Source organism: Arthrobacter alpinus, assembly GCF_001445575.1.
Classification (GTDB): domain Bacteria; phylum Actinomycetota; class Actinomycetes; order Actinomycetales; family Micrococcaceae; genus Specibacter; species Specibacter alpinus_C.
This window is the reverse complement of the sequence record NZ_CP013200.1, coordinates 3,454,313-3,915,685: the sequence shown is the minus strand read 5'-3', so window position 1 is coordinate 3,915,685 and position 461,373 is coordinate 3,454,313. Positions and strand designations below refer to the sequence as shown.

Genomic DNA, 461,373 nt, shown 5'->3' with positions numbered 1-461,373 from the left:
TCCGGGGCATTTCCACATCGTAATAGTCCTGACCCTCGCCGTCGGGGACACCCAGGGACTTCACGAATTCATGGAACTCACCGGTAAATGCGGGCTGCGCCTGCCGCCAGCCGCCGACTTGGTCGGACAGGTACATGCCAAGTCCCTTGTTGTAGCAAAACAAACCCACGCGTTTTCTCGATTTGCACAGCTCCCTGGCCTTTTCCACCGCCAGCCAGGTTTTGCCACTCCCGGCGCCGCCGGTGAACCTGATGCGTGGCAATGAACGAGTCGCAGAAAGCAGGACCTTCTGCCGCTCCGTCAGGTGATCCTGCTTGTCTTCATCTTCTCCATAGCCGGCTGCGTCATTTTTGGCTTGGTCAAGATTTCCCTCGAGCTTGGGGATAATTCTCTCCAAGAATGGCTTAGCTAGCGGTCCCGTGCCGTTTCCTTCGACTTCGATAGCGTGGCGAATCAGTTCGGCAGGATTTTTGAGATCGTCCTGATCTAGAAACATGTCCCGAGGATTGCCGGACTTGACCCATTCTTGGCCGACCGATGAGTAGGGGAATGCGGCCATGTAGACGAACCTGCTTGTTAGCAGCATTCCCATGTGGTCCTGCAGCCACAGCTTGAAGGCATGTTGGGAGCCTTGGGACTGGGCCAGCGGGTCTTTCAGTTTGCGTTTGCCATCAGCTCCTCCGGATTGGAACCACTGGCCGTGCTCATTAGTGACTAGGCCGCCCTTGACCTCAATGGCTGCCAGACCTGCGCCGGGCCAGAGCACCAGAATGTCGATCTCGTGCTCCGCTCGTCCGTGCCGGACCTGGACCGAGTGGACCAAGACGACGTCGTCAGGCAGTGATGCTTTTAGGGCATCCCAGACGGCCTTTTCGGCAAGCTGACCATCGGCGAAATCTGGTTCGGGCGGAATGAGGCGCACGGCTGGGTTCCTCTCGGAGTTGCTGGCGGGGGCTTGCTGAGTCTTAGCCGGTTGGCTCTCAAAGTGCGGATTCGAACACGTTCTGCCAGTGCCATCTGAAGTAGCCAGCAGAACGGGACTCAAACTTAGGACATGGCCTATCGATCAGTTGACTGACGACATCATGTACAGCCCTTGGCACCTCACTTGTACCGCGGATTAAACCTCGGTCATCAACTGAAATGTAGCCTTTTTCGAACAAAGAGTCGCATCCCAAGACACACACCAGCATCGAGTTGTGGTTGAAGTCCAGGCGCTCGGATTCCGTCATCATCGATCTCTTCTTAATATGGCCTGCTACAAGAAGATCTGCTGGCAGGTGCCTTCCGCATAGGGCACAGGTAATGTCTCCCTTGCTCAGAAGCTGAGCCCGCAGGAAGTTCTGCTCAACGCGGGATTGGGCAGCAACCAGTCGGTCGGTAGGCCCATCTATTGTGAATATTTTTTCGATGTTTGCGTCGGTATTAAGTTTTTCGGCAGAATCAACGAAGGCCACACCTTGATCCTGCAAGGCCTGCAGCGTCGTCTCAACAGGGAGCGGGGCTATGTATTTTCTGGACAATTTGCCGTTCTTGTTTAGCGGTCCAGTACCCTTCTCCAGTTTCTCCAACAGGCTCCTAGCTGGAATGTTGACGTAGCCAACTGGATTTACAAGTACAAGGTAGCCTTCTGTATCTAGTGGGTCGACGTAGCCACTCGGCCTGAGCGTTTTGACAGGTGTCGTAATGACCGTACTCAGGCCACGGACTTGATCGTTGTGCCGGTGGATTACTAGATCACCCGGGCGCAATTCATGGATGACCGCCCAGTGGCTAGGGACTGTGCCGCGACTGTCAGCGACGGGAGCCCACAGCGTCCCCGCTGGATAGACCAAATGGAAATTCTCCGACTGATTTACCCACCAGGCCGCAGGTGGAACTGCCAGTGGCCCCGGGATACTCGGCGGCACAGTGGTAGCGGACACCGGCTCGTCATGCACGACCTCCCTAAGGATCTTGCAGTTAAAGCCTTCGAGAATCGAGCGAGTGGTCGCGGAACTGGAGAAGCTGGCAGGCGTAAGCCGGGCCGAGTCTGGGAACTGGTGATGATAAGCCGCAGCAAGCAGGGCCTTGGGGTCTACAGCCACGCCTTCATTCACTGCGACGTAAGTAGTCGACTTGCCAAAGTTGTAGTGCTTCCGGAATTCATCGCGCGTCATTGATTTGGCTTCGTCAATCGCCCTTCTGAAGGCTGCGTCCGTAATGCCCGTGAAATGTTCCATGGTCCAGATACTAGCGACTGACGGCCATGTCCGTACTCGAAAGCTGCTCTGGGCGGTGTCATATTCCAGAGGCAATCATTTTCGTCTTTGTCGCAACCACCACATAGCCTGGCCAGGTGAACACTTTTGATGGGGAAAACGCGCCGGCGCAGCTTGAAGAGGGACTTTACGAACTCCTCCACACCCAGGACCTGACGGCACGCCTCCGTGCCGTGCCGGAACTAGAGGCAACGAGCTCCCGGATCGACGAGGCCAGTTCGCCGCAGGCATTGTCACGCCATGTCGCGGAAACAGTGAAACGTTTGCTGGCCAACACCGTTGCAGAAGACCGGGTTGCCAAAGTCAACCAGTTGCTTGCCATCATTGATCCGGACAACGAGGTCACTGCAGGGCCAACGCAGCTTCGTTCCCTTCACCGTCCCGATGTCCTCAAACGCCGCCAGCTGCGAAGGCCCACCACAAGCTTGAGCGACAGCGCGTTGCTGACAAATGGCAAGGACGATCCGAACCTGGCCGCAGAGATCCGCGCAGAAATCGAATCGGCTGACACCGTTGATTTGCTCTGTGCATTCATCAGGTGGACAGGAATCCGCCTGCTTGAACCTGCACTGGATGCGCTCAAGGCCCGCGGTGGAAGGTTCCGCGTCATCACCACGACCTATATGGGAGCCACAGAGCGCAGGGCGATCGACGAATTAGTCAAGAGATACGGTGCTGAGGTCAAGATCAGCTACGAGACTCAGTCCACGCGGCTTCACGCTAAAGCGTGGCTCTTCCACCGCAATACCGGGTTCAGCACTGCCTACGTGGGCAGCTCCAATCTCAGCGGCGCCGCGATGCTGGACGGCCTGGAATGGAACGTGCGGCTTTCCAACATTGGAACGCCAGCTCTGCTTCAGAAGTTCGCCATCACGTTTGATAGCTACTGGGAACAACGCGCCTTTCAGCCCTATGACCCCGCAACAGATGCGGAAAAATTGGATGCCGCGCTGTTGCGGAATGGAGATACGAGGACGTCTGCTCCCAGCGGCTACACCGGGCTTGAGGTCGAACCCTACCTGCACCAGGTCGAGATGCTCGAGGACCTTGAAGCGGAACGCAATAAGGGATTCCATCGGAATCTGCTGGTTGCGGCAACAGGCACTGGCAAAACCGTCATCGCCGCCCTAGACTTCAGGCGGCTGTGTGAAGCGTCCGGTAGGAAACTTACCCTGCTCTTCGTCGCCCATCGCAAGGAAATTCTGCAGCAGTCACTGACGACGTACAGGAACGTCATGCAGAGTGGTTCCTTTGGCGAACTCTTCGTCGGTGATCACAAACCGCAGGAGTGGAAACACGTTTTTGCCAGCGTTCAGTCACTCACTGCCAAGAATCTCGACAATTTTGACCCGTCCAAATTCGATGTTGTTGTTATCGACGAATTCCACCACTCCGCAGCCAAGACCTACCGAAAACTCATTGATCACCTGACTCCTCAGGAATTCCTCGGATTGACGGCGACACCCGAGCGGGGCGACGGCATCCATGTTGCCGACGAATTCTTTGAGGGTCGGACCGCGAGCGAGCTGCGCCTTTGGGATGCCCTCGACGCGGACTTGCTCGTGCCGTTCCACTATTTCGGAGTCTCCGACGGTGTAGACCTGAGTAGTTTGGACTGGAAGCGCGGCTCGTACGACCTGCAGCAGCTGAGTGAGGTGTATACGGGCAATGATGTGCGCGCTGGGAAGATCATCAAAGAACTCCAAGACAAGGTCACAAGCAGCGAGCACATGCGAGCCATCGGCTTCTGTGTTTCCATACAGCACGCGGAATATATGGCGCGGGTATTCAACGCTGCGGGGATCAAATCAGTGGCCGTTTCGGGCCAGACTGACGACGGCGAACGCGCCCTTGCGCTGAGCCGCCTGCAAAAACGGGAAATCAACTGCATTTTCGCTGTCGACTTGTTCAACGAGGGCCTTGACCTGCCACAGGTGGATACGATCCTGCTGTTGCGGCCCACACAGAGTGCCACGATCTTCATGCAGCAGCTGGGCCGTGGACTCCGGCGGGCAAAGGGAAAGGCCGTCCTGACGGTCATGGATTTCATTGGCCAGCAGCACAGGGAGTTCCGCTTTGACGTTCGCTTCCGGGCAATGACCGGCTATGGACGCAAACAACTGGAAAAGGCTGTTGACCAGGACTTCCCATTCCTGCCTTCCGGTTCTCAGATCGTGCTCGACAGGGTCGCCAAAGACGTAGTCCTTGAGAATCTGAAGGCGCAGTTGAAGCTGAACAAGCCCAAGCTGACTGCCGATATCAAGTCTTACGGCGAGTTGTATCTGGCTGGCTACTTGGCAAAGTCCGGCCACGACATCAAGACAATCTATAAGTCAACCAAGAACTCATGGACGGAGTACCTCAGACTGGCGGGACTGATCGATTGGATGTCACCGGCGGAAGCAGCAGTAGCAGGCAAGCTCTACGAAGTAGCGTCTGCCGAGGAAAAGAAATTGCTGACCCGGATGGCATCGCTAATCCATGTTGACGATCGCGAGCGTGCTGACGCGTACTCGATGATTGTTGGAACCGACGCGCCCGCCTACGCCGATTTATCGCCGAGAGAACAGACCTTTGCAAGGATGCTTTTCTTTACTTTGTGGGATAACGGGGGAGGGTTCGAGAGTTACGAGGAGGGCTTCGATAATCTCCGTCGGTATCCGTTTGTCTGCAGTGAGATAGCCCAAGTAGTTGCACTGGGTGCTGCGACATCCAAACGTACCGGCAAGACGCTCGGAGGAGCACTGACTTGGTCGCCCTTGCAAAGCCACCTCACCTACGGCAGGTACGAGGTTCTCGCCGCACTGGGCGCGAAATCCCTCGACACCGATCAGCAGAGAAAAATCATCAGTATGGGTGGAGTTGCATGGTGCGAACCAAGTCGCACAGATGCCTTCTTCGTGACGCTCAGCAAGGATGCTGTAAACCATTCGGCGACGACCATGTACAAGGACTATGCGTTGAGCCCAGAGCTCTTCCACTGGGAGTCCCAGAACGCCACGTCTCCAGAAAGCCCGACTGGCAGGCGCTACTTGGATTCGAAGGGGCACGATTCCCAAGTTCTGATCTTTAGTCGCGACAAGGCTGACGACGAAACAGGCCTAACCGCGCCTTACACATGTCTGGGCCAGGTCGACTATGTTCGGCACAAGGGCGGGAAACCGATTGCAATCACATGGAAATTGCACCGCCCTATGCCTGCCGACGTGTACGCCGATGCGGCCGCTGTCGCTCAGTAGATGGGTTCCATGGACTGTGGCGCGCTGGACAGGCTTATGGGTGAAAATCGAAAATACGTCAATTGCTTGCACTTGCATGGGCAGTCCAACCCATCGGGAGTTCTCAAGTCAATAAGTATGCTTGCCGAATGGTTAACAGTTTCCTCAAAAATCAAGGCGTTGCAGCGTTAGTCATGATCCCTGTATTTGCCGTGAGTGCCTGTGGCGTGGCGACGCGCCCTGCTTTGACTCTGTTGCCAGCTGCTGAAGCCGGGCCAAAATATCAGCAGCTGTCTACCGAGATCAGTGAAGTATTGAGCACAGAATATCCTGGCCTTGAGTGGGCTCCTGTCGAAAATCAGCACACACGCATGGCGGAGAATAATGATGGAGAGTGCATCCTCAGCATCGGAACACTACGGTCACAGCAACACTTGAGTGGGCTAGCCGGCGAGTGGGAACCCGTCATGGATACCATCGCCCCCATCCTTAAGAATGCGGGTTTCTCCCCGGTCATCGATACAGACTCTCTCAAGGGCGGATGGACCGGTATAAGCTCCCAGGATCATCACGGCGGCGAAATTCGAATCAACGAAAAGAATACTTCTAACATCCACGTCAGCGCCAAGGTGTCAGACGAAGACTGTACAGGGGAATTGGGCGGGTAGGTTTTCTTAGTTCCAACAGTCCTAGTCACCGGGCCTCAGTGGTTGGATTACGTCATCTACTGTCGCGTAACTTCTCCCCGTGCCACAGTGGACATGTACCCCGCTTCCATAGGAGATCAGCCGTGAGCATTCGAGAAAACACCAACCGTCGACTCAAAGTAGTTTTGGACATCATGGCCGCCGGATCGGGGCTGGACGAGAAGCCCAACGGGGGAGAGGTCCTGGCCGAGGCGGCCACTCGCATCCCCTTCACCAAGGAAGAGTCCGAGCTTCTCAGCGGCGGCATTCCCCGCGGACATAAGAACCTCACCAAAGCCACGGCAGATCTGGTCAAGGCTGGCTGGATGACCAAAGGTCGGGGCGGTTGGGAGATCACCGACAACGGGCTGCGCGCCACGGTTGCTTTCGACACCGCCGACAAGCTGGCAGAGGCCTTGGGTAACGGTACTTTGATACCCGCAGGCACCCCGTTGCCCGAGCAGACCACGGAAAAGCCAGCGGCTAAGAAGCCAGCGGCAAAAAAGACTCCAGCCAAGAAGCCGGCCACCAAGGCAACCACCGCCAAGGCCAGCGCAGCGAGCGAAACGGATGCGTCCGGCGTCGTACAGGCCGAGCAGCCGGCAGCGGTGGCCCTGGCCGGGACCTTCGGCGAAGCGCTCGGTGCGGCGAACTGGGATCCCAGCCACTCCAACGTGCAGATGCAGCTCGACTCTACTGCTGGCGTTTGGCAGCTATCGGCCGAGCTCCCCGCCGGGCAGTACAGCTACAAGGCTGTGCTGAACGGCAACTGGGATGAGAACTACGGTGCTTTTGGTCTGCTGGATGGCGCCAACCACGAGTTCGCCCACGCCGGAGGACCGGTGACTTTCCACTACAACCACGCCACGAAGGACGTGCTGCGCGGGGAGTAGAAGGCGGCAGCTGGAACCCTACGAACTACTTTGTCAGACCCTCAACGTACGTTGTGAATAGGCCCAATCCACCACGGATTTGGTTGCAGTACCGTTCTTGGCGGTCCTGCTGGCCTTTCATCATCACTCGTAGGGGAAATCTTGAAAAAGTTGTTAGTTGCTTTGCCTCTGGCGGCACTTTTGTTGGCCGGCTGTTCCAGCCCGGCGCCCACCGTTGACAGCGTCGCTGGCGCTGAGTCGGCAGCCAGCCAGGCCGAGAAGCCTGCTGCAAAGACGGCCGAAAAGCCCGCGGACCGCTCCGCTGCCTTGGGCGGAACCGTCACCTACGAAAGCGGCGTGAAGGTCACTGTGACCTCGCTCGGCTTCCAGCCGGTCGGCCAGTACGCCCACGGCGCCGTAGAAGGCCAGGCTGCCGTCTTTGAATTGACCGTTGTGAACGGCAGCGACGAGGACCTCGAAGCGGGCCTCATGTCACTCCCAAAGGTCACCGTCGGTGACAAGAACAAGCAGACCGAATCCGTGTCCGACATGGATAGTGACCTTGGTCTGAATATGTTGAGCACCATCCTGCCCGGCGAGACCCAGACCGTGAAGTTCGGCGCTGGAATTGCCGCCGCAGATGCTGGTGCAGTCCGCGTGGAGATCAGTGGACCCAACATGTTCACCGACAAGGCCGCCATCTTCAAGGGCGCTCTCTAGCCTCTGTTGATAGCTCCTGCCTGCCGCCACCGCAGGCAGGAGCGAGTCACCGAGCGGCAGCTACGTTGCGGAGGGGCCGTTGCGACGCCGCAGGGCAGCGGCCAAGTAGGTGGCAGTGCGGCTCTGCGGGACACCCGCAACTTCCTCCGGTGTACCAGCAGCCATAATGCGGCCACCGTCGGCTCCACCGGACGGTCCAAGGTCAATGACCCAATCGGCCGAAGCCACCACATCCATATCGTGTTCAACCACCACCACTGTGTTTCCGGCCTCGACCAAACGGTTGAGCTGATGCAGCAGTAACTGCACATCGGCCGGATGCAGACCGGTGGTCGGTTCATCCAGAAGATAGAGGCAATGGCCGCGCCGGGGCCGCTGCAGCTCGGTCGCCAGCTTGATCCGCTGGGCCTCACCACCGGAAAGTTCGGTGGCAGGCTGCCCAAGCCGCAGATAGCCCAGGCCCACTTCGCGCAGGGTGGCCAGGCTTCGTACCGCGGCCGGAATGTCCGCCAACACCTCAGCTGCCGCATCCACCGTCAGCCGGAGAACATCGGCAATGGTTTTCCCGCGGTACTTCACTGTGAGCGTCTCTTCATTGAACCGGGAACCGTGGCACACCGGACACGGTCCGTAGCTGCCTGGCAGAAACAAAAGCTCCACGGCGACCGAGCCCTCGCCCAGGCAAGTTTCACAGCGCCCGCCCGCAACATTGAAGGAGAATCTAGCCGCCGTGAACCCCTTGGCCCGGGCTTCGGGGACCGCCGCAAATTCACGACGGACGGCGTCGAACATCCCGGTGTACGTGGCGAGATTTGACCGTGGAGTCCGGCCAATAGGCCGTTGGTCCACCTGAACCACTCGATCAACGCCATCAAAGCCTGCACGTGCCACAGTCGCGGTAAGTCCTTGATCGTCGGCATCGATTTGCCCGCCAGCAGCGCTGTTGAGAACCTGCAACAGCGTGGATTTCCCGGAGCCGGAAACCCCCGTGAGAGCCACCAACGCGTGCTGCGGCACCCGAGCCTCAAGCTCCTGCAAATTGTGTTTGGTGATGCCCCGCAACTCCAACCATCCGCCAGGGGCCCGCCTGCCACCAGTGGTCGCAGCGGACTGCGTTGACAGTGGCGCAGCGGGGGATAGCTCGCCCAGCAGAAATGGTCGCGTCAGCGACTCTGCAACATCGGCAAGCCCCTCCACGGGCCCGCTATAGACAACATGCCCACCCTGTTCCCCGGCCAGCGGACCTACATCCACCAGCCAGTCCGCCCTACGCACCATGTCCATATTGTGCTCGACAATGAACACCGTGTTCCCTGTTGTTTTGAGCTGTTCCAACACCTCCAGAAGCGGTTCGGCATCGGCCGGATGCAGGCCCGCGGAGGGTTCATCCAGCACATAGATGACACCGAACAGGCCAGAGCGCAATTGTGTTGCGATCCGCAGTCGTTGCATTTCCCCGGGGGAAAGCGTTGGCGTGCTGCGCCCTAGGCTCAGATATCCCAAACCCAAGTTCAGCAGCACGGCAATGCGGTGATTTAGATCCTGTGCGATTGCCGCTGCGACCGCTTCACGGCTGCCGTCATCTCCCACTGGGCCCGCGCTGAGGTTCTCCAGCGTCGCGGCGAGTTCCGTTAGTGGCAAGGCGTTCATGGCGGAGATGGTGTGGCCCGCCACCGTGACCGCCAGCGCTTCAGGCTTCAGCCCGCTCCCGCCGCAGACTGGGCAAGGACCCGAATGCATAAACGCTAATGCCTGCTCACGCATGGGTGCACTCTTGGAATTGGCCAGTGTATGCAGAACGTGACTGCGGGCACTCCAAAATTTGCCTTTGTAGGGTTTCGCCACCCGATCCCGTTGCGGTGTCACTTCCACAACAGGCTGTTCTTCAGTGAACAAGATCCAGTCACGTTCGCTCTTTGGCAGCTTCTTCCATGGACGGTCGACGTCGTAGCCTAAGTGCGTGAGGATGTCCCGCAGGTTTTTCCCTTGCCATGCGCGTGGCCACGCTGCAATGGCACCGTCCCTGATGGAGAGATTGGGATCGGGTACCAGCAACTCCTCGGTGACCGTATGGGCTATGCCCAAGCCGTGGCACACGGGGCAGGCTCCGGCCACAGTGTTGGGCGAGAATGAATCCGAGTACAGGATGCCGGCGCCTTCCGGATAGTCACCTGCCCTGGAGTACAGCATGCGCAGCGAGTTTGACAGTGTTGTCACCGTTCCCACAGAAGAGCGCGTGCTGGGACTGCCGCGTCGCTGCGCCATGGCGACTGCCGGGGGAAGCCCTGAGATTGATTCCACATGAGGCGTATTACCTTGTTGGATGAGCCGACGGGCATACGGTGCCACCGACTCAAAGAAGCGACGTTGGGCCTCAGCGAAGATGGTGCCGAAGGCCAAGGAGGATTTGCCGCTCCCGGAAATACCGGTAAACGCGACGATGGCATCTCGAGGAACATCCACATCTACGTTCTTGAGGTTGTTCTCGCGGGCGCCGCGCACCTGTAGAAAGCCTGCGCGTTCCTTGTTCGTTGTCATCAAGTGCATGTCTGATTCGTGGTGAAGAGCCATCCTTCGACCCTAGACCGAATCCCGTAGCTGCGCTGTGGCCTGTGGCATGTCGTGGCTGCCGCGCATTCAACAACGGGTCACCTTTTGGGGAGCGACTGAGCCTGAACCGTGGGCTAGAACATGCGGCAAAGGCCAGGGCGCGTCACCGAGGGAGGCAGCGTTTCGCCGCAGGCGCGCAGCACCGCTAGCCTTGAAGCATGACAACCGATGCGAGCGATTCCACCCTGAGCCCCGCCTCGGCGACAAAGCCTGTCAGCGCCTGGCATGCGGAGGGTGGAAACCTGGTGGCTGAGGGTGACAACCTCAGCTTCCTGCGGACGCTTCCGGATGAAAGCTTCCGGCTCATCTACATCGATCCGCCGTTCAATACCGGCAAGGTCCAGGCCCGCAACAACATGACAAACGTACGCAGCGAAACCGGCTCACGTGTTGGTTTTCAGGGCCGTAGCTACGAGACCATCAAGGGCCTGACGCTCAGCTACAACGATTCTTTCGGTGACTACTGGGAATTCCTGGAACCTCGGCTTGAAGAGGCCTGGCGTCTGCTCAAGGACGACGGGACCTTGTACCTGCACCTCGATTACCGCGAGGTCCATTATGCGAAGGTCCTGCTAGATGCACTCTTTGGTCGCGAATGCTTTCTGAACGAAATAATTTGGGCCTACGACTATGGCGCCCGTTCAAAAAAGCGCTGGCCTGCCAAGCATGACAACATCTTGGTCTACGTTAAGAACCCCAAGACTTACTACTTCAACAGTGCCGAAGTGGACCGCGAACCGTACATGGCACCCGGGCTTGTGACACCCGAAAAAGTAGCGCTGGGCAAGCTGCCCACCGATACTTGGTGGCATACGATCGTTTCACCCAACGGCCGCGAAAAGACGGGTTACCCCACGCAGAAGCCTGTCGGCATTCTGCGCCGCATCATCTCCGCCAGTACCGAACGTGGTGACTGGGTACTGGACTTCTTCGGGGGCAGCGGCACTACCGGCGCCGCAGCTCTGGAACTTGAACGCCACTTCGTCATGGTGGACCAAAATCCTGAGGCCATCGAGGTCATGCGCACTCGCTTAGACCCCGAGCAGGTCACCTTCGTCAAGCATGAGGCCGTTGCGGCGATCCCAGCCGTTCAGCAGGAAGCCGCTACAGAGATCCCAGCGGGATAAACCACTCCACGGCGAGGTAGATACATGCGCCGATAGTCACAACTCCGGTGAGGCACGCCGCGATCCAGAGTGACCGGCGTCGTGCCTTCACGGCAAGACCCAGCAGGAGCGGGAACGCGAGCATGGCCAGTGTGGCTAGGAAACCCAAAATGCCCAAGGCGATGGCGGGTGCCGTGGTTCCGGTATCGGAAGCTCCAGTCATGATGATGAACGAGACCAAGCCCAGAATAATGGCGGGATAAGCCAGCAAAGCCCAGCCCACGATGGCAATAACAATGCCCAACCACGGTGGACGATGCGGCTTCGGGGAGGCGGCCGACTGAGCCACAGATGCGGCCAAACGCTGGGACGGGATCTCACGATGAGGGCGGGGCATGAACTTATTCTGACACGCACTGCTGGATGCGGGCTGTGCTTCACGCAGGTGCTGGCGGGTGTTTAGTGCCTCAGCTGAGGGGGTATAAGTAAAGGGAGCCGGCAACGATCACGGCCGGAATGCCCATGAGGACAGCCCACACTCGCAATTCCAGACTTTTGCGGGCATGGCCCAGGCCGGCGAAGAGTGGCGCGCCTACCGTGCAGATCACCAAAACGATGGCAATGATCATGAAGAGGACGGCGCCGCCGGTCTCGTCGTCGACTTCGACGCTCAATGCCCCTAGTCCAGCGGCGATTTGGATAATCATGATGGAAGGGTAGATGGCCAGGAGCCAGCCGATGCTGATGATCAATTTGGCGACGACCTTGCGGTCCACTTTTTCTCGCCGCAGTTGGGTCGGTTCTAGCTTCTTCATAGCCTATTTCTAACACCCTCAAGCGGGTTAAGCAAATGAATGGACTAAATAGTGTTGCTGTTGTTAGAACATTCCGCTGTCGATGCTGAATAGGCCATACAGAGCCGGAAAGAGGGAAAATGCGCCGATCACCGCCAGCTTCGGGGCCCTGAGTGTCTCTGCTCTAATACGGCATTAGCTCAGATTGTTGAGCCAGCGGAACACAAAGTATAAAACCACGCAGACCGTGGGGATGCCGGTGATGAGAGCGGCCCGCAGCATGGCCTTTTCCCTGAAACGGCCGTCCTCGCCTAGCAGGGGCGGGAACGCCAGCATGCTCAGTGTGTCCACGAATCCCGGAATTCCCAGGGCCACGCTGGCAGCCGTTGTTGTGCTGTCCAGAGTGCCCGTCATGACCACAAGGGACAATAGGGCCAGCAGCGCCACGGGGGTAGGTCAATACCGCCCAGCCCACCAGTGTGATAGCCATAGCACACCACACGGAACGGTGTGGTGTGGCTTCCGGGGCGGGCGCCTGCGAACGCGATACTGCCAGGAGTTGGGACGGGATCTCATTGTGGGCGGGGCATGCTTAAGTTTCGAGCACGCGTGGCTGAAGCAAGCCTGTCAAATCGCTACGCCGGTAGTTTAATGTAGATCATGACGGCCACCACCAGTGCGGGTGCCGCTGTGCAGATGGCTGCTATCCACAAGCCCAGTTTGCGGAAGGTGAATGCACAGGCCATCAGGACAGGGCTGGCGACCATACACAAGATTCCTGCAACACAGAGGAATACAAAGAAACCAGCGCCTTCGTGACCGCCGCCCAAACCGGGGCCGCTGACGGAGTTGAACATGGCGAGAAAAACCAGCACGATGATTGGCACCGCAAAAAGACCATACCCAACGGCTGCCGTGAGCACGGCCCATACGGCATTTCGGGGCTTGACCCGAGCCACTGCGGATGCCCGTGCGCCAGAATTGAGCTGGTGCTGGCCAGGGACTTCATACATCGGTTGGGACATAGGAACTCCACCTTCGTTATTATTACTCCAACAAATGGATTATATCTGTTCCGGGCCCAAGCCTAAGGAATTTCACGCAGTGCGGTGCCTACGAAGCATTCTCAGCCCAGATTACTGAGCCAGCGGAACACAAAGTACAAAACCACGCAGACCGTGGGGATGCCGGTAATGAGGGCTGCCCGCCACATGGCCTTTTCCTTGAATCGCACGGCCTGACCCAGCAGGTGCGGCGCTGCGATCATGCAGAACAGCAGCACTGCGCCGGCAAAGATCAGTGCGACCCGGGCAGGAGCTGCCAAGCTCTGAGATGGCTCCATGACGGCAGCAAAAATGAGCACGGACATCAGAATGATCGGCACCACCACAACGGCCCAGCCGACGAGCGCAACCACGGTTCCGGCAAGCTGGGAGCGTTCCTGTTGCACGCGGTCGCCATGGGCTGGAGTAAGGCTGGGGTTCTCAGTCATGTTCTAGTTCTACCAGCATTGTTCAAAGGTTCTGCAGTTCGTGGCACCGCTACAGGAGTAGGCTCGATCGGGTGCGCCATTTCTGTGCCGCCGGCGGACGGTGACGTCTGCATTCGGTGACGTGCGCGGGCGAGGGCGGTAGGCGCCGTCGTACTTAAAGCTTTGCAAAAACTATGGACTACATACCTGGCTACGTGTATTCTCCGTCACCGTCTAGAGTGGTCTGGGTGACTTTGGACGGATGTTCCGAAGAAATATGTGAAAGAGGACCCTGTGCACGATCGTATCCGCCACGCCGGATTGTTGGAGAAGCGTATGTCGCCCGAGGCGGCAGCAGCGCTGATCAAGCCCGGAATGACAGTCGCCATGAGTGGCTTCACTGGCGCCGGTTACCCGAAAGCAGTGCCGCAAGCACTGGCCGCACAGATGGAAACGGCAACTGCTGCGGGCACTGATTTCAAGATCAAGATCCTCACCGGTGCTTCCACCGCCCCCGAGCTCGACGGCGTGCTCGCCAAGGCTGGCGGCATGGAACTGCGCCTGCCGTACATGTCCGATCCGGCGCTGCGTAAGCGGATCAACGACGGCGAGATTGAATACATGGATATTCACCTCAGCCACGTTGCCCAGCACACCTGGTTCGGTTTCTACGGCGACATTAACATCGCCATTATTGAAGTGGTGGGCATCCGCGAAGACGGCAGCCTGATTCCTTCCTCCTCCGTTGGCAACAACAAGACCTGGCTGGACATGGCCGACGCCGTGATCATCGAGGTCAACTCGCAGCAGTCCGCCGGCCTTGAAGGCATGCACGATATCTACTACGGGACCGCGCTGCCGCCGTTCCGCCAGCCCATCATGTTGACGGCGCCGGAAGACCGGATCGGTCAGCCGTACCTGGACGTGGATATCAACAAGATCATTGCCGTGGTTGAAACGGACGCGCCGGACCGGCTTTCTGCCTTTGCTGAGCCTGACGCCACCTCGAACCAGATTGCAGATCACCTGCTTGATTTCCTCGACGGGGAAATCAAGACTGGCCGCATGACGGATAAGCTGCTGCCGCTGCAATCTGGCGTGGGAAACATTGCCAACGCCGTGCTGGCCGGGCTTGCTCGCGGCGGATACCGCGGGCTCAAGGCCTACACCGAGGTGATTCAGGACGGCATGCTGGCCCTGATCAAGGACGGCACCATCGAGTTCGCCTCCGCCACCTCTTTCTCCCTGTCCGAAGCCGGCATCGCCGAGTTCAACCGGCACGTGGACTTCTACCGCTCACGCATTGTGCTGCGCACCCAGGAGATTTCCAACCACCCCGAACTCATCCGCCGTCTGGGTTGCGTGGCGTTGAACGGAATGATCGAAGCCGATATTTACGGCAACGTGAACTCCACCAACGTCGTGGGATCGCACGTTATGAACGGCATTGGCGGTTCCGGGGACTTTGCCCGCAACGGCTTCCTCTCCGTTTTCATGTCCCCATCGGTTGCCAAGGAAGGGCGCATCTCCGGAATCGTGCCCTTCGCCAGCCACGTTGACCACACCGAACACGACACCATGCTGCTGATCACCGAACAGGGCTACGCCGACCTTCGCGGACTGTCTCCGAAGCAGCGCGCCCGGGTGATCACCGAGAAGCTGGCGCACCCCGACTACAAGCCAATGCTGGAAGATTACTTCACCCGTGCGCTGCGCGATTCCTACGGCAAGCACACCCCACACTTGATGGGCGAGGCTCTGTCGTGGCACCAGCGCTACATCGAAACCGGCGACATGCGGTTGTAACTCCATTTTTGGGGCTCGGTTATTCATCGATCCGTGAGAAAAGGCTGCTTAGCGCGTTCTAAGCCGCCTTTTCTCCCGGATCGATGTCGTTTCCCAGCAACTCCGGAATACCTGAATGCGCGCGGTGGTGTGGCGTACCTCGACATCGTCGCCACCCCTGTGGAGAATGAAAGTTCAGCTAACTGGAGGGGGCGGTCATGGCATATCCCATGTCACGGGCAGCGCCGGGAGCGCAGACGGTGCCGTTGCCGACGTCTCCGGTGGTATGGCTTGGCTTCGTTCAAAAAACGCTGCGCGCCTGTGTTTAGTGGCCCTACTCAGTGCCTTGGCGGTGGCAATGCTGGGTTTCTTTCACCCATGGAGATTGGCCGCGTGTTTGTGGACGTTGCCCACTTTGTCCCAGCACTGCTGTTTGTCATTGGCGTGGTGGGGGCGTTGGGTCTGGGCAATGAGATTGGCAAAGACTTCAAACACGTACTGGGATACGGGGTAGTTAAACGAGTTTCTGAGCACTCTGGCCACACGGTAGTTCCACGGCGCGGCCAGCGGCTGACGTACGCTTCGGTGCTGATTGGGTTACTTCTTGGGTGTGTTGCCGCGGCAGTTATCCGCGCTGTGATGGATGAATGGGTGGGCTTCCTATTACTGGCAGGGCTGGCCGTTGCCCTGACGGTTCCCGTTATCAAGGTAACTCGGCTGGCGAGGATCATGTGGCTGAAGGCCAGGGAAGACCACCGCATTCACTGGGACATTGTCTCCGGCGGCGAGCATTCCGTGGGCACGGTAGTGGCCGTGACGAACGAACAATTTGTTGTGGACAACCGGGCAATGTTTCACGTTGATCTGGAATACCGGACGGGCGGTAGGTTGGAGACGACGCGGATCCGGTTCTTCGACTATCAGGTGTGGGCTCCCAGCATGGACAATGAATTCGATGTCTGGAGTGACCCGGAACGGCCCTTTGTGCAGGAACGCATTCTCATCGAGCGCCGCTACGTGGGACAGGAATTCGTCAATTTGGCTGACGAGCCGGTTGCGGGGGAGCACATCAGCGGTGACAAGGCGGCAGCGCAGGCTTTCTCAGGTGCAGATGCAGATGGGTTCTATGCGGACGGTCCCGGTTCTGGTTCTGAATCTGATTCGGGTGTCAGGGGTGAGATCTCAGTGCCCGGCATGTTTCAAAGCCCGCAGTGGATGGTGGACGAGGCGGATCCGAGTGGGCCGTCCACGCCCAGGGTAGCCCGCCGCACGCGCATACTGATCGGGATCCCACCCACCCTCATTGCCGTTTTTGCGCTGCTTGGAACGCTGCTGGTTCCGGTCATGGTGGACGATGTTCCATGGTGGACTCTGGCCGCACTCTGGCTCTACACGGGCCTGACGCTCATCAATGCAGCCGTCTATTGGCAGTTCATGCGGCGGAGCCGTTGGTTTATTCGTTCCGGAGTATCGTTCGGGGCAACGGAGGCGGCGGTCTTTGCGGGCTTCTTCGCTGCCGGATTCACCATGCTCACCACCCACAACTTGGTGATGGCGCCATTGAACCGTGAAATCCCTTGGACGGCGGCGCACGTGCTGACCTGGGCCGCCGTCATCGGGGCTTTACTCGTGTTTGAATGGGCGTTCACCAGCAACGCCTGGGCTCTGAAGCACCTCAATGCTGAGTTCCCTGCGCCTCCGGAAGCCATTCAAGAAGCTCTGACAGGCCACGACCCCGCAGGCATCGAGCAACTGGAAGCCAAGTACGGCTACCGCGCTGGCGTGTTCCTTTATACGTAGCTTGCTGGTTCCAATTCCGGGTTCGCCACTTAGTGAGCCGCCACGGCTTGATCCAGTTCTTCTGCCATCATGTCCATGTTGATAGTCATCCCGGCAAACGATCCGGCGAGGGCTGCCGCCGGAACTGTGATGCGCATATCCGTAACGTTGCCAGCCACCCACACGCCAGGCACCGCGGTAGCGCCGTTTTCGTCAGACTCAACCAGCTCGCTAAATTCGCTCACCACCGGTACCAAGCCCAACATGGGGAGGAACGGAGCCTGCGCAATCACGCGCGATTGCGCCGTCAGGGCCTGGACCGGATGGATGGTGCCGTCTGCCAGCTCCACTGACGTGACGGCGTCGTCCTCGCTGTGAATGCGGGCTACCGTGCCTTCAACGATGCGGATTCCGCGCGCGGCGAGCTGTTGGCGTTCGACGGCGGTGGGCTCGGGTGCGCTGTGCAGGAACAGTGTGATGTTGGGTGACCATTGGCGGAAGAGGAGCGCTTGGTGCACGGCTAGGGTTCCGCTGCCGATGACGCCGATGGTCTGATCGCGAATTTCCCAGCCGTGGCAGTACGGGCAGTGGGCCAGGTCCTTGCCCCAGCGTTCGGCCAGTCCGGGGATCTCTGGGAGTTTATCCACCACGCCGGTGGTGACAAGGATGCGTTTGGCGTTCAAGGTACTGCCGTCCTCGAGCGTGATGTGGAAGCCGTCATCCACTTTTGCGGCGTCAACCACGGTTCCCTCCACAACACGGACGTCGTAGGGCTCTAGATCAGCGCGGCCCAGCCGGATCAGCTCGAGGGGAGAAACGCCGTCCCGCGTGAGAAATCCGTGTACGCCCGCTGCGGTTTCGTTGCGGGGATGGCCGGCGTCGATCACGGTAACGGTGCGGCGTGAGCGGCCCAGTTGCAGAGCGGCGCTGAGTCCAGCTGCGCCGCCGCCAATGATGATTACGTCTTGCATGATGTCCGCCTTGTGCTGGGAATGATTGGTCCTTCAAGCGTGCGCTCCAGACTGCCTCTCTGGCAATCTATGTTGCTGGAATGGCAAACTGGGTCCATGAGTAACGAGACCGAAGATGTGCTGTCCGGTGTTGGTCCGCGTTTGAAGGCGTTGCGTCTGAGTAGGGGTCTGACCTTGGCGGATTTGGCGGAGACCACGGGTATTTCTGTCAGTACGCTCTCGCGTTTGGAATCCGGTCAGCGGCGGCCCAATCTTGAACTGCTGCTGCCGTTGGCTCGTGCGCATGCCGTTCCGCTGGATGAGCTGGTGGGTGCGCCGGCGACGGGAGACCCTCGGATTCACCTGCGCCCCTTCAAACGAAATGGGCAGACCTACCTGCCATTGAGTAGCGGCACTGGTGGCATGCAGGCATTCAAGTTGGTGCTGCCGGGCGGAATTTCGGTGCCCCAACCCAATCCGCAGACCCATGAAGGCTATGAGTGGATGTATGTTTTGCGGGGCCAGTTGCGGGTGGTCTTGGGAGAGCGGGATTTTGTGCTCAAGGATGGTGAGGCTGCCGAGTTTGATACCCGCACCCCGCATTGGTTTGGCCGCGCAACCACGGAGAGCGTTGAGTTCCTCGTCTTGTTCGGGCCGCAAGGCGAACGGATGCATGTCAGGGCAGCGCCGGCCAAGTAGGGAGGCCTCGGCCCCTGATACATTGGGGCCCTATTGGAGGGAGCATTCATGGCGACCATTGTTTTAGTACATGGTTTGTGGTCCGACGGTTCCAGCTGGGCACATGTCATCACCGAGCTGCGCGCCATGGGACATGAGCCCGTCGCCGCTCAGCTCGCCCTGGAATCTATGGACGACGACGTTGCCTCCGTTCGTCGCACCCTCGCCACAGTTTCGGGGCCGGTGCTGTTGGTGGGCTGGTCCTATGGGGGAGCGGTGATTGGTGAGGCTGCCCGAGGAGTCGCGGCCGTGAAAGCGCTCGCCTACGTGGCGGCCTTTGCGCCAGCCGAGGGGGAGTCCGTCAGCGGGCTCTCGCGCAAGTACTCGGGGAGCGAGATCCCCAAGTACGTGGTGGTGGCCGGCGACTATACCTACATCAACCGGTCAACGTTTGGCGAGCTACTTGCGGCCGACGCACCGGCGGAGGCGGTCGCCATTGCCGCCGCCACACAGAGGATGGTGCGGATCGGCCTAGACAGGGTGAAGGTGAATCCGCCGGCTTGGCTGGATCTGCCGTCCCACTACCTGCTCGCCACCGACGATCGCTGTGTGCCCCCGGAGTTGCAGCACGAGATGGCTGCGCGAATGGGGGCTGTGGTGACGGAGATCGACTCCAGCCATGCCCCGGTCCTGTCCCGTCCGCGCGAGGTGGCCGAATTTCTCGACGAGGCCTGCCGCGACATGTTGACAGCCAACACAGGAGGCAACTGAATGAGCCACCAGCTTGATCGTTTTATTGAAGCTCAAGATCCGATATATTGCGACGTCACTATGGAGTTGGTCGCAGGGCTCAAGATGAGCCACTGGATGTGGTTTGTATTTCCGCAAGTTAGCGAACTTGGATCCAGCCCTTGGGCAAAGCTGTATGCCATCGACTCGATGGACGAGGCCGTTGCCTATGTAGTACATCCCGTTCTTGGTGTCCGGCTCCGGGAATGTGCCTCTCTGATTCTGGGCACTCGCGATCGCAGCGCTGAAGATATTTTCGGTGTGGTGGATGCCAGGAAGCTTCAATCGTCCATGACACTCTTCCAAGCAGCCGCGCCTGAGGAGCCGCTGTTCACAGAAGTGTTGGACCGCTTCTATGCAGGAGCTCCCGACCCGAAAACGGAGAGCATTTTGGCCGGTTGGCGCTCGCAGGCCCAGCGTTCCTGAAGGGGGCCGGCCGGCGGATACTGTTGTGCCATGAAGATTTACGGTTCGAACATTCCGTTCGGCATTCCGGCGCGCACCTTTGTGATTGACGGTTCCGTGGCGCATCCGGTGCTGCCGTTTATCCAGGTGCTGGAGAAGGAGAAGTTCCGGGTCACATCGGAACCCGGACAGAACCCGATCAGGCTCCGGTACGGGTCCTTCTGGAAGGACCTTGTTGCTGACACCGAATTCTTTCCGACCTTCCTTTTGCCGGCGAAGCTGCAGCGCTGGGAATTGACCATTGACGTGCTGGTTGCCGTCGAGCTGGATGAACACGGCAACCACGCGGTGACCATCACCGGCAACGGCTTGCCGCGGCGTGGAAACGACTTCCTCTTTGATGTTGTGGCCAAGGGTGCCGATGCGTTCGCCCGATCCGGCCAGCTGCTCCACGGGACAGAGTTCTTCCAGGGCGACCCCAAAACATTGAAAAAGAAAGGCAAGGCGGCGAAGTAGTAGAACTGGGCTACAGCTTCCGCGGTCAGAGAACCCCAGCGAGACAGATCTCGGTGCGCGTTTGCTAAGCGCCGCACCACCAGCGGTATCGGACGCGTTTGTTGTCTCTCGGCTGGGACCGGAACGCTCCTCTAACTACGGCAACCTCCCGCCGTCGTCCGATTTAGCGGGGATCCTGGCCCGGGCCTAAACGGCCCGGGCATAGATCTGAGTCACCACTGCAGTGCCTAACTGATAGGTGTTTTCTGCGCCCGCCGTGAGCGCCACACGTACAACCCACCGGCCATGATCAGCACCGCCAAGGCAGCCACTCCGAACCACACATTGGATAGCCCTGCGGAGAATGCCACCACCCACGATTCCGCCTCATACTGGGCATCGATGCTCAGCATCCCGCCCATCGACGACGTCCCCTGGGTTCCCAAAAGCAGCGCACCAATCGCCACAGATAGCACCCCGGAAACCACCATCCACACGGAGTTCTCCCATGGCCCCACCCGGAAGCGGCGCGGTTTCAGCCAACCGCGCTGACCCAGACGCAGCTTGGTCCAGAACAGTGAGAGAACACCCAACGGCAGCGCCATCCCGAATGCGAAGATGGCCAGCATGATCCCGCCGTACAGCGGATTCCCGCCAGCGGCCGCCACCGCCAGCACCGAGCCAAGGATCGGCCCAGCGCACACGCCGGCCACGCCGTATACAGAACCCAGCACAAAAACAGACACCGCGGAGGTGCCGTCAGCACCGGCGCTGCGGCTCACGCCAGGAAATTGAACGCCGATGATCTGCAAGACACCAATGACAATGACAATCCCCGCAGCCACCGTAACCAACACCCCGCGGTTTTGCATCACGAGGGAACCGAGCAACCCGGCCAGCAGACCCAGCGGCACCAGCGTTGTCAGCAAACCGGCATAAAACAACGCCGTGCGCCCCAGCAACTTGGTAGGACTGGCAAAGGCGTAGGCAAAAAATGCTGGCAATAACATGACCGAACAAGGACTGAGCAGCGTCAGGATCCCGCCCAGAAAAGCACCCGTATATCCAATATCCACGGCTACTTGACCTGTGCCAGGGCTTCGTCGATGACCGAAGAGAAAATCTCCAGGGGTTGGGCGCCCGGAATCGACTGGTTATTAATGACAAATGTGGGCGTGCTGTTCAACCCCAGCGCGGTGCCCTCGTCCAAGTCCGCTTTCACCAAGGCCAACAAGTGTGGGCTCTTCAAATCCGCCGCGAACGTGGCCATGTCCGGCACCCCAACATTTTTCGCGAAGGCCATTAGCTCAGGCTCAGACAGATCGGCCTTGCCGCGCTCGGGGGCAGCCGCATAAACGGCGTCGTTGTATTCCCAAAACAACCCCTGCTCGCCAGCCGCGCGAGCCGCCACAGCCGCCGTCGCCGAGGCCTCACCCAGCACAGGAAAATCGCGCCACTCAATGCGCAACTTCCCACTATCAACGTACTTCTTGATGATCTCCGGCTGCGTCTTACGGGCATAAGCGCCACAGAACGGGCACCGGTAATCCGAATACTCGATCATCACCACGGGCGCATCCACGGCGCCCAAAGCCATCGGATCGCCATCAGTTCGGCGTTCTAGCGTGAACTCTTGTGCAGTTGGCCCCTCGGCGGCGGCTGCGGTTGAGGGATTCAGCGCGTGGCCAGCCGCATTCAGCCGGTCCTCTTGGGCGCCGGCGCCCACAAAAATAATGGTCAAGACGACGACGGCAGCATTCACCAATGCCAGGATCAAATTCCTGGTGTTTTTCATGGTCATGGGAAACTCTCTTGGAATGTGCGGGCGCAGCACCGTGGCGTACCGCATGAAAGTACGGACACCCGGGCGCGCTCTATGTATATATAAGGACACGTTCGACGCCGGACACTCACCGAGGCGCTCAATGGCCACGTTGGGTGCGGGCGCGACTTTTCCTACGTCCTTAAGATCCCAAGATCCAGATGCGTCAACGCCGCAGGGATTCTCCCCGCCCGTTGGGATGTAGTGCGCTCAGCCCCGAAACGGACTGCCGTTTGCACCCATGTACCCGCGGGGCCATGTACCCGCGGGGCAGTGGAGCAGCGCAGCCGACGATGGGGAAAGTGCGTTTGTCTCGGCCCGAGTCTTGTCCCTGCTCGGTATACATGCGAGCAGCCGCTGTGCAGCAGTTACGTCGTTAACGGCCGATGCGGCTGGGGTGGCTTGAACGGCAGCGGCTGGGCCCACTAAACCGGAAGAAGGGGAGGATTGGGCCACCGTGCAGCCTGCTACCACTAGAGCCAAGGCAATAAGAGCTACAACCACTACTCGAGCCAGGCGGGCTACAACGAAGCCTGGGGAGGGACGAAGGAGCGCGGCACTAGTGCGTTGCATGATCATCCCTTTCCTCTGGTTGTTTCTACCCCTACCTACCCGTACCTATATATACGTATATATAGGTACGGCGGTTCTACAGGCTTGCCAACCTCATGACAGCCAGCCTTTATATCAACCGGCAAGCTCGGCACATGAGGCCTCACTATACGTCAGCGGCTTCTCAACTGGAGCTCGGTGCCGGATTGGCCCTGTTGGGTAGGCGCTGAGCATGGTTCACCAGCCGCCAGCTAAGGCTGAGCGGCTGAAGGGCAAGAATTTTGCCGATTCGGGCCACTATTACGCGACATGCCCGGTAAACATTGGGGAAACAATGAGTGACACGTCGCAATTTCTGAGACGAGATCCCCGGAAACTCAACGATCTTGCTCCGGATTTGACGCCTCAAAAGTCTGAGCGTGACGTACCTCTCCCAATAAAGTGGCACGAGGCTTATTGGCATGTATACTTAGATGCAGTTGTAGTGTTGCGTTTTTTGTAGTTGAGGCGACGCCATCCTTTCGGGGAAGACGTCGCTTTTCTGGAGAAGCGGACTTACACCGTACACGGAGGCCCGAAGGTCGGGCGGAATCTCCAACTTCAGAAGGAAATAGAAATAATGGCAACAGGTACCGTCAAGTGGTTCAACGCTGAAAAGGGCTTCGGCTTCATCTCTCCCGATGACCAGTCACAGGACGTTTTCGCGCATTACTCCGCGATCAACTCCTCGGGCTACCGCTCCCTCGAAGAAAACCAGAAGGTTTCCTTCGATGTTGAGCAGGGTCCCAAGGGTCCTCAGGCAGTCAACATCCAGGCTATCTAATTCTAAAGAAAACGTGCGGGTAACCGCATATTCTTTAGGCTTAGCGGCTTGAACAAGTAAGGCTCGGGTTTATCCCGGGCCTTACTTGTGTTTAAGCCACAATCAGGTTCGCCGCTGTGCTGTTGTGGGTAGTAAGCAAGGGTTCTGGGGGAGCCGGGAACCTGTGTGTTTTAGATCAATCAGCGCCGGTCACCAGCTCATGGCCCGCCATGTGGCACCATTGAAGACGATGAATAGCACAGCGGACAAGCCCCAGCGCGACGGAATACCCATGCCGCTTTGGCTGCAGGGGGCTTTTGAAGCTGCCCAGATGTTCGTCATTTCGGCGCTCATTGTTTTTATCCCCTTGGCAGCGTCATGGTTCACGGGCGGATTCGCCGAAAAGGACGCATCAGTTGTTGCCCGGCTCGCCGGCCAGATCTGGCTTTTAGGTCACGGCGTTCCGCTGCATTTGACCATGACCAGCGGACCCAGCTCTGCATCTGTAGAGACAGGAACGTTTAGCCTGCTGCCGTTGGGCTTGGCGTTGGTCCCCTTCCTCCTCTCTTGGCGGGCCGGACGCCGCCTCGCCCGGGCTTCGTACACAGACCAACTGTGGCAGCCGCTGTTCGGCGCGGTTTGCATCTACGCCGCTGCCGGATTGGCCACTGCCTTTGTGTGCAGTTCACCCGGCGCCAGCGCGCCACTGATTGCCAGCATGCTGATACCCCTCATTCCTGCCGGAGCCGGGCTCATTATTGGCTCCCGGCTGGAAGCCGGTTCCTGGGGCCGGCTCATTGGCGTCAACGCTGCCGACTGGATTTCCCGAACCAGCCAAGACCAGCGCTGGGCAGGATCGTACGCCGTATCCGTGATCCGGTCCGGTTTCGTGGCGGCCATGGCGGCACTCTCGCTTTCAGCACTGTTGCTGACCTTCAACATCATGGGGCGTTGGGCTGACATCGTTGGGGTCTACCAGGCATTACGCCCCGGTGCCTTGGGAGGCGCCACCCTGACACTGGGCCAGCTGGCCTTCATGCCCAACCTCGCCATTTGGACGTTGGCCTGGGCTGGCGGGGATGGTTTCTCGATCGGCGTCGGTTCAACAGTTGCTCCCCTTGCCACCAGCGTGGCTCCCGTGCCGCCCATCCCGTTGCTGGCCGCACTGCCCACCGGTGATCTGTCCTGGGGGTTCGCCGCCCTGATCATTCCCATCATGGCTGGCATTCTTGCTGGCTGGTGGTTTGTTCGTGCCGGTGAAAACCACTTTGACGAATGGCTGTCGATGAAGGTTCGCCAGCGCTGGCTCTCGCTGCCCGCTTCCACGATCTTCCTTGGCGCAGTCATTGGTGCCGTGACGGCATTTCTGTGCGGGATCCTCTTCTGGATCTCACAAGGGTCAGTGGGCATTGGCCGTCTCACTGAAGTTGGTCCGGACCCACTGAGCGCGGCACTCTGGGTAGGCTTAGAAGTGGCAGTCGGAGTCATGATCGGCGCCCTAGTTGGTCCGTGGCTGGAAGGCGAAGGACCAGCATTGGCCCTGCCCCGCCGTCGTACTGATGGTCATGAAAAGAGCCGGACCGAGCACCCAGCAGGGAATGCCGAATAGGGCATGCACGCCCCTTGCCCCTAAAATTGAGGCATGCGCATAGTTGTCTTAGTTTCCGGAACCGGATCAAATCTCCAAGCCGTCATCGATGCGGTTGCCACCGGCAGTCTGCCCCTGGAGATTGCAGCGGTGGGTGCTGACAGGCCCAATACATTTGGTGTGGAGCGCTCAGCTGACGCCGGTCTTGACACCTTTGTGGTCAACTTCAAGGACTACGCGGACCGTAGCGATTGGGACGCGGCACTGCTGGAAAAGGTAGCTTCTTACAAGCCCGACTACGTGGTCTCCAGCGGATTTATGCGCATTGTGGCGCCCAGCTTCATCAACGCCTTCGAAGGGCGCTACGTCAACACCCACCCGGCTCTGCTGCCAGCATTCCCCGGCGCCCACGGTGTCCGCGACGCCATGGCCTACGGCGTGAAGGTCACCGGCTGTACCGTGCACTTTGCCGACGCAGGCGTAGACACCGGCCCCATCATCGCCCAGACACCGGTGGCCATTCTCCCCGACGACACCGAGGATTCACTCCACGAGCGCATCAAGGTGGCCGAGCGCGAACTGCTCATCAAGGTTTTGGGAGATCTGGCCCGCGCTTAGCCTGTTGTTTAAGCTCGGTTTGCTTTCTTAGGGCACGACGGCGGAGGCAAGACGAGCGTTCTTTCGGTCCAGGAACCAGGTGGAAACCTTGCCAACGAGCCACCCGAGCACCAGCGAAAACGCTATGGCGATGACCACGGCAAGCTTGTCTGAGACGCCAGGTGCGAACCGGGTCAAGATGCCAACGCCCACCGAGTACAGCGACCAAACAGTGGCAGACACCAGCGAGAAAACAGTGAAAGCCCGGAGCGGGTAGCCAGCCACGGTGGCGGCAATGTTCGAGGACAGTCGGCCCAGCGGAATGAACCGTGAGGTCAACATAAACATGAAGGGCCGCTGCCGCAGCCTGCGCGTGGCAGCATCAACCGCTCGCTGCCTCCGGGGCCCGCGGTTGGTGCCCCAGCGCGTGTGGCCAAACAGCTTGGTTCCCCAGTACGTCAGCAGGTCTCCTGCCACGGCACCAACCATCATCGCGATCACCAGCGGCACTGCAGCAGGTCCGCCGTCGAGCCCGGCAATGGCACCCAAGGCCACGAAGACCGTGGTGCTGGGGATGGGCGGAATGATGGCCGATGCCATCACAAAGCCCCCGCCCAGCACGTAGATCCAGAAGCTGTGCAGGAAGCCGGTGGTATCGGATGCGAGATCCATGAATTCTTTCGGTGGGGAAGTCGGCGCGAACGGCACCTAGTATCCCAGTCTACGGCTGGCAGGCACGCGGCCCAAGAGCAGCTGCGTCCACGTGCCCAACCCCACACACTAGTTTTTGGAACGGCCAAACGCCAGGGAGGCAACCGCGGTTGCGGCGGTAACGGTGTAGACGGCCGGCCAGGCACCCATCTTCTTGGCGAGCGGGTGGGAGGCGCCGAACGCAGCCACGTAGGTGAGGGTTAGGGCAACTGCTGTGCCGGTCCCTGCGCTCTTCTTCCAGCCCATGAACGCTGCGGCACCCGCGGCTGCCAAAACGGCGCCGCCCAGCTGACGGTTCTTCGTGGCACGGGCGGTCTGGTAACCGCCCAATAGGCCGGAGGTGGCAAGGGCTGTGGGAAGCAACGCGCTCATGATGATCCTTAAAGTTGGCAACACATTGTCACCATCAGCGTATCGCTTGAACGTGGACAAACCCTGAGCGCTATGTCGATCCGGCGTGCCCAGTGGTGCAAGCGAGGTGCCCCGCAATCGAGGTGACACTTAACGTTGATGTTTAGCGGTCAACATCAACGTCAAGTGTCACCGCGATTTCAGGAGCACGTCGTGTCGCGACTGAGGACAGCCTGCACGTCTGCGCCCGCCTAGTCCAGTGCCGCGCCCTTGGTCTCTGGTGCGGAGAACGCCATCCAGATAACCGCAAGTAGTACCAGCCCTCCTGTTAGCGCGAACGTCAAAGGTAGGCCCAGGACCGGCCAGAGCAGGGAGCCGAAGATGAGGGGCACCAGCCCGGCACCCACCCTGGAAATTGTTGAGGCCCAGCCAAAGCCGGTGGCCCGCAAATGGGTGGGGTACAGCTCCGACACGTAGGTGTACAGGACCGGAATGGCCACCTGGATGACAAAGCCAAACACCAGCAACCAAATTTGGGCGGTCACCGGGGCTTCCAGGACCAGCGCAAAGATCACCAAGGACAGCGCTGCCAGCGGCCCCGTGATGGCCAGAATCCACTTCCGGCCGATCCGCTCCACGAGCAGGGCAGCGGCGATCACCCCGAGCAGCCCAATACCTGTCATGGCCGCCGTCGCCATGAAGGCCTTGTTTTCGGCGTAGCCGGTGGAGACCAGAATGGACGGCATCCACGTCAAGGCGCCGTAGTACACCAGCAAAATGGTCAGGAACAGCGACCATGCAATGCCGGTGATGCGCCAGTTGAAGCGCCACAACCCGGCCAGTTGATCGGTGACCTTGCCCATCGAGAGCTTCGGCGCTGTGGCCGGATCGGGCAACACCCATTCACCCACGTTCGCACCGGTGCGTTTAATCAGGGAATCGATCACGGCCTTGGCCTCGGCAGGGCGCCCGGCTCGCACCAAGTAGAGCGGTGATTCCGGAACGCCAATGCGCACCCAAAACACGAGCAAGGCCGGCAGCACCATGACCAGCATCAGATAACGCCAGTTGCCGAACGACGCCATCAGCACAGCAGAGACCACACCGCATAGCGAGGCGCCAATGGGCCACCACGCGTCCATGGCGGTCAGTACGCGGCCACGGAGCTTGCGCGGGGTGAACTCACCCACCAGCGCATAATCCACCGGAATGCAGCCGCCCAAGCCAAACCCGGCCAGGAAGCGGAACACGCAAAACAGCACAATCTCATTCGAGACAGCACCCAGCACCGTGAACAAGGAGAAGATCAGCAGCGTCAGCGTAAACGCCTTTTTGCGCCCAATAATGTCAGCAATAGACCCCCACGCAAACGCGCCCACGGCCATGCCGATGAGGTTCGCCGTACCAATCCACGCTGCCTGTCCCGTGCTGAGCCCCCACTCCTTGGACAGCAGCGGAATCAGGAAGCCGTTGAGCGTTACATCCCAAGCGTCGAACATGAAACCGAGCCCGCCAATGAGGAAGATGCTGCCCTGCACACGCCACTTCCAGGGCAGTTCTTGAACAACGCGGTCGCCGGTCAGGGCGGTTGGTGGGGCACTCATGGCGCCTTCCTTGTTATTTGACACTTCTTTAGGCACTTCTTTAGGCAAAACAATAGACGACGTCGGACACAGACTTGCGCAGGGCCGTCGCGTCGTCCCCGTCCCGGCTGGGGTTCACCCGGTTAGTTAGTAACGCAATGACGATGCCCCTGTTTTTATCAACTAGGAGCGAGGTGCCTGTGAAGCCACCATGTCCGCGGGCCTGCGTACCCTCCACGCCCATCCACGGCTGCTGATTGATGCGCAGCCCCAGCCCCTGTCCAAAACCAGGCTCGGCCGGGTTGAAGTGAGCACCCAACATGAAAGGTAGATGGTCGCCCCACATGTCGCCCGCCAAGGCGGGGGAGAGGATGCCCGGCAATCCCTGCAGCAAGGCAGAGCCAAAAACACGCAGCCCATCGGCCGTGGCAAACATTCCTGCGTTTCCGCTGAGTCCACCCAACGACCACGCGGCCTCGTCATGAACAATCCCGCGCACCGTCCCACGGCCTAGTCCGGGCTGGAATTCGGTCGGTGCACAGTGCTCGATGCGAGGAGATCCTGTGATGTCATGCGTGGCTAACCGTTCCAACACCCAGTACTGCACCAGTTCCGCCCATGGTGTTCCCGTGACGTGTTCGGCCAGCGCCATCACAGTGTTGAATCCGGCGCAGGAGTAAGCGAATCGCGTGCCCGGCGCGGCTTCCAAGGGCGTTGTCAGCAGCTCCGCGAGCAGTGTTTTTCGGTCAAAGCCGCGGCCCTGTGACAAGGCGGCATGCCAGCCCCTCCACTCCGATGGCAGCCCGGAGGTGTGGGTGAGTAAGTGCCGCAGCGTGACTGCGGACTTGTCACCGCGAGCGCAAGGTCTCAGATGCCGCCCAATGGGCGCGTCCAACTCCAGGACCCCGCGGTCCACCAATGCCAGCGCCGTGACAGTGGTGAACAGCTTGGTGATCGAGGCCAAATCAAAGAAGGTATCCGGTGTACCAGCGCCAGCTGTCAAGACCGGCAGCTCACTGCCGCCCACGACGACGGCGCAGCTCACAGCAGGTGCAACCCCACTGGCCACGGCCTCATCCAGATGGCGTTGGAGTTCGCTGCGGATGTTCCTGCCCGAGGCGAGTGCGCTGACATCGCCTGAGAAGAGAGCAGCCGCGCGTGCGTCTGAGGAGGGAACGGGGGAGGGGTGAGGAACGCTCATGGGTGATATCCGTCGTCGTACTATTGCGTGCCAGCGTCAATGGCTGCCGGGAGGAAACCTGCGTTCTCAGCGAGCAGCGTAGCAGCCTGCGCTGCGGGAAGGCCTGTCATGATGGCGAGGATGGCAGCCTTGACGTGCCCGCCAGCTGCGGTGAGAGCTGCGGTGGCGGTGGAGGCGTCGCACCCGGTGACGCGCATGAGGGTACGTTCGCTGCGCGCATGGAGTTTAGCGTTGGTGGCGCGCAGGTCCACCATCACGTTTTTGTAGGTCTTGCCGAGGCGGACCATGGTGATGGTGCTGATCATGTTCAGGACCAGTTTTTGGCAGGTTCCGGACTTCAGACGGGTGGAGCCGGAGAGGAATTCAGGGCCCACCTCGATCTCCAGCGCCGTCTCCGCGGCGGCGCCAAGAAGTGAGCCGGTGTTGCAGGAGAAGCCCACGGTGTAGGCACCTTGAGCGCGGGCGGCCTTGATGGCGGCGATGACGTAAGGGGTGCGGCCGGATGCGGCCATGCCCACCACGGAATCGTTGGCGGTCAGGTCCAGGGCGGCCATATCGGCGGCTCCGGCTTCCTCGCTGTCCTCGGCGTTCTCCACGGCTTGCTTCACGGCGGCACGGCCACCAGCAATAACGCCTACTACCAGAGACGGGTCGGTGCCGAAGGTGGGTGGGCATTCGCTGGCATCCAGGATGCCCATGCGGCCGGGGGTGCCGGCGCCCACGTAGATGAGGCGACCACCGCGGGACATGCGGGCTGCAATTTCATCGATGATGGCGGCGATGGTTTCCTGCTGTTTTTCGATCGCGGCGGGGACCAGGGCGTCCTCGCTGTTCATTCCGGCGACAAGTTCCTGTGTGGACAGGGCCGCGAGATCCGGGTAGTTCGGGTTGGCAGCTTCGGTGACGAGGGTGCCGATCTCGGCGCGGACGGCGTCAATGGTGGTCTCAGTGTTCTGGGGGGTGCTCATAAGTATCTTTCTGGAAGAATGTGAGGCTGCCGGGCTCGGGTGCGTAGCTAGGCAGATTCCAGCACGCGGACTATAGCCTGAGCGGTGACGCGGCTGAAGCCGTGGGCATGGACGGTGGCAAACCCCGTGGGGGACGCCGGCGCCAGGCCCGCGTTGATACACACTGCCTGCGGGGCGGTAGTGAAGGCTAATTCCAAAGTTTCCAGCTGTTGTGCCGAAGCCAAGGAATCGATCAGCACTAAAACAGTGCTGCTGCCAGCCGGTGACGCCTGCGACTGCATGAGTGCCACCTCTACTTCGGCGCCGGAGAGCTCGGCAGCGTCGAGGATAGTGACGCCGTAGCTGCCAAGCGCCGTTGCCAAGAAGTTCTCGGTGGGGCCTGCTGCCATATTGTGCCCGGTACGGGCATCCACCAAGGTGACGGACCCGGCCCCGGTGAGCGCAGGCTTTGCCCCTGGCGAATCGAAGCGGCAGGCCCGGGCAGCCACGGAGACCCAATCGACGTCGTCGTCCACTCCTTCGGTAATGTCACCGGAGGACCACTGCGCCAAGGCCTGCACGCGGGCGGCGGCGCGGCGCAACACCTCAAGGGGCAGGCGGCCGGAGGTGGCTGCGGCGAAGAGGGCGTCGTATACCTCGGTGTAGCAGGACTCGTCATCGCGGCCCGTGGTGTAGGCGTTCAGGGGGTTGCCCACGCAGAGCAGATCGTTGCCGGCCAGCAGCGCCAGCACGCCGCCCTCGCCGGGGCCAACCGTTGCGCGCACGGCAGCCATGTCCAGCGCGTCGGTGATGAGCACGCCGTCATATCCCATGTCTCGCAGCAGCGCGCTCGCAGCCGGGTTCAGGGTGGCGGGGGCCTCACCCAGCTCGGGGATGATGATGTGCGCGCTCATCATGGAGGCCACCCCGGCGTCCACGGCGGCCTGGAACGGCGGGAGGTGGAACTCGCTCATCTGGGCCATGGTCAGCTCCACGCGGGCGGTGTCCATGTGTGAATCGGCCACCGTATCGCCGTGCCCGGGGAAGTGCTTGGCGCAGGCGGCCACCCGCAGGCTCTGGATGCCGGTGACGGCCGCCGCGGTGTGCGCGCTCACCAGTGCGGTGTCCGTGCCAAAGGCGCGCACGCCAATCACGGGGTTCAGCGGATTGGTGTTGACATCGGCCACCGGGGCGATGGTCAGATTGATGCCGGCATCGCGGCACAGCCGGCCAATGGCGCGGCCAGCGGCCTGGGTGGTGGCCAGCTCATTCAGGGCACCGAGGGCTGCGGCGCCGGGAATGCTGGAGCCGTCTCGGGACTGCAACCGGGTGACGTTGCCGCCCTCTTCGTCGACGCCGATCACGGCGTGGGGGTTGGCGGCGCGGATAGCTGCCGAGAGTGAGGACACCTGCTCCGGCGCGTCCGGGTCAATGTTGTGGCTGAAATACACGACGCCGGCCAGCCCGTTTTCGAGGGCCGTTTCCAGCCACTGTGGCACAGTAGTGCCAACAAATCCGGGGAGGATGACCGAGTTGATGAGGCGGGGGAGATCTGCTGATTGCTCTGCTGGGTTCGCTGTTAGATTCTCTGTTAGATTCGCGGCGGTTTCGGTGCGAAGTTCGTTCTCAAATGCGGGGGAGCTGCCATTAACTGGCAATGGCGCGTGGTGTAGATCACGGGATGTCATAAGGGAGATCATACCGGCGCCGACGTGGCATAAACTTTATAGCGTCGCCACCTTCGATCCCCCTCTGGAGTATTTCTGTGACCAGCGTTCCCGTTAACCGCGTTCCCCTTCGCCGAGCATTGATCTCGGTCTACGACAAGACCGGTCTGGAGGAGTTGGCTGCTGGCTTGCACGCCGCAGGAGTTGCCATCGTTTCCACCGGTTCCACGGCAGCCAAGATTGCTGCAGCCGGCATCCCTGTGACCGAAGTATCCGAGGTAACTGGCTTCCAGGAGTGCCTCGACGGCCGCGTGAAGACACTGCACCCGCTGATCCACGCAGGCATCCTGGCCGACCGCCGCTTGCCCGACCACGTGCACCAGCTCGAAGAGATGCACATTGAGCCCTTCGATCTGGTTGTTGTGAACCTGTACCCGTTCGTTGACACTGTTAACTCCGGTGCCGGTCAGGACGCTGTGGTTGAGCAGATCGACATTGGCGGTCCCTCCATGGTCCGGGCCGCAGCCAAGAACCACCCCTCCGTTGCCGTGGTTGTTGACCCGGCCAAGTACGGCTCCGTCATTGCCGCAGCGGCGGAAGGCGGCTTCACGCTCGGCGCCCGCCAGCGTCTGGCCGCAGCAGCCTTCGCTCACACGGCCGCCTACGACAACGCCGTGGCAGCCTGGACCTCAGCCCAGTTCCTCGACGAGGACGGCGACGGCATCATCGACTGGCCCGCCTACGCCGGCTACTCGCTGGAACGCTCCGAGGTGCTCCGTTACGGGGAAAACCCCCACCAGCAGGCAGCGCTGTACGTGGACAAGGGTGCGCCGTCGGGCATTGCTCAGGCAGACCAAATCCACGGAAAGGCCATGAGCTACAACAACTTTGTTGACGCCGATGCCGCTCTGCGCGCAGCGTTCGACTTCGATGAGCCGGCCGTGGCCGTCATCAAGCACGCCAACCCGTGCGGCGTGGCCGTGGCGTCCCCGGACGCCACCGACGCCATCGCAGATGCGCATGCCAAGGCCCACGCCTGCGACCCGCTCTCCGCATTTGGCGGCGTCATCGCCGCTAACCGCACCGTTACCGCTGGCATGGCCCGCACGGTTGCCGGCATCTTCACTGAAGTGGTCATCGCACCGGACTTCGAGCCCGAAGCCGTGGAGATCCTCTCCAAGAAGAAGAACATCCGCCTGCTCGCCCTGCCCGAGGGCTACGGCCGCTACCCGGCAGAAGTCCGCCAGGTCTCCGGTGGCATGCTGGTGCAGATGTCGGACAAGGTCGACGCTGATGGCGACGACACCGCCAACTGGACCCTTGCCGCAGGTGCCGCAGCCGATGAGGCAACCCTCGCGGACCTGAAGTTCGCTTGGACTGCCGTCCGTGCCGCCAAGTCCAACGCCATTCTGCTTGCCAACAACGGCGCCGCAGTGGGCATCGGCATGGGCCAGGTCAACCGCGTGGATTCCTGCAAGCTGGCCGTCGAGCGCGCCAACACGCTCGGTGTCACCGTTGAATCAGATGTCGACGCAGCCGGTGGCGCCTCAGGCACCTCAGGTGTTTCGGTGCAGCGCTCCATCGGCGCCGTTGCTTCCTCGGACGCGTTCTTCCCGTTCGCCGACGGCCTGCAGATCCTGCTAGACGCCGGTGTTCGCGCCGTGGTCCAGCCGGGCGGTTCCGTGCGCGATGAGGAAGTAATCGCCGCGGCCAACGAAGCCGGCATCACCATGTACTTCACCGGTGCGCGCCACTTCTTCCACTAGTCTCCACCCCCAACGCGGCATCACTTAACGGCCATTAAAACCGGACGCCGCATCACTTAACGGCCATTAAACGCAAACGCTCCCTCTTCATTTGAGTTCATGAGAGGGAGCGTTTGGCTTAAGGGGCCGCAATATGGTGCGGCGTTTGAATTAAACGGCCGTAAAGTGATGCGGCGTCACTGGTTTTACCGTCGTCCTTTTGGACCGTCTTTGAGGACGCGCGCCTCAGTCTGGGATTCTCCCGGGGTTGCAGTGCCATACTCGAGGAAGTTGCACTAGTTTCTATTCTTTTGGGGTGAGCAACATGACAGATTCTTTAGCGATGACTGCTGTGATCGGCACTTTCGTGCTGATTGTGGTGGCTCTTGTGGTCTTGCTGATCGTGGGCCGTTTCCGTTCCGCAAAGCCTGACGCGCTGCCACCGGAATATGTACCGTACCCAGGGGGCCAAGCAATTCCGCCCACAGGATCGCGCTAGGGCCTCCCATGGGCGGCTGGTTGGATAGCATGCTGTTTTCCGGCACATTTTTCGCCGTCTTCTTTGCAGTTGTGGCGATTCTCGTGGTTGCTGGCATCGTGACCACCATTGTGATGCTGATCCGGGGGAAGAACCGCCGCTACGTCATGATGAGAGTCGATGATGACGGCACCATGCATCCGGTCGCCACGAATGGAGCCGGTTGGGTTGGCGAGCCGGGAATGCATGCGAGCGACGCGGCCCATCAGCAGGCCCTGAACCAGCAAAACATCATTCAACAGGGTCTCAACAACCCCTGAGGTGCGGCTCACCCGCGCGGCCCTCCCATATACGCTCGATCACTTTTGGGAGGTTAAACCCGAGACGCTCGATCACTAGGTGATCGAGCGTTTCGTAAAAATGCCCCGTATCTGATGAAGCGTTTGGCAAAAATGCCCCGTATCTGATGAAGCGTTTGGCAAAAACGCCCGGTATCTGATGAAGGGTTGCTGGGGGAGGGTTACTGGCCGGCGGCGTTGCGGGCGCCCAGCTCGGCATCCAGGCGCAGAAGACCATTGCCGTCGGCGCCGATCAGCTTCACGCGGCCAATAATTTCACCTACGGACGCTTCTTCTTCCAGCTGTTCCTCGACGAACCAGTTCAACATCGGGATCGAATCAATGTCGCCCTCCGCCGTGGCCAGACGGTAGAGATTGCGAATGGACTCTGAGACCTTTTGCTCGTGCGCCAAGGAAGCCTCGAATGCTTCCAGCACAGAGTTAATGGTGACATCCGGGGCCGTGATGGTGCCAATCTTGGGAGCGGCGTTCCTGTCCGTCATGTGGCTGGTGAACTTCTGTGCGTGTACCAGTTCCTCGGCCGACTGGGCCAAGAACCAGCCGGAAATTCCGGGCAGATCCTGAACTTCCATTTCAATGGCCAGCTGGCGGTAGACCACCGAAGCCTGTATTTCTAGTGTGATTTGCTCGTTGATGGCGTCTGCGAGTTTTCCTTTGAGTTCCATGGCTTCTACGCTATTGCGAAACCCGTTTCCCTGCACCCTAAGAGAGGCTAAGTTCACTTAGGGCAGCGTCACCTAAATGCGTCGATAGCGGCCAAACCAGCTCTCTCGGGTAAGTTAGAAGGGAAAGAAAGATCACCAGATTCTTAAGTAATCCACTGAATTTTCGCAGGAGAGGCTTCACCCATGGCCAAAATTATTTATACCCTGACAGACGAAGCGCCCATGTTGGCCACGTACTCACTTCTGCCGATCGTTGAGGCCTTCGCCTCCACCGCCGGCGTGGACGTAGAACCCCGCGACATCTCCTTGTCCGGGCGCATCATTTCCGTCTTTGGCGAATACCTCACCGAAGACCAGCGCGTCAGTGACGCCCTGGCCGAATTGGGTGCCCTGGCCAAGAGCCCGGATGCCAACATCGTCAAGCTGCCGAACATCAGCGCCTCCATCCCGCAGCTGAAGGCCGCCATCGCCGAACTTCAGGGCCAGGGCTTCGCACTTCCGGATTACCCGGACGATCCCTCCACCGATGAAGAAAAAGACGTTCGCGCCCGCTACGACAAGATCAAGGGCAGTGCCGTCAACCCGGTTCTGCGCGAAGGTAACTCTGACCGCCGCGCACCGCTTTCGGTCAAGAACTACGCCAAGGCCAACCCGCACAGCATGGGTGCCTGGTCTGCAGATTCCAAGACGAACGTCGCTACGATGAGCGAGGGCGACTTCTTCCACAATGAGAAGTCCGTAGTCATCGACGCCGATGACAAGATCAAGATTCAGTTTGTTGCCGCCGACGGCACCACCACCGTGTTGAAGGACTCCTTCCCGGTTTTGGCCAACGAAATTGTTGACGGCACCGTCATGCGCGCCGCTGCGCTGGATGAGTTCCTGTCTGCACAGGTGGCCCGCGCGAAGGAAGAGGGCATCTTGCTCTCGGCACACCTGAAGGCCACCATGATGAAGGTTTCTGACCCCATCATCTTCGGCCACGTAGTCAAGGCCTACTTCCCGGAACTGTTCGCCAACTACGGCGAAGCGCTGGCAGCTGCCGGCCTGAGCCCGGCTAACGGCCTGGCTTCTATCATCAACGGCTTGGGTGCACTGCCCGAAGACGTGCGTGCCGGTGTTGAAGCCGCCATCAAGAGCGGTTACGAGAACGGCCCGGCCCTGGCCATGGTCGACTCCGACAAGGGCATCACCAACCTCCACGTCCCCTCCGACGTGATTGTTGACGCCTCCATGCCCGCCATGATCCGCACCTCCGGTCACATGTGGGGCGCGGACGGTCAGGAGCATGACACCCTGGCAGTGCTGCCCGACAGCAGCTACGCCGGTGTCTACCAGGCCACCATCGATGACTGCCGAGCACACGGAGCCTTGGATCCGACCACCATGGGCACCGTTCCCAACGTGGGCCTCATGGCTCAGGCAGCCGAAGAATACGGCAGCCACGACAAGACGTTCGAGCTCAGCGAAGCCGGAACCGTGCAGATCGTCAACGCTGGCGGCACCGTGTTGATCCAGCACGACGTCGAGGCTGGCGACGTATGGCGCGCCTGCCAAGTCAAGGACATCCCGGTCCAGGACTGGGTCAAGCTGGCCGTCACCCGCGCACGCGCATCCGCCACCCCGGCCGTGTTCTGGCTCGATGAGACCCGCGCACATGACGCCAACCTCATCGTTAAGGTCAACGAGTACCTCAAGGACCACGACACCGATGGCCTGGACATCCAGATCATGGCGCCGGAGCAGGCCACTACCTTCACCCTGGAGCGTATCCGTCGCGGCGAAGACACCATCTCCGTCACCGGTAACGTGCTCCGCGATTACCTGACTGACCTGTTCCCGATCTTGGAACTGGGTACCAGCGCCAAGATGCTCTCCATCGTTCCGCTGATTGCAGGCGGTGGCCTCTTCGAGACCGGCGCTGGTGGATCTGCTCCCAAGCACGTGCAGCAGCTCTTGAAGGAAAACCACCTGCGCTGGGATTCACTCGGTGAATTCTTGGCACTGGCCGTCAGCTTCGAGCACCTCGCAGTGACCGAAGGCAACGCCCGCGCACAGATCCTGGCCGATACCCTGGACCGCGCCACCGGCACGTTCTTGCTGCAGGACAAGTCCCCGAAGCGCAAGGTTGGCGAACTTGACAACCGCGGCAGCCACTTCCACCTGGCCAAGTTCTGGGCCCAGGAACTGGCCGCTCAGAGCGTTGATGCCGAGCTGGCAGCAGCGTTCACCACAGTGGCAGCAGCGTTGACCGACAACGAGGACGCGATCATCGCCGAACTCGCCGAGGTTCAGGGCTCTCCTGTTGATCTGGGTGGCTACTACCGCCCCGACGCCACCAAGGTCGCAGCCATCATGCGCCCGTCTGCCCTGCTGAACAAGACCATTGCCGCACTGACCGCATAGTCTTCACAGCACGCCACAAGAAGCCCGCCTCCCATCGTGGAGGCGGGCTTTTTGATGTCCGAAATCTCCGCTGCCCTGTCCCGAGTGTGAGCTCATATGAGGGAGTGCAGATTAAAGGTGAGGGAGAGAATCTTGCGCACGACACGCCGTCGTACTTTGAGCTGCGCAAAATTAACGTGATTGGTCGCTATCTGTTACCAGATCTTTACGCGGAACATGTGTCCTGAGTCACTTACTCAAGAGTAGGGTCGAGATCATGTGAAGCCAAGGGCGCCCGGGTCGAGAACGACCTGCGGGTCTTGGTGATTACTCTGGAAGGCTAATTCATGAACCGCAAGAAAGTTATGAACTCGCTGGCGATGGCTGCTGCCGTCACTTTGTTGGTGACCTCGTGTGCCAACCAAGCGGCAACCCCGGGGTCAACGAGTGCCGCAGCAGGCGGCGGACTCAATCTAAATGTTCCGGTGCTGACCTCCATTGAAACACCCAAAGATGCGGTTCTCCCGGCTGGCGATGGCAAGGCCACGTGCCCCGCGACCACAACGCTGGCGTACATCGGTGCAGAAACCGGCGCAAACGCTCAGCTGGGTATCAATATTTTCAACGGCATTCAGCTGGCCATCAACCAGCATAATGAGGCCAATGCAGGGTGCCAGGTAGCCTTTAAGAAGTTTGATACTGAAGGCGATCCCAACAAGGCCACCGGCCCCGTCACCCAGGCCACGAAGGAAGCGAACATCATTGGCGTTGTAGGTTTGCCGTTCTCTGGCGAATCCAAGGCCACCGGTAACATCTTCGAGCAGGTCAAGATGGTTCACATCACCCCGGCCGCTACCAACCCGGGCCTCACCACCAATGGCTGGAGCACGTTCTTCCGCGGCCTCGGCAATGACGCCGTTCAGGGCCCGGCAGCTGCCAAGTTCATGACCGGCACGCTCGGCGCCAAGAAGGTCTACCTGGTTCAGGATGATTCCGATTACGGCATCGGCTTGGGCGGCACCACGACCACGGGTCTGGGCGATGCCCTGATTGGCAGCGACAAGGTGACAACCGGCCAGAAGGACTTCTCGGCCACCATTTCCAAGATCATCAACTCCAAGGCTGATGCTGTTTTCTACTCGGGCTACTTCGCTGAAGGCGCACCGTTCAACCAGCAGTTGGTTGCCAAGGGCTTCAAGGGCGCATTTGTTGGCCCCGATGGTGTCAAGGATGATCAGTTCATCAAGCAGGCAGGTGACGCATCCAACAACGCGTTCTTCACCTGCCCTTGCATCCCCGGTGAATTGATCCCCACGTTCGCAACCGCGTACAAGAGCCTGACCAATGCAGAGCCCGGTACTTACTCCATTGAAGGTTATGACGCCGCAACGGTTCTGTTGGCTGGTATCGACAAGGGCAACCAAGACCGTGCAAAGCTGTTGGACTGGGTCAAGAACTATGACGCATCCGGATTGAGCAAGCACTACAAGTGGGATGCCACTGGTGAGCTGCAGGCTCCGGCCGTCTACGGTTACAAGGTCCAGGACGGCAAGATCGTACCGATCGGCGAGATCGGCAAGTAGAGGTAAGCGAAAAGCACGCAAGGAAACGAAAGGGATGCTGTGGAGCCACAGGCTCCTCAGCATCCTTTTAGTTGCAGAATCACCTAACCGCTCAATGAGCCGCTCTTGGCAAAGGATCTTTCCAAGACCGGCTGGAACTGGACCTACTTATGCTCCTGACAGTTCTTACGGCTGTTCCTGCGGACAGCGACTGGATTAATTTCGATGTTGCCGCCTTGGCTCAAAATTTCTGGAGCGCCACCTTCGACGGATTGACCTTCGGGGCAATCTACGCACTGGTGGCTCTCGGGTACACCCTGGTTTATGGCGTGCTGAACCTGATTAACTTTGCCCACTCTGAAGTGTTCATCATGGGCTGTTACGCGGTCTTCTTCACGCTGAGTTTTCTGGGGTTTGGCCCGTCCGCCCCTAATCTGAACTTCGGGCAGATTCTGGTCAACATTATTTTGGCGTTGATCGCGGCCATCGTCGCTTCGGCCCTCACCGCGTTCTTGGTTGAACGGCTGGCCTACCGGCCGCTACGGCGCCGCAACGCCCCGCGTCTGGTCTATTTGATCACCGCCATCGGTGCTTCCTTTGTCATTCAGTACTTGATTTTCCTATGGCGTGGTCCGCTGCCGGAGCCGGCACTGACCATGTTCATTCCAACACCGATCTTCGAAGTGTTTGGCACCATCATCGACTCACAGCAGATAGTCATTGTTGTTGCAGCCGTGATCATGATGGTCTTTGTGGACCAATTCATCCGCCGTTCTCGGACGGGGCGCGGCATTCGTGCCGTGGCCCAGGATCCGGACACGGCAACGTTGATGGGTGTGAACAAGGAAAAGATTATTGTCACCACCTTCATCATCGGCGGTATCCTCGCCGGCGCTGCAGCACTGTTCTACGTCATGAAGATCCCCTCGGGCGTTCAGTACAACGGCGGATTCATCCTCGGTATCAAAGCCTTCGCCGCAGCAGTTCTGGGCGGTATCGGCAACGTCCGTGGCGCCTTGCTCGGTGGGTTGCTGTTGGGCCTGATTGGAAACTACGGACAGATCCTGCTGGGTAGCTCGCAGTGGACGGACGTTGTGGCCTTCGTGATCCTCGTTCTGGTTCTACTGGTTCGCCCGCAAGGCATCTTGGGCACCTCGCTGGGAAGGAGCAAGGCATGAGCACAACAGACGGGCCAACACCCCTGCCCGGGGCTAAGGCAAGACAAACGGCTGTCAATCGTCAGGCCAAAGCGAAGATTCCCGGCGGCAGCGCCGATGCGACACAAAAGCACGGGGCCTTCGGTCGCTGGAGCGAAAAATGGCAGGCCATGCCCCGCCAGAAACAATGGCTGTACCTCATTGTCGTGGTATTGATTGCGTACGCATTACCCGTGATCAATCCGCCGATTCTGTCCACCGAGCCCGGCAACGATTTCCCGCTGGCCCTGTTCTCCATGGCCGTCTATGCCCTGGTCGCTGTGGGTCTGAACATTGTTATTGGTTACGCTGGTTTGCTTGACTTGGGTTACATTGCCTTCTTCGCCGTGGGCTCCTACACGGCGGCCATGCTGACCAGTCCGGATTCGCCTTTCGTGAAGATTCCGTACTTGTGGACTATCCCGCTGGCAGTTGTTGTGGCCATGTGTGTGGGTGTTATTTTGGGCATTCCAACTCTTCGCCTGCGGGGCGACTACTTGGCCATTGTGACGCTCGGCTTTGGTGAGATCATCCGTATTTTGGCCACGCTGATCCCGGCTATGAAAGGCCAGGTCGGCTTCCAAAACGTGGGCCGTCCCCCTGGTGAGGGCGCCGATGGCGTACCCATCTTCGCCAATTCAAACGGCACACCCTGGTATTGGTTGACATTGACCATCTTGATCATCGTCTTGCTCCTGGCCGGCAACTTGGAGCGCAGCCGCGTGGGCCGTTCCTGGATTGCCATCCGTGAAGATGAGGACGCCGCCGAGACCATGGGTGTTCCCACCTTCAAATACAAGGTCTGGGCCTTTGCGCTCGGAGCCGGTGTTGGGGGCATGTCCGGTGCCCTGTTCGCCGGTCAGGTTGGCTTTGTGAATAACCAGAAGTTCGACGTCGTCACCTCCATCCTGTTCGTCGCCGCCGTGGTTCTTGGCGGGGTAGGCAACAAGGTGGGTGCCGTCTTTGGTGGCGCGCTGGTGGCCTATATTCCGTTGCGCTTCACAGCCATTGCCGAGTACAAGTACTTGATCTTTGGCTTGGCACTTGTGCTCATCATGATCTACCGGTCAAAGGGCTTGATCCCGGCGCGACAGCGGTTGCTGGCGTATGGGCAACAGGCTTATCAACGAGTGCGCGATACTACTAACGTGAAGTCAGCCGCTGTCACTGAAAAGGAGGTCTAGCCTTGGGTGCACACAGTGAAGACGTACCCGTTCCTGCGGACGTATTAGTTCCTGCGGACGAATCGGGGAAGCCTGCCATTGAGATGGTGGAAGCCTTGGAGGTTGAAGAAGCCGTTGCAGAAGCGGCGGCACCGGAACGGGATATTCGCGTTGCCGTGGGTGACGACCTTGTGGAGGTGAAGAACCTGACCATCAAGTTTGGTGGTTTGGTGGCCTTGGACAATGTCAGCTTCACCATCAAACGCGGCGAGATCTTGGGGCTCATTGGTCCCAACGGCGCTGGGAAGACAACCTGCTTCAACGCCATGACGGGCGTGTACAAACCAACCAGCGGGCAAGTCCTGCTGGAAGGTAGCGTGCTCAACGGCATGAAGCAGCACAAGATCACCCGAGCTGGCCTAGCCAGGACGTTCCAGAACATCCGCCTATTTGGTGAGATGACGGCCCTGGAAAACGTGGTGGTTGGTCTTGATGCCCGGCATAAAACGTCTGTAGTGGGCGCCTTGTTGCGGCTGCCCCGGCACATCCGGGAGGAAAAGTCGGCCATTGAGCGGGGCATGGCCTTGCTGGAATTCGTGGGCATCGAGCAAGACGCTGGCTCGTTGGCTCGCAATCTTTCCTATGGCAGCCAGCGCAGGCTGGAAATTGCCCGGGCACTGGCTACCGATCCAAAGCTCTTGTGCCTGGATGAACCGGCGGCCGGCTTCAACCCGGCTGAAAAGGAAGAGCTCATGGCTCTCATTCGGACCATTCGGGATGACGGCTACACGGTGCTGTTGATTGAGCATGATATGAAACTTGTCATGGGTGTGACAGACCGAATAGTGGTCCTCGAGTTCGGCAAGAAAATTGCCGACGACGTGCCACACGTGATTAGGGAAGACCCCAAGGTCGTTTCCGCCTACCTAGGAGAGCCTGAAGATGACTTTGCTTGAGCTGGATGATGTTTCCGTCCACTATGGGCGGATTCAGGCCATTCACAACATGTCCTTCACCGTGAAGGAGGGCGAGATTGTTTCCCTGATCGGTGCCAACGGTGCAGGCAAAACCACCACCATGCGCACCATCTCCGGCTTGTTGAACCCCTCGCACGGTTCCATCAAGTTCATGGGGGAGGACATCACTAAGATGAAGGCCCACATCCGGGTGGTTCAGGGCATTTCCCAAGCTCCCGAGGGGCGCGGCATTTTCCCGGCCATGACGGTCCTGGAGAATCTGGACATGGGCACTTTTGGTCGCAAGGACAGGAACGGTGTGGGCGATGACCTAGAACGGGTCTTTACCTTGTTCCCGAGGCTGAAGGAACGTGAGAAGCAGTTTGGCGGCACCATGAGCGGCGGCGAGCAGCAGATGCTGGCCATCGGCCGCGCCTTGATGTCACGGCCCAAGCTATTGCTGCTGGATGAACCTTCCATGGGCCTAGCCCCGCAGTTTATCCGGCAGATTTTCAAGATCATCACCGAAATCAATAGCCAAGGAACCACTGTGCTGTTGGTGGAGCAGAACGCCAACCAGGCGCTGGCCCGGGCTCACCGGGCGTTTGTGCTGGAGACGGGCGAGATCACGCACAGCGGCACCGGCAAGGAGCTGCTGGCCAATCCGGCCATCAAGGAAGCGTACCTTGGCGTGGGCTAGGCGTTAGCTGCGCTAGATTCGTTTCTCTTGATGTACGACGACGGGGGCTCACCTTTTTCACAAAGGTGAGCCCCCGTTCGCTGCCTCCCACTGCTCGCCAGCTCACAGCGGGTCCCTCGGCAGCTCTCTTACCCCGGGTTGACTACTTACAGATCGGTGCGGGAATCGTTCCAGTAGCTAACACCGATCTGGCGCCGGGTCTCGTCGAAGAGTTCCATGATGGCCAGCGAATCAGCCAGCGGCATGGTGGTACTCTCCGTGAGCCCGGCCTGGATGCAGCGGGTCACTTCACGCAGCTGGTAGGTGTAGCCGCGGCCCGGGTAGTCAAAGGTCTCGGTGCGCTTTTCGCCGTTGGGGCCGGAAATGAAGATTTCGCCGGGGTTGTTCAGCGAATCAACGGTTTCGAGATAGCCCAAGGTTCCCGAGACGGTCACGCGGCTGGGGCCCTGCGAGGAAAGGTAACTGATCAGCTGCGCCTGAGCGCCATTGGCATAACTGAGTGTCATGGTGTTTTGTGCGTCCACGCCAAAGCTGGTGAGCTCTGCGGTGGCCACTACTTTATCGGGTTGGCCCAGCGTGCCCCAGGCCCACAGCAGCGGGTAGACGCTCAGATCCAGCAGTGCTCCGCCGCCGTTATCCGGTGCCCAGATACGCAAGGATTCATCCTGGGGGGCCACAAAGCCAAGATCGGCCCGGACCCACTTCACCTCGCCAATCTCGCCCGAGGCAATGATCTCCAAGGCGCGCTGGTAGCCCGGCACGAACCGTGCCCACACGGCCTCCATCAGGAACAGGCCCTTGGTCTGGGCCAGTTCAATCAAGGTACGGGTTTCGGCAGCCGTGATGGTCAGTGCCTTCTCGCATAGGACGTGCTTGCCGTGTTCCAGGGCAGCTCTGGCCACATCGAAATGCTGTCCGTGAGGGGTGGCAATGTAGACCACATCGACCTCCGGATCGGCCAGCAGCTGGAGGTAGCCTGCGGGGCCGGTTCCGTTGGGGCCACCGTCAAAATAATGTGCGGCAACACCAAACGAGTGCGCGAATTCCGCGGCGCTGCTCTCGCCGCGGGAGCTCACGGCCTGCAGGATGGAGTCCTCGAGCAGCGCCAAATCGGCCGTGACGGTCTTGGCAATGTTGCCGGTGGCGATGACGCCCCAACGCAGGGCGGTGCCCGTCGCGGCAAGGGTTTCTGGATTAAACGTGGTGTACCAGTCGGGTCGGCCGACGAAACGAGGAATAGTCATTCGGATAGTCTGCCAGTATCGAAGCGCTTGCGCTCGAACATGACGCAGTGCTCGCGACGCCTCCAGCCGTGGATGTCGGAGGTGACCGATAAGCTAGCTGCATCAAGAACAAACGGGAGGTTGCAGTGGCGCAAACGGAAGAGACGCTCGCGGCCCTGATGGCTGAGCTGGCAGCCCTGGAAGACCCAAGGGTTCGGGCCGTGAACGAGAATCACGGCGATGACCACGGGGTGAATCTGGGGAAACTACGCGCCATCGCCAAGAGGGTGAAAACGCAGCAGGAGCTCTCCAAAGAACTGTGGGCCACCGGCGACACGGCCGCACGGCTGCTGGCGCTGCTGATCTGCCGCCCCAAGGCCTTCACAGCCCAGGAGCTGGACACCATGCTGCGTCAGGCCTCCATCCCCAAGGTCAACGACTGGTTCGTGAACTATGTGGTGAAGAAGAGCGCGCACGCGGAAGAGTTGCGGCAAGCCTGGTTCGCCGACCCGGACCCGGCCGTGGCCGCTTCCGGCTGGGCATTGACCAGTGAACGGATCGTGAAGGAGCCTGAAGGACTGGAGCTGCCCGTACTCCTTGAGATTATCGAGGCACAGATGAAGGAAGCGCCGGCGCGCCTGCAATGGGCCATGAACAACGCCCTGGCCCAGATTGGCATTGAAAATCCGGAATTGCGGGCCCGCGCCTTGGCGATTGGTGAACGGCTCGAGGTCCTGAAGGATTACCCCACACCACCGAACTGCACCTCGCCGTTCGCGCCGATTTGGATCAACGAGATGGTCAGCCGGCAAGCCGGATAGGGGCGGTATTAGAAGCGTTTGGCACCTCGCCGGGGAACGTTCTGCGGAAACGCCGGAAGGTGATGCAGCGTCGGCCGAAACACGCCGGAAGGTGATGCAGCGTCGGCCGAAACACGCCGGAAGGTGATGCAGCGTCGGCCGAAACACGCCGGAAGGTGATGCAGCGTCCGTGGGGAGTGGGCTGGGAGGCGGTGGCATGCGAAAGGCCCCGTCCGGCGTCGTAATAATGAACGACGCCGAACGAGGCCTTAGCGCGATTGACTCGCCTTAGCTGGGGACTACTTGGTCAGCGGGCCAAGAACCTTGTCATTGGCGAACTGCTCGGCAGCGTTGGCCTTGGTGACGATCTGGGGTACCAGCAGGAATGCCGGAACAACCTTGACACCATTGTTGTAGGAGGTGGGGTCGTTGATCTCAGGCGTTTTGCCAGCCTGGAGGTCCTTGGCCATCTGGATGGCGTGCTGGACCAGGGCTGTGGTGTCCTTGTTGATGGTGGAGTACTGGACTCCGGCCATGATGGACTTGACCGACTCAACTTCTGCATCCTGGCCGGTCACCGTGGGGTTGGCCTTGCCAGCAGCCTTGACCGAGGTCAAGATGGCGCGTGCCAGGGTGTCGTTCGGGGAGAGAACACCGTCAAGTTCGGCGCTGCTGTAGTTTCCAACGAGGAGGGAGTCCATGCGCTTCTGCGCATTTTCAGCCTTCCAGCCCTGGGTAACAGCCTGCTCGAAGGACTTCTGGCCCGAGGCAACAACTACAGTGCCGTCGTCGATCTTGGGCTGGAGAACCTTCATGGCACCGTCAAAGAAGACCTTCGCGTTGGCATCATCGGGGGATCCGGCGAAGAGTTCAATGTTGTACGGTCCTGTGGGCTTCTTGGCCTTCATGCCGTCCAGCAGGGCCTGGCCCTGCAGTTCGCCAACCTTGAAGTTGTCGTAGGCCACGTAGTAGTCCACATCCTTGGTGTTAAGCAGGAGACGGTCATAAGCGATAACGGTTGCGCCAGCATCCTTGGCCTGCTTCAGCTGGGTTCCCAGCTGGGCGCCGTCGATGGCACCGACGATGATGACCTTAGCGCCCTTGGTGACCATGGCACTGATCTGGTTCTGCTGCTCGGAAACGCCACCGTTGGCGAACTGAACATCAGCCTTGAAGCCTGCAGTAGCCAGGCCGTCATTGAACAGTTTTTCAGCGAGGACCCAGTTTTCACTGGTCTTCTGAGGCAAAGCCACACCGATGAGAGAATCGGCGGCGAAGCCAGCGGCAGCACTACCACTTCCTGTAGCTGCAGGCGTCTCTGCACGGCCACAACCGGTAAGGGCCAGCGATGATACGGCCAAGATAACGGCCATCGACTTCAGTGTCTTGTTGAATTTCAACATGGTGGTTCGCTTTCTGTTGGTTTGAAAATTTGTAAGCAGGAGAGGAAGTTTTAGGCCTCGGTCTTGATGGTGTCCTTGAGCGGTTCGGCCACTTCAAGATCCGGGTTGTTGTTGCCGCCAAGTTTCTTCATCATGAAGCCAATGAAGGAGGGCTTGCCTTGGCTCTTGTTGTACACATCGAAGACGACTGCGGCCAACAGGACCAGGCCCTTGATGATCTGCGTCCAGTCAGACCCGACGCCCAGCAACTGCAGGCCGCTGCTGAGAACAGCCATGACCAGGCCACCAATCATGGAGCCCACCACTGTGCCCACACCGCCGGTGACTGCTGCTCCACCGATGAAGACGGCGGCGATGGCGTCGAGTTCCCAGCCAACGCCGTCGGACGGGCCCGAAGCATTGGAGCGGGCCACGAAGATCATGCCGGCCAGTGCGGCAAGGATGGCCATGTTCATGATGACCAAGAAGTCGGTGCGCTTGCTCTTGACGCCGGAGAGTGCTGCTGCGTGGCGGTTGCCACCCACTGCGTATACGTGGCGGCCAATGGTTGTCCGTGAGCTGATGAAGCCGTAGACCAAGACCAGAACACCGAGAATGATGCCCGGCATCGGGAAGGAGGTGCCGGGGCGGCCGGTGGCGAACAGGTACGTTACATAGAGGATGACGGCGCAGAGGACGACCAGTTTTACGATGGTGACCCACAGCGGCTTGACGCCGGCGCCCAATGACAGTGATTTGCTGCGGCCGCGCAGCTCGCCCCAAATGATCGCAGCAACGGCCAAGAAGCCGATGAGCAGAGTCAGGTTGTTATAGCCCGTGTTCGGGCCAATCTCGGGCAGGTATCCGGCACCGATGAACTGGAAATCTTCGGGCACCGGAACGGTCAGGGACTTGCCGAAGAATTGGTTGGCACCGCGGAAAATGAGCATGCCGGCCAGCGTAACAATGAAGGCAGGAATGCCTACATACGCCACGAAGAAACCTTGCCAGGCGCCAATGAGGGCTCCCAGAATCAGGCCGGCCACGATGCCTAGGTACCAGGGAAGTCCCCAGTCCCGCATTGAAAGCGCGACGACGATGCCCACGAAGGCGGCGACGGAACCGACCGAAAGGTCAATATGTCCGGCGATGATCACTAGAACCATGCCGACGGCCAGTATCAAGATGTACGAGTAGCCGTTCATCAAGTTAATGACGTTGTCAGGGGTCAGCAGCAGCCCGCCAGAGCGGATCTGGAAGAAGACGACCAGGGCTATCAGGGCAAAAATCATGCCGAACTGGCGGGTATTGCCGCCGAAGAGTTGTTTGATGGCGTTCATTGGAGGATGTCCTTTTTCTTCCCGGGATCTAGGCAGACTTAGCGGCAGCGGTCATGCGTTTCATCAACGATTCCTGGCTTGCCTCGTTTTTGTTCAGGACACCGGTGACGGCGCCCTCGAAGATTGTGTAGATTCGGTCGGAGATGCCGAGCAGCTCTGGCAGTTCCGAGGAAATGACGATGACGCCCTTGCCCTGGTTCGCGAGTGCTTGGATAATCCCGTAGATCTCATATTTGGCGCCGACGTCAATACCTCGGGTCGGCTCATCAAGGATGAGCAGATCCGGATCGGTAAACATCCATTTGGCCAAGACGACTTTTTGCTGGTTTCCGCCGGAGAGTTTCCCGACACCTTCGTCAACGCTTGGCGCCTTGGTGCGCAATTGCTTGCGATAGTCTTCGGCCACGGAGTATTCCTTGTCGCGATCCACCACTGTGTGTTTGGAGACGGCGGCAAGATTGGCGGAGACGGTGGTTGTCTTGATGTCGTCCAGAAGATTCAGGCCCAGCGTCTTGCGGTCCTCGGTGACGTAGCCAAGTCCGTGCTTGATAGCCTGCGGAACATTGCGCAAGATGATTTCCTTGCCGTCCTTGATGATCTGCCCGGAGATGTAGTTGCCGTAGGAACGACCGAAGATGGAGCGGGCCAACTCGGTGCGGCCAGCACCCATGAGGCCTGCAATACCAACGATTTCACCGCGCCGGACATTGAAGCTGGAATTCTTGCACACGAGCCGGTCCGCAATCTGCGGGTGGGCAACGGTCCAGTTCTTGACCTCAAAGAACACCTCGCCGATCTTGGGCGTGTGGTCAGGGAATCGGGATTCCAAGGTTCGTCCCACCATGCCGCGGATGATCCTGTCCTCGTCCACGCCGTCGGCCTTCACATCGAGGGTCTCGATGGACTTGCCGTCACGGATGATGGTGATGGAGTCCGAGACCTGCTCGATCTCGTTGAGCTTGTGCGAGATCATGATGCAGCTGATGCCCTTGCTTTTGAGCCCCCGGATCAAGTCCAGCAGGTGCTGGGAATCGGACTCGTTCAGGGCGGCAGTGGGCTCATCGAGGATGAGGAGCTTGACTGATTTGTTCAAGGCCTTGGCAATTTCAACGAGCTGCTGCTTGCCAACACCGATTTCCTTGACCGGGGTATCGGGATCCTCACTCAAACCCACACGTGCCATCAGTTCCATGGTCCGCAGCCGGGCCTCGGCCCAGTTGATGACACCAAATCTGGTGGGTTCATTGCCGAGGAAGATGTTCTCGGTGATGGAGAGTTCCGGGATGAGAGCGAGTTCCTGATGGATGATGACAATTCCGGCGTTTTCGCTGGCACGGATGTCTTTGAACTCGCAGACGGAGTTCTGGAAGACAATCTCGCCGTCGTAGCTACCGAAGGGGTAGACGCCGGAGAGTACCTTCATGAGGGTTGATTTGCCTGCTCCGTTTTCGCCACAGATGGAGTGGATTTCACTGGCATGAACGGTGATGGACACATCGGCAAGGGCTTTCACACCAGGAAATTCCTTGGTGATGGATCGCATCTCGAGTATGACGGGGTTCGCGGACACCATAATGCTTACGCCTTCCACAACTGACTTCTTTGTCGTTGCCCCACCAAGTTCGCACTGGCGGCGGGGCTTCATTGCCCGCGAAATTCATTCATTGCGCGGAGTGCCGATACTAACCGGTACTCGAAAAGTAAACTAGATCACACGCTTGCGGTCAAGTCTTTAACGCTACGAGATGGTAACGGTTTAAGAAATGATGGAATTGGGCTCATTCTGGAACACCAAAGCGGCCGCTCCAAGAGCCTCGGATCGCGACGTTAGCTGAGACATTCTCAGGCCGATACTTGCCCCAATGATGGGTACGGCATGGCGAAGGAGGCCGCGGCGGATAGGGGCTAAAAATAGCTCACCAAGTTCCGTCAGTGGGCCTCCGATGACAATGACATCGGGGCTGACAAGATTGGCAACATTGGCCAGGGCGCGGCCAATTGCCATCCCGGCATCATCGAGAACGCGCAGGGTCGCAGGGTCGCCCGAGGTCGCTTGGCGAAGAATATCCGCCGTGGAGATAGGGTGCTCGTGACCCCTGCTGAGGAGTTCCACCATGGTGGCCGTGGAAGCGACCGTTTCGAGACAACCGCGATTACCGCAGCGACAAATCACGCCTTGCTCATCGATGGTCACATGACCGATTTCGCCCGTGACACCAAAGCTGCCGTGGAAGAGCGCGCCGCCAAGGATCAGGCCTGATCCGATGCCCGTGCCAATTTTGATGAACATTAGATTCTGAACGTTGCCTTGATCGCCCCACGTGAGCTGAGCCAGGGCGCCGAGATTTGCGTCGTTGTCAACGAAAACAGGAATCTTTAGCGCCTGTTCGAGTTCGCGGTGCAAATTGATACCGACCCATTCGGGCAAGATGGCACCACGGATGACCTTGCCGCTGCGGCTGTCAATAGGACCAGGGATGCCGGCTCCGGCGCCGATGAGCTGCGAGCGAGAGATGCCCGCTTTTTTCAGGAGTTTGTCCAACAGCCGAGAGGCGGTCTGGATACCTTCCACCGCTTGGTGACCGCGCGGTAAGGGTGCCTCTTCTTCGGCTATGAGGTGATATCCGGTGTTGGCGAGAACGACACGAACATGGGTGCGACCAAAGTCGATGCCAGCGGCAATGGCACTGTCCCCGTTGTAGCGCACCGACATGGCCCGCCGACCGGAGCTTGTAACAGGAGTGAGTGTGACCAGATCTGCTGCGGCCATGCTCTTGACAATATTGGAGATCGTCGCTGTGGACAGGCCAGTGCTGCGGGCAAGCTCGGCCTGAGTAGACGCCCCACCCTTGAGGAGTTGCTGTGTGATCCGCTGTTGATTGCGGCTGCGCAGTGCTGATTGCGAGCCGGGATTGCGGGCTTTGCGGTAGGCCGGCGTGGTGGTGGGCTGTTCGTCATCGAGCATATAAATGACAATGCCTCATAGATCACATTGGCGTCAAGAAATGAACGCAAGATGAATTGCTCGATTTACTCTATGAACTACTAATTGCATCCCACCGGCCCGGAACTGCTACGCCTGAATCGCCTTGTGCTTGCGTGCAAGATCGACGTAGTGGGCGGCATTCTCTCGAACGTGCTCGAGTTCCTCGGCGCTCAGCGCCCGGCGAACCTTGGCAGGCACACCGGCCACGAGCGATCCGGGCGGAATGATGGCACCTTCCAGCACCACGGCACCACCGGCTACCAGCGATCCGGCGCCAATGACGGCCCCGTTCATGATGGTGGCACTCATGCCGATGAGGCAGTCGTCCTCAACGGTGCAGCCGTGGACGACTGCGCCGTGGCCCACGCTGACGCCATTGCCCACGCTGGTGGGGAATCCGGGATCTGCGTGGAGCACCACATTGTCCTGCAGATTGGATCCTTCCCCGACAGTGATGGAGTTAGTGTCACCGCGCATCACAACACCGTAAAACGCGCTGGAGTCTGCGCCCAAAGCGGCCTGTCCAATCAGCACAGCCGTGTGGGCCACAAACGCACTCTCATGAACATTGGGGGTGTTGCCATCAAGAGTGATCAATTGATTCATGGTGGATCCATTTCCAAACGGTAGTGGGCAATATGGGTGCAAGGGTGACCCATTGCACCGTGCTTCACCTCGATGCTACCCAAAATCATGGGTGCCGGCACGATAAGATTGGATGTTCACAAAAATCCGGAAATACCCACGCGGTCTGCTTTCCTGCGGTCCCCACAGAATGGAAATCATAGGATGTCAGCTACTGATCGGATGAGCCCCGGGAACGCCACAAACGCGCCCGGAAGCGGACCCTCTGGTTCTTCAGGATCCGGCCCTACCGTGACGCTGGGCCGTCAGCTGCTTCGCCGCAAACCCTTTGGACAGATGGTCAACGAAGCCGGAAACGGCACCGATGGCAGAAAACTGGTCCGCAGCTTCGGCGTCCTTCAGCTGACCATGATCAGTGTGGGTGCAACGTTGGGAACCGGCATCTTCGTCATCTTGGGTGACTCCGTGCCGTTGGCCGGACCCGCCATCTTCTTGGCGTTTGTGATCGCCGGAATCGCGGCCCTACTCTCGGCCATGTCCTACGCCGAAATGGCTGGCATGGTCCCGGTATCAGGATCAAGTTATTCCTACACCTACGCCACGCTGGGGGAGGGGATGGCCTGGATCTGTGGTTGGTGTTTGGTCCTCGAATACGCTGTTTCGGTGGCCGCTGTGGCAGTAGGTGCGGGTCAGTACGTCAACGAATCCGTTGCCGGTCTTGGCTGGGTTCTACCCGACTTCATATCCCAGCCGCCAGGAAGTGGAGGACTTTTGAACCTTCCCGCCATGGTGATCGTGCTGTTCTCCATGGTGTTGCTAGTCCGCGGAGCCAAGGAAAGCGCTTGGGTCAACACCGCCATGGTCATGGTCAAGATTGTGGTCTTACTGTTCTTCTGCGCCGTCGCTTTCACTGCGTTTAACTCGGGAAACTTCAGCCCGCTGATGCCCATGGGTGCCGCGGGTGTCTCCGCAGCTGCGTCCCGTGTGTTCTTCTCCTACATTGGCTTCGACGCCGCATCCACCGCGGGTGAAGAAGCCAAGAATCCGCAGCGCGATCTGCCACGGGCCATCATGCTCTCGATGATCATTGTTACCACCATCTATGTGCTCGTGGCCGTCGCCGCCATCGGAGCCCGCGAGTGGACCTGGTTTGAGGGCACGCAGGCATCCCTCGTGAAGATCCTGCTGGAAATTACCAACCAGCCGTGGATGGCCTTGGTATTTTCCTTGGGTGCAGTCCTTGCTATCACCAGCGTTGTCTTGACCGTCATGTACGGTCAAACCCGTATCCTCTTGTCCATGTCCCGTGACGGGCTGGTCCCCAAAATCTTTGGCCGTATCTCTGAAAAGCGCGGCACCCCCGTGGCTGGCACGCTCATTGTTGGCATCGCCGTGGCCCTGACGGCCGGAGTTGTGCCGCTAGGCGCCTTGGCAGACGCCACCAGCATTGGCACCCTGTTCGCATTTGCCCTGGTCAACGTGGCCGTCATTTACCTGCGCCGCAGCCGTCCGGCAGCCAAACGTAGCTACAAGGTCTTCCTCTACCCGGTGACGCCCATCTTGGGTGCCCTCATGTGTGTTTACCTGATGGTCAACCTCGGAGGCATGACGTGGCTGGTATTTTTGGCCTGGATGATTGTCGGGTTCATGGTCTACTTTGCCTACGGCCGCCGCTACTCACGCGTGGCAGCGTTGTCGCAGGCAGACTACGAGACTCTATCTGCCGCGGACCTCGAATCGGATTCTGTTTCCGCGTAGGTCTGGGCGCGGTCCGCAGCTGTACGTACTGCGGCTGCGCGCCGCCCGTCTGCAGCTACAGCCGCAGACGTACGACGACGACTCGTGCTACCAGCGAGGGTGAATGTCCGCACGCAGCAGGGAATCGTAGATCTCGCTCACGCCAGCGTTGAACGCAGCACCAAGCTCGGGCAGTGAACCGGCTGCCGCGTTAGCCCGGGCCTGTTCGGTAGAACGGGCACCGGGGATCACACTTGAGACACCGTCTAGCTGGGAAACCCACGCAAGTGCGGCTTGTGCCGTGGTTCCTTCCACTGTGGAGGCCAGCTCGGCGAACTTCCCAGCGGCCTCAAGTCCCACGGTGTAGTCCACGCCGGAGAACGTCTCGCCCACGTCAAAGGCGCTGCCATCGCGGTTGAAATTGCGGTGATCGTTGGCCGCAAAGGCAGTTGCGGGCGTGTATTTGCCGGCAAGAAGGCCACTGGCGAGCGGAACGCGGGCGATGATGCCCACGCCGGCGGCCTTCGCGGCGGGCAGCACGGCATCCAACGGCTTGAGCCGGAACGCGTTCAGGATGATTTGGATGGTGGCCACGTTCGGGCGGGCGATCGCTGCCAAGGCCTGATCGCACGTTTCCACGCTGAGCCCGTAGTTAGCGATGGCACCCTCGGCAACCAGTGTGTCCAGGGCGTCATACACCTCATCAGACGTGACCACGGCCGTGGGTGGGCAATGCAGCTGCACCAGATCGAGGGTGTCCACGCCAAGGTTCTTGCGGGAACGATCGGTCCAGGCCCGGAAATTTGAAAGCACGTAATTTTCCGGCACCTGCTCCATGCGCCGACCCATTTTGGTGGCGACGGTGACGGTGGTTCCCGCGGTGTGATCCCGCAGGAATTTACCGATCACTTGCTCGCTGCGTCCGTCACCATACACATCAGCCGTGTCGAAGAACGTAACACCGGCTTCCGCAGATGCGGCCAGCACGGCCAAGGCATCGGATTCGCTGACATTGCCCCAGTCGGCGCCAAGCTGCCATGTGCCAAGCCCGACGCCGGACACCGAACGGAACGTTTTTCCCAAGACATTTGTTTGCATGCCCACAGCCTAGCGAGCCGGCGGCTCAAATGGTGGGCACACGCTGGGCAGGGGATAGTTGCCGGAAAATTCTTAGCACTACAAGCCTGGCACCTCGCGAGGGGAAACCTCAGGCGAAGACGACCGTGCGGTGTCCGTCCAGGAGTACTCGGTGCTCGGCGTGCCACTGGACAGCCTGGGCCAGGGTGCGGGCCTCGACGGCGCGGCCCATGGAAACGAACTTCTCCACCGAATGGCCATGATCCACGCGGATGACTTCCTGTTCGATGATGGGACCTTCATCCAGCACGGCCGTGACGTAATGGGCTGTGGCGCCGATGATTTTCACACCGCGGGCATGTGCCTGGTGGTAGGGACGGGCCCCCTTGAAAGAGGGCAGGAACGAGTGGTGGATGTTGATGGCGCGTCCGGCCAAGTGGTTACAGAGGTCATCGGAGAGGACCTGCATGTAGCGGGCCAAGACCACCAGATCAACGTCGAGCTCAGCCACCAGCGCAAGGAGAGCTGCCTCGGCGTCGGCCTTGGTATCTGCTGTGACAGGAATGTAGTGGAAGGGGATGGAGTAAAAATCGGCCAGCGGCTTCAGATCCATGTGGTTGGAAACAATGGCCGGGATCTCCACCGGCAGGGTGCCCGAACGCTGTAGGAACAGCAGGTCGTTCAGGCAGTGTGCGGCCTTGGAGGCCATGATCAAGGTGCGGATCGGGGCACCGGCGCGGTGCAGCGTCCATTTGAGCTCAAACTGCGCGGCAACCGACTCGAGGTGCTCGCGAAGTCTGGAAAACGACGTCGTAGTTTCCACGGCAACCCGCATGAAAAATGTGCCGGTATCAGGGTTCCCATACTGCTGGGAATCGGTGATGTTGCAGCCTGCCTCCAACAACGAACCGGAGACGGAATGGACGATGCCCGGCTGATCGGCACAGGAGAGCGTCAGTACGTATCCGTGTGAGGGAGATCCGTGCGAGGCGGCAGCGGAAGAGTCGGGCACGGCCGAAATAGTCAAGTCAGTCACCCGTGGAAGTTTACCGTCGAATCGTGGCTCTGTATTACTATTAAAGGGTTGCGACTGGCGATGAGGTGGGACACCACCGGGGAGCAGCACGAACGAAGACTAAAGTGATCGTACGCCTGGGACGCTTTAGTCACGTAACGCCAACCACCAAGGTGTTTGGCGATAATCTTTTCTAGAAGAGTATTTTCGTGCTGTCCACTCAGGAGTCTGTAGTGTCTTTCTCACCCACCCAGTCCGTAACCAACGCACCCCTCTCCGAGCTTGATCCGGAAATTGCAGCCGTCCTGAAGGACGAGCTCGCCCGCCAGCGCGACACGCTGGAAATGATCGCCTCGGAAAACTTCGCACCCCGCGCCGTGCTCCAAGCACAGGGCTCAGTGCTCACCAACAAGTACGCCGAGGGCTACCCGGGCCGCCGTTACTACGGCGGCTGCGAAGCTGTTGACGTTGCCGAGAACCTGGCCATCGAGCGCGTCAAGTCCCTGTTCGGCGCCGAGTACGCCAACGTCCAGCCGCACTCCGGCGCACAGGCCAACGCTGCAGCACTGGCCGCAATGATCAAGCCTGGCGATAAGATCATGGGCCTGTCTTTGGCTCACGGTGGACACCTGACTCACGGCATGAAGCTGAACTTCTCCGGCAAGCTGTACGAGGTTGCCGCCTACGAAGTTGAGCCCGACACCTTCCGTATCGACATGGACAAGCTGCGGTTGCAGGCCATCGCCGAGAAGCCTCAGGTCATCATTGCCGGTTGGTCCGCGTACCCGCGCCAGCTCGACTTCGCTGCGTTCCGTGCCATTGCCGATGAGGTTGGCGCACTGCTCTGGACCGATATGGCTCACTTTGCCGGTTTGGTTGCCGCAGGCCTGCACCCGAACCCGGTGCCGTACTCCGACATTGTCACCTCCACTGTTCACAAGACCCTTTCCGGCCCGCGTTCAGGCGTGATCCTGGCCAAGAAGGAATGGGCCAAGAAGATCAACTCTTCCGTGTTCCCGGGACAGCAGGGCGGCCCGCTCATGCACGTTATCGCCGCCAAGGCTGTTGCGTTCAAGATTGCTGCAGGCGAAGAATTCGCCGAGCGTCAGGCACGCGTGCTCGAAGGCGCCAAGATCATTGCTGACCGCTTGAACGCACCCGACGTTGCCGAGGCCGGCGTGTCAGTGCTGACCGGTGGCACCGATGTGCACCTGGTTCTGGTGGACCTGCGCAACTCGGAAATGGACGGCCAGCAGGCCGAAGATCTCCTGCACAGCGTTGGCATCACCGTGAACCGCAATGCCGTTCCGTTTGACCCGCGTCCCCCGATGGTCACCTCCGGCCTGCGCATCGGTACCCCGGCACTGGCCACGCGCGGTTTTGGCGCCAAGGAATTCACCGAAGTTGGCGAGATCATTGCAGAAGCACTCAAGGGTGGTGCCGACGTTGACGCTCTGAGTGCCCGCGTCAAGGCCCTCGCTGCCGACTTCCCGCTCTACCCCGGTCAGGAAGAATGGTAAAAAGTATGACTGCTCAAATCCTTGACGGCAAGGCTACAGCCGCTGCCATCAAATCCGAGTTGACCGTGCGCGTGGCTGCCCTCGCAGCCCGCGGCGTCGTCCCGGGCCTGGGTACCATCTTGGTTGGCTCGGATCCGGGCTCTCAGTGGTACGTGGGCGGAAAGCATAAGGACTGTGCCGAAGTTGGCATCAAGTCCATCCGCATCGACCTGCCGGACACCGCAACCCAGGACGACGTCCTGGCTGCTGTCCGCCAGCTCAACGAGGATCCCAGCTGCACCGGCTACATTGTCCAGCTGCCCCTCCCGAAGCACATTGACCAGGACGTGGTGCTGGAAGCCATTGACCCGGCCAAGGACGCAGACGGCCTGCACCCCATGAACTTGGGTCGCCTGGTGGCCAATGTGAACCGTCCCATGAGTTCCCCGCTGCCGTGCACGCCCAAGGGCTGCATCGTGTTGTTGGAACGCCACGGGATTTCACTGAACGGCAAGCGTGTTGTGGTTGTTGGCCGCGGCGTCACGATCGGCCGGCCCATGGGCCTGCTGCTGACCCGCCGCGACATCAACGCCACAGTGGTCCTGGCCCATACCGGCACTGTTGATCTGGCCGCTGAATTGCGTCTGGCCGACGTGGTAGTTGCTGCCGCTGGTGTGCCGCACATGATCAAGGCTGCCGATTTGAAGCCCGGCGCTATTGTCTTGGACGTTGGCGTCAGCCGCGTGGACGACGGCAATGGCAAGGCAGTTGTTACCGGTGACGTGGAGCCCGCAGCCGCATCTGTGGCGAGCTGGATCTCCCCGAACCCGGGCGGCGTCGGGCCCATGACTCGCGCCATGCTGTTGGCCAACGTGGTTGAGGCCGCCGAGCGCGCCTAGCACTTAGCCCCGCGGTAGTGGGCCCACGCGCCTGAGGGACCCGCGGTGTGGGCCCACTGACGCGAGGGTCCCAACGTGAGCTTGCGAGCGTTGGGAGCGGCAGGGGATTGCGAGCTGCGCGAGGGTGTGGGGAGGACGACGGCGGAACTCAGGTTCCGGCGTCGTCCTCCTTTTCTTTTTGAGTTGGTCCCACGCCGGCTAGTTCTCCGAGTCAGACGGAGACCCGCCGAGGGAGACGGTGCGCCGCGTCAGTTTCGACGGCGCTCCGTCTGACTCGACGGCAGGGAGGTGGGCGCCGCGCTAGGGTCCTATCGACTCAACACGTTCGGGGCGCCCGTCTACCCACGCCATGAGCAGGCGAACATCCTCTGGGAGGCTTTCCTCGCTATAGCGGACGTTGAGAGTGGGGCCGGACTCTTCCAAGCAGAGTTCGTAGTGCTGAGCATCTGGCCATGATTTTTCCGGCACGGGCGGGGGTTCGTCGCGCAAATTAGCGCGAGCGATCTCGCTGGCGAATGTTTTTGCGTCGTCACGTGGCAGGGATTTGGCGTCGAGTTCGGTGCGGGCCACCATGCCCGCGAAACCGCCACCGCGAAAGATGATCAACTTCATGAAAGCACTCCCACCTGTTTCCACGCGTCGTGGACCATGTCCTGCTCGGTGGAACTGAACAAGGTTCCGGCGACATCGACTGTGGCTCGGGCGGCCTCGTCTAATTGGGAGTTGGCGCGCAGCCGGGTGGTGAGGGCCGTGTACCAGATCTTGCCTGCCTTTTCCCACGCGTAACCGCCCATGGCTCGGGCGGCCAATGCGAAGGCGTGGTTGGGGATGCCTGAGTTAATGTGCACGCCGCCATTGTCGTTGCGGGGATCGTTGTTGTCGGGCAGATCCTTGTATTGGTCCATGTGTCCGGGTTGCTGATCGCCGGAGTAGGCGGTGCCGGGGTTGATCATGGAGCGCAGCGCGGTCCCCAGCTCCGGGACCAGGATTCCTTCGCCAATGAGCCAGTCGGCGTCGGCTGCGGTCTGATTCAGGGTGAACTGTTTGACGAGGGAGCCGAAGACGTCCGAGAAGGATTCATTCAAGGCCCCGGGCTGTTTGCTATAGATGAGCGCAGCTGTGAGCTCGGTGATTCCATGAGTTAGCTCGTGGGCGATGACATCCACGGCCCGGGTCAGGCCACCAATCTGGAAGATCCGGCCGCTGCCGTCACCGTAAACCATTTGGGTGCCGTCCCAGAAGGCGTTGTCAAAGGCGACGCCGTAGTGGACCGATGAGATGAGTTCCAACCCAGCGTCGTCAAGAGAGTTGCGCTGGTAGACGTCGCGGAAGAACTCATAAGTGGCACTGCTGCCGTCGTAGGCCTGATTGACGGCAGCGTCCTTCACTGGTGGCTCGCCCCAGTCCCGGGCCCGCACGCCAGGCAAGAAGGTCCGGCCGTTCGTCTTGTTGTCGTAGATGGTCAGGCGGCGTTCGGGGATGACGCTGAAGCCCACCATTTTGCCGATGTTCACGTTCAGCTGGCGGTTGAGATAACCCATGACGGCGCGTTGGGAGCGGATGGCAGCGGACGTGGCAAGGGCACGCACGGCAGCTTCTCGTTGACGGGGATCGCCTTCGATGGCCAAACGGCCTAATAAGTCCGGCGGGGCAATACTGCACAGTGTCCGGGGGTGGATTCCTTCGCGGGTTGTTGACATTTTCCTGCCTCTTTCCCTGATTGGAGCAACTTCTGGGTGAAAAGCCGGGGTCAGGTTCGCAGCGCTGGTTGCCCAAGTGGTCTGCGCAGCCACATTCTGGTGCTCCTTAGCCCGTTCCACCATGATGCGCCTGTTCGTCACTAGGGACAAGGAGCCGCAGCGCAGGCCCATGGCGCCGAGTCAGACGGAGGCCCGTCGAGTCAGACGTTGCGCTCCGTCTGACTCGACGGCCCTCCGTCTGACTCGACGGGCTGGCGGGGCTGAGGGTACAGGTGGTGCCGGTGCTAGACCGTGGTGAGCTCCTTCTCGGGCTCCGAATCCATCCCCGGCTCACGCTCTGAGGCTGCAGCTGATTCCCCTGTTGAGTCAGAGTCGAAATTCGAACCTGTTGCCGGAGCTGAATCAGGCGCGCTCTCTTCGGGACAGCCGGGACAGTCGGGGCCGCCGGCAGCGGTTCGGGCGTCCCGAGCCCGCCCCTCGCCGCGGGAGTGCCGGGCTCTGGGCGTCCGGCGCCAGCCCCTGCCGCGGAGCTCAAGTGGCAGACTCGACTCTCCAAAGCCCTCCGCAGCCCGGGCGGCATGGTGGGTTTGGCCCTGGTTGCCGGCCTGTTGGAGTTGCCCACCATGGTGCCGTATCTGGTGGCCATCGGCTTCTTGTCCAATTCAACGCTGCCACTACCGGGTGCGATTGGCCTGCTCGTTGTGTATTGCCTTCTCATGCTGGTGCCCGCACTAATCCTGCTCGGTCTGCGGGCGGCCGCCGGCACCTGGCTCGATTCGCTCATACACCGGGTCAGCTCAAAAATGAGCAAATTTAGCGGTGAAACGGTGCTGTGGGTGCTGGGTATCGTGGGCTTCTTACTGCTCCGCGCCGGACTAACCGCCCTGGCCCCGGCGGCCGCCTGGAACCCCTTCAAGTGATGTAGGCACGAACACTTTTCGGGGCAGGGTCACCATGACCGCGCATGCCCCCGCGTTCCGCATACGTCCCTACATGCGCGAAAAGCGGGGGCGTATGCGACGGCCATCGAGGTGATGGTGGGGACATGCGCGAAAAGCGGGGGCGTATGCGACGGCCATCGAGGTGATGGTGGGGACATGCGCGAAAAGCGGGGACGTACGCGACGGCCATCGAGGTGATGGTGGGGACATGCGCGAAAAGCGGGGGCGTATGCGACGGCCATCGAGGTGATGGTGGGGACTTGCGCGAAAAGCGGGGGCGTATGCGACGGCCATCTGGCGACGGCGATGGGTGCGGCGGGAATGGCAGGTGAGGGCCGGCGTCGTGCTTCAGAAGGGGTGGAGGGCCCACGCGGGGCGCCCACGTTCGCCGCTGGTGGAAGACGGTGCCGGAGCGGGCGATGATTTGAGAGAATGGAGTCATGACTTCTCCTGTATCCAGCAAAATGTCCAAACCCAGCAAATTCACGGGCGTTGGCACCATTGTGCTGGCGATCGTATTCCTCGTGGCCGTGGTGATGGCTGCTAACAACATGACCGTGCTGGGCTGGGTCATCGCCGTCATCGCCTTCGGCTGGCTGGTGCTCTCCACCGCCGTCTACATGGGCGTGCACAAGGCCGCGGCATTTGGCGCCCGGCAAGTTGCGCTGGCGCAGGCCCAGATGGCGCAGCAGAACAGTGCCAATGCCCCGTCCGACGGCGGCACTCACCTGGTGTCCCAGGACTCCGGCTCCCGCTCGGCCCAAAAGGCGCGCGATCTGAAGCTGGACCACTCCTTCAAAATCATCAACGTCCAGGTGGGCGTCATCAACGAGTACCTGGGCAAGGACCCCGAGATGGTGGCCCGTGCGCTGGACACCATTGACATCACTGCCGCCAACGGCCGGGGCATGATCAACCCGGATTGGGAAGAGCAGGAAGCGAAGATGGATGCCGCCATGGCCAAGAAGAACGCTGCCCGTCAGGCTGAGGCTGCCGGTGGCGCGTCTGCCGCGCCGTCCGCTGCTGGTGACGGCGACGAGCCCGTCAGCGGCATCATCATCGACTAATAGCACTTGGGTAGCACTGGGGGCATTGGTCGGGGTGGCATAACAGGAATCCGAGGGTCCCTGCGGGTAAGGTGGAACAAGTGAGCAACGGTATTGAAAACGGTCATTTGAGGATCGCAAGCGTCAACGTCAACGGCATCAGAGCCGCGTACAAGAACGGTATGGGCCCCTGGCTCGCAGACCGCGATGTGCACATTTTGTGCCTTCAGGAGGTCCGTGCGCCGGACGCGATCGTGCAGGGATTCTTGGGCGAAGACTGGCATGTGCTGCACGCCGAAGCCGAAGCCAAGGGCCGTGCTGGCGTGTTGATCGCCACCCGCAAGGACGTGCTGGAACCTGTTGCCACCCGCATCGGCATTGGTGATGACTACTTCGCCACCACCGGCCGCTGGGTCGAAGCCGACTACGTGATTGCCGGGTCCGACGGCACACCGCAAACCCTTACCGTGGTCAGTGCCTACGTCCATTCCGGCGAGGTTGGCACCCCCAAGCAGGACGATAAGTTCCGTTTCCTGGACACCATGATTGGGCGCTTGCCGCAGCTTGCTGCCGCCAGCGATCACGTTCTACTGGTGGGTGACCTCAACGTGGGTCACAAAACCTTGGATATCAAGAACTGGAAGGGCAACGTCAAGCGCGCCGGATTCTTGCCCGAAGAACGCGCCTACTTTGACCGCTTCTTTGGTGAAGAAATTGGTTTCAAGGACGTGGCCCGCGAACTCGCTGGCGAAGTGGATGGGCCCTATACCTGGTGGTCCAACCGTGGACAGGCTTTCACTAACGACACCGGTTGGCGGATTGACTACCACGCAGCCACGCCCGCACTGGCCGCAAAAGCACAGAGTTGTGTAGTGGACAGGGCAGCGTCGTACGAGGAACGCTTCTCAGATCACGCCCCGCTTGTTGTCGACTACAAGTTCTAAAGGACTTTTCAACCATCATGAGTGAAACCACAGCACGTCCCCGCGTTCTCTCCGGCATGCAGCCCTCAGGAGACAGCCTGCACCTGGGCAACTACCTGGGCGCACTGGTCAACTGGGTAAAAACCCAGGACGACTACCAGACGCTGTTCTTCATCCCCGATATGCACGCCATCACGGTGGAGCAGAATCCGGCGGAACTGCGCGAACGCACCCGCAAGACGGCCGCCCAGTACATTGCCGGCGGCATTGACATTGAAAAGTCCACGCTTTTTGTTCAGTCCCACGTGCCAGAGCACGCTCAGCTCGCCTGGGTACTGAACTGCATCACCGGATTCGGTGAAGCCTCCCGCATGACTCAGTTCAAGGACAAGTCAGCCAAAGGTGGTGCCGATGCCGCGAGCGTTGGTCTGTTCACCTACCCGGTCCTGATGGCCGCTGATATTCTGCTCTACCGCCCCCAGGGTGTTCCGGTGGGCGATGATCAGCGCCAGCATGTGGAGCTGGCTCGTGACCTGGCAAAGCGCTTCAACTTCAGGTTTGGTGAGACCTTCGTAGTCCCTGAGGCGTTTATTCAGAAGGAGGGTGCACGTATTTATGACTTGCAAAATCCGACGTCGAAGATGTCCAAGTCTGCATCGGGCCCCAACGGTCTGATCAACATTCTCGATGACCCCAAGGTCACCGCCAAGCGCATCAAGTCAGCAGTCACCGACGCTGACACGGTGATTGCTCATGACCGTGCAAGCAAGCCCGGCGTCACCAACTTGTTGGAAATTCTCTCCACTCTGACGGATAAGTCCGTTGACACCTTGGTGACCGAGTATGACGGCAAGATGTATGGACACCTGAAGGTGGATGTTGCCGAGGCCGTGGTGGCACGGTTGGAGCCCATCCGCGCCCGCACCTTGGAACTGCTCGATGACCCCGCAGAGCTGGATTCGCTGCTGGCTCACGGCGCGGCCAAGGCCCGGGAAATTGCGTCGGTCACCCTCGCCGATGTTTACGCCAAGGTAGGGTTCCTCCCGCCGCTCGGGGTGGTCTGAGAACCGTGCCGAGTCTTGTCCAGAGCGGGGCACCAACGCTCCCGCACGCCGGCAGTCTAGGCGTCATCATCTCACTGCCGGCGTCCCTCGCAGCCGAGCTCGGGCAGAAGCGGGCGCAATTCGCGGGGCCAAGTGCCGCCGTCGTGCCTCCCCACATCACCCTTGTCTCTGGAAGGGCCACGGATTCTTGGGATGCCGCCGTAGAACATGTGCGCGAGGTTGCCGCAGAGTCCACGCCGTTTAAGCTGTCGCTGCGGGGAACGGGGACTTTTCAGCCTGTCTCGCCAGTGGTGTTTCTCAATGTAGACCACGGTGCGCAGGAGTGTGCCGCGCTGCATGCCAAGTTGGTCCAAGGACCGCTGGAGCACCAGCTCGCGTTTGACTTCCACCCGCACCTGACCATTGCTCACTACCTCGACGATGAGATCATGGATCAGGCGAAGGAAGAAATGGCCCACTTTGAGGCCAGCTTTGAGGTGGCCAGCATTGGTCTCTTCGATTACATTGAGGGAAACTGGGCGCTGCGTGAGGAGCTGAATCTTGGGGGAGCAACCAGAACATAGGCCCGTCCCCGACGTCGGCCATTTTCCGGGATTCGTAGCCCCTGGCATATCAGCCAAGCGCCCACTGGCAGCTCCCGAGAAGCCGCCACCCAGCCCACTGGACCGCACAGCCCTTGCGGAGTGGACCGAGTCCAAGCACTCCGATTTCGCCGCTGCGCGTGCTAGTGAGGGGCCGTGGCGCCAGCTCACTACACTGTTTCCGTGGCTCAACGCATGGGCCGCACAACGCTTCCCGCTGCGAGTGTGGAATCTGTACACACGCCGTCGTGGCCCTCTGCTGGCCGCCGGCAACGCCTACCTCATGTTCTTCTCCGTCGGCGCCATGCTGGTTGCCGGCTTCGCTATCTTTGGCATGTTCGCCGCCGGAAACCAGGTGTTGCGCGACGCCGTGATCGATCTCGTCGCCGAAAGTACGCCCGGCCTGCTCGACACCGGTGACGGCAGCGGCGGCCTGGCCAAACCCGAAGATCTGCTCGGCACCGGCGACTTCGGCCTGACCCTGTTCATCTCACTGGCAGCCCTGCTCGTCACCGCCATGGGCTGGATCAACGGCCTGCGCGAAGGCATCCGCTCCCTGCTGGGCCTCGCACGCGACCGGACCAACCCGGTCCTTTCCAAGATGCGCGACGGAGGCACCCTCCTGGTGCTGGCCGTGGCACTGGTGCTCACCAGCGTGCTCGGCCTGCTGAGCACCGCAGCCATGGGCAGCCTCGGCGAACTGCTGGGGTGGGGGAGTTTCCTCACGGGAGCCACGGCACAGATCGGCTCGATCGCGCTGATGCTGATCCTGGACATCGCCGTCGCCATGATCATGTTCAGCATCGCCTCGCGGGTGAGCATGCGGCGACGGGTCCTGGTGCTCGCGGCCATATTTTCCGGCGTCGGTGCCACCGTGCTGCGGCTCTTCAGCGCCATGCTGCTCAACGGCATCACGAGCAACGACCTGCTGGCACCCTTCGCTGTGATCCTGGGCTTGTTCGTCTGGTTCTTCCTGCTGAGCCAGGTGTACTTGATCTCTGCTGCCATCGCAGCGGTGCTGGCCGCGGATCTTCGCCCCCGCAGGAAACGGCGCTAGGCCCCTGCTGACTGGCCGCGCTGCCTCAGCCGCCTTCGCCGAGACCGACGGAGCCCCGTCGAGTCAGACGTTGCGCAACGTCTGACTCGACGGGGCTCCGTCTGACTCGGGTTCAGCGGTTGAGGGCCGCGAGAACTTTTGCCTTGAAGTATGCCTCGTCGAAGAGGTCCTTCCACTGGATGCGGATCACCACCCACCCTGCCTCGAGTAGTGCTGACTCACGTTTACGTTCAAGGAAGACGGCCTCGTCTGTAGGTCTGTAGTCGAAGTACTTGCCCTTGCCATCGAATTCGAGGACCACACGCTTTTGTACCCAGGCGAAGTCGGCACGGTAGTTTCCTGCTCTGGTGTGGATCCAGTGCTGCAGTGTCGGGGCTTCAACGTTGAGTTCACGCAGAAGATCGCGAGTCAGCGTCTCGCCGGGGGATTCGGAGAGTGCATCTGCGTTGGCCAGTACTCGCCGGAGGTTCCTTACTCCCCGGTGTTTGCCCAGCTGATCAGCAGCCTCCTGCAATATGTCCAGGGAAGCCCCCAACCGGAGGGCATGATCGGTGAGGATCAGGGCCCGCTTATATGGCATGGTGAGGCAGCAGTCCACCACGGTACGTTCAAGAGTTGTTACATGGGTTTGGCCAACCATGGTGATATCGCTGCTAGGCAAGGTGCCCGTGTGAATGCGTGTATGGGCATCGGAGCCTGCGCTTGATGGCTTCTTGGCCTGCGTCACGTGAATCAAGGTGTCAGCCTGCCACAGGTGCAATCCGTGAATCCTCGCCGCAGAGGTGTGACTGTAGACGTATCCGGCAGCCGACGTTGAGTTCGTCCCATAGGAATGCATGAAGATGACTGTCCTCTCGCGTCCCGCTGCTGAAAGCCCAGACCAGTATGAGGCCCGTAGATAGGCACCTTGGCGCATTCGCAGCAGCACTCCCGTGGCGACCAGAAATTTCACGTGCCGGTCTCCAAAGCCTGCTTCACGCAATTGGCTGGTACGCCACGCAATTTTCCGTGCAGGAAATGCTGCGAGGAACCGTTCCGTGAGTGGACTCGGCCCGGTGCCCGAGTCGGGGGCAGTGTCCGCACGGGAGCGGAGAGAGGAGGGTTCGGCGTCGTTCTTGAAGAAGCTGGATGGCTGGCTCATATACCCAGCATGATACGAAAACACGCCATTGAACGGGTGACTTTTGAAGCTGTGGATAACTCCGCTCTCGTCGAAACAGACGGAGAGCCGCCGAGTCTGACGAAGCGCGGCGTCTGATTCGACGGGCGTCCGTCTGACTCGGCGAAACAGGGAGCCGGGAAGTGGGAGCGGAGGTCCGGCCCCCAACGCAAAAGCGCCGCCCCCATCAAGGGAGCGGCGCTTTTGGCAAAGCAGGAAATGCTTAGATCTGGCGAGCCAAGATGGCTTGCTTGACCTCGGCGATTGCCTGGGTCACCTGGATGCCGCGGGGGCATGCTTCGGTGCAGTTGAAGGTGGTGCGGCAACGCCACACGCCTTCCTTGTCGTTGAGGATTTCCAGACGCATGTCGCCAGCGTCGTCACGGGAGTCAAAGATGAAGCGGTGTGCGTTCACAATGGCTGCCGGGCCGAAGTACTGGCCGTCGGTCCAGAAGACGGGGCATGATGAGGTGCACGCGGCACACAGGATGCACTTGGTGGTGTCATCGAAGCGTGCGCGGTCCTCGGCGGACTGCAGGCGCTCCTTGGTGGGCTCGTGGTCGCGGTTGACCAGGAACGGCATGACCTCGCGGAAGGACTGGAAGAACGGTTCCATGTCCACGATCAAATCCTTCTCCACCGGCAGGCCCTTGATGGGCTCAACGGTGATGGGCTTGGACGTGTCCAGGTCCTTCAGCAGGGTCTTGCAGGCGAGGCGGTTACGGCCGTTGATGCGCATGGCATCGGATCCGCAGACGCCGTGTGCGCAGGAGCGGCGGAACGTCAGTGAGCCGTCCTGCTCCCACTTGACCTTGTGCAAAGCATCCAACACGCGGTCGGTGCCATACATGGTCATGGTGAAGTCTTCCCACGTGGACTCTTCCGAGACCTCGGGGTCGTAACGACGCACACGCAAGGTGACATCGAACGTGGGGATCTCTCCGCCGCCACCGAGGTGTGCGGGAAGTTCAATCTTTGACAGCGGTTCGGGAGCTGTCTCGGCGGTTTCTATGGCGCTCATTAGTACTTCCTCACCATCGGCTGGTAACGCGTAACAACAACAGGCTTGGTATCCAGACGAATGCCGGCAATGGACTCTTCCGAGCTCTCAACCGTGACGTTCGCATCCAGGTAAGCCATGGAGTGCTTCATGAAATTCTCATCATCGCGGTCCGGGAAATCTTCGCGGTAGTGACCGCCGCGGGATTCCTGACGGTGCAGGGCCGCAACCGTCATGACCTTGGCCAGTTCGAGCAGGAAGCCAAGCTCCACTGCCTCAAGGAGGTCAAGGTTGAAACGCTTGCCCTTGTCCTGAACGGTGATGCGTGAGTAGCGCTCCTCGAAAGTAGCGATGTCGGCAAGTACCTTGTCGATCGACTCGGCCGTACGGAACACCTGCATGTTGGCATCCATGGTGTCCTGCAGGTCCTTGCGGATCAGCGCGACCTTTTCGCCGCCGTCGGAGGTGCGGACGTGATCCAACAACGCAATCGTGTCGGCTTCCGGGTTCTCCGGCAGCTCCACCCAATCAGCGGTCTTGGCGTACTCAGCAGCGGCCACACCGGCGCGCTTACCGAACACGTTGATGTCCAACAGCGAGTTGGTGCCCAAACGGTTTGACCCGTGGACGGATACGCAGGCAACCTCACCGGCGGCGTATAGGCCGGGGATGATGGTGTCGTTGTCCTGGAGGACCTCGGTGGTGATGTTCGTGGGAACACCGCCCATGGCGTAGTGCGCCGTGGGGAATACCGGGACGGGTTCCGTGTACGGCTCCACACCCAGGTAGGTGCGGGCGAACTCGGTGATATCCGGGAGCTTGGCGTCAATATGCGCCGGCTCCAGGTGGGTCAAGTCAAGGAGAACGTAGTCCTTGTTCGGGCCACAACCGCGGCCTTCACGAACCTCGTTAGCCATGGAACGGGCCACGATGTCACGAGGAGCCAGATCCTTGATGGTGGGGGCGTAACGCTCCATGAAGCGCTCACCTTCAGAGTTACGCAGGATGGCACCTTCGCCACGCGCGGCCTCGGAGAGCAGAATGCCCAAACCGGCAAGACCGGTCGGATGGAACTGGAAGAACTCCATGTCTTCCAGGGGGATGCCCTTGCGGAAGGCAATACCCATGCCGTCGCCGGTCAGGGTGTGAGCGTTGGAGGTGGTCTTGAAGACCTTACCTGCACCGCCGGTAGCCAAAATAACGCTCTTGGCCTGGAAGACGTGCAGTTCACCGGTAGCCAGATCGTAAGAAACGACGCCGGCAATCTTTTTCTGCAAGTAGATGGTGCCGTCCGCGCGGGTGGCTTCTTCTTCAACCGTGAGCAGGTCCAAAACGTAGTACTCGTTGTAGAACTCAACGTTGTGCTTGACGCAGTTTTGGTACAGGGTCTGCAGAATCATGTGGCCGGTGCGGTCCGCGGCGTAGCAGGCACGGCGAACCGGGGCCTTACCGTGATCGCGGGTGTGGCCACCGAATCGACGCTGGTCAATACGGCCCTCGGGTGTGCGGTTGAAGGGCAGACCCATCTTTTCCAGATCAATAACGGCGTCGATGGCTTCCTTAGCCATAACTTCCGCAGCGTCCTGGTCAACCAGGTAATCGCCACCCTTGACGGTGTCAAAGGTATGCCATTCCCAGTTGTCTTCTTCCACGTTGGCAAGTGCTGCGCACATGCCGCCCTGTGCTGCACCGGTGTGGGAGCGGGTGGGGTAGAGCTTGGTCAGAACAGCGGTACGGGCACGCTGTCCGGATTCAATGGCGGCACGCATTCCTGCGCCACCGGCCCCGACGATTACGACGTCGTATTTGTGGACCTGCATACTGGATGCTCTTTCTCTCATTTACTGCATTAAAAGCTGGTGTTCACTTCGTACCGTTCCCGAACCGTCATGGCCCGGGGTGCTCCCTATTTAAGGAACGGGGCAGAAGGACGGAAGGTCAATGACTGCACCGGGAGGGCAGGGGTCAAAGGTGAAGATGACCAGGGTGCCCAGAATGATGATGACAGCGGAAGCAACGTAGAGGACCACCTTGAGGGTCATGCGGGTGCCGTTACGCTCTGCGTAGTCGTTGATGATGGTGCGGACACCGTTGGTGCCGTGCAGGATAGCTAGCCACAGCATGGCCAGATCCCATACTTGCCAGAAAGGTGACGCCCACTTGCCGGCAACAAAGCCGAAGTCAACGGCGTGGATGCCATCGCCAACCATGAGGTTCACGAAGAGGTGGCCGAAGATCAGGACAACCAGAATCACACCGGACAGGCGCATGAACAACCAGGCGACCATCTCAAAGCTTGAGTTGGAGCCCTTGTTGCGCTTGTACTTCGGCGACTGTGCGCTGTTGCTGCGCGGTGCTGCGATGGAGTCGGTGCTCATTTAGTGCCCCCCGAAGAAATTAGAGAAGACAATGGTGAGGTGACGAATGAGGAATGGAATCATGGTCACAGCCCACAGTGCAAGAACGCCCCAGAGTAGCTGACGCTGGTACTTGGGGCCCTTCTTCCAGAAGTCGATGGCAATGATGCGCAGGCCGTTGAAGGCGTGGAACACAATTGCGGCGACTAGGCCTGCTTCGCCAAGGCCCATGATGGGGTTCTTATACGCCCCAATGACTGCTGTGTACGCCTCTGGAGACACTCGAACCAACGAGGTGTCCAGAACGTGCACCAGCAAGAAAATAAAAATCACTACACCGGTAATACGGTGTCCCACCCATGACCACATGCCTTCTCGGCCGCGATACAGAGTGCCAGCTGGTTTTGTCGGCACTGAATAAACCTTCCTGCGTCACCGTTGCGCTGGCGTGGTTCCACGCGGAGAAACGCACACGGCGTGAGCACTCATAACTTGTGCCTAATTTAGGCTTAGCTAACAGCATATTCAACTTAGGCACTCCTTGCTCTATGCATCACATCACAGCTGGGCCACAAAATGGCGGAATTTGGGGCCTTTAGTGCTGTGTCGATGCCGCGCTGCTCACCATTTCCTGTGCCCTTTGGCCTGGCCGTTCAAGTACGACGACGGTGTGCCCGGCTACCAGCCCGGCGTGCACCCCTGGGTGGATCTTTCTACATCACAGTGTGTCCGTGGACGCTGCAAGCCCTTCCGTACATGGTCATCGCCTATGGTGGTCTTGATGAATACGCAAAATTTGGTTGAGTCCCAGCAGCCCGCTCCAGACCCCATGGACAGGTTTTACGCAGTAATTCCCGCCGGTGGTGTTGGCACGCGGCTGTGGCCGCTATCCCGCGCGGCCGCCCCTAAGTTCCTCCATGATCTGACCGGCAGCGGCAGTACCTTGATCCGGGCCACCTACGATCGCTTGGAGCCGCTCAGTGGCGAAAAAGTTCTCTTGGTGACAGGGGAAGCTCACCGCGAAGCCGTCTGCCGCCAGCTGCCTGAAATTGCGGATAGGAATCTGGTCCTGGAAACGGAGCCCAAGGATTCCGGTGCAGCCATTGGCTTGGCTGCTGCCATCCTCTTCATGCGTGACCCCGCGACCATCATGGGCTCCTTCGCCGCCGATCAGGTCATTAGCCCGGTGGAAGAATTCCAGGACGCCGTGCGTGAGGCCGTTTATACGGCTGCCACAGGAAAGATTGTGACTATCGGCATTAAGCCGACCCACCCTTCCACCGGGTTCGGTTACATCCGCACGGGTGAACCGCTGGATGTTGCCGGCGCGCCCAGTGCCCATACGGTAGTTAAATTCGTCGAGAAGCCCAGCGAGGAAATCGCCGAGCAGTACCTTGCCAGCGGTGAATACAACTGGAACGCCGGAATGTTTGTAGCCCCGGTTGAATTGATGTTGCGTCACCTCAAGGCCAATGAGCCGGTCTTATATGAAGGCCTCATGGAAATTGCCGCAGCCTGGGACACCCCGGACCGGATCGCCGTGAAAAACCGCATCTGGCCCACGCTGCCCAAGATTGCTATTGACTACGCCGTGGCCGAGCCCGCAGCCGACGCCGGAGATGTGGCTGTCATTCCTGCGACGTTCAGCTGGGACGACGTGGGCGACTTCGCCGCGATCGCCCGCCTGAGCAGCGCCAAGGAAGACAAAAACGTCAAGGTCATTGGCGAGGGCGGCCGTGTCTTCACCGAGGACAGCACCGGGATTGTCGTCACCGATACCAAACGCGTCATCGCCCTGATCGGCATCCAGGACGTTGTAGTGGTAGATACTCCTGACGCGCTGCTGATCACCACCCGCGCGCACTCCCAGATGGTCAAGATGGCTGTTGACGGTCTCAAGGCACGCGGCGACACCGACGTTCTCTGACGGTGTCCGTACCGGCCCAGCGGCACTGCGCTGAGTTGGTTAGTGAGTCAGTCGCCCAGCGGCACTGCGCTGATTCGCTCAGCCGACCAGCGGCACGGCACTGCGCTGATTCGCTCAGCCGCCCAGCGGCGCGGTACTGAGTTGGCTGATCGCTGAGTCGCTTAGTCGCTGGGCGACGTCGGGGCAAATGGCTGTCATGGAGTTGGCGGCTTGTGTAATGCGACGCCGCTAATGTCAGCGCTGGTCGCTGACACGACTAGAGTTTGAGCCGTGCGCAATTACTCGCTGGAAACAGAAGCAACTGAGTTGGTAGGCCCCTGGCTGGAGCCTTTGCTGGCTGACGTGGTGGAATTCCGTCGGGACCTCCACGCCCATCCCGAGTTGTCGTTCCAGGAGTTCCGTACCTCTGAAAAGATCTACGAACGCCTCGTGGCAGCCGGCCTATCTCCCCGCCGCCTGCAAAGCACCGGGGTGATTGTGGATGTTGGCGAAGGCCCCATTGCAACGGCATTGCGCGGTGACATTGACGCACTCCCCATCATTGAAGAAACCGGGCTGCCTTTTGCCTCCCGCAATCATGGTGTGACGCATGGCTGCGGCCATGATTTCCACACCGCTACCATGCTCGGCATTGCCTTGGTCTTGGCGAAAATGCATGAGAGCAAGCCCTTGGGCGGCCGCGTGCGGATCATTTTCCAGCCCGCTGAGGAAACGCTGCCAGGGGGCGCACTGGCGTGCATCGATCAAGGGGCACTGGACGGTGTGCCGCGCATTATGGCCCTGCACTGTGACCCACGCATTGACGTTGGCAAGATTGGTACCCGCATCGGACCCATCACCAGCGCTTCAGACACCATCAAAATTGAGCTCACAGGACGGGGTGGGCACACCTCGCGCCCCCATCTGACCGAAGACTTGGTTTTTGCCTTGGCGCAGATCGCCATCAACGTTCCCGCCGTCCTCTCCCGCCGTGTCGATGTCCGCAGCGGTGTTTCAGTGGTCTGGGGCCAGATCAGTGCCGGAGCAGCACCCAACGCCATCCCAGGGCACGGTGTCATGAGCGGCACCATGCGCTGCTTGGATCGTGAGGCGTGGCATGCGGCCGGTGAACTGCTCGACGCCGTGGTGCAGCAAGTTGCCGCGCCGTTTGGCGTTGACGTCTTCCTCGAGCACACCCGCGGAGTTCCTCCCGTGGTCAACTCCGAACACGAGACCGCGGTGATCGAGGCGGCAGCCCGCGCCGAACTGGGGGACGATTCGGTGGTGCTGGCTCCGCAGTCCATGGGCGGGGAGGATTTTGCCTGGTTCCTGCAGGGTATCCCTGGATCCCTCATGCGGTTGGGTACACACGTCCCCGGAGGAGAAGAATACGATCTCCACCGCGGTGACTACATCGTTGATGAACGTGCCCTCTCCGTGGGCATTCGCGTGCTATGTGCCGCAGCTCTACGGACGCTTCGCGACCCCGCCGGAGAGTAGCGCCAGTCCGCTTGCGGACAGGGTGGCTGACAGGGGGACGGACAGGGTAGCGGATAGCCCCACCGCGCGGGCCCATAGCAGCCCCGAGGAACGAACACCATACTGGTGTGTCACGGTTTGTAACGGTTGACCAACGATGAACCTGGCTAGGCCGTCCTGGGGTGGCCGCTGGTGAGCTATGACACTAGGGTATTGTTAGCGCCGCAACACTGGGGTGTGGCAAGGTAATCGCATTCATTTCATCGGCTGGACCAGCGTTGTTCCGGAAAACAGGTGGGGTTGGATGACGCCTGCGTTGCCTAGTCAATGCTCCAGTGAGGCCACCAATCGATGGAGGAACCTTGAAAAATATGCTTCTTAGCACCGCTAAGACCTTTAAGCGCGGAGCCCTTGTGGGCACCATTACCCTGAGCGCTACCGCGCTCCTGCTCACAGGCTGCGGCCAGGCACCGCCCGCCGCAGGCGAATCTAGCTCGCAAAACCCGGCGGCAGCCAACTTCCTTGGCTGCATCGTTTCGGACTCCGGCGGATTCGACGATCAGTCATTCAACCAGTCCTCCTACGAGGGCATGCAGAGCGCCGTCAAGGATCTTGGCATCAAGATGAAGGAAGCACAGTCCACCACCACCGCAGACTTTGCTCCGAACCTGGCCACCATGGCAAGTGCCGGTTGCAACCTTACGGTGACTGTCGGCTTCTTGCTGGCTGAGGCCACAGGAACGGCCGCCAAGGCCAACCCCGAGCTGCACTACGCCATCATTGATGACAACAGCATCAAGGCCGACAACGTCAAGCCCATTGTCTATGACACGGCTCAGGCTGCCTTCATGGCCGGCTATGTTGCGGCATCGGTGTCCAAGACCGGCAAGGTGGGCACATTCGGCGGCATCAACATCCCCACCGTCACCATCTTCATGGATGGCTTCGCTCAGGGCGTTGACTACTACAACACCAAGCAGGGCAAGGACGTGAAGGTTCTTGGCTGGAACGTCAAGAGCCAGCAGGGTTCCTTCGCTAATACCTTTGAGATCATCCAGGAAGGTACCAAGACCACCAACAACCTGATTGCAGAAGGCGCCGACGTCATCATGCCGGTTGCCGGGCCGCTGGGCAAGGGTGCAGGAGATGCCATCCTGGCCGCCAACAAGACCGGCAAGGATGTCAAGCTCGTCTGGGTTGACTCCGATGGCTTCCTGACCGCCCCCACCTACAAGGATGTTCTGCTCACCTCGGTGATCAAGACCATGGGTGAGGCTGTGGAAACAGTGGTCAAGGAAGACCTGGACGGAAAGTTTGACGCCACTCCGTACATTGGAACCCTGGAAAATGGTGGCGTAGCCTTGGCTCCGTTCCATGACCAGGACAAGTCCGTCTCGGCTGACACCAAGACACAGCTTGAAGAGATTAAGAAGAGCATCATCGACGGGTCCATCAAGGTCGAATCCGCGGCCAGCCCGAAGTAGTAACTGCACGTGGGTATTGGGGGTCGCCAGTGGCGGCCCCCAATGTCCGTTGTACGAGCCGTGATCAATACCCTCGCAGATGGGCTAAAACGTTGAAATTAGAATTACGGGGCATTACCAAGAGCTTTGGTTCCCTGGTGGCGAACGACCACATCGACCTGGTGGTGGAATCAGGACAGATTCACAGTTTGCTGGGCGAAAATGGGGCGGGAAAATCCACGCTCATGAACGTGCTGTACGGGCTGTATTCACCCAGCTCGGGACAGATCTTAGTTGATGACGTTCCCGTGACCTTCTCCGGCCCGGCAGATGCCATGGCCGCTGGCATTGGTATGGTGCACCAGCACTTCATGCTGGTCCCGGTATTTACCGTGGCCGAAAACGTCGCTTTGGGGGCCGAGTCAACATCGTTTGGCGGCGTCCTGAATTTGTCTGAAACTCGGCGAAAGATCCGCGAGATTTCAACACAGTTCGGTTTTGACGTGGACCCGGATGCGCTCGTTGAGGACCTGCCCGTTGGTATCCAGCAGCGGGTGGAAATCATCAAGGCGCTGGTGCGTAACTCCAAGATTCTGATTCTTGACGAGCCCACCGCCGTCCTCACACCGCAGGAAACCGACGAGCTCATGGACATCATGGGACAGCTCAAAGCCGGCGGTACCTCCATCGTGTTCATCTCCCATAAACTGCGCGAGGTGAAGGCGATTTCCGACACCATCACCGTCATTCGCCGCGGCAAAGTGGTGGGTTCGGCAAGCCCTGACGCCTCCACCACGGAGCTGGCCGAGCTCATGGTGGGCCGCGCCGTCAACCTGACCTTGAACAAGGCCGACGCCACACCCGGTGCGGAAACGTTCAAGATCAACAATCTGACTGTCATGAACGACGCCGGGCAGAGACTTCTCGATGACGTCACCTTGAGCGTGTCCCAGGGTGAGATCCTCGCCATTGCCGGGGTACAGGGCAACGGCCAGACCGAACTCACCGAAGCGGTGCTGGGTCTGCACAAGCATGTGCTGGGTTCCATTACCTTGGACGGGAAGGAACTGGTGGGCAAGAGCGTCCGTCAGGTCTTGGACTCCGGGGTTGGTTTTGTTCCCGAGGACAGGCAGGACGACGGCCTGGTGGGCGAGCTTTCCATCGCCGAGAACCTCATCCTTGATCTGTATAAGAGCGCTCCGTACTCGCGGGCGGCCACATTGAACCGTGCCGCCATTGCTAAAAATGCTGTTAATAAGGTGGCGGAGTTTGACGTCCGCGCCCAGTCATCACAGGATGCTGCGGATACCCTTTCCGGCGGTAACCAGCAAAAGGTAGTTCTGGCCAGGGAACTGTCCCGGCCGTTGAAGCTGTTCATTGCCTCCCAACCCACCCGTGGCGTGGATGTAGGCTCCATCGAATTCCTCCATAAACGCATCGTGGCAGAACGTGACGCTGGCACACCGGTCGTCATCGTCTCCACCGAACTGGACGAAGTCCTTGAGCTGGCTGACCGGATTGCGGTGTTGTTTGCCGGCCGGCTCATGGGGATCGTGCCAGGAAAATCCAGCCGCGCACTGCTTGGCCTCATGATGGCCGGGCTGCCCATGGCAGAAGCACAGGAACAAATGAAACCCCAAAGTGAACCCGGCTCTACCGAGGAAGGAGCGCAGCCATGAGCGGAACAGATAAAAATGTCCCGGCAGAAGAAACTCCGGGAACACCCGGCGCTCCGGGCACTCCCGGTGCCCCCAACATCCCAGGCGCCACAGGCACCCCAGGAGCAACAAGTGCACCCGGAACGGTGACAGCAACATCCGCTCCCGGCAATGCAGCTAAGCCAGGTAAGCCGGAGCAGGAAAGCAGCGCCAGCCAAGTAGTCCGCGAGATCATGAGCGGCGGCGCCATGATCTCGGTTCTGGCAGTCGTTGTGGCCCTTGTTATTGGTGGCATTCTGATCGCCGTGACAGACACCCGCGTCACCACGGCCCTCGGTTACTTTTTTGGCGACCCCATGGCAACGCTCAAGGCCATTTGGGCCTCGATTTCCGAAGCGTACGGAGCACTGTGGCGTGGAGCCACCTATGACCCGGGTGCACGTACCTGGCAGGGGCGGCTGGGTATTTTTGAAACCCTGACGTTCGCCACCCCGTTGATCCTCTCCGGTTTGTCAGTGACGCTCGCTTTCCGGGTTGGACTGTTCAACATTGGTGCCAAGGGCCAAATCATCCTCGGTGCCATCTTTGCCGGCGTCGTAGGTTTCATGATTGAACTCCCGCCGGGCATCCACCTGCTGGCCGTCGTACTGGCCGGCGCCATTGGTGGTGCGCTGTGGGGCGGAATCGCTGGTTTCCTGAAGGCCAAGACCGGTGCTCACGAGGTGATCGTGACCATCATGCTCAACTACATCGCCGTGTCGTTGGCGCTGTACCTGCTGAAGAACCAACTGCGGGACCCCAGTAGCAGCAACCCCATCAGCCCGCGCATGCATGAAACGGCCATGTTCCCGCTGCTTCTTGGACCCAACTACCGCCTCCATGCAGGCCTGATCGTGGCCGTGCTGGCCGTAATCTTGGTGTCTTGGTTACTGAACAGGTCCACCCTGGGCTTTGAATACCGTGCCATTGGTGCCAACCCCCGGGCTGCACGAACCGCCGGAATGTTGGTATCCCGCGGCTACATCACCGTCATGCTGATTTCCGGTGCGTTGGCGGGATTGGCTGGTGTCACACAGTTGGCCGGTACCGAGAAGATTCTCGATGCCGACATTGCCGGCAGCATCGGCTTTGACGCCATCACCGTTGCCTTGCTGGGACGTTCCAAACCGTGGGGGACGTTCTTTGCGGCGATTCTCTTCGGCGCCTTCAAGGCAGGCGGCACATCCATGGCGATCAACGCCAACGTCTCCATTGACATCGTGGCCGTGGTGCAGTCATTGATTGTGCTCTTCATTGCCGCACCGCCACTGATCCGGTCCATTTTCCGGATCAAGGAAGCTCGCAGCGAAGGAGTCAGTGCATGAGCATCATCACCAAGAGTGAGACGCCCAAGGTTGCCGATGCGGTAGCCGTCCGAAGCTGGAAACTGCCCATCCTCCTGGGCGTACTGGCCCTGTTCGCCGTCGTCGTTTTCGTTGTCTTAGGCCCCAGTGGCACGGCAACGTTCCGTATTTCCCAAGACACAGATGCCTGGCAGGTGCCCAACCTGGTTGTTCCGGCGAAGGCAGTCGGCGTGCTGGTTTCAATCATTTGCGTGGCGCTGGCCTACCTGGCGTGGCGCCAGACACGTGACGCCGGGAAGATCGCCAAATGGGTTGTTATGACCTTCGCCGTGGTCTTTGTGGTGGGCATGATGGTCTGGATCATTGGCGGGACCACCACGCAGAACATCACACTGGTGGGCTTGTTCTCCGGCGCCATGCTGATCACCACCCCCATCTTGTTCGGATCCATGTCCGGCGTGCTTTCCGAGCGTGCCGGCGTGGTCAACATTGCCATCGAGGGCCAGCTGTTGGCTGGAGCTTTCACGGCGGCACTCGTAGCCTCCATCACAGGCAACGCTTATGCCGGACTCATTGCCGCGGCTGTTGCCGGTGTGCTCGTGTCAGTGCTGCTGGCCTTGTTCAGCATCAAGTATGTGGTGAACCAGATCATCGTGGGTGTGGTTCTGAACGTGCTGGTCTCGGGTCTGACCGGGTTCCTGTTCGAGAAGATCATGAAGACCAAGGTTGATGGCCTGACCATTTACAACCAGCCGGCCCACCTGCCCAACATCTCTATTCCGCTGCTCTCGGAAATCCCCATCATTGGCCCCACCCTGTTCCGGCAGTCAATCATTGGCTACTTCATGCTGATTCTGGTGGTTGCCCTCTGGTTCGGTTTGTTCCGAACCCGTTGGGGTTTGCGTGTGCGGGCCGTGGGTGAGCACCCCAAGGCCGCCGACACCGTAGGTATCAACGTCAACCGCACCCGCGTGTTGAACGTCCTGGCCGGTGGAGCCGTGGCCGGCATTGGCGGCGCGTACTTCACGCTAGTTGCCGTGAGCAGCTTTAGTAAGGACATGACCGGCGGGCTGGGCTTCATTGCCTTGGCCGCGCTGATCTTTGGCCGCTGGAATCCGATCGGCGCAGCCCTGGCGGCGCTCCTCTTCGGTGTGGCAGGAAACCTGCAAAGCATTCTCTCGCTCGCAGGCACCCCGATCGACGGCCAGTTCTTGGCCATGTTGCCGTACGCATTGACCATCTTGGCCGTGTCCGGATTCGTGGGACGGGCACTCGCCCCTGCCGCGGACGGCGAGCCCTACATCAAGGAGTAGCGCATGAGCACTGACATGCTCGACGGCGGCTGGGAGCCTCTGCGCCTAGCCGCCACCGCGGCCCTGGCTCACGCCTACGCCCCATATTCGAACTATCCCGTGGGGGCTGCGGCCCGGCTCGCGGACGGCAGCATCGTCTCGGGGTGCAACGTGGAAAATGCCAGCTTTGGACTGACCCTGTGCGCCGAATGCACCATGGTCGGTGCTGCCCGCATGAACGGCGGTGGACTCATCACCGAGTTCTACTGCGTGGATGGCAAAGGTGAAATCCTCATGCCCTGCGGACGCTGCCGGCAGCTACTGTTTGAATTCAGCACGGCGACTACGCGCATCATGACGTCCTCGGGAGCCAAAACCATGGACGCCATCCTGCCCGACGCCTTTGGCCCAGAGAACTTGAAGGACTAGTTATGACTTCGCTTGGAACATTCGCCGCCGTTGACATCATTGCCACCAAGCGCGACGGCGGCAAACTCACCCCGGAACAAATCGCCTGGACCATTGCGGCGTATACCCACGGCGAGATCGCCGAAGAGCAAATGGCCGCCCTGAACATGGCCATTTTCCTCAACGGCATGGACCGCGAGGAAATCTCGCAGTGGACGGCAGCCATGATCGCCTCGGGGGAGCGGTTGGACTTTTCAGCGCTCCGCTCGGCTACCGGAGCCGTGATGCCAACCACTGACAAGCATTCAACCGGCGGCGTGGGAGACAAGATCACCTTGCCGCTCTCCCCACTCGTAGCAGTATTTGGCGCGGCTGTGCCACAACTGTCTGGTCGGGGTCTGGGGCACACCGGCGGCACCTTGGACAAGCTGGAATCCATCCCGGGCTGGCGCGCCGATGTCACCGCCGAGGCCATGATGCGCCAGCTCTCCGATGTGGGTGCGGTGATCTGCGCTGCTGGCGGAAACCTGGCTCCGGCAGATAAGAAACTGTACGCACTGCGTGATGTCACCGGAACAGTTGAGTGCATCCCGCTGATTGCCTCTTCCATCATGAGCAAGAAGATTGCTGAGGGCACGGCGGCACTTGTCCTGGATGTGAAGGTGGGAAGCGGAGCGTTCATGAAGACTGTGGAGCGGGCCCGCGAACTGGCCCAAACCATGGTTGCACTGGGCACCGATGCCGGCGTTAAAACAGTGGCGCTGTTGACGGATATGTCCACGCCGTTGGGCTTGACCGCCGGTAACGCCATTGAAGTTGAAGAATCACTGGAGGTGCTGGCCGGCGGGGGCCCCGAAGATGTAGTGGAACTGACGGTGAAGCTGGCGGAAGAGATGCTGGACGCTGCCGGCATTCGCGGTGCCGATCCGGCGGCTGCGCTCAAGGACGGGCGAGCCATGGATGTTTGGCGCCGCATGATTCGCGCTCAGGGCGGGGACCCCGACGCCGCGCTGCCCACGGCACGCGAATCCGAGGTCATTCTGGCACCTGCCGACGGTGTATTGGTGGGCTTGGACGCCATGGCTGTGGGCGTTGCCGCGTGGCGGCTCGGTGCTGGGCGGGCGCGCAAGGAAGATGCCGTGCAAGCCGGGGCCGGAGTGCGCATGCACGCCAAGCCTGGTGCCGTGGTGCGTGCTGGAGAGCCGCTCATGACGCTGCTGACCGACACCCCCGGGAAGTTCCAGAGCGCCAAGGAAGCGCTCGAGGGCGCCGTCACCATTGCCCCCGACGGATCTCGTCCGGCAAACCAGCTCATCATCGACCGCATCGCCTAAGCAACGCTCTATCACCTTTTGGGGTGTTTTTGCTGACGCTCTATCACCTTTTGGGCTGTTTTTCCCGACGCTCCTGCACTAAGGCACTACGGCACTGACACACGAAGCGGGAGGCTTCCTTGCCCATTGCGCAAGGAGGCCTCCTGCCGTCGTGCCTGGGAATTGTTGGCTGCGGGCGGACCTGAGTCCAAAGGAGTACAGAACCCCTGAGAATATCCTCCGATGGGTGGATACCACGGCGGCTTAAGCGTGGGAAACTTTAGGAAGACAACCACCACAGAAGAGGAAAAATCCACGGTGGACTTCCTGCACCTCATTGATCAGATCAACGTCATGATTGAACACTCCGCTGCCCAGTGGTGGGTCATTCCGCTGGTGGCTCTGTTCTGTCTGATTGACGGTTTCTTCCTTTTCCTGCCCAGCGAAACAGCCATCGTGGCACTGGCATCGATTGCCTCCAGGAACGGCTATCCCAACATTTGGCTGCTGATCCTTGGCGCGTCCATGGGCGCCATCATTGGTGACAACATTGCCTACTGGATGGGTCGGAAACTTGGTGTTCAGCGCTTCGCCTGGATGCGCCGCCCCCGCGTTGCCAAAGCTTTTGCTTGGGCTGGCATGGAATTAGACAAGCGCGGAGCAGTCCTGATCTTCACTGCTCGGTACGTCCCCGTGGGCCGGATTGCTGTCAATTTCACGGCTGGCGCCACGTCGTTTCCGTGGCGGCGCTTTGTGGTCTTGGACGGTATTGCTGTGCTGACATGGGCCAGTTATTCGGTGGCTGTGGGCACGTTTGCCGGACGCTGGGTGCACGATAATCCGCTGCTGGGGGTCGGAATTGCCATTGCATTTGCCATTGCGATCGGCATCTTCGTGGACCACGCTCTGAAACGCGTGCACCGGCATTTGGATCGCCGAGGCCACAAGAGCGGTTCCGCTGGCACAACGCCAGGTGAGCCAACTGCGCCAGCTGAAGGAACTATGCCAGGTGAGCCAAGTCCGCCAGCTGTAGCACCTACGCAGGCTGACCCTAACGGTACGCCGGAGCCGGGTGCCCTGGAGCCGGGTGCTGTGGAGCTAAGCAGCCCTGAAGCGCCCGACGCCGGAGAAGGTGACGGACACACGGTGGTGGGTGCCGCCGTCGTCCATCATTGTGGTGGAAAGGGCAGCGGGAAGAGTAGCGGGAAGAGCGGCGCCACGGTTGGTGCTGTGTCCCCAAACGCCGCCGTGGGTGCCGGATTTCACCAGCTCTGAGCCGCGCCCAACTAGCGTCGGGCCCGGCTCATCCATAGAGTGGGGATTGTGACTAACTCAACTTCAGAACACGCAGGCATTTCCATTCCGGTTGTGGACCTTAAATCATTGCCCAAAGTGTCCCTGCATGATCACCTTGACGGTGGTCTGCGCCCCGAAACCATCATTGAGTTGGCAGCGCAGGCTGGGCACGCGCTGCCGGCCACCGATCCCACGGAACTAGCCAGTTGGTTCCTGGAATCGGCCAGCTCTGGCTCGCTTGAGCGCTACCTTGAGACCTTTGAGCACACCATCGCCGTCATGCAGACGCACGATGCGCTGGTGCGGGTTGCCAAGGAATTCGTTGAAGATCTCGCCGAAGACGGCGTGGTTTACGGTGAGGTGCGGTGGGCCCCCGAGCAGCACCTGAGCGCCGGACTCTCACTGGATGAGGCTGTTGAAGCTGTCCAGGAAGGTCTGGAAGAGGGCATGGATTCGGTGGATGAGGCGGGCGGCTACATTGAGGTCGGCCAGATCATCACGGCCATGCGTCACGCCGATCGCGGCTCCGAAATTGCTCAGCTGGCCGTGCGTCACCGCGACAACGGCGTGGTGGGTTTTGACATTGCCGGCGCGGAGGATGGCTTCCTGCCCTCGCGCTTCACCGAGGCATTCACTTACCTGGCTGAGAACAACTTCCCCGCCACTGTCCACGCCGGTGAAGGCGCCGGTTTGGAGAGTATTCAGGACGCACTGGTCCATGGCCGCGCGCTGCGATTGGGCCACGGCGTGCGCATCGCCGAGGACATCCACCTGGATGTGGAGGAAGTTGACGGGAACGACGTCGGAACGCTCACCTTGGGCGATCTGGCGCAGTGGGTGCGTGACCGCCAGATCCCGCTCGAGCTGTGCCCGTCCTCGAACCTGCAGACTGGTGCCATTGCGGCGTTTGGCACCACCATTGCCGAGCACCCCATCGATCTGCTGCACCAGCTGGGCTTCAACGTCACTGTCAATACGGATAACCGGTTGATGAGCGGTGTGACGTTGACGGGCGAATTCGGGCTCTTGGTGGAGACGTTCGGCTACGGTTTGGACACTGTGTTGGAGCTGACGCTGAACGCCGTTCATGCATCGTTCCTCCCCATCGAATCCCGCGAACAGCTGGCCGACTTCATCGTTGAGAGCTTCGAGGACGCCATGGAAGAAATCGACGGATTCGAGGACTCCGAGGACTTTGAAACCTTCGACGCCTCCGATCTGGACGATTCTGCTGTGGACGAAGACGGACTTGAGCGCTAAATCTGTGCCGGAAATTAACGGGCGGGCCCGCTCCACATCCGTGGAGTTGGCCCGCCTTGTTGATGTGGTGGGCGCCCTCCGGGACCATTGCCCGTGGACGGCGGCACTCACCCACGAATCCCTCATCAGTTACCTGGTGGAGGAATCGCATGAGTTTATTGAAGCGCTGGAAACCGGAAGCTCGGCCGAGATTTCCGGCGAGCTGGGCGACATCCTGCTGCAAGTGGTGATGCACGCCCGGCTGGCTCAGGAAGCCGGTGAGTTCGATCTGGCCGATGTGGCTCGCGGCCTGAGCGAGAAAATGATCCGACGAAGCCCGCACGTCTTCCAGTCAGATGGCACCTTGCAGGAGAGTTTCCCCGCCACGCTGGCCGAAATCGAGGAGACCTGGGAACGCGTCAAGGCGCAGGAACGGGCGGCCGGAGATTCGGCTGCGGATGGTTCTGGCCCTGCTTCTGTTCCGGATTCTGGCCCTGTTCCCGATTCTGGGGGAGCCTCAGGCAGGGCAGCCGGCAGTGCCTCTGGCTCAGCAACGGGCCCCTTTGCCGGAGTTCCGCGGTCCCTCCCAGCCCTGAGCATGGCCCAAAAGTCGGTAGAGCGGGCCCGCCGGGCAGGCCTCGACGTGCAGAAAGCCGAAGGGCACCTGCTGGAGAACAGCGCAACGGAAGAAAAACTCGGGAAGGTGCTGTTCGACGTCGTACTTGAGGCAGAGGCACACGGGCTCGATGCCGAACGGGCGCTGCGTCTGGCTGTGCGGCGCTTTCAAGAACAACACTAGGAATTTTCTAGGCGCCACTTAACCGCTGGCAGCGTAGCAATGAGTGCCCGATCACCTGTTCGGTTACCATTGAGACGACAGCGTGGTCGACAATTACTCTACAAAGCTGACTATTAGGAGCAATACGTGGCACTTATTGAAGCCATTCATGCACGCGAAATTTTGGATTCCCGCGGAAACCCGACCGTTGAGGTCGAAGTTCTGCTGACCGATGGTGCCATGGGCCGCGCAGGCGTTCCCTCTGGTGCATCCACCGGTGCCTTCGAGGCAGTGGAACTCCGTGACGGCGACAAGAACCGTTACCAGGGCAAGGGTGTCCTGCAGGCAGTCGAGGCTGTTCTGGAAGTTATTGCCCCGAGATTGAGGGCCTGGACGCAACCGATCAGCGTCTGATCGACTCCGTCATGCTGGAACTGGACGGCACCCCGAACAAGGCCAAGCTTGGCGCCAACGCCATCCTGGGTGTTTCCTTGGCTGTGGCTAGCGCTGCTGCTGAGTCCGCTGGCCTGCCGTTGTACCGCTACCTCGGTGGCCCCAACGCACACGTTCTGCCGGTGCCGCTGATGAACATCCTCAACGGTGGTTCACACGCTGACTCCGACGTTGACATCCAAGAATTCATGGTTGTGCCTCTCGGTGCTTCCACGTTCTCCGAAGGCCTGCGCTGGGGCGTTGAGGTTTACCACAACCTCAAGGCTGTTCTGCAGGAAAAGGGCCTCTCCACGGGCCTGGGCGATGAGGGTGGCTTCGCGCCGAACCTGCCGTCCAACCGTGCAGCTCTTGACTTGATCCTGGAAGCCATCACGCGCGCCGGCTACAAGCCCGGCACCGACATTGGTCTGGCTCTGGACGTTGCTTCCTCCGAGTTCTTCAAGGATGGCGCGTACCAGTTCGAGGGCAAGTCCCTCTCTGCCGCCGAGATGAGCGCTTACTACGCCGAGCTCGTTGCCGACTACCCGCTCGTTTCCATCGAGGATCCCCTGGATGAAGATGACTGGGAAGGTTGGAAGACCTTGACCGACACCATCGGTGACAAGGTTCAGATTGTTGGAGATGACCTCTTCGTCACCAACCCTGAGCGCCTGTCCCGCGGCATCGAAGCGGCTACCGCCAACTCGCTGCTCGTGAAGGTCAACCAGATCGGTTCCTTGACTGAGACCCTGGATGCCGTATCCATGGCTCAGCGTGCCGGTTACACCACCATCACCTCGCACCGTTCAGGCGAGACCGAAGACACCACCATTGCTGACATCTGCGTTGCTACCAACGCCGGTCAGATCAAGACTGGTGCTCCGGCCCGCTCCGAGCGCGTTGCCAAGTACAACCAGCTGCTGCGCATCGAAGAAGAGCTCGACGACGCCGCACGCTACGCAGGCCGCAGCGCGTTCCCGCGTTTCAAGGGCTAAATAGCAGCGATGGCCGCGGCGGCTGGCTAAGGTGGAGTTCACACCCGGCCAGCTTCCGCGGCTTTGCCGTTTAAGCTTGAAGTTGAGTTTGAGAATCACTGAAGTGAGCGAGCGTTCGCCAAAACAGCCCCATAAGTGATGGAGCGTTGGGTGAAAAGCTGCCATAGGTGATGGAGCGTTTGTTGACGGAGCCGGGGACCTGCCGGCCGAAGTACTTAGGAGAAGCATGGCCACACGACGGCCCTCAGTGCCTAAAGCACAGTTCACTTCCGGCCTCAGCGGTGCCCAAGAAGCAGCGCCCGTTGAAGCCGCCCCAACAAGCCCAAAAAACATGCCGGCATCCGGATCAGCAGCTCGGGCCGGCACTGAGAAGGGTGCTGAGAAGGGCGCTGAGAAGGGCGCCGCGAAGGGCGAGCGCAAGCTGGCCAGCGACGCCCAAAGCCGCAGTCGCCAAGACGGCGTGATTCACGCCAATGGCAACAGTCCTGTCCCTGCCCGGTCCTTCTCAGGCCGGCTCTTGGTGATGCTGCTAACCATGGGTGTTGCCACCGTCCTGTTGGCACCGAACGTGCACACTTTCCTGACCCAGCGGACCGAAATTGCCCAACTACAAGACGATATTGCCGCCCGGCAAGCCCAGCAGGAAGCTTATGCGGCAGAAATTAAACGCTGGGACGATCCTGCCTACATCAAGCAGCAGGCCCGCGACCGAGTGAGCATGCTCATGCCCGGCGAAACCGGCTATTGGGTCTATGGCGCCAACGGCACTGAGGCTGTTGAAGATTCCGTGGATGCCGCCAAGGCCGCCGCGGTGCAAGCCACAACAGCCAAGAAGGCTACCGAAATTACCACGGAACCCTGGGTTGATGGACTCTGGGATGCTGTGAAAAAGTCAGCAGAGGTTCAGGTGCCCGCGCCGGTGGTGCCCGCCAAGCCTGCCACCACACCTGCACCACCAGCACCGGGCCCGTCAACTGCTCCTTAATCCGCCATCCGGGTCTCGACTGAGGAACTGATATTTGGCCGCCGCAGGGCACGCTAAAATAGCAGCTTGGACCTTGGCCGCAGCAGACCAAGGCATGACAAAGCTCCAAAGAAGCTTGACAACAGTTCTACGAAAGGCCCGCCCGTGCCCGAAACCACCAGTTCCGCCTCGAACGGGCGCATCCCTTCGCAGCACGATCTTGACACCCTCAGCCGGCAGCTCCACCGCCCCGTGCGTGACGTGGTGGAAATACCTGCCCGTTGCATCTGTGGCAACCCGTTGGTGGCCGCCACGGCACCGCGTCTGAGCAATGGGATTCCGTTCCCCACCACCTTTTACCTAACTCATCCCATCCTGACCGCGGCAGCGTCGCGGCTGGAAGCGGCAGGTCTCATGAATGAGATGAGTGAGCGGCTGGAGACTGACACGGTGCTGGCTGCCGCCTACCAGAAGGCGCATGAAAGCTACATTGCAGCCCGTGAGGCCATCGGCGAACGGGCCGGAACAGGCCCCGTCCCGGAAATCTCCGGTATCTCCGCCGGAGGCATGCCCACCCGCGTGAAGTGCCTCCACGTGCTCATCGGTCACGCCTTGGCCGAAGGCCCTGGTGTGAATCCGCTGGGCGATGAAGCCCTGGCCGGAGTGGCCCAGTGGTGGACGGCAGAGACCTGCTACTGTGCCGGGGCCTGGGACGATGAAGCGCCTGTTCCCAACAAGGACCTGAGCCGCCACGTTAAGAATCTGAACCAGAACCCGAGCTAGCGCCAGAACCAGTATCGGTACTTGCCGCCACCACCTGCCTCGAAAGGCCTACAGAATGCGCGTTGCAGCCATTGACTGCGGAACCAACTCCATCCGCCTGCTCATTGCAGATGTGAGCGAGCAGCCTCACGGTGGGCAGTCCTTGATTGATGTGCATCGTGAAATGCGTGTGGTCCGGCTGGGCCAGGACGTGGATGTCACCGGCACGCTGGCTCCCGAAGCGCTGGAACGTACCTTTGCCGCCGTCGATGCCTATGCCGCCATTATTGCCGCCAACGATGTTCAGCGGGTGCGGTTCGTGGCGACCAGTGCCACCCGGGATGCCAGCAACAGGGATGATTTTGTTGCAGGTATCAAGGACCGGCTGGGACTGGAACCAGAAGTGGTCAGTGGCGCCCAAGAAGCTACGCTCTCCTTTTCAGGCGCCGTGAGCGTCCTGCCGGACTTGGGTCAGAAGCGGGTTTTGGTTGTTGACTTAGGTGGCGGCAGCACCGAGTTCGTGGTGGGGGATGGTGGCGGAGTCTTGAACGCGTTGAGTACCAATATGGGGTGTGTGCGTTTCACCGAAAGGTACCTGCAGTCAGATCCGCCCACCGCGGCCCAGATTGCCCTGGCCGAGGCTGCGGTAGCGGAAAAGCTGGATGAAGTCCTCGCGACAGTGCCTCTTGGTGACGTTGCCGAAGTGGTGGGCGTGGCCGGCTCCATCACCACCATCACGGCCCACGCCCTCGGCTTGTCGAGCTATCAGAGCGAGGCGATTCATGCCGCCGTCGTACCTCTGGAAAAAGTTGATGCCGCGGCTTCCTCATTACTCTCCATGACGCGGGCCGAACGCGGCGAACTTGGCTTCATGCATCCGGGCCGTGTGGACGTCATTGGCGCCGGTGCACTGATCTGGCGGACCGTGCTGCGCAAGGTGGCGCAGCTCAGTGACGGACGCGTGGAATCGGTAACCACCAGCGAACACGATATTCTTGACGGAATTGCCCTGGGCGCAGCCCGAAACTAGCACTACATCTTACGGAAACGAGCTTTCATGCAGTTAGCCCCACGGTTGCAACGCACGGCAGCCGCGTTGATGACGCTTGTCGTGGCCGGTTCGCTGGCTGTGGTGGGTGCCGCTCCGGCATCGGCTGACGATATTCGCAACCGAGAGTACTGGCTGGAACAGTCCGGGATTGTGAAGGCCTGGGACGTTTCGCAGGGTGAGGGCGTGAAAATCGCCATCATTGACAGCGGCATTGATGCAGATCACAAGGATCTCAAAGGTGCTGTGGTGGGCGGGATAGACATGTCTGGCTCCGGCAATGATGACGGCACCAAGGGCATTGGCGCCGAACCCGAGCACGGAACTTTGGTCGCCACCATGCTGGCGGGCCGGGGCCATGCCGCCAGCACTCCGACCCCCACAGCTACCAGTAAGGCGACGCCTAAAAGCACAGCCAAGCCCAAACCCACTGTGGGTGCGGGGCCGGACGGCGTCATTGGAGTTGCCCCTAAGGCTGAACTCCTCAGTATTTCCGTCTGGTTGGGTAGCGAAAACCCCTCCGGTAAGAGCATTGACGATCAGATTCCAGCCGCAGTTACGTGGGCCGTGGATCAGGGTGCCAAGGTCATCAACATGTCTCTGGGCAGTACGTCCACGGCCTGGCCGCAGAGCTGGGATGACGCTTTTGCCTATGCCGAAGCTAATGATGTGGTCATTGTTGCTGCGGCGGGCAACCGGAAAACCGGAAGTGAACAAGTGGGGGCCCCTGCAACCATTCCCGGCATCCTGGCCGTTGGAGGTCTGGGCAAGGACGGCACCGCGAGCGTTGATTCCTCTTCTCAAGGCATCAGCATTGGCGTCAGTGCACCGGCCGAAGACTTGGCCGGCGGACTGCCCAATGGTGGCTATGCCAGCTGGAGCGGGAGCAGCGGTGCAGCACCGATCGTCTCCGGCGTTGCAGCCTTGATTCGCTCCAAGTACCCGCAGATGAGCGCCGCTCAGGTCATCAACCGGATCATTTCAACTGCCAAGCCCAAAGGTGAAGGCGTTCCCAATGCCATTTACGGGTACGGAGTTCTTGATGCCCAGGCCGCTCTGACCAAGGATGTTCCCGAGGTCACCGTAAACCCGATGGGCAGCATCTCTGAGTGGATCAGGGTGCACCGCCGTGGTGCAGTTGTCCCGCCCACCAAAAATGGAGCTCTTGCGACCATCATTCCCCAACCGAAACCGACGCTCACCGATGTGAGTCCGCCAGTTGCGCTCAAGACGGCGCAGCTAGATGGCGCGCTGCCACAGGCCCTAGTGTTAGGCTCTGGCGGGCTTTTGGCCCTCATTATTGCGCTGGGCAGTGTTCACTTATTGGTGACACGTCGCCGAGTGCGTGCGGCTGATGCGGTTGGCGCCGTGGGACCGGGAACAGGAACTGGCGCTGGAACCGGCACGGAAACAGGTACCGGAACTGGCGCTGCGGAGCCTGATGCGGCGAAGAAAAACAGGCCCGGATCAACGCAGAGCGTGCCAGTGGCAGCTGTAGAAAGTGGATCGGTGGGGGAGTCGGCAGCGAAGCCGGGTGCCAAGGCCGAACCCAATACCGAACCCACGCCGGGATCCGCGGATCCGTCGCCGAGCGCGAGGCAAGGGAACAAGCACAAGCACTAGTGCCGCCGTCGTTCTTCTAGCACAAATTTAATGCGTTACGGCTCACAGTAACAAGCTAGTGAATGTTTTCACAAAGAAATGTAGTATGGGTGCTATGGCAATCACACCCACCTTTTCAGCACGTCCGCGCGTCCTTGTAGTTGGCGGCGGTTACGTCGGCCTGTACACGGCCTTCAACCTGCAGAAGAAGATCGCAAAAACAGGTGGCATCGTCACCTTGATCGATCCCCTGCCCTACATGACGTACCAGCCGTTCCTGCCCGAGGTAGCCGGCGGTAACATCGAAGCACGCCACGCGGTTGTCTCCTACCGCAAGCACCTGAAGCAGACCGAGGTCATTCAGGGCTCCGTCACGAGCATCGACCACGAGAACCGTACGGCAATTGTGGCCCCGGCCGACGGTGGCGAGAACTTTGAGCTGCCCTACCATGACGTTGTCGTGGCTGCCGGCGCCATCACCCGCACCTTCCCGATCAAGGGTCTGGCGGAAACCGGCATCGGTCTGAAGACCATTGAAGAAGCTGTTGCCTTGCGTAACCAGGTTCTCTCCCTCATCGAGCAGGCCTCCACCGAGACCGACCCGGAACTGCGCAAGCGTCACCTGACGTTTGTTGTTGTTGGTGGCGGTTTCGCCGGTATCGAGACCATCGCCGAGCTCGAGGACATGGCTCGCGCCGCCGTCAAGCTCAACCACCGTGTTGAGCAGTCGGAACTGCGTTTCGTCCTGGTTGAGGCCATGGGACGCATCATGCCCGAGGTTACCGAAGCTCAGGCACTCTGGGTCGTCGATCACCTGCGTAGCCGCGGCATCGAGGTTCTTCTGAACACCTCGCTGGACAACGCCGAAGACAACAACATCAAGCTCATCAACCTGCCGGACAAGACCACTGCCCAGCAGTTCGACGCTGACACGCTGATCTGGACCGCTGGCGTTATGGCCAACCCGATGGTTCGCTCCACCGATTTCCCGATCGAACCCCGCGGCCGTGTCTCCGTGAACGTCAACCTGCAGGTCACCGGCGAATTCGGCGTTATCGAGAACGCTTGGGCTGCCGGCGACGTTGCAGCTGTTCCGGATGTTACCGGTGGCCTGCCCGACGGTACCTGTGTCCCGAACGCCCAGCACGCTCTGCGTCAGGCCAAGCGCCTGGCCAAGAACCTGTGGGCCAGCCGCTTCAACAAGCCGCTGAAGGGTTACAAGCACAAGAACCTCGGCGCTGTTGCAGGCTTCGGCCAGTGGAAGGGTGTCGCCAAGATCATGGGCATCCAGCTCAAGGGCGCCCCGGCCTGGTTGGCTCACCGTGGCTACCACGGTCTGGCCATGCCGACGGTGGAGCGCAAGTTCCGCGTCCTCATGGACTGGTTCGTGACCATGCTTGGTGGCCGTGACCTCGCTCAGTTGGAAAACCTGACTCAGCCCCGCGCCACCTTCGTCGCGGCCGCAACGCCGAAGCCCAAGCCTGCTGCCGCTCCCGTTGCCGCTCCGGTAGCTGAAGCTGTTCCCGTTGCCGCTCCCGCTGCCGAGGTCAAGGAAGATGCTGCTGCAAAGTAGCACCTCCCAATAGGTAATGCCCGACGCCGGTCCTCCCCACCTTCTGGGGGTGGCCGGCGTCGCGCTTTAAGGTTTTCGCGGGACTTTGACGTTTCCGCCATGGTTTGAACGGTAGCGAAAACGTCAAACTGCAGCATTTTCCTCAGGCGCAGTTATTTCAGTACGGGACGCTATGCTGGGGCCATGATTATTCGACGCGAGAGGGCTGATGACCGCCCCGAGCTCCTTGCCGTCGTTCAGGCTGCCTTTGCGGATCCAGGAGAAGCAAAGCTGGTGCGCGGTCTTTTTGCGTCCAGGGAGTACCTGCCGGGTTTATCCCTAGTTGCTGAATCGGTGCGGGGCGAGATCTTAGGCTATGTCATCACCACCCGTGCATGGATTGGCGGGCAGGAGTCTTTGGGATTGGGCCCCCTTGCCGTGCAGCCGGAGTATCAGCGCCAAGGTGTTGGTTTGGCGCTGATGGAGGCCAGTATTGCCGAGGCGAACGCCATGGGGGAGTCTACGCTGGTCCTCCTTGGCAGCACCGATTACTTCCCGCGGTTCGGGTTTGTGCCGGCGGATTCGCTGGGGATCGTTCCGCCGGATCCCTCATGGGGCTCGCATTTCATGGCCTTGGCCCTGGCCAGCCATCAACCGGGCAGCCATGGGGTCTTCAAGTACGCAGCTCCGTTCACATCGCGCTGAACCGCGGTTTCTTTGGCAGGCCTCGTATCCAGTATTGTTGACAGGAGCCAGTGACGGTCCTGATGGATCAGCCCCAGTAGCCCAATGGCAGAGGCACCAGACTTAAAATCTGTTCAGTCTCGGTTCGAGTCCGAGTTGGGGCACGTGTAAAGCCGTTCCTGTGAAATCGACCCGGGACTTAAGGTCGCTTTGATTCACCAAAGCGACCTTAAGTCCCGGGTCGATTTTCATTTCGGGTGGGGGCTGGTCCTGACACCTGGGCGGCCGCCGGCGGAGCCGCGGTATCTGGGCTCAACGTGAACATTTGGTGAACGTTTGCTGGCAGCGTACTGACAATATGCGGTATTAGGAACATAATCGCCGATTGAAACGCTTGACTTGATAGAGTAAAAGGAATAATTACCCCCTAATTTGGAGGCAACGTCACGATGGCACTTGGTGGAAACCCGGTATTTGCCAATAACAAGAACTTCAAAGAGACGCCGGCCGGATATCGCGGCCCCGTCAACGGCGGTGCGGACACCATGTCCGCGCAGGCACAGTTCTCGGCCCAGCAGTTGCAGGATCTCTACAACAAGCCTGCCGCAGGACCGGCACAGACCGGCCGCATGACGTACGACGACGTCATCATGAAGACTGTTTTTACGCTCACGCTGGTGCTGGTAGGTGCCGCTATTGGCTGGATGGTTCCGGCGCTGATGTGGCCTGGCATGATCGTCGGCCTGGTGCTGGGTCTGGTGAACTCCTTCAAAAAGGAGCCGTCCCCGGTTCTGATTCTGGCCTACGCGCTCTTTGAAGGCATGTTCCTGGGTGGACTCTCCGGCATGCTCGAGGGCATGTACCCGGGCATTGTTGTCCAGGCCGTGCTGGGCACCTTGAGCGTGTTCCTCGTGACGTTGGTGCTGTTCCGCAACGCCAAGGTGCGGGCCACGCCGAAGATGACCCGTTTCTTCATCATCGCGCTGGCGGGCTACGCGCTGTTCTCAGTGATCAACTTCTTCCTCATGATTTTCAATGTGACCAATAGCCCGTGGGGCGTGCGCAGTATGGATATCCCGGGGACGAACATCCCGTTCGGCGTCGTGTTGGGTCTGCTGGCCATCGGCCTGGCTGCATTCTCCCTGATCGTGGACTTCACCTCGATTGAACAGGGTGTTCAGCGCGGCCTGCCCACCAAGTACTCCTGGACGGCCGCTTTTGGTCTGACAGTGACGCTGGTGTGGCTCTACGTAGAAATCCTGCGCCTGCTGGCCATCCTTCGGGGCAACGATTAACCCCGCCGCCAACTTCATTTGATTGCAGCAACGCCCGGCCCTCAGGGACCGGGCGTTGCTGCAATCAAAGCTCCTTTAGATCCGTTGAACAAAACTAGCGAAAGCAGCTCATGAACGTCGACCCTATTATTTGGGCCATTACCATTGTTGTTATTTTGGGCCTGTTGGCCTTTGACTACTTCTTCCACATCCGCAAAGCTCACATCCCCACCTTGCGCGAAGCAGCTATCTGGTCTTCCATTTACGTGGGTCTGGCTATAGTTTTCGGCATTGTTGTCTGGATCTTTGGCGGCGCCACCATGGGTGGAGAGTACTTCGCCGGTTACATCACTGAGAAGGCGCTAAGCGTTGATAACCTCTTTGTCTTCCTGGTCATCATGGCCAGCTTCAAGGTTCCCCGCGAGGACCAGCAGAAGGTTCTGCTCTTCGGTATTGTCTTCGCGCTGATCGCCCGCACCGGATTCATCTTTGCCGGTGCCGCACTGATCAACACCTGGTCCTGGATGTTCTACATCTTCGGCATCATCTTGCTCATCACTGCAGGTAACTTGCTCAAGGAAGAAGACAGTGGCGACGACGACGCGGACAACTTCATCATCAAGCTCGCCAAGCGTCTGTTCAACACCTCCGAGCACTACGACGGCGACAAGCTCGTCACCAAGATCGACGGCAAGAAAGTTCTTACGCCGATGCTGTTGGTCATGGTCGCCATTGGCGGCACCGACTTGCTCTTCGCTCTGGACTCGATCCCGGCCATCTTCGGCCTGACCCAGAACGTTTACATCGTCTTCACGGCCACAGCCTTCTCCCTTATGGGTCTGCGCCAGCTGTACTTCCTGCTCGATGGCCTGCTGGATCGCCTGATCTACCTGGCGTACGGCTTGGCCGCGATCTTGGCGTTCATTGGTGTCAAGCTCGTCCTGCACGCGCTACACGAGAACAACCTGCCGTTCATCAACGGCGGCGAGCACGTTCCCGTCTTCGAGATTTCCACCGGGCTCTCCCTGACGGTCATCATCGGTGTGCTGACGGTAACTATTGTGGCTTCGCTGGTGAGCAAGTCCGGCAAGGCGCAGACGGTTCTTAACAACGCCCGCCGCCACGCTGCAAGCTACCTGGAACTGGACTACACGGCAGATCAGGCCGAGCGTGAGCGCGTTTACCAGCTGCTCATGGTGGAGGAAAATGCCATCCAAACCATGGAGGTCAAGTTCCGCGACAAGCACAAGGACTCCGAAGAGATCCTGGAGCAGGTCGGCAAGGCACACGCTCTGCATGAAAAGATGACGGGCCGCTAATCCCCACGCCCTCCCAATGCTCGCAAGCTCGCAGCGGGTCCCTCGGGCGCGTGGGCCCATAATGCCCTCCCAATGCTCGCAAGCTCGCAGCGGGTCCCTCGGGCGCGTGGGCCCATAACGCCCTCCCACTGCTCGCAAGCTCGCAGCGGGTCCCTCGGGCGCGTGGGCCCATAACGCCCTCCCACTGCTCGCAAGCTCGCAGCGGGTCCCTCGGGCGCGTGGGCCCATAACGCCCTCCCACTGCTCGCAAGCTCGCAGCGGGTCCCTCGGGCGCGTGGGCCCACAGCAAAAAAATCTGACCCGCAGTTGTGGTTGTATAACCGGCGAAATAGAGCCGATAACAACCACAACTGCGGGTCAGTTATTTTTAAGGTCAAGAGATCTTGCGGGCTCCCGGAGCGGGGGAGACGGCGAAGATGTCCGGAGCAGTAAAACCAGCCTCGGCAAACACACGGACGACGGCGGCACGCACCGTGGCTTCCTCGGCCACCGGGATGAGGGCGATGGCAGAGCCGCCAAAGCCGCCGCCGGTCATTCGCGCACCCAAGGCGCCGTGGGCCAGTGCGGTGTCTACGGCGAGATCCAGCTCGGGGCAGGAGATCTCAAAGTCGTCGCGCATTGAGGCGTGGCTTGCGGTGAGCAGCTCGCCAATGGCGGCCGGTCCGGCGTCGGCCAGTACTGCGATGGTGTCCAAAACGCGCTGGTTCTCGGTGACAATGTGGCGCACGCGGCGGAACGTCTCATCATCGAGCAGGCCGGCAGTCTCGGGAAGGTCGGCGGCGGCTACATCACGCAGCGCGGCAACACCGAGCACCTCGGCGCCCAGCTCGCAGGAGGCGCGGCGGGCGGAGTAGCCGCCGGTTGCGTGGGCGTGGCTGACCTTGGTGTCGACCACCAGGATCAGCAGCCCGGCGGCGGCCAAGTCCAACGGCACCAACTTCGATTCCTGCGTGCGGCAATCAAGGAACACTGCGTGGCCGTCGGTGGAGAGCAGCGAGGCGGACTGGTCCAGGATGCCTGTTGGGGCGCCCACCACTTCATTCTCGGCACGATGGCCCACAAGAACCAGTTCATTGAGGCTGAGCCCGGCTTGTTCGAGCTCGTTGAAGGCTGTGGCCACGGCGCACTCGATGGCGGCTGAGGAGGACAGGCCCGCACCGGAAGGAACCGTGGAGTGCAGGAAGAGGTCAAAGCCGCCAATGGCGATGCCCATCTGGCGCATGACCCAGACAACGCCCAGCGGGTAAGCCGTCCAGCCCGACATGGTCTCGTGGGAGAGGGTGTCCAAGTTGACGGTAACGGTGGGCGCCTCGCCGAAGCTAGAGCTCAGTCGGGCAACATTGTCATCGCGGAGTTTGATGGCGACGGCGGCGGCGCGGTCAATCGCGAACGGCAGGACAAAGCCCTCGTTGTAGTCAGTGTGCTCGCCAATAAGGTTCACGCGTCCCGGTGCGGCCCAAACGCCGTCGGGAGTTGCGCCAAAGGCGTCGGTGAAGGCTGCAGCCACTTCGGCTGCATTAATGGACTGGCTCATACCAAATCTGCTTTCGGGGTGAGGGATCCGGAGGTGCGTCGCAGCAGGGCAGCCACCTGTTCCGGAGTGGTGTCATTGATGAAGGCGCCCATGGCGGCTTCTGAGCCTGCCAAGAATTTGAGCTTGTCGGCGGCCCGTCTTGGTGAGGTGAGCTCCAAATGGAAACGGCCGGCCGGACGCAGCACGGAATCCAGCGGTGCCTGGTGCCAGGCCGCAATGTATGGGGTGGGGGTTTCGTACAGGTTGTCCAGGCGGCGCAGGACGTCCAGGTACATGACGGCAAGTTCGTCGCGCTCGGCGTCGTTGAGGGCGGCAAAGTCCGGGACGTGGCGGTGCGGGGTCATGTGGATTTCCAGCGGCATGTGCGCCGCGAAGGGCACGTAGGCGCTGAAGTGCTCGCCTTGGGCGATCATGCGCTCACCGGATGCGGATTCCTTGGCGACAATGTCGCCGAGCAGGGTGGCCGTACCGTTGTGGGCGTCGTAGAACTTGCGGGCGGCAGCGGCCATGACTTCGCTGCGTGGCGGGACATAGGAGTAGGCGTAGATCTGCCCGTGCGGGTGGTGCAGGGTGACGCCAATGTCCTGGCCCCGGTTCTCAAACGGGAAGACCTGCTTCACGCCGGGCAGTGCGCTCAGCGCCTGCGTTCGGTGTGCCCAGGCGTCGATGACGGTGCGGGCACGTTCTTCAGAGAGCCCGGCAAAGGAACCCGTGTGTTCCGGGGTGAACGCTACTACCTCGCACCTGCCGAAGGCTCGGCCCATGGTGCCCCAGGCGGGGTTTGCCGGGATGGCGCCCACGGCCGGGCCCAGCGACGGGAAACGGTTTTCAAAAACAGCCACGTCGTAGGCGGAATCGGGAATCTCGGACAGGTTCGCCCCGGTGGTGGGACACAGCGGGCACTGGTCGGCCGGGGGCAGGTAGGTGCGTGTCTGGCGGTGCGCGGCAACAGCGACCCAGTCTCCTGTGAGTGCGTCGTAACGCAGCTCGCCGGTGTTCTCTTCGCTGCGGGCATCCAGCGGACGCGTGTCATGCGCAGAGTGGGACTTGGCGTGAGCGCCGTCGTCAAAGTAAATGAGTTCCCGGCCGTCGGCGAGGCGCGTACTGGTAGCGATGGTCATGAAGACTTCCTGGTTGAGGGGTGGAAGGCGGTCGCATGCGGTGCGGCCTGGCGAAAGTTCGGTACCCGGAGGGCGAATAAATCGGCGGTGGCGGCACTGATGCCGTCATCGGTGATGATGGTGTCAACGGCGGAAAGGGGACTAATGGCGGCGAGGGAACGGACCTGGAACTTGGAGCTGTCCGCCAGCAGAACCAGCTGAGAGGTGGCCTCGATGAAGGAGGCGTTGGTTTCCGCCTCGAGCCCGTTGGGGCTGGTCAGCCCGCGGTCCACATCCAAACCGTGGACACCCATGAAGCAAATGTCGGTGTTCAAGTTGCGCAGGGCGAGGCGGGCCACGGGACCTACAAGAGCTTCCGACGGCGTGCGTTCGCCACCTGTCACAATGACCTTCAGATCCGAGCTGCCCTGCTGGTGGTAGAGCAGTTCAGCAGCCTTGAGGGAGTTGGTGACCACCGTCAAGTTGGGGAGCCTGTCCAGCTCGGCAGCCAAAGCCACAGCCAGTTGGTAGGTGGTGGTGCCGCCAGTCAGGGCCAAGGTCATGCCGGGTTCCACCAGAGTCAATGCCTCGGCGGCAATGGCCAGCTTGGCTTCCAGCGCCTTGTCCACGTTGAGCAGGAAGCCAGGTTCCAGCGAGCTCAGCCGCGCCAAACGCATGGCCCCGCCATGTATTTTACGGGCCAGACCGTTCTGATCCAGAGTCTCAATGTCGCGGCGAATGGTCATTTCGCTGACATTCAACAGTGCCGCGATATCGGCCACGCGCACGGCCTCATGCAGTTGCAACTCCTTGAGGATGCGCGCCTGGCGCTCTGGTGCAAGCATGAATGGACTCCTAGTTCCGTCGCCGATGTCAGTAAGCCAAGATAAGTAAACAGTTTCAAACAAAATATTACATTATGGCAAGTGTTTACGCAGCTACATGTCGTGAAACAAGGAGAATTCGCCGCCGTGGAGGCAGTAATCTAAACACCATGAGTACTTCACTTACCGCTGCCGGCCAAGATTCCGCGGGAACCCGCTCGGCCACAGGCGCACAATTCCGCTTGCAGCGCGGGGACGCCACCGCCATTATTACGTCATTGGCCGCCGGTCTGCGCCACTATGACAAGTCCGGAGTTGCGCTCGTGGAGAGCTATCCGGAGGACGAGATCGCCCCCGGCGCCGCTGGCATCACGCTGGCGCCCTTCGCCAATCGCATTGACGGCGGACGGTGGGAGCTCGATGGCCGCACTCAGCAGCTGGACATTACGGAGGTTGCCCGCAACAACGCCATCCATGGATTGTTGCGCAACACCGGATACCACGCTCTAGAGTCCGGCGATGATTTTGTGCTGCTCGAGGCCATCATCCATCCGCAGCATGGCTATCCTTTCCTGGTCCGCCATCAGGTGCGGTACTCGCTGACCTCCGATGGCAGCCTCCGCGTGGCCCAGACCCTCATTAACGATTCCACCGCGCCGGCACCCTTTGTTCTTGGTGCGCACCCGTACTTCACGCTGGGCGATGTCCCGGCCGAGCAGTTGACGCTGACCGTGCAGGCGGCCACGTACTTGAGCGCCAATGAGCGCATGATCCCCACCGGGCGTGTTGCGGTGAGTGGCCGCTACGATCTGCGCCACGGCAGGCCCGTGCCCGAGTCCCTCATGGACACCGCCTTCACTGATCTCGTGACGGACGACGGCGTTGGGCGCCACACGCTGTCCGCCCCGGACGGGCGCAGCGTGAGTCTGTGGCACGACGGAAGCGTGAAATACGTTCACGTGTACGTCACAGATGTTTTCCCGGGCCGTTCCTTGGCCGTGGCCATGGAACCGATGACGGGACCGGCCAATGCCTTTAACTCCGGGGACGGCCTGCAGTGGCTGGCTCCGGCCGAGGAGTTCACCATGCAGTGGGGCATTGACTCGGCACTCTGAGACCAGAAGGAGCTGGTGTGGGCCCCCTCCGGCGAGGGTCCCGCCGTGAGCTTGTGAGCCTTTGGACCTGGTGTGGGCCCCCTTCGGCGAGGGTCCCGCCGTGAGCTTGTGAGCCTTTGGAGTCGGTGTGGGCCCCCTCCGGCGAGGGTCCCGCCGTGAGCTTGTGAGCCTTTGGAGCTGGTGTGGGCCCCTCCGGCGAGGGTCCCGCCGTGAGCTTGCGAGCAGTGGGAGCCGGTGGGGAAAATGGACGCCGTTTAACGATTTTTTACACAATGGGGAAGTATTGCTTTATGACGCCTGATAAGCAGCACGAAGAGCGCACTGTTCAGAACGAATCCGCCATGGTTCCCTTGGGCATGCGGGTAGCCGCAGCCTGGTCCTGGCGCATGGCCATGATACTCATCGTTGCGGCCATGCTGATCTGGTTATTGAGTCAAGTCACCATCTTGCTCATCCCGATCATGATCGCCACTATTTTGGCCACACTGTTGCGCCCTATCGTCAAGACCCTCAAAGACATTGGCGTCCCGCAGGGCCTTAGCGTGGCTATTGCTGAAGTGGGCTTGGTGGCCCTAGTGTTGGGCGCCCTGTTCCTGGTGGGCCGGCAGTTGGTGGTGGGTTTCACTGATCTGAGCCAACAGGCCATCAAGGGCTTGATGAAGATTCAGGAATGGCTCAATGCTGGTCCGCTGGCTATCAGCAACGATCAGATCACCAAGTACCTCGATGAAGCTCTGGCCGCGTTGCAGAACAACTCCAACGCCATCCTGTCCGGCGCGTTGGGGGTGGGTTCCAGTCTGACGCACTTCACCGTGGGACTGTTGCTGACCCTGTTCATCTTGCTGTTCTTCCTCCTGGAGGGACAAGATATCTGGGCCTTCCTCGTCAAGTTCTTCCCCAAGCGCGCCCGCCCGGGTGTTGATGGTGCAGCCCGCCGTGGCTGGACCTCCTTGGGCAATTACGCTCGTGTGCAGATCTTGGTGGCCGCCGTGGACGCCATTGGTATTGGCGCCGGTGCCGCAATCATCCAGGTTCCACTCGCCCTGCCGCTGGGTGTTCTGGTCTTTGTTGGCTCCTTCATTCCCGTGGTGGGTGCCCTCGTGACCGGTGCCGTGGCTGTGCTGCTGGCTTTGGTGGCCAACGGCTGGGTCAACGCCTTGATCATGCTCGGGATCGTCCTGCTCGTGCAGCAGCTGGAAAGTCACCTGCTCCAGCCCTTCATCATGGGCCGCGCCGTGTCGCTGCACCCCGTAGCCGTGATCTTGGCCGTTGCCGCCGGTTCAGGTATTGCCGGCATCATGGGCGCCCTGTTTGCCGTACCAATGCTGGCCGTGGCGAATTCGTTCATTCGCTACATCGCGGGGCGCGGCTGGGAAAGTGATCCCGAGATGGTCAAGAAATATGGTCTGCCCCTACCCGAGTCCGACGTCGGAGCTCTCGCCACCGAAAGTGCCGTTGCCTCCTCGGGTGCCACTGACGAGGGCGATGGCGCAGTGCCACGTCCCGCCGTCGAACTTTAGTTAGCCCCCATTACGGCGCGGCCTTGGCTGCGCCCACAATTTTGGCCGATCCCGGTCACTCACATGCAGCAGAACAGTACTGAAAAGAAAGAGGCACGAACCGTGAACGCAACCAGCGATCTCCCCGTCACCCTTGCAGATGTAGAAGAGGCACGGGACTTGTTGGCGGAGATTATTGCCCTCACACCGATTGAGAGCTCGCGGGCGTTGGGGCGAATGACGGGCTCGGAGGTCTTCTTTAAGTGCGAGAATTTGCAGCGCGCCGGGTCGTTCAAGGTTCGCGGTGCTTATGTGCGGATGGCGAAACTTTCGCCTGAAGAGCGTGCCCGGGGCGTGGTGGCGGCATCCGCCGGAAACCATGCGCAGGGTGTTGCCGTCGCAGCCAAGGCGCTCGGCATCAAGGCGAAGATTTTCATGCCGGTGGGCGTAGCGTTGCCCAAGCTGGCGGCCACGCGCGGCCATGGCGCCGAGGTGGTGTTGCACGGTTACAACGTTGACGAATCCTTGGCTGAGGCCGAACGCTATGCCAGCGAAACCGGAGCCGTGTTCGTGCATCCGTACAACAACCTTGATGTGGTGGCAGGTCAGGGCACCATTGGCCTGGAAATCCTGGATCAGGTCCCCAATGTTGACACCATCATCATGGGTGTTGGCGGTGGCGGGCTGCTAGCTGGCGTGTCGGTTGCCGTGAAGGCGCGCGCCAAGGAGCTGGGCCGGGAGATCCGCGTTATTGGTGTGCAGGCTGAGAACGCGGCTGCCTACCCGCCCTCGCTGGCGGCGGATGCATTGGTGCCGCTGAAGAAGGTCTCCACGATGGCCGATGGCATTGCCGTGGGACGTCCCGGGCAGCTGCCGTTCTCCATCATTCGCGAGTTGGTGGACGATGTTGTGACGGTCAGCGAAGACTCGTTGGCCAGGGCTTTGATCTTCTTGCTCGAACGCTCCAAAATGGTGGTGGAGCCAGCTGGTGCCGTGGGTGTTGCGGCCCTGATGGAAGGCAAAATTGAGAACCCCGGCACCACCGTGGTGGTGCTCTCGGGCGGCAACATCGACCCGATGCTGATGCTCAAGGTGATCCAGCGCGGACTGGCCGCGGCAGGACGATTCCTGACGGTGCGCATCATGCTCAACGACCGCCCCGGTTCGCTGGCCACCATCTCACGCATCATTGCCGAGAACGATGCCAACGTCACCGGAGTGGACCACACCCGCGTGGGTGGTTCCATCTCCATGGGCGATGTCTCCATCACCGTGAACTTGGAAACCAAGGGCCACGAACACTGCGAAATAGTGTTGACGGCGCTGCGTGCCGAGGGCTTCCAGCCGATCGTGGTGCACTAAGCAGGAACACTGACCGGGTGCTCTGACGTCACCCACGGCACCGTCCCAGGCATGGTCCACCACCTGTGATGGTGCCGTTTTGTGTCCACCCACAGATACAACCTTTTATTCTCGCTTTCGCGCGTGAATAATTCGTTCAGGCCAACTCAGGACCGATAGTCAATCTCCCTCTTCAGAGCACCACGGTTACCCCGATCCCCAGCCCTGTCCCGACGATCACCATGCCGACTGTGCCGAAACGATCGCGCCAGAAACGACTGTGGCTGCAGCGCAGACCAAGGCCGCGTCGACTAACCCAGCCACGGCCAACTCAGCCATGGCAAATACCCAACAGCTCGCTGCCACCGGTGCCAGCGGCACCATCTTGCTGGCGGTCGTTGGAGGAGCCTTGCTACTGCTCGGTGGCGCTTCGCTCCTGGCCAAGTTCCGCCGTCGTACGCGCGGCTAGAGATCAGACAAAGAACAGACAAAAGAAGGGCCGGGTTTCCACTGGGAAACCCGGCCCTTCTTACGCTCTAATGAGAAAGCTTAGCCAACGTAGGGCTTGGCGGAGATGATCTCCACGGCAATGTCGCGGCCGTTGGGTGCTACATAGCTGAGCTTGTCGCCCACCTTGGAGCCCATGATGGCTTCACCGAGGGCAGAACGCTCGCTGTAAACTTCCAGGTCTCCGGCGCCAACTTCACGGCTACCCAACAGGAACGTGGTTTCATCGCCGGCGATGGTGGCAACGACCACCATGCCCTGTTCCACAATGCCGTCGTCGGCAGGTGCTTCACCCACGCGGGCATTGCGGAGCATCTCGCTGAGCTGGCGAATGCGGGCTTCAATCTTGCCCTGCTCATCTTTTGCAGCGTGGTAGCCGCCGTTTTCCTTCAAATCGCCCTCTTGACGAGCCTGCTCAATCTTGCTCACAATTTCGGCGCGGCCGGGGCCGGACATCTGAGTAAGTTCAGCCTGCAGGCGGTCATAGGCTTCCTGCGTCAGCCATGCTGAAGGCGCACTATTAGTGGTAGACACGTGGTTCTCCTTGAATGTACAAAGCAAAGGCCCCGCCGGTGTCGATCCCAGTAGCTACGTTCATGCTTGCGCAACGAAAAAAGTTGCACAAACCATGCGCCGTAAAACTAGGCCAACCAAGCGGGGCAGATGGTAATAGGTTCCAGTTTAGTCAATAAGGCAGATAAACCCAAGAATTGGAGTGTCCGCTGTAACTTTTACTTCACGATCCAGCAGTTTTCGACGATTCCCGTCACGGCCAGGGTGTCGGTACGCAGATCCGCACGAATAGTTCTGGTGCGGCCATTTTCAGAGCCAACGTCTTTCCCGTTGGGCTCGATCGTGACCACCTTCCAACCCACTACCGCGAAGCTTTCATCCATCGCCTTGACGGCACAACGGGCCGTAGCCTCCGGCGCCTTGGTAACGGCGAAATCCACGGTAGTCATGGTCGAATCAATGACCTTGTAGCTGAGATCTTTTTGAGAAACTCCGTCGTTGGAGCCAAAAGTGGCCCAGAGAGCCCACACCACGGCCAGTGCGATCGCCACAACAATGAGGATGTTGCGTGTTTTTTTGGTCACCTTACGCTTGGGAGACCCGTAACGATTGGTTAGGCTGGTAGCTGCTGAAGAATCAGAATTTGTCACTGCATCCACTTGTGTCTGTTCCGCGAGTGCCGCGGCCGGGCGCACCCTGGAAAAGGGGCGTTGGACTAGAACAAGTTTAGCGTTCATTTCAGCCAAAGTTTTTTGTCCCCGAAGTCAGCGAAGAATCGAAGGTAGCATCCGTGAGCAGCAATGTGAGTCAAGAAGTGGAACCGCTGCGACTTTTGGCGGTTCACGCCCATCCCGACGATGAAGCCAGCAAGGGTTCAGCCATGATGGCCTCCTATGTCTCCTCCGGCGTCGAGGTCATGGTGGCTACGTGCACAGGTGGTGAACGCGGAGATATCCAGAATCCCGCCTTGGTGGGCGATCCCCACTCGGCCCGCGACATGGGCGGTGCTCGACGCCTCGAAATGGCAAACGCCGCCAAAATCTTGGGCATCCAACACCAATGGCTAGGCTTCACCGACTCCGGCCTGCCTGAAGGCGATCCCTTGCCGGAACTGCCGGCCAACTGCTTTGCCCTGAAGCCATTGGAGATTGCCGCAGCACCCTTGGTACGGCTCGTGCGCCGTTTCCGCCCGCATGTCATTGTTGCTTACGATGAAAATGGCGGTTACCCGCACCCTGACCACATCATGGCTCACAAGGTTGCCGTGGAAGCCTTCCACACTGCCGGGGATCCGCAAAAGTACCCGGGCACGGGCCCGGCGTGGGAGCCCGCCAAGCTGTATTACGATCTGGCATTCAATCCCCAGCGCTTCCGCGCCCTGCACTTCGCCCTGGAAGAAGCCGGTCTGGCCTCCCCGTACGCGGAGCGCCTTGCAGCCTGGCTCGAAACCGACACCGAAGGTCACACCCCGCCGGTCAGCAAGCACCCCACCACCACCCAGATTGACTGCGGCGACTACTTTGAAACCCGTGACAACGCCTTGCGCGCCCACGCCACCCAAGTGGATCCGGATGGTTTCTTCTTCGCCGTGAGCGCACCCATGCAGCGCAAAGTGTGGCCGTGGGAGGACTATTCGCTCATTGAATCACGCGTTCCCACCACACTCCCAGAGAACGACCTGTTTGCTGGCCTACGATAGATAGTGGACGAATCCCCCTGACACCTTGCCGCTCGGGGATGAAACGAAAGATGAATTGTGCTCACACTGATTTTGCTTGCTGCCACTGACCCTGCCACTCCCGGGGATCCTGGCCTGCGCCCTGGCCTGACCGAAGACCAAATCACTCCGGGTCTGCTGGGTTTTGTCATGACCTTCGGGATTGTGTTGATCATGTTTTTCTTGATCCGTGACATGGTCAAGCGCGTGCGCCGCGTTCGGTACCGTGCACAAGTTGAGGATGATCGTGCCGGCACCGCCACCGAGTACCTGGGCATCCCGATCATGTCCGAGGCTGACATGTTGAACGCCAGCTATGAGAACGGCTTCCGGGATACGCCCGCTCAGATTAACCCTGAGCCTGAGGCAGTGAAGCACGACGCCGGCACGCAGCTTCCAGTGCACACCCCCGCCTCGGGTGCCGCAACAGAAGGGCTGGACGCGGCTGGCGCTGCGTCCACGCAGGGCGAGAAGTAGCGCCGAAGCATGAACAGGCTGGCAGGGGAACCAAGCGCTTACCTTCGCCAGCACGCGCACAATCCGGTGGATTGGCAGCCTTTTGACGACGCTGCCTTCGCCGAAGCCGTGGCACGCGATGTCCCTATTTTTCTTTCCGTGGGGTACGCCGCGTGCCATTGGTGTCATGTCATGGCGGGGGAGTCCTTCCAAGACCCTGCCATTGGCGCCTATCTGTTGCAGCACTTTGTCTCGATCAAGGTAGACCGTGAGGAACGTCCCGATGTGGATGATGCCTACATGGCAGCCACTCAAGCCCTGAGCGGTCAGGGCGGCTGGCCCATGAGCGTCTTTTTGACCCCGGCAGGCAAGGCCTTCTATGCCGGCACGTATTTTGCTCCGGAGCCGCGCTCTGGGCAGCCATCTTTCCGCCAGGTCCTGACCGCCGTTCAGGAGGCCTGGACAGAGCGCCGGGACCTCGTCGAAGAAACTGCCAGCGACCTAGCCGCTAGCCTTTCCCAACCGCTGTGGCAGGTGCGGGCAACAGTGTTGAGTCCCGCCGTCGACCTTGGCAATGAACGCGGCACTGAACGCGGCACTGAACGCGAGTCCGAACGTGGAACTGCGCGGAGTTCCGAGTGGGCGGCGGCTGCCGAACTTGCCGTGAGCGCCATGGTGCAGGCCGAGGACAGAGTCCACGGTGGCTTCGGGCAGGCCCCGAAATTCCCGCCAACTCCCGCACTGGAATTCTTGATGCGCCACGCGGCGTCCGCTTCCCCGAGTGCGCACGTGGCCTGTGGAATGGCGGGGCGGACGCTGGGTGCCATGGTGCGATCGGCCGTTTTTGACCGCTTGGGCGGTGGATTTGCGCGCTACAGCGTCAGTGCGGATTGGTCCGAGCCGCACTACGAGAAAATGCTGTACGACAACGCAGGGCTCCTGCCGGCCCTGGTGCATTGGATTCGGCTTGCCGGCAGCGGGGCCCCGGATGCGGGCCGCGACGCTCCCTCTATCAGGGGAGGCGTGCCGCTCGGCTTGCCACCCGGTGTTGCACCCTTAGGTGTGGCGGAAGCCCGGGACGCCGTGCGGGCTACGGTTTCCTGGCTGATGGCGGAGATGCGCCTTCCCGGCGGTGCCTTTGCCTCCTCCTTGGACGCGGATACCGTCATTGATGGGCTCCATTACGAGGGTGCCAGCTACCGGTGGACTCGCGCTGAACTGGATGCTGCGGCGGCAACGGCGGCTCTGGGCCCGGAGTTGGCGGCGGAGGCAGCAGTCATGCTGGGTGTTGCTCCGGTGGGTTCCCATCCGCTGCATGCCGGGCGGGCGCTCACTGAGGCTGAACAGGCCGTCTTTGAACAGCTCAAGCCTGCTCTGCTGGCTGCCCGCGCGGACCGTGTGATGCCCGCCCGTGATGACAAAGTGGTGGCGTCGTGGAACGCCATGCTCATGGGTGCGTTGGCCGAGGCAGCCATGGTTTTGGAGGAGCCCTCGTGGCTAAGGGCCGCAGCCAAACTTGGCGAGTATCTGATGCAGGTCCACTGGGACGGGCAGTTGTCCAGAGTTTCCCACGATGGCCACGCACGCGGCATCAAGGGATTGTTGGAGGATTATGCCGCCTGCGCCAACGGGTATCTGACACTGTATGCGGCGACCGGGGACACGCGCTGGTTTGATTTTGCCGGTGAATTGGTGGGTGCTGCTGAACGTGACTTTATCGCGGACGGAATAGTGCTCAACCACGCCGAGTCCGGTGGGCCCGAGTCCGGTGGGCCCGCGTCCGGTGCTCCAGCATCCGGTGGGTCGGTGGCCGGGTCAGCGGGCGGGTTGCAGGGCTCGCGGTTCGCGGACCCGTTCGACAACGCGACAGCCAGCGGAGTGGCCCTGCTTGCACAAGCCTTCACGTCCTGGGCTGCCTACACGGGCTCGGCTCACCATCGGGAACTGGCCGAATCCATGGTGGCTGGCGTGCCCGAATTGGCCCGGCGGGCGCCTCGATCGGCCGGGGGATTGCTGTCTGTGGCGGCGGCATTGGCGGCAGGTCCTGTGGAACTGGCGGTTGTGGGGCCAGCTGGTGCAGACCGTGCTGCGTTGGTGCGCACGGCGTGGGAGTCGGCCGTGCCCGGCATGGTCATTGCGGTCTGGGATGGAGACGGTGAAGCGCCGGTGCCACTGCTGGTTGGGCGAGGTGGTGCGCATACGCCGCTGGCCTTCGTGTGCCGCAACTTCAGCTGTGCGCTGCCCGTGTCAACGCCTGGTGAATTGCTCGCGCTGCTGACGTGAGCTCTCAGGCGAAGACCACCAGCACCACAGCCACAAAGTGGGTGGCGAACGCGGCCACTGTCAGGGCATGGAACAGCTCGTGGAAGCCGAAATGGCGGTGGCTGAAGTTGGGTTTTTTGATCCCGTAAATGACGGCACCGGCAATGTACATGACCCCGCCTACGCCGATCAGGATGGTGGGCACTGTCCCGGCGGCCCAGAATTCCGGGAGGAAGAACAATGCCGTGATGCCCAGTAGGACGTATATGGGGACGTAGAGCCAGCGTGGGGCCCGGACCCACAAAACTCTGAACAAGACTCCGGCCACGGCGCCGATCCAAATCATCCACAGCAACAGTGTTGCGGTGGGCCGTGGCAGCATCAAGAAGGAAAGTGGAGTGTAGGAACCAGCAATAACCAGCATGATGTTGCTGTGGTCCAAGCGTTTGAGAGTGGCCTTGGCCGTTGGGGACCAGTTGCCTCGGTGATAAACGGCACTAGTGCCAAACATCAGGACGCCGGTAAAGATGTAGATGGCGCAGGTAACTTTTGCGGCTGCACTCGGGGCCAACATCACAAGAATGGCTCCTGCCAGCAACACCAGAGGTGCCATTCCAGCGTGCAGCCAGCCGCGCCACGACGGTTTGTGTTCCATTGCCGAAAGGGAGCTCATGAGCACATCCTATCCCCGAGAACCCCAGAAGTTACCAGCCAGTAGTAATCGTTTGGCCTCAGCTTGGCGGCTTTCACGCGAACGTGCGGGTAACCTAGAGCTAGCAAGATTCGTTCGGCCGCAGGGCCATAATTCGCAAAGGTCCGGTGCACTTTAAATGCGGTTGCCCACCGCGTCCATGCGGATGCCCAAGGTTCTCTACAACTTTTATGAACGCCGCCTCGCCCGATCCATGGACCTGAGCAGCGTGCCCGGACATATTGGCGTCATGGTGGACGGCAACCGCCGCTGGGCCAAACAGTTCAACGCCCCCACCAGCCAGGGCCACCAGGCTGGTGCTGATAAGATTCTGGAATTTCTGGGCTGGTGTCAGGACCTCGGCATTAAAGTGGTCACGCTGTACATGCTCTCCACGGACAATATGAGCCGCTCACCGGAAGAGCTCGACGAGCTCATGGGCATCATCGCCAACACCCTTGACCTGCTCGACGCCGATGCCGACATCAGCGTCCACGCCATGGGTGCCCCCGAACTTCTGCCCGATTACCTGGCTGCCCGGCTCTCCTCGCTGACCGCCCGAGTCCCGGCGAAGGAACGCATCCACGTCAACATGGCCATTGGCTATGGCGGCCGGCGCGAAATTGTGGACGCCGTCCGTGAACTTATGCACGACGCCGACTCGGCCGGGCGCACCATAGCCGAGATTGCCGACAGCCTCACGGTCGATGACATCTCCAAATTCCTGTACACCCGCGGACAGCCCGATCCGGACCTGGTCATCCGTACCTCGGGGGAGCAGCGGCTCTCCGGCTTCCTCATGTGGCAGAGCGCGTACAGCGAGTTCTACTTCTGCGAAGCACTGTGGCCAGCATTTAGGAAGATTGATTTCCTGCGTGCCCTACGCGACTACGCAGGTCGCAGCCGCCGCTTCGGCAGTTAGGCTGCCCTGACGTGCGAAGCCACCGTCGTTCCGAGATACTCCTTGCCGCCATCCTCTCCAGTGCTGCCGGATTTGTTGATGCCGTGGGGTTCATTCATCTGGGCGGATACTTTGTCTCCTTCATGAGCGGGAACTCCACCCGTGGTGGCACAGCGTTGGCGGAAGGGAACTGGACGGGGTTCATCCTTGCCTTTGGGCTAGTGGCCGTCTTTTTGGTGGGCGTGGTGAGCGCCTCGATCCTGCGCTGGCTGGTCCCGACCCGCAAGCGCATGGCGGTGATGCTTTACGTCACAGCGGCACTGGCATCCGCCGTCGTACTCTTTGATGTAGGACTGGGAGGATGGCTTGCACCGGCCTTCATGGCGTTGGCGATGGGTGCGGAAAACGTTATTTTCGAGCGCGACGGCGAGGTCAGCATCGGCCTGACGTATATGACCGGGACCCTGGTGAAGATGGGGCAGAACATTGCCAGCGCGCTCACGGGCGGGGGAAGGCGGCTGTGGCTGCGGTATCTGGTGCTGTGGCTTTCGCTGACCACAGGGTCCATTGTTGGCGGATTTTCCTACTTCGCGCTCAGTATGAATGCGCTGTGGATTGCGGTTGCCGTGCTGGTGCTGGCAGTGATTTTCAATGGCTGGCTACACACCAATCCGCCGCGCCCGCCCGCCACTCGGGTGGTTCTCTAGCGCTGTTCCGCCAGTACCGTTGGCCTGCGCTGACCGTTCGCCCAAGCGTTGCGCAACGTTCACCCGCCGTTGTGGCGTGGCTCCTGCGCACGTGGTGCAAGGAGCGTAGTTTTGTGCATAACGGAGGGCAACTCCGCCCGACGTACCGAGAGAATTCCGGACGTGTGCGAGTCCGGAGGGCTGGAGCGTAACGTGGTCGAAACCATGAACCTTGAGCAGCATGCAGAGCGTGAACACACCGCGACAGATTTGCGCACTTACGTCATTGACACCTCAGTTTTGTTGTCGGACCCGCGCGCCATCACCCGCTTCGCCGAACACGAAGTGGTGGTGCCGATCGTGGTGGTCTCCGAGCTGGAGGGCAAGCGTCACGACCCCGAGCTGGGCTACTTTGCCCGAATGGCGTTGCGGCTCCTGGATGATTTGCGCACCGATCATGGTGGCTTGGCTTCTCCCGTTCCCATAGGGAACGACGGCGGGACTCTCCGCGTGGAGCTCAATCACGTTTCCCTTGAGGTACTTCCCTCCGGCATGCGTGGGATGGACAACGATTCGCGAATCCTGGCCGTGGCCAAGAACCTGGCCAATGATGGTCACAGCGTCACAGTGGTCTCCAAGGATGTGCCCATGAGGGTCAAGGCCTCTGCACTGGGGCTTTCTGCGGAGGAATACCGCAACGAGCTGGTGCAGGATTCGGGCTGGACAGGCGTTGAAGAGGTGGATGTCACCGAGTCGGAGATGGCGGCCCTGTACAACCACGAGCCGGTGCCCATTCCCGAAGCGGCCGTGCTGCCCATCAACACGTCCCTGGTCATCACCAGCAACCGCGGATCTGCGCTGGGGCGCGTCGGCTCCGATCAGCAGGTGCGCTTGGTGCGTGGGGATCGAGACGTCTTTGGTCTCCATGGCCGCTCCGCCGAACAGCGTCTGGCCCTTGACCTGCTCCTGGACCCGGAAGTAGGGATTGTGTCCCTCGGCGGCCGGGCCGGAACAGGCAAGAGTGCCCTGGCATTGTGCGCCGGGCTTGAGGCTGTGCTGGAGCGCAACGAGCACCGCAAGGTCGTGGTGTTCCGCCCGCTCTATGCCGTGGGCGGCCAGGAACTCGGTTACTTGCCGGGCTCTGAGAGCGAGAAGATGAACCCGTGGGCGCAGGCGGTTTTTGACACGCTCGGCTCCGTGGTGTCAGACACGCTCATGGCGGAGATCATGGAACGCGGGCTCTTGGAGGTGTTGCCGCTAACCCATATCCGGGGACGCTCTCTCCACGATTCCTTCGTCATTGTCGATGAGGCGCAGTCCCTGGAAAAGAACGTGCTGCTGACAGTCATGAGCCGCATTGGCCAGCGCTCCAAGATTGTCCTCACCCACGATGTTGCCCAGCGCGACAACCTCCGGGTTGGCCGGCATGACGGCGTGGTGGCTGTCGTTGAAACACTCAAGGGCAACCCGCTCTTCGGTCACGTGACGCTGACCCGCTCCGAACGCTCACCCATTGCGGCCCTCGTGACGGAGCTGCTGGAACGCGCCGAGATCTAAGCGGCTAGCAGCAGCCGAACAATTCGAGGTGACACTTAACGCCTATGTTGAAGCATGGGCGGTGAGTGTCATCTCGAATTAGGACGTGGGGCCCAGATCCCACGGGATGTGGGCCCGGACGTCCGTCAGGCCCATGCTGACCTCCTCGAAGAGGTCATCGAGCATGTATTCGTCAATGCCCAGCAGGACCATCCAATGCCCAGCCCCGGCTGTTTCCCCATCCAAGGACTGGGAGGCCACGCAAACCCCGGTTTCTAGGTCGATGCGTATGGCGGTACGGCCTGGAAACAACAACGGTGCATCGGCAAATACGGGGCGGTAGCTGGAGTTGGGCGTCAGCACCGCCTCCACCACGGCCCGACCGTGATGGGTGAGCATGGCAATGTCAGCAATTTCAGCCACGTTGGCGAACGGTGCCTCCAACGGCACCGGCCGCTCACCCGCGAGCTCCACGGGGTCCAAAGCGGCGGCGGTCCGGCCGGAACCATAGGCAGGTTCGCCGTACAGGGCCTCGGGACGGCGGACTACGAATCCGTCAGAGTCCTTCACCGGATTAACCAGCGACGGCGGCAATAGCCACGGCTTCCGGTTGCCGCTGATGAACAAGGCGTCTCTGGACTCGTTGATTTTAGTGGTGCTGGCCAAGAGCTTCCCTTCCAGGGTTTCCACCCGCAGGGCACCTGGCCGGCGGACCCAGCAATTCATCGACAGTGTGGGATCCGCTGATTCACCCCCGGCTCGCGCCCTCTTGCCCGGCCCCACCACGTTGGCGGATCCAGCCACGGCGCCAGCTGCCGGAACCCACGAGTTCCCGGAGCCGCCGTCGGACGCGGTGGGAAACTTACGGTGCAGCTCAAAGCGAAGGCTCTGCCAACGCCACGGCGAGGAGCGGGCGAGGTGCCTGAAAGTATCTGCAGTGAAGGGGGAGGCGCTCATAACCTCAGCTTAGCCCCGGGCTGTGAAATTCCGGCCCTAACGGGGAGGCGATGGCGTAGCATCACGCTATGGTCACTCGGCTGCTGGATTTGGGGGAGAGTAATGCGCTGGCGCTCGTTTGTGCCCTCGCCGCTAGCGTGTACTTGCTGTGGCTGAGTGTGGTGCTGAGCATCATCGATATCCGCACCCACACCCTCCCGAATCGTTACGTGTTGCCGGCCTACCCCATTTCAGGGGCGCTGCTATTAGCGGCTGCGCTGGGGAGCGCGATGCCCGGGCATGCCCTCCGAGCCGGGGGTGGCGCACTCGCCATAGGTGCTTTGTATTGGCTGCTCTGGGCGGTGTATCCGGCCGGAATGGGGTTCGGCGACGTGAAATGGGCGGGCGTTTTGGGCCTGTTCCTAGGATTTCTGAGTTGGCAGCATGTGGTGCTCGGTGTGGCAGCCGGCTTTGTGGCAGGGGGATTGTGGGGAGTGGTCCTCATTGTCAGCCGCCGTGGGAGCGCCCAATCCGCTATACCCTTTGGCCCCGCGATGGCCGCTGGCGCGTGGCTCACCATGCTGCTGCTGCCTGCGTGAGGCACCCGAATACTGGGGCGGCGCCAGAATACTAGAGTGGCGACACGCTGTAGCGGTGCTCAGGCCGCCCGGTGGCACCGTAACGGAGTGAGATGGCGACAGCTCCGTCGTCGGCCAGGGCGGACAGATACCGCTGCGCGGTGGTGCGAGAAATGCCGACGGCGGCCGCAATGTCCGCCGTGGACTGATCGCTGCCGGTGGCCAGCGCAGCTAATACCGCCGTCTCCGTGGCGGTTGCCGCTTTGGGCCCGGCCGCCGGGGCGTGAGGATGGAGGGCCTGCCATGCCGTCTCAAACCTGTCCTGGCTCAGATTGCCGGGTTCGGACAGCAGCCTGCGGTACCGGGCATAGCCGCGAAGCCGGGACTCGAGCAACTGAGCGGAAAACGGCTTGATGAGGTAGGCCAGTGCGCCGCGGCGAAGTGCCGTACGCATCGTTTCAGGATCGGACGCGGCACTGAGCATCATGGCGTCCACGTCAATGGTGCGCAACAAATCCAGGCCCGACGCATCAGGCAGGTACACATCGAGTAACACCAGGTCCGGGCGCTCTGCATGAATGACGTTCAATCCCTGCGCGGCGGTGGGCGCAGGGGCCAAAGCACTGAATCCGGGGACCGAGTCCACCAACCCGGCGTGCAGTCGGCCCACATGAAAGTCGTCCTCGACAATGAGGACGCGAAGAGTGGCGGTCATGAATGCTCCTTGGAAACAGGCGTCAAAGCGACCACGCCAGGCAGTCGGGCACAGAATACTGCACCATGAGATTGAGGTGTTCCAGCATCCGCAACCCACACCTCGCCGCCGCGACGGCGGGCCAGATGGCGGACCAGCGCCAAGCCCACGCCGTGGCCGGTGATGGGATCAGGGGTGTTGGGATCAGGGATGCTGGGATGACGGGTAGACGGGTCGCTTGCTCCGCCGGAACCTGTGGAACCGCTGGAACCGGTTGATCCGGTTGAGTAGCCAGGGGTGAAGATGAGCTCGTCTGCTTCGTCTGCTTCGTCTGCTTCGTCTGCCTCGTCTGCCTCGTCTGCCTCGTCTGCCACGGAGGCCCCGGAGGCCCCGGCTGTTGGCGCTGGAACTTCCCTGGCGCCGTCGGGCTTTACGCCGTCCCGGTCCCGGCGGCTGGTCAGCGGCAATCCGTCCCCGGAATCGGCCACCACCAGATGCAGCGTACCCCCAGCCGGTGTGTGTTCGTCCAGCACCTCAACCTCCACCCATTGGTGAGGTGACGTTCCTGCAACGGCTGCACGGATGGCGTTGTCCAAAAGGTTTCCCAGGATTGCTGTGACATCTTGCGGATCCGTGATGTGGCCCCGGATGAGGGTGGCGGCTCCAATCCGCAGCTCCACCCCGCGTTCGTGGGCCTCAATGCTCTTGGCGCCAAGGAACGCCTCCAGATACGGGTCACTGAGCAGGCTCAGATCCTGTGCCGGGTAGTTCAGTGGCCCGCTCTGCATGATCTCGCCAATGTAGTCGCGAGCCTCGGCGGCACGGTCAATGTCCAGCAGGCCTGCCACCGTGTGTAGCCGGTTGGCGAACTCGTGACGTTGCGCTCGCAGCGCGGTACCCAGAGCGTTGACGGCATCCAGCTGACGGGTCAGGGCCTGCACCTCGGTTCTGTCCCGGACCATGATGACTCGCCCCAGCGCCAGTGCCCCGTCCTGGTGGTTGTTCTTGAGCCGCACAGCACGGGAGGAAACAATGACCACCCTGTCGCCCACCACGTGTTCGGAGGGGCCGTATTCCGCCGCGTCGGCCGTGAGGGTGGCGTCGGTGGCCGCTGCGAGACACTCCGGCAAGCCGCTGTCAGCGAGAGGGAGTCCGCTGTAATCCCGGGTGGAGTCGGGAGCCAGTAGCCGCCGGGCGCCTTCGTTAAAAACCGTGATGGTGCCATCGTTCGCGAGACCAATGACTCCCTCATCGACGCCGCGCAGAACGGCCTCTTGGTCCTGCGCCAGCCCGGAGATTTCCTCGGGTTCCAGTCCCAGCGTGAGCTTGCGCAGACGTGCACTCATCACCACTGTGGCGACAGCTCCCAACCCCAGAGAAATCCCCGCAATCAGCGCCACCGGCACAATACTGCGCAGCATGCCAGCAACAATGTCATCACTGGAAAAACCCACACTGACCTCGCCCACAACAGTCGATGACGATCCCGGCGCGTACACGGGAACCTTGGCCCGTGCCGACCGCCCCAGTGTCCCGTTTTGCTGCGAAGTCTCCTCGCCCCCAGACAAAGCCACAGAGGGGTCCGTGGAGACCTTTTGCCCCAACAAAGCCGGATTGGGATGCGCAAGGCGCAGGCCGTCGTCGTCCGTGATCACCACAAACAAGGCATCCGTGCGTTCCTGAGCCGCGCCCGCGTACTGCTCCAAAGGGCCGCCCGCCAGAAAACTCGGGGTCAGCTGATCCTTGGGCGTGGCGGCTAAGACGGCAGTTTCGCGGCGCACGTCTTCCGAAGAAGCCACGGTGCGCGCCACTGCCAGAGCCCGCTCCTCCGCCTGATCGCCGAGCCACTGATACATCAGCGCCGCGAAAGTCCCGGCCGTCATGATCACAATGGCCGAGACCACAGCCAGCTGCAGCACCAGCACGCGCGTGGAAAAGCGCATACGCGGTGTCCGGGCCTGCGTCATTGCAAAGGCTCCTTCAGGAGAAAAATTCCAACGTGTGGTCAGCGAGTAGGTGGCGGTGGGCTTAACGGGTTAAAGGTACTCAATGGGCACTAGTTCAGGCAAGTGAACTTAACCCAAGAAGTGACTCAGGCCACTCTAGTCTCTATAAGTCAGCTCAAAGATGCGGCTGGTATATAAAGGAGTTCTAATGTTGGTAATCCTCGGATTCGCCATGATCGCGGTGTTCATGACACTGATCATGACGAAGAAATTAACGCCCGTGGTGGCCCTGATCGTGGTGCCAACCATTTTCGGGCTATTTGCTGGCGCCGGGCTTGGCATTGGCGACATGGTCATGGACTCGATGAAGAGTCTGACCTCAACGGCCGCATTGCTGATGTTCGCAATTGTCTTTTTCGGCATGATGATCGATGTCGGCCTGTTCGACCCGCTGGTGAAGCTGATCCTGCGCACACTGGGCAATGACCCCGCGAAGGTGGTGCTCGGCACAGCTGTCCTGGCGGCAGTGGTTTCCCTCGATGGCGACGGATCCACCACCTTCATCCTCACCACGGCGGCCATGCTGCCCATCTACTTGCGCCTCGGCATGAGCCCTGTCATCCTGACCTGCGTGGCGGGTCTGGCGAACGGCACCATGAACATCTTGCCGTGGGGTGGGCCCACCGCCCGCGCCGCCGCAGCACTGAAGGTTTCGCCCAGCGAGGTCTTCGTCCCCATGATCCCGTCCCTGATCGCTGGCATGATCGTGATCTTCTTCTTCGCATGGCACCTGGGAGTCCGCGAACGCCGCCGCCTCGCTCTGGCCGGCAGCCTGTGGGTTGGCAAGGCCGACTCACTGGACACCCCGGACGCCGCTGGCACCAGCGGCAAGCGCGGCACCTCCGGCACTGGCACCTCCGGCACTACCGGCACCTCCACGCATGACGGCGGGACCCCCTCGGGCGGATCTGGCACCCCTGCTCTGGCTGGTTCAGCTGATTCCTCCGCCGTGTTGATCGCTGTGAAGCCTCGTTCCGCTGCGCAAACCCGCTTTGATGAGCAGGTGCTGGCCGTGGCCAACCAGGACGCGGACTCGGTCAACACCTCACTGGCCGATTCCCAGCTGGACCCGAACCGCGACACACTGCGGCCCAAGCTCTTCTGGTTCAACCTGGTTCTGACCGTGACGCTCATGGTTGTTCTCGTCATGGACATCCTGCCGTTGCCGTACGTATTCATGGTGGGCTCCGCCATCGCCTTGGTGGTCAACTTCCCGAAAATGAAGGATCAGGCCAAGGCGCTGGTTGCTCACGCCGGCAGCATTGTCGCAGTTGTTTCAATGGTGATGGCCGCTGCTGTTCTGACAGGTGTTCTCAGCGGAACAGGCATGGTCGATGCCATGGCAGCCTGGCTGGTCAGCGTCATTCCCACCTCGATGGGTCCGTACATGGCCGTCATCACTGGTTTGCTGAGCATTCCGATGACGTTCTTCATGAGCAACGACGCCTTCTACTTCGGTGTCCTCCCCGTATTGAGTGAAACAGCCGCTCACTTTGGAATCGACCCGGCAGCCATGGCCCGCGCCTCCATTGCCGGCCAGCCGGTTCACATGCAAAGCCCGTTGGTGCCGGCGATCCTGCTGCTCGTCTCGCTCTCGCGCGTTGAGCTGGGCGATCATCACAAGAAGGTGCTGTGGCGTGCCTTGGTTGTGTCGCTGGTGATGCTGGGCGTAGCGATTGGCATTGGCGTCATCCCCTTCGGCTAACACCCCACCCACTGGCCCGCTGCTGGCGGCGAACATCATGAGACCTTCGTGAAATTCGTCGGCAGCAGCGGGCCACTTTGCGCCTACGCTCCGTTAACTCGTAACCATGCGCCACTCCTGGAGCTGCGCATGGTTACTGGTTAATGGAGCGCAGCTTCGAAGACTTTGGATGAAGCTCAGCCGTGAGTATGTGCGGGAGGCCGTCAGGATAGGCTGAATCCATGGGATCACCGGACTTCATCGTCAACCTCCGCAAGAAAATCGGCCACGACCCGCTCTGGCTTCCGGGCGTGCGCGGCGTGGTTTTTGACGACGCCGGGCGCGTTCTTCTTGGTGAGCGGTCCGATACCGGTGGTTGGGCGCTCATCACCGGAATCCTGGAACCGGGGGAGGAGCCGGGCCCGGGAATGGTGCGTGAGATCTTTGAAGAAACCGCTGTTGTAGCCCGGATCGAGCACCTGCTGGGGGTGGCCGCCGTGGGCCCGGTGACCTTCCCCAACGGCGATGTTTGCGACTTCTTGAACGTAGAGTTCATCTGCCGCTATGTCAGCGGCAGCGCTCGCGTGAACGACGACGAATCGCTGGCCGTGGGCTGGTTCGCCATCGACGAGCTGCCACCACTGCGCCCCGGCCACCTCGCCTGCATTCAGCGCGCGCTGGCCTTCACGGGTGTTCCATACTTCGAGAGGTAGTACCCGCTCGCGACCGGCTCCATTGCCGCATCAGGTTCAGCGCGCAAAAGACTATGGATGTCACGATTCCTGCTGCCCCGCCCGCCATGGCTCCGAAAACGATGATCATGCCACGCAGATCCAAGCCGCGTCCACTGTCAAGGTAAGCGTCATAGGGTGGCGGAAACAACGTCAGTGCCAGTGATCCGGCGGTCCAGCTGTAAATCAATGAAGCCACTGGGCCCAGGAAGAAGAACCAGGGCATTCGCTTGGCGGGCGCCTTCAGGCACCACAATCCCGCGACTACCAGAGCAGCAACTGGCACCAGCGCCAAGACTGCACCGATCAGCAGCTCAACTGATTCGTAATCCATCGCATCCCCTTCAATAGCTAGTAACCGAGTCAAGCACAGGGCGTTCGTGCCGTGCTCGTGCCCTAGGGGGTTGCGGAAGTGGCTGCGAGTGGGGTAACCCGCGCACTTTCACCGGTCCCTGACAACTGGACGGGGGTTAGCCCCGAGATCGGTAGTTACACCGCCCCTTTGGTGTCTAACTACCGATCAGTCGTTGCTCAGCGCGAAGGGCGCGTTAAACACCAATGGCGCGTACCGTCGTCGTACTTCCAAAGTACGACGACGGCACGCGCCTTTTCGCTGTGGCCTTACGGCTTGTCCGGGGTATCTTCCGGCGCATCCTTGGTCAGCAGAAGTGTTTCTGAAGCCTGAGCCGAAGGAGCCGCGGGAGCCGACGAGCTACCAGCGGCGCGCTCGGCCTCAAGGCGATCGGCTTCAGCACCGCCCACGGCCTCGCCACGAGCCACCATTCCGGAGGTGTCCGAGAGCGGGATGACCTTCATGAACAGGGCCAAGATCAGCGCCACCACCATGAACGGGATGAGGTACCAGAACACCGGAGCCAAGGAGTCGGCGTAGGCGTTGATGATGCCGTCCTGGATGGCCTGCGGGAGCTTGTGGAGCTGCTGCGGATCGAGGGTGGACATCGCATTGCCGGCCTCTTCCGGTGAAGAGCCACCAGCGGCGAAGACCTTGGTCAGCGACTCGGCCAGGCGGGTGGTGAACATGGCGCCAAAGACGGCCACACCCAACGCCGAACCTACTTCACGGAAGTAGTTGTTGGTACTGGTGGCCGTACCCAGCTGGGCGGCCGGCACGGAGTTCTGCACCACGATGACCACGATCTGCATGATGAAACCAAGGCCGGCGCCGAAGACAAACAGCTGCGCGCAAATGACCCAGATGGCGGTTTCGGCGGACAGTGTGGTCAGCCACAGCATGGCGATGATGGTCAGCACCGAACCGATGATCGGGAACGACTTGTACTTGCCGGTTTTGGACATGCGGATACCGGACCAGATGGACGTTCCCATCAGACCCACCATCATGGGCAGCATCAACAGCCCGGAGACGGCGGCGGAGGTGCCGGTGGACATTTGCAAGAACGTCGGCACGAAGGCGATAGCGGCGAACATGCCCATGCCCAGTACAAATCCGATAGCAGTGGAGTTCAAGAAGATCGGGTTCTTGAACAGTGACAGCGGGATGATGGGGTCTTCGGCGCGGGCCTCGGTGAAGATGAACAAGGCGATGGCGGCGATCATGCCGGCGCCCCAGGTCCACGTGGTCAGGGAGGTCCAGCCGTCGGCCTTGCCGCCGAAGTCCGTGAAGAAGATCAAGCACGTGGTGGCGATCGACAGGAACACCACACCCATGAAGTCAATCTTCTGGGTGGCCCTCTTGGAGGGCAGGGTCAACGCGAAGAACGCCACGATGAAGGCTGCAATGCCGATCGGGATGTTGATGTAGAAGGCCCATTCCCATGTCAAGTGGTCTACAAAGTAGCCACCCAAGAGGGGGCCGGCCACGGCGGAGAGACCGAAGATGGCACCGAGCGGGCCCATGTACTTGCCACGCTCATTGGCGGGCACAATGTCAGCGATGATGGCCTGCGAGAGGATCATCAAACCGCCACCACCGAGGCCCTGCATGGCACGGAAGATCACGAAGCCCCAGAAATCGGTGGCAAAGGCGCACCCAATCGAGGCGAGGGTGAAGATGGCAATGGCCGCCAGGAACAGGTTTCGCCGCCCCAAGATGTCACCCAATTTGCCATAAATAGGCATCACGATAGTGGTGGCTAACAGGTAAGCGGTGGTGATCCACGTCTGGTGCTCTACGCCGCCAAGCTTGCCCACAATGGTAGGCATGGCGGTGGAGACAATGGTCTGGTCCAGGCTGGAGAGCAGCATTCCGGCAATGAGCGCGGAGAAAATGATCCAGATTCTTTTCTGGGTCAGCAGGAGCGGTTGCCCTGCTTTCAAAGCGGTACTCATGGAGTCCCCTCAAAGGTCAAAAGTGAAAAGGTGAATAGTTGTTGGGCTGCCAGGAGATTTGCTCGCAGCAGCTCCTCGTAGGGGACGGTGTTTTCTTCGGAAAAGAAGACCTGGCTGGAGCGGTGAGAGCAGCTCCCAAAGAGCGCCGACGTGATGGCGATGACAGGGTCATCCGGCGAAAGTTCTTCGCGCTGGGCTATGAGGAGCGCAAAATCCCGTTCCCGCTCGTGAGCTCCGCCCACAATCTTCATCATGAGCTGTGGCTCCATCTTCATGGCCGCCATGAGCAGATTAATTTGCTCGCGCGTGAAGTTGAGCTCCCGCACCATCGCGCAGGTTAGTCGGAAAAGGTCACGCAACAGCGTGGTGCTCAGACCGTTGGGGCCCCGCTCCACCCCGGTGTCGGGAGCCGCGCCGGCCAAAAATTCTGCCATCGCCCCTGCAGGGAATTCATCCAGCAAGTGGCCAATGATGGCATCTTCCTTGGACGGGAAGTAGTTGAAGAACGTCCGGCGGGACACTCCGACGTCCTCGCACAGTTGCTCGATGGTGAAGCCGTTGAGGCCGTCTTGGGCGGTCAGCGCCCTGGCTCGGGCCGTGATGGCCGATCGGGTCGCCTCCCGCTTTCGGGCGCGCAGTCCCAGGGTTTGGCAGTGTTGAGGTTTTGCACTTTCAGTCACAAAGTACAAGTTTGCACTATTGGCCGCGAAGTGCAAAATGATTCAAAGGTGATCTTGCTCATGGGTGACTCCGGGTACTCCGGGGGTAGCTATTACCTTTTGCCTATGGTCTGCCGGGGGCGAATGGTAATAGCTACCCCCGCAGTACCCCCGCAGTACCCCGCAGTACCCCGCAGTACCCCGCAGTACCCCCGGAGTACCCCCGCAGTACCCGCGGAGCGCTCAGCCGTTTAAAGCACGACGGCGGGAGCCCGCCTTTGATGAAAAGGTGGGCTCCCGCCGTCCGCCGCCTCCCGCTACGCGCAAGCTCGCAGCTGGTCCTTCGGTGGCTCTCTTAGTACATAGGTAGTGCTGTTACTTCGGGGCGCGGGTCATGGCCATGACGTCAAGGCCCTGATCCAGCTGCTCCATGGTCAGTTCGCCGCGCTCAACAAAGCCCAGAGCCAGAACGGTCTCGCGGATGGTGAGACCTTCCTTGATGGCGTGCTTGGCGATCTTGGCGGCGTTTTCGTAACCGATGTACTTGTTCAGCGGCGTCACGATGGACGGCGACGCCTCGGCCAGGAAGCGGGCGCGCTCCACGTTGGCGGTCAGGCCGTCAATCATCTTGTCCGCCATGATGCGACTGGTGTTGGTCAGCAGGCGGATGGACTGCAAGAGGTTCGATGCCATGACCGGGATGCCGACGTTGAGCTCGAAGGCGCCGTTGGTGGAAGACAAGGCAATGGTGGTGTCGTTACCGATGACCTGAGCGGCAACCATGATGGCTGCTTCGGAGATGACCGGGTTGACCTTGCCAGGCATGATCGAGGAGCCGGGCTGCAGATCGGGGATGGAGATTTCGCCCAGACCGGTGTTGGGGCCTGAGCCCATCCAGCGCAGATCGTTGTTGATCTTCATGATCGAGTAGGCGATGTTGCGCAGCTGGCCGGAGGCCTCGATGAGACCGTCGCGGTTCGCCTGTGCCTCGAAGTGGTTGCGGGCCTCGGTCAACGGCAGGCCGGTGTCCTGTGCCAGCAGGGCGATGACGCGCTGCGGGAAGCCGGCCGGGGTGTTGATGCCGGTACCCACGGCGGTGCCGCCCAGAGGAACTTCTGCAACGCGGGGGAGTGAGGACTCCACGCGCTCGATGCCGTAGCGGATCTGCGCTGCGTAGCCGCCGAATTCCTGACCCAGCGTAACCGGGGTTGCATCCATCAAATGGGTGCGGCCGGACTTCACGATGTCCTTGAACTCTTCGGCCTTGCGCTCCAGAGATTCGGCCAAGTAGGCCAAAGCCGGGATCAGATCATTGATCAACGCGGAGGTTGCGGCAACGTGAACCGAGGTGGGGAACACGTCATTGGAGGACTGTGAGGCATTGACGTGGTCGTTGGGGTGAACGCTCTTCTCGGAGCCGGCAGCAGTCAGAGCCTTGTTGGCCAAGGTCGCCAGGACCTCATTCATGTTCATGTTGGAGGACGTTCCGGAACCGGTCTGGAAGACGTCGATCGGGAAGTCGCCGTCAAAGTTGCCTGCAGCAACCTGGTCAGCGGCGGCCTCGATGGCGCGTGCCAATTCGGCGTCCAAGACACCCAATTCGGCGTTAGTGGTGGCGGCGGCCTTCTTGATGCGCGCCAGTGCAGCGATGTGGGCAGACTCCAATGTCATGCCCGAAATCGGGAAGTTTTCCACGGCGCGCTGAGTCTGGGCGCTGTAGAGAGCGTTGACCGGAACCCGGACCTCGCCCATGGTGTCATGTTCAATACGGAATTCTTGTGCGTTAGCCGCGGCAGTATCAGTCATGCCTACACCTTATCGCCGCGGCGCCCGGAGCCGAAAATCAGAGCCACAAACCGTTGCGTTCTGCGCCTACCCAGCCACAAACGGAGAAGACCCGACGGCGGAAGCTAAGTTCCGCCGTCGGGCCTTCAGCCAAGCGGCCTACTGGTGGATGGAGCCGTTGCTGTACACAAGGTCAGCGGTGCCGTCATCCAGGCGGTAGGTCAGGCCCACCACGGCTGTGCGCTGGCGGGCTACGGCGTTGGCGATGATGGGGGAGTTCTCCACGAGGCGGGCAGCGGTCTGCTTGACGTGCTCCTCCACCATGTCGTTAACCGAGCTGTTCTGGTCCTTGCGGAGGGAGGCGAGCACAGAGGGGGTGATGCGCTCCACCAGGTCGCGGACAAAACCGGCGGGCATCTTGCCGGTGGCAACAGCGTCCTTGGTGGCCGTGACGGCGCCACAGCTGTCGTGACCCAGCACTATGATCAGCGGCACCTCAAGGTATTCCACCCCGTATTCGAGGGATCCAAGGGCGGTGTTGTCAATGACGTGACCGGCCGTGCGGACCACAAACGCGTCGCCAAGGCCCAGGTCAAAGATGATCTCTGCGGCCAGGCGGGAGTCCGAGCAGCCAAAAATCATGACGAAGGGGTGCTGTTGTGACAGCAGGGAGGTGCGGCGCGCTGCATCCTGGTTGGGGTGTGATGAGCTGGCTTCTACAAACCTGGCGTTGCCGGCCATGAGCTCGATCCAAGCCTCCGAGGGAGTCCTGTGATGGGCTTCCACTGCGTTGATGTTGCCGTCTTCTCCACCGCTCATTATTTGCCGTCCTCTGCTGTTGGGGTGCTTGCTGTTGGGGTGCTGGTCCCGTTCTTGCCGGTTCCGGTTCCGAGCGAGTCTGTTGCTGCCTTGGCGAGGAAGTCGAAGTCCTCAAAATCTGCCGCGCCGGTCAATACGATGGTGTTGTCACCGTCGAGAAGAACCAGGCTGCGATCTTCCTTAGGTTTATCACGCAGCTCCCAGTCGTGCCCACTGACTGTCCGCGTTCCCGTAACAGGAGCGTATTGAGTCTGGCTGGCAGTCCACGTGGGGTTGGCCGTGACGGATTGGCGCAAGGCAATAAAGGTGTTGTTTGCGGTGACGTAACCAACGTCCCAGAACGCCACGCCGTCGGTCCCGGCAGGATTCCACCGGGCATAGTTGGCGTACCAGCCATCCGGTAAGACGGGTGCTAGTGGCGTGAACCCTGCCGTGTCCGCGGCATGGTTGGCGATGCCTGCGACATCGATATCCATGCGGTAGGACTCCGCCTTTTGCTGAGGATTGAGCCAAATAACTGTCAGCACAATAGCGATGGTGGAGAAGATGGCCAAGAGCATGCCGGCTATCGAAGCATTAGCGCGTTTGGCTGCTCCGGCGGCGATGGTGGGCTTGAACGGCGGGGTTGGGCTGGAATCACTCACCGAACTATCTTCCCAGATGCGGAGGGGCAAAGTTTGCGCTAACCGTCCATGTGGCGCAGCTCACCACGTTCCGATGCCCCGTTTCACCTATGATTACTTGGGTAGGCAAGAAAACGGCAGTCACACGCGCACCAGCGCACAGCAAAAACTGCGCCTACCTAAACAATGGGGTTTACTCGTGCCTGAAAACGCATCACAGATGGATTATTCGCAGTTGTCACGGTCCTTGGCTGTGGGCGACGATGAGCCGGACCGCAACCTAGCCCTTGAGCTGGTCCGCGTAACCGAAGCAGCCGCTATTGCGGGCGGCCACTGGGTTGGTTTTGGCGAAAAGAACCTGGCCGACGGCGCAGCCGTTGACGCCATGCGTTCCCTCCTTTCCACGGTTCACTTCAACGGCGTAGTTGTCATTGGTGAGGGCGAAAAAGACGAAGCCCCCATGCTCTACAACGGTGAAGTGGTGGGCGATGGCTCCGGCCCCGAATGCGATGTTGCCGTTGACCCGATCGATGGAACCCGCCTGACCGCCATGGGCATCAACAACGCCATTGCCGTGCTGGCCGTGGCCGAACGCGGCACCATGTTTGACCCGTCGGCCGTGTTCTACATGGAGAAGCTGGTGACCGGGCCTGAAGCTGCGGACATGGTTGACCTGCGGCTTCCCGTCAAGCAGAACCTGCACCTCATCGCCAAGGCCAAGGGTGTCAAGATCAACCAGCTCACCGTTATGGTGCTAGACCGTGACCGCCACCAGCCGCTCATTCAGGAAATCCGCGACGCCGGCGCCCGCACCAAGATTATTCTCGACGGCGACGTAGCCGGCGCCATTGCGGCCGTCCGCACGGGCACGGGCGTTGACGCGCTCATGGGCATTGGTGGCACGCCCGAAGGAATTGTGGCCGCCTGCGCCATCAAAACCCTCGGCGGTGTCATCCAGGGCCGTCTCTGGCCCACCGATGATGATGAAAAGCAGAAGGCCATCGACGCCGGACACGATCTGGACCGCGTGTTGTCCACCAACGATCTTGTCTCCAGCGACAACTGCTACTTCGCAGCCACCGGCATCACCGATGGAGACCTGCTGCGCGGTGTGCGCTACGACAAGGGCCGGGTCCTGACCCAGTCGATCGTCATGCGCTCGAAGTCCGGCACCGTCCGCTTTGTTGAGGGCGAACACCAGGCTGCCAAGTGGGAAAGCTACGCCCGCCGCGCCTAACCTGCGGTGACCGGCTGCGGCCCGGCATTTTTCCGGCGACTATTCCCCAAGCGCTCCCCCTGCTCGCAAGCTCACACAGGGGCCCTCGCGCTTGGGGCCCCGCCGCGTCGGCCGCGAGCGGCCTTTGGCGTCTCCTTTACGTCGCCTACAAAAATGTCGGCTCCTGCGCCGATGCCCTGGCCGCGGATCGCCGGGTCCCGGAGCGGGGATGGCGTGATTTCCTTCCCTCGCTTCGCAAGCTCAGCGGGGAACCCTCGGAAATCACTTACCAAGGTCGCTCAGCGACCGAGGAAATCTTACTGCCCGTGAGGGACCCGGCGTGCAGAGGCTGGGACGTCGCCCCTCCCGGTAGCCGGTAGGCTTGAAGCATGACTTTAAGTGTTGCGCCGTGCCCTGTCCGTGACGAGTGGGATGCCGCTGTGAACTCACAGCTGGGCCACCCCATGCAGCTTTGGGGGTGGGGTGAGACCAAGGCCGCCCATAACTGGAGCGTCGACCGTGTTCTGGTGAAGGACGGCGAAACCCTGGTGGGCTCGGCACAGATCCTGCTGCGCTCCCTGCCCGTTCCGTTCAACTCCTTGGCCTACCTGGCCAGGGGACCACAAGCGGAGCCGGGCAGGGAGAATGAGGTGCTGGACGCCGTCGGACGCTATGTCAAGGCGAGCCACAAGTCAGTAGCCCTGAGCATTGAACCCGATTGGGATGCCGAGACGGTGGCCGTGGCGACCCTCCCAGCCACGGGTTGGACGCCGAGCGCCAGCACCATCCTGATTCCGCGCACCCTGATTCTGGACCTGACTCGCAGCGAGGATGAACTGCAGGGCGCCATGTCGAAAAAGACGCGCCAGTACATCCGCAAGTCGAGCCGGGAAGCGCTGGAATACCGCGCCGTGACGGCGGCCGAACTGCCACAGTGCATGGCCGTCTACAAGGAAACGGCCGATCGGGCCGAATTTGGGATCCACGAGGACAGCTACTACAGCGACATTCTGGAAAATCTGGGCCACGCCTCGCCCATCTACGGGGCGTTCCAAGGCGAGAAGCTGGTGGCCTTCCTCTGGCTCGCTGCCAGCGACGCCACGGCCTTTGAACTGTACGGCGGCATGACCGAGGAAGGCAGCACTCTGCGTGCCAACTACTCCCTGAAATGGCTGGCCATCCAAGAAATGAAAGCCCGTGGAATCACCCGCTACGACTTCAACGGGTTGCTCAATGACGGCGTCTCGAAGTTCAAGTTTGGCTTTGCTGACCATGAGAACATGCTGGCTGGCACTTGGGATCTGGGGCTCTCGCCGCTGTATCCGGTGTTCGCCCGGTTCCTGCCGGTGGCTCGCCGCTCCATGAAGAAGGCTCGCGGCCTGCTCAAGCGCTAGCGGCGTCCTCGGGTCCGGGTGTGCTCCGAAGGTCAGGCTGGGCTCCGTTCCGCACGTTCCGCGAGTCAGGGCGGGTTGAGTTCCGCGGGCCAGACCGCCGAGTGTCCACTTAACGTACGTTTGACGCTCGAAAACGGCCCGGAACGTACGTTAAGTGGACACTCGAGGCCATATTCCGGAGCCGGACCGGAAACCGGAGCCGCGCAGGGACCCGAAACCGGAGCCAGACCGGGGTCCGCGACTCAGGTCTGGCTCCGCACGTTCCGCGACTCAGGTCTGGCTCCGCACCTTCCGCGAGTCAGGGCGAGCTGAGTTCCGCGGGCCAGACCGCCGAGTGTCCACTTAACGTACGTTTGACGCTCGAAAACAGCCGGAAGTGTACGTTAAGTGGACACTCGAGGCCATATTCCGGAGCTGGACCAGAAACTGGGGTCGGCTAAGGAACCGAAACCGGGCCTGGACCGGGGACGCGTCAGCTGGCCACGGTGATTGCGAATACCACTGCAGGGTCGCCGTTGGCATCGCCTGCCACCGCATGAGGGTGAACCATCACGGGGTTTTCGGCAGCCGGGACGAAGATCGATTCGCCGCGGCTCAGCACCATGTCGCTGCGGGGGGAATCCAGAAGTACCGAGCCTGCCACCGAAAGTACCAACAACGGACCGTTCTGGACCAACGGCACAGGCCCCGATCCGGCGGACATATCAACGCGCTGGAGCATAAATTCAGCAAACGGCGGTTCCCAGACTTGCTGCCCTAGATCCGTGGTTCGGGTGGGGACCACGGGTACTGCACTGGGGTTGAAGTCTACGGTGTCCAGCAACTCCGGAACGTCCACGTGCTTGCCGGTGAGCCCCCCACGCAGGACATTGTCCGAGGACGCCATGACTTCCAAACCCAAGCCGTTCAAATAGGCGTGGATGTTGCCAGCTGGTAGGTAGATGGCATCTCCAGGCAGCAGCGATACACGGTTAAGCAGCAACGAGACCAGCACGCCAGCATCGCCAGGGTATTGCTGGGCCAACTCCACCACGGTCCGTAGAGACGCCGCGGCGTTGTGGGGCAGTCCGGCTGGATCCAAACCCAAGTCCAAGCCAGTGTCAGAGGACACCTCCATGTCACTGGGGACAGCAGCCGCCAGGGTCTTGGCTGCGAGTTCCACAAGGGCCGTGGTTTCGGCGCCGCCACCCACCAGCGTTTCGAAGGCGCGGCGTACCACCATCGGGGCCGCCATGCGCGAGTTCAGAGTCATCTCAACCTGATGCAGCAACGGGGGAATCTCGGCGCCAGTGGCCGCAATGGCTGCTGTGACGGCTCGGAAAAGGGCGGCAGCTTCGGCACAGGGCCGGAAACCGCATAGCGCCTCGAAGGGCGTCAGTGCCAGAATCATTTCCGGCTTGTGGTTCGCGTCTTTGTAGTTGCGGTGGGCAGCATCCCGGGGAACACCGGCAGTTTCCTCGGCCGCGAAACGTTCCCTGCCCCGTTCCAAGGTGGGGTGAACTTGCAGGGACAACGCCTGATCTGCGGCCAAAAGCTTGGTCAGAAACGGCAATTTTGCACCGAAAGCCGCATGCACATCGGCACCCAGCGTCTCGAGGGGATATTCGGTGATCAACTGATCCAGCGGCACGGGACCTTCTGGAGTGGCGGCGACCGAGGGCGAATCCGGATGTGCACCCATCCACAATTCCGCTTCGGGGCCGCCACTAGGCTTGGTGCCCAATAATTGCGCAATAGCGGTGGCTGAGCCCCATGCATAATCACGGGTGATGTTGGTCAGTGCAAACATAAGAAATTTCTCCTGGTCCAAGGCAAGCTGTAGATCGATGGAAAAGTAGCGATGGGTCCGCCAGTGAACAGGCTTAGCCCGGGGAGCAAGTCCCGTTGTTGGCCAACAATCCACTGAGTGCCACAGCATCACCGTTGATGGCCAATTGCTGCAGGTACTCGGCTGTGATTTCTGGCCCGGACGACGGCGTTGCTTCAGCAGGTGCCTCCGGCGCCGGAGCTGCGGGTACTTCGGATTCGGGAGCTGCCGGGGCAGCAGGGTCCTGCGCGGTTGGAGCCTGCTCAGCCGGGGCTTTTGGTACAGGAGCCTTCGACGCTGGAGCAGGGGCAGCTGGCTTTGCTGCTGGTGGATTGAGCAACGTCTTAACGCGCTGGTGGACCACGTCAAAGTCAGGGTAAGTGGGGAAGTCCTTGTCGAAGTCAGGCGGCCCAATAGTCAGCCGAGACAGGGGGTAGGACTTGGACTTCAGTGCCAGCGAAACGAAGCTGCCCAACTGCCCGGCTGGCAGGTCTGATTCCACCACCTTGGCTCCGGCGTCGGCAAGGGCACTGAACTTGGTGAAAATGGTGGCCGGGTCCATCTGGGCCAGCATGGCCGCTTGGATGCACTGTTGGCGCTGGCTGCGGTTGTACTCCAGAACCCATTCGCGGGAGCGGGCAAACCACAGTGCGTGGTAGCCGTCGAGTTTCTGCACACCCGGTTGAATCCAGCCGGTAGGTGGCAGGTGATCGCCGGTGCCGTTGACGTCGTCCCCGCTCATCGGCACCCAGCCACCGACATTCACGGTGACCCCGCCCAGGGCATCAATGAGTTTCGAGAAGCCAGCCATGTCAATCAGCACGTAGCCCTGAATGGTCAGCCCCAAAATACCGCCCGCGGCATCCATCATTGCGTTGGCCCCGGGATCGCTTGCGCCGGGATATAGATCGGGATGGTTATTGGTGACGTCGCTATACAGGAAGTTGATGATGCAGTTGTCGCCGCAGTTGTAGCCGTCGGGGTAAACGCCCCAGAGCGGGGAATTGGGCTCAAAACGTGCGTTCTGGAAATTGCGGGGGATGCTGATGGTGGCTGCCTGGCCGGTCTTGGCATCAACGCTGACCACCATAATGGAGTCCGGGCGCCGCCCACTCCGGTCCGCCCCAGCGTCGCCACCCATGAGCAGGAAATTGTACCGGCCGTCCACGGGCTTCATATCTGGGCCGGCCTGAAAAATACTGGAGATGGCGTTGCGCCCGGAGTTGATCAGGAAAGCGCTGTATCCCAGAGTTCCGCAAGTCAGCACCATCATGACCGCCACGGCCGCGCTCACCAATCCGCGCATACCTGGTGCCAACAACCTTGGCCTAATGAGCTTGAGCGTATTGAGGAACATGATGGCCCAGCCCACGGCCATCGCCGCCATCAAAATAATGATGAGCAGGGAGGTTAGCGGGCTGGTGAAAAGGTTCAGGAGCGCTTCACGGTTCACCACAGCCAGTACGACGGCGGCAATCACCACTGCCCACACCGCGAAAGTACAGCGCAGGGCGATGCGGCCCAGACGCTTATTGCCAGCCACCAATTGGGCAGCGCCTGGCAAGAAGAGTGTCAGCAGCAGCAAGATCCAGGCCCTTTTTGAGCGCACAGGTGCAGACGCCGGCTCCGGAAAACGGGCCGGGTTTGTCAACTCGGGCGGACGATTTGAGGGTCTGGAAACCTTCTGGCTGCTGAAACTCATACGCAGGCGTTTATCCTTCTGTGGTTCCGGCGGTATCCGGGAGAACGGCCAAAGGGTAGGTGGCGCCTGCTTTGGCACGCAGGGCAGCGCCCTTGGCGGAAGCCTGATCGTTGAGCGACTGGGCAAAGTCCACAAGCTTTGCAGCCAAATCTGTGGCCAGGGCATCCGTGCCACTGGCCAGCATACGTACGGCGAGCAGACCAGCGTTGCGTGCTCCTCCGATGGACACGGTGGCCACAGGAACGCCTGCCGGCATCTGCACGATCGACAGGAGGGAATCCATGCCGTCAAGGGTCTTCAACGGAACCGGCACGCCAACCACTGGAAGCGTGGTGACGGAGGCCAACATGCCTGGCAGGTGAGCTGCACCGCCGGCGCCGGCAATGATGACGCGGATGCCACGGGCTGCGGCAGCCCTGCCGTAGGCAATCATTTCGGTGGGCATGCGGTGTGCGGAGACCACATCAGTCTCGAACGGGATACCGAACTCGGACAGCGCCGCAGCTGCCGCCTCCATGACGGGCCAGTCCGAATCGGAGCCCATCACAATGCCAACTAAGGGAATACCGGCGAGGGGAGTAGAGAGATCTGTCATGGCCTTATTTTCCTTCTGTGGCGTCGGGCATGACGCCGTCACGAATGATGTTTGCCACGGTGGTGGCGCGGGCACGTACTGTTGCGACGTCGTCGTGCGTGGAGCCAATCACATTGACATGGCCAATCTTGCGGCCGGGGCGAACTGACTTGCCGTAGCTGTGGACCTTGACGGTGGGCTCGGCGGCCAGGGCTGCGGGGTAGGCGCTGAAGAGGTCCTGGTTGGCGCCGCCGAGGAAGTTCTTCATGACCACAATGGAACCCAGAGCTGCAGTAGAACCGAGCGGCAGATCCAGCACGGCGCGCAGGTGCTGTTCGAACTGGCCGGTGACCGCGCCGTCCATGGTCCAGTGACCAGTGTTGTGCGGGCGCATGGCCAGCTCGTTGATGAGGAAGCCGGGAGCACGGCCGGGGGTCTCGAAGAGTTCGGCAGCCATGACACCGGTGACACCGAGCTCGTTGGCAATCCGCAGTGCGGCGGCCTCGGCAGTGGCCTCCACTTCGGCAGGCAGGCCGGGGGCCGGTGCGATGACCTCATCGCACACACCGTCCACTTGGATGGATTCGGCCACGGGCCAGGCGCGGGCCTCACCGGATGGGGTGCGGGCAACCAGGGCGGAGAGTTCGCGGGAGAACTCCACCATTTCTTCCACCAGCAGCGGGTTCATGGCCTCGAACCAGTCGGCGGCAGCAGCGGCGTCGGCCGCAGAACGCAGGACCCTCACGCCTTTGCCGTCATACCCGCCACGCGGCATCTTCAGTACTACGGGCCAGCCGTGCGTGTCGCCGAAGGCTTCAATGTCAGCAACGGAAGCGACGGCGGACCAGGCCGGGTTGGGCAGGCCAAGGCGCTCAATCGCGGCGCGCATCACGAGCTTGTCTTGGGCGTTGACCAAGGCGTTGGGCCGAGGCTGGACGTTGACACCTTCGGCAATCAGCGTTTGCAGGTGTTCGTTCGGGACGTGTTCATGATCGAATGTGAGAACATCCACACCCCGGGCAAACTCACGCAGCGTGTCAAGGTCCTTGTAGTCACCCACTGGTGCATGGGCCACCACTGGCACCGCACACACGTCAGGGGCTTCCGCCAGAACACGTAAATCAAAACCAAGGGCCACGGCTGCAGGGGCCATCATGCGAGCCAGCTGTCCGCCGCCCACCACACCGATTACAGGAAAAGTCACAGTCCCCAGAGTACCGAAAGTCTGGCCGGATGCGTGCTTTGCACGGTTTCAGGGCCGCCACAGCACGTGTTTTGAACAACAGCCGCGCGGCGTTGGTGCAATTTTGGCTTAGAATTGGAGTCAATTGGCTGGCGCGAGAATCATCCGTTTATGGCCAGATCGCCGACGGAGGACCATGTACACGAAGCTAGTTAACCGCATCCAAGGCCTGATGGGGCTCTTCTGGCGAGAAGTGGCCAAGTTCGGCGTCGTGGGCGGCGTGGCGTTCATTATTGACACCGGAATCTACCTGTGGCTGCTCAGCGGCAGCATGGCTGGACACCCCACCAAGGCGAAAATCATTTCCGCCGCCGTGGCCACCGTCTTTTCCTGGCTCGCCAACCGTTACTGGACCTTCCGCCACCGCCGCCAGGCCAACGTGCTCCGCGAGGTCGTCCTGTTCGTGGTCATGAATGGCATCGGCATGGGCATCGCAGCCGCCTGTGTTTACATCTCCCACTGGGTGCTCGGCTTCGAATCCACCACCGCCGACTTCATCTCCGGGTCCGTGGTGGGTCTGGTCCTGGGCACCATCTTCCGCTTCTTCGCCTACCGCTTCTGGGTCTTCACCGACGAGCTGGATGCCGAGCCCGGCTACGAAGGCGACCGCCAGCTCATCCAGGCCGACCGCGAGGGCTAAGCTGCCGCCCGCCCGCCCGGGCCACGGCCCAGCCGCGCGGCGTTCAGAGCTGGCGCTTAGCCCAGCGTAATGTTTTCGCTGGCACGCAGGGTCTCCGAGACGAGAACACCATCGCCGAGGAGAACCACTGATCCGCCTGCTGCCCAAATCTTCAAGGCATCAGGCACGACGGCGGCCCAACCGTGACTGGCCTGTAGCAGGACCCGCTGTGGCAGGGCAGGCAACTCCGTTCCCGGTATTGACAGCAGCTGCGCACCTCCGGTCAGCAGATGGGCGTAATCAGTCTTGTCTGTGTCCGCACCCAAGGTAGGGCCAGCAACAACTGTTCCAGCACCGGTGTGGTTGTTCAGAACCGTGTGCTGCCAAGCAGTATCGCTGGGCTCGGGTTCAGCGTCGGCAAAGAACACATCGGCGTGCGAACGGACTTCTCCGGAGTAATCCAGGGTGCGGGGCGGGAGCTCACCCATCCAGCGCATTTGCAGGGCCGGCAGCGCGACGGCCACCACAAGAGGATCGCTCTTGGCCCCCGTCAGAAGGCTGTGGATCTGCGCGGGTGAGGCTGTGGCGACAATGTCAGCGCCAGAAAAAAGCTCAACCCCAGTGATGAGAGCACCCGGGGCGGCAGCGCCCGCTGGCGTGCTTGTCGCCGTGTCGTCCGCCGTGCCCGTCTGGATGCCGCTCGTGGTGGCGGCCGTGGCGCCCACGGCCCACGTGGCCAACAACCAAGCCAGAGATCGCCAATGAAGTGGCAGGTCCAGGGCTATGACTGTGCCCGTTTCGGCGTCGAGCTCGTCAACGAGGTAGTTGGCAGTTTTGGCCACCCAGTTCTCCAGAACCCGGCCGGAAAATTCGACGCGTTCGGAGTCCGGGCCATACCAGGTAAGCCGAGGTGAGGTGGGGTTGTTGGTACGTAGGGCGTGCAACAGCTGGGTGGGGGTGTTCAGAGACTGGTCCATGGCAGCCCATTTTGTCATGTTCCACCCCCTCAATGATCTCCATCGATTGGAAGAAATCTTATTGTGACGTGATCTGGCTTACAAAAAGAATCCTGAGACTTCACTGGGAATTCACCAAAAATGCATCTTCCGCCCAGAAACACGGGATTTTTAGGCTCTGAGAGCCCTATTGCGTGAATGTATTGGTATGAAATTGCCGGGCGTGGCGTGCAAGATATTCCACTATGGCAGTGGGTATCATCTCCAGCCGCTTGACGTGAGTGACTTACACCGATGTAATTAGACGCACCAACCGCTGAAAGTGACACTGCAACCCGCCCATTGCGGGAACCGTACTTTGGTAAGCAGTGTCAGCGGCAACATTCAGGAGGACGATTATGGGGCAAGCTCAGCTGAGTGTGGAGAATTTTCGTGATGACCAGGTAGCAGCGCAGGCTGCTACCGCCTACCAAACCCGTGGTGTGCCCACTGATTGGTACGTGGACCCGGCAGACCCAGACGCCGCGGCATTCCACGAACGGGAAAACCGTCAGGGTCTAGAAGACACGGCAACAGCATTTCTTACCACGCATGACGAGCCGGACGATCTCTTGACCGGGGGAGTTGTCGGCGTTGACAATGACCCAATTTGGATTGGTCTTGGAACGCGGCGTGATGATTTCAGTGACGAAGGTGAACTAGGCTGGCAGACTGACGCCTTGTGCGCACAGACCGATCCGGAAGCGTTCTTCCCTGAAAAGGGCGGATCCACCCGGGACGCGAAGAAAGTGTGCGGCGCTTGCAATGTCAAGGCGCAATGCCTTGAATACGCGTTGGCTAATGATGAACGGTTTGGAATCTGGGGCGGCCTGTCCGAGCGAGAGCGTCGGCGGCTGCGGAAGCGAGCGGTCTAATTCTTGAAGCAGTAAAAGTCACGGCCGTTTTGGTTGCCCATAACGGCGGTGCCTATCTCCCTACAGTCCTGGCCGCATTGGCCTCGCAGACCCGACCGGCGCATGTTGTCCTCGGCGCAGACGTCGCCTCAAGTGATAACTCGGGGGAGTTACTGCGCAAGGAACTCGGCGAACGTCATGTGATCTCCCTTGAGGGACGCAAAAGCTATGGTGCTGCCGTCAATGCCGTCCTTGAGCATCAAAAACGGCTGAGCAGCGGTGCCGCCGCGACGGCCCGCCCGGCGCGTTCCGGGGACCGCCCCGCGGACGGATCACCCGCGGCAACGGCTGCGTTAAACTCATCCGGCGGAGTCGGGGTGCTCGAAGACGAGCGGCCCGGCAGCAACGAATGGATCTGGCTCCTACAAGACGACGCGGCTCCGGCCCCCGATGCTCTGCAGCTGCTCATCGAAGCCACAGAGCGGGCCACCACGGCTACCGTTGTTGGCGCCAAACAGCTGGACTGGGATAACCACCGGCGCTTGGTCGACGTAGGGCTGAGCAGCAACAAGTGGTTCGACCGGTTGGCCTTGGTGGGCCTGGATGAACAGGACCAGGGGCAGTACGACCACTTGGCCGATATGTTCGCCGTCAACACGGCAGGCATGTTGGTCCGCCGCGACGTCTTTGAAAAACTTGGCGGTTTTGACCCCGCTCTCTCCGGCCCCGGAGATGACCTGGACTTCTGTGCCCGGGTCCGCCTGTCCGGAGACCGCGTACTCATTGTTCCCGCTGCACAGATGTTCCACGTGGTGCATCGGCCCAATGGCGTCGGCACTGCCGTGGCTGCCCGTAAAGCCGGAGTCTTCCTGCGGCTCAAGCACGCCCCGGCAGCAGCCGTTCCGCTATATACGGTCGGCACATTTATAGCCGCCCTGTATTGGCTGATGGCAGGCTTTCTCCTGAAAGCCCCCGGCCATGCCGTGCGCATGTTCGTGGCTACGTGTGCCGGGCTCATGCGCCCCCTTGCGCTGCGTCGGAGCCGAGCCTCCTTGGCCGCAACACGAACCACACGCCGCTCGGTCAACAAGGGACTGCACGTACCCAAGGACGCGTCCCGTGAGCACTTGAAGTCACTGCGAGAAGCAGTGGGTCCGGACGAGGAAATGCCGGTGGAATCGCTTGCCGGCCCGTCACTTTTGGAGCCCACGGGAGAAAGCCACCAGGAGAGTGTGGCCCCGCTGGCCGTCAGCCGCACCGCCCCCATTGTCAGTGCCATTGCCCTGGTGGTTCTGTTGAGCGTGCTTTCCCTCGTGACGCTCTCGCGACTCATGGGTGCTGACTCACTGTTGGGCGGCGCCTTGTTGCCGGTCTCTGCCGATCTCGGAACGGTGTGGCAGCACGCCACCGATTGGTGGGTCTCGCTCGGTTCCGGAATGCCCGGCCGCGGCAACCCTTTCAACTATGTTTTGTTCCTGCTCAGCGCGCTGGGTGGCAATGGCTCGATCGCCCTGTTGTGGTTGGTGCTGTTGGCCTTGCCGCTGTCCGGTTTCACGGCTTGGCTGGCTGCTGGTGCGCTGACGCTGCGCCGCTGGCCGCGCATCGTCGCCGGCTTGGCTTGGGCAGGTGCTCCCGTACTATTGCTCGCCATGGGACAGGGACGTGTTGGTGCCCTGCTGGCCCACATTCTGATCCCGTTGGTGATGTTGGGGCTGATCCGCGCAGTGGGTGGGGCGGCAAGCCCTGAGACGGTTCCCGGCACCGTAGAGGGGGCCGCGGGCACCGCCGCCACCGTCTCCAAGATGGGCCGGCCCGGCGTGGCAGGCAACCCGTCGTGGACAGCTGCCGCGGCAACCGGGCTGGCGTTGGCTGCTGTGACGGCGGCGGCTCCGAGCTTGTTTGTTGTGGCCATTGTTGGCGTCCTGATTGCTACGTTGTTGCTGGGCCGCCGGGGCAAGACCATTTGGTGGTCGCTGCTGCCCTCGGCCGCAGTGTTCCTGCCCTTTGTTTGGTCCGCTTGGGATAACCCCCGCGCACTTTTGGCCGATCCGGGCCTGCCCCTCGCCACGTCCCATGCACCGCTGTGGCAGCAGGCATTGGGCTTCCCTGAACAAGTGAACGCCACCGAGGGCATCCTTGGTCTGGGCCCGCTATTCTCGGCACCCTGGCTGACCTGGGTAGCCGTGGCAATCATTGGCGCTCCCGTGGTGATTGCTGCCATCATCGCCCTACTGCTTCCCCTGCGCCGCGCCGCCACGGTCCGCGCCCTGTGGTTTGTTGCGCTGCTGGCTCTGGCGGGCTCCTATGGCGCCAAGCTCATCGCCGTAGCGTTCGACGGCGGCACGCTCGTTACCGCCTTCAACGGACCTACCGTCTCGCTCGCGTTCTTTGCACTCCTTGGCGCCGCTATCTTGGGACTCGACGCCGCCCACCGGCACGCCTACGATCCGGCCCACAAGGCTGGCGAAAGGCACAGGACAGCGAAAGCGACCGCCGTCGTACTTTCAATAGTTCTGGTACTGGCACCCGTGGTGAGCCTGGGCGTTTGGACCGTGCAGCAGTTCGCCAAGGATCCCGGACAGGCATCCCTGACGGGGCCGTTCTTGCTCCACGGAGCTACTTCCGGGACCATTCCGGCGACGGCCTCGGACCGCGGCATGGGCCCCGAGGCCAGCCGAACCATTGTGCTTTCGGTGACGCCTGATGGCGGCATTGATGCCGCGCTCATGCAGGGCGCCGGAACAACGCTGGACTCACTCTCCACGATTTCCGCGGCAGCGCGCGTCACGGGTAGCCCGGGGCAGGAAACCGTGGTGCCCAGCGATGAAGCAACAGCGGTTTTGGAGACCACCGTGGCAGCTCTCGTCTCGAAGGCGGGACTTGACCCTCGTGATGATTTGGTGGATCTCGGTGTCGGTTTCGTGGTGCTGCGCCCAGGCGACACAGCTGCTGAGCTGTTGGCGAGCGAGCTCGAAGGAGTTCCCGGCCTGAGCAGCGTTGGGCCCACCGAATCCGGGTGGCTGTGGCGCGTTCAGCCCACCTACGCCACCGCCGGTGACACCGACGTGGTGAACCGGGTCCGGATTGTTGATGCTGCTGGCAAGGCCGTGGCACCCGTGCCGTCCAACGGAATTGGCGTCAACACTGCCATTGCTGCCGGCGAAGCCGGGCGCAAGGTGGTGTTGGCCGAACGCTCCGATGCGCACTGGCAAGCCTGGTTTGATGGCAAATCGCTCAAGGCCACAGACGTGGGCTGGGCTCAGGCCTTCGAGCTGCCGGCGACCGCAGGAAAACTGGAGATTCGCTACGTGGAGCCTCTAGATGCAATTTTCACTATTGTGCAGTTGGTCTTGTTTGGATTGACAATCCTGCTGGCTGTTCCCGTCCGGGCCCGTCGCGGCCGTACCGGTGCATACCGGGATGAAGCATCGTTGCAAAGGGTTGGTAGAGGTGTCTGAGAAAAAGGGCAACAAGAAGGACAAAAATATTGCAGGCAGGGCTCTTGAAGTGGGCGCTGCTGAAGTGGGCGCTGGTGAAAATAACGACGCCGCCACACCAGCTACGGACGCGACGCGCAGCGACACAGAGGTGCCCGCAGCCGACGCAAAGATCGTGGCTGAGGTGCCCGCAGCCGACGCAAGGGTCGTGACTGAGGTGCCAGCCGCTGATGCCACATCGGCCAACGCTGCTGCGCCCGCTCCGGCTGCGCCCAACGTCTCTGAGGCGCCCGCCGCTGATGCCATATCGGCCAACGCTGCTGCGCCCGCTCCGGCTGCGCCCAACGTCTCTGAGGCGGCTGCTGCTGCGCCCGCTCCCGAGGCGACCTCAAAGACGCCGAAGGCAGCTCCTGTGGAGAAAACTCCCGCAGGGAGTCAGAAGCGGTCGCGCCGTGAGAAGGCGAGCAGGCGAGCCGTGCGCCGTCGTTGGCCAGCCATTGTTGCTGGCGTGGCCACGGCTGCCCTGGCGGTTGCCGCGGTGGGCGCCGCCAGTCTCTACCCCGGAATGGATGCTACGGCCGTCACTGAGCCGGTGCCGCATGTGCTTCCGGTGGGCGTTTCCATGGCGAACTGTCAGGGACCCACCCAGTTGCTTGCTGGTTCAGCAGCAGGGGCGGATCCGGAGTTTTCAGCTAACTCCTCAAGCACCAAAACCCTGTTGAACGCCGTAGTGCTCAGCGGTGCCACAGGAGAGGTTCCAGGGGCGTCCGTGCAGTCGCTGAATGGAAAGTTCTCGCCGCTGTTCACTGTGGCCAAGCCGCTTGCCACACCGTCGGGCGCGCCATCGGCTTCACCAGCAGCCTTGACCGGCGAGCCAAAGGCCAAAGCACAAGTAGTGAGCGGGAAATCCGTGGATGCTGCTTCCGTGCTGCAGCTTGACCCGCTGGCTGGCGAGAGATCTCAGGGCGCAGGATCGGTAGTGGTCGACGCCACCGACGGCGACCTGGCCGGACTGGCCGGGGCAACGTGCCAGGCACCTGCCAACGAATTATGGCTTGCAGGCGCGAGCACCACCGTGGGCCGGACAGCCATCTTGTCATTGAGCAATTCCTCCGAAACTCCGGGCAATGTTTCGCTGGAACTGTTTGGCTCCAATGGACCAGTCCAGGCTGCTGGCAGCAAGGGCTTGGTGGTTGCCCCGGGCAGCGTTCGATCCGTTGTTCTGTCCGGTCTGGCCCCTGACGAAGAAATGCTCACGGTTCATGTCAAGAGCGTGGGCGGTCCTGTTAGCGGCACCATTCAACAGTCGGTCCTGCGTGGGCTTACCCCCGGTGGCATCGATTATCTGGCCCCCGTTCAGGCTCCGGCACAGTCGCTGACCATCCCCGGTGTGCAGGTCCGGGCCGCCAACGACAGCGCAAAGATCACGGCCCAGAAGGGCTATGAGGATGCCACTACCGTTCTGGCTGTCACGGTTCCAGGAATCAGTGACTCCGTCCTAGAGGTCAAGGCCTTTGGCGCCGACGGTCAAGTGCCGCTGCCCAACGGAGGCGTGTTCACCGCCGCCGCTGGCAAGGTCAGCACGCTGTCCCTGGCCGGACTCCCAGCAGGCAACTATTCGCTCGCTGTGAGCTCAGATGCTCCGGTAGCGGCTGCTGTCCGGCTCATTAACTTCACTAAGGCGGGCGACGCCGTCGACCTCGCCTTCGCTACTTCCACGGCAAGGCTGGGTGACACCCATGTGCTGACCTTGCCTGCGGGCGTCGAATCACGCTTAGCCTTTGCCGCCATTGAGGGCAGCGCAACCATTAATCTGGTGCCCGTGTCAGCCAGCGGTGTGTTGGGCGAGGGGAAGGATGTGGAACTGCGTGCCGGCAGCTCCGTCACCGTGGATCCTGCAAAACTGCTCGGGTCCGGCGCTGTTGCAGTGGTGGTTTCAGCTTCCGGGGCACCGGCTTTTGGCTCTCAGTTGCTCCTCAAGGACGGTTCGGCCGGTATTGCCGTGCTGCCCATTGCCCCATCGGCTGCGGGAAATTCCGCCATCAACATCATCACCCGCTACTGACGTAACCTAGTGACCTCGGTGGTGCCGGAACAACGGGTCTACTGAGTCCGGATCAATGTTCAGGAGCCCGGCCACTTGTTCCACGAGCACTTCATGAACCAGTTCCCGGACTTGTCCGGCATTGTCACAGAGGGCTTCCACCGGGTGCCGGTAAATGGCAATGGAGGCTGGTTCGCCCAAGTTCCCGGCAGTGGCCGGGCGGGCAGGCACATATTTTCCCAAGGGAGCCTGGGCGCCGGATGCTAGAAGCGCCTCAAGCCGTTCGGGAACCTCTTCGACGAGGTATTCCACGGTTGCTAACGCTTCGGGCCACAAGGTGCGCAACCTATCGGCGGAGTCCACCACGAGGTCATCAAATTTCTGCCCACGGGTCCTTGAGCCCGGCAGCCCCGCGTCGAGCACCGGCCCACGTAAACCCCGCCCGTGCCTGTCACGACGGCGCGCAACGAAGCTGCGAGCCGCAGGATTTTCTTCCCGGGCCGGATCAGATTCTTGGGGATCCAGTGAGATTCTTAGGGACTGTTCGCCGTCATTTGCCTTGAACTGCATCATTTCACTCTAGGGCGCGGGGCAGCCGAGGGGAAATAAGGCGGCATGAGGGGTAGTCTTGGGGATCGTGGGAACCCTTCGTCAATGCACCAGATCAGCCTGCCGGGAAACGGCCGTGGCCACTTTGACGTACGTCTATGCCGATTCGACGGCGGTTTTGGGGCCACTGGCAACTTTCGCCGAACCTCATTGCTACGACTTGTGCGCCAAACACTCCGCTCGATTGACGGCCCCGCTGGGCTGGAACGTCATCCATCTGGCACGATCGGATAAGCCGCCAGCACCTGGTCCGGATGACCTGTCTGCTCTGGCCGATGCCGTTAGGGAAGCTGCGAACGCAGGCACCGACGACTCTGGGGTTACCTCGGCACGGCGAGAATACCGTGGCACGCTGGAACCGCCGGCGCAGCTGCCCTCCAACGCCAGCAGCACCGGCCGCCGCGGACACCTTCGCATACTGCGCGACTAGCACCTCCGGCACGCCGGCCAGATCCGGCACACCAGGTTCGCCGGGTGCAATCGCCACACGTTTGACGCATTTTGACTCTTTTTGACACACCGTGAATGAAATGGGAGATCATGGCAAAGATTAACGAGGCCCTGTTGGCAATACTGCGGTGCCCGGTCACGGGTTCGCCGTTGGCCCAGCACGGCGAGGAACTGATCAGCACCGTCAACGGCGAAGACGGCGTGGCGCTGCACTACCGTATCGATGAAGGCATCGCACTGCTGCTTCGGCCCGAACAAATTACTGCTTAGGCGCCACCAGCCAACGCCGCTGAACAACATCATTAGACAGAGGGGGCGGAAATGAACGCTGTCTGGGAAACCATCGGCACCATGGTGCGGCGCAGGCGGGCTGCGAATCCCGGCCCCATGACCCTTGACGGGACCAACTCTTACGTTCTTGCCGCCCCCGGGGCGCGCGGCGTGGTGGTGGTTGACCCCGGTCCGCTGCTGGAAGATCATCTTGCTGACTTGGCTGCTGCCGGCGCGGTTGAGCTGATCCTGATCACTCACCATCACGGCGACCACACCGATGGCAGTGCCCGGCTCCATGAGCTCACCGGCGCGCCAGTACGGGCGGCCTTGCCGGAATTCTGCCACGGTGCTGATGCCCTGTACGACGGCGAACTCATCCACGCGGGCGGCCTCACCCTTGAGGTGCTCGCCACGCCCGGACATACCAGCGACTCACTGTGTTTTGCCGTGACCCTGGGGGAGTCGGGCGGACCTTTTGCTAACACTGAAGCCGCCTCTGAATCCGTCACAAAAGCCGATCCTGAAGCCGTGATTTTCACCGGCGATACCATTCTTGGCAGCGGCAGCACCGTGATTTGCCACCCAGGGGGCAAGCTGGGGGACTACCTCGCGTCCTTGGCACTCCTGCGCAACCGCGGAAGTAACGCCCCTGGGCGCCAGGTTGCGGCTTTGCCCGGGCATGGGCCGGTGCTGGACGATATCGCCGCGGCGGCCCGGGGCTATGAAGAACACCGGGCTGGCCGGATCGCAGAGGTGGCTCACGCCGTCGAACTTTTACACAAGGACGGTATCGCGGAGCCCACGCCAGCCCAGGTCGCGGCCATTGTGTATGGGGACATCCCGGAGAACCTGCAAGGCGCCGCGCAGCTCTCCGTCGCGGCACAATTGGCTTATCTTCGCCGTTGACTCTCACGGGCGTAACCCCCATGTTGCAGAGGGTGTCCGGTCAGTAACAACCCCATAACACCATGACGACTTGCCTTGGTGGTGGCAGGGAGCTGGGCCATGGTGGCGTAAAATTCATTATTGGTGTAGTTTGCGCCGTCACAGTGACCTGGGGATAAGTCCACCGAATGGGGAGTTTGCATGGCTGAGTTGAAAGAGACCAAGAAGGCCCGCGGGGGATTGCGGATTGCCTTGATCTCACTTGTCGCAGTTGGCATAGCCATCACCGGTGCCGGTTGTAACATCCTGCCGGCGGAGACTGCTCCCGGTGCAGGTTCGCAAGGCACGGAGTCCGCTGGCGCCACCGCCGCGCCCTCCACCGTGCAGGCCACACCAGCCACCACGGACATGACGCCAGCCACCGGCACAGAAGCATTCAACCCGGCCACAGAAGTCTCCGCCATGGTCACCAACGGCACGGTGGCCAAGGCCGTTCTGGAAGAAAAAGCCACAGGAACTCCCGTTGCCGGCGAACTGGTGGTCAGCGGTCGTAAATGGATTTCCAAAGAACCTCTCAAGTTTGGCACCGACTACATCCTGAGCATCACCTCCGAAGACGCCGGCGGCAACAAGAACACCAGCCACAGTGCCTTCTCCACAGTTGCGGCGTCCCACGAGGCTGACGCCTGGGTGTACCCGGCCGCCGATTCCACGGTGGGCGTTGCCCAGCCGCTCGAGTTCAACTTCAGCGAGCCGGTCGTGAACAAGGAAGCCGTTGAGAAGGCCATCACCATCACCACCAGCACCGGCCAAAAAGGTGCCTTCCGCTGGTACTCGGACACCATGGTGCGCTATCGGGCAGAAACATACTGGCCTGCCAACAGCAAGCTCACGGTGAACATGGCGCTCTTCGGCACCGACATTGGCAACGGCATGATCTACAACGCCAATAGGGCCTATGGGGTCAACATTGGCAACAAAGTCGTCATGGAAGCAGACGCCACTAACAAGTTCGTGAACATCTTTGTCAACGACCAGCTGAGCAAAACTTTCCCGGCATCGATGGGCAGCGAGACCTTCCCCTCGGCATCGGGGTTCATGGTGCTCACCGCTGACAAACAGCGCCACGCCACCTTCAAGGCCTCAACCATCGGCCTCAAGCCTGGTGATCCCGGCGACTACGGTTCCGTAGATGTGGAATATGCCACGAGGCTCTCCAACAGCGGTATCTTCATCCACGAGGCTACTGCCTTCGCCATTCCTTACCTCGGCATCACCAACCTGTCCCACGGTTGCATTGGGCTCTCCCATGAGGGTGCAGGCTGGGTCTTTGAGAACATGCGTCCCGGGGACCTGGTTCACACTGTCGGTACACCCAATGACACGATCCTGCCCACCGACGGCTTTGGCGACTGGAACTTCGCGTTCGCCGACTACGCCTCGCGGTAGCACGTTGGCCGGCAGCCGCCGCATCCTCCAGCCGCCAGTTGGCCGCCGCATCCGCCAGCCGCTAGCAGCTAAAAACAGCCAGATGACTGGCGGCTAGGAAGTTACTTTCCGCTCACGCCGTGACGCTCCAGCTGGCCGCGTACGGCAGCTGCGCGGTCCGCGGCAACGCCCATGCGGAGGTGTTCGCGATCGCGGCGCTCGGAGATGAGGGCTGAGAGAAAAACGCTTGGATCGGTGTCAGGCGCTGGCAGCGGGGCCACGTACGCGCTGGCTTCACTGGCCAGTTCCACGGCCATGGCATAGCGGGAGTTGCCGGCCATGGCCTGTCCCTGCCGCAGGAACATGGAGATGCGCCGGGCCAGCGGATCAGGAAGCCGGCCAATGTCCACCAAGGTGGCCCACTGTCCCAGTTCAGGGGCCACAGAAACCTGCAGCGGAGTTGCCTTTGGTGCGCGGTCTCTGATGGCGTAGGTGCCGGCCAACATGTCGCCGAGCCGCTTGGACTTGTCATTGAACAAGGACACCAGGCAGGCAATGGAACCCAGCGTCATGTAAATTTCCAGCACGGCCAGCATCGCGCGGACTAGGGCATGCCGGAAACGGATGGAACCGCCGTCGTCCCTCACTATCCGCAGGCCCATGGCGAGCTTGCCCAAAGACTTTCCACGGCTGAGGGTCTCCACGGTGACGGGGACAATCACCAGCAGGCCCACGATCGTCGTCAGAACCATGACGCGGATTGCCGCCGGGTCCAGCATGAATGCCAGCTGGAACAGCAGCAGGAATAGGCCAAAACCCACTGCTAGGGTCACGAACAGGTCAATAGCGGTCGCCACGGACCGTGCGGCAAAGGAAGCTGGGCGAAGCTCGAGGACGACGGCTTCGCCAGTGATAATTGCGGACATGAAAACAGTCTATCCACGCCCATGCACACCTATGCCTATATGCTGGTTCGAATGGATATGGATGCCTTCACCTCGGTGCACCGCCCGCAATGGGAACGGCTGAACACTCTTGCCCGGAAGCGGCGTCTAAGCGGGAATGAGGCAGATGAGCTGCTGCAGCTGTACCAAAGTGTCTCTGGGCATTTGTCGCTGATCCGCTCCGTGACGGCCGAGAGTGCGCTTTCCGCATCACTGTCAGCCATTCTGGCCAATGCCCGCACACGGTTCACGGGGGCCCGGAGCAACATCTTCGTAGACATTGCCCGGTTCTTTGTCATAGCTTTACCGGCTGCCTTTTACCGGATCCGCTGGCTGACGCTCATCATCGGGGCCGTGTTCATTGCCATCGCATCCCTTTTTGCCTTGTGGGTGACGGGGAACCCGGACGTCCAGGCGGCTTTGGGCACAGATGCGGAACTACAGCAGCTGGTCAACCACGATTTCGTGAACTATTACTCGGAAAATCCAGCCGCATCCTTTGCCGGCGCGGTCTGGACCAACAATGCCTGGATCGCCGCCCAATGCGTGGCTTTCGGCATCACCGGCGTCTTTGTGCCCTACCAAATCTTCATGAACGCCGAAAATGTGGGCATGACCGCCGGGGCCATGTTCGCCTACGGCAAGGGCGATGTCTTCTTCAGCTACATCCTCCCGCACGGGCTCATGGAGCTGACGGCCATCTTCATTGCGGCCGCGGCTGGCCTGCGCATTTTCTGGGCCTGGGTGAGCCCGGGGCCCCGCACGCGCCTGGATTCTTTGGCTCTCGAGGGCCGATCACTCATGACCGTGGCTCTGGGCTTGGTCCTGGTGCTGTTGGTCTCGGGGCTCGTGGAGGGCTTTGTTACGCCAAGCCCGCTCCCCGTCTGGGCCAAGATCACCATTGGCGCGCTCGTTCTGGCCGCCTACTGGGCCTACACCTTGATCTTGGGTGGCCGTGCCGTGCGTGCCGGTGAGCAGGGCGATCTTCACGAGGACGACGCCGGAGCCTGGCTCCGCTCAGCCTGAGCCGTTCGCCGTGGTCACTTTGGCTGACAATGACACCCGGGCGCTGCACTGTCAGATTCTCCATGCCCGTCCCGGTTCCGGCTTGACTGGGGCGATTCTGAATGTGAAACAGTGGCTGCTGCGATTTTCTCCAGCCACCGGACATCGAAACAGCAGATAAAGGGGGTGAGAGCCGCCATTTGCCTTCTTCTCAATTCCAATTGGCAGATAAAGGGGGTGCGAGCCTCTGGGACCCCGTTTACCTGCGATTTGGAATCACAGCCGGCTGCTGCACCCCCATTAGCTGCGGTTTCGATTGCAGCTCAGGCGTCGAATCCCTCCGGCCTGTGGATAACTCCGGGCAGCAAAGGAGACTATGAACCAGACTTTAGTCATGGTTGTACGTCCACCACTTCCCGGGACCCTGGCACGGCGCTCCTTCACTTACAAGGAAGGACTGGATGCCGGTGCCACGCTGAGCAGGTTGACGGCGCTGGACCTGACCATTCCCAGCAGGGAAGTGCGTGTGCCACGCGGACAACCGCAAAGTTTGCTCGAGCGCGTACACCCCTACACCGTTTTATGCCGTGAAAGCTGCGCATCCCATGTCACTGCCGCGCAACTGCACGGCATCCCGCTGCCGTGGTTTGACCATGAAATCAAGACCATTCACCTGACGCGGCCGGCAGGCTGTGCACAGCCGCGGCGCAAAAACGTGATTGGCCACAGCAATGCTTTGGCCTCCTGCGAGAGCATGCTCATCGAGGGCATCCCGGTAACTACTCCAGAACGGACATTCCTGGATCTCAGTGCCTTGCTGGGCCTGGACGATCTGGTGGCTGTGGCAGACTTCCTGATCTGCGAACACGACAGGCCCTTCGAACCGCCCAAACGCCCGATCATCTCGGCCGAGGACCTCCGGGCCTACGTGCTAAACAAGCACAACATCCGAGGTCTAGGGAAGGCCAAGGCCGCTCTGGAATTAATGCGCGTTGGCGTGGATTCGCCGCCGGAAACAAAGCTTCGCCTCCTGCTGCAGCGTGGTGGCTTGCCTGAGTTCACCACCAACTACGCTATCGCGGGCGATCCGGAGGTCTGGCCTGATTTGGCGTGGGGGGAGTACAAGACCAGCGGCCAGTACGAAGGTGAAATCCACAAGACCACGCAGAAACAGTTGTATGACCGGAACCGGGACGAGCGGACCGCCGTCCGCGGCTGGCTACAGGTCAAGGTTTACAACGCGGACATGCGCAGGGGTGAGGCCCATGTCGTTGAAATGTTCAAACAGGCGCTGCGCCAGCAGGGATGGCTGGGGTAGCCGGCCCGGCTGTGGGAATCGAATCAGCCGCTGTTTAAAAGGGGAGGGGACCTCCTGCCCCTTACAAGTTTCACGCCTGGGGTGAAGTATGGGGTCATGGGACTTGAAGCTGCACCCCGGGACATGGAGGGTCAGAGACCTCCTGTGCCCTCGGGGGTAGATTTTGTGCCCCCGTCGGTAGCTGATGGCACAAATCTGACTGCATTGGCCGCGAACGGTCATACGCCTCCGGCTCCACCGCACCCCTGGCGCCGATTCGTTGCGGTGGGGGATTCCTTCACAGAGGGACTGGACGATCCCGAGCCACGCAGCCCGGGCGAATACCGGGGCTGGGCAGACAGGGTGGCGGAAGAGCTGAGTACCGGAGTGCCTGATTTTGCCTATGCCAACTTGGCCGTCAGGGGGCAGCTGCTTCAGGAGGTCGTGGGTACCCAGATAACTCCAGCGCTTGCTCTCAACCCTGATCTGGTCTCCATCCAGGCCGGCGGAAACAACTTGCTGCATCCGGGGGCAGACCCGGACAAACTCGCGGCATTGCTTGAGAGTGCCGTTGTGCGCCTGCGCTCGCAAGGGGTGACAGTGGTGATTTTTGCTGGTCCCGACGCGGGCAGGTCCACCGTGATGGGTCAGTTCCGGACCAAGATTGCCATCTTCAACGAAAATATGCGCAGCATCGCCGAACACCACGACGCACTGATCGCGGATCTGTGGGCCATGACTCAACTGCACGATTCGCGCATGTGGAGCGTGGACCGGCTGCACCCCTCCGCCATGGGTCACCATGAGGTGGCCGCCATGGTGCTGAACACCCTTAATGTGCCACATTCACTGGTGCCACTGACGCCTAAACCACTCCCGGCGAAGAGCTGGCGCGAGGCAAGGGTGGGTGAGATCCTGTGGGCCCGGGATTACCTGGTGCCGTTTGTGTTGAGGGGCATTCGCCATGAGTCTCCAAACGGCGGCTTTGGGGCCAAGCGACCTGTTCCGGCACCACTCCACGCTGTTCCACTGACCACCCCGGCACCGATTTTTGGGAATCCGGTGCCACCACTGGTTGGACGAGGAAATGACCAAGAGGCCCATCCTAGATGACAGTTTGGCATCATCACGGGGTGGCAGCCGCCGGGCATGGCCGCGTGCCGGTATCGTTTCGACTTGTGAGCGAGAATTCAAAGCCCCAAGACTCAGAGACCCTCGATCAGCCGGCCAGCGAGCCGGCGCCCGCGGGTCCGGCACAGCACGGCCTTTTGGCGCGCGTACAGTCCGAGGCCGCTGCTGGCGCCGACGCTGCCGCGGCTGAAAAGGCGCGTGCTCGGCGGGCGGCGGCACCCGTTGCCGAGAGTTCCGTCTCCAAGATCAAACTGGAGGAATCGGCTCATCCGGAACCCATGCGTCCGGCCTCGAGGATGCCACGACTCCCCAGCGATGAGGAAATTGCCTCGGCATTGGCCAAGAGCGTTTCCGATGCTGAAACAGGAAAAGCAGCGGGAAAAACTGGCACAGTGAGCGTTGCCGAGCCAGCCGACGCCGCCGTAAATACGGAGTCTGCTGAGGACAGCGCAGCCATGCGTCCCTCTGCCGAGGAGCTGGCCAAGCGCAAGGCGGCCAGAGACAAGGCAGCGAACACCAAGCCGGTACTGCCGCGCGTGTTCCAGGTGTTGATTGCCGTGTTCTACCCGATCGTGCTGTTGGTGTTAGCCATCAGACTGGTCACCACTTCAACCTTCTTGTGGATTGAATACCACCGTCCGGGGTTCCCCTCTGACAGCTTTGGTTTCACCACTGACGATCGCATTACATACGGCTCCTACACGGTTGACTACCTGCTCAACTTTGCCTCGCCACGGTACTTGGGGGACCTGGTCAATTCGGCGGGTAATCCGCTGTTCCTGAGCAGGGAAGTAGTTCACATGGCCGATGTCAAGACCGTCATTGTCATGGCGTTCCTGACCGCGCTCGTGCTGGCGATCATCATGGTCATCGGTATGGTTTACCTTTCGCGCCGCAGCTTTGGCGGCAATCGCCGGGCCTTCTTCGCCGGCTCCATTGTCACCTTGGCGCTCATCATTGTCCTGGGCATCTTCGCAGTCACCGGGTGGGAAGCGTTCTTCACCGAGTTCCATAAGATCTTCTTCGCCAATGGGACGTGGACCTTCTACACCGACGACACCCTCATCCGGCTCTTCCCGAGTCAGTTCTGGATGGATTCTGGCATCTTCATAGGCGCCTTCGTCTTCGTGGTCTCATCTTTGACCTTGGCGTTCACGTGGCCCACTAAAGATCGGCGCGTGGCTGTGTCTGCCGCCATGCGTCCGGGCAGGCGCGCCGCTTAAGTTTTCACGCAGGGATTCACTGCGCTCAAGATTACTGATCATGCACGACGGCGGCCGGGTTGGCCGCCGTCGTTGTAGCGAGAGCAGTTCCGGCGAGAAACCGAAAACCGAGACACTGAGAGGCTTTTTTGCTCCTCCTTGGGGCATGTGTTTGAATGAAAATTGCATTTTATCTTTTTGCTGTGCTTCTTGGCAATGGGGAATAACCGAGAGTTTGGATAGTTTTGGAAGACGAGCAATTAGTAACCGTGGAGAAGTCTCTGGACGTACGGGACTATGTACGGGTTTTTAGGCAACATTGGTTGGGGGTTGTTGCGCTAACGCTCATCGGCATTCTGTGTAGTGCAGGATGGATTTTCCTGCAAAAGCCGGTTTATGCGGCCAATTCCATTGGGTATGTGTCCATACCCGGCGGCGACAATATGGGGTCTGCCTTGGCAGGGGACAACTTGGCCAAGTCCAAGGCCACCAGCTATGCCAGCTTTGGCAGCTCACGGCCTGTTGCCGAGTCCGTTATCAAGACTTTGAACTTAGATGTCAAACCTGATGTGCTGCTCCAGCAGATCACGGTGACATCGGCCAAGGACACTCCGGAAGTCAAGATTGTCGCGACGGCCCAGACCCCTCAAGAGGCACAGGCCCTTGCCAACGCCTGGGTTGTTGCCCTAGCGGAGCAGGTCAAGGTGCTCGAATCGACCACAGACGCAGGGCCGGAAGCTGGTGCTGAGTCGATCATCAAGGTGGTGCCCTTGGGCGACGCTCCGTTGCCGCTGGCTCCGACATCGCCGAACAAGAAGATGGCCTTAGTCATTGGAGCACTGGCCGGTCTCATTATTGGTATTGCTTACGCCTTGATCAGGAACCATTTGGATCGCAGGATCCGTTCAGTTGAGATGGTTGAAAAGGCTATTGGTACGGCCGTGGTGGGCACTATTCCTGTGGATGAGAGGATGCGCGACGGCCGCCGGGTGGTGGCTAATGCCGTCATTGATCACTCGTCTACGGAAGGCTATGCCATTTCCGAGGCGTTGCGTGAGCTGCGTACCAACCTCCATTACATGAACGTGGATAACCCGCCGCGCGTCATTGTCATCACGAGTTCCATTCCCAGCGAAGGTAAATCCACCATCGCAGCGAACCTGGCCGTCACCATTGCAGCAACAGGTCAAAAGGTTGTGCTCATCGATGGGGACCTGCGTCGGCCTGTTGTAGCTGACTTCTTTGGTCTTGCTGGCGGCGGTGGCCTGACAGATATTCTCAGCGGGCAGGCTGAACTTGATGATGTGTTGCAGGTTTATGGCCCCGTCCCCAGCCTGGCTGTCTTGGGTGCAGGGCGCATTCCGCCGAACCCCAGTGAGCTGCTGGGATCGTTGGCCATGAAGCGACTGCTGGAGCGCCTGTCCAAGGAAGCTGTTGTCCTCATCGATGCTCCTCCGCTGCTGCCCGTGACCGATGCCGCCATCTTGGCCCGGTCCACTGACGGTGCCCTCATCGTTGCCGGTGCCGGCAAAACCACCATTGACGAGCTGGAAAAGGCTGTCGCCACTCTGGCCAAGGTCAAGGCTCCCTTGCTTGGCGCAGTGCTGAACCGAGTTCCCACCACCGGTGGACAGGCTGCCGGGTACGGCTACTACGGCAAGGGCTACTACTACGGGCAAAACGATGCCGCAAAGGCTGGCAAGCGGAACCGAAAGACACAGGCGTCCACCCCGGCTCCGGAGGGCATCCAGCAAGGCGTGAACAATGGCGGACCTGGTGCAGGGAAGGAAATGAGCGCTGAACAAGAATTCGACTTGTTGCTGCATCCCGCAGACGGCCCCCCGACTCGCCGGATGACACGCCAGCGCTAAGTGTCTCTAGCAAGTGCAAGACAGGGCTGCGTCCTCGAGTCAGACGGAGACCCGTCGAGTCAGACGGAGAGCTCCGTCTGACTCGACGGCTCTCCGTCTGACTCGGCGAGCGAGCGAGCAGGCGGTCGGTGTGGGGCTCGGGTGCCAGGGCGCTTTGAGTCTGGTGCTGCGGGAACTGTGCAGGCCTACGCCTGGCTGCTGTACCAGCGCTCGAAGGCGAGGATTTCTTCCACGGCAGGCAAGATCTCCTCGACCATCTGTTGGTGAGTTGCCGTGTTCCTTCGGTACGGGTCCACAACATCGTCACCAGCCTCTGAAGGCCTCGACTCGCTACGGAACAGGGCTGCCAGGGCTGGCAGTTGCTCCCACCGTTGCTGGACTTGCTCGGGCAATCCGCCGCATATTACCTTGTCCGTGCCGGAGAGCCGGATGGTGCGAAGAATTCTGGCAAGCTCCACGATCGTGTACGTCCGCTTAAGCATGCGCGGGCTCATGCGGATGACGGCATCGCGGTGGGCCACTGTCATAGCCAGCACCAGATCAGATTCCGCGAGCAGCGGCGCGACCAGTTGGCGGGAGGCAAAGCCCTCACTCGATCCACCAAAAGAGGCCAGAAGGGCAGCAGACTCTTCTTCCATGCCGTCTCCCACCATGGCTCCCGTGCCAGCGCTGTGGACCAGGAACAAGCCAGGGTGCAGGCTTTCAAGTTCGGTCGCCAGCATTCTCTCGGCAAAAGGGGAGCGGCAGATATTGCCAGTGCACACGGTCAACAATCGGATCATCATTCGATCTTAGCGGTCTTGGCTATACTCATTGAGTCGAATTGAGTCGAATTGAGTCGAATTGGGTCGAAAGTGATGTGCAGCAACAAGGCACTATTCGTCCGCGTTGTGAGCGTTTTGGCGACTTCTTTTGCCGGGCCCAGCACCATTCATCACATCAAAGGAACAGTCTCCAGCATGGCAGAACCAGTGCAAGGTGCCCCCGGTGCACGTCGCCCCGAAATGACGGGCAAGTGGCGGGCCTTTAGGCGCAGTACCTACGGATCGTTGCTGCTCAACGTACTGGCAGCTGTGGTGGTCATTGTGCTGGTGCAGACTCTTTTTGTGAAGGTCTATTCAGTACCATCGGGATCCATGCAGGGCACCTTGTATAGCGGTGACAGGATGTTGGTTAATCGCACTGCCTATGCCGGTGGTGTCCCACCACGGGGCGATGTGGTGGTCTTCAGTGCTGACGAGGCATGGCTGGATGGTGCCCCGACGACGGGGAGCCCCGCCAAGGAAATGTTGCGCTACTTTGGCGACGTCAGCAGCATCGGACCGTCTCATGAAAAGTTCTTGGTCAAGCGAGTCATTGGCATTCCCGGAGACACCGTCGATTGCTGCAGTGCGGCCGGAACCCTGAGCGTTAACGGCGTGGCTCAGAAGGAACCCTACATTCAAGGCGATTTGTTGTTCGACGGCGTAGCGTCGAACTGTGCGAGCACCCCGAAAAGCAGGCGGTGTTTTGGGCCCGTCACTGTTCCGGAAGGAATGCTCTTGGTGCTGGGGGACAACCGGGGCAATTCCAAGGATTCCGTATTCGCCTGTCGCGGCGTCCCCGCCAACGATGATTGCGTGAAATTTGTCCCGGTGGAGAACGTCATCGGGCATGCCTTCATGAAGATTCTGCCGTGGAACCGGATAGGCAAGATCAGCTAGGCGTTTTCGAGCACTCCACGGGACAACAGCTCGGCCAAGGCCTCATCGATCAAGGCATCGGCGCTCGGGTGGCCGCCAATCACCTCGATCACCTTGCCCAAGATGGCTTCACGGGTGGTCCAGTCGCTGGCGAACTCCCAAACCAACGCGCCAAGCGGGCCCAGTTCCAGAACCTGGGAATCGATCAGCAACAGCACGGTGCCCTCCGCGTCGATGGCGTCCCGCACCGGGTGCGTCGCATCCCGGCACGCGCGTTAGCAGATTCAGGTGTAGTCTCCAACGCCATCCACTGTGCCGGGGTGCCAGCCTCAACCGGGCGAACCAGTTGTGGCAGTAGCGGGGCAATACTTGCGGCCTCGGAATAGCGGATCCGCTTGACGCCCCCACACGCTTGAACCATGGTGCACAATTGCACCAGCCCACGATCCAGCCGCGCCAGAGCCGAGAGTTGTGGGGTCAGTTCTACGATGGCCTGCGCCAGCGGTACGTCCTCAACAGAGGCAGAGGCAGAGGCAGAAACAGCATCAGCAGGCGCGCCGGCATCGTGGGGCGTCCGGCTCAAAATGGTGATGGCCGCTAGAACCGGGGCCGGCGGTGTGACGCCCAAAACGTGATGGTCGGGACCCTGTTGGAGTTTGGGGCGGCCGGGTTCGGGCTGCTTGACCGAGAGCGGCTTCGGGTAGGAAACAATGCCCAAATCCGAGCCCACGGCTATGGTTTCGTCGCTGACATAGCCCAGTCCCGGGCCCAGGGTTCGCGCCACGGTGGTCTTGCCAGTGCCTGACGGGGCAATGAAAGCCACGGTGGCCCCGGACAGTGGATCGGCCAGGCCACAGGCATGGAACATCATTCGCTGGCCGGCCAAAAGCTCAATGGCAGCCAGAGTGATGGCGGAGGTCAGAGATTCATTGGCCCGCGCAAAATCACCCGGAATCCTCCGTACCGAAGCTGCCGCAATGCTCTCTGGCAGCGCAAGGCAGCGGCTCCACGCCTGACGGAATTCGCTTGCCTCGGCCGCCGAAAGCCCTTCAACGCCAATCACCGAACCCAACGCTTCCACCAAGACGTGGTGCGATTCGTTCGCCAGAGGCACGGTTGCTGCGCTCGAGGCTGTCGGTGCGTGAGGAGACATGCAGGTCCTGTTCGTTGATGTCCGATGTGGACACAGAGGTTGGCGGAGGGTGCCGCATTCGAGCTTAGTCAGTGGCGTGGGTGTCACCAAAACCCTGCTGCTGCATGGCGGCAGAGACGTGCTTTCAAAGTAGTACGACGGCGGCCGGGCTGTCCGCCGTCGTCCGTGGGGAACGGAACAGGGGTGTCCTAGATCCAGCTCGGCAGCCACATATGTTGGCGCCAATATTCATGCGGGACGATCTCCGCTGCCCAGATCGGATAGAAGAAGGCGCTGATGGCCACTGTCAGGACCAGGAAGATTCCCACGATGATGGCACCTTGGGTTCGCCGCCACGGGGGATCGCCAATTTTGCCTAAGATCATGCCCAAGACCAGCACTATGGCCAGGATCATGAACGGTTCGTAGGCGATGGCGTAGAAGAAGAAGATGGTGCGCATCGGGTAGAAGAGCCAGGGCAGGAAGCCAGCTGCGAAGCCGACCAGGATGGCCCCTGCACGCCAGTCGCGCTTGGCTATCCAGACTCCGATGAGGAACAAGAGGGCCAAGGTACCTGCCCACCAGATGAGCGGATTGCCCACGCTGGTGATGGCGGCCGTGCACTTTTCAACCGCGCAACCGCCGTCCCCGTTTTCATAGTTTTTGACGTAGAAAGAGGTGGGGCGGCCCATGACCAGCCATGACCATGCGTTGGCTTTATATGGGTGGTCTGAGGCCAACCCGGTATGGAAGTTGTAGGCGGTGTAGTGGTAGTGCCACAGGGAGCGCAGGGAATCCGGGACCCAGCCCCATGTGGTGGACGGGTTCTCTTGCGCCCAATGCCTGTCGTAGGCGTCTGTGGAGCGGAACCAGCCGGTCCAGCTGGCCAGGTAGGTGGCGGTGGCCACGGGCACCATGGAGACGAACGCAACGATGCCGTCTTTCCAGACAGCGCCCATGACCCAGTACTTGATGCCGGCGATGCGCCGCGCGTTCATGTCCCACACCACACTCATCAACCCGAAGGCGGCCAGGAAGAACAAACCTGACCACTTGGTGCCAATGCACAGTCCCAGGGCCACGCCGGCAGCGATCCGCCACCAACGGATCCCCAGCCACGGGCCGTACAGCAGGGCTTTGCTCGGGAGCCGACCATCAGCGCCGGCGAGGGCCGACAGCTTTGCTGCCAGCCGCCGTCGTCCATCATCGCGGTCCATGATGAGTGCCCCAAAGGCGGCCAGGGCAAAGAACATGACAAAGATGTCCAGCAGCGAGGTGCGGGACTGAACAATGGCATGCCCGTCCACGGCGAAGAGCAGGCCGGCCACAGCGCCCAGAATGGTGGAGCGGAACATTTTCGCAGCGATCAGAGCCAGCAAGAAGATAGACAAGGTGCCCACCAGGGCTGCCGAGAACCGCCAACCGAAGGTGCTTTCCGGGCCAAAAACCCACATGCCAAACGCGATCATCCACTTGCCGACGGGCGGGTGCACCACGTACTCGGCGGTGTCCTCGATGCTGGTGAAGATGCCTTGGTTGAAGAGGTCGTTGGCCTTTTCTGCCCAGTTGCGCTCGTAGCCGCTTTGCAAATAGCTGTAGGCGTCCTTGATGTAGTAGGTCTCGTCAAAGACTAACGACGGCGGCTGGCCCAGACGCAGGAAGCGCAGGAGTCCGCCAACCAAGGCCGTCAGGATCGGGGCCATCCAAAACCAGACACGCAAGCTCACGGGTGTGGTGGCGAAGGAATACCGGCTCCCCAGGAGACGGGCACGCAGGGCTGCGCCGGTGAAGGCCTCGGCCGGATCGCGCAGCCAACGCCGCGCCGGAACGCTGGGCCTGGCCGCGTGGGAAGGGCCTGGCGAGCCGTTGCCCTCCGCCCGCGGGTCAGTGGCAGCGGTGGGATCCGGGGCCGCCGCAGCGGTATCCATAACGTGGGGTTGCACGGGGTCAATGCTACCCAAGTGTGCCCTGAAGCCGCGGAGCACTACGCTGGAGATATGGAAGATGACTTTGGCACAGATCCCGCACCCGCCGACAACGACTCGGACGTGGCCGAAGAAGCCCTCGATTCCAGCCTTGCCCCCCGGCCAAGCCCGGAGAGGGCTACATTATTTTAGCGGCAACCCCCATCGGCAATATGGGCGATGCCTCGGCCCGCCTCATTGCCTGGCTGGGCACGGCGGACATTGTTGCTGCCGAGGATACCCGCCGCCTGCACCGCCTCGTCACGAGCCTGGGCGTTAAAGTGGGCGGCCAGATCATTAGCTACCACGAGCACAATGAAGCCGTGAAGACCGCCGAGCTGCTGACCCAAGTACAAAGCGGCAAGACCTTGTTGATGGTCACCGATGCCGGCATGCCCTCCGTCTCCGATCCCGGGTTCCGGCTGGTTGCCGCTGCTGTTGAAGCCGGCGTGAAGGTCACCGCAGCCCCTGGCCCCTCCGCAGTCCTGACCGCCTTGGCACTGTCCGGGCTGCCCACGGATCGCTTTTGCTTTGAAGGATTCCTGCCGCGTAAGTCGGGGGAGCGGGCCTCGCGATTGCACGATCTGGCCGTGGAAAAGCGCACCATGGTGTTTTTTGAGGCTCCACACCGGCTCGAAGCCATGCTGCGCGCGCTGCACACCGCTTTTGGGCCGTCCCGTCAGGGGGCCGTCTGCCGCGAGCTGACCAAGACGTACGAAGAAGTGATCCGCAGGCCCTTGTCCGGGCTGCTGGAATGGGCCGAGGAAAGCCAGATTCGCGGTGAAATTGCCATTGTTGTCAGTGGCGCTCCAGCCGGTGACGCAGGAACTGTCGAAGACCACGTGGCGGCCGTTAACGAGCTGATGGGCCAGGGCATGCGGATGAAGGAAGCTGTCGCCGTTATTTCCCATGATGTGCACTTCAGCAAGCGTGAGCTGTACAGCGCCGTGCTGGCAGCACGCGGATAACTCCGTCTGGCTCGGGCGGGACGCATGCATTCAGCCCCCGCAAGTATTCAGGGAGCGGAGCGGCTGCGGCAGCCACAGCTGATGCGGCAGCCGCAGCCGCAGCCGCAGGGCAGCTGTACAAATGCACAGCGAAAACGGCGCGGGCAGTGCGTCCATGCGTAGACACTGTGGTTCATGGGGACCTACCGTGAATTACAACACGTTTCCCGCCGCACTGCCCCTGTAGACCATGGCTTCGCCCGAGGTCTGATGCCACCTGCAGGGGCTCCAGATTTGAGGAGTCTCCATGACTGTGAGCCCAACCGCCCAGCACACCAACGCCGAACCCACTAGCGCCGAGCAGGCCGAGCGCGAACGCGTCCTGCTGGCGAGCGTTCCCACGGGACTACTGATCAACGGTGAATGGCGGCCCGCGGCTTCCGGCAAGACCTTTACCGTGGAGGATCCGTCCACCGGAAAAGCGCTGCTGGAGATTGCCGACGCCGGTGCCGTAGACGGTGCCGCGGCCTTGGATGCCGCTGTGGCCGTGCAGGCGGAGTGGGCTGCGACTCCGGCACGTGAACGTGCCGAAATCCTGCGCCGCGGCTTTGACATGGTCACTGCCCGTGCCGATGACTTTGCCCTGCTCATGACCCTGGAAATGGGCAAGCCGCTCGCCGAAGCCCTGGGTGAGGTGAAATACGGTGCCGAGTTCTTGCGCTGGTTCTCCGAAGAGGCTACCCGCTCCTTTGGCCGCTACTCGGCCAATCCGGAGGGAACCGCCCAGATCCTGGTGCAGAAGAAGCCTGTTGGTCCCTGCCTGCTGATCACCCCGTGGAACTTCCCCCTTGCTATGGCAACCCGCAAGATCGCCCCGGCCATTGCCGCCGGTTGCACCATGGTGCTCAAGCCCGCCAACCTAACGCCGCTGACCAGCCAACTCTTCGCCCAAATCCTGATGGATGCGGGCCTGCCAGCCGGCGTGCTGAATGTTGTGGCAACCACCGACGCCGGTGGCGTGACGGGTCCGCTCATCCAGGATTCACGTCTGCGCAAGCTCTCCTTTACCGGCTCCACCCCCGTGGGAAAGCGTCTGTTGGCCGACGCCTCCGCCAACGTTCTGCGCACCTCCATGGAATTGGGCGGCAACGCCCCGTTCCTGGTCTTCGAAGATGCCGATCTGGACGCCGCCGTGGAAGGTGCCATGGCAGCCAAGCTGCGGAACATGGGCGAGGCGTGCACCGCCGCTAATCGCTTCCTGGTGCACGAATCCGTGGCCGACGAATTCGCCACCCGCTTTGCCGCCCGCATGGGTGAAATGACCACGGGCCGCGGCACCGATCCGGCCACCAAGGTGGGCCCGTTGATTGACGCCAAGAGCCGCGACAAGGTGCACTCGCTGGTCAGCGACGCCGTGGCCGACGGCGCCCGCGTCATCACCGGCGGTGCCCCCGCCGACGGTCCCGGCTACTTCTACCAACCCACGGTGCTGCAGGGTGTTGAGCCCGGCTCCCGCATCCTCACCGAGGAAATCTTTGGCCCGGTGGCCCCCATTGTCACGTTCAAAAACGAAGACGAGGCAGTAGCCCTGGCTAACGACACCGAATACGGTTTGGTGGCTTATATCTTTACCAAGGACCACAACCGCGGCCTGCGGATGGCCAACCGGATTGAGACAGGCATGCTGGGCTTGAATGCAGGCGTCATCTCCAATGCGGCGGCACCCTTCGGCGGGGTCAAGCAGTCCGGTCTGGGCCGCGAAGGCAGCGTCGAAGGCATCGAGGAGTACCTGTACACCCAGTACATCGGCTTCCCGAATCCCCATAACGGCTAGTTCCGCAGACCCGGCACCACTTTCCGGCGGTTTTTCGGCAACGCCGCATCACTTCCGGGGGTTTATTCCATTACGCTCCCTCTCTCTGTGCCGCAAAGTGAGGGAGCGTAATGGTTTAAACGCCGTAAAGTGGTGCGGCGTTTCTGGAGGAGGTCTAACGGCGGAAGAGCGACGCCGGCACCCACCGAGCGCGTATCCGTCGCCACAGCGTGGCTCGGCTCTGCAGACGCGCGGCCACGATTTCCACGGCGTCCGCCAGATCGTCTCGTCCGGCAGGAACCTCAGCAGTCGACGCGGGGGACTTGGACGCGGCGTCCGCAGACAGCGTGCCGCCAGCATGGCTGGCCCCAGCGCCGTAAACATCCTCCTCATAGGCTCGCCGCAGCAGTGCCACAGCTGCAGGAGCCGTGGCCCCCAGCATGGTGGCGATGTGTTCGGCGTGGAGTGCCGGGGTGCGTGCCGGATCGGGGGCATAGCCAAAGTCAATGGCCGTGTCCATGAGTTCGCGCCAAGCCAGAACGGCCGGCGGAACGCCGGTTCTAGTAGTGCTGGCCGCGCTAGTGCCGGTAGTGCTGGCCGCGCTAGTGCCGGTAGCGCTGGTGGTGCCGGTCGTGCCGGTAGCGCTGGTAGTGCCGGAGACCCGCGCGGTGGCGGGGGTACGCACCCGGGCCAGGCGCCGCCGTCGGACATTATTTCTAGCCCAACCCGGAGTCATCAGGAGCAAGACCACCAGCATTCCGGCACCGATGCCCAGCAGCCAGGCGCGCCAATTCGCCGGTTGTCCCGCGGTTCCGGGGCCCGCGACGGCTGTTGTGGCGGACGCCGTGGCTGTCGCAGTGAGCGTTGCCGTGGAGCTGGGAGCGGGGGCAGCACTGGCTAGGGGGACCGAACTGTCCGCTTCTTGCTCGTACTCAGGGACACTGCCGCGCGAGGGAGTGGGCTCGAAAGGCACCCAGCCGAGGCCCTCAAAATACAATTCGGGCCAGGCATGCGCGTCACGGCCGGTGGCTCGGTAACCAAACAGGCTTACTCCGTCGCGTTCGGCCACATCAGTGGTGACAGCCCCTGGCGCATAGCCCACGGCAATGCGAGCGGGGATGCCCAGCTCCCTGGCCATGACGGCCATCGCGGCGGAAAAGTGCACGCAGTAGCCGCTCTTGGTCTTCAGGAAAGCCGCAAGAACTTCCATGCCAGATCCGTCGTAGCCATCCTCGGCGGGTGTATCCAGACTGTAGGTGAAGGCGTCCGAACGCAGATAATTCTGCAATGCCATGGCTTGGCCAAACGGTGTGGCTGCGGAGCCGGCCACACTTTTGGCGGTGTCTTTGACAATTTTCGGCACATCCGCCGGGAGCGTTGTGAAGATTTTATCCAGTGAGGAGCGCGGTTTTCCGGTGGCTAAGCCCAGCCGGGCCGGAGTCAGTTCCGGCACCTCGCTGCGCACTACGTAGGACTTGTTAGAGGTCGTGGACCCTGCGCCCTTGATGGTTGCGGTGGCGGGGTTCCAACGCCAGTTCCCACCCAATTCTTCAACACTTACGGTGCCGGCCGGAGCCGGTAGCCACTCGCTGCGCAGCCCCTCGGTGGTAATGACTGTGAGCGTTTCCGTTCGGGGGATGCCGGGATTGGCCTCCTGAGCCGGTGCAAGACTGGCCAAACCGGGTTCCAGCCCCGTAGGTAGCGGCGAGGGCCGCCACGATTTTCCTGTGAAGTCCTCGAGTGTGTTGACCCGAATGTACTGGCCGGTACTTGTGTTGCTCAAATAGGTGAGTTGCACTTCGCCCGATTGCTGCCGCAAGTTCTCGCCGAGGGAAATCATGGGGTCCAGGCTGACGTTTCCACTCTGTTGATTCAGCCGCGTGCCCTGGGTGAAAGCGCCTTGATTGAATCCGGGCAGCACCGCTGGCACCACCGACATCATCAGTACTACTGCCGCACCGAGGGCGAGGGCCCGTGTCAGCGTGCCGCTGGGAAGGTAGCTGGCGTGAGCACGGATTTTCCCCTCTGGAGCGTACCAGCGGCAGCAGCCCACGATCAGTAAGAATCCGGCTCCGGCACCCACAAAAGCCAAGGTGCCAAGACCTGTCTCCGTCATGAGTGCCGAGGGCAGCATGATCAATATCAGCCCCAGCGAACTAGCTGCTGGCATCGTGACCGTAATGGCCAAGGTGTCAATCAACAATGCGGTGAAACCTAAGCCAGCACTGACCAGGAAGACCATGGGCAGCACGGCAGGGACAGGGGCCAGATTACCCATGATGACCGAGGACGCCTCCGCGGCTATGAGCTGGGCGGCCCTGAGCGTATCCAGCGTGGGAATGAACCCGAGCACGGCGGTCGTTGGGAAAAACACCATGGTCAGGCTCAGCAGCCAGCCGGCCAGTGCACCCAGCGGGGCGAAGGAGCTCAGCCCCGGGTACCGGCGCAACAGCGCAGGAAGCAACAGTGTTGCAGCGACCACAAACGATGCCCGCGGGAACCAGCCGAAGTTTACAATGACGCCTTTCAGTGCCAGTGAGGAACCCATGACGGCAGCGAAAATTGTTAGCGCCAAGATCCAGCGGGCCGGGCCGGTGCGGGCCGCGCCCAGGCGTGTTCGTGCCGGCTCGGCCCGCCGAGGCCAGCCGGCGCCGTTTCCCTGGCCAGAGTTGTTCTGGCCCGGCTTACTCTGGCTCGCGTTGCCCTGGCCCGACTGCGCCCGCGCTGGCGATCCTTGATCAGGCGCTTTCCGGTCCGGGTTTTTCTCAGGTGTGCCGCCGCCCTGCTGCAACGTCATGGCGCCAGCCCAAAAGTAGCGCTTCGGTCCAGCTGTAACCAGACCTCTTCAAGGGAGGCCGACGGCGTCAGGGCGCCAGCGTGCCAACCCGCCCCGCGCAAGGTTTCCAAAGCGCTAGCAACCTCACGCACATCTTGGCAGAGCACTAAAGCATAAGCGCTCTGGGTGGATTCTGCGATGCTCGCCAGTCGCAGGGCGGCGGCGTCATCGAGCAGGCCGGTGACAGCCACCAACGGCCCGCGGCGCCGGCCATGGTGGAGCTTGTAGGCAAGTGTGTTGCCAAAGGGCGCGCTGTCACTTTCCGAGGCCGCGGCTCCTGCGATGGCGCCACTGGCCCCTTCCAATTCCAAAGCCGCCAGTGCCGCGGCGACGTCAAAGATGCCCTGGCTGCCACTGAAATCCTCCACGGCAGGGGTGATCGCCGAGGCGGAGGATTCAAACCCTGGGTTGCCGCCGTGATCCAGCACTCGAAGTGAATAGCCACGCTCCAACAAGTGGGCGGTAATGGAGGCCACCGCGCTGACGGCCTTCTCAAAAGTGGGGGTCGTGTGCAGTTCTGAGCTGGTGGGCTTTTTGAACCCGGCACCACCGAGCCCTGCACTGGCGTTTCGTTCTCCAGCGTGTCCACTTCCCTCTGGCACGGTGCGCTGGTTGAACGGGTGGGAATCGCCAAAGGCGTGGTGACGGCGGTCCAGCACCACCGCGGCCTCGGGTGCGGTGACCGATTCCTCCGCACGTACCATGAGCTTGCCCTGCCGTGCAGTGACGGGCCAATGGACGCGACGCAGGGGGTCCCCGGAGCGGTATTCACGTGTCATGGCGTCGTCGTGGCTGGCGTGCGCCAACTCCTTGGTGGTTCGTGAGCCGTCCTGACCTCTGCCATCGGAGAGTGAAATCGATGCAAGCTCGACGGCGGCCGGAGCCACTGTGAGCTGGCCGCCGTCGTCCAAGATGCGCTTGAGGAAAGCGACGCCGAACGGGTCAGAAAACTCCGCTCGCAAGGGTCCCACGGCGAACACGCCGCGACGGGGCGGGACCACTTCATAGTGGTAGCGGCTCACCGGGCCGCGCGGCACTATGGGGTTGGGAAAACTAAAGACCGGGGCGGTGTAGAAGCTATAAGGGAGTTCCTCCGTGAGCCGGGCCCGGGCGCCGCCGGGGGCTTGACCGCGTACCTCCAGAACCACCGACACGGCGCTGCCGGCCCGTGCCATGCCGGGGGAGATGTGGCGTTTGACGGAAAACCCCGGCTTGAACCACAACAGCCCGGCGCAGGCAGCTCCGGGTAGCGCCAAACAAAAGATGGCCAGCATGAGGAGATCGCGGCGGCCCAACACGAGCGCCAATAAAAGGGCCAACGCTCCTGCCGCCAGGAGTAGCCAGCCGCGGAGCATGAAGGGTCTCAAGGACAACACCAGTGGGCTTTAGCGGAACCGGGCGTCCTTCACGGCGCGCCCGTCCGGTTGGCCTGGAACCGGCACCGTGGCCAGCAGCTCTGCAATGACACTGGCCGCGGTGGCGCCACGCGTGGCCGCTCCGCGCTCCACCAGTAAACGGTGGGCCAAAACAGGCACGGCCAGCTCGCGAATGTCATCAGGCAAGACAAAACCGCGGCCAGCGAGAGCAGCAGCCGCCTTCGCAGCACGCAAAAGCTGAAGCAGCGCTCGCGGACTGGCGCCCAAGAGTAAGTCAGGGTTCGTTCGCGTGGCTTGGCCCAAGGCAACGGTGTAGGCGCGCACGGCCGGGGCCACGTGAATGGCGGCAACGGTGGCAATCATGGCGTTGACCTGATCGGCGGTGGCAACACTGCTCACACTATCCAGCGGGTTCACGGACTGGTGAGTTTCCAGCATGGACAGCTCGGCGTCGGTGTCCGGATAGCCCAAGGAAATCCGCGCCATGAAGCGGTCACGTTGCGCCTCGGGAAGCGGATACGTGCCTTCCATTTCAAGGGGGTTTTGGGTGGCAATCACCATGAATGGGGCGGCCAAGCTGTAGGTCCGCCCATCCACGCTCACCTGATGCTCGGCCATGGACTCGAGCAAGGCCGACTGGGTTTTTGCCGACGCCCGGTTGATCTCATCACCAATAACAATGTTGGCGAAAATGGCTCCGGGACGGAATTCAAAGGACTGGGTGGACTGGTTGAAGATGGAGACACCAGTGATGTCACTCGGCAACAGATCCGGGGTGAATTGGATCCGGTTCACGGTGCAGTGGACCGTGCGTGCCAGCGACTTCGCCAGCAGTGTCTTGCCTACCCCAGGCACATCCTCCAGGAGCAAATGGCCACCGGCCAGCAGGACCGTCAGTGCCAGCCGAACCTGTTCTTCTTTACCATCGATGACGGTGTTCATGACGGCCATGATTCGCGCGCTCAAGGCATCAAATTGTGCCGCTTCCATGGGCTGCACCAGTCCTGGTGCATCTTGTGGCGCAGCCTGCAATTCAGCCTCAGCCGCGGTTTTCCCAACGGCTCCAGCCTCAACCGGTCCGGTGCTTGCCAGCAATGTCTCCTGCGGGCCCATGCCTCACCTTTCGGGTCGATTTCATTGCCATCTGCTCAGGTACCTCTCCTAAAACCAGAGTCCTGTGACCTACGCTACTAGCTTGGCCGCGAATTGGCGCCTTCGCGCCCGCAAAAGAAGTGGAGAAGAAGCGAACGGTAAAGTAAAAGACCATGTGCACTAATGATGTTCCCCGCCCGTACCGCCCTGAAGAGCTCCAGGACGGAGAAGGCACCCGCCCGGGTGCCTTCGCCGCAGCACCGGAACCGCTGCCCGTGCCCGTGTATGACAATCACACGCACTTTGACTTTGGCGATTCACCGGTTGAGCTCGGTGCGGCGCTTGATGCAGCTGAGGCGGTGGGTGTTGCCGGAGCGGTTCAGGTTGGTTGCGATCTACCCTCGTCACGTTTCACCGTGGCAGCAGTCGATGCGGATCCGCGTCTGCTCGGAGCCGTCGCCATCCATCCCAACGACGCCCCGGAACTGGCCTTGTCCGGCAGCCTGGACGCGGCCCTGGCGGAAATTGATGCCATGGCTGCCCACCCCCGTGTCCGTGCCATTGGGGAAACCGGACTGGACTACTTCAGGACGGCCCAGGACGGGGTGGCTGCCCAGCACCATTCCTTCCGCCAGCACTTAGATATTGCCAAGCAGCGGGAGCTGGCGTTGCAGATTCACTGCCGTGACGCGCACGTTGATGTTCTCAAGATTCTCAAAGAGGTTGGGGCGCCCTCGCGTCTTGTCTTTCACTGCTTCTCCGGCGACGCTGAATTGGCGCGGATTTGTAACGAGAACGGCTGGTACATGTCCTTCTCCGGCACCTTGACCTTCAAGAACGCCCACAATTTGCGCGAGGCACTTGCCGTGGCAGATCCGGCGCTGGTCATGGTGGAAACCGACGCGCCATTTTTGACTCCGCACCCCTTTAGGGGCCGGCCCAATGCCAGCTACATGCTGCCCTATACGGTGCGAAGCATGGCCCAGCTGATGAATCTAGATCTGAGTGTTATGGGTACCTTGTTGCGCAATAACACAGAGTCTGTTTATGGATCCTGGAAGGATTAGCGGTGTCGTGTCGCTCACGTTTTCACCGCTAAACCTTGTCCTGCAGATCACGATTAGGTTACGCTGAGTAACTATTAGCCGTGGTCGGGGAAGGCCAACGGATGAAATGCTGCCGGAGCTACCGTTCGAAAGAGCTCCGCGGCAACCGTTCGCAAGAACAATTTTGGCAGTTCAGTCCGCAATGTATTGCGGCCTAAAACCGCTGGAGTTGCTCCGTACTTCTCCGTGCCCGGGTGCTCTAGTAGTTACGGGAACTCGTGAATTCTCTCCTCACCGTCAATGGCAAATTGAGCTATTTGAAGCTTGCCTGCCAAGGCGCAGTCTTGCTGGCGCTCGTGGTGGCGCTTCTGGCGTTCATAACGGCCACCAAAACCGTCACCTTGGTAGTGGATGGCCAAACCAGCTCAGTGCAAGCCCGCGGTGAGTCTGTTGGTGACGTGTTGGAGCAAGCGGAAATTTCAGTGAGCAACGCCGACAGCATCACACCCGCCCTAGACACCAGTGTTGAGAGCGGTTCAATCATTACCGTCAATACGGCCAAAGACATTACCGTGAGTCTGGATGGGGCAGAGAAGACTGTCACCACCACCTCCTCCAAGATCGGTGATCTGATCAGCCAAATGGGCATCGCCGCCAATGCCAAGGTTTCCTTACCGGCCGATTCCCTGATCGCCAATTCCAGTGACTTGAGCATCATCACCCCGAAGCAGATCACTCTCGTGGCGGATGGTAAGAAGCAGATCAAAACCACCACGGCTCAAAGCGTTTATAGTTTCCTTGCTGAAACCGGTGTGACTCTGGCCAAGACGGATCTGCTTTCCACGCCCGGCAGCGCAGTTGTGGTGGAGAACATGGTGGTCAAGGTGACTCGCGTGAACAACGCCGGAACCGCCACTGAAACCGAAGCCGTCCCGTTCAAGACTGACGAAAGTGTTGATCCGGACCTTTTCAAGGATGAGAAGAAGACGATCACTGCGGGTGTCGCTGGCACGCTGGAAAAGATGTTCCGCACCGTATCCATTGACGGTGTTGAGGTAAGTCGCACCGAGACCGGTGCCAAGGTGCTCACCGAACCAACGGCAGCCAAGATCAGTATCGGTGGCAAGGAACGCCCCGCCAAGAAGGTTGAAGCTCCCGCCGCCACGGCCCCCGCAGCCGCAGGAGCCACTACAGCAGGAGCCACTACAGCAGGAGCCAACACAGGAGCCAAGGCGCCCGCCATGTCCAACGAGGCCATGTGGGATGCCATTGCACAGTGTGAAGCAACCGGCAACTGGGCCATCAATACCGGAAACGGTTACTACGGTGGCCTGCAGTTTGATATCCAGACCTGGCTTGGCAACGGCGGCGGGGCCTACGCACCCAACGCCAGCTTGGCCACCAAAGCCCAGCAGATTGCCATTGCCAACAAGGTCTTCGCCGAGCGCGGCCTGCAGCCGTGGGGCTGCGGCCACGCGGCAGGCTAACCCCCTAGCAACGCTCCTGCACAAAACACATGAAGCACGACGCCGGGTGGTGACCTTTCACAACAAAGGTCACCACCCGGCGTCGTGCTTGATGCCACCTCCCTACCGGTGCCACGCGCGCTGACTTAGCAGATACCATGGTTTCGTGACCTCCCCGCATCCCAGCCCCGCCACCCAGCCACTTCTGGGCGCCACCGAAATTCGCCGACTGGCCGAAGAAATCGGTGTGCGTCCCACTAAAACGCTGGGACAAAACTTTGTCATTGACGGCAATACCATCCGCCGCATTGTGGCAGCAGCCAATGTGGACCCTGGTGAAACAGTTTTGGAAGTTGGCCCTGGACTGGGCTCGCTGACCTTAGGTTTGCTCGATGCTGCCGCCCGCGTGGTGGCCGTTGAGATTGACCCCGTACTGGCGGCCAAGCTGCCCTCCACTGTTGCTGCTTTCCGTCCGGAAAAGGCTGCCAACCTTGAGGTTGTCCTCTCTGACGCCATGCGGGTTTTGGAGCTCCCGGGCGAGCCCACAGCGCTGGTGGCGAACCTGCCCTACAACGTGGCCGTCCCCGTGGTGCTGCACCTCTTGGAACACTTCCCCTCGCTCAAACATGGCCTGGTGATGGTGCAGGATGAGGTAGCGGACAGGATGGTTGCTGGCCCTGGCTCCAAGACCTATGGCGTCCCCTCGGTCAAGGGCGCTTGGTACTCCAAGATGCGCAAGGCAGGCGTCATCGGCATGAACGTGTTTTGGCCGGCACCGAAGATTTCCTCTGGGCTGGTGGCTTTCACCCGCCATGAACCGCCGGTAACCAGTGCCTCACGGGAAGAAGTTTTTGCCGTGATTGATGCCGCGTTTGCCCAACGCCGCAAGACCCTGCGCGCAGCTTTGGCGGGCTGGGCCGGTGGCGCTGCCGAGGCCGAGACGTACTTGCGTATGGCTGGTGTGGATCCCAGCGCCCGCGGCGAAGTCATTGACGTGGCAGCCTATGCCCGCATTGCCGAAGCCAAACTTGGCATCACGGCCTAAGGATGGAGTCCATGGAGTCGGCAGGTACAGGTCGGAGCAACAGACTCGAGGCAGTGTCTGATTCTTTGTGGCAGCCGGAACCTCGCCGGGTCAAGGTCCGGGCGCCTGGGAAGATCAACGCCTTCTTTCAAGTAGGGCCGCTGCGATCTGACGGCTATCACGCTGTTGCCAGTACCTATCTGGCCGTTTCACGCTACGAAGAAGTAGCAGCCACGGCCCGGCCCGGCACGCTGTCTACGGACATCACCGTTTCCATCAGCTCCGAGAGTTCCTTAACGCCTGAACAGCTTGCCGCCATTCCGCTGGACGGCAGCAATCTTGTGGTCAAGGCTGCACTACTCGTGGCCGACATAGCCGAAGACCCCACCGGACTTCATCTGGAAATCACCAAGCATGTGCCCATCGCCGGCGGCATGGGCGGTGGTTCAGCTGACGCTGCGGGCACACTCGTGGCCTGCGATGCGCTCTGGCACACCGGCCTCTCCCGCGAAGAATTGGCTCAGCTAGGGTCCGAGCTCGGCGCGGACGTGCCGTTCGCGCTCATGGGGGGTGCCGCCGTCGGACTCGGCATTGGGGATGAACTCACGGCAGCACTCGCGCCAACGCCGCTGCATTGGGTTCTGGTGCCAGCGGAGTTTGGTCTGTCCACGCCAGTGGTTTATGGGACGCTGGATACCTTGCGTGAGGCGGGCGGCATCCAGGCCGATGAGCCGGCGCAGGTTGAGGCGGGAGTCTTGGCGGCCTTGCGCGCCGGGGATGCGCAGGCTCTGGCGCCCTGGCTGCACAACGATCTGCAGGCTGCCGCCGAGCATCTGGCCCCGTCGCTGACCACCGTGTTGGCGCAGGGGACGGAACTGGGCGCGCTGGCGGGAATCGTCTCCGGATCCGGGCCCACCTTGGCGTTCCTCGCCGAAGACGCCGCGCATGCGCAGGATTTGGCGGCAGCACTGGCAGATCGCGGGCATCAGGCATGGCCGGTCGAAGGCCCCGTGCACGGCGCACACATAATTTTGTAACTTGATAAAAACCGTAAAAGAAAGTGGTACCACGTGGCTCATTTGCTGGGCGGGGAGAACCTCAGTGTCTCCTTCGCTACCCGAACCGTGCTCGACGGCGTCAGCGTCGGCCTTGAAGAAGGCGACCGTATTGGCATTGTGGGCCGCAACGGTGATGGCAAGTCCACGCTGATGCGCCTGCTGGCCGGCCGCCAAACCGCCGATTCCGGCCGCGTCACCGTGCGCGGCGGCGTCCAGGTCAGCTACCTGGACCAGACGGACGTGCTCGACGGCGATGACACCGTGGGCTTCGCGATTGTGGGTGAGGCCGCCGATCATGAGTGGGCCTCCAACCCCAAGATTCGCGAAATCATGGGCGCCTTGGTGGGCGAGGTTGATTGGCACGCCAACATCCACACGCTCTCCGGTGGCCAGAAGCGCCGTGTGGCCCTGGCCAAGCTGCTCATTGGCGATGACGATGTCATCATGCTCGATGAGCCCACCAACCACCTCGATGTGGAAGGTGTTGCCTGGCTGGCACGGCACCTCAAGGCGCGCTGGCGTGCCAATGAAGGCGCCTTTGTGGTGGTCACCCACGATCGCTGGTTCCTTGATGAAGTGTGTACCCGTACCTGGGAAGTTCATGACGGCACCATTGACCCGTTCGACGGCGGTTACGCCGCCTATGTTTTGGCCCGCGCCGAGCGTGACCGGTCGGCAGCCGTCGTGGAATCCAAGCGTGTGCAGCTGGTCAAGAAGGAACTGGCGTGGCTGCGCCGCGGCGCACCTGCGCGAACGGCCAAGCCCAAGTTCCGCATTGAGGCTGCCAATGAGCTGATTGCCGATGTTCCGGAGCCCCGCGATTCCGTGGCGCTGTCCAAGATGGCCACCGCGCGTCTGGGCAAGGACGTCATTGACTTAGAAAACGTCTCCCTGACCATCGGCGAGGGCGAGAGTGCCAAGAACCTGTTCAACAACATCACCTTGCGCCTGGCGCCGGGGGAGCGGCTGGGGCTGGTTGGCGTCAATGGTGCCGGTAAGACCACCTTGCTGCGCCTGCTCAACGGTGAGGTCGAGCCGTCGTCCGGGAAGATGAAGACCGGTTCAACGGTCAAGACCGCCGTGCTGACGCAGGAGGTGCGTGAGCTGGACGATGTCCTGACCATGCGCGTCGTGGAGGTCATCGAGCGGGAGAAGCGCTCCTTTGAGGTGGCTGGCAAGGAGATGAGCGCTGGCCAGCTCGTGGAGCAGCTCGGTTTCACCAAGGAAAAGCAGTGGACCATGGTCAAAGACCTCTCCGGTGGTGAGCGCCGCCGCCTGCAGCTGCTGCGACTGCTGGTGGGGGAGCCCAACGTGCTCATGCTCGATGAGCCCACCAACGACCTGGATACGGACACTTTGGCAGCGGTAGAGGACGTGCTCGATGGTTGGCCGGGCACGCTCGTGGTGGTCTCGCACGATCGCTACTTGCTGGAACGCGTCACCGATCACCAGATGGCGTTGCTGGGCGACGGCAAGATCCGTGGCTTGGTCAGGGGTGTTGACGAGTACCTGGAGCTGCGTGAAAACGCGGGGTTGTCTCCTTCCTCTAGCGCCCCCAGCGCGGCTCCGGCTCCGTCGGGCCCCACCGAGGGTCAGAAGCGCGATGCTCGCAAGGTGCTGAACCGTTTGGAGCGCCAGCTGGGCAAGAACTCCGCCGCTGATGCCAAGATTCACGAGCAGATGGCCGCCAACGTGGGCAACTACGACGTCCTGGGCGATCTGCAAGCGAAGCTGGCCAAGCTCGCCAGCGAGCGTGAAGGTCTGGAACTGGAGTGGCTGCAGGCGTCCGACGTCCTCGAGTAAGCCGCACTGCACTGGCGCCTGTGTCAGCACTGAGCCTGCGCCTGCGCCGCCCTGGTCCGGCCTGTCCCAGTCTGAGCCTGCGCCGCCCTGGTCCGGCCTGTCCCAGCACTGGTCCGGCCTGTCCCAGTCTGAGCCTGCGCACCGTTGTTCCCTAACGGTGCGCAGCTCCAAGAGTGGCGCACCGTTAGCCAGTAACCGCACGCAGCTTCAGTGTGGCGCTCCAGGATCTCGGACAGTGGTTCCTCCACAGCCGCGCTGCCTAGCCACCTATTCACAATAACGACGCCGGGGCTGTCGCCGCCTGTTTTCTTGGCCAATCATGGTGCCATGAACGTACGCATCAGCTCTCCGCCCCGGCCCATCGAATCAGTAGTTGCGGCCTTGGGTACCGCCGTCAGGCGTAAGCGTCTGATCAGCCGGGGATACACGGACTGGCATATTCGGTGCGCCCTGAAATCCGGGGCCATCTTGCGAATTTCCCGCGGCGTTTACGCCACCGTAGACTCCTCGGCCCTGGCCGAGCACCTGGCTAAACATCAGGCCGAGCTGACATGTTTTGGCCGTGCCAAGACAGAGGGCCTCTGGGTCCTTCACGACCAGGACGTTCCGCACGTAGGTACTGCCCATGGCAGGCCGGTACCGGGATGCGTGACGTACCGTTTCAGGGGCAGGCTGAGCCTGCGGGCAATTCTGCGCCATTGCGCACAGTGCGGCACGGAGCTGGAAATCCTTTGTGTCCTGGAATCGGCCGTTATCAAAGACAAATGCACCATGGCAGAGCTGAGAACCTTGTTTAGCCGGCGAAAAGACGGGCGGGTTCGCAAGATCATTGACATGATAGATCCCCAGTCGATGTCCATTGCTGAAACGTGCGCCAGGTACCACTTGAAGGCGGCTGACTACAACGTCCAAGGCCAGGCACTGATCCCGGGCATGGGTCACCTTGACGCGCTGGTGGATGGCCAACTGGGCCTTGAAATTGACGGCAAGGACTACCACAACAATGAAAAGGCGTGGGAAGAGGACCTGCGTCGTGGCAACGTGCTAATTATCGCGAACGTGCCCACACTCCATTTCAAGGCTGCCGTAGCAATGTATTACCCGGAAGAGATGCTGCGATGGGTCCGGCAGGCCTTGGAAACGATCGCAGCTGCACGCCGTTAGGCGCTAACCGTGCGCAGCTCCAAGAGTGGCGCACCGTTAGGACGTAACTGTACGCGCCTCCAAAGCCGCCCGGTCCAAGAGAAGTGGCCCAAGAGCAAAACTGGCTGGCGAAAGTGTGAGCTTTGACACCCAGCGGCGTCAAATCGTGTGGCGTCGGGGCTCTCGAGTCGCGCAACATGCCATGGCCGTGGCACACTATATTCTCGTGAGCTTCCAGTGAGAGCGGGAAGTGCATGGTCCGCTCTGGTGTAACGGCAGCACCCCAGCCTTTGGAGCTGTGGAGTACAGGTTCGAATCCTGTGGGCGGAACCGTAGTTGAAAATAAATCAGGCTTGCGGGCTGAGCAGGTACCATGGATGTTGTTTCCCATTGCGTACGTTTTGAAACGGACTATGGTCCGGGCAGGAGTGCCACTTAGTGAGCCCCCAAGAAATCCCCTCCAACAACCCGGCAGCTGTTATTGTCCTTGCCGCCGGTGCGGGCACGCGGATGAAATCACGCACACCCAAGATCCTGCACACCATCGGTGGCATTTCTATGGTTGGCCATGCACTGGCAGCGGCGAAGGGTCTGCACCCTGCCAAGCTGGCCGTTGTGGTTCGCTACGAACGCGACCTCGTCGCCGCTCACATCGCCGAACTGGACAGCACTGCTGACATTGTTGATCAGGATGAGATTCCCGGCACAGGCCGCGCCGTCCAGCAGGCACTCGAGGCGCTGGATGCCCAGGCACCTGTCGAAGGCACAGTGGTTGTCACCTACGGTGATGTTCCGCTGTTGACCAGTGAGCTGCTGGCCGAACTCGTCGCCACGCACAACGCAGACGCCAACGCCGTCACCGTCCTGACGGCAGTCCTCGACGACGCCGCAGGGTACGGACGCATCCTTCGCGATGCCTCCGACGGAACCGTCCTAGGCATTCGCGAGCACAAGGACGCCACGGAGGAAGAGCGCGAGATCCGTGAGATCAACTCCGGAATCTACGCCTTCGACGCCGCCGTCTTGCGCACCGCGCTGCAAAGCGTCACCACGGATAACAACCAGGGCGAGATGTACCTCACCGATGTTCTTTCCTTGGCGAGGAACGACGGCGGCCGGGTCGCCGCGGTCTCCACCACCGACCGCTGGCAGGTGGAAGGCGCCAACGATCGCGTACAGCTCGCAGCTCTGGGCACCGAGCACAACCGCCGCATCGTGGAAGGCTGGATGCGCGCTGGCGTGAGCATCATTGACCCCGCCACCACCTGGATCGACTCCACAGTGGTACTGGCCGAAGATGTCACCATCTTGCCCGGCACCCAGCTGCACGGCGCCACCACAGTGGCGCGTGACGCCGTCGTGGGTCCCGATTCAACCCTGACCAACGTACAAATCGCCGAGGGCGCGGAAGTAACCCGCACTCACGGAACCGGCGCCATCATCGGTGCGGGCGCGCACGTCGGCCCGTTCACCTACCTCCGTCCGGGTACCGTACTTGGCGCCGACGGCAAGATTGGCGCGTTCTACGAAACCAAGAACGTCACCATCGGCCGCGGCTCCAAGCTCTCCCACCTGGGCTACGCTGGCGACGCCGAAATTGGCGAGGACACCAACATTGGCTGCGGCAACATCACAGCCAACTTCGACGGCGTGAACAAGCACCGCACCGTGATCGGATCGGGCGTGCGCACAGGCTCCAACACCGTGTTTGTCGCCCCAGTGACCGTTGGTGACGGCGCCTTCACCGGAGCCGGTGCCATTGTGCGCAAGGACGTGCCCGCCGGCGCGCTCACCTTGACGGTGGCTCCGCAGCGCAACGCCGAAGGCTGGACCACGGCTAACCGACCCGGCAGCATCCCCGCCCAGGCGGCAGAATCTGCCAACGCTGCGCATTCGCCAGTCAACTAAAACTTCTCACCTACTCCCACCACCGCGAGAAAGAACATAATGAGCGAACTAAGTCATAACGTCGACAGAAAACTGGTCTTGGCTTCAGGCCGAGCACACCCAGAGCTGGCCGAGGAAGTGGCGCGTTGCTTGAACACCGAACTGCTGCCAATGTCGGCTTACGATTTCGCCAATGGTGAGATCTACGTTCGCTCGGGGGAGAGCGTTCGTGGCAAGGAAGTTTTCATCATTCAGGCGCACCCGGCACCGTTGAACAACTGGCTCATGGAGCAGCTGATCATGGTTGACTCCATGAAGCGCGCCTCTGCTGCTGCCATCACGGTTGTTTCACCGTTCTACCCGTACTCACGTCAGGACAAGAAGGGCCGTGGCCGCGAGCCTATCTCGGCCCGTCTGGTCGCCGATCTGTACAAGACCGCTGGCGCCGACCGCATCATGAGCGTTGACTTGCACACCGCCCAGATCCAGGGCTTCTTCGACGGCCCCGTGGATCACTTGTTCGCGATCCCGCTGTTGGCGGATCACATCCGGAAAATTGTTGGGGACGACGACGTAACCGTGGTTTCGCCCGACACTGGCCGCGTGCGTGTGGCTGAGCAGTGGGCCGAGCGTTTGGGTGGCGCACCTCTGGCGTTCGTTCACAAGTCGCGTGACCTCACAGTTCCGAACCAGGCTGTTTCCAAGACTGTTGTGGGACAGGTCGAGGGACGCACCTGCGTTTTGATCGATGACATGATCGACACCGGTGGAACCATTGCCGGCGCCGTTCGCGTTTTGAAGGATGCCGGCGCCAAGGATGTCATCATCGCAGCCACGCACGCCGTGTTCTCCGATCCTGCCGCCGAGCGCCTCGCCAACTGCGGTGCACGCGAGGTTGTTGTCACCAACACGTTGCCGATCCCGGAAGATAAGCGCTTCCCCACGTTGACTGTGCTCTCCATTGCACCGCTGCTGGCCCGTGCCATCAAGGAAGTCTTCGAGGACGGTTCCGTTACGAGCCTGTTCGACGGCGACGCCTAATCCCCACTTGCCTGCCCGAAAAATCGCTGACGCGATTTTTCGGGAACCTGGCAAGCGTGGGCCCACCCGATCCCTCCCATTGTTGAGCCGCTGGCGCGTCTAAACAATGGGTCCCTCGGGCGCGTAGGCTCACTAGCTTTTACGGCAAACGGCCGCTTCCCTGCACTGGGAGGCGGCCGTTCGTGTGTCCGCTCTTTCGCCCGAGGTGCCTTTACCCCCGCCGATGCACGCACCTTATGCGCCGGACTGCTGCTGAGTTTGGTGCATGGTCTTCCGGGCGTTGAACTGAGTACGGGCTCGGCGCATAAGGGAACCGCACGTACGGTATGCGCTGAATTCCAGGCTGAATCCGGCGCATAGCAAAAGTGGGGCGCCCTAGCCTGTGCTAACCGCCGATGCCCGCACCCTATGCGCCGGACGGCTGCTGAGTTTGGTGCATGGTCTTCCGGGCGTTGAACTGAGTACGGGCTCGGCGCATAAAAGAACCTCAGCTAGGGCATGCGCTGGATTCCGCCCACAGTCCGACGCATAAAGTAAGCCCTGGTTCCTCCACAGGCGCCACCCAAGCCGACTTATCCACAATCACGACGACGGGGCTGTTGGGGCCGCCGTCCCGTGGGCACGCTAGGTGCATGACACTTTCAGCAGCAGTAAAGAACCGCTCAGTGGCGGATGAAGTTGCGTGGTACGGCAAGGTCGCGAGAAGGAAAGACCTGCTGTCAAGGGGATGCACGGACTGGAGTTTGAAGCAGGCCGTAGGTGCCGGGATTATCAGTCAAATTAGCCGTGGCTATTATGCGCTGCCGGATGCCGATCCGTTGGATATTCATCTGGCCCTGCATCAGGCACGGCGGACGTGTTTCACTAAGGCCGAGCAGCTGGGGCTGTGGATCATTAAATCTCCACTTCTTCCGCACGTTGCCGCAGCACATGGAAGGCCGATTTCTGGGTGTGTGGTTCACAAAGTGAGTGGGCCTCAGACCTTGATGGACATCCTGCGCCAATGCATCAAATGTGGTTCCGAGGTGGATGGCTTGGCTGCCCTTGAATCTGCTGTGGTTCTCGAGATGTGCACCATCCCTGATCTTCGTGCCGAATTCTCCAGGCGTGAAGACACGGGTGCAAGGGCGATTATTGACAAGATTGATCCACAAGCCATGTCTATCGCAGAAACCGTGGCCAGATACTACCTGCGGCGGCCTGGGCTCAACGTCCAAGGCCAGTTTTACGTCAAGGACGTTGGTCATTTGGACCTCTTGGTTGAAGGCGTCCTAGGCGTGGAAACAGACGGAGAGAGGTACCACAACACGGAAAGCGGATGGGCTGAGGACCTGCGGCGCGACAATCTGCTGGTCATCAAAGGCTTGTGGTGCTTGCGCATTCCGGCAAAGGTGGTGCTGGGGAGTCCAGATGTCATGCTGAAATGGGTGCGCGAGGCGCTGGCGATGATCAGTTATGCGCCACACTGAAGGCTCAGTCCGGCGCATAAGATCACTGAACTTCCGGCATGCGCCAAACTGCAAGTGAGTTCATCGCATGGTGTCCAGCTGCGCCAAACTGGGTATGGGTTCGGCGCATAAACGTTCCAGAGACCGGGCACAGCCCCCTGCCGCCGCCCTAGCGTTCCGTCCGGACCTGCTGCGCGCTGCCACAGCGCCAGTCTGCTAAACTTGTCCAGTAAACCTTGGCGAGGGATGCCCACCTAGTGAGTATCCGTGATCGACTGGGTCTCGCAGCTCCTGACTTTCATGTTGTGGATTGTGTTGACCTGTTTAGTCCACGCCCACCCCCTATGAAATGAAGGAGCTTTTTTCATGTCAGATTTGAACCTCATTGGTGAAGCACGCAACGAGTTCGGCAAGGGCGCTGCACGCCGCATCCGCCGCGCCAAGCAGATCCCCGCAGTAATCTACGGCCACGGCGTTGCACCCCTGCACATCGTCCTGCCGGAGCGCGAAACCGTTCGCGCCATCCGCGCCTCCAACGCTCTGCTGCGCGTCACGGTCGACGGCGTTGAGCACCTCGCCCTGGTCAAGGACGTCCAGAAGGACCCCGTACTTCAGATCGTTGAGCACATCGACCTGTTGACCGTTAAGAAGGGCGAGAAGGTCATCGTTGACGTTCCCGTTCACCTCATTGGCGAGCCTGCTCCCTCCGTTGTCGTCAACCAGGAAGAAATGACCGTCAGCCTCTCCGCTGATGCAACCAACGTCCCGGTTCGCATCGATGTCGACATCACCGGCCGCACCTCCGGTCAGCACATCTACGCAACTGACCTGGTTCTGCCGGCAGATGCCGAGCTGGAGAACGATTCCATCATGCTGATCGCCCACTTGGCTGAGCAGGCTGCTGAAGCCGAAGCTGCTCCGGCTGCTGAGTAGTCTTCACCTCATATGAGTGAAACATGGCTTGTAGTCGGGCTCGGGAACTCCGGGCCCGGCTACAGCCGTAACCGGCACAATATTGGCTACATGGTGGTTGAGGAATTAGCCTCCCGCCTTGGAGCTACTTTCAAGACCCATAAAGCCAAGGCTTTGGTGGCCACGGGTCGCCTGGCCGTGGGCGGGCATAAGTTGATCTTGGCCAAACCCGCCGTCTTCATGAACCTCAATGGAGGTCCGACGGCGGCACTCGCCAAGTTCTATAACCTCCCCGCCGCGAATGTCATCGCCGTCCACGACGAAATTGATATCCCCTTCGACACCGTCAAGGTCAAAATTGGCGGCGGTGAAGGCGGGCACAACGGGCTGCGGGACATTTCCCGGACCTTGGGCACTAAGGATTACTACCGCGTGCGTGCTGGAGTTGGCCGCCCACCGGGCCGAGCCGATGCCGCCAGTCACGTCTTGCGCGATTTCTCTACTGTGGAGAATAAAACCCTCCCGTTCCTGATCGATAACGCGGCCGACGCCGTCGAACTTCTGGTCAGCGAGGGCCTGCTGGCCGCGCAGGGAAAATTCAAATAACTCGACACATTGTGTTGTGCATCACCCCTGCGGTGTAGTTTGTCCATCCCAACTGTTATGATCGCCATTATGCGGTGCGGCGGCTCTGAGGGGGCTGTTGGACGTAGGACAAACGGGGTCTCGAGATGACAACTTATAACAATGTCGCGGCTGGAAAATGGTCGAAACCTGCGGCATTGGGGACATTCGAAGCCATGGGGGCGGCTGATAGGAAGTTCTGGTCTTCTTTCGTTAGGCAGACGGAAATCGACCGGACTGTTCGCGCCCTCAATGACCCTGCCACCTATGGGGTCACGGTTATCGGCCCCTGGGGTGTCGGCAAGACTACTCTTGCCCGTGCGGTAGAAAAAACACTGGCCCCCACCACTCACATTGAACGTTTGTTCGGCTCATCGGCCGAAGCTGTCATCTCTTACGGCCCTCTGTCCATGCTGATGGCCCGGCTGCCTGCCAGCGCGCTGGAAACCCCCACAGGGGTGATCCGTGGAATTGATGAACTCATCAGAGCGGATGCGGCTGGCCGTGACGTGCTCTTGATCGTGGATGATCTGCCGGGGCTGGATTTCTTGACGGTGGGTGTCATGATGCACCTGCTGCTTGGCGGAACGGCCAAGGTGTTGGTAATGGCACGGGATTCCGCCGATCTCCCCGAAGACCTGGTGTGGTTAGCCAAGGACGGACAACTCGGTGAGATCCGGTTGGACCATTTCAGCCTGGCCGAAGTAGGGGAGCTGATCGCCAAAGCGACCGGGACCTTTGTTTCCCAAACTGCGGTGACGGCTTTGCATGAGGCCAGCAATGGCATTCCGCTGGTTCTGCAGGCTTTGTTCCGCGAACAGGTAGTCAAGGGAAGCATTGTCAAACACCTTGGCGGTTGGGTTGTGAAAGACGCTATCAATCTGGACTCCACCAGCGCCTTGGCAGAAATTGTGAGCTCTCGGCTATCGCGGGAGGATGCTGCCGTGCGTCTGGGCGTGGAGAAGATGTCACTCCTTGGCATTGCGCCCCTGCAGGTGGCGATCTCTGCCTTGGGACAGGAGACTCTCTGGCAACTAGAGGAACGCGGATTCGTTGAGATTTCAGCCGAAGGGCGCCATCGGGCGTTCCTTGCCGAGCAATATGTTGGGGACATTGTTCGCAGCGGGCTGAGCCCGAAGCGGATGGCTGAAATGTTCACTGAGATTGCCCTGACCGTAGATCAGGAGTTGGAATCTCTTGATGGTCGTGAAATCATGTCGCTGGCCACATGGACTCTCGACGCCGGGATGGTCCTGGACCCTCGAGTTGCCTTGGCCGCGGCGTTGAGCGCTCTGCAGAACTTCGATCCACAGTTAGCAATACGCTGCGCCACGCAGATTCCCACAGATCACCCCTCGTGGGTCAAATCAGTACAGGCCCGAAGCGCCGCTTACCAACTGTTGGCTGACTACAAGGCAGCCGTTGCTGTCCTTGATGGTGTACCCGCTACAGTCATTTCGCAGCTACCCATTGAAGAATTTGGGGCGTGGGTTTTGGCCTGCACCCGGGCACTGCTGTGGGTAGAAGCCGGCTTGCCGAGAATTCAGGAGCTATTGACTGGCGCCGAGGAACGTCTCGCTGCCGAAAATGGCAAGGGTCCGGACACGACAGAAAAGTTGGGACGAACACTTCTGAACTTGGCCCGTTTCGAATATCAGATCCACCTGGGCGAGTTCACTGCCGTCATCCCGGAGTTGGAGGCGGCAACGAATGAGGGCGACGCCGCGTATCGTCTCAATTGCGCGTGCCTGCTGGTTCCTGCCCTAGCAGCAGTTGGCCGTGAGTTGGATGCGATTGCGCTGGCCAAACGCATCGAGACGGACGCTGCAGCCCTTGGCGTGACTCCACTTTTCAGTGATTACGCTCGCAACGGAAAGGCGATCGCCCAGATTTGGAGCGGGCAGTGGATCGACTGCGTTGCGATGCTTCAGGATGAAATTGGAGGCTTGCACCGCCCCGTTCCTTACCGCGGCGGTTTGATCGAGCTCAACCTTGGCTTGGCACATGCATTTGCCGGACGTGGGGCCGAGGCAGTGCAGGTGCTCATGTCTGCGGCGGCCCAGCTTGAAGCCCGGAATAGTGACCATGCTCTGGGCCTGGCTTATGCTGCGCTGGCCTTCTGTCACGCCCAAGTCAACAATGAACAGGACGCAAGGGACTGGCTGGAACTGGCCGAATCCGTCCCTTGGCCAACCTTGTGGACCAACCAAGCCATGCTCAATTTCTTCACGCACCTGGCGCTGCGCTGGCTCGATGACCCGCGGGCAACGGAACAAATGCATCTCTCAGCCCTCGTTGACATTGACAAGGGACGGTTTGCCATGGCCTCCATGTCACTTTTCGCCGCAACCATCCAGGCGACCGACAAGGATTACGCGCTGTTGGAGGATGTTTCCCTACGCCGTCAAGGCCCCATGGCAACGCTGAATGTATTACTGGCACGCAGTTGCCGGACTAAAGATGCCGAAAAGGCGCTGGAAGCTGCGCACATTGCTGAGACATTGAAGCTCGACGCCGTCGAATCCCGATGTGCGGTTCTCGCCTTGGACTTCGCGAGGGACGCGGGACGAAACTCCTTGGCCAGGCTGGCATCGCAGCGTTTGGACCGCCTCCACAAGAACCTGCCAAAACTGCCCTTCCAGCCCCAAAGTGCGGGGGTCAAGCTCACACAGCGGGAAATTCAGGTGGCGAAGTTGGCCAAACGCGGGCTTGGCAACCGTGCCATTGCTGACAGGATCGGCGTCTCTGTCAGGACGGTGGAAGGTCATCTCTATCAGCTGTACAGCAAGCTGGGCATCACCACGAGGCATGAGCTTACTGAAGACCAGGACTTCTAGGCAATGGCAGTGAATTCCGGAAACCACCGCCAGCATGATCCCCCTACGCTTGCTACGCCGTTCTGCCGCCAGGAAGAACTGGAAGAATTGACCAACCAGCTACATCGATCTGGCTGCAGTGCCATCTTCTTGAGCAGTGAAATGGGGCTGGGCACCACCTCCTTGCTGCGTGAACTGGCCAAAGCAACCTCCTCCCACGCAGCCGTGATTTCGCTGCAGGGAACGCCGTCGTTGGCATCTATACCGTTTGGAATTCTTGCTCCTTTTCTACGCCGTACTTCGAATGCGTTTGTAGAATCTCATGTTGATGCCATCAGGAAAACCCTCGCTCTTTTGGACGAGCAAGAAACAAAACTGCGGGCAGAGCTTGGCAACGATGTGGAGCTCGGCAAGCCTTTGTTGATCATCGACGAATCCGGCTTCATTGACAGGGCCACAGCTGAGGTAGTGGTCAACCTAGCTCAGGCGGAGAAGATCCAGGTGGTTATTGCCCACCGTGCAGGCAATGAACCCGTCAGTCCCTTGCCGCAACTTTGGGACGCCGGCGTCGCTGAAAGGTTCCATTTGTGGGCCCTGACGCGGGAGGACGGACACGCGTTTTGCGCCGGGTTGCTGGGTGGGACACCCACGGCAAACACCGGCTGGTACTTTTGGCACACCGCTGCCGGGAACCCGCTTCTCATCAAGCTGCTCATGGACGATGCCCTGGCTAGTGGAAAGTTGCACCTGCGAAACGGTCTGTGGGTGATGGACATTGCGTCGGTACCTGCCGGTTACCAATTACAGTCGGTGGTCAGGGAACAACTGCGTGGGCTATCAGCGGTGGCGCTGAGGACCCTAAACCTTGTGGCTTTGAGCGAACCTGTTGCAGCTGAAATAGTCAGCAAGCAGATGGGAACAGAAGCGTTGGCGGAACTTTTTGAACGCCATCTGCTCCAGGAAACCCTTGACGGAACCGCATTGCTGAGGCTGATCAACCCGGTCTACGGGGAAGTTATTCGCGAACTGGTGCCACGAGCCCAGAGCCGCATGTTGCACAGCCGGCTCATCAATGAGCTCAAGATGGAATCCACCACACCCGAGTCCGCCTTGCGGATGGTCATTTGGACGCTGGAAAGTGGTCTTCCGGTCCCCGATGAAGACCTGTTGAAAGCTGCCATTTTTGCGTGCAAGCTCTATGAAACCGGGATGGCCTTGCGGCTCGCCGACGAGGTTACTGGTCCTCGAAACTACGGCAGGGCTCACGCCATCAAGGCGCGTGCTCGGTTCAACGTGGGGGAGTACGCGGCAGCGGCGGCACTGTTGGAGAATGCTCCGGAGAGTGCCGGTAGTGTCTCAGAACTCATGTTTGGTGGACTGTTGCGGGCTGCCACAAAGTCGGCGCTAGGGCTTGCTGCGGACACCATCCATGGTGATGCCATCACCTTGCGCTTACACGCTGACAGACTTGCGGGCGGCGATCCGCAGAACGCTCAGGACATCCTATTGCGGGCTGGGGAGCGGGCCAACATCATTGATTTGATGGCTCATTCCAGGTCTGGCGAGTACCACCTGATGCAGCCGCACATACAAAACGTGCTCGGCAGAACTACCGGAACTGATGATGCGGATCATTTGTGCAACCGGTCCATGGCTTTGGCGCTGGATGCCGAGAGGTTGAGCGCCTTGGGCCAACCCGTCGCCGGAATGGCACGGGCCATGTCGGCCTTCGCGATTGTTCAGGCCGAGGATCATGACGTGTACTTCGTGCCGGAAATGATCATCACCCGGGCTCAGGTTGCCTCGTTGACGGCGGGGCTGTGGGACGAGGCGGAGCAGCTAATGCAGTCTCTCGCCGTCGACGTCGGTAAGGCCACCATTTCCTTTGGTGGCAGTGTTGGTGTTGCCCGCGGAATGATGCTGCTGCGCCAGGGTCGCACCACTGCAGCGTTGGCGTCGCTGCTGGAGAGCTGTGATGGTCTGGCGCACAGCGATCCACAGCAGCTCTTGGGCTATTGCTCAGCAATGGCGGCGTATGCGGCCGCTAAATCGGGACGCCTCGACACTGCGCGGGAGCTGGTTCGGCAGTACTCGGAGGACACCGGTATGTTCATCGTGGTAGCCCATGAACGAGCCTTCATTGCTGCAGCGCGTGAATATTTGGACGGCGATGGGGCAGGTATTGCCGAGCTTTTCAGCTTGGCCGATGATCTCCATGCACGAGGACAATTCACAGCGGAGCTCAATGCGCTGGCTCTGCTGCTGGAGTTTGAACCGAGCCAAGCGCGACGCCGGATCCTGGCTATAGCGACACAGGTGGAGGGCCGCTGGGCTGCAGGCTTGGCCTCCTTTGCCGAGGCGCTTGAGCAAAGAAGCGCTCCAGTGCTGGTGAATGTGGGCGAACAGCTTTTGGAAGCACAAATGTACCAATACGCTGGCAGGGCATTCCGGTTGGCATCGTCCGCGTTAGCCAAGGACCGCCACTCTCTTCTGTCACATCGGGTGCGTGACGGTCTTGAACGGGTCGACGCTGCCGTTGGCGAGGTGCAGGAGTCGAGGCCCGGGGTACGTGGCGGTCATCACCGACTCCAAGAACGGTTGACCGCTAGAGAGCTCGAAATCTCGCTCATGGCCGCACAGGGACTGAGCGATAAGTCCATTGCGGCTGCCCTCCATGTCTCGGTTCGAACAGTTGAAGGGCACCTGTACAGGGCCTATGCAAAGCTGGAGATTACCGACCGCAATGATCTGGTGCAGGTTCTCTCTGATTAGGAAACACCCCTCCGCTTTGGAGCACTAAGGAGCACCGGAAACCACCGTCTTGCGTTGCGCGAGATGGTGGCTTTTTTGTGCGCCAGGTATCCAGAACCAAGTACCGTGCTCCAGGGTGTGAGTACCTCTACAAGTATTTCCCAGCATCATACTCAGGCAACCTGCGACTAATAGCGTAGTGGCCACTCGTGCACGCAGTGCTCGGAGGCCGTTAGCTAGAGGTATCCCACCGGATATCTGTGCAGGAAGGTCTCAATGTCTAGTCCAGAGCACGCGGTGGTGCACCTTGCTGGGGGAGTTAAAGCCTGTCTCGAAGCGCACCTACGCCACGTAGTTACCTATGCTTCGCCCTCACCCCAACAAGATCTGTCCAATCTCTGTCATTGGGCTCCTTATTCGGAGCCGGCGGCGGATAAGCCTTCTGAGACCAAGGCTTTCCCCCAGCCGTCGTCGGCTCCCCTTAGTCGCTGGAACCACTGGCCGCAGCAGCGGTCAGTGGTGAGCGTTCTCGCTCTGTGCCCATTCGGAAAGGGGATGTCATGAGCATTCTCAAAAACCACTCAACGTTTTTGTCGACCGGCACCCTAGCCGGAACCGGACGGCGCCAGACGCTGAAGCCAGCGCATAGCAAACACGCAGTGTGGGACGCACGGCTGCGCCCCGCCACCACAGGCAACTTGGTGACAGGCGTCAACTGGTCTACCGCCTACGCCCGCAACATTCGTCTTACAGACTTCATCGTCACTTTGACTGTCGTGGCCGTTGCCTTCATGGGGCGGTTCATGTTCGATGGCTCCACAGCCTTGCAAGGAGCAACCATCCAATACATTCCCTTGAGCATTCTTGTGCTGCTCATGTGGAACGCGGATCTTGAATTGTTCCGCACCCGCGACAAGCGAATCTTTGGTTCAGGGGCCACCGAATATAAGCGAATCATCCATTCAACCCTGCGTGCCTTTGGTCTGCTGGCCATCTTCTTGGTGGTCCTCAAATTTGACATTGCACGTGGATTCTTCGCCATAGCGTTGCCCCTGGGTGTTCTCCTTCTGCTGGTGAGTCGGTGGCTGTGGCGCAGGTGGTTGGCCAGGCGTCGAGCAGCGGGGAGCTACTTCTCTAACGCCGTGGTGATGGGTGGCACCGAAGATGCCGGCTACGTCATCTCCCAGTTGCGGTCCAACCCAGGCACCGGATACAAGGTGGCAGGCGTGGCACTGACATCCCTCACCGCTGGTACCGAACTCACGCCGCCGTGGTACCGAGTTCCCGTCTTTTCTAGCGAAGCGCAGCTTGAAAAAATACTGTCCGCAACCGGGGCAGACACAGTCATCGTTGCAGGAAACTTACCCGGTGGCCCTAGTGCTATTCAGCAGCTTGGTTGGGATTTGGGTGAACTGCATACAGAACTTGTCCTATCATCAAACCTGACCAATGTGGCTGGACCCAGGGTGCACTTCCGCCCCGTGGAAGGACTGCCGCTGATGCACGTTGAGCTTCCGCAGTACTCGGGTGCCAACATGTTGTGAAGCGTGCCATGGATATAGCATTCTCGTCCTTTGCGCTGCTGGTCTTGCTGCCGCTGATGCTGGTCCTGGCCGTGGTTGTCCGGCGAGACAGCCACGGACCGGCATTCTTCCACCAGGACCGGGTGGGCCGGAACGGTCAAGTATTTCAAATGATCAAATTCCGTTCCATGGTCACTAACGCAGAAAGCATCCTTTCAAGCCTGAAAAATGCCAATGAGACCGACGGGCTGATGTTCAAGATGGCAATCGATCCGAGGGTTACCCGCTGCGGACGCTGGATGAGGAAGTACTCACTGGATGAGTTGCCACAATTCTGGAACGTTCTCAGGGGTGACATGAGCTTGGTTGGTCCTCGGCCGCCTTTGAAAAAAGAAGTTGATGAGTATGAGAAGCCAACGCATCGTCGGTTGCTGATCAAGCCAGGCATCACCGGTCTGTGGCAAGTCAGTGGCCGGTCGGATCTTCCCTGGGATGAGGCTGTCCGTCTTGACTTGTATTACGTGGAGAACTGGTCGCTTACGGGGGACTTCATTATCTTGTGGCGAACATTCAGAGCGGTCTACGAGCCAACAGGCGCCTACTAGGGGGATGGAATGACGAAACGAATTGGATATGCGGCAGGTGCCTTCGATCTATTCCACGTAGGTCATTTGAACCTACTAAGGCAGGCGAAAGCGCATTGCGACTATCTCATAGCCGGCGTTGTAGCTGACGATCTCCTCATAGCGACAAAGGGTCGTGCGCCTGTCATTCCACTGGCAGAACGCTTGGAAATTGTCCGCAATATCGGATTGGTAGATGAGGCCGTAGAGGAATTCTTGCCAAATAAGTTGGACACCTGGCGGCAGACTCCATTTAACATCTTCTTCAAGGGCGACGACTGGAAAGGTACGTTCAAAGGACTTACCTTGGAGCGCGACTTTGCAGAAGTGGGCGTGAAAGTTGTCTATTTTCCGTACACGGTTCATACTTCGAGTACGATTTTGCGAACGGCTTTACATCAGATGAATTCTAGCGAAGAGTCATTTCGAATACAGACTGTTCCGTGGGTGAAGAATCTCAAGCGATAATTAGCTTTTTGGTCTCAATATAAGTATGAATCCGGGGAAAATGAAAATAATCCAGAAACGGTCCGCAATGGAGATTGAATTTGCGAATCCAGGCAGACGAAGTAACGCTCTTGCAAGTCGGGGATCCGCCCTTGTTGTTGGAGTTGTCGTTGTTTTGTCTGCGGTAGGTTTGGCGGGATGTCAACAGCCGGTTCACACGGTGGATGTCGGCGCTGCGGGATCAACTTCTGGGCCCGTCTCTTCAAGCGGCACCGTGCCCTCCTCCGGATCTCGATCCCCAGGAACGGAAGGGGCATCCTCGGCTCCGAGTGCGACGGTTGGAGGTCCTGGGTACATTGATTCAGCAACTGGGGCCCCCGTCGTAAAACGGCAAAATGCCTTGGCATCCGCACAGCAAGAAAAGGCCCCAGTAGGAACACTCGAATCTGGAGTTAAATATGCTGACGGTGTTGCCGTAAGTATTTCAGGTTTCGCCAGAGGTATTGTGTCCGACCAAAGCGCTGGATCCATCAAGGGCCAGACCTACATAAAGATGTCCATTAAGATTACAAACGATTCCACCTCCAATGTCGATTTGTCACAAGTGATAGTTACACTAAAATTTGGCCCGGGCTCGACTGTGGCTTCCCCGGTTTACCCGGATTCAACCACAAGCGATTTCTTCGGAACGGTCAAACCCGGTGGAGTTCAATCTGGCGAGTACGCCTTTGCCATTCCGGCTCAACCGATGGCTTCAACCCTCTATGTTGACATTGACGGCAACCACCAACCGGCAGTAATTCAGGGAAAGTTCCCACTCTGATGGGTACTTTTTCCAAGGTATTTGGGCGAATTACTTGTTCTGCAAGCCGTGGAATCTGGCTCTTCAGAATTGAGAGTGTAGTTTCGGTCTGAAGCCGCCGGATTCCAGCAGTGATCTGGCGACGTAGTTGGTGAGGTTGCGGAAGCCAAGGGCGGATCCTCGGAGGTGTTCCAATCTTCCATTAATTGCTTCAGTTGGGCCGTTAGAAGTTCCCGGACGGTCGAAGTACGCGAGGACGTCAGTTGCCCTGCGTTTGAGTGTTCGGCCCATCTTTTTCAGTTCTTTCAGAGCTGCAGGGACCCTGCTGCTGAGGGAATCAATGAGGGCTTGCATGAGCTTCTTACCTTGGGCCGGGTCTTCTGCCCGGTAGGCGGCGATCATGCGTTGATAGGCGCCCCACGTAGCTTCGACTTCGACATGTTTCTCCTCGGCGAAGAGATCAGCGATTCGCTTTTGTTGTTTCTCGGTCAGCAACCCATCACCGGTATGCAGCGTCAGCCGGGCTTTGTAGAGCGGATCCCCGGCCCGTCCCCGATGCCCACACGTGGCCTGCTGCACCCGGCGACGGCAGTCATCGAGCGCGTCGCCGGCAAGACGGACGACATGGAATGGATCCATCACCGCAACAGCGGCAGGCAACTCTTCGGCGGCAGCGCTTTTGAACCCGGAGAACCCGTCCATGGCCACGACTTCCACCCCGTCACGCCAAGCTTGAGGGCGTTCCTTCAACCAGGTAGCGAAGACCTGTTTGGAACGGCCCTCAACCATATCCAGCAGCCTAGAGGGGCCCTTTTTGTCGCGGACCGGGGTGAGGTCGATGATGACGGTGACGTATTTGTCTCCATGTCTGGTGTGGCGCCACACATGCTCATCAACACCGATGATCTTCACTCCGTCGAAGCGTGTGGCGTCATTGATCAGCACCCGCCGTCCTTCGGCCAACACGGCCTTGTTCGCGGTATTCCAGGACACGCCCAGCCCCTCGGCGACGCGAGCGACGGTGAGGTGCTGGCACACGATGCCTTCCAACGCCCACACCAGGCCGCGACGGGAAAGCTTTGACCGTGGTTCGGCTGCCTGGGTGGTGTCTTGCCGCCAGACATGACCGCACCCGGTACACCGATAGCGGCGGATCCGGACCAGCAACGTCGTCGGCCGCCAGCCGAAGGGTTCATGGCCGAGTTCCCGGGTCACTGTGTCCCGCGGGATACCTTCGCCGCCACACTTACGGCACCATTCATCCGTGGCCACCACCCGACAGGCAATCACAGCACGATCAGGAGCAAGGAACTGCCCGGTCGCTTCCAGACCAAGCCCGTCAAGGCGGCAGAAAGTAGTCAGGTCAGGGCATTGAAGGGTAGCGTTGAACACGAGGGCCTTGCTGTAGAAAAATCTGGATCTAGACAATCTGATTCTCTACCAAGGCCCTCACCTATACCGAAACGAGTTCCTCGCCCGGATTCATCACTGACCAACCCCACCTACACCCTGCATTCGGAAGAGCCTGGAATCTTCGGAGGGGTGGCGGCGCAGGGATCGCAAGCTGCAGTGAGTTTCGTGTTGCAGATCATCGCCGCCAGAATGCTCGGTCTCGAAGGGCTCGGTAGATTTGCGATACTCTACGGCGTTCTGCTGCTAGTAACTGCACTAGTCAGCGGATTCATTGGTGATACCTTGACTGTTCTCGATCGCTTTGATCGCCATGTGCGCTTTACGCTCCAGCTGTGGTGCGTTGGTCTCAGCTTCGGAGCTGCCATAGCTGCCGCATTTGTCGTGATGATGGCCCGGTTCCTCACTCCCATTGAGGCGGTCGCATTCTCTGGGGCCATTGCAATATTTGTCCTAGAAGATACGCTCAGACGAACACTAATGGCTAATCTGTTGTATTGGAAAATCGTTATCGTCGATTTGATTGGCCTACTTGGTGCATTGTTGGTACTGGGTTTTTTGGCAGCAACAGTTCGGCCGAGTCTCGTTATATTCTTTCTTTCGATTTTGGGCGGCCAATTGGTTGCTTTATTCGCCGCAGTCATGTTGCTGCCGCGGAGCGAGCGGTTCCTCGTCATGCGGGTTGTGAAATGTACCAGTTCGGTTCCAAAATACGGCATTTGGCGTGCAGCCCAACAGGCAGTCCGCCCGGGACTGCTTACCGTTGTTCGAATGACAATTCTTGTCCTGGTAGGGGCGGCCGTAGTTGGGCAAGTTGAAGTCGCCCGCATCTACGTTGCGCCGATGATGCTCGTAGTCAGCGGCGCATCATCATTTCTATTCACATCCTTTGCAAGAAACGGCGACACTTCCATCCGTGAACTGTTGGGGCGGGCGGATCGTGCGGTACTGGGGTTGGCCGGCGTTTCGATTGTTGTTGGAGGACTCGGTCTTTTACTTTTGCCCGTAATTGGACATTTGGTAACCGGGCAACATCCCCTAGTTCTTGCTGTCGCAGGGTGGATTTTTTATTCAATCTCTGTCTCAGCAGTTACTCCGTATGGTGCACTGGCCGCGGTTCGCGGTAGACAGTCAGCTGTACTTGGCCTTCGAGTATTGGACTCATTCATATCTTTTGTCCTCGCTGTGGCCGTACTTCAAACCAATTTGACACCGGCGCTCATTCCTAGTGCTCTAGCGGTTGGTTCAATTACCGGGGGACTGCTAATACGTCAATTACTGCTAGTTCCGGCTTTGAAGTATGAGCTCGAAGTTCCACACCAAGTGAAACCTAAAATGCGGGATACATCCGCATCTGCGACCACGTGATTATCCGTGTTCTACTTCTATTCAAGAAAGCAGCCGACAATGAGAATGCAAATACGTCGTACGAAGATTGCGTCTAGGAGCTTGACCGTCTTGACTTCCGCAGCAATGATTACGGCGGTCCTCGTCGTGGGTCCCGTATCGACCGCGACGGCAGCCGACAGCCCAGCGCCGTTGCCACAAACAGTGGCCGGCGATGTTTTGCCGACACCGCAGATCAACGGAGTCGTATGGAAAACTGCAGTTGTGGGCAATGTCGCCTACGCGGTCGGAAGCTTCACATCTGCGCGTCCTTCTGGGGCTGCCGCCGGTACCGGCGAAGTGGGTCGCAACAACGCAATGGCCTTTAACATCCTTACTGGCGCTATATTGCCATGGAACCCAAATCTGAATGCACAGGCCCGTACGGTTAGATTGTCGGTCGATTCATCGGAGATATACGTAGGAGGAGACTTCACAACCGTCAATGGAGTCCCGCGCATGAAAGTAGCTGCCTTCAGCGTTGCCACAGGAACGTTGGATCCAAATTTCAAGCCGGTAGTCAATGGGCCGGTTCGAAATGTTGCTGTTTCGAATGACACTGTCTATGTGGGCGGTGCATTTGGTAACGCCGGTGGTCAAACTCGATCAAACCTGGCTGCATTCACACGATCTTCAGGCGCTTTGTTGCCTTGGACACCTAAGGTAGACGACATTGTTGAAACACTTTGGGCGGCCCCAGACAATTCTAGGATCCTGATTGGTGGTCGTTTCCAGAACCTAGACGGTTCGCCGATCGTTGGTATCGGTGCAGTTGATGGAAATACCGGGGCACTTGAACCGTGGGGCAGCCGACCCACCCCAACGGCAATTGGATCAAGCCGATCCTGGGTTACCGAATTGACGGTTCAAAACGGCGTTGTATTTGGTAGTAACGATGGTGAAGGCGGACATTGGTTCGATGGCCGGTGGGCTGCGGACTTGGCGACAGGCAATCTTATTTGGCTGGACAATTGTTATGGGGCCACTTACAGCCTAGCCGTAATGGGGCAAGTAGTGTACAGCACTGGCCATGCGCACGACTGCACGTCAGTGGGAACCTTTGGTGATCACAACCCGCAAATATGGAAGCGGGCAATCGCTGAAACAACCTACCCGACCGGTACTGATCAGGGTGCTCCGGGATCAAACATGAATTATGCCTACCAGCCTGTTCCAACCCAGTTGCCATGGTATCCACTGGTCAATGCTGGAACATACACAGGAATCTTCCAAGGCGGATGGGCATTGGCCAACAACTCAAATTATTTGGTAATGGGTGGGGAATTTACGTCGGTCAATGGTAAGGCGCAACAAGGCCTTGCGACGTTTGCCGCCCGCACCATAGCTCCCAACAAGCAGGGGCCCACATATTCAACAATGACCCCAAGCGTCATATCGTTGAATTCTGGTTCGGCAAGAATAGCGTGGACTGGAACAACGGACATCGATGATGGGACTCTCACATATGATGTTCTCCGCGACAATGGGACAACGCCCATTTATACAACTAACGCCGTTTCTCCCTGGTGGGCCCTACCGCAGTCGGGATTCGTCGATACAGGTCTAGTGCCCGGATCGATTCACACCTACAGAATTCGAGTGTCCGATCCATGGGGCAATAACTTCACTGGGAGTAGATCCGCGGGTGTGACAATTTCATCGGCGGCACCGAGCGCATATACATCACAAGTTATCACCGACGGGGCCACGAATTTTTGGCCGCTGAACGAACCCTCAGGAACCGTGGCCTACGACAACGCATCCTTCAATGACGCGGACTCCGGGGTCGGAGTTGGACGAGGTAGCAGCGGATCGATGGCCAACGAAACGGCTTCGACTTTTGACGGGACGAGTTCGGCATTCATTGCAGCCAGGATGCAGGGACCTGGTCCTGACACATTTACGGCCGAGGCGTGGTTCAAGACATCAACGACAAGTGGTGGCAAGATCGTTGGATTCGGGAATTCTGCGACGGGGACTTCGTCGAGCTACGACCGCCACGTCTACATGGACAATGCCGGGCATCTCTGGTTCGGAGTCTATCCAGGAAGCGCCCAAACCCTCTCAACTTCTAAGACATACAATGACGGACAGTGGCATCAGGTCGCGGCAACGCTTGGGGCAGGTGGCATGCAGTTGTACGTCGACGGCGTACGGGTTGGGCACAGAAGCGACGCTACAAGTGGCCAATCGTACTCAGGATTGTGGAGGATCGGCGGCGACAGCCTCAACGGTTGGCCGAATCAGCCGGGAAACAGCAATTTTAACGGAACTATCGACGATGTCGCGATTTATCCTTCCGTCTTGACAGGTGTACAGCTTCTCAAGCACTACACATTGACAGGCCGGACTTCCAGCCTCCCCCCGCTGCCCACGGACAGCTATGGTAAGGCGGTCAATGCTGACCAGCCTGACCTGTACTGGCGTCTTGATGAATCTGCGGGGAATACGGCACTTGACTCAACGGATTCGTCGAATGATGGAACATACAATGGCGGCGTCACCAAGGGTGTTCCAGGTGCAATACCGGGATATGCAGGCACAGCAGCAACATTCAACGGAAGTGACGGGTTTGTCGCTAGCAATGCGAGTTATTCAGACCCACTGACATATTCGGAGGAAGCTTGGTTCAAGACATCCACTAGCCAGGGGGGAAAGATCGTCGGATTTGGCGACAATCCGAATGGCACTTCATCCAGTTACGACCGTCACGTCTATATGCAGAACGACGGGACAATAGTGTTCGGTGTGTGGACTGGCCAGACAAACACGATCACGACGCCCGTGTCCTACAATGATGACCGCTGGCACCAAGTAGTCGCGACCCAGTCGGTAGATGGTATGAAGCTGTACGTCGATGGAGCGTTGGTTGGGACGAATCCCCAAACCAATGCCCAGGCCTACACGGGATACTGGAAAGTAGGTGGCGATACGACTTGGGGCTCAAGTAGCGCCTATTTTGCCGGCACGATCGACGAAGTGGCCATCTATTCAAGCGCGCTGTCGGCAGATCGTGTCGCGGCTCACTACAACCTTGGTGGCCCCGTCAATGTGGTGCCCGTGGCAGCATTCGCATCTTCCGGAGCAAATCTCAATTTGACATTTGACGCCGGTGCTTCGCACGATCCGGATGGTCAGATTGTCAATTACGCTTGGGATTTTGGTGACGGCCAAACCGGAACGGGAGCATCTCCCTCGCACTCCTATTCGACGGCGGGGACTTTCCAAGTCAAATTGACCGTGACTGATAACCGGGGTGGGGTGTCATCAGTTACGCAACCCGTAACATCGACATTGCCGCCGAACCAGCTACCGACCGCAACCTTTACTAGTTCAACTCACAACTTGGAAGTTTCAGTTGATGGTACGACCTCCTCCGACTCTGATGGAACTGTGGTGTCGTATGCATGGGATTTTGGCGACGGACATACAGCAACCGGAATTACGACAGACTACACATATCTGGCGGCGGGAAACTACACCATCAAGCTCACCGTCACGGATGATCGCGGCGGAACCGGGACAACTACGAAGCAGGTTACGGTAGCACCGGCGCCGAATAGTCCACCGACGGCGGCGTTTACATCGTCCACGACTGGTCTCAGCGCAACTTTTGACGGGAACGGGTCCTCAGATACTGACGGACAGGTTGTGTCCTATGCCTGGGACTTTGGCGATGGGACCAGCTTGACAGGGACCACTCCGACACATGTATATACAGTTGCTGGTACCTTTACCGTGACACTGACCGTAAAGGATAACCAGGGCGCCACGGCCACAATCTCCCACCAAGTTATTGTGGAACCTCTGCCAAATCAAGCCCCAACCGCCGCTTTCACGTACGTGCCGAATAAATTGGCAATCGCCTTTGACGGGACAACATCATCAGATTTGGACGGCACAGTCACTGGCTATGCTTGGGACTTCGGTGATGGAACTAGCTCGGCCGGAGGCGCCACGACCCACACCTACGCCTCGTCAGGCACCTTCACAGTAAAGTTGACGGTAACGGACAACGGAGGTGCGACCGGAAGTGTCAGTCAGGTTTTGACAGTCACCGCTGGACCACCAGCGAATATCCCGCCGACTGCAAAGTTCACTAGTATTATGGCCGGACTCAACGGTAACTTCGACGGCACCACGTCTTCCGACCAGGACGGGACAGTTGCCAGCTACGATTGGGCCTTCGGGGATGGTGGATCTGCTTCAACGGCTGTTGCTTCGCACGCGTTTGGTACAGCAGGAGACTACACAGTCACTTTGACGGTCACAGACAACGACGGAGCAACAACCTCGGTTTCACATGTTGTCACTGCAACAACACCTGTCAATGTACCTCCGGTTGCAGTGTTTACATCGACGGTGCAAAAACTTGATGTGGCATTTGATGGCTCCGGATCTCACGATCCTGACGGTCAAATTGCTTCCTACGCGTGGGCATTTGGCGATGGAACAACGTCCTCGGGCGCGACGGCCCACCACAGTTACACCACGCCAGGAAGTTACAACGTGACGCTGACTGTCACTGATAACTTGGGCGGAATCAACTCAATTACACATACAGTGACGGCGACTTCACCGGCCAACCTGCCGCCCACGGCCGCATTCACGACGGCAGGAACTGCTCTTGCCGTAAACGTTGATGGAACTACGTCCAGCGATCCGGACGGGAATGTCGTTAGTTGGGGATGGAACTTTGGCGACGCCGGCACCGGCTCCGGCGTTAGTGTAAGCCATACCTACGCGGTTCCGGGAACATACACAATCACCCTGACCGTGACTGACGATCAGGGCGCTACGGCGACAACATCTCGTTCAGTCGTAGTTGCACTTACTCCATTCGCCACAGATGCGTTTTCCCGGACCGTGACCAACGGTTTTGGAACGGCTGACAAGGGCGGGCCATGGACGACTTCGTCGAGCGCCAGCAATTTCACGGTGGCCGGAGGAACTGGAAGTATCAAGATGGCCGGCGCCGGAAGCGGTCCATCGATCTACCTGAACTCCGTATCATCTTCGGATTCCGACATCCGTGTCCAAGTTGGCGTTGACAAAGCTCCAACCGGAGGAGGCATAAACGTATCCGTCATTGGACGCAGAGTTACAGGGCAGGGTGACTACCGGGCAAAAGTAAATCTTAACTCAAATGGTGGCGTAACACTTGGTTTGTTCAGGGTCGACAATGCCGGAGCCGCCACCATGGTTGCCTCCGAAACTGTCGTTGCGGGGCTTACCTATCAAGTCGGCGATCTTCTCAACATTCGAGTTCAAGTTTCGGGAAATTCGCCGTCAACCCTCAAGGCAAAAGTCTGGAAGGACGGTACGGTCGAGCCCGGCTCCTGGATGAAGATGGGAACCGACTCCACCCCTGGGTTGCAAGCGTCTGGATCCATTGGACTATTTGCTTACCTCTCGGGTTCGGCTACCAATGCGCCGGTCATGGCGTCGTTCAAAAACCTTTGGGCGGGTCCCAGTTTTTGAACTGCTAGCCGTTTAGGTTAATCCAAATCAGGTCATCAAAAGGGTTGGTGGAAGACATGACAGAATCTGCTCGAAAGCACGGCGGGGACGACTCATTGAATATCGTGATGATTGGTACTCGTGGCGTTCCCGCTGCCTATGGCGGATTCGAGACCGCTATCGAGGAAATTGGCAAACGTCTTGTGGCACGGGGGCATTCGGTAACAGTCTATTGCCGTAAAGGAAATGAGCCCCGTCTTCGGGAGCACGAAGGAATGAAGTTGGTCCATTTGCCGTCGATTCGGGCAAAGGTTGTGGAAACGTTAAGTCACACAGCCATATCCGTCCTTCATGCGTGCGCACGTGGAAAGCCGGATGTGGCTTTCGTGTTCAATGCGGCAAATTCTCCATTTGTCCCGGCGCTGCATCTCCGTGCGATTCCAACAGCCGTGCACGTTGACGGTTTAGAATGGCTTCGCGGAAAGTGGGGATCAGCAGGACGACGATACTATCGATTTGCTGAATCCTTCGCCGTTCGAACCGCAGACGCAATCATTGCCGATGCCCAAGGTATCGCGGACTACTATGAATACGAGTTTGGAGTTTCTAGCCATCTTTTAAGGTACGGAAGTCCAATTCTGAACCTCCCGTCGGATACAAAACTGGAATCCTTGTCGGTCTCGTCGAAGAAGTTCCATCTTGTTGTTGCCAGGTTTGAACCTGAGAACAACGTGGAGATGATCGTGCGGGGCTACCACGCAAGTAATGCAAAATTGCCACTCGTGGTAGTCGGCTCGGCTCCATATTCGGCGTCATATACGAATCAAATCGAAGAAATCGCGAAGAACGACGAGAGGATTCGACTGCTGGGGGGAGTTTGGGACCAGGATTTATTGGACCAGTTGTATGCGCATGCACTGACTTACCTGCATGGGCACTCAGTTGGAGGAACCAACCCTTCGTTGTTGCGGGCGATGGGGGCCGCGACCGCTGTATGTGCCTTTGATGTTGTCTTCAACAGGGAGGTCTTGGGGGATCTTGGACAATTCTTTTGCACACCATCTGATGTGACACAGTTCGTTTCGTCAGCTGAAAGTAGTCCACATGACCAAGTAGAACTTGGAGACCAGATCCAACGTCGGGCCGCGCGGCTTTTCAACTGGGACGACGTTGCACTCGGTTATGAAGGCTTGGCAAGAGACTTAGCCGCCGGCAAGGGCGAACGACACCGTCGCGCAGTACGCAGAAGTCAGTCCGCCTGGACAGTCAAAGGCGAGAACTATTCAAAGGAGGACTCCGGTGTCTGAGGCGAGTGCAGTTTATCCCGCAGGTATCGGCCCACGCTACCGGGGTGCCTTGGGACGTTTGGCAGAGTCTCAAAAGACCAATAAGGGGGCGCCTGCATACTCGCGCTTCGTCAACAGGCCGTTCGGGAGGATTCTGGCAGCTGGGGCTTTCGTCGTTGGCCTCACGCCAAATCAGGTGACCGCTATGAGTGCGGTTTTTACCTTTGCCGGATTAGCATTGGCTGCTTTTGGTCATTTGTGGTGGGGGAGCGCCATTGCTTGCATGATTCTCTTGATGATCGGCTACGCATTAGATGCTGCCGATGGGCAGCTGGCTAGGCTTCGTGGCGGGGGAAGTGCAGCTGGCGAGTGGTTGGATCATGTCGTCGACGCGGTAAAGGCCGCGTTCCTGCATATTAGTATTCTCCTGTGTTGGTGGTTGAATTACAGCATCGATATTCGCTTGATGCTAGTGCCGATCCTTTACTCGGCTGTGTCCACCATCTTCTTTTTCGCCATGATCCTTACTGACCAATTGCGGAGGCAGCATCTCGGCACAACTTCCATGATCATGAAAGGCCAGGGCAAGTCGTCGATACTCTATTCAATTGCGGTGACACCCACCGACTACGGTTTTATGATTCTGATGTTCGGTCTCATCTGGCTGCAGTCGACATTCGTGCCCATCTACGTACTTCTCCTGGTTGCCAATGCCGTATTCCTTTGTCTGGCGCTCCCGAAGTGGTTCATGGAACTCAGGTCGTTGACGAAGTGAGACGAATATTTCGTCACTTCCCGGTCATGGCTCGCATTCGTTTCGCCGAGGTGCGATGCTGTGTATAGCCAAAACTCAATGAGTGGAGGGACAGGCGAACGGACGGGTTACATGGATCTCAGTGACTACATCAAGGCCATTCGCGACCGATGGTTTGTAGTTGTCGTGTGTCTCATTCTCGGGGTGGGTGCCGCGTTCGTTGTTACACAACGGATGCCCGCCGTTTACACGGCTGATGCCATGCTTTTCGTCAAAGTTGACTCGACTTCCGGATCACTTTATGAGCGGTCACAATTTGGTCTTCAACGGGTCAAATCGTACCCGAGCGTGGTCATGAGTCCGGATGTTTTGTCGCCAGTGATTACCGAGCTCGGCCTGTCCTTGTCACTAGCTGACCTGAGGTCTCGGATCAAGGCAACAAATCCAATAGATACGGTGTTTCTTCAGATCGAGGTCCAGGACTCTAGCGCTGGGGAATCTGCGAACATTGCAAATTCTGTGTCTCGTAGCCTTGCCACAGAGGTGGGCAAGCTGGAGACTGCGGACGGCGAAAAGGCTTCGGCCGTCTCCCTTGTCTTGACTGTGCCAGCATTGCCCCCAGCTTCAAAGTCATCGCCAAACCTGGCGGTCAACGGGGCGATGGGGCTGCTCGTCGGCCTGGCGATTGGGCTTGCTACAGCCGTCCTCATGGCAAGATTCAAAAGGCGGGTGTTTGATAGCGACGATGTCAGGAGGGCAAGCGGGTTGCCTGTTCTTGGCCAAATACGACGGCCACCGTCACGACTGCTCATCTCCGGTCTACATGCTTTGCGCAAACCGACTATGAGCGACGACGTGGATGAACTGTACTCACACTTGAGTTTGGTAGTCGGAGGCAGAATTCCGAACCCCCTCGTACTATTCTCCAGCGACGCGGACTTGCGGACTTCAGATTTGCGATGTGACTTGGCCGCGGCCATCGCTGCCTCTGGCAGACACACAAGTTTGATGGAGCTGGACTATGAGGCCATGGAGTACGCTCACGGCACTGTGTTGTCGGACAGTCACGGAGTTGTGGACGTACTCAATGAGAAATGTGATCTCGCGGATGTGATCGTACAGCCGCAACAGCTCGGATACGCGTTGGTGCCTGCGGGCAAAGTCGAGAATGCGCCCACTAATTTCGCTGTAAGCCAGCATTTTGCAGACTTGGCAAAGCATCTCCGGGAAGGGTTCGACGTTGTCCTGGCACATACAAGCCCGGCATCCCGGCCAGTAGATTTTGCCACGATCGCGACCTCCAGTGATGGCATCATTTTGGTGATCGACTATCGTCGAACGACCCAAATTTCTTTGTCACGTTTGGTGTCCCAGGTGCGTGCCTTTGGCATTGAGCCGCTTGGAGTTGTCATGTGCGCGGTGCCAAATGGGAAGAAATCGAGTGTTTTGGAATCTTGGCAAGCGTCGGATTACCTAAGACGGGGTTCTGAATATGAAAACCACCGCACTTCAGACGGATAGTCATGGCCCGGTCGGGCAAGCCTACAAACATCAACTTCTTCGTGACCTTGCCCCCTACGTAACGTGGTTGCTGGTCGTCGCCAGCGTCGTTTCTTGGCGCAAGGGTGTTTATTACTCCGGTGGGGCCGACCCGGTTGTGCTGGCGAAGGCTGCCCTAGGGATCCTTGCACTGGCTACCGCCGTCATTGCCTACCGATTTACACAAAACAAACAGAGCTTGAGTGCCCGGTCGGTTGGTTTCCTTCTGGCGTATGTTGCGATTTCCACAATAGGGGCCGTTGCCACCGGCAGCCTCGGTGCCTCAACGGTCCTCAGCATCAGAGTGCTGCTTGTGGCCGTGACGATCGTGTTCCTGTTAGGCGCATTTCCTGCCAGGCCGATTCTTGTCTCGTTGCTTACCGTTATGGCATTGACGGGAGTCCTTGCCGCCGTCACGGGATTTCAGTCTATCTTGGCCGGCGATCGGATATTCGGAGTGGTTCCGCCTCTAAACCCGAATGACATATCACTGCTTTGTTGTTTGCCTGCGCTCGGTCTCGTCCACGAGCTCAGTTATGGAAAAACAAAATTCATTGTGGGCGCACCCGCATTGCTTGTCCTGTTCAGTCTAGTTTGGCTTACCGGATCGAGAACAGGTCTATTTGCGACGATGCTGGCAATGATATTGATTGTTCTCCATCGACGTCGGTGGCGTCTGGGTGTCGTTCTATCCATATTTGCCCTGATACCTGTCGTTTTTTATATTCTCGTTGGGACTAACACCTTGGCGAAGGTTATTGAACGGGGGGATCCGACCGGGGCAAATTTGCTAACGTTGAATGCACGGACAATAGCTTGGACAGCAGTCCTCAACACGCCTCCGGGCACCTGGGCTCGATGGGTAGGATCTGGTCTGATCGTGAAACAGGTGGCCGTAGCGGGACAATACTGGCAGGATCAGGTTCTTGATAGCAGTTGGATCTCCGCACTGGCGCAAGCCGGCGTGATTGGAACTGTCATTTTGGCTATTTGGTGCCTGGCTACAGTGGTGAGTAGTTTCAGGTCAGGTAGCATAAGGTCGTTTACGACGCCGGCACTCGTTTTGGTCCTTGTTCGGAGTTTCCTTGAGAACGGGTTGGTTGATTCAAGTATTCCGTTCATTTTTTTCTTTGTTGTTGCGTTGCTAGTGGAGCGGCACACCAGCAACGCAACAAAGTTTGCCGACCGAGTCAGCAATCAGCGCCTAGTTCAAGGAAGCGCCAAGATAGGCAGCCCCGACGGGCTTGCCCAGCAGAGTGGCCATCGATGATGGGAGCGGGACGCTCACGGCAGTTTGTGACGCTATGACCTCCGATACTGGCTTCCATCCTGAAGTAACCGCAGCTCCTTCGATGAGCATGGATCTATTTTCTTGACCTGTCGATTTCTTGAATGCATCAAGGGTTGTATACACGCCGGGGTTGGCGCTTCCTCTCGACCAGACGTTGGTCCATGATGGACTGGTCTTTGTTGGACGTGCATAGACGTTTCCTATTGCACTGACGCTCATGGCCTCGGCAGTGAGTGCCTTTGAATAGTCTTCAACGCATAGAAGGCAGTTGCCTTTGCCGGCCGCAAGAATGTTGTTGCGCACCACGATGTCCTTGTTGACCCACGTCATGGTCGAATCGGGAAATGCCTGCCGGGGGTCGTGTCCTGGAACCGACTTGTTGCTTGCCCTCCGAGTATCTTGGACGATGTTGAGGTTCCGGCCATTACCTGCAATTGTGTTGTTCCAGATATTTACAACACTCGTGTCATTGAGCTTGAACCCGTCACCCGTGTTGCCAGTGATGACATTGTCTCCAATGACAAAATTAGAAGAGATTTCGGTAATCAGTCCGTGGCCAACGTTATTAATTATGTCGTTGTGAATCGCTTGGCCGTTGTACACGGACTCATCAAACCAGAGCCCGGGGCCCGCGTTGTTCGTAAAGGAGCTGTCTCGGAACGTGACACCCCGTGACCGGCTAATCTTGAAGCCACCGGACACCGGCGCGTTGTTGAACAGTTCTGTGTTGTTGCCGTAAGCCAGAATTCCGAGGGCCTTGAAATTGTCGGCGTAGCTTGCACTTCCACCGAGCATGCCATTGCGCGCGAGGGTCACATTGCGGAACGTAATATTGGCCCCTACTGCGTGAAGCCCCGTACCTGCGTTGTCTACTATGACAACGTTTTCAATGGTGACATTGTCCTTTTCTGCTGTGACCGCTCCCATGTCGGGCACACTGGGCGCAAACCTCTGGAATCCAATGCCACGCAGGGTACTCCCGGTACTCTGAACGCTGGCGGCTTTTGCGATGTCGCTAGCACGCACGCTGTGACCCTCGGGGCTGCTCCCCAGATACAGTTTGCTCGTGGCGTAGTCAACGTAAAACGTTCCAGGCGTCACGCTTGCCGCCGCCGAAACCTGTGTTAAGGCTTTGCCATCGATCCACATTTGGTCTGGATGCGCTGCCATGGGATGCGCTGGGTTGACGAAGGACCAACCTGGCGTGTTTCCATCGGCTGCGCCTCTTGTATACGTAGGGCTAGCATCAAATTTTGCTGTCCAGCCGGAAGCTACCCAAACTTTGCCGCTTGCCACCCAATTGGTAACAGGGCGGCTGCCGTCAAACCAGACAGCCTCTTTCGGATATGACTGGATAGTCAAGTTCTTATTTGCGGGTACTTTGACGCCCTCGTGGTAATTTCCGCCGCGAACTACGATCGTTGCTCCGGAAGGAGCGACTGAAATTGCCCGTGACACGGTCTTCAACGGAGAACTAAGAGTTCCTAAAGAAGTGTCCGAACCGGATGGTGATACGTAGATTGCTCCGGCACCAATGGAATAGGACGTGGAACCGACAGGTGCCGAGCCAGCGTTCACGCGAGTTCCGGACATGTTGATGGGCGACGCGGCGTCGATGGGCGCTGAGGGTGCGGCCTGGGCCATTGGCGCAACTAGCACTGTTGCAACACCCAAAGCAGTCACTGCCAGCAGGGTACGGCCTTTAGTGGATCGTTTTTGGGCACGGGTAATTACATTTCGAAAAGTGGGGATCACTCTAGAGTCCTCATGGGAGGGGATGCGGTTGCGCTGCCACCCCCAGTAGGTGTGCGCGACCCGGACAGATGTTTCGAGAACCGTTGACAATTGTTACACGAAAGTAATCATTAATCCACAATGCCCCAACCCTTGGCATGCTAATCGACGGATCCATCCTTCTCCTTGGAGCCGCGATACCCCAAGACTTTGGCGGGGACTCCGCCAACGATCGCCCCCGCCGGAACGAGTCCTCTGACCACGGCCCCGGCGGCTATCACAGCCCCATCGCGGATGTCAGATCCACCGAGTATTGTCGCCCCCGCGCCGATCCATACATCGTTGCCGATGGTTGTCTCAAGTCGCGTCTCGCCTTGGTCTCGGATGGTCCGATCAGTACTTTCGAAGTTATGGTTCTCAGAAACGATCGTTACGTTGGGTGATAGTAGACAATCCTTGCCGATCGTTATACCACCTTGGCCGAGCAGGACATTGAAAGCGCCGATGGATGTTCGTGACCCGACGCTTATGCCGACGCCAACGTTTCGTATGACACCCGAGCCACGGAGGATCGCGTGCTGATCGACTGTGACGTGGTCGCCGAGCACAACTCCCTGCTGGCTAACGCCGTCGATCGTCACACCTGCATTGAGGACGGTGCTTCTGCCCAGCACTATGTGTCCCCGTCCGCGAATGGTGGCCGACGGCGAAATAAGTGCTGACGGGAAACCTCGTAGTGCCCCCACCAAGAGTTGTCCAGATCGTCTCGAGACAACCGAAATCAGGTCACTGGACTTCAGCGTCGGGTCGATACCTGTGCTAATTCCCCTGGACCGGCGATAGATCATGTCCAAAATTTTGCGAGTCCCAGATGTCTTTGCGTTATTGTCGTGCAATTGTGCGTCGATAGCCGCTCGCATGCTGGTTACAGTCTTCTCCCAAGAGTATGCGTCGGATAATGGGAGACTCGAAGTGCCGGATCTCATGGCGGAGCGAACTGCCGAAGCAATCTCCCCCGGGACCAACGCATCGAAAAAATGACCAACTGAACCGAATTCTTCAAATGCCGGAATTCGGCTCAAGGCGATCGGTGCCCCGCATTCCAACGCCTCGAGAATTGGCAGGCCAAAACCTTCGTCCAGAGACGGAAAAATAAATGTGGCACTGTCGGTATAGAGGCGTTTTAGCTCGGAATTCGATACGAAACCTGTCCAAATGACGTCATCGCCATATTCCGCTTGTCCGTCAGGAGGTGAGATAAGGCCATCGGATGAGCCGACTACTACAAGGGGAAAACTGGGACTGATCAGACCGTCTGCCCGTAATGCTGAGATCACCGCAGAGACATTTTTCCGAATATTGAGACGGCCAACCGTGAGGAAAAATTGTCCTTTCGATAGTCCGGGTAGTAAGGGTGACAGCTCGGCACGACGAAAGTCTTCGGGAAGTCCAAGGCCTACATGGTGGACTTTTGCGGCAAGTGAAGGATTTAGACGTGCGATTCTCTCGTGCTCGGAAGCCGATGATGTCATGATTATATTGGCTCGGCGGGCTAACAATGGGATGGCACTCAAATATATGCGTTCTTTCCACGTGAACCATTCGGGGTGTTCCTGGAACATGACGTCGTGAATAAATACCGCGGTAATCGGCGATGATTTAATGGGTGTGAAATTTTGTGTAACAATCGCGTCAAAATTTGAATGTTTTGTCATTTCCAATGTTGCCGCAATAGCGTGTTGATTGGAATGTAGGGCTATATTATCGAATTTCCCGATCGTCAACTCATCTTTTGCGAGTATGCTTGCGCTTCTTGTTGCAATAACTATATTGTCGTCCGGGAATACTCTGGCCCAAGCGTCAACCATGGATCGTAATACATTCTTTCCAGATGGTGGTCCATCAAACCACCAAGCGGCTTCAAATAGGACGCGCATGCCAACCTCCCTGAGTTTGTCTGTAATCGAAGTCTAGTGGGGTCTGTGGGAAATTCGGTGAACCTTGACTTGAGTCGGTTAGAATCTGACTATGGTTGGCAGGCTTATTCATTGCAGTCAATGACGGAAGGCAATCTTTTGGTGGCCGAGCTCAAAATGAATCAGGCGGTAGGGACTGTCTGTGTGGATCGTAAAGTGGGCGTATCCCGCCGACAGTTCTTTGCCGCGCTTTCAACGTCGATGGTTTTGGCGGGATGTTCGTCTCCGTCTCGTCAAATCAACGGCCAGGGCATCCCAACAGTCGCCGGTCTCATTGCACGGGACAAGTTTCTCATTGCACATCGAGGGTCCGGGGACAACTGGACCGAGCACACTATGGCGGCTTATTCATCGTCGTTGACTGCGGGTGCCACTGCGATTGAGGTGTCCGTGCATGCAACGAGCGACGGAATATTGGTTTGCCATCACGATGAGTCAACGCTTCGAATGACTGGTGTCGACTTGGATATTGGGAAACACACTTTCTCAGAATTGTCTGGCGTGCTCAACGACGCCCGAGCATGGCTTGGGCCGGCAGCGGCACCTAAGCCGATTCCACGGCTAGAGGCAGTTCTGGACGCTTTCGCCTCGCGGGCTGTGATCTTTATTGAGGACAAGCAGGGCACAAACACCGAATTGCTGCTTGACCTGATGGATAAGTACCCCCGATCGCGAGAGAGATTCGTATGGAAGCAACCTGCTGCATCCCTAGCTTATGTGGGAGCTAAAGCCCGCGGCTACACGACATGGGGTTATTTTATGGATGATTCCGACGGAGCCATCGAAAAATACTCACGGCGGTTTGATCTTGTAGGAATTTTTAATGGGGCTTCGGATGATGACATACGCAAACTCGTTAGAGTAGGCATAAAGACTATTTGTTGGGAGATTCATACTCGATCGATGGCCGCGCGAGTCGAATCCCTTGGAGTCGACGGCTTGATGTGTTCCAACTATCCGTATGTTTCCACAAATCTTGCATTGTCTGGAAGGGACTCTTTTGCGACTGGGCGAAGGGCCGCCGGAGACCTTCCCTCGGCCCTTAGCTGGAAATTTCAACCGGTCATCGATCCGAACGAAGGGTCATTGGCGTTCAATTTACCTGGCCCAATGGGGTACTCAATGGGTTCACTGTGCCCGCTCCCCAGCGAAAAGGCTCTCATCCGCTTCGAAGTCCGGTGGCCGGGAACGCTGCCGTCCCAGGGTACCGCAGGCATCGCTTTTGGGCTTGCGGACGACTCGCCATTCATTCCTGGTATATCTGGAAGGGCCGGATATATTTTGAAAATTCGGCCTCAAGGCTCCATGGAATTGGCAACCCGCAAGGAGGGCGTTTCGCATGGGACGGTTATTGGGACCCATCAAATAACTCCGATGGCGCCAGGCGAGTGGCGTCAATTTTCGATTGGTTTTAACGGGGTTGCCGTGGGGTGTAGCAGTGGCGATTTCGAGCTGTCGAAATTTACAGTTGACGATGTAAGTAACCGAGGTAAATATTTCTCGCTTGTAACGAGTAACGAAGCGGGCACCAGCGTCGAATTTAGAAACATCATAGTTCAGTAGTAAAACCAAGCAGGCGGATCCTGAGCTGTTCTCTCGCGGGTGGTAGAACGTAACCAGTGCTTTCGATTTTCTTCAAATTGAAGGTGCTGTGCTCCGGCCTTGGCGCGGTTTGTTTGCCGGCGAAGTAGTCCGCGGCGGGCACCCCGGTGATGTGGCTGCGGGGGTGGCCGAGGAGTTCGTACACGTCGGCGGCAATGTCGGCCCAGGACTGGACGGGGCCGGCATTGCTGAGGTTGTAGCTGCCGTAGGCGGGCCGGGTGGCCAGGAGGTGTTCGATGCCGGCGGCGAGGTCTTCCGTGAAGGTGAGCCGGCCGAATTGGTCGTTGACCACGCCGGGCTGCACACCTGCCGCGGCGAGTTTAGCCATGGTGGCCACGAAGTTGTTGCCCTCGCCTATGACCCAGCTGGTGCGCACCACGTAGTGCCGGGGCACGGTGGCTGCGACGGCGTCCCCGGCGGCTTTGGATTGCCCATACACGCCTAGGGGTGAGAACGGTTCGTCCTCGTCGTGGATTTCCACGGTGCCGTCAAAGACGTAGTCGCTGGAGACGTGCACCAAGGTGATTTGGTGTTCGGTGCATTTCCGGGCCAGGCCTACAACGGCCGAGACGTTCACGGCCCAGGCTGCGGCGCGTCCGGCGGGGGTTTCCGCGGCATCGACCGACGTGTAGGCGGCGGCGTTGATGACCGTATGGTAACCGGAGAAGTCGGTGTCGCGAAACGGGTCCGGGCCTGCGAGGTCGAGCTCGGTGCGGGTGGCGAACTCGACCCGGGGGTCGGCGTCGTACCGGGCACGCAAGGCACGGCCGAGCTGGCCGTTGGCACCCAGGACGAGTGTTTTCCTATCCTGCATGGGGGAAACGCCGGCCAGCCGCGGGTGGGTAAGGTCCTTGTCGGAGAGTTCGGCGTCGGCCAGAGGGATGGGCCAGGGAATGTTGACCGTTTCATCGGCCAGGTTCAAGAAGGTGTACTGGGCCGCGGGGGACCAGTGGGCGTTGACCAAATACGAATAGGCGGTGCCGTTGTCGAGGGTTTGGAATGCGTTGCCGACCCCGCGGGGAATGAAGATGGCGGTGGAGGCATCCAGCACTGCGGTGAACACGGACCCGAAGGAGGGGCCCTCGCGCAGGTCGACCCAGGCCCCGAAAACGCGTCCTGTGGCCACGGAGATGAACTTGTCCCACGGTTCGGCGTGGATGCCGCGGGTGGTGCCGGCGGACTCGTTGAAGGAGATGTTGTTTTGTACGGGGCCAAAGTCCGGCAGGCCGGCCGCCGCCATTTTTTCGCGCTGCCAGTTCTCCTTGAACCAGCCCCTGTTGTCGCCATGGACGGGCAGGTCAAAAAGGACGACGCCGGGAATGGGGGTTGGGTGCACTGCCAGGGTTTTGCCGTACTGCAGCCCCGTCACGAGTGCACCCCGCCACTGGTGCGCAGCGCCTCTCCCTGATCGAGGTATTTGGCCTCGGTGGCGGCCTTTTGCGGGCGCCACCAGGCCTCGTTGGTGCGGTACCAGTCGATTGTGCCGGCCAGTCCGGCGGCAAAGTCCGGGTAGGAGGGGGACCAGCCCAGCTCGCTGCGCAATTTCGTGGAGTCGATCGCGTAGCGAAGGTCGTGCCCGGGGCGGTCGCTGACGTGGTCGTAGGCATCGGCCGGCAGACCCATGCCGGCCAGGATCCGCTCAATGACGTCCTTGTTGTTCCGTTCCCCGTCGGCACCGATCAAGTACGTTTCCCCGGCGGTGCCCTTTTCCAGTATGGTGAGCACGGCCGAGGAGTGGTCGTCCGCGTGGATCCAGTCCCGAACGTTTTGCCCGGCGCCGTAAAGGCGGGGCCGGATGCCGTCTAGGATGTTGGTGATTTGGCGGGGGATGAATTTTTCCACGTGCTGGTACGGGCCGTAGTTATTCGAGCAGTTGCTGATGGTCGCGTACACGCCAAAGGAACGCACCCACGCCCGCACCAACAAGTCTGAGCCAGCCTTCGTGGAGGAATACGGGCTGGACGGGTTGTAGGGGGTGTTTTCGGTGAAGCGTTCCGGGTCATCCAGGGCCAGGTCCCCGTACACCTCGTCGGTGGAGATGTGATGGAAACGGGTACCGTGCCTGCGCACCGCCTCCAGCAGCGTAAACGTGCCGGTGATGTTGGTGTGCAGAAACGGGGTGGGGTCCGACAGCGAATTGTCGTTGTGCGATTCCGCCGCGTAGTGGACCACGGCGTCAACCCCAGCCACCAGGGAGTCCACCAAAGCGGCGTCACAAATGTCGCCCTCGACAAAGGTGAACCGCTCCGCCGACAGCCCCGCCAGAGAGGCCAGGTTGCCCGCGTACGTCAGCTTGTCCAGCACCGTGACGGCAAAGTCTGTGTGCGCTATCACGTAGTGAACAAAGTTGGACCCAATAAAACCGGCGCCGCCGGTGACCAGTATTCGCTGCATTCACAAATCCTATCCGTTTGGAATTGAAGGGATTGCCAGACATGATGTTGTTTATGCGCGGAATTATTCTTGCCGGTGGAACCGGTTCAAGGCTTCACCCGATAACGCTTGGCATCAGCAAGCAACTTGTCCCGGTTTATGACAAGCCCATGATTTATTACCCGTTGTCAACGCTGATCCTGGCGGGCATCCGGGACGTCCTGATCATCACCACCCCGCATGACGCCGAGCAGTTCCAACGCCTGCTGGGCGACGGCTCCCAATTTGGCATCAACCTCAGCTACAAGGTCCAGCCCTCGCCCGACGGTTTGGCGCAGGCCTTCGTCCTCGGCGCCGACCATATTGGCCAGGACACCGTTGCCCTCGTGCTCGGGGACAATATTTTTTACGGTCCCGGCCTGGGCACCCAGCTGCAAAAGCACGAGTCCCTCACGGGCGGGTCCATTTTCGGCTACTGGGTCAAGGAACCCAGGGCTTACGGCGTGGTCGAATTTGATGGTGGCAAGGTGGTTTCCCTGGAGGAAAAGCCTGCCCATCCCAGGAGCAACTATGCGGTTCCGGGCCTGTATTTTTACGACAACAACGTCATCGACATTGCCAAGAACCTCAAGCCCTCGGCCCGCGGCGAGCTGGAAATCACCGACGTCAACAAGGCCTACCTCGAACGCGGTGAGCTGCATGTTGAACTGCTCCCGCGCGGCACGGCATGGCTGGACACCGGCACGTTCGCGGACCTTAACGATGCCTCCACCTTTGTGCGGACGGTGGAAAGCCGGCAGGGGCTCAAGATTGGCGCGCCGGAAGAAGTTGCCTGGCGCATGGGCTTCCTCAGCGACGAGGAACTGCGCGAAAGGGCCGGACTCCTGATGAAGAGTGGTTACGGGACCTATTTGCTGGACCTTCTCGAGTAAGCCGAACCTGAGATGCCCCTAGAGCCCAACAGTGCGACAATTAGGTGAGATGGCCGTGACGTATTGTGTTGCGTCCGGCGCAGGTCGATCGACGGTCTGCGGCACTAGCCTAGGAGCGCTAATTTGGTGACAGGATCCGCCGCCCATGACCACAACGGGCCTCTGACGGACACAGAAGTTTTGCGCATCCGCAATGACTTCCCCATCCTGGAGCAGGAAGTCAACGGCAAGCCGCTGGTCTACCTCGATTCGGGGGCCACCTCGCAAAACCCGTTTAGCGTCATGGAGGCCGAGCAGGAGTATTACGAGCAGCGCAATTCCGCCGTGCACCGTGGCGCCCACACTTTAGCCGTGGCTGCTACGGATGTGTTTGAAGATGCCCGCAGCACCGTTGCCGCCTTCATTGGAGCCGACGACAACGAGCTCGTCTGGACCCAGAACGCCACCGCCGGACTCAATCTGATTGCCTACTCCTTTGGCAACGCCAGCGTTGGCAAGGTTTCGGAGCACGCCAAGAAGTTCGCCCTCGCTGCCGGAGACGAAGTCCTGGTCACCGAGATGGAACACCACGCCAACCTCATTCCCTGGCAGGAGCTGTGCCGCCGCACCGGAGCCACCTTGCGCTTCATTCCCATTCACGACGACGGCACACTGGACATGTCCGCCGCAGCAGAGCTGATCACCGAGCGCACCAAAGTCCTGGCCTTCACCCACGTTTCCAACGTCACCGGTGTCATCAACCCGGTGGCCGAGCTGGTGGCATTGGCGCACGCCGTTGGCGCGCTGGTGGTTCTGGACGCCTGCCAGTCGGCCCCGCACCTGCCCCTTGACGTCAAGGCACTGGACGTGGACTTTGCCGTGTTCTCCGGCCACAAGATGCTGGCGCCCACCGGCATTGGCGGCGTGTACGGCCGCGCCGCGCTGCTGGACGCGATGCCCCCGTTCCTCACGGGTGGCTCCATGATCACCACTGTCACGATGGAGGAGGCGGGTTATCTGCCGGCTCCGCAGCGTTTTGAGGCTGGTACCCAGCCCATCTCGCAGGCTGCGGCCCTCGCTGCCGCCTGTAATTACTTGAGCGAGACGGGCATGGCCCGGATCCATGCGTGGGAAGCGGAACTTGGCCAGCGGCTGGTGAGGGGGCTGGAAGGGATCGAAGGAATCAGAGTCTTGGGTCCGGCGTCGGGCGTTCCCCGGGCAGGATTGGCCGCCTTTGAGGTGGCGGGAGTGCATGCGCACGACGTCGGACAGTTCCTTGACGCTGCTGGCATCGCCGTCCGCGTGGGGCACCATTGCGCCCAGCCGCTGCATCGGCGTCTCGGTTTGAACTCGTCCACTCGGGCGAGCACTTATTTGTACAACACAACTGCCGAAGTTGACGCGTTCCTGGCCGCGGTGGCCGGCGTGCGAGGCTACTTTGGCGTGGAAGGTGCCTCATTGTGAGCGCGTTGGATTCGCTGTATCAGCAGATTATTTTGGAAGAGTCCAAGACCCGGCGGGGCGGTGACCTGCGCGATGATCAGTTGGACGGGCAGCATTTGCCGGCCAATGTGGGTCAGTGCCACCAGCTGAACCCGGTGTGTGGGGATGAGATCACGCTGAGGATCGAAACCGCCGAGGATGAGGTTAGCGGTATTCACTGGGCGGGGGATGGCTGCTCCATTTCAATGGCGTCGGCCTCCATTCTGAGCGACATGGTGGTGGGCCTGAACCGCGCCGAGGTGGCCGCGTTGATTGCGAATTTCCGCGAAGTGATGCGCTCACGCGGGAAGCTGGTTGCTGACGAGGAGATCCTCGGCGATGCCGCCGCGCTCTCAGGTGTTTCGAAGTTCCCGGCCCGCGTTAAGTGCGCCATGCTCGCATGGGTTGCAGCTGAGGATGCGCTGAACCAGACGCGCTAGCCTTTCTGGCTACGCCGTGGGACGGTCTGTGCGCAGCGCACGGCGCCTGTGCAGTGACCATGCGAACAACACCAGCAGGGCTCCGAATAATGCCCCGGAGCTGTTGGCGACAATATCGCTCCACGCCGGAACCCGCTCGGGTAAGAAGATGCCTTGCGCCAGCTCTACAGCGCCGGAGACGGCCGCAGTAATGACCACTGAGAGCCACCAGAGCCGCCGGTGCAGGCGGAGCGTCAGGATGATTCCGAAGGGGATAAACAGCAGAATATTGGCGGCGAATTCTATCTTGCGGTAGCCGATGAACCATTGGGCAGGCCATGGCTGTGTAGCCACATGATGACGTGCGTCAAAGCGCCGGTAATTGGCCTGTCCACGGGAGACGGCCAAAACAGGATGCCGGCCAAAGCAGCAAAGTAGATGATTGCCAGAACGACGGCGATTTTGTGGCTGGTGGTTCTCACAAGGGTCAGTCTAAGCGTAGGGCAACCCGTTTGTGAGCTGAGGATCAATTGTCGTAAAAGGTACGGGTGATGTCGTAAATTGGACGATGTTGGTGCCGTTCGTGTGCCGTGCTGAGTCTATTGGGGGATATCTGTGGCAGCCATTCGTTTCAAAGCAGCATCGCGCTTCGGCGCAGATGGATGCGGGCACGTCCCGCAATTGACTCCTAACTTTGCTATCAACTTGCGGTTGGATCGCGGGCAGCGCTGCAATGTTGCCGGGATTGATTTTGGTGAAACTGCCGTTTATGCCATGTATGTGTCAGCGGGGGAGAGCCGTGTTGTTGGGCGCCCGGATCTTGAAGGCGGAGTTTCTCTGGTTTTTGTGATGGATGGGGAGCTCGCGCTGGTTGAGGGGTCGGCAGGGCGTCCAGTGTGTGCCGAGCGTGGAGATGTTTGGATGTTTGGCCGATCAGCCGAATTCGGCCTTGCCGTCATTGCCGATGCGCAGTTGGTAGCGGTCACGTTGCCGGCCAGGTGCTGACCGATTTTGGTCTCGATCAGGTCCAGGCACTTCGGGCACTAGACCCCAACTCCTCCATGTTGACCCCTGTCCTGGGGTTCTTGCGCGAAGTGGCGGTGCAGGATCAAGACGTGCCATCCGTGGCGGCATACTTCATGGAGAAACTGGTGCATGAGATGGTTGGCGGCATCGCGTTGGAAAACCGTGGTGCCAGATTCGCCGCGACTCCCGACAAGGGATTCTTTGACCAGGCCATGGACTACATAGCTGCCACGGCAGGAGATAGCTGCCTGACTCCTGCCACTCTGGCCGAAGCACTGTCATTGTCTCTCCGTCAGCTCCAACGAGAATTCAAGCGCAACAACACCAGTATTGCGGCCGTCATTTTGCAGCACAGGACTGAACTGGCAGTGCGGCATTTGAAGGATCCAACACTGGATGTACTGCCACTCGAGAAGATAGCCGAACATTCCGGGTTCGCCTCCGCTGCCCAGCTTCGGCGGACGCTCCGGGAGGTGAGGGCTGGCAGTCCCAGTGAGATCCGGGCGAACGCCCGTGCGCAGCTGAATATGAAGAAACCTGCCGCACGCCATCCGTGAGCACGCCACATGAATGCTGATTTGCGACGTCACATGTCATCTTTTGCGACAGCATTAGGGCAATCCTGTGAAAAGGATTCAGCAGCACGGTTGACTTATCTCAGGCGCCCAATGGGGGAGGGCCTGATTACTTTATTTTCCTAAGGGGAACTTGTGTCTGATCTCGAACAGCAGAACTTTACAAACAAGCCGCGCAACCGTCGCGCAATTGTCAAGGGTGCAGCCTGGTCCGTACCGGTCATCGCAGCAGCGATCGCCGCTCCAGCAGCCAGCGCCTCCACGGCCAACGCAGGCATTGCTTGGACAGCGAGTAGCTCATCATTGGTGAACTTGCGTGTTTTGGACAGCGCGACTGTTGTTACCGCTCAGGTTCTGCCCACTGTTCCTACCGCATTCACCATCACCAACGGTGCTGGTGCAATTAGCGGTCCCGCCACGGTGACCATCAGGGTGGATCGTCCCTCAGGCATCAATATTTCTTTGGGGCGCGCACGCGGATTCGGCGTTTATTCCTACGCAGGGGTTCCGACTCCTTCGGGGACTCGCGAGGCCGTTTACCAGAAAACACCTATCGTCTTAGGCGTTGGTGGCATTGAGTACGGTTTCCCGTTGACCACTTACACGGCCACGCAGAACGTGACTGTTGATTCCAATGGCCAGCTTGTTGTACCCGTAGAGTTTGCATTGGCTGGTCGCAGTGATTTGGTTGCAATCTCCGCTTTGGCCAACTTCCCTGTTACCCTCACTGTTGCTTTCGCCGATGGAAATACTTACACGGCCAGCACGGTGGTTTCCGTACCGGTGGGTGCTGGAGTTCTTTAATTCGACGCACAACGCCTATTCTGCTGGTTATCTATTAAATCCAAATCATTTTGATTTGGTCAAATTTCGGCTTGGTCCGGTGTAAGTCAGAAATACCCTTGCCGCACATTAGTGGTAAGGGTATTTCTATTACAGCGCGGATGACCAGCCCGTAAGGTTCTTAGCGTTCCTGACGGGTGTCGCTACGCCGGTAATTGCCCTCCATGAACGAACCGTTTCTCGGCATCACTGTGCCATAGACAGATCCAAAGACCACCTCGAAATTGAAGGACTTAGGGATAGTTTCACCGCCAGAGGTCCATAGAGCGAACTGAAGGATCAGGGCCTGTTCGCGGGTGAGAAGCAGATCCGGCTCCTGTTTAGCGGTCAGCGGATTTGGTCCGTGTTCGCCAAGAAACGCGGGTTGAGCCCGCAAAGCGGGCCCGCCCGTCCAGGCTGATCTGGTCAAGCAGGACTTTACCGCTGCAGCACCCAACCGGCTCTGGCTCACTGAAATCCCCGAGCACCGCATCGGTCAGGGCAAGCTCTATTTGTGCGCGCTCAAGGACGTCCAATCGAACCGGATTGGCGGATACTCGATCGGCTCACGCCTGAAGGCATCTCTCACCGGGGCAGGTTTGCGCAACGTAGTGTGGCTAAGGTCGCCACAAGGGGTGGTGCCTTCGGACCGCGGATCTCAGTTCCGCTCTAACGCCTTCGTTCGGACCCCTTTAAGATCAATGGACTGACTGGCTCGATGGGCCGGGTAGGAGCATGCGCTGACAACGTCGCCGTGGAGTCATTCTTTGCCATGCCGTAGAAGAACGTCCTGGACCACCAACGATGCTCCACACGGCAGGAACAACGGCTGGCAATCGTGACCTGGAACGAAAAGACCTCCCACGGCAAACGCCGACAACTGAAGACTTAGCCGGCTAACCCTGATCGATTTTGAGACAATGAACACCGGCCCCTAATCCGACTAGAAACACTAAACCGGCTCTTCCGAATGCAGGGTGTAGGTGGGGTTGGTCAGTGATGAATCCGGGCGAGGAACTCGTTTCGGTATAGGTGAGGGCCTTGGTAGAGAATCAGATTGTCTAGATCCAGATTTTTCTACAGCAAGGCCCTCGTGTTCAACGCTACCCTTCAATGCCCTGACCTGACTACTTTCTGCCGCCTTGACGGGCTTGGTCTGGAAGCGACCGGGCAGTTCCTTGCTCCTGATCGTGCTGTGATTGCCTGTCGGGTGGTGGCCACGGATGAATGGTGCCGTAAGTGTGGCGGCGAAGGTATCCCGCGGGACACAGTGACCCGGGAACTCGGCCATGAACCCTTCGGCTGGCGGCCGACGACGTTGCTGGTCCGGATCCGCCGCTATCGGTGTACCGGGTGCGGTCATGTCTGGCGGCAAGACACCACCCAGGCAGCCGAACCACGGTCAAAGCTTTCCCGTCGCGGCCTGGTGTGGGCGTTGGAAGGCATCGTGTGCCAGCACCTCACCGTCGCTCGCGTCGCCGAGGGGCTGGGCGTGTCCTGGAATACCGCGAACAAGGCCGTGTTGGCCGAAGGACGGCGGGTGCTGATCAATGACGCCACACGCTTCGACGGAGTGAAGATCATCGGTGTTGATGAGCATGTGTGGCGCCACACCAGACATGGAGACAAATACGTCACCGTCATCATCGACCTCACCCCGGTCCGCGACAAAAAGGGCCCCTCTAGGCTGCTGGATATGGTTGAGGGCCGTTCCAAACAGGTCTTCGCTACCTGGTTGAAGGAACGCCCTCAAGCTTGGCGTGACGGGGTGGAAGTCGTGGCCATGGACGGGTTCTCCGGGTTCAAAAGCGCTGCCGCCGAAGAGTTGCCTGCCGCTGTTGCGGTGATGGATCCATTCCATGTCGTCCGTCTTGCCGGCGACGCGCTCGATGACTGCCGTCGCCGGGTGCAGCAGGCCACGTGTGGGCATCGGGGACGGGCCGGGGATCCGCTCTACAAAGCCCGGCTGACGCTGCATACCGGTGATGGGTTGCTGACCGAGAAACAACAAAAGCGAATCGCTGATCTCTTCGCCGAGGAGAAACATGTCGAAGTCGAAGCTACGTGGGGCGCCTATCAACGCATGATCGCCGCCTACCGGGCAGAAGACCCGGCCCAAGGTAAGAAGCTCATGCAAGCCCTCATTGATTCCCTCAGCAGCAGGGTCCCTGCAGCTCTGAAAGAACTGAAAAAGATGGGCCGAACACTCAAACGCAGGGCAACTGACGTCCTCGCGTACTTCGACCGTCCGGGAACTTCTAACGGCCCAACTGAAGCAATTAATGGAAGATTGGAACACCTCCGAGGATCCGCCCTTGGCTTCCGCAACCTCACCAACTACGTCGCCAGATCACTGCTGGAATCCGGCGGCTTCAGACCGAAACTACACTCTCAATTCTGAAGAGCCACTAAACCTTGAGAATCAAAGAAACCCAGGACAGTCCCTTGCGGCTCCTTTAGGGGTATAAATATGGACCCTGATGTGGCGGCCCTTTGACTGGTTCCTTTGGATTTCCAGTAGAATTGATCCTTCTGTGATCATCTAAAAGGAGTGTCCTCTTCAATGAAAAAATGCTCGTAGCCCTGCCCTTGGTCGGGGTTCTTCTACTCACAGGCTGCGGATCTGCCCGGACAGCGGACAGCTCGGAAACACCGAATATCCCAGCGACGAACGCGGCAACGAAGGACCTAACCGAGCTCAAAGCCCGTTACACGGATGCTGGCTTTGAATGCAAGGACTGGTCGGTTAATTCGGGCTTCCCGAAAGCAAAATCATCTGGATCCTGCGCCGAGGAAACAAAGATTGGCTACTTTGACTCAAACGCTGACGTGGAAAAACAACTCGCCGAAAGTAAGGCTTGGTCAGGCAGCAACAAAATAGGCAAGCGAAGCTGGGTTGTCGGTGACAAATGGATCATTGCGACCCCCAAGCCCGATGAAGTGGCCACGAAACTCAGCGGAAAAGTCGTCACCTTCTAGGCCAGGCCCTCGTATGGGTTTGTTCTGGTGAAAAGAAAGGCGCCTCCATTCGAGGCGCCTTTCTTGTGTCTCACCAATTGACTAGGACAGACCTGCCATCATCGTCTTGAATGCAGGAGCCAACAGCTCCGAATACTGTTTGGTGACGTGGATGGTGTCACGCTTTACCACAGTGGCCCCCGCGAACGCGGGGCAATTTCCCTTTTGATTGCAATACCAAAAACGTGTGTCGACTGCGCTGATGCCAGTGTCCTTCGCGGCTGCTGAATAAGCTCCGGATACGAGCTCAAAGCCATGGTCTATGCTGGCCACGCAGTCACTCGGGAGGCTGGACTTGGTAGCGCAGATAGAGATCGTCCGAGCGGATGGCGGTGCAGCCACGATGACAACTTTTGCTCCACTCGGCTTGAGGGCCTCAATTGTGTCCTTAGCGCCTTGCTGCCAGGCAGCTGCTTTTGCGTTTCCGTCTGCACCCGCAACGTTCGTCAGGGCCCCGGGGCTGTTGGTGAGGAAGACGATTTGCGGCTTGGTTCTCAGGATCTCGGCAATGGAGTCCGCTTTGAACTGCTGGCATGAAGCCATTTCCTCTGCCCTGTCATCGTGGACTTCGACCGCCAGCCCGACACAACCAGCTTTGGAGAGTCCACGGACGTTGTACTCGTCACCGATTGCAGCTCGAGCGGTGGCAACGAGTGCGATTGCAGTGGAGTCTCCCAGTACAACAGCGCTTTTATCGTGGCCGCCAGTGAAGTCGCAGATACCGGGGTCCAGTGAACCAGTTCCGCAACCAGCGTCCTCCTCATCTGGCTTCCCTTCACTCATTACATCGTCCAAGCTCGGATTCAGAGCTGGCCACGTAGTGGCTTGTAGCGCTGAATTAATGCCGTCTTGAAGTTCCTGAACAGCCGAGTCCAGCGTGAGTGAATCAGCCTGTGTCGCACCTTGGGTCGGAATCGATACGACATCTGCGAGGTCCACCATGACAGCAGCTTTTGGTGGTGCAAGAGTGAGAGGGATAATTCCCGCGACAAGGACAGCAAGACCGGCCACGAACAGCCGCTGCAGGGCCATGGCGTCGTCAGGCTTCTTTACTCCGGGGGTCTTTGATGACATCGAATCTAAAAGGAGCCAGTCTGACCGGCGGACCGGTTCTTCGACGAAGTAGTAGCTAGCGCAGGACAATAGGACCATAAGTCCCAGTGCGGTGATGTAGGCCGGCCACGCCCATTCGTTGACGTACTCGCCCATAAAAATAATCACGGGGAAGTGCCACAAGTAAAGAGAGTAGGAAATGTTCCCAACGAACCCGGCCGCTTTATTCGTGATCGGGTAAAGGAACTTTTGCTCGCCGCCGGTTCCGGCGATAATTACCAAAGCCGTGGAGGCCACAGGAAGAGCTGCCCAGGGCCCAGGGAAAGCCATATCACTATTGATTAGCCAGATCGATGCGGCGATACCAGCCAAGCCTGTCCACGCGATGAAAGGACGCAGGCGGTCTTTGATTTTCATGAGGGCCGGCACCATGATTGCAAGTAATGCGCCCACGCCCATTTCCCAAACCCGAGAAAACGTATTGAAGTATGCGAATCCGGGGTTAGACGATGTCTCCAAGACAGCCCAGACAAAAGAGGCGACGATGATCAAGCCCATGATGACCGCGAGTCCAAAGCGGTGGGATGCTTTCTTCCCTGCTAGGGCGCTTAGTACGACGATGATAACGAACGGCCAGACAAAGTAAAATTGCTCCTCGACGCCGAGAGACCAGAAGTGCTGGAAGGGGGAAATCGCACCGTCTGCGGCCCAATAATCGGTCCCTGTGACAGCGAATCGCCAGTTGGCCGAGAAGAAGAAGGCAGAAACTCCATCCACGAGTGTGTCCCACGCTCTGGATGGACGAAACGTCAGGAAGCTGAGAGCAGTTACGACGATCAGAGCAACGATGGACGCCGGCAAGATCCTTCGAATCCGGGCCCGGTAGAACTCAGAAATTGAGATCCTTCCAACCCTTTCGTGCTGTCGAACCAGCTGCCCAGTGATCAGAAATCCTGAAATGACGAAGAAGATATCAACTCCAATGAATCCACCGCCTGGCCAGCCGAGCAAATGATCCGCAACGACGGCTAGAACGGCGATTGCCCTGAGCCCCTGGATATCGAAGCGGAAGTTCGTTGTTTTCTTGCCTGGTCCAGGTGGCGGTGCACTAACCCGCGTGCCTGTGTCGAGCGATATTGCCAATTTTCCCCCAGTGATTTGGTCTCGTCGGCACTAAAGGCCGACCTCAGCTTATCCGAGTGGGGCGAATATCATACGATTTTTCGTAGTACTCAGTTTGAATCTGAGTAAAGATTCGAGGATACCCCTCTAATCGTCGGAATGTCAAGCTGCACGCTGCCGTCGTTGTCCAGCTTGAGCGTGGCTTTGGCGGTTGCTTAGTTGTATGACTCCAGCACCTTTTATTGGTCAGGAAGAGGTAAACATCAAAATTGATTGGATTTGCCAGCAATGGAAGGTTCCCAGAGCCTCATTGTCAACGTCGCCACCACTGGAAAAGTCGAAGCTAACAACACCACTATCAAACACATCAAGCGAACGGCCCGTGGCTACTGCAATCAAAAGAACTGCATATCAGTTATTACCTTGAGAAGTGCCGCACGGACGGCGGCATGACAATTATTTGGGACTCTAAATACCCACGAACCACCAAGAGCTACGTTGCGGGACACAAGGAAGTTGCCTCGCTGCAGGGAGAGGTAGACGTCAGTCGCTCAGGGGATTGGCGGCCAAAGTGCGGACTTTGTGGAGGCTCTCCATCAGTCGGTGATTTGTTGCGATCGCGGCGCCGAGATATCCAAGGGCCAGCCAGATGGGCAATGAAGTCCATGCGGGGGCGGTATTTAGTGAGAAGACAACGAAAATCCCGAGGACAAAGTCAACGATGTTGATTTTGTAAACCTGGCGCAGAATAAGGATGAGGAATATAACAAAAATTATGAATGCAAATAATCCAAGTTCTGACAAGATTTGAATGTAGCCATTCTCAACGATGTGGCGCCCGGTTTTGTAGAAATACTCGGATGGAAAGTCGCCAGTGGTAACGTATTGATCAAACCAGACTCCAAACCGGCCGGGTCCAACCCCGAGCACAGGGTTATTGAGGAACATGTCTATTCCTGTTTGAATCTTGGCCCACCGAATTTCCATCGAGTCATCAATGTTGCCAACTGTCCGGGATGCGACAGAATCACCTGAAAACCCGAGTTTCGATATCTGATAGCTCAGGAAATTACGCGCACTTGGAACGAGTCCAATTATTGCAAGAAATCCGAGGGCAATAGTTCCCACCTGTAGGTGCCAGCGCATTTTTGGTTTCAGGATAAGTCCAATAAGAACAGCAACTATCAATGCAAGAATAGCATTTGTTGATTGAGAGTAAAGGATGCAGACCATGGCAGAGACGATGCCCAAGTATTTTTTTGATCGAATCATAATGAGCAACGCAACACCGCCGAAGAAGCCGAGGTAATTGCCCTCCATAAACGAACCGTTTCTCGGCATCGCCGCACCGTAGGCAGATCCAAAGACCATCTCGAAATTAAATGACTTCAGGATAGATTCACCGCCGGAGGTCCAAAGTGCGAACTGCAATATGCAAGCTGCAGCTGCGAGGTGTGCCGCCACAGAGACTGCCCAGATAATCTTTTGCGTCGATATCTTGATGATGGACTGCCAGGCAATGACGACGAGGACGGTATAACCAAGATAGAGTGCGGCATCAACATTGATGCTGCGCGTGTATCCCAGCTGATTTCCAGGAGGAACCGACAGGGAAATGGCAAAAAGCGTTGAAATGCCGGTTATGATCACAAGCCCGTACAGCATTCGTTTTTCACGAGTAAGAATCCTGCTTCGGTAGCGGCTGAGTCCCAGGAGCGAGAGGAGAAATGCAAGCACGAGAAAAATTTCGCTAAGTTTCAATGGGAAACCCAATGAGATCGTGAAAGCCTTCTGGAATGGCATGGTACAAATAGCGGCCAAGACGCATTTCTCAAAAAGTGACGATCGAGGCTTCCTCCACTTTTTATGAGTCCCTCGAGTGCTATTGATCATTCGGGTCTTGAGTCCTAAATCTTTTCATAGGGATGCTGTAAATTGGGTAGATCTGGTGGTCCATTGCGTGAACCTCTATTTGGTTGACGTCCTCCGGTTGCACAGGTACTGCACAGTTTCGCGAGTAAAGCTGGTGATTGTTACAAGACAATCTTTGAGCCTGTCTAGAAGAGAGGATGTTCCCGAAATTGGAGTCTGGAATTCGAGCGTGGTGCCGCTGCTGGGAGTGAACTGCCGTTTCAATATTTGAATTTTCTCGTGCCACGGGGCGTCGATGAGTTCCATTAGTCGTATGGAGCCACGGGTTTTCGCGGTGGTCCGTGCTAGCCATTCCCGCGATGGACGTGGCCATGCAAATGAATCAGGCATGGTGTAGACAGCCGTGAAATACGGCTTCATAGCAGCCAAGGCGTCGATCTCTTGGGAGAATGCTAGTAGTGAATCAAACGCCGGCGCTGGCGCTTCATTTACCAGGAAAGTGAAGTTGAACTTTTGGGAAGAGATCCACGGGTTTCGGAGCGCATGGAGTGCCTGGAAGCAAACTGACCCAAGTGGTCCCGGCACATCGATGTCACGGCCTCCTAACGGAACTGACTGACGTTCGGAGTAGAGGACATCGAACGCATGTGCCGTTGACGACATACCCGGAAAGCGGTAATGGATGTCGATATCACAAGGCCATTGGCTGTGGAATAGGGTCACGGAGTGGGAGGAATAGAACTCTTCCCAGCCCTCTCCGCGTAGGTTCCATCCCATGGTCCCGAGCAGTGCAACGGCCTTATCCTTGTCTTTCTTGCGTACGAGAACATCAATGTCAGTGGAAGGTTGGCCGGGACGAAACCCAAGAATTGTTGCCGCGGGCCCTTTGAGGAAGAGAGCCGGAATACCGTTGTTACGGCAGAGTTCCTGCAGAAAAGCCGTTCCTAGCGGAACAGCCTCTGAAAGTCGAAGTTCTGAAGTGGTCATTTTGTTTTCTCTTCGATGCTTAGAGGATGATCCGATGGAGCAGTTTGCAAGTTGGCATTCTTGAGTGCCAAACGAAGCAGGAATATAGTCACGATGGCATAGAAGACAGTATCGGCCGCCAATGCTCCCGCAGCTCCGGCCAGGTAGGCGGCCATTGGTGACAAGGCGAGGGCCACGAAGGTGGCCCCAATTCGTATTCTTGTCGCTGGCCAGCTCACACCCTGAACCCGTAAAACTATGAGAGGCGCGATTGAAAGGCCCGCAGCCAATCGATTGATGGCAGCAATCGAAGCCAATGCAACCACCAACGGCCATGACTCGCCGAGGATAAGTGCTCCCACACTTTCAGGCAGGAAGTAGACAACAATTACTGTGGCCAACACGGTGGCAAAAACGAGTACAGACATCTGGAGACAGGTTCTGAGAATTCCATTGCTCGTGCGCAACTTATCTGGCGTCAGCTCCCGCAACACAGCTGTGCGAAGGAAATTGATCACAAGGCTTGTAACGCCGAAGACAGAAACGGCAGTCCTGAAGGCAGCCACTTCGGTGTCGGAAGAGAACACCGACAATATGACGACGACTAGATAGCCGACGATGGCACCGAGCGTAGCCTCCATGACGAACGCCGAACTATTGGACCAGTTGAATCTGAGCCACTTGTAGCCACTGAAGATTCGAGGAACCATTCTGTCAATGGACAAGGCTGCCATAGCGGCGATGAAGGCAGTTGCCCCCCACACGAGAATCATGGCTGGGGGCTGGTACCCAGTTGACCCGACGTAGTAGATCCCTCCCACAGCAAAAAGTAGGACAAAAAAGTCGCCTGATAGTAGGAGAATACTTTTCCTAGCCGTCAAGAGGTAATGCCTGACAGCATCCTGGAGGACGACGCCTACCACCGCTACGGCTGACGCCAAGAGTATATCTCTTGCTGAATTCCAGAAGACGGAAACCAGAAGGATCAGGACAACTGCGGCAAAAGCAAGTAGCAGGGCAAGACCTAACATCTTTTGCGCCTCGCGTTGAATATGCCGGCTCTCTCTGAATCGGTGAGGTAGGGACGTGACCTTGACGATCAACGTCTCGCCGCACAGTGCGCGGATGATGGAGACGCAGGGGGCAATAGTAGCAACACCAATAGCGAATCGACCCAGATCAGAGGGGGTCAGCCATTGTGCAGCTGCGATGAGTAGCAAGAGGGTTGTCAGACTGGAAATTGCCTGGTCGACAAATCCCAGAGCAACGGATTTACGTCGATGAGTCAAAATATTCCAAACCTAGATGGAGACGGTGTGAGGGGCGCTGTATATGTTATTGCACCAGCTGCGCGGACATAGATTCCTGCAAAGACGCCAAGATATCTGCCTGGTGTGCATCTGACGATGAGCGAGTCGATAGCACTCGGCTGTGGTAGTCAGTTCTGAAATCGACATCGGTTTGAAGCCGGTAGGCGAGTGCAGCAACCGCCTCGGCATCGAAGCTGTTCACATTGAAAACGAATTCGGGGATACCCAGGTCTTGGAATGCACCAAATCCCTTTCGCTCGTACGCCAAGTGAATGACATAGTGACCGGCTGCAATCGCCATCAGAGCTGCGTGGAGTCTGACTGCGATGACCACTTTTGCCTTGTCAGGGTTTTCCATGAACTCGTTGGTGGAAAGGATTCGCTGCGGAGCAAGTTCGTTCACCGCTGGGACATCATTATTTGAGGCAACGGAGCTTTGCACGTAGCTGTCGACCACCCCCAGAAGGCCATGAAGGGATCGGAGCGGTTGGGTTAATGCTCCGCGAATGTATCGGACGGACAGCACGATGTTGCCACTGCTGTCGAACGGTAAAGTAGATCGCTGCATGCCCAGTATGGCAAGATCCGGAGTGCGCTGCACGTTTTGCAAGGGGAATTGTCCTTGGCTTCTGTTGTCCCGCACCCAAACTGCATGCTGGCGCGACAGCAAGGCGGACATTATGGGTCTTGTTCCGAATCTGGCTGGCCCTACGCTTTGTGGCAGGTAGACAGCCTTGCGGGTGCGTAGAGCAGCAGCTACCAGTTGGGGACCGTGGATGACTCCGGCTTTCAGGGCCTCCACCACCGTACCGGCACGGATGTAGCCGCCGCCCACTGCAACCACCAGATCAAAGCCATCCATTCGCCACAGTGTCTTCAGGTACTTCAGATTGAATCCACGTTTAGTGGGTGCAGAATTGAGGACTTTGACATTTAGCCCGGTGAAAGTTTCAGGGTGAGACGCCAGAACAGTGATATCGACCTTTCCTCCGCAGGCTTCACGGACCAGTTCGAGCGTTTCCCGGACGAGGAGACCGTCGCCGAGGTTTGAAGCGCTATATGCGTGGAGTACCAGTGCCCTCATTTGTTCAGGGTCTTTGTGTAGACGTCCACGTGGCTTTGGATGCTCTGGTCCCAAGAGAATTTTTGGGCCCAAGCAACACCGGCCTCCAAGCATTCCTCACGTTTTGTCTCATCGGCAAGGGACTCAGAAATGTCGCGGCAGAGCTCTTCGGGAGATGTTCCATCAAGGCGCAGGGCCGGACCTGCAACCTCAGCAAGAGAGCCTCGCCTCGTCGAAGCCACCACGGCCCCGGCGGCCAGCGCCTCAACCACAGGGAATCCGAAGCCTTCGTAAAGGCTCGGGAACACAAAGAGATCACATGCCTGCATGAGTGCGGTTCGGTCAGTGTCAGAAACGAATCCGAGGTGCTCCACATTGGGAGAAGCTTCGATCATTTGCATGACTTCACCATAATCCCAGGCCGGTTTGCCGGCGATCAGCAGGTGAGTTCCTGAATCCTTCAGCTCTGGCATCTGGAATGCCTTGATGAGGTTGACGAGATTCTTTCGTGGCTCGATATTGCCCAGGTACAGTACGAAGTTCTTCGGCAGCGCGCGATTCAGGAGCTCTTCGGTGTAGGTCTCAGGCTTGGCGAACTTTGCGACATCGATTCCATGGGGGATGACGTTCACTTTTCCCCGGGGGATGTTGAATATTTCACAAATGTCGTTGGCGCTTGAGTTGGACACGGTGATCACGGAATCTGACGTTGCAACGGCCCGTGAAACGCGTGTGCGCCACAACTTCTCCTTCGCCGGTGATCGGGTGCCTTCAATCCAGCGGCTGGCGACGCCATGAACAGTGACAACGGTGGGGTTTGGTCCGCGGAACAGCGCTCCGGTATCGGCAACATAGTGCGTCAGATGATTGGCGCCAAGTTTCCTGAGGCCAAACACAGATTCGGACAGCATGGTGAGAGCCGGGTGACCGTAGCTGGGAATTCGATCAACTTGGTGGCCCAAGGACAGTAGGCCTGCTTCAAGATGTCGGGCGTAGGTGGTGTTACCGCCGGTTTCCCTGTCGAGGATTCTGGATGGCATCGAGATTTTCAAGAGTGGGTTCCTACCAATGTGTCGTCGGTTGCGATTCGGGCATCGCGGTAAACCGATGTAAGGACGTCTGTGTGCGTTTCTGTATTCATGGTCTGAAGGAGAAGTTGCCCGCCGACCTTCGTTGAAGCAAAGAAGTCGGGATCAAAGTACGCCTGCGCGAGTGTGGCGATGGCCTCTTCGGGGTCCTCAACTTTCGTCAGCTGAGTCTCCTCGAAACACGGAAGATCCCGAACAATAATCGGTACCTTGGCCGCTGCAGCGTCGAGGACGCTCAAAGGGAATCCCTCGTAATGTGCCGAATGTACATACATCCATGCCCTACTGAGTCTCTGGGATATTTCTTCAGGGGCAAGCCAGCCCGTGACTTCGATGCCCGCAGCTTGCAATGCATCTGTATCCGATTCAGTTCCGGAGCCAATCCAGACAAACTTGAACGGCAACCCGCGTGCAGAACTGAGCCGTGCAAGGTCCTGATAGAAACCAGGGTCCTTCTGCGGCGCAAGCCTGCCGATCATGACGATTTCCGGGACTGCCTGCGTGGTGTCTTCGCGGTAGGCGACTGTGGGAATAGTCGGGATATTTGGCAGGATTCGAACCTTGGCGTTCTTGTCCAGACCATAGGCAAGTCCGCGTTCGTGTTCCGTTAAGGCAACGGTAATGGTGGTGTGCCGGCTAAGAAAGCTCTCAATTCGCCTGTAGACGCTTCTCAATAAAGGGTGTCGCTGAGGATCATCGAACACGTAACAATGCGGCTCGTAAATGACGGGAACAGACGGTCGAAAGGCGCGTGAATAGAGGCCAGCCCAGCTCGAATGTGCATGGATGACTTCCACCTCCAATTCTCTGGCGTAGGCCCGGACTTCCAAAAATCTCTTGAGCGGATTGGCACTGAACTTTCTGACGCCTGAATACTGTCCAGATTCGGCTGGATTTTCTGATCCGGAATAGAGGACAAAATGCTGGATCTCGGGCAGCAGCTTGGAGATATTGTCCATGGCTCTGCTGACGCCGCCGTCATAGCACTGCGTCACGTGAAGGATTCTCAAGATTTGTCCATTCTCAAAAGAAGCACGGGGAAGTAAGATGAGCTGCGAATTCGATGGGCTCTACGCACATTCCGTAGTTTCCAGAAGTTCAAGCTCATGCAGTTGATGCAAGAATTCCTGTGCGGATTCACGAATTTCTGGTCCAACGTCAGGGAATTGGGAACGAATTTCGCCAACGATGGCGGTGATGTCGCGCTCTCCGTCGACTAAGCCCCAGATCACAGCGGCTGAGTCTGTCAGAACATAGGGTTGGGTCCCGTTCAACGGCATGACGACAACGCGCCCTTCATTAGGGCTTTCCACTAGGGCGATGTCGCAGCTTCGCCGGTAAGTGCTTCCAACGGACATTCAGTAAGCCCCGTCCACTTTGATGACTGCCTTGAGGGTTTTGAGTAGGATCATGATGTCGCCGGCGAATGACCAGTTCTCCACGTAGTACAAGTCCAGCCGGACAGTGTCTTTCCACGAGAGGTTGGAGCGTCCACTGACCTGCCACAGCCCTGTAATTCCAGGTTTGACGAGGAAGCGGCGGTGGACGTGGCGTTCATATTCTGCCGCCTCACTTTCAAGGGGAGGTCGGGGGCCGACTAAGCTCATATGGCCTAACAACACATTGAACAACTGCGGCAGCTCGTCCAGACTGTAGCGGCGCATCCACTGTCCGGCGCTGGTCACTCGGGGATCGTTCTTCATCTTGAACATGACGCCATTGCCATCTGACTGATGGGCAAGTGCCGCAACAAGATTCTCGGCATCCACAACCATGGAGCGGAATTTGAACATGTGGAACTTCTCGCCCTGCAAGCCGATCCGCTGCTGCCTGAAGAGGGCAGACCCGCCATCGCTCTTGACGATTACGGCCAGGGCCAGCAACACCGGGGACAGAGCTAGGATGAGCAGCGAGGATGTGATGACGTCAAAAACACGCTTGGCGAATTGAGCGCCGGAGCTGAACTGCGGCGTTGAAACGTGTACCAGCGGCAGCCCGGAGACTGGTTGCACGTGCAGACGCGGGCCGGCAATGTCCGTGAGTGCGGGTGCCATGATCAGGCGGATCCGCCGATCAGCCAGGGCCCATCCCAAGTCGCGGATCTCTTCGGGAGATAGCGCAATTCCCGACGACATCGCTACCGTGTCAGCTCCATGCCTATTTATAGATTCCATGACTGAGTGGACATCGTGGCCAGTTCCCGCCATAGGCACACCGGTCTTACGGGCCAAAGCCCCGTCAGTGTCATCGCCGTCCGGAACGTGAATGGCCACTGGTGTAAAACCGGCAGTTGGCTGGCGGTTAAGTGACGAGACTAAGTGAGAGGCTGTAGCTGCACCTGCGACGACCAGCACTTTTGCCGAGGATTCACCGCTCAGTCGTTTCCGATGCAGGCTTCTTCGTTGCACCCATCGTGAAAGCAGAATGCCGCAGCTTCCGATGGGGAGGGCAAGGAGCACGTACCCACGTGCCGTATCCAAATCGAAAGCGTAGGACAAAATAGCCAGGGTGCCGAACAGCCAGGTGGTGGCGGTAAGAATGAGTTTGTACTCGTCGGTTCCCGCGCCAACGACGCGAATCTTGCGGCTGTCCCACGCACCCAGCATCACGTACCAGACGAGTCCCAGGATCACCCCGCACACCCAGTAAGAAATTGTTAGCGACCCAAGAGTCAGATCCGTCTTGTCGAAACCAAATCGGACAATTTGGGCCAAGATGAGGGCCACTGCAATGATGCTCGCGTCAACCCATCGTAAATTTCTGATGTAGTTGCCCCGCCAGTCGATGACGGCGGGAGCGGATTCGACGATGTTGAACCGCCTGCCTAGCGCGTGTGAGCCAGCAAGCTCTGCATGGACTTCGATTGCTTTCCCCCAGTTAGTTCCCCAATGTCGCTGGAACTCTAGAGGTCCGGCTCGATAGCATCCTAACGAAGATTTGCTGTGAAAAAACGTCAGGAAAAATCAGGAAAACCAACTGGCTAAACGGTTGGCCAAGAGGCTATTTGGCCCCACTTGACGTGGCGTAGCTCACAATTCTGGCATTGGGTGGGAGATGGGATTCCGTCAATGAGGAATGCTGTGGATTACCCGAGCGGGACATAGCAAGGAAGTAAGAGAAGGCCCCAAGACCGGCACCCATGGTGTTTGCCAGGACGTCTAATCCTGTGGCGTACCTGTCCGGCAACATCAGCGCCTGGCCCAGCTCGATCAAACACGAGCTGAGCGCGCCCAAAATGACCCCAACCACTGCATTCTTGAAGTAGGAAGATGCGATGATCCCCAGAGGGATGAACATGACGATATTGGCCGAGAACTCGACCACGTTGTAGTTGATGAACCTAGGCACCCCGTGGCGATAGAGCCATGACAGCACCTCGTGGAGCGCGCCCGCGGCCGGGCGATCTACGGGAGTGGGCCAGAAGACGATCAGGATAACTGCGAGGAGGTAAGCCGCGGCCAGGGCCACGGTGATTCGGTGCAGGGGTTTGTTCACGGAGATCAGTCTTGCTGATAGACGTCAGGGATGCCGTCACCATCGTCATCGCGGCTTTCAAGTTCAGCGAGTTGGCGGTAATGCTTGTTTCTTATGCGCAGCACCACGGTGGCCAGCAGCGCCGAGGCCAGAGAGCCTGCGAGAATAGCGACTTTTGCGTGGCTGTAATGCGGGCTGTCATCACCGAAGCTGAGCTCACTGATCAGTAGCGAAACCGTGAAGCCGACCCCGGCCAAGAGTGCCAGGCCGACAACATCGATCCACGCCAGACCCTCGTCGAGCGTGGCTTTGGTGGTCTTCGTGACAAGCCACGTGGCGCCAAGGACACCCATAAACTTACCGAGAATCAGGGCCCCGAGGATACCCAACGCAACAGTGTCGGTGAACGCAGACCTCAGCCCGGCCATGCCGCCCAAGGCAACACCGGCGGAGAAGAAAGCAAAGACTGGCACTGCAAAGCCCGCGGAAATAGGGCGCATGAGGTGTTCAAAGTGTTCGGCCATTCCTGGTCCCGCATCCGGACCACCAGCCTTCGCAGAACGGATCACAGGTACTGCGAAGCCGAGCAAAACACCAGCGACTGTGGCGTGGATTCCGGATGCGTGGACCAGAGCCCAGGTGGCGAGGGCGAGTGGAAGCAGCAGGTACCAAGAGCGGATTCGTTTCTGAACCAGCCACGTGAACGCGAGCAGGGGCAGGGCGGCCAAGGCCAGGAATCCATAGTTCATCTCGCTCGGGTAAAAGACGGCAATGATGGCGATCGCAATGAGATCGTCCACAACAGCAAGGGTCAGCAAGAAGGTGCGCAGTGCGGTGGGCAGGTGGGTGCTGATGACGGCCAATACAGCGAGTGCGAAGGCAATGTCCGTAGCAGTGGGAATGGCCCAACCCTTGAGGACTTCCGGGCCGGCGGCCCAGTTGACTGCCACAAAGAACAGCGCGGGGACAATAACCCCACCTACTGCTGCCGTAATAGGGACTATTGCCCGAGCCGGATTGCGAAGATCCCCGGCCACGAATTCACGTTTGAGCTCCAGGCCCGCTACGAAGAAGAAGATGGCGAGGAGCCCGTCGGACGCCCAGCCGCCCAGGCTCAGATTCAAGTGAAGCCACTCGGGGCCGATCTTGAAGTCGCGGAGATTGAAGTAGCTCTCCGCGATGGGGGAGTTTGCCCAGACCAAGGCGATTACGGTGGCGGCAAGCAGCAAGGCTCCGCCAACCGTTTCAGAGCGAAGGATGTTGTTGATGCGAACAAATTCGGAGTAGCTTCCGCGACCGAAGATGCGAGGTGTTGATGAGGAACTCATGGGCGGGAACGCCCTTTCAGTGGTGCAAAGGTCTCAGCGTGTTACCGAGGGACTTTTGGGTTCGACAATGGCATTGCCGACCAGACTTCCCGGCGCACCTACCTACCAGTTTACAGGGTGGGGGAAGGCGACTCGCTGAAAACCCTCTCAACGTGACTACGAGCTTCAGAGGGACGCCTGAGGGTGAATAATTATTAGCTGCTTGGAATGGGAATGTAGCCACTTGGTGAACGAATGTACCCGAACGGCAAAAGAAATGGCCGTTTGGAAGTTGTCCATGTGGATAGTTATGGGCTTGGCTAGGAATACTGCCTACTGGGGGCATGAAGTGTAGTCATAAAGGAATTTTCATGAAAAAAGTTACAAAGGCTGCTGTTGCAGCCGGCGCAGCCGGCGTGTTGCTTCTTGGGGGAGCGGGATCCTTCGCGTTGTGGAACGATACTAAGACGGTTGATGCGGGCACGGTGAATACAGGCCACCTGACGCTGGACGCCTCGGCGCCCGGTGCATGGGCTGACATCAGTGCAGATGCCGAGAACGCACTATTTGTTCCTACCACCGACAAAATAGTTCCGGGTGACACCGTCACGTTCACCCAAACTGTCACCATCGATGCCGATGGCAAGAACCTGAAGGGCGAACTAACGGTAGGGACGCTGGCCGCAGTTCCGGCCGCCTTGACCGATCAGGTAACGGTCACCGTTGCGCCCACAGCAGCTGCAGGAGTGACCGTGGATGGCAGTGTTGTTTCCTTCGATGCGCCGGGCATTTTCACGGTTCCGGTGACGATTACCGTCAACTTCCTGGAAGGTGCAGCGGGTTCCACTCCGGAGACAACCATGGTCCAAGAAGTTAACCTCAACGCGCTGGAACTCACCCTGGACCAGGTCCGCCCGTAGTCGGTACCCGCCGCTAGATGCGCAAGATCCTCGCGACCGCCATTGTTGCGGCCGTGCTTGTGGTGCTTTTTGCAAGCGCCCAAGGCACGGCCGCACTTTGGCGTGCTGAGGAGCGGATCAATCCCGGCACCATAACGACCGGATCGCTTTCGCTGGCAGCGGGTGACAGGACATCCAGGTCCGAGGATTTTGTTTTCGAAAATCTAAACACCTCGACTTTGGCGCCGGGAGGATTCGTTCAGGCACCACTGACCATTAGCAACACCGGAACCACAACTTTGGGCTACTCCTTGGTCGGCGCCGCCTCCGCAACCACGCCGCAAACTGCGGCTGATGCGGCGTTGGCTGCCGCCGTCGTACTTTCAGTGCATGCCACCGACGATTCGGCGGCGTGCGAGGCAGACGTGTCCAGCCCGGATCCTTCGCTGTACCAGGGTTCGCTGGTAGGCGCGGCGTTTGCGCAGGCCGGCGATCTTCAACCCGCCGAGGGCGAATTGCTGTGCATCCGCGTGGCTCTTCCGGCCAATGCGTCGCCGGATGCGGCCGGAGGGAAAATGGCTTTGGTGCTTTCATGGCGTGGGGATCAGCTGTGAACGGCGCAACTGCGGCGGAGGCACCTACTCAAGGCCGCCGTCGTACTTTCAAAAATGGTGAGAAAACCGGTGTGCTGTGGTGGGCTGGCCAAATCTTCTCGTGGCTGCTGTTGTTCACAGTTCTGGCAGTCGCAGCTGTCATGATCGTCATCCCGAGAGTTGGCGGGGCCACCGCGTACACGGTCCTGACCGGTTCCATGGCTCCCGGCATGCCGCCGGGCAGCCTTGCCGTTGTGCGTCCCGTTGATCCCGCAACCCTGCGCACAGGCGATGTCATCACCTACCAAATCAAGTCCGGTGAGCCAGCCGTCGTCACGCACAGGGTGGTGGGTGTGGGTTCAACGCTGGATGGTGAACTGCGCTTCACGGCCAGAGGTGATGCGAACGGGGCCAACGATCCGCCGGTCCGTCCCGAACAAATCCGTGGCAGTCTCTGGTACCAGCTGCCCTGGCTGGGCCACATCAACTCGGCACTGTCCGGCCCGCAACGGCAATGGCTGATAACCGCCGCCGTGGCCGGACTGCTCGGCTACTCCGTTTATATGGCCACCAGTGCTCTGCGCGACAGACTCAAAAGGAAGAAAACAGTGTGAGCTCCTCCAACGTTTCCCGCAAGTATTCCGTGCCATTGCCCGTGCGCCGGACCGGGTTTGCCGCCGCAGTTGTTGTTGCCGCCATTGGTACGACGGCGGCCCCGGCTATTGCTCAACATCCACCCATGGTGGTGGTCTCCGCAGGCAACCCGGATATTGCCTTCTCCTACAGCTCAGACGGAATTGCGTTCTCAAAGGCAGTGCCGGATCTGTTTAGTGCTTCACCGAAGCTTGTTCCCGGTCAAGAAATCGAGGAACAGCTGTGGGTCCGCAATGAAAACTCCGTGGCTGTGGAGGTATCCGTAGCTGCCGTGGCCCCGCTTGGCGACAGGGAAATCACAAGGGCGGGATTGACGCCGTCGCCCGTTATTACGCTGGCGCCGGGAGCCGCAGCCCCGCTGCAAGTGCGGATGTGGTTGCCTGAATCGGCCGATAACTTGAGCCAAGGCCAGACCTGGCCTGTGCTCCTTCAGGTAAATGCCCGTGAATCCGCTGCCTCGACCAGCCAAGAACTGAGCTACACCGGGGGGACAAACGGTATCTGGCCCTTGTCCGTGGCCGCTTTGCTGGGCGGTGCCGGCGCATATCTTGGGGCTAGGAAACGTAGGACGCAGCAGTGACAGGAGCGCAGATGAGCCGCCGGGGGATGCAGGTCAAGGCACTGCTGTCAATGGGCCTGCTTGCCGGATTTGGTGCCGTGTCCACGCTGGCGGCATGGACCGGAGAAGCGACTGCAACGTCATCCATCCAAGCCGGCACCGTGGCGATTGGCGTGGGCGCCACAGCTGATTCCGCCTCGGGGAATTACACACTGCCCCCTAGTAACAATTGGTACCCCGGTGTGAACCGTGCGGTCATGGTGACGGTGAGGAACACCGGGACACTTGCTGCGCCTTTTGCCATTTCAGGAACCACAACGCCCTCAGGTGTGGGAACGCTTGGCGAAAGTGTGCAGGTGAAGGTGACCCGTGGGGCCGCAGTTGGCAACGCCACATGCGATGGAGCTACGGTTCTGGAGAAGACCGCCGGTAATGGTTTTTCGGGCTCGTCTGCGCCACAGCTGTTGACGGCCGGGGAAGTGCAGGCAGTATGTGTGCAATACTCACTGCCGATCACTGCGCCCAGCGCTTTGCAGGGAAAATCCGCCACTGTCACCTTGACCTTCACTGCGACAGTGGGGGTGTCCTGACATGCCGGGTCCGGACCGTGGTGCGTTAGTGGACCGGTGGCTGTTCAACATTGGCGCGGTGCTGGGTGCGCTGTGCCTAGTGCTGGCCGGACTCACCCTGGCATTCGGCCTCAAGCCCCTGATCTTTTCCTCCGGTTCCATGGGGCCGGCCATTCCCACGCGTTCGCTTGCTTTGGCTGTACCCGCGGCCTCCGCTGAGATTTCTCCGGGCGAGGTGGTCTCTGTTGTCACGCGCGACGGCGTGCGGGTCACCCACAGGGTGGGCTCTGCCGATCCGTCCATTGGGCTGGTGCTCAAGGGCGACGCTAATGCCGTTGCCGATCTCCAGCCCTACACCGGCCCATCAGTTGATCGGGTCCTGTTCAGTGTTCCTGGGCTCGGATATGTGGCTTCCTGGTTTGCTTCGCCTTGGGCGTTAGTGCTGGGCGGACTGCTGTGCGCGTACCTTATATACGCAGCCTTTTTCCGTGCCGGTCCAGGAGGCACTCGGAAGTCGCATTCGGGGCGAGACTCGGGCAACAGCTCAACAGGTGGCGAGGCAGTCAAGCCGGGGACCCACCGTCGGATCTGGCTGGGCATCGGGGCCACGGCTGCAGTGGTTGCGATTGTCGTTCCCTTGGGTGCCGCTGCCAGGGTGGAGTCGACGCAGGCGGCGTGGACGGCGAGTGCTGCGGCCGAAGTGCAGCTTGCCACAACCACCATGAACCCGGCCACCAACCTGCGTTGCGCTAACCCGACAACGGGATTGGGTAGGGACACGAAGGTGGACTTCTCATGGGACGCACCAGCAGCGGGGCTCCTCCAGCTGACCGGCTACAAGGTCAGCGCCTATGTGCAAGAGCCCGGAGGGGGCCCGCCCGCTGCCGAGAAAATCAGCTCCGATCGCCTCCCGGCCTCGACAAGAACCCTGACACTTGACCAGATCGCGGACAATGGCCTGCTGGGAAATTTGCTGGGTGCAATCTTGGGAGGGCTCTTGGGTCCCAACTACAACCTCAAGATCACGTTCACGTTGTCGGCGGAATACGAACATGGCTGGGTTTCGGCGCCACTGGCCCACACCACTGTCAATGCCACCAGCAAGGGAGTTCTTGGACCGCTACTGCCGACACGAAAGCTCAGCTGTACTCTCCAGTGACATGGCGGGCGGGGGAGAAGAACGGGCGATTACCAGGGTGAGAATTGGGTGTGTCTCCAAAACGACATAACGGCCAGAGTTAAGATGGAAATGCCCCAGGGTGGCGGGCGGCACATTCTTGTGAGCACGCACCATGTTTTGCAATAGTTCATGACTGTCATAGCCGCTCCGGCTGCTTCTGCATCGGGCGATCCCGTAATCCTGCCCTTCGGACCAGCAGTCACACCGCTGTCGGCGTGACACTCGTAATCTCTACTTACACCGTCGGCACGATGGCGGTGCTCAATGTGGACGGCAGCATTAGACTGACAGTCGTCGGCTACGACGTTTCCCATGCGGAACCTCCAGTTCCGCCCCACGGGTCCTTCAGGCCCGGGATACACCATCACCACCCAGATTGACATCGAGTCGTGGGATGAAGAGATCGATGTACTAATCCGCAAGTCCCGGCTGGTGGTACACAAAACGGCACCGGTGGTGGCTCCTGCAATTCATTCACAGGTACCTTATCGGGGCCGTCTTGATAGTGCGAGGCACCCGGGTGAGCCGGGCGCCGTCGAACATTAAAGAACTAGCTGTGCGTATTCAGCCATTCCTGGGCCAGCGTGGCCTGCAGGTTCAGCGCGCGGCCAATGACCGGCTCGGCGGCGGAGGCGATCTTGGCGCCGAGGAACGGCACGCCGGACTTGACCTCACCCGTGAGATCAACAACCGTGGACTCGCCGCCGGCTACCAGCTTCTGCACTGCCGAAACATCCACAGGAGCCTTGGCCACCGAAAGCTTGATGGTGTTGATGCGTGAGCCGTCGGCCGCCGGAGCGCTCCAGGACTCATCCTGGGTGACAGTCAGCGAGTCGCCAACGAACTTCTTGACGATGTCAGGCATGCGCGTGGTGGGCAGCGTGCGCACTGTCTGGGTGGTGAATGCGGCTGTGGTGGGGCCGCTGATGGTGAAAGACAACAGCTCACCGCCAACAGTTTCGCTGACGTGCTTGATAAATGCTTCGTTGGTGAAGACATCGGTGACATTCTGAGCCGTAGCCGAGAGCGTTGTTGAGGCGGCAAGCGCCATGGTTCCTCCAATATAGGGAGTGTTTGGGGCAGCTCCTAGGATAGCAAGCTCGCTGGCGAGTAAGCTGGACACGGTCCCGGAGTCGTGCATAGATTCTGGGCTTTCGTGTTGTCCTCAGCGCGGTAGATAACGTACTTTGGCGGCGCCGGCCGCCAGGCACTAAGGAGAAAACCACCCATGAGTCTTGCAGGGTTGCGAACAGCGCTTTCTGAAGATCCACTCTTCGCCCGGGTGCGCAGCTACGCCGCTGCCGACCCCGCAACGCGCAGCACTGACGTGGCCTTTAGCGCCCCCGCAGGCATGCGAGCGGTGCTCCTGGCCGAGGTCGCCGATGGCTTGGCCTCCGCCGCGTCTTCCTCTCCTGCCGAGCGTCCGGGCGTGGTCTTGGCCGTCACTGCCACCGGCCGCGAGGCTGAAGATACCGTGGCCGCCCTGCGCTCCTACTTGCCCGACGGGGCTGTGGCCGAATTCCCCAGCTGGGAAACCCTTCCGCACGAACGGCTGTCACCGCGCTCGGACACCGTAGGCCGGCGCCTCTCCGTTCTGCGCCGGCTGGCCCATCCCGAGCACGACGCCGGAGATCACCTTCGCGTGATCGTGGCACCTATCCGTGCGGTGGTGCAGCCCCTGGTGGCTGGCTTGGGCGAGTTGGTGCCGGTGCGCGTGAAGGTGGGAGAAGAAATCCCCTTCGCCGATCTCATCAAGGCACTGGCCGACGCGGCCTACGCACGCGTTGACATGGTCACGCATCGCGGCGAATTTGCTGTCCGCGGCGGCATCATCGATGTCTTCCCGCCCACCGACAACCACCCGATCCGTGTCGAGTTCTTCGGCGACGTAGTTGACTCGATGCGGTGGTTCAGCATCGCCGACCAGCGCACCCTGACCTCCGTCAAGGGCTCCGTCAGCCACCCGAGCGAACTGTACGCCCCGCCCTGCCGGGAAATCCTCATCACACCCACTGTCATGGGGCGGGCCGCCAAATTGAAGAACGCCATGCCCGGTGCCGCTGCCATGCTGGAAAAAATTGCCGGCGGCATTGCCGTCGAAGGAATGGAGTCCCTGGCTCCGGCTCTCGTTGACGGCATGGTGCCACTGGCCTCCTTGTTGCCTGCCGCATCCATCGCCGTGGTGCTGGATCCCGAAAAGGTCAGCGCCAGGGCCCACGACCTGGAATCCACCAACGAAGAGTTCTTGGAAGCTGCCTGGTCCACAGCGTCCGACGGCGGCAACGCCCCGCTCGATCTGTCGCAGGCCAGCGGTGGAGCCGCGGGGGTGGATCTGGCCTCGGCTGGGTTCAAGTCTTTGGCGCAAACCCGTGAGACTGCCCTTGAGTACGGGATTGGCTGGTGGGCTCTGAGTTCTCTGGCCCAGGATGAAGAACTGGAACCGTCCACCGACGTGCTGAACCTGCACGCCCGCGAACCACGGGGCTACCGTGGAGACGTGGCGGAGATGATGGAGTTCATTGGCTCCCGCGTCAAGGACCAGTGGCGCGTTGTGGTGGCCACCCAGGGCCCCGGCCCGGCCCAACGCCTGGCCGAGCTATTCCACGAAGCCAACATCCCGACGTCGCGCGTGGACTCTCTGGATGCACCACCGCAGCCGGGCATCATCGAGGTAACCACAGCTGACACTGGGCGCGGCTTTGTTCTGGATTCACTGAAGCTGGGCCTCCTGACCGAGGCAGATCTGCTGGGGCGCGCGTCCGCTGTCTCCACCCGAGACATGCGCAAGATGCCCTCGAAGCGGCGCAACGCCGTCGACCCGCTGCAGCTTGAGGCCGGGGACTTTGTGGTTCACGAGCAGCACGGTGTGGGTAAGTTTGTGGAGCTCATTCAGCGCAAGGTGCCCGGTGCCGGCGTTGGTGGGGCTGCCGGCCTGCGCGAGTACCTGGTGCTGGAATACGCGCCCTCCAAGCGCGGGGCGCCGGGCGACAGGCTGTTTGTGCCCACCGATCAGCTGGATCAGGTGACCGCGTATGTGGGTGGGGACGCCCCGGCGCTCTCAAAGATGGGTGGCTCTGACTGGGCTGCCACCAAGTCCAAGGCACGCAAGGCCGTCAAGGAGATTGCTGGCGAGCTGATCCGGCTGTATTCGGCGCGCATGGCATCCAAGGGGCACGCGTTCGGTCCAGACACCCCGTGGCAGGCCGAGCTGGAAGAAGCCTTCCCCTACGTTGAGACGCCGGATCAACTGGTGGCCATCAACGAGGTCAAAGCCGACATGGAGAAGGAAGTCCCCATGGACCGGTTGATCTCCGGCGATGTGGGTTATGGCAAAACTGAAATTGCCGTGCGGGCTGCCTTCAAGGCGGTCCAGGACGGCAAGCAGGTTGCCATTTTGGTGCCCACCACGTTGCTGGCGCAACAGCACTATGAGACGTTCAACGAGCGTTTTTCCGGGTTCCCGATTCGGGTGAAGCCGCTTTCGCGCTTCCAAACGGCCAAGGAATCCAAAGAAATCATGGAGGGCGTGCGCACTGGCACAGTTGATGTTGTCATCGGCACGCACCGCCTGCTGTCCAAGGACTTTGGCTTCAAGGACCTTGGTTTGGTCATTGTCGATGAGGAACAGCGCTTTGGTGTGGAGCACAAAGAGGCGCTGAAGAAGATGCGCACCAATGTGGACGTGCTGGCCATGAGCGCTACGCCCATCCCGAGAACCCTGGAAATGTCCATGACGGGCATCCGCGAAACCTCCACCTTGGCCACCCCGCCCGAGGAACGCCACCCCGTGCTGACCTATGTTGGTGCGCACAGCGACAAGCAGGTTGGCGCCGCCATTCGACGCGAGCTCATGCGCGAGGGTCAGGTGTTTTATGTGCACAACCGAGTTAAATCAATTGAGAGCACTGCAGCGCATATCCAGCAGCTGGTTCCTGATGCGCGCGTAGCCGTGGCGCACGGGCAGATGTCCGAGTCACGCCTCGAGCAGATCATTGTGGACTTCTGGGAAAAGCGCTTTGATGTGCTGGTCTGCACCACCATTATTGAAACCGGCTTGGATATTTCCAACGCGAACACGCTCATTGTGGAGCAGGCCAATAACTACGGGCTCTCCCAGCTCCACCAATTGCGTGGGCGTGTGGGCCGTGGACGCGAACGCGCCTACGCCTACTTCCTGTACCCGGCAGACAAACCGCTGGGCGAGGTGGCACTGGAGCGGCTCAAGGCCGTGGCCGCTCACAATGAGCTCGGCGCCGGTATGGCCCTGGCCATGAAGGACCTTGAAATTCGTGGTGCCGGAAACCTGCTGGGTGGTGAGCAATCGGGCCACATTCAAGGTGTGGGCTTTGACCTCTACATTCGACTGGTGGGCGAGGCTGTGGCGGACTTCCGCGGTGAAGGTGAGGAGCGGGCGGCAGAGATGAAGATTGAGCTGCCCGTCAACGCCCACCTGCCACACGACTACGTGCCGGGGGAGCGGTTGCGCCTGGAGGCGTACCGGAAGCTGGCCGCTGCTGTGAGCGTTGAAGCTATTGCCGAGGTGGAGGCTGAACTGATCGACAGGTATGGCGAGCTGCCGCCAGCCGCCGTGAATCTGCTTGCCGTGGCCAACTTCAAGGTGCTGGCCAGGGCCGCAGGTCTGACGGACGTTGCCTTGCAAGGGAACTTCATCAAGTTCGCTCCGGCTGAACTGCCCGAATCCAAGGAGATGCGCCTGAACCGCATGTACCCAGGTTCCTTGGCAAAACCGGCGTTGAACGCGATCTTGATTCCGAAGCCGAAGACTGCTCGCATTGGTGGCCGCGATCTGGCCGATGCTGAAGTGCTCAAGTGGGCGCAGGGGGTGCTGGAAGCGATCTTCGAGACGACGCCGGAGACACTCGCGGCGCGCTAGGACCGTCGGGCACTGTTGGTGCTGGGAGGCGGCGGGGTAGCGGCAGGCGATTTCCGCCGTCGTACCAAAGCCCTTGGCGCTCCCAGGAGAGCTTGGGTGCGAGGGGGACTCAGGCCGTGATGGTGATGATACGTTCCACAACATTCTTGGCCGTGGCATACAGCGGCTGGCTATGTGAACGTGCATAGGACCGCAGAAGGACGAAAGCCTCATCGATGGTGACATTTGCAGTATGGGCGATAACGCCCTTCGCCTGCTCGATCACGATTCTGCTGTTCAGAGCCCGCTGGAGTTGGTCGTTGACTATGTTGCTTTCACGCAAGGCACGCTCTTGCAGGAGACTGATGGTAGCAACATCAGCAAACGCTTGTGCCAGTGCTGCATCCTCAATGCTGAGTGTTCCCGCTTCATGCCGGAACAGGTTCAGCGCGCCAATGGTGTGACCGCGCAGTCTCATCGGAACAGCATGAACTGACACGAAGCCTTGGGCCAAGGCGGAGGCTTGAAAGAGCGGCCAAGCCGAGCCTTCGGCGGCAATATCACTGATGGAGACGACGGCGCCTGTGCGGAAACAATCAACACAGGGTCCAACTCCGGCCTCGAGCTGAAGCACTTCCACCAGTTGGCTCTGCTCGCTGGTGGAAGCCATGACTTGCAGGTCTCCAGCGGGATCAACTAGTAGGAGTCCTGCGGCGGCAGCGTCAAGTAGCCCGACTGACTCATCAACCAGGGTATGAAGCAGGTCGACAACATCGTAGTCGGCCACCAAGGTATCCGCTATCTTGACGAAAGCGGCACTCACGCGCCGAGCGCGGCTTAAGATCGCCATACTCGGATTCTACTCCACGGAAGCGCTTGCACTGTCCCCTCCAAGCGGAGTGAAGTCAAGTTTCCTGTTGACCACATCACGGGAGACTTCACGGACTGTGCGACCTTGAGAAAAAGCATGTGCGCGCAACAACAGCAGCGCGTCGGTGGCTGATGTGCCAGCCTGGGCTAGGACCATGCCCGTGGCTTGGTGAACTTCCCGTCGCGAAAACGGGGACTTTTCCCGGTCCGGGTCTGTTGGGTTACCGGTGCCACCTGGGGCGACGGTCAAGATATGCCGCAACAGCTGCCACGCGGCGGCATCGGAGAGTTGCAGCGCTAAGGAATGATCGGCCGGTCTGAGGGAGCCAGGAGTCGAACTGTACAGTTCGATGACTCCAATATCCATGGCACCAAGCTGTAGTGGAAAGACGAAGATAGCTGCGACGTCGTAGTCCAAAATAGCCTTGGCAAACACTGGCCAGGCCCGGTGCCCGTCTAATTTCACATTCGGGAGCAACACCGGCTGGCGCGTTTGCAGGGCCTCCCATCGAGGCCCTTCACCCAAGTCGAACTGGAGCTCGTCGAGCCGGGCAGCCGTTGGATCGCTGGCGCAAATCGAGGTCTCTGGAGCATGGCCTGGAAATGCCGAAATAGAGATGCCGGAGATGGGCAGTTTTGCCAGAAAAGTGGCGCACAAGTCCACGCCGAAGCGCTCAAGTCCTACTGGCAGTTGTTCAATCATGCGGTGATTTCATCTCCGGCGGCCCCTGCTCGCCCTTGATGATCGCATCGGTCATAGCCAGGGATGCAGCGTCTGGACAGAAATTGCTAGCCACAGGGTGGTGCCTCCTTGGACTGTGTCAGAGTGCGCTCAGATGGACAATGAATGAGCTAATGTTCCTACAGCTTATGCCCCTTCCGTGTAGCGACTTCCAAAGTAGATACTGATGCCCACCTCGAGGGGGTTGTCTGATGTAGAGTGAGGCAACCGTCCCAGACCCCGACGCGACCTTTAGCCACGCAATTTCTCGGGAGCAATGCAATGTCGGAACATGGAACACTTCAGAATTCACCGCCACTGGTTTTAGGGGCGTTGCTGACGCAAAATGGCAGCTTGTCATGAATCGGTCGTCGGAAAGTAGACAATTCGCTTCGGATTCACCGTTTTATGACCTCAGAAAACTATCTTTGGCAGTAAAGTCTTCCCCTGGGCCGGGCACACTGGCAGGCGCCGATCTCAATATTTCATTGATTCAGGTTGATCAGGCGGAACAGTTGGCGGGCGAGATCACAGGGTTAGTTTTGGACCTTAGAGACAAACTAGGGTGCTATCTGGCCCTTCAAAACGTAGAATCCGTGGACCACGTGGCAAGAATTGATACCGAATCCGCTGTTGAGTGGATGGAAAAAACTATCGATGACCTGGTCGCCACGATAGTGGGCATATCGACTGAATCCACAAAAATTGCTGCCGAGGTCACGGATCTCTGAAACGGTCCTGATGAACTGACTCATTGACGGCCCGGAACCAATCACCTCTAACGCAGCTGACCCACTACGGGTAAAGATCGCAGCCGTGATGGACGGCTCGACTGCAGCACCAAGGAAGCCGCACTGCCAGTCACTGACGGTCACGGCGGAGCCGTCGCGATCGTCAAGCATGCAATGCAGGAATCCGATTTAGACCCTTTGTTGCGCTATCGCCTGGTATTCCTATAGCCAGCCATGGCTGGATCCTAGCTACCGACGATGACGGCCTACCACCTCCCCGGTTCTTGGCCTCTTTGCGCGGGTGCTGGGGGATCATGTTCGCGAACGCCGGGAGCTCCCCCTGGAGGAAGTACTACGGAAAATAGCCTCACTGCCGGCCTCGCGGATGGGCCAAATAACGGATTGCCCGACACATTATCCGCCGGACTGGATACAAGTTCGGCGCATAACGGTTGGGCACTTTCCCTATGCGTCAGACTCGAGCCGAGTCCGGCGCATCTTGTTTACCGGCGCCTGATTCAGCATGAGTCCAGCGCATAATAAAGTGCTGGGTGCTGGGTGCTGGGTGCTGGATGTGCGGCGCGGAGAGTTGGCCGCTAAGCCGCGCTGGGCTGCCAACCCCGGAGTCGCGTTGTACCACCGGCCGGCAGCGCAACTGGGCCTCCCGGCGTCGTGCTTAAACAACTGAACCGCAGCAGAGGCTTACGCCACGTGCTGCGGTTCAGATTGAAAAGGCTACTCGCCTGCGGAGTCCGTGCGTCCCAAGATGGTCATGGGGAACCAGAAGGCCAGCGCGCACAGGCCCAAGCCCAGACCGGCCGGAATGAAGGCGTGGGCGAAGCTTTCCAAGCTCCAGTATGAGAAAGCAAAGATTCCACCAAGGAACAATGCAAGGAAAACGACGAACAAGACGATGGACTGCACCAGGCTGTTCTCGCCCTGGTAACGGGTGCTGGACACTGTTCCTCCTGACCCCATGGCGGGGAGCTGAGTGGGTGCACCGGAAGCACCGGCGCGTTGATCTACCAACGATCTTAGTACGGATTAGTACGAAGTCGTGCCCGTGCCGCCGGTGACGATGGCGATACCGGAGCTGGTACCAATGCGAGTGGCGCCCGCGGCAATCATTTCCAGGGCCTTTTCCCGTGTCCGGACTCCGCCGGAGGCCTTGACACCCAGGTCCGGACCCACGGTTTCGCGCATCAACGCAACATCCTGGGCCGTGGCGCCGCCGCCGTTGAAGCCCGTGGAGGTCTTCACGAAATCGGCACCAGCTTCGAGCGCAGCCTGACAAGCCAAGATCTTCTCGTCGTCGCTGAGCAGTGAGGTTTCAATGATGACCTTGAGCAAGGAATCCGCTTCATGGACCACCTCGGCCACGGCTGAAATATCCGATACCAGCGCGTCCTTGTTCAAAGCCCTGGCCGATGCGATGTTGATGACCATGTCAATTTCATCTGCACCGTCCATGGTGGCACCGCGGGCCTCGAACACCTTGACATCGGTATTATGCGTGCCGAGCGGGAAGCCCACCACCGTGCACGTCAGCACACCCGTGCCGAGCAGGGCCTTCTTGGCTGCTTCAACCCAAATGGGGTTAACGCACACCGACTTGAAATGATGCTCCGCTGCTTCCTTGCACAAGCGCACGATGTCAGCGTGGCTGGCCTCGGGGGCTAGCAGGGTGTGGTCAATGTAGCTGGCGAGTTCTTCGCCTGGCTGGTTTGCCGCGAAGGGGCTGTTGGCTGTCATGATGAGGACCTTCCCACGTGTGATTGATTAACACCATGGTGCCACAGTAAGGGCCACCTTGACGCTCAACTGCAGGCGTCAGCGCAGCCGGTAGCCGCGCTTGACTACCGTTTCCACAATGCTGGCGTCCGGCAAGGCTGCCCGCAGCCGACTAATGGTCATGTGGAGGGCGTGGTCGCCTTCCAAGGAACCGGACCCCGCCGCAAGCTCGCTGGGAGATAGGACTCCGCCGCCAGCGCCCATGAGTAGCTTCAACAACTGCAGGGGAGCGGGGGCCACAGGCACCGGGCGCCCATTGACCAGCAACGACTGCCCGCGCACCTCCAGCACCGAACCGGCACTCTCCGCACGCAGCACTCCGGTCTTCTCCAAATACTCACAGACCAACCTGATCAAGGCCCCCATACGGAACCGTTCCGGCATCAGCGGGACAACGCCGGCCTGAATCAGTGGAGCAGCAGTGACAGGACCAACGACGGCGCACACCACGCCGCCGATTCCTGCCGTGCTGGTTCCTGCTGCGCTAGGGTCGATCCCGCGCAGTGCCGCACGGAATTGCTCGCCACGGCCCAAGGCATCCGCGGCGCTGAGCACCGCGTCGACTGCCGGGGCGCTGGTAAACGTCAGGACATCGATTTCCTTGTTGATGACGGCGTCAATTAGTTGGGGCAATTTGTCCCCTTCTTCGGCGTTGACCCAGCGATACGGGGTCACCGTCAACACCGTGGCGCCCGCCTCGCGCAGCCGGGTCAGGGCTGCCACATCCGTGTAACCGTGAACCTGCACGGCCACGGTCTTGCCGGCCACTCCGGCGGAAATGACTAAATCCGTCAGCGTCGCCGTGGTCTCATCGGAGCTGATGCCATCGTCATCGAGCCCGGCGGCCCGGACCGCGCCACGGGCCTTGGGCCCACGCACGTATATAGAAGAGGAAGCCAGAGTGGCCAGCAGTTCTTCACCCTGCCCGGCAACATCGGCCGCCTCGGCCCAGCGCCGCATACCGTAGGCGGTGGTGACCATGACGATGTCCGGGGCGGCGGCGATCACGGCGGCCGTCTCTGCGCGCAGAGCCTCATCATCTTCAACGGGGGCGATCTTCAATGCTGGAGCGTGTTGCACCTGGGCGCCGCGGCGTTCCAGCGCATCAATCAAGTCCCCGGCCCGGCGGTGCGCGGTGACACCGATCCGGAAGCCGCGCAGCGGCTGGTCCAGGTGCGGGGAAGAAAGCTGGGGTGTCTCGCTCATGAAATCCTTCAAGCTGTTTGCAAATAGGCATCCGCGACGAAGTTCGGGACGGTCAGGCCATGCTCGCCAGCTAGATTCACCACATCCCCGATGACAATGACAGCGGGATTGCGACAAGCAGATGACGCGTGAACAATGGTACCGAGCGTTGCCACGGTGGTGCGTTGGGAATGGCTGAATCCATTCTCGACGATAGCCACGGGCGTAACACTTGCTAATCCGGCTCCGCGCAGGCCTGCCATCAAAGAGGGCAAGGTGCCGATGCCCATCAGGACCACTATGGTGCCGCCCAACCCTGCCAAATGCGTGAATTCATTGGTGGTCAACGGAGTGTGACCCGAGACCACTGTGAACAGATAGCTGACATTGCGGTGAGTCACGGGGATGCCCGCGGCGCCCGGTACAGCGATGGAGCTGGAAATACCGGGTACAACGGTGACGGCAATACCGGCAGCCACAGCCCCGGCAATTTCCTCACCGCCTCGACCAAATACAAATGGATCCCCGCCCTTCAGGCGCACCACGTGCAGACCGGACCTGGCGCCGTCGATCATGCGGGAGGTGATCTCCTCCTGTGGCACCTTGTGATGTCCAGGGGTTTTGCCCACATCCACGAAGGTGGCCCGGGGAGCCAAGACGGCGAGATCTTCCGTGGGACCCAACCGGTCGAAGTAGACCACATCCGCCGCGGCCAAAGCCTTGGCGCCGCGTAGTGTCAACAGATCGGCCGGGCCTGGCCCGCCACCCACCAACGTGATGTGTCCGGTGCGGCCAATGCGGCGGGGGCTTGTCGAGGTTGCCATGGAATTCACCTTTAGTTGTTCTCGGCGATGGAGCTGCGGACGGGGATGTGGGAGGAGAAACGCACCGGGCCGGCCTCCGCTTTTTCAGAGGCCGTGGCCGGACGGATTTGGCCCCGCTCGGGCACAAACATGATGGAATCGTCGGCTACTTCCGGGGCGTTGACAAAGGAACGGAAACGGCGCAGACGTTCGGGGTCGGCCAAGGTGGCAGCCCATTCGTCCTCGTAGTTGCCCACATGGGTGTTCATGGCAGCTTCCAGATCGGCGGCGATGCCCAACGAATCGTTGACCACCACATCCACCACGTGAGCCAATCCGCCGTCGAGCTCTTCCTGCCAACGGGCGGTGCGCTGCAGACGTTCGGCGGTGCGGATGTAGTACATGAGGTAGCGGTCGATGTAGCTGATGAGCGTTTCATCATCGAGGTCCTTGGCGAGCAGCTGGGCGTGTGCCGGGGTGGCTCCGCCGTTACCGCCCACATAGACGTTCCAGCCGTCGGCGGTGGCAATGACACCCACATCCTTGCCACGCGCCTCGGCGCACTCACGGGCGCAGCCGGACACGCCCAACTTGAACTTGTGCGGGCTGCGCAAACCGCGGTACCGCAGCTCCAATTTGATGGCCATGGCCACCGAATCCTGGACGCCGTAGCGGCACCAGGAGGAGCCCACGCAGGATTTAACGGTACGCAGCGACTTTCCGTACGCCTGCCCGGATTCCATACCGGCGTCCACCAGAATCTTCCAGATCTCCGGCAACTGCTCCAGCCGGGCGCCGAAGAGGTCAATCCGCTGGCCGCCGGTGATTTTCGTGTACAGGCCAAAGTCCTGGGCCACCTTGGCGATGACGGCCAGCTTGTCCGGGGTGATTTCCCCGCCCGGGATACGCGGCACCACCGAATAAGTACCGTCCTTTTGCATGTTGGCCAGCGCGCGGTCATTGGTGTCCTGCAGGGTGCCGCGGCCCTCATCGAGCACGTAGGCGCTGTTTTGGCTGGCCAGAATATTGGCGATGGTGGGCTTGCAAATATCGCAGCCACGCCCTGCCTTGGCCGTCTCATCCACGCCGAAGCGGGCCAGAATGTCGGGGAAACTGGTGAGTTCCAAGGCACGGACCGCCTCGAAGAGTTCCGGCCGAGACATCTCAAAGTGTTCACACAGGGCCTTGGACACCGTGATGCCGGACTTCTTCAGCTCACCCTCCATGAGCTTTTTTAGCAGCGGAACGCAGGAACCACATTGAGTTCCGGCGCGGGTGCAGGCCTTCAGGCCGGGCAGGTCCTGGACAGGTACGTTGCCGTCGCAGCTTCCACAGCCGTTGACGGCGTCGCGGACACTGCCGGCGGAGACGTTGTTGCATGAGCACAAGATGGCGTCGTCGGGAAGTTCGACGACGGGAGCGTCACCGCCGCCAGCTGCCGAAAGGAACGCCCCGGGTTCGCCCGGCAGTTCCCTGCCCAGGAGCGGGCGCAGGCTGGTGTAGGGGGAGGCGTCGCCAACGAAAATGCCGCCGAGGAGCGTTTTGGCATCGGCGCTGGTGACGATCTTTTGATACACGCCGCGGGCTGGATCGGCGTAGACCACTTCCAGGCTGTTCTCGGTGGTGGCGAAGGCGTCGCCGAAGCTGGCCACATCCACGCCGGCGAGCTTGAGTTTGGTGGCGGTGTCAAAGCCGGGGAAAGTGGCGCTGCCCCCGTGGAGCCTATCGGCGACAATTTCGGCCATGGTGTTGGCCGGGGCTACCAAACCCAGACACATGCCCTCATAGTTGGCCACCTCGCCAATGGCCCAGACGCCGGGCACGCTGGTGGCGCAACCGTCGGTGATGACTATGCCGCCGCGCGGGCCCAGCTCGAATCCGTGGTGGGCAACCCCGTCACTGTCGCGAGCCAACTCATCGCGCGGCCGTACGCCCACGGAAACCACCACGAGGTCTGCGGCAACAACCGAGTCATCGGCCATGAGCACTCCGGTGACCTGACCGTCGCGGTCCGTCTGAATAGCTTTGGGGTACTGGCCAATGGTGGCATTCATGCCCTTGGCGGCCACCAAACGGCCCAGGGCCTGGCCGGCGCCCTCGTCGAGCTGGGCGTTCATGAGCCAGCGCCCGCCGTTGATGACCACCGAATCCGCACCAAGCTTGATGAGTCCGGCCGCAGCCTCTAGACCGAGCAGTCCGCCGCCAATGACTGCCGTCTGCACCGTGCGGCCCAACTTCTCGCTCAGCGCGGCAACTTGCTGGTTCAACATCCAGACGTCGTCCAAGGTGCGGTACACATGAGTGTGTTCGGCACCAGGGATGCTCAAGCGCGTGGCGTCTGAGCCCGTAGCCAAGACCAACTCGTCATAGGGGTAGATGGTGAGTTCGCCGCAGTCCATGGTCTGCACGGTGCTCTGCTCGGGATTGATGCTGGCAACTTCAGCGCCGGTGACGAGCGTGACGGCGGGGTGATCCCACAGTGCTGCATCGCCCAGGGTGAGATCGGTGGAGACATCCGTGAGGGCCTGGCTCAGCGCCACCCTGTCATAGGGGATATGGACTTCCTCGGTGAGGACGGTGATGTGCCAGTCATTGCGGCCACGGGCATGCATAGCCTCGACAAAACGATGCGCGGCCGGCCCGCCGCCAACCACGACGATCTTGCGGAAGTCGGTGGCACTGCGGGCGGCGGTCTTTTGATCGCTTGGCTGCGTCATGTCTTTGGCCTTTCCTGGGGGCCCGGTGGAGGCGGCCTCGTGTTGTTGGCAGATGCGCCAGCACTCATGGATGGGCCTGGTGCCGGCACCAATGTGTATTCCCATGCTAGGAAAGGGCCATTGCTACGCCGTTTCGTCGATGTAACAGCCAGTTAACATAAGCCTCACGGGCCCCGGTATCGCGGCGGTGAGAGAGGTTTAACATTTCCGTTACCGGGGCGTCGGGCAGGGGAAACATGGCCGTTTTAGGGTTGATCTCAGTTGCCCGACCCGCAGCTTCTGGTCACCGAGCTGTGGGTTGGGTACCGCTCTCCAAGGCAAGCAACTTAAATCCCACTGGCCCCGAACAAAGGAACGCTCATGGAACAGCTCATGGAAATGCCCCGCACCGCTCAGGCTCAAGGCGCTCGCACCGCTCATGCAGCGCAGTGGTTTCCGGTGTGCAAGCTGCGCGATCTCGAAGACTCTTGGGGTGAAGCAGCGCTGATCAATGGTCAGCAAGTCGCGCTGTTCAGAGTCGGTGAAAACGACGTCTTTGCTGTGTCCCACGCCGACCCCGCCACCGCCTCTCATGTCATGGCCCGCGGTGTGGTTGGCTCCCGTGGCAGCACCTACACCATCGCCTCACCGCTGCACAAAGAGGTCTACTCTTTGGCAACGGGGGAGTGCTTCGGCCGGCCAGAACTATCCCTGGACACCTTCCCGGTACGCGTTGTGGCCGGCGGTATAGAGGTGGAGCTCTAGAGCTGGACCCACCGGATAGCCGCTGCTGCAACCCAGCAGGATTGACATGACACAGCTGGCTGGAGTTTGCGGCGTGAGCGTCTCACGGGTGGCGAATGGATACTCGGTGTAAGGGGGGAGAACAAAAAACGCCACGCATCCGAATGAACGCGGATGCGTGGCGTTATTCGCGCGGCTAGAGCTGCGGCTAACTGCTACAGATTTTCCAGCCCCAGGGCTGCCTTGACGTCAATTACCACCGCGGCCAGTGCACGTTGCGCCTCGTCGTGAGCTGCGCCGAGATGCTCCGCTCCTGTCACCGGAATGATGACTTCCAAGTAGCACTTAAGCTTCGGTTCGGTGCCGCTGGGGCGGATGATGACCCGGGTGCCGTTATCGCTCCAGTAGGCCAGAGCTTCCGTGGCAGGCAAGTTAATAGACCCCGTAGAGAGATCGGCGAGCTCGGCTACGGCGGAACCGTCAAAGTGTGCCGGCGGCTGGGCCCTAAGCCTGGACATCATGGCGTGAATATCTGAGATTTCCTCGACGCGGATGCTGATCTGGTTACTGACGTGGAGACCGTGAGCCAACGCCAAGTCATCCAAAACATCGAAAAGCGTCCGGCCAACCGCCTTGAGTGAGGCGGCCATTTCGGCCACCAAGAGCCCAGCCGAAATCCCGTCCTTGTCGCGTACCACCTCCGGTGCCACGCAGTAGCCCAAAGCTTCTTCGTAGCCGTAAGTCAGCGCCGGAACCCGCGAAATCCACTTGAAACCTGTCAAGGTGTGGACATATCCGTATCCGGCGGCTGTGGCGATCTTGTTCAGCAGTCGCGAGGAAACAATCGAGTTAGCAAAGACGGGGGTTCCCGTTGCGCCGGTTTCCGCTGTTCCGGCGCGCCCGCCCCTTGCGGCTATGTGCGCTCCGAGCAAGGCCCCCACCTGGTCTCCGTGGAGCTGATGCCACGTTCCGGTGGCGGGGTTCAGCGCACCCACAGCGACCCTGTCGGCGTCGGGATCGTTGGCCAAGACCAGATCGGCACCGACCTTTTCCGCCAAGGCAAAGGCTAGATCCATGGCGCCAGGCTCTTCCGGGTTGGGGAAGGAGACCGTGGGGAAGTCCGGGTCTGGGGCGGATTGTTCGGCAACGGCATGAACATCGGTGAACCCGGCGCTGTTGAGCACAGCCAAGGCCGTTTCATGCCCCACACCGTGCAGCGAGGTGTGGACAATGCGCAGCTCCCGCGCGGGGAAAGCAGTAGGATCCACGAGTGTGGCAACCGCGGTTTTGTACTCCTGAACCAGCGCGTCGCCCAGGACATGCCAACCCTTGTTGGCCATCTCGATGCCTGAAGTGTCGCCCATTTCCGCGGTGTTGGCGACGGTATCAATATGACCGGCGATCAAGGAATCGTGCGGCGCAACAATTTGCACGCCACGAGCCTCCGGAGCCACGGCCCGGCCGCCCAAGTACACCTTGTAGCCGTTGTCTTGGCGTGGATTGTGGCTAGCTGTCACCATGATGCCGGCTTCGCATTCCAGGGCACGCACGGCGTAAGCCAGCACCGGTGTTGGTAGCGGCGCCGGCATCAGGAACGTTTCAATACCAGCCGCGGCGAAAATGGCCGCTGTCTCTTGAGCAAAGGCCTCTGAATTGTAGCGGGCGTCAAATCCCACAACCGCCCTGGGCTGGTACCGCAGGGGAGAGGCGGAGGAGGATCCGGCGTCGAAAGTGTCCTTTTGCCCTTCCGGCTGGGCGTCCTCAGGCTCCACGGCCTCCTTGGCGAGGGCGAGCAAGTGTGCGGCCACACCGGCTGCGGCGCGGCGAACCACCACCTTGTTCATCCGGTTCGGGCCAGGCCCCATGGCGGCACGGAGCCCGGCCGTCCCAAACGTGAGATTGCCGGCAAAGCTGTCGGCCAACTCTGTGGGATCAGCCGGCGCGGCGGCGATCAACTCCAGCAGTTGTGCGGCAGTTGCCGGGTCCGGATCGTGGGCTGCCCACTGCACTCCGGCCGCCTGCAGGGCCGCAATCTCGAGTGCTGAGGCGGACTCGGATTGGTTCTCGTTTACATGTCTCACGAAACCAATGTAACCGCCCCGCTCGCGAACTCCTACAACTTTGCGATGATACCGGCCAACAAGGCGGAAATACGGGGGCCTGCGGCAGTGCCGGCCTCGATAACTTCACCGTGGCTGAGCGGGGTGGCGCTGATGCCGGCGGCGAGGTTGGTCACCAGGGAAATGCCGAATACTTCCATGCCCGCGGCGCGGGCGGCAATGGCCTCCAGTGCCGTTGACATGCCCACCAAATCGGCGCCGATGCGCTTGGCGTACTGCACCTCGGCAGGGGTTTCGTAATGCGGGCCGGTGAACTGGGCGTAGACGCCCTCATCGAGAGTGGAATCCACTTCGCGGGCCACGGCGCGCAGCCTGGCGGAGTACAGATCCGTCAGGTCCACAAACGTTGCGCCCTCGAGCGGGGAGGTAGCCGTCAAGTTGATGTGGTCGCTGATCAGTACTGGCGTGCCGGGGGTCCAGGCCTCGTTGAGCCCGCCGCAGCCGTTGGTCAGAACCATGGTGGTGGCGCCGGCAGCGGCGGCGGTGCGCACACCGTGGACCACGGCTCGCACGCCCTTGCCTTCGTAGAAGTGGGTGCGGGCGCCGAGGACCAAAACGTTCTTGCCACCGGGGGTGCGAATGGAGGTCAGCGTGGCCACGTGGCCCACAACGGCGGGGGCGGAAAAGCCCGGGACGTCAGCGGCATCCAGGACCGCTGTGACCTCGCCGATGAGGCCGGCCGCTTCGCCCCAGCCGGAGCCCAAAACCACGGCGATGTGGTGAGTTTGAACACCCGTGTGTTCGGCTATATAGGCGGCTGCCTCGCGTGCTAGCTGGCTGGGATCGGTCTGCTCTGCGGTGTTTTGAATAGTCACGGAACCAACATACCGGCCCTGTGTGCCTAAGCACAGTCCTGGTGGAACTTGGTGCATGGCGCGGCCTAGGGAAGAATGAATGTTTGTGACCAGTCAACAGGATGTATTCGCGCCCTTTTCCCTTCCAAGCCTTGCCATTCTTGGTGGTGGTCCCGGCGGCTACGAAGCCGCCATGGTGGCCGCGTCAATGGGAGCCGAGGTGACCATTGTGGAGCGCGCCGGACTGGGCGGTTCAGCCGTGCTGACGGACGTTGTCCCGTCCAAGTCGCTGATCGCCGTGGCCGAGGCCATGAACCGGAGCGTCGACTCCACCCAGCTGGGTGTCAGCTTCGAAGCGGCCGAGGGAAACCCCAAGACGATCATCAAGGCTGATCTGAAGCAGATCAACGAACGAGTGCTTCGTCTGGCCAAGGAACAGTCCGCTGACATCCGCCGCGGCCTGGAAGCCGTGGGCGTGAAGATTGTCATCGGCACCGGCCGTTTGCTGGACAACCGCACCATCGAAGTGGACCGCGGCGAGTCACGTGAGATCATCAAGGCCGATTCCATCCTGGTCTCCGTTGGTGCGCACCCCCGTGAACTTGCCACGGCTCAGCCCGACGGCGAACGCATCTTCAACTGGACCCAGATTTACGATTTGGACGAACTTCCCGAAGAGCTGATCGTGGTGGGTTCCGGTGTGACTGGCGCCGAATTCGCCTCCGCCTTCAACGGCTTGGGTTCCAAGGTCACCTTGATTTCCAGCCGCGACCAGGTTCTGCCCGGCGAGGACTCCGACGCCGCGGCCGTACTGGAAGATGTCTTCGCCCGCCGCGGACTGCGCGTGTTGTCCCAGTCGCGCGCCGAGGCCGTAGAACGCACGGCCGACGGCGTTGTGGTGACACTGGGCGACGGCTCCAAGGTCACCGGCACCCACTGCCTGGTCTGCGTTGGCTCCATCCCCAACACCACCGGCATTGGCCTGGAAGCTGCTGGCATTGAAGTCACCTCCAGCGGCCACATAAAGGTCGACGGCGTCTCCCGAACCAGCGCGCCGAACGTCTACGCTGCCGGTGACTGCACGGGCGTCTTTGCTCTGGCCTCCGTAGCTGCCATGCAGGGCCGCATCGCGGTCGCTCACATGGGTGGCGACGGTGTCCGCCCGCTGAAGCTGACGCAGGTTTCCTCCAACATTTTCACCTCACCGGAGATCGCTTCCGTGGGTGTCTCCGAAGCCGATCTGGCCTCGGGCAAGTACCAGGGCGATGTCATCAAGCTCTCCCTGGACACCAATGCTCGTGCCAAGATGCGTGGTGTCAATGATGGCTTCGTCAAGATCATCGCCCGCAAGGGTTCCGGAACGGTCATTGGCGGTGTGGTTGTGGGTGCTGGCGCCTGTGAACTCATCTTCCCGATCGCGCTGGCGGTGACTCAGAAGCTGCACGTGGATGACGTGGCCAACACGTTTACGGTGTACCCGTCCATGTCAGGCTCCATCTCAGAGGCTGCGCGCCGCCTGCACGTCCACATGTAGTTCATCCCGCGGCGCGAATCGACCCGTTGCGCTGATCGACCCGTGAGTTATGGTCGCTTAGAACGTTCTAAGCGACCATAACTCACGGGTCGATTCTGTTTTCTGCGGGGCTCCGTCTGACTCGATGGAGCGCAGGGGGCGGATGGGGTTGATTCAGGCCGCAGCCGGGACGAAATGGGCCTCGATGAGGGATTTCAGCTCTCCGTGGCAGCCGCCGCAGCCGGTTCCGGCGCGAGTGGTGGCCGAAAGCTCCGGCACTGTGGAGCAGCCGCCCGCCACCGCGGCCGTAATGCTCTCTTCTGTGACGCCGGCACAGCGGCACACCGTCCTTGCAGGGTCGGGCACCGCTACAGCACTGCTGTCCCCGTCCGAGCCATCCAAACGCAACAGTGCCGAACGGTCCGCCGGAAGCTCCGCGCCGCGTTCAAACAACAACGTCAGTTCCGCGCCCGCCCGGGGCATGCCGACACTCACAAAACCTGACAGCACACCGCCACGGGTACTCATTTTCACGTATTTCCCGTGCTCGGGGTCAGCCCACTGACTGACGGCCAAGCCGGGAATATCGTCAAACGGGCCGGCCGCAACATCACCAGCCGCTGCCACATCAACTCCGCGAGCCTTGAGCATGATGACCGCGGCACGCTCGGTAGGAAGCGGAACTCCAGGGCGCGGAGCTGCGGCCGCGGCGGAGCCGATCAGGAAAGCGGCGAGCCATTCCGCCTGCCGCCAACCCGGACCAATCAAGCCCAGTGGCCCCGAGCTGTCAGCGCACTCTGCGCACGATGCGTCCAAGCACCGCACCTCTGCGCAATCGCCCATGGCAAAGATGTTGGGATCGTGATGGGCCATGAGCTGGTGGTCCACCAAAATTCCCCGGTCCGTGGCCAGCCCGGCTCCAGCAGCCACCTCAATGCGCGGCCGCACGCCACAGGAGAGCAAGAGTAGCTCCCCGGCCACCATTGCCCCCGCATCCTGAAGCAACCCGGAGAAGGTGGGAACGCCGTCGGCTCCGGCACGCAATTCCACCCCGACAGCACGCGCCTGCGAGACCACGGCAATTCCCCTAGCCCGCAGTGCAGCCGCCACGGTGTGACCTGCGCCGGCGTCAATGCTGCGGCCCAGCGTGTGCGCCCCGTGATGGACCACCGTCACGTGGGCACCCTCGTCGCGAGCAGCCAGCGCGGCTTCCAAACCAAGAATTCCGCCGCCCAGCACCACCACGCGCTCGTGACGAACGACGGCGTTGCGCAGCACCGCGGCATCGGCCAGATCGCGCAGGGCGCTCACGCCATGGGGGAGCGGGACCCGTGCTGTGGGGTCCGGGTTGAGCCCGTGCAAGGTGGGAATTACAGGCCGTGCACCCGTGGCGAAGACCAGCTTGTCGTAGCCGATCCATGCACCGTCGGAGAGCAGGACTCCGCGGCGGGCACGATCCACGCGCCGGACCAGGACCCCCATGAGAACGTTCATTCCGGCAGCTCTCAGCTCTGCTGCATCTGAGACGGAAATGGCCTCCTCGGTGGTCCTGCCCACGCCCAGATCGGCGACCAGCACACGGTTGTAGGCTGCCGTGGGTTCCTCACCAATAATGGTCAGGGCCATCTCGCCGCGACGGACGCTGGGTAGCAATTCCTCGGCCAGGCGGGCCGCCACGGGTCCGTATCCTATGATCACTACGTGCTGGGGTGCCAAGCTCATGCGACCGCCTCCAATGCTGTGTCAAGTGATCCGGCTTGCTCCGATACCGCATCCGCGGGCGCATCTGCCGTCACGGTGACCGAGCTGGCCTTGAATTCCGGCATCCCGGAGAGGGGGTCCACCGCCGCGCTGGTGAGCAAGTTGGCGTTCTCCTCTGCGGGAAAATGGAAGGGGAGAAACACCGTATCGCTGCGAATGGCCCTGCTGAATGTGGCTGTGCACCGCACCGTTCCGCGCCCGTTCGCGATGGTGACACGTGCGCCGTCGAGAATTCCCCGCGACTGCGCAGCCAGCGGATGGATGAGCAGCTCAGCCCGCGGAGCGGCATCGGCCAAGGCCTGCACCCGCCGCGTCTGGGCACCGGATTGGTAGTGCTCCAACAACCGGCCGGTGACCGGGGCCAGCGTTGCTCCGGTGAACAGCGTGTCCCGGGCACTCCTGCTCGACGGCGTCACCGGCGTTAGCACGGCACGGCCGTCCGCATGGGCAAAACCCTCGAGGAAGAGCCGCGGCGTGCCCGCACTGCCGGCGGGGTAGGGCCAGTAAGCCTGCGCGCCGGCATCCAACATGGCGTAGTCAATGCCTGAATAATCGGCCAGCCCACCAGCGGAGGCGGCACGCAATTCGGTGAAGACCGTCTGCGGATCCGCACTGAAGCTCGACGGTGCATCGAGCCGGCGCGCCAGCTCCGACATGATCCACAGCTCCGAGCGCGCTCCCGCAGGAGGCGTTACGGCGGCCCGGCGGCGCAGCACCCGGCCCTCCAGATTCGTCATGGTGCCTTCCTCCTCAGCCCACTGCAGGACCGGCAGCACCAGATGGGCCTCCCGCGCGGTCTCCGACATGAAGAAATCGGCCACCACCAGGAAGTCCAGCTGGCGCAGACCCGCGAGCACCTCACTGGCGTTGGGCGCGGACACCGCTACATTGGCGCCGTGAATGAAGAAGGTGCGTACGCCGTCGGGCTTCCCCAGTGAGGCAAGAAGTTCGACGGCGGGCACGCCGGGACCGGGGATGTCCTCAGGTTCCACACCCCACACCTTGGCAACGTGGGCGCGGGCGGCGGGATCGGTGATTTTGCGGTAGCCGGGGAGCTGATCGGCCTTCTGGCCATGTTCGCGCCCGCCTTGACCGTTGCCCTGGCCGGTCAAGGTGCCGTAGCCGCTGGTGGACGAGCCGGGGAGTCCCAACAACAGGGCCAAGTTAATGGCGGCCGTGGCCGTGTCGGTGCCGTCCACATGCTGTTCCACGCCACGCCCAGTGAGGATGTAACTGCCGCCGCGCTGGGCGCCAGCCGCTAAGAGCCGGGCGGTTTCGCGCAGCTGTTGCACAGGCACGCCCGTGACCGATTGCACGCGTTCGGGCCACCAGGGGGCCACGCTGCGGGCCAGTGAATCGTAGCCGCGGGTGCGGTTGGTGATGAAGTCTTTGTTAGCTAGCCCGTCCTGAATGACGATGTGGCACAGGCCCAGTAGTAGCACCAGATCCGTGGCGGGAACGGGCGCCAGGTGCAGGCCGGCGCCGTCGGCCGTGAAATCTGCCGTGGCGGTGCGCCTCGGATCCACCACGATGAGCCCGCCAGCTGCCCGGGTCCCCGCCAGGTGCTGGACGAACGGAGGCATGGTCTCAGCAACGTTGGAGCCGAGCAGCAGAACGGTGTGGGCGTGATCAAGGTCTGCGAGAGGGAATGGTAAGCCGCGGTCAAGGCCGAACGCCCGGTTGCCGGCGGCCGCTGCCGAAGACATGCAAAAGCGGCCGTTGTAATCGATGCGGGAGGTGCCCAGGGCCAGGCGGGCAAACTTGCCCAACTGGTAAGCCTTCTCATTGGTCAGTCCGCCGCCGCCAAAAACTCCTACGGCATCTGCGCCGTGAGCGGCTCGAGTGCGCAGCACGTTTTCGGCAATCAGATCAAGAGCCTCCTCCCAGTCGATGGGGCGGTGCTGGCCGTCGGCTCCGCGGAGCAGGGGAGTGGTGACTCGGCTTGCATGGCCCAGCAGTGACGCCGAGGTCCAGCCCTTACGGCACAGCCCGCCACGATTGGTGGGGAAATCGCGGCCGGCAATGGTGGGCTCGGGGGCTCCCTCCGTCACTGTCATGGCACATTGCAAAGCACAGTAAGGACAGTGGGTGTCCGTCCCGACTCCAGCCCCGGCGGGACTGATCGACGGGGCGCGAAGGTGCGCATCCGGCGTCGTGCTGGTCTGTCCCAGAGCGGGACTGATCGAGGGGGCGTGAAGGTGCGCATCCGGCGTCGTGAGCGGCACTTTGGGTGCGGCAGTCATTACACGTTGCCCAACGAGGCGGCCGATGAACGGCGCAGATACACGGCCCAGGTCAGCGCCATAAGCACCAGGTAAGCGGCGACGAATCCGATGAAGGCGCCTTCGTAGCCACCGGTGGACTGGCGGGATGCGTTCAGGACCTGCGGGACCACGAATCCGCCATAGGCGCCAATCGCCGAGATGATGCCCAGGGCGGCCGAACCCTTGCGGGTGGCGCTCATGTGGCCGGCGCCGGAAGCATCTGTTGAGGCCTTGGCACGGAGGGCAAACACCATGGGAATCATGCGGTAGGTGGAGCCATTACCGGCACCGGCTGCGGCGAAGAGCACCAGGAAGAGGATGAGGAAGAGCGGGAAGCTGCCCAGCGGGAGGGTGAGGACCTGGATCATGGCGGCCAGGGCCAGCACGCCGAAGCAGGCGACGGTGACGCGGGCGCCACCCCAACGGTCGGCCAGCTTGCCGCCGTAGGGCCGGGCGAGTGAGCCGATCAGGGCACCCAGGAACGCCAGTGAGATGATGGCGGGGCCCAGTTTCAGTCCCACGCCGGGGCCGAAGGAGTCCATGATCAGCTTCGGGAAAACGGCCGAGAAGCCGATGAAGGAACCGAAGGTGCCAATGTAGAGCAGCGCCAAAATCCAGAGGTGCGGTTCGCGGAGGGATGCGAGGGAGCCGGCAATATCGGACTTGGCGCTGGAGAGGTTGTCCATGTACTTCCAGGCGCCCCACGCGGCGATCAGGATCAGTGGGACCCACATGAGTCCGGCCAGCGGGAGCCCTAGTGTGCCAGCGGCCAGCAAGGTCACTGCCACAGGCACCATGAACTGTGCGACGGCGGCACCTAAGTTTCCGCCGGCTGCGTTCAGTCCCAGCGCCCAACCCTTTTCGCGGGCGGGGTAGAAGTAAGTGATGTTGGCCATCGAGGAGGCGAAGTTGCCGCCACCCAGGCCGGCGAGAGCGGCCACAACGAGCATGGTGCCGAACGGGGTCTCCGGGTTACCCAGGCACCACGCCATACCCAGCGTGGGGATCAGCAGCAGGAGGGCGGAGACGATGGTCCAGTTACGCCCGCCGAATTTGGCCACTATGAAGGTGTAGGGAATGCGAAGCGTGGCTCCCACGAGGGAGGGGATGGAAATGAGCCAGAAGAGTTCCCCGGAACTGAAGGTGAAGCCAGCCGATGGCAGGAAAACCACCACGATGGACCATAGTTGCCACACCACAAAGCCGAGGAATTCGCACGCAATGGACCAGGCGAGGTTTCGTTTGGCAATTGCACGCCCCACACTGTTCCATTGCCCAGTATCCTCGGCGTTCCAGTGGTGCAGCCACCGGCCGCGGGAACTACTCAGTGCTACTCCGGTGTCCGTTGCTGTGGTCTTGCTCGTGCTGGTACTCATCTGTTCAGCAGTCATGACAAACCTCCCGGTCGCTGTGGTGACTGTGCACTCTTGTGGCGAATGCAGTGTCTTCAATGCTTGTGAGTCCTACGTTAGAGAAGTGGAGTTTCCGGGCCGGTCACGGGGTGTGAAATCGTTGTGACGTTTACCTAACAGCAGCTCAGGGGCACGGTTAGGTAGAATTGTGAGCCACTGCTGCACTACTTCGGATGGTCCACATGATGGTGTGATTGTCCAACAGGTGGACACTGGGAGTATCCTTTGAAGTCGCAGAGTGAAATATTGTCGTTTTGCCACCATGGTTGTTGACTTGCCTTTGAGTGCGTGGGATACGCCCGCAAGGCCTGTTTGAGCTGTGAGTGGCAAGACACCTGAGAGAAAGCCGAGCCATGAGCTCTTCCAAAATCACGGCGGCCGCGGAGACTGCTCCGGTCAACAGCCGCGGCAGGGTCATTGTGGCCAGCCTTATCGGAACCACCATCGAGTTTTACGATTTCTACGTTTACGCAACGGCTGCAGTGCTGGTTTTCCCCGCACTGTTCTTCCCCAACGCGGATGCTGCAACGGCGCTACTGAGTTCGTTCGCCATTTTCGGTGTGGCGTTCGTTGCCCGCCCGTTGGGTTCCATTGTGTTTGGCCACTTCGGCGACAAAGTGGGCCGCAAGGGAACGCTCGTGGCGTCCCTGCTGACCATGGGTGTTGCCACCTTCCTGATCGGCTGCCTTCCGACGGCGCTCGTGCCCGGTTGGACGTTCTGGGCGCCGGCACTGCTGGTGGTCATGCGGTTTATGCAGGGTCTTGCCCTCGGTGGCGAATGGAGTGGTGCAGCACTGCTGGCCACCGAGAACGCTCCGGAAGGCAAGCGCGCTATCTGGGGAACCTTCCCGCAGCTGGGTGCACCCATCGGCTTTATCCTCGCCAACGGCATCTTCCTGTGGCTCAGCCTCGGCATGAGCACGGAGCAGTTCCAAGCGTGGGGCTGGCGCATTCCGTTCCTCCTCAGTGCCGTCATGGTCATCATTGGCCTGTACGTCCGGCTGAAGCTGGTTGAAACCCCCGCGTTCCAGAAGGTTATCGACCAGGGTGAAGTGTCCAAGCTCCCCGTGGGCCGCGTCTTCAAGACCAGCTGGCGCCCCCTGATCCTGGGTACGTTCGTCATGCTGGCCACCTATGTGCTCTTCTACCTGATGACTACCTTCACACTGTCCTACGGCACCACCCCGGCCACCATCGAAGCAGCCAAGGCCAAGGCCGAGGCTGCGGGTAAGCCGATGAGTGCCGACGCCGTTGCCAACTGGGTCGCCGGACTGGGCTACACGCGCAACGAATTCCTGGTCATGCTCATCATCGGTGTGGTGTTCTTCGGTATCTTCACGCTGGTCTCCGGACCTTTGGCGGAGAAGTATGGCCGCCGCAAGTCCCTGCTGTGGATCACTGCCGGGATCCTGGTCTTCGGATTCACGTTCGTACCGCTGTTCGGTGCGGGCACCGCAGGTGTCATGACGCTGCTCATTGTGGGCTTCTCGCTGATGGGCCTGACCTTTGGTCCCATGGGGGCACTGCTGCCGGAATTGTTCCCCACTAACGTGCGGTACACCGGCTCAGCCATCAGCTACAACATGTCCAGCATCCTTGGTGCTGCCGTGGCTCCGTTCATTGCCGTGGCTCTCTGGCAGACAGCCGACGGAAGCCCCGTTCTGGTGGGTATCTACCTGTCCTCGATGGCAGTGCTGACGCTGATCGCCCTCTTCATCATGAAGGAAACTCGCGACCTGGACTACACCTCCAACGTCAGCTAGTCCCCACTTGCCGGCCTATAAATCGCTGACGCGATTTCTAGGAACCTGGCAAGCGTGGGCCCAGCACCCACACCCAACTAAAGGCCTCGATGGTCTCAACCGCTGCAGCGGTTGAGACCATCGAGGCCATTTTTGGGTCGCCAGCTCCATCGGCAAATGTCTTAAACCCATAACAATGTCCGAAGAGTACAGTAAATCAGCTGATGCGATTCGCCATACGTTAACGTTGCTTCATGACTACCTCACCCGCAGGCGGGGGCGGAAAAGCCGCTCCAGCCCCTCGAGAGACATTCTCCTCGCGAAAACTCTTCATCCTCTCAGCCATCGGATCCGCCGTTGGACTGGGCAACATCTGGCGATTCCCTTATGTCGCCTATGAAAATGGTGGCGGCGCTTTCCTGATTCCCTATCTGGTTGCACTGCTGTGCGCCGGTATCCCGCTATTGTTCCTTGACTACTCGATTGGCCACCGCTTCCGCGGCTCGGCACCCCTGTCCTACCGCCGCTTGCACCGTGCGGCGGAGCCCATCGGTTGGTGGCAGGTATTGATCTGCTTCGTCATTGCCATCTACTACGCCGCGATCATTGCCTGGGCGGCCATGTATACGTGGTTCTCGGTCACGAAAGCCTGGGGCGACGACGCCGAAGGCTTCTTCTTCGGAGACTACCTGCAGTCAGCCGATCAGGCCGGCTTGTCCTTTGAATTCGTCTCCAATGTCTTCTTCCCCATGCTGGCAGTCTGGGTTGTGGCCATTGTGATCATGGTGGCCGGCGTTAACAAGGGCATCTCACGCGCCAACGCCGTGTTCTTGCCGCTGTTGGTGATCATGTTCGTGATCCTTGTGGTGCAGTCACTGTTCCTTGACGGGGCCATGGTGGGCTTGAACGCCTTCTTCACCCCGGAATGGTCTGCCCTGCAGAACCCGAGCGTCTGGGCAGCTGCCTTTGGCCACATCTTCTTCTCCCTTTCGGTGGCCTTTGGCATCATGGTCACTTACTCTTCCTACCTCAAGCGCAAGACCGACTTGACCGGTTCGGGCATGGTTGTAGCGTTCGCCAACTCCGGATTCGAGATCCTCGCCGGTATTGGCGTTTTCGCAGCTCTGGGCTTCATGTCAGTGACCTCCGGAAAACCCGTGGATGAGGTGGCCTCCGGTGGCATCGGGCTGGCTTTCGTGGCCTTCCCAACTATCGTTTCCGAAGCACCTTTTGGGGCGGTGCTGGGCGTCATGTTCTTTGGATCTCTAGTCTTTGCCGGATTGACCTCGCTGATATCCATTCTCGAAGTCATCGTTGCGGCCTTCCAAGACAAACTTGGGTGGAGCCGTAAGAGTGCCACCTTGATTGTCACCATCCCGATAGCTGTGATCTCACTGGTCCTGTTCCCGACCACCACCGGTATCCACTTGCTGGATACCTCTGACGCGTTCGTGAACCAGTTCGGCATTCTGGCCTGTGCACTTGTCGCCGTCATCGTGATCTCTGCCGGGCTCAGCAGCCTCCCGCGACTCCAGCAGCACCTGAACCGGACCTCCACCATCAAGATGGGTACTGGCTGGCGCATTGTTGTCGGTGGCATCGTGCCGGTGGCCCTGGGCTACATGCTCATCAATGAGATCCAGACCAAGAGCTCCGAACAGTACTCAGGCTACCCAGCCTGGTTCAACGGTGTCTTCGGCTGGGGTATGGCTGGTGCGCTGATTGTGGGCGCCGTGCTGCTCTCGCTGATCCCTTGGAGCGAGAAATCCAAGCTCAAGGATCCCGAATATGAAGCGTTCAATGCCGCCGCGGAACTTGAGGGCGACGTGGACAACAACATCAAGGAGTTGAAGTCATGACCCCGGTAGCCATCACCATGATGATCATTGCCATGTTGACTGTGTGGGGCGGTTTGGCCCTGTCCATGTGGAACCTCGCGCGTCACCCGGAAGACGAAGACGAGCTTCCCGGCCCCGAGGAAATGCCGCACGAACTCTAGCTTTAACCGCTGAAGTACGACGTCGGGAGGTGACCTTTTAGTGAAAGGGCACCTCCCGACGTCGTACTTTTTATGGCTTGTCTAAACAGAGGCACAAAGTTCGCAAGTGCCCAACGGTTTGATTTCCGCACGACAGCAGCGAGGCCATTTTCCTTGTCGCTTCCGGATGGCTACGGCAGTCTAAAAGCTGAATGAGATCATTGGTTAGTTCGCCGAGCTGGGCTGCGCCCACCATCAAGGCCGAACTTCGCAGACTCAGAGCTGAATCCAGTGCGTCCGCATTGTTGCCGGAAACAATGGCGGTATAAATGCGGTCAAAACGCTGGGGCCACATTTCTATATACTGGCTCACAAAGCTTCGAGTTAGATGCCTTTCGCCACCTAAGGATTCTTCCAATTCCAGGAGAGTCTCGATGCAGACTAGCGGCGCCGTGGCATTGACCATCTGCTCCCTGTACCTCCGGACCGTTCAATCGTGCGGCGGGTTACCTGCTGTCAGTCCTAACCATAACCGGCAAAGAGTCTGGCATGGCCAGTTTTTGCCTCAGTAGCAGCGACTTGAGTGAAGCTTAAGTTACCGGACACTCTTCACGATTTGAGCTAGCCGTTTGGGTAGGAAAACGATGTCTCAATGGCAGATCTTGAGCATTCCTTGAGAGTCAGGGTTGGCCTTTGAATCTTGAGCTTTTCTTGTCGGAATCTTCCCGGTTTTTAGGGCCCTTTCTTGAGCGGGTGACGGCATTGTTGTTCTCATCGGCAGGATCACTTGCTGAAAAGAACTTGAACAAGGGGTCTCGCAATGAACAAGATGGCTAAAGGCGTAATCACAACCGGTGTTGGCATCGTCCTGCTGGTAGGCGGCGGCGGAACACTGGCCACCTGGAATCAGGCACAGAGTGCTTCCATGGGAAAAGTTGTTGCCGGCGATTTGAACTTGGTTCCTGCCAGCGCAGGGGTGTGGACCAACGCCTCTGGCACCGTGGTCAACGTTGCCAATTACAAGGTAGTTCCCGGAGACACCTTGAGCTATTCGCAGCCGCTGAACCTCACTCTTGCTGGTGATTTGATGGTTGCTCATCTGGCCGTAACGGGAGCCTCCGCTGCAGACGGTTTCGGTACCAACGCAACGGTATCGGCCACCACGCTGACCAAGAGTGACAGCAAGGTTGTTGCTGCGACGGCTGATCTGCATCCAGCAGATAGCGGAGTTGTGACGGCCTCCACCACCTTTACGTTCAACAAATCAACCACGGGCCGCGATGCTGCTTCAGCGTCAGTTGACCTCAGTGGCATTGGTTACTCGCTGGTACAGCAAGCCCCTGTGGATACCAACAACAAGTAACCCCAGTCCGTAGACCCCGGTGGTGTGCCGGGATGCAAACGGCACACCACTACCCCTCCTGACGGAAGCAACCATGAAGAGCATGTACGCATTGAAAGCAGCTGGTCTTGTGCTTGTTGCGATACTGCTGGCCATGCTCACCGTCCAAGGAAGCTATGCACTCTGGAACAAGGCCGTCAGTTCCAGCGCCGGAACCGTCACGGCCGCCGATTTCCGGATTAGTTTGACTGACACCGACACCAACCGGGTCACCGATATGACTCTGGCCAATGGGACCGCAGCGACGCTCTCACTGAGTAACACCTCCGCAGGCGTGCTCATCCCGGGACAAAGTACCTACGCCGGGGTCCGTGTCGGCAACGTCACTGATGCGGGCGGAGTCTTCACTGTTAGGGCCAGCACCGGTGCGCCGATTGTTGGTAACAACACGGGGTCTTCTCTGGCCCCTTATATGGCCATCAAGACGGTGGCTGCAAGCTCACTGTCCCAGTGCAACCAATCAGTAACTTATGCTGGCGCGCCAACCTCCGGAACTGCAACGGCAGACATCGCCAAGAACGGTACTGGCGTGTTTTGTTTCCAGCTCACACTTGCCGCAACTATGCCGGCCAGCCTCAGCGGGCAGAGTGCCAAAATATCTGTCCCGATCGTCGTCAACCAACTCTAAGAGGGAACACCATGTCTGTCATCAACCCAGCAGCTCTCTCTTTTGGGACGAGCCACGATGAAGCCGCCGTTGCGCAAAACATAGGCGGGATTCTGCGCTTCATCGGCCGATCTGTGACCTATATGTTGTTGCTCCTGGTGGCTCTTGTTGCCTTGGTGATGGTGGTTGTTCCCATCGTCACCGGCGCGCAGACGTACACAGTGCTGACGAGTTCCATGGCGCCGAAATATGCTCCAGGCACCTTTATGGTGGTCAAGCCCATCGCGTTTGCTGAGTTGCGCGTCGGAGATATCATCACCTACCAGATCGAGTCCGGGAAGCCCGGGGTTATCTCACACCGAATCATCTCCATTGGAGCCGCCCAGTCAGGTGCACGCGTCCTGACTACCAAGGGAGATAACAATTCCCTCGCGGATTCAACTCCGGTGCAAGAAGTGCAAGTCAAGGGGAAATTGTTCTACGCAGTCCCGTATGTTGGCGTCATCGCCAATGCCGTAGGCCAAGACCGGGACGTTATTCTCCCAGTCATTGCAGTGGGTTTCATCGGCTTTGGTGCAGTGAGTATCCTCAGGGGGGCGCTCGATAAGAAGCGGTCTGGGCGCAACGCCAGGCACAGTCTCTGACGGGCAAGCTCCTCGCACCCTCCGCCCAAGGTCTGCTGTGGTTGAGCACTGCGTCAGCAACCGGCGTGGCGAGACTGGCTTGGATTCTGTCCCCACCAGCATTGGCCGCAGATGGTTCTGAGCCGAAGACTCGCTGCGGGTGGGTCAGCCGCGGAGGTGCACCTGGTTCCCCTTGCGCACCCGCAAAGACTGCCCAGTCCGCTGGAGTATCCATGGGCCGGGGCACCGTCACCAGGGCTACCGAAACGAACTCAGAAGTTTCTTTGACTGCAGTCCCACGTGGCCAGAAGAACAATTAAACTCAGGGCTACGTGGACCAGAAGATGCCATGCCACAAAGTAACGTTGTAGCCACTGCTCGCAGTGCTTGGCCGTGGATCGTACTCCTCAGCGCCAGCGCGTATGTGGGGATCTCGCCAAGACGTCAAAAAGTCAACGAAGGACACAATGACCACCCATGAATCCGGGGAACCTGACCACAAGGCGAGCCCAGTGGTGCCACGGCGAGACTTGCGCAAGCTGCCGGGCTTTAAAACAGCCGCAGTTGCCTTCGTCGTGACGGTTCTTCTCGGCTCCGGGGGTATTGCCATTGCCAACTGGAACCAAAGCGCCACAACAACCATTGAGATCACGGCGGGCGCAGCACCCACACCCAGTCCAACCGTGGTCCCAACTCCTGAGTCGACTCCCACGCCTAGTCCAACTCTGGTGCCTACGCCGACACCCACAGCGAACTCAGCCGACACGGCGAATATTGTGGCAAATCCCGTCATTAGGTCATTACCTTCAACAATTGACCCGGCCACCATCACTTGCAGCAGCAGTGGAAATTCGGGAAATTTCACCATTGGATGGAATGGCAGCCAAGCCTCGGGTATCAGCTACGTGGTCTCGCTTAAGTCTCAGACCTCCAGTGCACTCTTCCAGCAAACACAGATCGTTAGCCAAAAAACTGTCGGCTTTTCCCTTGACAACAAGAGCGCTGCCTACGGAAATTATCTTTTACGCATCCAGCCGCTGAACACCAGTACTGGGGTTGCAGGGGACCCGAGTTATCGAACACTGCGTCACTTCGGCAAGGACAACTCCGGTTGCGACTATGGGGCCACAGATGGTCAACCACCATTGGGTGCATTGTTGGTGAGTACTGAGCCCATGGCTGTGCGACCGAACGACAATTTGTTGAAGGTCAGCTGGACACCGGGTACGGCCACCAGCTACGTGGTCACGATTGTGCTTGCTAATGCGGGTCCAAAGTACGGAGTTGAGTTCACTACCTCGACGTTGGGGACTACACTGGCCTTCCCTCCGCGGCCGTGGAATCAGGCCGGGACCAACGTTGCAGATGCCGCCTTTTTTGGGAAGTACTCTTTACGAATCCTGCCGATGAATGGAACGCAAGCAGGGGACCCCGTTTATAAGACTGTCCAATATGGGCCTTACGATCTCACTGTTTGGTAGCCTCAGAAACTCGGAGTTCAGCGTTGAGGACACGGGCCGGAATGACAATGCTCCTGGTGGTGCCTACACCCAGCTTACTTTTTACGGACAGGACACCGCCGTGAGAAGCAATGATGGCCTTGGAGATCAGATTGTCCAGCACCTGGCTGATCCGAACGCCGTCGACCATAGCCACAAGAGGTTCCTGGCACTGATAGTTCACCGCAACGTCATTGGCTGCTGCTGCCGGAGTCGCAGAGACAAGACTGTCCCATCCTGTAACTGGGCCACATCGCTGGGGGAGCGCTTTACCGTGATGGCGGAGGAGGTGAGCAGATCAGCCATGCTGCACCGCTCACTGTTCCCCAGGGAAGAACCGTTGCTTGCGCCAATAGAAACAGCCCCGGTGCTGGCAGCCGATCTTGAATTTGGACCCGATCGCAATCCAGTCACCGCAATGGGCAAGGTGGCGCACTCGCGGCAGTGGATGGAACGGAACTTGAGTTGACCCGCACCGAATTCTATATTCTGCACGTCCTCGTAAACAGCGGAAAACAGGTACGTACAAAGTCAGATTTGATGCGTCGACTCCACGGGGACGAATATGACGGGGGAACCCTCATCAGTGACGCTGATGAGGGTTCCCCTGAGGTCCGCTTCGGATCCCTCGGAGCTGTGGGCCCTTTTTTGGAAGCTTAGTCCTCGATGGTGGCCAGTACGGCACCGGCAGAAACAGTGTCCCCGGCGGCTGCATTCAGGCCGGTGACGGTACCTGAGCGGTGCGCGGTGAGCGGCTGTTCCATCTTCATGGCCTCCAGGACCACTATCAGATCACCCTCAGTCACCACGTCACCATCGACGACGGCAACCTTCACAATGGTGCCCTGCATGGGAGAGGTCAGCGCGTTGCCGTTGGCGGCTGCCGGACCTGCGTTGCGGTTACGCCCGGCCTTCTTGACCTTCTTGGTCGCCGCGCCGGAACCGTTGCTGACAGCGAACGACGACGGAAGCGTCACCTCAAGCCGTTTGCCGCCCACCTCGACGGTAACGCTCTGGCGCGTGCCGGCGTCGTCCGCGACACCTGCAGCCGAGGCTAGGTCGAAGGCCGGGATGGTGTTGTTGAACTCCGTCTCGATCCAGCGCGTGTGGATGGTGAACGGCTTGCCGTCGGTCGGTGCGAAGGCGGGATCGGCCACTACTGCGCGGTGGAAGGGGAGCACGGTGGGCATGCCGCCGATGTCCATCTCGGCCAGGGCGCGGTTGGCGCGCTGGATGGCCTGCTCGCGAGTGGCGCCGGTGACGATGAGCTTGGCCAGCATGGAATCAAAGTTGCCGCCGATGACCTCTCCGGCCGTGATCCCGGAATCGACACGGACGCCGGGGCCGGTGGGTAGGGTCAGGGTGGAGACGGTGCCGGGGGCGGGCATGAAGCCGCGGCCGGCGTCCTCACCGTTGATACGGAATTCCAGCGAGTGTCCACGGACTTCGGGATCGCTGTACCCGAGATCCTCGCCGCGAGCGATCCGGAACTGCTCGCGAACCATGTCAAGGCCGGTGACTTCTTCAGAAACGGGGTGCTCAACCTGCAGACGGGTGTTGACCTCGAGGAAGGAGATGGTGCCGTCGGTGCCGACGAGGAATTCGCAGGTGCCGGCGCCTTGGTACTTGGCTTCGGTTAAGATGGCCTTGGACGCCGCGTACAGCTGGGCGTTCTGAGCGTCAGTCAGGAACGGGGCTGGAGCCTCTTCAACCAGCTTCTGGTTGCGACGCTGGAGTGAGCAGTCCCTGGTGGAGACCACCACAACATTGCCTGCGGCGTCGGCCAGACACTGGGTTTCCACGTGGCGTGGCGCGTCAAGGAAGCGCTCTACGAAGCACTCGCCGCGACCAAAGGCTGCGACGGCTTCACGGACTGCAGACTCGTACAGTTCAGGGATTTCTTCACGGGTGCGGACAACCTTGATTCCACGGCCGCCACCACCGTAAGCGGCCTTGATGGCCAGGGGCAGACCGAATTCATCGGCGAAGTCGAGCACTTCCTGGGTGGACTCCACCGGGTTCTTGGTGCCAGGAACCAGCGGTGCGCCCACCTTTTCAGCGATGTGGCGAGCCTGAACTTTGTCGCCCAGAGCCGCAATAGATGCGGGGGAGGGGCCAATCCAGAGCAGACCGGCGTCGATGACTTTCTGCGCGAAATCAGCGTTTTCGGACAGGAATCCGTAGCCGGGGTGGATGGAATCGGCACCCGAAGCCTTGGCGGCGTCCAGGATCTTCTCCATGACCAAGTAGGAGTCGGCAGCCGTTGAGCCACCCAGTGCGAATGCTTCATCAGCCATGCGCACGTGCAGCGCTTCACGGTCTGGCTCGGCGTAAACGGCAACGGAGGCGATGCCTTCGTCGCGGGCTGCCCGGATAATCCGGACGGCAATTTCGCCGCGGTTGGCGATCAGTACTTTGCTCAGCTTGTGCGCCGGGACAGATGGTGAAATGCTCACTGACGGACTCCTTCTATTCTCAAGAGAGCCTAGCGTGGATATGTGGATTTTCCTCACACATCATGGCGTTTATGCGTGTACGATCCCGATCTTTTGTGGAGTTCCTACAAAATTGGCGTTAGTTAGCCCCCTGCGATGAGGCGCAACGTGGCGATGTGATGTTCCCAGGCCTGTTGCCCATCCGCACTGAGGCTTACCGAAGTGCGGGGGAACTTGCCCACGAAGCCCTTCTTAATCGTCACGTAGCCGGCCTTCTCCAAGTGCGAAAGCTGCTTGCTGAGCACCGAATCACTCACCTGGATGGTGTTGCGTAGGTCCTTGAAATCCATGGTCTCCGTTTTAGACAGCGCCGCAGCGATGGAGAACCTGACAGGCTGGTGCAGGACTTCGCTGAGTTCGTGCCGGGGGTGTTGCGGCGCTTCAGCTACCTGGTTGTCTTGCTGCTCTTGCTGCTCTTGCTGGTTTTGCTTGGCGGGTGGATCCTGGTGTGCTGCTTCGGGGCTCATGCTCGCAACTCCCTGAATGCTGCAGCCAAACCGACTACGGCCAGAACTACAGCTGCCGTTATGTAGTAGGCAAGGCTGCCGTTGGGGAATGCGAAGGCGCCAACAAGCAAGGCAACGGCGTAGAGGCCCATGTAGGCAAAAAGTGATGTGAGGAATCGTTTGGTGAAGCCAGTTTTGGTGGTGCGCTGCATCAGTGGCCAGATGGTGGCATTGATGGCGGCCCAGATACCGACTGTGACGGCAAGTAGCGCGGCTCCGTACCCGGTGTGAGCGACGATGTGAAAGCCAATCATGAGCATGGAGCCAAGGATTGCCAAGGAATTGAAGACCATGGCCGCGGGCCAACTGGCTGCGCTGGTGGCCGAGGTGCCGATGCCTTCTGCCCGAGCGAGCATCTCGCGGGCTTCCTCTGCGGAGGGTGTGGGGCTGTTCTGGCTCATGTCGGGCCTTTCGGTTGAGCATTGCTTGCTAATGGCTCAACTATATGAAACTACTTTCCATTGCGTCAAGTAGTTTCTAGTAATTCGTTATCTTATGCGCCGAACTGGAGACGGGTGTGGTGCATGAGCACTTTTGCGCCGAACCCGTCTCCGGTCCACCGCATAAGGGAAGGGAAGTTCCACTATGCGCCGAACTCCGAATGGGTCCAGCGCATAAGCGAAGAATCAGGCCCAGAAGTCTGTGATCGCGACGCCGTGCTTGCCCAATAGCCGGCGGAGGGTGGAAATCGACAGCCCAACCACTGTATGCGGGTCGCCTTCGACGCCGGTGATGAAGGCGCCCGCCAATCCGTCTATAGTGAACGCGCCAGCAACCTGCAAGGGTTCGCCTGTGGCAACGTAGGCGTCAATCTCGGCGTCCGTGATGTCCTCAAAGGTGACCGCGGCGCTAGTGACCTCTCCATACCCAGCGAGGGATCCGGCGTCGTGCGTGGAAATGAGCCAGTGGCCAGTATGGAGCACACCCGTTCGCCCGCGCATCAACTGCCAGCGCTCCCGCGCAACCTCGCGCTCCCAGGGCTTGCCGTAGGGGGTGCCGTCGAGCTCGAAGACGGAGTCGCAGCCGATGACAAGGGCGCCGGGGGCAGAGGCGGCCACGGATTCGGCCTTGGTGCGGGCCAGGAGCAAGGCAGTTTCGGCGGGGGAGAGCGGACCGGCGGCTGCGGTGGCCGCATCCTCGTCAACATCGGAAACAAGCACGCGGTGGGTAATGCCGGCATCGGTGAGGAGTTTGGCGCGCGAAGGGGAGGCGGAGGCCAGAATCAGTGTTTGGGTCATGGATCTAGCCTAAACGTCAGGGCGCGGGAGGATTCGCTCTCAACGCCCAGCCGGCACGAAGCCGTCCACTAAGCGCGAACGTATCAGGAAGCGTTTGCCTTCCGGCGCCTCGACGGAGAAGCCGCTGCCGCGTCCAGCCACCACATCCACTGTCAGATGCGTGTGGGACCAGTAGTTGAACTGTTCGCGGGACATCCAAAATTCCAAGGGTCCGCAGTCTGGCAGGTCAAAGAGTCCGAGCAGGATGTCAGCCTCGGCCGTGATGAATTCGCCCGCTGGATAGCACATGGGGGAGGAGCCGTCGCAGCAGCCCCCGGACTGATGGAACATCAACGGGCCGTGGCTGGCCCACAATTTTTGTAGCAATTCCACAGCCGTTGCACTCAGGGCCACGCGGGACTGTGTTTCCCCCGGGATAGTGATTGCTGCATCCAAGGTTTCGGGGGTGGCGTCCATGGGAGTGCTCCTTAATAAGGTGACGCAGGTACCCAAAGTACGACGGCGGGAGGTCACTTTTCACGGGGAAGGTGACCTCCCGCCGCATTACTTTGGGCAAAAGTGCGGGAGGGCTCGACGAAAACGCCCCATCGCTGCGGGAGGGTTCGACGAAAACGCCCCATCGCTGAGGGAGGGTTCCGGGCGGGGCTAGTACTTGATGACTACCCGGCCGTCGATCTTGCCGCCACGCATCTCATCCAACACCTCGTTGATTTCGCCCAGGTTGCGGGTGGAAACCGTGGGATGGATCAGGCCGCGAGCATAGAAATCAATGGCTTCCTCCATGTCCTGGCGGGTGCCCACAATGGAGCCGCGGATTGTCAGGCCCTTGAGCACCACATCAAAGATGGGGGCGGGGAAGTCGCCCGGGGGAAGCCCGTTGAACACGATGGTGCCGCCGCGCCGGGTCATACCAATCGCCTGGCCAAACGCTGCCGGGTGCACTGCCGTGACAAGCACGCCGTGGACACCACCGGTCTTTGCCTGGATGGCCTTCACCGGATCCTCGGTCATTGCATTGACAGTAATTTCGGCCCCGTGCTTACGGGCCAGGGCCAGCTTGTCCTCGGCAATATCCACAGCGGCGACGCGCAGACCCATGGCCACGGCGTACTGGACGGCGATGTGGCCTAGACCGCCGATACCGGAAATGACAACCCACTGGCCGGGACGGGCCTCGGTCATCTTCAAGCCCTTGTAGACCGTAACTCCGGCACATAGTACTGGTGCGATCTCCACGGGATCAGCGCCCTCAGGAATGCGCGGGGCAAACTCGGCATTCACCAGCATGTATTCACCGAAGGAGCCGTCCACGCTGTAGCCGCCATTTTGCTGGGATTCACACAGAGTCTCCCACCCGGTGCGGCAGTACTCACAGTCGCCGCAGGCGCTCCACAGCCAGGCGTTACCCACCCGGTCGCCAATGGCTAGGGAGGTGACGCCCTCGCCGAGAGCCACCACGTCGCCCACGCCTTCGTGCCCGGGGACAAACGGCGGGCTCGGCTTGACGGGCCAGTCGCCCTCGGCGGCATGAAGATCCGTGTGGCAGACCCCGCTTGAAATCAACTTGATGAGGGCTTGGCCCGGCCCGGGGGTGGGAAGCGGGTATTCCTCAACACTGAGGGGCGCGCCGAATTCTTTAACAACTGCTGCATGCATCGTGGTCATGTGGTTCTCCTTTGAACGAAGGGATGACGGGAGTGCGCCGGGCACCCAGGGTGGATACCCGGCGTCGTGCCCCACCCGCTTCCACAGCTCGCAAGGTAGCTGTGGGGCCCTCGTGAACGTGGGCCAGGTGAGATGGTGCGCGAGCGTTCCCGTGAAACGCCCTGTATGTGAGCGAGTGTTAGGGAAAAACGCCCTGTATGTGAGCGAGCGTTTTAGAAGAAGCCGAGCTTGTCCTCGCTGTAGCTGACCAGGAGGTTCTTGGTCTGCTGGTAGTGATCGAGCATCATGGAGTGGTTTTCACGGCCGATGCCGGAGGACTTGTAGCCACCAAACGCTGCGCCAGCGGGGTAGGCGTGGTAGTTGTTGACCCATACGCGCCCGGCCTGGATCTCGCGGCCCGCCCGGTAGGCGACGTTGCCGTTGCGGGACCAGACTCCGGCGCCGAGCCCGTAAAGGGTGTCGTTGGCGATGTGCAGCGCGTCGGCGTAGTCGTCGAACTTGGTCACCGCGAGCACGGGGCCAAAGATTTCCTCCTGGAAGATGCGCATGTCATTGGTGCCCTCAAAAATGGTCGGCTTGACGTAGTAACCGCCGGCCAGGTCCCCGGGGAGGATGTTGCGCTCGCCGCCGGTGAGCAGCTTGGCGCCTTCCTGCTTGCCGATGTCCATGTAGGACAGGATCTTTTCCATCTGGTCGTTGGAAGCCTGCGCTCCAATCTGAGTGTCGGTGTCCAACGGGTTGCCCTGGATAATCGCTTCGGTGCGGGCAATAGCGTCGGCCATGAAGGACTCGTAAATACCTGCCTGCACCACTGCGCGGGACGGGCAAGTGCACACTTCACCCTGGTTGAAGGCGTAGAGCGTGAAGCCCTCCAGCGCCTTGTCATAAAAGGCGTCATCCTTGTCCATGACGTCGTTGAAGAAGATGTTCGGGCTCTTGCCGCCCAGCTCCAGCGTGACCGGAATCAGGTTCTGGCTGGCGTACTGGCTGATCAAACGGCCTGTGGTGGTCTCGCCGGTGAACGCGATCTTGCGGATGCGCTTGCTGGAGGCGAGCGGCTTGCCGGCTTCCACACCGAAGCCATTGACAACGTTGATGACGCCGGCCGGCAGGATGTCGGCGAGAAGTTCCATGAGGACCAGAATGGAGGCCGGCGTCTGTTCCGCTGGTTTAAGGACGACGGCGTTTCCCGCAGCGAGTGCCGGTGCCAGTTTCCAGACGGCCATCAGGATGGGGAAGTTCCACGGAATGATCTGGCCAACTACGCCGAGAGGCTCGTGGAAGTGGTAGGCGGTGGTGTTCTCATCGATCTGGGTCAGGCTGCCTTCCTGGGCGCGGACCACAGAGGCGAAGTAACGGAAGTGATCTGCCGCGAGGGGGATGTCAGCGTTGAGTGTTTCGCGGATGGCCTTGCCGTTATCCCACGTTTCCGCGACGGCCAGCAGTTCCACATTCTCATCAATGCGGTCGGCAATCTTGTTCAGGACTGCTGCGCGTTCCGTGGCCGAGGTTGCGCCCCAGCTCGGCGCTACCTTGTGGGCTGCGTCTAGGGCCAGTTCAATATCCTCAGCCGTGCCGCGGGCCACTTCGCAGAAAACCTTGCCGGTGACGGGCGTGATGTTCTCAAAATACTCACCCTTGACCGGAGCCACCCATTCCCCGCCAATCCAGTTCTCATAGCGGTCCTTGAAAGTGACCTTGGAACCGTCTGTACCGGGTTGTGCATAAACAGCCATTGTTCAAACTCCTTCGCGGTGGGGGACATCAGCGTCCTTGTTCGCAACAGTACGTCGATCAACGTTGCAACCACGTTGCATGAGCCAGATCACATCGCGGAGGTGGTGCATTGATTCGATAGACTCACCCCATGGATTTACTGATTCCCCTGGCTGTTTTGTTGCTCGCAGTTGCCGTGGTGCTCCTCATCATGGCGAAACGGGGGAAGGCGCGGCAGACCGCACGCACCGCGGAGCAGTACGGCGCAGGTTCCACCTACCAGCCCACCTTTGACGTGCCACAATCACAGATTCCGGACTCATCGCCTGCATTGCCGGACATGGGCCAGCCGGCACCCCTGCAGAGGAGGGGTGCCCCGGATGGTGGTTCGGGTGACGAGGTCCGGGACCTGGCAGAACGGTTGGCCAACGACATCAGGGAATCACTGTTGAAGGGGGTTCCGAAGGGCAGCATCACGGTTGAAACCACCGTCACCAGCACCTCCACTGCGCCGCCGTGGTCCCATACCACCGGCGTGCAGGATGTTTCGCGCTCAACCGGCGGCACCGGCTACACGGAACGGTCCTTATCCCTGACGGAAGCGGACGCCACAAGGATCAAGGCGCTGGCTGCTGCCGGACAACGGGCGAAGGCGTTGGCGCTGCTCACCGCGGAGACTGGCATGGGCACCATGGCCGCGCAGACAATGCTGGACATGATCATGGAAGCGGAACTGTAAGGGGCCAGCCGAACTTCAGCCCTCCAGCGCCTCCAGATGAGCCACGACGGCGGCTCGCTTCGGTGAGCGCGGCGGCAGGAGACGCAAGGCTGTGCGCCAGGCTTCGACGTCGTCCGCGGCTTCGGGCAGCTGCAAGTAACCCAACAGCGCTTCCGGACTGGCATCGGCGAGGATGGCCTCCCTTAATTGCACCGCCACGCGATGGCGAATGACCTCGATTTCCGGGGCCAGCGAGCGGGGCATGACCTCGCCGCGGTAGATGTTCAGGGCCAGCCTGTGTGCGCCTCGGTCCAGATAATTGCGGACTTGTTCGGCGTCAACCACTAACGCGCGGGGGAGTCGGTAGGGGCGCGATTCGGGCACCAAAGTAGGTGCAGCGCCTCGCAAGAGCTTGCGCAGGCGCACCATTTCGGCCCGGATGCTGGTTAGTGAGGTGCCCTCCGGGTAGACCTTGTCGGTGAGTTCCTCGGCGCTGAGGCCGTCGGGGTGCAGCGCCAGCATGGCCATGATTTCGGTGTGGCGTTCGCTGAGGGTGACGGCTTGCCCGGCAACGTGCAGCAGGCCCTGATCGCGGCCCAGGATTTGCAGGCTGTCACGGTAGAGGGGCTTTTTCGCGGACGCAGTATCAACAGTTCCGGCGCTGGCAGAGGATGAAAACCACGTGCGGCGTTCCTGCTCAGCCCGGCGCTCCAAGCGCTCGATTCGCAACTGAGCTTCTGCCGCCGCCACAGAGGCCTGCACCAACGACAAGGTGTTGGCGCCCACGGCTTCCACACCGCCGGTGATATCGACGACGCCCAAGACTGCTCCGGAATCCGGATCATGCACCGGCACGGCCGTGCAACTCCACGAATGGACGGCCGGGTTGAAATGTTCGTGGCCCACAATTTGCACGCTCTTTCCCAGGACCAGGGCGGTTCCGGGAGCGCTGGTGCCCACCACTGTTTCGGACCAGTCGGCTCCGGTGGCGAAATTGATGTTCTCACCGTTGCGGCGAGCTACCGAGTCACCCTCCACCCAGAGCAAGCGGCCGTGTTCATCACCCACGGCAATCAGCAATCCGGTGTCGTGGCTGGGCTCCACCAGTAACTTCGTAATTACCGGCATGATTGCGGCCAGTGGGTGGTCGCGGCGGAAATCCTTCAGTTCTCGACTCTCCCACACTGCAGGAGGACTGAGTCCGGCGGGGGTGGCCAGAGCGTCCAAAGACCGTTGCCAAGATTCGCGGACCAGCGTGCGCATGGATGGCTGGCTCTCGAGCAGTGGATGCTCCGGGGACATGAATGCTCCAAGAATCTACGGTGAGGGAAGCTACTGTGACGGTGACGCGGCGCTCGGTGTGCCGTGACTCACAAGCATAGTCCACCCTCTGTTAACGCAAGAACGGGCAGTCAAGGACAGTGAAATATGCAAGATCACTGTCTTTGACTGCCCGTTCGGGATATCGGTCTTTAGCGGGCCGACTCCGATTCTTGCTCAAACTGCGTCTCTGCCTGCAGCGAAGATGCGTCATCCGGCACGGTCAACTGGGTCAGTTTGGCGCCTTCCACATCAACATCGGGGAGGATCTTATCCAGCCACTTCGGAAGCCACCAGGCGGATTTGCCCAGCAGGTGCATGGTCGCCGGAACAATGGTCATGCGCACCACGAACGCGTCAATGAGCACGCCGAACGCCAGCGCAAAACCAAGCGGCCGGACCATGGTCAGGTGGCTGAAAATGAAGCCCGAGAACACGCTGATCATGATGATCGCGGCCGCCGTCACCACCGGGGCTGCATGCTTGAACCCAGTGCGCACAGCCTGCTTGGCATCCTGGCCATGCGCGTAGGCCTCACGCATTCCCGAGGCAATGAACACCTGGTAATCCATGGCCAGCCCAAACAGCACCCCAATCAAAATGATGGGCAGGAAGCTCAGCACCGCAGCGGGATTCTCAACACCAAAGATGCCACCGAGCCAGCCCCACTGGTACACGGCCACCACGCCACCAAACGCAGCAACAAGCGAGAGCAGGAATCCTGCAGTTGCCAGCAGCGGCACCAGAATTGAACGGAATACCAGGATCAGCAGAATCAAGGAAAGTCCGACGACGATGGCCAGGTAAGGTGGCAGCGCCGCTCCCAACTTCTCCGAGACATCGACGTTGGCGGCTGTCTGGCCGGTCAATCCGATGGTGACGTCAAGGTCAGTGGCGATGGTGGCGCCTTGAGCCCGCAGGTCATGAATGACCTGGACGGTGCTCTCGCTTGCCGGACCCTCGGTCGGAATGACCTGGAAGACAGCGGTGCGCAAATTTTCGCTCAGGGTAACCGGAACCGCGGCCTTCACGTTTTTCACTGCGCGCAACTGATCGGCAACATCCAAATTCAGTTCCGTGGCGCTGCTCTTATCCAATCCAGCGGGAAGTGAGCCAACCACAATGATGGGCCCGTTCATGCCTTCGCCGAAGTTCTTTCCGGTGATGGAGTACGCCTGGAAGGCGCTGGAATCGACAGGTTCGGAACCGCCGTCGGGCAATGCCAGACGCAAGCCCGTCGCCGGGATCGCGATGATAACCAGGGCAATGACGGCGGCAGCAAGCGAGATTACTGGGTGCTTCGTGACGAGCCCGCCCCAACCTCGAGCACTGCGGGCAATGTCGGCGGTTTCATCGGCCGTAGCCTTTTCGGAGTCAGTGAGGCCTTCCAGCGTGGCATTGTGCTTAGCTGTTGCAGCGTCATTCTTAGCCCAGCCCTTCTTGGAGATGATCTTGCGGCCGATCAGCGACAGCAACGCGGGCGTCAGCGTCAGGGCAATCAGCACCGAGATGGCGACGGTCGCTGCAGCGGCCAAACCGAGAACGGCAAGGAACGGCAGGCCGGTGACGGACAGTGCGGCCAAAGCAATGACAACTGTCAGTCCGGCGAAGGTGACGGCATTGCCAGAGGTGCCGGTGGCCTTGGCGATGGACTCACGCATGTCCATACCGGTGCGTATCTGCTGGCGGTGCCGGTTGACGATGAACAGCGAGTAATCGATGCCCACGGCCAGGCCCAGCATGAGTGCCAGCATCGGGGAGATCGAGGACATCTCGATCAGGGTGGTCAACGCCATGGTGCCGCCCACGCCAACGCCGACGCCCACAAGCGCCATGACGAGGGGCAATCCGGCGGCCCAGAAGGTGCCCAGCATGATCAACAGGACCACGACGGCCACTGCCACGCCAATGATTTCGGATGCGCCAAACAAGGCGGAGACGTCCTCAACAATTTCCTTGCTGTAGGAGACGGTCACGCCGCTGGATTCCAGGGTGTTTAGTTTGTCCTGAACCAGCTGGCGGTTGGCCGGCGTCACGGCGTTCATGGACTCGCTGAACTGGATTTGGCCAATGGCGGCCTTGTTGTTTTCCGAGACAAAAAGCAGGCCAGCGGTTGCATCGGCGGTGCGTTGACCGGCAGTGAGTTCGGCTTTCTTGGCAGCCAGGGTGGCTTGGCCGGCGTCGTACTTTGCCATACCTGCATCAAGCTTGTCCTGACCTGCTTGCCACTGCGCCTTTTGGGCATCGAGTTGCGCCTGCGCTGCCTCAAGAGGAGCCAGTGCGGCCTCGGGTGCGCCTGCCAATTGTGCCTTCTGGGCGTCCAGCTGGGCCTGGCCGGCATCCAACTGGGCCTTAGCTGCTGCCAGCTCCTTGGCAGAAGCATCCAGGGCAGTCTTGCCGGCGGCGGCTTCAGCTTCTCCTGCCGAGAGCGCCTTGGTGCCTTCGGCCAGCTGGGCGGCGCCGTCCTTTTGTGCGGCCGTTGTCACGAACGGATCAATGACGGCCTTCACGGTGGGAACAGTGGTTACCGTTTCCAGTGCAGCCGAAATGTCCTTCTTCTGGACGGCCGTGAACGGTTCTTCATTGGTACTGGTGAATACCACCGAACCTGTGCCGCCGGAAGCCGCGGGCAGTTCGGCTTGAAGCTTGTCCGCCATCTGTTGGGTTTCAGTGCCGGGGATCTGGAAGTTGTTGGACATGGGGCCCATGAACAGTGCCGCGGCACCGCCCACTAAACCAATGATGGCGACCCAGGCTACAATCACCAGCCAGGCACGGCGGGCGGCAAAGCGTCCCAGTTTATAGAGCCAGAGGGCCATGGTGAATCCATTCTGTGTATGAGTGAACGGGCGGGGTGTACTCGGGTAGGAAAACTAAAAACCGTTGCGAAGGAGGGAAATCGTGGTGTCCAGATGCTGGCGCAATTTTGCCAGCGATGGCTCCGAAGTATCGGAACCGCATTCCTGATACCAAATTTGGACTGCGGCCCGGCAACTGCCCACAATGGCACCCACCAGCGCCAAAATATAGAGCTCCGAGGTGTCGGCCGGTAGCCGCTCACGGGCTACATTGACAATTTTTATGGTGCATTCATCCCATGCCTGCAGCTGAAAGCGACCCAAGTGTGGATCTTGGGTGAGCGAGAACGTCTCAGCCAGAATTGCCAGATCACTGGTGTCGCCAACGGCGGACAGTGCCGCCTGCGCCGATTGAAGAATGGACTCATCGGCAGGACGGGCAATGAACTCGGCGATGACCGTGTCTAAATAACGCTGGGTGTAGCTGGTTACTGCGGCTTCAACGGAAGAGAAGTAGTTGAAGAAGGTTCGCCGGGAAACTCCCGCGGCGGCAGCAACGTCGTCGACCGTGAACGAGTTCAGGCCCTGGTTGCGCAGGAAGGTCAGTGCGGCAGCAGCAATGGCTTCTCGAGTGGCCACCTTGTTCAGTTCCCGCCGGGATGGCGGTTCCTGGGACGGGTGCGAGGAGGGCTGTTGGGACGGTGTAGTCGCGGAAATACTCACATGACTACACTAAGTGCAAGTTTGCACGATGTGCAAGTTAATGTGCGGGGCTTAATGTGCGGAGCGCCAGGCTTGCGATTCCTGGCGCCCGCGCTGCGTGAAGCAAGCCCGAGACGGTGTCTAGCGCATTAGATCCTTAGCGCTGAGGGTTTTGTGTGAGGTAGATTGACTGACCGGTGGCTCCGGGCTGGCCTTCGCCGAGGGGATTGCGAAGACGGCGGTGCCATACACGCAGACCTCGGTCCATGTTCCGCCCATTTCGGAGGTGTCGAAGCGGGTGGCAATGATGGCGTTGGCACCCTTTTGCTGGGCCTCGGTTACCATGCGTGCCACCACTTCCTGGCGGCTTTCGTACAGGGCCTTGGTCATCTCGGGCAGCTCGCCGCCGCCCAATGAACGGAAGCTGGCGGTGAACTGTGCGCCGACGTGGCGAGAGCGCACGGTGAGGCCCATGACCTCGCCGAAGACGGCGTCAATCTTGTAGCCCGGCAGATCGTTGGTGGTGACGATGATCATTGATAGTCCTTAAATTCACTTCCGGAAACTTGTAACTTAAGGCATCCTACTGTGCGTCACTGGGCGGTTTCTCTTAGGGGAAGCTGGTGAGCAAGACAAAGATCCCGTCAGGGCAATGGTCTTTGGACCATGCCCTGACGGGATCTTAGAAAGCAGCAGCCGTTGCTTGCGGAAACTTAGGCGTTGGCCGGTTCCCGCTTCGGGTCAATATCTCCTGCACCGGTGTCCTCGGCGCCGCTGGCAGTCAGATCGGCCAGGTTATCGTCGGAATCGTCGGAATCGTCGGCGAAGGGGTTGCCGTTGCGCGGAGCATTGTAGAGTTCCTCGTTCAGGATGCCCTGGCGCTTCGAGACAATGGTGGGAACCAGTGCCTGACCGGCCACGTTCAAGGCGGTGCGGCCCATGTCCACAATCGGGTCAACTGCCAGAAGAAGTCCGACGCCGGCCAGCGGGAGTCCCAGCGTTGACAAGGTCAAGGTCAGCATCACAACGGCGCCGGTGGTTCCGGCCGTGGCGGCCGAGCCCAGAACGGAGACCAGGACGATGAGCAAGTACTGTCCCAGATCCAGCTGGATACCGAAGAACTGGGCCACAAAGATGGCTGCGATGGCCGGGTAAATTGCAGCGCAACCGTCCATCTTGGTGGTGGCACCCAGCGGCACCGCGAAGGATGCGTAGGCGCGGGGTACGCCCAGGTTGCGTTCGGTGACGCGCTGGGTCAGCGGCAGGGTGCCGATCGAGGAGCGGGACACGAAGCCCAGCTGTACGGCCGGCCAAACACCGGAGAAGTACTGCTTGATGGACAGCCCGTGAGTCCTGACCAGAACCGGGTAGACAACAAACATGACGAGAGCCAGGCCAACGTAAATGGCAACGGTGAACTTGAGCAGCGAGCCCATAGTGGTCCAGCCGTAGCTGGCCACGGCGTTGCCGATCAGGCCCACGGTACCAATCGGGGCCAAGCGGATGATCCACCACAGCACCTTCTGGATCACGGCGAGGGCTGAACTATTGAGCTTCAGGAAGGGCTCGGCGGCCTTGCCAACCTTGAGCGCGGCAATGCCAACAACAATGGCAATAACCAGGATCTGCAGCACGTTGAAGCTGACGCTCGTTGTCAGGGCGCCGGATTCAGCGGCCTTGGTGGAAGCGCTCAAGCCTAGGAAGTTGGAGGGGAACAAGCCAACCAGGAAGGACCACCAGTCGCCTGATTTGCCCGTGTACTCAGCGGGCGTCTCCGTGCCGGTGCCTGCGCCGGGCTGGAACAGCACACCCAAGAAGATACCGATCGTCACAGCGATCAATGAAGTGATGGCGAACCACAGCAGTGTGTTCCAGGCGAGACGAGCAGCGTTCGTGACCTGACGGAGGTTCGCAATGGAGGAAACAACAGCCGTGAAGATCAGGGGAACAACAGCTGCCTTGAGGATCGAGACGTAGCTGGAACCAATGGTGCTCAGCGTTGTCACCAGGCCGTTGGGATCAGTCTCGGGGTCGCCGCCAAGCTGGCGGGCGAGCAATCCAAGCCCCAGACCGACAATCAGGGCAATGATGATTTGAATACCGAAGGAGCCAGCCCACTTGGGCAGCCTCGACACTGGGGGAGCGGTTGCTGTTGAAGTCATTGCTCAAAGGTAAACGCGGCACAATAACACCCGGAAATTTGTGTTTCCTTATATTACGCGCCAAATCGGGAATTATTACGCGCACCCCGGCGCTCACGGGAGCTTAGCCCAGGAGCGCGGCCTGCAATGTGTCAAGCCCCACAGAGCCCAAGTTGAGTGCCTGCGTGTGGAAGTCCCGAAGCGAGAATGCCTCCCCATCGCGGGCGGCACGGGCATCACGGATGTCCTCCCAGAGACGCTGACCAATTTTGTATGACGGTGCCTGACCCGGCCAGCCTAGATAGCGGTTAAATTCAAAGTCCAGCTGGCCCTCGGAGATGTCCAGATTGGCGCGCAGGAATTCCAGGCCCTTCTCCGCGGTCCATGTTCCGGATCCCCACCGTTCCGGGACGGGCAGTTCCAGATGCACACCAATGTCAAAGACCACACGGGCCGCGCGCATGCGCTGGCCATCCAGCATGCCCATTTTGTCGCCCGGGTCGGACAGGTAGCCCAGATCATCCATGAGCCGTTCAGCATAAAGCGCCCAACCTTCGCCATGACCGGACACCCAGCAGACGTTGCGGCGCCAGTCATTCAGCAGTGCCGACTGGTAGGTGGCTGTGGCTACCTGCAGGTGGTGGCCCGGCACGCCTTCGTGGTAGACCGTTGTGGTCTCGGCCCAGGTGGTAAAGGAATCCTCGCCCTCGGGCACCGACCACCACATGCGGCCGGGTCGCGAAAAATCCTCCGATGGGCCGGTGTAATAGATGCCGCCATCCTGGGTGGGTGCAATGCGGCACTCTAGGGTACGCATGAGGAAAGGAATCTCAAATTGTGTCCCTGCAAGGTCGGCAACAGCAGCGTTGGAGAGCTGTTGCATCCACTCCACCAGCTCTCCGGTACCCTGCAATTGGCGGGCCGGATCGGCGTTGAGAAGGGCTTTGGCTTCGGCGATGGTGGCGCCGGGCTTGATGGCCTGCGCCACGGCTTCCTGTTCGGCGATGATCCGGTCAAGTTCGGCAATGCCCCACGCATAGGTTTCGGCTAGATCGACGGCGGAGCCCAGGAACTCCCGCGACGCGAGCGCATAGCGTTCCGCACCGACGGCGTCCTGCGTGGGCGCGGCGGGGAGTAGCTCGTCCCGCAGGAACGAGGCCAGCAGCCCGTAGGCTGCACGGGCCAGCTCTGCATTCGTGGCCAGCGCTTCGGTGAGAGCGGCTGGGAGGGAAGTGCCGGCGTCGTCCGCTTCAGGGGAATGATCCAAGGTGGCATTGGCCGCCAGAGTGGTGAAGAAACCGTCGGCTCCAGCATGCCGTTCACACTGGTCGATCACGGTGGAGACCTGCCGACGTGCGGCGATCAGTCCCCGGGTGGCGCCGGCGCGCAGTGAGTCGATGTAGCCGTCAACGGCGGCCGGCACATTGGCCAGGCGGCCCGAAATATGCTCCCAATCGGGGATGGTCGCGGTGGGCATGAGGTCGAAAATGGCGCGAATGCCTTGTGCTGGCGAGGCAATATTGTTCAAATCGGCCAGCGGCCAGCCTGTCGCATGGAGTTCCAGGTCAAGGCCCAGACGTTCCCGCATGGCGTGCAGGGTTACCGCATCCACCTCGTCAGCGGGTTCCAGCGCGGCCAGCTCCGCCAAGGCGGTGCGGGCCGCATCGGCCAACGCTTCCAAGCCAGCGGGGGAATGATCACGATATTCACTCTCGCGGCCCGGATGTCCCAGCTCGGTGGCAAATCCCGGGTCCAGTTCCAGCAGCCGCGCCGTGTAACGGTTGGCGGTCTGGTCAATGGCTGTGGTGGGGCGGGCGGCGGGCTGCGCGGGCAGAGTCATGCCCATGAGCCTACCTGCCCGCACTCGCCGCTGCACTTATCCGGCTGAGGCTCTATCTGACCGAGGCCCTACCTGACCGAGCGGCGCCAGGAACCCGTGCCTGGTTTGGGCGGCAGATTCAATTGCACCCTCCTGGCCCAGTGCCGAGTGGGGGCCGCTTTGCCTTCACTGTCCTCGCCGGCTTGCAGAGCAAGGACGACGGCGGTCACGGCAGCCAGCTCTTCCGCAGTGGGATTGCCGCGGGTCACGTTGAGCAGCGGCGCGTTCTCAGACCCGGCTGCCGGAGTTTCCTGGATGGCTGTCACAGCGGGATGTTTCCATGCTTCTTGGCAGGCAGGCTGGCACGCTTGTCGCGCAGTGCTCGCAGACCCTTGATGAGCTGGATGCGGGTGTCGGCCGGTGCGATGACGGCGTCCACATAACCCAGTTGTGCAGCCTGATACGGGTTGAGGAGTTCGTCCTCGTAGTCGCGCACAATCTCGGCACGGCGGGCCTCGACGTCTCCGCCGTCGGCCTCAACGGAGGCAAGGTCGCGGCGGTACAAGATGTTCACGGCACCCTGAGCTCCCATGACGCCGATCTGGGCGGTGGGCCAGGCGAGGTTCAAATCAGCGCCGAGCTTCTTGGACCCCATTACGATGTACGCTCCGCCGTAAGCCTTACGGGTGATGACCGTCAGCTTCGGCACGGTTGCTTCGGCGTAAGCGTAGAGGAGCTTGGCGCCGCGGCGGATGATGCCCTGGAATTCCTGATCCTTACCGGGCAGGAAGCCGGGGACGTCGACCAGCGTGATGATGGGGATGTTGAAGGCATCGCAATTGCGGACAAAACGGGCAGCCTTTTCGGACGCGTTGATGTCCAAAGTGCCGGCAAACTGCATGGGCTGGTTGGCGACAATGCCCACCGTGTGGCCCTCGATGCGGCCGTAGCCGATCATGATGTTGGGAGCGTACAGGGCCTGCATCTCCAAGAAGTGGCCGTCATCCAGGATCTGCTCGATGACTGCACGCATGTTGTACGGCTGGTTTGCCGAATCCGGGATCAACGCGTCCAAGGCGAGATCGGCGTCGTCGAGCTCTAATTCCTGCTCATGCTCGGTGACGGGCGCCTCGGCGAGGTTGTTGGATGGGAGGAAGTCAAGCAGTTCGCGGACAAACTCAATGGCGTCAGCCTCATCCGTGGCCAGGTACGTGGACGTTCCCGTGGTGGTGTTGTGCTGGCGGGCGCCACCCAAGGTTTCCATGTCCACGTCTTCGCCCGTGACGGTTTTGATGACGTCGGGTCCGGTGATAAACATGTGGCTGGATTTGTCCACCATGACCACGTAGTCCGTCAGGGCGGGGGAGTAAGCAGCGCCGCCGGCGCACGGACCCATGATGAGCGAGATTTGCGGCACGACGCCGGAGGCGTGGACGTTGTTGCGGAAGATATCGGCAAACATGGCCAGCGAGGCCACGCCCTCCTGGATGCGGGCACCGCCGCCGTCGTTGATGCCGACAACAGGGCAACCGTTGCGCAGTGCGAATTCCTGAACCTTGACGATCTTTTCGCCGTTGACCTGGCTGAGGGAGCCGCCGTAGACGCTGAAGTCCTGGCTGTAGATCGCGACAAGGCGGCCATCCACGTTTCCGTAGCCGGAGACCACGCCGTCACCCAAAGGCTTCTTCTTCTCCATGCCAAAGGCTGTGGAGCGGTGTACGGCCAGGGCGTCAAACTCCACGAAGGAATCGGGGTCTACCAGCAGATCGATGCGTTCGCGGGCCGTGTTGCGGCCCTTTGCGTGTTGCTTCTCAACGGCGGCCTCACCGGAGGGCTTTTCGGCCTGAGCCATCCTGTCGCGGAAATCGGCAATTTTGCCTGCTGTCGTCGATAGATCGTGGCTCATTGATACTCCGGATCAATAGTGTGGATACTTGCAGGCCTTCATAGGAACCGCACAAAAGGTCAAACTCTACTGACAGTCTAATAACGATATGGAGCCCTGCATGTGTAGGAACCCTACAAAGTCGGCCGAAAAGTATCTGGCGTTTTGTCCCAGTTCCCACTTTTTGACCGGGTATGGGCTCAGTGGCGGTTCCGCATTGGCTCACCGGTGGTATCAGCGGTGGTTCTTCTGGAGGCCGTGGTGGTAGTTGTTGCGGCGTTTTCTTTGGGTGGGGTCAAGCGTCCACGGTGGTGTGAACCAAGGAGTGCCGTCGATGATGTTTGCTTGCCATTGACTGTGGTGGATGAGGGTGTGGTGGGCTCCGCAGAGTAAGGCGGCGTTGTTGAGGTTGGTTTCTCCGCCTTCTTGCCAAGGGATTACATGATGGGCTTCACACCATGTGGCGGCCGCCCTGCAGTCAGGGAAGGCACAGCCGAGGTCTCTAGCGAAGAGGAGTTTGCGCTGAGCGGGTGTGAAGAGGCGTTGGCTGCGGCCAGCATTGATGATTTCTTGTCCGTTACGGTAAGTGATTTTGGTGATTTCGGGATCGCACAGAGACTGGCTGAACAGGCTTAGCGGCATGGGGCCGCTATAGGTGGTGTAGGCAGTGCCGAGACCGTCGGCACGGCGAAGGTCTTCCTCCGTGCAGCTGATGATGAGTTGGGTTTTCAGTCCGCCGTTGAGGGGGAGCTTTCCGGTGCGAGCTGCGAGTTTCACGCAGGAGATCAGCCCTTCAAGGAGTTTTTGCCCGTTGGTGCGGGTGTCTTTCACGGCCGGGTCACTGCTGAACGGGTCAATCGGGTCAAGACCGGGCAAAGTTTCGTTATCGCCGGGTGCTGAGACGTCTACCCCGTAGACGGAATGCGGCCAAGGCTTGTCGGTGTCGTCTTCAGGGGCGCCGTCACAGTCATCATGGCTGTTGAGTGAATCACTGGCGCTGGCACTGGAACTTGTCCCGCTGTAGCTACTGTTGCCCCTGGTGTTGGTGAGTGGGGTGCTATCCCACTCGGGGCCGAAGCCATAGTTCTGCTCTGGCGGCGGTTCTGGAGAGGGTGGCGGTGAGGGTGCTCCCGGATGGACTCCGGGTTCGCCTCGAGGTTCACTTTCCGTGGCCGTGGCCGTGGCCGTGGCCGTGGGCTTGGGCTTGGGCATGGGCTGGGGTGCAAACGCGGGTGTACCTGGTGGTGTGGGGCCGAACCAGAACCAGGTGTCTCCGTCGTAGACAGGCGGCAGCGCGTTTTCGGGAGCTTGCGGCGGACGAGGCGGGATTTCCCAGGGTTCGATTCGGCGTCGCCACCCGTTGATGAGTGGTGGAGGAATCGGTCGTGCTGGCTCTGGCTCAGGATCTGGCGCTGTCTGTGTCTCCGTAGCCGTCTCTGCATCTGGCTCAGGTTCCGGCGTTGGCTCAGGATCTGAATAGGGATCAGGCTCGGGCGATGGCGGCGCAGCTTGCTGCTGCACCTCAGGTGGCTGTGGTGGTGGTCCCTGATGTAGTGGGCCTGACTGTGCTGTATCTGGGGTTCGGGATTCCCTGCTGGAGGGTGGATCCGTGCTGGTGGTGGTGGTGTTGGTGAAGAGGTCGGAGATGTCGTGGAGTTGGTCTAGCAGCGATTCTTGCCCGGCACATTCTGAATTGCCTGAATTGCCTGATTCTCCGCTGAACCCCGTAGTTGTATCGGAGCCCGTGTGGGTATCGCTTGCCGTGCTGGTGCCAGCCTGATGACCTGCACCGGCGCTGCCGTTGACGCCGTCCTCTGGTGTGGCAAGGGTGTCGATGTTGGTGTGTTTATTGGGGTTGGTAGCGAAGCTGATCACCGCCATGAGCTGTTCGTATTGTTCTACGGTGCAGGCTCCGTAGATGGAAACTAGCCCCCGGCGGGGCTTGCGGAAGAACAAGCCTTGCCGTGCAAGTAAATCCGACTCGCTGGGTTTGTTCCCGTCGGGGTCTAGATGGCTCATGATCTGGTTTCCCACTGACCTGATGAAATCAGGGCCTTGAAGTTGACCGGTGGCAACCAGGGCTTCTTCGACTTCGACGGATTTCTCTTCGCTGATGCGGCCATTGCTGGCGAGCCGGCCGGCTTCTTTGAGAAAGTGAGAAACGCTCTCGGCGCGTTCTAGGGAGAGCGATCCATTGAAGAAGGCCTCTGCCAGGATCTGATGAGCGGTAGGGGCTACAGCGCCTGTGATGGTGTCAACCACAGGCAGGACTTGTTTGGCCAGGGCGATTCTGCGGTGAGCTTCACTGGAGCTTAGTTGCAGGGACTGCACGAGTACGTCGACGGTCCCACGAGCACCGGTCTCGGCATAGCGTCCGGCCGTGACACGCAGATCCATTTCCCCAGCGTTTTGGACGCTCAATGCCTGTGCGACGCACATCAAACGCTCTACGTCTTGAGACCACTGCGCAAACTCCACGTCAGAGAGGGAGCCGAGATCAACGCCAACGTCAACGCGGCTATCCGATGGTGAGGGCACAGAAGATTGGGACGAGTTTGGAGACGGTGCAGGGGGGCCCGTTGAGCACAAAGCCCGAACAAGATTGAGGAGTTGGTGTACATGATCACCAACCCGCAAAACCCCTGAATGGGGAGCCGATTCAACCGGCATCCCCGCCGTTGTGTCCATAGCTCTATTTTATGAGAAGGTACTGACATTTAAGGGCCGTAGAAGCCCCTGTGGGGACAACTGCAACCTGGCATTCCCTGTGGAGGAATGAGCGCCCGTTTTTGGGCTGGAATCTCAACCCTAGGCAGGATTTGTCAGTCTCAGCGCCGGATAGGATTAGTACTATGAACGGCGCCGCAACAAACCCTGACCAGAACGGTCAGACCCGACCCCACCAGCTGCCAGCGGCAGCTCTCAACTCTGCCCCTATCAAACTTAACCCTGCCCGCTTGAAGTCAGAGCTGATGCATCCGCGGGGAGACTTTGGGCGCGTTGATGTGGTGGACTCAGCCGGGTCGACCAACACTGATTTGGCCGCCGGTGCTGCCGACCTCAAGCAATACTTTCCGTCCCTGAGCGTCTTGATTGCCGATGCTCAACCTGCTGGCAAAGGTCGGCTTGGGCGGGCGTGGGAAGTTCCTGCTGGAGCTGCAATGATTTCCAGCGTCTTGGTGTGGCCGGGGGAGCAGCGAGCCACAAGCGCAGCCAACCCGACGGGCACTACTTTTGCTGCCACGGGCTACGGATGGCTGTCCATTCTGGCCGGAGTGGCACTCTGCCAGGCGCTGCGCACTCTCACTGGCGTCCCGGCCACGCTCAAGTGGCCCAATGATGTAGTGGTCAACGGCAGGAAGCTGGCGGGGATCCTCGCCCAAGTGGTACCCATGCCGATGGCTCCCGCGCCACAGGTGCCCACGTCCCAGATGACCAGACCACAGGTGCCCGCCTCCGCAGGTCAGACTGCGAACCATCCCTCAGCGGGACAGACCTCAGCAGCCCACACCTCAGCGGAACACGCCTCAGCAACCACCGGAATGGTGGGGGAGCGCACACAGTCGGGAATCGGCGTCGTGGTTGGCGTGGGGGTCAATGTCAGCGCAGAGCAAACTGAGCTGCCAACGGACAGGGCCACCTCATTGTTAATTGAGGGGGTTCACGGGTCAGGGCTGGATAGAAATGTGTTGTTGCCGGGCTACCTTAACAATTTTGCCAGGCTGTACCAGGCGTTTGTCGATGTGGGTGGGGATGCGCAGGCCCCTTTGCAAGGTGGTGCCAGCGCTGTGGATCTGGCCCGAAACCTCATGAGCACGTTGGGTCAGCAAGTGCGGGCAGAATTACCCGGCGGCGCCCTGCTCTTCGGCACGGCCGTGGACTTGAATAGTGACGGCAGTCTGCTGTTGCGCGATGCCGCCGGCACCGAACATACGGTCAGCGCCGGCGACGTAGTGCACCTGCGCAGGACTGGCCCGGATGGTGCCCTTGGCTATGCATAAGTTGATGCTCGAGCACGAACAAGTGGAGATTCGCTGCCATCCGCATTCGCGAACGTTGGTGGGACCCATTTCTGTTGGCCTGGTGCTCATCATGCTGGGATCGGCGGCGTTGGCGAAACTTCAGCCCTTGCCGTTTGCACAGTGGGCTCCTGCTGCGGGGCCATGGCGCCAACCGCTGGTGGTGATTGTGGTGGTGGCGGTGTGTTTACTGCTGCTGATCTATCCGATTAGACGTATCTGGCGGTGGACTGGGACCAAATACACGCTCACCAACCAGCGCCTGCTGGTACGTCACGGGTTGCTCAGCAGGAAGCTGCAAATACACGTCCTGGCCCACATGCAGGAGGTACGCGCCGTCCAGAGTTGGCGCCAGCGAATGGTGGGTTCTGGTGATTTACAACTGATCGCCCACCCGGACACAGTAGTAACGGTGCGTGAAATACCGCACTGGACCGAGTTTAATAAAGATGCCCAACAATTTTGGGCTACGGAGTTCCGAGCGTCCATGCAGCAAACTCCCCAAGAACGGGACTACTCTTGGACCGTAGGTATGAGCGAGAAGGAGCTGCGCAAGCTTGGAAGAGACCACTGATCCACCCGAGCCATCGTTAACGCCTGCCTCGCACAATCAAACCAAGGCATTGGAAACGCAGCTTTTGGGCGGCGAACGGACCATGAAGCGCCGTGATGTAGCCGCCGGAGTTGGCGTTTCATTGCTGTCTGCCCGCAAAATTTGGCGCGCCATGGGTTTCCCTAACTTGGGGGACGAAGACGTGGCGTTCACTGCGCGTGACCAAGAGGCGCTGCAAATCGTGGTCACCATGGTGCGTGAGGGTCTACTGACCGAAGAAACCGCCATATCCGTCACCCGTTCCATCGGCCAGATGACGGACCGTATGGCTGTCTGGCAAATCGAGGCCTTGGTGGAAGACCTCGTCGTGGAACATGGTGTCAGCGACGCCGAGGCTCGCCGCGCCGTTGTTTCCGAGCTGCCTAACTTGATTTCGCCCCTGGAAGAGCTGTTGGTGTATTCCTACCGACGTCAGCTCAACGCCGGCATCCAGCGTCTTGCCGTGCGCGCCCAGGAAGGCTTGGCCTCCAGTGAATTAGGGCGCGACGGCGACGAGGACGACGCGCCGCTGCCCCTGGCCCGCGCCGTGGGTTTTGCCGACCTGGTCAGCTACACCTCCTTGTCCCGGCGCATGAATGAGAAGACCCTGGCTCGGCTGGTTCAGCGCTTTGAAAACATTTGCGCTGAGATCATTAGCGTCGGTGGTGGCCGCCTGGTGAAGACCATTGGCGATGAAGTGTTGTTCAACTGCGAAACGCCTGTGGCTGGTGCCCAGATTTCTCTGGCGCTAGCCGAGGCCATGGCGGCCGACGATTTCCTTCCCGAAGCCCGTGTGGCCATGGTTTGGGGACGCGTACTTTCCCGACTGGGCGATATTTACGGTCCCACCGTGAATCTGGCCGCCCGCCTGACCTCGTTGGCGCAACCCGGAACCGTCCTGATTGACTCGGTCACGGCCTCGGCGCTGTCCGGCGACGACCGCTTTATCCTGACTCAGCTCCCCGTGGAAAATGTCCGTGGATTCGGTGAGATTGCGCCGGTTCTGCTGGGGCGCGGCACGGGCCAGGGCCTCGTCGTCGACTAACGCACCGCCAGTTCGCTGCTGGCATTGCTGGGCGTGGGCTCAGTTATTGCGACCGTGTTCCGTTGCCGGCGCCTGTGCCCGTGCCGTTGCCACTTTCCCTGCGTGTTTCCGGGCGTGCCGCACTGCCACGCACGACGCCGGGTCCCGGCTTCCAGCCTCCCCTCACCGAGGTGCGCCTGGGGTGAGCGTTCCCCCAGCGTAGGCCTGTGGGTGTTGTGTCTCATTTGCATCTCGACGACGAAGAATCTGTTGACACTCGAAATCGTGACATGTCATATTTTACTGATAAGCGAAGTGTGATCTAGATTACGTAGGCCAAGCGAACGGGGTATCCCGAAGAACTCGGCCGCGTTGTCACGTCAAAGGAGATGTAGGCAATGAAACTTCGAATTCCCAAGGTTTTGGCCGTAGGTGCCGTGGCCGCAGCGCTCATGGCAACAACCGGCTGTGGCGGAATACTCAGCGGCGGAGATGGGAATGCCTCAGGCGATTCCGGCCCCATCAAAATTGCTGCGGTCATTCCGCTCTCTGGCTCCAGCGCACCTACTGGTACGTACATGAAGAACGGCATGCAAATGGCGATCGATGAGATCAATGCCAAGGGCGGGGTGCTTGGCCGCCAGCTGCAGTTTGATCCGGAGGACGAGGCCTGTGATCCCACCCAGGCTGCAGCCGCTGCCAACAAGGCAGTCTCCAACGGAGCCGTGGTCTCAGTGGGCGGTTATTGTTCCGGGGCCACCTTGCCAACGTTGCCCATCTTCGCCAAGGCAAACATCCCAATGATCATCCCGGCCGCCAACTCTCAGGAACTGGTCAACCAGAAGCTGCCCAATGTGTTCCTGATCAACGGCACCGGAGCCCAGCAGTCGGCGGCAGCGGTGAAGTTCATGGCTAAGGACGGCGTGAAGTCGGTGGCCCTTGTTGATGACAACACCAGCTACTCCAAGGACATTGCGTCCCAGACCAAGAAGGATTTGGAAGCGGCAGGCGGCATTAAGGTAGCGCTGGCCACCTCGGTCACAGCCGGTGAAAGCGACTATTCGTCAGTGGTCCACGACATCACAGGCGCCAACCCGGACATGGTCTACTGGACCGGTTACTACCAGGAGGGTGGCCTGATCATCAACCAGCTCAAGGCTGCTGGCTTCAAGGGCAAGATCATGGTCGCAGATGGCAGCGTTGACGCCTCATTGATTGAGATTGCCGGCGGTACCAATGCTGAGGGCGTCTTCGCCACCATGACCCAGACCCCCGATACCATCAAGGGTGCTGAGACGTGGATCGCCGATTACACGAAGAAGTTTGGCTCGGCCCCGGGACCTTACTCGACCCAGTCCTATGACGCCGTCCGGCTCGCTGCTGAGGCCATCACCAAGGCTGGCAGTACCGATGGGGACAAGATTATCGCCGCTTTGAACGCCATCGACGGCTTCGAACTGTTCTCCGGACCGCTGAAGTTCACACCGGAACACACGCTGAGCAGTGGCGGATTCCAGATCCTCGTGGTCAAGGATGGCAAGTTCACCCTGCATGACGATCTGAGCTAACCCGCCAAGGGAACACCACACTGGTCGGGGCGGGCGTCGACGATGATGCCTGCCCCGGCTGCCATCCTTGAATCAAGGCAGGTCCCATGACACAGCTCGTTTGGAATGGCCTCTTCGTCGGCTCATTCTATGCACTGATTGCCCTTGGCTATTCCATGGTCTACGGCATTATCAAACTCCTCAACTTCGCCCACGGTGACCTTTACATGCTGGGCGCATTCATTGGTTATGCGATGCTCAGCTCCGTCGGCATCATCCCGGCTTCAATGTCCATCACAGCCCTTCTCATAGTGCTCTTGCTGACCATGATCATCTCGGGCGGCATTGGTGTGGGCATTGAGCGTCTCGCCTACCGGCCGCTGCGTGGCTCGCCGCGGCTCGCGGTCCTCATTACCGCCGTCGGCGCCTCCTTCACCCTCGAATACGGGGTCAGCGCCATCGCCGGCCCCAACCCACGAGTGTTCCCGGTCCGGCTTCAGGGCCAGACCTTCGATGTCCTCGGCGCGCGGGTATCGGCCCCACAAATTGTGCTCATGGTGATCGCCGTGTTGCTCATGCTGAGCCTGAACTCCTACATTCAACGCACCTCCATGGGCCGTGCAATGCGCGCCATTGCCCTGGATCCCAAGGGTTCGCTGCTCATGGGAATCAACGTCAACAAAGTCATCACGTGGACGTTCTTCATTGGCTCTGCGCTGGCAGGTGCCGCCGGGGTCATGGCTGGCGCCTACTACGGCAAGATCGATTTCCTGATGGGCTTCATTATTGGGCTCAAGGCCTTTACCGCCGCAGTGATTGGCGGCATCGGCAACATCAAGGGCGCCATGCTAGGCGGTTTGCTCCTGGGCCTGCTGGAAGCGTTTGGGTCCCAGTGGCTGGGCGGGGAATGGCGCGATGTGTTCACCTTCGCGGTGCTGATCGCCTTCCTGACCTTGAAACCCACCGGCCTGCTCGGCGAACGAGTGACGGAGCGTGTCTAAATGAGCGAAAACATTGACAGCTCCACCGCCCCGCGCCTAATCGGCAAACCGGCCAGCGTTGTCTCGCGGCTCTTTGAAAGCAAGCAGCTGGGCTGGGCGGGGTTTGCCATAGCAGTGATCTTCCCCTTCCTGGTCGCCAACAATTACGCGATGAACATTGCCACGACGGCTGTCATCTTCATTTTGTTGGCCTCCGGGCTGAACATTGTGGTGGGCTACTGCGGCTTGCTGGACCTTGGTTACATTGCCTTCATGGCGGTGGGTGCGTATACCGCTGGCATTGTGTCCAAGGCGTGGGAGCTGCCCATCCTGTTCACCATCCCGGCCGTGCTACTCATGACGGTCCTTGCCGGACTGATCATTGGCGCACCCACCCTGCGTCTGCGCAGTGACTATCTGGCCATCGTGACGCTGGGATTCGGTGAAATCATCCGTCTCACAGCCAACAACCTGACCATCACCGGCGGGCCTTCCGGTATTTATGGCATCCCCGGCGTTGAGCTGTTTGGCCTAGACCTCTCCAGCCCCGTGATGTTTTACTTCTTCTGCGTTGTTGTAGTGAGTTTGCTGGTGCTGGGCTCAGCGCGGCTGGGTAAATCGCGGCTTGGCCGCGCCTGGCGCTTTGTCCGGGAGGACGAGGACGCCGCCGAGGCCATGGGCATCCACACCTACAAGGTCAAGTTGGCGGCCTACATCTTCGGCGCTATGTGGGGCGGCATGGGCGGCATGCTCTTCGCCGCACACCTCTCCGCGATTTCCCCGCAAAGCTTCGTGTTCCTGCAATCGGCGCTGGTGCTCATGGCCGTTGTACTTGGCGGCATGGGCAACACCCGCGGCGTGGTGGTGGGAGCCGTGGTCATCTCGCTGCTGCCGGAATTCCTGCGCGACATGGGCAACCTGCGGTACGTGATCTTCGGCGTGGTGCTGATAGCTGTCATGGTGCTGCGGCCTCAGGGCTTCTGGCCCGCCCGGGCTTATGAACCCGAAAAGGGTGAACCTAACAAGCACGGGCCTGACATGGACGACGGCGGCTCCGGACCAGGTGCGCACGGCAGGAAACGCTCCCGGAGGGAACACAAGAAGGTAACCACCTCCGGCCAGGAAAGTTTCGGCCGGGAAACCTCCAGCCAAGAGAGAGGAGAGAACGCATGAGCCCGCTCTTGGAAGTCACTGACTTGCAAATCGCCTTTGGTGGCGTGAAGGCCGTCAACGGACTGAGCTTTAGCGCCGACGCCGGGGAAATTGTCTCCGTCATCGGACCCAACGGCGCCGGCAAGACCAGCGCCTTCAACTGCATCACGGGCTTTTACAAGCCTGTGAGCGGCCACGTGAAGGTTGATGGGAAGGACATCACGGGCAAACGCCCCGCCGTCATTGCCGCCACCGGGGTGACCCGCACCTTCCAAAACCTGCGGCTCTTTCCAGACCTGACTGTGCTGGATAACGTCCGCGGCGGGATGCACCTCTACGGCGGCCAAAACGCCCTGGACGCGCTCTTTCACACGCCCAGATACCGCAAGAGTGAGGAGTACTTCACGGCTGAGGCGCACCGCTGGCTGGACTTTGTGGGCTACAAGGGCGGGCGCGGCATCCCCGTGCGCAACTTGGCCTACGGCCAACAGCGGCAGGTGGAGATGGCACGTGCCATGGCCCGCAAGGCCAAGTTGGTCCTCCTGGATGAGCCGGGTGCTGGCCTCAACCATTCCGAAAAACGTGAGTTGCTGGAACTGTGCCGCAAGATCAGGGACTTAGGTGCCGCCGTCGTACTCATTGAGCACGATATGAGCGTGGTCATGGAGGTCAGCGAACGGGTTGTGGTCATGAACTTCGGCAAGGAAATTGCTGACGGCACCCCGGCCGAAGTGAAAAAGAACCCGGCCGTGATTGAAGCGTACTTGGGCAAGGAAGACGAACCGGAGCCTGGCGCTGCGGCGCACAAGGAAGAGGGTGAGTCCTGATGGCCATGCTCGAATTTGAGAACGTGGAAGTTTTCTACGGCAAGATCCAGGCCCTGCGCGGGATCACGGTCCGGGTCGAGGAGGGGGAGATTGTCTCGCTGCTGGGCAACAATGGCGCGGGGAAGACCACAACGTTGTCCACGGCGTCGGCCATTGTGAAACCGCACGCTGGCAGGATCAGTTTCGCGGGGCAGGACATCACGAAGGCCAAGCCGTGGGAGGTGGTCGCGGCTGGGCTGATCCATGTACCGGAAGGTCGGCGCATCTTCTCCACCCTCTCCGTGATGGAGAACCTCCAATTGGGCGGCTATCTGGTCAAGGACCGGGGTACCGTGCAAAAACGCATTGCCGATGTTTTGGAGCTGCTGCCGCTCTTGGCCGAGCGCCGCAATCAGCAGGGCGGCACACTCTCCGGCGGTGAGCAGCAGATGCTGGCCATTGGGAGGGCGCTGATCGCCGGGCCCAAGATGCTCATGCTGGACGAGCCCTCCATGGGGTTGGCGCCGCTCATTGTTGCCCAGGTCATGCAGGTGATCAAGGAAGTTAACGCGAACGGCACCACAGTGTTGCTGGTGGAACAAAACGCGCGGGCCGCCCTGAAAATCACCAGCCGCGGCTACGTCATTGAGAGCGGCGTCACGACCCTGACAGGGACGGGGCCCGAGCTGCTGGCCGATTCCAGGATTGTGGAGGCCTATCTGGGCGCCTAGACGGGTGCTGCGGTGCTGCTGTCCAGAATTGACGCGCCCCTTGTGTCATGTCATATTGTACTGAATGGTTCTTGGGTTTTACCCGGACCGAACACAGTGGTGAGAGCAAAGCGGCAAGCAGGCAGTTTTAAACAATTTGTACTGGGACGAAGGGTGATCGGCGCGTGGATATTCACGACTGGAGCATTGGCACAGTGGACTATCACACGGCGGGGGAGCCGTTCCGGATAGTGCCGACGTTGCCGTTTGAGATAGCCGGGGACACCGTGCTGGCCAAGCGCATGGCTGCGGCCACCGGCCCCGCCAACACCCTGCGCCGACTCTTGGTCAATGAGCCGCGCGGCCATGCCGATATGTATGGCGGGTTCATTGTTCCGCCCAACGATCCCGGCGCTCACTTCGGTGTTCTGTTCTGGCATAAGGACGGCTTCTCCACGGCGTGCGGCCATGGCACTATGGCGCTTGGCGCGTGGGCCGTGCGCAGCGGAATGGTGCCTGCCCCGAACGACGGCGTGACGGACGTGGTGATCGACGTCCCCTCGGGGCGCGTCACGGCCCAGGTGACAACCGTGGCCGGGTGCATTGAATCCGTCACCTTTTGCAATGTCCCTTCCTATGTCGCGGCCCGAAACATTGCGGTACAGACCCCTGATTTTGGCACCCTCACCGTGGATGTGCTCTGGGGCGGAGCACTGTACGCCTCCCTTCCTGCGCGGAAGGCGGGACTTCACATCACGCCGTCGGACCTGAATGCGCTCATTGCCGCTGGCCGGCAGATCAAAGCAGCGCTCGCAGACCACCCGGCAGCCAAGCATCCCAGCGAGCCTCGGCTGGACGGGATTTACGGCACCATTTTCCATGAAGACGCCGAGTCGGCCGGCGGTCTACTGGCGCAACGCAACGTGACGATCTTTGCCGACGGGCAGGTGGACCGTTCGCCCTGCGGATCCGGTACGGCCGCCCGCGTGGCTGCCTTGGACGACTCGGGGGAGTTGCTTCACGGCGCCGAGCTGGCACATTTGTCCATTGTCGAATCGCGTTTTACCGCATCCGTGCTGGCGCGCGACGATGGGGGAGTGGTGGTGGCTGTCCGCGGCAACGCCTACCCGGTAGGGGTCTCCACCTTCACCCTGGACCCCCGGGACGAGCTCGGGTTGGGCTTTGTGCTGCGCTAAGGCGGGCCCCGAGCTGCACCCCAACAACACCGAGAAGGTGTTCAAGTATTTGCAAGAAACTATTGCCCAGTTGGGCAGAGGAAAGTGAAAATGACTGAAATATTCCCACCCGCGATGATCCCAGCGGCCCGAGCGGCGGCCCCGACTGCCCCATCTGTTGCGACGGCCCCAACCGCCTCGACAGCCTCGATGCCGAGCCCGACTACTCAGGATCCCCGCATGCCGAAGCTGGCCAACATCCCTGCGTTCACCGAGTATATGAGCCAGGGTTGGGGCACCCCGGACCGGACCCCGCCCGTGGTGGCTGGTGCTGCCGCCGCTGCCGAACGCCACCGGGACCGGCTCTCGGCGCAATATCCTGGCCACGCGCTGGTTATCGGGGCCGGAGTTGCTCCCGTGCGGGCCAATGACACCTACTATGACTTCCGGCCGGACTCAGACTTCTACTGGCTCACTGGTGCCAGCATTGAGGGTGCTGTTCTGGTCATGACACCGACGGCCTCCGGACACGACGCCACCTTGTTCATTCCCACCCCGTTCTTCGCCGGAGACCCCCGCTTCTTCACGAATGCTGCGCACGGTGAAATGTGGATTGGTTCAGCCCCTGACTTCTCCGACTGGTCCGACGCATTGGTGCTTCCCGTCAAAGGCCTGGATGAGCTTGGTGCCGGAATCAGTGCCGCCCTGCGCTCTGCCCAAAGCTCAGCTCGGTCCGCCTTGGCTGCCGGTGTGGTGCCGCAGGATGTCATTGCCAGACATGGGCTTGATGCCGGCGGCGAACTTGGCCGGGTCGCCGCCACGCTCCGCATGATCAAGGATGACTGGGAGATCGCCCAGTTGCGCGAAGCCGTGGACCATACTGTTGACGGATTTGCCGCTGTGCTCCGCGAGGTTCCCGCGGCCATTGCGGCCGGTGGAGAGCGGTGGCTCCAGGGCACCTTTGACCGCCACGCCCGCACGCATGGAAACGGCGTGGGCTACGCCACCATCGTGGGAAGTGGCAAGCACGCACCCACGCTTCACTGGGTGCGCTGCGATGGACCTGTGCTTGAGGACGCGGTTCTGCTGCTGGACATGGGGGTGGAGGCAAAGAGCTTCTACACGGCCGATGTGACGCGGACCTTCCCTGGTTCTGGCACCTTCAGTCCCATTCAGCGCCAGGTGCATGACCTTGTGGAGAAGTCTCACCGGGCTGGACTGGCTGCGGTAGGCCCTGGTAGGCCGTGGACGGATTTCCATACGGCTTGCATGGAAGTCATTGCCAACGGGCTGAACGATTGGGGTCTGCTGCCTGTCTCGGTCGATGAGGCGTTGTCACCGCAGGGGCAGCACCACCGCCGCTACCTGGTTTGTGGGGTAGGGCATCACCTAGGGCTTGATGTTCACGACTGTGCGCAGTCCAGCTATGAGAGTTACCAGGGTTCGCCCATGGAAGCCGGTATGGTGCTGACTGTTGAACCGGGCCTGTATTTCCATGAGCACGATCTGACCTTGCCTCCGGAACTGCGGGGCATTGGTGTGCGGTTGGAGGATGACATTGTCGTTACAGCTACGGGCTCCGATGTCATTTCTGATGCCCTGCCACTGGATGCAACTGGTATTGAGGCGTGGATGGCGCGGGCCCAGAAATAGTCCTCCAAACCCTAGTGGAATGTGACATTGCACTGTTAGGCTGAGTTCGTACCCATGGCTGGCGGTGCTGTTGAGTACGTGCGGGCACCGCCAACCTCTCAGCCGCACAAGAACACTTTCAAGGAGATCTCCATGACGACCCGCACCCAGCCTTGGCAGGGCATCCACGTTGCCACGGCACTTCCCTTTAATGCCGATATGAGCGTTGATTACGAATCCTTCGCCGACCACGTTGCCTGGCTTGCCGTCAATGGCTGCGACGGCGTCTGCCCCAATGGTTCGTTGGGTGAATACCAGACGCTGACTGACGAAGAACGGGCCAAGGTCATTGAAACCGCCGTTGCCGCCTCTCCGGAAGGTTTCACCGTCATGGCCGGTGCGGCTGCGTATGGAGCCGACGAATCACGCCGCTGGGCCGAACAGGCAAAAGCTGCCGGTGCATCCTCCATCTTGTTGCTCCCGCCAAACACTTACCGGGCCGACGAAGAAACCGTCGTTGCCCATTACCGGGAGGTGGCTAAGGCTGGCCTGCCTATTGTTGCGTACAACAACCCGCTCGACACCAAGGTGGACCTCATCCCCTCGGTGCTTGCGAGGCTGCATGCAGAAGGCTTGATTGTCGCCGTGAAGGAATTCACCGGTGATGTCCGCCGCGCCTACGAAATTGCCGAATTGGCTCCTGAGCTGGATCTGCTCATCGGCTCCGATGACGTGCTGCTGGAAATGGGTATCGCTGGAGCCGTTGGCTGGATCGCAGGCTACCCCAACGCCATCCCTCAGAGCACCGTTAACCTCTACAACCTGGCCACGAGCGGGAGCATGGAAGACATCGCCACGGCACTGCCCATCTACCGCGAACTGCACTCCTTGCTGCGCTGGGATTCCAAAACGGAGTTCGTCCAGGCCATCAAGCTGTCCATGGACATCGCCGGACGCAAGGGTGGTCTTTGTCGCCAGCCGCGGCTGCCGCTGAACGAAGATCTGGTCTCCCGGATCACGGCCGATACCGAAGCCGTGCTGGCCAAGGGGTATAAGTAAGTTTCACGGAGCACTGATTTTCATTGAGCTCTGAAGTTCAACGAGCACTGAAGGGAGCAACGTAGATGCGCAGTAAGCGGGTCTATCATGCCGTGGATTCCCACACGGAAGGGATGCCAACCAGGGTCATCACTGGGGTGTGGGAACCATCCCTGGAAAAACGATGGCCGAACGCCGGCAATGGTTCATCGACAACTGCGACGATGTGCGTACCTTGTTAATGTATGAGCCCCGCGGACATGCCTCTATGAGCGGTGCAATCCTGCAGCCACCCACCCGTGACGATGCCGATTATGGGGTTCTGTTCATTGAGGTCTCTGGTCTGCTGCCCATGTGTGGGCACGGCACCATCGGTGTCGCCACGGTGCTGGTGGAAACCGGCATGGTTCCTGTCATTGAACCAGTCACCACCATCCGGCTCGATACGCCGGCCGGGCTGGTGGTGGCGGAAGTGGCCGTCGAGAATGGTGCGGCCAAGAAGGTCACCATCCGCAACGTCCCTTCCTTCTCCTTGGCCCTGGAGCAGAGCGTTGAGGTGCCAGGTTTCGGCCAGGTGCGCTATGACATGGCGTTCGGCGGGAACTTTTACGCCATCGTGGAACTTGCCGAGCTCGGACTGCCCTTTGAACGTGCGGCCAAGGACCAGCTCCTGAACGCCGGACTGGCCATCATGGAGGCCATCAACCAAAGCAACCCGCCTGTGCATCCCGAACGGCCCGACATCAGCGGCTGCCACCACGTCTACCTCAAGGCGCCGGACTCAACTGCAGTCCACTCACGCCACGCCATGGCCATCTACCCCGGCTGGTTTGACCGCTCACCCTGCGGCACCGGTACCAGCGCCCGCATGGCTCAACTGCATGCTCGCGGCGAACTCGCCCTCAATGCAGAATTCATTAACGAAAGCTACATCGGCACACAATTCATCGGGCGGCTCGTGGAAGAAACAACTGTCGGGGGACTGCCGGCAGTCATCCCCACCATCACAGGCAGGGCCTGGGTGACGGGCACGGCCCAGTACATGTTGGACCCTGATGACCCCTTCCAAGCAGGCTTCCTGCTGTGAGTCCCGAAGCGAGCACCGCAGGCCGCAGCTGTATCCTCACCGACGAGGAGACCGCCATGCTCGATGGCCGGCGCGGTCCGGGCACTGCCATGGCCATGCGAATGGTAGTGGCGTTGGCCGGCGTTTTGGACGCTGACAGGCTCATTCCGGTTCACAATGCCCACATTGACAGCTGTCTCTATCACGGTCAGGCGGGGCTGGACTTTGCCCAAAAACTGGTAGTCCTGGGCGCTCGAGTGAGCGTGCCCACCACGCTGAACGTGAGTTCCCTGGACCTGATGCATCCGGGTCTGGTGCGGCTGCCGCCCGAAGAAGCGGTGCCCGCCAGGGCGCTCATGGACGCGTACCGGGCCCTCGGCGCCCGAGCCACCTGGACCTGCGCCCCGTACCAAACGCTTGAGCGGCCTGCCTTGGGGGAGGACATCGCCTGGGCAGAATCTAACGCCATTGTGTTCGCCAACTCGGTGCTGGGCGCCCGGACCGAACGCTACGGCGACTTCATTGACATCTGCGCTGCCATCACCGGACGCGTGCCCCACGCCGGGCTGCATCTGAGTGAGCGACGCGTGCCCACACTCGAACTCGACTGCTCCGAACTATCACCACAGCTGCTGGGGCATGAGGCAGGCTGGGCGGCACTGGGCGGAGTGGTCGGACGAATCGCCGGTTCGCGAGTTCCTTTGTTGACCGGAATCGACCCGGCACTGATCGACGAGGACAAGCTCAAGGCCTTCGGTGCGACCGCCGCCTCCTCGGGTGGGCTGGCCCTTTTTCATGTTGCCGGCTCCACCCCCGAGGCGCGAGCCGCCCGCTGGAAGAGTGCTCCGGAGCGGGCGTTCATCACCCCCGCCATGGTCCGCGAGATCCGCGATGAACTAACGACGGCGGGAGTTGCGGATCGGCTCGATACGGTCGCCTTGGGCACGCCTCACTTTTCGCTGAGTGAGTTCGGCAAGCTTGGTGCCCTTGTAGGGGATCAGCCAACTTTTGCGAAGAGCTGCACCGTGTGGATTTCCACGTCGCGCGAGGTTCTAGGTCAAGCCCAGGAGGCAGGCTTGGCCCCATTGGTGGAGGCGCGCGGTGCACGGATCGTAGTGGACACCTGCACCTACGTGACCCCGATTCTGGGACCGGAGGAACGATCCGTCATGACGCCGTCGGGCAAATGGGCATGGTACGCGCCTATGAACTTAGGCGTTCAGGTCATCTTTGGCACACTGGAGGAATGCGTTGCCTCGGCAGTCGCGGGCAAGGTGGTGCGGCATGACTGGCAATGGGAGTGATTCGGTGGCCGCACATGACGTGATGATCAAGGGTGTCACCTTGTGCCCGGGGGAGGGCTCCGGGCCGCCCCTCTTCTTGGCGCAACCGCTCTCTTTTTGGGGTGGCGCCGACAGATCCACAGGCATGATCATCGACACCCACCACCCGCAGCACGGTGCCCTGCTCGCTGGCACCGTCCTGATGATGGACGCGTCCCGAGGCTCCAGCTCTTCTTCCTCCGTACTGGCCGAACAGCTGCGGGCCGGAGTGGGACCGGCCGCCATTGTGCTCACTGCCCGCGACGCGATTGTGGCTCTGGGCGTACTCGCGGCCGCCGAACTCTACGGCAGCACCACACCAGTGGTCCTGCTGTCGCCGATGGACGCAGCAACTCTTCGCAACAGCCTGTCAGTCAGGCCAGCTGTGCCGTCGACCGGGCAAACACGGGTATTGGTGACGGCACACGCCGACGGTTCTGCCGTCGTCGTACTTCAACTACAGACTCCCAGACAAGGACAACCGTGACCCTGCCCTATTTCGATGCCGAGGCGCTCGCCACCCATCTGACACCCGCCCGCGCGGTCGCCGCACTGGAGGAGGCGTTGTTGGGCGGGCAGGATCCGGAACTCGACTCGCCGCGACTGTTTGCGCCGCTGGAAGCAGGGGAATTCCTGCTCATGCCGGCCCAGTCGGCTAGGTATGCCGGGATCAAGGTTGCCACGGTAGCACCCGGGAACCCGGCCAAGGGTCACCCGAAAATCCAAGGCACCTACCTGCTGCTGGACAGGTCCACCCTGACCCCGCTGGCCGCAATGGACGGGGCCGAACTGACCTTGATCAGGACTCCTGCCGTCACCACCTTGGCCATCAAGCACCTGCTCGCGATTCGAGGCGCAGCATCGGCGGGCGTGGTCACCGTGCTAGGCACCTCGCTGCAGGCGGACAGACATATCGAGGCGATCCATGCGGTGTGCGGCATTTCTGAGCTGGTGGTCATTGGGCGGCGTGCCGAGGCTGCCGACGCCTTGGCGCTGAAATGGGCAGGCAGGGGAATTCCCTCCCGCGCAGGTGTTGCGCAGGACGTCGCCACGGCCAACGTGGTGGTGTGCGCAACGTCCTCGGTCACACCCGTTTTTGACGGCCGGTTGATCGCTGACAACGCCATCGTGGCGGCCATAGGTTCGCACGGGCTAGACGCCCGGGAGGTCGATCCGATCCTCGCGCTACGGGCGGAGGTGGTGGTTGAGGGTGTTGCTTCGGCGCTCCGAGAGGCTGGAGATCTCATCCCGGCGCGGTCCGCAGCGCAGTGGAAAGACCGTGGTTTATGCACCTTGTCGGAGCTCGTGGTGGGACGATTCGGGCCCGTTGCAGGGAAGCCGTTGCTGTACACGGGCGTTGGCATGTCCTGGGAAGACATTGTGGTTGCCGGGCGGGCGTTTGAGATTCTCCACGATGCTGACGCCAAAGTACACTAAAATTTCATATTGCAGTGCAACATTGCAGTGACACCAAGTGCCTCTGGGGAGATGGAGTGGGTATGGACCCGCAAGGAACATCGCATCTGACAGTCGTCAAAAAGAACATTAGCCTGCGTGAGACGGTAACTCAGGCGCTGCGTGCGGCCGTGATTTCCGGTGAAATGAAGCCCGGCGAAGTCTATTCTGCGCCAACGCTCGGGAAGCGATTTGGGGTATCTCCGACTCCCGTCCGCGAGGCGATGCTGGATTTGGCGAAGGAAGGCCTGGTTATTTCTTTGCCCAATAAGGGTTTTCGGGTCACGGAAGTCTCGGATGAAGACCTGGATGAAATCGCCGCACTTCGTCTGCTGATCGAGCCGCCCACCGTCAAGGAAGTTACGCCCCTCATCGATGCCGTTGGTTTGGCCCGGCTGCGAGAAATGGCTGCCGACATCGTTGACTATGCCGGAGACAGCGATCTGATCGGCTACACCGAGGCTGATATGAAATTCCACCTGGCCATTTTGGAGTACAGCGGCAACCGTCGTCTGGTGTCCCTCATTGCCGATCTGCGCTCTCACACCCGCCTGCTCGGCTTGGCCCCGCTGGCCGCCAGCGGCAAGCTACGTGACATGGCGCTGGAACATATTGAACTCGTTGACCTGATTGAGGCCGGCAAGGCCGAGGAAGCGCAAGAGCTCATGAAAGTGCACATCGGCCACGTTCGATCGGAATGGGCTCAACACTAGAGTCAGGCGCATGCCCAGGTGCTAGCTCAGGCGCTTGGGTGCTACCCAAGAGGACGTCCCCGATAGGGCTGGCCTCGTCCATGGCGGTTCGCTTGATGACCCGCGGGGATGGCCGGCCCTCAGTGAAACATGAGTCAATCTTTGTCACCGACGATGCCTAGGAACAGTTAGTGGCATGTGACATACTACTGTCATGACTCTTCCCCGCACCGCCGACGTTGTGGTCATTGGCGCGGGCGCTGTGGGCGCAGCGTGCGCTTACTACGCGGCACGTGCAGGCTTGAGCATTGCCGTCGTGGAGCAGGGTGCCATCGCCTCGGGGACCTCGAGCGCCTGCGAAGGCAACATCCTAGTCTCTGACAAAGAGGCCGGAGCTGAACTGAGCCTGGCCCAGTATTCGCAGGAGTTGTGGCGGGGCGATTTGGCGGAGTATTCCACGCTATGGGAGTTTGAATCCAAGGGTGGGCTGGTGGTTGCTGCCCGGCCCGGAACGCAGGAAAATTTGTTCCGGCTTGTCCAACGGCAGCGCGCCGCCGGGATTGGCGTGCAGCTGCTCACCGGCGCCGAGCTGCTGGACCGTGAGCCGCAGCTCAATCCGGCGATGGCAGGCGGGGCTTTCTATCCTCAGGATGCCCAGGTCCAGCCCATGCTCGTCGTGGCGCACCTGCTCAGGCTTGCTCGCGGCATGGGTGCAACCGTTCATCCACTAACGGCCGTCACCGGGTTCCTGCGCAGTGGTGATTCCGTCACCGGGGTGATCACCAACAAGGGCACCATCACAGCCCCGGCCGTGGTCAACGCCGCCGGTACCTGGGGCGGGGCTGTCGCGGAGCTGGCCCGCGTGCATGTGCCCGTCCTGCCGCGCAAGGGTTACATCATGGTCACCGAGCCGTTGCCGGTCCTGGTGCACCACAAGGTTTACGCTGCGGAGTATGTGGACAACGTAGCCAGCTCCGACGTCGGACTGCAAACATCCCCGGTGATCGAGGGGACCGACGGAGGGACCATCTTGATCGGTTCAAGCCGGGAACGGGTTGGATTTGAGAAGTCCTTTGAGGTGCGGGTGTTGGCCGAAATGGCGCGCAAGGCCATTGCCTTGTTCCCGTTCCTCTCGGAGGTGAAGGCGCTGCGCAGCTACTTCGGCTTCCGCCCCTACTGTCCAGACCACCTGCCAGTCATTGGCCCTGATCCACGAGCTCCCGGACTATGGCATGCCTGCGGGCACGAAGGGGCTGGGATTGGGCTTAGCGTCGGCACCGGAGCCTTGATCGCCGCATCGCTGAAGGGGTCCGAGCCAGCCATGGATCTTGCCCCTTTTGCTCCGGAACGCTTTGAATCACACCCCACCGCGGAGAACGCACATGCCTAAAACCAACGCGCCTGGAATCAAGCTCCCAGAGATCTTGCTGACGCTCGACGGCGTGCCCGTCACGGCCAGGCCCGGCCAAACTGTGGCTGCCGTGCTTATTGAGGCCGGGATCACCAGCTGGCGTACCACCCGAAAAGAGGGCCGTCCCCGGGGCTTGTTCTGTGGCATCGGTATCTGTTTTGACTGCTTGGTGACGGCCGACGGCGTCCCTAACCAGCGCGCTTGCCTCACCCCTGCCCGTGACGGCATGGCCCTGAAAACCGGTCGCCTGACGTCGGAAACTGCAGCGGGCGCCGGAGTGGCTCCCACGGTGGATCCCACAGGGTCTCTCACTGCGGCTCCCACGGCGGACGAGGTGAAGAGCAATGATGTTTGACGTAGCAGTGGTTGGTGCTGGCCCCGCAGGACTGGCTGCCGCCGTGCACGCCGCGGAGGCTGGGCTGGCGGTGGTTCTTGTGGATGCCGGAAATCAGCCTGGCGGCCAATTCTGGCGCCATGCGGATGAGAACGCCAGCTCCGCAAATGGCCATCTCGAAACGGCCAGTTCAGCCCCTGCCGAAAAGTCTGCAGAGGGGGAGGGGCACCACGATTGGAAGCGCTTCGCCCAGCTTCGGGCCAGGCTCTACGCTGCCGAAGAATCCGGTGCAGTGGCCTATTGGCGTAATACCCAGGTCTGGCTCATTGAAGGTAGCGAGCGTGAAGGCAGGGTGCCTAGAGGTAGCGAGCGTGAAGGCAGGGTGCCTAGAGGTAGCGAGCGTGAAGACCAAGCTCCTGAAGGCACAGCCAGCCGGAGTCGGTGCACCACCCTGCGGCTGACGCCGACCTTTGGCGGTGCAGCAGCTACTGATGACAGCAGCCAGGACAGCAGCCTGGCTGGCAGCGCGCCCGGTAGTCCCACTGGTAGCGTGCCCGATCTGGTCCGGGCCGCTCACGTCATTCTGTGCCCCGGAGGCTACGACCGGCAATTGCCCGTCCCCGGCTGGGAGCTGCCGGGCGTTATGGCAGCCGGCGGGGTCCAAGCACTCCTCAAGGGCAGCGGGACAGCGGTGGGGAGTGTCGCCGTCGTGGGTGGAACAGGGCCGTTCCTGCTCCCGGTCGCTACTGGGCTGGCGAAGGCCGGCGTGAAAGTAGCAGCTATCTGCGAGGCCAATAGCCCCCTTGGGTGGCTGCGCCATGGCGCAGGCGCCATTAGAGCGCCTGAAAAGGCCGGCGAAGGGCTTGAATACGCGGCCGCACTGGCCAGACATCGCATTCCGTACAAGGTGCGCACGGCCGTGACCAGCATTCATGGCACCGACCGTGTGGAGGCTGTGACCATCTCGAAGGTGAGCGCTAACGGTTCTCCCGTTCCGGGTTCCGGCAAGCGTATCGCGTGCGATCTGCTCGCCCTCGGGTGGGGCTTCAGCGCCCAGCTCGAACTGGTCATGGCGGCGGGTGCCGAGACGGAGATAGACGTGGATGGCTCCTTGGTGGCGATTGTCGATGAGCGGATGATGTCCACAGTGCCCGGAGTCAGCGTGGCCGGTGAAGCAACAGGCGTGGGCGGCGCAGCCATGGCCGTCACGGAAGGCGAACTGGCCGCGCTGTGCGTGGCTGCCATGAACGCTGCCGTGAACGTCGCCATGAACGCCCCCGTGAACTCCAAGTCCACCGAGGATGCACAACGTGCCGCCCGCATTGCCTGGCTGGCGAAAGATCGGGCGCGGCTGCGGGCGTTCGCACTCGCGATGCACCGGGCCAACCCTGTCCCGGCCCGTTGGCATGACTGGCTGACGCCGGAGACCACCGTGTGCCGTTGCGAAGAAGTCAGCTACGGCTCGCTGTGCGAGGCTCATGAACAGTTGGGAGCGCAGGACGCTCGCAGCCTCAAATCCTTCGCCCGCCCCGGCATGGGGTGGTGCCAAGGCCGGGTCTGCGGCTATGCCACCGCAGATATTGCGGCGCACCTTGCCGCTCGGCCCCTATCAGCTGATGACCTGCGCGCCATGTCCAAACGCTCACTGGCAGCACCCATCTCACTCGGCAAAATCGCCGCCCTTGATTTCACGACTGACACATCAGACACATCGGACTCGTTTGACGCGACTGAGAGGCCTGAGACGCCTGACGCTGTTGTCGCAATCCCTCAAGAAAAGGATCACTCCCATGGCAGCAACTGACACAGCACCCACCACCGGTGCCGAACTGGAAACCATCATGGCCGCGACGACGGAAGCCGCCCAGCTGTGGGGAGCTCGGTCTGCCACGGACCGGGCAGCAGCCCTCCGTGCCATGGCCGATGCACTCGATGACGCAGCCGAGGAACTCATCCCGCTGGCGGGGGAGGAAACCAACTTGCCCCCGGCCCGGCTCGGCGGCGAACTCAAGCGGACCACGTTCCAACTCCGGCTCTTCGCCGAAATGCTGGACGACGGCGGCTACCTCGATGCCCGCATCGACCACGCGGACCCTGCTTGGCCCATGGGTGCCCGCCCGGATATCCGCCGCGTACTTGAACCGTTGGGGCCAGTGGTGGTTTTTGCGGCCAGCAACTTCCCCTTTGCATTTAGCGTCGCAGGGGGAGATACCTGTTCGGCGCTCGCCGCCGGGTGCTCGGTGGTACTCAAGGTGCACTCCGGGCATCCGCGACTCTCCACTGCGGTTGGCCGTATAGCAGCGGAGGCACTTGATGCTGCCGGTGCACCGGACGGCTTGCTGCAACTGATCTTCGGCACCCAGGCCGGGCGCGACGCGCTTCTGGACCCGAGGGTCAAGGCTGGAGCCTTCACCGGTTCCATCCCCGGAGGGCGGGCCCTCTTCGATCTGGCCAGTTCACGCGAATCACCCATCCCGTTCTACGGCGAACTGGGCAGCGTCAACCCGGTCTTCGTGACCCGTGCAGCAGCCCATAAACGCGGCAGCGACATTGCCGCCAACTTCATGAGCTCCTTCACCATGGGAGCGGGGCAATTCTGCACCAAGCCTGGCATTTTGCTCGTGCCGGCTGATTCCTCCATAGCGGAGCAATTGGCAGACGCTGCCCGGCCCGCCCCCGCGAAGTTGCTCAACGATCGCATCCAGTCAGGCTTTGTCGAATCGTTGCGGGAACTGCGCCAGCACAAGGACGTCACCGGGCTGGGTGATTCAGAAGGTGTCTTTGATTTTCCGCCTGCTCCGTCCCTGACGGCCACCACGGCTGCAGCCCTTCTGGCTGATCCAGAGGGGCTGATCACGGAATGCTTTGGGCCGACGGCGCTCGTGGCGAGCTACACGGATGAGTCTGAGCTGCTCGCCGTGGCCGCAGTCCTGGACGGTCAGCTGACCGCCACCATCCACGGCGAAGACACAGACGTGATTGCTCCCGAGCTGGTGCGCCTGCTCGCCGCCAAAGCAGGCCGAGTGCTCTGGAACCAGTGGCCCACAGGGGTTTCGGTGACGTATGCGCAACAGCACGGTGGCCCCTACCCGGCCACAACGGCGCCCACCTCCACATCCGTTGGCACCGCGAGCATCAGCAGATTCTTGAGGCCTGTGGCTTACCAGGGCTTGCCCGTGCATCTGCTTCCGGCCGCTCTGCGCGATGAAAACCCGCTCGGTGTGCCGCAGCGGATTGACGGCCTTCTGGCCTAGAACTGTCCCCGGGCCGGTGGCCACGAGCGCGTCTGCCCGGGGTGTTCTACGTTCGTTCTAGGCCGGAAAATTAAGCCATCATATGGATCAATCGAGTATTATGGCAGAGGCCCCGTGCTACACGGGGCCGGTCTCTAGTTCGTACCCGAACTTTTACGCACAAGTTGGGGATAAGCAAAGGTTTGTCATGGCTCTGAGCGATCTGTCTTCTAGAACCGCCAGCAAAAAACAATTCTTTACTGCTTCTGCAGCCATAGCCGTGGCAGCCGTTATTGTCACAGGCGCCGTTGTCTACCCCGGATTTACCACGGCTGATGTTGACCTCAATGACGGCAGTGTGTGGGTCACTAACCGTGCCGACGGACTGGTGGGCCACCTCAATGACCAGTCGAAGGTGCTCGACGGCGGATTCGCAGCCACCTCCACCACCTTTGACGTGATTCAGGATGCCGGGAACGTCTTTGTAAAGGGCGACGGCGGCAGCCTCCTTAGTCCGGTCAACGTCCCCTTGATGGCCATGGCCTCGGAGACGGGACTCGGCGGCGGCAAGCAAATCTCGCAGGGCACCAGCATTGTGTCGTTGACTGATTCCGGTGGGGGCAAGGTCTGGGCCATGGGCAACCAGGAAGTGCCCGGCTTCAGCGACAAGACCACGCCGCCCATCCTCAAGGGTCTGCGCAGCGCCGTCTCCGTCACCGCCCCGGATGACACCATTTTTACTGTTGATGCCGAGGCTGGGGAACTCATCACCACCACCCTGGACGGCGCCGGCAAGGTCGCCTCCCAGGAACGGGCCCCGGTTGAGGGGCTGGCTGGGACCAAGGACGTCCAGCTCACGGTGGCCGGTGGCAAACCCGTTGCGTTCTCTCCGGAGTCCGGTACGTTATTCCTCCCGGGCGGCAAGAGCGCAACCATTCCCGAGGCAACGGGGGCAGTGCTGGCGCAGCCCACGGTTGACGGAAACTTTGTGGCCGTGGAGACTGCAACTGCCTTGTTCACGGCGCCCCTGGATGGTTCGGCCGTCAAGGTGCTGGAGCTGGGAACTACGGGGAAGCCCGTGGCGCCGGTGGTCCAAAACGGTTGTGTGCATGCGGCGTGGTCGGGAGCCAACAAGTATGCGCTGTCCTGCAATGGCGCAGGGGACTTGGTGGACATCCCGAAGGCCTCGGCGAAATCGGAGTTTGTGTTCCGTAAGAACCGCGATGTGGTGGTCCTGAACGACGTAAACACCGGCAATGTTTGGCTCGTAAACCAGAACATGCTGTTGGTTAACAACTGGGATGACCTCAAGACGGATTTGAAGAAGGCAGACAACGCGGACAAGGAATCGGCTGATCCGAACGTGGTCAGCACCCTGCCGGACCGCACCAAACCCAACCGCCCGCCGGAGGCAGCCCCGGACTCCTTTGGTGTGCGTGCCGGCAGGACCACCATCCTGCCGGTCCTGTTCAACGACTCCGACCCGGACGGTGACGTGCTCACGGTGGGGGAGCCCGACGTCGAGCCTTCTCTTGGGGCAGTGACCTCCATTTATGACGGGACGGGCTTGCAAATCACCGTCCCTAACGAGCAAACCGGTTCGGGGGCGTTTCAGTATGCGGTCAATGACGGCCGCAACGGAACCGCCAAGGGCAATGTGGACGTACGGGTGGTGCCGGAAAGTGAAAACACCGCACCGCGCACCATGCGCAACACCACGCTGGTGGTGGAGCAGGGCCAGACCATGAAGCAGAACGTGTTGACCGACTGGATCGACCCCGACGGTGACGACATTTTCCTGAACAGTGCGTTGTCCGACGACGAGTCCGCCGTCATAAAGACCACTCCCGACGGCGAACTGAGCTACACCGACGACGGCGAGAAGCTCGGCATGAAAACCATGACGGTTTCGGTGTCGGACGGCCGCGACATCACGGAAAAACAGCTCAAGGTCAACGTCTTGCCCGCAGGTGGAGTGCCCCCCGTGGCGAATGCGGACTTTGTGCGCGCCGTGGCCGGCAAACCGGTGGTGTTGGCGCCGCTGAAGAACGATCAGGACCCGGCAGGCGGCGAGCTCCGGCTGGCCAGCGTCTCGCGGCCCGCCACTGCAAAAGTTTCCGAAATTGCGGACAACGGCACCGTCACGTTCAGCTCAGACACTGTGGGCGCCGTCTATCTGGAATACCAGGTGACCAACGGGCCCATGAGCGCCACGGGCTTGATCCGCGTCGAGGTGGTGGAACCAGACTTGCAGGGACTGCCCGTGGCCGTGAAGGACCTGGTCATGCTGCCCTCCGGCGGTTCCGCCCTGGTGGATGTGCTGGGTAACGATTCGGACCCGGCCGGCGGCGTCCTGGTCATCCAGTCCGTTGAACTGCCGGCGGGTTCGCCCGTGGCCGCCAGCATCATTGACCGCAACATCATCAAACTGACTGATCTGCGCGGATTGAAAGACACCCTGGGGATCAAATACACCATCTCCAATGGTGCCGGCAGTGCCACAGGTGAAATCTCAGTGGTGCGCATCCCGGCCCCGGACAAGCAACGGGCGCCGCGCGTGGAACCCGACACCGCGATTGTGCGCGTGGGCGATGTTGTCAGTATCCCCGTCCTGGCCAATGACACCGACCCCAACGGCGAGGTCTTGAAGGCTCCTGAGGTGGTCGAGGCGCCCGACGCAGAATTTGGCAAGCTCTTCACCGACCAGAACCAGCTGCGCTTCATCGCCGGCCCCACACCCAAGACCGTGCAGGGCGTCTACAAGGTCACGAACAGCTCCGGCCAGTTCAATTCGGCCCCGGTGACCATCACCATTGTGGCTGCGGACCCCGAACACAACCTGCCTCCGGTTCCACAGAACCTCACGGGTCGCGTCATTGCCGGAGACCAGGTGCGCATTCCGGTGCCGCTGAACGCGATTGATCCCGAGGGCGACTCCGTTGAGCTCGTGGGTGTTGACCAGGGCCCGGCCCTGGGTACTGCCGAAACCGGCAACGGCTACATCTTCTACACAGCTGGCGGCAGCTCCGCCGGCACCGACACCTTTAGCTACCGCGTGCGGGACAGGCTCGGTGCCGAGGCTGTGGCCCGGGTTGACGTGGGTGTGGCTCCGCCGCTGGAGGTGAACCACCCGCCGGTCACGGAGGACGACTACATTACGATGCGACCGGGGCGCAAGGTCTCCTTGGACGTCATGCTCAACGATTCAGATCCCGACGGCGGCCAGTTAGGTCTGGTTAAGAACGGCTTCAAGGGTCCTGAAGAAATGCAGCCCTCCATCACGGACAAGGGCAAGGTTCTGGTAACCTCCCCGGCGGCACCGGGTATCGCCACCATGATGTACACCGTGGCGGACAAGTTCGGCGCCAATGCCACCGGCAACATCCGCATGACGGTGACCCCGACGCCCCACTGAAGGCTCCCATTGCCCGGGATGACCGGGTCACCATTAAGGAGATGCTCGGCAAGAACACAGTAGACGTGCCGGTCTTGGAGAATGACGCCGATCCCGACGGTGTCACTGACGATCTTGAGATCAGCATCCAACCAGTTGAGGGCATCAAGACGGAGAACGCCTCCGTGACCGGCAGTGGTGCCGTGCGCGTGGTGCTGGCTGCGGGTGAGCAGATGATCCCGTACACGGTCACCGACCAGGATGGCCTGAAGTCCACGGCTGTCATTTGGGTGCCGGGCTTAGACAAGCAGTATCCGGTCCTCAAGAGCACTAAGGTCATTCGGCTGACCGCCGGAAAAAGCGCCACCATGAAACTTGCAGACTATGTTCAGGTCCGCGAGGGCCGTAAACCGCGCCTGACCGAAGCGTCCAAGATTTCCCTGGTGGGCGCTGGCAGTGAGAACGTCATTGTCGGAGAGGGCGAGGGCATCAACTACGCCGCGAAGATCTCCTTCTACGGGCCTGGGTCCATCACCTTTGAGGTCACCGACGGCACCGGTCCGGATGATCCCGAGGGGCTGAAATCCACCTTGACAGTCATGACCCTGGTGGATCCGGCACCCAGCGGTTCCAAGGACGAGAAGAAGAAGGAGAAGAAAAACACGCCTCCTACCTTCACCGGTTCCTCCCTTGAGGTGCCCCAGCAGGAGAAGGTAACGCTCGACGTCGGTCCACTCGCCTTTGACATTGATCCCGGAGATAAGGACAAATTCAAGTACGCGCTGTCCGGCAACAAGCCCGGCAACTTTGACGTTGACTTTTCCGGCACCGTGCTGACGGTGACCCAACGGGACGGCACCAAAGTGGGGGAGCAGGCTACCGTTCAGGTTTCCGTCTCTGACGGGACCAACGAACCGGTGACGGCCGATGTAGTGCTGCGGGCGACGTCGTCCTCGCTTCCCTTGCCAGTGGCGAACGACGACGTTGTGGCCGACGCCCACGCGGGCCGGGCCGAGACGGTGGAGGTCCTGAACAATGACGTCAACCCGTTCCCGGACACAGCACTGCGCGTAGTGGACACCATGACGGAGACCGGAAGTGCGGGCGTCACTGTCACGCACACGGACGGTGCCGTCACAGTCAACAGCGATGATGACTACAAGGGCACCGTGGTGGTGCGTTATGTGGTTGAGGACAAGACCAAGGATGCTGCGCGTCACGCCACCGGCCGCATCAAGATCACCATCAAGGGCCGCCCGGATGCACCCGCCAAGCCACAGGTCCTGGAGGAACAGGACAATGCTGTGCTGCTGACATGGGACCCGCCGGCGGACAATGGATCGCCCATCACCAAGTACACGGTGGCGTGGGCTGGCGGATCGCAGGACTGTGCCACCAACACCTGCACTATTTCCAAGCTCAAGAATGCCCAGAAGTATCGCTTCACGGTGACGGCCACCAATGATGTGGCTACCTCAACGGCGTCGACTCAGTCCACTGAGGCTATTCCGGACCGCAAGCCTGATGCCCCTGCTGCACCCACCACCAAGTTTGGTGACAAGGCCGTGACAGTGGACTGGGTGACGCCCGTGGGGGAGTTCTCGGCCGTGACCAAGTTCAACGTGGAGATTTCACCCGTCCCTGCGGGGCAGAACGCCCAACAGGCCGGGCTCACCGGGAACTCGTTTACGTGGCCGGGTCTGGAGAACGGAACGGAGTACCAGTTCCGGGTGCAGGCCATCAACAATGCCCCGAAGCCATCAGACTGGGGGCCGTATTCGGCATCCGTGGTTCCTGCAGGCGTGCCGGCCGCACCCAACGCACCCACGGTGCAGGTCTTGGAGCAGGTTGGATCCCAGAACCAGATCTCGGTGCAGTGGAATGAACCGTTCATCAACGGTGACGCGATCAAATCCTACACTTTGACGCAGTCCGGCGGCGGTGACGGCGTGAAGACCTATACGCCCACTACGACCAGCCAAACGGTCACAGTGGGCACGTCCACGGCGCCGTACACCTTCACAGTAACGGCCACCAACAAGGCTGGTACCGGTGCAGCCAGCGCTGCCTCAACGCCGCAACGTGCAGTGGGTAAGGTGGGGACCATGGTGGCCCCGAGCATCGCGATTGCCAACCAGACTGCTGCTGGTGGACGAGTCACGGTGGGCTATACACCGCTCAACGCGGCGCAACGCAACGGCTATGCCGCCAATGAAGTGACATACTGCGTGACCCTCTCCACATCGGCTGAACAGTGCGGGGTGGCCTCGGGTGCGGTGCTGGCATCGCCCAACGGCACCAACGTCTATGCCACGGTTCGCGCTAGGGCAGCAGCCGGTGGACAGACGTCAGTGGGAGATGCTTCTCCGGCGTCCGGGACCGTTGTTCCGCATGGTGTGCCGGGTTCAGCGACTGTCTCAGGCAGCAACGGTGGCGAGGACTCACAGAGTGTTTCCTACTCGTGGGCCTACCCCAGCGGTGCCGTGGATGCCGCCTCAGTTGAAGTTAATGTTGACGGCGGGGGCTGGGTAGCCAAGAGCGGTAATGGCTCTGCGAGCTACAACACCGGAGCCTGGAGCAAAACGGTGACCATCAAAGTTCGCGCCAAGAACTCTGTAGGAACGTATGGGGCTGTCGATTCTAAGACCCTAACCAGTGGAGCCAAGAAGCCGGACCCACCTGTCACGGAGGTCATTGTCGAGGAGGGCACCTGGCACTCCTGCACGCAAGGGCCGGGCGAGGGCGACAACTTCTACAGCAGTGGAGGTTCACTCTACTGTGACGGAACAAGGTCCCCGGGCGGAGACGTCAACCTAGGCGGCAAGTGGCTGGACCGGGCCGACGGCTGGGTTCAGGTGAGCGGCTGCGCCAGGTCGGGCTGGTACACCATGTCTAGCGGTCCACACCCGGGACGCTGGGTCAAGGCCAACACTGTTGATGTCCGTGACCGTAATGGAGGTAACATCCGCTGCTAGTCCCCACTCGCCGGCCCGGTAAATCGCTGACGCGATTTCCCGGGAACCTGGCGGGCGTGGGCCCAACGCCCTCCCCACGCCCTACCAAAGCTCGTGCCTCGCTTCGGGGCCCTCGGGCGCGTGGGCCCAATCGGTGGGGAGTACTCATGAACGGGGAGGGCTCCCCATTGCCGTCTCCGGATTTCTACTGGAAGCTGAAGAAGTCACAGGGATTGACCCGCCGAGATTAATCCATTCGACGTATAATTATTTCCGGCGCCGCTTTCACTGGAGGCCGGCCCACCTTTTTCGCAATATATGAAGTCGCACGGGCAGTTAATCTTTTGGAGTTTGGCACATGGCATTGCAGTCGCTTACGGGACGAACACTCCGCAAGAAGGATGTGCTGGGGATCTCCGGAACCATCGTGTTGGCGGCCTCCTTGGTCACGGGTGCCATTGTCTACCCCGGATTTACCACGGCGGATGTTGAGCTCAATGACGGCAGCGTCTGGGTCACCAACCGTGCCGACGGCCTGGTGGGCCACCTTAACGACCAGTCCAAGGTCCTCGACGGTGGCTTCGCGGCAACCTCCACCACCTTCGACGTCATCCAGGATGCCGGCAACGTCTTCATGAGTGGCGACGGCGGCAGCCTTCTAAACCCCGTCAGTGTCCCGATGATGGCCATGGCCTCGGAAACAAATGTTGGCGGCGGCAAGGCGAGCTCGCAGGGGACCAACATTGTCACCCTCACGGATTCCGGCGCGGGCAAGGTCTGGGCCATGAGCAATCAGGAAGTGCCCGGCTTCAGCGACAAGACCACGCTCCCCATTCTCAAGGGCCTGCGCAGCGCCGTCTCCGTGACGGCACCCGATGACACCATTTTTACTGTTGACGCCGAGGTCGGGGAGCTCATCACGACAACCCTGAACGACGCCGGCAAGGTCGCCACCCAAAACCGGGACAAGCTTGAGGGGCTGGCTGGGACCAAGGACGTGCAGCTCACGGTCGCCGGCGGCAAACCCGTTGCGTTCTCGCCCGAGTCCGGCAAGCTGTTCCTGCCCGGCGGAAAGAGCGTGAAGGTTCCTGATTCCAAGGGAGCCTTATTGGCGCAGCCCACGGCTGACGGCAACTTTGTGGCGCTGGAGACCGGCACGGCCCTCTATACTCAACCGCTGGACGGCGGTTCCGCCAAGGTCCTGCAGCTTGGTACCACCGGCAAGGCCGTGGCCCCGGTCATCCAGAATGACTGCGTCCACGCGGCGTGGTCGGGTGCTAACAAGTACGTACTTTCATGTGATAGCACAGGCGATGTGGTCGACATCCCCAAGGCCTCAGCGAACTCCGAGTTTGTCTTCCGCAAGAACCGCGATGTAGTGGTCCTGAACGACGTCAACACCGGCAATGTGTGGCTCGTCAACCAGAACATGCTGCTTGTCAATAACTGGGACGACCTCAAAACGGACCTAAAAAAGGCCGACAACGCCGAGAAGGAATCTGCCGACCCCAACGTAGTCAGCACCCTGCCGGACCGGACCAAACCCAACCGCCCACCGGAAGCTGTCTCTGATTCCTTCGGCGTCCGCGCCGGCAAAACCACCATCTTGCCCGTGCTCTTCAATGACTCCGATCCGGACGGTGACGTGCTCACGGTGGAACCTCCCACCGTCGACCCTGTCATGGGCGCGGTGCAATCCATCTACGGCGGGACCGGACTTCAGATCAACGTGCCTGCGGATAAGAAGGGCTCGGGAACGTTTGACTACACCGTCAATGACGGCCGTCAGGGCACGGCCAAGGGCAACGTCGAAGTGCGGATCGTGCCGCCGAGTGAAAACTCGCCACCTAAGCCCATGCGTGATTCCCCCATGGTGGTGGAGCAGGGCCAGACAATGAGCCAAAATGTGCTGACGGACTGGATCGACCCCGACGGGGACGATATTTTCCTCACCGGCGCTGTCTCTGACGATGAGAGTGCCGTCATCAAGACCACGCCCGACGGCGAACTCAAGTACACCGACGACGGCGAAGAAGCCGGCATGAAGTCGATGACCATCACAGTCTCGGACGGTGTTGACAGCACCGAAAAGAAAATTAAGGTCAACGTCAAAACAGCGGGCACCGTGCCCCCTGTTGCCAACGCGGACTTCTTCCGCGCTGTAGTGAATCAGCCCATTGCGCTGGCCCCGCTGCGCAATGACCAGGACCCTTCCGGTGGCACACTGCGCTTGGCCAGTGTTTCCAAGGCCGCAAACACCACCATCTCCAGGATTGCGGACAATGGCACCGTCACCTTTACCGCCAGCGCGCCTGGGGAGGTGTACCTGGAATACCAGGTGACGAATGGGCCCATGAGCGCCACCGGCCTGATCCGGGTTGATGTGGTACCTGAAGACACTGCCGGATTGCCGGTCGCTGTGAAGGACCTGGCCATGTTGCCGGCCGGTGGATCGGTTTTGGTGGATGTGCTGGGCAACGACATGGATCCGGCCGGGGGCGTTCTGGTCATCCAGTCAGTGGATGTCCCCGGCGGGTCTCCCGTCTCGGCCACCATCATTGAACGCAACGTCATCAAGCTCGCCGACGTACGCGGACTGACCGGCTCCATGAGCATCAAATACACCATCTCCAACGGTGCCGGCAGTGCCGTTGGCGAGATCTCCATCATCCGCATTCCTGCGCCAGATAAGTGGCTGGCGCCGCGCGTGGAACCCGACACCGCCATTGTCCGTGTGGGTGATGTGGTCAGCATTCCCGTGTTGGCCAATGACACAGACCCCAACGGTGAAGTACTCAAGTCTCCAGTTGTGGTGGAGGCCGGGAATGCCGAATCTGGCAAGTTGTTCACAGATCAAAACCAGCTGCGCTTCATCGCCGGCCAGACTGCCGGAAAAGTGCAGGGTGTCTACAAGGTCGCCAACAGTTCGGGCCAATTTGGCTCTGCTCAGGTCTCCATCACCGTCGTCGCCGCCGATGCCGAGCACAACCTGCCCCCGGCTCCGAAGAACCTGACCGGGCGCGTCATCGCCGGGGACCAGGTGAAGATCCCTGTGACCCTCAACGGGATTGATCCCGACGGTGATTCCGTGGAGCTGGTGGGCGTTGACAAGGCGCCATCGCTGGGTACCGCCGAAACCGGCAACGGCTACATCTACTACACGGCTGGCGGTAACTCGGCTGGGACGGACACGTTTAGCTACCGGGTCCGGGACCGCCTCGGTGCCGAGGCCATAGCCCGCGTGGATGTGGGTGTCGCGCCGCCGCTGACCCTGAACCACCCGCCGGTCACCGAAGACGATTTCATCACGATGCGTCCGGGCCGAAAGGTTTCCCTGGATGTCATGCTCAACGACTCTGATCCCGACGGTGGCCTGCTGGGCTTGGTCGAAAACGGCTTCAAGGGTCCTGAAGAAATGCTGCCCACCGTCACGGACAAGGGCAAGGTTTTAGTGACGTCGCCCCAGGAACCGGGCACCGCCACCATGATGTACACGGTCGCTGACAAGTTTGGGGCCAAGGCTACCGGCAACATTCGCATGACTGTCACCCCGGAGGCGCCCTTGAAGGCGCCCATTGCCCGCGATGACCGGGTCACTGTGAAGCAAATGCTGGGCAAAAACACTGTTGACGTGCCGGTCCTGGAAAACGATGCCGATCCCGACGGAGTGACCGAGGCGCTTAAAGTCGCCGTGGAAGCGGCTCCGGGTGCGTCTGCGCCCGATGCCTCCGTCACGTCCGCAGGCGCCGTTCGTGTTGTGCTTACGGCAGGGGCGCAAATGATCCCGTACACCATCACGGATCAGGACGGTCTCAAAGCCACTGCCGTAATCTGGGTTCCGGGCTTGGATAAGCAGTACCCCGTGCTCAAGAGCCACGACGTCATCCGCCTAACCGCCGGTGAAAGTGCCGTTATGAAGCTCGCGGACTATGTTCAGGTGCGTGAAGGCCGTAAACCGCGCCTGACCGAGGCCTCCAAGATCTCGCTTTTGGGTGCGTTGAACGAAGACGTCATTGTGGGAGATGGTGCGGCCATCAACTACGCTGCCGACATTAAGTTCTACGGACCGGGCTCCATTACCTTTGAGGTCACAGACGGTTCCGGCCCCGATGATCCCGAGGGTCTGAAATCAACGTTGACGGTCATGACTCTGGTGGATCCTGCCCCTGTCACGAAGCCCTCAGATGATAAGAAGGACGACAAAAAGAAGGACGAGGAAAAGAAAAACACTGCGCCAACGTTTACCGGTTCCATGCTGGATGTTCCCCAGCAGGAAACTGTCACCCTTGACGTGGGACCCCTCGCCTTTGATGTTGATCCAGGGGATAAGGAAAAATTCAAGTACTCCCTGGTGGGTGGCGCTCCCGCCGGTTTCAAGGCAGAGCTCAAGGGCACGGTCTTGACCGTTTCACTCGATGACAACACCAAGGTGGGTGCCGGTGGAACCGTCACGGTGCAGGTTGATGACGGCAGCAACGATCCTGTTCCGGCCGAGATTGTGCTGAAAGCCATTTCCTCCTCCGAGCCGCTGGCGGTGGCTAATGAGGACATCGTCCTGGACGCCCACGCCGGCCGTGAGGAAGTCATCAAGGTTCTGAAAAATGACGTGAACCCGTTCCCGGGCACACCCCTGGAAGTGGTGGGCACCTCGATTGAGACCAGTAGCGACGGCATCACCGTCAGTAACAATAAGGATTCCGTCTCCGTCAACACGGCCGATAATTACAAAGGCACCGTGGTGGTGCGTTACATCATTGCGGATAAGACTAAGAACGAGGACCGCTACGCCAATGGCCGCATCCGGATCACCGTCAAGGGCCGCCCGGATGCACCCACCAAACCCCAGATTGTGGAGGAGAAGGACGAGGCTGTTCTGCTGACTTGGGACCCGCCTGCAGACAATGGCGAGCCGATCACCAAGTACACGGTGGCGTGGGCAGGCGGGAGCCAAAACTGTGAAACGAACACCTGCACCATCACGGACCTAACCAACACCAAGGCCTATAAGTTCACCGTCACTGCCACGAACGACGTCGGCACCTCACCGGCGTCGAAGGCTTCAGTAGCTGCCACCCCGGACCGCATGCCCGACGCACCGCTGGCACCCACCACAGTCTTTGGAGACAAATCCGCTGAGGTCAAATGGGTGACCCCTGTTGGCCCGTACACTGCGGTGACTAAATTCAATGTGGAGATTTCCCCGGCGCCTGCCGGCCAGAACGCCCAGCAGGTCGGTGTCACGGGCAACTCGCTGACCTGGCCGGGGCTGGAGAACGGAACGGAGTACCAATTCCGGGTCCAGGCCATCAATAAGGCCCCCAACCCTTCCGAATGGGGAGCGTATTCTGCCTCCGTGATCCCGGCCGGTGTGCCAGGAGTTCCGGTTGTACCCACCGTCCAGACCAACCGCGCTGTTGGCTCCAACAGCCAGGTGAGTGTTTCCTGGTCGCAACCGTTTATCAATGGTGACCCGATTTCCAAGTACGAGGTGGAACGGTCAGGTGGCGGGCAAGCTCCCGTCACTCAGACCGTCACCGGCCTGAGCACCACGTTCTCGGTGGGTACCTCCACAGAGGGCTACCAGTACCGGGTGCGTGCCACCAACAAGGCAGGTACAACTGCCTGGGGCGGAATGTCGTCGCCGCAACGGGCGTTGGGCAAGATCTCCAACGCCCCGCAGGCACCGGGGATCACCCTGGTGGGTACTAACGCAGCTGGCGGGCAGGTCAAGGTCACCTATAACGCCCTGGCTCAGAGCCAGCTCAACGGCTATGCCTCCTCCGAGGTGCAGTACTGCGTGACGTTGTCCACGGGTGCTGCTAGTTGTGGTGTGCCGAGCGGGGTGGTCATGAACTCGCCGAATGGAACCAATGTCTACGCCAATGTGTATGCGCAGCCAACCTCCAATGCCGGGGACAGGAGCGACTCCTCAGGTGCTTCCGCAACTGTCAACCCGTTTGGTGTCCCGGGTCAGACAGGCGTGAACGGGTCCACTGCCGGTGCCGAGCAAAAAACCGTGAGCTGGAATTGGACTACTCCAGGTGCGAATGGACGGGCCATCACCCGATACGAGATCAGCCTCAACAATGCTGGCTGGACCTCAGTGGGTATGAATGGCAGCTACTCCACCGGCACAGCCAACTACAACGATTCAGCCAACCTCAATGTGCGGGCCTGTAACGAGGGAGGCTGCGGCGCGGCTTCAGGAAACGTGACCTCACGTGCGGGCTCGGCGCCGCCGCCGCCCGTAACGGAATGGAACATTACGCACTCCATCGGCTCCAGGACCTGCATGGACGCCTTGGGCAGCACCAACTGGAACGGCAGCACGTGTGACGGAGGACACTGGTTGAACCCGGGGAACACCATCCTGACCAACTGCTACGTGTGGCGCGATGGCTCCGAACCCGGCTACTGGTACCGCCAGGTCAGTGGACCCAATGGCAGTAACAACGGCTTGTTCGCTCGCTGGGACTCCTTCAGCACCGAGTCCGACTGGAAGCCGAGCTCCTCAATGCCTCCGTGCCCGCAGGGACCGAACGACTGGTGACTCGGCCGTAAACCACCAACCCAGCAAAGCTCGGAGGGGGCCCGGAGCGCTTAAGACGAGCGCAACGGGCCCTTTGGCTTTGTCAACTCCTGACTTTCCGGCCTCGGCGGCAGGTGTTGCGGAATTCCCCGCCTTCGAGCAGACTGCCCGTGATCGTCACGTCTAGCAGGGGTAAACCATGTCATTGTCATCCATGTCCGCCAAGGCCTTCCGGGGTAAGCGGGCGCTGCCTGTCATTGGCATGTTAGGCGCCGTTGCAACAGTGGTTGCCGGCGCCGTGATCTATCCGGGATTCGCCACTACGGACGTGGACTTGAATGACGGCAGCGTGTGGGTGACCAACCGCAGCATGAACCTTGTGGCGCATCTGAACGCCGAATCTAAGCTCTTGGACGGCGGTTTTGCCGCCACCACGGAGAACTTCAACGTGGTGCAAAACGCCGCAACTGTGTTCATGGACAACGCTGCCGGAACGCTGCTGAACAGGGTTAACGTCCCCACCATGGCCTTGGGCCAGGACACCACCATGAGCAGCGGCAAAAACGTATCACTGGGTGCCGCGGTCACCGCCATCGCAGACCCCAGCGAAGGAAACATTTGGGTCATGACGGCGGAATCTGTCACCTCTTTTGGTGACAAAACCACCAAGCCCGCCCTGACCGGCATGCCCGGCGCCCTGACCGTAGTGGCACAGTCCCCGCACGGGGACGGCAGCACCGTCTTCGTACTGAACCCCGCAGCCGGTGAACTGCTGACGCTCACCGTGGGCGCCGACGGCCGCGTCACGAACCAGGCGAGCGCCAAAATTGCCGGCCTGCCGGATGCCGGCCAGCTGGAACTCACTGCCGTGGGGGATGCAGCAATTGTCCTGGATCCCGGCACGGGAACCTTGTTCCTGCCGGGCAATAAGACGGTCACCGTAGACAACGGCAAGGGCGCCCGCCTGCAGCACCCCAGTGCGGCAGGTGACTTCGTGGCCTTGGAAACACCCACGTCCCTGGTGGTGCAGCCGCTCAACGGGCAGGCCGCAACCATCACCAGCAACTCAGGCACCAGCGTGCCCATCGCTCCGGTGCAGCAACGCAACTGCGTCCACGCAGCCTGGGGTGGAAGCAATGAGTACTTGTTTCACTGTGCCGGAGGTGAGGACAATCTCCGGCCCATCCCGAAGGCAACGGGGCAATCGATGCTGGAATTCCGACAGAACCGCGACGTGGTGGTCCTCAACGACACTAACTCTGGGGATGTCTGGCTGGTGGACCAAAACCTGCTGCTCGTCAACAACTGGGACGACATCAAGATGGACCTGACCAAGGCCGACGACCCCGAGAAGGACTCCGCGGACCCCAACGTGGTCAACACACTGCCGGACAGGACCAAACCAAACCGGGTCCCGGAAGCCAACGTGGACAGCTTTGGTGTCCGGGCCGGGCGGACCACCATCCTGCCCGTCCTCTACAACGATTCAGACCCCGACGGCGACGTCCTGACGGTGGCGGGACCGGAGACCAATCCGGACATTGGCACCGTACAGTCAATCTATGGAGGCTCCGGGCTGCAAATTGCCGTGCCGGCCGGAAAAACCGGATCCACGCAATTCAGCTACACGGCCGATGATGGCCGTGGCGGCACGGCCAAGGCAACCGTCAATGTGCGGCTGGTGCCGGATTCGGAGAACTCCGAACCGGTGCCACTACGTGATTCAGCCATGGTGGTGGCCCAGGGCCAGGCCGTCAGCCAAAATGTGCTCAACGACTGGATTGATCCCGACGGCGACGATATCTTCTTGGTGAGTGCCATCTCCGATGACGGCAGCGCCGCTATCAAGACCAGGCCCGACGGCGAGCTGAGCTATGCCGATGACGGCGAGGAGTCTGGCATGAAGACCGCAACGCTCACGGTTTCGGACGGCCAGGCCCAGGTGGAGCACAAACTGAAGGTTAACGTCAGGGCCGACGGAAGCGTGCCTCCCGTCGCCAATGCCGATTTCTTCCGCGCAGTGGCGGGGGAGACCATCGTCCTGGCCCCGCTCAAGAACGATCAGGACCCGGCCGGCGGCAAGCTGCGACTGGCCAGCGTGTCCAAACCGGCGAATGCCACTGTGTCCCGGATTGCCGACAACGGGACCGTCACCTTCACCTCCAGCACCCCGGGACCCGTGTACCTGGAATACCAGGTCACGAACGGCCCCGCCAGCTCCACCGGCCTGATCCGCGTTGACGTGGTGCCAGCAGGTGAAGGCGGACCGCCCATTGCCGTGAAGGACCTGGCCCTGCTGCCGGCTGGCGGATCCGTGCTGGTAGACGTGCTGGGCAATGACATGGACCCCGCCGGGGGCGTCCTTGTGGTGCAGTCGGTGCAGCTACCCAGCGCCGCTCCCATTTCCGCCACCATCATTGATCGGCACGTTGTGAAACTGACGGATGTGCGTGGGCTGGGCCAGACGATGAGCCTGCAGTACACCATCTCCAACGGGTCCGGGACGGCCACCGGAGAAATTGCCGTGATCGGCATCCCCGCCCCGGAAAAATTGTTGCCCCCGCGTGCCGAACCGGATACCGCCATGGTCCGTGTCGGTGACATTGTCAGTATCCCGGTCCTTTCCAACGATGTGGACCCCAACGGTGAGGTCCTGAAGTCCCCGGAGATTGTGGAATCGCCCAGCCCCGAGGCAGGCAGGTTCTTTGTGGACCAGAACCAGCTGCGCTTCATTGCCGGACCTGCTGCCAAGACCGTCCAAGGTGTGTACAAGGTGGCCAACAGCACGGGGCAGTTTGACTCGGCTCAGGTGACCATCACCATTGTTGCGGCAGACCCCGAACGCAATCTCCCGCCCGCGCCGAAGAACCTGCAGGGCCGGGTCGTTGCCGGAGACACCGTCAAGATTCCAGTTCCGCTGGACGGAATCGACCCGGACGGCGATTCCGTGGAGTTGGCCGGGATCGAGCAGGCGCCGGCCTTTGGCACCGCGCTGCCCGGCAACGGTTTCATCCTGTATACGGGCAGCAGCACTTCCCATGGCACCGACACCTTCACCTATAAGGTTCGCGACCGGCTGGGCGCCGAGGCAACGGCCCGCGTGGATGTGGGGGTGGTCCCGCCGCTGGCCATGAACCAGCCGCCCGTTGCCGCCGACGACTTCATCACCATGCGCCCTGGCCGCAAGGTTGCCCTGGATGTGGTGCTCAATGATGCAGACCCCGACGGCGGGCAACTCGCCCTCGTCAAAGACGGCTTCAACGGACCTGCTGAAATGGCACCCACCATTACGCCCAAGGGCAGGATCATCATTACGTCTCCTCAGGAACCGGGCATCGCCACCATGAGCTACACCGTGGCCGATTCCTTCGGCGCCACAGCCATGGGAAACATCCGTATGATGGTCACCCCGGACGCGCCGCTGAAGGCGCCCATTGCACGCGATGACCGGGTCACCGCCCACCAGACGCTGAGCAAAACGGCTGTGGAGGTCATGGTCCTGGACAACGATGAGGACCCGGACGGCATCGCCGAGGACCTGGACATCAAGATCGCCGCCGCGCCCGGCAGCACTGCCGCCGATGCGACGGTGACGGCCAAGGGAACGGTGCGGATCCAACTCGCCCCAGAAGCACAGATGGTGCCGTATACGCTCACGGACCGCGATGGACTGGTGGCCACGGCCGTCATTTGGGTTCCGGGGCACGGCAAGCAGTACCCGGTGCTGGCCAAAACAGATGTCATCAAGGTGACAGCCGGGCAAAGCGCCGTGATGAAACTTTCCGAGTACGTCAAGGTCCGTGATGGGCGCACCCCGCGTCTGACGGAAGCCTCGAAGATCACGCTGATTGGTGCCACCAAGAACAAGGACAAGCTCATCGCAGGTGACGGTGCAGGCGTGAACTATGCAGCGGACCTGGCCTTCTTCGGTCCCGGATCCATCACCTTTGAGGTGACCGACGGCGGCGGCCCAGATGATCCAGACGGCCTGAAGTCCACGCTGACGGTGCTCACCGAGGTGGCACCCGCCCTCGACGGGGCAAAGAACACTCCGCCCTCCTTCACCGGCGCAAGCATTGATGTTCCGCAGGCTGAGGAAACCAGCTACGACGTGGCACCGCTGGCCAAGGACAAGGACCCCGGCGATTCTGAAAAGCTCAGTTTCAAGCTGGTCGGTGCCGTTCCGAGCGGCTTCAAGGCCGCCCTCAAGGGCAGCGTCCTTGACATCTCCGCGTCTAAGGAGACCAAGGTGGGCGTCAAGGGCACCCTCCAGGTTTCCGTCTCCGACGGTGCCAACACCCCGGTGACGGCGGACGTGGTGCTCGTGGCGACGTCGTCGTCCAAGCCCCTGCCCGTGGCGAACCAGGATGTGGTCAGCGACGCCCATGCTGGCCGCGCCGAAGTGGTGCGCGTGCTGGAGAATGATGTGAACCCTTTCCCGGACACGCCGCTGCGGATCGTTGGCGCGCAGGTGGAGACCGGCGGGCAGGGCGTCACCGCCACCAGTGGAACCGACACCGTCACGGTGACCACCAGCCCGGATTACAAGGGCACCGTGGTGGTCAAATACACGGTCGAGGACAAGACACGCGACATTGCACGGGTTGCCACCGGCCGCATCAAAATGGTGGTCAAGGGCAAGCCCGATGCGCCGGCCAAGCCTCAGATTGTGGAGGAAAAGGATAAGGCGGTACTCATCTCGTGGGATTCTCCGGCTGATAACGGCTCGCCCATTACCGGCTATGAGGTCAATTGGGGTGGAGGGAGCCAAAAATGCGCCACCAACACGTGCACCATCACGGGGCTGCGCAACGCCACCGAGTACAAGTTCACCGTCGCTGCCACCAACGGCGTCGGCACCTCCGCATCCTCGCCGTCCTCGGCCAGTGCCACCCCGGATAGGATGCCGGATGCGCCCGGTCCGCCCATCGGCACATTTGGCGACAAGGAAGTGGCGCTGGAGTGGGTGACGCCCGTGGGCGAGTTCTCCGCGGTCAAGAACTTCACTGTGGAGATTTCCCCGGCACCGCCCGGCCAGAACGGCCAGAAGACAGCGGTTGTGAGCGAATCACTGACGTGGACCGGACTGGAAAACGGCACGGAGTACCAATTCCGTGTGCAGGCCGTCAACAACGCGCCCAAACCCTCGGAATGGAGCAGGTATTCACAGACTGTCATCCCAGCCGGGATTCCTGCTGCTCCGGATGCTCCCACGGTGACGGCATCCCCGGCGGTGGGCACCAACACCCAGGTGCTGGTGTCCTGGGCCGAGCCGTTTATTAATGGTGATGCCATCAGCAAGTACACGCTGGAAGTCACCGGCGGCGGCGAGCCCGTCCGGGAGATTGAAGCCACGGCAGTCTCAACGCCGCGCCAGTCCGTGACCATCAAGAATTCCACAGCCGAATACCGCTTCCGGGTGAAGGCCGCCAATAAGGCAGGCACCGGCGGCTACGGTGGGTTGTCGGCGCCGCAACGAGCCGTGGGCAAGGTGGGGCAGATGCAACCGCCCACGCTCGAGATCCAAAATACGGGGGCCGACGGCGGCACCGTCAAGCTGGGTTACACGGCGCTGGGCCAGCCGGAACTCAACGGATACACGCCGGCGGAGATCCGCTACTGCGTGGCCCTGAGTACCGGGTTGGAGCAGTGCGGTGTTGCAAGCGGCGCCCTGTTGGCATCGCCGAACGGCACTCCCGTAACAGCCAATGTGTGGGCTGAAGGCAATGCCGGCACCGCGTCCTCCGTGGGTGACAGGTCCCAATCCTCAAACCAGGTCAAGCCCTACGGTGTTCCCCGTGCCGTGCCGGTCAACGGCAGCACGGCCCCGCGTGGCGACAAGACCGTGCGCTGGACCTGGTCTGCTCCCAACATGCTTGGCAGCACCTTCAAGGAATACCAGTACAGCCTCAACAGCGGGGGCTGGGTTGCCACGCAGGGAACCAGCTTCTCGACTGGGACCAGCAACTTCAATGACTCCGCCCAGCTCCGGGTCAGGGCCTGCAGCGTGGAAGGCGCATGCGGTGCCGAAGGCTCTGCCAACTCGCAGGCCGGCCCGCAGGACGTGTGGACCACTTCTGGAAAGGATTACCGCACCTGCACGGATCCCGGCAACGGGGTTGCATACGACCCCAAGAACCTGACGTGTGGGGGACAGACGTCACGGACGGGGTCCGGAGGACCTTGGATGTACAACTCCGACACGATCACTGTTCGGTGCTACATCAACAAGGTGAGTTATGGAGGCGGCGCCGTGAGTTTCTACAGGATCGAATCCGCAAGTGGCGCAATCGGGGGCGTCGGTCAAATTGTGGGACGGTATGTGGAGACCAGCATGACGACCATGAGAGGTCCAGAAGCCAACGGAGTCCCTGCCTGTTAGCCCAAACCCCACGCTTAACCACCGGCGGTGGGACGGCCCGAAAAGGTGCGTGCCGCCGTCTTTGAACCCACAAATTGCCGCTAATGGCGGGTAACACCAATTAGTGGATAAACTAGTGCAGGTTTTTACTGCAAACAATGCTTGAACAAACTTGATCGAAAGAGGATGCACTATGTCCATGACGCCCGAACAGGCCACGTGGTTTGCAGGAACATTTGAGAAATTGGTAGCCAACGTTGGCCAGGCAATTCTGGGCAAGTCCCAGGTCATCAGCCTGACCTTGGCTGCCATGCTTGCCGAAGGTCACGTGTTGTTCGAGGATGCTCCCGGTACAGGAAAGACCATGCTGGCGCGCGCCCTCTCGGCCACGGTCAAGGGCACCAACTCCCGTATCCAGTTCACCCCTGATCTGCTGCCTTCCGATGTCACGGGCGTGATGATCTACGATCAAAAGATTCAGGAATTTGAATTCCACAAGGGCCCCATCTTCGCCACGATTGTGTTGGCCGATGAGATCAACCGGGCATCGCCGAAGACTCAGTCGGCCCTGCTGGAAGTCATGGAAGAATCCCGCGTGACCATGGACGGCATCACCCATGAGACTGGCCGGCCGTTCATGGTGCTGGCAACCCAGAACCCCATTGAGCAGGCCGGTACTTACCGCCTACCCGAAGCCCAGCTGGACCGCTTCCTCGTCAAAACCTCCATTGGCTACCCGGACCACGCCTCCACGGTGCAGCTGCTGGCCGGTTCCAGCCAACGCGACCGCACCTCAAGCCTGCAGGCCATCATCACCCCGCAGGCCGTCTCCGAGATGGCGGACCTGGCTGCCACCACGCACGCAGACGCCGCCGTGCTGGAATACATTTCCCGCCTCTGCGAAGAAACCCGAAACGCCCCGGAAACCCGTCTGGGCGTTTCGGTCCGCGGCGCCATTGCCATGGTGCGCATCGCCAAGGTCTGGGCTGCCGCCAAGGGCCGCAACTACGTGCTGCCGGACGATATTAAGGAACTGGCTCCCTACGTGTGGACGCACCGCTTTGTCATGGACCCGGAAGCGGAATTTGCCGGCGCCACTCCTGAGGCAGTTCTCAGCCGCGTCATGGCCGAAGTCGCCGCTCCACAGCAGCGCAGTTCACTGTAGGCGGCTGCCCGGCATTAGCCGCGCATTCACGCGTAGTCACAGCACAGGGCAACACAGCACTTAGCCGCAGTTGAGCCAGCAACAGCAACAACACAGCACCATCATTCGAAGGTAAACCATGAGCATTAAATCCAGCGCAGGGAAAGCAGGGGAGTTCCTCTCCCGCCCCTTCCGACGCGAAGGAACGCCAACACGCCTGCACCCTGCCTCGCTCACCCGAGAAGCGGGCAAGGTGGCCACCATCTACCTTGGCCCCACGTGGGCCGCGGTGTCCGGCTGGTTCAAACGTTGGATCAGCCCGGCACTGGCCACGGTCAGCACACTGGGCTGGGTGGTCTTGGGAGCAGCCGTGCTGCTGTGGATCCTCGGCGCGCTCTTCGGCTGGCAGGAAGCCAAGGTGGCCGCGCTGCTGGCTGTGGTGCTGTTGCTGATTGCCATAGCCTTTGTGCTGGGCACCTCAATGTATGCCGTCAAGCTCGATCTGGCCCGCACCCGTGTTGCCGTGGGCGACAACGCCGTGGGCAGCATTGCCGTGGCCAACACCTCGCCCCGTCAGGTCCTGCCGGCCGCCCTGGAATTGCCCGTTGGTCAGGCCACGGCGCTATTCCACCTGCCGCGTATGGCACCCAGTCAGATCCACGACGACCTGTTCACCATTCCCACCACCCGCCGTGCCGTGATCACTGTTGGCCCGGTGCGTTCCGTGCGGGCCGATCCGCTGCAACTGTTACGCCGCCAAATGCTGTGGACGGACCCGACAGACCTGTTTGTGCACCCCCGCACCACCGCCTTGGACGGCCCGGCTGCAGGATTCCTGCGCGATCTCGAGGGCTTGACCACCCGCGAGCTGTCCAGCTCGGACATCGCCTTCCACGCTCTGCGGGACTACGTTCCCGGGGACGATCGCCGGCACATTCACTGGAAGACCACTGCCCGCACCGGCAAGCTCATGGTGCGCCAGTTTGAGGAAACCCGCCGCTCCCACATGGCTGTTGCGCTCTCCATCAACTCCGATGAATACGAGCACGACGACGATTTTGAGTTGGCGATTTCTGCTGCGGCCTCTCTGGGGAGGCAGGCCATCAAGGAAAGCCGCGAGTTGAGCGTCATCACCCAGAAGGGGCCCATCCGTTGCGAGACGGGCAAGAATCTGTTGGATGACATGACTCGACTTGAAGCCTTCAACCGCCGGGGCAACTCCGTTGACCTGGCCCGCACACTCTCCGACCTGGTGCCTAATGCGTCCGTGGTGTTCTTCGTGGTGGGTTCGAAGGTGACCCCGGCGCAACTGCGCAGTGCGGCGGCGTCCGTGCCGCCGGGAGTGCGTGCCTTTGCCATCCGCTGCTTCACTGGGGCCAATGCGGCCCGCGCAAACATTGCCGACCTGACCGTCCTTACCTTGGGCGAGCTCAGCGATCTGGCAGCAGTTCTCAGAAAGGCCGTCGCTTGAGCGCCCGAAGGAGTGCGGCAGCACAGCCGCAGGAAAACCAGCCAGGGAATCCGGGGCAGGCCAGCAGCCGTGCCCGGCGCCGGGCCCAGCGCGATGCCGGTGCGCCGAATGAAAGAGTGCCCAAGGAAAGGACACCCAGACCCGTCCATGGGCGCCAATCCTCCGCGTTCGCAGGCGGCCGCCTCTGGTGGCACTTCCTCCTTGACGGTGCCGTCATGGCGCTCTTGCTCGGCATCGCCGTCTTGGGCTTCGGCCCCACGTTTGGCCACGATCCGGCGTACCTGGTGGCCGGCTTCGGCGCCATTGTGCTGGGTCTGGGCGTGGCAGCGATGGGTGCCCATTGGCGCCTTGGCCTGATCTCCATGGTGGGTGTTGGTTTCCTGGGCTACATGATCTTTGGCAGCGCCCTGGCCGCACCTCAGGAGGCTCTTCTGGGCTTCCTTCCCAGCGGTGACTCGCTGCGCGGGCTGCTGTTGGGCATCATGCTGTCCTGGAAGCAGTTACTGACGCTCGCGCCGCCGGTCGGCACCAGTGTTGACGTGATGGTGGTCCCTTACCTCTCGGCCTTTGTGGCGGCCATAGTGGCCGGCACCTTGGCCTGGCGGATGCGCAACGCTTACTGGGCGCTGGTGCCGGTGGTGGCCCTGTTCATCACGGCTATTCTCTTTGGTACAGCGGAGGTATTCCTCCCCGTGCTGCGCGGCTCCTTACTGACGGTGGGCGCCATTGTCTGGCTGGCCTACCGCCACGAACTGCTGCGCCGTGAGATGGCAGGATCCATCTCGGCCAATCAGCAGGTGCAGGACACAGCAGGTGCCCGCGCCTCACTATTGCGCCGCATCGGACTAGGTGCCGGGGTCATCCTCGTTGCCAGCGCCGTCACGATGGCCGCCGCCCCGGCCCTGACCCAGTCGAGTGACCGGGAGGTGCTGCGCGATACCGTGATTCCGCCGCCGGATCTGCACGCGCTGCCCTCTCCTCTGACTAAGTTCCGCGACTACGTGAAGAATGAAAAAGACACCGTCCTGTTCACCGTTGAGGGCTTGCCCAAGAACGGCCGGGTCCGGATTGCGGCCATGGACAACTATGACGGCGTCGTATTCAACGTGGACCCCAACTCCTCGGCATCCTTTTCCCCGATTGGAGATCCGAAGGCACTTAACCAAGGCAGCAATGGTGAGGGATCCGCCGTCGGACTTGTCATTGATGGGTACTCAGGCGTGTGGATTCCCAATGTGGCCGTGGCGGGCAGCCTCAGCTACCAGAGCGCTCAAGGCGCCACACCCACCCTGTACCTGAACAAGGAATCCGGAACCGCACTGAACCTGCAGGGGGTGGCCAAGGGTGATGCCTACTCCATGGACGTGGCGTTCCCACAGGTGGACGGCAACAAGTTGGCCGGCTCCGACTATGGCCGCGTGAACCTGCCCAAGCTGGAGAACGTGCCGCAGGTTGTGGGCACCAAGGCCAATGAGTTTGTTGGCGAGGCGGACACCCCGCTGAAAAAGGTGCAGGCCTTGGAAGGCGCCTTCCAGCGTGAGGGCAAATTCAGCAATGGCTTGGAGGGGCAAACCCAGTCCAACTCCGGCCATAGTGCCGCGCGCATCACCAAGATGCTCAGCGGTAAGGAAATGGTGGGCGACGACGAGCAGTACGCCACGGCCATGGTGCTTATGGCACGCCACCTGGGCATTCCCGCCCGCGTGGTCATGGGCTTCTACCTGGATGAAAAGGATGCCAACAATGGTGCCTCCACCATCAAGGTGAAGGGCGCCGATGTCCACGCCTGGGTTGAGGTCAACTTTGCCGGTCTGGGTTGGGTGCCGTTCAATCCGACGCCGGACAAGGACCACGTGCCGAACCCGCCGGAGCCGCAGAACGCTTCCAAGCCCAAGCCGCAGGTCCTCCAGCCCCCGCCCCCGCCGCAGGAACCTGCCGATCTGCCGCCGGACAGTGCACCCGATGCGCTGGACACCGACGGTAAGAAGGATAGCCAGGCCGGCATCTGGGGACCATCCTGATGATCGTGGGCGTTGCTGCCATTCCGATCATCGTCATTGTCCTGCCACTGATTTTGATTGTGGTGCTGAAATCCCGTCGCCGTAAGAAGCGCCACACTACCGGTCTGCCCTCGGATCGGGTGGGCGGTGGCTGGTCAGAAGTCATGAGCTTGGCCACTGATCTGGGTGCCGGCGTCAATAGCAGTGGAACTCGCCGGGAAACGGCGGTGTCGCTCTATAGCGCCTTCCCAACGACGCAAGGCACCACTGCGCTGCTGGCCGAAAAGGCCGATGCCGCCATCTTTGGGCCGGGCCAGCCCAGTGAAGAAGATGTCGCCACATACTGGCAACATGTGGAACATTCCGTCCAAGGCATGAGTGGGTCGGTAGGATTCTGGAAACGGCAACGGGCAAAGTTCTCACCGCGTTCGTTGCTGGCCGATGCGAAGGCCCGCGCCCAAAGCCGCGCCCAAAGCAAAGTCTTGAGCCGGGATCCGAGCAAGGATTCACAAGGCGGCCATTGGGCGCCCGGGCAGGCGCAGGACCAAGGCGGAGACGGCATTCGTTCCAAGTTGGCGCAGATGATGAAGAAGAAGTCCTAAGAAGGGTACGTAAGGAAATGGCGCAAAATATGGCGGAACCTTGCCGGAATTGTGGGGCGGCCCTGAACGTGGGGGCGGCTTTTTGCACGATCTGCGGTGGTGCGGTGTCCAATCGGGCTGCCTCGCCCACGCCATCCTCGGTTCCTTTGGGTGGTCCTTCCGCGAATCCATTCGCTGCTGGCGGTAACCCGTATGCTCCCGGATCCGGTGCGCCTAGTAGCTCGGGCGGTGCACCCGGCTATGGTGCTGGCGGCTTTGGTGCGCCCGGCTCACAGACGCAGATTGCCCAGAGGTTGCCAGGAATAGTCAACGTCTCCACAGCTGCCGGAGGTCCCCTTCTTCCTCCCGTGCAGGTAGGGGCGGACCCTCGCGCAGCCGAGGCAACAGCTCTGGCCAATGGTGGGGCGGGCCGGCGTTTGGCTGCCAAGATCATTGACGGCGTACCGCCAGCGATCCTACTAAGTGCAGGCGCTGGCATCGGTTCGGCGTTAGTCTCCACCACGGCGGTGGAGGGCGGCACAGTCTACAACTTCATGTGGCTGAGCATCCTCCTGGGCGTGGCATCGCTGCTCTCTCTTGCCTACGTTGTGTGGCAGTGGATGTGGGAAGCCAAATCGGGTAAGACACTAGGCAACGTGATACTCGGTCTGCGCACTACCAATATGGAAGGCCACCCCGCAGGGTTGCTGGCCATCTTCTTGCGGTCGCTCATGGTTAGCCTGAGCAGTGTGGTGCCTACAGCAGGACCCATCGTGATGCTGATCTCCAACATCTGGGATAAGAACGGCAAAAAGCAGGGTTGGCACGACAAGGTAGCCCACACCCTGGTCTTCAACGTCGCCAAGGGCCGCAATCCACTGGAGACCGGCGGCATCGGGGAGCGGGAAAACTTCTCCCCGGCCCCTGTCGCCACCATTTCACAGGTACAGTCTCCGTTGGCCCGCCCAGCGGCTCGTCCAGTTGCGCCGGTTTCTCCTTATACTTCGGCTTCAGTGCCTGCTTCGGCTTCAGTGCCTGCTTCGGGTCAGGGCGCAGCGCCCGGTTCAGGGCAGGGTGTAGCGCCCGGTCCTGCACAGCAATTTGCCGGGCAGTTCCCCGGTGCTCCTACTGCCGTGGCCGCTCCTGCGCCAGCTACCCGCGCCGGACGCCGGAATAAGAAGAAGGGGGCTGCCGTGGATCCCTTCGCACCTCCCGTAATTCAATTCCAGAGCCAGCAAGGCCAGCAGGTTCCCGGCCAGCAGAACCCGAACTCGCAGGCACAGGGCCAGTTCCAGACCCCGAGCCAAACGCCAGGCCAGTTCCAGAGCCAGCAGGTTCCCGGCCAGCAGAACCCGAACCCGCAGGTGCAGGGCCAGTTCCAGAACCCGAGCCAAACGCCAGGCCAGTTCCAGAGCCCGCAGGGAACTGGACAGCAGTTCAACGGACAGCAAGGCAACCCCTTTGCGCCGCCGCCGTCGGCTCCTGCAGTCCAACTACCGGTGGATCAGGGTCCCATCACCAATGTTCCGGGGATCACCCGCCCACCAGTTGCCCCTGGCCCGAGGCACAGCAGTTTCATCAGCAGAACGCGCAGCAAGAGCCTGCTGCCCAACAGGCACAGCAGTTCCAACAGCCTGCCACCGGGTTCCAGCAGCAGACCTTTGCTCCGCCGGCTCCCGGATCGTTCCAGCAGGGTGGGCAAAGTCAGCCGTCACAGCAGTTCAGCCCGCAAGCCCAACAGGCCCAATCTGCGCATCCCGCCCCAGCTAGCCCGTGGTCACAGACTCCAGGAGCGGCTGTGCCCGATAACGAGGCGGGGGAGACCCGCGCTCGTCCGCAAGGAGCCAGGACCGCGCTGCGGTTGAGTTTCGATGATGGACGGACCGAGGAGTTGGGATCAACGGCGCTCATTGGTCGCAATCCTGCCGGATACGATGGGGAGATGATTTCCCGTCTCATCCCTATCCAGGACTCCACCCGATCGGTGTCCAAGACCCACCTGCACCTGAGTGTCTCGACCGAAGGATTGTGGGTTACCGATCGTCATTCCACTAATGGCAGTGCCATTAGTACCTCAAACGGAGCGAAGACCCCGTTGGTGGGTGGAACCCCCGCCCTGGCTCGGCCTGGCTCCCGGGTGCATTTTGGTGACAGGTCTTTCTTGGTGGAAAAAGTATGAGTTCAGTGGACGGCAAGCACGGCGAAAATAGCTCGGGGGTCCGCCTCGGCTTCGGCTTTGGCACCGACCGCGGACTTCGGCGTGAGCTCAACGAGGACTCCTTCCTGGCCGCCGATCCGCTCTTTACCGTTGCCGATGGCATGGGCGGGCATGAAGCAGGCGAGGTCGCAAGCCGTGAGTGCATTGAAGTGCTCAGCAACCAGCGGTTGTTGAGCGCTGGCTCCCGGGAGGCAACGGCGTCGGACTTGCAACAGGCATTGCGTCAGGCCGACGCGCGGATCCGCGAACTGGCTAACGCCCGGGCCGGCACCACTGTCAGTGGCGTGGTCCTGGTGGAAGAACGCACAGTGCCGTATTGGCTGGTGTTCAACGTTGGCGATTCGCGAACCTACCGGCTCAGTCAAGGCGTATTTGCCCAGATCAGCGTGGACCATTCCGAAGTCCAAGAAATGGTGGATGGGGGACTGATCACCGCCGAGGAGGCGCTGGTGCACCCGCGCCGGCATGTGGTGACACGCGCCTTGGGCACCGGATCGGATACCGAAGCCGACTTTTGGCTGGTCCCCGTAGAAGAAGGCGATCGGATCTTGGTCTGCTCCGATGGCTTGACCGGCGAACTGGGCGATGACCAGATCCACCGCGTTCTGAGCACCCTGCGTCACCCGCAGGACGCCGTGGATTCCCTGATCCAGGCCGCCCTGCGTTCCGGGGGCCGCGACAACGTCACTGTCATCGTGGTCGATGCCAGCAACGTCTTGGGTGGTGCGGGCGAGCAAACCCTGAACAACCCCAACGCCGCGGAGTCCGATCCCGACGATACCCTGCCCCGCATCCCCGTTGTCGTGGAGGAGCTGCTGGAGTCTATTCCGGCTTCAGTGATGGACCCGGGACAGGGTACAACCACAGAAACAGCGCCAGAGTCTCTAGCGGCACCTGAAAACGACCAAGCAACCAGCAACACACCAGCCATGGGACTACAGCTCCCGTCCCACGCACCGGCAGTACCGGCCATGGCAGCCCATGCCTTTGCCGCAGCATTTTCACCCAAGGAGAATCATGGTTAGCAGCACGTACCGCACAGGAACTTGGCTTGGCATTGTGCGTTCCGGCTCTGTCATCGTGCTGGAGAGCAACACCAGTCCGAACATCGTGAACCGGCTGTGGGATTTCCTCGGCCAGGACCCCACCATTCACGGCGTCCTGAACGAGGTGACCAACCAGTTCGGCACGGGTCTCACCGGCCTGCCTAGCTTCGCCATCCTGGTTCAGAGCGACAAACTGCATGCCATCCTGCGCGGGGACATCACCCTCATCGCGCACCTCAACGGTTCCGCCGAGGTGGTTTCTGGCCGTGACGTGAGCACCTGGAGCGAGCGGTCACTGGTGCTTCCGGAGTCATTGGAACTGACCATGGCCGACCCCGACGCCGATGAGACCGCGCTTGACCTTGCCGTGAGCGAAGCCGTGGTCCGGTTGCAGTCGCTGCTCCTGGACACTGCGGGAAACCGCCTGGCTGGAGACGTCGCTGCTAACGATGTGCCCGCTGCCGTGGAGCTCGCTAGCTCCCCTGAGGCTGAAAGTGTGTCCACTGATACCGAGTACGACGCCGGTGCGCCCGCCTCTGTTTGGGCTGCTGAAGGCGAAAACGCGCCTGAGCTTGCGCCCGAGACCGGCTGGGTTCAAGCCACTAATGCCGATTTGGATGGCACCACCGTGTACTTCCCGACTGCCGGCACGGAGCAGGTGACGGACCCGGACGGTGGACATCACTCTGACGCCGCACTGGCTGCTCCCGCTGAAATTCAGGCCGCTGAGGACGGTGCTGCGGACGATGAGTCCACAGCATTTGCTGATGAATCGTTGCCGCAGGAGCAGGTAGTTTCGCTGACCAAGGCCAATTGGTTTGCGCCCGTGGTGGACGCTGCCGGACAAGCAACAGAGGAACAAGCTATAGGGGAGCAGTTCACTGAAGCTGAAAGCTCAGAGGAGCTGTTCAACGAAGCTGAAAGCTCAGCGCCGGGCGTCGAGGCGCCAGCTGCTCACGAGAACACTCATGAGGACACCGAGGATGAAGCGGACGCCTATGCCGGGTTCGCCATGGCGGCCGAGGCTGCGGATGCTGAATGGGTTGCCCAGTTGGCTCCTGTGCAGGCAAACGACGTGGATGCCATCAATGATTTGAATCTGACCATCCGTCCCGATATGCACGATGAGGACTCCGCCGCTGGCGATTCGCCGGACGCGGACTACTTGGGTGAGCCGCTGAACAATGATGCCGCGCAGTTCGACTCTGCCAGCCATACGCCTGAGCAGCATGATGGCACAGCCGATGATGAGCAGTCCGATGAATCCGATCAGGACAGCGATGGTTCGGCAGTGGAAGGCGCAGCTATTTCTTCGCCTGCCGATGACGGCTCTTTCACCACTAGCTATGACCACTTGTGGGGTCCCACTGTGACCCGAAGCGTGGAAGATGCAGCCGTTCGTTTGGATGAAACGGCTTGCCGATCACCTCGCCGAATGCTGACCCGGTGCTTCCGCCCCTGCCGCCGCTGCCTCCGCTGACAGGCAACGGTCATGAAGGTGCGCAGGATTCCGAATCTGCACAGCACCCCCAGGAGACGGCCTCGACCACCTGTGCCCTAGACCCTGCGGCAGCCGAGGAGCCAGTGCAGTCCCTCATGATTGGCTCGGTGCCGTGGGGCAAGCCCGGCGCACTGGATGCTCAGGAATCACACCAGCAAGAACAGCAAAAACAGCAAGAACAGCAAGACGCAGCTGCTGATAACCAACCGTTTGACCCCGATCATGATGGCCAAACTGTCATGAGTAGCGACTACAAGCGTGAGGAAGGTCTAGCCGCCGCGACACCTTTGGAATCACGGCCGCCCACCGGACCCATGGTTTTGGCACGGTTGTGCTTGCATGGCCATGCCAACCCGCCAAGCCGTTCACAGTGCTCGGATTGCGGTGCCGTGCTCAACTCCGAACCGCGTGAAGTGGGCCGTCCGCGACTGGGCACCATGCACATTTCCAGTGGCGAATCGGTGGAACTTGACCACTCGCTCATCATTGGTCGCCAACCTTCGGTGTCCCGTGTCATGGGCGGCGCCATGCCCCGACTGGTCCAGGTCAAGAGCGGCAACGACGATATTTCACGCTCTCACGTGGAAGTGCGCCTTGACGGCTGGGATGTTCTCCTGGTGGATCTGAAGGCCACCAACGGAACTGTCCTGGTGCGCGAAGGTCAGGCACCACGCCGCCTGAGCCAGGGAGAAGAAGCCATCTTGCTCAACGGGGACATTGCCGAACTAGGAGACGGCATCTCCCTCCTCTTTGACGGACTGCTGTGAGCAATAGACGTGCAGCGCCGGCGCCCCCGCAACTTCCGGGCTACACCTTTATTTCCGGTCTGGGATCGGGCGGTTTCTCTGAGGTGTACCTGTATGAGCAGGAACGCCCCCGGCGCAAGGTTGCCATTAAGGTCCTCACCGCAGACCTGAAAACCGCTGGTGCCAGGACCCGCTTTGAGTCCGAAGCGAACCTCATGGCCGAGCTGTCCGCACACCCGTACATTGTCACCATTTACGAAGCCGAGATCACCGATTCCGGGCACTCGTATCTGGCCATGGAGTACTGCTCGCGACCCAGCCTGGACATGCAGTTCAAACAGGGCCGTTTCAGTGCCGATAAAGCCATGGAAATTGGCATCCAGGTGGCCTCCGCCGTGGAGACCGCGCACCGTGCGGGCATTGCGCACCGGGACATCAAACCGGCCAATATTCTGGTCACGGACTACAACCGGCCAGCGCTGACCGACTTTGGTATTTCCGCAACCATGGATGCCCTGCAGGACGACGGCGGCGGCATGTCAGTGCCGTGGTCGCCACCTGAATCCTTCGCCTCGGGAGCAACGGATGGCGTCAAAGTAGATATCTGGGCCCTGGGCGCCACGATCTACACCTTGCTGGCCGGGCATTCGCCGTTCGTTATTCCGGGTGCCGAGAATTCATACCGGATCCTGGGCGATCGGATCGCCTCCATGCCGCTGCCCAAACTGGGCCGGGCAGATATTCCCGAAGCCTTGGAAATGGTCTTGGCCACAGCCATGGCCAAGCACCCGAGTTCGCGCTACAGCAGCGCGAAAGATTTTGCCCGGGCACTCATGCGTGTGCAGGCGGACCTGAACTACTCCGTCACGCCCTTTGAAGTGCAGGAAGATATTGTTGTCCACGACGGACGGCCCAGCCAATCTGATGATTATTCAGAGGCCACCCGGGTGCGCTCCATCATCTCCATCGATCCTGACGCGAGCACCAGTAACCCCACCTTCCCATCGCGGAACACTTCCAGGGCTGGCGCCTCCTTCACGGCACCGCCGCAGATCAACAACGTCCCTGGGGTGACTGGCTCCGGAGTGAACGGCCCAGGGGTGAGCGGTTCCACCGGCAACCTGACTCGCAATGGCCAGACAGTCCCGTCGCAGGACACCACGGGTGGAGCCACAGTCCCCAAGAGCTACTCGAATATCGCCTCGCCCACAGCCTGGAACGACACCGGCTTCCGCACTGGTGCCCCGGCGCAGAACCCTATCGGCCAGAACCAAGCGGCCCAGAACCAGCTCGGTCAGCACCATGCCGCCTCCAGCCATGTCCTGGACCAGACAGTGGGACGCAACGAACTACTCGCTCCGGCCGCAGACGCCCACGTTCCCGAGCTGGAACCGGCGAAGAAGAAAGGGATGTGGCTGGGAATGGTCTCGGGGCTGGTACTCGTAGCCGCCGTCGTTGTTGCCATTGTGGTCTTCCTCAACGTTGGGGCGCCGGACAAAATTGACACGGTAGTCCAACCCACCGCGCCGCCCACGGCGCTGGTGGTGGGCTCCGATGTGCCGCAGGTGACCGATTTGGCGGCTAAGCCCATCAATGGCGGGGCCGAATGGACGTGGAAAAATCCGGATCCGCAGGAGGGCGACCAGTACATGTGGGCCGCCGTCAGCGTGGTGGATGCGGGGGAGTTCAAGAGAATTCCGGACAACAGAGTTTTTGTGGTCAACGGCGCCAATGGAGAGTCATGCATTGCCGTGAAGCTGCTGCGCAAGAGCGGAAATGTCTCGGACGAGACAAGAAAGTGCTCCAAGTGACCATGAAGCATCATGAACAAACAAGGGGGCTGCCGTCATGGCTGAACTGACCATTGATTTTTGCGGCGAATGGTATGAACCATCGCCCGAGGACGTCTTCAGTATTGGCCGTGAAGGCGATATTGAGGTTGACGATAACCCGTATCTGCACCGGAAATTCCTGGAAGTCAGCAAATATGACGGAATTTGGTGGCTCACCAATGCCGGCACCATGCTCAGTGCCACCATCGCCGACGCTGCCGGTGGCATGCAGGCCTGGATGGCCCCAGGGGCGCGCATCCCACTGGTGTTTGCCCAGACCAACGTGATCTTCACCGCCGGACCCACCACGTACGAGTTCTCCGTGCACTTGGATTCGCCGTCGTTCATGTCCCAGAGCCGCGAAGACGATTCGGCCGGCTCCACCACCATTGGCCCGGTGGTGTTCACCCCCTCGCAGAAGGCGCTGATCGTTGCCTTGGCAGAGCCCATGCTGCGCCGCGAAGGAACAGGTTTTAGCTCCATCCCATCCTCGGCCCAAGCCGCCAAACGGCTGGGCTGGGCCCTGACCCGTTTCAACCGCAAGCTCGATAACGTGTGCGACAAACTGGACCGCGTGGGCGTCGTGGGACTGCGCGGCGGTGGTGGAAAACTAGCTACCAACAGGCGCGCCCGCCTCGTGGAACACGCTGTGACCTCGCACCTGGTCACCTCCGATGACCTGCCCCTGCTGGAAACGCAACGTGGAACGGACGATGAATGAGGCTGCGACTGACGCTTCGGCGCGAACCGCAAGGGGATAAGAACCTCGCTGTGACAGTGGACGGTTTGGCCTCGGTAGGGGATATTGCCACGGAGCTGTACCTCTCCGATCCCTCACGCAAGGGGGCGCAGGCGCCGAAAAACCTGTCCTTGCTGGTGGAGGAATCCATGGTGGGTGGCGTCCGAGGCCGCACCCTGCCGCCGGAGGGCAACTTGCTGGAATCCGGGCTGCGCCCCGGGGCCACGGTTTCACTCACGCAGGTCAGCGAGTCCTTCGCCCTGCCCAATCAGGACCGAGGGCCGGCCGCGGCCACCCTGCGCGTCATGGCCGGCCCAGATGCCGGCAAGGAATTCGCCCTACCGTCGGGCACCAGCTACGTGGGGCGTGATTTTGACGCAGACGTACGGCTCAGCGATCCCATGACCTCAAAGCGACATGCCCGCATCACGGTTGGCGAGACCGTGGAAATTGTGGACACCGGTTCGGCCAACGGGCTCATGATGGAAGGGATTCAGATCTCCCGGGCCATGCTGGGCTCCTCGGATGAGGTGACGCTCGGGGAGACCACTATTTCCGTGGTCAGCCTGGGCCGCGGCTCCCACGCCGGACCTACCAGCCCCTTGGTGGAATTCAACCGCTCGCCGCGTGTGGTGGCGCAATTCAAAATTGAGAAGCAAACCGTCCCGGCGGGCCCGAAGCGGCCACGCCGGGATCGCTTCCCTCTGGTCATGCTGATTGCCCCGATCCTCATGGGTGCCGTCATGTTCGCCGTCACCAAGAGCCTGTTCAGTGTCATCTTCATGGCCATGATGCCGTTGATGATCATTGGTGGTTTTGTGGATCAGAAAGTCAACGCCAAACGCGAACTCCGTGAATCCATTGAGCAGTTCCGTGGCTCCGTCAAGGAGTTCAGGCGCCAAATGACGGCACGTGCGCAGGTTGAGCGTGCCATCCGCCTCGCCGAAAGCCCGTCGACGGCGGAAACCGTTGACGCCATTTACAAGCTGGGCCCGCTGATGTGGACCCACCGTCCCGAACATAGAGCATTTTTGTCCCTGCGTCTTGGTGTTGGCCGCCAGCCCTCACGAACCCCGGTGGAGGTCGGTGACAGTAATGAGACGCTGCCTGAATACATGGCAGAAATTCAGGACCTGAAGACGGAATTCTCCGATATTGACGCTGTCCCGGTGGTGGCACAGTTGCGCAACAGCGGCGCCCTGGGCGTGGCCGGCCCGCGCGGCGTGGTGGACGATGTTGCCCGCGCCCTGGTACTGCAGGCCGTAGGTCTGCACTCACCAGCCGAACTGGCAGTGGCCGCCATGACCTCCGCCGAGTCCAAGCAACGCTGGGAGTGGCTGCAATGGTTGCCCCATGTGGACTCCGTCCATTCCCCGCTGGGCTCGGACCATTTGGCCTCCGGCAGCGGGGCGGCCAGTGTGTTGCTGGCCGCGTTGGAGGACCTCATGGTCACCCGCGGCGTCAACCTTTCCGCCCATGCCGCCGCCCACCGTGGCAGTCAAGACCCGGCCAAGGCAGAAACGCCGGCGCCGGCAACCCCTGTCATGCTGGTCATCATTGAAGACGATGTCAAGGTGGACCGGGCCCGCCTGACGCGCCTGACCGAATATGGTGCAGACGCCGGCATTCACATCATGTGGATTGCCGGTTCCGTGGAAGCCTTGCCGGCTCCGTGCCGCGACTTTGTCCATGTTGCCGAAACCGCCACCACCGGCCAGGTCCGTCTGGGTCAACTGACGTACCCCGTGAGCTGCGAAAGCGTCAGCCTGGACTTGGCGTCCCAGCTGGCCCGCATGATGGCACCCGTGGTTGACTCCGGCACACCGGTCGACGACGATTCTGACCTTCCACGGAGCGTGTCGTATGTGGCACTCGCCGGCCACGATCTGGTGGAAAGCACCTCCGGCATTGCTGATCGGTGGCTGGAGAACAACTCTGTTGCCTCCCGCGCCGTCAAGAACCGCAAGTACCAAGGTTCCCTGCGAGCCTTGGTCGGTTCCAAGGGCGTGGAACCCATGTACCTGGATTTGAAGACCGAAGGTCCGCATGCCCTGGTGGGTGGAACCACAGGCGCCGGAAAGTCCGAGTTTCTGCAGGCGTGGGTCCTGGGCATGGCCGCAGCGTACAGTCCTGACCGGCTCTCCTTCTTGTTCGTTGACTACAAGGGTGGTGCGGCTTTTGCCGACTGCGTGAAACTGCCGCACACCGTGGGGCTAGTAACAGATTTGTCCCCGCACTTGGTGCGCCGGGCGCTGACCTCCCTGCGTGCCGAGCTGCACTTCCGGGAGCACCTGCTGAACCGCAAAAAGGCCAAGGACCTGCTAGCCATGGAGCGGGAAGCAGATCCGGAGACGCCGCCGTCGTTGATCATTGTGGTGGATGAGTTCGCCGCACTGGCCAAGGAAGTGCCGGAGTTCGTTGACGGCGTGGTGGATGTGGCTGCACGTGGCCGCTCACTGGGCTTGCACCTGATCTTGGCCACGCAGCGCCCCTCGGGTGTCATCAAGGACAGCCTGCGCGCCAATACGAATATGCGTATCGCCTTGCGCATGGCCGATGTTGACGATTCTCAGGACATTTTGGGGGAGCCCACCGCGGCGTACTTCAGCCCGTCCATTCCCGGGCGCGGAGCTGCCAAGACCGGACCGGGGCGCATTCAGGGTTTCCAGACCGGTTATGCCGGTGGTTGGACAACGCGCACCCCGCAACGTCCACGCATTGACATTGTGGAGATGGACTTTGGCGCAGGTGCCCCGTGGGAGCAGGAGCTCGCTGTAGCACCTGTGGAGGATTCGGCCGGGCCCAACGACATCGCCAAGGTGGTGGCCAATATTTCCCTGACAGCTGTGGAGTTGGGCATTAAGCCGCCCCGCAAGCCGTGGCTGAGCGAGCTTTCGGAGATCTACGACTTCTCCAAACTGCCCAACTCCCGCACAGATGAGCAGTTGGTGTTGGGTGTCATGGATGATCCGGAACACCAGGCCCAGCCCACTGTATTCTTCGAACCTGACAAGGATGGCAACATGGCCATCCTGGGTGCCAGCGGTTCCGGTAAATCCGCTGCCCTGCGCACCATTGCCGTTGCCGCCGCCATCACCCCGCGCGGTGGTCCCGTGCAGGTGTACGGCATCGATGCGGCCTCCAACGGTTTGCAAATGCTCGAGGCGCTGCCCCATGTGGGCGGCATTATCAATGCCGAGGACGCCGAGCGCGTGGGCAGGCTGCTGCGTTATGTGCGCGGCCTCATCGAGGAGCGCGCCGAAACGTTCGCCGCCGTGAAGGCTGGCAGCATTGCCGAGTACCGCCGCCTAGCCAACAAGCCCAATGAACCACGCATCATTGTCATGGTGGACGGTTTGGCTACCTTCCGGGAGCTGTACGAGTTCCGGGTGGGCATGACCCAGTTCGAAACCCTCCAGCAGATCGCCACTGACGGCCGTCCCATGGGTGTCCACATTGTCATTGCCGGTGACAGCCCAAAGTCGCTCCCGGCGTCGTTGGCCTCCTCCGTGCAGCGCCTACTGGTGCTCCGCATGGCAACAGCGGATGACTATTCCAACCTGGGCCTGCCCCGCGACGTCCTCGACGCCGCATCGCCTCCCGGGCGCGGCATGATCGACGGCGGCGAAATCCAGATGGCGATCTTCGGTGGAACGCCCAACTTGGCTTTGCAGGCGCGTCAGGTGGCCAGCCTGGGCGAGACCATGCGCCGTCAGGGCGTGCCGGCCGCCCCGCGGATCGAATCGCTGCCGGAGAGCCTGGATTTGAACGTGCTCCCCGAAGCAACCCCCGGCAACGTCATCATTGGCGTGGACGATTACAACCTGGAACCGGCCGGACTGCAAGCCAGCGGCGCGCTCATGCTGACCGGGCCGCCGTCGTCCGGGCGCACCACCGCCCTGGTCACCTTGGCGGAGGCGTTCAAACGGTCGACGCCGGGCACTCGCCGCGTGTACTTCGGCTCACGACGATCGGCGGTCGCCAACCTGTCCGTGTGGGACGAGGCCATCGTAACGGCTGCGGCGCTGGAGCCGGAGCTGCAGCGCTTCATCGACCTGGTGGAAAGTGAAACCACACCGGTGGCATTCTTCATTGAGGGGGTCACGGAGTTTGCCGATTCCGAGGCTGAAATGGATCTGGTCACCTTGATCAAATCGGCCATCAAGGCGAACCTCTTTGTGGTGGGCGAAGGCGAGACCTCCACCTGGGCTGCCGCATGGAGCATTGCCGGGCTGTTCAAGTCAGGCCGCCGTGGCCTGCTGCTGAACCCGAGCGACATCGAGGGCGACACCTTGATGAATACCTCGCTGGGCCGGCTGCACAACAATAAGTTTGTCCCGGGCCGCGGTTACGTGGTGGGCCGGGGCAAGGCGTTCAAGCTGCAGGTGGCCACGACCATGGATCACGAGCGGTAGCTGGGGTGGGGCCACGATCGCGAGGGTCCCGCCGTGAGCGTGCGAGCGGCAGGGAGCGGTTGGGTGGGGCCACGATCGCGAGGGTCCCGCCGTGAGCGTGCGAGCGGCAGGGAGCGGTTGGGGAGTTGTCCCCATCGCCCTTTGAAAATGTAGTTGTTAGATTATTAGCAGTCGCCCGGTTGGACAAGCCAGCACAGGGTCTCTTACTTCAGCAAAGGATGTACATCGTGGCAATGATTGGTAACGATCCCCAGGATATGGCAGAACTGGTTTCCAAGTTGGCTCAGGCCATCGACCAGATCACCTCCGCAATGAGCACCTTGGACGGCAAAGCACAGTCCGTTCGCTGGGAAGGCCCTGACGCCAGCCGCTTCAAGGGCACCACCTGGCCCACCTCCAAGAAGCAGCTGAACAACGTCATCAACGATCTGAACCAGGTCAAGTCCGTGGTGAACAAGCAGAAGCAGCAGCAGATCGAAGCCTCGCGCTAGTCCCCAATCCCTCCCTGGTTGCAGCCGCTGGCGCGTCTGCAACCAGGGGCCCTCGGGATTGTGGGCCCAAACGCCGACCTGGCGAGCGTGGGCCGGCATGGCTCCACTCGCCCCATTGGCGCGGGATCCGGACCGGAAAACAACCAGGCGGGGTTCTTTTTTGGGCGCGGGGGTAGTTATTGCCATTCGCACCCGGTCTACCGTGCGCGAATGGCAATAACTACCCCCGTAACCATCAGGGTTGTCCGCAACGGCAGCGAATGACCACAACGCGCCCCTGCCCCACCTCTTGACAACGGCAAGTTACACCCACCAGGCGGCGAGCCCGCCAACCGCGGCCAAGCAATACCCTTGCAGCACGGCAGCAACATGGATAGCTACTTCTGCTTAATTCCCCAGCTTCGGCCTGACCTGGCTCATTACCTTGCGTCAACGGCCGGACACCCGGATCGTCCTGGCCGTCGGTTGGCAGCCTTCGTCAAATAGACTTGCGAGCATGCCTGAAGATTCGCAACCGCCTAGTCCCGTTCAAACCGGCGATTGGGCCTTTCTTCCGCCGGCCATTCCCGGTCCGCCGCAGTTCGTGGAGATTCCGGGTGTGAGGCGCAAACACAAGGCGATGTTCTGGGGCCTGCTTGGGGCCGTCGTGTTGATTTTCCTTTTCGCGGCAGTTGCTGTGGCGGTGAAGGGGGTTTCTTCATGGCAGGACGTGGCCATCCCTCTGATTGCCGTGTCTGCCGGATTTTTTCTGCCCGCGTTCTTTATCGCCATGATGCTCATTCCGACGGTGCTATACATACGCCGTAAGCAGGCTGTGGCCAAGGCTGCCCAGCCCCAGTCGGTCGTCTTCCTGACCCAGAACACGCGCGAGCTCCGTACGGCACTGAAGGCCCTTGGATATGGGCGCAAGCAACTTGGGTTGTTGCCGGTGGTCACGGTTGGTCCGGCAGGAATCGAGCTGCGGCGTTCCACCCGTCCAAGCGCAGCGTGCACCACTTTGCCAGGGGGAAACATCTCCCATATCCACCCCTGCCATTTCATCATTTTCAACGGGCGAAGAAGGTTCCCTGTCCTGACCATGATGGTAAGCCACACCAGTAATGGCCAGCTCATGGAGATTCCATTGCCGATCATGGGGCCCAACGGGCTCATGTTCGCCTACCCGCCTTACGCCAACTTCCTGCTCGGGGCCGTTGGCCGCTATTGCACAGTCGCCTGACCCGGGCGCGGCCCGTCCTGCCATGAACGTTCGGCGACCATTCCGAGCCAGCAGGGAAGATCCTCCGCGGGTGGATGACGCGGGTGGGCCCACGCGTTCGAGGGTCCCACTGCGAGAGACGAGCGGGTGGAGGACGCGGGCAGTGTCCGGATTCATGGTGCTGGTTCGCGCACTGCAGGTCTTGGATGGGGCAAGATAGTAGCGTGAGCAGCGAGAATGCAGTACCCCAGCCAGATTCCACCGAACCAGCCGAAGCCTCCGGCATTGCCGTACCCGCGGACGCCGTCCCGGCAGGCGCCGACAGGGAACGCTACGGCGTCCTGGTGGATGAGATCCAAAAGTATCGGGCAGCGTATTACAACGAGGACGCACCGCTGGTTTCTGACGCGGAGTTCGACGTTTTGTACAGCGAGCTGGAAAAACTGGAGGCACTGCACCCGGAACTGGTGACCAACGATTCCCCAACCCAGCTGGTAGGTGGGGATGTCTCGGTGGCGTTTGCCGCCGTCGACCATTTGGCCCGAATGTATTCGCTGGAAGATGTGTTCTCCCTTGAGGAGCTGGAAGCCTGGCTGGTCAAGGCTGCTGCATCCGTTGAGAAGCAAGGCGGGCAGGCGCCGAAGTGGTTGACCGAGCTGAAGATTGACGGCTTGGCCGTAAACCTGCTGTACCGCGACGGTGTGCTGGTGCGGGCTGCAACGCGCGGCGACGGGACCACGGGCGAGGACATCACACACAATGTGGCCACCATCAAGGACATTCCACAGAAGCTGCACGGGGATAATTTTCCCTCCGAGGTGGAGATTCGAGGCGAGGTTTTCATTGCGTCGAAGGACTTCGCCATTCTGAACGAGCAGATGGTCGGAGCAGGGAAGGCGCCGTTTGCGAACCCCCGCAACTCCGCTGCCGGCTCGCTCCGCCAGAAGGATCCGGCGGAGACGGCAAAACGCCCACTGAGCATGTTTGTCCACGGGATCGGCGCCCGCGAAGGGCTCTCCACCGCAACCCAGTCTGACACTTACGAACTGCTGAAATCGTGGGGCATGCCCATCAGCCCCTACTACAAGGTGCTGGATACGCTGCCCGAGGTCCTGGACTTCATTGCCTACTACGGTGAGCACCGGCATGATTTGATTCACGAGATTGACGGCATTGTGGTCAAGGTGGATGACTTGGCTACGCAGCGCGGGCTCGGCCATACGTCGCGCGTGCCGCGGTGGTCGGTGGCGTACAAGTACCCGCCGGAGGAAGTCCACACCAAACTTCTGGACATCCGGGTGCAGGTGGGGCGCACCGGACGCGTGACCCCCTTTGGCATCATGGAACCGGTATTGGTTGCCGGTTCCACTGTGGAACGGGCAACCTTGCACAACCAGGATGTAGTCAAGGCCAAGGGCGTCATGATTGGCGACATCGTGGTGCTACGCAAGGCCGGGGATGTGATCCCTGAGATCGTGGGCCCCGTCATGGCGCTGCGCGAGGCACAAGATCCGCCCGTGCGTGAATTCGTGATGCCCACACACTGCCCGTCCTGCGGTACCGAATTGGCGCCAGCCAAGGACGGCGATATCGATATTCGCTGCCCCAATACGCAGTCCTGCCCCATCCAGTTGACCGAGCGGGTGGCCCACTTGTCAGGCCGCGGTGGCTTTGACATTGAGGCGCTGGGCTATGAAGCCGCCATGGCGCTGACCTCTGGTCCGGGACCCGACCCAGCCGAGAACGGCGGGGCCATCGCCCCGGCCGGTCCCGGCCCCTTGACGAGTGAAGCGCACGTCTTCGACATCGCCCAACTGGACCTGTCCGGCGTCGTGGTTTGGCGTGAAATTAGGTCCAAGGGGGAGGGAACCGGGCGTTACGCGCAGGTGCCGTACTTCTACACGAAGGCCACCGCGAAGAAGCCGTCGGTACCCACCAAGACCACGGAAAAGCTGTTCGAGGAGCTGGAAAAGGCCAAGAAGGCTCCGTTGTGGCGTGTGCTGGTGGCGTTGTCGATCAGGCATGTTGGGCCCACAGCATCGCGTGCACTGGCCACCCGTTACGGTTCCATGGAAGCGATCCGGGCGGCGTTGGCGGCTCCGGATGCGCGCGAGCAGTTGGCCAATGTTGACGGGGTGGGCGCCATCATTGCCGAGGCGCTGATCGAGTGGTTTGATGTGGATTGGCATCAGGAAATCGTTGCTGCGTGGGCTGCCTCCGGTGTGCTGATGGCAGATGCCGTGGATGAATCCATGCCGCGCACTCTGGAAGGCCTGACCATTGTGGTGACTGGAACATTGCCAACGCTCAGCCGCGACGAAGCCAAGGAAGCCATCATCACTCGAGGCGGAAAAGCGGCCGGATCGGTCTCTAAAAACACCTCCTACGTGGTGGCTGGCGAGGCCGCTGGCACCAAACTGGACAAGGCGGAGGCGCTGGGGGTCCCCGTGCTGGATGAGGAAGCATTCCTGCTTCTTTTGGAATCCGGACCTGTTGCCGCCGCGCTCGCCACCGAGCCTTCCGCTGAGCTCGCTGCTGAGCTTCCCTCTGACCTTCCAACCGAGACCGACTAACAAAGGATCCTCATGAACCCGTCCGCCGTGACCGTCGATGAACTTCTCGAGGTGGCTTTGCGTGCTGCCGCCGCTGGGGCCGCCGTGCTCGCTGTCCGGGACCCGGAGGGTTTCGCAGCTACGGAGAAATCATCCGATGCTGACTGGGTGACAGCCTTCGATGTGGCAGCCGAGAACGCTGTGCGCGCAGTCATTTCCGATGCCCGCCCGCACGATGTCATCACCGGCGAGGAATTGGCCCCCGCGCTTCCGCCCGAGCCGTCGGGGTACCGGTGGAGTATTGACCCGCTCGACGGCACCATGAACTTCATCCGCAACATTGCTTACTACGGCACCTCGGTTGCCGTGATGGGGCCCGACGGCGAATGGTTGGCTGGGGTGGTCAACGCGCCCGCGCTGCGTCGGATCTACTTCGCGTCCCTGGGCGGCGGCGCCTGGCTGGATGAAACTCGTGCAGACGGTGTGCAGTCGGTGCGTCAGCTTCATGGTCCGGTGGAAAAGCGTGGCGGCACCTTGCTATCCACGTCGCTGAGCTACGACACCGATGTGCGGCGGCGCCTGGTGTCTGAATTGAACTCACGGATGGACCACTTTGGCGATTTCCGCCGGCTGGGTTCCGCTGCGCTGGAACTGTGTGGTGTGGCCGACGGATCCGTGGACGCTTACCTGGAATACGGCCTGTTCGAGCATGACTTTGCCGCTGGAGGTCTCATTGCCGAAGAGGCCGGTGCCTGGGTGCACCGTCCGGTGCTGAGCCCTGCTGTCAATGGGCTGCCCACACGAGAAGAAGTGCTCTCCGTTTGGACCGCTGCCTGCGTGCCCGGTTTGGAAGGCGGATTCGCGCCGACGGAGTAAGTCTTGGCGGTTGGGTGATTCGAAACTGCAGATCAGGCGATGACCCGGGCGTTATATCGCATTGGCTGTTGCTGGGAAATGGGGCCGGTTGCTCGCTGGCATGGACGAAAGGGTGTCGCCATGAGAATCACGGGTACAGGGGCGCTTCCTTCGGCGTTTGATGTCACCGGGTTTGCCGTCACCGCTATGGCTGAAGCCGGGCAGGCCGTGACGGATCTGACCCAACGCCTCGGTGCCGCACCTCCGGATGTCTGCGTTGACCGGGATCTGGCTTCGTTCTGGTTCGGTATGTCGTTCACGCCCGTCGGCTGGACGCTGCCACCAGTCTGGGACGTCATCGCCGGCGACTATCGCTGTGCCGACGGCTGGATTCGCCTCCATACCAATGCCCGGCACCACAAGGCCGCCGTCCTGCAGGTGCTCGGGCTGGAATCCGGCGCCGACCGCGCAACGGTGGTTGCCGCCGTCGTGCAGTGGAATGGGGAGGCCTTGGAAAACGCGGTGGTCGCGGCGAACGGCTGCGCGGCGCTGATGCGCTCTCCCGAGGAATGGCGGCAGCACCCGCAGGGGAGGGCGGTGTCGGTCGAACCCTTGATTGCTTGGGGTGATCCGCGGGCCGTTCCAGAACTACGGGACGACTCCGGAGCCTCTGGCCGCTTCCGGCCCGCCACTCCGCGGCGACCATTGAACGGGGTGCGGGTGCTGGATCTGACGCGGATTATTGCCGGGCCGGTTGCTACGCGTTTTCTGGCGTCATTCGGGGCCCAGGTGTTGCGGATTGACCCGCCGGATTGGGAGGAGCCGGTGCTTGAGGCGGAGCTTACGGTAGGCAAACGCTGCGCCAGACTGGACCTGAAATCTCCGGACGGACTGGCGGCGCTTCATGAGTTGCTGGCTGGGGCTGATATTTTCATTCACGGTTACCGGGGCGATGCGCTGGATAACTTGGGCATCTCTGCGGATGTGCTGGCTCGGCGCTATCCAAATCTGATTGATGTGGCGCTGAACGCTTATGGGTGGGGTGGTCCGTGGGCTAACCGCCGCGGCTTCGACTCCCTGGTGCAAATGAGTTGCGGGATTGCCCACCTAGGAATGGCGTACTTCGGCTCGGCGACACCCCACCCCTTGCCGGTTCAGGCGCTCGATCATGCCACGGGGTATTTGTGTGCGGCGGCAGCCATCAACGCGTGGAGCGACCGCCTCGACGGGACAGTGCGCAATGCGAGTCTTTCACTGGCGCGAACTGCGGTGGAGCTGATGCAAACGCCACCCTCGGATCCGGACGCGCCTGCCCCGGAGCTGGATCTTACTGAGTTGGTCCCCGAGAACACCCAGTGGGGTCCCGGGTTGAGGCTGCCTCCAGCGGTCCGAATTTCAGGGACGGAGCCGGTTTTTGACGTGCCGGCGCAAGGCCTGGGTTGGGCCCAACCTCGTTGGATTTAGGCTGTTTCGGAGCTGCTTCGGATGTTAATTTCAAACCGCAGATCAGGCGGTTGATTCAGCGGGTTTGGCTGATTTGGTGGACTTCACCTCGTTCTCACTTCTGTCCTGCAATCGAAACAGCAGATAACGGGGGTGCCGTAGGTGGGTGCCGTTCCAATTGGCAGGTAACGGGGGTGTAAGAGGCCCAGACCCCGTTTACCTGCTGTTTGGAATCACGGAGAAGCCCAGCACCCCCGTTATCTGCTGTTTGGAATCACAGCTGCTGAAGATTCCCGGTCCTGGAGAAGCTCAGGAACCCAGCTGCCGCTGCCGAATTTCTCTAGCAGCACCGCGGTACGGAAGACTTAGGCAGACAAGCTCTGGCGCCGGACCCATGCCAGCAACGGTTCCAGAATCAGCACCGGACAACAGACCCAGAAATCAGTTCCAGGAGTCTGTGCCAGTGACAGCTCCAAGAAACTACCAGAAAGCCATATGTATGAGCACCACAGTTCGCCCCATCACCGAAGACGACTACGACGCCGTTGCCCGGATTACGGCCGATGCCTACCTCGGGGCAGGGTACTTTGACAGTGCCGAGTACCCGTACATGAAACAGATCATGCGGGTGGGGGAGCGGGCGGCTGCGGCGCCCATGATCGTGGCGGAGCGGGACGGGGTGGTGATCGGCTCGGCGACGCTGGCCGTATACGGTGATGTCTGGGCGGACATCGCACTCGAAGATGAGCTCGAATTCCGGCTCCTCGTAGTGGACCCGGCGGTGCAGCGCAGCGGTGCCGGCCGCAAGATGGTGGAGTGGATCCTGGAGCATGCCCGTGGCCTCGAAGGCATCCGGGCCGTGAGCCTGACCACTGGCGACGACTGGCACACAGCCCACGCGCTGTACCAAAAACTGGGGTTTACTCGCGCTCCGGCGCGTGATTGGCCCATCCCGGAGAACGGCAAGATGTTGCGGGTCTACCGGATGGCACTTTAGACGCGGCAGTATGATGTCCGTATGTGTCATGGTGTGTACAAAGCAACCGTCCCGGGGTGCCTGAATTGAGCGCGCCATTGAAGCCAAAAGTGGCCGGCAGAAATTGGCGGTCCCGGCGCCGATCCTTCAGTTCCATCGTGGACTACGCGGCGTTCATTTTTGGCGCGTTCGCAGCACTCTGGCTGGCCTACCTGGTGTTATCCGAAGGCCTCTTCAATGGCTGGTACATGGTCCCGTTCTTGTTCCTGTTCTGGATGGTGCTGGCGTATTTGGTGTTGCCGCGGCTCCACCGTATTTTGACCAAAATATACGTGCCCGACTACTTCATCGGCCGGGCGCGGACCAGCGACGGACTCTTGGGAGATCCGATCAACCTGGCCATCGTGGGCAGCGAGGCGCAGTTGCATGAGGCGATGACTCGGGCCGGCTGGATCCGGGCGGATCCGGTTACCCTGCGTTCGAGCTGGCGCATCATCACCTCCACGCTCCTGAAACAAAGCTACGATGAAGCCCCCGTCAGCCCGCTGCTGCTCTTCGGACACACACAGGATTTGGCCTATCAAAAGGAAGTGGCCGGCAATCCCGCCAAACGCCACCATGTCCGGTTCTGGCGTTGCCCCGACGGTTGGATGCTCCCGGGCGGGCACCGCGCCGATTGGATGGCGGCCGGCACCTTTGACCGGGCCGTGGGTTTCTCCATCTTCACCCTGCAGATCACGCACAAAATTGCCCCCGACACCGACCGGGAACGCGACCATATTGTGCACTCGATCCAAGAGGGCGGCCCCGATATAGAGCTGCGTGTCATCAAGGACTTCTCCAGCGGCTATCACTCTCGTAACGGGGGAGGGGACACCATTGTTACCGATGGGGACCTGCCCGTGGTCGACGTCGGACATCTCACGATCCCGCCCGACGGCAACCCGCTGGGGCCGGACACCGATGCCCGGCGTGCGGAAGAGGCGAACAGGCGCCCCACTCCCACCACTCTTGGTGTGCTGCTGATGGCCCTTCGTTTTGTGGTGGGGATCGTGACTATTGGCTTGATGGTCAAGGACTGGAACACGGCTGTGGCCAGCACCGCCTCCAGCTTTAACACAGTGGATCAGCAAACCATCAGTGCATTACTGATGGTGGTCATTGGAATCTCCGCCATTGCCTTCCTGATCTACGGGCTGCTGGCCGTGTTAATTCTTCGCGGCAGCAATTGGGCGAGAATTGCCACCTTGGCCTTTAGCGTTGGCTTCGTTATTCAGGCTGCCTTCACGCTTTTGCACGGCGAAAACGTCTCGCTGTCGGAAGATCCACTGGGTTTGCCGCTGGATATTTTGGTACTGCTGGCACTTTCCGCCCGCAGCTCCCGCCTCTGGGCCCGGCGCCCCAAGGCGGGCAGCCCCAAGACTGAACCCTCCCAAAAGCGCCAAGGCTGAGCCCGTAACAGAGACAGGCATCTCCTAGTAGGCGGGATTTAGGCTCTGCCATGCGAGATAAGCTAGTGGGGATAACTTTTTTCTTTTTTGTAGGGGAGATCCATGGCTGCGATCAACCGTGACGACGTGGCGCACTTGGCGCAACTGGCTCACATCGAGATGAGTGACGAGGAACTGGACCGCATGGCCACCGAGCTGGCAGTAATTGTGGATTCAGTCAAGAGCGTCAGCGAGGCTGCAGGGGCGGACGTACCTGCCACCTCGCACCCAATTCCGCTGACCAACGTCATGCGCGAAGACGTTGTGGGCCATGTGCTCACCGTCGAAGAAGCACTCTCGGGTGCCCCGGACGCATCTGACGGCCGTTTCAAGGTTCCCGCAATCCTGGAGGAGAGCTAATCCATGAGTGCATCTGAATTGATCCGTTCCAGCGCCGCCGTCATGGCAGCAAAGCTGGCCACCGGCGAAATTACTTCCGTTGAGCTGGTCCAGGCTCACCTTGACCGCATTGCCGAGATCGACGGCGGTGAGCGCGGCATCCACGCGTTCTTGCACGTTAACGGTGAAGAGGCGCTCGCCGTCGCTGCCGATGTTGACGCGCGCCGCGCCGCTGGCGAGGAGCTCCACGAGCTCGCCGGTGTGCCGATCGCCATCAAGGACTTGATCGTGACGAAGGGCCAGCCCACCACTGCTGCCTCCAAGATCCTCGAGGGCTGGATGAGCCCCTACGACGCCACAGTGATCAAGAAGATCCGTGCCGCTCGTATGCCGATGCTGGGTAAGACCAACCTCGATGAGTTCGCCATGGGGTCCTCCACGGAGCACTCCGCCTACGGCCTCACCCGCAACCCCTGGGACCTTGACCGGATCCCCGGCGGTTCCGGCGGTGGCTCGGCCGCTGCTGTGGCCGCCTTCGAAGCTCCTCTGGCACTGGGTACCGACACCGGTGGCTCCATCCGCCAGCCGGGCTCGGTCACCGGAACCGTTGGTGTGAAGCCCACCTATGGTGCGGTTTCGCGGTACGGTGCCATCGCCATGGCGTCCTCGCTGGATCAGATTGGCCCGGTTTCGCGCACGGTGCTGGACTCGGCACTGCTGCAGGAAGTCATTGGCGGCTACGACCCCCAGGACTCCACCTCCCTGACCGATCCCTCCACTGGCCTCGCCGACGCCGCCCGCTTGGGCAACGTCAAGGGCATGAAGATTGGTGTCATCAAGGAACTGCACGGCGAGGGCTTCCAAGCCGGCGTCGAGAACCGTTTCAACGAATCTCTGGAACTCTTGCGCGAAGCAGGTGCGCAGATCGTAGAGGTTTCCTGCCCCAACTTCGGTTACGCCTTGGGTGCCTACTACCTGATCATGCCGAGTGAGGCGTCTTCTAACCTTGCCAAGTTCGACGGCGTGCGCTTTGGTGCGCGCACGTTGCCCACCGAAGGCCCGCTCACCATTGAGCGCGTCATGGGTGCCACTCGCGCCGCCGGTTTCGGTGCTGAAGTCAAGCGCCGCATCATCTTGGGAACCTATGCTTTGAGCGCCGGTTACTACGATGCTTACTACGGCTCTGCCCAGCGTGTGCGCACCCTGGTGCAGCGCGACTTCGAAGCTGCCTTCGAGCAGGTTGACGTGCTGATTTCCCCGACCACGCCCACCACGGCGTTCAAGCTGGGCGAGAAGCTCGATGACCCGCTGTCCATGTACCTGCAGGACGTTGCCACCATTCCGGCAAACCTGGCTGGCATCCCCGGGTTGACCTTGCCCGGTGGCTTGGCAGACGAAGATGGCCTGCCGGTGGGCATCCAGCTGCTGGCTCCGGCCCGCGAGGACGCCCGCGTTTACCGTGTTGGTGCTGTTTTGGAATCCCTGCTCGAGGCCAAGTGGGGCGGCCCTATGCTGAACCAGGCCCCCGAGCTCGCTACCACAGCTGTTGCAGCCGAGGAGGCTAACTAATGAACACTGAAACCATTTTGAGCTTCGAAGAAGCCATGGAAAAGTACGAGCCCGTTCTCGGGTTCGAGGTTCACGTCGAGCTGAACACCAAGACCAAGATGTTCTCCTCCGCACCCAACGTGTTTGGCGACGAGCCCAACACGAACGTCAACGAAGTGTGCCTGGGTCTGCCCGGCGTGCTGCCGGTGGTGAACAAGAAGGCTGTCGAGTCATCGATCTTGATCGGCTTGGCGCTGAACTGCAAGATTGCCCCGCACAGCACCTTTGCGCGCAAGCAGTACTTCTACCCGGACACTCCGAAGAACTTCCAGACTTCTCAGTACGATGATCCCATCTGCTACGACGGCTGGATCGACATTGAGCTCGAGGACGGCACCGTTTTCCATGTCGAGATCGAACGCGCTCACATGGAAGAGGACGCCGGAAAGCTGACCCACATGGGTGGCTCCACGGGCCGCATCCAGGGCGCCGACTTCTCCCTGGTGGACTACAACCGTTCAGGTGTGCCGCTGGTGGAAATCGTCACCAAGACTATTGAAGGCGCCGGCTCACGTGCCCCCGAGCTGGCCAAGGCGTACGTTGCGGCCATCCGTGAAATCGTGAAGAACCTGGGCGTTTCCGAGGCGAAGATGGAGCACGGCAACGTCCGTTGCGACGCCAACGTTTCCCTGCGCCCGCACGGCCAGGAGAAGCTCGGTACCCGTACCGAGACGAAGAACGTGAACTCTCTGCGCGCCGTCGAGAATGCCGTGAAGTTTGAGATCCAGCGTCACGCTGCTGTTCTTGACTCCGGTGTGGCGATCACGCAGGAAACCCGTCACTGGCATGAGGACACCAAGTCCACCACCTCGGGCCGTCCCAAGTCTGACGCTGACGATTACCGCTACTTCCCGGAACCGGATCTGGTGCCTATCGTCACCAGCGCCGCCTGGGTTGAAGAACTCCGGGCCACCTTGCCCGAGCCGCCGGCCGAGCGCCGTAAGCGTCTGCAGGCTGACTGGGGTTACTCGGATCTGGAGTTCCGCGACGTTGTCAACGCCGGCCTCATGGACGAGATTGAAGAGACCATTGCCGCCGGTGCCACCGCCGCAGCAGCGCGCAAGTGGTGGATGGGCGAGATCGCACGTCGTGCCAAACTGGCCGACGTTGACCCCGCAGCGCTGGGTGTCACTCCCGCCGTCGTGGTTGAGATTGAGAAGCTCATCGCCTCAGGTGCCATCAATGACAAGTTGGCCCGCAAGGTGCTCGACGGCGTCCTTGAGGGAGAGGGCACGCCCACCGAGGTTGTGGCAAAGCGCGGCCTCGCCGTGGTCTCCGACGACGGTGCTCTCCAGACCGCGATCGATGAAGCATTGGCCGCCCAGCCAGACGTTGCCGACAAGATTCGTGGCGGCAAGGTTCAGGCCGTTGGCGCCATTGTTGGTGGCGTTATGAAGGTGACTCGCGGACAGGCCGACGCCGGCCGCGTGCGCGAGCTGATCCTCAAGACGCTTGGTGTCGAAGGGTAACTTTCGCCTCGGTGGTCGTGACCCCGGCGGCGGACCGGCATGCCCTCGGCTGCTATCTGACCGACGGCCGCGGGCGGCCTTACAGTCTCCTTTACGCAGCCTACGGAAACACCGGCTCCGCCGCTTGGGTTTTCGACATCTGCGCCCGATCCCGCTTTCCACACCCGATATCCCGGGCGCGGAAGGCGGGATCGGGCGCTTTTTTGCGTTTGCAGACCGGGCTTGATGATTTTTAGTGACGGATTGAAAAGAATATTCCCCAACATCTTGCATATGTGACTGCCCTCACTTATCGTTGTTAATCGGTTAACTAATGAGTGTCGAAACCACCAATTTGGTGCTGAGGCACGGGAATATGCCGTTCCACAAAGATCAGGAGTACCTATGAGTCAGCTGCAACAGGAGTCGGCGGAGCAACTTGCCGCGTCCGTTGAACGTCCCGGGGCTGCCGCTGTCAGCCAGGGCAAGCCGGGAAAAAAGTCCGGCAAGGGCCGCCAGCAGCAAGCGGACATCCCGCTGCGAAAAATCTCTTGGCAGACTCGTTTGCGCAGGGATCGGCAGATGCTCCTGATGATGATTCCAGGCGTGGCATTTCTAGCCTTGTTCTTTTACATCCCCATCCTGGGTAACGTCATTGCCTTCCAGGACTACCAGCCGTTCCTAGGCATCTCGGGCAGCGACTGGGTGGGGCTTGCGAACTTCGTGGATCTGTACTTCAACCCGGATTTCTGGGTGGCACTGCGCAACACCATCGTGTTGGCAGTATGGCAGCTGGTCTTGTTCTTCCCCGTACCACTGGGCCTGGCGTTGATCGTTGACTCGCTCGTGAGCAACAAGCTTCGTCGCTGGTTCCAATCACTGGTCTACCTGCCGCACTTCCTTTCATGGGTGCTCGTGATTGCCTTGTTCCAGCAGGTCCTCGGAGGCGCCGGCCTGGTCAACAACACCTTGCGTGATCTGGGGATGGACACCGTTCCCTTCATGACCAACCCAGACACCTTCCCGCTCTTGGCTACCATCCAGCTGGTCTGGAAAGACGCAGGCTGGGCCATGATCATCTTCCTCGCCTCACTGGCCTCCATCGATGGCTCGCTCTACGAAGCCGCAGCGGCCGACGGCGCTGGAAGGTGGCGCCGCATGTGGCACATCACCCTTCCAGGACTGCGCTCCATCATTGTGCTCCTGTTGATTCTGCGCATCGGAGACATTCTCAGCGTCGGCTTTGAGCAGTTCCTGCTGCAGCACGATGCCGTAGGAGCCGGGGCATCCGAAGTCTTGGATACCTTCACCTACTTTGCCGGAGTTGTTGGCGGCGGGTGGAGCGCCGGTGCGGCAGCAGGACTCGCCAAGGGCGTGGTGGGCGCACTCTTAATCTTTGCGGCAAATAAGGTGGCCCACCGCCTTGGTGAACCCGGAATCTTCCAGAAGAAGGTGGGTTCATGAGCACTCAGACAATCACCGCATCCACCAAGGAGAGCAGCATGACGGCAACATTGTCCGGCCGACGCGCCACTAAACGCCTGAACAAGCAGCTGAGCTTCAATCCCGGAAGACCCGCCTGGAAGGAGCCGGCCTCACCCCTCTACGGCACCATCAAGGCCATCATCATCGGAGGGATCAGCCTCTCCATCGTCATCCCGCTGCTTCTCGTCATCTCCACATCCTTGGCGGACGACGAACAGTTGATAGCGGCCGGCGGATTCGTACTCTGGCCAACACATCCCAGTTTCGCCGCATATCAGGCCATCTTCAGCGGAGAATTCATGATCCGGGCGCTGGGAGTGAGCGCGTTCATCACCGCGATCGGCACCTTCCTCGCGCTGTTCATCACCATCACGATGGCATACGCCACGAGCCGACCGGTCATGCTGGGTCGCCCCGTGCTGCTCTTGGTCCTGTTCACGCTATTGTTCGCCCCAGGATTGATCCCCATGTTTTTGATGGTCAAGCAACTGGGACTGCTGAACACCGTTTGGTCGCTGATTCTGCCCGGCACCTTTGCGGCCTTCAACTTTGTAGTGATGCGTTCCTTCTTCATGAATATTCCTGCTGAATTGATTGAGGCTGCCCGGATTGACGGTGCCAGCGATTTCATGATCCTGCGCAAGATCGTCCTGCCACTGTCCAAGGCCGTGATCGCCGTGGTTGGCCTGTTCTATGCCGTTGGATTTTGGAACGCGTTCTTCAACGCCATGCTCTACATCAACGATCAGACCCTGTATCCAGTCCAGCTCGTCCTGCGCAACTACGTAGTTCAGGGCGGATCGATGGCCGAAGCCATCGGTGTGACGTCCACGCCACCGCCGCAATCTATGCAGATGGCCATCGTAGTGGTGGCCCTCCTGCCCATTCTTATCGTCTATCCATTCCTACAAAAGCACTTCACGAAGGGCGTTATTACCGGCGCCATCAAGGGTTAGTCAGTTCAAAACTTTTACAACTTTGACAAGAGAAAGTGGTTTACCATGAAGCGTTCTATCAACACTGTTGGGATTTCACGACGTAACTTCCTCGGACTTGCCGGTATCTCGGTGGCCGCGGTGGCCCTAAGCGGGACACTGTCGGCTTGCAATGGCGGTGCCGGAGGGAAGAGTGGCGGTGCCGAAGCATCTAAAGCGGTGGTCTTGCCAACGTATAAGGAATTCACCGACGTGGTGGCTGACCTGCCCGGAAATGCCGAGGGTTTGGAAGCTGGTTTCATCAACATGCCAAAGCCGGTGGCTTCCACAACGGCCAAACCACTCACCGGCCCGGTCAGTGTGCTCTCCGAGACGTTTGAAATCATGGCCCCGGCCATGCCGGACAACCCTTTCTGGCAGCGGCTGAACACGTCGCTGGGCGGGGAATTCAATATGCAGATTGTTGAGGATACGGGCGACGGTTACCCGGCCAAGTTTGCTACGATTCTTGCCGGTGACACACTGCCGGACCTGATGTGGATCCCGCCGAACCAGGGTCTGCCTAATGTGGGTGCGATGCTCGAAGCGAAGTTTGAAGACCTCACGCCTTATCTCTCCGGCGATGCCGTTCTTGAGTACCCCAACCTGGCGGCGCTCAAGCCCGATTCCTGGCGAACCGCCGTCGTCAATGGAAAAATCTGGGGAGCACCCATCCCCAGCACACCCTTTGGACAGGTGATGCTCGGAACCAAGGCAACATGGTCCAAGGTTGGCGGGCTCAATGCCAAGGATGCCGACGAATTCTTCGACAAAATCAAGGAACTCAGCAACCCCTCGAAGCAGCAGTATGCTTTGGAGCCGGCCTACGTCAACGTCCTGAACATCATGACCCAATGCCTCGGTGCGCCAAATGGCTGGGCGGTCAACGAGGATCGGAGCCTGACTCATCTGTATGAGACCGAGGCCTATGTTGCCGGTCTGGAATACGTGGCCAAGCTCTTCGCAGCCGGTGCCTTCTACCCGGACGTCAACATGACAAACACCAAGACCCGGATCGTCAATGGTTCCTTGGGTGCCATGGTGGTTTCGGGGCCGCGCGATGTGGGCACGTTCCGCGCCCTGGATGCCGACGCTGACATCGAGCTCTTGGTTCCTTTCAGCTTTGATGGGAAGCTCACCCCGAGCTACAACATGGGTTACGGGACCGTCGGGTTTACGGCATTCAAGAAGACCGATGAAAAGCGCATCAAGGAACAGTTGGCCCTCGTCAACTGGCTTTCGGCACCGTTTGGCACCGAGGAATACCTGGAAAAGAACTACGGCGTTGCCGGCAAGGACTTCGACTTCGATGCAGACGGCAACCCGATCCTGAATGCCGAGGGGCTCAAGAATCTTCCCGGCGTGGTGAGCGCGCTGAATATCATGACGGCCCCGGAGCGCGTGAACTTCAACCCGGGCTTCCCGGATGTCACGAACTATGTGTACGAGGCAGAGAAGAAGCTGCTGGAATTTGCCTGGCGCAATCCCACCAACGGTTCCTACTCCGATACCAACGCTAAGGTCGGCCCCAAGATCACGAAGATCATTCGCGATAAGACCGTCGACATCATCACAGGGCGGGCCAAGGTCTCAGAGCATGCCGAGGTGCTCAAGCGGTGGAAGTCTGAAGGTGGCGACAAGATCCGTGAGGAGTACCAGGCCGATCTGAATGTGGAAGCGCCTGTCTTTACGCTGCAGACGCCGTCAAAGTAACCAAAAGCGTTATCGCGGGTTGTCGACACGCCGCTCCGGGGCGTCGACAACCAACACGGCTAGAGCTCCGTTGGCAATAAGTTAGTAGAAATAACAAATGCGGGCGGCAGACAGTCCTCGAGGAGGAGAGTAACAGCATGATTCGGCCCACCATCAAGACCGTTGCAGCTGAGGCTGGCGTATCGACCGCGACGGTTTCTTATGTCCTTGCCGGACGGACCAAAAGTAATGGTTCGGGGATTTCTGCCAGCACCGCCGAACGGGTTCAGGCAGCCGCACTGAAGGTTGGCTACCGGCCCAATCAGGCTGCTCGAACCATTCGAACCGGCAAGTCCAACCTGATGATGTTGTCGTTGACAATGCTTTCGGACCCTTGGTCGTTGTCGGTGAGTAAGGCCGTGGGGGCTGCCGTTGCCAGTGCAGGCATAACGCCCATGATCCTGGCTGATACGGATTGGCGTACGGCCATTAAGCGCCAAAGTGCCGATGTCATTTTCATTGATGCCGCGGAGCAGGACGGTGACGCCGAATTGTTGGCGGAGCTGGCCCGCAACAGCCGGCTGGTGGTGTTCAGCGAGACGCTAGAGCCCAACGGCTTTGACGTGATTCGTTCCGTGGCCGGCGGCAGCCTGAATGAGGCCATGGACCATCTGACGGCGCAGCACACAAAGGTGGCATGCCTGACCTCCCGGAAAAGCATGCGGGTGCCCTATTCGACGAGGTACGGCGCATATCTCTCGGGGCTGCGCAGGGCAGGGATTTCTTTCCGGGAGGACTATGTGGCGCCCTTCGACGGCGACGAATTAAGTGCCTACGAGGCGGCCGTTAGCCTCTTGAGTCAGCCCGATCCGCCCACGGCAATTTTTGCCACCTCCGACTTTGTTGCCATGGCGGCCATCAACGCGGCCCAGCGGATGCGGTTGTGTGTCCCCGATGATCTGGCCGTTGTGGGGGTCGGTAACACCCTCCAAGGTGAGGCGATGGAGCCGTCGTTAACCAGCGTGGGACCCGTCGACTTCTTCAATAGCTTGGCTAAATTTCTGGTGGAACGGGCCTCCGACGAGTCCGCGCCACACCAGGTGCTGGAGTTCCCATGGCAACTCTTTGCCCGTGATTCCGCGCCGCTTACACCTATAACTTTTGAGCGTTAGTTTAGAGAAAAGACATATTATGACAGATGTAGTTCAGGAACGTCCGGACACGGTTCCGGCGGTTAGAGATATGCGCGTGGGCATTGTTGGCTTCGGCCTGCGAGCCTCATTGTGGCGGCATGTGCATAAACCCGGTCAGGGTTCCGAAGTGGTCATGGTGTGTGACGTGTCCGAGCGTGGGCGCTCCGATGCTACCGAGCGGATTCCGACGGCGATCATCACCTCCAGCCTCGAGGAGCTGCTGAGCGCCGAGCTCGACGCCGTGCTGGTTCTGACGCCGGATAACCGGCATGCCGAGATTGCCGTGCAGACCTTGCGGGCGGGAATTCCCACCTTCTGCGAAAAGCCCCTGGATGTGACCGTGGAAGCCGCGGACTCGATTCTGGCGGCGGCCTATGAATCCCGAACCCGACTCTATGTGGGACACAATATGCGCCACATGCCGGTGGTCGTCCAAATGCGCGAGGTCATCGAGTCGGGACAGATCGGCGAGGTAAAGGCCATCTGGTGCCGGCATTTCGTGGGCAACGGCGGCGACTACTACTTCAAGGATTGGCATGCCGAGCGAGCCAATACGACGAGCCTGTTGCTGCAAAAAGGTGCCCATGACATTGATGTGATCCACTGGCTAGCCGGGGGATATTCCACGCGGGTATCCGCGATTGGGGACCTGGCTGTTTACGGTGATGTCACCAGCCGTCGGGACAACACCGACAGGCGTATGGGGGACTGGTTCTCGCTCGATAATTGGCCGCCCGCGGAGCAGACAGATCTCAACCCGATCATCGATGTTGAGGACATTTCCATGATGCAGATGGTGCTCGACAACGGAGTCTTGGCGTCCTATCAGCAGTGCCATTTCACGCCCGACTACTGGCGCAACTACATGGTCATCGGGACGAAAGGCAGGATGGAAAACTTTGGCGATAGCCCAGGTGATGTCATCAAGGTGTGGACGAGGCGCTCACAAAATGGCTTCGTGACGCCGGATACGGAAATTGAAATTCGCGACGGCGAGGGTGGCCATGGTGGAGCTGATCCGCTGTTGATTGCCGAGTTCCTGCGCTTTGCCCGGGAGGGCGGCGTCACCGAGACCTCACCGATTGCCGCCCGCGAAGCTGTTGCGGCCGGTGTCCTGGCTGCACAGTCGCTGCGATCCGGAGGAGGCGCCTTGGATATTCCACCGCTGCCCGGAGCGTGGATTGAGTACTTCAACGCCGGACAGCCCGCGCGCTAAGCCGCCGCTCCTAAAGATGGGGGGCGGTTGGCGGTTGTTCGCCCTAGCATCCGGGGTAACTCATAATGGACTGGGCTGCAGTGTTGCCCACTGCGCCGCAGGCATTTCCAGTCAAGATCCAGTGAACCCATGAAGGAGAAGCTGTCCAACCGTGTCTAAGCCAAATGTAATTTTGATTTGTGTTGATGAATGGCGGGGTGACGCCCTATCTTCGGATGGGCACCCGTATGTGGAGACGCCCCATCTGGATGAGTTGGCGCGCGGTGGCGTCAGGTTTTCCAAGGGCTATTCGGCGACGCCCACCTGTGTCCCGGCACGCGTTGCGCTCTTTACCGGGCAGTCGCAGGAGAAGCACGGCCGGGTGGGCTACGACGAGGGTGTGCCCTTTGATGTGGCGCACCCGGTCACTATCCAAAGTGAGTTCAAGAAGGCCGGCTATCATACCCAGGCCATCGGAAAGATGCATGTCCACCCGGAACGGGCTCGCATTGGCTTTGACGACGTCATCCTGCACGACGGGTTCATGCACTATTCGCGGAGAAAGTTCAAGCAGAACTTTGCCTTCTTCGACGACTATGTTCCGTGGCTGCGGCGTCAGCCGGGCAGCACCCCGGAGGCGGAGTACTTTGATCACGGGGTGAACTGCAATTCCGTGGTGGCCCGTCCCTGGGACAAGGCAGAGCACCTGCACCCCAGCCACTGGATTGGTACCCAGGCCATCGACTGGATGTACCGGCGCGACCCGTCCAAACCCTTCTTTCTGTACCTGTCCTGGCACCGGCCGCACCCGCCGTATGATCCGCCGCAGTGGGCCTATGACCAGTACTTGGACATTGACCCCTACAAAGCAGTGGAAGGCGACTGGGAACAAGATTGGGATGAGTTTCGCAAGGATGGTGACTACCAGGCTGCCTTTGGGACACTGCCGGATAGGACCGTGCACCGCGCCCGGGCCGGCTACTACGGCCTGATGGCCCAGATTGACCTGCAGATCAACCGGATTAAGGAATCTCTCGTGGACTTTGGCCTGGCGGAGGACACCATCATCGCGTTTACCTCCGACCACGGGGAAATGATGGGCGACCACCACATGTTCCGCAAGGCGTTGCCCTATGAAGGCTCTGCGCGGGTCCCGTTCATCATTGCCGATGCGCCCTCCGCCAAAGACTCGGCCCGAGGCGCCGTCATGGATGGCGTCGTCGAACTGCGGGATTTGATGCCCACATTGCTGGACTTGGCGGGTGTGGACATTCCCGATTCAGTGGACGGCAAGTCGCTCGCGCCCCACGTCCGGGGCGAGAAAGCAGCCGGTCCGGTCCGGGACTACCTGCACGGTGAGCACGTCTATTTCGCGCAGAACATCCATTGGCTGACCGATGGCAAGGTCAAGTATGTGTGGGGTTCTGCCAAAGGCGTGGAGCAGCTCTTTGACCTGGCCGCCGATCCCGATGAATGCCACAACCTGGCACGTGAGGAAGCCTCGACTCCGCAACTGGCCCTGTGGCGGGCCCGAATGGTGGAGTCGCTGGACGGCCGTGAGGAGGGCTTTGTGCAGGACGGCAAACTGGTGGCTGGCCGCCCCGTGGTCTCGATCCTGGCGCATACCCGCGAACGGATCGCCGCAGTGCTGTAACTGGGGCGTCTTCGCGTTCGGGGGCGCTCTTTAGCGCCCGGGCGGGGGTGGGAGGTCAATCAGCGGTGAGCTCAGCCATGACCTCCTGCATCGCTTGGGCCACCAGCAGCACCGAGGCACGTCGCAGGTTTTCCGGCCGGGCCAGCAGGTCAATCCGCCGCCGGGTGTTGATGCCTGTTAGCGGCAGCAGCACCACCTGGGCAGTGGCGGCACCGCCGGGATTTAGCACTGGGCCGGAGGTGTAGCGCGGCAGCAACCCAATGACCTCGCCCGTGGATACCAGCGCCGCGGCGGCCGAGTAATCGTTGATCCTGTGCACCACCTCCACTGGATGGCTAGCCATGGCACCCACAGCCATCAGAACGTCCGCGGGGGAGTAGCCGCTGCGACTGCTCACCCATGGATAGCGCACGACGTCGGCCGCGGACACCGCTGTTTTAGCGGCCAGCGGGTGGTCAATCGCCACGGCAACGTCGAGGGGTTCCCTTGCCAGGGGGATGACGCGCAGCCCAGGTTGCGGCCAGGGTGGACTGTGGTCCATGCGGTGTGCCAACACCAGATCGTAACGGGCCGTCAACGCCGCAAAGTCCTGCTGCGCCACGTCCTCATCAGAGAATCGCAGCTGCGGCACCGAGATCGAGCCAGAAGAGCTCGAGCCGGACGTGACCGAGCCGGAGGTGACGGCCGCTGCGGTGGCCATTGCAGCGTCTCCTGGCCCGCCGCCGTCGTCCGGGTCATTGGACGCACCCACACCTCCCGAGGCACGCAGCGCCGCCAACTTCCGGACCAGCGGGGCGAATAGAGCCTGACCGGCGCTGTGGAAACCACTGATGGTGACTGTTCCGCTGGTGTCGTCCTGATAGGTGCCGATAGCCGCCTTCGCCGTGGCCATCGCGTCGATGACCTGGGCCCCGGCTGCTGCGAGCACCTTGCCGGCTTCCGTCAGCACCAGGTTTCGCCCGTCCTTGCGAGTCAGCGGTGTTTCCACCTGACGCTGCAGCAACGCAATTTGTTGGGACACGGCGGAAGGGGTGACGGACAGGGTTTCGGCCACAGCCTTGACGCTGCCCAGCTCGCCCAGTTCACGGAGCATGTGCAGTTGATGGAGTTCCATGCCACTAGCCTACAGTTTAGCGTTTGCTTAATTGACGATGGATAGATTGTCGATTGTCCTAAACGGTTTTGCAGGTTGTAATGGACGTAAAGCGTCCTCACCACCAAACACCGGACATCGACGTCCGCACCACGAAAGAGCTGCCCATGAAAGCACTGTACAAATCCGGTCCACACGCTGGGTTCGAACTTGTGGACCGTCCCGAGCCTTCCGCAGGGGAGGGTGAAGTCAAGATCCGCGTACACACCACAGGCCTTTGCGGGACCGATCTGCACATTCAGGCGTGGGACGCCTGGGCCGCCGCAACCATCAACGCACCGCTCATCGCGGGCCACGAATTCTACGGCGAAGTGGTGGCAGTGGGCGGCGGCGTGCACAGCACCAAGGTGGGGGACAAGGTTTCCGGCGAAGGCCATGTGGTGTGCGGTTTGTGCCGAAACTGCCGTGCCGGTCGCCGCCACATGTGCATCAACACGATTTCCGTGGGCGTGCAGCGCGACGGTGCCTTCGCCGAATACGTGGTCATCCCCGAGTCGAATGTGTGGGTGCACAAAGACCCGTCCATCACGCCAGAGCTCGGCGCCATCTTCGATCCGTTGGGCAACGCCGTCCACACCGCACTGAGCTTCGGCTTGGTTGGCGAAGACGTTCTGGTCACCGGTGCCGGCCCCATCGGCCTGATGGCGGTAGCCGTTGCCCGCCACGCCGGAGCCCGCAAAATCGCCATCACCGACGTCTCCGAACCCCGCCTGGCCATGGCAGCCGCGATGGGTGCGGACCTTGCCGTCAACGTCGCCACCACCCGCCTCAAAGATGCGCAACGGGAATTGGGCATGTGTGAAGGCTTCGACATCGGCTTGGAAATGTCCGGCCACCCCACGGCCCTTCCGGAAATGATCGACAACATGAACCATGGCGGCCGCATCGCCATGCTCGGCCTGCCGAGTGAATCGATCGACATCAACTGGGGCAAGGTCGTCACCCACATGCTCACCCTCAAGGGCATCTACGGGCGCGAAATGTTTGAAACCTGGTACGCCATGAGTGCCATGCTCTCCTCCAACCCCGTGCTGCGCGCTGCCGTCGCCTCGGTGGTCACGGACACGCTGCCGGCTACTGAATGGGAGCAGGCCTTCGAGATCGCCCGCTCCGGCCGGGGTGGCAAAGTGGTCCTCGACTGGACCGTCTTCGCCTAAGCCACGCTTTCGCTTTCCTCAGCACCGCTTTCCTAAGCACCGCATTCCCAAGCACGACGGCGGGACCCCGCCTCCCGCCGTCGTGGATCCCACCGCAGTACTCACCACAGACCACTCGCCCCAGACTAAGGAATCCCATGTACACCTCCATGAAAGATGCGCTCACCGCCGAACTGGATGAGATCCGCACCGCCGGACTGTTCAAGACCGAACGCAAGATCACCTCGGCCCAGTCCAGCCACATCACGGCTGGCGCGCTGGACGGCACAGGCGCACCCGTGTTGAACTTCTGCGCCAACAACTACCTTGGCCTGGCCGATCACCCGGAGATCATCGGCGCCGCCAAGAACGCGATGGACAGCCACGGCTTCGGCATGGCCAGCGTGCGCTTCATCTGCGGAACTCAGGACCTGCACCTGGAGCTGGAAGCAGCCGTCTCCGCGTTCTTGGGCACCGAGGACACTATTCTGTTCTCGTCCTGCTTTGATGCCAACGGTGGCGTGTTTGAATCGCTGTTTGGAGCGGACGACGCCATCATCTCCGACTCCCTGAATCACGCCTCAATCATCGACGGCATCCGCCTGTCCAAGGCCGCGCGTTTCCGCTATGCCAACCAGGACATGGCAGATCTGGAAACCCAGCTGCAGGGTGCCGCAGCACTGCGTGATGGTGCCGGGGCCCGGCGCACCATCATCGTCACCGACGGCGTGTTCTCCATGGACGGTTTCCTGGCACCACTTGTTGCCATCTGCGATCTCGCCGAGCAGTACGGCGCCCTGGTCATGGTGGACGATTCCCACGCCGTGGGCTTCATGGGCGCCACCGGAGCAGGCACCCCCGAGCACGCTGGGGTTTCGGACCGCGTGGACATTTACACGGGCACCTTCGGCAAGGCTCTGGGCGGCGCGTCGGGCGGCTACGTCGCCGGCCGCGGCGAAATCGTTGCGATGCTGCGTCAAAAGGCCCGCCCGTACCTGTTCTCCAACTCCTTGGCCCCGGCCATTGTGGCTGCCACGCTCAAAGCGCTGGAGCTGGTGGCAGCTTCGGCCGAACTGCGCACGAAGCTCTTCGAGAACGCCGCACTGTTCCGCCGCCGCATGAGCGAGGAGGACTTTGAATTACTCCCCGGTGAGCATGCCATTGTGCCCGTCATGTTCGGTGACGCTGTGGAAGCAGCCCGCGTGGCCGATGCCATGTTGGAGCACGGCGTCTTTGTTACGGCCTTCAGCTTCCCCGTGGTGCCGCGCGGCGCCGCCCGCATCCGGGTGCAGCTTTCGGCTGCGCACAGCGCGGACGACGTCGAAACCTGTGTCCGTGCCTTTGTCGCCGCCCGCGGGGGAGCCGAGTAGTTTCTGGCCCGGAGGTGTAATCTGTGAGCTGGCCCTTCCATGGGCTGTCAGCTGTCTTGAGGGGGCCAAACAATGAGTGGACCACAGCCATGGCCGGGCCCGCAGGGCAATGCTGCCGGCCAGCAAGGAGCACCGCCACCGCCTCCACCAGCGGGCCCGCCTTCACCCGGTGGCCCGCTTCCACCTGCGGGACCGCCTTCTGGGTCGCCCAGCGGTGCGCAGCCTAAGGGAACGGGCAAAATCATTGCCTGGACAGTGGCCGGAACCGTCCTGGTGGGCGCCATTGTGGTGGGTGCTGTCATTGCCGCCAACACGCTTTGGGGCACACCGGCGGCACCCGCCCCGGTGGCCGGCACCTCCAGTCAAAAGCAAGTAGCTCCGGAGGCTGCCGCCCCCGCCGCACCTGCTGCACCTTCTGCGGATCACGCCATGCCGCCGCAGAGCCACGCCGCACTGCCGTCCGCCACTGCCACGCCAACGAGTAGCCCAACGCCTGATACTTCGGGCTACTCCAATGCGGACAAGGCGTATTGCAAGTGGCAGGGGAAGGTGGTTTTTGTTGGCGCCTCAGATTCCTTCCGTGCAGCAATCTGCGAAATCAACGGCCACACCACGTATTTGGGCTTGGATAAGAAAACCGGATTGACAACTGAGCTGCCTGCCTCCCGGTCATCCGATTCGGCCACGGCGCACAAAGACAACTACGCCTACAATCTGAATTCCAGCTCGTTCGAGATCACTCAGAACAATAAGGTCATCGCCGAGGAAAAGATGTTGAGCTGGTGGACGCCCAGTGCTCCGGAAATGCAACTTCCCGGCGACTTGGGGATCAGCCAACCCATCTCCTATCCGTCCTGCAATGGCAGTGCAGTCATTATCCTGGGGACGTTCTTCAATCCAGCAACGAATGTGGCAGCCATTGACCAGGCGCTAAAGAACAACCCCGGCTCCATGTACCTACGCACCGATCTTTCCTGCGGCAACTTCCGGGGCCCCTCGATGGACAACAGCAACGGCAATTCCATTTACGCCGTGGTCAAGGCCATCCCGGGCAGCCAATCGGATGTGTGTGAGGCCATGAAACGGTACGACGCCGCAGGTGAGTGGCTGGAAAATGGGGTCGATCCGTCGAAGAATATCCGGTGTTCCTGATGCGGGAACTGGCAGGATAAGGGTATGAACATTGCTTGGGATATCCGTGCCCGCATCCAGTTTGAGGGTGATGCCCATGTTCAGGAAGATAGCTGCGGCTTCAATGGACCCAACGCGTGGATCATTGACGGCGCCACGAGCTTGCTGGAACCGCTGGGCTTGCCCGCCGCCTCTGATCCGCAGTGGCTGGCCCAGCAACTGTCCATAATTTTGGCGCAGATCTCCACTAGCTCCGGCAGTCCCGTCAGCCCAGACACTCGCGGCTGCGACGGCGTGCGCGGCTTGTTGGCCGCCGCGCTGGCCGCGATCGACACCGCCGGAACGGCCCTGGTCGGCGAGGAAAAGGTGCGCTTTCCGAGTGCCGCCGTCTCTCTCGCCCAGCTCACCGCTGACGGTGTGGAGATTGCCAGCTTGGCGGATTGCACCGTGGTGGTGCGCACGCACGACGGCGACACTCACCTGGTTCGCGCTGAGCTCGCCGATTCCAGGGTTCCGGAAGGGACTCCGGAACAACGCCTGCGCCTGCTCCGGCAAGACCGAGAATTACGCAACACCCCTGGCCGGTTGTGGGTGGCACGGCGGGAAGCCGCAGCAGCGGATCATGCCCACGTTGTCCGGCTCGGGGATCCCGAGATCATGGTGATGGCGAGTGACGGAGCCTGGCGCGCCGTCGACCTTGGTTTGGTCAGTGGACCCGAGGAATTCTTGGCCCGCACCTCCACTACTGTGGACGCCTTGGGCCTCATGCACGAATTGCGTGTCCACCAGGGCCGGATCGGCGAAGTGGCCGACGACGCCACCGTGCTGACGCTCGCCCCGCGGCCGTGAACCAGCGGATCACGTGGGCCCAGCTCCCTGCGGCCGTCCGTGAGGGCGTGGAGAATATTTTGGGAGAAGTGGTCGCCGAAGCCGTGTCTCAGCCTTTCGGCTTCTCGCCGGGATCGGCAGATCGGGTGACGTTGGCATCGGGGCGGCGGGCGTTTGTGAAGGCCGTTTCCGCCGATGTCAACGCGAGCACGCCGGAACTGCACCGCCGCGAAGCTGCGGTGACCGCGGCGCTACCACAGGGTGTGGCGGCTCCGGATTTCCTGGGGATGTACGACGACGGCACGTGGGTTGCGCTGGTACTGGCCGATGTTGCGGGCCGGCATCCGCAGGAACCGTGGGTGGAAATCGACGTGCTGCAGGTGCTGGATGCAGTAGCTGAAATAGGGGAGATCGAGCTGCCCGCCGATATTGACCTGCCGCTCTATCAGGACTCGCTCCGTGATGCGTTTAGAGGGTGGGAAAAACTGCAAACGAGGCCCCTAGCCGGCATGGACTCTTGGGCAGCCGGGAACTTGCCGAGGTTGACTGAATTGGCGCGACTGGGCACCGGATTCCTGGCAGGGGAATCGCTGGTCCATGGAGATCTGCGTGCCGACAACATCCTCTTGACCGATCAAGGTGTGGTGCTTTTGGACTGGCCGTGGGCTGCCCGCGGCGCCGCCTGGGTTGAGGGGCTCAGCGTGCTGCTCAACGTCAAGACACTGGATCCGAACGCGTCGGTGGGACACTTCCTGGCCGATCATCGCGTCTTTGCCGAGATACGCCCGCAGGCCATCACTGCCGTCATGGCAGGATGGGCCGGCTATTTCCTTGATATGTCCCGATGCCCGGCACCGCCGGGCATCCCCACGCTCAGGGAGTTTCAGCGACTGCAGGCGGACGTCCTGATCGACTGGCTCCACGCCCGCGGACTATGAACGTGCGGAGTGTAAAGCCGCGGACTGTGAACGTGGTTTAGAGCGCGACGGTTCTGAATCCGAGGTTGCCGCTGGCCGATTCGGGGGAGTTGGAGCTCCGGGCGGCCAGTCTGTAACGGTTGCAATAGGAATCGTGGCATAGATAGGAACCGCCACGCATGACGCGGCCGCGTCCTATGGTGGGGCCGGACGGATCAGCAACTGTGCCTTGGCTCAGGCAGCTTTTGTAGTACTTGGGCAGGAACCAGTCCGCGCACCATTCCCAGACGTTGCCGCTGGTTTGGAAGAGACCGTAAGCATTAGGCTCGAAGCTGCCCACGGGCGCGGTGGTGAGGTATCCGTCGTCGCACGTGTTTTCTGTGGGGAAGGTGCCCTGCCAGATATTGCAGCGGTGCACGGTTTCGCCGGCGGAATCCGTGCCGTGGAGTTCGTTGCCCCATGGGTAGCGCGAACCGGCCAGGCCGCCACGGGCCGCATACTCCCACTGGGCCTCCGTGGGAAGCGCGCGGGCCGCCCAAGCACAGTACGCCAACGCGTCCGAGTGCGATACCTGGGTGACTGGGTGATCTGCTGCGTCTTGCCAGTGCGAGCGAGGACCGGCCGGATGGGCCCAGTCCGCGCCGCGAACATTGAGCCACCAAGGCGTCCCGGCGGCCGTGCCCAAAATGTCGGGCTTGTCGGCCTGGACAGCCAGGTGAAAGACGGCGGAGGTGCCGTAGAGCTCGGATTCGGTGCGGTATCCGGTGGCATCGATAAAGGCGGCGAACTCGGCGTTACTCACGGCCGTGGTGGACATGCTGAAGGCCGAAATTCTCACCTTGTGGACGGGGGTTTCGCCGTCGGCCGGGTAGCCTTCGTCGAAGGGATCGCCCATGGAAAAGATGCCAGCCGGTATGAGGACATCTCCACGTGCGGTGTGGCCTTCTTGCGCAGCAGCCGCGTCATGGTGGTGGGAACCCTGCGCTGGCGGGAGGCTCAGGGAAAAGACCTGGGGGGCGACTGTGATGCCGTGGGTTTGGCCGTCTCGGCCTTCGGGACTGCAACAGCTAGACATGGACTCACTTTGGTGCGGGGAATTACGGACGTTTCCACCAGTCTATGCAGAGTTGAACGCTCTTGTTCCATGCGCCGTTTGCTCCTGGACGGATATGAGGATTGAATCTTGGCTTTCGAGTGAACAGGCGAATCATGAGTCTTGCAACGATCTATCCGTCCGGACCCCGGCTAAGCTTCCGCGACTTTGATGCGCAGGACACCGCCGATGTTCATGAATACAGCGCCGATCCGTTGGTCACCCGGTTCTCCACCTGGGGGCTGAATAGTCTGGAGCAGACCACGGCATTTGTTGAAGAGGCCGCGCAGGCACACCTGTTAGAGAATCGCACAGCTTTTTCCTTGGCCGCTGTTATGGATGGCAAGACCATTGGATCGGTAGGCATTTGGACTACTGATGCGCATGATCGCAACGGCGAGCTAGGTTACACGTTCCACCGAGCGTATTGGGGCAAGGGATACGCGAGCGAGGCAGTGGCCATGCTCCTGAGTTTCGGCTTCACCACGCTTGGGTTTGAGCGCATCACTGCCACGTGCCACCCCGAGAATCAGGGGTCTATTCGAGTGCTGGAAAAGAACGGGTTCTCTTGGGAAGGACGGCTGCGTTCGCATCGGCTGGTCCGTGGGAAGCGCCGGGACTCCATGCTCTATTCCATCCTCCGCGGGGAATAGTGACAGGCGTATGATGTGGATCACTGCACGTTTCTACTCTCATCTCAGGCGTCCAATCGAGTTAGAGCAGGCTTGCCAGCTGAGTCCGCGGCGTTTCTTTAGGGAACCTTGAACGGGACACCTTATGGTTATCGATGGGATGCTCAACGTGTCGCCAGCGACTGCCACGGGTGCAGCATAATCCGGTAGGGACGTCCCGCATAGAGGTATTCGATTTCTCCTGGAGGACGCTCGGTGGCTGCTGCAGGTTGCGGGGCCAGCTCGTGCGACTGATTGGTGCGGTCAGTGGTGGGGGTTAGTGTTTTTCGGGGCCGTGGATGAACGTTTCGGCGTGGTCGACGGCTTTCTTGAAGGCGTCATTGCGCAAGGTGATGTGCTCCGTGCCGGGGATTGGAGGTAGCCGGTGCTGCCTGGACGTAGCAGCCATATGTCTCCCGCGGGTGGGAGGTAGAACACGGCGAAGGAGCGGTGGGTGTCATCGTCATCGGTCCATACCGGGACCACAGCCAGTGCCGCCCCGGTATCGGCGTTGATCCATTGAGCTCGGGGTAGTGGTTGTTCGTGGAGTTCGGGATCCAGGAACGGGGCGGTGTCTTTGCCCCAGCGCTGCTCGAAGCGTTCGTGGAAAGCCGGCAGCAGGGGTGAATCGTAGCGGTGCCATGCGCTCATCAGAATATGCCTCCTTAGCGTGGTGGTCCCCACCGTAGCGGACCGAGAATTATCGAGGGACACTCGTGCGGTGCTGTGGGGAAGCCTGTCCCCGTGTACCTCGTTGAGGAGGTCTTCTCCGGTGTCCTCTCATCCCGTTTGTCTGTCGACTGCCTTATTTGGCTGCCAGGCAGGTTATGGTCGTAGCGGGCCCGTCGGATGGGGTCCGCCAATATAGCGTGTGCGTCCATGATCTGCGTCAGCACTCGTGTTCGACGGCTACTTCGCCCTGGGTGGCCGTCGCCGGGCGGGTGTCTGGGTGGTGGCGTCGAAGCAGAGACCTGTATGCGCGCCGTACTTCCGCCGTGGTGGCCTGCGGGGCCAGGTTCAGAACGGCATATAAGTCCGGGGCATTTAGCATGACAGCACACCTCCTCGCGAGCCCCGCGGTGCCCGGCATCGCGGGGCGGTATCAACGGATTGACGGGGCGGTCCCCGGTCTTTGGGGCCGGGGACCGCCTGTGCGGGAGACAGTAGCAGTTACCGCTTTTTGCTGCGCTTGAGGTGCTGTGGCGTGCCCTGTGGCGATCGCCCGATGTCCCTTCGCGGACCTGGTCTGTCTCCCGGTCTGGGTGAACCGGTTTGAGTACTGTTGTCTCAGGCGTTGATGGCCTGGCGGTCTCCTTCCTTGGTAGTGATAGCGATCTTGCGTGGCTTGGCCTTCTCGGCTACTGGGATGCGGAGGGTTAGTACCCCTGTGTCGTAACTGGCTTCGATGTGCTCTGTGTCTAGGTTCTCGCCCAAAACCAATTGGCGACTGAACACGCCCCGGGGCCGTTCGGAGGCGAGCATCTCCTTGTTCCCATCCAGCCCCGGACGCTCTGCCCGGACCGTGACGACATTGCGTTCCACATCGAGGTTGATCGAGTCAGGGGCTACCCCGGGGAGGTCAAACTCCACCTCAAAGGTGTCCCCGTCACGCCAGGCGTCCATCGGCATCGCCGCGGGCCGGGCCGAAGTTCCCAGCACCTGCTGGGCGAGCCGGTCGAGTTCACGGAACGGGTCTGTACGCATCAACATTGCTTACTCACTCCTTCACAACGCCACTTAATCTCAGTGTCATTTAGCTTTCAGTTGCAAATATTTAGTTCTCTTACGCCGCCACGATCTGTTGTGGCTGACATAGATTTTTTATAACACGACTGACACACTGGATGCAAGGTGTATTTTTTCAAGCAAAGATGGCAACTAGAAAGGAGTGGGCTACCGTGGTATCCAACCCGCACGCACGGGGCGTGTACGCGATCTCCGTCGCGGCTGAACTCGTCGGAACGGGCCAGCAGAACCTCCGGCTTTATGAACGGAAGGGGTTACTGGAACCGGGGCGTACCGAAGGAGGCACGCGCCGGTACAGCGAGCAGGACCTGGTAACCCTTCGACGGATCGCGGAGCTTCTCTCCCTGGGCCTGAACCTCTCCGGTATCCGCCTCGTTTTGCTGTTGGAGAAGGAAAATGAGACTTTGCGGACACAACTCGGGGATCAAGCCCCGACCCAGGTGAGACACCACAGCAAATCTGAAAAAAGACAGGCGCCGTTGCGCATCAGTGAGAGCACCCCCGCCTTGTAATTTTCAGAAGTCGTCTCCACAAATTTCAATACTCGACTGCACCGACCTGATGCCGTCCGTAGGGGGAACGGCGGATTCTGGCGGTCATTGCAATAGGAGGGGTTCGATCAGTTCGATCGGTTTCTTGAACTCTAGTCGTTTGCGTGGTCTGTCGTTGAGTTCGGCGGCGACCCAGTCAAGATCCTGGGCACTGTGGATGCTCAAATCGGTGCCTTTGGGGAAATACTGGCGCAGCAGTCCATTTGTGTTCTCGTTGATACCGCGTTGCCAGGGCGAATGCGGGTCGCAAAAGTAGATGTCGATGCCGGTATCCATCTTCACGGTTTTCCAGTCCTGCATTTCGATGCCTTGGTCCCACGTCAGGGAATGCCGCAGCGCTTGCGGGAGTGTTTTGATCTTCGCGGTCAACGCCTCACGCATCTGCTCGGCTTTGTAGCCATCGGGTAGGTGAACGAGCATTGTGTAGTTGGTAGTCCGCTCCACGAGGGTCCCGATAGCGGTCTGGTTACCCTTGCCGATGATGAGGTCCCCTTCCCAGTGTCCTGGTACGGCACGGTCCTCTACCTCGGGTGGGCGCTGGGAAATATTGATCATGTCTGGGATCCGGTTCTTACGCTGCCCGGCCTTGCGAGAGGGGCGGCGCACGGCCCGCCCGGTGCGTAAACACGCGGTCAGATCCCGATTCAAGGCGCCTCTGGACTGGACGTACAGGGACTGGTAAATAGTCTCCGGTGACACACGCATCTCCTTCTGGTCGGGGAACTGGACGCGCAGTCGTCCTGCGATTTGTTCCGGTGAATACTTCTTGGCAAGGTCCTCTTCCACTACTGTACGCAGGGCCATGTTCGTGTGGAGTTTGGCCGGTTTCGGCCGGCTGGCACGCTCGTAGGCGAGCATATGAGCCGAGGTTGCCCGGTAGGCGGTGCCGGGTTTCGTGTTGCGTCGCAACTCTCTCGAGACCGTCGAATCCGACCGGCCAATAACCTCCCCGATCGCTCTCAAGGACTGGCCCTGAGCGTAAAGAATCGCGATCTCTTCACGCTGGGCGAACGTCAGACACCGGCCCTTCAAATTCCTGCCACGGCGAGGTCGGACGCCACCGGCAGCGGCCAAGACAGTGCGCCCTGTACGCCTACTGGTATTAATCGGAATAACGGCATCAGTGATGAAATCACCTGCCTGCATCCCTGCCCAAAAGACCTGCAATAGATCCGGCCGGAAAAGGATTGAATACTTCGCCATATCAACACTCATTCACTAAGTGTTGCAATCACCGCAAGAACCCAAGGAACCCTCACTGGGACGGGTTTGTCGTATCGGGCGTCCTTTTCCGTTAGTGGTGGCGGATTGAGGAGTCGATGTCGTTGTTTGAGGGCTGGTAGGTGGGTCCGGACTGCCTTATGGTTCGAAGTGGGTGGTTGGTGCTTCCAGATCTTTTTCCGCGACCAGGGCTGCTGCGATCTGGCGTAGCTTGATGTTACGTCTGGACGAGGCGGCCTTGAGGATCTCAACGGCACGTTTTTGACTGCAGTTGTTTTGTCCCATGATCATTCCCACGGCAAGGTCAATGGTTGTCCGGGATTTCATCGCTTCCACAGCGTCGGTGGCGGTGTCTTGGTGACGTGCCATTCTCAACGCAATAGCGAAAGCTTGGGAGGCTTCGTCGGCATAGCCTTGTGCGAGGTTCTTCATTTCGGCGGTGAATTTGTGGGGAATCTTGCTGTAGAGGTTCAGCGCTGCCTGGTCTCCCTGCTCGAGTTGGAAAGGGACGGCCAACACCGAGCGGATCCCGCGGTCTACGACGTTTTGGGAATATTCAGGCCAGCGTTCTTCGGCTTGCAGGTCGGGGATGTGTTCGAGGGTTTGGTTTCGTGCAGCATTGAGGCATGGCCCGTCTTTGTAGCTGTATTGAACTTCGTCCAAGTCCTGGGCGTCTTGGCTGCTGCTGGCCACGGTGGCGGCGCGTTTATGCCGCAGCAGTGTGATTCCGCAGAGGACTTCCTCGCTTGCATCGGAGAGTTCATGAACGGCCAGGCGGGTTAGTGCGTTGAGGAAACTTTCAATTTCGCTGGATTCCAAGATTAGCCGCTGTAGATCGCGGCTCTTGGTCACCCGGTGGTCATGTGTCACGAAGCGGCCCCTGCGTCACAGACTTCATCCTGAGCGATGGCCCCAGAAGCGCCCATTTGATGCGGTGCGACTGGGAACCCTCTGAAGGTCGTCTTCGAAGACATGTCTGGGCTGACTGCTTAACCCATCCCTTCTGCCCCAACCTACTCTCAATGCGCGTGTGATGGTGCGGTTTCGTCCGGGTAGTTTTTGCGGCACCTCATTTTGCAAGCCCTGCTCTTGTACACCCCCATGTAGCGGCAACCTTAGGATTCCGCAGTCCAAATGGACACATTCACTGTGATGGATGTAACATGCTAGGCAACAAACCTCATGGTTTATTGCCTAAGACAATGGCAGGGTGGACCACCACCCACATCGGTTATCGCATGGCCGGCATCTATCGGAATCATTCCAGAAAACGATGCCACGTCACGGCGATGACTCGCCAGACTCGTAGGACTGCCAGGAGAAGCTACGTGACGAATGATCCGTTCACCATTCATCATGATGAATTTGTCGACGGTATGGAATCGACATTGCAATGCGAGGGCTGTCAAACGGCCAAGCACTTAATGATCGAATCTATTGGTCCCATCCAGCCGATAGTCGTCGGCCGTGTTGCAGTGGAGTATAGCTGCGGACAATGCGGCTCCTTCTTCGGTCATGACGCCACCGTCCAGCAGGTGGCCAAGCTCCTCAACGCCACGGCCACTGCGCCGGGGATCTTGCATTTCGGGCGCTACTTCATCCATTGTGGTGAGCCGATGGATGAACTTGGGGGCAGTGTTTCGCATCTCCACCCTCCAGTAGGCGGCCACACCGGTTCTCCTGACCGGGTTTCGCTTCGAACTCGCCGGCTCAAATGCCAGTGTGGATTCCAACTGGAAGTGCCGCTATGAGGCAACTAGGAAGCGACTTCATTCCCAGAGCAACCGTGGAAACGGTCCTTTCGTCAGGAAAATTGGGTCACCCGGGCCTAGTTCGTGCCACATTAGGCACCCGCGAGGTCGGGACGGCGCAGGTCTTAGCCGGTCAATCATGCCAGACGAAGGAGAACCAGTCGGGGCCCGACTCGTTATCGGGTGACCGGTCATCATCCTCCGTCTGTAGTAGCGGTGACCTCCCGGTGGTCGGCAAGCTTCAAGGCGACACTGCCTGGAAACCTGTTCCGATACGGCTCAGCGTCGAATCGATCACCCAGACCAAAGACCCAGGGAACTTTCCGTCCGGGCGAGAACTAGACCAGAGTCAGTTCGCTCGGAAATGGAGTCAGCAAAGGGCCCGGGCATTAACCCATACATCGCCGTCGAGTAAAGAGGAGAAAAAATGACTGGAAGAATCGAACTGCATCAGGAGACGAACGGACGCTACCGGGCAAAACTGGTCGATGACCTTAGAAACATACTCGCCGTCTCCACGGAGTTCGAATCGAAAAAGGCGGCCCTCGACGGCATCTTTACCCTGCGGGAAATTGCCGGCACAGCGCACATCAGCTACTGCAACTCCCAAGAAAATACAGCGGAACACGCACTCCGTGGCCCCACCCCGGAAAGTCTGAAACCGCTCCTACCCACGACACTACCGAAAGAATTCTGGCCTAACCGGTAGCAGCCAACGGGTGGCTAGGGGACACAAAAACTGTCGATCGATAGCGGATCGGCACTGGCCAGCCCATGAAGCAGCCCTCAAACCTGTCTTCCACGGGAACCTTGTATGGGAAAGTGGAAGGCCCTGTATTTCATGAGGAGGAAATTTGGGGGAGCCCCGACTAGGCTGGCTCCTAGTTTTGCCGCGTAGGGTTTTAGCGGTTTACACCTGCAAGTAGATAATTTTCTGAGGGCGCGCCTTATTATTGGTTCAGCTTGTCGGTGAGCGCAAGGGTCGATCGTTCCGTATGCACAAGGACGATTAGGCGCAGTTGGGGTCCGAGTAGTAATGGAACAGGATTGCGCGTTTAGCCCTCGACTTGAGAGTTGCAGTCTGGCCCGCTGAGGGCATCCAGGAAATTCTTGGGGCATCTGGAGACGCTAGGTCCGGGCTATCCGCCTTTGGCGTGCTTCGACCTGCGCGATGTGCCGATTGAGACCTGGTATTCGTTTGGCTGTGGGCATCCGTCAAGCAGCTGATGAGTTCCCTGTGAGAGTCATTGGCTTTGGGTAGTGATCCAGTGTTGTGCCTCGATCCCTGCGATGCGCCGGTAGAGGGTGGCTCGGGACATGCCCAGGTCCCGAGCAACCTGGGTGGCTGGCTGGCCGGCGTCGATCAGGCGTCGGGCGTTGTCGATCTGGCTGTTGGTGAATCGTTCACGCCGCCCGCCCAAATCCTTGCCCGCCGCCCGGCGTTTGGACACCGAATCGGTGATCCGTTCCCGTTTGATTTCCAGCTCCATCTGGGCCAGCGCCGCCATGACGGTGAAGACCATCGAACCCATGGGCGTGCCGGTGTCCACGTCGCCGCCTCCCAGGTTGAGCACCCGCAGCCCGATCTGGCGCTCCCGAAGAGCTTTGGAAAGATCCAGCATGTTAGCTATGGATCGACCCAGCCGATCCAGGGTGGTGATCACGAGGGTATCGCCCTCCTGCAGGGCTTCCAGGGCCTTGTCGAATCCGGGCCGACTGGCCCTAGCGCCACTGACGCCCTGGTCCGTGTACAGGTCATCGCGGCGCACCCCGGCACCGAGCAGGTCGGTGATCTGCCGGTCAGCGTCCTGTGCCCGGGTCGATACCCGCGCGTACCCGATCAGTTTGCCCATTTGCCGTCTCCAAAGTGTCCCGCAACAGTGGTTGCCTACCGCAAATCCATCCTCTACTTATGGGACATGGTAGCAAGACAGCTCGATCCCTGAAGTATCAAGGATCCTCAAGTGTCTTGATCGGTTGTCTTGTAGCCCAAGGGTTGCAAGGCGCCGTCATGGTCGTTAGCCATCAGCCCAAGGGCCCCGGACTCTAAGGGACGTCTCTGCTGACCCTTAGCCGCTGCGTAGGCAGGCCCTTCAGGCAAGACAGCTCATGAGCAGCAGTAATCAGCTATCTGTAACCGCCATCAATCACGATTGATCGCATCGGAACTGCCATCGAGGCACCCCCGAACGATCGACGCGCCCAACCGAACGCGCCGTCGTGGCCCTGGAAGCGTCCCGAAGCTGTATATCTTGCTGATGCGCGGTCCCATACTCGATGGGATCATCCGTGCGATTCGGACCGTCGATCTGGTGGCGCCGAATTGACATCCGGCGCGACCATCTTCGCGCACTAGGATTCAATGATATCGATCAAGGTGTGCTGTTCCACCGCGTTCGGTGCTTGCATCCCCGGGGCCTGTTTGTCGGAGTGCGATGCCTTGAAGGAATCGGACTTCAGCCATGACAAGAAGTCTGTCCGACTGGAGAATTCCATGGTTGAAACATACGGCAACCCTTCGGCTTCCGGTCGCATCAAAGTCGTACGCTTGAGCCCCGCGACTCCGGACAGGGTGGACCGCATGCTGTCTGTGAAGGCCTTTTCGAAGGCTTCTGCGGTTTCTGCCGTGACATCAATGCGGTTGGTTACAACGAACATCGGCTTACCTTTCGTGATGGATTTAGGACAAAACACATCTTTCTGACATGGTGTCGATATAAATCTACACCCAGGAACCGTGTCCATGCTCCGACTCTCAGTCAGAGGTAACTATGAGCAACTGGAATCATGACTCAAAGGCTACTGCGCGCAGAACAGGGCTGCCGCTTCGTAACGTCGGCCGAGTCAAAGGACTCGCCATTGGGTGCTTCTTGGTCGGTTTGACTGCTTCAAGCGTTGGATGTGTGGCTGAGGCAATAGGACTGATACCAAAGGCAGACGAGCCGTATGCGGCCGTCGCACACGCAAATATTCGGGTTCTCCAACCGCCATGACAACCAAGAATGACAGAAATTGAGCCGAACAACGCACGTCGCTGACGTTATGAACCCGCTCCGCACCAGGGGAACCACAAGTTGCCGGTAGGGAACGCAGAACCGAAAGTGAAGAAGGAGAATCCATTTTGCAACCTCCATGTATTGAATCCTTTGGGTCGCAAAATCCTTGCTTGCGACTTGCGGCTTGCGTCAGGCGTCGGGGCATGGGTGTGGTGTTATTTTGATGGGGTTCTACGCTAGTGTTTGCTCCCGAGATTGCCGAGCATCACCGTAAGATGCGTATGCACGGCGTCTTGCTCGATGCCCTGCTCCACCATCTGTCCCGCAGCATGGATCACCGACATGACCAAGTCGGCGATCGCTAGTGGGTTGGTTAGCTCAAGCTTTTTGAGCGCTTCGATGAGGGGTAAGCGTGCTGAGTCGTGCATCTGTTCGGCTTGGTCATCCAGAGGTCCTTCGGGGGCAAAAGAAGCCAACGCGGTACCCACTGCGTGACCGCCTTCAGCTACTTGATCTACGCAGGAAATGGCGTATGCCAAGACGGCTTCCTGTGGTGTTGCGGCGTTTTCGGTGGCCTCGGTGACCCGGGCAATCCACCGGGGAAAGACTTCCCGCGCGGCGGCACGCAGCAAGTCCTGAGGCGACTTGTAGTACTGGTAGATAGACGTGCGGGACAGGCCCGCACGTTGCGCGACCTGGGCCAAGGTCGGTGGAGCGCTTGTCTCCTGCAGTAGCGTGAAGGTGGCATCCATGATGGCCCGCTCCTGCTGTTTTCTATGCTCCGCCACACTGGGGGCGTTAATTCGTGGCATCGTCTTCTTCTCTAACCCCGGACTTGTTTGCTTCTTAGGTGATCCCACAACCTTAGCGGCGGCAGGCATGATTGATGCTTACCGCCGCCGGTGGGTGGTGTCTATTTGCGGGTGAGTGTGCCGTCGTTCATTTCATAGATGGCATCGCATTGGTCCAGCATGCCGTGGTCGTGGGTCACCATGACCGTGGCAATTCCCATCTCCCGGGCACGCAGGGCCAGGAGGTTGACTACTTCGTGGCTCCGTGCGCTGTCTAGGGCTGCGGTGGGTTCATCCAGGAGCATCACTGCCGGCTTGGTGACCAAGGCCCGGGCGATACCCACGCGCTGGCGTTCGCCTCCCGAGAGCTGCCCTGGGCGGTGCTTGGCGCGGTGGGCCATGCCGACCGCCTCCAATAGCGGCAAGGGGTCGAAATTGCGTGGCCCCTTGGCGAGCAAGTTCACCATGCGGAGCTGATCAGCAGCGTTCAGCGACGGGATCAGGTTTCCGGATTGGAACACGAAACCGACATCTTGCAGCCGGTGCTTCGCCCGCTGCTTGGAATTCAGTGTGGTGAGTTCTTGGCCGCGCAGGCGAACGGATCCCGCATCCGGCAAGGACAAGGCGCCGGCCACGGCAAGCAGCGAGGATTTACCTGATCCGGAAGGTCCCACGATGGCTGCGAATTCACCGTCCGCTACGTGGAGGTTGACGTGGTCTAGGACTCGTACCTTTTGGGCGCCGTCGCCGAGGTCCAGGGAGACGTCGTTGAGGGAAAGCCCGGAAGCGGTGTTTGATGGACTTTCGGTTGCGGAACGCTGATGGGTTTGCTGGCTCATCGGTTTCCTCCTAGGGCGGTCAGTGGGTCAATGCGGGCGATGCGGATAATGGAGATGACGGCGCCGATGAGACCGAGGGCGATGGTCAGGAGGGCTGCGGTGGCAATGGGCCCGCCTTCCAGGGCGAACGGCATGCCATCTGGCATGGCGGCCCCTAAGCCGAGGCCTGCCCCTATTCCGAGGGCAGTGAAGAGCACCAGCAGGAGGGCTGCCTGGGTGACTCCGTCGCGCAAGAGGTATCGTACCGGAGCGCCGATGGCACGAAGTACCGCGATTTCCTGTTTGCGTTGGATGGTCCATACCGAGAAGAAGGCGCCGACCACAAGTCCACAAATGGCATAGAGGAAGACTTGAATCATATTCAGCGTCAACGTTTCGGCTTCGTATCCGGGGGAGGAGTTGAACGATTCACTCAGGGACTTGGCGGTGGTGCTGGCTGCAGCGTCGCCTGCTGCCAGATCAACCGCAGCCTCGTCTGCGTACTGCAACGCCACGACACTGCTGTAGGTGAAATCCAATCCGTCGATGTCCTGCTGGGTGGGAGCCCCTGCCGGAGCCTGCCCGGCGGCGATCAGCTGCCAGGTCGATAGCGGGGCATAAGCGATGTCAACGTGACCGAACGTTGCCTGTCCCTGGGTGAATCCGATGACGGTAAGTTCGGTGTCGATCCGATCCATGGTGAGCACGGTACCAATCTCAACGCCTGCCTCACGCATGGTTTCGGACACCACGAGACCGTCGACGTCACCGAGTTGTTCACCCTCGGAGACCTCGGGGGCGAGGAAAGAGCCGGGATCGACGCCGAATACCGCGACGTCGACCTGGGTTCCATCATCGGTCGTGGCGTTCATCATGGAGCTTCCCATGGCCGTCGCCTGCTCGATTCCGGGCTGCTTCGACCAGGTAGTTACTTGGTCTTGCTCAACGACAGACCGAGAGAAGGCATTATCGGTTTTGGTTCCCTCGTCGAATGCGAACGCGGAGACCGGCATATTCTTCAGGCCTGAGACGCCGTCATTCACCAGCCCTGAGGATAGTCCGGAGAGGATGACCGTAAGTACTGCGATGAGCGCGATGACCGCTCCCATGAGACTGAAACGCCCTTTGGCGAACGCCAGCTCTCTTAGCGCAAGAAACATAACATGTGCCTTTATCTAGAAAGAGGATTTTTTGCCGACATGATGTCAGCATGATGCAAACATCATGTCAGAATGATGCGGATGGGGCAATTTCTCAAGATAAGATATAGGTCACACCGGCTTTGGGACATCGACCACGCTTTACTGACATGCTGTCGGGAAGATTGGGTATGGTTGTCTCATGGAAATTCTTCATTCTCCCTTGGTGTTCCTTCATATCTGCGGTGCTGCGGCCCTGCTCGGCGGCTGGCTGGCTACCTTCAAGACTCCGACGGTTGGCTTTTGGCAGCTTCTGGGTGCCTGGACCCAGCTTGTCACCGGCGTGCTGCTCGTTGGGGTCGCAGAAATGATCGCCGGCGATGGAGGATCTGGCATCAATCACCTGAAGATCGGTGTCAAGCTCGTCATCCTGCTCGCGATCATTGTCTCTGCCGTGCTGGGGTGCCGCGCGACCAAGAGAGGAAATGATGTCCCTGTGGGCCTGGCGCATAGCGTGGGCGGATTGACTCTCGTCAACATTTCCTTGGCCGTCTTCTGGTAGGCCCACCTGCCGGGGTGTGAGCCCAAGACCTGGATCCTTCGAGCCAGTGAGGTACTTTTTGCGTCGGCGATCAATACTGGTGATTGGCTGTGGGCCAGATCCCACGGTGCGAGTCAGCCCGCATGCCGAAGCCTCGTAATCGGCCACGAATGCCCATCACTCTGCGCGATACCATCGTCCCTGAGCTCGCAGTTGGTACGCATACATGTTCAGCGTCCAACCCGCCCGAACGTCTTCCGATCCGGGCGGGTTTCTACGTGGAAGCATGAAATTCGACCTGATACCAAAGCACATGTGGTTGCGGCACGCATCCAGAGGCGCCCACCTGGTGCGTCCCGAGCGAAGATCGATTCGTGAAGGTGTTTGCGAAATCCTGCTGGGTCTAACTGTCAGGATTTTATTGGGTCTTGCTTATCGCGGTGGGACATCCACTTGCGGAGGCCTGTTGAAGCATCTTCCAACAACAAACTGCGTGTCATTGGGCACCCTCCTCAGTGAAGTCCCAGCGTACGAATTGTTCTCTTTCTGCGGCGACCCCAGATGGGTCAGGCTCCGGACTCGACTGGGCCTCGAAATGGTCGCAGTCCTTGGGGCGCAGGTGCGGTGAATGCGTAACGGCCCAACATGTTGATGTGGGCATCGGCCAGCGGGGACAACCTCGTGATGTCCTCTTCCGGGATTTCTTGCCCGTTTTCACGCAGTGCAGTGAGGGCGGCGTCGGTGTATTTGGTGTTCCAGAGCACGACGGCGTTGAGTACCAGCCCCAGCGCGCCGAGCTGGTCTTCCTGGCCCTCGCGGTAGCGCTGGTAGATTTGCCCGCGCCTGCCGTGGAAAATCGCCCGTGCCAGCCGATGACGTGACTCCTGCACGGTGAGCTGGGAGTTGATGGCCCGCCGGTAGCTCTCATCGCTCGGGTCGATCAGGGATAACAAATGGAGGGTCTTGGCGATGCGTCCGTACTCGATAAGCGCTGCCCCGAGCGGTGCCGGGGAACCATTGTCACGGGTGAGCATGCGCAGCAGGTCGTACGCGCGCACCGATCCGGTCACCAGGGAAGCGGCCACACGGGTCATGTCCTCCCAGTGCGTGGTGATCTTTTCCAGGTTGATCTTGTGCCGTGCGACGTCATTGAGTACCCCATAGTCGGCGGCCGCCTCGCCGGGGAAAGTTGCGCGCCACAGGCGCTGCTCGCTCAGGTCCGCGATGCGCGGTGAGAATCTGTAGCCGAGCAGGGTGAAGATCCCAAAGACCATGTCCGAGTAGGAAGCGGTGTCTGAGGCGACGATCTCGGGTTTGGGTCCGCCGTCGAGATTGAGCATCGTGTCCAGCACGTACAGCGAGTCACGGGCCGTGCCCGGGACCACCACGGAACCGATGCCGGCGACCTGGTCGTTGACCGCGTTGAACCATGTCAGTCCTCGTCCGTGGCCAAAGTACTTCGGGTTCGGGGCCGCGTTGATCGTGCGCACCGGGACCACGAACCGCAGCCCGTCCACGGAGGCCAGCAGCCCGCCGCCCCATGAACGGGCTACCGGAACATTCGACTGGGCCTCGATGAGGAGCGCGTTGGCGGCCGTGTGGGTCTCGGCGCGGATGTAGTTTGCATCCACATGCCCCAGCCGGTCCCGGGTCAGTGCGGGATGTCCATCGGCCACGACAGGGGTCAACCCCACATTGCAGGCCTGGGCGATGAGCGCGGCAGCCACCGACACCGGCAGCTCATCCATTCTGGGAACAGACCCGGAAATGTGAGTGTAGGCGTCAAGGAAACCGGTCCAGGAATGCACTTCAAGCAGGATCTCGGGAAGATCCACCCTCGGCAGCATATCCGCGATTTGTGCCCGCAACCGGGTGAGCGATTCGGGGATATCCAGGGCATCGAGCGGTGACACCGACAGTTTGGCTTTCCCCTCACCGTCATCGACCAGACGGACGCCGACCTCCGGGCCGGCGTGCGCTATTGATTCCGCCAAACCGCGCCAGGCGGCGTCCAACACGTCGAGCTTCGTCTGCAAGTGCTCGCCCACCGGGGCATCCAGGCTCAACGACCGCAAGGCCGGTTCGCGTGCCGCGTCCCACGCGGGGCCCGCGAGCAGTTGTGCGCGCGGATCACCCCAACGGGTTGAAGTTGTTGCGAACACGTCACGGCGGCGCAGGCTCGCACGCAGCTGTTCCAACACGCACACCACCCACGCGTCGCGGTTGACTTCGACCTCGTTGCTCGGTCCCAACACGGCGGTGTGCCAGGAGGGCGGCACCAGCGCTTCGTCGATTTCATCTCGGCTTACCTTGCGCCGCCCATGCAAACCATCAACCCCAGCCAGGGCCTCCACGACACGTTCCCCGACCGGTGTAGCACCCCAAGGAATAGTGGTTCCCAGCAGCCTCAGGAATGGGGCAACCGTGCGGAAGCGTCGGGACATTTGCTCGCGCATCGCCCCCTCAGCACTAGTTCCGTCCGGGACAAGTTCGCCGACTTTCGCAACTGCATCAACAATCCGGTCTCGGGTAGTGATCTTCTCCAAGGCAGCCCATGCGGCAGTAACATCGAGGCTCTCACCAGCATTTTCAAGCACACGCAGCAGCTCGGCTCCGACCCGGGCCAAGACGCTGGAGGCTTCCTCGAGCTTGGGCATCTTCGCCAATCGCTCCGCGGCCGCGGCACGACGAGAGGGCCCAGCACCTTGGTTGCCATCAGGAGATCAAAAAGGTCCAGTGCATCATCGACTGTGGACGCTTCCAAGGCCGCGACCGTGGCCACCAACGTTGCTGTGCGGCGTGGCTCGGCAAGCCGCCCCAGCGTCTGGGCCTTCGACCCCAAACCGTACCGGGCCAAGGAACGCACCCGTGCCGCTGGCACCATCGATAGATCCACCGCCCCGGCCCCGAATGAACGGACCACAGCCGCCCGCTGCAAGGCCTTTTCCAATGCCGGTCCCGAAACCCGCGTTGGCCCGGTACGCAACAATTCCAGGCGGCTTGCCCGATCGCCCTGACCAATCGTCAGCAAGCTCCGCAACACAGCCGGCAACCGCGGATCGGCACTCTCAGCCGCACCAGCAATCTGTGCGTGCAAGCGTGCTGTCGCCTGTTCGCGGGTCGCAGCCACGAGCCGAGCCAGTACGCTCACACCCGGCAAAAGAACCTTTTCCCGCCGCAACCAGGCAACCGCGTGTCCGAACAACATGGTGAGCCCCTCGCCATGCGTCCAAGACCGCGAAAAGACGAACGCTGTCAATGCTTCAGTGAGCACAGCATCAAGATCCCGGTACCCGTAAACGGCACGGATCTCGCGCGCATGCGCGTTGGCTGTCTCCACGCGTTCGGTGTAGCGCTTGACCACCGAGGGATCCGCGATCCCGAGCTGCGCCGCAACGTAATCAACCACGGACCATGGCACATCGAGCGGGTCAGCAAGAAGGGCCCCCAGAAATCGTGCCGTCCCGACCTGTACGGCAAACCCAAGCCGACTGTGCTCACCCCTACGCCTGCGGATCAACTGCTGATCGGTGTCGTCGAGATGGAAGAACCGCTCCAGATCGTTCCGCGAAGGTTCTCCCACGAACCGCCCGAACGCGGCCGCCTGGACGTCACTCAAGAATTCAACTGGCACAAGCTACAGACTACCGACAGTCACGTAGCCGAGGGCTAAACGCGCAATCCTGTTCCATTACTACTCGGACCCCCAGTTGCTCTGTAACGATGATCAATCCCGGTTGCTAGTCGATGAGTGGTCGTTTCCCCTCTCCTATTGCTTTAGCGCGGATCGCGTATTCCTCCTCGGTGATGGCAGTCAGACCTGGACACGGCCCATCATCAGGTAGGGCAGTGAATCCAAAAGCGTAGCTCCACGGGGATTCTTCAAACCCGACCCAATCTGTGAGGATGTGCATGAAGTTGGGATCGGTGATTCGTCCAGGATGCCCTCGGTAGAGGAACAGGGGCTCATCATCTCGGCGATCGACAATGATGTCATCCTCAAGGTTTAGAGCAACAGTCTGGCCTACGCGGAAAAGCTCGTAAGGAAGCGGCGGGGGTTGATTCTCAGAAGAGTGCGACACGCTTAATCCAATCTGGGCACGGAGGCTGGTAGGCAACACGATAAGTTACAGCAAGCCCGCAGGGGGAACCCTCACTGGGACGGGTTTGTCGTATCGGGCGTCCTTTTCCGTTAGTGGTGGCGGATTGAGGAGTCGATGTCGTTGTTTGAGGGCTGGTAGGTGGGTCCGGACTGCCTTATGGTTCGAAGTGGGTGGTTGGTGCTTCCAGATCTTTTTCCGCGACCAGGGCTGCTGCGATCTGGCGTAGCTTGATGTTACGTCTGGACGAGGCGGCCTTGAGGATCTCAACGGCACGTTTTTGACTGCAGTTGTTTTGTCCCATGATCATTCCCACGGCAAGGTCAATGGTTGTCCGGGATTTCATCGCTTCCACAGCGTCGGTGGCGGTGTCTTGGTGACGTGCCATTCTCAACGCAATAGCGAAAGCTTGGGAGGCTTCGTCGGCATAGCCTTGTGCGAGGTTCTTCATTTCGGCGGTGAATTTGTGGGGAATCTTGCTGTAGAGGTTCAGCGCTGCCTGGTCTCCCTGCTCGAGTTGGAAAGGGACGGCCAACACCGAGCGGATCCCGCGGTCTACGACGTTTGGGAATATTCAGGCCAGCGTTCTTCGGCTTGCAGGTCGGGGATGTGTTCGAGGGTTTGGTTTCGTGCAGCATTGAGGCATGGCCCGTCTTTGTAGCTGTATTGAACTTCGTCCAAGTCCTGGGCGTCTTGGCTGCTGCTGGCCACGGTGGCGGCGCGTTTATGCCGCAGCAGTGTGATTCCGCAGAGGACTTCCTCGCTTGCATCGGAGAGTTCATGAACGGCCAGGCGGGTTAGTGCGTTGAGGAAACTTTCAATTTCGCTGGATTCCAAGATTAGCCGCTGTAGATCGCGGCTCTTGGTCACCCGGTGGTCATGTGTCACGAAGCGGCCCCTGCGTCACAGACTTCATCCTGAGCGATGGCCCCAGAAGCGCCCATTTGATGCGGTGCGACTGGGAACCCTCTGAAGGTCGTCTTCGAAGACATGTCTGGGCTGACTGCTTAACCCATCCCTTCTGCCCCAACCTACTCTCAATGCGCGTGTGATGGTGCGGTTTCGTCCGGGTAGTTTTTGCGGCACCTCATTTTGCAAGCCCTGCTCTTGTACACCCCCATGTAGCGGCAACCTTAGGATTCCGCAGTCCAAATGGACACATTCACTGTGATGGATGTAACATGCTAGGCAACAAACCTCATGGTTTATTGCCTAAGACAATGGCAGGGTGGACCACCACCCACATCGGTTATCGCATGGCCGGCATCTATCGGAATCATTCCAGAAAACGATGCCACGTCACGGCGATGACTCGCCAGACTCGTAGGACTGCCAGGAGAAGCTACGTGACGAATGATCCGTTCACCATTCATCATGATGAATTTGTCGACGGTATGGAATCGACATTGCAATGCGAGGGCTGTCAAACGGCCAAGCACTTAATGATCGAATCTATTGGTCCCATCCAGCCGATAGTCGTCGGCCGTGTTGCAGTGGAGTATAGCTGCGGACAATGCGGCTCCTTCTTCGGTCATGACGCCACCGTCCAGCAGGTGGCCAAGCTCCTCAACGCCACGGCCACTGCGCCGGGGATCTTGCATTTCGGGCGCTACTTCATCCATTGTGGTGAGCCGATGGATGAACTTGGGGGCAGTGTTTCGCATCTCCACCCTCCAGTAGGCGGCCACACCGGTTCTCCTGACCGGGTTTCGCTTCGAACTCGCCGGCTCAAATGCCAGTGTGGATTCCAACTGGAAGTGCCGCTATGAGGCAACTAGGAAGCGACTTCATTCCCAGAGCAACCGTGGAAACGGTCCTTTCGTCAGGAAAATTGGGTCACCCGGGCCTAGTTCGTGCCACATTAGGCACCCGCGAGGTCGGGACGGCGCAGGTCTTAGCCGGTCAATCATGCCAGACGAAGGAGAACCAGTCGGGGCCCGACTCGTTATCGGGTGACCGGTCATCATCCTCCGTCTGTAGTAGCGGTGACCTCCCGGTGGTCGGCAAGCTTCAAGGCGACACTGCCTGGAAACCTGTTCCGATACGGCTCAGCGTCGAATCGATCACCCAGACCAAAGACCCAGGGAACTTTCCGTCCGGGCGAGAACTAGACCAGAGTCAGTTCGCTCGGAAATGGAGTCAGCAAAGGGCCCGGGCATTAACCCATACATCGCCGTCGAGTAAAGAGGAGAAAAAATGACTGGAAGAATCGAACTGCATCAGGAGACGAACGGACGCTACCGGGCAAAACTGGTCGATGACCTTAGAAACATACTCGCCGTCTCCACGGAGTTCGAATCGAAAAAGGCGGCCCTCGACGGCATCTTTACCCTGCGGGAAATTGCCGGCACAGCGCACATCAGCTACTGCAACTCCCAAGAAAATACAGCGGAACACGCACTCCGTGGCCCCACCCCGGAAAGTCTGAAACCGCTCCTACCCACGACACTACCGAAAGAATTCTGGCCTAACCGGTAGCAGCCAACGGGTGGCTAGGGGACACAAAAACTGTCGATCGATAGCGGATCGGCACTGGCCAGCCCATGAAGCAGCCCACAAACCTGTCTTCCACGGGAACCTTGTATGGGAAAGTGGAAGGCCCTGTATTTCATGAGGAGGAAATTTGGGGGAGCCCCGACTAGGCTGGCTCCTAGTTTTGCCGCGTAGGGTTTTAGCGGTTTACACCTGCAAGTAGATAATTTTCTGAGGGCGCGCCTTATTATTGGTTCAGCTTGTCGGTGAGCGCAAGGGTCGATCGTTCCGTATGCACAAGGACGATTAGGCGCAGTTGCTCTGTAACGATGATCAATCCCGGTTGCTAGTCGATGAGTGGTCGTTTCCCCTCTCCTATTGCTTTAGCGCGGATCGCGTATTCCTCCTCGGTGATGGCAGTCAGACCTGGACACGGCCCATCATCAGGTAGGGCAGTGAATCCAAAAGCGTAGCTCCACGGGGATTCTTCAAACCCGACCCAATCTGTGAGGATGTGCATGAAGTTGGGATCGGTGATTCGTCCAGGATGCCCTCGGTAGAGGAACAGGGGCTCATCATCTCGGCGATCGACAATGATGTCATCCTCAAGGTTTAGAGCAACAGTCTGGCCTACGCGGAAAAGCTCGTAAGGAAGCGGCGGGGGTTGATTCTCAGAAGAGTGCGACACGCTTAATCCAATCTGGGCACGGAGGCTGGTAGGCAACACGATAAGTTACAGCAAGCCCGCAGGGGGAACGCTCTACGGGACGACATACGCGCTTGGATGGGTGCTCAGTGATGGAGCATGCCTGTAGGCGTAGGTCGTATCCCTGCCTCTCAACCAGGGCGAAAATTACTGCGTCTGGACGGTGCTTCTTTCTGCACGGCCTGTCAACTTTATTGGTGGTCCTTCAGATTGATCCCGCATGTATTGACCACTTTAGGCATGCGCTGGGCGAGACTTGGTGATGTGGATACAGCGACGACGATCGAGACGACGTTTGCCAGCGTGCTCAAGGCCCGCGGCTTCCGTAAGCGTGGGCGGAATTGGTTCCGCACGACGCAGACCGACGATTACCAGATCGTCAACCTGCAGAAGTCACCGTGGGGAGGGGACTTCTACGTCAATCTTGGTTGGTCTCTACCCGACGCTACAAAGGCATTCCGATCGGAGATCCAGTGCGATCTGCGTCTCCGAGCAGAAGCAACGGATGTCGTTTTGCCAATTACGTTGGAGAGATCGGATGGTCTGACTGCCCAGGAGGTTCCAGGAACGATTCTGCTCGACACTGGGGTAAGTGAACGCATTCCTGAGGAGACCTTCATCAGGCAACTTACTGACGTCATAGTCGTCCCCGTCGCAGACCTTATGGATCGCACACCATCATTGGTCCACATGGTGCCTTTTCTGATGACGAAGCCCTGGTTCGCGACGCTAGCGCTCCGCAAAGAACTCGAGCTCCTTGGACATAAGCTGCCGACGAAGTGGCGCTGAAGTGTCCTCTTCTCGTCTAGGACGGACGATAAAAGTACGGGAAAAGTCGGAGTGGATCTTCGAGTCCAGTCAGCTCATGGGCCAACGATAAACAAAAGCGCATTCCCGAAGGTGGAACCCTCTGCGGACTGATTCGCTTTGGCCGCACCAAAAGGCCCATTTTGGCCGTATAGCTGTGCAACACTGATCCGATGTTGCCATACCGGTTCTCCACCTCCGCCATCATTTCCGACGATGAAGTGCTTGCACTCTACGAATCTGTGGGGTGGACCACCTACGCCAGCAACCCTGAATTGCTTGGCCGGGCGATAAGAAGTTCATCGTTTGTCGTCACAGCCTGGAGCGAAGATGGCCGGCTCATCGGCCTGGCTCGGGCCATCTCCGACGATGCAACGATCTGCTACGTCCAGGACATTCTGGTCCATCCTGATTCTCAAGGAGCCGGAGTGGGACACGGGTTGTTCGCTCAAGTCGCGGAGAGGTATCAGCACGTGAGGCAGACAGTCCTCATCACCGACGATCAGCCGCAGCAGCGCGCCTTTTATGAGTCCATGGGACTTACCGAAGGCGCAGACTTCACCCCGGAACGCATTCGTGTCTTCGCACAGTTCCGCTAATTTTCCTGGCTAGACGAGAATCATGTTCCGGTCGTGGAACCTCTTACGGGGCAGCTGCTCGGGAATCCGTTCAATTACCCTACTTTTTGGTTATCGTCGGCTCACCGCCTGCGGTGAGCCTAGGCTGTTGGGATGGGCATGGAGTATCGAAAACTGAACTTGAGTGACGCGGCGGAATTGCAGGGCTTATTGGAATCCAATCCTGGCTATACACGCCGAGTTTCAGGCCGCGACCCTCAAAGCGACGACAGCCAAGCAATACTCACGGCTTTGCCTCCTGGTATCAACGTGGATGCGAAACATGCTTGGGGATTGTGGGAGGACAAAAGACTTGTGGCCTTCGTGGATGTGATCCGCGGATACCCGGGCCCGGAAGTGACCTTTATCGGGCTACTGGTGACGGCCGGAGATCAATCGCGCCGTGGACTGGGAAGGACTTTGTACGAATACGTATTGGCTGAAATTCGTAGATGGCAGGGCATTTCCGTCGTGCGCCTTGGCATCGTGGCATCCAACGCCGAGGTGGCCGAGCCATTCTGGCGATCTCTCGGATTCGCAAGGACGGGAGAATCGAAACCCTACATCGATGGAACCGTAACCAGCACGGTGACCCTATGGGAATACTCCATACCCTTCCCGAACCCAATGTAAGAATATCGAGGACCACCGTGTCCCGACCCGACACAGCAGATCAGAGCACTGGAGTGCAGATTCGGCCCCATGCCGATTCAGGAACCATCTGCGGGACGATGGATCATAAGAACGCCAACTAACGCGCCCGTCCATGCTTACTTCAACTGAACGTGCCGTTGTTTGCCGCGAATTTCATGTAAGACCTTCGACGATAATTTGTCGCCCTTCTGTGCCGCCTTCTTTAGGAGCGACTTGCCCTCTCGTGTGTTCCCGGACTGCCAGAGTGCAAGGCCCAGGTTATGCAGCGCGTTTGGTTCGCCGGCTTCCACACTGCGACGAAGGAGTTCAATCTCCTTGGCCGTGTTGCCCGCCTTCGAGTAGAGATCGGCCAAGACAACAAGGACATCGACTTCGCCGTTTTGGAGGTGCTTTTCAAGCAGGTTGATCGCACTATCAAGGTCAAGTTCGTTAGTGGTAATGATGTATTCCACCGCCGCCTCGGCGCTGTTTTCGCTACCTTCTCGAAGGACCTTCACCGCTGATAGCTCATCCCCGGTGGCCCGATACGAGCTGGCCAGCCGGAGCGGTACGAATGGGTTACTGCCGGCCAGCTGAAGCCACTTGATAGCTTCGGTATGCCTTCCCATCTCCCAGTTCACTTCCCCCAAAGCAAATGCGGCATTCGGATCTCCTGCAGCATGTGCTTTCTTGAACTGGACCAGGGCTTCCTTGGATCGGTTCATGTCATGAAGCAACGTCCCGTAGTTTAAGTAGGCTTCGTTCACACCGTGCGCAATGGCCAGTTGGTACAGGACTTCAACCGCTTCAGACTTGGATATCTGTCGGAGGTCATTGGCTGCATTGAATAGGCCGTCGGGATCGCCGGATTGGATCATTTCCACGGACGACTGAAAGTCCACTGACTCTGCCTCTGTGCTCTTCAATGCGGCGCCTAACGTCGGGTCCCTGCTGGAACGAACGGAAAAACGCAGACCAAGGGTCGGCATCGTAGACAGAATATGGCAGCAGGTCCTACTGAGCAAGAAATCTATACCCACACCATAAAGGGAACCCGCTGCGGACAGTGATCCGGGAGCCAGCTTTTCAGTCACTCAAGATTAGAAAAACACTCTCGGCTTCAGGGCTTTCATATACGGAACATTGTCAGAAGTTAGACTTGTAACCGAGTCCGGCGAGTTCCTTAAGTAGCTCGATTTTCCAGTCCTGACCACGAACATCCACCATGCCTTTGATATCACCAGGAAGTTCTACCCCAAAATTCAAGACGATTACGTTCTCTCGCCTGAGTTTTCCGTAGAAATAGCCGAGCTCAAACACGACATTCTGACGCGCCCTTTCCTCTATCGCTTCGAGGTTATTCTTTGCCCTGGCCTCGTCGTCCGGTGTCATTATGACAATGGCACAGGCTGCGTCAGCTGAGTACGATTCGAACTTCTCAATGAGAGTCTTACCACCACTCAACTGTTTACTAAGAACCACCGGCGTCACTCCCACTGATTCTTGCACCCACTCAGACACCTCACGCCGGAGTCCATCCTGATGGCCATGCACCAAAAATATTTCCCTTGGTGGAGCCGTATTGGTCTCAGCTTGGTGGACTGCTTCTATCTCTTTTGCCGTAATCAGCGCCACTTTCGGCACCTGTCCAAGGCGCTCCTGTACGGCCGGAGGAACTGATTTTGGAGCCGGTTTACGTTGCTCTTCTGAAAGCTTGAAATCCTCTTCCAGTGAATACCCTGCATCTTGGAGCACCTGATGAAGGTGGGCTTTGGCTTCATCCGCTTGCTCCGAGTCTTTGGACCAAAAAGAATTGGAATGTCTCCTTAGCGCGTCCAAAAGCCCCTTCATGAGTGCATAAGCCTGTGCATCGTCGGCTCTCAAAAAAGCATCAATAATCTTTTGTTGCTTGCTTCCTTCCGTCTTAGGCAAACCAGCAGCAGCAATTTTTCGGTCAATTACTGAATGTGCTGGCCCGTCCCCATTACTCCAAAACTCGGCAAAGGGATCTACAAGAGTACGGCCAAGATCGGATCCGGATGGTGCGGCATCAGTAAAGAAGTACATACCACTATTATTCATTGAAAATGAGGAACACAGCGCACCCCTCCCGCTCCCAATGAACCAACGTACGCGCTGGCCTAACCATTGCTGGGATTCCAGAGCTGATGATTCAATCGTCGGCGGAAACTCTGGGTAGGTCTATTTCTTGGTATTCAAACCACGAAGTAACGTCGGCGCCTGCCCGCCACCGCGCAGTGAACCATAGAAACCCGATGTGGTAAACGTAGTCGATTCCGGAGAACTCACCCGCGGAGATGTGGTAAACGTAGTCGATTCCGGAGAACTCACCCGCGGATTGGTAGACATCGGCCTCGAGTAGTCCAACGAAACTATTTAAGCCGTCCTCAAATCCATCCCTGCGCATCATCTCGTGTGCCTCGACGGCACGGGGGTTCACGTACAGCATGAAGCACACCGAGGGGCAACGTTCGAAACCATCCAGAAATTCAATGAGTTCCTCGGGTATCTGTAGCTCTTGAGTGGCCAGCATGCAACCAAGTTGCTTGCCGAAGTAGCGAGCCAGGTTCCGTGCTTGTTCTTTCCAGTCCAGGCCGTAGACTGCTTGCCAATCGAGCCGTTCCCGGGCGGATATCTCGTCGATGTGTTCTACCAGAAAAGATTCAAAATGGTCGTAAGAACGGTCGAACGGTTGGCTTTTGGCGTTATTGCAGTTGGCGCACAAGTTCTTGCGCCAACGTATCTGCGTACCTTTCTTGAGGCTTTGAAGTGTCCCCTCGTAGTCAGAACTTTTCTTATAGACAGTGCTCGGCACAATGGTGCCGTCGTCCGATCTAGCTACCCGGCGAAGCGTTGAAGCTTTGAACCTATGCTCTTCGGTGGTGGCCACGTCCCCGCACCACCAACAGAGATCATTGGCAGGCACGCGAAGATGCTTTAGTGCTGGATCCAAGTCGAGAACACCTGTTTTTTTCCGTGCATCGTTCATCCAAGCATTATCTCCTTGACTCGTCCCGATTCCGGCTAAGAAGCGGTGTCCTTTGGTATCGAAGCGGCCAGCCATCTCACAAGGGGTATCGGGTATCGACGTTGCTAACCCCGTCCCGCAAGCCGGTCCCTCACCGGACGAACCATCTCCTGACCAGCGGTTATGTGATCGCGGCTTTTGGACTGTCCCGTAGGGGTAGCCCGGTGAGCTGTCGAGTGAGCGGGCGTCATGTGGGACACTGCTGAGCATGTCTGAATTACTAATTGGGTATGCAAGGGTTTCCACCGACGAGCAAGACTTGACCGCGCAGCGTGACGCGCTGGCGGCCATGGGTATAGGCGAGGATCGGATCTACGTAGATCACGGACTGACTGGATCAAATAGGAACCGTCCAGGTTTGCGTGAGGCGTTGGCTGCTTGCCGTGCCGGGGACACGCTCGTTGTAACCAAGCTGGATCGACTGGCTCGCTCCGTAAGGGATGCCCATGAGATCGCTGACCAGCTTGCCAGTCGGGAGATCAAGTTGAATATTGGAGGATCGGTCCACAATCCGCTGGATCCCATAGGGAAACTGCTTTTCAATGTTTTGGCGATGGTTGCGGAATTTGAAGGAGATCTCATCCGGGCGCGAACGCGCGAAGGAATGAAGGTCGCTAAGGCCAAAGGCCGCTTGCGCGGGAAGCCACCAAAACTTTCGCCAGCCCAGGAAAGCCACCTTGTTAAGCTTCATGAAGCTGGCGAGCACAGCATGTATGAAATCGCCGAGCTCTTCTCTGTCGCACGGTCAACGGTTTACCGGGCGCTCGAGAGGGCGAAGAGGACAGGTGACAGCGACCCGAGCTAGTGACAGACTCCTGGTCTTGATGGCCTGGACGGTTTCGCCACCACGGCCACCTCAAGGTGTGGACGCAGGCTAGCGCTCGGGCCAATCCTGGTATTCCAACCGTGAAATTTGCGTCCCGGGATCCACTCGAGCCGGTATCTGTTGTCTGGTCCGTGCCGCTCTGCCAAACCGTAGGAGCGGCGCAAGGGCAATCCGCCGCTTGGTAGCTGACTTTGAGGACATCTTTGGAGCCAAAAGGGGGAGTTCATCCAGCCGAAACGGGGAGCAGTTCGTTTCTGGCTTTAAATAGCTCTGACCTGCAGTATGAAACCGCAGGTCAGAGGCTCGTTTTGATGCCCCAGGTGGACTCTAGCCGGCGGCCCCGAGAATCAGGGGTCTATTCGAGTGCTGGAAAAGAACGGGTTCTCTTGGGAAGGGCGGCTGCGTTCGCATCGGCTGGTCCGTGGGAAGCGCCGAGATTCCATGCTCTATTCCATTCTGCGAGGGGAATAGTGACTAGCGTATGATGTGGATCACTAAGGTTTTTACTCTAGTCTCAGGAGTTGGCCGCCATGCAAGAACTTCGAAATCTACCCCGATGGGCACTGATCTTTTCCTCCTGCGTGGCTGTCATAGCCGTTGCCTTTGTGGTCATGGGGGTATTTGACCTACTGACGGGGGCTGGGACGGACAGGCTGGCGATGGATGTCCTGGCAGCAGCTGCATTCGCGTTTGCTGCGTGGTCCATCGCCGTCAAAGGGAACCCCTCACTGTCGCGAGGTCGAGATGAAGCACCCAACCGTCGGAGTCCCCTGGAGTGGTGACACACATCAGTGATGTTGCCAAGGCTGAGTTACACCGATATTTGCAAGAGGGCCGCGACGCGATGGTGTGGAAACTTGGGGGACTCTCTGAATACGATCTGCGTCGTCCCCTAACAACCACTGGTACCAACCTGCTGGGGCTGGTGAAGCATTTGGCAGGGGTCGAGGCTGCGTACTTCGGTGCCGTCTTCGGCCGGCCCTTCCCCGAGAATCACCCTTGGATGGCAAGCGACGCGCCGGAGAATGTGGACATGTGGGCCACCGCAGAGGAGTCCAGCGAAGAGCTCGTGGCCCTCTACAAACGAGTGTGGGCCCATGCCGATACTACGATTTCCGAGCTCCCGATGGAGGCAAGCGGTCAGGTGCCGTGGTGGCGAAAGGCAAGTAACCCTGTCAGCCTGACCCGCATCTTGGTGCATGTCACTGCTGAAACATTGCGGCATGTTGGTCACGCCGACATTGTGCGCGAGTTGATCGACGGCAGCGTCGGACACCGGGACGATAACGACAACATGGCGGAGGGGAACTCAGCCTGGTGGCACAGCTATCGCGAGAACTTGGAGAAGGTGGCCAGCAGTTTCGCAGGGCCAGAGCTAGCTGCGAGGTCCTCGCTAGAGGATTAGTTTGAACCCCACATGAGAGGCGGTGAAGCCCAGCCGCTCGTAGAACCTGTGCGCGTCCTGACGGGCTCTGTCACTGGTCAATTGGACCAAGGCGGCGCCACGCCGTCGTCCTTCTTCTACAGCCCACGTCATCATGGCCGATCCCAGCCCGTTTCCACGCAACGTCTCATCCACTCGCACCGCCTCCACCAGTAATCTCGTGGAACCCAAGCGGGCAAGGCCTGGAATGAGGCTCAGCTGCATCGTGGCAACAACATTCTCCGCGTCATCCACAACCACAATTAACTGCTGCGCCGGGTCGGCGTCAATGGCGCGGAAGGCCGCGATGTAGGGAGCGTGGTCCTGGGCAGCAGCAGAGTTCTCGGCCGCTCGAATGGGATCGTTGTTCATGAGCTCAATAATGGGCACGACGTCGGACTCGACCGCCCTGCGCAGGCGGAAGTTTGCGCCGGACAGGGTGAAGATTTCCAAGACCATGGTTTTATCCTTTCACGGCCGTGCGTGCATTGGTGGGCGTGAACGCGAAGCGCCCCGCAGCAGCAGTCGCTTTGTTGGGCTGTCAGGGAGGCTGGGCTACCAGGGAGACAGAGCCGTTGACGCATCGAGGGGCCCGCGGCCGGCAAGCCATGCCATGAAGGAGCGGCGATCAGCCGGTGATTCAAGGCGCTCAGGGACAGCGGCGAGCAGCTCTGAGAGATCCCACGCCACATAGTCATCCGGCCAGTCCGAGGGCGTGTAGCCCATCCCGAGATCCACGTGGTGCATTTCCACTTCGCGCAGCCTGTGAGCAGGACACTCGGAGGCGCCATAGTGCCCGCCGCCACATATTTTGGAATGTCTTTACCCTCCAAGGCGCCTGACAGGCGGCGTGCATGGCCGTCGGCGTTACGTGCTCGGGATCATTCTCAAGGTTCACGGGACTATCAGCCTCTCTTGGTTACTGCTCTCTTCGGTCAGCCTTCCATCATCTGTTCAGCTACGGCAATTTCATGACCGAGGGAGGACATGCGCGGCGGGCTCCACGATAGGGAAGTGCCTGCTGGTTCCGTGCAAGACTCGGTGGATGACTGAGATTCCTCTGGGCACGTTGCACCATGTTGAACTGTGGGTACCTGACTTTGCACGGGCCACTGATGAATGGGGCTGGCTACTTTCCAGCCTTGGCTACGAGTCCTTTCAAACGTGGCCGAACGGACGCAGCTGGAAACAAGGCGCTACCTACATAGTCGTGGAAGAGTCCCCGGCTCTGAGCGCGCGAATTCATCAGCGGACGGCTCCTGGATTGAACCACTTGGCTTTCCACGCAGGCACGGCAGATCATGTTGACGCTCTCTCAATGGAGGGAGTTGAGCACGGTTGGAAAGCACTGTTCGCAGACAAATATCCCCATGCTGGCGGCGCCGGACACTACGCTGCATACTTGGAAAATTCTGCTGGTTTCGAAGTCGAGCTCATTGCCAGCACGTGAAGCCACAGCCACCGCACCAGTTGGCGCAAGCGCCGCTTGATGTGTCACCATGGCGCCATGGAAACGCATGTATTGATCATTGGTGGCGGCATTGCTGGACTGTCTCTGGCGTGGCAGTTGGCGCCGGCTTTCCCCGTTATTGTGGTGGAAGCCGAGGAAACGCTGGCCTATCACACCTCCTCGCGCTCGGCCCGGCAGATGCAGCCCAGTTACGGGCCCGCTCCTATTCAGGAATTGACGCACCGGAGCATTGCCCTCGTGGAGCAAATTTCCGCCGGCCTCTCCTCGCCCATCCTGATGCCCCGCCTCATGATGACACTTGGAACGGAGGCCCAAGTTCAGGCTCTCGTGGACACGCACACTTCCTTGACCGCGCTCGATCATGCTCAGACCATGCACCGCAGCCCCGATCTGCGCCCGGAGACCTTTGAAGCCGCAGCACTCGATGAGACAGCCCGCGAAGTGGACGTCCCCGCCCTTCTGGACTTTTACCGGCGCGAAGCCGTAGCGGCAGGTGCGGTGGTTCTTACAGGGCACGCCGTCACGGAAGTTGAAGCTGCGGGTACTGGCTTCACGGCGACGGCTGGTGGGCAGAAGTTCACAGCCCGGATAGTGGTTAATGCGGCCGGGGCATGGGCAGACGACGTGGCGCGGATGGCGGGTGCCCGCCCACGTGGTCTGAGGCCCTACCGGCGCAGCGTGGCCATCGTTCCCACTCAATTCCCAGTGGATCCGGCCGGGCCCATGGTGGAGCCAGCCGATGAGTCCTTCTACTACAGGCCCGACGGCGGGCACCTCCTGATCTCCCCTTGTGAGAGCGTCCTGGCCGAGCCAGGTGACGCACAAGTGGTGGAGGCAGACATCGCCCAACTGATCCAGCGCATTGATGCCGTGACCACTCTGGGGATCACCGGCGTCGTCCGGGCATGGACGGGGCTGCGCACCCAGCCGGCCGACGGATTGCCGGTGGTGGGAATGGATGCTGACGTGCCCAACTTTTTCTGGCTGGCCGGGCAGAGCGGCTACGGTATTCAAACGTCGGCGGCACTGGCCACTATGGCTGCGCAGCTAGTCACCGGGACACTACCTGATGAGGACAGCGCGTTGGCCGCTTCGCTGAGTCCTCAGCGTGCTGGACTGAACTAGCTGGTGGCCCCGGAGGCCACCACGCCCACGCCCAGCACGGCCAAGATGCCGCTGCTGATGCGTTCAATGAGGGTATTGACCTTGGGCTTGCGCAGCCATTTCATGGCCCGATAGGCGAGGAATGCGATGGTGGCTAGGTAGAGGAAACCGATGATCGCCAAGGTGAGTCCCAGAATCATGGCAATAGCCAGGGTGTTGGCGCCCTGAGGGATGAACTGGGGAACAACGGCTAGGTAGAATAGGCCCACTTTGGGGTTGAGCAGGGTGGATACGACGCCGGCGCCATAGCCGGCACGCTTGCTGTAGACCAGCGGTTGGTGACCGTCGCCGCCCGCGGCAATCCCGGCTTTGGCGGCCTTGCGCGCCTTCAAAAATGAGGAGATTCCCAAGTAGAGCAGGTACAAACCACCGGCAATCTTGATCCAGCGGAATACCTCCGCGGACTGTTCCAAAATGGCGGCCAAGCCAAAGCCCACCAAGGCCGCCCAGACCAATGCGCCCGTGCCGGAACCGGCGGCCGCAGAAATGCCCGCGCCCACTCGGTTCAATGAAATGCGCAGCACCATAAAGGTGTCAGGTCCGGGAATGAGGGCCAGCATGAGGCACAGTCCGGCAAAGGCCAAGAGGGAAACAAAGGTCATGAAGTCCATTGTCCGGTCAAGTTTCCCCCTCCCGCAAGCTGGTCGGCGTGCTGGTGTCCGTTATCCCAGACTTAACTCGGCGCCGAGGCGCCCAAACCAGCCCTCCGCCGCCGTACGCTAGGGCCATGAGCGAACTGATCAGCAATATTGGCGAACTGATGACCCAAGACGGGGAGCTTGGCACCCTGCGCGACGCGGCCATGGTGCTTGAGGGCGAGCGCATTGCCTGGATCGGCCCCAGCAGCGAGGCGCCGGCCGCCGATAAGCACACGGATGCGCAGGGGAGGGCGGTCCTTCCTGGCTGGGTGGATTCGCATTCGCACCTCATCTTTGCCGGGGACCGGACGGCCGAATTCGAGGCGCGCATGGCCGGCGAAAGCTATAGCGCCGGCGGAATTGCGGTCACCGTGGAGGCAACGCGCGCGGCCACCGACTACGATCTCACCCGCCTCGGCTTGGGCCGCGTGGCGGAAGCCGTATCCCAGGGAACTACTTATCTCGAGACGAAAACCGGGTACGGCCTGGACGTCGAGCAGGAGGGTCGGAGCGCCAGAATCGCCTCCACCATTGCCGATCAGGTCACCTTTTGGGCGCACATCTGGTCCCCAGCGGCATGGACGCCGACTCCTACACCGAGCTGGTCTGCACCGACATGCTCGATGCCGTGCGCCCCTACACTGATTGGGCCGACGTCTTTTGTGAGCGTGGCGCCTTCACTCCGGAACAGTCGCGAGCGGTGCTCACCGCCTGCCGCGACTCCGGCTTGGGTCTGCGCGTGCACGGCAACCAGCTGGGTCACGGAGCGGGTGTTGAGCTCGCTGTGGAGTACGGCGCGGCGAGCGTTGACCACGTGAATTTCCTGACGGAGCACGACGTTGCGCTCCTTGCACAGTCCTGGTCCGGTTGGGATGAGGTTGCCAATGCGGGGCGCGGGGCGGGGCAGCGCGGCACAGTCGCCACGGTACTTCCGGCCTGCGATCTCTCCACCCGAGCTCCGTTGGCTCCCGCCCGGACGCTACTGGATGCCGGCGTGCAACTGGCCATCGCCTCCAACTGCAACCCCGGCACGTCGTACACGTCCTCGATGGCATTTTGTGTGGCCACTGCCGTGCTGCAGATGGGGCTGAGTATCAATGAAGCCGTCCGGGCGGCGACCTATGGGGGAGCGCTGGCGCTGGGGGTCGAATCCGGCCGGGACGAGGATGGTCAGCGAGCTGTGGGTTCGCTGGCTGTGGGTCACCGTGCAGATGTGCACATGCTGCGAGCGCCGTCAGCGACGCATTTGGCGTACCGTCCGGGCATGCCGCTGACAGCCGGGGTGTGGCGGGCCGGGGTTCGGAAGGCCTAACCGCGGCTAGGCGAATAGCTGGGGGATAGCTACGGTTACCAGCATGAAAGAGGGGCGTTGGGCTTGTGAAATTCACAAGCCCAACGCCCCTCTTTTTACTGCCCTGACTTACCAGTTAGCCATGGTTGCGGCGCCGGCGGACCAAGAAGGTTGCCGCACCGCCAAACAGGGCCAGCAAGGCCAAGCCAAGGATCGGCAGAAGACCGTTGGCACCTGTGTGGGAGAGTTCTTCCCCTACGGCAGGATCCGTGGTGGCTACTGCACCCGGCGTGCTGACACCTGGCTGAGTTGCACCGGGGGTTGTGGTGCCCGGAGTTGTTGCTGCCGGGTTGCTTGCACCGGGTGCGGTTGCGCCTGGTGTGGTGGGCGTACCCGTTGCCGGGGGTGTGGTGGCACCCGGCGTGGTGGGTCCTGTGGTCGGCTCCGTGGTTGGCGGCTCCGTGGGCTCCGTGGGCTCGGTGGTCGGCTCCGTTGTCGGCGGAACCGTGGGCTCGGTGGTGGGAGGATCGGTTGGTTCCACTGCCAGTGCGCTCACGCTCAGGTTGAGCGTGCCCGTGGCTGCCGTGCCATTCCTATTCGTACCCGTGACGGTCAGGGTCGCCGGGCCCACCTTTGCATCAGCCGGTACTACCAGGCTGAACGTGGCCACGCCCTGATCGTTGGCAACAGCCGTGAGGCCATTGTCAGCGGCCTGTGCGGCCAAGGCGGCCTGTGCAGCCTCGCCCGTTGTCAGTGTCAAGGTGGCTGTGGAGCCAGCTTTCAGATCAGCCACGGTCACCTTGTGCGTGGAACCCTGTTCAAGCGCGCTGCCGCCCTCCACCACGGGAGCCAGCGTCAAGGCAGGAACCTCATCGCCACAGCTGAACTTGGCGTCTGCCCAGTCAGCCCACTCGTCGCCGTTCAAGCCGGCGACCTTGATCTTGGCCGCGTTCAAATCGAGGTAGCGGACACCCGTGACATCGACCTTGAAGGTATAGCCGACATCGTCAACGGTCAGCTGCGGTGAGGTGGCCAACGTCTTGCCGTCTCCTACAACGGTGAACACCACGTTGCCGCGGTGAGCCTTGGGCAGCTTCGCATCATCAATGCCGACAATGGCACTGAAGGTGGTGCATTGTCCGCCGAGGTAGAAGCGGATGCTGGAATCAGCGTGAACGCCGAGCCCCTTCTCGTAGACCTTCCCGTCAATGGTGAGGGGAGCGCCGTCGCCCTCGGCACTTTCGCCGTTATTCTGATCGCGCTCAACAGGACCCCATTCGTTCTCCGGGGTGCCGACGAACTCCAAGTCACTGGCAAAGACGTCCTTGGTGGGAGCTGCCGGAGGTTCGCCAACAGTGTTGATGGCGATGGATCCGGTGGCTTGCTTGCCGTTGCTGTCGGTGCCAGCAACCGTAATGCTTGCATCGCCCAGGGCCGCATCGGCGGCAACCTTGTAGCTAAAGGTGGCCACGCCTGCTGGGTTGGCTGTTGCCTTGCCCAGTTCCACGGTGCCCAGAGTGAAGGTGGCCTCGGATCCGGCCAACAAGTCAGCCACCGTAATGGTGTAGGCCTTGCCCTGCTCCAGCGGACCGCCAGGGTTGATCACCGGAACAAGTGCCAAGGCCGGTGACTCATCGGAGCAGAGGAACTTCGCATCGGCCCAGTCAGCCCAGTCATTACCGTTGCTGCCATTGGGGTCAACCACCAAGTCAACGTACTTGGCGCCCTCCAGGTCAATGGTGATCGGCAGTGCCGCGGAGGATCCGGTCAGAACACCGGAGTTGTAGAGTTCCTTGCCGTCGCCAAGAATCTTGAAGATGACAGATCCGCGTGTTGCCTGGAAATCATCAATGCCAATGACGGCAGAGAAGTTGGTGCACTGTGCCCCCACAAAGTACTTGATGGATGAGGCTGCGTGAACACCAAGGCCCTTGTTGTAGACCTTGCCATCCAGCATGAGAGCCGGGCCGTCCTTCTCGCCCTGCTCGCCGTTGGTTAGATCCTTCTCGGCAGGTCCCCAACCATTGGCGGGGGTGCCGATCCACTGCATATCAGAGGCATAAGTATCCTTTGTGGGAGGGTGAGGCATGGTGTAGACACCCAAGGTGGACTCGGCCTTGCGCACCCCGAGGGGAGCCACAGTAGTGGTGTACTCGGAGTTCGCCGTGATGTTGTAACTTCCATCGGCTGACGCCGGTGCCACCACATTCCACCGGGTGACCAGCTTGGCGCCCGGGGCAAGAGTTGCGGCGGTAGCTGACGTTACCGGCGTTGCACTCCAGCCGGCAGGCAGCTGCAACGTAACTTTTGCGTTGGACACGGCAGCGGGCTCATTGGAGACCAAGGTGGTGGTGAACTCGTTGTCAGCACCTTGCTCAATGATGGGTCCGCTCTGGCCAATCGACAACTGGGCACACGCCGGGGTTGTTGACGATTCGCCCAGGTCACGCACTAGCAGGTTATCCAAGGACAAATCTGCCGCTGTGGAACCGTTGCGCAGCAAACCTACGAAGCTATCGCCGCAGGCGCTCGCAGTGAAGTTCTGCACCCAACGGCTTGTCTGGTGCATGGCCGGGAACGGCGTTGACTGTGTCTGAACTGCTCCAGCTGAACCGTCATAGCCGCCAACCCAGGAGTACTCATTGGGCTTCGTTGACTGGTAGTTGAAGGAGATCTGGTAGTCATGGCCCGGCTTAAACGCCATGGTGGACATGGTGGTCCGGTAAACCAGCCCACCGTTTTCCTCATGAGCGTGCAAGGAGAATTCGCCGTCAAGGACATCATCCATGACCTTGCCATTCCACCCCTTCTGCGTAAACGGTGCGTGGATGGGGGCAAGGTGCGTGCGCGGATCAGTGTTGCCACCGGCGTTGCCCTTGACGAACGGGCCCCAGCCCTGGTCAACGTTTTCAAAGTCCTCTGCGAGCACCACTCCTGTGGGGGAACCAGGGACGACGTCGGCCGCGCTCACCTTTGCGGTCTTGACCACGCGAACGTCATCGACCAGAACAGCCGCTGCTCCGGCTCCCGCGGAGATCTTTAGAACAGGCGTATCGCCATCGTTCTTCACATCAACGAGGACGCTCACACGCTGGGCGAAGGTGCGGTTCTTCTGATCCGCCGCCACCGTGTTGAACAGGGGAGAGGAGTTGATGATGTTGGTGACGGCTGGTGAGCCGGACACCGTTGTACTGAGAGACGTCTCACGCTTGCCGCGCGGGTACGTTTCCTTGCTGTCCAGCGTGGGGTCAATTTCAACCCAGGCGCTGACCGAGTATGTGCCCTTGGTGAGTGCGCCCAGAGTCTGCGTGATGCTGGAAGCACCATCGCCCAAACGTGCGGAGGTCAGGCCCTTGGCTGAACGCGCCAGCGTTACATTGCCCTGAGGATTCCACGCCGCCAAGGAGCCGGAGTTGAAGCCAGGATCATTGACGCCCATGCCGTAGCCCCAGGTGGTGTCGGCGTTGGGAATGACGGTCTCCGAGGCGGAAATGGCAGGTGTGGTGGCCAGAGCCGTAGTGGGAACCAGGACGTAGGCAGTATTGGCTTTCGGAGACAAGGTCACCTTGCCGCCGGTCACGGCCACATCGCTGACAAATTTACGTCCCTGATCCGTGAGCTCATACAGCTTCAAGGAGGTCTGATTGGCAAACTCGGGAAGCAGTGTCCAGCTCTGGGCTCCACCCGCCAGGCTGTAGTTGTACAGCTTGGTCTGCTTGTCGGCGTCGTTAGTGGCAGTTTCGCCAAACTCCACCATCTCGCTGGCCCACGGCAGGAGATAGTCGTGGCCCTTGAGAACCTCAACACTGTCCTGGGTGATGATCCGGTTGTCCAAGGAGGTTCCCGTCACGCTCAGGTTGTTCTCGAGCGTGATCGCCGCAGGTGTCCACGTCTTGATTTCCTGCTGTTGCAAGAACTTCACCGGAACGTTGTTGTCCCAAACGTTCTTCATGAACGCGTTGTAATCGTTCTGGCCGGTCCAGCCCTGCCACTCAATGATGTGCTGGGTGCCCAGCCGGGGATCCGGGTTCCAAATATCGCGCTGGGTGTTCTGGGCGAAGCGGATAATCTCCGAGTTCCAGCCCTTCAGCGTGCTTCCACCGTATTTTTCATCGACGGCCCAGTGAGACCACGTGTTATTGCGGACCATGGAGTTGGCGAACTCGGAGGATACCGAGAAACCGGTGTCCATGATGTTTCGCTGCAGGCGCTCGCCGACCCAGCCGGACTCGTAATACACATCAATGTAGTTGGCGGTGAGGTTGTCATCCGCTGCTGCATCGAGGCCTGCAATACGGCTGTTTTGGTCCCCGGAGAGGACGTCGCGACGCTGGTCAATGTAGTAGGACTGCTCCAACCAGTTCCAGCCCTTGCTAGCAGGCGCCTTGATGAAGCTGTCACTGAAAGCCTTGGACTCCGGGTAGGCCTCGGTGTTGTTCATGTGCACGCTAAACGTTGCACCATAATCCTTGGCCTGGACCAGCAGCGAGTTCATATCCTTGATGCCGCCGGCGCGTTCATTCCAGTTGCCGCTGAAGTCCGTATTGGCGGAGTCGTGGCCTTCAGAGGTGAAGCCCTTCAACAAGGAGAACTGGCCCAATCCATCCGTGGCCAAGGCGATGTGCTTGACATCGTCAAGGGTGCGCAGGAACGGGTTGGTTGCCTGGCTGGCAAAGTTAAAGGGGATGTTTTGAACAACACGGTTTTTGACATCTTCCCAGCCCTTGGGCCTGTACTGGATGTCACGCGAAGCAATGGCGCCGTCTTGCCAGTTGATGGTTCCATCAGCATTGGCGTCACCGGTGATGATGACCTTGGCCTCGGGAAGCGGTTCGGTTTGCGTGGAGTCCTTAGCCCGGTAGAGCCATGCGCCGGAGGAGATGCCAACCTTCTTGTTGCCGCCGTCGGCCTTGATTTGGCGCCAGAAGCGGCCCCGCTCCGATGCGGCCAAGCCGTTGTCTGCGGGAGACCATGCGCCGTCGTAGAGTGAGTTGCTCTCGAACCCTGCGGCCAGGTTGCCGTTGTTGGCAATGGCAACCATAGAGGTCTTGGCGGCCGCGTCAACGGCTGTGCCCGCGGTAATGGGAGTGATGGTGTCACCGGAGATGGCCCTGTCCGTGGAGACCACCGCGGTTGCCACGGATGAGCCGGACTCGGCCGAGGAGATGGTCACCAGGTCCTGGTCCACAATCTGGATGCGGTTGACCTTGGCGGCACCAGTTTCCTTGATCTCGGTGATGTTGAACGTGAGCACGTTCGTCTTGACCGAGAGCTTGGCCTTCATGGTGACGCCGGCCATTCCGGGGACAGCGATGTCGTAATCGATGGACGTGCCGTCGGCGGCGAGCTTAGAAGTCACCGTCACGGCTTGATCCACGGCGTTGATGCGCATTGTGGTGGCGACGGCAGTGGCGCCAGTCATGGATTTGCCGGCAAGCGTGTACTTCAGCGCTTGGGGGAACGCGGTGGAGACCTCAACGGATAATTCCCCGGAGGCAATCACCGCCGAACCCTCTGCCGCCATGGCAGGAATAGCCGCGGCGAGGGGAATGATGGTGCCGGCCATGACGGCGCCAGCAACTCCCATCCCCAACCACTTGCGGTGGTGTCGAGCGAGTGACATCAAGAACTCCTTGAACATCTTCTGTGCGGGCCCAAGCACGCATTTTTGCGCGCTTGGTCTGATGACGCTTGTTACAGCCGCAGCGTGAAAGGTATGACCTGCATCACGCTGTTATCCATAACAAAGTATCATTATTGTCCCCACATGACTCGGATGACAAGCATCTTTACGGCGCCCAGGGAAAACAATGCCCAGGGCACGCCCGTCGCGAAAGTGATTGTTTGTGATGTTTTCAGCGCGCAAGCGATCAAGATGTGTTAGAATTTTGTCAACGAAAATGCTTTACGCAACGCCTCTGTGGCAGCCGTGAAGCGCCTATCAAGGAGAATGCGCGTACATGAGCGAGAACACCCAGCTTGGCCCCTTCATGGACGCCGAACTTGTCAGCCAGCCCGAAGTTTGGGCCAAGGCCATTGCCCAGTCCAAGAGCGAGAATCTGTTGCCTGCTGATGGACAGCGCGTGGCCGTCATTGGCTGCGGTACCTCGTGGTTCATGGCGCAGAGCTACGCCACTGCGCGCGAAACTGCCGGTAAGGGTGTCACTGACGCCTTTGCTGCCTCAGAGGCTTTCCTCGGTGCCGAGCGCGGCTATGACGCCGTCATTGCCATCACCCGCTCAGGTACCACCACCGAGGTGCTGGAAATCCTGACGGCCATCAAGGGCACCGTGCGCACCGTTGCGCTGGTGGGCGATATCAACTCTCCGATCATGACGTTGGCTGACGCCGTCGTCGAGCTTCCTTACGCCGATGAGAAGTCAGTGGTGCAGACCCGTTTCGCCACCACGGCACTGACGTACCTGCTGACCAGCGTTGGCGTTGATCTGACCGCGGCCATTGAAGATGCCAAGACAGCCGTTACCGCCCCGGTTGAGCAGGAGCTCATTGACGCCGAGCAGTTCACCTTCCTGGGCACCGGTTGGACTGTGGGTCTGGCTCACGAGGCTGGCCTGAAGATGCGCGAAGCAGTGCAGGGCTGGACGGAATCGTACCCGGCCAAGGAATACCGTCACGGCCCCATCTCCATCGCCGCCCCGAACCGAGTCACCTGGATGTTCGGCGATCAGCCCGAGGGTCTGGATCGCGACATGGTCAAGACCGGTGCCCTGTACATCAACACCACTGTGCACCCGTTGGCGGAGCTGGCCCGCGTGCACCGCGTCACGCTGGAGCGCGCCCGCGCCCGCGGCATGAACCCGGACCTGCCGCGCAACCTGACCCGATCGGTCATCCTGGACGACTAGTAGTTCTGAATTACCAGTCAATCCAGACCACGAGTGACTCTGGATGAACCTGTCTGCACCTCAGCCCGGCACGGGCTCTGCCGCTGACTAAAATGTTAGGCACCCCACGTTCTTCATCACGTGGGGTGCCTGCCGTTTACTTCCCACCAGTCCCGCACATCATGGATGCCCGCGGGTGCTGCACGCCGAAAGAGACTTTCATGAACACCTTGACCAACCGCGATGGCGATCCCGGCGCTCAGCACACCGCCGAGCTGGTGGATGCCGTTCTGGCCTTTGACATTGGCGGAACTGACATGAAATCCGGGATCATTCTCGGCGACATAACCAGCGGTGACATTGAGGTCATGGATGTTGCGCGCAACCCCACGCCACTTGACGGTGCCCGCTCGGGTGAGACCGTCTGCGCCAGGATTGTGGAGCTGACGGCTGTGTACCGTGCGGCCCACCCTGAGCTGAATTTCTCCGCCGTGGGGGTGACGGTGCCGGGCATTGTGGATGAAACCGCAGGCATTGGCGTTTACTCCTCCAACTTGGGCTGGAAGGACTTTCCCTTTACGGCGACCTTGAGCGAGGCGCTCGGTCTCCCTGTGGGATTCGGGCACGACGTCGGCATGGCCGGTGAAGCTGAATTCCGTCTGGGTGCCGCTGTGGGCAAGAAGGATGTGCTCATCTTGGTGATTGGCACCGGTATTGCCGGGGCAGTTTTGTGCGACGGTCGCCGTGTGGCTGGTGGCGGATATGCGGGCGAGATTGGCCATGCTCTGGTCCCGGCGCCCGACGGTTCCTTGGTCATCATGGAGTCGCTGGGCTCCGCAGGTGCAGTTGCCAGGCGCTACACCGAGGCCACCGGCAACACTGTTGCTGGCGCCCGCACCGTGGTGGCTCTGGCCGCCGCAGGCGACGCCGCCGCCAGCGCTGTATGGGGCGATGCCATCAATGCCCTGGCATTTAGTATTGCCCAGTGCGTGTCCATCCTGGGAACCGAAACCGTAGTCCTGGGAGGCGGGCTTTCCATGGCCGGAGCTGCCCTCTTTGAACCTCTGGCCGCCCGCGTGGATGAGCTGCTCACGTTCCACCGCCGCCCCGAATACCTGCATGCGGCGTTGGGTGAAAACGCTGGACTCATTGGTTCGGCACTGAAGGCACGGAGCCTGGCGGCGAAAGCATGAACGCCAACAGCCCTGTCGACCCAAATAGCCCAGCCAGCTCAGCAAGCCCAGCCAGCTCAGCAAGCCCAGCCAGTTTGGCGAGCCCAGCCGGCGAAGCCTCGGCCACGCCGCCAACCGGCCCAGCCAATAACGTGGTCCTGACCGTTACGCCGAACCCTGCCGTGGACCTCACCTACACGGTTGCCGGAGTGCACCTTGGCTCCTCGCACCGGGTGCCGACGCCGCTGAGCCGCGCAGGCGGCAAGGGCCTGAACGTTTCACGCGTGGCGCATCAGCTGGGTCACCCCACGCTGGCCATTGCCACCGCTGGCGGCGCTACGGGGGAGCAACTCCGGCAGGATCTGGAATCTGCCGGGATCTGGCACCAACTGGTTTCCGTGGCGGCACCGACCCGCCGCACCATTGCGCTCGTCGATACCGCTGCGAATAACACCACGAGCATTTTCAATGAGGTTGGCCCGGCGCTGGCCGCCGCCGAATGGCAAGCGCTGGCGGCTGCTGTGGTGGATAACCTTGCCGGAGTTCAGACGCCCCACGGCGTGCGCCGGCCAGGTGTCTTGGTGGGCTCGGGCTCCCTGCCGGATCAGGCACCTGCTGATTTCTACCCGGCGTTGGTGGCACTGGCCCACGCGGCAGGCGTACCTGCCATCATTGACACCTCCGGCGACGGCATTCTGGCCGCAGCCAAGGCCGGCGCGGATCTCCTCAAGCCCAACAACCACGAGTTAATGGAAGCTGTGGGGGAGAGCAATCTGGTTGCCGCTGCCCGAACGCTCATGAGACTGGGGGCCCGACGCGTTCTGGTGAGCGTGGGTGAAGAAGGCATGCTGGCCTTGAGCGCTGATGCCCCCGGCCGCTACCTGCAGGCCAGGCTCCCCGCACCGTTGAGCGGAAACCCCACCGGTGCGGGAGACGCGGCGGTGAGTGCGGCCGCCGTCGCACTTGCCAATGGGGAAGCAGACCTGCGGGAAATCCTGCGCCAAGCCACCGCATGGAGTGCTGCGGCAGTCCTCATGCCCGGCGCCGGTGAAATCTCGCCCACGTACGCCGAGTTGGCCAGCGCGCTCATCGTCACCGACCACTAATCTTCTGCCACTTTGGGCAGCACTGAACACAAAGGACGATCTTTCATGGCTTTGAGCAACACTCGCGACATCATGGATCTAGCGGCGAAGGCCGGCACCGGCCAGGGTGCGTTCAACGTGATCCACCTCGAGACCATCGAGGGTCTCATTGGCGGCGCCGAAGCAGCCGGACGCCCTGTCATCTTGCAGATCTCGGAGAACTGCGCCGCGTACCACGGCGGCCTGGAGCCGGTAGCTTTGGCCACTTTGGCTGCTGCGCGCAAGGCCTCCGTGCCGGTGGCAGTTCACCTTGACCATGCCGAAGATGAGGCGTTGGCGTACCAAGCCGTTGATCTGGGCTTTGGCTCCATCATGTTCGACGGCGCGCACTTTGAGTATGAGCAAAATGTTGAGGTGACGGCCCGCGTGGCCGCTTATGCCCACGAGCGCGGCGTGTACGTTGAAGCGGAGCTGGGCAAGGTGGGCGGCAAGGATGGTGCGCACGCCCCCGGTGTGTTGACCGATCCCACCGAGGCTGCCGCGTTTGTGGCTGCTACTGGCGTGGACGCACTGGCAGTGGCCGTTGGTTCATCGCACGCCATGACTGAGCGCAGTGCTGCCCTGAACCTTTCCCGTATTGCGGAGCTGAAGGCTGCCTTGGAGGTGCCGTTGGTGCTGCACGGGTCCTCTGGAGTGTCCGATGAGAACATTGTGGCAGCGATTGCCGCAGGCATGACCAAAATTAACGTGTCAACGCATTTGAATGGCTTCTTCACGCGTGCTGTGCGCAGCTACCTGGACGAAAATCCTGCGGTGGTGGATTCACGCAAGTACCTTGGCGCCGGCCGTGCAGCCCTGATTCCGGAAGTTGCGCGGTTGCTGGACCTTTTTGCCGGCGCGACCCACAGCCACAACTAAACGCGAGCTGCGATACGCAGCCTAGGATTGAACAATGAACAGAACTGAACGACTCACCGCGATCTTGAACCTGCTTGCCGCAGAGGGACAGGTGGAGGTCGATGAAATCGTGGAGAAACTCGCCGTTTCTCCTGCGACGGCACGCCGCGATCTGGACTCACTGGCCAACGAGCGCTTGCTGACACGTACCCGTGGTGGGGCCACGAGCGGTTCTGTTTCCTATGACCTTCCTGGGCGGTACAACCGCGACGATCATGCCGAAGAAAAGCAGCAGATCGCCCATGCCGCCAGTGCGCTGATTCCCAAAGGTGCTGTCATTGGGCTGTGTGGTGGAACCACCAGCACGGCCTTGGCCCAGGTCTTATCCACGCGTGAGGACCTGATGGTCCAATCGAACCGGCCCACCTTGACCGTGGTCACCAACGCCATCAACATTGCCGCCCAGCTGGCCATCCGCCCCAACTTCAAGATCATGGTCACCGGCGGCATCGTTAACCCGCGCTCTTACGAGTTGGTGGGACCGTACGCTGACACCATCTTGGCGCGCGTGGCCCTGGACTTCGCCTTCATTGGTGTCAACGGCATCGAGCCCGGTTCCGGCCCCACTACCAATGATGAGGGTGAGGCGTCGGTGAACTCCAAGATGGCCCGCCGCGCCTCCGAGGCCTACATTTTGGCTGACGCCTCCAAGATTGGAAAACGGGCCTTCGCCACCATGGAGGAACATGATTTCCGCAACCTCATTACTGATTCACGGATCACGGCAGCTCAATTGGCAGCCTTCAACGAGGCCGGAACGCATGTGATTGTGGCCCCCGAGATTCAGCGCTAACTTAAATTCAGCACTGACTTAAATTCAGCACTGACTTGTAGGGGCACGGGTTGCAGGGAGCGTGGCTAGCCGCTCAATGGGGGAGTAGCCAGCGGTACTCCAGCTCCGGGCGGCCGGGGGAACCGTGCCGTGGCGACTTACTGGCGGAACCGGTTTCCACCAAGTGATCCAGATACCGCCGTGCAGTCACCCGGGACATGGCCAGTTCGGCAGCGGCCTCGGTGGCTGATGCCGGATGTTCATGGGTGCGGAGCCAATCAACTACCGTGCGAAGCGTCTCCGTCAGCATGCCCTTGGGCAGCACCAATTTCCCGGTAGGCCGCAATGCCGATAGCGCCAGATCGATGGATTCCTGCGAGGTCTGTGCCCTGTCCGCCAGCACGGAGTGGTAGCTGCGGTAGTTCTCCAGTTTTTCCCGGAACGCGGAAAAAGTGAAGGGCTTGATCAGGTACGCCGTGATGCCCAGCGCAATGGCCGATCGCACCACGTGGACATCGCGGACCGCCGTGATCGCCACAACATCGGGGACTAGTCCCAGCCCGTGGATGCGGCGCAGCAGGTCCAGGCCGTGCCCGTCGGTCAGGTTCATATCCAGCAGAAGCAGCTGCACGGCAGGGATGGCGGGATCGTTCAGTGCATCCAATGCCGCCTGCATGCCATGTGCCTCGGCCACCACCTCAAAGCCGTCCAGTCGGCGCACATAGGCTGCGTGCGCGGCCAACGCAATTGGTTCATCGTCCACCACGAGGACCCGGATGGGGGAAGGGGTGCTCATGGTGTTCCGTTCGTTGATGGGGAGTGTGCTTCAAGGGCGTCCACGGGGAAAACCGCTGTCATGAGGGCACCGCCGTCGTTCTCCCCGGTGATGGTCCCACCGAGAGCGGCGGTAGCGCGGCGGATCAGAGCCATGCCGTAGCCGCGTCCGCCTGGGGCCACCGAGGACTTATCGGTGGTGCCTATTCTGCCAAGGACATCCAGATCGGTGGTGGGCAGGCCGGGGCCGTTGTCGGCAACCGTGATGGTGAGCTCGCCGTCAGCCACCAGCAGATCCACCCACACTGTGGGATTGTGTGCACAGCTTGCGGCGGCGTCCATGGCGTTGTCCACCAAGTTGCCCAGCAGTGTCACCAATTCGCGCGGATCTAGGGTGTTGGGCGGCAGAGTCCCGGCCGCTGTCAGCTCCAGCGTCACACCAAGCTCAGCGGCTTGGGCGCGTTTTCCCAATAAGAGTGCGGCCAGGAACGGCTCATCGAGGGCTTCGACAAACTCCCCGCCCAGCCGCACGGTGTCACGATGTTCGGCCGTAGCGAAGTTCAAGGCTTCGCGGGGACGATCCAGTTCGATCAGGGAAATGATGGCGTGCAGCCGGTTTGAATGTTCGTGGGTTTGGGAACGCAGGGCCTCCACCAAGGTTTGAGTACTGCTGAGGTTGCTGGCCAGAGCCGTCAATTCTGTGTGATCACGCAAGGTTGCCACCGTGCCCGCCGGGGCGTTCTTTCCCGGAGCGAGAGCCGGGCGCTGGCTAACCACCAGGAGGCGGTCCCCGGCTAGATGGACCTCATCCGTGGCGGTCCGCCCGCTCTTCAGCAGCTCCCTGAGCGAATCAGGCAGCCCGAGGGAATCCAGACTGGGCTGCGCTGCTGCTGTCTGCCCGGCAGGGGGCGCCTTGATGATCCCCAAGAGAAGCGCGGCATGATCGTTGTAGAGCACCATGGCGCCGCGTGTGTCCACCAGAACCAATCCCTCACGTACCGAATGCAGCACCGATTCGTAGTAGGCAAACAGCTGGCCCAGTTCTTCAGGTCCCCAACCAAAGGTGACCCGTTTGAGGTACCGGCCCAGTGCCCAAGCGGCCAAAGATCCGGCGATCAGGAGCGCGGCTGCCAAAGCAGCTACGGCCGGGAGCCTGCTCGCCACCAGCACCTGGACGTTGTCCACGGTGGTGCCGGCAGCCACCATGCCCAACACCGTCCCGTCACTGTTCTGAATGGGAACAATGACACGGACCGAAGGGCCCAAGGTTCCGGCAGTGGTCTCAAAATACGTGTGTCCGGCCTGTGCCTGAGCGATGGATCCCACATACTTCTTGCCAATTTCTTGTGGATCGGGGTGGGTCCAGCGCACGCCTGCGGGAGACATCATGGTGATGAAATCGACGTGGGCATCGGCCATGACGGACGTGGCATACGGCTGCAGAATGGCGCTCGGATTCGGTTCTTGAGCCGCAGCCAGCACGGCAGGGGAATCGGCGATCGCGGTGGCGACGGCAAGCATGCGCGCGCTGGTCTGCTCATAAGTGCGGGAGCCGGCGTCGTACACCATCACGGTGGCCAGCCCGGCAGCCAAGAGCACCACCAAAAACAGGTTGGCAACAAACAACCTGCGGGCAATACTCCAGCCGCGCCACACCATGAATAACCTTTCGTGCGACCAATATGAACACAACGGTGAGATAAGTCACGTTGCGAGGCAATCTTATGTGAGGCGGATCGCACAGCCCACCTACCAATGCTAATCACCAGCGGCGCACACCAGCAAAGCAAAACGCAAGGAGTCACCATGAGCTCTCAAGGACGAGGGACCCTCAGCACGGCCAAACCCAAGCGGCGCAGAATGGATAAGACCCATTGGCTGTATATTGCGGTCATCGCGGCCGTGGTATTTGGCGCCGCCATTGGTCTGCTGGCCCCTGAAGTTGGCAAGTCACTCAAGCCGCTGGGAACCATGTTCATTGCGTTGATCAAGATGGTCATTGCGCCCATCATCTTCTGCACCCTCGTGATCGGCGTTGGCTCCATTGCCAAGGCTGCCACCGTGGGCAAGGTGGGCGGCCTGGCTCTGCTGTACTTCATGACCATGTCCACAGTGGCGCTGGCCATTGGTCTGCTGGTGGGCAACATTATCCACCCGGGCGCCGGTCTGCACCTGCAGCCGTACAAGGCCGGTGGCGGCGCCGAGGAAAACTCCACGGTGAAGTTCCTCATGGAAATGATTCCCGGTGACATCCCCGTGCTGCCCACTTTGGTACTGGCACTTATGGTCGGTTTCGCCGTGCAGTCCCTGGGCAAGGCCGGCGAGCCGGTGCTCAACGGTGTCAAACACATTCAAAAAGTGGTCTTCAAGCTGATGACCATGATCATGTGGCTCGCTCCGGTCGGCGCCTTTGGTGCCATCGCCGCCGTAGTCGGTGCCACGGGTTGGGCCGCCATTGGTTCCATGGCCATCCTCATGGGTGCCTTCTACCTGACCTGTGCACTGTTCATCGTGGTGATTCTAGGTTCCATCCTGCGTCTGGTGACCGGCCTGAACATTTTCACCCTGATGCGTTACCTGGGCCGCGAATACCTCCTGATCTTCGCCACATCCTCCTCCGAATCGGCTCTGCCGCGACTGATGGCCAAGATGGAACATGCCGGAGTTTCCAAGCCCGTTGTGGGCATCACCGTCCCCACCGGTTACTCCTTCAACCTTGACGGCACCGCCATCTACCTGACCATGAGCGCCTTGTTCATCTCCACCGCCATGGGCCTGCCGATGAACCTGGGTGAGCAGATTGGCCTGTTGGTCTTCATGGTCATTGCCTCCAAGGGTGCTGCCGGTGTCACCGGAGCTGGTCTGGCCACCCTCGCTGCCGGGCTGGCGGCCCACAAGCCGGTTCTGCTCGACGGCATGGGCGTCATTGTTGGCATCGACAAGTTCATGTCCGAGTGCCGCGCCCTCACCAACTTCACCGGCAACGCTGTGGCCACCTTGCTGATTGGCAAGTGGACCAAGGAGCTGGATATCGAAAGGGCCCGCGAAGTCCTGGCCGGCCGGAACCCGTTCGATGAAATCAACATGGAGGACGACGACCACGGTTCTTCTTCTGGTGCCAGTGAGCAGAGCGCTGCGGGTACTGATAGCGCCGCTGGTACTACCGGCACACGTGGTTCCGATGGCCCCGCTCAGGGCGAGCGCGTCCCCGCAACGGTCTAGTTTCACCCGAATTTCACCCGATCCATCGCTGAGTGTCCACATAAGGTACGTTTCAGGCCGTTTTCAGGCTGGAAACGTACATTATGTGGACACTCGTGGTTGTGGGGTGCTCAGAAATAGCGGATTCGTGGTTCTGGAACCGGGGCCGGAGGGGTTTAGGCGAAGAATTCCTTGCCATAGTAGCTACCGGCGGCGGGCAGACCGGCGGGAACGGCGAAGACGCCCGAACCCACATGGCGGATGTACTCGTTGAGTCGATCCGATTTCCCCAGTTTTCGCTGCAGGGCAATAAACTGCTCCGGGCTGCGTTGAAAGCTCAGGAACATAAGCCCGGCATCCAGACGGCCCACCGAATCCAGGCCGTCCGTGAAGTTGTAACCCCGGCGCAGGATCTTGGTGCCGTTGTTGTTTTCGTGAGCGGCCAAGGCTATGTGTGAGTCCGCTGCGATGACCGTCTCATCCGCTGTGCCGCCAGCTACTGCGGCGTGGAAGTCCGGGACGTCGTGCTCTTTGGCCCCGGTCAGCGGAGCGCCCTCTTTCTTGGTCCGGCCAAAAATGGTTTGCTGATCGCCAATGGGGTCTTCGTCCCACGTCTCAATCAACATGTGAATCTTCCGGGCCACGAGGTAGCTGCCGCCCACCATCCACGGCTGGCCTGCTTCCTCGCCAACCCACACCTGGTCCGAAAAATCGGCGGGTTCTTGGATATTGCGGGTGCCGTCCTTGAAGCCCATGAGGTTTCGCGGCGTGGCTTGCTCAGCTCCGGCAGATGCACGGCCAAAGCCCAGCACTGTCCACTTGGTCCGCACCGAGGTCCGGGCCATTCGGGCCAGGTTTCGCACAGCGTGATAGGCCACCTGAGGATCGTTGGCACAGGCCTGAATGCAGAGGTCGCCCCCGGTCAAGGCCGGATCCAGCGACTCGCCGGCCATGGCGGGAAGGTCCGCAAAATCGACCGGTTTGAACTTCTCCAGCCCAAACCTGCCGTCAAATAACGATGGCCCAAAGCCCAGCGTCAGCGTCAACCCCTGCGGCCCCATGTCCGTGGCTTCACCTGTATCAACGGGAATGGCTTGTTCGCGTTCAGGCTGCACCTTCCCCACGGGGGAACCCGCCGTCAGCTCGGACATGGCGGCCGACCACTTGGCCAAGACCAGCTGCAATTCCACGGCCGTTAGCGCCGTCACGTCAAAGGCGGTAAAAACCAGATGGTCCTGCGGGGGAGTGTCAATCCCGCCCTGATGCTGCCCATAAAAGGGGTATGTCAGAGAAGCCCGCTCGGCCATGCGGACTTCTTCGGAGACCGGCTCGGGCGCCGCGGCGGCGGCAATAGCCGTACCTCCGGCGGCGCCCAGAACCAGCCCCCCGGCACCGGCCACGGCGGCAGATCCGCTCAAGAACCTGCGCCGGGAAACCTTGTCCGCGGCAGGAGTGATCTCAGTCATTTAGACCGTGGCTACTTTCTCAGCGATCTTGGCCAACGGTGCCTGCAACGACTGAATCAGGGCGGTGAGCTTGGCGGCGTCGGACTTCTTCAACTCGTCCGTGTAAGCCTTAAAACCACCCAGCGCGTTGGCATCCTTGTAGCCATCCAGCGACGTGTTGACCGTCTCGAACTGGCCGGAAATCTGCTTGGTCAGGGCGGGATCAATCTCGTTCAGCGCCGGCTTGAGGTACTCAAACGCCTGCTGTGAACCTTCAATATTGGCAGCAAAATCCACCAGATCCAGCTTGGAGTACGCCTCTTCTTCGCCGGTGATCTTGGAGGACTGAACTTCTTCAAGGAGTCCGCTAGCACCGTTGGCCAGCTCCTCAGGCTTGTAGGAAGCGTTGGTCTCGAGCTCGGCCGTCAGCGTCTTCAGCGTGGCAACATTCTTCACAATGCCAGCGGCCAGAGCCTTGGAGGACGCCGTGATGGCCTTAGCCTCGAACAAATCCTTTTCCAACGGGTGGAAGCCAGTCCACTCTGTTCCAGGTTCGACGTCGGCCACGCGAAGGTCGAGCGCGGGGTCCAGATCGGGGAAGCTCTCAGCGACTGGTTCGATCCGCTCGAAGAACGGGCGGGCCTCGGCGTACGCCTTCTGGCTGGCGGTAACATCACCGGAATCAACGGCAGCCTGCAGTGTGGCCGCTGCCAGCACCAGACTGTCCACCTGACCGGAGACATACTTGGCGTAGCCATCGGTGCCCTGCTTGAGTAAACCGCTCGTACCGTTGGCGGCGGCGGATGCGGCTGCACCACTCACGCTGAACGGCTGGTATTCCTTGCCGGCACCGGGGCAGTACAGCTGGTATTCGCCACCAGTGAGCGTGACGGTGAAGCTCACGGACTTCAAGCCAGGAATCACGTTTTCACGCTCACCCAGGATGCGCTTATCGCTGAGCAGTTCTACCTCGCTGACACCGGAAGCGTCCTTGTTAGCGATGGTAAACGTGACGGGACCGGCCGGGGCCGAGGTGAAATTGGGGACGCAAGAATCCTCGCCGTCGACCTTTTCAACGCTGACCGCGATCTGGGCTGCGCCATTACTCACCGACGCTGTGCCACCCTTTGCGGGATCCGCGGCGTTGCCAGCGTTGGTGGTAGCTGCGCTGCCGCACGCTGACAAGGAAAGGGTGAGCACAGCCATGCCGGCTAGAACGGCCGGTGCCACTGAGCGGAAGGGTCGGGGGGCGAAGGAGATCATGAAAGTCCTTGAAGGTAGAGATGAAAAGAACGCGGGTGAAAGACGTTTGGGGAGCGCAAAGGGCCGGTTGGCATAAGCCAAGCGCTGGAGGGAAGAGTTACGGGGAGGGTGCTGTAACGAGCAGCTGGCGCCGGTTGCGGCGGCCGGCAGCGAGCAGAACCATCGCGGCAATGAGGAACACGGCAGGAAGGTAGCGGGACCACAGCACGTTTTCGGTGCTAGCCGCTTCAAAGCTGTTGAGTTCGGTGACGGCGGCCGTGACGTCGTCTTCGGGCACCAGCCATCCGTCGTGGCCGGATACGGCGATGGTACGCGGGGTGTTCAAGCCGCCGCCGCTCAGCGTCACGGTGGCGCTCTGCGTATTGGAGGCGTCGATGATGGCATCGTTGACGAGCCACACGGAGATTTTGCCCTTGTGGGTCCAGACTGCCGTGAATGGTCCTGGGTTGCTGGAACTGCTAATACCCACCGGCGTCCGCCCGCCGTTGAGCTCGGTCAAGGCAGTCACGGAGAGGCTGGCGGGTTCGCCCTGTCCATCAGCGGTTGCCACAGCGGTGTAGGCGGAGACTGTGCGCCCGGCGTGGGATTCGCTGCCATGAGGGGTGAGCGGGTAGCTGCTCTGGGTGCCGTCGGCAGCTGTGACGAGCAGCGTCTTCTCGGCGGTGGCAGCGGCACCTGAGATGGCATCGGAACCAGACCCTGCTCCGGAACCAGACCTAGCTCCGGCAGCAACGTCCGCGCTGGCGGCGTCGCCCGAGGTGAGTTGCAGCTTAACTCCCGCCTCACCTGCGGAGGTGATGGCCGGCGTCGTACTTGTTGGCGAGAGGGGATTGGCGGGGATGGCAAGAGGGGCGGCGATGATCAGCACAATCGCGGCTGCGCCGAGGACACCGGCGGCGATGAATTGCACACGCGGCAGGGCTGCTGCGGACGGGCGCCAAGTGCGCGGCCACAGGATGAACGCCAGCATGGGGAGCAGATAGAGGGCCCAGCCCAGGACCTCCACCACGCGTGGATCGCTGGGGATGCCCAGAACGCCTGTCAGGATTGCTGCACGCGCACTGCCGTTGGGAGCGAGCCACGCCAAGGTAACTGTGGGATCCTGGCCCACGTTGACCCAGCCGGCCTCGTGGGCGGTGCGCAGGGATTTCATGACCAGACCGGCGGCGACGAACACCAAAAAGACGCCCGTGGCCTTGAAGAACTTGGCCAGGTTGAGTTTAATGGCTCCGCGGAACAGTAGAAAGCCGACCCCAGCGGCAATGGCCAGGCCCAGCAAGGCGCCGGTTCCGGCGGCGACTGGACTGAGGGAGGACTGGAACGCGGCCACCATAAAAACGGCCGTTTCGACGCCTTCACGCAGGACCGCGAGGAAGGCCATGGTTGCCATGGCAACGACTGAGCCGCCCTTGATGGCCGATCCGGCATGAGCTTCGAGCGAGGATTTCATGGATCGGGCGTTTTTGCTCATCCACACAATCATGAACGTCACGATCACCACAGCCACCACACCGATGACGGTTTCCATGGCTTCTTGCTGCTGCTGGGGGAGCGCGGCGGAGACGATTTCCAAGATGATGCCCACGAGTGCGCTGAGCACTACGGCCGCGCCAACGCCGAGCCACATGGGCTTGAGGGAGACGGAATTGCGGCGCAAGAAAGCGGCGATCATGCCCACGATCAATGCGGCTTCAAGGCCTTCTCGCAGGCCAATAACTAGTGTTGCAAGCACCCAATGCTCCGGGATTCCATGGATGGGAAAAACTGGGGAGTGCCTCAGCTCTCAGGCAAGGCTACCCTTAGGTGTCGAAAATTTATAATTAGGTCAGCCAAGTGTTTCTTATTGGGTAGTGCGGGCGCGGGCCCCGCCGGAGTTCACCAAATATGGTCGGGGGCATCCAGGACAGTGGTCCCGGGTTCTGCTGGTGTCCACTGCTCGAACGGTTTGTCCAGGAGGTAGCGGTCGCCGTCCTTCACGAGCGTGCGAGTTGCGGCGTTCTCCGGGTTGTTCAGCGATTCGAAGTACTCCACCGACCAGTGGAACCAGCGCATACAAAACAGTCGCATGGTCAGCCCGTGCGTCACGAACAGGGCGTTGGGCGCGGCGTCAGGTTTGGCCCACTGCCGGAACAGGGTCTCCATAAACGATGACACCCGGTCGTATACATCGGAGCCGGATTCACCCTCGCGGAAACGGTAGAAAAAGTGCCCGTAGGCGTTGCGCAGTTCCTTCTGATCGGCAATCTCCGCCGGGTTCTGGAAGTTGGCCCAGTCCTGCTCTCGCAGCCGCGGCTCCTCCATGGTGGTGTCCACAAGGTCGCCCAAATTCATGGCTTCCAGCGTCTGATAGGCGCGCAAATACGGTGAAACATAGACCCGCACCTTCTCCCCGTCTAGCTGCCGCCGGACCTTCTCCCCGGCAGCCTTCGCCTGCAAAACACCGAGCTCGGTCAGCGGAATGCGGTAGTCGGGAAGCCGGTTGTACAGGGTTTGGTCAACGTTGGCCGCCGACTGCCCGTGCCGCACCATGATGATCTGTCGGGGAGCGCTCATTCCCCGAGCTTACCGACTTGGCATGCACAACTGCGTCAGGAGCGGCATGATTACCTCTATGACTGAACCGTTGCCTTCCTTCTCCAAGCACGACGGCGTTGCTCCCGTCCGCGCCCCTCTCGCCCCCGGTGCCGGGTCGCCACCGCGGCAAGGTGCCGCATCCGCCGTCGACCATCAAGGCTGGGGCACCAAGTCTCGGCGACGGCTGATTACCGAAGTACTGCTGGTGCTGGGGGTATCGATCGGTCAATCGGCCGTATATTCGGTGGTGTCGCTGCTGGATAAACTGAGCCGGGCGCCCATTTCGCAGGGGACCTCCACGCTTAATGCGGTGCGCAACAACCGCGAATTCTTTGATTTCACGTACCAAATTCTGGATATTTTCTTTGCCCTGGTGCCTGTCATGCTGGTGTTTTATCTGCTGGCCGAGCCCGGGAAATCCGTGTTCCGCAGTATTGGGCTGGACTGGCGGCATCCGCTGCGCGACGGTCTAAGTGCACTGGGGCTGTTGGTGGTTATTGGGGTGCCATCGCTGGGGCTTTATGCTGCCGGGCGGGCCATGGGGATCACCACCGAGATCATTCCCAGCGCCCTGAATCAGTATTGGTGGACGGTGCCGGTCCTTGTGCTGTCGGCCATTCGGGCGGGCGTGCTGGAGGAGGTCATCCTCAACGGGTACCTGCTGGGCCGGCTGGCGAAAATTGGGCTGGGGCCCTGGGCAGCGATTGTCCTGGTGGCACTGCTGCGTGGAAGTTACCACTTGTATCAGGGGTTCGGGCCGTTCATTGGCAACGTCGCCATGGGCTTGCTGTTCGGCTGGGTCTACAAGAAGTGGGGCCGTGTGGCGCCGTTAGTCGTGGCGCACGCACTAGTGGATATTGCGGCGTTCACGCTCGGTCCGGCGCTAGGCTTCGGCGGCTGAGCGCGCGCCGCCGTCCGCTGCGGATGCCATGCTCGGGTCTGCCACGCCTGAGACTGCCGCGCCTGAGACTGCCACGCCCAGGCCTGACACGCTCGGGGGTAGAAGTTACCAAACGCGGCCGCTAACCCCGTTCAACTCAAACGAGGGGGTAGTTGTTACCTTTCGCCTCCGGTAGACCACGGGCGAAAGGTAACAACTACCCCCTCAACTCAAAAACTAGATGGTCACCGGGCCGTTGGCCGTTTCGAAGGTGACGCTCATGATGCCGGGGGTGCCTCGCGGTGCGATCCACTCCACGGCGACATCGTTCAACGGTGCCTCTACGGGCTCACCCAACCACTCGGTGACGCGTTCGGCGCTGCCGGCGATGGTCAGCGAAGCCAGGCGCACCTCGGAGGGGCGTGCCTGCGAGGGGTGGAGGGCAGGATCGCCCTCCCACTTGAGCATGTAAGGCACCTGCGGGTCCGCGATCAGGCCCTTGATGCCGATCTGCTGCCAGATCAACTCTTGGCCGTCCGGGAACTTGCGGTTACCGGGGACTGCGCTGCGGCCTAGGCGTTCCTCGAAGGGGGCCAGATCGTCCACGGCCACGCACCAGCCCATCCAGCCGCCGCCCGCAGCGGAGCGTGCCTGCACGGCCTGTCCGAACGGTGCCTTGTCCGACGCCGGGTGGTTGAGGCACTCCACGATCTCCACATAATGGTGGTCCGTGAGGGGAATAATCATATTGCGGGTGCCGAAGCGGGGGTGCACACCACCCTTCACTGCCTTGACCCCGAGGGCTGTTGCGATTCGCTCCGTAGTGGCAGCCAATCCGTCTGATTCACTGGCGTAAGAAACATGATCCATTCGCATAACTTCATCTTGGCACTTTGTGATCCGCCTCTCGACTTAGTGTTACCTAACTCATGTGGGATGTGTGATGTTGCTGGGTCCCGGAGAGCCTGCGGCGTGGGGCAGAATTGGAGGGTGAATGAGACTGCTGCACCCCTGAATCTGCCCACAGCCGCCGCCCAGGCCGAGCGCATCATCAACACCATCGCCGCTGAACTGGGTGTGCGCCCCGCTCAGGTCCGTGCCGCGATTGGCCTGATGGACGACGGCGCTAGCGTCCCCTTTATTGCCCGGTACAGAAAAGAAGCCACCGGCACCCTTGATGACACCCAGCTGCGTGAGCTGGACGAACGCCTGCGGTACCTGCGTGAATTGGAGGCCCGCCGCGTAGTTGTCCTGGAAACCATTCACGGTTTGGGGAAGTTGACGCAAGCCCTGCGCCGTTCCGTGGAGGCCGCCGCCACGAAGTCCGAGCTGGAGGATCTGTACCTGCCGTACAAATCCACGCGCAAGACCAAGGCCGACACCGCCCGCGAGGCAGGTCTGGAACCGCTGCTGGATGCACTGCTGGGAGATCCAACGAAGTTCCCGGCCGTTGAAGCGGATGCGTTTGTCAGCTCAGACCGCGGAGTGGCCACAGCAGACGATGCCTTGGCTGGTGCCCGGGCCATCCTGATTGAACGCGCCGGCCAGGATGCAGCGCTGGTTGGTGAGTTGCGTGAACGGCTATGGAAAACCGGCCGGCTGCGTTCCAGTGTGAAGGCGGGCAAAGACGCTGAAGGGGAGAAGTTCAAGGACTACTTTGACTTCGCTCAACCACCGCACACCCTGCCCAGCCATCGGGTACTGGCCTTGCTGCGAGGCGAAAAGGAAGGCGCGCTTTCGCTGGATCTTGCTGAGGGCGACACCCGCGACAAAGAGGCAACAGCGCAAGCCCGTGCGGCGTACGAGAACGCTGTGGCCCGATCCTTGGGCATCTCAGAATCCGGACGCGGCGCCGATGCGTGGCTCATGACCAGCGCCCGGCTGGCCTGGCGCACCCGCATTCTCACCCGACTGTCAGTGGACCTGCGTGTGCGGCTGTTTCAGAGCGCCGAAGAGGAATCCGTGCGCGTGTTTGCCGCCAATCTGCGCGATGTTCTGCTCGCAGCTCCCGCCGGGAACCGTGCCACACTCGGGCTTGATCCCGGGCTTCGCACGGGCACCAAGGTGGCTATTGTGGACGGCACCGGTCAGGTGAGCGCCACCGAAACCATCTATCCGCATGCGCCGGCCAAGCGCTGGAATGAAGCACTCGCCACCTTGTTATCGCTGTGCAAAAGGCATGAAGTGGAGCTAATTGCCATTGGCAATGGAACTGCCAGCCGTGAGACCGACAAGCTGGCCACTGAACTTGTGGCTGAACTCAAGCGGATCAACCCTGACCGTTTGGTCAGCAAGCTGGTGGTCTCCGAGGCAGGTGCCTCCGTGTATTCGGCCTCGGCCCTGGCCAGTGCCGAGCTACCCGGCATGGACGTGTCCTTGCGCGGTGCCGTCTCCATTGCGCGCCGATTGCAGGATCCGTTGGCCGAGTTGGTCAAGATTGAGCCCAAATCCATCGGTGTTGGCCAGTACCAGCATGACCTCACCCCGGCCAAGCTGGACCGCTCCCTCGACGCCGTGGTTGAAGACTGTGTGAACGCGGTGGGAGTTGACCTGAACACGGCCTCTCCAGCCCTCCTGGCGAGGGTGGCCGGCGTCGGGCCTCTTTTGAGCGAAAACATTGTGGCTCACCGCAATGCGAACGGTCCATTCAATAAGCGCCGCGAGCTGCTCAAGGTGGCTCGGCTGGGTCCTAAAGCGTTTGAACAATGCGCCGGATTTCTGCGGATCACCGGGGGAGCGGAGCCGCTTGACGCCTCCAGTGTTCACCCCGAAGCCTACGGTGTGGCCCGGAAGATCCTCGCCGCAGCAGGGGCCAGTACTCAGGAGATCGCCGGAGGAGTGGATGCGGTTGCTTCCGTGAACCCTGCCCAATTCATTGAGGGTGAGTTCGGTCTGCCCACGGTCAAGGACATCATCGCTGAGCTCCAAAAGCCCGGCCGCGACCCACGGCCGCGCTTTGAGACGGCCACTTTCACGGACGGCATCGAGAAAATCACCGATCTGCACCCGGGCATGATCTTGGAAGGGACCGTCTCCAATGTGGCCGCGTTTGGCGCCTTCGTGGACATTGGCGTGCACCAAGATGGCCTGGTGCATGTTTCGGCCATGAGCAACAGCTTCGTTTCCGACCCGCACACCGTGGTTAAATCCGGCCAGGTGGTGCGCGTGAAAGTGTTGGAAGTGGAGCCGGATCGCAAGCGGATTTCGCTCACCCTGCGCCTGGACGACGAGGTTGGAGCTGGCGCGAAGTCGGGATCCCCTGCTGACTCCCGGCAGCGTGGTGGGAAGTCCGACGTCGGCTCCCGCACTTCAGGGCGCCCCTCACCTGCGGGTAGCGGAGCCAAGGTTGCGCCTCGAGCGGCCCAATCCGGCTCGGCTCAGCCGCGAGCGGCCCAATCTGGCTCGGCCCAGCCGCGCTCCGCCCAGCCTCGCGCGGCCCAATCCGGCTCGGCTCAACCGGCGGGACGTCAGAAGGGTGCACTCCAGGGGAGTCCCGGCGCTGCGCCGTCGGCTAATACGGCCATGGCTGAGGCGTTGCGGCGGGCTGGCTTGGGCAAGTAACCCCTCCGAGGGCGTCGAGTGTCCACATAATGTCGCTTAGGAGGCTCAAAACGGTCTCTAAGTGGCATTATCTGGACACTCGAGCGGCAAAAGGGGCAAGTGGGCCCAAAGATGCCGGCCATCAGTCACTAATTCATCCAGTCTCACTTTTTGTACGGATTTTCAAACAGATATTCGCCAATAGTCATAAACTCGTCATAATCTTGCGGCTTTCCGTGCGATCTTCCACACTGGAAGCAGGTCATGAGTGTCAGCGACTAGCCCCGGCTTGCTGGCCGGCAACCCTCCTTCCGCGGTGGGGTGCCCCGGGTGAAGACCAGGCACCGAACCGACCGGTTCATGGTGCAAGCGCGGGCCATACTCCATAAGGCTTTTCCGGCAGTGATGCACAGGAAGACCTTTGCCGTAGGCCACTAGTGTGAAGGAATCCATCCATGAGTAACGGTTGGTCATTTGAAACCCGTCAGATCCACGCGGGCCAGGAGCCGGACGTCACGACCGGCGCCCGAGCCTTGCCGATCTATCAGACAAGTTCGTTCGTGTTCCCCTCGGCTGAGAGTGCAGCGGCACGGTTCGCTTTAGCTGAACTGGAGCCGATCTACACACGTATTGGCAACCCCACCCAGGATGCTGTTGAGCAGCGTGTCGCCAGCCTCGAAGGCGGTGTCGGCGCTTTGCTGCTGGCGTCCGGGCAGGCAGCAACCACCTTTGCGATCCTGAACATTGCCGAGGCCGGAGACCACATTGTCTCCAGTCCCAGCGTTTACGGCGGCACGTTCAACCTGCTGGCCCACTCGCTGAAGAAGCTCGGCATCGAGACCACTTTCGTCTCGGACCCCGACAACCTGGATGAATGGCGTGCAGCCGTCCGCCCCAACACCAAGGCATTCTTCGGCGAGACCGTCTCCAACCCGCGCCAGGACGTGCTTGACCTGGAAAGCATCAGTGCCATCGCCCACGACGCCGGCGTGCCGCTGATTGTGGACAACACCTTGGCCACCCCGTACCTGATCCGTCCCATCGAGTGGGGTGCCGACATCGTCATCCACTCGGCCACCAAGTACCTGGGCGGACACGGCACAGCCATTGGTGGCGTGATTGTGGACAGTGGAAACTTTGACTTCGCAGCCAGCCCCGAGAAGTTCCCCGGCTTCAACACCCCAGATGAGACCTACAACGGCCTGGTTTACGCCCGCGACCTCGGCGTGGGCAGCGCCCTGGGTGCCAACCTGGCCTATATCCTCAAGGCTCGCGTTCAGCTGCTGCGCGACCTGGGCTCGGCCATCTCCCCGTTCAATGCCTTCCTCATTGCCCAGGGCATCGAGACGCTGAGCCTGCGCGTGGAACGCCACGTTAGCAACGCCGTCGAGGTGGCAACCTGGCTTGAAGGCAATGAAAACGTTGAAGCAGTGGCTTACTCTGGCATCCCCTCCAGCCCCTGGTTTGAGCGCGGCCGCAAGTACGGTCCCAAGGGCACCGGCGCGGTTGTGGCCTTCGATATCAAGGGCGGTGCCGAGGCCGGCAAGCGCTTTGTTGACGGACTGGAACTGCACTCACACGTTGCCAACCTGGGTGACGTGCGCTCCCTCGTCATCCACCCGGCGTCGACCACTCATGCTCAGCTCTCACCCGAGCAGCAGCTGGCCGCCGGTGTGCGTCCGGGGCTGGTCCGCCTGTCGGTCGGCTTGGAAAACATCGCAGACATCATCGCAGACCTTGAAGCCGGATTCCGTGCGGCAAAGTCTTCAGTGAACTAAGTGACTCAAGTGATTGACTCGGCTTCGGAGCGGAACACGATTTCCCCTGGTGTTGAAACAGTAGCTCCCGAGCCCGACGGCGGTCCTTGGTCGGCCGCCGTCGGGCGCGGGGGCGGTGTGCTGCGCTCTATCCACATTGGTTCATTGCCGCTGGAAGCCGGAGGCGAACTGCCATCGGTGAGCATGGCTTTCGAGTGCTGGGGGACTCTCAATGCCGCCGGTGACAATGCCGTGCTTATCCAGCATGCCTTGACCGGCAGTACCCACGTCAGCCGCGGCGATTCCGAAGAAGACGGCTGGTGGGAAGGCCTGGTGGGTCCCGGCGAAGTCATCGACACCAACAAGTACTTTGTAGTGTGTGCCAACATGATTGGCGGCTGTTACGGAACCACCGGCCCCTCCAGCATTGCCGCCGATGGCAAACCGTATGGCTCCAGGTTCCCGTTCGTCACCATCCGCGATTCCGTTGATGCGGAGGCGCGCTTGGCTGACAGGCTTGGCATCACTACCTGGTACGCCGTCATTGGCGGATCCATGGGTGGTGCGCGGGCCCTGGAATGGGCTGTGAGCTACCCGGAGCGCGTCCAGCGTTGCGCCGTGGTCGCCTCCTGCGCGGCCAGCACGGCCGAGCAAATCGCTTTTGCCCAAGCTCAGGTGCTCGCAATCCGGCAGGATCCGCACTTTGCTGGCGGGGACTACTACGAGGGGGCTGCCCCCATCGCTGGTCTGGGGCTGGCGCGCCGCATTGCCCACATCACCTACCGTTCCGAGGCTGAGATGGGTAGCCGTTTTGGCCGTAAGGCCCAGGACGACGGCGGCACCATCAGTCATGTGAGGCTCGCCCCCGACACTGGCGGCAGGTTCGCGATCGAAAGCTATTTGGATCACCAAGCACACAAGCTGGTGGGCCGCTTTGATGCCAATAGCTACATTGTCATCACCGAGGCGCTCATGAGCCACGATGTCACGCGTGACAGGGGAACTTTGGAGGAGGCGCTGGCTGTGGTGGCCGATGTTGAGTTCGTGGTGGCCGCGGTCAATAGTGACAGGCTCTACTTCCCCTCTCAGTCCGAGGAGTTGGCGGCTGCGCTTCCCGGTGATGTTGTTGTGGGACACATTGATTCACCCATTGGCCATGACGGCTTCCTGACAGAAGTTGCCGCAGTGGGCGCCCTATTGCGGGATTCGTTCTTCGCAGCCTAGGCAGCTCGGATCTTGAGCGCTTAAATATTTGTTGGTCCCACCCGGCGGTGGGACCAACAAATATTTAAGCGGTTATTGAAGCTAGAAGTTCTTAAAGATCGTTTCTCGGTGGACGGCGTACTGCTCAGCAGTCACTTGGCCGTTGCGGCGAGCGGTATCCAACTCATCGAGTTTACGCTTGAGCTCGGCCTCAGCCCGCATGCGTTCGTTAGCGAATCCGGTGGTCTGGTGGCCGTGGGAGGTGTCGTAGTTGTTCAACGGAACACCGTTGAGCAAGGTGCCCACGTATGGTGCGTTCGTTGGCTGGTGGGCCACCCCGTTCCGGCCAGACGGTTTCGTGGCCGTGTACGGATTGGCGCGCTGTTCGCGCTTTTTGCGAGAGGCCGCCTTGATCAAGGAGCTCAGCAGCACCACGCCAATGATGATCAGCACAAAATAGGGAGGGGTACTAAATGATGAGGAAGAAGACGCGGCGAGGCTGCCTACCGCCAGCGACTCGATGATGACCGGCACAACACACCTCTTCTAGGGTGAGCGCCAAAATAGGCGACTCTCCTCCCATCCTAGTCGTTTTGTCAGTGCGTTCGCTGTCCTTGACGCCGCGTTTGGTGAAACATTCGCACCACAACAGGCGCGGCCGAGAAGGCAATTTTCGGCGCAACACTGCGGGTCCTTGGGTATCTATTCCAGTGCAACGATTATTCATGGGTGATTCCAAGACTGGGTATATCCGAAACTAACGGGTACCGCCTATAGTGGCGCTTATGTCCCAGACCCCAGTTCCGATGACGGATATAAATAGCGCCCCAGAGGTGTCCTCACGGCGCTGGTGGACGCTGACCACGGTGGCCCTAGCGCAACTAATGGTCGTATTGGATTCGACAGTGGTCAACATCGCTCTTCCCTCGGCCCAGCAGGATCTTGGATTTACCGACGGGCAACGCCAGTGGATTATCACCGCCTACTCCTTGGCTTTCGGTAGCCTGCTGTTGCTGGGTGGGCGGCTCTCAGACCTGTTGGGCAGGAAACGAACATTCATTATCGGCCTGATTGGTTTCGCCGGGGCATCCGCGTTCGGTGGCGCCGCAGGCAGTTTCGGCATGCTCGTCTTGGCCCGCGCCATTCAGGGCGCTTTCGGGGCCTTGCTGGCCCCGACAGCCTTGGCTGTGCTGACCACCACGTTCACAGTGCCGAAGGAGCGTGCCCGTGCCTTCGGTGTATTTGGCGCGATCGCCGGTGCTGGCGGCGCCGTCGGACTCCTTCTAGGGGGCTTCTTGACCGAAAACTTTAATTGGCGCTGGAACCTGTATGTCAACGTCTTTATCGCCGTCGTTGCCGTGGTTGGGGCACTGATCTTCGTCAGCCATTCCGTTGTCACAGGACCCCGTCCGAAATTGGATATCCCAGGTACCATCTTGATTTCAGGAGCCCTGTTCGCTTTGGTCTACGGGTTCTCCAACGCCGAAACTGACGGCTGGGGTTCGCCGCTGACGTGGGGAATGCTTGCTGGGGCGGCCGTGCTGATGGTCGTTTTCGTACTGTGGCAGCAACGCGCAAGCCATCCGATCCTGCCCTTGCATATTCCGTTGAATAGGAACCGTGGAGCCGCCTACATCTCGGTGCTGATTGCTGGGGCTGGCATGTTCGGCATTTTCTTGTTCGTGACGTATTACGTGCAGACCTCGCTCCGCTATTCACCGATTCAGACAGGCATTGGCTTCTTGCCTATGATCGGTATGCTGATCCTAGCCGCGCAGCTGTCCACTAACTTTGCGCTCCCGCGGTTTGGCCCCAAAGTCCTGGTCCCTTTCGGCATGGTCCTATCAGCTATAGGGATGGTTTACCTGACGCGATTGGATCTGGGGAGCACGTACGCTGGTGACCTCCTGCCGCCGCTGATGATTATCGGCTTTGGCATCGGCTCGATCATGCCGGCGTCCATCCAGACGGCCACCTACGGTATTGACAGCCGCTTTGCCGGCGTCGCCTCCGCCCTGGTCAACACTAGCCAGCAGGTCGGTGGTTCAATTGGCACTGCCCTGTTAAACACGCTCGCCGCCACCGCGGCCACCAACTACATCGCCGCGCACCTCCCACCATCAGCGGAAGTTGCGGCCCAAGCTGCCGTCCACAGCTACTCCGTTGCCTACTGGTGGGGTGCTGGTTTCTTCGCCGTAGGCGCGATCGTGTCCGCGATATTGTTCCGTCGGCGAGGGCAGTCATTGGTGTCTGCTCCATTAGGTGCTGGAGAAAACGTGGACGACGCCGTATCGGGCAACGCCAAGCCCCTCGTCCAGCACACGGCCCGCCACCGAGCCTAGTCGCCAGCTCCGGGCACCTCGGCGATAACCGGCGGACCAAACACCGGGCCAGGGGTCGGGCGTTTCGCAGAGATGCCGTCGCCTGAGGACTGGTGCCGCAAGCGCCTCAGTACCCAAGGGAACAAGAACTCCCGGGCCCAGACCAGATCCTCGGCGCGTGCCGCCTGCCACTTTTGCTGTGGCAGTGGCGTGGGCTCCAGTGGCACCAGCGAGTGCTTCACATTCAGGGCATCGAGTACCATCATCGCAATGGTGTGGTGGCCCAGCGGTGAGAAATGCAGCCTGTCCACGTCCCACATTTGTGTACCGGCGGGCTGCCGCAGGGACCACATATCGGCAATAATGGCGTCATGCCGAGCGGCGATGGTGCGCAGGTGCTCGTTGTAGATGGCAACCCTTCCACGCACTATTCCCAGAACGGGAGTGTCCCGGATATCAGGACCGTTGAATAGCAGCATCGTCGCTCCAGTCGCTGCCATTTTGGCCACGGCGGCATCAAGCTGTTCGGCCAACGCATCGGGGTCAGAGCCTGGTCGGATCAAATCATTGCCGCCAGCGGAGATGCTGATCAGGTCCGGCTTCAGAGCCAGCGCCGGTTCCAGCTGCTCGGACAGGATCTGACCCAGCAGACGGCCGCGGATGGCCAGGTTTGCGTATTTGAACTCGTCGGTGCCGTGGCTCAATTCCTCTGCCACCCTGTCGGCCCACCCGCGGTAGCCGCCCGGGCTGGAAGGTTCGGGGTCACCGATGCCTTCTGTAAAGGAGTCGCCCAAGGCGACATAGCGGGTCCAGGGGTGGGTCAGTATTGAATCATTCACCTCTCCATACTGCCCGGCAACTTGGCATCTTCGCTACTCCGCTTTTTGGACAGGGCAAGCTCCGTGGAAAGATGGGCCCATGAATGCAACCCCTACAGTCCTTTGGTCACGTCCCGAAAGCGAGCGCGCCGGAACTCCTCTTCTGGTCATCTTCCATGGCTACGGCGCCGATGAGGCAGACTTGTTTTCCTTGGCAGATCAGCTCCCCACGGAGTTCACTTTCGCTTCAGTCCGGGCGCCGCTGCAGGCTGGCCCGGGCTACTCATGGTTCCCGTTGAGCAACGATCTGAGTTACTCGGTGACGGCAGTGACGGAGGCCGCGTCCGCCGTCGAACACTGGATTGATGCGCTCCGTGACAATCACACGTCGGTGAGTTTGCTGGGATTCTCTCAAGGCATGTGCATGGCCACGTCATTGCTGCGGCACCGCCCATCCGATTACGCCGCTGTGGTGGGGCTGTCCGGATTTGTGGTGGATGCGCAGGGTGATCCGTACTTTGACGATGCCGCCGTTGCCGCCGTGAAGCCGGAGATTTTCTGGGGGCGCGATCAAGCTGATCCAGTCATTCCGCAGGAAGCCGTCGAGGCAACGAATACCTGGATGCACGCCCATGCCAAGCTCACCAAGGTCCTCTACACAGGCATTTGGCACGGCATCAACGCCCAGGAAATCGCGCACGTGGGCGAATTCCTGCAGTACAAGGTCCTGAACGCGCAGGCTGCTAAGTAGTTCTTAAAGTACGACGGCGGGCACCTCCAAGGTGCCCGCCGTTCGTTCGTTTAACCTGTGGTCCCGTCCGGGACGTCAGCCGCCGGTGGTGATGCGAACCGATTCGCCGTTGACCGTAACGGTGTCGCCGGGGTGGAGCTGGCGGCCGCGGCGGTCATCGATCTCGCCGTTGACCTTGACCAAGCCGTTTTTGATGAGCTCAGTTGCCTCGACACCGTCCTCGACCAGGCTGGCAAGCTTGAGCAGCTGGCCCAGGCGGATCATGTCGTCGCGGATGGGGATGTCAATGATCTCGTGTGCACTCATGTAGTTAATTGTGCCGCATGGATGGGTTTTCGTTTACCCGCTGCCGCGCGCTGCCGGTTCACGCTTGCTTGGTGCCGCGGCGGAGCCCGACCACCAGCAGGTAAACGGCCACCGCGATTGGCAGCAGGATCACAATGATGGCAGCGACGGTGGGAAACGCGGGTATCAGTGGGTTGGTGCCGGCGTCCATTGGCGTGGTGCTGCCGTCCATCGGCGAGACGCTGACGCTGGAGGTGGAACCGGAGGACTGCCAGACGCCCGTAGACAGCAGGAACATGGACCCGAACAGCCCGCCTGGCAGAACCACGGTACCCACGATCTTTTCCCAATTTTTCCAGCGGGTGCCCATCCACAGCCCGGCCACGCCGAAGAGCCAGCCCACTCCGACCATGAAGGCACCGAATGGCAGGAGTATGCAGGTTGCCACCACCCACAGGGTTGAGGCTTGGTGGCGCGGTGCCGGTTGCGGCAACTGCTGGAATTGGTATGAGGGCAGTTGCTGCACTGGGCCGGGGGCTTGTGCCCCAGCGTCTGCCATCCCGGCGGCGATGTCGTCGGGGCTGCCCAATCCGGCCAAGATTTCCGCGGTGGACTGGCCGCCCCGCTCGATGGCCTCGGCAATGTGCTCGCGAACGCCGAACATGATCTCCTCGGACTGCTCGGAGGGCAGCTGTGCCAGCCGGGCCTCGATGGTGGCCAGGTAATTGCGAACCTCGGGTGCCTCAATGTCGTGATTCATGGTGTTCCCCCGGTTGTTGAGTTGAGTGTGTCGGTAACGGAAGCGCTGAAGGTTTCCCAGACTTCGGCAAAAGCGGCCAGTGACTGCTGCCCTGATTCCGTCAAGGTGTAATAGCGGCGCGGGGCGCCCTGGCTGGATTCGCGCCAGCTGGTTTTCACCAGTCCGTTACGGCGCAGCCGGGCCAAGAGCGGATACAACGTGCCCTCGCTGGTGAGCAGCCCGCGGCGCTGGAGGCCGTTGGCTATGTCCAGCCCGTACATTTCTCCATCGCCAATCGTGGCGAGGACGCAGTACTCCAGAACCCCTTCCGGAGGTTGGTGCTGACAGTGTCATTGAGTACCATGCAATGCACAGTACCTTGTGTTGCGCAGTCATGCAACGGCTTTTGGGTGGTGGGCGCGGTAGCGTAGACGCAGAATTCCAGCGTGAGAAGACACAACGACCAGGAGCGCCAGCCATGCCCACCACCCCCGAACTGATTGTCAGCGGCTACACCCAGGAAGGTTATGGTGCTGGGCCGGGGATGGTGCGCTACGCGTTGTTGGCCGATGGCACCGTGGGGGAGCAATTGGCACAAGGCGCAGCCGTATCCAATCCATCGTTCATGGCGGACGGCGGCGCCGTTCTGTTCGCTGTTGAGGAATTGGAACACGGCAACGTGGTCGCGGTGGACCCATGGTCACTAGAGGTCCTGGGTAGGGTTTCCAGCGGAGGCGCCGACAGCTGCCATGTGGCACTCGTGGACAGTGCGGTGTGGGTTGCCAACTACTCATCGGGCACGGCGGCAGTCCTTCCCGCTGAAGATGTTGTGGGTCTGGGCATTAATTCCGGTTCGCACGGGGCGCCCGTCCAGCCCATAGTTCTGGCACATCCGGGCAGTGGTCCCGTGTCGGATCGCCAAGGCGAATCCCATGCGCATCAGGTCACGGCCACGGAGTGGGGCACCGTTTTGGTCGCGGACCTTGGCTCGGACAGGGTGGATGAATACTCCGCCGAGTCCCACGTTCGCCTGGGCTCAGCAGAGCTGCCGCCGGGGACGGGTCCGCGCCATGTTGCCATCAAAGGCGAGTTTCTCTTGGTGGCAGGTGAACTCGATGGCTACCTGCACGTCATGAGGCGGACTGTGCGCGACGCACACGGCGAATATTTTTGGCACTGGCTGTTCAAGGTCCCCTTGGCGGAAAATAGTCACGCCGTAGCGGATGCGGACCAGTTCTTCCCCTCGCACATTCAGCTCTCCGATGATGGCAGCAAACTCTATGCTGCAGTTCGCGGTCCGGACACCGTGGTGGTGTTGGACGTGACCGGATTGAATGTTCCGGAGAATACTGATGCGGCACCCACTTCACCACGGTTCCTGCAGCAGCTGTCCAGCGGTGGGACGTGGCCACGACACTTCGCCGTGGCCAATAACAAGATGTACGTTGCCAATCAAAACTCCAACACTGTGGCCGTCTTTAACGTAGACAGCCAGGGGCTGCTAGGCCAAGCACCCCTCCAGTCCGTGAAATTTGGCAGCCCCACCTGCGTTTTGCCGCGCTAACAGCGCAGCGGTGCGCCAACGGCGCACGTCTGGGGTCCGGCGTCGTGCTTCACATAGTCCTTATGCGCTGAACTGGCCATGGAGTCTGGTGCATAAAACAACACGCCCTGTTTTGTGCACCAAACTGACCGTGAGTTTGGTGCATGAGGCACCGGGCGCCGGATTCATCCCCAGTTCAGCGCATGCGGGGAACAATTCCTCCGGAATGGCCGCCGAACTGTAAGCTTGAGCGCGGGACGGACCGCACCCAGCGGCCTCGTAAGTAATAGGAGTAATACAGTGGCGCCTCAGTCCAAGCTTGACCAGGTCATATCCCTCGCGAAACGTCGCGGCTTTGTTTTTCAGGCCGGTGAGATTTACGGCGGTTCACGCTCCGCCTGGGACTACGGCCCCCTCGGCGTTGAGCTGAAGGAAAACATCAAGCGCGAATGGTGGCAGTCCTTTGTCCGTGGGCGTGAGGACATGGTGGGCCTTGATTCCTCCATCATCTTGCCCAAGGCTGTTTGGGAAGCTTCGGGCCACGTCGCAACGTTTACCGACCCGCTGGTCGAGTGCACTCAGTGCCACAAGCGCCACCGCCAGGACCACCTCGTCGAGGCCTTCGTGGCGAAGAAGAAGCGCCAGCCCGAAGATGGCATGAGCGAGATCGTTTGCCCCGACTGCGGCACCAAGGGCCAGTTCACCGAGCCGCAGCTGTTCTCCGGCCTGATGAAGACGTTCCTGGGCCCTGTGGACAGCGAATCCGGCATGGCGTACATGCGCCCGGAAACCGCGCAGGGCATCTTTGTGAACTTCAACAACGTGCTGACCACCTCACGCAAGAAGCCCCCGTTCGGCATTGGCCAGATCGGTAAGGCCTTCCGCAACGAGATCACACCCGGAAACTTCATTTTCCGCACCCGTGAATTCGAGCAGATGGAAATCGAGTTCTTTGTGCCCGGCGAAGACGCCGATAAGTGGTTCAAGGAATGGGTTGAACTGTGCTGGGACTGGTTCATCGATCTGGGCATCAACCCGGAGAACATGCGCCGCTTTGACGTCCCCGAGGACGAGCGCGCCCACTACTCCGCCGGCACCATCGACTTTGAGTACAACTTTGGCTTCCAGGGTTCCAAGTGGGGCGAGCTCATGGGTGTCGCTAACCGCACCGACTATGACCTCGGTTCGCACACCAAGGGTTCCGGCACGGATCTGAGCTACTTCAACCAGGCCACGGGCGAGCGTTTCACCCCGTACGTGATTGAACCGTCCTTCGGCTTGACCCGCTCCATGATGGCGTTCCTGGTGGATGCATTTGTGGAAGATGAAGCACCCAACGCCAAGGGTGGTGTGGACAAGCGCACCGTTCTGAAGCTTGATCCGCGCCTGGCCCCCGTCAAGGCCGCCGTGCTTCCCTTGAGCCGCAACGAGGAGCTGTCCCCGAAGGCCAAGGAGCTCGCCAACACGCTGCGCAAGCACTGGAACATCGACTTTGACGATGCCGGTGCCATTGGCCGCCGCTACCGCCGCCAGGATGAGATCGGTACCCCGTTCTGCATCACGGTTGACTTCGATACCCTCGAGGACAACGCCGTGACTATCCGCGAACGCGACACCATGAGCCAGGAACGCGTGCCGTTGGATCAGGTTCAGGCGTACCTGGCCGCCCGTCTGTTGGGTGCCTAAAAAGTGGCTGAACTTTCGTATCGGCCGTGGGAGGACGGCGACGATCTGACTCTCTTGGAGATTTGGGGAGACGCTGATTCGGCCCCGGCCGGGCAATTTCGCGCCGCTTTGACCCCGGCAACTGACGCTAATCCGTGGCGTCGCACCATCGTCGCTGAGGATCAGGGTATTCCGGTTGCGGCCGGCGTCATCTACTCGACCAAGCTGCACCCGGCCCGGCTCTGGGTTTATGTTGAGGTCGCCAAGGACCACCGGCGCGCAGGCGTTGGTGCAACCTTGCTGACCATGTTGCGCCGTGAAGCAGACGGGGCGCTTGCTGCCGGTTTGGTAAGCACGACGGCGTTGCGCACCAAGGCTGCCCCCGGCACCTCGGGCGCGGAGTTCGCCGCGGCCATGGGGCTGAGCGTTTTGCAGCGCAACAGGATTGTCGAGGTGGGTCCCGGCGCGCTGAAGCTTCCTATGTTTGGTGAGGGCACCGAGGAGGAAGCCACTGCACGCGTGCAGGATCTGGCGACCGGTTCTGTTGAGCTGACCGGTGTTGTGGGCCGATACTACGAGTCCGTGAACCAGTGGGACCCCACCGGTCCGGTGAGCCCCGGCCTGGTTCAGCGCATGTTCCTGGACGATCTCACTGGCGCCCACGGCGCCTTGGTGCTGCGGGCCGAGCCCGCCAGTGCCTTTGGTGGAGACGTTGCGCCGAGCAAAAAGGGCAAGATCCAAGCCTTTGCGCTCAGCTACTCACAAGGGCACATCGAGGCATCGGAAGATGTCGCGGCCAGTGCCTCAGAGGTGTTCCTCGGCGTAGAACCCGCACTGGAGAACGATGCGGCGGTGCAAGCCGTCTATGACCTGCTCGCCCTCATCACCCACCAGTACCCGGTACTCCTGGAACTGGACGACTCCATGGAAGCGCTCTGCGCCGTGGTTAACCCCATGATCGCCGTCGGAGCAGCCAAGGTCCGCGGCACCGAAACCCTGGTCCTCGGGGAGTAACAGTTGGTCGGCGGCGGGGTCGGACCCCTCGCGAGCGGGAAGGCTGGGCTCTCTCGCGGGCAGTAAGATTTCCTCGGTCGCTGGGCGACCTTGAAAATCCATCCCCGCTCCGAGAGCCCAGCCTTCCCTCCTACCGAGGGGCCGGCCCGGATGCCTTGGCTGTTTGCGACCCGTCCCGCTTTCTGACCGCTGGTGCGCACCAACGCTGAGTCCGCTGGGTCGGCGGCGGATCCGTCATTTTTTGTAGGCGACGTAAAGGAGACGCCCAAGGCCGCCCGCGGCCGACGCGTCGGATAGTCCCCAAGCACTCCCGCTACTCGCAAGCTCGCAGCGGGGCCCTCGCGCTTGTGGGCCCAGCCGGAAAATGGCGAGCCGCAACTGAACACAACCACAAGGACTGATCGCAGCCCATGGGCCATTCACATTCGCACGTTGATGAATCGACTTTGAGCCGGCCGGAGTTGCGCCGTCGGAAGGCGATGCGGCGCCGGGCGGTGGTGCTGTTGAGCTGGATTCTGGTGCCCCTGGCCGTGCTGACCATTGTGGCCATGGCGCTCATGTGGCCCAGCGCGAGCACTGCCCCAGCGCAGAGCGGCAACCCCTATGCCGCCGCGCCTGGGGCAAGCATCGATTCCGGAAAGGTGCTGCGCACGGCCACGGAAGACTGCTCCCTCAATACCGGCGGCAGCCCGGGGACCAGCTGCTTTGTCGCCTTCATTGAGGGGGAGGGGCAAACAGAAATTCCGGTGCTGATCAGCCCTGACATCGTGCAAACCCGTGGCGTCCACACCGGCGACACCATTAGATATTTGAACCTCTCCGGGCTGTCCGCCGTCACTGGCGTGGAAGCCAACGGCCCCCAGTATGTGTTCATGGACTTTGTCCGGACCTTCCCCATGGGGTTGCTAGCCGTGCTGTACGCCGTCGTGGTGGTGGCCGTGGCACGCTGGCGTGGTTTCCGGGCCATTGTGGGCCTGGCCGGGGCGTTCGGAGTGCTGGGCTGGTTCATTCTGCCGGCGTTGGCGCAGGGCCAGCCACCCATGCTGGTGGCGCTAGTGGGCTCATCGGCCATCATGTTTGGGGTGCTGTACTTTGCCCACGGCTTCTCAGCCCGAACCTCCACCGCACTGCTAGGCACCTTGTTCGGGCTCGGCGTCACGGCAGGACTCGCCTGGTGGGCGGTGGATGCCGCAGCCTTGGCGGGCCACTCGGGCGAGTACGGCTACCAGCTCTTGAATATGACCCAGGGGATGTCACTGTCCGGCATGATCCTGTGCGGCCTGGTGATCTCGGGCCTGGGCGTGCTCAACGACGTCACCATCACCCAATCCTCAGCAGTGTGGGAACTCTACGAACTTGCGCCCAACACCAGCACCCGGGAACTGTTCACCTCGGCCATGCGCATTGGCCGCGACCACATCGCCTCCACGGTTTACACCATCGCCTTTGCCTACGCAGGCAGCGCCATCCCGGTGCTGCTCATGGTGTCCCTCTTCGACCAGCAACTCCTCCTGGCCCTCACCGGATCCGAGCTCGCCGAGGAGATTGTGCGCATCCTGGTCGGCTCCATCGGGTTGGTCCTGGCCATCCCGGTCACCACGGCGGTGGCGGTTGCCGTGGTCAAGGCCACCGGCCGGCCTCAGGCTCGATCGGTTCAGGATTCACCGGATGCTGTGCATGGTGAAGCGGCGGGCCACAAGGTTTTGGACGGCGTCTAGCCCCATTACTCGGCGCAGCACTGCGTTGCGCTTTTGAAGGTACGACGCCGGGGCCTTGCGTCCCAGCGCCATGTTCAGGTGCGCTTGGCGTGCCGCCGTGTGGGCGGCGCGCATCCGTTTCCGCTCAAACGCTGCCAGCCGTGTCCCGGTTCGCTTGCCTTGGAGGGCTGCCACCACAATGGGTGCCAGATCGAGCGCATCGAGCCATCCCAGATTCATGCCTTGCCCGCCAATGGGGCTGATTTCATGCGCGGCATCGCCCACCAACGCCACTCTGCCTGCAACCATGTGCCGGGCCAGCCGGGTCCGGACACCAAAGGCGCTGAGCATGCTGTTAGCGCCAGCATCCACACGTGCTCCACTGCGTTCGCTGATCATAGTGGCTAGCTCAGCTGCGGTGGCGTCTTCTTGCAGCGAATCAGTGTGTGCCACCCACCGGCGCAGCCCGCCGGGTAGTGGAAATGACTCGAGGATCCCGGCCGGCTCCAGATAGAGAATGGCGGCCGAACCGTCTGTTCCTGTGTCCGGAAAATCGCCCATCAGATACGTGTCTGGATAGTCACGACCGCTCGTAGGGATGCCCAACAATCTGCGAACCACCGAGCGTGCACCGTCGGCACCCACCACCAGACGGGCTTGAAAATGCGTGGCAGCTGACGCCTCGGAAAGCGAGCCGGAGAGCGTGACGAAAGTGCCGCCGTCGTGCATGTCTGTTACGCAGAAACTACGGACGAGAGCTGAGGGATCGAGCGCACGGACCCGCGCCTCCAGCAGCGCTTCCGTGCGGGCTTGGGGGAGCGCCAGCACGAAGGGATACCGGGAGGAAAGGTTCGCGAAAGACAGTCTGGCCACTTCGGCCCCGGTGCTGCGGGCGATGCCGAGGCCAATCTGCACGCCCTCGGTCATCATGGCCTCCGCTACGCCCGCCGCATCCAACGCCGCCAGTGCCGGCGGATGGATGCCAATGGCGCGTGAATGAGTGCTTGGGCCGGTGCGCTGTTCCAGAATCCGCACGGTGAGACCCTCTTGGAGCAGGAGCGCGCCGAGGAACAATCCCACGGGCCCGGCGCCGACTACGATGACGTCAAACATGCTGCTGTCCCGGCGTATAGAGCAACAGATTCCGGTAAGGACGTGCGGACTCAACGCGCCACCCCTCGGGCAGAATGGCGCGCAGCTCTGTGGGCGTATAGCTGCGGCGAATCGAGGTCAGCCCGTCGCGCCGGATGAACGATCCCACGGCCAACGGAAGCGTCGCCACAGAGAACAGCGCGTAACCCAGGCGGCTGCGGGCAATGTCGCTGTGAACCACTAAATCCTCAGCCAGAGCCGCCGAATCCGTGAGCAGGACTCTCAATTCCGTCGGAGCCAGGTGGTGCAGCATGTGGTTGGAAATCACCACGTCGAACGTAGCGCCCTCCGAGACCAGCTCGCTGCTGTGCGTTTGTCGAAACTCCACTCCAGCCCCTGCGAAGTGAGTCCGGGCATAGGCGATGGCCCGGGGATCGGGATCGATAGCTGTGATCGTCAGATGCAGCCGGTCGCGTGCCGCCCACCGGGCCAGGGCTGCGGGGATATCGCCTCCGCCGCAGCCAATGTCTAAAAGGGTGCTGCTGCGTGTTGACGAGAGCAGCGGGCGGATACGTTGTTTGTACACGCTGTGCCACCGCGAGACCACGCTATTGATCACCGGAAATTGGGCGTAGGTGCGGTCCAATGTTGCTGGATCACAATCGGCCTTGTCCATTTCCTCAATGGCGTGCTCATCACGAACAGCCAGGAATCCCTGGCCATTCAGGTGAATCTGGCCATTCAGGAACCGCTCGGTGCGGGGTGGGAGCGGGTGTTCAGGCATGGACTTCCACTGCGTGCACGCGATCCGCGGTAGGTGCAGCATGCACGGGGGCCACTGCAGCGGACACCTTGGTGAATAGCCCGGTTTCCACGGTGAGGCCGGGGCCAAAAGCCATGGAGCAGATGCTCTCACGCTCGGATTCTGCCGGCTGTTCCAGTATGTGTTTGAGCACAAACATTACGGTGGCGCTGCTCATGTTGCCAAAGTTACGTAGCGTTTCCCGGGCTGGAATGAGCTGTTCGTCGCTGAGCTGCAATTTGCTCTGGACCTTGTCCAGAATGCTGCGCCCTCCAGGATGAATGGCCCAGTGGCGGATGTCGGAGTAGGGCAGGCCCTGAAGTTCTGGAGCCGAGGCCAGCAGTGGTTCCAAAGCGCCCACAATGTGTTCGTCGATGATCTTGGGGACGTAGCTGTCCAGCACCATTTCAAAGCCGTGATCGCCAATGTTCCAGGCCATCGAGTCCTCGCCCACGGGCGTCAGGACTGTTTCAAAGTGGTCCAATTCAAGGGCCATCCCGCCAGCGGGCAATTCCCGCCCCGTAATCACTGCAGCCGCTGCGCCGTCGGCAAAGAGGGACGATCCCATGATGGTGTCGGGATTATTGGAGGTGCGCACATGCAGCGAACACAGTTCCACGCTCACCACCAACACCACAGCGTTGGGATCAGCTTCGCAGAATGATTTGGCGGCCCGCAGCGCCGGAAAAGCGGCATAGCAGCCCATAAAACCCAGATGATAGCGCTGCACAGACGGGTTCAGCCCTAGGGCTCGGACAATCTTGTAGTCGGGGCCCGGGTTGAAAAAGCCGGTGCAGGAGACGGTGATGACGTGCGTGATATCTGCTGCAGCCACTCCGGGACAGGCAGCAACAGCCTTGCTTGCGGACTCGATGAACAGGGCAGTTGCAGCCGTGGCAAAGAGATCGTTGCGGACTTTTGTGGTGGGGTTCAGCAACAGTCCGGATGCGCCGTCATAAAACAGGGGGTCGGGTCCGCGGAAGTCTAAGCTCATCTCCTCGACGGCCGTGTGGCGGGTGTCGATCGCGGCCGAATCGAAGCAGGTACGCACCAGCCGCTGCCCCAGCCGGGTGAGGCCTGGTTGGGCGGCAAAGACATCGCGTGCCTGTTCTTGGATAAGGATGGTGGGTGGAACAGCTGTTTCGAGAGACCTCAGGGTGACCGTCATAGTCCATTCTTAGGGGCTCCGGGCCAAGAACACAATGGGTCGGCAATCACGTGAACCCTTGATTCGTGGAACACTGCGCCGGTGGCCTAGGATTACAACGACGCCCGGATTCTGCGTGAATCCGCTTTGAGGGCAGTACATACGCCCGGGATGGGCCTTGGAATGTTGGAGGTGAGCCGCATATGGACGACGGACATAGTCGATCTACGTCACCGCGCGAGCCTCGCCGGCTCCAACGGAATTCCCGCTCTTTCTAATTTCTCCTCACTCGTGGCACCACGCGGATGTTTAGCTTCGTGTGACCTTCGTAGCCACTTCTTGGATGATTTCTCTGGCTGCGTTCAGGCTTTGAGAAGAGCATTCCCACCGGCATCGGTTCGTGCGGTAGCGCCTCGTAGCAGCACGCCACACACCCATTTTCTGCACACGCCCGCGGCAAGCGCCGCGTTATGCCCGCGTGTGGTTTTACCGGAGGGATTCGGATCATGATCAAGTACCCAGTTCAGACTTTTGAGGACAGCGCAGAGCTGCTGAGCCGCGCATTGAGCCAGCAGGATCTGGCTGCCATTTCCAAGGCGCTCTTGCCCTTGAATACGGCCGAGACCTTGGAACAGCTGGAAAGGCTCACCACCATTGAGCGGGCGCTGGCCTACCGCACGCTGCCCAAGGGCCGTGCCGTTGAGGTGTTTGAGCGCCTCGGTGCCGCCTTGCAGGCAGACCTTGTGACAGGTCTGAAGGAAGCTGAAGTTGCCGAAGTTTTTGCGCAGTTGAGCCCTGATGATCGGGTGGCGCTGCTCGATGAGCTTCCCGCTACCGTAGCGCACCGACTCATTTCCGGGCTCGACGAGAAGGAGCGGGCGCTGACCAGCACCGTGTTGGGCTACGCCCAAGGTGCCGTTGGCCGGTACATGAGCCCGGAGTTTGTCACCACTCATCCGCACCTGACCGTGGCGCAGACGTTTGCCCGCGTGCGTTCTCAGCTCGATGACGCGGAGAGTGTTTACACCATTCCGGTGACTGACACCGGCCGGCATCTGGTGGGTGTGGTGTCTCTGCGTGATGTGTTGCGAGCCGATGATTCGGCCTTGGTTGCCAGCATCATGAAGGAACCGCTGAGCTTTCCTGCCAGCGAAGATGTGGAGGAAGCTGCGCGGTACTGTGCCAACGCCAAGATTCTGGTGTTGCCCATTGTCGACGCCGAAGACCGGCTGGTGGGCGTCCTGACAGTGGACGACGCCCTGGCGATTCTCGAGGATGCCGAAACCGAGGATGCAGCCCGCTCGGGCGGGACCGAACCGTTACGCCGGCCGTATCTGGCCACTCCTGTGGGCTCCATTGTCCGCGCCCGGGTGGTGTGGTTACTGGTGCTCGCCGTGGGTGCCACACTCACGGTCCAAGTCATCGGCGCGTTCCAGGCCACCTTGGAGGAGCAGGTGGTGCTCTCGCTGTTCATCCCGCTGCTGATCGGCACCGGCGGCAACACCGGGAACCAGGCCGCAACCACCATCACCCGCGCCCTGGCACTGGGCGATGTTCGTCCGCGCGATTTCCTCAAGGTCTTCGCCCGCGAGGTGCGCGTCGGCGCATTCCTGGGTTTGCTGCTGGGAACTCTGGGCTTCGTGATCGCTACGCTCGCCTTCTCCGCGCCACTGGGCTGGGTCATTGGCCTGACACTGCTGGGCGTGTGCACCATGGCAGCCAGCATTGGCGGGCTCATGCCGCTCCTGGGCAAGGCCGTGCGGGCGGATCCGGCAGTGTTCTCCAACCCGTTCATCTCCACGTTCGTCGATGCGGCCGGGCTGATCATTTACTTCCTGATCGCCACCACCATCTTGGGTCTCTAACCCCCGAAAACGCTCCCTCACCAAATGGGGTGTTTTGGGCAACGCTCCCTCACCTGGCTCTTCGTGCCAGCCTCGGGTGAGGGAGCGTTGCCCAAAACACCCCGAAAGGTGAGGGAGCGTCTGTGGGGGCTAAGAAGCGAGCTTCCCTGAGAACGTGAAAAGGATGGCGGCGGAGACTTCTTCCACGGGTGTTGCCGGGCTGAACAGCAGCCATTCCAGCCCGCCCATGAGCGTGGCTCCGAAGATGCCGCCGGCCATCAAGAGGCGGCTACTCTCGGATGTGCCAGCAGGGACCAATGGCAATAGGGCTGCACCAATCTCCGTCACGGCCTCCCGACGCAGCCCCGTCACAGTTGTCTGCCAGGCCCTGTCGGTGCGGAAAATCTCAGCTGCCATGAGTTTGGCCAGGGCCTGGTTGCTGGCGATCAGGGTCAGCATGTCAGAAACCATGGACTCGATCGCGGCAAAACCCGCACTCCTCACACGTGCAGCCGCTAGCGTTTCGGCCAGTGAACAGACTCCCGTGGTCAGCAGTTCCTCGAACAGCTTGTCCTTGGAGGCAAAGTTGTAATAGACACTGCCCTTAGCCACGCCAGCACGCTCGGCTACCTCATCCATGGTGGTCCCGGAAATACCGTGGACTGCACCGAGCTCCAGCGCGGCAGTGAGAATGGCCTTCTTAGTGGGGGAGATGCGTGGCACGGGATTCCTTGGTTTGGATCGATGGGTTCTAGATCGATGGTTACTGGGCAGAGCCCACAGCACGTGTGGCAAGCAATATCACCGAGACCCACAGACGGGAGTCTATTCCACCAGTGAACAACTCCCGAAGTCCAGCCACAACCTACGCCCCTGCCAGGGATCCTGCGGGGGAGTGCCCTTGAGAACGGAACGGCGCCCGGGCTTTTGCGTGATCTTGTTCACGAAGGCAGCTACATCCGGTCCGTGAATCCGGTGGAGGCGGGGGATTCACCACATCTCAGGCCGGGGACACCGCGCAGAATTTGGCAAGATTTGAGAGAATTGATTTGTGACTGTTACAGACATCCCCACCAGCGATACCAAACTGGACCTCCCGCCCCTGAAACTCGGCAACATTACGGTGGACACCCCCGTGATTCTTGCCCCCATGGCCGGGATTACCAACACCGCGTTCCGCCGGCTGTGCCGCGAGCACGGTGGCGGCGTTTTCGTGTCCGAGATGGTGACCTCCCGCGCACTCGTGGAGCGTACCCCGGAATCCATGCGTCTCATCAGCCACGACGACGATGAGCAGATCCGCTCCGTCCAGCTGTACGGCGTGGACCCTGAAACTGTCGGCAAGGCCGTGCGCATGCTGGTCGAGGAAGATCACGCTGACCATATTGACCTGAACTTTGGGTGCCCCGTCGCCAAGGTGACCCGCCGCGGAGGCGGCGCCGCGCTGCCTTGGAAGTTGGACCTGTTCACCTCCATTGTTCAGACCGCTGTGCGCGAAGCCTCCAAAGGTGGGCTGCCGCTGACCATCAAGATGCGCAAGGGTATCGACGAGGACCATCTCACGTATCTGGAAGCTGGCCGCATCGCCCGCGACGCCGGTGTTGCAGCTGTAGCATTGCACGGCCGCACCGCCAACCAGTTCTACTCGGGCCAGGCCGACTGGGACGCCATTGCACGCTTGCGTGAAGCTCTCCCCGATGTTCCGGTCCTGGGTAACGGCGATATCTGGAGTGCCGAAGACGCCATCGCCATGGTGCGTCAGACAGGCGTCGACGGCGTAGTGATAGGCCGCGGTTGCCAGGGCCGCCCGTGGTTGTTCGGGGACCTGATGAACGCTTTCGAGGGCAGTGATGCCCGCCACAAGCCCGGAATGGCTGAAGTTTCCGCCGCCGTGTACCGTCACGCCGAGCTGTTGGTTGACACGTTCGACGACGAAAACAAGGCCTTGCGTGACATCCGCAAGCACATGGCCTGGTACTTCAAGGGCTACGTGGTGGGCGGAGATCTGCGCGCCAAGCTGTCCTGCGTGCCCACTCTTGAGGTGCTCCGCGAACTGCTGGATCAGCTTGATATGTCAGGGGAGTACCCCGGCGTTGACGCTGAGGGGCCTCGCGGCCGTGCAGGCACTCCCAAGCGCACCGCACTTCCTGCCGGTTGGCTGGATGCACGTACCCTGAGCGGATCACAAAAGGTGGAACTCGTCGGAGCTGAACTGGACGTCTCCGGCGGATAGTCCCCAGGCTCTCCCCATGCCCGGCTCGCTGAGCGAGCAGGCCGTGGGGCCCCTCGAGCCTGTGGGCCCACCCAGGCTCTCCCCATGCCCGGCTCGCTGAGCGAGCAGGCCGTGGGCCCTCGATCCCGTGGGCCCAGTCCCGCAGCAGTCCCGCGGGGGTGCTGATGCTACGGCCTGCCTGTGGGGAACGTCCCCGCATGGTGTTGTGTTGGCCCTAAACTGGGATTTATGGCCAACGAATCACAGTCTGTCTATCTGCCCCACGACCAGCAACGCTGGGTACAGGAGGCGCCAAAAACCAGTTTCCGCACGGTCTTTGAACGAGACAGGGCACGAGTGCTGCATTCTTCGGCGCTACGCCGGCTGGGCGCAAAAACGCAAGTGGTGGCCCCGGACACCGATGACTTTGTCCGCACCCGCCTGACTCACAGCCTGGAAGTGGCCCAGATTGGCCGTGAGCTGGCCGGCACGCTGGGCTGCGATCGCGATGTGGTGGACACCGCGTGCCTAGCCCATGACCTCGGCCACCCGCCCTTTGGGCACAACGGCGAATCAGTCCTCAATTCACTGTCCCACGCTATTGGCGGCTTCGAAGGCAACGCCCAAACACTGCGGTTGTTGACCCGGCTCGAGTCCAAGGTCTTCACGGCCGACGGCGGATCGGCAGGCCTGAACCTCACCCGCGCCTCACTCGACGCCTCCGCGAAATACCCATGGTTTGCCGTGGACGCACCCATCATTGATGGCTCGCGGACGGGTAAATTCGGCGCCTATGCCGACGATCTTCCAGTCTTTAACTGGCTGCGCCAAGGCGCCCCGGAGGGCAAGAGCTGCATCGAAGCCCAGGTCATGGACCTCGCAGATGACATTTCCTACTCGGTCCATGACGTTGAAGATGCCATTGTTGCCGGGCATGTCCAGCTCAAATGGCTGGCCAACCAAGACCAGCGCAACCGTGTTCTTGGCTACACGCAGCAGTGGTACCTGCCCAACGTGGATGTGGCCGAAATTGACGCCGCACTCAAGCGCCTCGAGGCCGGGGACGTGTGGGTGCGCCACGCCGACGGCAGCCGCCGTTCCATGGCAGCCCTAAAAGATATGACCAGCCAGCTGATTGGCCGCTTCTGCCAGAGTGCCGTCGCCGCCACCCGCGCCGTGCATGGCACCGGGCCGTTGGCACGCTACGCAGGCGAGGTGGTGGTGCCTCACGAGACGCTGTTGGAGATCGCCGTCATGAAGGGTCTGGCCACCACGTTCGTCATGACCACTGATCACCGCCAGCCCATTTATCAGCGCCAGCAGGACATCCTCAGTGAGCTGGTGGCCGTGCTCAGTGTCACCGGAGATGCACATCTGGAGACCATGTTTGCCGCCGATTGGCGAGACGCGCACGACGACGCGTCCCGGCTTCGAGTGGTCATCGACCAGATTGCTTCACTGACGGATGTATCGGCACTTGCGCTGCACGAGAGGCTCGTGGGCACCGAACGCACGCTGTTGTAGGCGCATCCAGTGCTTGGCGTAGGGCTGTTACGGAGCTATTGTGGCGTAGCCCTGCATCAAGGTGGTGATCCGGTCCAGTTGTTCCGGGGTCGCCGAGGAGATGACCAGCGCCATCACGGCGGTCAGCAGCAGTGACAGGAGCACTCCAGCAAGCACCGTGATCAGGATGGCTTTGGTGTCCTCGTTCATGCGCGGGGCAGTGACAACGTTCGTGTCCCTGTTCGGGTCAGTGGCGGTGGTCTGGTGAATTGCGGTAGTCATGGGGTTCCCTTTGGCTAGCTCAGTGAGATGGTTATGGTTCGGTTTCGAACACGTTTCCACGCCATTGGGGCACTTCCATTCTAAGGGTGGCCAGGCTGTGAGTAGGGCGAGAACGCGGGTGATTCTAGCCACCTTGGCCGTTATCCACAGGATTTTTGCCGGTGGTCCCGTTCGGCGTCTGGGCGCAGGAATCTCACGTAAACTGACCGGGTGGCTGGCCTGATTAAACGAGAAGATATTGATGAGGTGCGCACGCGCACCGACCTCAAGGAGATTGTTGACGCCTACGTCACCTTGAAGTCAGCCGGGATTGGTTCCTTTAAGGGCCTGTGCCCCTTTCATGACGAGCGGAGCCCCTCGTTCCATGTGCGCCCACAAATGGGTTACTTCCATTGCTTTGGCTGTCAGGAGAGTGGCGATGTCATCTCTTTCATCCAGAAAATGGATCACATTTCCTTCTCCGAGGCCGTGGAAAAGTTGGCCGGGCGGATCAGTTACGAGCTGCGCTACGAGGACGGCGGAACAGGTCCGCGCCGTGAGGATGTAGGCAAGCGGCAACGCCTTCTGGACGCCCACAAGATTGCCGGTGAATTCTTCCGCGCCCAACTTCTGACTCCCGGCGCAGCCGCAGGACGGCAGTTTCTGGACGAGCGCGGCTTTGACCGTGAAGCCGCTGAACGCTTCGGCGTGGGCTTTGCCCCTCAGGGCTGGGATGCTCTCCTTAAGCACCTGACGGGCAAGGGTTTCACGCAGGACGAATTAAAGCTGACAGGCATGTTCTCCGAAGGGCAGCGTGGCATTTACGATCGGTTCCGCGGCCGCCTCATCTGGCCCATCCGCGATATTGCCGGGGACACCGTGGGCTTCGGTGCCCGCAAGCTCTTCGAGGACGACCAGGGCCCGAAGTACCTGAACACTCCTGAGACCAGCCTCTACAAGAAGTCGCAGGTGCTTTACGGGATTGATTTGGCGAAGAAGAGCATTGCCTCCAAGCGCCAGCTCGTGGTGGTGGAAGGCTACACGGACGTTATGGCCTGCCACCTGGCCGGCGTGGACACGGCCGTGGCCACCTGCGGCACCGCCTTTGGTGCTGACCACATCAAGGTCGCCAGGCGCCTGCTCTCGGACGACGGAACTGGCGGAGAAGTAGTCTTCACCTTCGACGGCGATGCGGCCGGACAGAAGGCTGCGCTCAAGGCGTTCGACGAGGACCAGCGCTTCACAGCCCAGACGTTCGTGGCCGTTGAACCGACAGGAGCCGACCCGTGTGAGTTGCGGCAGCGCAAGGGCGATGAGGCTGTCCATGCCTTGATCCGTTCACGGCGCCCCCTTTTTGAATTCGCCATCCGCACCACCTTGGCCAAGTTCGATCTGAGCACCGTGGAGGGCAGGGTCAGCGGTCTGCGCGCCTCAGCCCCCGTGGTGGCCGCTATCCGTGACGGCTCCACCCGGATGGGCTACAGCCAGGAGTTGGCCGGCTGGCTGGGCATGGCAGACCCCAATGAGGTGCTGCGCGCGGTCAAGGGCGCTGAGCGTCGCGCTCACAGCCAGCCCGGCACCCAGGGCACGGGGCAGGGAAACATGAGGAACGACGTCGCTCGTCATCAGCAGGTGCCGGCAGCCGCAGCCGAGATGGAGCAGGCACCACCCACCATGTCCCGTCCGGACCCGCGTGATCCGCAGGGCCGCATGGAGCGGGAGGCGCTGGAAGTTGTTTTGCAGCATCCGGGGTTCTTGTCGGCGGGGAATTGGCAGCACTTTGCCGCCACAGAGTTTGTTGTGCCCGCTTACAAGGCCGTCCAGCAGGGAATCTACCTTGCAGGGGAGTCGCAGGTGGCATCTTCGCAGTGGCTGGAGGCGGTCCGGGAGCATGTTCCTCGCGAATTGGGGTCGCTGGTGGCTGAGCTGGCGTTGAGCCCGCTGCCGGCCACGCGTGAGGAAACGTTGACGCGGTACTGTCGCGATATTCTGCGCCGACTTTTTGAGTTGCAAATCACTCGGCTGAAGGAAGAGCGTTTGGGAGCCTTGCAACGGATGGATCCGGCCGTAGATCCAGAGAGTTACAACCTATTGCAGCGTGAATTGATGGAGCTGGAAACGGCTCGCAGGCAGCTGCGCGGGGACGGTTAGGGAGTCGGGAACCACCCGATTTCACAACTGGGCAACCCTTTGTTATTGTTGTTCCTGCACGATCCCCTATAGCTCAATTGGCAGAGCGTTCGACTGTTAATCGAAAGGTTCCTGGTTCAAGTCCAGGTGGGGGAGCCAAGGCAATAAATTGTCTCCGGCCCCGATGTGGGCCGGAGACAATTATTGTGTTGAGTGTGTGGAAATGATCGGTTTTGATCTAATTTGATTTGAACTGATTGTTACTGCTAAGATTTACTTGCCGCATTCCCCTATAGCTCAATTGGCAGAGCGTTCGACTGTTAATCGAAAGGTTCCTGGTTCAAGTCCAGGTGGGGGAGCCATTCAAAAAGAATCCCCGTACTCCAAGCGAGTGCGGGGATTCTTTTTTTGTTTAACACTCCGGGGTCAAGCTAATAGGACAAAGGTGGTGTTCACCACTCACTGCCCGCACACCCAAAGAAAAGAACCGCAGTCCCCACCCAGGTGGGGACTGCGGTTCTTTTCTTTTCGAGGGGTCAGATCGAGTCTTTTCGAGGGGTCAGATCGAGGGGACCATGCGCGGGCGCACAATGAACCAAAGTGCGGCCATGGCCAGCAGAATGCTTCCACCCATGACAATCGCCATGGGTGTGGCCGTGGTGACGCCAATGAAACCAACCACTGGGGTGATGAGCCCGGCGAAACCAAAGGTTGCGGCCCCTAGCAGTGAGGCTGCAGTTCCGGCCTGCTTGCCATTGCGTGCCAAGCCCAAGACCTGGACAGAGGGGAACATGAACCCGGTGGCGCAGATGAAGAACCACAAAGGCACAATAACTCCCCACAGGCCAAGGCCCAGTTGGTCGCAAATAATCATGGCCGCAGCGGCGGCTACCTGCGCCACCGTGGCCCACGCGATGACCCACTGCGGGCCAGTGTGGCGCATGATCCTTGAAGCGGCTTGGACGCCAATCACCACTCCAATGGAGTTCACGGCAAAAAGGTATCCGTATTGCTGCGGGGTGAAACCGAAGGTGTCTTGGAAAAGGAACGTCGACGCAGAGAGGTACGTAAAGAGGGCAGCGAAGTTCAGTCCGCCCACAAAGAGCGTGCCGACAAAGATTCTGTCGCTGAACACGGCCTTATAGCGGTCGGTGACGCTCACGCCGTCGGACTTCCGCTTTTCAGGAGGCAGGGTCTCAACGATGAACACGGATGCTGCCACTACCACCAGGGCGCCATAGGCCGCCAAGAACCAGAAGATGCCTGGCCAGTCCATGATGCCCAATAATTGGGAGCCAACCACGGGGGCCAGGATGGGGGCCATGCCGTTGACCAAGGCCATGCGGGAGAGCATACGCACTAGCTGGTAGCCGCCGAAGAGGTCGCGGACCATGGCCATTGCCACAACACCGCCACCGGCGGCGCCCACGCCCTGCAGGACACGGAAGACACCCAACATGGTGATGTCAGTGGACATGGCGGCACCGATGGAGGCCAGCACATGCAACGCTGTGGCCAGAATCAGTGGCATCCGGCGACCGAACTTGTCGCTGAAGGGGCCCACGACCAACTGGCCAGCTGCGAAGCCGATGGTGGTTGCTGTCAGGGTCAGCTGAACGGCGGTGGCACTGACGGCGAATTCCTCGCCGATGATGGGAAATGCGGGGAGATAAAGGTCAATCGTGAACGGGCCAAGAGCGGTGAGCAGTCCCAATACGAGAATATAGATCAGCTTTTGGCGGCGGGATAAGGAATCGCCGGGGTGAACGGTGGTGGTCAAGTAAAGAATCCTCAAAAATGGGGTGTTCGCGTTGCTTAGGTCTTGTGGTGAGAGAGTGCCACTTCCTGAATTATGTAATGCGCCTGTTAAACGGTGCAACTAGGGTCCAACTCGCATAAGGGCCACTCTCATCTGGGCAACTAAACAGGACGCTTTCCTATTCCGCATCGGTGCCACGGCAGGTGGGCGCCCGCTCCAGGGGCGATGGATGGTAATTTTGACATTAAGGTAGTGCCACCGCGGTGGAGGTGCTACAAAGAATTCGGGTTCGTGCCGGTGCCTGCACCGTCAACACGGACCCTCACTACGGAGGCGGTCTCAGTGACGGATGCTCACAAGGAACTGCATATCGGGGCGGGCGAAAACCGTAAGGACAACGGTTCTGTGCTGCTGGATGCAGCCAAGACAGCGACCCGGTTGCTGCCACGGCAAATCAACGATGAAATTGCATTAGCCAAGCTGGAGCTGGAACACAAAAAATCCAAGGTAAGCGGCGTGGCAATCTTTGCCGCCCTTGCCCTGGTATTTACAGTGTTACTGGTCATTGCCCTAGTGGTCGCCGCCATCGCTGGCCTGGCTACAGTGGTGCCGCTGTGGCTATCGGCGCTGATTATTTGTGCAGCCCTGCTGGTGGTTGTTGGGATCAGTGGCCTCATTGGTTACAAGAAATTCAAGTCCTTGCTGCCGCTGCTGCCCCAGCAGGCCTTGCGCGGGATTCGCCATGACATCGGCATCATTAAGGAAGGCCGGGACTTTGACCCGAGCAGCCTGGACCGGGTTGAACTGACCAAGGAACAGAAGAAGGCGGCCGCCGCAGAAGCCGATGCTGCCGCGGCCAAGGCCAAGGCTGAACGGGCTGCCAAGGAAGCCGAGCATGGCCCCAAGGCCAACGAGAACGAACTCTTGGCACGCACTGCCGCGCGTCGCGAACACTTATTGGGATTGCGTGAAGACCTGGTGTCCGAGGCTGATGTGAAGAAGCAGGCCACGTACTTGGTGGACACCGCCAAGACGCGTGCACGGGAAACCATCAATCTGGCCGCGTCCGGAGCGGTAGGTCAAGCAGTGGAAACGGCTAAAGAACGTTGGAAGCCTTTGGCGGTTCTGGCCGTGTCGGCCACGGTATGTGGGCTCTTGCTGCGAAAGTTGTTGAAGAAATAATCCGCACCCAAAATATGGCGATTCAGGGGACCGGCACTTCCAGAGCTGCGCAGGCAGCCCGCTGTGACGGCTCCGGGGGAGGCGACCGAAATGGCTGAGCGTTCTGCCACGAACATTGACAAGTCCAACGCCATTGTCACGATTCCCAACATCATCACGGTGATCCGGTTTCTGGGCACGCCCTTGTTTGTGTGGTTGGTGCTCTCTAAGCAGGAGTACGGCTGGGGCGTCTTTGTCTTGGCCATGATGGGCTGCACCGACTGGATTGACGGTTACGTTGCCCGCAAGCTCAATCAAACGTCGCAGCTGGGCAGAATTATGGATCCGCTGGCGGATCGTGTTGCCCTCGTGGCGGTCACGATCACCTTGGTGCTTGCCGGCATCCTGCCCCTGTGGCTGCTGCTGCTCTTGGTGATTCCCGACGTCGTGCTTCTGGCGGTGACGCTGTACTTCTTCCGCGGAGACGCTGATCTCAAGGTCACCATGTTGGGCAAGACCCGGACCGCCGCGCTGATGGTGGGCACGCCCATGCTACTGCTGGCCAAGGCGCTGGATTCTGATTTCACGTTCGTGACGGCCTGGGTGATCCTTGTCGCAGGCATGGTCATGCATGTGATTGCGTTCAGTCAGTACATGGTGGTAGTTCTGGCCAAGCACCGAGCACTGCACATGCCTGCTGGGTCTGATCAAGCTGGGTCTGCTGAATCTGGCCGTGATTCTCCAGAGCGGGGCAAGCCATGATGTGGGTGGCCGTTTTGTGCGCCGTGGCGGGGGCCTTCTTCCTTGCCTTTGGTGCACAGCGTCAAGGCAGTGCTGTGAAAAACAACACTGGCGGGCTGGCGCTTGGTGGCTCCGGCTTCTTGCGCCTACTGACCAACCCACGATGGGTGTTGGGACTTGTCCTGCTGGGTGTCGGCATGGCTTTGAACGTGGTGGCCTTGACGCTCGGGACCTTGACAGTAGTGCAGCCTATCGGGGCGATCGCTCTGGTCATCACTACGATTGTAAATTCACGCGATGAGGGGATCAGACTCAACCGCGCCACGGTGGTTTCCATCACTGCCTGTGTTGCCGGCAGTGCGCTGTTCGTCCTCCTGGCAGTCAACGCGGTCCGGGAAAATACCCATGTGACGCCCTCTGAAGAACTAACGGTAGTGATGCTGCTGGCGGTAGTTGTCACCATTTTTGGTGGCACCTTCATTATGTTCAAGCGCCGGCTGAAATCATTTTTCTACATCGTTGGCTCCGGCATGCTCTTTGGATTTGTCGCCGTTTTGACGCGTATCATCTCCAAGCAGATCTTTGATCCGAACGGACTGTTCCTGCTTAATGTGCAGTGGTACTCGGTCATTGCCATTGCGGCGGCTGGGGGACTAGGCAGCTGGTTCGTGCAGAGCGCCTACTCCAACGGCCCACCAGATTTAGTGATCGCCGGGCTGACGGTCATTGACCCGATTGTGGGTATTGCCATCGGTATTGCCATTTTGGGTGAGCTTCGCGACGATGTGCCCGCCGTGCTGGCGATTGCCATGGCTGGGTCCGCTATCCTTGCTATCGTTGGGGTCATAGCGTTGTCAAGACACCACCCGGATGTGGTGAAGCGGCGTCGAGCTGCAAAGAAATAGCAACGTAAACAAGGTCCAGCCCGTGGGCCAGTTATGAATCCACCAGGAGTTTTATCCGTGTCATCAACCACGAGTGATAGCGCCCAAAAGCCGCTAACCATTTTGATTGCGGCAGATACTTATCCGCCCCACATCAACGGGGCAGCACAATTCTGCTTCCGCTTGGCGACAGGGATGACGGCCCGTGGGCACAAGGTGCACGTGATGGCATGCCGTGCCGACAGCGGCCCCATGTTTACGGAAGAGCGTTCCGAGGCGACCGTCCATAGGCTCCGCTCGCGGTCCGTCCCAACGCATGAATACTTCCGCATTAGCTTGCCGTGGGAGATCAAGAGGGATATCAAGGCGCTCTTTGATGTACTGCAGCCGGACGTGGTGCACGTGCAGAGTCACTACATGATTGGTGAGCACGTTGTGTATGAGGCCGCACGCCGCGGCATCCGCATCGTTGCCACGAATCACTTCATGCCGGAAAACCTCAACCCGTTCCTGCCGTTCCCGCAGTGGTTCAAGAACATTGTTGGCCGGGTTTCCTGGCGGGACATGGGCAAGGTCATGAGCAAGGCCGATGTTGTCACCACGCCAACACCGCTGGCTGCCAAGGCGATGCATGAGCACGCCTTCTTGCGTAAGGTGCTGCCGCTATCCAACGGCATTGAATCGGGAAACTACGAGCTGGCTGAGGGCGAAACCGTTCCCCGCAACCCATACCCGACGCTTGCCTTCGTTGGCCGCCTTGCTGAAGAAAAGCACATCGATGTGCTGATTGACGCGTTGGCCAAGACGCCGGCTGACCTGAACCTGCACCTAGTGGTTGTCGGTGGAGGCGAGGTCAAGAACGCGCTCAAGGCCCAGGCCGAGAAGTTGGGGCTATCCTCGCGGGTGAGCTTCACGGGTCTGATCAGCGATGAAGAATTGCGCGAGGTTTACCTCAAGGCAGATCTGTTCGTCATGCCGGGCACCGCAGAACTGCAGTCACTGGTCACGTTGGAAGCCATGAGTGCTTCAACTCCTGTGGTCCTGGCCAACGCCATGGCCCTGCCGCACTTGGTTGAAGACGGTGTCAACGGCTACTTGTTCAAGCCGAACGATAGCGATGACCTTAAGGAAAAGATCACCACCATCATGCGTCTGTCTCCCGAGGACCGTGCTGCGATGGGTGCGGCGAGTCACTCGATGGTGGCCCGCCATGGGCTGACCAAGACTCTGGACACCTTCGAGGACATTTATCGTGGCGGAAGCTACGAGGATCATGCGGTTTAGCCTGTGATCCCCTAAGATCGTAGGAGTGCTTTTTCCTTGTACTGCAAAGTCGAAAGGATAAGGCGCCCTGCATGGGGCCATAGCTCAGCTGGTTAGAGCGCGGGACTCATAATCCTAAGGTCCTCGGTTCAAGTCCGAGTGGCCCTACATGTAGAAGTGCCCCTGACCTGCGGAAACGCGGATCAGGGGCACTTTTGTTTTGGATGTTCAGTGGGTGATTCACGACTGACGGCCTGGCTTCCGGCAATTTTGTTCGCCCCATCAGCGGCTACCTGAAGCGCGTATCGGAGGCCCTCATTGGCAAGCAGTAGCTGGATTGTCACTTCCGAGGCACGGAAACTACTAGTCCTCAGGTCCTCAGTTCAAGTCCGAGTGGCCCTCTATGCATCGCCGCAGGTCAAGATGCCCTTGGGGGAGTCCAGGCCTGCGGCTTTCGTATTTCTGGTGATCATTTCGGTGGGATGCCCCCATATCTACTTAACCCTCGTGTTGCCTGCGCCACACCCCTTGCTGTATGTTACTCATCAGTAACATGTTTGGCTTTCGGCCGAACAGCTGATGGTTCAACGATGAGTACAAGCAAAGGAATTTCCGTGCCCAAGGCTGAAGTAGATATCAACAACCTCCCCTACGCCGATGGTGACTTCTATGGATTTGAGCAGATGCTCTCCGAGAAGGAGCGTGGACGTTTGCAGGAAATCCGCGAGTTCCTAGCCAAGGAAGTCAAGCCGATTGCCACGGATTGCTGGAACCGCGCTGAATTCCCCATGGAGATCATCCCCAAGCTGGCCGAGCTGGATATCATGAGCCCGGTCCATCGACAGGGATATTCCAACCTCTTTGCTGGACTGGCCCACGCGGAATTCACGCGCGCCGACGCCTCCATTGCCACGTTCATGGGTGTCCACGACGGCCTATTCACCGGCTCCATTGAGGCGCTGGCTTCTGAGGAACAGAAGGCCGCGTGGCTGCCGGACATCTACTCGCTGAAAAAGATTGGTGCGTTCGGACTGAC

General features: G+C 60.4%; 383 protein-coding genes, 5 tRNA genes, 7 pseudogenes and 2 riboswitches (2 of these 397 only partly in view). Of the genes and pseudogenes, 241 read left to right on the top strand and 154 right to left on the bottom strand.

Annotation, left to right across the window (positions count from 1 at the left end; all coding sequences use genetic code 11):
- Both AS189_RS17385 and AS189_RS17380 read right to left on the bottom strand, forming a co-directional pair.
- Positions 1–922, bottom strand: partial view of an NERD domain-containing protein gene (locus tag AS189_RS17385; protein ID WP_062291754.1) — the 5' portion only. Its footprint begins 734 nt before the window's first position; 922 of the gene's 1,656 nt are visible here — the first part of the coding sequence; its start codon is at positions 920–922; its stop codon lies beyond the left edge, outside the window.
- Between the two features lie 58 nt (positions 923–980).
- Positions 981–2,222 carry an HNH endonuclease gene (locus AS189_RS17380; protein WP_062291751.1) on the bottom strand — a complete coding sequence of 414 codons (1,242 nt, stop codon included), beginning with the start codon at positions 2,220–2,222 and terminating at the stop codon, positions 981–983.
- Between the two features lie 116 nt (positions 2,223–2,338).
- Between AS189_RS17380 and AS189_RS17375 the strand changes: the two genes are divergently transcribed.
- From AS189_RS17375 to AS189_RS17360, 4 genes are all read left to right on the top strand, one after another.
- Positions 2,339–5,500 (top strand): DUF3427 domain-containing protein, encoded by a 3,162-nt coding sequence (locus tag AS189_RS17375; RefSeq protein WP_062291748.1) that lies wholly within the window; start codon positions 2,339–2,341, stop codon positions 5,498–5,500.
- Between the two features lie 128 nt (positions 5,501–5,628).
- Positions 5,629–6,147, top strand: coding sequence for a hypothetical protein (locus AS189_RS17370; RefSeq protein WP_062291745.1), 519 nt, complete (start codon positions 5,629–5,631; stop codon positions 6,145–6,147).
- A gap of 122 nt (positions 6,148–6,269) precedes the next feature.
- Positions 6,270–7,058: a glycosidase gene (locus tag AS189_RS17365; protein WP_237759914.1), complete on the top strand. Its 789-nt coding sequence runs from the start codon at positions 6,270–6,272 to the stop codon at positions 7,056–7,058.
- Positions 7,059–7,199: 141 nt separating this feature from the next.
- Positions 7,200–7,757: a hypothetical protein gene (locus AS189_RS17360; RefSeq protein ID WP_129587330.1), complete on the top strand. Its 558-nt coding sequence runs from the start codon at positions 7,200–7,202 to the stop codon at positions 7,755–7,757.
- Between the two features lie 60 nt (positions 7,758–7,817).
- Here the strand turns inward: AS189_RS17360 and AS189_RS17355 are convergent, their stop codons facing one another.
- The gene (locus AS189_RS17355; protein WP_062291737.1) at positions 7,818–10,328 is read right to left on the bottom strand and encodes an ATP-binding cassette domain-containing protein; all 2,511 of its coding nucleotides are present in this window, start codon (positions 10,326–10,328) and stop codon (positions 7,818–7,820) included.
- Between the two features lie 197 nt (positions 10,329–10,525).
- Here AS189_RS17355 and AS189_RS17350 point away from each other — a divergent pair, with 197 nt between their 5' ends.
- Complete coding sequence (locus tag AS189_RS17350) at positions 10,526–11,494, top strand: DNA-methyltransferase (protein ID WP_082634409.1); 969 nt, start codon at positions 10,526–10,528, stop codon at positions 11,492–11,494.
- Here the strand turns inward: AS189_RS17350 and AS189_RS17345 are convergent.
- The 5 genes from AS189_RS17345 to AS189_RS17325 form a co-directional block, all read right to left on the bottom strand.
- Positions 11,472–11,870, bottom strand: a complete 399-nt coding sequence (locus AS189_RS17345; protein WP_062291734.1) for a hypothetical protein — start codon at positions 11,868–11,870, stop codon at positions 11,472–11,474. The two genes, AS189_RS17350 and AS189_RS17345, sit on opposite strands and share 23 nt — an antisense overlap.
- A 70-nt stretch (positions 11,871–11,940) precedes the next feature.
- On the bottom strand, positions 11,941–12,288 hold the full coding sequence (locus AS189_RS17340) for a hypothetical protein (RefSeq protein WP_062291732.1): 348 nt from the start codon (positions 12,286–12,288) through the stop codon (positions 11,941–11,943).
- A gap of 174 nt (positions 12,289–12,462) precedes the next feature.
- The gene (locus AS189_RS17335) at positions 12,463–12,714 is read right to left on the bottom strand and encodes a hypothetical protein (protein WP_062291729.1); all 252 of its coding nucleotides are present in this window, start codon (positions 12,712–12,714) and stop codon (positions 12,463–12,465) included.
- Between the two features lie 188 nt (positions 12,715–12,902).
- Positions 12,903–13,292: a hypothetical protein gene (locus AS189_RS17330; RefSeq protein ID WP_062291726.1), complete on the bottom strand. Its 390-nt coding sequence runs from the start codon at positions 13,290–13,292 to the stop codon at positions 12,903–12,905.
- 101 nt (positions 13,293–13,393) lie between these two features.
- On the bottom strand, positions 13,394–13,759 hold the full coding sequence (locus tag AS189_RS17325; protein WP_062291723.1) for a hypothetical protein: 366 nt from the start codon (positions 13,757–13,759) through the stop codon (positions 13,394–13,396).
- A 273-nt stretch (positions 13,760–14,032) separates the two neighbouring features.
- Here AS189_RS17325 and AS189_RS17320 point away from each other — a divergent pair, with 273 nt between their 5' ends.
- Both AS189_RS17320 and AS189_RS17315 read left to right on the top strand, forming a co-directional pair.
- Positions 14,033–15,544: an acetyl-CoA hydrolase/transferase family protein gene (locus tag AS189_RS17320; RefSeq protein ID WP_082634408.1), complete on the top strand. Its 1,512-nt coding sequence runs from the start codon at positions 14,033–14,035 to the stop codon at positions 15,542–15,544.
- Between the two features lie 357 nt (positions 15,545–15,901).
- Complete coding sequence (locus AS189_RS17315; protein WP_129587328.1) at positions 15,902–17,323, top strand: hypothetical protein; 1,422 nt, start codon at positions 15,902–15,904, stop codon at positions 17,321–17,323.
- Between the two features lie 29 nt (positions 17,324–17,352).
- Here AS189_RS17315 and AS189_RS17310 read toward each other — a convergent pair whose 3' ends face one another.
- On the bottom strand, positions 17,353–18,273 hold the full coding sequence (locus AS189_RS17310; RefSeq protein ID WP_062291713.1) for an NAD(P)/FAD-dependent oxidoreductase: 921 nt from the start codon (positions 18,271–18,273) through the stop codon (positions 17,353–17,355).
- A 96-nt stretch (positions 18,274–18,369) separates the two neighbouring features.
- Between AS189_RS17310 and AS189_RS17305 the strand changes: the two genes are divergently transcribed.
- The 4 genes from AS189_RS17305 to AS189_RS17290 are packed head-to-tail and all read left to right on the top strand — an operon-like array spanning position 18,370 to position 20,640.
- Positions 18,370–18,951 carry a helix-turn-helix domain-containing protein gene (locus AS189_RS17305; protein ID WP_062293983.1) on the top strand — a complete coding sequence of 194 codons (582 nt, stop codon included), beginning with the start codon at positions 18,370–18,372 and terminating at the stop codon, positions 18,949–18,951.
- 48 nt (positions 18,952–18,999) lie between these two features.
- The gene (locus tag AS189_RS17300; protein ID WP_062291710.1) at positions 19,000–19,701 is read left to right on the top strand and encodes an alpha/beta fold hydrolase; all 702 of its coding nucleotides are present in this window, start codon (positions 19,000–19,002) and stop codon (positions 19,699–19,701) included.
- Positions 19,702–20,145, top strand: a complete 444-nt coding sequence (locus AS189_RS17295) for a DUF1810 domain-containing protein (RefSeq protein ID WP_062291707.1) — start codon at positions 19,702–19,704, stop codon at positions 20,143–20,145.
- A gap of 30 nt (positions 20,146–20,175) precedes the next feature.
- Entirely contained in the window at positions 20,176–20,640 is a 465-nt protein-coding gene (locus AS189_RS17290; protein ID WP_062291704.1) for a hypothetical protein, read from the top strand.
- Between the two features lie 227 nt (positions 20,641–20,867).
- Here the strand turns inward: AS189_RS17290 and AS189_RS17285 are convergent, their stop codons facing one another.
- Both AS189_RS17285 and AS189_RS17280 read right to left on the bottom strand, forming a co-directional pair.
- Complete coding sequence (locus tag AS189_RS17285; RefSeq protein ID WP_062291700.1) at positions 20,868–21,695, bottom strand: cytochrome c biogenesis CcdA family protein; 828 nt, start codon at positions 21,693–21,695, stop codon at positions 20,868–20,870.
- Between the two features lie 2 nt (positions 21,696–21,697).
- Positions 21,698–22,420, bottom strand: a complete 723-nt coding sequence (locus tag AS189_RS17280) for a thioredoxin domain-containing protein (RefSeq protein WP_062291696.1) — start codon at positions 22,418–22,420, stop codon at positions 21,698–21,700.
- 1,192 nt (positions 22,421–23,612) lie between these two features.
- Between AS189_RS17280 and AS189_RS17275 the strand changes: the two genes are divergently transcribed.
- From AS189_RS17275 to purN, 3 genes are all read left to right on the top strand, one after another.
- Positions 23,613–23,816, top strand: a complete 204-nt coding sequence (locus AS189_RS17275) for a cold-shock protein (protein ID WP_038467205.1) — start codon at positions 23,613–23,615, stop codon at positions 23,814–23,816.
- Positions 23,817–24,045: 229 nt separating this feature from the next.
- Positions 24,046–25,404: a DUF6350 family protein gene (locus AS189_RS17270; RefSeq protein ID WP_062291693.1), complete on the top strand. Its 1,359-nt coding sequence runs from the start codon at positions 24,046–24,048 to the stop codon at positions 25,402–25,404.
- Between the two features lie 33 nt (positions 25,405–25,437).
- Positions 25,438–26,001, top strand: a complete 564-nt coding sequence (purN, locus tag AS189_RS17265; RefSeq protein ID WP_062291690.1) for a phosphoribosylglycinamide formyltransferase — start codon at positions 25,438–25,440, stop codon at positions 25,999–26,001.
- A 27-nt stretch (positions 26,002–26,028) separates the two neighbouring features.
- Here the strand turns inward: purN and AS189_RS17260 are convergent, their stop codons facing one another.
- From AS189_RS17260 to AS189_RS17235, 6 genes are all read right to left on the bottom strand, one after another.
- Positions 26,029–26,652 carry a DedA family protein gene (locus AS189_RS17260; RefSeq protein WP_062291687.1) on the bottom strand — a complete coding sequence of 208 codons (624 nt, stop codon included), beginning with the start codon at positions 26,650–26,652 and terminating at the stop codon, positions 26,029–26,031.
- Positions 26,653–26,760: 108 nt separating this feature from the next.
- A complete protein-coding gene (locus AS189_RS17255; RefSeq protein WP_062291684.1) occupies positions 26,761–27,063 on the bottom strand; it encodes a hypothetical protein in 303 nt (100 codons plus the stop codon).
- A 230-nt stretch (positions 27,064–27,293) separates the two neighbouring features.
- A complete protein-coding gene (locus AS189_RS17250) occupies positions 27,294–28,646 on the bottom strand; it encodes an MFS transporter (protein WP_062291680.1) in 1,353 nt (450 codons plus the stop codon).
- A 40-nt stretch (positions 28,647–28,686) separates the two neighbouring features.
- Entirely contained in the window at positions 28,687–29,826 is a 1,140-nt protein-coding gene (locus AS189_RS17245) for a serine hydrolase domain-containing protein (protein WP_062291676.1), read from the bottom strand.
- Between the two features lie 20 nt (positions 29,827–29,846).
- Positions 29,847–30,794, bottom strand: a complete 948-nt coding sequence (gene murQ / locus AS189_RS17240) for an N-acetylmuramic acid 6-phosphate etherase (protein WP_062291673.1) — start codon at positions 30,792–30,794, stop codon at positions 29,847–29,849.
- A gap of 47 nt (positions 30,795–30,841) precedes the next feature.
- Positions 30,842–32,461 (bottom strand): glycoside hydrolase family 3 protein, encoded by a 1,620-nt coding sequence (locus AS189_RS17235; RefSeq protein ID WP_062291670.1) that lies wholly within the window; start codon positions 32,459–32,461, stop codon positions 30,842–30,844.
- Positions 32,462–32,538: 77 nt separating this feature from the next.
- Between AS189_RS17235 and purH the strand changes: the two genes are divergently transcribed.
- The 3 genes from purH (at position 32,539) to AS189_RS17225 (ending at position 34,983) form a co-directional block, all read left to right on the top strand.
- Positions 32,539–34,206, top strand: a complete 1,668-nt coding sequence (gene purH / locus AS189_RS17230; protein WP_062291665.1) for a bifunctional phosphoribosylaminoimidazolecarboxamide formyltransferase/IMP cyclohydrolase — start codon at positions 32,539–32,541, stop codon at positions 34,204–34,206.
- 304 nt (positions 34,207–34,510) lie between these two features.
- The gene (locus AS189_RS20305; RefSeq protein ID WP_160320864.1) at positions 34,511–34,684 is read left to right on the top strand and encodes a hypothetical protein; all 174 of its coding nucleotides are present in this window, start codon (positions 34,511–34,513) and stop codon (positions 34,682–34,684) included.
- A gap of 8 nt (positions 34,685–34,692) precedes the next feature.
- Positions 34,693–34,983: a hypothetical protein gene (locus AS189_RS17225; RefSeq protein ID WP_062291663.1), complete on the top strand. Its 291-nt coding sequence runs from the start codon at positions 34,693–34,695 to the stop codon at positions 34,981–34,983.
- A 200-nt stretch (positions 34,984–35,183) separates the two neighbouring features.
- Here the strand turns inward: AS189_RS17225 and AS189_RS17220 are convergent, their stop codons facing one another.
- Positions 35,184–35,687, bottom strand: a complete 504-nt coding sequence (locus AS189_RS17220) for a ferritin (RefSeq protein ID WP_062291660.1) — start codon at positions 35,685–35,687, stop codon at positions 35,184–35,186.
- Between the two features lie 183 nt (positions 35,688–35,870).
- Here AS189_RS17220 and AS189_RS17215 point away from each other — a divergent pair, with 183 nt between their 5' ends.
- From AS189_RS17215 to AS189_RS17190, 6 genes are all read left to right on the top strand, one after another.
- Positions 35,871–38,093, top strand: a complete 2,223-nt coding sequence (locus tag AS189_RS17215; RefSeq protein WP_062291657.1) for an NADP-dependent isocitrate dehydrogenase — start codon at positions 35,871–35,873, stop codon at positions 38,091–38,093.
- A 326-nt stretch (positions 38,094–38,419) separates the two neighbouring features.
- Positions 38,420–39,655 (top strand): branched-chain amino acid ABC transporter substrate-binding protein, encoded by a 1,236-nt coding sequence (locus tag AS189_RS17210; RefSeq protein WP_062291654.1) that lies wholly within the window; start codon positions 38,420–38,422, stop codon positions 39,653–39,655.
- A 149-nt stretch (positions 39,656–39,804) separates the two neighbouring features.
- Positions 39,805–40,812, top strand: coding sequence for a branched-chain amino acid ABC transporter permease (locus AS189_RS17205; protein WP_062291649.1), 1,008 nt, complete (start codon positions 39,805–39,807; stop codon positions 40,810–40,812).
- Positions 40,809–42,014 carry a branched-chain amino acid ABC transporter permease gene (locus tag AS189_RS17200; protein WP_062291646.1) on the top strand — a complete coding sequence of 402 codons (1,206 nt, stop codon included), beginning with the start codon at positions 40,809–40,811 and terminating at the stop codon, positions 42,012–42,014. Before AS189_RS17205 ends, AS189_RS17200 begins: the two co-directional genes overlap by 4 nt.
- An 83-nt stretch (positions 42,015–42,097) precedes the next feature.
- Entirely contained in the window at positions 42,098–42,949 is an 852-nt protein-coding gene (locus tag AS189_RS17195) for an ABC transporter ATP-binding protein (RefSeq protein WP_062293980.1), read from the top strand.
- Complete coding sequence (locus tag AS189_RS17190; RefSeq protein WP_424581607.1) at positions 42,942–43,649, top strand: ABC transporter ATP-binding protein; 708 nt, start codon at positions 42,942–42,944, stop codon at positions 43,647–43,649. The genes AS189_RS17195 and AS189_RS17190 overlap by 8 nt, the downstream gene beginning before the upstream one ends.
- A 146-nt stretch (positions 43,650–43,795) precedes the next feature.
- On the opposite strand, the gene AS189_RS17185 is transcribed toward AS189_RS17190, so the two are convergent.
- Positions 43,796–44,893: a Gfo/Idh/MocA family protein gene (locus AS189_RS17185; protein WP_062291640.1), complete on the bottom strand. Its 1,098-nt coding sequence runs from the start codon at positions 44,891–44,893 to the stop codon at positions 43,796–43,798.
- A gap of 158 nt (positions 44,894–45,051) precedes the next feature.
- Between AS189_RS17185 and AS189_RS17180 the strand changes: the two genes are divergently transcribed.
- The gene (locus AS189_RS17180; RefSeq protein ID WP_062293977.1) at positions 45,052–45,693 is read left to right on the top strand and encodes a DNA alkylation repair protein; all 642 of its coding nucleotides are present in this window, start codon (positions 45,052–45,054) and stop codon (positions 45,691–45,693) included.
- A 278-nt stretch (positions 45,694–45,971) separates the two neighbouring features.
- Here AS189_RS17180 and AS189_RS17175 read toward each other — a convergent pair whose 3' ends face one another.
- The 5 genes from AS189_RS17175 to AS189_RS17155 form a co-directional block, all read right to left on the bottom strand.
- A complete protein-coding gene (locus tag AS189_RS17175) occupies positions 45,972–47,075 on the bottom strand; it encodes a sugar-binding protein (RefSeq protein ID WP_062291638.1) in 1,104 nt (367 codons plus the stop codon).
- A 50-nt stretch (positions 47,076–47,125) separates the two neighbouring features.
- Positions 47,126–48,394, bottom strand: coding sequence for a multiple monosaccharide ABC transporter permease (mmsB, locus tag AS189_RS17170; protein WP_062291635.1), 1,269 nt, complete (start codon positions 48,392–48,394; stop codon positions 47,126–47,128).
- Positions 48,395–48,422: 28 nt separating this feature from the next.
- Complete coding sequence (mmsA, locus tag AS189_RS17165; protein WP_062293974.1) at positions 48,423–49,967, bottom strand: multiple monosaccharide ABC transporter ATP-binding protein; 1,545 nt, start codon at positions 49,965–49,967, stop codon at positions 48,423–48,425.
- 183 nt (positions 49,968–50,150) lie between these two features.
- Positions 50,151–51,359, bottom strand: coding sequence for an ROK family transcriptional regulator (locus AS189_RS17160; RefSeq protein WP_062291632.1), 1,209 nt, complete (start codon positions 51,357–51,359; stop codon positions 50,151–50,153).
- A 108-nt stretch (positions 51,360–51,467) separates the two neighbouring features.
- On the bottom strand, positions 51,468–51,986 hold the full coding sequence (locus AS189_RS17155; RefSeq protein ID WP_062291629.1) for a gamma carbonic anhydrase family protein: 519 nt from the start codon (positions 51,984–51,986) through the stop codon (positions 51,468–51,470).
- Positions 51,987–52,301: 315 nt separating this feature from the next.
- Here AS189_RS17155 and AS189_RS17150 point away from each other — a divergent pair, with 315 nt between their 5' ends.
- Entirely contained in the window at positions 52,302–53,723 is a 1,422-nt protein-coding gene (locus tag AS189_RS17150; RefSeq protein WP_082634571.1) for an amino acid permease, read from the top strand.
- A gap of 87 nt (positions 53,724–53,810) precedes the next feature.
- On the opposite strand, the gene AS189_RS17145 is transcribed toward AS189_RS17150, so the two are convergent.
- The gene (locus AS189_RS17145) at positions 53,811–54,800 is read right to left on the bottom strand and encodes an aldo/keto reductase (protein WP_062291623.1); all 990 of its coding nucleotides are present in this window, start codon (positions 54,798–54,800) and stop codon (positions 53,811–53,813) included.
- Positions 54,801–54,909: 109 nt separating this feature from the next.
- On the bottom strand, positions 54,910–55,791 hold the full coding sequence (gene purU / locus AS189_RS17140; protein ID WP_062293971.1) for a formyltetrahydrofolate deformylase: 882 nt from the start codon (positions 55,789–55,791) through the stop codon (positions 54,910–54,912).
- A gap of 64 nt (positions 55,792–55,855) precedes the next feature.
- Positions 55,856–55,944: riboswitch (ZMP/ZTP riboswitch) on the top strand.
- 83 nt (positions 55,945–56,027) lie between these two features.
- Here purU and glyA point away from each other — a divergent pair.
- Together glyA and AS189_RS17130 are read left to right on the top strand one after the other, a co-directional pair.
- Positions 56,028–57,314 (top strand): serine hydroxymethyltransferase, encoded by a 1,287-nt coding sequence (glyA, locus tag AS189_RS17135; protein WP_062291620.1) that lies wholly within the window; start codon positions 56,028–56,030, stop codon positions 57,312–57,314.
- 5 nt (positions 57,315–57,319) lie between these two features.
- Positions 57,320–58,192 (top strand): bifunctional methylenetetrahydrofolate dehydrogenase/methenyltetrahydrofolate cyclohydrolase, encoded by an 873-nt coding sequence (locus AS189_RS17130; RefSeq protein ID WP_062291616.1) that lies wholly within the window; start codon positions 57,320–57,322, stop codon positions 58,190–58,192.
- Positions 58,193–58,492: 300 nt separating this feature from the next.
- On the opposite strand, the gene AS189_RS17125 is transcribed toward AS189_RS17130, so the two are convergent.
- Entirely contained in the window at positions 58,493–58,804 is a 312-nt protein-coding gene (locus AS189_RS17125; protein ID WP_062291613.1) for a protealysin inhibitor emfourin, read from the bottom strand.
- The gene (locus tag AS189_RS17120) at positions 58,801–59,892 is read right to left on the bottom strand and encodes a M4 family metallopeptidase (RefSeq protein WP_062291610.1); all 1,092 of its coding nucleotides are present in this window, start codon (positions 59,890–59,892) and stop codon (positions 58,801–58,803) included. The genes AS189_RS17125 and AS189_RS17120 overlap by 4 nt, the downstream gene beginning before the upstream one ends.
- Positions 59,893–60,380: 488 nt before the next feature.
- Here AS189_RS17120 and AS189_RS17115 point away from each other — a divergent pair, with 488 nt between their 5' ends.
- The 6 genes from AS189_RS17115 (at position 60,381) to AS189_RS17090 (ending at position 65,504) form a co-directional block, all read left to right on the top strand.
- Positions 60,381–60,812: a GAP family protein gene (locus AS189_RS17115; RefSeq protein ID WP_160320863.1), complete on the top strand. Its 432-nt coding sequence runs from the start codon at positions 60,381–60,383 to the stop codon at positions 60,810–60,812.
- A 461-nt stretch (positions 60,813–61,273) separates the two neighbouring features.
- Positions 61,274–61,900 carry a hypothetical protein gene (locus tag AS189_RS17110; RefSeq protein WP_193393494.1) on the top strand — a complete coding sequence of 209 codons (627 nt, stop codon included), beginning with the start codon at positions 61,274–61,276 and terminating at the stop codon, positions 61,898–61,900.
- Between the two features lie 92 nt (positions 61,901–61,992).
- Positions 61,993–62,823, top strand: coding sequence for an exodeoxyribonuclease III (locus AS189_RS17105; RefSeq protein ID WP_193393546.1), 831 nt, complete (start codon positions 61,993–61,995; stop codon positions 62,821–62,823).
- 17 nt (positions 62,824–62,840) lie between these two features.
- Positions 62,841–63,866, top strand: coding sequence for a tryptophan--tRNA ligase (gene trpS, locus AS189_RS17100; RefSeq protein WP_062291601.1), 1,026 nt, complete (start codon positions 62,841–62,843; stop codon positions 63,864–63,866).
- Between the two features lie 5 nt (positions 63,867–63,871).
- Entirely contained in the window at positions 63,872–64,429 is a 558-nt protein-coding gene (locus AS189_RS17095) for a 2'-5' RNA ligase family protein (RefSeq protein WP_160320862.1), read from the top strand.
- The gene (locus tag AS189_RS17090; protein ID WP_082634406.1) at positions 64,407–65,504 is read left to right on the top strand and encodes a YihY/virulence factor BrkB family protein; all 1,098 of its coding nucleotides are present in this window, start codon (positions 64,407–64,409) and stop codon (positions 65,502–65,504) included. The genes AS189_RS17095 and AS189_RS17090 overlap by 23 nt, the downstream gene beginning before the upstream one ends.
- Positions 65,505–65,616: 112 nt before the next feature.
- Here the strand turns inward: AS189_RS17090 and AS189_RS17085 are convergent, their stop codons facing one another.
- The 5 genes from AS189_RS17085 to sdhC all read right to left on the bottom strand — a co-directional run bounded on the left by AS189_RS17085 (position 65,617) and on the right by sdhC (position 70,434).
- Entirely contained in the window at positions 65,617–66,645 is a 1,029-nt protein-coding gene (locus tag AS189_RS17085; RefSeq protein ID WP_237759912.1) for a hypothetical protein, read from the bottom strand.
- A gap of 241 nt (positions 66,646–66,886) precedes the next feature.
- Complete coding sequence (locus AS189_RS17080; protein ID WP_062291592.1) at positions 66,887–67,684, bottom strand: succinate dehydrogenase iron-sulfur subunit; 798 nt, start codon at positions 67,682–67,684, stop codon at positions 66,887–66,889.
- Entirely contained in the window at positions 67,684–69,483 is a 1,800-nt protein-coding gene (sdhA, locus tag AS189_RS17075; protein ID WP_062291587.1) for a succinate dehydrogenase flavoprotein subunit, read from the bottom strand. Before sdhA ends, AS189_RS17080 begins: the two co-directional genes overlap by 1 nt.
- 90 nt (positions 69,484–69,573) lie before the next feature.
- Positions 69,574–70,041: a succinate dehydrogenase hydrophobic membrane anchor subunit gene (locus tag AS189_RS17070; protein WP_062291584.1), complete on the bottom strand. Its 468-nt coding sequence runs from the start codon at positions 70,039–70,041 to the stop codon at positions 69,574–69,576.
- Positions 70,042–70,434 carry a succinate dehydrogenase, cytochrome b556 subunit gene (sdhC, locus tag AS189_RS17065; RefSeq protein WP_074711603.1) on the bottom strand — a complete coding sequence of 131 codons (393 nt, stop codon included), beginning with the start codon at positions 70,432–70,434 and terminating at the stop codon, positions 70,042–70,044. It abuts the gene before it with no gap.
- Positions 70,435–70,801: 367 nt separating this feature from the next.
- Here sdhC and AS189_RS17060 point away from each other — a divergent pair, with 367 nt between their 5' ends.
- The 21 genes and pseudogenes from AS189_RS17060 to AS189_RS16960 all read left to right on the top strand — a co-directional run bounded on the left by AS189_RS17060 (position 70,802) and on the right by AS189_RS16960 (position 94,827).
- Positions 70,802–71,947 (top strand): mannose-1-phosphate guanylyltransferase, encoded by a 1,146-nt coding sequence (locus AS189_RS17060; protein WP_062293956.1) that lies wholly within the window; start codon positions 70,802–70,804, stop codon positions 71,945–71,947.
- 270 nt (positions 71,948–72,217) lie between these two features.
- Positions 72,218–73,426, top strand: coding sequence for an amidohydrolase (locus AS189_RS17055; protein ID WP_062291580.1), 1,209 nt, complete (start codon positions 72,218–72,220; stop codon positions 73,424–73,426).
- 350 nt (positions 73,427–73,776) lie between these two features.
- Positions 73,777–74,889, top strand: coding sequence for a BMP family lipoprotein (locus AS189_RS17050; RefSeq protein WP_062291577.1), 1,113 nt, complete (start codon positions 73,777–73,779; stop codon positions 74,887–74,889).
- A gap of 92 nt (positions 74,890–74,981) precedes the next feature.
- Positions 74,982–76,547 carry an ABC transporter ATP-binding protein gene (locus AS189_RS17045; protein ID WP_062291576.1) on the top strand — a complete coding sequence of 522 codons (1,566 nt, stop codon included), beginning with the start codon at positions 74,982–74,984 and terminating at the stop codon, positions 76,545–76,547.
- Positions 76,544–77,890: an ABC transporter permease subunit gene (locus AS189_RS17040; RefSeq protein WP_062291573.1), complete on the top strand. Its 1,347-nt coding sequence runs from the start codon at positions 76,544–76,546 to the stop codon at positions 77,888–77,890. The genes AS189_RS17045 and AS189_RS17040 overlap by 4 nt, the downstream gene beginning before the upstream one ends.
- On the top strand, positions 77,887–79,182 hold the full coding sequence (locus tag AS189_RS17035; RefSeq protein ID WP_062291570.1) for an ABC transporter permease: 1,296 nt from the start codon (positions 77,887–77,889) through the stop codon (positions 79,180–79,182). Before AS189_RS17040 ends, AS189_RS17035 begins: the two co-directional genes overlap by 4 nt.
- Positions 79,183–79,185: 3 nt before the next feature.
- Complete coding sequence (locus AS189_RS17030) at positions 79,186–79,590, top strand: cytidine deaminase (RefSeq protein ID WP_062291566.1); 405 nt, start codon at positions 79,186–79,188, stop codon at positions 79,588–79,590.
- 2 nt (positions 79,591–79,592) lie between these two features.
- Positions 79,593–80,903 (top strand): thymidine phosphorylase, encoded by a 1,311-nt coding sequence (locus AS189_RS17025; RefSeq protein WP_062291559.1) that lies wholly within the window; start codon positions 79,593–79,595, stop codon positions 80,901–80,903.
- Between the two features lie 249 nt (positions 80,904–81,152).
- Complete coding sequence (locus AS189_RS17020) at positions 81,153–82,157, top strand: DedA family protein (RefSeq protein WP_237759911.1); 1,005 nt, start codon at positions 81,153–81,155, stop codon at positions 82,155–82,157.
- A 45-nt stretch (positions 82,158–82,202) separates the two neighbouring features.
- A complete protein-coding gene (locus AS189_RS17015) occupies positions 82,203–83,438 on the top strand; it encodes an adenosine deaminase (RefSeq protein WP_424581604.1) in 1,236 nt (411 codons plus the stop codon).
- Positions 83,428–84,216, top strand: a complete 789-nt coding sequence (locus AS189_RS17010; RefSeq protein ID WP_237759909.1) for a MazG nucleotide pyrophosphohydrolase domain-containing protein — start codon at positions 83,428–83,430, stop codon at positions 84,214–84,216. The genes AS189_RS17015 and AS189_RS17010 overlap by 11 nt, the downstream gene beginning before the upstream one ends.
- A 126-nt stretch (positions 84,217–84,342) precedes the next feature.
- A pseudogene (gene eno / locus AS189_RS17005) lies at positions 84,343–85,622 on the top strand (phosphopyruvate hydratase).
- 226 nt (positions 85,623–85,848) lie between these two features.
- The gene (locus tag AS189_RS17000; RefSeq protein WP_062291554.1) at positions 85,849–86,607 is read left to right on the top strand and encodes an FtsB family cell division protein; all 759 of its coding nucleotides are present in this window, start codon (positions 85,849–85,851) and stop codon (positions 86,605–86,607) included.
- Positions 86,608–86,751: 144 nt separating this feature from the next.
- Positions 86,752–87,369, top strand: a complete 618-nt coding sequence (locus AS189_RS16995) for a DUF501 domain-containing protein (RefSeq protein WP_062291548.1) — start codon at positions 86,752–86,754, stop codon at positions 87,367–87,369.
- A gap of 55 nt (positions 87,370–87,424) precedes the next feature.
- Positions 87,425–88,378 carry a Ppx/GppA phosphatase family protein gene (locus tag AS189_RS16990; protein ID WP_062291547.1) on the top strand — a complete coding sequence of 318 codons (954 nt, stop codon included), beginning with the start codon at positions 87,425–87,427 and terminating at the stop codon, positions 88,376–88,378.
- 27 nt (positions 88,379–88,405) lie between these two features.
- Complete coding sequence (locus AS189_RS16985; protein WP_082634405.1) at positions 88,406–90,019, top strand: S8 family peptidase; 1,614 nt, start codon at positions 88,406–88,408, stop codon at positions 90,017–90,019.
- Positions 90,020–90,113: 94 nt separating this feature from the next.
- A complete protein-coding gene (locus AS189_RS16980) occupies positions 90,114–91,571 on the top strand; it encodes an NAD(P)/FAD-dependent oxidoreductase (RefSeq protein ID WP_062293949.1) in 1,458 nt (485 codons plus the stop codon).
- Between the two features lie 183 nt (positions 91,572–91,754).
- Positions 91,755–92,255, top strand: a complete 501-nt coding sequence (locus AS189_RS16975; RefSeq protein WP_062291545.1) for a GNAT family N-acetyltransferase — start codon at positions 91,755–91,757, stop codon at positions 92,253–92,255.
- 70 nt (positions 92,256–92,325) lie between these two features.
- Positions 92,326–92,398 (top strand) — tRNA-Leu (locus tag AS189_RS16970).
- A gap of 285 nt (positions 92,399–92,683) precedes the next feature.
- Positions 92,684–93,529: a Bax inhibitor-1/YccA family protein gene (locus AS189_RS16965; RefSeq protein WP_062291542.1), complete on the top strand. Its 846-nt coding sequence runs from the start codon at positions 92,684–92,686 to the stop codon at positions 93,527–93,529.
- A gap of 110 nt (positions 93,530–93,639) precedes the next feature.
- Positions 93,640–94,827, top strand: a complete 1,188-nt coding sequence (locus tag AS189_RS16960) for a TerC family protein (protein WP_062291539.1) — start codon at positions 93,640–93,642, stop codon at positions 94,825–94,827.
- A 373-nt stretch (positions 94,828–95,200) separates the two neighbouring features.
- Here the strand turns inward: AS189_RS16960 and galK are convergent, their stop codons facing one another.
- Genes galK through AS189_RS16945 form a run of 3 tightly spaced genes read right to left on the bottom strand, consistent with a single transcriptional unit; the run spans position 95,201 to position 98,306 of the window.
- Positions 95,201–96,361 (bottom strand): galactokinase, encoded by a 1,161-nt coding sequence (gene galK, locus AS189_RS16955; protein ID WP_062291537.1) that lies wholly within the window; start codon positions 96,359–96,361, stop codon positions 95,201–95,203.
- Positions 96,358–97,482: a galactose-1-phosphate uridylyltransferase gene (galT, locus tag AS189_RS16950; protein ID WP_062291535.1), complete on the bottom strand. Its 1,125-nt coding sequence runs from the start codon at positions 97,480–97,482 to the stop codon at positions 96,358–96,360. The genes galK and galT overlap by 4 nt, the downstream gene beginning before the upstream one ends.
- Positions 97,479–98,306: a DeoR/GlpR family DNA-binding transcription regulator gene (locus tag AS189_RS16945; RefSeq protein WP_062291532.1), complete on the bottom strand. Its 828-nt coding sequence runs from the start codon at positions 98,304–98,306 to the stop codon at positions 97,479–97,481. Before AS189_RS16945 ends, galT begins: the two co-directional genes overlap by 4 nt.
- A gap of 149 nt (positions 98,307–98,455) precedes the next feature.
- Between AS189_RS16945 and AS189_RS16940 the strand changes: the two genes are divergently transcribed.
- The 4 genes from AS189_RS16940 to AS189_RS16925 all read left to right on the top strand — a co-directional run bounded on the left by AS189_RS16940 (position 98,456) and on the right by AS189_RS16925 (position 102,709).
- Positions 98,456–99,400, top strand: a complete 945-nt coding sequence (locus tag AS189_RS16940) for an aldose 1-epimerase family protein (RefSeq protein ID WP_062291530.1) — start codon at positions 98,456–98,458, stop codon at positions 99,398–99,400.
- A gap of 290 nt (positions 99,401–99,690) precedes the next feature.
- Positions 99,691–100,920 (top strand): AI-2E family transporter, encoded by a 1,230-nt coding sequence (locus AS189_RS16935; RefSeq protein ID WP_062291526.1) that lies wholly within the window; start codon positions 99,691–99,693, stop codon positions 100,918–100,920.
- A gap of 63 nt (positions 100,921–100,983) precedes the next feature.
- Positions 100,984–102,261: a threonine ammonia-lyase gene (ilvA, locus tag AS189_RS16930; RefSeq protein ID WP_062291523.1), complete on the top strand. Its 1,278-nt coding sequence runs from the start codon at positions 100,984–100,986 to the stop codon at positions 102,259–102,261.
- A gap of 259 nt (positions 102,262–102,520) precedes the next feature.
- Positions 102,521–102,709: an LPXTG cell wall anchor domain-containing protein gene (locus tag AS189_RS16925; RefSeq protein ID WP_062291520.1), complete on the top strand. Its 189-nt coding sequence runs from the start codon at positions 102,521–102,523 to the stop codon at positions 102,707–102,709.
- An 80-nt stretch (positions 102,710–102,789) separates the two neighbouring features.
- Here the strand turns inward: AS189_RS16925 and greA are convergent, their stop codons facing one another.
- Positions 102,790–103,281 carry a transcription elongation factor GreA gene (gene greA, locus AS189_RS16920; RefSeq protein ID WP_062291517.1) on the bottom strand — a complete coding sequence of 164 codons (492 nt, stop codon included), beginning with the start codon at positions 103,279–103,281 and terminating at the stop codon, positions 102,790–102,792.
- A 197-nt stretch (positions 103,282–103,478) separates the two neighbouring features.
- A complete protein-coding gene (locus AS189_RS16915; protein ID WP_160320861.1) occupies positions 103,479–103,844 on the bottom strand; it encodes a DUF4307 domain-containing protein in 366 nt (121 codons plus the stop codon).
- A 206-nt stretch (positions 103,845–104,050) separates the two neighbouring features.
- Between AS189_RS16915 and mca the strand changes: the two genes are divergently transcribed.
- The 3 genes from mca to AS189_RS16900 are packed head-to-tail and all read left to right on the top strand — an operon-like array spanning position 104,051 to position 107,716.
- Positions 104,051–104,959 carry a mycothiol conjugate amidase Mca gene (gene mca, locus AS189_RS16910; protein WP_062291515.1) on the top strand — a complete coding sequence of 303 codons (909 nt, stop codon included), beginning with the start codon at positions 104,051–104,053 and terminating at the stop codon, positions 104,957–104,959.
- A gap of 57 nt (positions 104,960–105,016) precedes the next feature.
- Complete coding sequence (locus AS189_RS16905) at positions 105,017–105,454, top strand: hypothetical protein (RefSeq protein ID WP_129587327.1); 438 nt, start codon at positions 105,017–105,019, stop codon at positions 105,452–105,454.
- A gap of 9 nt (positions 105,455–105,463) precedes the next feature.
- On the top strand, positions 105,464–107,716 hold the full coding sequence (locus AS189_RS16900) for a thioredoxin domain-containing protein (protein ID WP_062291512.1): 2,253 nt from the start codon (positions 105,464–105,466) through the stop codon (positions 107,714–107,716).
- A gap of 4 nt (positions 107,717–107,720) precedes the next feature.
- Here the strand turns inward: AS189_RS16900 and trhA are convergent, their stop codons facing one another.
- Entirely contained in the window at positions 107,721–108,368 is a 648-nt protein-coding gene (trhA, locus tag AS189_RS16895) for a PAQR family membrane homeostasis protein TrhA (RefSeq protein WP_062291510.1), read from the bottom strand.
- A 178-nt stretch (positions 108,369–108,546) separates the two neighbouring features.
- Between trhA and AS189_RS16890 the strand changes: the two genes are divergently transcribed.
- The 3 genes from AS189_RS16890 (at position 108,547) to AS189_RS16880 (ending at position 111,530) form a co-directional block, all read left to right on the top strand.
- On the top strand, positions 108,547–109,308 hold the full coding sequence (locus AS189_RS16890) for an isoprenyl transferase (protein WP_062291508.1): 762 nt from the start codon (positions 108,547–108,549) through the stop codon (positions 109,306–109,308).
- Between the two features lie 11 nt (positions 109,309–109,319).
- The gene (locus AS189_RS16885) at positions 109,320–109,994 is read left to right on the top strand and encodes a YoaK family protein (RefSeq protein ID WP_082634403.1); all 675 of its coding nucleotides are present in this window, start codon (positions 109,320–109,322) and stop codon (positions 109,992–109,994) included.
- Positions 109,995–110,198: 204 nt separating this feature from the next.
- Positions 110,199–111,530, top strand: a complete 1,332-nt coding sequence (locus AS189_RS16880; RefSeq protein WP_062293943.1) for a PhoH family protein — start codon at positions 110,199–110,201, stop codon at positions 111,528–111,530.
- Positions 111,531–111,608: 78 nt separating this feature from the next.
- Here the strand turns inward: AS189_RS16880 and AS189_RS16875 are convergent, their stop codons facing one another.
- Positions 111,609–112,466 (bottom strand): hypothetical protein, encoded by an 858-nt coding sequence (locus AS189_RS16875; RefSeq protein WP_062291505.1) that lies wholly within the window; start codon positions 112,464–112,466, stop codon positions 111,609–111,611.
- A gap of 68 nt (positions 112,467–112,534) precedes the next feature.
- Between AS189_RS16875 and AS189_RS16870 the strand changes: the two genes are divergently transcribed.
- On the top strand, positions 112,535–113,044 hold the full coding sequence (locus AS189_RS16870; protein WP_062291499.1) for a prepilin peptidase: 510 nt from the start codon (positions 112,535–112,537) through the stop codon (positions 113,042–113,044).
- A gap of 31 nt (positions 113,045–113,075) precedes the next feature.
- On the opposite strand, the gene AS189_RS16865 is transcribed toward AS189_RS16870, so the two are convergent.
- Together AS189_RS16865 and AS189_RS16860 are read right to left on the bottom strand one after the other, a co-directional pair.
- Positions 113,076–113,738 carry a response regulator gene (locus AS189_RS16865; RefSeq protein ID WP_062291496.1) on the bottom strand — a complete coding sequence of 221 codons (663 nt, stop codon included), beginning with the start codon at positions 113,736–113,738 and terminating at the stop codon, positions 113,076–113,078.
- A complete protein-coding gene (locus AS189_RS16860) occupies positions 113,735–115,684 on the bottom strand; it encodes a sensor histidine kinase (RefSeq protein ID WP_062291493.1) in 1,950 nt (649 codons plus the stop codon). Before AS189_RS16860 ends, AS189_RS16865 begins: the two co-directional genes overlap by 4 nt.
- Positions 115,685–115,871: 187 nt before the next feature.
- On the opposite strand from AS189_RS16860, the gene AS189_RS16855 reads away from it, so the two are divergent.
- Both AS189_RS16855 and AS189_RS16850 read left to right on the top strand, forming a co-directional pair.
- Positions 115,872–117,428 carry a CitMHS family transporter gene (locus AS189_RS16855; RefSeq protein WP_062291489.1) on the top strand — a complete coding sequence of 519 codons (1,557 nt, stop codon included), beginning with the start codon at positions 115,872–115,874 and terminating at the stop codon, positions 117,426–117,428.
- Positions 117,429–117,649: 221 nt separating this feature from the next.
- Complete coding sequence (locus AS189_RS16850; protein ID WP_062291486.1) at positions 117,650–118,120, top strand: NUDIX hydrolase; 471 nt, start codon at positions 117,650–117,652, stop codon at positions 118,118–118,120.
- Here the strand turns inward: AS189_RS16850 and AS189_RS16845 are convergent.
- From AS189_RS16845 to AS189_RS16820, 6 genes are all read right to left on the bottom strand, one after another.
- Entirely contained in the window at positions 118,092–118,472 is a 381-nt protein-coding gene (locus tag AS189_RS16845; RefSeq protein WP_062291482.1) for a hypothetical protein, read from the bottom strand. The two genes, AS189_RS16850 and AS189_RS16845, sit on opposite strands and share 29 nt — an antisense overlap.
- Before the next feature lie 287 nt (positions 118,473–118,759).
- Entirely contained in the window at positions 118,760–120,448 is a 1,689-nt protein-coding gene (locus AS189_RS16840; protein WP_062291480.1) for an MDR family MFS transporter, read from the bottom strand.
- Positions 120,445–121,128 carry a TetR/AcrR family transcriptional regulator gene (locus tag AS189_RS16835; protein WP_237759908.1) on the bottom strand — a complete coding sequence of 228 codons (684 nt, stop codon included), beginning with the start codon at positions 121,126–121,128 and terminating at the stop codon, positions 120,445–120,447. Before AS189_RS16835 ends, AS189_RS16840 begins: the two co-directional genes overlap by 4 nt.
- 354 nt (positions 121,129–121,482) lie before the next feature.
- Positions 121,483–122,913: a class II fumarate hydratase gene (locus AS189_RS16830; protein ID WP_082634402.1), complete on the bottom strand. Its 1,431-nt coding sequence runs from the start codon at positions 122,911–122,913 to the stop codon at positions 121,483–121,485.
- 138 nt (positions 122,914–123,051) lie between these two features.
- Complete coding sequence (locus tag AS189_RS16825) at positions 123,052–123,711, bottom strand: carbonic anhydrase (protein ID WP_062291477.1); 660 nt, start codon at positions 123,709–123,711, stop codon at positions 123,052–123,054.
- Positions 123,711–124,355 (bottom strand): DUF4245 domain-containing protein, encoded by a 645-nt coding sequence (locus AS189_RS16820; protein WP_129587326.1) that lies wholly within the window; start codon positions 124,353–124,355, stop codon positions 123,711–123,713. Before AS189_RS16820 ends, AS189_RS16825 begins: the two co-directional genes overlap by 1 nt.
- A gap of 199 nt (positions 124,356–124,554) precedes the next feature.
- Between AS189_RS16820 and glpX the strand changes: the two genes are divergently transcribed.
- Together glpX and AS189_RS16810 are read left to right on the top strand one after the other, a co-directional pair.
- Positions 124,555–125,571: a class II fructose-bisphosphatase gene (gene glpX / locus AS189_RS16815; protein WP_062291471.1), complete on the top strand. Its 1,017-nt coding sequence runs from the start codon at positions 124,555–124,557 to the stop codon at positions 125,569–125,571.
- Between the two features lie 368 nt (positions 125,572–125,939).
- Positions 125,940–126,944, top strand: a complete 1,005-nt coding sequence (locus AS189_RS16810; protein WP_062291468.1) for a lipid II:glycine glycyltransferase FemX — start codon at positions 125,940–125,942, stop codon at positions 126,942–126,944.
- Positions 126,945–127,416: 472 nt separating this feature from the next.
- Here the strand turns inward: AS189_RS16810 and manA are convergent, their stop codons facing one another.
- The 4 genes from manA to AS189_RS16790 form a co-directional block, all read right to left on the bottom strand.
- A complete protein-coding gene (manA, locus tag AS189_RS16805) occupies positions 127,417–128,733 on the bottom strand; it encodes a mannose-6-phosphate isomerase, class I (protein ID WP_062291465.1) in 1,317 nt (438 codons plus the stop codon).
- A gap of 73 nt (positions 128,734–128,806) precedes the next feature.
- On the bottom strand, positions 128,807–130,336 hold the full coding sequence (locus AS189_RS16800; protein WP_424580795.1) for an LCP family protein: 1,530 nt from the start codon (positions 130,334–130,336) through the stop codon (positions 128,807–128,809).
- Between the two features lie 127 nt (positions 130,337–130,463).
- Positions 130,464–131,048, bottom strand: a complete 585-nt coding sequence (gene purE, locus AS189_RS16795) for a 5-(carboxyamino)imidazole ribonucleotide mutase (protein WP_062291460.1) — start codon at positions 131,046–131,048, stop codon at positions 130,464–130,466.
- 4 nt (positions 131,049–131,052) lie between these two features.
- Positions 131,053–132,231: a 5-(carboxyamino)imidazole ribonucleotide synthase gene (locus tag AS189_RS16790; protein ID WP_062291458.1), complete on the bottom strand. Its 1,179-nt coding sequence runs from the start codon at positions 132,229–132,231 to the stop codon at positions 131,053–131,055.
- 175 nt (positions 132,232–132,406) lie between these two features.
- Here AS189_RS16790 and AS189_RS16785 point away from each other — a divergent pair, with 175 nt between their 5' ends.
- Positions 132,407–132,910: a GtrA family protein gene (locus tag AS189_RS16785; RefSeq protein ID WP_193393493.1), complete on the top strand. Its 504-nt coding sequence runs from the start codon at positions 132,407–132,409 to the stop codon at positions 132,908–132,910.
- Between the two features lie 56 nt (positions 132,911–132,966).
- Here the strand turns inward: AS189_RS16785 and AS189_RS16780 are convergent, their stop codons facing one another.
- Positions 132,967–133,884 carry a TIGR03089 family protein gene (locus tag AS189_RS16780; RefSeq protein ID WP_062291455.1) on the bottom strand — a complete coding sequence of 306 codons (918 nt, stop codon included), beginning with the start codon at positions 133,882–133,884 and terminating at the stop codon, positions 132,967–132,969.
- A 359-nt stretch (positions 133,885–134,243) separates the two neighbouring features.
- Between AS189_RS16780 and AS189_RS19665 the strand changes: the two genes are divergently transcribed.
- The 3 genes from AS189_RS19665 to AS189_RS16765 are packed head-to-tail and all read left to right on the top strand — an operon-like array spanning position 134,244 to position 140,240.
- Positions 134,244–134,759, top strand: a complete 516-nt coding sequence (locus AS189_RS19665) for a WhiB family transcriptional regulator (protein ID WP_082634401.1) — start codon at positions 134,244–134,246, stop codon at positions 134,757–134,759.
- 29 nt (positions 134,760–134,788) lie between these two features.
- The gene (locus AS189_RS16770; protein ID WP_062291451.1) at positions 134,789–138,196 is read left to right on the top strand and encodes a glycosyltransferase family 2 protein; all 3,408 of its coding nucleotides are present in this window, start codon (positions 134,789–134,791) and stop codon (positions 138,194–138,196) included.
- Entirely contained in the window at positions 138,189–140,240 is a 2,052-nt protein-coding gene (locus AS189_RS16765) for a DUF5719 family protein (RefSeq protein WP_062291448.1), read from the top strand. The genes AS189_RS16770 and AS189_RS16765 overlap by 8 nt, the downstream gene beginning before the upstream one ends.
- Before the next feature lie 6 nt (positions 140,241–140,246).
- Here the strand turns inward: AS189_RS16765 and AS189_RS16760 are convergent, their stop codons facing one another.
- Positions 140,247–140,789 (bottom strand): metallopeptidase family protein, encoded by a 543-nt coding sequence (locus AS189_RS16760; protein ID WP_082634567.1) that lies wholly within the window; start codon positions 140,787–140,789, stop codon positions 140,247–140,249.
- Positions 140,790–140,856: 67 nt separating this feature from the next.
- On the opposite strand from AS189_RS16760, the gene AS189_RS16755 reads away from it, so the two are divergent.
- The 4 genes from AS189_RS16755 (at position 140,857) to AS189_RS16740 (ending at position 143,885) form a co-directional block, all read left to right on the top strand.
- A complete protein-coding gene (locus AS189_RS16755) occupies positions 140,857–141,258 on the top strand; it encodes a DUF3499 domain-containing protein (protein WP_062293934.1) in 402 nt (133 codons plus the stop codon).
- A gap of 110 nt (positions 141,259–141,368) precedes the next feature.
- Positions 141,369–141,548: a Trm112 family protein gene (locus tag AS189_RS16750; RefSeq protein ID WP_062291442.1), complete on the top strand. Its 180-nt coding sequence runs from the start codon at positions 141,369–141,371 to the stop codon at positions 141,546–141,548.
- 51 nt (positions 141,549–141,599) lie between these two features.
- A complete protein-coding gene (locus AS189_RS16745) occupies positions 141,600–142,457 on the top strand; it encodes an MBL fold metallo-hydrolase (protein WP_062291439.1) in 858 nt (285 codons plus the stop codon).
- Between the two features lie 180 nt (positions 142,458–142,637).
- Positions 142,638–143,885, top strand: a complete 1,248-nt coding sequence (locus AS189_RS16740; protein ID WP_062291436.1) for a L,D-transpeptidase — start codon at positions 142,638–142,640, stop codon at positions 143,883–143,885.
- Positions 143,886–143,986: 101 nt separating this feature from the next.
- On the opposite strand, the gene AS189_RS16735 is transcribed toward AS189_RS16740, so the two are convergent.
- Positions 143,987–144,790, bottom strand: coding sequence for an RDD family protein (locus tag AS189_RS16735; protein WP_062291433.1), 804 nt, complete (start codon positions 144,788–144,790; stop codon positions 143,987–143,989).
- Between the two features lie 51 nt (positions 144,791–144,841).
- Here AS189_RS16735 and AS189_RS16730 point away from each other — a divergent pair, with 51 nt between their 5' ends.
- The 5 genes from AS189_RS16730 to AS189_RS16710 all read left to right on the top strand — a co-directional run bounded on the left by AS189_RS16730 (position 144,842) and on the right by AS189_RS16710 (position 151,314).
- Positions 144,842–145,834: a stage II sporulation protein M gene (locus AS189_RS16730; protein ID WP_193393492.1), complete on the top strand. Its 993-nt coding sequence runs from the start codon at positions 144,842–144,844 to the stop codon at positions 145,832–145,834.
- 355 nt (positions 145,835–146,189) lie between these two features.
- Complete coding sequence (locus AS189_RS16725) at positions 146,190–147,131, top strand: hypothetical protein (RefSeq protein WP_062291429.1); 942 nt, start codon at positions 146,190–146,192, stop codon at positions 147,129–147,131.
- Positions 147,132–147,227: 96 nt separating this feature from the next.
- A complete protein-coding gene (locus tag AS189_RS16720) occupies positions 147,228–148,223 on the top strand; it encodes an SGNH/GDSL hydrolase family protein (protein ID WP_237759907.1) in 996 nt (331 codons plus the stop codon).
- A gap of 65 nt (positions 148,224–148,288) precedes the next feature.
- Entirely contained in the window at positions 148,289–149,464 is a 1,176-nt protein-coding gene (locus AS189_RS16715; RefSeq protein WP_237759906.1) for a TIGR01906 family membrane protein, read from the top strand.
- 248 nt (positions 149,465–149,712) lie between these two features.
- The gene (locus AS189_RS16710) at positions 149,713–151,314 is read left to right on the top strand and encodes a polysaccharide biosynthesis tyrosine autokinase (RefSeq protein WP_337589231.1); all 1,602 of its coding nucleotides are present in this window, start codon (positions 149,713–149,715) and stop codon (positions 151,312–151,314) included.
- Between the two features lie 185 nt (positions 151,315–151,499).
- Here AS189_RS16710 and AS189_RS16705 read toward each other — a convergent pair whose 3' ends face one another.
- Positions 151,500–152,096 carry a low molecular weight phosphatase family protein gene (locus AS189_RS16705; protein ID WP_272946758.1) on the bottom strand — a complete coding sequence of 199 codons (597 nt, stop codon included), beginning with the start codon at positions 152,094–152,096 and terminating at the stop codon, positions 151,500–151,502.
- A gap of 177 nt (positions 152,097–152,273) precedes the next feature.
- Here AS189_RS16705 and lepB point away from each other — a divergent pair, with 177 nt between their 5' ends.
- Positions 152,274–153,017 (top strand): signal peptidase I, encoded by a 744-nt coding sequence (gene lepB / locus AS189_RS16700; RefSeq protein ID WP_160320860.1) that lies wholly within the window; start codon positions 152,274–152,276, stop codon positions 153,015–153,017.
- On the opposite strand, the gene AS189_RS16695 is transcribed toward lepB, so the two are convergent.
- The 3 genes from AS189_RS16695 to AS189_RS16685 form a co-directional block, all read right to left on the bottom strand.
- Positions 153,014–153,214, bottom strand: a complete 201-nt coding sequence (locus AS189_RS16695) for a hypothetical protein (RefSeq protein WP_062291414.1) — start codon at positions 153,212–153,214, stop codon at positions 153,014–153,016. The genes lepB and AS189_RS16695 overlap by 4 nt on opposite strands.
- Entirely contained in the window at positions 153,202–154,149 is a 948-nt protein-coding gene (locus AS189_RS16690; RefSeq protein ID WP_062291411.1) for a hypothetical protein, read from the bottom strand. The genes AS189_RS16695 and AS189_RS16690 overlap by 13 nt, the downstream gene beginning before the upstream one ends.
- A gap of 188 nt (positions 154,150–154,337) precedes the next feature.
- Positions 154,338–156,056, bottom strand: coding sequence for a phospholipid carrier-dependent glycosyltransferase (locus tag AS189_RS16685; protein WP_082634400.1), 1,719 nt, complete (start codon positions 156,054–156,056; stop codon positions 154,338–154,340).
- A 209-nt stretch (positions 156,057–156,265) separates the two neighbouring features.
- On the opposite strand from AS189_RS16685, the gene rsmI reads away from it, so the two are divergent.
- A complete protein-coding gene (rsmI, locus tag AS189_RS16680) occupies positions 156,266–157,060 on the top strand; it encodes a 16S rRNA (cytidine(1402)-2'-O)-methyltransferase (protein WP_082634399.1) in 795 nt (264 codons plus the stop codon).
- A gap of 286 nt (positions 157,061–157,346) precedes the next feature.
- Positions 157,347–158,873 carry an NAD-dependent succinate-semialdehyde dehydrogenase gene (locus tag AS189_RS16675; protein ID WP_062291404.1) on the top strand — a complete coding sequence of 509 codons (1,527 nt, stop codon included), beginning with the start codon at positions 157,347–157,349 and terminating at the stop codon, positions 158,871–158,873.
- Positions 158,874–159,027: 154 nt separating this feature from the next.
- Here the strand turns inward: AS189_RS16675 and AS189_RS16670 are convergent, their stop codons facing one another.
- The 3 genes from AS189_RS16670 to AS189_RS16660 are packed head-to-tail and all read right to left on the bottom strand — an operon-like array spanning position 159,028 to position 164,177.
- Positions 159,028–161,649, bottom strand: coding sequence for a transglutaminaseTgpA domain-containing protein (locus AS189_RS16670; protein ID WP_062291401.1), 2,622 nt, complete (start codon positions 161,647–161,649; stop codon positions 159,028–159,030).
- Positions 161,646–163,064: a DUF58 domain-containing protein gene (locus tag AS189_RS16665; RefSeq protein WP_129587324.1), complete on the bottom strand. Its 1,419-nt coding sequence runs from the start codon at positions 163,062–163,064 to the stop codon at positions 161,646–161,648. Before AS189_RS16665 ends, AS189_RS16670 begins: the two co-directional genes overlap by 4 nt.
- Positions 163,065–163,073: 9 nt before the next feature.
- Positions 163,074–164,177 carry an AAA family ATPase gene (locus tag AS189_RS16660; RefSeq protein WP_062291393.1) on the bottom strand — a complete coding sequence of 368 codons (1,104 nt, stop codon included), beginning with the start codon at positions 164,175–164,177 and terminating at the stop codon, positions 163,074–163,076.
- 152 nt (positions 164,178–164,329) lie between these two features.
- Between AS189_RS16660 and AS189_RS16655 the strand changes: the two genes are divergently transcribed.
- The 18 genes from AS189_RS16655 (at position 164,330) to AS189_RS16570 (ending at position 186,591) form a co-directional block, all read left to right on the top strand.
- Positions 164,330–165,223: a TatD family hydrolase gene (locus AS189_RS16655; protein WP_062291390.1), complete on the top strand. Its 894-nt coding sequence runs from the start codon at positions 164,330–164,332 to the stop codon at positions 165,221–165,223.
- Positions 165,224–165,480: 257 nt separating this feature from the next.
- Entirely contained in the window at positions 165,481–166,689 is a 1,209-nt protein-coding gene (locus AS189_RS16650) for a resuscitation-promoting factor (RefSeq protein WP_062291388.1), read from the top strand.
- Positions 166,690–166,834: 145 nt separating this feature from the next.
- Entirely contained in the window at positions 166,835–167,713 is an 879-nt protein-coding gene (gene rsmA / locus AS189_RS16645; protein ID WP_062291385.1) for a 16S rRNA (adenine(1518)-N(6)/adenine(1519)-N(6))-dimethyltransferase RsmA, read from the top strand.
- Between the two features lie 53 nt (positions 167,714–167,766).
- On the top strand, positions 167,767–168,729 hold the full coding sequence (locus AS189_RS16640; protein ID WP_062293928.1) for a 4-(cytidine 5'-diphospho)-2-C-methyl-D-erythritol kinase: 963 nt from the start codon (positions 167,767–167,769) through the stop codon (positions 168,727–168,729).
- 33 nt (positions 168,730–168,762) lie between these two features.
- Positions 168,763–170,553 (top strand): ABC-F family ATP-binding cassette domain-containing protein, encoded by a 1,791-nt coding sequence (locus AS189_RS16635; RefSeq protein WP_062291382.1) that lies wholly within the window; start codon positions 168,763–168,765, stop codon positions 170,551–170,553.
- 327 nt (positions 170,554–170,880) lie between these two features.
- On the top strand, positions 170,881–171,717 hold the full coding sequence (locus AS189_RS16630; RefSeq protein ID WP_062291379.1) for a hypothetical protein: 837 nt from the start codon (positions 170,881–170,883) through the stop codon (positions 171,715–171,717).
- 237 nt (positions 171,718–171,954) lie between these two features.
- A tRNA-Gln gene (locus tag AS189_RS16625) sits at positions 171,955–172,026 on the top strand.
- A gap of 108 nt (positions 172,027–172,134) precedes the next feature.
- A complete protein-coding gene (glmU, locus tag AS189_RS16620) occupies positions 172,135–173,604 on the top strand; it encodes a bifunctional UDP-N-acetylglucosamine diphosphorylase/glucosamine-1-phosphate N-acetyltransferase GlmU (protein ID WP_082634397.1) in 1,470 nt (489 codons plus the stop codon).
- Positions 173,605–173,643: 39 nt separating this feature from the next.
- Positions 173,644–174,624, top strand: a complete 981-nt coding sequence (locus AS189_RS16615; protein WP_062291376.1) for a ribose-phosphate diphosphokinase — start codon at positions 173,644–173,646, stop codon at positions 174,622–174,624.
- Between the two features lie 632 nt (positions 174,625–175,256).
- Positions 175,257–176,093, top strand: a complete 837-nt coding sequence (locus tag AS189_RS16610; protein ID WP_129587323.1) for a type IV toxin-antitoxin system AbiEi family antitoxin domain-containing protein — start codon at positions 175,257–175,259, stop codon at positions 176,091–176,093.
- Positions 176,094–176,438: 345 nt separating this feature from the next.
- Positions 176,439–177,005 (top strand): 50S ribosomal protein L25/general stress protein Ctc, encoded by a 567-nt coding sequence (locus AS189_RS16605; protein WP_062291369.1) that lies wholly within the window; start codon positions 176,439–176,441, stop codon positions 177,003–177,005.
- Positions 177,006–177,017: 12 nt separating this feature from the next.
- Positions 177,018–177,590, top strand: a complete 573-nt coding sequence (gene pth / locus AS189_RS16600; RefSeq protein WP_062291367.1) for an aminoacyl-tRNA hydrolase — start codon at positions 177,018–177,020, stop codon at positions 177,588–177,590.
- 125 nt (positions 177,591–177,715) lie between these two features.
- Complete coding sequence (locus AS189_RS16595) at positions 177,716–180,445, top strand: helix-turn-helix domain-containing protein (RefSeq protein WP_082634396.1); 2,730 nt, start codon at positions 177,716–177,718, stop codon at positions 180,443–180,445.
- 3 nt (positions 180,446–180,448) lie between these two features.
- Positions 180,449–183,196 carry a helix-turn-helix transcriptional regulator gene (locus AS189_RS16590; protein WP_062291359.1) on the top strand — a complete coding sequence of 916 codons (2,748 nt, stop codon included), beginning with the start codon at positions 180,449–180,451 and terminating at the stop codon, positions 183,194–183,196.
- Between the two features lie 539 nt (positions 183,197–183,735).
- Positions 183,736–184,719, top strand: a complete 984-nt coding sequence (locus AS189_RS20095) for a nucleoside-diphosphate sugar epimerase/dehydratase (RefSeq protein ID WP_062291356.1) — start codon at positions 183,736–183,738, stop codon at positions 184,717–184,719.
- Between the two features lie 8 nt (positions 184,720–184,727).
- Positions 184,728–185,303: a sugar transferase gene (locus AS189_RS20090; RefSeq protein ID WP_129587322.1), complete on the top strand. Its 576-nt coding sequence runs from the start codon at positions 184,728–184,730 to the stop codon at positions 185,301–185,303.
- 9 nt (positions 185,304–185,312) lie between these two features.
- Complete coding sequence (locus AS189_RS16575; protein ID WP_062291350.1) at positions 185,313–185,789, top strand: adenylyltransferase/cytidyltransferase family protein; 477 nt, start codon at positions 185,313–185,315, stop codon at positions 185,787–185,789.
- A 379-nt stretch (positions 185,790–186,168) separates the two neighbouring features.
- Positions 186,169–186,591, top strand: coding sequence for a DUF4352 domain-containing protein (locus AS189_RS16570; protein ID WP_062294126.1), 423 nt, complete (start codon positions 186,169–186,171; stop codon positions 186,589–186,591).
- Between the two features lie 63 nt (positions 186,592–186,654).
- On the opposite strand, the gene AS189_RS16565 is transcribed toward AS189_RS16570, so the two are convergent.
- The gene (locus AS189_RS16565; protein WP_062291294.1) at positions 186,655–187,962 is read right to left on the bottom strand and encodes an ISL3 family transposase; all 1,308 of its coding nucleotides are present in this window, start codon (positions 187,960–187,962) and stop codon (positions 186,655–186,657) included.
- A 186-nt stretch (positions 187,963–188,148) separates the two neighbouring features.
- Here AS189_RS16565 and AS189_RS16560 point away from each other — a divergent pair, with 186 nt between their 5' ends.
- The 6 genes from AS189_RS16560 (at position 188,149) to AS189_RS20085 (ending at position 199,675) form a co-directional block, all read left to right on the top strand.
- Positions 188,149–189,348, top strand: a complete 1,200-nt coding sequence (locus AS189_RS16560; RefSeq protein WP_129587321.1) for a hypothetical protein — start codon at positions 188,149–188,151, stop codon at positions 189,346–189,348.
- Positions 189,349–189,438: 90 nt separating this feature from the next.
- Positions 189,439–194,847 (top strand): PKD domain-containing protein, encoded by a 5,409-nt coding sequence (locus AS189_RS16555; protein WP_160320859.1) that lies wholly within the window; start codon positions 189,439–189,441, stop codon positions 194,845–194,847.
- 56 nt (positions 194,848–194,903) lie between these two features.
- Positions 194,904–196,133 carry a DUF1972 domain-containing protein gene (locus tag AS189_RS16550; protein WP_082634394.1) on the top strand — a complete coding sequence of 410 codons (1,230 nt, stop codon included), beginning with the start codon at positions 194,904–194,906 and terminating at the stop codon, positions 196,131–196,133.
- A complete protein-coding gene (locus AS189_RS16545) occupies positions 196,126–196,887 on the top strand; it encodes a CDP-alcohol phosphatidyltransferase family protein (RefSeq protein ID WP_202814105.1) in 762 nt (253 codons plus the stop codon). The genes AS189_RS16550 and AS189_RS16545 overlap by 8 nt, the downstream gene beginning before the upstream one ends.
- Positions 196,888–196,998: 111 nt before the next feature.
- A complete protein-coding gene (locus tag AS189_RS16540; RefSeq protein WP_062291333.1) occupies positions 196,999–198,387 on the top strand; it encodes a Wzz/FepE/Etk N-terminal domain-containing protein in 1,389 nt (462 codons plus the stop codon).
- The gene (locus tag AS189_RS20085) at positions 198,359–199,675 is read left to right on the top strand and encodes an O-antigen ligase family protein (RefSeq protein WP_129587319.1); all 1,317 of its coding nucleotides are present in this window, start codon (positions 198,359–198,361) and stop codon (positions 199,673–199,675) included. The genes AS189_RS16540 and AS189_RS20085 overlap by 29 nt, the downstream gene beginning before the upstream one ends.
- Here the strand turns inward: AS189_RS20085 and AS189_RS16535 are convergent.
- From AS189_RS16535 to AS189_RS16530, 3 genes and pseudogenes are all read right to left on the bottom strand, one after another.
- On the bottom strand, positions 199,610–201,058 hold the full coding sequence (locus tag AS189_RS16535) for a right-handed parallel beta-helix repeat-containing protein (RefSeq protein ID WP_237759903.1): 1,449 nt from the start codon (positions 201,056–201,058) through the stop codon (positions 199,610–199,612). The genes AS189_RS20085 and AS189_RS16535 overlap by 66 nt on opposite strands.
- Before the next feature lie 39 nt (positions 201,059–201,097).
- A pseudogene (locus tag AS189_RS21360) lies at positions 201,098–201,289 on the bottom strand (hypothetical protein); the annotation flags it as partial.
- Positions 201,290–201,591: 302 nt separating this feature from the next.
- Complete coding sequence (locus AS189_RS16530) at positions 201,592–203,367, bottom strand: glycosyltransferase (protein WP_082634391.1); 1,776 nt, start codon at positions 203,365–203,367, stop codon at positions 201,592–201,594.
- 57 nt (positions 203,368–203,424) lie between these two features.
- Here AS189_RS16530 and AS189_RS16525 point away from each other — a divergent pair, with 57 nt between their 5' ends.
- Positions 203,425–204,969 carry a glycerophosphodiester phosphodiesterase gene (locus tag AS189_RS16525; RefSeq protein WP_129587317.1) on the top strand — a complete coding sequence of 515 codons (1,545 nt, stop codon included), beginning with the start codon at positions 203,425–203,427 and terminating at the stop codon, positions 204,967–204,969.
- On the opposite strand, the gene AS189_RS16520 is transcribed toward AS189_RS16525, so the two are convergent.
- Positions 204,956–206,377: a sugar nucleotide-binding protein gene (locus tag AS189_RS16520; protein WP_193393491.1), complete on the bottom strand. Its 1,422-nt coding sequence runs from the start codon at positions 206,375–206,377 to the stop codon at positions 204,956–204,958. The two genes, AS189_RS16525 and AS189_RS16520, sit on opposite strands and share 14 nt — an antisense overlap.
- On the bottom strand, positions 206,374–207,402 hold the full coding sequence (gene rfbB / locus AS189_RS16515; RefSeq protein WP_062291322.1) for a dTDP-glucose 4,6-dehydratase: 1,029 nt from the start codon (positions 207,400–207,402) through the stop codon (positions 206,374–206,376). Before rfbB ends, AS189_RS16520 begins: the two co-directional genes overlap by 4 nt.
- Before the next feature lie 53 nt (positions 207,403–207,455).
- On the opposite strand from rfbB, the gene rfbA reads away from it, so the two are divergent.
- The 3 genes from rfbA (at position 207,456) to sufU (ending at position 210,214) form a co-directional block, all read left to right on the top strand.
- A complete protein-coding gene (rfbA, locus tag AS189_RS16510; RefSeq protein WP_062293916.1) occupies positions 207,456–208,313 on the top strand; it encodes a glucose-1-phosphate thymidylyltransferase RfbA in 858 nt (285 codons plus the stop codon).
- 123 nt (positions 208,314–208,436) lie between these two features.
- Positions 208,437–209,756 carry a cysteine desulfurase gene (locus AS189_RS16505; protein WP_062291319.1) on the top strand — a complete coding sequence of 440 codons (1,320 nt, stop codon included), beginning with the start codon at positions 208,437–208,439 and terminating at the stop codon, positions 209,754–209,756.
- Complete coding sequence (gene sufU, locus AS189_RS16500) at positions 209,753–210,214, top strand: Fe-S cluster assembly sulfur transfer protein SufU (protein ID WP_062291316.1); 462 nt, start codon at positions 209,753–209,755, stop codon at positions 210,212–210,214. Before AS189_RS16505 ends, sufU begins: the two co-directional genes overlap by 4 nt.
- Before the next feature lie 9 nt (positions 210,215–210,223).
- Here the strand turns inward: sufU and AS189_RS16495 are convergent, their stop codons facing one another.
- Together AS189_RS16495 and AS189_RS20300 are read right to left on the bottom strand one after the other, a co-directional pair.
- On the bottom strand, positions 210,224–210,547 hold the full coding sequence (locus AS189_RS16495; protein WP_160320857.1) for a VanZ family protein: 324 nt from the start codon (positions 210,545–210,547) through the stop codon (positions 210,224–210,226).
- Complete coding sequence (locus tag AS189_RS20300) at positions 210,496–210,675, bottom strand: hypothetical protein (protein ID WP_160320856.1); 180 nt, start codon at positions 210,673–210,675, stop codon at positions 210,496–210,498. The genes AS189_RS16495 and AS189_RS20300 overlap by 52 nt, the downstream gene beginning before the upstream one ends.
- A gap of 133 nt (positions 210,676–210,808) precedes the next feature.
- Between AS189_RS20300 and AS189_RS16490 the strand changes: the two genes are divergently transcribed.
- The 6 genes and pseudogenes from AS189_RS16490 (at position 210,809) to AS189_RS16465 (ending at position 215,595) form a co-directional block, all read left to right on the top strand.
- On the top strand, positions 210,809–211,198 hold the full coding sequence (locus tag AS189_RS16490; protein ID WP_062291309.1) for a hypothetical protein: 390 nt from the start codon (positions 210,809–210,811) through the stop codon (positions 211,196–211,198).
- Positions 211,192–211,776 carry a helix-turn-helix domain-containing protein gene (locus tag AS189_RS16485; protein ID WP_062291305.1) on the top strand — a complete coding sequence of 195 codons (585 nt, stop codon included), beginning with the start codon at positions 211,192–211,194 and terminating at the stop codon, positions 211,774–211,776. Before AS189_RS16490 ends, AS189_RS16485 begins: the two co-directional genes overlap by 7 nt.
- 153 nt (positions 211,777–211,929) lie before the next feature.
- On the top strand, positions 211,930–212,598 hold the full coding sequence (locus tag AS189_RS16480; RefSeq protein ID WP_062291301.1) for a hypothetical protein: 669 nt from the start codon (positions 211,930–211,932) through the stop codon (positions 212,596–212,598).
- A 307-nt stretch (positions 212,599–212,905) separates the two neighbouring features.
- A pseudogene (locus tag AS189_RS20900) lies at positions 212,906–213,554 on the top strand (DDE-type integrase/transposase/recombinase); the annotation flags it as partial.
- A 155-nt stretch (positions 213,555–213,709) separates the two neighbouring features.
- Positions 213,710–215,017 carry an ISL3 family transposase gene (locus AS189_RS16470; protein ID WP_062291294.1) on the top strand — a complete coding sequence of 436 codons (1,308 nt, stop codon included), beginning with the start codon at positions 213,710–213,712 and terminating at the stop codon, positions 215,015–215,017.
- Between the two features lie 170 nt (positions 215,018–215,187).
- Complete coding sequence (locus AS189_RS16465) at positions 215,188–215,595, top strand: hypothetical protein (protein WP_062291291.1); 408 nt, start codon at positions 215,188–215,190, stop codon at positions 215,593–215,595.
- A gap of 81 nt (positions 215,596–215,676) precedes the next feature.
- Here the strand turns inward: AS189_RS16465 and AS189_RS16460 are convergent, their stop codons facing one another.
- A complete protein-coding gene (locus AS189_RS16460; RefSeq protein ID WP_160320854.1) occupies positions 215,677–217,830 on the bottom strand; it encodes an acyltransferase family protein in 2,154 nt (717 codons plus the stop codon).
- Between the two features lie 267 nt (positions 217,831–218,097).
- On the opposite strand from AS189_RS16460, the gene AS189_RS19645 reads away from it, so the two are divergent.
- Positions 218,098–218,262 (top strand): transposase, encoded by a 165-nt coding sequence (locus AS189_RS19645; RefSeq protein WP_082634388.1) that lies wholly within the window; start codon positions 218,098–218,100, stop codon positions 218,260–218,262.
- Positions 218,263–218,352: 90 nt separating this feature from the next.
- Here AS189_RS19645 and AS189_RS16455 read toward each other — a convergent pair whose 3' ends face one another.
- The 10 genes from AS189_RS16455 to nhaA form a co-directional block, all read right to left on the bottom strand.
- Positions 218,353–219,546, bottom strand: a complete 1,194-nt coding sequence (locus AS189_RS16455) for an O-antigen ligase family protein (protein WP_160320853.1) — start codon at positions 219,544–219,546, stop codon at positions 218,353–218,355.
- A gap of 231 nt (positions 219,547–219,777) precedes the next feature.
- A complete protein-coding gene (locus tag AS189_RS16450; RefSeq protein WP_062291282.1) occupies positions 219,778–220,668 on the bottom strand; it encodes a nucleotidyltransferase family protein in 891 nt (296 codons plus the stop codon).
- Positions 220,665–221,936, bottom strand: coding sequence for a hypothetical protein (locus AS189_RS20290; RefSeq protein WP_062291279.1), 1,272 nt, complete (start codon positions 221,934–221,936; stop codon positions 220,665–220,667). The genes AS189_RS16450 and AS189_RS20290 overlap by 4 nt, the downstream gene beginning before the upstream one ends.
- 46 nt (positions 221,937–221,982) lie before the next feature.
- Complete coding sequence (locus AS189_RS16440; protein WP_160320852.1) at positions 221,983–223,113, bottom strand: polysaccharide pyruvyl transferase family protein; 1,131 nt, start codon at positions 223,111–223,113, stop codon at positions 221,983–221,985.
- Positions 223,038–224,072 (bottom strand): glycosyltransferase family 4 protein, encoded by a 1,035-nt coding sequence (locus AS189_RS16435; RefSeq protein ID WP_202814104.1) that lies wholly within the window; start codon positions 224,070–224,072, stop codon positions 223,038–223,040. The genes AS189_RS16440 and AS189_RS16435 overlap by 76 nt, the downstream gene beginning before the upstream one ends.
- The gene (locus tag AS189_RS16430; protein WP_062291270.1) at positions 224,069–225,103 is read right to left on the bottom strand and encodes a glycosyltransferase; all 1,035 of its coding nucleotides are present in this window, start codon (positions 225,101–225,103) and stop codon (positions 224,069–224,071) included. Before AS189_RS16430 ends, AS189_RS16435 begins: the two co-directional genes overlap by 4 nt.
- A gap of 75 nt (positions 225,104–225,178) precedes the next feature.
- Positions 225,179–225,388 carry a PqqD family peptide modification chaperone gene (locus AS189_RS21355; protein ID WP_062291267.1) on the bottom strand — a complete coding sequence of 70 codons (210 nt, stop codon included), beginning with the start codon at positions 225,386–225,388 and terminating at the stop codon, positions 225,179–225,181.
- Positions 225,389–225,466: 78 nt separating this feature from the next.
- Positions 225,467–226,873 carry a sugar transferase gene (locus AS189_RS16420; RefSeq protein WP_337589230.1) on the bottom strand — a complete coding sequence of 469 codons (1,407 nt, stop codon included), beginning with the start codon at positions 226,871–226,873 and terminating at the stop codon, positions 225,467–225,469.
- Between the two features lie 235 nt (positions 226,874–227,108).
- Positions 227,109–227,603 (bottom strand): VanZ family protein, encoded by a 495-nt coding sequence (locus AS189_RS16415; RefSeq protein ID WP_062291261.1) that lies wholly within the window; start codon positions 227,601–227,603, stop codon positions 227,109–227,111.
- A 5-nt stretch (positions 227,604–227,608) separates the two neighbouring features.
- The gene (nhaA, locus tag AS189_RS16410) at positions 227,609–228,910 is read right to left on the bottom strand and encodes a Na+/H+ antiporter NhaA (RefSeq protein ID WP_062291258.1); all 1,302 of its coding nucleotides are present in this window, start codon (positions 228,908–228,910) and stop codon (positions 227,609–227,611) included.
- 350 nt (positions 228,911–229,260) lie between these two features.
- Here nhaA and AS189_RS16405 point away from each other — a divergent pair, with 350 nt between their 5' ends.
- The 7 genes from AS189_RS16405 (at position 229,261) to AS189_RS20080 (ending at position 233,889) form a co-directional block, all read left to right on the top strand.
- Positions 229,261–229,809: an alternate-type signal peptide domain-containing protein gene (locus AS189_RS16405; RefSeq protein WP_062291255.1), complete on the top strand. Its 549-nt coding sequence runs from the start codon at positions 229,261–229,263 to the stop codon at positions 229,807–229,809.
- 17 nt (positions 229,810–229,826) lie between these two features.
- Complete coding sequence (locus tag AS189_RS16400) at positions 229,827–230,402, top strand: hypothetical protein (protein ID WP_062291250.1); 576 nt, start codon at positions 229,827–229,829, stop codon at positions 230,400–230,402.
- Positions 230,399–230,995: a signal peptidase I gene (locus AS189_RS16395; protein ID WP_237759900.1), complete on the top strand. Its 597-nt coding sequence runs from the start codon at positions 230,399–230,401 to the stop codon at positions 230,993–230,995. Before AS189_RS16400 ends, AS189_RS16395 begins: the two co-directional genes overlap by 4 nt.
- A complete protein-coding gene (locus AS189_RS16390; RefSeq protein ID WP_062291248.1) occupies positions 230,992–231,615 on the top strand; it encodes a hypothetical protein in 624 nt (207 codons plus the stop codon). Before AS189_RS16395 ends, AS189_RS16390 begins: the two co-directional genes overlap by 4 nt.
- 11 nt (positions 231,616–231,626) lie before the next feature.
- Positions 231,627–232,184 carry a hypothetical protein gene (locus AS189_RS16385; RefSeq protein ID WP_062291245.1) on the top strand — a complete coding sequence of 186 codons (558 nt, stop codon included), beginning with the start codon at positions 231,627–231,629 and terminating at the stop codon, positions 232,182–232,184.
- Position 232,185: 1 nt separating this feature from the next.
- Positions 232,186–233,322 (top strand): S26 family signal peptidase, encoded by a 1,137-nt coding sequence (locus tag AS189_RS16380; protein ID WP_062291242.1) that lies wholly within the window; start codon positions 232,186–232,188, stop codon positions 233,320–233,322.
- Positions 233,323–233,655: 333 nt separating this feature from the next.
- Positions 233,656–233,889, top strand: a complete 234-nt coding sequence (locus AS189_RS20080; RefSeq protein WP_129587314.1) for a hypothetical protein — start codon at positions 233,656–233,658, stop codon at positions 233,887–233,889.
- Positions 233,890–233,893: 4 nt separating this feature from the next.
- Here AS189_RS20080 and AS189_RS16375 read toward each other — a convergent pair whose 3' ends face one another.
- The gene (locus AS189_RS16375) at positions 233,894–234,394 is read right to left on the bottom strand and encodes a DUF2505 domain-containing protein (protein WP_062291239.1); all 501 of its coding nucleotides are present in this window, start codon (positions 234,392–234,394) and stop codon (positions 233,894–233,896) included.
- A 177-nt stretch (positions 234,395–234,571) separates the two neighbouring features.
- Between AS189_RS16375 and mfd the strand changes: the two genes are divergently transcribed.
- Complete coding sequence (mfd, locus tag AS189_RS16370; protein WP_062291236.1) at positions 234,572–238,237, top strand: transcription-repair coupling factor; 3,666 nt, start codon at positions 234,572–234,574, stop codon at positions 238,235–238,237.
- Between the two features lie 109 nt (positions 238,238–238,346).
- Here the strand turns inward: mfd and AS189_RS16365 are convergent, their stop codons facing one another.
- Both AS189_RS16365 and AS189_RS16360 read right to left on the bottom strand, forming a co-directional pair.
- Positions 238,347–239,066, bottom strand: coding sequence for a GAF and ANTAR domain-containing protein (locus tag AS189_RS16365; protein WP_062291233.1), 720 nt, complete (start codon positions 239,064–239,066; stop codon positions 238,347–238,349).
- Between the two features lie 9 nt (positions 239,067–239,075).
- On the bottom strand, positions 239,076–239,789 hold the full coding sequence (locus tag AS189_RS16360) for a GAF and ANTAR domain-containing protein (protein ID WP_062291230.1): 714 nt from the start codon (positions 239,787–239,789) through the stop codon (positions 239,076–239,078).
- A 377-nt stretch (positions 239,790–240,166) separates the two neighbouring features.
- Between AS189_RS16360 and AS189_RS16355 the strand changes: the two genes are divergently transcribed.
- A complete protein-coding gene (locus tag AS189_RS16355; RefSeq protein WP_062291227.1) occupies positions 240,167–240,538 on the top strand; it encodes a hypothetical protein in 372 nt (123 codons plus the stop codon).
- Between the two features lie 735 nt (positions 240,539–241,273).
- Here the strand turns inward: AS189_RS16355 and AS189_RS16350 are convergent.
- From AS189_RS16350 to nirB, 5 genes are all read right to left on the bottom strand, one after another.
- Complete coding sequence (locus AS189_RS16350; RefSeq protein WP_237759899.1) at positions 241,274–241,498, bottom strand: hypothetical protein; 225 nt, start codon at positions 241,496–241,498, stop codon at positions 241,274–241,276.
- An 84-nt stretch (positions 241,499–241,582) separates the two neighbouring features.
- The gene (deoC, locus tag AS189_RS16345) at positions 241,583–242,290 is read right to left on the bottom strand and encodes a deoxyribose-phosphate aldolase (protein WP_062291224.1); all 708 of its coding nucleotides are present in this window, start codon (positions 242,288–242,290) and stop codon (positions 241,583–241,585) included.
- A gap of 78 nt (positions 242,291–242,368) precedes the next feature.
- The gene (locus AS189_RS16340) at positions 242,369–243,535 is read right to left on the bottom strand and encodes a uroporphyrinogen-III synthase (RefSeq protein ID WP_062291222.1); all 1,167 of its coding nucleotides are present in this window, start codon (positions 243,533–243,535) and stop codon (positions 242,369–242,371) included.
- Positions 243,536–243,543: 8 nt separating this feature from the next.
- Entirely contained in the window at positions 243,544–244,338 is a 795-nt protein-coding gene (gene cobA, locus AS189_RS16335; RefSeq protein WP_062291220.1) for a uroporphyrinogen-III C-methyltransferase, read from the bottom strand.
- 11 nt (positions 244,339–244,349) lie between these two features.
- Positions 244,350–247,034, bottom strand: a complete 2,685-nt coding sequence (nirB, locus tag AS189_RS16330; RefSeq protein WP_062291217.1) for a nitrite reductase large subunit NirB — start codon at positions 247,032–247,034, stop codon at positions 244,350–244,352.
- Positions 247,035–247,394: 360 nt separating this feature from the next.
- Here nirB and nirD point away from each other — a divergent pair, with 360 nt between their 5' ends.
- A complete protein-coding gene (gene nirD, locus AS189_RS16325) occupies positions 247,395–247,778 on the top strand; it encodes a nitrite reductase small subunit NirD (RefSeq protein ID WP_082634381.1) in 384 nt (127 codons plus the stop codon).
- 194 nt (positions 247,779–247,972) lie between these two features.
- Here the strand turns inward: nirD and AS189_RS16320 are convergent, their stop codons facing one another.
- Both AS189_RS16320 and AS189_RS16315 read right to left on the bottom strand, forming a co-directional pair.
- On the bottom strand, positions 247,973–249,838 hold the full coding sequence (locus AS189_RS16320) for a phospho-sugar mutase (protein WP_424580766.1): 1,866 nt from the start codon (positions 249,836–249,838) through the stop codon (positions 247,973–247,975).
- A gap of 32 nt (positions 249,839–249,870) precedes the next feature.
- On the bottom strand, positions 249,871–250,686 hold the full coding sequence (locus tag AS189_RS16315; RefSeq protein WP_062293901.1) for a purine-nucleoside phosphorylase: 816 nt from the start codon (positions 250,684–250,686) through the stop codon (positions 249,871–249,873).
- A gap of 85 nt (positions 250,687–250,771) precedes the next feature.
- Between AS189_RS16315 and AS189_RS16310 the strand changes: the two genes are divergently transcribed.
- Positions 250,772–252,205 (top strand): NAD(P)H-quinone dehydrogenase, encoded by a 1,434-nt coding sequence (locus AS189_RS16310; protein ID WP_129587313.1) that lies wholly within the window; start codon positions 250,772–250,774, stop codon positions 252,203–252,205.
- Between the two features lie 153 nt (positions 252,206–252,358).
- On the opposite strand, the gene AS189_RS16305 is transcribed toward AS189_RS16310, so the two are convergent.
- Genes AS189_RS16305 through AS189_RS16295 form a run of 3 tightly spaced genes read right to left on the bottom strand, consistent with a single transcriptional unit; the run spans position 252,359 to position 257,600 of the window.
- Positions 252,359–253,906 carry an FAD-dependent oxidoreductase gene (locus AS189_RS16305; protein WP_062291213.1) on the bottom strand — a complete coding sequence of 516 codons (1,548 nt, stop codon included), beginning with the start codon at positions 253,904–253,906 and terminating at the stop codon, positions 252,359–252,361.
- The gene (locus AS189_RS16300; protein WP_082634379.1) at positions 253,903–256,188 is read right to left on the bottom strand and encodes a molybdopterin oxidoreductase family protein; all 2,286 of its coding nucleotides are present in this window, start codon (positions 256,186–256,188) and stop codon (positions 253,903–253,905) included. The genes AS189_RS16305 and AS189_RS16300 overlap by 4 nt, the downstream gene beginning before the upstream one ends.
- A complete protein-coding gene (locus AS189_RS16295; RefSeq protein WP_062291207.1) occupies positions 256,188–257,600 on the bottom strand; it encodes an MFS transporter in 1,413 nt (470 codons plus the stop codon). The genes AS189_RS16300 and AS189_RS16295 overlap by 1 nt, the downstream gene beginning before the upstream one ends.
- A 374-nt stretch (positions 257,601–257,974) precedes the next feature.
- On the opposite strand from AS189_RS16295, the gene AS189_RS16290 reads away from it, so the two are divergent.
- From AS189_RS16290 to AS189_RS19640, 3 genes are all read left to right on the top strand, one after another.
- Positions 257,975–259,384: an MFS transporter gene (locus AS189_RS16290; protein ID WP_062291204.1), complete on the top strand. Its 1,410-nt coding sequence runs from the start codon at positions 257,975–257,977 to the stop codon at positions 259,382–259,384.
- Positions 259,385–259,617: 233 nt separating this feature from the next.
- On the top strand, positions 259,618–261,222 hold the full coding sequence (locus AS189_RS16285; protein WP_062291202.1) for a sodium-dependent transporter: 1,605 nt from the start codon (positions 259,618–259,620) through the stop codon (positions 261,220–261,222).
- A complete protein-coding gene (locus AS189_RS19640) occupies positions 261,219–261,362 on the top strand; it encodes a methionine/alanine import family NSS transporter small subunit (protein ID WP_082634378.1) in 144 nt (47 codons plus the stop codon). The genes AS189_RS16285 and AS189_RS19640 overlap by 4 nt, the downstream gene beginning before the upstream one ends.
- A 70-nt stretch (positions 261,363–261,432) precedes the next feature.
- On the opposite strand, the gene AS189_RS16280 is transcribed toward AS189_RS19640, so the two are convergent.
- Positions 261,433–261,807, bottom strand: coding sequence for an Hpt domain-containing protein (locus AS189_RS16280; protein WP_062291200.1), 375 nt, complete (start codon positions 261,805–261,807; stop codon positions 261,433–261,435).
- Positions 261,808–262,161: 354 nt separating this feature from the next.
- Here AS189_RS16280 and AS189_RS16275 point away from each other — a divergent pair, with 354 nt between their 5' ends.
- From AS189_RS16275 to AS189_RS20895, 4 genes are all read left to right on the top strand, one after another.
- Complete coding sequence (locus AS189_RS16275) at positions 262,162–262,704, top strand: alternate-type signal peptide domain-containing protein (protein ID WP_062291197.1); 543 nt, start codon at positions 262,162–262,164, stop codon at positions 262,702–262,704.
- A gap of 82 nt (positions 262,705–262,786) precedes the next feature.
- Positions 262,787–263,371 carry a hypothetical protein gene (locus tag AS189_RS16270; protein WP_129587312.1) on the top strand — a complete coding sequence of 195 codons (585 nt, stop codon included), beginning with the start codon at positions 262,787–262,789 and terminating at the stop codon, positions 263,369–263,371.
- A gap of 11 nt (positions 263,372–263,382) precedes the next feature.
- Complete coding sequence (locus AS189_RS16265; RefSeq protein WP_062291191.1) at positions 263,383–263,994, top strand: signal peptidase I; 612 nt, start codon at positions 263,383–263,385, stop codon at positions 263,992–263,994.
- 446 nt (positions 263,995–264,440) lie between these two features.
- The gene (locus AS189_RS20895) at positions 264,441–265,454 is read left to right on the top strand and encodes a hypothetical protein (protein WP_062291188.1); all 1,014 of its coding nucleotides are present in this window, start codon (positions 264,441–264,443) and stop codon (positions 265,452–265,454) included.
- Here AS189_RS20895 and AS189_RS16255 read toward each other — a convergent pair.
- Positions 265,441–265,629 (bottom strand): hypothetical protein, encoded by a 189-nt coding sequence (locus tag AS189_RS16255; RefSeq protein ID WP_129587311.1) that lies wholly within the window; start codon positions 265,627–265,629, stop codon positions 265,441–265,443. The two genes, AS189_RS20895 and AS189_RS16255, sit on opposite strands and share 14 nt — an antisense overlap.
- Positions 265,630–265,916: 287 nt before the next feature.
- On the opposite strand from AS189_RS16255, the gene AS189_RS21185 reads away from it, so the two are divergent.
- Entirely contained in the window at positions 265,917–266,132 is a 216-nt protein-coding gene (locus AS189_RS21185; RefSeq protein WP_337589183.1) for a winged helix-turn-helix domain-containing protein, read from the top strand.
- Here the strand turns inward: AS189_RS21185 and AS189_RS16245 are convergent.
- From AS189_RS16245 to exaC, 7 genes are all read right to left on the bottom strand, one after another.
- Positions 266,129–267,928 (bottom strand): acetyl/propionyl/methylcrotonyl-CoA carboxylase subunit alpha, encoded by a 1,800-nt coding sequence (locus tag AS189_RS16245; protein ID WP_062291178.1) that lies wholly within the window; start codon positions 267,926–267,928, stop codon positions 266,129–266,131. The genes AS189_RS21185 and AS189_RS16245 overlap by 4 nt on opposite strands.
- Positions 267,929–268,050: 122 nt before the next feature.
- Complete coding sequence (locus tag AS189_RS16240) at positions 268,051–268,434, bottom strand: transcriptional regulator (RefSeq protein ID WP_082634376.1); 384 nt, start codon at positions 268,432–268,434, stop codon at positions 268,051–268,053.
- Positions 268,431–268,874, bottom strand: a complete 444-nt coding sequence (locus AS189_RS16235; RefSeq protein WP_062291175.1) for a hypothetical protein — start codon at positions 268,872–268,874, stop codon at positions 268,431–268,433. Before AS189_RS16235 ends, AS189_RS16240 begins: the two co-directional genes overlap by 4 nt.
- A gap of 225 nt (positions 268,875–269,099) precedes the next feature.
- Positions 269,100–269,711: a Maf family protein gene (locus tag AS189_RS16230; protein ID WP_062291172.1), complete on the bottom strand. Its 612-nt coding sequence runs from the start codon at positions 269,709–269,711 to the stop codon at positions 269,100–269,102.
- 39 nt (positions 269,712–269,750) lie between these two features.
- Positions 269,751–270,167 (bottom strand): DUF779 domain-containing protein, encoded by a 417-nt coding sequence (locus tag AS189_RS16225; RefSeq protein ID WP_062291169.1) that lies wholly within the window; start codon positions 270,165–270,167, stop codon positions 269,751–269,753.
- Between the two features lie 189 nt (positions 270,168–270,356).
- The gene (gene adhP, locus AS189_RS16220) at positions 270,357–271,367 is read right to left on the bottom strand and encodes an alcohol dehydrogenase AdhP (protein WP_062293889.1); all 1,011 of its coding nucleotides are present in this window, start codon (positions 271,365–271,367) and stop codon (positions 270,357–270,359) included.
- A gap of 221 nt (positions 271,368–271,588) precedes the next feature.
- Positions 271,589–273,112, bottom strand: coding sequence for an acetaldehyde dehydrogenase ExaC (gene exaC / locus AS189_RS16215; RefSeq protein ID WP_062291166.1), 1,524 nt, complete (start codon positions 273,110–273,112; stop codon positions 271,589–271,591).
- Positions 273,113–273,243: 131 nt separating this feature from the next.
- Between exaC and AS189_RS16210 the strand changes: the two genes are divergently transcribed.
- A complete protein-coding gene (locus AS189_RS16210) occupies positions 273,244–273,831 on the top strand; it encodes a hypothetical protein (protein ID WP_062291163.1) in 588 nt (195 codons plus the stop codon).
- 15 nt (positions 273,832–273,846) lie between these two features.
- Here the strand turns inward: AS189_RS16210 and AS189_RS16205 are convergent, their stop codons facing one another.
- From AS189_RS16205 to AS189_RS16165, 9 genes are all read right to left on the bottom strand, one after another.
- Positions 273,847–275,112 (bottom strand): GAF domain-containing protein, encoded by a 1,266-nt coding sequence (locus tag AS189_RS16205; RefSeq protein WP_062291160.1) that lies wholly within the window; start codon positions 275,110–275,112, stop codon positions 273,847–273,849.
- A gap of 170 nt (positions 275,113–275,282) precedes the next feature.
- Positions 275,283–277,949, bottom strand: a complete 2,667-nt coding sequence (locus AS189_RS16200; RefSeq protein ID WP_062291158.1) for an MMPL family transporter — start codon at positions 277,947–277,949, stop codon at positions 275,283–275,285.
- 54 nt (positions 277,950–278,003) lie between these two features.
- On the bottom strand, positions 278,004–278,651 hold the full coding sequence (locus AS189_RS16195) for a TetR/AcrR family transcriptional regulator (protein WP_062291156.1): 648 nt from the start codon (positions 278,649–278,651) through the stop codon (positions 278,004–278,006).
- Positions 278,652–278,771: 120 nt separating this feature from the next.
- A complete protein-coding gene (locus AS189_RS16190; RefSeq protein WP_193393490.1) occupies positions 278,772–279,167 on the bottom strand; it encodes a YbjQ family protein in 396 nt (131 codons plus the stop codon).
- 176 nt (positions 279,168–279,343) lie between these two features.
- Positions 279,344–280,792, bottom strand: a complete 1,449-nt coding sequence (locus AS189_RS16185; protein ID WP_062291153.1) for a dicarboxylate/amino acid:cation symporter — start codon at positions 280,790–280,792, stop codon at positions 279,344–279,346.
- A 103-nt stretch (positions 280,793–280,895) separates the two neighbouring features.
- The gene (locus AS189_RS16180) at positions 280,896–282,611 is read right to left on the bottom strand and encodes a DUF885 domain-containing protein (protein WP_062293887.1); all 1,716 of its coding nucleotides are present in this window, start codon (positions 282,609–282,611) and stop codon (positions 280,896–280,898) included.
- Between the two features lie 68 nt (positions 282,612–282,679).
- Entirely contained in the window at positions 282,680–282,916 is a 237-nt protein-coding gene (locus tag AS189_RS16175) for an acyl-CoA carboxylase subunit epsilon (protein WP_237759897.1), read from the bottom strand.
- On the bottom strand, positions 282,913–284,496 hold the full coding sequence (locus tag AS189_RS16170) for an acyl-CoA carboxylase subunit beta (protein WP_062291150.1): 1,584 nt from the start codon (positions 284,494–284,496) through the stop codon (positions 282,913–282,915). Before AS189_RS16170 ends, AS189_RS16175 begins: the two co-directional genes overlap by 4 nt.
- A gap of 213 nt (positions 284,497–284,709) precedes the next feature.
- Positions 284,710–286,872: an HNH endonuclease signature motif containing protein gene (locus AS189_RS16165; protein ID WP_062291147.1), complete on the bottom strand. Its 2,163-nt coding sequence runs from the start codon at positions 286,870–286,872 to the stop codon at positions 284,710–284,712.
- 455 nt (positions 286,873–287,327) lie between these two features.
- Between AS189_RS16165 and AS189_RS16160 the strand changes: the two genes are divergently transcribed.
- From AS189_RS16160 to AS189_RS15910, 52 genes and pseudogenes are all read left to right on the top strand, one after another.
- Positions 287,328–288,476 (top strand): biotin--[acetyl-CoA-carboxylase] ligase, encoded by a 1,149-nt coding sequence (locus AS189_RS16160; protein WP_062291145.1) that lies wholly within the window; start codon positions 287,328–287,330, stop codon positions 288,474–288,476.
- The gene (locus AS189_RS16155) at positions 288,469–289,068 is read left to right on the top strand and encodes a PH domain-containing protein (RefSeq protein ID WP_237760080.1); all 600 of its coding nucleotides are present in this window, start codon (positions 288,469–288,471) and stop codon (positions 289,066–289,068) included. Before AS189_RS16160 ends, AS189_RS16155 begins: the two co-directional genes overlap by 8 nt.
- Complete coding sequence (locus AS189_RS16150) at positions 289,052–290,131, top strand: adenylate/guanylate cyclase domain-containing protein (RefSeq protein ID WP_062291141.1); 1,080 nt, start codon at positions 289,052–289,054, stop codon at positions 290,129–290,131. The genes AS189_RS16155 and AS189_RS16150 overlap by 17 nt, the downstream gene beginning before the upstream one ends.
- Positions 290,132–290,508: 377 nt before the next feature.
- Entirely contained in the window at positions 290,509–291,678 is a 1,170-nt protein-coding gene (locus AS189_RS16145; protein ID WP_062291138.1) for a branched-chain amino acid ABC transporter substrate-binding protein, read from the top strand.
- Between the two features lie 86 nt (positions 291,679–291,764).
- On the top strand, positions 291,765–292,658 hold the full coding sequence (locus AS189_RS16140) for a branched-chain amino acid ABC transporter permease (RefSeq protein WP_062291137.1): 894 nt from the start codon (positions 291,765–291,767) through the stop codon (positions 292,656–292,658).
- A complete protein-coding gene (locus AS189_RS16135; protein WP_082634374.1) occupies positions 292,659–293,810 on the top strand; it encodes a branched-chain amino acid ABC transporter permease in 1,152 nt (383 codons plus the stop codon). It abuts the gene before it with no gap.
- On the top strand, positions 293,807–294,616 hold the full coding sequence (locus AS189_RS16130; RefSeq protein ID WP_062291135.1) for an ABC transporter ATP-binding protein: 810 nt from the start codon (positions 293,807–293,809) through the stop codon (positions 294,614–294,616). Before AS189_RS16135 ends, AS189_RS16130 begins: the two co-directional genes overlap by 4 nt.
- Before the next feature lie 5 nt (positions 294,617–294,621).
- Positions 294,622–295,326 carry an ABC transporter ATP-binding protein gene (locus AS189_RS16125; protein ID WP_337589229.1) on the top strand — a complete coding sequence of 235 codons (705 nt, stop codon included), beginning with the start codon at positions 294,622–294,624 and terminating at the stop codon, positions 295,324–295,326.
- A gap of 164 nt (positions 295,327–295,490) precedes the next feature.
- Positions 295,491–296,501, top strand: a complete 1,011-nt coding sequence (locus tag AS189_RS16120) for a proline racemase family protein (protein WP_237759896.1) — start codon at positions 295,491–295,493, stop codon at positions 296,499–296,501.
- A 219-nt stretch (positions 296,502–296,720) separates the two neighbouring features.
- Positions 296,721–298,133: an aminopeptidase P family protein gene (locus AS189_RS16115; RefSeq protein WP_237759895.1), complete on the top strand. Its 1,413-nt coding sequence runs from the start codon at positions 296,721–296,723 to the stop codon at positions 298,131–298,133.
- A 132-nt stretch (positions 298,134–298,265) separates the two neighbouring features.
- The gene (locus AS189_RS16110) at positions 298,266–299,171 is read left to right on the top strand and encodes a dihydrodipicolinate synthase family protein (RefSeq protein ID WP_062293878.1); all 906 of its coding nucleotides are present in this window, start codon (positions 298,266–298,268) and stop codon (positions 299,169–299,171) included.
- A gap of 65 nt (positions 299,172–299,236) precedes the next feature.
- Positions 299,237–300,237 (top strand): annotated as a pseudogene (locus AS189_RS16105) (proline racemase family protein).
- Entirely contained in the window at positions 300,234–301,520 is a 1,287-nt protein-coding gene (locus AS189_RS16100; protein ID WP_237759894.1) for an aconitase X, read from the top strand. Before AS189_RS16105 ends, AS189_RS16100 begins: the two are co-directional and overlap by 4 nt.
- Positions 301,501–302,025 (top strand): aconitase X swivel domain-containing protein, encoded by a 525-nt coding sequence (locus AS189_RS16095; protein ID WP_237759893.1) that lies wholly within the window; start codon positions 301,501–301,503, stop codon positions 302,023–302,025. The genes AS189_RS16100 and AS189_RS16095 overlap by 20 nt, the downstream gene beginning before the upstream one ends.
- Complete coding sequence (locus tag AS189_RS16090) at positions 302,022–302,975, top strand: ornithine cyclodeaminase family protein (protein ID WP_062291129.1); 954 nt, start codon at positions 302,022–302,024, stop codon at positions 302,973–302,975. Before AS189_RS16095 ends, AS189_RS16090 begins: the two co-directional genes overlap by 4 nt.
- Positions 302,976–303,037: 62 nt before the next feature.
- Positions 303,038–303,706 carry a GntR family transcriptional regulator gene (locus AS189_RS16085; protein WP_062291126.1) on the top strand — a complete coding sequence of 223 codons (669 nt, stop codon included), beginning with the start codon at positions 303,038–303,040 and terminating at the stop codon, positions 303,704–303,706.
- Between the two features lie 193 nt (positions 303,707–303,899).
- Complete coding sequence (locus AS189_RS16080) at positions 303,900–305,075, top strand: NAD(P)/FAD-dependent oxidoreductase (RefSeq protein ID WP_062291124.1); 1,176 nt, start codon at positions 303,900–303,902, stop codon at positions 305,073–305,075.
- A complete protein-coding gene (locus AS189_RS16075; protein ID WP_082634373.1) occupies positions 305,068–305,451 on the top strand; it encodes a (2Fe-2S)-binding protein in 384 nt (127 codons plus the stop codon). The genes AS189_RS16080 and AS189_RS16075 overlap by 8 nt, the downstream gene beginning before the upstream one ends.
- Positions 305,441–307,234, top strand: coding sequence for an NAD(P)/FAD-dependent oxidoreductase (locus AS189_RS16070; protein WP_129587310.1), 1,794 nt, complete (start codon positions 305,441–305,443; stop codon positions 307,232–307,234). The genes AS189_RS16075 and AS189_RS16070 overlap by 11 nt, the downstream gene beginning before the upstream one ends.
- Positions 307,221–308,684: an aldehyde dehydrogenase (NADP(+)) gene (locus AS189_RS16065; protein WP_062291121.1), complete on the top strand. Its 1,464-nt coding sequence runs from the start codon at positions 307,221–307,223 to the stop codon at positions 308,682–308,684. Before AS189_RS16070 ends, AS189_RS16065 begins: the two co-directional genes overlap by 14 nt.
- 187 nt (positions 308,685–308,871) lie before the next feature.
- Entirely contained in the window at positions 308,872–312,078 is a 3,207-nt protein-coding gene (locus tag AS189_RS16060; RefSeq protein ID WP_062291118.1) for an Ig-like domain-containing protein, read from the top strand.
- On the top strand, positions 312,075–315,032 hold the full coding sequence (locus AS189_RS16055) for a fibronectin type III domain-containing protein (protein ID WP_337589228.1): 2,958 nt from the start codon (positions 312,075–312,077) through the stop codon (positions 315,030–315,032). The genes AS189_RS16060 and AS189_RS16055 overlap by 4 nt, the downstream gene beginning before the upstream one ends.
- A gap of 337 nt (positions 315,033–315,369) precedes the next feature.
- Positions 315,370–321,561, top strand: coding sequence for an Ig-like domain-containing protein (locus tag AS189_RS16050; protein WP_062291112.1), 6,192 nt, complete (start codon positions 315,370–315,372; stop codon positions 321,559–321,561).
- Between the two features lie 178 nt (positions 321,562–321,739).
- Entirely contained in the window at positions 321,740–327,922 is a 6,183-nt protein-coding gene (locus AS189_RS16045; protein WP_062291109.1) for an Ig-like domain-containing protein, read from the top strand.
- Between the two features lie 172 nt (positions 327,923–328,094).
- Entirely contained in the window at positions 328,095–329,066 is a 972-nt protein-coding gene (locus AS189_RS16040) for an AAA family ATPase (RefSeq protein ID WP_062291106.1), read from the top strand.
- A 118-nt stretch (positions 329,067–329,184) separates the two neighbouring features.
- A complete protein-coding gene (locus AS189_RS16035) occupies positions 329,185–330,516 on the top strand; it encodes a DUF58 domain-containing protein (protein WP_062291104.1) in 1,332 nt (443 codons plus the stop codon).
- Entirely contained in the window at positions 330,513–332,537 is a 2,025-nt protein-coding gene (locus AS189_RS16030; protein WP_129587308.1) for a transglutaminase-like domain-containing protein, read from the top strand. The genes AS189_RS16035 and AS189_RS16030 overlap by 4 nt, the downstream gene beginning before the upstream one ends.
- A gap of 5 nt (positions 332,538–332,542) precedes the next feature.
- Positions 332,543–333,118, top strand: a complete 576-nt coding sequence (locus tag AS189_RS20075; protein ID WP_129587307.1) for a hypothetical protein — start codon at positions 332,543–332,545, stop codon at positions 333,116–333,118.
- Between the two features lie 104 nt (positions 333,119–333,222).
- Positions 333,223–334,962, top strand: coding sequence for an RDD family protein (locus AS189_RS16025; RefSeq protein WP_160320850.1), 1,740 nt, complete (start codon positions 333,223–333,225; stop codon positions 334,960–334,962).
- Complete coding sequence (locus tag AS189_RS16020; protein ID WP_062291098.1) at positions 334,959–335,276, top strand: FHA domain-containing protein; 318 nt, start codon at positions 334,959–334,961, stop codon at positions 335,274–335,276. Before AS189_RS16025 ends, AS189_RS16020 begins: the two co-directional genes overlap by 4 nt.
- A complete protein-coding gene (locus tag AS189_RS16015) occupies positions 335,273–336,340 on the top strand; it encodes a PP2C family protein-serine/threonine phosphatase (protein ID WP_082634371.1) in 1,068 nt (355 codons plus the stop codon). Before AS189_RS16020 ends, AS189_RS16015 begins: the two co-directional genes overlap by 4 nt.
- A complete protein-coding gene (locus AS189_RS16010; protein WP_062291096.1) occupies positions 336,333–337,841 on the top strand; it encodes a hypothetical protein in 1,509 nt (502 codons plus the stop codon). The genes AS189_RS16015 and AS189_RS16010 overlap by 8 nt, the downstream gene beginning before the upstream one ends.
- Positions 337,808–338,629: an FHA domain-containing protein gene (locus AS189_RS16005; RefSeq protein ID WP_062291093.1), complete on the top strand. Its 822-nt coding sequence runs from the start codon at positions 337,808–337,810 to the stop codon at positions 338,627–338,629. Before AS189_RS16010 ends, AS189_RS16005 begins: the two co-directional genes overlap by 34 nt.
- Complete coding sequence (locus AS189_RS16000; RefSeq protein ID WP_062291090.1) at positions 338,626–340,419, top strand: serine/threonine-protein kinase; 1,794 nt, start codon at positions 338,626–338,628, stop codon at positions 340,417–340,419. The genes AS189_RS16005 and AS189_RS16000 overlap by 4 nt, the downstream gene beginning before the upstream one ends.
- Positions 340,420–340,456: 37 nt before the next feature.
- Positions 340,457–341,161, top strand: coding sequence for a hypothetical protein (locus tag AS189_RS15995; protein ID WP_062291087.1), 705 nt, complete (start codon positions 340,457–340,459; stop codon positions 341,159–341,161).
- Positions 341,158–345,594 (top strand): FtsK/SpoIIIE domain-containing protein, encoded by a 4,437-nt coding sequence (locus AS189_RS15990; RefSeq protein ID WP_062291084.1) that lies wholly within the window; start codon positions 341,158–341,160, stop codon positions 345,592–345,594. The genes AS189_RS15995 and AS189_RS15990 overlap by 4 nt, the downstream gene beginning before the upstream one ends.
- A 227-nt stretch (positions 345,595–345,821) precedes the next feature.
- Positions 345,822–346,085 carry a hypothetical protein gene (locus AS189_RS15985; protein ID WP_129587134.1) on the top strand — a complete coding sequence of 88 codons (264 nt, stop codon included), beginning with the start codon at positions 345,822–345,824 and terminating at the stop codon, positions 346,083–346,085.
- 496 nt (positions 346,086–346,581) lie between these two features.
- Positions 346,582–347,304: a hypothetical protein gene (locus tag AS189_RS15980; RefSeq protein WP_062291080.1), complete on the top strand. Its 723-nt coding sequence runs from the start codon at positions 346,582–346,584 to the stop codon at positions 347,302–347,304.
- Between the two features lie 185 nt (positions 347,305–347,489).
- Positions 347,490–349,856, top strand: coding sequence for an NAD-dependent DNA ligase LigA (gene ligA / locus AS189_RS15975; protein ID WP_062291076.1), 2,367 nt, complete (start codon positions 347,490–347,492; stop codon positions 349,854–349,856).
- A gap of 12 nt (positions 349,857–349,868) precedes the next feature.
- Positions 349,869–350,711 carry an inositol monophosphatase family protein gene (locus AS189_RS15970; RefSeq protein WP_062291073.1) on the top strand — a complete coding sequence of 281 codons (843 nt, stop codon included), beginning with the start codon at positions 349,869–349,871 and terminating at the stop codon, positions 350,709–350,711.
- A gap of 120 nt (positions 350,712–350,831) precedes the next feature.
- Complete coding sequence (locus AS189_RS15965) at positions 350,832–352,154, top strand: CoA transferase (protein ID WP_202814103.1); 1,323 nt, start codon at positions 350,832–350,834, stop codon at positions 352,152–352,154.
- Between the two features lie 478 nt (positions 352,155–352,632).
- Positions 352,633–353,130, top strand: a complete 498-nt coding sequence (locus tag AS189_RS15960; RefSeq protein WP_062291067.1) for a GNAT family N-acetyltransferase — start codon at positions 352,633–352,635, stop codon at positions 353,128–353,130.
- An 89-nt stretch (positions 353,131–353,219) separates the two neighbouring features.
- Positions 353,220–354,560 carry an LssY C-terminal domain-containing protein gene (locus tag AS189_RS15955; protein WP_237759892.1) on the top strand — a complete coding sequence of 447 codons (1,341 nt, stop codon included), beginning with the start codon at positions 353,220–353,222 and terminating at the stop codon, positions 354,558–354,560.
- A 102-nt stretch (positions 354,561–354,662) separates the two neighbouring features.
- Positions 354,663–354,959 carry an Asp-tRNA(Asn)/Glu-tRNA(Gln) amidotransferase subunit GatC gene (gene gatC, locus AS189_RS15950; RefSeq protein ID WP_062291064.1) on the top strand — a complete coding sequence of 99 codons (297 nt, stop codon included), beginning with the start codon at positions 354,663–354,665 and terminating at the stop codon, positions 354,957–354,959.
- Between the two features lie 3 nt (positions 354,960–354,962).
- Complete coding sequence (gatA, locus tag AS189_RS15945) at positions 354,963–356,507, top strand: Asp-tRNA(Asn)/Glu-tRNA(Gln) amidotransferase subunit GatA (protein WP_062291058.1); 1,545 nt, start codon at positions 354,963–354,965, stop codon at positions 356,505–356,507.
- Entirely contained in the window at positions 356,507–358,015 is a 1,509-nt protein-coding gene (gene gatB / locus AS189_RS15940; protein WP_062291055.1) for an Asp-tRNA(Asn)/Glu-tRNA(Gln) amidotransferase subunit GatB, read from the top strand. The genes gatA and gatB overlap by 1 nt, the downstream gene beginning before the upstream one ends.
- A 561-nt stretch (positions 358,016–358,576) precedes the next feature.
- Complete coding sequence (locus AS189_RS15935) at positions 358,577–359,458, top strand: ABC transporter permease (RefSeq protein WP_062293872.1); 882 nt, start codon at positions 358,577–358,579, stop codon at positions 359,456–359,458.
- A 38-nt stretch (positions 359,459–359,496) separates the two neighbouring features.
- On the top strand, positions 359,497–360,435 hold the full coding sequence (locus tag AS189_RS15930; RefSeq protein ID WP_062293870.1) for a carbohydrate ABC transporter permease: 939 nt from the start codon (positions 359,497–359,499) through the stop codon (positions 360,433–360,435).
- A gap of 45 nt (positions 360,436–360,480) precedes the next feature.
- Positions 360,481–362,166 (top strand): twin-arginine translocation signal domain-containing protein, encoded by a 1,686-nt coding sequence (locus AS189_RS15925; RefSeq protein WP_062291051.1) that lies wholly within the window; start codon positions 360,481–360,483, stop codon positions 362,164–362,166.
- Positions 362,167–362,303: 137 nt separating this feature from the next.
- Positions 362,304–363,317 (top strand): LacI family DNA-binding transcriptional regulator, encoded by a 1,014-nt coding sequence (locus tag AS189_RS15920; RefSeq protein ID WP_062291047.1) that lies wholly within the window; start codon positions 362,304–362,306, stop codon positions 363,315–363,317.
- A 19-nt stretch (positions 363,318–363,336) separates the two neighbouring features.
- Entirely contained in the window at positions 363,337–364,554 is a 1,218-nt protein-coding gene (locus AS189_RS15915; protein ID WP_062291044.1) for a Gfo/Idh/MocA family protein, read from the top strand.
- Positions 364,555–364,705: 151 nt separating this feature from the next.
- Positions 364,706–366,187, top strand: coding sequence for an arylsulfatase (locus AS189_RS15910; protein WP_062291040.1), 1,482 nt, complete (start codon positions 364,706–364,708; stop codon positions 366,185–366,187).
- Positions 366,188–366,242: 55 nt separating this feature from the next.
- Here AS189_RS15910 and AS189_RS15905 read toward each other — a convergent pair whose 3' ends face one another.
- Positions 366,243–367,301: a LysR family transcriptional regulator gene (locus AS189_RS15905; RefSeq protein WP_062291037.1), complete on the bottom strand. Its 1,059-nt coding sequence runs from the start codon at positions 367,299–367,301 to the stop codon at positions 366,243–366,245.
- Between the two features lie 146 nt (positions 367,302–367,447).
- On the opposite strand from AS189_RS15905, the gene tdh reads away from it, so the two are divergent.
- The 5 genes from tdh to AS189_RS15880 all read left to right on the top strand — a co-directional run bounded on the left by tdh (position 367,448) and on the right by AS189_RS15880 (position 372,743).
- Positions 367,448–368,497, top strand: a complete 1,050-nt coding sequence (gene tdh, locus AS189_RS15900) for an L-threonine 3-dehydrogenase (RefSeq protein WP_062291034.1) — start codon at positions 367,448–367,450, stop codon at positions 368,495–368,497.
- 137 nt (positions 368,498–368,634) lie between these two features.
- Positions 368,635–369,846, top strand: a complete 1,212-nt coding sequence (locus tag AS189_RS15895) for a glycine C-acetyltransferase (RefSeq protein WP_062291029.1) — start codon at positions 368,635–368,637, stop codon at positions 369,844–369,846.
- 255 nt (positions 369,847–370,101) lie between these two features.
- Positions 370,102–370,998: a hypothetical protein gene (locus AS189_RS15890; protein ID WP_062291025.1), complete on the top strand. Its 897-nt coding sequence runs from the start codon at positions 370,102–370,104 to the stop codon at positions 370,996–370,998.
- A gap of 24 nt (positions 370,999–371,022) precedes the next feature.
- A complete protein-coding gene (locus AS189_RS15885) occupies positions 371,023–371,826 on the top strand; it encodes a hypothetical protein (RefSeq protein ID WP_062291022.1) in 804 nt (267 codons plus the stop codon).
- Positions 371,823–372,743: a phosphotransferase gene (locus AS189_RS15880; protein ID WP_062291018.1), complete on the top strand. Its 921-nt coding sequence runs from the start codon at positions 371,823–371,825 to the stop codon at positions 372,741–372,743. The genes AS189_RS15885 and AS189_RS15880 overlap by 4 nt, the downstream gene beginning before the upstream one ends.
- 37 nt (positions 372,744–372,780) lie before the next feature.
- Here the strand turns inward: AS189_RS15880 and AS189_RS15875 are convergent, their stop codons facing one another.
- Positions 372,781–373,797: a formylglycine-generating enzyme family protein gene (locus AS189_RS15875; protein ID WP_082634368.1), complete on the bottom strand. Its 1,017-nt coding sequence runs from the start codon at positions 373,795–373,797 to the stop codon at positions 372,781–372,783.
- A 134-nt stretch (positions 373,798–373,931) separates the two neighbouring features.
- Between AS189_RS15875 and AS189_RS15870 the strand changes: the two genes are divergently transcribed.
- The gene (locus tag AS189_RS15870; RefSeq protein WP_062291014.1) at positions 373,932–374,468 is read left to right on the top strand and encodes a GNAT family N-acetyltransferase; all 537 of its coding nucleotides are present in this window, start codon (positions 373,932–373,934) and stop codon (positions 374,466–374,468) included.
- A gap of 295 nt (positions 374,469–374,763) precedes the next feature.
- Here the strand turns inward: AS189_RS15870 and AS189_RS15865 are convergent.
- The 3 genes and pseudogenes from AS189_RS15865 to AS189_RS15860 all read right to left on the bottom strand — a co-directional run bounded on the left by AS189_RS15865 (position 374,764) and on the right by AS189_RS15860 (position 376,196).
- Positions 374,764–375,137, bottom strand: a pseudogene (locus AS189_RS15865) (hypothetical protein).
- A 238-nt stretch (positions 375,138–375,375) separates the two neighbouring features.
- On the bottom strand, positions 375,376–375,537 hold the full coding sequence (locus AS189_RS21350) for a J domain-containing protein (protein ID WP_160320849.1): 162 nt from the start codon (positions 375,535–375,537) through the stop codon (positions 375,376–375,378).
- A 236-nt stretch (positions 375,538–375,773) separates the two neighbouring features.
- Positions 375,774–376,196, bottom strand: a complete 423-nt coding sequence (locus AS189_RS15860; RefSeq protein WP_062291011.1) for an Hsp20/alpha crystallin family protein — start codon at positions 376,194–376,196, stop codon at positions 375,774–375,776.
- A 188-nt stretch (positions 376,197–376,384) separates the two neighbouring features.
- Between AS189_RS15860 and AS189_RS15855 the strand changes: the two genes are divergently transcribed.
- Positions 376,385–376,744, top strand: a complete 360-nt coding sequence (locus AS189_RS15855; RefSeq protein ID WP_237759890.1) for a MerR family transcriptional regulator — start codon at positions 376,385–376,387, stop codon at positions 376,742–376,744.
- Positions 376,745–376,828: 84 nt separating this feature from the next.
- On the opposite strand, the gene AS189_RS15850 is transcribed toward AS189_RS15855, so the two are convergent.
- Entirely contained in the window at positions 376,829–377,998 is a 1,170-nt protein-coding gene (locus AS189_RS15850) for an IS30 family transposase (RefSeq protein WP_237759889.1), read from the bottom strand.
- Between the two features lie 144 nt (positions 377,999–378,142).
- Positions 378,143–378,874 carry a GAF and ANTAR domain-containing protein gene (locus AS189_RS15845; RefSeq protein ID WP_237759888.1) on the bottom strand — a complete coding sequence of 244 codons (732 nt, stop codon included), beginning with the start codon at positions 378,872–378,874 and terminating at the stop codon, positions 378,143–378,145.
- A 458-nt stretch (positions 378,875–379,332) separates the two neighbouring features.
- On the opposite strand from AS189_RS15845, the gene AS189_RS20070 reads away from it, so the two are divergent.
- On the top strand, positions 379,333–379,755 hold the full coding sequence (locus AS189_RS20070) for a hypothetical protein (RefSeq protein WP_129587305.1): 423 nt from the start codon (positions 379,333–379,335) through the stop codon (positions 379,753–379,755).
- Between the two features lie 427 nt (positions 379,756–380,182).
- On the top strand, positions 380,183–380,464 hold the full coding sequence (locus AS189_RS15835) for a YegP family protein (protein ID WP_062290971.1): 282 nt from the start codon (positions 380,183–380,185) through the stop codon (positions 380,462–380,464).
- 535 nt (positions 380,465–380,999) lie between these two features.
- Here the strand turns inward: AS189_RS15835 and AS189_RS15830 are convergent.
- The 5 genes from AS189_RS15830 to AS189_RS15810 all read right to left on the bottom strand — a co-directional run bounded on the left by AS189_RS15830 (position 381,000) and on the right by AS189_RS15810 (position 385,520).
- Positions 381,000–381,608, bottom strand: coding sequence for a recombinase family protein (locus AS189_RS15830; RefSeq protein ID WP_062290999.1), 609 nt, complete (start codon positions 381,606–381,608; stop codon positions 381,000–381,002).
- A 499-nt stretch (positions 381,609–382,107) separates the two neighbouring features.
- Positions 382,108–382,413, bottom strand: a complete 306-nt coding sequence (locus AS189_RS15825) for an antibiotic biosynthesis monooxygenase family protein (RefSeq protein WP_062290996.1) — start codon at positions 382,411–382,413, stop codon at positions 382,108–382,110.
- A 574-nt stretch (positions 382,414–382,987) separates the two neighbouring features.
- Positions 382,988–383,563 carry a TetR/AcrR family transcriptional regulator gene (locus AS189_RS15820; RefSeq protein WP_160320848.1) on the bottom strand — a complete coding sequence of 192 codons (576 nt, stop codon included), beginning with the start codon at positions 383,561–383,563 and terminating at the stop codon, positions 382,988–382,990.
- 101 nt (positions 383,564–383,664) lie between these two features.
- Positions 383,665–384,381 carry an ABC transporter ATP-binding protein gene (locus AS189_RS15815; protein ID WP_062290989.1) on the bottom strand — a complete coding sequence of 239 codons (717 nt, stop codon included), beginning with the start codon at positions 384,379–384,381 and terminating at the stop codon, positions 383,665–383,667.
- The gene (locus AS189_RS15810; protein ID WP_062290986.1) at positions 384,378–385,520 is read right to left on the bottom strand and encodes an ABC transporter permease; all 1,143 of its coding nucleotides are present in this window, start codon (positions 385,518–385,520) and stop codon (positions 384,378–384,380) included. The genes AS189_RS15815 and AS189_RS15810 overlap by 4 nt, the downstream gene beginning before the upstream one ends.
- A gap of 181 nt (positions 385,521–385,701) precedes the next feature.
- Between AS189_RS15810 and AS189_RS15805 the strand changes: the two genes are divergently transcribed.
- Positions 385,702–386,061: a hypothetical protein gene (locus tag AS189_RS15805; protein ID WP_062290983.1), complete on the top strand. Its 360-nt coding sequence runs from the start codon at positions 385,702–385,704 to the stop codon at positions 386,059–386,061.
- Positions 386,062–386,606: 545 nt separating this feature from the next.
- On the opposite strand, the pseudogene AS189_RS15800 reads toward AS189_RS15805, so the two are convergent.
- The 4 genes and pseudogenes from AS189_RS15800 to AS189_RS20885 all read right to left on the bottom strand — a co-directional run bounded on the left by AS189_RS15800 (position 386,607) and on the right by AS189_RS20885 (position 391,028).
- Positions 386,607–389,674: pseudogene (locus AS189_RS15800) on the bottom strand (Tn3 family transposase).
- Positions 389,675–389,780: 106 nt separating this feature from the next.
- Positions 389,781–390,122, bottom strand: coding sequence for a hypothetical protein (locus AS189_RS15795; protein ID WP_062290968.1), 342 nt, complete (start codon positions 390,120–390,122; stop codon positions 389,781–389,783).
- A 175-nt stretch (positions 390,123–390,297) separates the two neighbouring features.
- The gene (locus tag AS189_RS20890) at positions 390,298–390,591 is read right to left on the bottom strand and encodes an ANTAR domain-containing protein (protein ID WP_237759887.1); all 294 of its coding nucleotides are present in this window, start codon (positions 390,589–390,591) and stop codon (positions 390,298–390,300) included.
- 104 nt (positions 390,592–390,695) lie between these two features.
- Positions 390,696–391,028 (bottom strand): hypothetical protein, encoded by a 333-nt coding sequence (locus AS189_RS20885; RefSeq protein WP_237759886.1) that lies wholly within the window; start codon positions 391,026–391,028, stop codon positions 390,696–390,698.
- Between the two features lie 458 nt (positions 391,029–391,486).
- Between AS189_RS20885 and AS189_RS20065 the strand changes: the two genes are divergently transcribed.
- Positions 391,487–391,909, top strand: coding sequence for a hypothetical protein (locus tag AS189_RS20065; protein ID WP_129587305.1), 423 nt, complete (start codon positions 391,487–391,489; stop codon positions 391,907–391,909).
- 427 nt (positions 391,910–392,336) lie between these two features.
- A complete protein-coding gene (locus tag AS189_RS15775; protein ID WP_062290971.1) occupies positions 392,337–392,618 on the top strand; it encodes a YegP family protein in 282 nt (93 codons plus the stop codon).
- A 340-nt stretch (positions 392,619–392,958) separates the two neighbouring features.
- On the opposite strand, the gene AS189_RS15770 is transcribed toward AS189_RS15775, so the two are convergent.
- On the bottom strand, positions 392,959–393,300 hold the full coding sequence (locus tag AS189_RS15770) for a hypothetical protein (protein ID WP_062290968.1): 342 nt from the start codon (positions 393,298–393,300) through the stop codon (positions 392,959–392,961).
- 282 nt (positions 393,301–393,582) lie between these two features.
- Between AS189_RS15770 and AS189_RS15765 the strand changes: the two genes are divergently transcribed.
- From AS189_RS15765 to AS189_RS15755, 3 genes are all read left to right on the top strand, one after another.
- Entirely contained in the window at positions 393,583–394,107 is a 525-nt protein-coding gene (locus AS189_RS15765; RefSeq protein WP_160320847.1) for a DUF4304 domain-containing protein, read from the top strand.
- A 191-nt stretch (positions 394,108–394,298) separates the two neighbouring features.
- Positions 394,299–394,724, top strand: coding sequence for a GNAT family N-acetyltransferase (locus AS189_RS15760; protein WP_062290962.1), 426 nt, complete (start codon positions 394,299–394,301; stop codon positions 394,722–394,724).
- A 132-nt stretch (positions 394,725–394,856) separates the two neighbouring features.
- Complete coding sequence (locus tag AS189_RS15755) at positions 394,857–395,375, top strand: GNAT family N-acetyltransferase (protein WP_062290959.1); 519 nt, start codon at positions 394,857–394,859, stop codon at positions 395,373–395,375.
- Positions 395,376–395,512: 137 nt separating this feature from the next.
- Here AS189_RS15755 and AS189_RS15750 read toward each other — a convergent pair whose 3' ends face one another.
- From AS189_RS15750 to AS189_RS15740, 3 genes are all read right to left on the bottom strand, one after another.
- Positions 395,513–396,301, bottom strand: a complete 789-nt coding sequence (locus AS189_RS15750) for a tetratricopeptide repeat protein (protein WP_160320846.1) — start codon at positions 396,299–396,301, stop codon at positions 395,513–395,515.
- Positions 396,302–396,521: 220 nt separating this feature from the next.
- The gene (locus AS189_RS15745) at positions 396,522–397,442 is read right to left on the bottom strand and encodes a TIR domain-containing protein (protein WP_062290954.1); all 921 of its coding nucleotides are present in this window, start codon (positions 397,440–397,442) and stop codon (positions 396,522–396,524) included.
- A gap of 106 nt (positions 397,443–397,548) precedes the next feature.
- On the bottom strand, positions 397,549–398,385 hold the full coding sequence (locus tag AS189_RS15740) for a hypothetical protein (protein ID WP_062290949.1): 837 nt from the start codon (positions 398,383–398,385) through the stop codon (positions 397,549–397,551).
- 247 nt (positions 398,386–398,632) lie between these two features.
- Between AS189_RS15740 and AS189_RS19620 the strand changes: the two genes are divergently transcribed.
- The 3 genes from AS189_RS19620 (at position 398,633) to AS189_RS15725 (ending at position 400,655) form a co-directional block, all read left to right on the top strand.
- A complete protein-coding gene (locus AS189_RS19620) occupies positions 398,633–399,229 on the top strand; it encodes a recombinase family protein (RefSeq protein ID WP_082634363.1) in 597 nt (198 codons plus the stop codon).
- Between the two features lie 551 nt (positions 399,230–399,780).
- Positions 399,781–400,032 carry a hypothetical protein gene (locus AS189_RS15730; RefSeq protein WP_062290942.1) on the top strand — a complete coding sequence of 84 codons (252 nt, stop codon included), beginning with the start codon at positions 399,781–399,783 and terminating at the stop codon, positions 400,030–400,032.
- On the top strand, positions 400,029–400,655 hold the full coding sequence (locus tag AS189_RS15725; protein ID WP_237759885.1) for a DinB family protein: 627 nt from the start codon (positions 400,029–400,031) through the stop codon (positions 400,653–400,655). Before AS189_RS15730 ends, AS189_RS15725 begins: the two co-directional genes overlap by 4 nt.
- Here AS189_RS15725 and AS189_RS15720 read toward each other — a convergent pair.
- Positions 400,644–401,132, bottom strand: a complete 489-nt coding sequence (locus tag AS189_RS15720; protein WP_062290939.1) for a GNAT family N-acetyltransferase — start codon at positions 401,130–401,132, stop codon at positions 400,644–400,646. The two genes, AS189_RS15725 and AS189_RS15720, sit on opposite strands and share 12 nt — an antisense overlap.
- 96 nt (positions 401,133–401,228) lie before the next feature.
- Complete coding sequence (locus AS189_RS15715) at positions 401,229–401,426, bottom strand: hypothetical protein (RefSeq protein WP_129587303.1); 198 nt, start codon at positions 401,424–401,426, stop codon at positions 401,229–401,231.
- Between the two features lie 292 nt (positions 401,427–401,718).
- Between AS189_RS15715 and AS189_RS15710 the strand changes: the two genes are divergently transcribed.
- The gene (locus tag AS189_RS15710) at positions 401,719–402,123 is read left to right on the top strand and encodes a VOC family protein (protein ID WP_062290933.1); all 405 of its coding nucleotides are present in this window, start codon (positions 401,719–401,721) and stop codon (positions 402,121–402,123) included.
- A gap of 57 nt (positions 402,124–402,180) precedes the next feature.
- The gene (locus AS189_RS15705; RefSeq protein WP_062290930.1) at positions 402,181–403,269 is read left to right on the top strand and encodes an NAD(P)/FAD-dependent oxidoreductase; all 1,089 of its coding nucleotides are present in this window, start codon (positions 402,181–402,183) and stop codon (positions 403,267–403,269) included.
- On the opposite strand, the gene AS189_RS15700 is transcribed toward AS189_RS15705, so the two are convergent.
- On the bottom strand, positions 403,266–403,910 hold the full coding sequence (locus AS189_RS15700) for a LysE family translocator (RefSeq protein WP_062293861.1): 645 nt from the start codon (positions 403,908–403,910) through the stop codon (positions 403,266–403,268). The genes AS189_RS15705 and AS189_RS15700 overlap by 4 nt on opposite strands.
- 125 nt (positions 403,911–404,035) lie before the next feature.
- Here AS189_RS15700 and AS189_RS15695 point away from each other — a divergent pair.
- Positions 404,036–405,258: pseudogene (locus AS189_RS15695) on the top strand (amidohydrolase family protein).
- A 115-nt stretch (positions 405,259–405,373) separates the two neighbouring features.
- On the opposite strand, the gene AS189_RS15690 reads toward AS189_RS15695, so the two are convergent.
- Entirely contained in the window at positions 405,374–410,860 is a 5,487-nt protein-coding gene (locus AS189_RS15690; RefSeq protein ID WP_062290927.1) for an endo-alpha-N-acetylgalactosaminidase family protein, read from the bottom strand.
- Between the two features lie 337 nt (positions 410,861–411,197).
- Between AS189_RS15690 and AS189_RS15685 the strand changes: the two genes are divergently transcribed.
- From AS189_RS15685 to AS189_RS15665, 5 genes are all read left to right on the top strand, one after another.
- Positions 411,198–412,103 (top strand): SIS domain-containing protein, encoded by a 906-nt coding sequence (locus AS189_RS15685; protein ID WP_062290924.1) that lies wholly within the window; start codon positions 411,198–411,200, stop codon positions 412,101–412,103.
- A gap of 200 nt (positions 412,104–412,303) precedes the next feature.
- Complete coding sequence (locus tag AS189_RS15680) at positions 412,304–413,275, top strand: ROK family protein (RefSeq protein ID WP_082634361.1); 972 nt, start codon at positions 412,304–412,306, stop codon at positions 413,273–413,275.
- 74 nt (positions 413,276–413,349) lie between these two features.
- On the top strand, positions 413,350–414,360 hold the full coding sequence (locus AS189_RS15675) for a 1-phosphofructokinase family hexose kinase (protein WP_062293855.1): 1,011 nt from the start codon (positions 413,350–413,352) through the stop codon (positions 414,358–414,360).
- A 45-nt stretch (positions 414,361–414,405) separates the two neighbouring features.
- Positions 414,406–415,257: a class II fructose-bisphosphate aldolase gene (locus AS189_RS15670; RefSeq protein ID WP_062290921.1), complete on the top strand. Its 852-nt coding sequence runs from the start codon at positions 414,406–414,408 to the stop codon at positions 415,255–415,257.
- Positions 415,258–415,291: 34 nt separating this feature from the next.
- Complete coding sequence (locus AS189_RS15665) at positions 415,292–416,089, top strand: DeoR/GlpR family DNA-binding transcription regulator (RefSeq protein ID WP_062290918.1); 798 nt, start codon at positions 415,292–415,294, stop codon at positions 416,087–416,089.
- 73 nt (positions 416,090–416,162) lie between these two features.
- Here the strand turns inward: AS189_RS15665 and AS189_RS15660 are convergent, their stop codons facing one another.
- Together AS189_RS15660 and AS189_RS15655 are read right to left on the bottom strand one after the other, a co-directional pair.
- On the bottom strand, positions 416,163–416,864 hold the full coding sequence (locus AS189_RS15660; RefSeq protein WP_062290915.1) for a response regulator: 702 nt from the start codon (positions 416,862–416,864) through the stop codon (positions 416,163–416,165).
- Positions 416,861–418,501 carry a sensor histidine kinase gene (locus AS189_RS15655; protein WP_062290912.1) on the bottom strand — a complete coding sequence of 547 codons (1,641 nt, stop codon included), beginning with the start codon at positions 418,499–418,501 and terminating at the stop codon, positions 416,861–416,863. The genes AS189_RS15660 and AS189_RS15655 overlap by 4 nt, the downstream gene beginning before the upstream one ends.
- Before the next feature lie 147 nt (positions 418,502–418,648).
- On the opposite strand from AS189_RS15655, the gene AS189_RS15650 reads away from it, so the two are divergent.
- Positions 418,649–420,064: a cation:dicarboxylate symporter family transporter gene (locus AS189_RS15650; protein WP_082634359.1), complete on the top strand. Its 1,416-nt coding sequence runs from the start codon at positions 418,649–418,651 to the stop codon at positions 420,062–420,064.
- 155 nt (positions 420,065–420,219) lie between these two features.
- On the opposite strand, the gene efeB is transcribed toward AS189_RS15650, so the two are convergent.
- From efeB to AS189_RS15630, 4 genes are all read right to left on the bottom strand, one after another.
- Positions 420,220–421,509, bottom strand: a complete 1,290-nt coding sequence (efeB, locus tag AS189_RS15645; RefSeq protein ID WP_062290909.1) for an iron uptake transporter deferrochelatase/peroxidase subunit — start codon at positions 421,507–421,509, stop codon at positions 420,220–420,222.
- Positions 421,510–422,751, bottom strand: a complete 1,242-nt coding sequence (efeO, locus tag AS189_RS15640) for an iron uptake system protein EfeO (RefSeq protein WP_082634358.1) — start codon at positions 422,749–422,751, stop codon at positions 421,510–421,512. It abuts the gene before it with no gap.
- Between the two features lie 97 nt (positions 422,752–422,848).
- Positions 422,849–424,483 carry an iron uptake transporter permease EfeU gene (gene efeU, locus AS189_RS15635; RefSeq protein ID WP_062290906.1) on the bottom strand — a complete coding sequence of 545 codons (1,635 nt, stop codon included), beginning with the start codon at positions 424,481–424,483 and terminating at the stop codon, positions 422,849–422,851.
- A gap of 143 nt (positions 424,484–424,626) precedes the next feature.
- Positions 424,627–425,304, bottom strand: coding sequence for a phosphoglycerate mutase family protein (locus AS189_RS15630; RefSeq protein WP_062290903.1), 678 nt, complete (start codon positions 425,302–425,304; stop codon positions 424,627–424,629).
- Between the two features lie 46 nt (positions 425,305–425,350).
- Here AS189_RS15630 and AS189_RS15625 point away from each other — a divergent pair, with 46 nt between their 5' ends.
- Positions 425,351–426,226 (top strand): CPBP family intramembrane glutamic endopeptidase, encoded by an 876-nt coding sequence (locus AS189_RS15625; RefSeq protein WP_237759884.1) that lies wholly within the window; start codon positions 425,351–425,353, stop codon positions 426,224–426,226.
- Between the two features lie 216 nt (positions 426,227–426,442).
- On the opposite strand, the gene AS189_RS15620 is transcribed toward AS189_RS15625, so the two are convergent.
- The gene (locus AS189_RS15620; protein ID WP_062290900.1) at positions 426,443–427,081 is read right to left on the bottom strand and encodes a VOC family protein; all 639 of its coding nucleotides are present in this window, start codon (positions 427,079–427,081) and stop codon (positions 426,443–426,445) included.
- 60 nt (positions 427,082–427,141) lie between these two features.
- On the opposite strand from AS189_RS15620, the gene AS189_RS15615 reads away from it, so the two are divergent.
- The 3 genes from AS189_RS15615 (at position 427,142) to metX (ending at position 432,726) form a co-directional block, all read left to right on the top strand.
- Complete coding sequence (locus AS189_RS15615) at positions 427,142–429,766, top strand: Tex family protein (protein WP_082634356.1); 2,625 nt, start codon at positions 427,142–427,144, stop codon at positions 429,764–429,766.
- Between the two features lie 239 nt (positions 429,767–430,005).
- Positions 430,006–430,123: riboswitch (SAM riboswitch) on the top strand.
- Between the two features lie 77 nt (positions 430,124–430,200).
- Positions 430,201–431,523: a bifunctional o-acetylhomoserine/o-acetylserine sulfhydrylase gene (locus AS189_RS15610; RefSeq protein WP_062290897.1), complete on the top strand. Its 1,323-nt coding sequence runs from the start codon at positions 430,201–430,203 to the stop codon at positions 431,521–431,523.
- Positions 431,524–431,640: 117 nt separating this feature from the next.
- On the top strand, positions 431,641–432,726 hold the full coding sequence (metX, locus tag AS189_RS15605; RefSeq protein ID WP_062293843.1) for a homoserine O-acetyltransferase MetX: 1,086 nt from the start codon (positions 431,641–431,643) through the stop codon (positions 432,724–432,726).
- Between the two features lie 81 nt (positions 432,727–432,807).
- On the opposite strand, the gene AS189_RS15600 is transcribed toward metX, so the two are convergent.
- Positions 432,808–433,239, bottom strand: a complete 432-nt coding sequence (locus tag AS189_RS15600) for a hypothetical protein (protein ID WP_062290894.1) — start codon at positions 433,237–433,239, stop codon at positions 432,808–432,810.
- Positions 433,240–433,490: 251 nt separating this feature from the next.
- On the opposite strand from AS189_RS15600, the gene AS189_RS15595 reads away from it, so the two are divergent.
- Positions 433,491–435,047 (top strand): MFS transporter, encoded by a 1,557-nt coding sequence (locus tag AS189_RS15595; RefSeq protein WP_062290892.1) that lies wholly within the window; start codon positions 433,491–433,493, stop codon positions 435,045–435,047.
- Here the strand turns inward: AS189_RS15595 and AS189_RS15590 are convergent.
- Positions 435,044–435,865, bottom strand: coding sequence for an SGNH/GDSL hydrolase family protein (locus AS189_RS15590; RefSeq protein ID WP_062290888.1), 822 nt, complete (start codon positions 435,863–435,865; stop codon positions 435,044–435,046). The two genes, AS189_RS15595 and AS189_RS15590, sit on opposite strands and share 4 nt — an antisense overlap.
- 79 nt (positions 435,866–435,944) lie before the next feature.
- Between AS189_RS15590 and AS189_RS15585 the strand changes: the two genes are divergently transcribed.
- Positions 435,945–436,595 (top strand): alpha/beta hydrolase, encoded by a 651-nt coding sequence (locus AS189_RS15585; RefSeq protein ID WP_062290885.1) that lies wholly within the window; start codon positions 435,945–435,947, stop codon positions 436,593–436,595.
- A gap of 75 nt (positions 436,596–436,670) precedes the next feature.
- Here the strand turns inward: AS189_RS15585 and AS189_RS15580 are convergent, their stop codons facing one another.
- The 3 genes from AS189_RS15580 to AS189_RS15570 are packed head-to-tail and all read right to left on the bottom strand — an operon-like array spanning position 436,671 to position 437,900.
- Complete coding sequence (locus AS189_RS15580) at positions 436,671–436,901, bottom strand: RNA-binding S4 domain-containing protein (RefSeq protein ID WP_062290881.1); 231 nt, start codon at positions 436,899–436,901, stop codon at positions 436,671–436,673.
- A gap of 58 nt (positions 436,902–436,959) precedes the next feature.
- On the bottom strand, positions 436,960–437,640 hold the full coding sequence (locus AS189_RS15575) for an HAAS signaling domain-containing protein (RefSeq protein WP_062290876.1): 681 nt from the start codon (positions 437,638–437,640) through the stop codon (positions 436,960–436,962).
- On the bottom strand, positions 437,637–437,900 hold the full coding sequence (locus AS189_RS15570) for a PadR family transcriptional regulator (RefSeq protein ID WP_082634355.1): 264 nt from the start codon (positions 437,898–437,900) through the stop codon (positions 437,637–437,639). The genes AS189_RS15575 and AS189_RS15570 overlap by 4 nt, the downstream gene beginning before the upstream one ends.
- 197 nt (positions 437,901–438,097) lie before the next feature.
- Here AS189_RS15570 and AS189_RS15565 point away from each other — a divergent pair, with 197 nt between their 5' ends.
- The 4 genes from AS189_RS15565 to AS189_RS15550 all read left to right on the top strand — a co-directional run bounded on the left by AS189_RS15565 (position 438,098) and on the right by AS189_RS15550 (position 443,559).
- Positions 438,098–439,183 (top strand): lactonase family protein, encoded by a 1,086-nt coding sequence (locus AS189_RS15565; protein ID WP_062290870.1) that lies wholly within the window; start codon positions 438,098–438,100, stop codon positions 439,181–439,183.
- Positions 439,184–439,462: 279 nt separating this feature from the next.
- A complete protein-coding gene (locus tag AS189_RS15560; RefSeq protein WP_062290867.1) occupies positions 439,463–440,848 on the top strand; it encodes a glycine--tRNA ligase in 1,386 nt (461 codons plus the stop codon).
- Between the two features lie 3 nt (positions 440,849–440,851).
- A complete protein-coding gene (locus AS189_RS15555) occupies positions 440,852–441,841 on the top strand; it encodes a GNAT family N-acetyltransferase (RefSeq protein WP_062290865.1) in 990 nt (329 codons plus the stop codon).
- Positions 441,842–442,251: 410 nt separating this feature from the next.
- On the top strand, positions 442,252–443,559 hold the full coding sequence (locus AS189_RS15550; protein ID WP_082634353.1) for a YibE/F family protein: 1,308 nt from the start codon (positions 442,252–442,254) through the stop codon (positions 443,557–443,559).
- Here AS189_RS15550 and AS189_RS15545 read toward each other — a convergent pair.
- The 3 genes from AS189_RS15545 to AS189_RS15535 are packed head-to-tail and all read right to left on the bottom strand — an operon-like array spanning position 443,503 to position 446,600.
- Entirely contained in the window at positions 443,503–444,651 is a 1,149-nt protein-coding gene (locus tag AS189_RS15545) for an FAD-dependent oxidoreductase (protein ID WP_062290856.1), read from the bottom strand. The genes AS189_RS15550 and AS189_RS15545 overlap by 57 nt on opposite strands.
- A complete protein-coding gene (locus tag AS189_RS15540; protein ID WP_129587300.1) occupies positions 444,644–445,414 on the bottom strand; it encodes a class I SAM-dependent methyltransferase in 771 nt (256 codons plus the stop codon). The genes AS189_RS15545 and AS189_RS15540 overlap by 8 nt, the downstream gene beginning before the upstream one ends.
- On the bottom strand, positions 445,407–446,600 hold the full coding sequence (locus AS189_RS15535; RefSeq protein WP_062290853.1) for a type III polyketide synthase: 1,194 nt from the start codon (positions 446,598–446,600) through the stop codon (positions 445,407–445,409). The genes AS189_RS15540 and AS189_RS15535 overlap by 8 nt, the downstream gene beginning before the upstream one ends.
- Before the next feature lie 485 nt (positions 446,601–447,085).
- Between AS189_RS15535 and mgtE the strand changes: the two genes are divergently transcribed.
- Positions 447,086–448,444, top strand: a complete 1,359-nt coding sequence (gene mgtE, locus AS189_RS15530; RefSeq protein WP_062290849.1) for a magnesium transporter — start codon at positions 447,086–447,088, stop codon at positions 448,442–448,444.
- A gap of 129 nt (positions 448,445–448,573) precedes the next feature.
- On the opposite strand, the gene AS189_RS15525 is transcribed toward mgtE, so the two are convergent.
- Positions 448,574–449,146 carry a TetR/AcrR family transcriptional regulator gene (locus AS189_RS15525; protein WP_062290846.1) on the bottom strand — a complete coding sequence of 191 codons (573 nt, stop codon included), beginning with the start codon at positions 449,144–449,146 and terminating at the stop codon, positions 448,574–448,576.
- Between the two features lie 328 nt (positions 449,147–449,474).
- On the opposite strand from AS189_RS15525, the gene dusB reads away from it, so the two are divergent.
- Positions 449,475–450,656 (top strand): tRNA dihydrouridine synthase DusB, encoded by a 1,182-nt coding sequence (gene dusB / locus AS189_RS15520; protein WP_062290844.1) that lies wholly within the window; start codon positions 449,475–449,477, stop codon positions 450,654–450,656.
- A 228-nt stretch (positions 450,657–450,884) separates the two neighbouring features.
- Positions 450,885–452,159 (top strand): deoxyguanosinetriphosphate triphosphohydrolase, encoded by a 1,275-nt coding sequence (locus AS189_RS15515; protein ID WP_062290841.1) that lies wholly within the window; start codon positions 450,885–450,887, stop codon positions 452,157–452,159.
- A gap of 27 nt (positions 452,160–452,186) precedes the next feature.
- On the opposite strand, the gene AS189_RS15510 is transcribed toward AS189_RS15515, so the two are convergent.
- Entirely contained in the window at positions 452,187–452,420 is a 234-nt protein-coding gene (locus AS189_RS15510) for a hypothetical protein (RefSeq protein WP_062290838.1), read from the bottom strand.
- A 210-nt stretch (positions 452,421–452,630) separates the two neighbouring features.
- On the opposite strand from AS189_RS15510, the gene dnaG reads away from it, so the two are divergent.
- The 3 genes from dnaG (at position 452,631) to AS189_RS15495 (ending at position 454,891) form a co-directional block, all read left to right on the top strand.
- Positions 452,631–454,550, top strand: a complete 1,920-nt coding sequence (gene dnaG / locus AS189_RS15505; protein ID WP_062290836.1) for a DNA primase — start codon at positions 452,631–452,633, stop codon at positions 454,548–454,550.
- 62 nt (positions 454,551–454,612) lie between these two features.
- Positions 454,613–454,688: transfer RNA gene (locus AS189_RS15500), tRNA-Asn, on the top strand.
- A gap of 127 nt (positions 454,689–454,815) precedes the next feature.
- A tRNA-Asn gene (locus tag AS189_RS15495) sits at positions 454,816–454,891 on the top strand.
- Between the two features lie 197 nt (positions 454,892–455,088).
- Here the strand turns inward: AS189_RS15495 and AS189_RS15490 are convergent.
- Positions 455,089–456,309 carry a multidrug effflux MFS transporter gene (locus AS189_RS15490; protein WP_082634351.1) on the bottom strand — a complete coding sequence of 407 codons (1,221 nt, stop codon included), beginning with the start codon at positions 456,307–456,309 and terminating at the stop codon, positions 455,089–455,091.
- Between the two features lie 321 nt (positions 456,310–456,630).
- On the opposite strand from AS189_RS15490, the gene AS189_RS15485 reads away from it, so the two are divergent.
- The 6 genes from AS189_RS15485 to AS189_RS15460 form a co-directional block, all read left to right on the top strand.
- Complete coding sequence (locus AS189_RS15485) at positions 456,631–457,470, top strand: phage holin family protein (protein ID WP_237759883.1); 840 nt, start codon at positions 456,631–456,633, stop codon at positions 457,468–457,470.
- Between the two features lie 90 nt (positions 457,471–457,560).
- Positions 457,561–458,211 carry a CDP-alcohol phosphatidyltransferase family protein gene (locus tag AS189_RS15480; RefSeq protein ID WP_062290833.1) on the top strand — a complete coding sequence of 217 codons (651 nt, stop codon included), beginning with the start codon at positions 457,561–457,563 and terminating at the stop codon, positions 458,209–458,211.
- Positions 458,208–459,095 carry a DMT family transporter gene (locus AS189_RS15475; RefSeq protein WP_062290830.1) on the top strand — a complete coding sequence of 296 codons (888 nt, stop codon included), beginning with the start codon at positions 458,208–458,210 and terminating at the stop codon, positions 459,093–459,095. Before AS189_RS15480 ends, AS189_RS15475 begins: the two co-directional genes overlap by 4 nt.
- A gap of 57 nt (positions 459,096–459,152) precedes the next feature.
- Positions 459,153–460,358, top strand: a complete 1,206-nt coding sequence (locus AS189_RS15470) for a glycosyltransferase (protein ID WP_237759882.1) — start codon at positions 459,153–459,155, stop codon at positions 460,356–460,358.
- A gap of 73 nt (positions 460,359–460,431) precedes the next feature.
- Positions 460,432–460,505: transfer RNA gene (locus tag AS189_RS15465), tRNA-Ile, on the top strand.
- 422 nt (positions 460,506–460,927) lie between these two features.
- Positions 460,928–461,373, top strand: partial view of an acyl-CoA dehydrogenase family protein gene (locus AS189_RS15460; RefSeq protein WP_062290823.1) — the beginning only. The gene runs 769 nt beyond the window's last position; 446 of the gene's 1,215 nt are visible here — the first part of the coding sequence; it begins with the start codon at positions 460,928–460,930; the stop codon falls past the right edge of the window.

Bases quoted from the DNA above. Each gene is read 5' to 3' on its own strand.
- AS189_RS17380 (WP_062291751.1), bottom strand. From the start codon at position 2,222: ATGGAACATTTCACGGGCATTACGGACGCAGCCTTCAGAAGGGCGATT.
- AS189_RS17370 (WP_062291745.1), top strand. From the start codon at position 5,629: ATGGTTAACAGTTTCCTCAAAAATCAAGGCGTTGCAGCGTTAGTCATG.
- AS189_RS17355 (WP_062291737.1), bottom strand. From the start codon at position 10,328: ATGGCTCTTCACCACGAATCAGACATGCACTTGATGACAACGAACAAG.
- AS189_RS17350 (WP_082634409.1), top strand. From the start codon at position 10,526: ATGACAACCGATGCGAGCGATTCCACCCTGAGCCCCGCCTCGGCGACA.
- AS189_RS17345 (WP_062291734.1), bottom strand. From the start codon at position 11,870: ATGCCCCGCCCTCATCGTGAGATCCCGTCCCAGCGTTTGGCCGCATCT.
- AS189_RS17340 (WP_062291732.1), bottom strand. From the start codon at position 12,288: ATGAAGAAGCTAGAACCGACCCAACTGCGGCGAGAAAAAGTGGACCGC.
- AS189_RS17330 (WP_062291726.1), bottom strand. From the start codon at position 13,292: ATGTCCCAACCGATGTATGAAGTCCCTGGCCAGCACCAGCTCAATTCT.
- AS189_RS17325 (WP_062291723.1), bottom strand. From the start codon at position 13,759: ATGACTGAGAACCCCAGCCTTACTCCAGCCCATGGCGACCGCGTGCAA.
- AS189_RS17315 (WP_129587328.1), top strand. From the start codon at position 15,902: ATGGAGATTGGCCGCGTGTTTGTGGACGTTGCCCACTTTGTCCCAGCA.
- AS189_RS17310 (WP_062291713.1), bottom strand. From the start codon at position 18,273: ATGCAAGACGTAATCATCATTGGCGGCGGCGCAGCTGGACTCAGCGCC.
- AS189_RS17305 (WP_062293983.1), top strand. From the start codon at position 18,370: ATGAGTAACGAGACCGAAGATGTGCTGTCCGGTGTTGGTCCGCGTTTG.
- AS189_RS17300 (WP_062291710.1), top strand. From the start codon at position 19,000: ATGGCGACCATTGTTTTAGTACATGGTTTGTGGTCCGACGGTTCCAGC.
- AS189_RS17295 (WP_062291707.1), top strand. From the start codon at position 19,702: ATGAGCCACCAGCTTGATCGTTTTATTGAAGCTCAAGATCCGATATAT.
- AS189_RS17290 (WP_062291704.1), top strand. From the start codon at position 20,176: ATGAAGATTTACGGTTCGAACATTCCGTTCGGCATTCCGGCGCGCACC.
- AS189_RS17280 (WP_062291696.1), bottom strand. From the start codon at position 22,420: ATGACCATGAAAAACACCAGGAATTTGATCCTGGCATTGGTGAATGCT.
- AS189_RS17275 (WP_038467205.1), top strand. From the start codon at position 23,613: ATGGCAACAGGTACCGTCAAGTGGTTCAACGCTGAAAAGGGCTTCGGC.
- AS189_RS17270 (WP_062291693.1), top strand. From the start codon at position 24,046: ATGAATAGCACAGCGGACAAGCCCCAGCGCGACGGAATACCCATGCCG.
- purN (WP_062291690.1), top strand. From the start codon at position 25,438: ATGCGCATAGTTGTCTTAGTTTCCGGAACCGGATCAAATCTCCAAGCC.
- AS189_RS17260 (WP_062291687.1), bottom strand. From the start codon at position 26,652: ATGGATCTCGCATCCGATACCACCGGCTTCCTGCACAGCTTCTGGATC.
- AS189_RS17255 (WP_062291684.1), bottom strand. From the start codon at position 27,063: ATGAGCGCGTTGCTTCCCACAGCCCTTGCCACCTCCGGCCTATTGGGC.
- AS189_RS17250 (WP_062291680.1), bottom strand. From the start codon at position 28,646: ATGAGTGCCCCACCAACCGCCCTGACCGGCGACCGCGTTGTTCAAGAA.
- AS189_RS17245 (WP_062291676.1), bottom strand. From the start codon at position 29,826: ATGAGCGTTCCTCACCCCTCCCCCGTTCCCTCCTCAGACGCACGCGCG.
- murQ (WP_062291673.1), bottom strand. From the start codon at position 30,794: ATGAGCACCCCCCAGAACACTGAGACCACCATTGACGCCGTCCGCGCC.
- AS189_RS17235 (WP_062291670.1), bottom strand. From the start codon at position 32,461: ATGACATCCCGTGATCTACACCACGCGCCATTGCCAGTTAATGGCAGC.
- AS189_RS20305 (WP_160320864.1), top strand. From the start codon at position 34,511: ATGACAGATTCTTTAGCGATGACTGCTGTGATCGGCACTTTCGTGCTG.
- AS189_RS17225 (WP_062291663.1), top strand. From the start codon at position 34,693: ATGGGCGGCTGGTTGGATAGCATGCTGTTTTCCGGCACATTTTTCGCC.
- AS189_RS17220 (WP_062291660.1), bottom strand. From the start codon at position 35,687: ATGGAACTCAAAGGAAAACTCGCAGACGCCATCAACGAGCAAATCACA.
- AS189_RS17215 (WP_062291657.1), top strand. From the start codon at position 35,871: ATGGCCAAAATTATTTATACCCTGACAGACGAAGCGCCCATGTTGGCC.
- AS189_RS17210 (WP_062291654.1), top strand. From the start codon at position 38,420: ATGAACCGCAAGAAAGTTATGAACTCGCTGGCGATGGCTGCTGCCGTC.
- AS189_RS17205 (WP_062291649.1), top strand. From the start codon at position 39,805: ATGCTCCTGACAGTTCTTACGGCTGTTCCTGCGGACAGCGACTGGATT.
- AS189_RS17200 (WP_062291646.1), top strand. From the start codon at position 40,809: ATGAGCACAACAGACGGGCCAACACCCCTGCCCGGGGCTAAGGCAAGA.
- AS189_RS17195 (WP_062293980.1), top strand. From the start codon at position 42,098: ATGGTGGAAGCCTTGGAGGTTGAAGAAGCCGTTGCAGAAGCGGCGGCA.
- AS189_RS17185 (WP_062291640.1), bottom strand. From the start codon at position 44,893: ATGACTATTCCTCGTTTCGTCGGCCGACCCGACTGGTACACCACGTTT.
- AS189_RS17180 (WP_062293977.1), top strand. From the start codon at position 45,052: ATGGCTGAGCTGGCAGCCCTGGAAGACCCAAGGGTTCGGGCCGTGAAC.
- AS189_RS17175 (WP_062291638.1), bottom strand. From the start codon at position 47,075: ATGTTGAAATTCAACAAGACACTGAAGTCGATGGCCGTTATCTTGGCC.
- mmsB (WP_062291635.1), bottom strand. From the start codon at position 48,394: ATGAACGCCATCAAACAACTCTTCGGCGGCAATACCCGCCAGTTCGGC.
- mmsA (WP_062293974.1), bottom strand. From the start codon at position 49,967: ATGGTGTCCGCGAACCCCGTCATACTCGAGATGCGATCCATCACCAAG.
- AS189_RS17160 (WP_062291632.1), bottom strand. From the start codon at position 51,359: ATGCTCGATGACGAACAGCCCACCACCACGCCGGCCTACCGCAAAGCC.
- AS189_RS17155 (WP_062291629.1), bottom strand. From the start codon at position 51,986: ATGAATCAATTGATCACTCTTGATGGCAACACCCCCAATGTTCATGAG.
- AS189_RS17150 (WP_082634571.1), top strand. From the start codon at position 52,302: ATGGTCAACGAAGCCGGAAACGGCACCGATGGCAGAAAACTGGTCCGC.
- AS189_RS17145 (WP_062291623.1), bottom strand. From the start codon at position 54,800: ATGCAAACAAATGTCTTGGGAAAAACGTTCCGTTCGGTGTCCGGCGTC.
- AS189_RS17130 (WP_062291616.1), top strand. From the start codon at position 57,320: ATGACTGCTCAAATCCTTGACGGCAAGGCTACAGCCGCTGCCATCAAA.
- AS189_RS17125 (WP_062291613.1), bottom strand. From the start codon at position 58,804: ATGAAGTTGATCATCTTTCGCGGTGGCGGTTTCGCGGGCATGGTGGCC.
- AS189_RS17120 (WP_062291610.1), bottom strand. From the start codon at position 59,892: ATGTCAACAACCCGCGAAGGAATCCACCCCCGGACACTGTGCAGTATT.
- AS189_RS17110 (WP_193393494.1), top strand. From the start codon at position 61,274: ATGACTTCTCCTGTATCCAGCAAAATGTCCAAACCCAGCAAATTCACG.
- trpS (WP_062291601.1), top strand. From the start codon at position 62,841: ATGAGTGAAACCACAGCACGTCCCCGCGTTCTCTCCGGCATGCAGCCC.
- AS189_RS17085 (WP_237759912.1), bottom strand. From the start codon at position 66,645: ATGAGCCAGCCATCCAGCTTCTTCAAGAACGACGCCGAACCCTCCTCT.
- AS189_RS17080 (WP_062291592.1), bottom strand. From the start codon at position 67,684: ATGAGCGCCATAGAAACCGCCGAGACAGCTCCCGAACCGCTGTCAAAG.
- sdhA (WP_062291587.1), bottom strand. From the start codon at position 69,483: ATGCAGGTCCACAAATACGACGTCGTAATCGTCGGGGCCGGTGGCGCA.
- AS189_RS17070 (WP_062291584.1), bottom strand. From the start codon at position 70,041: ATGAGCACCGACTCCATCGCAGCACCGCGCAGCAACAGCGCACAGTCG.
- AS189_RS17060 (WP_062293956.1), top strand. From the start codon at position 70,802: ATGAATACGCAAAATTTGGTTGAGTCCCAGCAGCCCGCTCCAGACCCC.
- AS189_RS17050 (WP_062291577.1), top strand. From the start codon at position 73,777: ATGCTTCTTAGCACCGCTAAGACCTTTAAGCGCGGAGCCCTTGTGGGC.
- AS189_RS17040 (WP_062291573.1), top strand. From the start codon at position 76,544: ATGAGCGGAACAGATAAAAATGTCCCGGCAGAAGAAACTCCGGGAACA.
- AS189_RS17035 (WP_062291570.1), top strand. From the start codon at position 77,887: ATGAGCATCATCACCAAGAGTGAGACGCCCAAGGTTGCCGATGCGGTA.
- AS189_RS17030 (WP_062291566.1), top strand. From the start codon at position 79,186: ATGAGCACTGACATGCTCGACGGCGGCTGGGAGCCTCTGCGCCTAGCC.
- AS189_RS17025 (WP_062291559.1), top strand. From the start codon at position 79,593: ATGACTTCGCTTGGAACATTCGCCGCCGTTGACATCATTGCCACCAAG.
- AS189_RS17000 (WP_062291554.1), top strand. From the start codon at position 85,849: ATGGCCACACGACGGCCCTCAGTGCCTAAAGCACAGTTCACTTCCGGC.
- AS189_RS16990 (WP_062291547.1), top strand. From the start codon at position 87,425: ATGCGCGTTGCAGCCATTGACTGCGGAACCAACTCCATCCGCCTGCTC.
- AS189_RS16985 (WP_082634405.1), top strand. From the start codon at position 88,406: ATGCAGTTAGCCCCACGGTTGCAACGCACGGCAGCCGCGTTGATGACG.
- AS189_RS16980 (WP_062293949.1), top strand. From the start codon at position 90,114: ATGGCAATCACACCCACCTTTTCAGCACGTCCGCGCGTCCTTGTAGTT.
- AS189_RS16975 (WP_062291545.1), top strand. From the start codon at position 91,755: ATGATTATTCGACGCGAGAGGGCTGATGACCGCCCCGAGCTCCTTGCC.
- AS189_RS16965 (WP_062291542.1), top strand. From the start codon at position 92,684: ATGGCACTTGGTGGAAACCCGGTATTTGCCAATAACAAGAACTTCAAA.
- AS189_RS16960 (WP_062291539.1), top strand. From the start codon at position 93,640: ATGAACGTCGACCCTATTATTTGGGCCATTACCATTGTTGTTATTTTG.
- galK (WP_062291537.1), bottom strand. From the start codon at position 96,361: ATGAGCCAGTCCATTAATGCAGCCGAAGTGGCTGCAGCCTTCACCGAC.
- galT (WP_062291535.1), bottom strand. From the start codon at position 97,482: ATGACCATCGCTACCAGTACGCGCCTCGCCGACGGCCGGGAACTCATT.
- AS189_RS16945 (WP_062291532.1), bottom strand. From the start codon at position 98,306: ATGCTTGCACCAGAGCGCCAGGCGCGCATCCTCAAGGAGTTGCAACTG.
- AS189_RS16940 (WP_062291530.1), top strand. From the start codon at position 98,456: ATGAGTACTTCACTTACCGCTGCCGGCCAAGATTCCGCGGGAACCCGC.
- AS189_RS16935 (WP_062291526.1), top strand. From the start codon at position 99,691: ATGACGCCTGATAAGCAGCACGAAGAGCGCACTGTTCAGAACGAATCC.
- ilvA (WP_062291523.1), top strand. From the start codon at position 100,984: ATGCAGCAGAACAGTACTGAAAAGAAAGAGGCACGAACCGTGAACGCA.
- AS189_RS16900 (WP_062291512.1), top strand. From the start codon at position 105,464: ATGAACAGGCTGGCAGGGGAACCAAGCGCTTACCTTCGCCAGCACGCG.
- trhA (WP_062291510.1), bottom strand. From the start codon at position 108,368: ATGAGCTCCCTTTCGGCAATGGAACACAAACCGTCGTGGCGCGGCTGG.
- AS189_RS16890 (WP_062291508.1), top strand. From the start codon at position 108,547: ATGCGGATGCCCAAGGTTCTCTACAACTTTTATGAACGCCGCCTCGCC.
- AS189_RS16880 (WP_062293943.1), top strand. From the start codon at position 110,199: ATGAACCTTGAGCAGCATGCAGAGCGTGAACACACCGCGACAGATTTG.
- AS189_RS16875 (WP_062291505.1), bottom strand. From the start codon at position 112,466: ATGAGCGCCTCCCCCTTCACTGCAGATACTTTCAGGCACCTCGCCCGC.
- AS189_RS16870 (WP_062291499.1), top strand. From the start codon at position 112,535: ATGGTCACTCGGCTGCTGGATTTGGGGGAGAGTAATGCGCTGGCGCTC.
- AS189_RS16865 (WP_062291496.1), bottom strand. From the start codon at position 113,738: ATGACCGCCACTCTTCGCGTCCTCATTGTCGAGGACGACTTTCATGTG.
- AS189_RS16860 (WP_062291493.1), bottom strand. From the start codon at position 115,684: ATGACGCAGGCCCGGACACCGCGTATGCGCTTTTCCACGCGCGTGCTG.
- AS189_RS16855 (WP_062291489.1), top strand. From the start codon at position 115,872: ATGTTGGTAATCCTCGGATTCGCCATGATCGCGGTGTTCATGACACTG.
- AS189_RS16850 (WP_062291486.1), top strand. From the start codon at position 117,650: ATGGGATCACCGGACTTCATCGTCAACCTCCGCAAGAAAATCGGCCAC.
- AS189_RS16845 (WP_062291482.1), bottom strand. From the start codon at position 118,472: ATGGATTACGAATCAGTTGAGCTGCTGATCGGTGCAGTCTTGGCGCTG.
- AS189_RS16840 (WP_062291480.1), bottom strand. From the start codon at position 120,448: ATGAGTACCGCTTTGAAAGCAGGGCAACCGCTCCTGCTGACCCAGAAA.
- AS189_RS16830 (WP_082634402.1), bottom strand. From the start codon at position 122,913: ATGACTGATACTGCCGCGGCTAACGCACAAGAATTCCGTATTGAACAT.
- AS189_RS16825 (WP_062291477.1), bottom strand. From the start codon at position 123,711: ATGAGCGGTGGAGAAGACGGCAACATCAACGCAGTGGAAGCCCATCAC.
- glpX (WP_062291471.1), top strand. From the start codon at position 124,555: ATGGATTATTCGCAGTTGTCACGGTCCTTGGCTGTGGGCGACGATGAG.
- AS189_RS16810 (WP_062291468.1), top strand. From the start codon at position 125,940: ATGACTTTAAGTGTTGCGCCGTGCCCTGTCCGTGACGAGTGGGATGCC.
- manA (WP_062291465.1), bottom strand. From the start codon at position 128,733: ATGTTTGCACTGACCAACATCACCCGTGATTATGCATGGGGCTCAGCC.
- purE (WP_062291460.1), bottom strand. From the start codon at position 131,048: ATGACAGATCTCTCTACTCCCCTCGCCGGTATTCCCTTAGTTGGCATT.
- AS189_RS16785 (WP_193393493.1), top strand. From the start codon at position 132,407: ATGTACACGAAGCTAGTTAACCGCATCCAAGGCCTGATGGGGCTCTTC.
- AS189_RS16780 (WP_062291455.1), bottom strand. From the start codon at position 133,884: ATGACAAAATGGGCTGCCATGGACCAGTCTCTGAACACCCCCACCCAG.
- AS189_RS19665 (WP_082634401.1), top strand. From the start codon at position 134,244: ATGGGGCAAGCTCAGCTGAGTGTGGAGAATTTTCGTGATGACCAGGTA.
- AS189_RS16760 (WP_082634567.1), bottom strand. From the start codon at position 140,789: ATGCAGTTCAAGGCAAATGACGGCGAACAGTCCCTAAGAATCTCACTG.
- AS189_RS16750 (WP_062291442.1), top strand. From the start codon at position 141,369: ATGGCAAAGATTAACGAGGCCCTGTTGGCAATACTGCGGTGCCCGGTC.
- AS189_RS16745 (WP_062291439.1), top strand. From the start codon at position 141,600: ATGAACGCTGTCTGGGAAACCATCGGCACCATGGTGCGGCGCAGGCGG.
- AS189_RS16740 (WP_062291436.1), top strand. From the start codon at position 142,638: ATGGCTGAGTTGAAAGAGACCAAGAAGGCCCGCGGGGGATTGCGGATT.
- AS189_RS16735 (WP_062291433.1), bottom strand. From the start codon at position 144,790: ATGTCCGCAATTATCACTGGCGAAGCCGTCGTCCTCGAGCTTCGCCCA.
- AS189_RS16730 (WP_193393492.1), top strand. From the start codon at position 144,842: ATGGATATGGATGCCTTCACCTCGGTGCACCGCCCGCAATGGGAACGG.
- AS189_RS16725 (WP_062291429.1), top strand. From the start codon at position 146,190: ATGAACCAGACTTTAGTCATGGTTGTACGTCCACCACTTCCCGGGACC.
- AS189_RS16720 (WP_237759907.1), top strand. From the start codon at position 147,228: ATGGGACTTGAAGCTGCACCCCGGGACATGGAGGGTCAGAGACCTCCT.
- AS189_RS16705 (WP_272946758.1), bottom strand. From the start codon at position 152,096: ATGATCCGATTGTTGACCGTGTGCACTGGCAATATCTGCCGCTCCCCT.
- lepB (WP_160320860.1), top strand. From the start codon at position 152,274: ATGGCAGAACCAGTGCAAGGTGCCCCCGGTGCACGTCGCCCCGAAATG.
- AS189_RS16690 (WP_062291411.1), bottom strand. From the start codon at position 154,149: ATGTCTCCTCACGCACCGACAGCCTCGAGCGCAGCAACCGTGCCTCTG.
- AS189_RS16685 (WP_082634400.1), bottom strand. From the start codon at position 156,056: ATGGATACCGCTGCGGCGGCCCCGGATCCCACCGCTGCCACTGACCCG.
- rsmI (WP_082634399.1), top strand. From the start codon at position 156,266: ATGGGCGATGCCTCGGCCCGCCTCATTGCCTGGCTGGGCACGGCGGAC.
- AS189_RS16675 (WP_062291404.1), top strand. From the start codon at position 157,347: ATGACTGTGAGCCCAACCGCCCAGCACACCAACGCCGAACCCACTAGC.
- AS189_RS16670 (WP_062291401.1), bottom strand. From the start codon at position 161,649: ATGACGTTGCAGCAGGGCGGCGGCACACCTGAGAAAAACCCGGACCGG.
- AS189_RS16660 (WP_062291393.1), bottom strand. From the start codon at position 164,177: ATGGGCCCGCAGGAGACATTGCTGGCAAGCACCGGACCGGTTGAGGCT.
- AS189_RS16655 (WP_062291390.1), top strand. From the start codon at position 164,330: ATGTGCACTAATGATGTTCCCCGCCCGTACCGCCCTGAAGAGCTCCAG.
- AS189_RS16630 (WP_062291379.1), top strand. From the start codon at position 170,881: ATGAACGTACGCATCAGCTCTCCGCCCCGGCCCATCGAATCAGTAGTT.
- AS189_RS16615 (WP_062291376.1), top strand. From the start codon at position 173,644: ATGAGCGAACTAAGTCATAACGTCGACAGAAAACTGGTCTTGGCTTCA.
- AS189_RS16610 (WP_129587323.1), top strand. From the start codon at position 175,257: ATGACACTTTCAGCAGCAGTAAAGAACCGCTCAGTGGCGGATGAAGTT.
- AS189_RS16605 (WP_062291369.1), top strand. From the start codon at position 176,439: ATGTCAGATTTGAACCTCATTGGTGAAGCACGCAACGAGTTCGGCAAG.
- pth (WP_062291367.1), top strand. From the start codon at position 177,018: ATGAGTGAAACATGGCTTGTAGTCGGGCTCGGGAACTCCGGGCCCGGC.
- AS189_RS16595 (WP_082634396.1), top strand. From the start codon at position 177,716: ATGACAACTTATAACAATGTCGCGGCTGGAAAATGGTCGAAACCTGCG.
- AS189_RS16590 (WP_062291359.1), top strand. From the start codon at position 180,449: ATGGCAGTGAATTCCGGAAACCACCGCCAGCATGATCCCCCTACGCTT.
- AS189_RS20095 (WP_062291356.1), top strand. From the start codon at position 183,736: ATGAGCATTCTCAAAAACCACTCAACGTTTTTGTCGACCGGCACCCTA.
- AS189_RS20090 (WP_129587322.1), top strand. From the start codon at position 184,728: ATGGATATAGCATTCTCGTCCTTTGCGCTGCTGGTCTTGCTGCCGCTG.
- AS189_RS16575 (WP_062291350.1), top strand. From the start codon at position 185,313: ATGACGAAACGAATTGGATATGCGGCAGGTGCCTTCGATCTATTCCAC.
- AS189_RS16550 (WP_082634394.1), top strand. From the start codon at position 194,904: ATGACAGAATCTGCTCGAAAGCACGGCGGGGACGACTCATTGAATATC.
- AS189_RS16540 (WP_062291333.1), top strand. From the start codon at position 196,999: ATGGATCTCAGTGACTACATCAAGGCCATTCGCGACCGATGGTTTGTA.
- AS189_RS20085 (WP_129587319.1), top strand. From the start codon at position 198,359: ATGAAAACCACCGCACTTCAGACGGATAGTCATGGCCCGGTCGGGCAA.
- AS189_RS16530 (WP_082634391.1), bottom strand. From the start codon at position 203,367: ATGCGCGTCCTATTTGAAGCCGCTTGGTGGTTTGATGGACCACCATCT.
- rfbB (WP_062291322.1), bottom strand. From the start codon at position 207,402: ATGCAGCGAATACTGGTCACCGGCGGCGCCGGTTTTATTGGGTCCAAC.
- rfbA (WP_062293916.1), top strand. From the start codon at position 207,456: ATGCGCGGAATTATTCTTGCCGGTGGAACCGGTTCAAGGCTTCACCCG.
- AS189_RS16465 (WP_062291291.1), top strand. From the start codon at position 215,188: ATGCTCGTAGCCCTGCCCTTGGTCGGGGTTCTTCTACTCACAGGCTGC.
- AS189_RS19645 (WP_082634388.1), top strand. From the start codon at position 218,098: ATGGAAGGTTCCCAGAGCCTCATTGTCAACGTCGCCACCACTGGAAAA.
- AS189_RS16450 (WP_062291282.1), bottom strand. From the start codon at position 220,668: ATGACCACTTCAGAACTTCGACTTTCAGAGGCTGTTCCGCTAGGAACG.
- AS189_RS21355 (WP_062291267.1), bottom strand. From the start codon at position 225,388: ATGCCGTTGAACGGGACCCAACCCTATGTTCTGACAGACTCAGCCGCT.
- nhaA (WP_062291258.1), bottom strand. From the start codon at position 228,910: ATGAGTTCCTCATCAACACCTCGCATCTTCGGTCGCGGAAGCTACTCC.
- AS189_RS16405 (WP_062291255.1), top strand. From the start codon at position 229,261: ATGAAAAAAGTTACAAAGGCTGCTGTTGCAGCCGGCGCAGCCGGCGTG.
- AS189_RS16400 (WP_062291250.1), top strand. From the start codon at position 229,827: ATGCGCAAGATCCTCGCGACCGCCATTGTTGCGGCCGTGCTTGTGGTG.
- AS189_RS16385 (WP_062291245.1), top strand. From the start codon at position 231,627: ATGAGCCGCCGGGGGATGCAGGTCAAGGCACTGCTGTCAATGGGCCTG.
- AS189_RS16380 (WP_062291242.1), top strand. From the start codon at position 232,186: ATGCCGGGTCCGGACCGTGGTGCGTTAGTGGACCGGTGGCTGTTCAAC.
- AS189_RS20080 (WP_129587314.1), top strand. From the start codon at position 233,656: ATGCGGAACCTCCAGTTCCGCCCCACGGGTCCTTCAGGCCCGGGATAC.
- AS189_RS16375 (WP_062291239.1), bottom strand. From the start codon at position 234,394: ATGGCGCTTGCCGCCTCAACAACGCTCTCGGCTACGGCTCAGAATGTC.
- mfd (WP_062291236.1), top strand. From the start codon at position 234,572: ATGAGTCTTGCAGGGTTGCGAACAGCGCTTTCTGAAGATCCACTCTTC.
- AS189_RS16365 (WP_062291233.1), bottom strand. From the start codon at position 239,066: ATGGCGATCTTAAGCCGCGCTCGGCGCGTGAGTGCCGCTTTCGTCAAG.
- AS189_RS16360 (WP_062291230.1), bottom strand. From the start codon at position 239,789: ATGATTGAACAACTGCCAGTAGGACTTGAGCGCTTCGGCGTGGACTTG.
- AS189_RS16355 (WP_062291227.1), top strand. From the start codon at position 240,167: ATGAATCGGTCGTCGGAAAGTAGACAATTCGCTTCGGATTCACCGTTT.
- deoC (WP_062291224.1), bottom strand. From the start codon at position 242,290: ATGACAGCCAACAGCCCCTTCGCGGCAAACCAGCCAGGCGAAGAACTC.
- AS189_RS16340 (WP_062291222.1), bottom strand. From the start codon at position 243,535: ATGAGCGAGACACCCCAGCTTTCTTCCCCGCACCTGGACCAGCCGCTG.
- cobA (WP_062291220.1), bottom strand. From the start codon at position 244,338: ATGGCAACCTCGACAAGCCCCCGCCGCATTGGCCGCACCGGACACATC.
- nirB (WP_062291217.1), bottom strand. From the start codon at position 247,034: ATGACGCAGCCAAGCGATCAAAAGACCGCCGCCCGCAGTGCCACCGAC.
- nirD (WP_082634381.1), top strand. From the start codon at position 247,395: ATGGAACAGCTCATGGAAATGCCCCGCACCGCTCAGGCTCAAGGCGCT.
- AS189_RS16310 (WP_129587313.1), top strand. From the start codon at position 250,772: ATGTTTGTGACCAGTCAACAGGATGTATTCGCGCCCTTTTCCCTTCCA.
- AS189_RS16305 (WP_062291213.1), bottom strand. From the start codon at position 253,906: ATGAGCTTGGCACCCCAGCACGTAGTGATCATAGGATACGGACCCGTG.
- AS189_RS16300 (WP_082634379.1), bottom strand. From the start codon at position 256,188: ATGACTGCCGCACCCAAAGTGCCGCTCACGACGCCGGATGCGCACCTT.
- AS189_RS16295 (WP_062291207.1), bottom strand. From the start codon at position 257,600: ATGACTGCTGAACAGATGAGTACCAGCACGAGCAAGACCACAGCAACG.
- AS189_RS16290 (WP_062291204.1), top strand. From the start codon at position 257,975: ATGAGCTCTTCCAAAATCACGGCGGCCGCGGAGACTGCTCCGGTCAAC.
- AS189_RS16285 (WP_062291202.1), top strand. From the start codon at position 259,618: ATGACTACCTCACCCGCAGGCGGGGGCGGAAAAGCCGCTCCAGCCCCT.
- AS189_RS19640 (WP_082634378.1), top strand. From the start codon at position 261,219: ATGACCCCGGTAGCCATCACCATGATGATCATTGCCATGTTGACTGTG.
- AS189_RS16280 (WP_062291200.1), bottom strand. From the start codon at position 261,807: ATGGTCAATGCCACGGCGCCGCTAGTCTGCATCGAGACTCTCCTGGAA.
- AS189_RS16275 (WP_062291197.1), top strand. From the start codon at position 262,162: ATGAACAAGATGGCTAAAGGCGTAATCACAACCGGTGTTGGCATCGTC.
- AS189_RS16270 (WP_129587312.1), top strand. From the start codon at position 262,787: ATGTACGCATTGAAAGCAGCTGGTCTTGTGCTTGTTGCGATACTGCTG.
- AS189_RS16265 (WP_062291191.1), top strand. From the start codon at position 263,383: ATGTCTGTCATCAACCCAGCAGCTCTCTCTTTTGGGACGAGCCACGAT.
- AS189_RS20895 (WP_062291188.1), top strand. From the start codon at position 264,441: ATGACCACCCATGAATCCGGGGAACCTGACCACAAGGCGAGCCCAGTG.
- AS189_RS16240 (WP_082634376.1), bottom strand. From the start codon at position 268,434: ATGAGCCCCGAAGCAGCACACCAGGATCCACCCGCCAAGCAAAACCAG.
- AS189_RS16235 (WP_062291175.1), bottom strand. From the start codon at position 268,874: ATGAGCCAGAACAGCCCCACACCCTCCGCAGAGGAAGCCCGCGAGATG.
- AS189_RS16230 (WP_062291172.1), bottom strand. From the start codon at position 269,711: ATGACCCAAACACTGATTCTGGCCTCCGCCTCCCCTTCGCGCGCCAAA.
- AS189_RS16225 (WP_062291169.1), bottom strand. From the start codon at position 270,167: ATGGACGCCACCCCCGAAACCTTGGATGCAGCAATCACTATCCCGGGG.
- adhP (WP_062293889.1), bottom strand. From the start codon at position 271,367: ATGCATGCAGCAGTTGTTAAAGAATTCGGCGCGCCCCTCAGTGTTGAG.
- exaC (WP_062291166.1), bottom strand. From the start codon at position 273,112: ATGGCTGTTTATGCACAACCCGGTACAGACGGTTCCAAGGTCACTTTC.
- AS189_RS16210 (WP_062291163.1), top strand. From the start codon at position 273,244: ATGGATTTACTGATTCCCCTGGCTGTTTTGTTGCTCGCAGTTGCCGTG.
- AS189_RS16205 (WP_062291160.1), bottom strand. From the start codon at position 275,112: ATGTCCCCGGAGCATCCACTGCTCGAGAGCCAGCCATCCATGCGCACG.
- AS189_RS16200 (WP_062291158.1), bottom strand. From the start codon at position 277,949: ATGGCCCTCTGGCTCTATAAACTGGGACGCTTTGCCGCCCGCCGTGCC.
- AS189_RS16190 (WP_193393490.1), bottom strand. From the start codon at position 279,167: ATGATCATCGTCACCACCAACGATCTGCCGGGCTACAAGATTGACGCC.
- AS189_RS16185 (WP_062291153.1), bottom strand. From the start codon at position 280,792: ATGACTTCAACAGCAACCGCTCCCCCAGTGTCGAGGCTGCCCAAGTGG.
- AS189_RS16180 (WP_062293887.1), bottom strand. From the start codon at position 282,611: ATGACTCTGCCCGCGCAGCCCGCCGCCCGCCCCACCACAGCCATTGAC.
- AS189_RS16170 (WP_062291150.1), bottom strand. From the start codon at position 284,496: ATGAGCCACGATCTATCGACGACAGCAGGCAAAATTGCCGATTTCCGC.
- AS189_RS16165 (WP_062291147.1), bottom strand. From the start codon at position 286,872: ATGGATCTGCGTGTCACGGCCGGACGCTATGCCGAGACCGGTGCTCGT.
- AS189_RS16160 (WP_062291145.1), top strand. From the start codon at position 287,328: ATGAACGGCGCCGCAACAAACCCTGACCAGAACGGTCAGACCCGACCC.
- AS189_RS16155 (WP_237760080.1), top strand. From the start codon at position 288,469: ATGCATAAGTTGATGCTCGAGCACGAACAAGTGGAGATTCGCTGCCAT.
- AS189_RS16145 (WP_062291138.1), top strand. From the start codon at position 290,509: ATGAAACTTCGAATTCCCAAGGTTTTGGCCGTAGGTGCCGTGGCCGCA.
- AS189_RS16140 (WP_062291137.1), top strand. From the start codon at position 291,765: ATGACACAGCTCGTTTGGAATGGCCTCTTCGTCGGCTCATTCTATGCA.
- AS189_RS16135 (WP_082634374.1), top strand. From the start codon at position 292,659: ATGAGCGAAAACATTGACAGCTCCACCGCCCCGCGCCTAATCGGCAAA.
- AS189_RS16130 (WP_062291135.1), top strand. From the start codon at position 293,807: ATGAGCCCGCTCTTGGAAGTCACTGACTTGCAAATCGCCTTTGGTGGC.
- AS189_RS16125 (WP_337589229.1), top strand. From the start codon at position 294,622: ATGCTCGAATTTGAGAACGTGGAAGTTTTCTACGGCAAGATCCAGGCC.
- AS189_RS16115 (WP_237759895.1), top strand. From the start codon at position 296,721: ATGCCGAAGCTGGCCAACATCCCTGCGTTCACCGAGTATATGAGCCAG.
- AS189_RS16110 (WP_062293878.1), top strand. From the start codon at position 298,266: ATGACGACCCGCACCCAGCCTTGGCAGGGCATCCACGTTGCCACGGCA.
- AS189_RS16095 (WP_237759893.1), top strand. From the start codon at position 301,501: ATGACTGGCAATGGGAGTGATTCGGTGGCCGCACATGACGTGATGATC.
- AS189_RS16085 (WP_062291126.1), top strand. From the start codon at position 303,038: ATGGACCCGCAAGGAACATCGCATCTGACAGTCGTCAAAAAGAACATT.
- AS189_RS16080 (WP_062291124.1), top strand. From the start codon at position 303,900: ATGACTCTTCCCCGCACCGCCGACGTTGTGGTCATTGGCGCGGGCGCT.
- AS189_RS16075 (WP_082634373.1), top strand. From the start codon at position 305,068: ATGCCTAAAACCAACGCGCCTGGAATCAAGCTCCCAGAGATCTTGCTG.
- AS189_RS16070 (WP_129587310.1), top strand. From the start codon at position 305,441: ATGATGTTTGACGTAGCAGTGGTTGGTGCTGGCCCCGCAGGACTGGCT.
- AS189_RS16065 (WP_062291121.1), top strand. From the start codon at position 307,221: ATGGCAGCAACTGACACAGCACCCACCACCGGTGCCGAACTGGAAACC.
- AS189_RS16060 (WP_062291118.1), top strand. From the start codon at position 308,872: ATGGCTCTGAGCGATCTGTCTTCTAGAACCGCCAGCAAAAAACAATTC.
- AS189_RS16050 (WP_062291112.1), top strand. From the start codon at position 315,370: ATGGCATTGCAGTCGCTTACGGGACGAACACTCCGCAAGAAGGATGTG.
- AS189_RS16045 (WP_062291109.1), top strand. From the start codon at position 321,740: ATGTCATTGTCATCCATGTCCGCCAAGGCCTTCCGGGGTAAGCGGGCG.
- AS189_RS16040 (WP_062291106.1), top strand. From the start codon at position 328,095: ATGTCCATGACGCCCGAACAGGCCACGTGGTTTGCAGGAACATTTGAG.
- AS189_RS16035 (WP_062291104.1), top strand. From the start codon at position 329,185: ATGAGCATTAAATCCAGCGCAGGGAAAGCAGGGGAGTTCCTCTCCCGC.
- AS189_RS16015 (WP_082634371.1), top strand. From the start codon at position 335,273: ATGAGTTCAGTGGACGGCAAGCACGGCGAAAATAGCTCGGGGGTCCGC.
- AS189_RS16010 (WP_062291096.1), top strand. From the start codon at position 336,333: ATGGTTAGCAGCACGTACCGCACAGGAACTTGGCTTGGCATTGTGCGT.
- AS189_RS15995 (WP_062291087.1), top strand. From the start codon at position 340,457: ATGGCTGAACTGACCATTGATTTTTGCGGCGAATGGTATGAACCATCG.
- AS189_RS15990 (WP_062291084.1), top strand. From the start codon at position 341,158: ATGAGGCTGCGACTGACGCTTCGGCGCGAACCGCAAGGGGATAAGAAC.
- AS189_RS15980 (WP_062291080.1), top strand. From the start codon at position 346,582: ATGCCTGAAGATTCGCAACCGCCTAGTCCCGTTCAAACCGGCGATTGG.
- ligA (WP_062291076.1), top strand. From the start codon at position 347,490: ATGGGGCAAGATAGTAGCGTGAGCAGCGAGAATGCAGTACCCCAGCCA.
- AS189_RS15970 (WP_062291073.1), top strand. From the start codon at position 349,869: ATGAACCCGTCCGCCGTGACCGTCGATGAACTTCTCGAGGTGGCTTTG.
- AS189_RS15965 (WP_202814103.1), top strand. From the start codon at position 350,832: ATGAGAATCACGGGTACAGGGGCGCTTCCTTCGGCGTTTGATGTCACC.
- AS189_RS15960 (WP_062291067.1), top strand. From the start codon at position 352,633: ATGAGCACCACAGTTCGCCCCATCACCGAAGACGACTACGACGCCGTT.
- gatC (WP_062291064.1), top strand. From the start codon at position 354,663: ATGGCTGCGATCAACCGTGACGACGTGGCGCACTTGGCGCAACTGGCT.
- gatA (WP_062291058.1), top strand. From the start codon at position 354,963: ATGAGTGCATCTGAATTGATCCGTTCCAGCGCCGCCGTCATGGCAGCA.
- gatB (WP_062291055.1), top strand. From the start codon at position 356,507: ATGAACACTGAAACCATTTTGAGCTTCGAAGAAGCCATGGAAAAGTAC.
- AS189_RS15935 (WP_062293872.1), top strand. From the start codon at position 358,577: ATGCTCCTGATGATGATTCCAGGCGTGGCATTTCTAGCCTTGTTCTTT.
- AS189_RS15930 (WP_062293870.1), top strand. From the start codon at position 359,497: ATGACGGCAACATTGTCCGGCCGACGCGCCACTAAACGCCTGAACAAG.
- AS189_RS15925 (WP_062291051.1), top strand. From the start codon at position 360,481: ATGAAGCGTTCTATCAACACTGTTGGGATTTCACGACGTAACTTCCTC.
- AS189_RS15920 (WP_062291047.1), top strand. From the start codon at position 362,304: ATGATTCGGCCCACCATCAAGACCGTTGCAGCTGAGGCTGGCGTATCG.
- AS189_RS15915 (WP_062291044.1), top strand. From the start codon at position 363,337: ATGACAGATGTAGTTCAGGAACGTCCGGACACGGTTCCGGCGGTTAGA.
- AS189_RS15905 (WP_062291037.1), bottom strand. From the start codon at position 367,301: ATGGAACTCCATCAACTGCACATGCTCCGTGAACTGGGCGAGCTGGGC.
- tdh (WP_062291034.1), top strand. From the start codon at position 367,448: ATGAAAGCACTGTACAAATCCGGTCCACACGCTGGGTTCGAACTTGTG.
- AS189_RS15895 (WP_062291029.1), top strand. From the start codon at position 368,635: ATGTACACCTCCATGAAAGATGCGCTCACCGCCGAACTGGATGAGATC.
- AS189_RS15885 (WP_062291022.1), top strand. From the start codon at position 371,023: ATGAACATTGCTTGGGATATCCGTGCCCGCATCCAGTTTGAGGGTGAT.
- AS189_RS15875 (WP_082634368.1), bottom strand. From the start codon at position 373,797: ATGTCTAGCTGTTGCAGTCCCGAAGGCCGAGACGGCCAAACCCACGGC.
- AS189_RS15870 (WP_062291014.1), top strand. From the start codon at position 373,932: ATGAGTCTTGCAACGATCTATCCGTCCGGACCCCGGCTAAGCTTCCGC.
- AS189_RS21350 (WP_160320849.1), bottom strand. From the start codon at position 375,537: ATGCTAAATGCCCCGGACTTATATGCCGTTCTGAACCTGGCCCCGCAG.
- AS189_RS15860 (WP_062291011.1), bottom strand. From the start codon at position 376,196: ATGTTGATGCGTACAGACCCGTTCCGTGAACTCGACCGGCTCGCCCAG.
- AS189_RS15850 (WP_237759889.1), bottom strand. From the start codon at position 377,998: ATGAGTGTTGATATGGCGAAGTATTCAATCCTTTTCCGGCCGGATCTA.
- AS189_RS15835 (WP_062290971.1), top strand. From the start codon at position 380,183: ATGACTGGAAGAATCGAACTGCATCAGGAGACGAACGGACGCTACCGG.
- AS189_RS15830 (WP_062290999.1), bottom strand. From the start codon at position 381,608: ATGGGCAAACTGATCGGGTACGCGCGGGTATCGACCCGGGCACAGGAC.
- AS189_RS15825 (WP_062290996.1), bottom strand. From the start codon at position 382,413: ATGTTCGTTGTAACCAACCGCATTGATGTCACGGCAGAAACCGCAGAA.
- AS189_RS15820 (WP_160320848.1), bottom strand. From the start codon at position 383,563: ATGCCACGAATTAACGCCCCCAGTGTGGCGGAGCATAGAAAACAGCAG.
- AS189_RS15815 (WP_062290989.1), bottom strand. From the start codon at position 384,381: ATGAGCCAGCAAACCCATCAGCGTTCCGCAACCGAAAGTCCATCAAAC.
- AS189_RS15810 (WP_062290986.1), bottom strand. From the start codon at position 385,520: ATGTTTCTTGCGCTAAGAGAGCTGGCGTTCGCCAAAGGGCGTTTCAGT.
- AS189_RS15805 (WP_062290983.1), top strand. From the start codon at position 385,702: ATGGAAATTCTTCATTCTCCCTTGGTGTTCCTTCATATCTGCGGTGCT.
- AS189_RS20890 (WP_237759887.1), bottom strand. From the start codon at position 390,591: ATGAAGAACCTCGCACAAGGCTATGCCGACGAAGCCTCCCAAGCTTTC.
- AS189_RS15775 (WP_062290971.1), top strand. From the start codon at position 392,337: ATGACTGGAAGAATCGAACTGCATCAGGAGACGAACGGACGCTACCGG.
- AS189_RS15760 (WP_062290962.1), top strand. From the start codon at position 394,299: ATGTTGCCATACCGGTTCTCCACCTCCGCCATCATTTCCGACGATGAA.
- AS189_RS15755 (WP_062290959.1), top strand. From the start codon at position 394,857: ATGGGCATGGAGTATCGAAAACTGAACTTGAGTGACGCGGCGGAATTG.
- AS189_RS15745 (WP_062290954.1), bottom strand. From the start codon at position 397,442: ATGTACTTCTTTACTGATGCCGCACCATCCGGATCCGATCTTGGCCGT.
- AS189_RS15740 (WP_062290949.1), bottom strand. From the start codon at position 398,385: ATGAACGATGCACGGAAAAAAACAGGTGTTCTCGACTTGGATCCAGCA.
- AS189_RS19620 (WP_082634363.1), top strand. From the start codon at position 398,633: ATGTCTGAATTACTAATTGGGTATGCAAGGGTTTCCACCGACGAGCAA.
- AS189_RS15730 (WP_062290942.1), top strand. From the start codon at position 399,781: ATGCAAGAACTTCGAAATCTACCCCGATGGGCACTGATCTTTTCCTCC.
- AS189_RS15720 (WP_062290939.1), bottom strand. From the start codon at position 401,132: ATGGTCTTGGAAATCTTCACCCTGTCCGGCGCAAACTTCCGCCTGCGC.
- AS189_RS15710 (WP_062290933.1), top strand. From the start codon at position 401,719: ATGACTGAGATTCCTCTGGGCACGTTGCACCATGTTGAACTGTGGGTA.
- AS189_RS15705 (WP_062290930.1), top strand. From the start codon at position 402,181: ATGGAAACGCATGTATTGATCATTGGTGGCGGCATTGCTGGACTGTCT.
- AS189_RS15700 (WP_062293861.1), bottom strand. From the start codon at position 403,910: ATGACCTTTGTTTCCCTCTTGGCCTTTGCCGGACTGTGCCTCATGCTG.
- AS189_RS15690 (WP_062290927.1), bottom strand. From the start codon at position 410,860: ATGTCACTCGCTCGACACCACCGCAAGTGGTTGGGGATGGGAGTTGCT.
- AS189_RS15685 (WP_062290924.1), top strand. From the start codon at position 411,198: ATGAGCGAGAACACCCAGCTTGGCCCCTTCATGGACGCCGAACTTGTC.
- AS189_RS15680 (WP_082634361.1), top strand. From the start codon at position 412,304: ATGAACACCTTGACCAACCGCGATGGCGATCCCGGCGCTCAGCACACC.
- AS189_RS15670 (WP_062290921.1), top strand. From the start codon at position 414,406: ATGGCTTTGAGCAACACTCGCGACATCATGGATCTAGCGGCGAAGGCC.
- AS189_RS15665 (WP_062290918.1), top strand. From the start codon at position 415,292: ATGAACAGAACTGAACGACTCACCGCGATCTTGAACCTGCTTGCCGCA.
- AS189_RS15660 (WP_062290915.1), bottom strand. From the start codon at position 416,864: ATGAGCACCCCTTCCCCCATCCGGGTCCTCGTGGTGGACGATGAACCA.
- AS189_RS15655 (WP_062290912.1), bottom strand. From the start codon at position 418,501: ATGGTGTGGCGCGGCTGGAGTATTGCCCGCAGGTTGTTTGTTGCCAAC.
- AS189_RS15650 (WP_082634359.1), top strand. From the start codon at position 418,649: ATGAGCTCTCAAGGACGAGGGACCCTCAGCACGGCCAAACCCAAGCGG.
- efeB (WP_062290909.1), bottom strand. From the start codon at position 421,509: ATGACTGAGATCACTCCTGCCGCGGACAAGGTTTCCCGGCGCAGGTTC.
- efeO (WP_082634358.1), bottom strand. From the start codon at position 422,751: ATGATCTCCTTCGCCCCCCGACCCTTCCGCTCAGTGGCACCGGCCGTT.
- AS189_RS15630 (WP_062290903.1), bottom strand. From the start codon at position 425,304: ATGAGCGCTCCCCGACAGATCATCATGGTGCGGCACGGGCAGTCGGCG.
- AS189_RS15625 (WP_237759884.1), top strand. From the start codon at position 425,351: ATGATTACCTCTATGACTGAACCGTTGCCTTCCTTCTCCAAGCACGAC.
- AS189_RS15620 (WP_062290900.1), bottom strand. From the start codon at position 427,081: ATGCGAATGGATCATGTTTCTTACGCCAGTGAATCAGACGGATTGGCT.
- AS189_RS15615 (WP_082634356.1), top strand. From the start codon at position 427,142: ATGTGTGATGTTGCTGGGTCCCGGAGAGCCTGCGGCGTGGGGCAGAAT.
- AS189_RS15610 (WP_062290897.1), top strand. From the start codon at position 430,201: ATGAGTAACGGTTGGTCATTTGAAACCCGTCAGATCCACGCGGGCCAG.
- AS189_RS15595 (WP_062290892.1), top strand. From the start codon at position 433,491: ATGTCCCAGACCCCAGTTCCGATGACGGATATAAATAGCGCCCCAGAG.
- AS189_RS15585 (WP_062290885.1), top strand. From the start codon at position 435,945: ATGAATGCAACCCCTACAGTCCTTTGGTCACGTCCCGAAAGCGAGCGC.
- AS189_RS15580 (WP_062290881.1), bottom strand. From the start codon at position 436,901: ATGAGTGCACACGAGATCATTGACATCCCCATCCGCGACGACATGATC.
- AS189_RS15575 (WP_062290876.1), bottom strand. From the start codon at position 437,640: ATGAATCACGACATTGAGGCACCCGAGGTTCGCAATTACCTGGCCACC.
- AS189_RS15570 (WP_082634355.1), bottom strand. From the start codon at position 437,900: ATGTACGGGCTGGACATAGCCAACGGCCTCCAGCGCCGCGGGCTGCTC.
- AS189_RS15565 (WP_062290870.1), top strand. From the start codon at position 438,098: ATGCCCACCACCCCCGAACTGATTGTCAGCGGCTACACCCAGGAAGGT.
- AS189_RS15550 (WP_082634353.1), top strand. From the start codon at position 442,252: ATGGGCCATTCACATTCGCACGTTGATGAATCGACTTTGAGCCGGCCG.
- AS189_RS15545 (WP_062290856.1), bottom strand. From the start codon at position 444,651: ATGTTTGACGTCATCGTAGTCGGCGCCGGGCCCGTGGGATTGTTCCTC.
- AS189_RS15540 (WP_129587300.1), bottom strand. From the start codon at position 445,414: ATGCCTGAACACCCGCTCCCACCCCGCACCGAGCGGTTCCTGAATGGC.
- AS189_RS15535 (WP_062290853.1), bottom strand. From the start codon at position 446,600: ATGACGGTCACCCTGAGGTCTCTCGAAACAGCTGTTCCACCCACCATC.
- mgtE (WP_062290849.1), top strand. From the start codon at position 447,086: ATGATCAAGTACCCAGTTCAGACTTTTGAGGACAGCGCAGAGCTGCTG.
- AS189_RS15515 (WP_062290841.1), top strand. From the start codon at position 450,885: ATGGCCAACGAATCACAGTCTGTCTATCTGCCCCACGACCAGCAACGC.
- AS189_RS15510 (WP_062290838.1), bottom strand. From the start codon at position 452,420: ATGACTACCGCAATTCACCAGACCACCGCCACTGACCCGAACAGGGAC.
- AS189_RS15480 (WP_062290833.1), top strand. From the start codon at position 457,561: ATGGCTGAGCGTTCTGCCACGAACATTGACAAGTCCAACGCCATTGTC.
- AS189_RS15475 (WP_062290830.1), top strand. From the start codon at position 458,208: ATGATGTGGGTGGCCGTTTTGTGCGCCGTGGCGGGGGCCTTCTTCCTT.